Raw genomic sequence first — 461,373 nt, forward strand, 5'->3', positions numbered from 1 at the left:
GTGCGACGATAGCTGGTATTGATCTGTTCGGTATAGCGGACCGGATTGATCAAATGCCAGACGGCAGTCTTGGTATTGTTGACTATAAAACAGGTGGCCCACCCTCTAATAAATCGGTCAAGGAAGGCTTTTCATTGCAGCTAGGTTTGCTGGGTGCGATCGCCGAAAAGGGCGATTTTGGCGGATTATCCGGCAAGGCGACTGGCTTTGAATATTGGTCTTTGGCCAAACAGGGAGGCAAGGACAGTTTTGGTTATATCGCAAGCCCAACCAACTCCCGCAGCCGAGACAAAATTGAGACAGACCAGATGGTTGATCATGCCGTGGTAGAATATACAAAGGCGGTAACGAACTATATTCTTGGTACTGAACCGATGACGGCGAAGCTCCATCCCGAATATGCGCCTTATGCTGACTATGATCAACTGATGCGGCTTGAGGAATGGTATGGCCGCTCGCCTGAACCTAAAGGGGACGGTGACCATGAGTAAGACACCCACTCTTCATCCGCTAGCAGGCAAACAGAGCGATGCAGTTCAGCCGGATGACAATATCTGGCTGAGTGCTTCTGCCGGAACGGGGAAAACGCAGGTTCTTACTGCACGCGTTTTTCGGTTGTTATTGCGGGAACATGTACGTCCAGAACATATTTTGTGTTTGACCTTCACAAAGGCTGGCGCTGCGGAAATGGCCGACCGTATCCATCGGCAATTGGCAAGCTGGGTTCGATTAGATGACGGGAAGTTGGCAGCCGACCTGTCAGCTATCGGGGCTCCTGTAGGGCCAGAAACAAGAGAATATGCGCGGACTTTGTTCGCCCGTGTACTGGATGCACGTGGCGGCGGTTTGCGGATCATGACTATCCATAGTTTTTGTCAGGCATTGTTAGCCAGTTTCCCCGAAGAAGCGAATATTCCGGCGCTATTTACGCCGATTGAAGAACGCGACCAAAAACTATTGGCTCGTCAGGCCTTAGGCGACTTGTTGTTGGATGAGGAAGCGGCGGGAAATACAGAGATCATTCGAGCTATTCAGGCGCTCAGCGTGCGAATGGGTGAGGAAGATACCGAAAAATATCTGATGAAATGTGCGTCCAAAGCGGATGCTATGGAAAGCCTACCAAGTAGTGCTTTGCCGTTTGTAAGAGGCCTGCTGGAACTTCCAATAGATGGCGATGCGAAAAGTTGGTTGGAGCAACGCTGTAGCGATGATGCATTTGATATCGCATCGCTAAAAAATATGGTCGACGCGCTAGCCAGTTGGGGCACAAAGACCGCGACCGGATATATTGAACAGATTCAATCATGGATAGCGGCAAATCCCGTCCAGCGTGCGGCAACATTGTCGGACCTGTACAAGGTTTGGGCAAAAGCAGATGGTGAGTGGCGTGCGGTACCCAAGGGACTGGAAAAGGCAGCGCCGGATTATACCGAACTGAGCCTCGACATGTACGATCATTGCCGGCAATTGATCGAAACCAAGACGCTATTTGACTATGCTGATATGTTCGGCGGCGCGTTAAATGCCGGACGGGCATTTTATTATCGATATAGAGATGCCAAAAAACTCAATGGTGTAGTCGATTTTGATGACATGATCCGTATGACCGCAAAATTGCTCAATCAGGGAAATATGGCCGAATGGATCCGGTACAAACTTGATCAGCGGACGGATCATATATTGGTGGATGAGGCACAGGATACGAATTTGGCACAATGGGATATTGTCCGCGCATTGGCCGGTGAATTTTTTGCCGGGACAGGGGCTAATGCGGATAAAATCCGGACTTTGTTTACCGTTGGCGACTTCAAACAAGCCATTTTCGGTTTTCAGGGAACCAGCCCGCATAATTATGTGAGAGCGCGGAATGACTTTTTTGAGAAGGCAGAAGCCTCGGAGCGTGAATTTGGAGACCTGTCACTGGATCGAAGTTTTCGCACCACACCCCCAGTGCTGGAAGTTGTCGATAAGCTATTGGGCCAGATCGGTGAAAAAGGCCTCGGGCTCGATAAGGCAATCCCGCCTCATCAAAGTCACTATGCCGGTGAGGCAGGTAGTGTCACGTTATGGCAGCCGGTGGCCCATGGTGCAGTCGGAAATGTGGATGATGAAGAAGACTGGCTAAGCGACGAAAAACGCGTTTTTGCGCAAAGGCTTGCCGTTCAAATTAAAGAATGGCTCGCGCCTGAAAACCCATTGTGGCTAAGCCATGAAAACCGTCCGTTACAAGCAAAGGACGTCATGATTCTTGTGAGTAAGCGAGATGATCTCAGTGCTCTGATAGTGGCGCGCTTATTTGCGGAGAATGTGCCCGTCGCCGGTATTGACCGAATCCGCCTGAACCAGCCTCTAGTAGTGCAAGATCTTCTCGCAACTATCCGTTTTGTATTGCAGCCTAATGATGATCTTAATCTGGCATCACTTTTGGTATCTCCCCTGTTGGGTTGGTCACAGGATGATTTGCTTGCTCACGGTTACCGGGGTGAGACGCACAAGGATAAGAGCCTTTGGGAATATTTGCGAACGCAGGATATGTTGGCGTCAAAGATTGAATCGTTGCGGACACTGCTGAAAATGGCAGATTTTAATACGCCTTATCAGTTTTTGGAAACAGTCGTCTCCGGTCCGATGCAGGGCCGCAAGCAATTGACGGCTCGCCTTGGACACGCAGCCCTCGACCCGTTGGAAGAACTGCTCAACACTGCTCTTGCTTTTGAACAGGACCATATCCTGACTTTGCAGGGCTTTCTGGACTGGTTTGATCGCGGCGATGTTGAGATTAAACGGGACCAGCTAGAGGGTGGCAATGAAGTCCGCCTGATGACTGTTCATGGTGCGAAGGGCCTACAGGCTCCGTTGGTGATTCTCGCCAATGCGACTTTTGATCCGGCAAACAAGAAAACTGGCGGGTTTGATATTAGAGATCCGAGACGACCGGAAGATGAACTGGAATATCCGGTCGTACCAACTCGAAAGGCCGAGCGAGTCGGATTGCTGGATGCCTATGCAACAGTGGCTGATGCACGTGAACGGGAAGAGCATTGGCGATTGCTATACGTCGCTATGACCCGTGCTGAAGAACATCTTGTAGTGGCGGGAACATTGGGACCGAAGGCTGATGGCGTTGTTCCCGAAGGCAGCTGGTACCACGCCGTCGAACAATCCTTGATTGCGTTGGGTGCGGAGCCAGTCGATTCCACGCGCTGGGTAGCCGAGCGGATTTACGTTGGATCAGGCTCCAAAAAAAAACCGGTGCCTAAGCGAGAAGAAACCTCAAAGGCTTCGAATGAAGATAAGACTACGTTGCCGGAATGGTTATTCGCGCCCGCTCCTGCAGAAGCCCGGCCTCCACGACCTTTGACGCCATCTGATCTTGGTCCCGATGATGCGGGCAATCCGCCGCCGGCGCAGGCTATGCGGGATGCAGCGAACCGCGGGAAACTGCTCCATAGTTTGTTTGAGCGCTTGCCGGATATAGCACCTGAAAACCGGGAAGATGTCGCGGATCGTTGGCTCGAAAAGCAAAAGAAGATAAAAGAACCGGCGGTTCGCAGAGCGCTTATTAATATTGTGCTGTCCGTTTTGAACAACCCGAAATGGTCGGATTTATTCTCTCCGGAAAGTTTCGCGGAAGCCCCTATTGCTGCGGTTGTGGATCAATATGTTGTTTCGGGGACCGTCGACAGACTTTTGATAACCGATGATTTGATTACAGTTGTTGATTTTAAGACTGGTCGGTCAGTTCCTCAAGAGGCAGCTGATGCACCACTGTCCTATCTCCGCCAGATGGCTGCTTATGTCGCCGCGCTTGAGAAAATATTCCCAGGACGCCCGATAAAAGCGGCTTTGCTTTATACCCACGGGCCTAATTTATTAGAGCTCTCTAGTGATCTGGTAGACCGTCACAAACCTAGTCAACAAGCCAAACTATGAGCGCCCATCAAAAACCTTTTGGCTCAAATGCTTGAGCAATGGTGCCCGGGCGCCTAAATAGAGTTTAAACAAGCAAAGGAGACTAGCTATGGCTACTAAAGCAATTACCGATCAGAGTTTCGAACAGGATGTTTTGAAAGCGGATGGCCCTGTGCTTGTCGACTTTTGGGCAGAATGGTGCGGGCCTTGTAAGATGATCGGCCCTGCGCTGGAAGAAATCAGCGACGAATTGGGTGAGAAAGTGACTATTGCCAAACTGAATATTGACGACAGTCCTGACGCACCTGGAAAATATGGTGTTCGCGGAATTCCAACGATGATATTGTTTAACAATGGCGTACCGGTTGAAACAAAAGTCGGTGCAGCTCCTAAGAGCCAACTTAAATCTTGGCTTGAAGCAAGCCTTCCAGCCTAATCGCTAAATATATTGGCTAAAAGCTCTGCGGCCTCATCCCATAAATTCGGTGATGAGGCCCCGAGTAATCCGGTCTTGCGATCCGCAGGCCGATACATATCTCCATTCCATCGCGCTGCTTTTCCACCTGCTTCGTTTAAAAACAAAAGCCCTGCGGCATGATCCCAGGGCAGGCTTCGTTCGAACGTTGAAATATGATTCGTGCCCAGTGCCAGCCGGGGATATTGCTCTGCCGCACAGCGCGGAATATCAACGATATGATAATATCCTTCTGCTGCGCTCAACAGTTTGTCCCGTTGTTCTGACGTCATGAATCCAGTGGCGAGCGCGGCCACCGGCTTGCCTACGGGATCAGCAGAAACCGTTAATTTTTCACCATTTAGAAAAGCTCCCTGTCCTTTGGAAGCATAGCACATGCGATTCGACAGCGGATCATAGAGCCAACCTGCAACAGTTTCATTTTTCTTGGATAATGCCACGATCATTCCGAACGGAGGATTACCGGCGGCAAAATTTCCGGTGCCATCGATGGGATCAATAATCCACGCCAGATTATCGGCCAGATGATCCATGACCGAAGGGTCGAGCGCGCTTGCTTCCTCACCAATAACCGCGGCGTCGGGAAGCAGGGTGGCCAGTTTGTCGCTGAGCATCTCTTCGCTAAGCTTGTCGGCGACGGTCACCAGGTCGCCCGGTGATTTTTCTTGGATATCGGATGTTTGAAGGTTTTGATAATGCGGCAGCACGACTTCTCGCGCGACCTGTCGAATGATTTCCTGCACTGACAAGTTGAAATCGGAATACTTCATGCGGATAACAAAAGCTTGGCCAACTGGTGGCAATGAACACGTATTTCACCGTGTTGCCGAAACCGTTTGCGCAATATGACCTCCGCCATCTTAGCTCCTATAATCGGCATTTATCTCGATATATCCGTGAGTCAGGTCGCAGGTCCAGACCGTAGCTTTCCCGTGTCCAAGGCCCATGTCGACGCTGATATCAATTTCGTCTCCCTTTAGGTGCGTCGTAACCGGTGTTTCATCATAGTCCGGAACAACCAGTCCATCTCGCGCAACCGTCACGCCGCCAAAACCAATAGAAAGCTTGTCTCGATCGGCCGGTTCGCCTGCCTTGCCGACTGCCATGACGATCCGGCCCCAATTGGCATCTTCTCCGGCAATGGCGGTCTTTACGAGTGGAGAATTGGCAATAGACAAGGCAATTCGTTTAGCACTTTTATCCGATTCAGCGGCAGTTACCGCGATTTCGATAAATTTGCTTGCACCTTCGCCATCTCGAATGACCAGATGTGCCATTTGCATGCATAGGTCGCTTAGGGCAGCCTGGAAGGCATCTGCGCCGGGATCTTTAAACGAATTTAGGGCAGGGGTGTCATTCTGACCTGTCGCGAACGCTAAGACGGTATCGCTGGTCGATGTATCGCTATCGACCGTAATGCAATTGAAACTTTTCGATGTCGCTGCGCTCAGCATTTCCTGAAGAAATTCGGCATTTACGCACGCATCCGTGAAAATATAACCCAACATTGTCGCCATATCCGGCGCAATCATACCCGAGCCTTTGACGATACCGTTCAGATACACCGTCTTACCATCAATTAAAGCACTTGTGGTTGCCATTTTCGGGAAGGTATCGGTCGTCATAATTGTCGCTGCTGCTTCTGACCAACTACAGGGTTCTGCTATAAATACCGAGTTTAAACCGGTTTCCACTTTGTCTTTAGGTAGAGGAACGCCAATTACGCCAGTAGATGAAACGAAAATCTCTTCCTCTGCGCAAGCCAAATGATTGCTGACCATGGATAGAATAAGTTGAACTGCTTCTTTCCCCCGGCCGCCGGTAAAGGCATTGGCATTACCGGCATTTACTACCAAACCGCGAGCTAACCCCGTTGATAGAGCTTGTTGGCACCATTCAACTTCCGGTGAGGGACATTTGCTTTTGGTTAGAACGCCGGCAACCGTTGTTCCCTGGGCGAGTTCAATATAAGTGAGATCACAGCGATCCCATTCTTTATACCGCGCGCGAGCGATACGGCAGATCACACCGGAAATTTCGGGGAGCTCAGGAATATGAGCGGGTGCAAGAGGGGATATAGTTTCTGACACTTAACTTGCCTTTATCTATTGGTTTGCTAAAAAGCCTGCATCCTGTCAGGGCCTTATTCATGAACGTCTATATTGCAAGTTTTATGTTGCTGCTTTTTAATGCTGTTGGCGTTAATGCGCCAGCTGCTGCGGTGGCTGCTGAGACGGCAGAAAATGAGATCGTTCCCCAGATTGATGGTACTATATCACAAGATTGGGAAAATGCTGCACACGCATTGATGCAGCGAGAGAATCCTTCTCCGGTTACTTTTGCAGCTAATCGGCAAACAAATCCGATTTGGTCCGTATTGCCAATTGCTTCGACAATTGGTGACAAGCTTGAGCATGAAGAGGGCGCGCCCTAGTCGCCCGTTGGACAGTCACGATGTTGATTTGTCTCTAATCACCCTTAAATGCATACGGAACTGGGCTCTTGATAAGCTCAATATCCACTAAAATATCGGAAATCACCATGATCGGCGGCCTCGCTAAATCCTTATTCGGGTCATCTAATGACCGTTACGTAAAATCCATCATGAAAGTAGTCGATCAGATCAACGCTTTCGAACCGGAAATCGAACCACTTACCGATGAGGAATTGGCAGCCAAAACACCTTTCTTTCGGGAACGGGTAGCAAATGGTGAAACGCTAGATGATATTCTACCCGAGGCATTTGCGGTTGTTCGCGAGGCAGCGAAACGAACCTTGGGCCAACGGCATTATGACGTGCAGATGGTTGGCGGGATTGTATTGCATCGCGGTGAAATTTCGGAAATGCGTACCGGTGAAGGTAAAACACTGGTTGCAACTCTAGCCTGCTATCTCAACGCAATCGAAGGCAAGGGCGTTCATGTTGTAACAGTGAATGATTATCTCGCTCGCCGCGATGGTGAGTGGATGAGCCAAGTATATAGCTTTCTGGGTATGAGCCTTGGAACAATCATCCCGAATATTAGCGAAAATCAACGGCGTGAGGCTTATGCAGCCGATATCACTTACGGTACGAATAACGAGTTCGGTTTCGACTATTTGCGCGACAACATGAAACATGACCGCAGTCAAATGGTTCAAAGGCCCTTTAATTTTGCGGTTGTCGATGAGGTGGACTCCATCTTGATCGATGAGGCACGGACGCCTTTGATCATTTCTGGCCCAACAGATGATAAGTCCGATCTTTACATCTCAGTAAATGCGGTTGTTCAGAATATAACTGAAGAAGATTATGAAAAAGATGAAAAAAGCCGCAATCTTTCCCTGACCGAAGAAGGTACAGAAAAAGCCGAGCGGTTGCTCGAAGAAGCTGGATTGCTCGAAGGTAGCAATCTTTATGATTATGGAAATACGCAGGTCGTCCATCACCTGAATCAGGCGTTGATGGCCAATGTAATGCGTAAGCGCGACACAGACTATATCGTCAAAGACGGCAAGATCATCATCATCGATGAATTTACCGGTCGTATGATGGACGGTCGGCGCTGGTCCAACGGTTTGCATCAAGCCGTTGAAGCCAAAGAAGGCGTCCAGATTGAACCTGAAAACCAGACTATGGCATCCATTACCTTCCAGAACTACTTTCGGATGTATCCTAAATTATCGGGTATGACGGGTACGGCAGCCACAGAAGCGGCGGAATTTTTCGAAATTTACAAAATGAATGTCGTCACGATTCCGACTAACAAGCCGATTCTGCGTATCGACGAAAATGATGAATTCTACAAAAATACAATCGATAAATTTGCCGCTATTGCCAAGAAAATCAAAGAGCATAGTGACAAAGGTCAGCCTGTTCTGGTCGGTACGGTTTCGATCGAGAAATCAGAGCTCTTATCGGATTTCTTGAAAAAGGAAGGTGTGGAGCATAGCGTTCTGAATGCGCGTTTCCATGAACAGGAGGCCCATATCGTCGCACAGGCCGGTAGCCCGGGCGCCGTTACAATTGCGACTAATATGGCAGGTCGCGGTACTGATATTCAGCTTGGCGGCAATATCGATTTTCGTGTTGAGCAAGAGCTGGGTGACATGGAAGAAGGACCCGAGCGCGACAAGGCTATTGCGAAAATCGAGCAAGAAGTCCGCGCTTTGCGCGAAGAAGTCCGCGCCGCTGGCGGGCTGTTCGTTTTGGGTACGGAGCGACATGAAAGCCGCCGTATTGATAATCAGTTGCGCGGCCGTTCAGGTCGTCAGGGCGATCCGGGCCTTAGTCGTTTCTATCTGTGCTTGGAAGATGACCTATTGCGAATATTTGGTACCGAAACAATGTTCGCCAAAATGATGAATAAAAATCTGGAAGATGGCGAAGCAATTGGCGGTAAATGGCTGTCGAAAGCCATTGAAACGGCACAGAAAAAAGTCGAAGCGCGTAATTATGAAGCCCGCAAGCAGGTTGTCGAATATGATGACGTAATGAATGACCAGCGCAAGGTGATTTATGAGCAGCGCTCTGAAATCATGGATGCTGAGACGGTTGGCGATGTAGTTGAAGACATGCGCCTTGAAACGATTAATGCAATCATCGCCGATATTTGCCCCCCAGGAAGCTATCCAGAGCAGTGGGATACGGAACTACTCAAAACCCGTGTTGAAGAAGTTTTGGGGCTGACCCCTGATATTGCATCATGGATGCAAGAGGACGCGGTTGAACCTGAACTTCTCGAATCGCGGATACTTGAGTTGGCTAATGCAGATTTCAACGAAAAGGTTGAACAGATTGATCCTGAAATCTGGGTTCAGATCGAAAAATCTATCTTGCTGGAATCACTCGATCACCATTGGAAAGAGCATCTCGCCACACTGGATGCATTGCGCCAGGTCGTTTTCCTGCGCGCCTATGCGCAGAAAAAGCCTCTCGATGAATATAAAAAAGAAGCGTTTGGCCTGTTTGAACACATGCTGGACGTCATACGAGAAAGTGTGACGAAAACCATAGCGGTAAGCCAGTTCCATAGTCAGGATGAAATTCAGGTGCCGGAATTGCCGGAATTACCAGATTTCCTGACCACGCATATTGATCCGTTTACCGGTGAAGATGACAGCAATGACATTGATGGTGGTACGTTGGGGACGGTCTCCACGACTTTGCCACCACGCCAGTCGGGCCGGTTAGAAAATCCATCAGAACCTTTTGACGGTCAAGACCAAGTGAGTCGAAACGCGCCTTGTCCCTGTGGATCAGGACGGAAATACAAGCATTGCCACGGGAAATACTAACCCTGTGAACTGCGCTTTTGGGGGCGAGTTGAGATGGCTTTTGGTATAATCGGCCTTGCCTTTCTGTTCCTTTTAACTGCCGGTCTATATGCATCGGTCGGTTTCGGAGGTGGGTCGACCTATATCGCTCTGCTTGCGCTTTCCGATATTGATTACCGCGTGCTGCCGATCATTGCTTTGCTCTGTAACATCATTGTGGTGATGGGTGGCACGTGGCGCTTTGTGTTGCGCGGGTTAATCGACTGGAAAAGAATTTGGCCGATTTTGCTGCTTTCTGTTCCCGCAGCTTGGATAGGTGGTCGCATAGCAATTGATCGCGACAATTTCTTGGTTTTACTAGGTTTTTCGTTGGCGATTGCGGGGCTCTTGCTGCTTGCGGAACCTTTTTATCGTCGCAGCAGTTCGACATCGCTAAAATATGCAGCACAACAGCTATGGGTTGCTCCCGCGATAGGTGGTGGGATTGGTTTCCTTTCCGGAATGGTTGGTATTGGAGGCGGAATATTCCTTGCTCCAATTTTATTGCTGATAAACTGGTCTGACAGCCGTCGTATTGCTGCAACAGCCAGTGTCTTCATCCTGGTCAACTCGATCGCTGGTCTGGGTGGGCAGTTGATGAAATCGCCGTGGTCGCAAAACAACGTTATTCTCTCGACCTATTGGCCATATTTTTTAGCTGTGCTTGTCGGTGGCCAAATAGGAAGTTTTCTTGCTGGCAAGGCGTTACCTGAAATTTGGATTCGCCGGCTGACGGCCGTGTTGATCCTATATGTCGCTGGCCGCATTCTGTGGCAGCAAATTGGTTAGATGATCTCAGCACTTATTGATTGATATAGCTGGATGGATGCCGTTGTCGCCCTTAGATAAAGCAATACTCGGTACCTTGCCGTTCGGGGCATGTTAGCAGGCAAGCTAACAAAGCCTCACAGCGCACCAAGCGCTGCAAATTTCAAGCTCACTATCTATGAATAAAAAATGGCTCCCCGAGTAGGATTCGAACCTACGACATTTCGATTAACAGTCGAACGCTCTACCGCTGAGCTATCGGGGAAAACCTGCGATTTGCATCACAACGAGCGGGGCTATAGCAACGTCATTCGCACCCGGCAAGCCATCAAACAACAAATTGTTCCATAGAAATTCGATCATCCAAAGCATGTTCCGGATCAAACAACATGGTCAGTGTTTGGTTGCGGTCTATGGAGATTGTAACCTTGGCGACATCACGGACTTCTTGTTGGTCCCCAACCGCGCTGACTGGCCGTTTTTCAGCATTTAAAACTTTGATGCTGATAGGCATATTGTCGGGTAGTATAGCCCCTTTCCACCGCCGCGGACGGAATGGACTAATGGGGGTCAATGCCAGTAAATTGGAACCAAGCGGCAAAATTGGCCCGTTGGCGGACAGATTGTACGCAGTCGAACCAGCTGGAGTGGCGATTAAAACACCGTCGCATACCAGTTCTTCCAGCATGATTCGTTTGTTGACCTCGATTTCGAGTTTTGCCGTTTGGCGAGTCTCCCGCAGTAAAGAGACTTCATTTATCGCCGGAAGTACAAAACTAGCGCCGGAAATGGTTTCGACTTCCATTTTCAGCGGGCGCACTTTGAATGATCTTGCGCTTTCGATACGGCGGACCAAATCATCTTCATGCCAATTGTTCATCAGGAAACCGACTGTGCCCAAATTCATGCCATAAACGGGCATGATTTTGCGCCGGTTGAGCATTTGGTGCAGTGTCTGCAACATGAAACCATCGCCGCCCATAACAACGGCCTGATCGGCTTCTTCGAGCGGCACCCAGTCGAGTAAGTGCTTAAGTTTCTCGCCAGCTTCCTGCGCCTGGGGAGTGGGGGACACGATCAGTGCCCATTTTATTTCGCTCATCCGCCCGTGACGTTCATGTGACGCTCCAATATGTCTGCGGACCCGTCTAGCTGTGCATTAAAATCATGTCGTAACGGTTTGAGCTTTAAAGCTTTTTGAAGTAACCGATCGACAGCCTCAATGCCCTCATTGCGCACTGCGGCGCGTAAATCAACATGTGCATTGTGACCGAGGCACATAAATATCTTGCCATCGGTTGTCAGTCGCAGCCGATTACAATCATCGCAGAAATTATTGCTTAGCGGCGTGATCAGTCCTAGTCTTAATCCTAGCGGTTCCACCGCCATATAGCGGGCAGGTCCAGCACTCTTATGTGCAATAGGACTAACTGAATAGCGTTCAACCAGTGGTGCGATAAATTCTTCCGCAGGAATATGCTCGAATGTCCTGTCAGCGCCTACGTCGCCGAGCGGCATTGTTTCGATTACGGTCAAATCATGACCATGATCCGCACAAAATTCCGCCATTGGCAGCAGGCAGTCCTGATTAAAGTTTCGTACTGCGACCATATTAATTTTGACTTGGATGCCTACCCGACGGGCTGCTGCTATTCCTGTTAGGACCTGATCAATTTTGGCACCGCGGGTTATCTCTGCAAATTTATATGGATCCAATGTATCCATACTGACATTTATGCGGTGCATATTGTGGGCAGCTAAATGATCCGCATATTCGCTGAGCAGCGAGCCATTGGTTGTTAGTGTCAGCTCTTCCAGTTCGCCAGATTCCACTTTTCGTCCAAGCCGTTGGATAACATCACTCATATCCCGTCTTACAAGTGGTTCTCCGCCGGTGAGACGAATTTTCTTCACGCCATGGCCGATGAAACGTTCAGCAATTAGAGTGATTTCTTCAAGCGTTAGCAGATCACTCTTTGGCATGAACGTCATATTTTCGGACATGCAATATTGGCAACGGAAATTGCATCGATCCGTGACCGAGATACGCAGATAATCTATTTTGCGTCCAAATCCATCGCGCATGATTTTATCCCATTCAGTATTTAGGCTAATGCTAGCGTTTTGTTTAGAGCCAAGCAACGGCCTATAAAGATTTGACTGTTATGAAAATGGATAGGGAATTGGGATAATGTTATTAATGTTCCCTTCAATCAAAATAGGGATTTAGATCATTAAACCAAGTTCATCTTATCTGGATCACGGGGCTACAAAGCATCTCTTTTTACTGTCCTTTCATGATCGAGATCCCTTGGCGGAAAAAATTTCTGCTATAGGATGGCGGGTTAGCTCTGCCCGGCGGCGTGAAGGGGTGCAGGGAAGGTTTCTCTCTTCCCATGCATTGATAGCCCTAATCGATCTGCGCGACGCTGCTGGCGAAGGCTTGGCGGCGATAACGGATATTGCTGCTTTAGTCGACAAAAGTGGGATTGCAATATTGGCTTTGGCAGATCCAGGGGCACAAGAAAATATCGCTACAAAATGTTATTATGCTGGTGCGACACATTTTATGGATATAGCTAACCCGCACTCTGACCTTAATCAGGCGATCAATTTTGCTTATCGATATGTCGAAAATATTCGCGGAGGAGCTGAAGCTACAAAGAATTTTAATAAACTGCTGATGCAAGTTGATGAACAATGGTCTTTTTCCAAAACAGCATTCGGCCAAAATTGGGTGAGCCAAAAGCTTAGAGAAAGTCTCGGCCAAGTCGATTTTGATATCAATCCCATCACAGGAATCTATCGGATTTTATCCAGTGAGGAACGGTCAAGGGTTCGCGGTGCTATGGGGCGCTTAAGTAAGGACTCTGCGCAAGCCGCAGTGGTCCATTTGTTAAACGGTGAGAAAATAATCCATCATCTACATTCCTCGGGTGAATATATTCATGGTCGGATAGAGAGAATTACATCTGGCGAACTGGGCCATGGCTGGACAGAACGAGATCTTTTATCAGGTTTGCGCAATGGATCGGCGGCACGCGCGTGGATGCGCAGCCGCCTAGAACAGGGTATCGGCCTAGGGCTAATCATGCTGGGTCTTAGAAATTTTGGTACGATCAATGCTGCCTATGGGCGGACCGTTGGTGACGAGATCACGCGCCGCATCGGGCAGCGTTTGATAGCAGAAACTGCTGATTATCCTTCGGACAGTTGCATCGTTGCGAGGATGGATGGTCAAAATTTTGTGGTGGCCGTGTCACTGGATGATGTCTCCGATGATGCAGTTGAAAAATTTGGTGGATATGCCGAAGAATTATTGGGCCGAAATTTCAGGCCAATTCCGATTGAGGGCCGCACCATAGGATTGGTAGCGCGTGCGGGCGTCGCTGTTGTAAGGGATTCAAAGGATGAAACCTTGCTAATCCGGCGAGCAACTCTTGCGTTAGCAGAGGTCATGATGTCGGATGCCCAGCCCATCAAGATTAGCGGTACGGCTGAGAAGGACATATTGTTGGAGCAGAGATTGGAAACTGATCTCGCTCACGCACTCGAGCGCAACGAAATCGCCATTGCGCTTCAACCGCAGATCAAAGTGGATACAGGACAATTAATCGGAGCAGAGGCTCTCGCCCGTTGGAATCATCCTAAACTTGGTTTTCTGGGAGCTGCGACATTATTCTCGGTAGCCGAGCGCGCAGGCTTGATGAAACTATTGTCATTACATATCCACAAGCGAGCTTTTGCAATTGCGGCGACATGGCCCGATAGTTTCTCTTTTTTGCGGCTGTCTGTGAATATCACTGCTGGAGATTTGGCCAATGGCGATTTTGTTAAAAATATGATGCAAAACATCGTCCAGTCCGGCTTTTCGGCAGACCGGATTACTCTGGAAATTACAGAATCTGAGCTGATCGGCAATTTCTCAAGCGCTTCGCAACGGCTCTCAGATTTAAAAGACCGAGGGCTGCGGATCGCGATTGATGATTTTGGAACAGGGTATAGCAGCTTAGCGTATCTTAAAAATCTCCCGCTCGACTATCTGAAAATTGATAGTGGTTTGACCGGAGATATTAGTGGCTCTGTGAAGGATCAGGTCGTCGTTAAATCGATTATTGATATGGCGCGCAGCCTTGGTCTTGCGGTTATTGCCGAAGGAGTTGAGACCGAAGCCCAGCTAGAAACGCTGGCCGCGCAAGGTTGTGAATATTTTCAAGGATTCCTGCGGTCTGGCCCCGTGTCTGCAGAGGAATTCGAGATATTTGCCCTGCGAAGCCATTGATCTAAGCCGATCAGTCCGATTTCTGCTGCGCTAATTTTGACAATCCATTGCTCAATTGTGTGAGACCGTGAAGCCGTGACCGCGGATCGCGCCAACGCCGTTCTATGAACAGCTTGTTATCCGGCCTGATTCGTGCGGTGCCTTTAAGCCGTTCGGCATAGACGAGCAGCCCCGGAACATTGGGGAATTTGTCTTTGTGAAAGCTCACCAATGCGCCGCGAGGGCCCATTTCTATTTTTGAAATATGGGCCTTCACACAGTTTAGTTTTATTTCCATCAGCTTGAGCAAATTGTCGGTTTCGACAGGCAATTCTCCGAACCGATCAATCATTTCTGCCGCAAATGCTTGAATATCCTGATGACTATCGAGCCCGTTCATACGGCGGTAAAGGCCCATACGCAGCGAGAGATCGGGCACATATTTTTCCGGAATAAGGATTGGCGCGTCTACGGTGATCTGCGGAGAGAAGCTATCGGTTCGAGAATCCAGTCCAGCACCCTTGGCCTTGGCTTCCAGAATCGCGTCTTCCAGCATTGATTGGTAGAGTTCAAAGCCAACTTCGCGAATATGGCCGGATTGTTCGTCACCCAGCAAATTGCCTGCGCCGCGAATGTCGAGGTCATGGCTAGCTAATTCAAAGCCTGCACCAAGGCTGTCGAGATCTCCGAGAATTTTTAAGCGCTTTTCAGCCTTTTCGGTGATAACCCTATCTTTTGGTGTCACCATATATGCATAAGCTCGTGTTTTTGATCGTCCAACACGACCGCGGAGTTGATAAAGTTGTGCAAGACCGAAACGGTCTGCACGATGTATGATCAATGTATTGGCGCTTGGAATATCAAGGCCGCTTTCGACGATGGTTGTTGCCAGAAGCACATCATATTTTTTATCGTAAAAGGCCGACATGCGCTCTTCGACCTGGGCGGGAGGCATCTGGCCATGGGCAACAACAAAGCTAATCTCTGGCGCATATTCTTTCAGAAATTCCTGAATGTCTGGCAGGTCCGCAATTCGTGGGACGACGATAAAGCTTTGCCCACCCCGATAATGTTCGCGCATCAGCGCTTCCCGTAAGGGAATGGGATCCCATGGCATGACATAGGTACGGACCGCCAAGCGGTCGACAGGTGGTGTTTGAATGACTGATAAATCTCTCAAACCGGTCATCGCCATTTGCAAAGTTCGCGGAATAGGAGTCGCGGTGAGGGTAAGGACATGGACGTCCGACTTCATCGCCTTTAACCGCTCTTTATGGGTTACTCCAAATCTTTGTTCTTCATCTACGATTATCAGGCCAAGTCTTTGAAATTCTATTGATTTAGAGAGTAAAGTATGTGTGCCGATCACAATATCGATACTGCCGTTTGTGAGGCCTTCTCTGGTTTTTTTAGCCTCAGCGGCAGGGACTAGTCTTGATAATCGGCCGATGTTCAATGGGAATGGGCGGAAGCGTTCTTCGAAATTGGTAAAATGTTGCCGTGCTAATAAGGTCGTCGGCGCGATAATTGCCACCTGCATTCCCGCCATGGCTGCAGCAAATGCAGCGCGCATCGCGACTTCGGTTTTGCCGAAGCCAACATCGCCGCAGACAAGTCGGTCCATTGCTCTGCCGGATCCCATATCCTCGAGCACTTCTTCAATGGTTTGCTGTTGATCATCGGTTTCCTGATAGGGGAAACGATCTACAAATCCGGCCATGTCACTGGCTTCGATCCGCGCTGGCGTAGCCGGTTGCAGAGCACGGGCAGCCGCGGTTTTGAGTAATTCATGCGCAATTGCCCGGATGCGTTCTTTGAGTTTGGATTTGCGGCGCTGCCAGCCTTCTCCGCCTAGTCGATCCAGCACAACGGATTCGCCGCCTTCGCCATAGCGACTTAAAACGTCAATATTTTCAACGGGTACAAACAGTTTGTCGCCACCTGCATATTTTAAAGCAACGCAGTCATGAGGGCTTTCGCCGACGGGGATGGAAAGGATCCCTTCATATAAACCGATGCCATGTTCCAGATGGACAACAAGGTCACCTTGACTGAGTGCTGACAATTCCGCGATGAAGGCATCGCCGCTTTTGCGCCGCTTTGACTTTCGAACCAGACGGTCGCCAAAAATATCCTGTTCGGTGAGTAGCGCGATATTATCGGAACGAAAACCGGCAGCCAAAGGCAGGATTGTGAGCGCCACCGAAGCGCCCGCAGAACTGCAGCTTTCCCAGTCATCACAGAGTATTGCCGTCTTGACGTCATGGTCTTTTAATAAGTCATAAAGCCGCGCTCGGGAGCCTTTGCTATAACTTGCGACGATGGCGGTTGTGCCGCTTTTCGAAAGCATATTCAGATGGCTGGCTAACGCTTTGTAAATATTTTCGTTACGGGCACGCTCGGGTGAAAAATCGCGTGGGGAGAATACAGATAGTGATATAACAGTCGAGGATTCGGGTTCATCAAATTCACTGATGATGTGAATGGGGCCGTCAACTTGTTGGGCGCGCCATTCCGAAGGATCGAGATAGAGCATTTCCGGTTTTAGCGGGCGATAACTGGACAAATTGGCTTTATCGGCCTGCTGACGATTTTTATAATAGTCCTGAATAGATGAAAATTGCGCATCTGCCGCGGCCGTAACCGCTGCGTCGCGGAAGATAAGCACATCGTCAGCGAGATAGTCGAAAAAACTCGCCAGTTCTTGTTCGATTAGAGGCAGCCAATGTTCCATGCCGGAAAGCCGACGGCCTTCCGAAAGTGATTGATAAAGCGGGTCACTGGTAGACACTGCACCAAAAAGTTCACGGTACCGTGTCCGAAAACGCGTGATGCTGTCGTCATTCAGCAACACCTCGGACACAGGTAATAGATCAAAACCATCAATATTACCGACAGTGCGCTGATCCGCCGGATCAAATTGCCGTAACGTCTCGATTTCATCGCCAAAAAGGTCAATGCGCAGCGGCATTTTTGCACCAGGGGGGAACAGGTCAATCAAACCGCCACGTGCGGCAAATTCGCCGCTGTCTGCAACCGTATCAACCCGTACAAAGCCATTGGCGTAAAGGAACGACACCAGCTTTTCTTGTTCTATCACCGTTCCAGGCGCCAGTCGTTTGACCAACTCTTTGACTCGGGTGGGCGTCAACACCCGCTGTGTCACTGCATTTGCCGTGGTAACTACTAGCTGTCCACTGGAAGCTGGCGCCGCTAGGCGGGAAAGAGCAGATAAGCGTTCAGAGGTTGTATGGAGCGCAGGCGATGCACGATCATAGGGCAGGCAATCCCATGCAGGAAATTCGATGATTTCCAAATCTGGTTGAAAATACCGGGCAGCCTCGGCGACTGCGCTTAAGGCTGCATCGTCAGTGGCTATAAAGACCGTACGTTTTCCGGATTGGGCCGCAATATCCGCCAAATAATATGAACGATATCCTGCCGTCACACCAGCAATGGTTAAACCATCATTTGAGGATAATAATCTATCTAAATTAGACACTTAATGGCTCTATATGTGTTTCAAGATGATATTTGTCATTTCGTAAAATCAAAATAGTCGAGTTTTTGCATCGCAGTCATCTGTTCAGTTTGGAATTGTGCTGGCGGGGAGGTCTTTCCGATCGCCCAAGCCATGATATCAACATCTTCTTCTTCCAGCAGCATTTCAAACCACTCGATCTCACTGTCCGACCAAGACTGACCGCATTTATCAAAAAATCCTCCGATCATATTATCGGCTTCGCGGGTTCCGCGGTGCCAGCTACGAAAATGGAGCCGTTTCAGCCTGACGTCGCGTTCCATATCTACTCCTGAATCTTTGTTCGAATTTAATATTCATGCGCATGCGCAGTCTCTGGTATATTGTCTCTGCTTGCGTATAAGGCGGATAGACATGCGGCCCGAGATACTCAATCCATTATTTGGCGAAACACAGTCGCTTAAAGGTGTCGGCAAGGTTCTTGCCAAGCCGCTAGAAAAGTTGCGCCTGACGCGGGTCAAAGATTTGCTCTATCATTCACCCAGCTATTGGATGCAGCGCAAGCGTGTACAGACACTGGACGAAGCGGATGTCGGGCTGATTATTATTGCCGAGGTGACACCGACTGATTATCGGTCCGGCGGTCCACGCAGCCCGTTTCGGGTGCAGGCCACCGATGTGCAGGGCAATCTTATTAGCCTGACATTTTTTGGCCGAAACTCCGGTTGGCCTAAAAAATTGCTGCCCTTGGGCGAAAGCAAGATCATATCCGGTAAGCTAGAACGTTATGGCGACGAGTTGCAGATGTTACATCCCGATGTGCTGGAACTGGCCGAAGAGAAAGATATCGCACTGATAGAGCCTATTTACCCATTGTCGGACGGCTTGGGTAATAAGCGGATGGGGCAGTTGGTTAGACAAGCAGTGGAGATGGCGCCTGAGCTACCAGAATGGATAGAGCCGAGCTTATTCGAATCCAAAAAATGGGATGGTTGGAGGCAAAGTGTCGTTGCACTTCATAGTCAGGAGGCTGCGGGAACTTCCGACCGGCTCGCTTATGACGAGATTTTTGCTAATCAATTGGCATTCATGCTGGTTCGAGCGAGCAATCGCCGGAAAAAAGGTGTGTCGATCCAGGGTGACGGGCATTTGCGAGATAGGATCAAGCTGCCGTTCGAACTAACCGGAGCACAAAAGCGCTGCATATCGGAGATTGAAGGCGATCTTGCGCAATCGTCGCCAATGTTACGGTTACTACAGGGCGATGTTGGGTCGGGAAAAACGCTGGTCGCGCTAATGGCACTGCTCAGTGCTGTTGAGGCGGGCTATCAAGGGGCGTTTCTAGCTCCGACAGAAATATTGGCTCGGCAGCATTTTGAAGGATTGCAAAAGCTACTCACTGGCTTGCCGGTCAACCTAGGGATATTGACAGGTCGAGACAAAGGTAAGGTTCGGGAGTCCACTTTGATGGGGCTGGCGGATGGATCCATCGACATATTGGTTGGTACACACGCGATTTTTCAAGAAAAGGTACAATATAGAAAGCTGGCCGTCGCGATAATCGATGAGCAGCATAAATTCGGAGTATCGCAGCGTCTGATGCTAACTCAGAAAGCCCAAAATACGCCGCATCTGCTGGCAATGACTGCAACTCCAATTCCGCGTACTTTAACCCTGAGCCAATATGGTGAGATGGATGTGTCTCGAATTGATGAGCTGCCGCCCGGACGGCAGCCAATAGAAACACGTGTAATTTCGGACGGACGCCTTCCGGAAATTGTCGACGGGCTTGGTCGACATATGGCAGGTGGTGGTCAGGCTTATTGGGTCTGTCCTTTGGTTGAAGAAAGCGAAAAGAGCGATCTTGCTGCGGCGGAGGAACGGGCTGCTATCCTGAAACTGCGGTTTGGAGACCAAGTTGGGCTGGTACATGGACGAATGAAAGGGCCAGAGAAAGATGCGGTGATGGAAAAGTTCCAAAGCGGCGAAATCCGGTTGCTGGTAGCGACCACCGTTATTGAGGTCGGCGTTGATGTTCCGAACGCGAGCCTGATGATTATTGAAGCGGCGGATCGTTTCGGATTGGCACAACTTCATCAGTTACGAGGCCGAGTGGGCAGGGGAGATATTAAATCCAACTGCCTGCTGCTGCGTGGAGATACGCTCAGCGAGACTGCACGAGCCCGACTTTCCTTGTTGCGCGAAACCAGTGACGGTTTCAAAATTGCGGAAGAGGATTTGAGGCTTCGCGGTGCGGGTGAATTGCTCGGTACGCGGCAATCCGGTGACGCAGGTTTTCGAATCGCGACGCCGGATCAAATTTCTCGCCTGATTTCTGCGGCAACAGATGATGCCCGCTTGCTGTTGGACCGTGACGGGGGATTGAACAGTCTGCGAGGGCAGGCCGCCCGAATTGCATTATATCTGTTCGAAAAGGATTGGGGCGTGAGCCTTATCCGCAGTGGTTAGGATTTCGCTTTGCGGGACTGTTCGATAGCGTCGAGCATTGCGACAAAGTCGGGCTCACGAATAACCCGTTCAAATTCAAACCCGGAACGGCCGCTATGTGACCATACCAGAAAGGCTTCAATCCTGCCCGCAACTGGCAAGCGGACGATGACGCGGTCGCCTTTGTTCAATTCTACATCGTGTATAAACTGGCAACCATGCGCAGAAATATTACTGAGCTTCACCAAAAACTCACCATGTTTGCGCGTTTCGCAAATTGTTTCGAAATCGACAGGAAACCGCGTAGCCCGGCGCAATTCTGGCATTTGATTGTTCGATACGCTAGACATTAAGGACGCTCCGTTGATTGATGAAACCCTTAATTAACGCAGTTTTCCGAATAAAAGGTAAACTGTAGTAACAGTTCTTAAAAATTGATGATCTTAGTCTAGTTTAAAACGCCCGCCGCAAGAGGCCATGTTTTTTCTTTCCGGCGGATATTTTGATATTTGCTTCTGACATAGCGATCGTCGCGTTGGCATCTTTTACGGGTTCGTCGTTTATCCGAGCACCACCACCAGCGACCATGCGCTTGGCTTCTCCTTTGGAGGAACAAAAACCGATATTTACCAACGCATCTAGGATAGAAATATCATCGCTGGAAACTTCGAACACCGGTAAATCTCCGCCAGCTTGTCCTTGTTCAAAAGTTTTTTGAGCGGTGTCGGCGGCATCTTCCGCGGCACCTTCCCCATGGGCCAAGCTTGTCGCTGCATCGGCTAGCATTTTTTTAGCTTCGTTTATATCGGCCCCTTGCAGATTTTCGAGCCGTAAGATTTCATCGGAATCGATATCAGTAAATAGTCGTAAAAACCGACCGACATCAGCGTCCTGCGTATTGCGCCAAAATTGCCAATAATCATATGGAGCAAGCTGGTCTGCGTTAAGCCATACGGCTCCATTGGCAGTTTTTCCCATTTTTCCGCCATCAGCGGTAGTAATCAACGGGGTGGTGAGGCCAAATAGTTGTTTACCATCAATACGGCGCGTCAATTCTATGCCGTTAATAATATTGCCCCACTGATCGGACCCGCCAAGCTGCAATTGACAGCTATTGCGGCGGGATAATTCCAGAAAATCATACGCCTGAAGGATCATATAATTAAATTCTAGGAAGGTGAGCGGTTGTTCCCGGTCGAGACGAAGTTTCACCGAATCGAACGTCATCATCCGGTTGATCGTGAAATGTGGACCAATATCGCGCAGAAAATCTACATATCCGAGGGCATCAAGCCAATCGGCATTATTGACTATAATAGCATCTGTCGGACCATCGCCAAAAGTCAGGAATTTTTCAAATATGCGCTTGATGCTAGTGATATTCCGATTGATATCTTCCGTACTGAGCATTTTTCTGCTCTCGTCTTTGCCAGAGGGGTCACCGACTTTGGTCGTGCCACCGCCCATGACAACAATAGGCTTATGGCCTGTTTGTTGCAGTCTGCGTAGCATCATGATCTGGACTAGACTACCAATATGGAGCGAGGGAGCGGTCGCGTCAAAACCAATATAGCCGGGCACAATCGCCTCATTGGCGAGCTTGTCGAGCCCTTCCGCATCAGTTAATTGGTGGATATAGCCGCGATCATTCAGTAAGCGCAGGAGATCAGATTGATAATTGGTCATGGGGGTGTTCGTTACATGCAGCAGAGGAAACTCGCAATATGCGTTTAAGCCTAGAATGCCATCCGTTGACTCCCATGCCCGAAGTTGACACAATTTCTTTGAACTATGAATGGCGGGATCGTGGCATTTTATTGCTGAGATATCATGTCAGAGGTACGATATTAAGCCTTGATTTACCTGATAAAACTGATCCAAGTCGTGTCGATGAATTATGGAAGACTACCTGTTTTGAGCTATTTCTTCAGGAAACAAAGTCCAACGGATATTGTGAGTTCAACTTCTCACCATCAGCTTCTTGGGCTGCTTATCAATTTTCCGGTTATCGGGATGGTATGACAAATCTCATATTGCCAACGTCCCCGGTTATTATTTTTGAATCGAGCAGTTCCCATGTCGCGCTCGAAATAGTACTCGATTTATCCAAATTATCTAAGAAAACACCCCATAATGCTGCTTTTTCAGCTGTTATAGCTGATAATAATGGCTCCAAATCCTATTGGGCTCTGTCGCATCCATCAGAAAAGCCTGATTTCCATCACAAAGATAGTTTCTCGCATAAACTAAAGGCAGCACATAGCTTATGAAATTTGGAATTGATCGATTACTCGCAGAACCGGAATTGCGTGCACCACTTGCTGGCAAACGGATAGCATTATTGGCGCATCCGGCTTCCGTCACAGAAAATCTCACCCATTCGCTGGATGCGTTAGCGCAATGTAAAGACATAGAATTAAGCGCCGCTTTTGGCCCTCAACATGGCTTGCGCGGTGACAAGCAAGATAACATGGTCGAATCGTCTGATTATGACGATCCCGTTTTGGGCATTCCTGTCTTCAGCCTCTATGGTGAAGTGCGGCGGCCAACCAAGGCGATGATGGACAGTTTTGATGTCATCCTTATCGACCTCCAGGATCTAGGTTGCCGAATATACACGTTCATCACTACCCTGCGTTATATTTTGGAAGCCGCCGCCGAACATGACAAGATAGTTTGGGTACTTGATCGCCCGAATCCTGCTGGTCGTCCAATTGAAGGGATGATGCTGGAAGAAGGTTGGGAGAGTTTTGTCGGTGCGGCACCAATGCCGATGCGCCATGGTCTGACTTTGGGGGAATTAGGGGCTTGGTTTGTCAGCTATTTGAACCTTGATGTCGAATATCGAGTGATTCCTATGCAAGGGTGGCAACCAGAAGGGACGGGCTTTGGTTGGCCAACCGATCGCGTCTGGATTAATCCGAGTCCCAATGCTCCCAATCTTTCCATGGCCCGCGCCTATGCCGGAACGGTGATGCTGGAAGGTACAACATTGTCCGAGGGACGCGGTACGACGCGCCCGCTTGAGCTATTTGGTGCACCCGACATAGATGCCAAAGCAGTGATAGCCGAAATGCAGCGCAAAGGCCCACAATGGTTAAAAGGTTGCACATTGCGTGAATGCTGGTTCGAGCCAACATTTCATAAACATGTCGGAATGCTGTGCAATGGTATTCAGATTCATGCAGAAGGCCCCTCTTATGATCATACCGCATTCCGCCCGTGGCGGCTTCAGGCATTAGCTCTAAAGTCGATTCGGAAACTCTATTTCGGATATGAATTGTGGCGGGATTTTCCTTATGAATATGAAGAAGGAAAGCTCGCTTTTGACGTGATTAATGGCGGACCCGGGCTCCGGGAGTGGATCGATAATCCCTCAACAATAGCGAATGATCTTGAAGCGATATCAGCGCCGGATGAAAGAATATGGGGCCAGATGCTGCAAGAATATCTGATCTATTGATCCGATTGCCAGCGGCCCCAACTAGGTTTGCCGCCGGAATGACTCTAACGCAGCCAGAACAATGCAAACCTCCAATGGCCGCAAAAAAATGGTGCAATGCAACATAATAGTTGCTTCATTGTGTAATTTTGATATCTAAACCGAATGCTACCAAATAAAGAGTTTTTCGAAGGCGTCGCGCTGAAGAAATGTGTGACCGCGACCTATAACAAGATGCAGGTCGTCCTTGCGCCGCATATTCTCTACACGCGACATGATGAAATGCATGTAGATGCTGTAACCGTTGAGCGAGAAGGGGAGCCGCCCCGTGAATTAAAACTGGGAACTTTCAAACTAGCTGGCTTGAAAGATGTCGTGGTGGTCGACCGTCAATTTGAACCCTATGATATGTTTGATGCTGCTGCCGAGAAATATCAGGGCACAACTTTGATGATGGTTGAGGCTTAGATCTGATCACCCGTGTTTGCGGGTCAATTCCTTCATCGCATCGCTCAAGCCTGTCAGGGTAAGCGGATACATCCGGTCATTCATCAATTCTTTGACGATTTTCACGCTTTGGGAATATCCCCATTGCTTTTCCGGTACAGGATTTAGCCAAGCCGTTGCGGGGTAGGTATTGGTCATTCGGTGGAGCCACGTTACGCCGGCTTCCTCATTAAAATGCTCAACAGATCCACCAGGATGTGTGATTTCATAGGGACTCATTGATGCATCACCAACAAAAATGAGCTTATAGTCGTGCCCATATTTGTGAAGAATATCCCATGTATTAGTCCGCTCGGAAAAACGGCGCCGGTTATCCTTCCATACGCCTTCATAAATGCAGTTATGGAAATAGAAAAATTCGAGATTTTTAAATTCGCTATTCGCGGCACTGAATAATTCTTCGCATATTTTGACAAATGGATCCATCGATCCGCCAACATCAAGAAACAGCAGTAATTTTACTGCATTATGCCGTTCTGGACGCATATGAATATCGAGCCAGCCTTGTTTAGCGGTGCCATTGATCGTGCTGTTGATGTCCAGTTCATCTGCAGACCCTTCGCGGGCAAAGCGGCGCAAGCGACGCAAGGCTACTTTAATGTTGCGGGTTCCCAGTTGCTTCGTGTGGTCAAGATTCTGGAATTCACGCTTGTCCCAGACTTTGATTGCTTTTTTCTGTCCGCCTTCACCACCAATTCGAACGCCTTCGGGGTTGAAGCCGCTATTCCCATAAGGGGACGTACCACCGGTGCCGATCCACTTGCTGCCACCTTGGTGGCGCTTTTCCTGTTCGGCGAGTCGCTCTTTAAGCGTCTCCATAATTTCGTCCCAGCTTCCGAGCGCTTTGACTTTTTCCATTTCTTCTTCGGAAAGATATTTTTCAGCAACGGCTTTCAACCACTCGAGCGGAATATCCTCTTCCTCCATCCCGTAACTGGTCTCGATACCTTTGAAGACTTTTGAGAAGACTTGATCAAAACGATCCAGAAGGCCTTCATCTTTCACGAAAGTTGCACGGGACAGATAGTAAAAATCTTCAGGGGTCCGCTGGATAACGTCTTTGTCGAGCGCTTCCAATAGTACCAGATGTTCCTTGAGCGATGCAGTAATTCCCGCCGCGCGCAATTCGTCCATGAAGTTGAAGAACATTGGTGTTGCTCCGTTTAACGCGCTTCACGTTTCGCCATGAATGCCAGACGCTCGAACAGCATGACGTCTTGCTCATTTTTCAGCAATGCGCCGTGCAGCGGCGGGATAGCTTTGCTTGGATCTTTTGACTGGAGCACATCAAGCGGCATGTCTTCGGCGAGCAATAATTTCAGCCAGTCGAGTAATTCGGATGTACTGGGTTTCTTTTTTAGACCGGGAACATCGCGGATATCATAGAAAATATCCATCGCTTTCTTGACCAATATTTTCTGGATATCCGGAAAATGGACGTTGATAATTTCTTGCATCGTTTCGCGATCCGGGAATTTAATGTAATGGAAAAAACAGCGGCGTAGGAACGCGTCAGGCAGTTCTTTCTCATTATTAGATGTAATTACAACAATCGGACGTTCTGCAGCTTTGATAGTTTCTTTAGTTTCGTAAACGTGGAATTCCATGCGGTCGAGTTCTTGCAACAGATCGTTCGGAAATTCGATATCTGCCTTATCGATTTCATCAATCAGCAATACTGGTAGTTCGGGAGATGTAAAAGCCTCCCATAGTTTACCTTTGCGGATGTAGTTGGAAATATCATGAACCCGCTCATCGCCAAGTTGGCCATCACGAAGACGCGCAACTGCATCATATTCATAAAGACCCTGATGTGCTTTGGTTGTTGATTTTATGTTCCATTCAATCAACGGAGCGCCTGTTGCTTTCGCAATTTCATACGCCAAAACAGTTTTACCGGTGCCCGGTTCGCCCTTTATCAAAAGAGGCCGACGAAGTGTTACAGCAGCGTTTACAGCGACCTTCAAATCATTGGTTGCGATATAATCTTCTGTGCCTTCAAAACGCATATTCCATATTCCCTTACCGTAAACGTCAATGATGGTTTGATAGGGAAAAGGCGAGTTTGAGGCAAGTTAATCATTTAGTTAATAGGGCAGATATGTGATTTTGACAATCAAGCTGCAAAACGTGTCTTTTTGCGGGATTCCAGAAGCTGCCATAGACCACGATGTTGGCTCAATACCTGATCAATGCCAAAGTTGATCGCGCGCTCTACGGCATTGGATCGTGATAATTCAGCCTTCAGGGATGCGGTTGTTTCTGTCGATGGCAATATCGGATCGCGTGGTTCAACATCGAGTTTTATTGCAATTTTTTCAAGCAATGGACGAATCGCTTGCCAATCAACGATCAATGCAAAAGAAGCACCTAGAGCACAGCCATTGCGATCCGATTTTGATAACATTTCCATTGCTTTACGCTGCGCTAAAACCGCTACATTGCTCTGATCTTCTGTGCGAATTCCGGATATCGGGCCGGCCGCAACAGTTAATTTGGTCAAAAAAGCGCGTTCGGCAGTGAACCCGTCAATGGCTTCTACAAGCCATTCGCGAGCTATGACGGCTGCGGTTTTAGTAGCGGCATGATCTATGACACCGGGATGTCGGCCGTGTAGCATGCACAAAAAATGCGCGATGTCAGCAATATCGGTTCCACTTAATATTGAAAAATCCTCAACAATTGCACGCACATAGCTAGCTGAATAGGAGCCATGTTCGGTCACATGATCCATCAAGGACGGTCGCGCTGGAGGTATTAAACTGGTTTCTGGCATAGCGCTCACATCACATTAGAATTCCGGGTGATCTATCTGACTAGTAAAAGCCTGACAGATCTTAGCGAAATTTGTGTTTAGAGCATAAACCTAAAGACCCCGTTTACACCGCGTTAGTTAAGTGCAAACCATAGTATCATAACGCTTTGAAAACCGGTCTTTATTGATCCAGAAAACTGCGCATTTTGCGGCTGCGGCTAGGATGTTTTAATTTCCTTAGCGCTTTGGCTTCAATCTGCCTGATCCGTTCGCGAGTCACGCTGAACTGCTGCCCGACTTCTTCCAAAGTGTGGTCGGTATTCATGCCGATACCAAAACGCATACGCAGAACACGTTCTTCACGCGGCGTCAGGCTCGCCAATACACGGGTCACTGTTTCTTTCAGATTGGCTTGAATCGCTGCATCAACAGGAATGATCGCATTTTTATCTTCGATGAAATCACCAAGGTGCGAATCTTCTTCGTCACCAATGGGTGTTTCCAGACTGATTGGCTCTTTGGCGATTTTCATCACCTTACGAACTTTTTCAAGCGGCATGGAAAGCCGTTCAGCCATTTCTTCCGGTGTCGGTTCGCGGCCTTGCTCGTGCAGGAATTGCCGTGAAGTGCGGACCAGTTTGTTGATCGTTTCGATCATATGGACCGGAATACGAATCGTGCGTGCCTGATCCGCGATTGAGCGTGTGATCGCCTGACGAATCCACCAGGTTGCGTAGGTTGAGAACTTATACCCACGCCGATATTCAAACTTATCGACCGCTTTCATTAAACCGATGTTTCCTTCCTGGATCAAATCCAAGAATTGGAGGCCGCGATTGGTGTATTTTTTTGCGATAGAAATAACGAGCCGCAAATTGGCTTCAACCATTTCTTTCTTGGCAATACGCGCTTCGCGTTCACCTTTTTGCACCATGTTGACGATGCGGCGAAACTCATCAAGCGACGTTCCGGTTGCAGTCGAAATATCAGAAATTTCTGCGCGGATACGTTCAACCGGGTCCGATTCCTTCTCTGCAAAAGCAGCCCATTTCTTGTCCGTCTTCGCCATGCCGGTTAGCCAGCCATCGTCTAGTTCGTTACCGACATAGCTTTCCAGAAATGCGCGGCGCGGCACTTTGTGACGCTCTGCCAAGCGGAGCATTTGACCGCCCAGCGCTGTCAGCCGGCGGTTAAACGAATAGAGCTGATCAACCAAAAATTCGATCTTATTGGCATGAAATTGCACACTTTCGACCAAGGCGGTTAGTTCTTCGCGCAGGTTGTGATATTTTTTCTCGGACGCTGCTGGAAAATCATCTCCAATCGAAAAAGCTTCCATCCGGGTGTTCTGTAATTTTGAGAATTTTTTGAAAACCGACGTAATGGTTGCGAATTTTTCCAAAGCTTCCGGCTTCAGGGCTTCTTCCATCTGAGCCAAAGAGAGGGTATTGTCTTCCTCATCTTCTTCAACCACCCGCTTGGTCCGGCGTTCGGTCAGATCGTCTTCATCGTCGCCTTCGCCTTCAGCAGATTCGGGTTCATCTTCTACTTCATCATCGTCTTTGAATGATGGCCCGGCAGTTTTCTCGCTAATTTCGCCGTCATCATCATCATCGTCCTCGAGATTTTCGGGAACAGGATCTTTGGACAGCATTGCATCAAGATCAAGAATCTCCCGCAGTTGCATCTCGCCATCATTAAGCGCGGTAGACCATTCGATAATCGCGTTGAACGTCGTAGGGCTTTCGCATAGGCCCCAAATCATTGTATCGCGGCCAGCTTCGATCCGCTTGGCAATCGCTATTTCGCCTTCGCGGCTAAGCAATTCCACGGCACCCATCTCACGCAGGTACATCCGCACGGGATCATCGGTGCGATCTCCAGTGGCTTTTTTCGGAGCCACGGCTGTTGCCGCTTTTTTGTCTTTTTCGGTGCCATCAATGGACTCGACTTCATCGCCGCCCAATTCTTCGGCCGCTTCATCATCATTTTCGACAATTTTCACACCCATATCAGAGATGGATGACATCACATCTTCGATTTGTTCGCTGGACATCTGGTCCGGTGGAAGGGCTTCATTCAATTCATCGTAGGTCACATAGCCGCGCTTTTTAGCCTTCGTGAGAAGCTTTTTAACGGCTGAGTCATTCATATCAATAAGCGGCGCATCTTCGGTTACCGTTGATTTTTTTGCTTTACTTGCCAATGCCTAAGGCCCCTACTTTAAAAACTAAACCCAATGATCAATTCGAATGGCTACGCAACGTCGTCAATTTGAGTGAGTTCAACCAATCTTTCGTGAAAATCTTGCTTTACCTGCCGCAATCTTTGCTGCTCCGCATAGCTTTCTTCATCAAGATTATCTTGTACCCGCCGTGTTGCTTCCGCCAAAGCTGCTTCCAATCCCGGTCGCGCCGTTATCACCTTAATCGCTTCTTCCAAATCATTTTGTGCCCGTTCGATTAAGTCCGACGGGGCAGGATCTGGCAACTTGCGGTTGAAAGTGAAATTCAGCGCGTCGGCCCGTAACAGCCCTTTTGCGACATTATAACAATCTGTCTTTTCCAATATGGTAAGAAGGCACTGCATATCAAGCATTTCTTTACGCATAGCCGTACGGATCAGTTCGGAAAGCAAAGCCTGCATCTGCGAATCGGCAAGACGAAGGACGGTTAGTTCCTCAAAATGCTTGGAAATCTGCGACGGGTGGCGAATCAATCCGCCCAAAACGGCTTTGGCAATACGCAGGTCATATCCGTCGATAAGAACAGATTTTGTGTCATCCATTGGTTTGAATGAAATATATTGCGATTTGAATCCGCCTTTTGAACGGGTGAACTGTCTCGGTCTCGATTGGTTATCGCGTTTAGCGAAAAACTCATTTTCATATCGCTCTTGAAAATCTTGCCGATAATGTTGGGCGATATCCTGATCCGCAATGTCGCGTACATGATCAGATAGCCGTTTTTTCAAGCCAGCCTTGGTCTCTGGTGTGTTGAGCGGTTCGGCGTCAAATTCCACTTGCCAAATTTTGTCACCGAGCATTTGTGGTTTGTCAATCAACGCGGCGAATGCCTGCGGCCCGTCGGAGCGAATCAGATCATCAGGATCTTGTCCCGTCGGCAGTGAGATAAAATTCAGGCTGTGGGATGGGCGCAATATCGGTAAAGCCCTTAGTGCAGCACGCATCGCAGCTTTCTGTCCGGCATTATCCCCATCAAAGCAAAGAATCGGCGCTTCAACCATTTTCCAGATGCGCTCGATCTGATGTTCCGTCAGCGCAGTCCCCAACGGTGCCACGACATCTTCAAAACCCGCCTGGGCCAGTGCAATGGCATCCATATAGCCTTCTACAACCAATATGCGTCCGGTTTGCCGCGAAGCGGGGGACGCTTTGTCTAAATTGTAAAGTGTTCGGCCTTTATCAAATAAAGGTGTATCGGGAGAATTGAGATATTTGGGTTCACCGTCACCCAAGATACGACCGCCAAAGGCGATGACCCGTCCGCGTGGGTCACGAATGGGGATCATCAATCGCCCACGAAACCGGTCATAGGGATCACGGTCATCAACTTTGATTAGCAGCCCAGCCTCAACCAATTGATCTAGCCCATGAATAGAAAGGGCGTCTTTCAGGCGTCCGCGCGAGTCAGGTGCAAAGCCAAAGCCAAATTCACGGATAGTGGCATCCGATACGCCTCGGTTTTTCAGGTAATCGCGGGCAGCAGTTCCTTCAACCCCGTTAAACTGCTCGACAAACCAATCCTGTGCTGCTGCCATGACGTCATGCAAGGTCGCTCGGGTTTCCTGACGCTGCGCTGCGCGGGGATCGGGGGCAGTGACTTCCATTTGAGCTTCGGCAGCGAGATCCTTCACGGCATCCATGAAGCCTAGTCCGCGCTGGTCGGTCATCCAACGGATAGCATCACCATGCGCACCGCAACCGAAGCAATGGTAGAAACCTTTTTCGTCGTTAATCGTGAAGCTCGGCGACTTTTCGTTATGGAACGGGCAGCAGGCCTTGAATTCGCGCCCGGCTTTTTGAACCTTCACCGTCCGGCCGATCAGCGTGGATAATGTGATCCGGCTGCGCAGTTCATCAAGCCATTGCGGAGAAAGGGTCATAGGGTTTGGTTCAGCTAAGCGCTGCCTTTACCAGACCGCTGGCCTTGCTCATGTCAATTTCTGACCCGTGGCGGGATTTTAATTCTGCCATTACGCGGCCCATATCTTTCATCGAATCCGCGCCAAGTTCTGTCTTGATCCCATCAATTAGCGCTGCAGTATCTGCTTCGCTTAATTGGGCTGGCAGAAACTCCTCGATTACGGAAATCTCCATTTTCTCGCCTGCCGCCAGTTCCGCGCGGCCGCCAGCTTCGAACATTTCCATTGATTCGCGGCGTTGTTTTGCCATTTTCTGCAATACATCCGTGACCATTATATCATCATCAAGCTTGCTGTCTTTGGTGCGAAGCTCAATATCCTTATCTTTGATCTTTGCCAAAATCGCGCGCGTGGCGGCCGTGCGATCCTTGTCGCCAGCCTTCATTGCCGCAATTTGTGCAGCCTTCACGTCATCGCGAATCATAGCGTTCTCCATATTTTTGGAATAAGCTATCAACATAGCCGCAACTAAATGTTTTTCATAGATTGCGAGCGATTTTTTCGTCCCCTAGTGACGGCGAAATTTGCTTGAAGCGCAGGAGCACAAGGTTTCTGCCATTACATAAAGGACAATGCCATGACTGACACCAGCATCCCCGCCGCTCCCAAGGGCGCCACCGGGATATTGGTTCTGGCCGATGGCACGATAGTGTGGGGCAGGGGTTTTGGCGCAACGGGCGCTGCCGTGGGTGAAGTTTGCTTCAATACCGCGATGACCGGCTATCAAGAGGTGATGACTGATCCCAGTTACGCCGGGCAGATAGTCACCTTTACCTTTCCCCATATCGGCAATGTCGGAACCAATGACGATGACGTAGAGGCAGATGCGCCGCATGCTTTGGGCTGTATTGTCCGCGAAGATGTGACCGTGCCGAGCAGTTTCCGTAACACCAAGCCTTTCGATCAATGGATGGCGGAACAGGGCCGGATCGGCATATCGGGTGTTGATACACGCGCATTGACGCGGCGGATCAGGGAAGCCGGCGCGCCGAATGCCGTGATCGCGCATCATCCCGATGGCCAGTTCGATATCGACGACCTGCTTGCGAAAGCGCGCGACTGGGCCGGTCTTGAAGGCATGGATCTGGCCATCGAAGTGACCGGACATCAGACGAAGCTATGGGATAGCGGTATCTGGCGTTTGGGGCATGGATATGCACCGGAAGTTGGCGTAAGTGCCGCGGAAGGAGAAAGACCGCATGTGGTCGCCATTGACTATGGTGCCAAGCGCAATATCTTCAGAAATCTTGTTAAGGCTGGCGCGAAAGTTACTGTTGTTCCTGCGCAAACTTCTCTTGATGAGATTATGGCGTTGGAACCTGCGGGCGTATTTCTGTCCAATGGTCCCGGCGATCCGGCGGCAACCGGTGTTTATGCGGTTCCGGTGATCAAGGCGCTACTCGACAAGGACGTTCCGATTTTCGGCATATGTCTGGGTCATCAGATGTTGGCACTAGCGGCGGGCGCGAAGACTACCAAGATGTTTCAGGGCCATCGCGGCGCCAATCATCCGGTGCAGCGCCATGAAGACGGCACGGTAGAAATTACCAGCATGAACCACGGCTTTGCAGTGGACAGCGCCACGCTGCCCGACACGATAGTCGAGACCCATAAAAGCCTGTTCGACGGCAGCAATTGCGGCATAGAAATTACCGGTAAACGCGCCTTCGGTGTGCAATATCACCCCGAAGCCAGCCCCGGTCCACAGGATAGTTTCTACCTGTTCGAGAAATTTGTCGGAGGGTTGGTCAAATGAGCGGCGCGATTGATCCGGCCCATCTCGCCGAGGAATGGGCGATAGATGATGAAATCCTTGAGAATATGGCAGCAGGTGGCGATCTCTCGCATGTTGTGCGCGAGATTAACGTGCAATTTGTCGGCGCCGTTGCCAATCTAAACCAGTTCAAAAATGACGCAAAAAAATGGGGCTTCCGTTCCGCGCTTGTATCCCAAGAGGAAGAAGGTTGGGTCATCGAACTGCAGATCGATCTCGACACACGGAAAGAAACTATTCGCGAATTGACGCGCAAATGCCTTGAGATTGAAACCGAATATGACATTGACCATGATGGTTGGGGCTGCTTTGCCTGCAACGAAAATGGCGAGATTTCGGATGAGAATCCGGCGTGATCGAGGAGTTGGTAAAAATCGGTTGGCAAAACGGAAAGCGATATCTCTCTGAAGCGAGTTTCAGTTTGCGAGAAAGTTCATCTCCGTTTGGGAACTTTGTAAGAAAGGTAGAATAATGCCTCGATTGCAGCCAGAAGAACTAGAAGATGCTTTATTCCTTTCAATGCTTAACAAGACTCGTTCTAAAATGGGACCAGAATTCGATCTTATTGCACTTTGTGAGGAACTGAAGATTGAAGCGACTAAATCGGATTTGATCGCTTTTACTTCGGATAATGAAGGGTTTCGCGGCACTAAAAATAATACCCTGCAAAGCATTGGGTTTACAATGAATGCGGAAGGCCGCCGTCACGCTCTAGCCCTTGAAAAGAAAACCCGTCCGAAAAACCTATCTGAGAGATTGTCTGAGATCCCATTTGGAAAAGGTTTTTGGGAAATTTTTAAATTAGCACTAGCTGCCTTCTTAGGAGGTTTAGCGGTGTCTTATTTCGGAAAAAATTAAATGCCAAAAAGAACTGACATAAAATCCATCCTTATCATTGGCGCTGGCCCGATTGTTATCGGACAGGCCTGCGAATTTGATTATTCGGGAACACAGGCTTGTAAGGCGCTGAAAGAAGAGGGCTATCGGATCATTCTGGTAAACTCTAATCCGGCGACGATCATGACCGACCCGGACATGGCGGACGCGACATATATTGAGCCGATTACGCCCGAAATTGTCGAGAAGATCATCGAGAAGGAGCGTCCCGATGCGATCCTGCCGACCATGGGTGGGCAGACGGCGCTGAATACCGCGCTATCGCTCAATAAAATGGGCGTGCTTGCAAAATATGGCGTGCAGATGATCGGCGCGGATGCAGAAGCCATCGACAAGGCGGAAGATCGCGAGAAATTCAAAGCCGCGATGGATAAAATCGGTCTGGAAAGCCCTCGCTCTGCGGTTGCGCATAGCGAAGAAGAGGCGATGGAGATTTTGAAGGATATCGGCCTGCCAGCGATCATGCGGCCCAGCTTTACCATGGGCGGTACAGGCGGCGGCGTGGCGTATAACCGCGAAGAATTTATTCATTATATCAGGACATCTTTAGAAGCCTCTCCGACCAATGAAGTGCTGATCGACGAATCGCTGATTGGCTGGAAAGAATATGAGATGGAAGTTGTTCGCGACAAGGCGGATAACTGCATCATCATCTGTTCGATTGAAAATGTCGATCCAATGGGCGTCCATACGGGGGACTCGATCACGGTCGCTCCGGCGCTGACGCTGACCGACAAAGAATATCAGATCATGCGGAATGCCTCTTTGGCGGTGCTGAGAGAAATTGGAGTCGAAACAGGCGGTTCTAACGTACAGTTCGCAGTCAATCCGAAGGATGGCCGGCTTGTCGTTATCGAAATGAACCCGCGTGTGTCGCGCTCTTCGGCGCTGGCATCGAAAGCTACCGGTTTCCCGATTGCAAAGGTCGCGGCGAAATTGGCGGTTGGCTATACGCTGGATGAAATCGACAATGATATTACCGGCGCAACTCCGGCTTCGTTTGAACCGACGATTGATTATGTCGTCACCAAAATCCCGCGTTTTGCATTCGAAAAGTTCAAAGGCGCGGAGCCATTGCTTTCCACTGCGATGAAATCTGTTGGTGAAGTCATGGCGATTGGTCGTAATATTCACGAGTCGCTTCAAAAAGCGCTGCGTGGTCTGGAAACGGGGCTGGACGGCTTTAACCGCGTGCAGGAATTAATCGGCGCGCCACGGGACGAGATTGCCGCAGAATTGGCTAGAGCGACACCTGACCGGTTGTTGGTCGCTGCCCAAGCGATGCGCGAAGGCTTTAGCGATGATGAAATCAATGAAATCGCTCATTATGACCATTGGTTTTTGGCGCGTATTCGCGAAATTATCGATGCCGAACAGGACATTTTGGACAATGGCTTGCCGAATGGCGCAGAAGCGTTGCGCAAGCTGAAATCCATGGGCTTTTCTGATGTCCGGCTTGCCAAGCTGGCCATTGATGCGGTGCATGTAGCTGGCGGGGCAGGACGCGCTATCGCTGGCGGTCATGGTCTGGTTCATGACGCCATTGCCGCCATGGCAGGTGCTACGACCGAAGAAGAAGTCCGCGCGCTGCGCCACAAGCTGGGTGTGCGGCCCGTGTTCAAGCGGATTGATACTTGCGCGGCGGAATTTGAAGCCAAGACGCCCTATATGTATTCGACCTATGAATCCCCGATTTTCGGTGAGCCGGAAAATGAGGCCATGCCTTCCGATCGCCGGAAAGTTGTGATTTTAGGCGGCGGACCGAACCGCATCGGGCAGGGTATCGAATTTGACTATTGCTGTTGCCATGCCTGTTTCGCGCTGGCGGATGCCGGTTATGAGACCATCATGATCAATTGCAATCCGGAAACCGTGTCGACCGATTATGACACGTCTGACCGGTTGTATTTTGAGCCGTTGACGGCGGAAGATGTGCTGGAAATATTGCATGTTGAGCAAAGCAAAGGCGAACTGGTCGGGGTTATCGTGCAATTTGGCGGGCAAACGCCGCTGAAATTGGCCGCTGCCCTGGAAAAAGCCGGGATTCCAATCCTTGGTACTACGCCGGATGCGATTGATCTGGCCGAGGATCGGGAGCGTTTTGCGAAACTGGTCAATGATCTGGGGCTGAAACAGCCCGAAAATGGCATGGCGCGGACCGAAGAAGAAGCGGTTAAAATCGCGGAACGCATTGGCTATCCGGTGTTGATCCGGCCAAGCTTCGTGCTCGGCGGACGGGCGATGGAAATTGTGGATGGTCCGGCTCAACTGGAGAATTATATCAACACGGCGGTTCAGGTATCAGGCGACAGTCCGGTGCTGGTCGACCAATATCTGCGCGATGCAGTGGAAGTCGATGTTGATGCAATTTGTGATGGCGACGAAGTGGTCGTCTGCGGCGTGCTGCAACATATCGAGGAAGCGGGCGTTCATAGCGGGGACAGTGCGTGTACGATACCGCCCTATAATCTGAGCGATGAAATTATCGCGGAGATGGAGCGGCAGACAGAGGCTTTGGCTTTTGGTCTGAAAGTGCGCGGCCTGATGAATATTCAATTCGCGGTCAAAGACGGTGAAGTCTATCTTATCGAAGTGAACCCACGAGCCAGCCGGACTGTGCCGTTTGTTGCGAAAGCCATTGGTGTGCCTATTGCCAAAATTGCGGCACGGGTGATGGCTGGAGAGAAGCTCAAAGACTTGCCAGAAATTAACAGGCATATTGATTATATTGCTGTGAAAGAAGCAGTTTTCCCGTTTAACCGCTTCCCCGGCATTGATCCTGTGTTGTCACCGGAAATGAAGTCTACTGGCGAAGTTATGGGTATTGATAACAGCTTTGCGATCGCCTTTGCAAAGGCACAACTCGGCGCAGGTAATATTTTACCAAAAGGTGGAACCTTGTTTGTTTCGGTAAAAGAAACGGACAAGAAGGTCATAGAGCCAGCAGTGCGATTGGCCGAGAAATTGGGCTTCAAGATTATCGCCACGAGCGGCACGGCCGATTATCTGACCGAAAAAGGCATAAAGGTCGAAAAAGTGAACAAAGTGGCCGAAGGGCGTCCGCATATTGTTGACCGGATTATCGACCGTGATGTTGATCTAATCTTTAACACAACCGAAGGTTGGCAGTCGCTAAAAGACTCAAAGTCGATCCGGGCAGGGGCGCTTGTTGGCAAGATTCCCTCTTTCACAACTGCCACGGCCAGTGTGGCGGCGATGGAGGCAATTGGGGCCTTACGTGATGAGACGCTTGAAGTTCGCTCGCTTCAGTCTTATTATAAGGCTTCGCAGACTTAATTTCCGACAATCTGTCAAACTGCGGGCGAGCCTTCTCAGGGAGGGGCGCCGGGAAACTATTATTGACGCAGCGTTCTAAAGACCGCTGCGATTTGGAATGAGAAAGGCCAATTATGGCTGTTGAGAAAGTACCGATGCTGGCCGAAGGCCATGCCATGTTGGAAGCTGAACTGAAGGCGCTGAAAGAAGAGCGGCCGCGCATTGTTGATGCGATTGAAGAAGCACGTGCCCATGGTGATTTATCGGAAAATGCCGAATATCACGCCGCGAAAGAACGTCAGGGTCAGGTTGAAGCGACTCTTGCTGATATCGAGGATAAGCTGAGCCGCGCGCAGGTTATTGATCCCACGACCCTGTCGGGTGACAAAGCTGTATTCGGTGCGACGCTGACCTTGCTTGACGAAAATGACAAGCAAGTAAGATATCAGCTGGTAGGGCAGGCGGAAGCAAACGCCAAGATGGGCAAGATTAGCTATAACAGCCCCATCGGGCGGGCCATCATCGGCCGTGTTGTTGGTGACGAGATTGAAGTCACGGTGCCGTCGGGTGAAAAATATTATCTTCTTGAGAAAATCGAGTTTATTTAGGCCAATATGAACCTGCCGAACGGAAAGCTGACAAACGGGCTGATCATTGCCAATGTCGTGATCTTCCTGTTGCTATGGCTTTCCGGATTTCAGGATGAATCAGTCCTGCGCGGCGGGTTTTTTCCTATACGTTTGGGAGAAGGCTATCCTGCGCTGGAAGCGGTAGGGCAGTTGGTTCCGGCTTGGCTAACCCCATTGACCTCTGCCTTTCTGCACGGCGGGTTCATGCATATTACGTTTAATATGATGATGTTGCTGTTTTGCGGCCGCTTTGTTGAGCAAGCGCTGGGGCCACAACTTATGGCAGTTCTCTATATCGTTGGCGCTTATGCAGCGGCGCTGGCGGAATTTGCGTTTAACGGTCAGTCCGTCATTCCCGTGGTAGGTGCCAGCGGAGCGATATCCGCTATACTGGGCGCTTATGCGCTACTATTCGCGCGCAACGACGTGAAGCCGGTCGGGCCGTTTCCGGGCTATGTTGTCCGGATCGCGTGGCTGACGCTGGCATGGATCGGGATACAATTATTGATCGGAGTCGCGACCCGTGGCAGCCTGAACGGCATCGCTATTTTTGCACATATCGGTGGCTTTGTGGCCGGATTAATTCTAACCCGGCCTTTGTTGCAATGGCGATTTAAAAACGCCTGACTGCCTAGATATCGGCAGGCAGCTCTGGTTCCAGCAATTTGTGAAGATGCACGATGACATATTTCATCTCGGCATCATCAACCGTCCGCTGGGCATTTGAACGCCAAGCATCTTCTGCTTCTTCATAATTGGGAAATACGCCAACCAGATCAACCTGATCCAGATTTTCAAAATCCAGCCCGCGGGGGTCCGTAACACGTCCACCCATTACCAGATGCATTCTGCTGCGCTCGCTCATATATGTCCCATTCTTTGAATTATTTTCCGGATTTATCCGATTTTACCGCAATGCTGGCGGCTTCGGCGGCGCTCTTAGCAGCCTGTGCGGCTTTGCCAAGCAGATCTTTAATTTGGTCCTGAACACTGCCTTTGTTTAGCCCTAGGGTTTCGATCTGTGCCTGTCCGGCTTCCTTAGCCGCATCATAGGCCTTTTTTGCCGTTTCGTTCACCTTTTTGCCCGCTCCGCCAACAAATTTTGTTTCCGTTTGGCTCTTGGGAAGTAATGCGCCGACAAGTGCGCCAAGGGCTAGTCCGCCCAAAAGGACGGCCAGCGGATTCTGGGTAATGACTTCCTCTGATCGGTTCGCAGCAGTTTTAGCCATCTGCTTTGTCGCTTCAACACTTTCAGCGGCTTTTATCTTACTATCGCCGAGCAATTCTGCGGCCCGTCGTTTGCTATCCGACATTTTTTCAAGCGCTATTCCTGTGCCTTCTCCTACCAGTTCTTTGGCATTTCCAATACGTTCGCGGGAAATGGTACGGGCTTTTTCGATACTGTCAGATAATTTGTTCATGGCTCAATCCTCCGAATCATTGATATGGTAGTTGTCATCAGCGGCTTTACGACCGATGAAAAAATTCGTGAGCGGTTTGCGCAGTGCAAGTAAAGTCGCCGCTGCGGTAACCGAAGCGACTTTACCAGGATTATCTTTAACTCCTTGCAACGCAATTTTACCGGTTTTCTGGACGCGGTCTAATGCTTTGTCCTTAGCATTCTGGATAAGATTTGTCGGTCGCAGGCGTTCTTTCGTCTGCGAAAAATCTTCTTTCAGATGATCCCGTGCTTGCTGTCTTTCAATTGCGAGATCGCGAAGGTTGAAAATATCATCATTATTCTGGGTCATTGGTCATTCTCATCCAAAGGTAATTTGCGCGCCCTTTTTATTGCCATGCTCATTAATGCCGTAGTCAGCAGTAAACCGCCCCCGGTCAACAGTGCTGTAGCAGCGATTGGCCCCCAATAATGGGTCAATATCAATAAGGTTCCCAATATCAGAGAAACAATCGTCGTCATCCCCAATATGACGGCGATGCTGAACAGAATCAATATTGTCTTTGTGGCCGCCATGTTGACCGACAATTTTATCCGGTAATATGCAATTTCGGCTTCCGCCAGTTTGCGGACGTCATCTACCAGGTCGTTAAGCTGCGACCTAAGCGGTTTATCGCCGACGCCAGGAGCGGGCGCATCAGATTGCGCCGTTTCCCTTTCATCCAGAGATGGTTGCTGCTTTATCGTTGTGGCTTTATTTTCCAAGCTCATTACCCATCGCGATCGAATAGAGTTTGAAAAGATATATTCTAGCTGCGATCATCTGTCCCCGACTTGATTAGGCGCGACACCAATAGGCCGATAACAGCCGCAGCACCTATGGCAACAGCAGGCCGTTTACGAACAAAGTTACGCGCATCGTCGACCATTTCGTCAACATCTTTTGCGTTTACCTTTTCGGCGAATGAGGACATCGCATCTGCTGCAGATCGCGCATAATCGCCATATTTCTCTCCAACATTCTCGTCGATAGATTTTGCGCTATTCTCGATCATCTCGCTCAAACTACCTATTGCTTCTCCGGCCTTCGCTTTTCCATCATTAGCGGTGGAGCGGACCTTATCGAAAGCACGATCTTTCAGATCAGCTTTGCCAGTTGGTTTAGCGGATGCTGCGCGCGTTGCACCGGCTTTTAGCGGGGCAGACGGCTTAGCGGCTGTTGTTCTTTTGACATTCACCCCTTTAGCGGGGGATGATTTTTTGGCCGCAGCTTGCTTTGCAGCCGGCTTCTTCGCAGATGCCTTACGTGTGGTTGGTTTCTTTTCCTGATCGGTGGCCATAATAAAATTCCTTCCTCAAAAACCCTTAGCATTACAAAGTGATCGATGGCGTTGTCGATCAGTTTTTCCCTAAAAATTAAATGGTGTCTAATCCTTATGATTCAAGGGGAAACCAGAGGATGGCCAACACCATTACCGATGCGGACGATTGCCACAAGCCTATCATGGCGATAAGGGCTTTTCGATACACCAATTTCTGCAGGAGGCTTTTCGAAAATGACCGCTATATTAGATCTTCACGCTCGCCAAATATTGGATAGCCGAGGCAATCCTACTGTAGAGGTCGATATCCTGTTGGAAGATGGGAGTTTCGGGCGTGCGGCTGTTCCATCGGGCGCTTCAACCGGCGCTTATGAAGCGGTTGAATTGCGCGACGGTGACAAGAGCAAGTATCTCGGCAAAGGTGTCCTGAATGCCATTAAGGCAGTGAATGGCGAGATTAGCGATGCTTTATTGGGACTTGATGCTGAAGATCAGGAAGAAATTGATGCGACGATGATCGCGCTTGACGGAACAGAAAATAAAAGCCGCCTTGGTGCCAATGCAATATTGGGTGTCAGTCTTGCCGCGGCTAAGGCTGCAGCCGATGCGCGCGGACTGCCTCTTTATCGCTATGTTGGCGGTGTCTCAGCACGGGTATTGCCGGTTCCGATGATGAATATCATCAACGGCGGTGAACATGCGGACAACCCCATCGACTTTCAAGAATTTATGATCATGCCAGTTGGCGCAGGCAGTATTGCCGAAGCGGTTCGCTGGGGATCGGAAATATTTCATACGCTGAAGGCCGGTCTGTCGGAAAAAGGTCTGGCGACCGCTGTTGGTGATGAAGGCGGCTTCGCGCCCAATCTGGGATCGACTCGCGATGCGCTTGATTTTGTTATGGCATCTATCGAGAAAGCCGGTTTCAAGGCTGGCGACGAAGTCGTACTGGCGCTTGATTGTGCCGCGACCGAGTTTTTCAAAGATGGCAAATATCATATTTCGGGAGAAAATAAGATTTTGTCTCCGGGCGAAATGTCAGATTATCTGGCCGAGCTTTGCAAAGATTATCCGATCAAATCCGTTGAAGATGGAATGGCCGAAGATGATTTTGAGGGCTGGAAATTGTTGACGGATGCCGTCGGCGATACGGTCCAATTGGTCGGAGATGATTTATTTGTCACAAATCCAGTGCGTTTGTCGCAAGGCATTAAAGACGGTCTCGCCAACAGCTTGCTGGTGAAAGTCAATCAGATCGGTACATTGTCTGAAACCCTCGAAGCTGTACGCATGGCCCATAACGCTTCTTATACAGCGGTCATGTCGCATCGTTCCGGTGAAACCGAAGATGCCACCATCGCCGACCTGGCGGTCGCCACCAATTGCGGGCAAATAAAAACCGGCAGTCTGGCACGGTCTGATCGGCTTGCAAAATATAACCAACTGATCCGGATTGAAGAGGAGTTGGACAGCGTGGCGCATTATGCCGGGCGGTCCATTTTCTCGTAAAAAATTCGGCTTATTTAACGGGTTGTTCGGCGTTACTCCGGCGGCCCAATTGAAATAAAAGTATTAACGCTATTGCCAGTGAATCAATAATCTGATTCAAGAGAATTATGGCGCATAAAGAAAAAATTGGTGATTTGATAAAGGCAGCACTCGGCCCCGGCTTTGCTCTTCTGACTCTGCTTGCCATCGCCGGATATGCAGTGCTTGGTCCAACCGGAATTTTAGCTTGGGGTGAATATCGCACTGCGCTTGATAATCGGGGGACACAATTAGCGGAACTCAAAGTGGAGCGCGATGCATTGAAGAATCGTGTGAAGCTGCTCGACCCTAAAGGTGCTGATCCTGATTTGGTTGGTGAATTGCTTCGTAAAGAAGGCAATTTTGTACACCCCGATGAGATTATTGTTCCGCTAAAATAGCCCCAGTTTCCCAAATCCCGCTTTTGTAAGGATTTCCAGCCTATTAGGCTTGGGAATTTCCCGTTACCTGTTTATGGTGCTGTAACAGCAAAAAAATAGGATAGTGCAAGCGTGGCAAAACCTCCCCAGAAAGCTCCGTCGAAAGCCAAGACTCCGGTTAAGCGTGTGTCGAAATCTGCCCCGGCGATGACTCCAGCCAGAACGGCGCGCAGCAAGACAGTGTTCAAAACACCAATTTATAAAGCCAGTAAGGCAGAGTTGATGGAATTTTATGAGCAGATGCTGCTCATTCGTCGCTTTGAAGAAAAGGCAGGGCAGCTATATGGTCTTGGGCTGATCGGAGGCTTCTGCCATTTATATATCGGTCAGGAAGCTGTGGTGACGGGGCTGCAGTCTGCGATTGAACCGGGTAAAGATAGTGTCATTACCGGTTACCGTGATCATGGTCATATGCTGGCATGTGGCATTGACCCCAATATCGTTATGGCGGAATTGACCGGCCGCGCCTCCGGTATCTCCAAGGGCAAGGGCGGTTCCATGCACATGTTCTCGGTCGACCATGGTTTTTACGGCGGCCACGGAATTGTCGGCGCGCAAGTATCTCTCGGCACCGGCCTCGCTTTCGGACATAAATATAAGGAAGATGGCGGCATATGCCTAGCTTATTTTGGTGATGGCGCATCAAATCAAGGCCAAGTTTACGAAAGTTTCAACATGGCCGAACTGTGGAAATTGCCAATCATTTATGTGATCGAGAATAACCAATATGCGATGGGGACGAGCGTTAATCGTTCTTCTGCGGAAGACCAGCTATACCGTCGGGGCGAAAGTTTCCGTATACCGGGGATGCAGGTCGATGGCATGGATGTTCTAGCGGTGCGCGGTGCGGTTGAAGAAGCGCTGCAATTTGTGCGGAGCGGCAAGGGGCCGGTATTAATGGAACTTAAAACCTATCGCTATCGCGGCCATTCTATGTCCGACCCAGCGAAATATAGGAGCCGGGATGAAGTGCAAGATGTGCGCGAAAAATCGGATCCAATTGAACGATTGAAAACCATGTTGATTAAACAGGGTGTCAAAGAAGAGGATTTGAAAGCCTTGGACAAAAATGTGCGCAAGACCGTTATGGAGGCAGCTGATTTCGCCGAGGAATCGCCCGAACCAGAGGCTGCTGAACTTTATACGAACGTGTTGGTGGAGCAATATTAATGGCAATCGAACTAAAAATGCCCGCATTGTCGCCAACAATGGAAGAAGGCACGCTTGCCAAATGGCTAGTGAAAGAGGGTGATGCAGTCAGTTCTGGCGATATTCTTGCTGAGATCGAAACCGATAAAGCCACCATGGAATTCGAAGCGATAGATGAGGGGGTAGTCTCCAAAATTCTGATCGCCGAAGGAACTGAAGGTGTTCCGGTTGGTACCGTCATAGCGGAAATGACGGGGGAAGATGAAGAGGAAAGCACGGAATCTACACCTGCTCCGGCTCCTATTTCTAAAACGGAAGCCAAGCCAAGTCCGGCACCGGCTCTCGAAGCGGCTCCGGTTGCAGCCGTATCGCGCGCAGAAGATCCTGCCATTCCTGCTGGTACCGCGATGACCAGCATCACCGTTCGCGAAGCGTTGCGCGATGCGATGGCAGAAGAAATGCGGGCCGATGATAGAGTCTTTGTAATGGGCGAAGAAGTCGCTGAATATCAAGGCGCGTATAAAGTTACCCAAGGCTTGTTGGATGAATTTGGCGGTAAGCGGGTGATTGATACGCCGATAACGGAACACGGCTTTGCCGGAATTGGTGCAGGCGCCGCCATGGGCGGGTTAAAGCCGGTCGTCGAGTTTATGACGTTTAATTTCGCGATGCAGGCTATTGATCACATCATCAACTCTGCGGCCAAGACAAATTATATGTCCGGTGGCCAAATGCGCTGTCCGATTGTTTTCCGTGGCCCCAATGGGGCGGCTTCCCGCGTAGGTGCACAGCATAGCCAGAATTATGGACCATGGTATGCAAGCGTTCCGGGCTTGATCGTAATCGCCCCTTATGATGCAGCTGATGCTAAAGGTTTGCTGAAAGCTGCCATCCGCAGTCCTGATCCCGTGGTATTTCTTGAAAACGAGCTTCTTTATGGACGTTCTTTTGATATCCCGGATATGGACGATTATGTCCTGCCCATCGGCAAAGCCCGCATTATGCGGGAAGGCACAGATGTTACGATCGTGAGCTATTCGATTGGTGTCGGTCTTGCACTCGAAGCCGCTGATACGCTGGCCGGTGAAGGGATTGAAGCAGAGGTTATCGACCTGCGCACCTTGCGTCCTTTGGATACGGAAACTGTGCTGAAAAGCCTCGCAAAAACCAATCGGTTGGTTGTTGCGGAAGAAGGATGGCCAACTTGCTCAATTTCCAGCGAAATTGTGGCAGTCTGTATGGAAAAAGGCTTCGACGACCTCGACGCACCGGTTATCCGCGTGACCAACGAAGATGTCCCGCTACCCTATGCCGCGAATTTGGAAAAGGCGGCGCTAATCGATGTGCCGCGGATTATCGAGGCAGTGAAGAAAGTTTGTTATCGCTGAGTAGCGGATAAATAGTCGTTCAATCTAGCCGCCGGGTGGGTTATCGATTGTCCCGTAGACATTGCACTTCCACAATTGTGATGAAGGAATAGCACTTGCGTTGCGCAGTGCATGATCGTCGCGTTCACGGGCGACGAAAGCACTTTGGTAACGAATTACAACATCCCCGAAAAATCTGTCCGATACGAGCGGCTTGTAATCATAAACTACTTCCACAAAATTTACTGCATTCAAGCCTGACGTTGTGATTTTTTTACCAACCGGTCCCATTCCGTCTTTGAGGTTGGCGTTGTAATTTAGCGGCGCGCTCGCCCCGTTTTCCGAAGTGTCATTTTCTGCTCCAAAGCTGGATACATATTTGGTATTTCCACCATAACATCTTTGCCACCGAATCCAGTAGCCTGCGCCAGAACCGGTCTTCCCATTGTGTTCAAAGTTAGACAGGATTACGCGCGCATTTTCGGAGAAAATGATACTGTCGCCGGTCAAGTCAAGACCTGTGAAAATTTCCCGAATATCCGCTTCATCAATGGACTCGCGCGCGCGAGAGGCATTGTCGGCTGCGAGCATTGCAATCTGGCTAACCTGCATATGGGAGGTTGCTAGGTGGGCGGTTTCCAATCCGGTCAAACCAACCGTAAGAAGGATCGGTGCCGAAAAGGCAAATTCCAGTAAGGCAAGCCCGCTCGTATCTTTAACGAGGCTCAGGTTTTGGAATCTGCCTGAAATAGCCGTCAAGTGTGATTTTGTTTTTTCAATGATCATAACGTTGACTCACATGTTTCAACCAAATCCACCTGTGCACCATAGGGCTGATTACGCACCGCAGTGCTGTTGGAACTTTTCATCGTCTCGCTCCATCCGAACATTTTTGCCAGCGGGAATAGACGCTTCGTTTCTATTTCGATCTGATAGCTGACGATGTCATCGGGGCCACCAGTGCCAGGAATCCCGTAATCGATATCAAACACACCATTTTTATTATTATCGATAAAACAATCACCAGGGTCGACTTCGCCATTATGATTCACATCTGTGGTAAGCTTTTCCGGTTTTCCAATATTAGTAAAATCGAAATAGCTTTTGACCGTGACATCGACTTTTGCATCTTTCAGTGTCAACGCAGCCAGGCCTTCATCAACAGCGGTCTCAATCTGCTCAACGGTCATTTCACCAGTTGAAGCATCACGGGCAACTTCATGCAATTTTGATTTGGCGAGGGTATCAAGATAGCCCTGATAGCCGACATCCATAATACCGAGCAGAATCAACATCAAAGGGCCGATGACAAGACCGAATTCTACCAATGTGGCACCATCTTCGTTACGAATCAATGCGCCTTTAAAGTTGGAAAAATTTATCATTTTGACAACCTCAATCCGCCAATGGTTTTCGCAATATTGCCAAAAGCGTCTTTCAGCGCATCATTACTTGTCGCCGCCGCCGCATGTTGCGGACTGGTTGCACAATCGCGCAAGTTTGTTCCAACGGTATTGGCGTCCGTGAACTGAATCGTCCAAATGGTTATCCCTTTGGATTTTGCAGCTTTACACATTAATTGAAAGCGGTTGGCTTGACGGGCATTATAATCGTTATAATTTAGCGTTTTTGGCCCTAAACGCGCATCGAGTTCATTATAGCCATAGACGTTATACCGGTTTGGATAAACGTTTAAATCCCCATCAGTCATAAAGATTATGTGACGCGAAATGTTAAAACCATTTTTCGTCTTAGAATTTTCCGCTGCGAACAGACCCGTTGGCGATAAAAAGCGAGCGCCCCAGATCATTCCTATTGTATGATTCGTATTTCCGTTAGGTGTCAAACCGTTAATGTAGGATTTTAAGTTTCCGGCAATCACATTTCCGGCGGAATCGGTGCCGCTGGAATTATATGTTGGATATTCAGCCAACCTCCGACCCGCGACAGGACAGCTGGAATCGTTGGCTTGAGAACCGTTTCGGAGATATTCTACTCCGCCCCAATAAGGACGCCAGCGGGTCGCCTTGCTTGACGGAATAAGGTCGATATCCAAATCATAGGCATTGGCCGGAATGGCATTGGTTGTTGCATCGATATTGGAAAACGTGTCGCGTTCCTCAATACAGCCATCCCATCTTTCAGTGGGGCCGTGTGTTGCATTATTTGGATTATCAAAGAGCGTCGGACGCAGTGCAGCGGGCTTCAGTGGGTCTATCGACTTCACATAAGCCGAAACATCATGGGCAAATTCGTTGTATTCCCAAAAATCAAAAACTGCCCCAGACTGCCATTGCGTAGATTTGATCGGCGGTGCATCATATCTGTCAACCTTACGGGTACATTTCTGATTGCTGCTGCTAATCCGATCGTAATTATAGTAACTGAACTCATAATATTTACCATTATGCGTAATATTATTGCCTGAAGGATAGCCGCTGTTACTAGGACTCCAAATTGGTGAAACCGACAAATTTTGACCAAACTTATTTTCGCACGCACTTCTAGTATTGCCATAGGCATTTTCAACTCTCAAATATTCATAAGTAACTACAGGAGCAGTCGAATAAATTTTCCAGTGCGCACGGCGTGTTTGATAGTTCCATTCGTCTTCTACAGCAGTGTTGGTTCCCCCGACAATCCAGGATGGTTGTTCGGCTAGTAATGTTCCGCCGACATTGATCATTGCATTATACGGCATGAAACCATAGCGAACCTGGCTACCAGATGTTCCGCCACCGGGCCCCAATATATTGTAAAATTCCTCTACCGCATTTTTCAAACCGGTGATCCGCTTTTGCGATTCATCGTTCGTGGAATAGCCATTGGGTTTCCAGGCCATCGAACCGGTGACATCCATTACCATCATGACATCGACATTGCCGATATCGAGGCGACTGGTGCAATTGACCTTGATATCCATATCCTTAAAACCGAAGATTTTCATAATTGATGTGTCAAGTGAGGTCTCGGCGAAGCCCCTTACTGTGCGATCACCCGGACCATCTACGAACCGTGGATTCGCTACTCCGTCAACGGGCTTGAAGGGGTTTGACCCGAAGACACCTTCCTGAAAGTTGAAGTTGAAATATTTCAACGCTTCGGCTTTGTCGGCGCTTGACATGCTGGCACCAGACATCGACCGGCGCCCTGCCAGAGCGCCGGCATCACAGGCCTGCTGTAGGCGTGCTTGCGCCATATAAGCACGGCCGATATCGACCCCGCCGCCAATCATGCCAGCGATCGGGAACAGAGCAGCAGCAGCCATAGCCATTGTATTACCGGCCGTATCCGACCGCAATTTCTGCAATATGGACTTCCGTGATTTCATCTCGTTCCTGTCAAACATGCCATGGTCCTTGATCTGTGCGCAATTAGCCGCGCCGTTCAATTTCATTTCAGCGTGTTTGATAGAGAGAAAAGGGTTAGCGGCTCACCAACGGCTTTGGTTAAAGCGATGTTTACCTTGATTTCGCATAGAAAACTGGCAACGGCGTGAGCATGAAAGACACGCTTTTACAACTTGATCCGTTTCACAGGTTGGTTTTAGCATATGCAAAAGGGCCTGATCGTCCTCGCTATGCACTTTTATTCGCCCTTGATTCGAGATTTGCTGATATTATCCGCTCAACTTCGGAAATATTGATCGGACAAATGCGGTTAACCTGGTGGCGGGATATTTTAACCAAGCCTGCCAAAGAGCGCCCTAGCGGTGAACCATTGGTCGCGCTTATCAGTGCGGCGGAACAGCAAGGCGTTGACGCAGCACCCTTGCTCAGCCTTTTGGACGGGTGGGAATATCTCTTGGATCCTTTTCCTTGGGATGATCTACAGTTTGATCAATATGCAACGAAGCGTGGTGAAGGGATATTTGCTTTTGCCCTTGGGGGGCAAGGCGCGTTGTCCGACAATCAGTATCAGTGGTCCCGTGCATGGGCGTTGTGGGATTTTGCCCGGCACTGCTCAGATGCGAAAACGCGTGCCCGTGCTTTTGAAAAATGCCAGATAATAGGCAGTTCCGCCTCGCCCCCGCATTTTGACAGAAACGGCCGACCACTCTCGATTTTTTGTAAATTATTAAAGCGTGATATATCAAACGGGTCGTTAACAGCCGATCTTTATCGGCCTAGGGTTGCAGGCAAGATTATCTGGCACGGCTTGACCGGCTGTTAACATCAGTCAAGCCGGTTGAGGGACAAGTGGCGCATGAAAAAATATGCAGCCGGTGCTGCCAGTATGATGTTGTTAATGACCGCAGCTTTATTTTTTTGGATTGGCGCAAATGGCCAAGAAAGCCTTATACCTGATGCGCCGCCACCGCCTGAACCGAACAATCAAGAGAGCCTGCCCCAAGCGGATAAAAATGCTCCGGTTTTTGGACTACCACCACCGACACCGCCGGAAGCGCATAAATCATCTCGCGAAGAACGGCGCTTCAATCGCTATGATCGCAACCGGGATGAGATTATCACCCGGCTCGAAATGATGAGCAGCCGCACCAAAACATTTAAGGCACTCGACAAGGACGGGAATAATTTGCTGACTTTTGAAGAATGGGCCGCCGCGACCGGTGAAAAGTTTGCGAGCGCAGACAAAAATGGCGATGCAGAACTGACACGGGCAGAGTTCCGCACCACACGGCCGAAGCGGGCTGCGCCGCGATGTAAATGTTAAGCGGGCTGCTTTTCTTCGGTATAGGATTGCAGCCAATCTGCAAAGTCCGACCGAGCACGAACCGTATAGGCCAATTTGCGTTCTTTCTTCTTCACGCGGTCTTCGAACGGTGGGAAAAGTCCAAAGTTCACGTTCATAGGTTGATAGTCCTTCGCATCTGCTCCGCCCGTGATGTGAGAGAGCAAAGCGCCAAAAGCTGTTGTTTGCGGCGGGTAGGGGAAAGCCTGACCCTTAATCTCGGCAGCAACCATACGCCCGACCATTAATCCGACTGCTGCGCTTTCAACATAGCCTTCACAACCGGTGATCTGTCCGGCAAAGCGGATATGCGGTGCTTTTTTCAGGCGCATTTCCTTATCCAGCAGCTTCGGTGCGTTGATGAATGTGTTGCGGTGTAAGCCGCCCATGCGTGCGAACTCAGCATTTTCCAGGCCGGGTATGGAACGCAGCAGATCAGCCTGCGCACCATATTTTAGCTTTGTCTGAAATCCGACCATGTTCCACAATGTGCCCAGCGCATTATCCTGACGCAGTTGCACGACGGCATATTCGCTTCCGCCTGTGTGCGCATTGGTTAAGCCAACAGGCTTCATCGGCCCAAAACGAAGGGTTTCAGGACCACGTGACGCCATGACTTCAATCGGCATACAGCCTTCGAAATAGGGCGTGTCTTTTTCCCAGTCCTTAAAGTCGGTCTTTTCGCCTTCAAGAAGCCCATTGATAAATGCTCCATATTGATCACGGGTCATCGGACAATTAATATAATCTTTGCCATCGCCTTCAGGACCGACTTTGTCCCAACGCGACTGCATCCATGCGATATCCATATTGATGCTGTCTTTGTGGACAATTGGCGCAATGGCGTCAAAAAAAGCGAGGGAGTCTTCACCGGTCGCAGCACCGATGCTTTCCGCCAACGTCATGGCGGTGAGGGGGCCGGTTGAGACAATGGTCAGGCCGCTTTCGGGCAACTGGTCAATCCGTTCGCGGATTACCTCTATATTGGGATGTTCGCTCAATGCCTTTGTGACGGCTGCTGAGAAATGGTCCCGGTCCACGGCAAGCGCAGAGCCAGCAGGAAGGCGGTTCTTATCCCCCTCACCGATAATGAGCGACCCCAGATCGCGCATTTCTGCGTGCAGCAAGCCAACCGCATTTTTCTCCGCGTCATCAGACCGGAAACTATTGGAACAGACGAGTTCCGCTAGTCCGTCTGTCTGATGCGCCGGCGTCATGTCGCCGCTACCGCGCATTTCGGAAAGGCGCACTTTTACGCCTGCTTCGGCCAATTGCCATGCTGCTTCTGATCCAGCGAGTCCGCCGCCGATAATATGTACCTGTGTCATGGCGTCTCTGTGTTGCCGGATTGGTCAAAAGTCAATCTGGCAGAGAGAGCCAGACCGTGATAGGCGATGAAAGATGAAACGCGCTATTATTGAGTCCCGACCCTATTTATTGCTCAGCTTGCTGTTCGGCATCAGCTATTTCTTTGTGAATGACAGCAATATACCCGGTGTATTTCTCATGCTCTGGAAAAGTTCTGCAGTCGGCTTTCTGGCGGTCTATGCTTTACGCCGGGCCCATAATCTTGATGGCATGTTGATTGCTGCCGTGATGGCCTTTGGCGCTTTGGGCGATATGCTGATCGAATTTGACCTCATGGCGGGAGCGGGGGCCTTTATTGTGGGGCATTGCATCGCGATTGGGCTCTATTGGCGCCATCGCAGGGCCAAGACGTCCTTTAGTCAGAAAACATTGGCTATATTGCTGGTCCCAGTAACTATCTTTATCGGGTGGTCACTGCCGTTCTCTCGAGAAGAAGCGCCGGGCATAGCCATCTATAGTCTGTTTCTGGCTGTCATGGCGGCTATGGCTTGGACCAGTAGTTTTCCGCGGTACCGGGTTGGTGTGGGCGCGTTGTTATTCGTTATATCTGATCTATTTATTTTCTCGCGCATGGGCTTTTTGGCGCATTCCGCAATACCGGACTGGACCATTTGGCCGCTATATTATGTTGGGCAGTTTCTCATTGTGATCGGCGTTGTGCGGACCTTGCGTAAAGAAATGGCAGTCCCGAATCCCTGATCCTAAATGCCGTCAAGAGCATAAGGCGAGTTTTGCGCTATGAATGGCAATCTTACCTTCCCGTTTCAACCCTAGCTGCGGCGGCATGACGTCAAGTGCGGCATGCTGGTAGGCGAAGAGCGAATTACCATCTACTGGCGGAATGGTGATTGATAAAATACCGCCATCCGCCATCCGCCATCCGCGCTATTTTAGGTCAACTCAGCGCGCCGTCTTTCATCAAAAAGGCCGGCGCGCCAGAGGTCATGTTGCGGGATCATCCCCGCTTTCAGGATCGGTGGCAACTGCGGTAGAGTCTTCGGCTGCCAATTCTCCAGCAACCAATTCTTCTGCTACATTTTCTGGCTCTTCTTCTTCATCAATCTTGGCAGCGCCAACAACGGTTTCGCCGGGTGATACATCAAATAATTTGACACCGGAACTATTGCGCCCAATCACCCGCATATCTGCGACTTTCATGCGGATCAGCTTGGCTTGATCCGTCACCAGCATGATCTGCTCCTCATTTGTCGCTTCAAAGCTGGCGACAACGGTGCCGTTCCGCTTGATATTATCGATATTCAATATGCCCTGACCACCACGGCCTGATTGGCGGTATTCATAGGCGCTAGAGCGTTTGCCATAGCCGTTGGCACAAACCGTAAGGATGAAATCCTCAGTCTCAGCAAATTCGGCCACCCGCTCCGGCGACAATTCGGAGGTATTTTCGTTATCTTTCCATGGCGCGGCTTTGAGATAGGCATCCCGTTCTTCGGTTGAAGCTTCAAATCCGCGCAATACGGAAAGCGAGATGACCTCATCATCGCCTTTCAGTGCAATGCCCCGCACACCGGTCGATGTACGGCTCTGGAAAGAACGTACAGCATCACCGGCAAAGCGGATCGCTTTACCATTTTTGGTAGCCAACAGAACGTCTTCATTTTCTGAGAGTAGCTCCACACCGATCAGGCGGTCGTCGCTATCCTCATCGAATTTCATCGCAAATTTGCCGTTGGACGGCACATTGGTGAAGCTATCCATGCTGTTCCGCCGGACACCGCCTTTGGCCGTAGCGAACATGACATGGAGTTTCGCCCATTCCGCTTCATCCTCTGGCAACGGCAAGACGGTGGAAATAGCTTCTCCGTCCGCGAGAGGCAACAGGTTGACCATTGGCCGCCCCTTGGTCTGCGGCCCACCTTCCGGCAGTTTCCAGACTTTTAGACGGTATACTTTGCCGTGGGTGGAGAAGAATAATACCGGCGTGTGCGTCGAAGTGACGAACAACTCGGTAATCGCATCCTCATCCTTGGTTGCCATGCCGGCTCGGCCTTTGCCGCCGCGGCGCTGCGAACGGAATGTATCGAGCGGTGTCCGTTTGATGTAGCCGCCATGGGTGACGGTTACGACCATTTCGGAACGCTCCATCAGGTCTTCGTCTTCCAGACCATCCCATGCTGCCGTAATTTCACTCACGCGTGGCGTTGCAAATTCATCGCGAACCGTTTCCAGTTCTTCACGCATCACCGCATAAAGTTTTTCTCGATTGGCAAGAATTGAGAGATATTCTTCAATAGCGACCGCAAGTTCTTTTAACTCATCGCCAATTTCTTCACGGCCAAGAGCAGTCAGTTTCTGTAAACGCAGATCCAATATCGCCTTAACCTGAATGGCAGAAAGCTTATAAACATCGCCTTCAATCTCGGTTTCAATTGCTTCGACCAGTTTGATATATCCGGCAATCTCAGCAATCGGCCATTCGCGAGCGATCAACGCTTCACGCGCTTCTGCAGGTGTCGATGACCCGCGGATTATCCGGACGACTTCGTCCATATTGGTCACTGCGACCACAAGGCCCAGCAAAATATGTGCGCGCTCACGGGCTTTGTTCAATTCAAATTTGGTGCGGCGCGTAATGACTTCTTCGCGGAACTTTACAAATGCTTGTATGATATCCCGTAAATTGAGGACTTCGGGCCGTCCGCCCATGATCGCCAGCATATTGGCTGGAAAACTCGATTGGGCAGGGGTGAAACGCCATAGCTGGTTCAGCACCACATCTGTTGTGGCATCGCGTTTCAGATCGATAACGACGCGAACACCAGCACGACTGGATTCGTCGCGAATGTCGGAAACGCCATCAATCCGCTTGTCTTTCGCGGCTTCCGCGATTTTTTCGACAAGACCGGATTTGCCAACTTGAAAGGGAATGGACGTCAGAACGATCGAACGTTTATCGCCGCGGCCTTCCTCAATTATATGACGCGCACGCATCATGATCGAACCACGACCCTCTTTATAGGCTAATTTTGCACCCGATTGCCCGAGAATAAGCGGTGCCGTCGGAAAATCTGGCCCTGGAATAATCTCGATGAGTTCATCAATAGTAATCCCCGGATTTTCGATATAGGCGAGGCAGGCATTAATGACTTCGCCCAAATTATGGGGCGGAATATTGGTCGCCATGCCCACTGCAATACCGCCAGCGCCATTGACCAAAAGATTCGGGAAGCGTGCCGGTAAAACGGACGGCTCTCTACGACTGCCGTCATAATTGTCAGTAAAATCGACTGTATCTTTGTCGAGATCATTGAGCAGACTGTTCGCAACCTTGTTTAGCCGCGCCTCTGTATACCGCATGGAAGCGGGCATATCAGGATCCATTGAACCAAAATTACCCTGACCGTCGATCAAAGGCACTCGCATGGACCAATCTTGCGTCATCCGGGCCAGCGCCATGTAAATCGCACTATCGCCATGAGGGTGATAATTGCCCATCACATCGCCGACGATTTTGGCGCATTTACGATAAGGACGTCCAGCGACAAAGCCGCCTTCTTGTGAAGCGAATAAAATACGCCGATGGACAGGTTTCAATCCGTCGCGAACATCAGGAAGCGCGCGACTGACAATAACTGACATCGCGTAATCCATGTAGCTGGATTTCATTTCATCGACGATATCAATCGGTTCAATATCAGATCGTTTTGGTGCAGTGGTTTGTTCGTTCACAAACAGGCCTTTTTTCTTGGTGTTTTGCTAGGGTTTTTAGCTGAGATTCTTCTAAGGCAAGCGGCTTCTAAAAGCCAGCTTTTCAGGCCAAATTTACATTAAATACCGTGACCGGAATTCAAGGGCTTATTTCGTCGCCATCCCAGGCAAAAATCTTGCCGCTATCCACCGGCTTTAGGGCGTCCAGTAGATCGAGCAATTGCATGGCTGCGCGCTCTGGATCAAATAGTTTTCCGGGCGGAACATTGCTTTGAAACGGCTTGCTCAGGCCAGTATCGACCGTGCCAGGGTGCAAAGCGACAATGATACTACGCTTATTCTTGCGTGCCCATTCAATTGAAAGATTGCGGATCGTCATATTCAGCGCTGCCTTGGCGGCACGATAGCCATACCATCCGCCCAGTCGGTTGTCCGAAATACTGCCAACACGCGCCGATATCGCGGCAAAAGTGATAATCTCGGTTTTGTGCATGAGCGGAAGGAAATGCTTGGCAACCAAAGCTGGACCAATGGCATTAATTTGATAATTTTCGAGCATCCATTCCGCGTCCAGTTCTTGGAGGCTCTTTTCAGGTCCTTGTTGATCGCGGTGGAGTAATCCCGTGGCGACAAATACCATGTGCGGCTTGATAGCTTGTTCCTGAAGCCAAATAGCGGCTGAAGCGATTGAATCCTCGGACGTCAGGTCTAGTGCAACGGGGCTATCGGCATTGCGTGAGAAGCGGATGATCTGATCATATTCGGTTTCCTCTTCCAGCAAATCCGCCATTGCGCTACCGATCCCGCCGGTCGCACCGATAATAACCGCGGTCTTTTTGGTCATGAACGTAGAAAATGCAGGCTGTTATCAGTGCTGTTTTCTGCGTCAAATTTATAGCCATCACTGTCAAAACCCTTGAGTGCTTCAGCATCTTGCAGATGATTTTCACATATATAGCGCGCCATCATTCCGCGGGCTCGTTTGGCTTCAAAGCTGATGAATTTTGAGCCTTCGGGACCATCTTTGCGGAAATCGACCTCGATAACACGGGCATTTAATTTTGCGACATGCGGCTTTACTGCTGCCCAATATTCGTTGCTGGCCAGATTTACCACGACCCGTTCTTTTGTTTCATCAAGATCCTTCGCAAGCTCTGTCGCGATTTTATCTTTCCAGAAATCCGTCAGTTTCTTGTATCGCGGTGCCCATTTCGTGCCCATTTCAAGCCGGTGGGGCCTTATGGGGTCAAAGGGACGTAAAAGGCCGTAAAGTCCTGACAAAATGCGCAAATGGCCCTGCGCAAAGTCCAATCCTTCCGTGCTGAGACTCTGGGCTTCAAAGCCGGTATAAACATCGCCGTTATATGCAAAAATGGCAGAACGCTCGGCTTGACTGAAAAATTCATTGTACCGGCCGTGGTTTAGATCAATCAGATTATCGGATACCGGCATGATCGATTTTAATTTCGTCTTCGACAGATTGGAAATAGCTCCTGCCAGTCGCGCAGTTTCTTCGGGGAACCGGTTTTCTGTCGATTGATGCGTAGGAATTTCGCTGTCAAAATCGAGAGACTTGGCAGGGGAGATAATAGCAATCACGGTAAATAAACCTCATAATTCCGGGTTTTTACACCCATATACAAATTTTAATCGGATGACTGTGGCAACGAACACCGTTGTTCAACAACTATTCAGCGGATTCACCCTATAAATGTGTGTGAACCTTGGTAATAAAGCCAAGACAGATTATGGTGCAACCATATTCGGGGGACCGATATTCGGTTCTCTAACATTAAAGTTTTTATTCGGAGGAATTTTATGCGTTTTCTATCTCATCTTTCTTTGGCTGTCGTGCTTGCCGCTGCCGGAACATTAGCGGTTTCCGCTATGCCGCAGGAGGCGCAAGCGGCCAAGAAGAAGGACAAGGGCCCCAAAATTGAAATCAGCAAAGAAATCAGACCACAAGTAGCCGAAATTCAAAAAGCAATGGGCAGTGATACGCCCGCATCGGCAAAGCCGCTTGTGGAAGCGCTTTTGGCACAGCCTCTGACTGGTGGTGACCAATATGTTGCCGGACAATTGGCTATCCAACTGGGTTCTAGTTTAAAAGACACTGACCTTCAGGAAAAAGGGATCAATGCCTCCCTTGCAAGTGGCCAGACATCTGCTGAGCAAATGCCAGCCTTCTTATTTTATTCCGGTAATTTTGCTTATGCTGCGGGACGTTATCCAGAGGCTGTGCAAAAGCTACAGCAGGCCTCCGCCGCCGGTTATGCCGAGAATGATATTGGCGCATTAATCGCCGAAGCCTATTTCAAGCAAAATAAATTCCAAGAAGGCTTGGCTGCGCTGAACAGCGCGATCGAAATTCAAAAAGCCAAAGGCGTCAAGCCATCAGAAAACTGGTATCGCCGAGGTGCGGGCATCGCGATGCAAAATAACGTAAACGGAGCATCCGGAACCTGGACCTATAAATTGGTTGAAGCCTATCCAACCGGTGAGAACTGGAGGGCTGCTTTGTCGGTTTATCGCGATTCAGCTATCCCGAAGTTGTCAAATCAGGAAAATCTTGAACTGATGCGTTTGATGCGGAAAGCGAAAGCGATGGAAGGCGAACGCGACTATTTTGAATATGCCGATGCCGCCGATCCGCGCAGATTGCCGGGCGAAGTGGTTTCATTGTTGGAAGAAGCGCTAGCAACCGGCAAAGTTCCTTCATCCAGCAGCTATGTGAAAGAAACATTGGCTGCCGCCCGCAGCTCGGTTGCGGCCGATAAAGCGAGTTTAGCTGCTTCTGAACGGGATGCTAATAAGTCTGCTAATGGTAAGATCGCACTGGCAACAGCGGACGCAATCTTGGGATATTCCGATTTTGCAAAAGCGGCTGCTTTATATCAGGCGGCTATTTCCAAAGGTGGCATTGACGTGGCGCGGGCACAAATGGGTCTGGGCATTGCTAAGGCCGGAGAGAGTAACTGGAGCGAAGCGAAGCAGGCTTTTTCTAGCGTGACTGGCACTCGCAAGCCTATCGCGAATTTCTGGACTTTGTGGATTGATCAGCAAACTACTCCAGTAGCCGCCCCGACACCGGCGCCAACCGCGAACTAAAAGGGCTTCTTAAAGGCTTCTTATATGTGAAAAAGGGTGCTGCTGGCGCCCTTTTTTTTGTCCTATTTCAACAGCTATTTTCTGATCGGTACGCCCGGCAGATTTTTGGCCGATCTTATCGTCAATGAAGTTTTGACACTGGCGACATTAGGGGCTGCTGTTAATTTGCTTGTCAAAAAGCTTTGGAATTCCTGTAAATCTCTTGCTACGACCTTTAGCATGAAATCAATCTCACCATTGAGCATATAACATTCGCGCACTTCCGGAAGCTGATCGACATGCTCTTCAAAGGCTTGCAAGTCTGATTCTGCCTGGCTTTTCAGACTCACCATTGCAAAAACGGTAATGGTAAATCCCATTTTTGCCGGATCGATCGCTGCATGATAGGCAGTGATGATTCCGCTATCTTCCAACGCTCGCATCCGCCGAAGGCAGGGCGGAGCCGTTAGCCCTACACTATTGGCTAGTTCCACGTTCGTGATCCGCCCCTGATTCTGCAACCGTTCCAGAATCTGTAAGTCAATTTCATCCAAATTATTGTCAGCCATATGTTTGCAATTTCCGTTCGCGAATCGATATCTTCTTATAATAATATTAGTGCACCAAGCAATGGTTGCTCACTTGTCCCACATTGTGACGTAGCATAATCTGGACTTACGATAATTGAAAATTGCCGTTATCACCTCGTTAACACTTTTATTAAACCTTGCTATACCGGAACAATATTTGCGCTACGATGATCGCCTGAAAACAGTGCTAAAAGGACCTTTCCCAGACGGAAAAGCCGCGGCTGTACAATGGCGCCAAGTCGCTGACCTTATGGCACAAAAGCCGGACCTTCTGGTTAATGCAGTTGTCCAGTCAGGTCTTACCCGGCTGCGCGATTTACATGACCGCGTGAATGAAGCGGATCGGACCGCAGCGGTAAAGGCGCTGAATGGGCGTTTAAGGTCATCTCCATTGCTTGTTTACCTTTGTGCGGATGACGATTCCGTTTGTGATGCCGCTATTGCAGCGGCTGATCTTTCGGACGAGCACTGGGCAGACGTCATTCCGCAATTATCTACGCAAGGGCGGAGTATCTTAAAGACAAGGGCCGATCTGGGGCCAATGGCACGCGATTTGTTAAATCTGGCGCCGTCGGCGGGATCGGGATCGCCTGAAAAGCTGACAATAGTCCAAGATGTACCCACTGAACACCTTGGTAATGCATTAAATATTCTTCCTGAAGAAGAGACGGTTGAGGAATCCCAGATCAGCAATTTGGTCGCCAAAATAGCTGATTATCAACGTATCCGCGCGACGGAAACGCCGTTGCCACCAGCCAATGATCTGGAGCATCGCAGCTATTTCGTCGAAGCGATTGATGCGATCAACTTTGAGACAGATGATAGTGGCACCATCATCTGGGCAGAAGGTCCGCCCAAAGGGGCGATTGTGGGTGTCACCATAGCGGAACCCACATTTGATGACGGACCCGGTCCGGATGCTTATGGAGCTGCTGCGTTTCGACAGAGAATGCCGTTAGAAAATGCCCGTATGCGCTTATGTGGTGCGCCGATAGTGGCAGGTGACTGGCGGATGTCGGCCATTCCTTATTTTGGCGAGGAGACGGGTCGGTTCAAAGGTTATCGCGGCGTCGTGCGGCGACCCAATGCCGCTGAAGATGCTGGACATAATAGCCGGGATGTCGAGCGGCGAGAGCAATTGCAGCAACTTATTCATGAACTGCGTACGCCGCTGAATGCCATTATTGGTTTTAGCGAGATTATCGAACAACAGCTTTTTGGTCCGGCATCCTATGAATATCGCACCTTATCGCGAAGTATAATGGACGAAGCACAGCGTTTGCTGGCCGGTTTCGAAGATCTAGATATTGCGTCGAAAATCGATGCGGGTCAGATGGAATGCGTGTCGGGGCTGACCGAGCCCGAATGGTTGTTAGAACGCCTGTCTCAGCGGCTCCAAAGCCTGACGGAAAGCAAGTTAGTAGATTTGCACATCACCAAGGCAGAGCCCGTGCGGCCTTTTGCTCTGGATAGCGAATCCGTTGAGCGTATTTTTGCCCGATTATTGTCTGCGGCGATTATCGCTTGCGATAATGGAGAAGAATTGCGGGCTGATTTACGGACCCGTATCGGGTCACAGCCGGTCAACCATTTCAGCCTGTCACGCCCGTCACGAATCAAAGGTATTTCGGAAGAACAGTTGCTTGATCCGTCGCAGGGCATTGACGGTGATGTGAGCGATGCACCGCTTCTTGGTCTTGGTTTCTCACTTCGGTTGGTGCGCAATTTAGCAAAATCGGCCAATGGAGCCCTGACAATTTCAGAAGAGAGGATAGGGTTGACCCTACCAGCAGCGGCGACTAGCGAAATAAGTATAAGGGAAACCGAGATCGAGTAATTGAACCGGATAGGTTTGATTGAACAAGTGGGGCCGCAATGTTTTTAAAGGCAGGACAAGCCGCTGGCAGTTTTAACAAAAACAGCCGAGCGAAACTGCCGGATGATTTTGGTTGCCGCTTTTTAATTAGTATTGATACCGAAGAGGAATTTGACTGGGACGGCCCTTTCAAGCGGAGCGGGCATACAAATGTTTCTGTAGGTAAGCTGGAGCGTTTTCAGGAATTTGTTGAAAAATACGCGATTAAGCCGGTATATTTTATCGATTATTCCATCATTGAAAGCGACGAAGCAACCGCATTTTTGAAAAATGTCGGTCGTGCGGGTAGCGCTACGATCGGAGTTCACCTGCATCCTTGGATCAACCCGCCATTTGACGAAAAAACAAGTAATTTTAATAGCTATGCCGGGAATCTTCCAAAAGAACTCGAAGAAGCAAAAATTGTCGCGTTGCGGACTGCGATTGCGGAAAAGACCGGAACCTTGCCGATTATATATCGCGCGGGCCGCTATGGTGTCGGAGCTCATAGTATCGAGGTTTTGGAGAATCAGGGTTTCCTGATCGATAGTAGCGTGCGATCCCGCTTTGACTATTCGAATCAAGAGGGGCCCAATTTCTCTCATATAGGTCCGGAACCATTTTGGCTTAACCGGGAAAAGAACCTGCTTGAGTTACCGTTGACTAGTGTTTTTTCGGGATTGTTGCGAAAGCAAGGTGATATTTTATCATCGCTGTTCAACCGTTCATCAACCGCTGAGGCCATTCTATCAAAAACCAAAATGCTGCAACGTATTCCTTTGACGCCAGAGGGCGTATCAGCGCGGGAAGCTAAAGAAGCGATAGATATAGCCTTGGACGACAAGCTCCAGCTGCTGATATTCTCGTTTCACTCCCCATCTCTATCCGCAGGGCACACGCCTTATGTTCAGACCGATGAGGATCTAGACCTGTTTTACGATTGGTGGCGCGAAGTGATCGAGCATTTGCTGGAGCGCGGAGTATCGCCCGTTAGCGTTGAAGAACTGATCGTCGCCGCGGGGTTGGGTAACAAATAATTGCCCCGTGTTTTACAGGTCGTTCCATTTTAACAATTTATTTCGTTTCACCGCTTGCCAAATCAACTGCCTATCCGCTATCGGAGCGGACCTTGAGGATCGGTATTTCATCGAAATGCGGGTATTCGGGGGCCTGTAGCTCAGTTGGTTAGAGCTGGCCGCTCATAACGGCTAGGTCGGGGGTTCGAATCCCTCCGGGCCCACCAACCTCTTCTGAATCAGGGCGATAAGTCGTCCTTTTTCAATTAGGTTGAAAAAGAAGTAAAAACCCTTTGCTTTTCCCTAACTCACAGCTTAGGGGAAGCGCGCGTCGGGGAGTGGCGCAGGCTGGTAGCGCACCTGGTTTGGGACCAGGGGGTCGCAGGTTCGAATCCTGTCTCCCCGACCATTTTTCGGATTGAAATAAATTCGAGAAGATGGCGACCGAAAAATCCTAGATGGCGGTGGCCAAGTGGTAATGAAGGCTTATCTTCTGCTGTGGCAACGAAGCCGGTAACGACATTCTGGAAAACCAGCGAAATCGATCCGCCATAAAGCGAATATCAGCATTTCTGTTCGTAAAATAAAGGCGGCTAGTTGCTGGTCACTTATAAACTTATGCCATGACTACGGTGCGTTTGCGGTCCAGACGTTCCATCATGCTTCTGATAACGGCGGGATGGAACGTGTAATCGATCTGACAACCATATTCGTCATTTTTTTTCCATAGCAGATTGGCGGTCAGGATGTTCATACTGGGTATTTTGAGCGTTAAGCCAATGTCGGGATTGAGCCGTGCAGCGCACTCAATCTTGATGATTGTATCAGAAATGGTTGTCACCACACATGGAACATTTTCTGAATTGCTCTGTTTTACCTGTGCATCAATATGTAATGAATCGCCGTAAATCATATCTCGTTCTCCAATCACTGCAGGCCGTGAAAAGCCCGCAACGGTTATCGGTGTCTGGACCGATTATGCCAAGATAGTAGAATGCCGCCTAAAGTGAGATATCGGAAAACAGTTAATCAAGTCCATTGAATATTAACTATGAAAAAACGAAAAATAGGGTTTTTTGAAAGAGAGTTTCTATTCCGGAGTTCCTGCAACGGCAGGATTCGATTGTGTGGGCGCAATAAATCAATCGGATTCCAAGTTATCTTTCATTTCAGATTTTAGGACTTTAACCGCTTCATCGGCGGCTGCCTCCAATGATTTCGCATCGCCTTCAATCTGTTGCTCGACCGCGATTGTTGCGCCCTCGTTCTGTTCCTCCATAGGAACGTCGGAACAAGCCGCAAGCATCGCGAGACATGCAAAGGGCGTGAATTTGCGCACGGGCTATTTCCTGCTCGGCATGGTGAAATCGATATCGCTATTGGCAATGACGGAGAGCACCGTGGTCCAAGCCGCAACATTTTGGCGCATTTGTTTGGGATCAATTTTGTCCAAAGTATCGTCCGGAGTGTGGTGCAGATCAAAATAGCGCGTGCCATCCTGCTGAAGGTCAATCACTGCCAGATTATTGCTAGCGATAATATTGCTCACATCGGCCCCGCCAGTCGCTGGAGGACCGGACGAACCAATGCCCAAGGGCAAAAGGGCCTGAGCGATTTGTTTTTGCACAGTTTCGGCTCCATCTGGCAAATTAAACTCGACACGCCAGATATTGTCGGCGCCAAAATCAGACTCCATCGCGATGACGTGCTTGCTGCCTGTATGAGCCTTTGCATAGGCCTTGCCGCCCCAAAGGCCGACTTCTTCGGCACCGGCCCATAATATACGGATTGTGCGCAGCGGTTTGCCATGATCCATGATTTGTTTGGCCGCAGCGGTAACAATGCCGCACCCAGCTGCATCATCGAACGCACCCGTCGCCAGATCCCAGCTATCAAGGTGACAAGCGATGAGGATCATTCCCTTGGACGGATCGCGGCCAGTGACTTCCGCAATGATATTGCCTGACTCCTGCTCTCCAATATTTTGAGGGGTCAGCACCAGCTTCATCGCTACTGGCATTTTGGATTTTTCAGCGAGTTTCATTATCCGCTCAAGATTATCCGCATCGGGAAGCGAGAGCGCGCCCGCCGGTATCGGCTTTACACCTTCAGGGAAATTCATATTTCCGGTATGCGGATTGCGATGACTATCGGTACCGATGGACTTTATTACATAGGCCGCAGCGCCTTTTTCCGAAGCGATACCAGGGCCATTCCAGCGCACGGGGCCAAAGGCTCCATAGCCAGAGCCATCCTGCGCGCGATGCATATTATGCGTAACAAAAGCTATCTTGCCCTTCAGGCTACCATCTGGTGCTGCCTGCATGGCGGCCAGAGAATCAAAATAAACCACCTCCGCTTCTATCCCGGCGTCGCCGGTGCTGGCGCTATTGCCCAGCGCGGTCACATGAAATTTCTGAGGGTAAGGGACTGTTACTTCCGCTGTTTCCGCGCCGCGGACCCATGTCGGCATCATGAAAGGCTCGTTACGGACATTCTGAAAACCAAGCGCTTTCAGTTTCTTTACCGACCAGTCACGGGCGCGGGCCTCTGCCTCGGTTCCTGCCTGCCGCTGCCCGACTTCTGTGGTCAGGCCTTCGGTAATCTCAAAGGCCACTACGTCCTTCAAAGCCTTGTTTTGAATGGATTCCGGGTCATGCGAAACTGCAAAAGCTGCTTTGGAAAAAAGCATTGCCGCTGCTGCAATTGCGACGGGGGTGAGCAGGATGGAAGGTTTTAACATGGTAACTGCCTAACTCGCCTTTTGTCATTTGCCAATGCTCTCTTGCGAGTTGCCGTTGATTTCGCTAGGCGGTGCGAAAATCTAACCACATTGAAGTCAAAGGATACCGCCAGATGGCCGTCCAATATAGCTATGTCATGAAGGGTCTGACAAAGACCTTCCCCGGTGCTGCAAAGCCAGTACTTGATAATATTCACCTGCAATTTCTGCCCGGCACAAAAATCGCCATCATTGGTAAAAATGGTGCGGGTAAATCGACTCTGATGAAAATCATGGCCGGTCAGGATGACGAGTTTCAGGGCGAGGCATGGGCAGGCGAGAATATTCGCGTTGGCTATCTGGCTCAGGAACCGCAGCTTGACGAAAGCAAGACGGTCAAAGAAAACGTTATGGACGGCGTTCGCGAAGTCGCGGATCTTGTCGGACGCTTTAATGAAATTTCCAACATCATGGGCGACCCGCCGGAAGATGCGGATTTTGACGCGCTGATGGAAGAAATGGGCGAACTGCAGGAGAAAATCGACGCAGTCGACGGCTGGACCCTCGACAATCAGCTCGAAATCGCAATGGAAGCGCTACGTTGCCCTCCGGGTGACAGTGCGGTGACTGACCTATCCGGTGGTGAGAAACGCCGTGTGGCGCTCTGCCGCCTGCTTCTCGACAAGCCGGAAATCCTGATGCTTGATGAGCCTACCAACCACCTCGATGCCGAAAGCGTCGCGTGGCTGGAGAAACATCTCATCGACTATGCTGGCAACGTTATTCTCGTAACCCATGACCGCTATTTCCTCGACAATGTCGTCAACTGGGTGCTCGAAATCGACCGTGGTAAAGGCTTGCCGTTTGAAGGCAATTATTCCAGCTGGCTGGAGAACAAATCTAAACGGATGGCGCAAGAAGAGCGTGAAGATAAAAGCCGTCAGAAAGCGATTGATAACGAGCTGCAATGGATGCGGCAAAGCCCCAAGGCGCGACAAACCAAGTCCAAGGCGCGTATCAAATCCTTTGACGATCTGGTTGCTTCGCAGGAAAACCGCGTGATCGGCAAGGCGCAGATTTTGATCCAGACACCGGAACGCCTTGGCTCCAAGGTGATCGAGGCCAAGGGGCTGACCAAGGCTTATGGTGACAAATTGCTGTTTGAAAATCTCGAATTTTCGCTGCCACCGGGTGGTATAGTTGGCATTATCGGCCCCAACGGTGCCGGTAAAACCACTTTGTTCCGGATCATCACGGGACAGGATACACCGGATAGCGGCACGCTCGAACTCGGCGAAACGGTGAAGCTTGGCTATGTCGATCAAAGCCGCGATACGCTGGATGCGTCAAAAAACATCTGGGAAGAAATTTCCGGCGGCCATGATTTTTTTACCTTCGGTAAGAATGAAGTCCAGACCCGTGCTTATGTCGGCGCGTTTAACTTCAAGGGCACTGACCAGCAGAAGAAAGTGGGCCAGCTATCCGGCGGTGAACGCAATCGCGTCCATCTTGCCAAAATGCTGAAAGAAGGCGGCAACGTGTTGCTGCTCGATGAGCCCACCAACGATCTCGACGTCGAAACCCTGCGCGCACTCGAAGACGCGCTGGAAAGCTTCGCCGGCTGCGCCGTGGTCATCTCGCATGACCGTTTTTTCCTTGATCGGCTTGCGACCCATATTCTGGCGTTTGAAGGCGATAGCCATGTAGAATGGTTTGAAGGAAACTTCGAGAGCTATGAAGAAGACAAGCGTCGGAGACTGGGCGATGCGGCTGATCGGCCTACACGGGTGGCTTATAAGAAATTGACTAGGTGATTTTCAAAATCTGAAGCTATTGAGGTATATAGATAGACCGTTATTAATATCGTCATGCTGAACTTGGTTCAGCATCCATGTCGGCGCTGGCTGTGCTTGGGTGACACTGGATACCGGATCAAGTCCGGTATGACGAAAATATTAGAAGCAGCGATTATTCATTAGCGCTTAGATAGTGCTTGTCACCTAATAGGCTAACCGCAATAATTGCTAACAACGCAGCAACAAAACCCGGAATAATCTCGTAAACTCCCGGTCCGTCCATAAATTCCTTATTCCAGCCTATCGCGATCCACACAATCACCACCAGCGCGCCGGTGACAAGTCCGGACACCGCGCCAGCGCCAGTCATCCGCTTCCATGTCAGTGACAGCAAAATCAGCGGTCCGAACGCTGCGCCAAATCCGGCCCATGCGTTGGAAACGAGGCCCAGAACCTTGCTATCCGGATCGCGCGCGATGAAAATCGCGACCAGCGCCACCAAGGCGACAGCAAGCCGCCCGACATTGACAGTTTCCCGTTCGCTGGCATTTTTGCGCAGGAACAGGCGGTAGAAATCCTCGGTCAATGAGCTGGAAGAGACGAGCAATTGCGAGCTGATCGTGCTCATGATCGCCGCGAGCAACGCGGCTAAAAGGAAGCCGGTAATCAGTGGATGAAACAATGTGTTAGCGAGCAGAATGAAGATGGTTTCGGGATCCTCGAGCACCAGCCCGTTCATCTCGACATAGGCGCGCCCCGTGACGCCGACGCCGATCGCGCCGAGCAATGCCACGCCCATCCAGCTCATGCCGATGGTCCGCGCTTTTGCGACGTCGGGGATCGAGCGGATCGCCATAAACCGCACGATGATATGTGGCTGACCAAAATAGCCCAGGCCCCAAGTTATCGCCGAGAGAAAGCCGATTAAGGATAGTCCAGCGGTTAGGCTGAGGAAATTTGGGTCGATGGTGTTAAGTTGGCTGGTGACAGCGCTAATTCCGCCATTGTCGGTCGATACGACGATTGGCATCAGCACCAAAGCGACCACCATGATGCAGCCCTGAACAAAATCGGTCAGGCTAACCGCGAGAAAGCCCCCAACCATCGTATAAGCAAGCACGACGCCCGCAGTCATCCATATGCCGAGCATATAGTCGCTCATGCCGGTCTGGCCGAACATGCCGGCGAAGCTGGTCTCAAACAATTTGCCGCCTCCGACAAGGCCGGCTGCGGTATAGACGGCGAAGAACAGGACGATGATGACCGCCGAGGTCACCCGCAGGGCTAGTGCCTTGTCGGGAAAGCGATTGGCCAAAAATTCAGGGATGGTGAGGGCGTTGCCCATTTTTTCCGTCTGTTCGCGCAGGCGCGGCGCTACGACGATCCAGTTGACCAAAGCACCAACGAATAGCCCGATACCGATCCACACTTCGACCAGACCAGCTGCATAAAGCGCACCAGGAAGGCCGAGCAATAGCCAGCCCGACATATCGGAAGCACCCGCGGAGAGTGCCGCCACCGCAGGATGAAGATTGCGGCCTCCCAGTAAATAGCCTTCGCTACTATCAGTGGATTTACTCCAAGCGTAAAAGCCAATGGCCAACATTAGAATGAAATATAGGGCGAGTGAAATTAAGGCTCCGGTTTGCATAACAGACTCTATCGCAACCTTTTCACCCAAACACCACCACCTTCGCGGCGCTGGACGTCGAAAATGGAAACGGTGTCAAACATATCAACCAATTTGGTAAAACCATAGTTGCGGACATCGAAGCTGGAACGGTTGCCCGCAATTTTCCCGACTTCACTAAGGCTTGCGAAGCCTTTTTCATCTCGGTTGCTGGCCATATAGGCATCGATCAGAAGCTTCAGAAGCTCGTCATCAACCTTGCCGCCAACGTCGGTCACTTCCGTTTTAATCAGCACATCAACATCAATAAACCGGCTACATGCTTGCCGGAATCCTTCGGGTGTCTTGGTGCTGCCGAATCCGTAAACCGGAATGCCATCTTGGCGAATACGCATGGCCAGCGGCATGAAATCGCTGTCGCTGCTCATGATCCCGAATCCGGTGACATTGCCGCGAAACAATAGGTCCATCGCATCGATGGTCATCTTCATATCAGTGGCATTTTTGCCTTTGGTAATGTCAAATTGCTGTTGGGGTTCGATGCCATATTTATGCAAAATGTTCGCCCAACCTTTCAACGAAGGCTTGTTCCAATTACCATAGGCACGACGGATATTCACGGTGCCTAGTTCTGCAAGGGCAGTTAAAACCGGATCTATTCCGGCATGGCTGGCATTATCTGCATCAATTAACAGGGCAATATTGTCATTGTGTGATTTTGTCATGGTCCCCTTGATGAACTTGGCATAGCGTGGCTTCAAGGAGAAAAACGGATTTTCCTTCTGACGAGCCCTATTCTACGACCGAGAACGTATCATTCTGTTCATCCAGAACATGCAGCTTGCCGCCGGAAATTGCGAACCATGCGCCGATGAGCTTTATCGATCCGTCGGCTTCTTTTTCCTGTATGCACGGGAAAGTACGTAAATTGGCAAGACTGGTCTTAATGCCTTCATGTTCCATAGCTAGTTGCGCGGCATCACTACTCAAATCTCCATGATCATGGACAACTTTTTCTCGCGCATCATCTAGTAAGGTGATCCAGTCGGCGATGAATCCGCCTTTACCGGGAGGCATGTCCTTCATCTGTTCGGAAAGGGCGGCAGCACAACCGCCACAGCTGCCATGCCCCATGACAACCACTTCCTCCACTTTCAGAAACTGGACAGCAAATTCCAAGGCTGCAGAAACACCATGCTGACCGGGAGTTGTTTCAAAGGGTGGCACCAAGGCCGCCACGTTCCGAACGACGAATGTTTCACCCGGATTAGTGTCAAAAATCTGGGTGGGATCAACGCGGCTATCGCTACACGCGATAATCATCACCTTGGGGCTTTGGCCTTCTTTTAATTGATCCCAGCGTTCCCGCTGCATTTTCCAATGTTTGGAACGAAAGCGGCGATAGCCGTCGAGCAAGTCAGTAAAATTTGTCATATTTGCTCCATAACACCGACTAAAGGGGTGGCAAGACAGGTTTTCTTGTCCTATTCGATAGAAATGAATGAAATCACAAAAATACCACCGCTTTCAGGGCAACCTGTTCGTCAACGCAAGCCAGACTGGATTCGCGTAAAAGCGCCGATGGGCAAAGCTTTTGAAGAGACCCGCAAGTTGATGCGGGAACATAAACTCAACACGGTTTGTGAAGAGGCAGCATGCCCGAATATCGGTGAATGCTGGACCAAGAAACATGCGACGGTTATGATCTTGGGTGATGTCTGCACGCGGGCGTGTGCTTTTTGCAATGTAAAGACAGGCATGCCCATGCCGGTGGATGTGTTGGAACCCCAGCATACCGCGGACGCGGCCGCTAAATTGGGGCTGGAGCATATTGTTATCACGTCCGTGGATCGTGACGATTTACCTGATGGCGGCGCAAGCCAATTTGTAAAAGTTATTGAGGCGCTGCGCCGGACAACTCCCAAAACAACTATAGAAATTTTGACGCCGGATTTCCGGAACAAATCGGAAGCAGCAGTAGAGGCCATCGTTGCGGCACGACCCGATGTGTATAACCACAATCTGGAGACTGTTCCGCGGCTTTATCCTAATATCCGCCCCGGTGCGCGCTATTATGCTTCGTTGCGTCTTTTGGAACAGGTTAAACGGCTCGATCCGTCGATCTTCACCAAATCCGGCATCATGCTCGGCTTGAGCGAGCAGCGGTTGGAAGTGCATCAGGTGATGGATGACATGCGATCAGCCGACATCGATTTTTTGACCATGGGTCAATATCTGCAACCCACGCCCAAGCATGTGAAGGTTGATGAATTTATCAAGCCGCAGGCTTTTGATGCTTATGCATCCATCGCACGGGCCAAAGGGTTCTTGTTGGTCGCTTCAAGCCCGCTGACACGGTCGAGTTATCATGCCGGCGATGATTTTGCGAAAATGCGTCAGGCGCGTGAGGAAAAACTGGCCCGTGCCGGCGCATAGGGAAACGCGTGAGCTTCCTTACAGCGCAACGCAGATGTTTGAGCTGGTTGCAGATGTCGGGCGTTACGAAGAATTTCTGCCTTGGGTTGTGGGCACGCGTATTCGCTCCGACAGTGAAACCGAAATGATTGCCGATGTAATCGTCGGCTTTAAAGGCTTGCGTGAACAATTTGCGTCGCGCGTTCTGAAAGATGTCGACGGCCGATCAATCGAGGTGGATTATCTCGACGGACCGTTGAAGCTATTGCATAATGAATGGATGTTTCGCGAACGGGGTGGGGGCGGAAGCTATGTCGATTTCTATGTGGAATTTGCCTTCAAGAACCGCGTCTTCGAAAAACTGGCCGGGCAGGTATTTGCCAAAGCCTTACATAAAATGACCAGCGCTTTTGTTGAGCGTGCCGGGGAAATTTATGGCAATAATTATTCGGAATTATCGGGTAGTAATAGTTCCAGCGCAACCAACGCCGCCTGAAGCCGGATATCGGCCCGGCTTTTGTCGGTACCGAAATCATGACGATCGGCCACGACATCATCGATGTCCTTGTTTTTTTCTGCTTTGGCGAAAACCACTGTTCCTATAGGCTTCTTCTCGGTTCCACCATCGGGGCCAGCCACTCCGGTAATCGCCACAGCCACATCACAACCTGATCTTTCCAATGCACCTTGCGCCATGCCCCAGGCCACCGCAATAGATACGGCTCCAAAAGTGTCGAGCATATCATGGCTGACACCGAGCAGTTGATGCTTGGATTCGTTCGAATAGGTGTTGAACCCGCAATCGAAAACATCGCTGCTGCCAGCAATTTCGGTTAGAGCTGCGGCAACGAGTCCGCCTGTGCAGCTTTCTGCCACAGCGATGCGGCGTCCTGCTTTGCGATTGGCATCGATAACTTTCTCAGCCAAATTGACGAGCTTTTTGGGCAATAGATTTTGCATGGGGCCCCGCTAGCCTATCCGATAGGTGCTTTGCAAATGTTGAAAGGGTCTTTCTTGCCTTCGCTATCTTTATTACTGCCCAATTGCGCTAACATAACGGTGAGGCCAGCAAGATTTGCTGTCGGCAAAGGTGCCAGTAATCCGTAAACTTTATCAATTGTCGGGCAATCCTTTGACTTTATTTCTTGTGCAAGCATCGTAGGAATCATGGCATCAACAAAAGGACGCAAAGCATTTATATCCATATTTTCCGGCAAATCCTGTCCAACTAATAGGCGGATTGCCGTGCTTGCTTTTGGCCATGCTTGTTGGGAATCCGCTTTATATCGTTCCATCTGAACCGAGTCACTTTTCAGTAAAAGCGAGCCAGAGGGCAGGCTGGCAGAACATTTATTTCTCACCGCACCTAAAGCAGCGGGCAAAATATAGGTTATCAGCGATTCTGCTGTTTCAGACGAAATACATTGTTTGGCTTCGGCAGCCTGTAGTGACGTGGCGCTAACTAGGGCCATCAAGGCCGTGGCGGCTGATATTTTTCTCAACATTATTCTTGCTCCATCGTAATTGTTGCGATTGCCTGCGCTGCGATACCTTCTCCGCGTCCGGTAAAGCCCAGGCTTTCAGTGGTTGTCGCTTTGACGCTGACCTGACTGACCGAAATATCAAGAATATCAGCTATATTTTGTCGCATCGCTTCCCGATGCGGTTTGATTCTCGGAGCCTCGCAGATCACTGTCATATCGACATTGTTAATGCGGCCACCTTTCTCTTTGATGACCGATGCAGCAAATGCGACAAATTTATCCGACGATGCGCCGCGCCATTTGGGATCAGAGGGTGGGAAATGGTCGCCAATGTCCCCCGCTCCAGCCGCGCCTAATAGCGCATCGGTCAAGGCATGGAGCAGCACATCAGCATCGCTGTGTCCGGCAAGTCCCTTGTCATGCTCTATTTTCAACCCGCCCAGCCAAAGTTCCTCGCCAACGGCCAGTTGATGGACATCAAAGCCCATTCCAGTGCGTATCTGCATAATTTTCTGTTCCGATAACTCGGCAAAGTCATCTGCTGTAGTATACTTTTTTAAGGCTTCATCGCCTTCGACAATCGCAATCTCATACCCGGCCGCTTTGAATATTTGTGCGTCGTCGGTAGCATCTTTGTCAGCAGGCCAACGCTCATGGGCTTCAATCAGTTTTTCGAAATCAAAGGCTTGAGGTGTTTGTACGCGCCAAATTTTACTCCGGTCCAGCGTTTCCCGTGCATATCCTTCCGCAATTTTTATCGCCGTATCGATAGTGGGCAGTACGGGAATTGCTGCTGATTCGCGGGCAATCGATGCGACAAGCCTGTCGATCACTACATGCGATAAATATGGCCGCGCAGCATCATGGATCAGGACATTCTTTCCGCCCCCAGCGGCAGCAATGGCCATCAACCCATTACGGACACTATCTTGCCTTGTCGCTCCACCGATGACTATTTCATAGTTGGACAAGCCATCCAGAGCCTTAATTAATTCCGCTTCCTGACCGGAACCGATAACGATCCAGAGCCTGTCAATATCCTTATGGTCCAAAAAGCATGTGGCGCATCGCCGGACCATTGGTTGGCCGTCCACCGGTGCAAATTGCTTTGGCCGCCCCAATCCGGACCGTTCACCTTGGCCAGCGGCGACAATCAGGGCATGATTTTGTTGGGCAGGGGCGGTAGAATCACTCATCGGAACTGATCTAGCCCAGTCCCTTCTTGCCTGCCAGCCGCTTTGACGATAAAGGCTGCTTAAATTTTAGGCATATGACATGATATTGAAACCCATCTCGATTGATAAAATCACGATAAACAGCCCGGTATTGCTGGCGCCGATGACCGGCGTTACTGATTTGCCGTTCCGCAAATTGGTGCGGCGCTTCGGTTCAGGTTTGAACGTGACCGAAATGATCGCGAGTCAGGCGATGATTCGTGAGACGCGCCAATCTTTGCAGAAATGCGCGTGGGACCCAACGGAAGAACCGGTCTCTATGCAGTTAGCCGGTTGTTCGCCAGAAGCGATGGCTGAAGCAGCCAAGCTTAACGAAGACCGCGGTGCCCAGATTATCGATATAAATATGGGCTGTCCGGTAAAAAAGGTCGTCAATGGTGATGCAGGTTCCGCTTTGATGCGGGATTTGCCGCTTGCAGCCGCACTTATCAAGGCGACAGTCGCTGCTGTTAACGTGCCAGTGACCGTAAAAATGCGTATGGGCTGGGACCATAGCAGCCTAAACGCACCGGAATTGGCTCATATCGCGGAAGACTTGGGTGCCAAGATGATCACGGTTCATGGAAGAACGCGTTGCCAGATGTACAAGGGCAGCGCCGACTGGACCTTTGTGAAACAAGTGAAAGATGCGGTTTCCGTCCCCGTCATCGTCAATGGCGATATCTGTACCCTTGATGATTGCGAACGGGCTTTGACAGAAAGCGGCGCTGATGGCCTGATGATCGGGCGCGGCGCTTATGGAAAGCCTTGGCTACTAGGGCAGGTCATGCACTGGTTTGAACACGGCACCACATTGGCTGACCCGGATATCCAGACTCAATTTGCGGTTCTGGAAGAACATTATCGTGCCATGCTCGATCTTTACGGAGAAGATATTGGCGTAAAGGTCGCCCGCAAACATATTGGCTGGTATACCAAGGGATTGCCGGGATCAGCGGATTTTCGTAATCAAGCCAATAAAGAGATGGATGCATCAAAAGTTCTCAGCATGTTGCAGGATTTTTACGCGCCTTGGCTCGATAAAGCGGCCGCCTGATGGCTGATTTACCGTCGGCGGAACAGATATTTGCCGGCTTGCCTGATGCATTGTTGATCATCGACGATAATCATAAAATCGTGAAAGTGAATCCCGTCGCCGAAAGTTTTCTGGGGCAAAGCGCAAAACATTTGATCGGCGAACATATCTCCAGTCAGATTCATTTTCATGATGAGCGGTTGGTGAGCGCTTTGACAGACATCGCAGCAAATGTCGCCGCTCGGTGGGTCTTAATTTCCCTAAAGGGAAGGGAGGCAGGTTTAGTGAATTTCGATATTCATAGCTTGCCGGCAGACCAGCGATGGAGAATCGTTTCTATTGCGCCGTTGCCTGCAAACGGGCCTGCCCTTGATCAAGTGCAAGGGGAGCAGGACCAATTTTCCATCCGTGCACCGGATATATTGGGGCATGAAATTAAAAATCCGTTGGCTGCAATAAAAGGTGCGGCGCAATTGCTGGATCGATCTTTAAACGACGAACAAAAATCTTTGACACATATGATTAAAGGGGAGGTGGAGCGGATCGCAAATCTGCTTGACCGGATGCAAAGCCTTTCAACAAAACAGCCAGCAAAGGTGGAAGCGGTTAATGTTCATTCACTGATTGACCGTGCCAGAAGATCGATTGAAACAGCTTGCAATGGCGATCTAAAAATCCGGGATCAATTCGACCCGTCATTGCCGGACGTCCTGGTAGATCCGGATGCGATGATGCAAATTTTGACTAATTTGTTATCCAATGCCGTTGATGCGACCAAAAATGTCGAAAAGCCGGATATTCAGGTGATAACGCGTTATAGTTTCGGTGCGGCTCTTTCCATCCATGGGCCTAAACACATGCTACGCCTTCCGGTCGAAATCATTGTCAGGGATAACGGGGCAGGCGTACCGACGGAGTTGGAACATGACATATTCTCACCATTTGTTTCGACTAAACGAGAAGGTCAAGGGTTGGGTCTGGCATTGGTCCGAAAGCTGATCAACGATATGAACGGGCGCGTAAAATATGTCCGGCCCAGCGATGCATTATTTACTCAATTCATTCTGTTTTTGCCGATAGCGGCACAAGGATAGGTTATGGCGAAGCAAACCATATTACTCGTAGAAGACGATCCATCTGTCAGCCATATTATTTCGACCGCTCTGAAGGCCGAAGGCATGGCGGTGGACAGCTGTAAAACCGTGCCCGATCGAGACGCTTTTTTGGCCAGCGGCAAATATGATTTGTTGATCACAGATGTTGGCTTGGGTGAAGAAGATGGCATTGCCACTTTGGACGCGGTCAAGGCCCGTGATCCCGACTTACCAATCATAGTCATCTCGGCACAAAATACTTTGAATACAGCAGTGCGTGCATCAGAAACCGGAGCATTTGAATATTTCCCGAAGCCCTTTGATCTCGACGAACTTGTCGAGGTTGTGCAACAAGCTATGAAACCACGGAGCGAGGGGCTCTCTACGGAAGATATGGAGGAAGATAATCTTCCATTGGTCGGCAGAAGCCCGGCGATGCAAGAAGTCTATCGCATGATCGCCCGGCTATTACGGAACGATCTTTCGGTTTTGATATTGGGAGAATCCGGAACGGGTAAAGAACTGGTTGCCGAAGCAATCCATAATTTAGGCCATCGTAAAGCAGGGCCGTTTATAGCTGTTAATATGGCTGCTATCCCCACGGACCTGATCGAGGCCGAACTATTTGGCCATGAAAAAGGCGCCTTTACCGGTGCGGTGAGCAGCGCAACTGGTAAGTTTGAGCAGGCCCAAGGGGGAACGCTCTTCCTCGACGAAATTGGTGACATGCCGATGCACGCCCAAACGAGGCTACTACGTGCGCTGCAATCAGGTGAAATTAACCGGGTCGGCGGCAAGGGGCTGATTAAATTGGATGTTCGCATTGTCGCTGCGACCAATCAGGATTTCGTTCGTCTGATCGAAGAGGGTAAGTTCCGGGAAGATCTCTATTATCGCATCAATGTTGTACCGATCGAACTTCCTCCCCTACGGGACCGTGCGAGTGATGTTGCGGCATTAGCGAACCATTTCCTAAATTTGGCGGCGTTAGAAGGATTACCCAAAAAGCTATTGACGAACGAGGGGGTGGAACTGCTGTCCCGCCACGGTTGGCGCGGAAATGTGCGGGAGCTCAAGAATGTCATCTATCGCCTCGTTGTTACCGCGCGCGAGGAAGAATTATCGGAAACAGCGATAAGGCAAATTTTGCATTCGCAGCAGGGGGATGATCAAGATCAAGCAGCAGGGACAGGTTTTTCCGATCGCGTAAAATCGATTGTCGGTGACTTGATGCAGGATAACGGGAATGGAAGTTCTCTTTACATCCGGGCATTGGAAAAATTTGAAAAACCAATGCTGGAAGAAATATTGCGCAAAGCCAATGGGAACCAGATAAAGGCTGCCCAAATCCTCGGAATCAACCGGAACACCCTTCGTAAAAAGCTGACCGAATATGAGATTGATCCAATCCGGTCACGTTAAACTGATTATTTCATACGCCAAAGCGTGATATATTTGAGACATTAGTGCTTTTTTTACAACGAAACTGTTGTATCAATAGCACAATGAATGCACCGCAGCCTTCTTTGGAAAAACGGTCACCGGCATGGCTCCGCCGCCTTTCGCTGCTTGCCGAGAATGACAGGGCGATGAAACGGGTCGAATGGGCCGTTATAGTCCTTTTTCTGGCGATGGGCATAGGCACCTATATTTTATTAAACTCTCAATCCGGAAAAACCGATTTTATATCACCGCCCTTAACTGCCGTATTGCTGGTCGCTAATCTTATCCCGGCCATCATATTATTGGTGTTACTGGGGCGCCGTATGGCCAAAGGACGGGCGGCCAAATCGGCAGTCGGCAGCAGCGGCCGTTTGCATGTCCGGCTTGTGGCACTATTCTCCCTGGTTGCCAGCATCCCGATGTTGTTGGTTGTAATTTTTGCGTCGCTTCTTTTCCAATATGGTGTCGAATTCTGGTTTTCCGACCGGGCTCGCGGGATGCTAGAAAATGCGAACAGCTTGGCACGCGGATATTATGATCAAAATCGGAGAGACGTTGGCGAAGAAACAATCACTATGGCCAGTGATTTACGGAGTTTCTTGACAGAGAAGGGGATTGATCACCCGGAATTTGCAGAAAATTATTCCTTTCAGGTACTGACGCGCAAATTAAATGAATCAGCGATCATCCAATACGGCGAAGATGGCGTCGCGCGTACCGCTGCGGCTGTTAATCCGGACAATAGCGATCCAGCTCCCAAAATTACCGAAGATATAATCAAGCAACTTATGGCTGGCCAAAATTACGTTGTGACTGCCAAAGCGAACAAGATTGAAGCGGTAACTGCGCTCGACTTGGACTCGCAGGTCTTTCTCTATGCGGGCCGTGATTCCGACATGTTGGCGCTTAGCCAATGGGAGCGTGCGCAATCTGTTCTTCAGGATTATGATAATCTCTTCACCCGGTCACGTAGCTTGCAGTTGCAATTTAATATTGCCTTGTTCGTGGTGTCGCTGTTCATTGTTGGCCTAGCTCTATGGATTGCGCTAGCAGTCGCCGACCGGATGGTGCGCCCTGTGGGAGAACTCGTTCAGGCGGCCAAACGTATCACGGAGGGAGATCTCGCAACCCGTGTACCGTCGCCTATTGAAAAAGACGAGATAGGCACGTTGGGGCGGGCATTTAACCGCATGACGGAACGGTTGGAGACCCAGACAATGGCTCTGATAACCGCAAACGAACAATTGGGCAGCCGCCGGGCCTTTATAGAAACGGTTCTCGAATCGGTAACTGCAGGGATTATCAGCCTCGACCAAGACGGGTTGGTACGCCTGATTAATTCCCGGGCACAGGCGCTGCTTGCTAAACAAAGCGATAATCTGCTCGGGAATCAGATTTCGGATATTGCTCCTGAATTTGCCGAGTTGCTTAACGAAGGTGTTGAAAACACGATCATCCAATTTTCTTCGGGTAACGAACTTCGAACGTTGGAAGTGAAAATCGTCAGAGAGTCTTCCGGCTATGTCATAACCTTCGAAGATATAACCCAGCGCCTATTGGATCAGCGCCGCGCGGCCTGGTCCGACGTCGCACGCCGGATCGCACATGAGATCAAGAACCCGTTGACCCCCATTCAGTTAGCGGCAGAGCGGTTACAGCGGCGTTTTGGTAAAAATATAGGCGAAGGTGCCGCGATCTTCTCTCAACTCACCGAAACTATTGTCCGGCAAGTGGGTGATTTGCGCAATATTGTCGATGAATTTTCTTCCTTTGCCCGCATGCCAAAACCAGTTTTTCGGAACGAGAACCTAATTGATATCGTCAAGCAGGCAGTTTTCCTTCAGGAGGTGGCGCAGCCAAAAATAAAATTCCGGTTTGAATCAGAAGGTCCAGAACTTTCGTTGGTTTGTGATCGTCGGCAGTTGGGGCAGGCCCTCACCAATATTGTAAAAAATGCTGTTGAAGCTATTGAACAAAAGGCAGCAACCGGTGATGATTTCTCTTTAGAAGATGGGCAAATATGCATGCGTGTCCATCGCAGTGCCGATAACGTCGAAATTCAATTGGATGATAACGGTATTGGTCTACCCGCAGAGCGGGAAAGAATTGTCGAACCCTATATGACCACCCGGGAAAAGGGGACAGGTCTAGGGCTGGCCATCGTGAAGAAAATTATCGAGGAACATTTCGGTAATATTGATTTCACCGATTCTTGCCTAGCGGAACAGGGCGGCGGGACGAGAGTGACGATAAGCCTAAATCCGGTAAAACTTGCGCGTTTGGATGAGGGCTACCTGTTGCAAGGCGCGGATGCGGACAAGCCGCAAAATAGTGGCAATGACATTGTCATTGCCCAATGGTGATCGTTTCACTCAAACAGAAAAATTACCCCCAAATTAGAGGTCGAAAAATGGCGTTAGATATTCTCATTGTTGATGACGAACCGGATATTCGGGAGCTAATATCCGGCGTGCTTGAAGATGATGGCTATGAAACCAGAGTGGCCGGAGACAGCGATTCAGCATTGGCTGCGGTAAAAGAACGAAAGCCGTCTTTGGTTCTTCTAGACGTATGGTTGAGAGGATCTCGTCTGGACGGTTTGGAATTGCTGACAGAGATCAAGAAAATAGACCCTCGACTGCCCGTCATCGTCATTTCCGGTCACGGCAATATTGATACGGCGGTCGCGGCTATCGGTCAGGGTGCGGTAGACTTTATCGAAAAGCCGTTTGAAGCCGAACATTTAATGCATCTCGTTGCGCGGGCCACAGAGACGGAAAGTTTACGCCGAGAAAATGAAATATTAAAGGCGCGGGTCGGATTCGCGGACGAGCTTACCGGCAACAGCGCATCTTTAAACGCGGTCCGCGCTACACTGAAACGCGTTGCTGGTACGGGCAGCCGTTTACTTATTTCTGGTCCTGCTGGCGTCGGTAAAGAGGTCGCTGCCCGCCTCATGCATAATTGGAGCAAGCGAGCCAATGCGCCATTTGTGACGATTAGCGCCGCGCGCCTGTCGCCGGAAAGCGTCGAAGAAGAGCTTTTCGGAACGGAAAAAAGCGGCGTTGTTGAAAAAATCGGCCTTATGGAAGAGGCTCATGGCGGAACGTTGTTTATCGATGAAGTGGCAGATATGCCGCTAGATACGCAGGGTAAAATTTTACGTGTTTTAACTGAGCAGAGTTTCGTACGTTTGGGTGGCAGCCAGCGTGTCAAAGTCGATGTGCGGGTGGTATCCGCAACGTCGCGCAATCTCGAAGAAGAAATTCAGGAAAAGCGTTTTCGGGAGGATTTATTCTACCGTTTAAATGTTGTGCCGGTGGAAATTCCCCCGCTGAACCAGCGACGCGAAGACATTCCTACATTGGTGGAACATTATTCTGCCCGATTTTCTGCCGATCAGCGTCTAAACCCACCGGAAATTTCAGTCGAGGCTATGGCGGCGCTTCAGGCTTGCGATTGGCCAGGCAATGTTCGGCAACTGCGGAATGTTATCGAACGAACAATCATATTGGCACCAAAGGATAAATTTGACAGAATAGAGATAGAGATGTTGCCACCTGAAATATTGGGCAATGATGATGATCTTGATCAGGGCGTTGCCTCACTTATGGGATCTCCCTTGCGCGAAGCACGAGAAAGCTTTGAGCGGGAATATCTCAAGGTCCAGATTCGGAGGTTTTCCGGTAACATATCAAAAACAGCTAATTTTATTGGAATGGAACGGTCGGCATTGCACAGAAAGCTCAAAATTCTGGGACTTGCGGCGAAGAAGAAGCAGGGCGTAGAATAAGTGCTGAAGGATTGCTGTTGTAGCTTGGCGTTCAAGCTCATATATATCGACGTGTCGGTCTCCCCTAAATTATAGTACCGATAGTAAAAACCCCTGTCTGTGGCCGTTGTGCCGCCAAGAACCGGAAGTCAAATATGACCGATAAATCAAATAACTTGCAAGATCTCTTCTTAAACTCTCTTCGTAAATCTAAAATTCCTGTCACAATGTTTCTGGTCAAAGGTGTCAAATTACAAGGTATCGTGACTTGGTTCGATAATTTCTCGGTGCTGTTGCGCCGCGATGGCCAGTCTCAATTGGTCTATAAGCATGCTATTTCTACAGTCATGCCGTCGCAAAACCTTGATATGGCACCTTTTAATGAATTAATGGATCGTGCCAAAAACAAAAATGGTGTGTTGCAGGAAGTGTTTTTGACCGCTGTGCGGGATAGCAGCGATCCGGTGACAATGTTCCTGGTAAACGGCGTGATGCTTCAGGGGGATATCGTAGCTTATGACCTTTTCTGCATATTGCTGGAACGCGAAGGCCAGACGCAGTTAGTTTACAAACACGCGACGTCAACGATCCAGCCAAGTGGAAACATAAATCTGGCCGATTATAATAATGCGGATGATGCCGAGCATTGATCCCATTTGAGAAAAAAGAACTGGACGGGACCGAAGACAAAGCCGTCATTGTTCATCCCGACATGGGTTTGCTGGGCCAAAATGCCTTGGAATATCGGTTGGAGGAAGCGATCGGGCTTGCTCTGGCAATCGGTCTCGAAACGACATCGGCTCGATATTTCAAGGTTCGCGCTCCTAAGGCAGGGACGCTATTTGGTTCAGGCCAAGTTGATCAGATCAAAACAATATTAGCGCAAGAAGACGCAAATATTTTGATTGTTGATGGCACATTAACCGCGATTCAGCAGCGTAATCTCGAGGAATATATTAAGGTTAAGGTCATTGATCGGACCGGTTTGATTCTGGAGATTTTTGGTGCCCGAGCGGCGACCGCCGAAGGCCGGTTGCAGGTGGAACTGGCCCATCTTGATTATCAAGCGGGCCGTCTGGTACGTAGTTGGACCCACTTGGAACGGCAACGTGGCGGTTTTGGTTTCCTCGGCGGACCGGGTGAGACCCAGATCGAATCTGATCGCCGGATGATCCGCGACCGTATGGCAAAATTGCGCAAGGAATTATCCCACCTTCGCAAAACTCGTACACTTCATCGGTCACGCCGTCAAAAAGCCCCTTGGCCGGTGATTGCTCTGGTCGGCTATACCAATGCCGGAAAATCCACCCTCTTCAATCGCTTAACCGGCGCAGATGTGTTTGCAGAAGATCTGCTATTTGCGACGTTGGACCCCACGATGCGGCAGTTCTCATTACCGGGTTACGATAAGGCCATTATTTCTGACACAGTTGGCTTTGTGTCCGATCTCCCTACCCAGTTGGTTGCCGCGTTCCGTGCGACACTCGAAGAAGTCACGGCGGCCGATGTGATTATCCACGTTAGAGACGTTTCTCATGCATCCAGTGACGCGCAGGCTCATGATGTAGAGCAAATCCTGTTGGAATTAGGCGTTGAGATGGCAGAGGGGGAGGGTACCCCGATCATTGAAGCTTGGAACAAGATTGACTTGATCGATCTGGATGATCCAGACGGAATTAGATTGCCGCAACATCTTCCTGATAATGTTTGCCTTATATCAGCCGCGACAGGACAGGGCATTGATGAGTTGGTGGAGATGGTCAGCGTAAATCTGTCGCATAACCATGATACTGAAACGATCAAATTACCATTGTCAGATGGAAAACGTCTCGCATGGTTGCATGAAAATGGTCGTGTTATGGAATCGGAACAGGAAGATAGTGACGTGAAGCTCACTGTACAAATGTCGCACCGCAATTGGGGACGGTATCACGCGCTTTAAATTATGGCTTTACGTTGTGGACTTCGCCTTTTGCCATTCTATTTCCAGTTCGTCGATCGACATTTCTTTCATGTGGCGTGGAGAAGTTTCTTCTACTTTATTGAATCGTATGGAAAATTTACGCGTTGCGTCCATTAGCGCCTGTTCGGCATCAACTCCATAATGACGCGAAAGATTAACTGCTGAAAAAAGAAGATCACCAATTTCTTCATGGATGTCCGCCTGATTTATCGCCTCTTCCACTTCCTGTAGCTCTTCTAAAAGCTTTGCCTTTACGGGAGCCTTGTCAGGCCAGTCAAATCCGACCCGTGAAGCGCGTTTCTGGATTTTTTGGGCCCGAAGGAGCGCGGGTAGGGCCAAAGCGACTCCATCCAAGGCACTGGATTTTCCAGTTTCTGCGCGCTCTGCTGCCTTTAGCTGTTCCCATCCGGGGCTTTCCTTGGTTTCGCTAAAAATATGCGGATGCCGACGGGTCATTTTCTCACAAATTGCAGAGACAACATCTGTAAAAGAAAAATGGCCGTCATCAGAGGCAATCTGGCTGTGAAAAACGACTTGCAACAATAGATCACCAAGTTCGTCTTTTAGACCGACTAAGTCCTGACGCTGAATTGCATCTGCCACTTCATAGGCTTCTTCGATCGTATATGGCGCCACTGACTCAAAAGTTTGCACCTTATCCCACTCACAGCCTGTTTCAGGATCTCGCAGCTGGCGCATAATATTGAGAAGGGGCTCGATCACTGTCCATCTTTCCTTTTGTCCATTAGGTTGATAATATATATTATGTTAAATTAATATCATTAATTTGGTGAAGGTGGTGTTAAAATCATTTCCTGCCCTTCAACCCGCCAACTAGCCAGCTCGGACAGAAAATTCATTCCCAGCACATTGGAATTCCCAAACGCTTCGGCCACCACGATGGGTAATCCAGATGCTGTCATGGAGCCAACTTTCAATGTCTGGATGCTCCCGCGCTGCGCTTTTACGGTGCCGTTGGCGGTATCAAGATAAGTTGGGAATCCACCGTCATTAATCTGAACATTTGCGGCTTCGGCGGTTTTCAAATTCATCGCCGTCGTCGTCGCTCCGCTGTCAATTAAGAAGCGGACGGACATGCCGTTTACCTCTGCGTCAGCCCAATAATGTCCGTCGGGAGATAAACGAATTATAAGAGTATCACCCACAACTTGCTGCTCGCTGGCTCCAGTCAGCTCGCCGGTGACCTTGTTCCACACGCCAACCAGTTCATGCTGATAAGAAAAAGCCAGAATAAAAAGCGCAAATATTACGACCCAGCTTAATGCCGTCCGGACAATTTCTTCCAAACCAATGCGGCGGGAAAATAAAACACTGCCGATCAACACTAACGCGCCGACCGCAAAAACTAGGTTTAGATTCTGATCTTCGGTCACGTTCAAATCTCTACCACAAGTCCATCATAAGCTGGCCTGATCATTTCTGGCAAAATAGAGCATAGATGGCGGTAATCCATTGATTTATCCATATGGGTCAACAGGCTCAATTCCGGTTTTGTAGATTCTATCAGATCTAGGGTCATGCCGAGATGGGCGTGAGTAGGATGAGGTTCCTGACGCAAAGCATCGACGACAAATATATCGCAATGGTTGAATAGTTTGCACATTCCATCAGTGACTTCGCCAAAGTCGGTTGCATAGCAAATCGACGCGCCGGCATGTTCGAACCGTAATCCTGCGGATGTTATGCTACCATGTGGCTGATCGACAATTTTAACGATGATGTCGCCTATTTGCATTTCGTTTTCGAGCGAACGACCATCGCAAATGGAAGGATAATATTGGTGTCCGTCAAAAGCATAGGCAAAGCGTTGCTTCAAACTGTCTAACGCAAATGGCCGCGCATAGGCGGGAATGGGCTCACGTTTTCTATTAAAAACCTGCCGCAAATCATCAATACCATGGCAATGATCGGCATGATCATGAGTCCAGATCACATTATCGATATAACCAATATTACATGCAAGAAATTGTGCCCGCAAATCGGGAGATGTATCGACCAAAATACGGGTGGTCGGGCTTTCAACTATGATAGACACCCTGCTCCGCCGGTTTTTCGGTTCATTGGGATCGCAATCACCCCAGTCATTTCCAATTCGCGGAACCCCGGATGAGGTACCGCAGCCGAGGATGGTGAGCTTTAGCGCCAAGGTTAGGGGTGCGCTTTGTTAAATAAGCTATAAAAATTCCGTGCTGTTGCCTCGCAAAGCTCAGAATAATCCTCACCACGAAGCTCAGCGAGAAATCTGGCTGTATCCGCGACAAATGCAGGCTCCCCTGTCTTACCGCGATGGGGGACGGGTGCCAAAAAAGGTGCGTCCGTTTCTACCAACAGGCGATCCAACGGGAATTTGGCGGCTGTAGCTTGCAGATCTTTGGCATTTTTAAAGGTTACAATGCCGGAAATGGAAATATATAGTCCCAAATCCAGCGCTTTATAAGCAAAGTCTTCGCTCGCTGTGAAACAATGGATCACACCAGTAAAAGCGCCCTGCTCCATTTCCTCTGCCATGATCGCTGCGGTATCTTCCTCCGCATCACGGGTATGTACAATAATCGGTAGTCCGGTTTCTCGCGCTGCCTGAATATGTGTGCGGAAGCTCTGCCTTTGACGATCACGGTCGCTATGATCATAATAATAATCGAGGCCGGTTTCTCCGATCGCGATAACGCGTTCATGCGCCGCTTCCTCGATCAGCTTCGTGAGATCAATATAGGGATGCGCGTCGGCTTCATGGGGATGGATTCCGATGCTCGCCCAGACATCGTTTTCGCGTTCTGCCGTCGCGACAATATCGCGCCATTCACTTTCCCGTGTGGATATGTTGAGCATGGCAGTCACGCCGCTTTGCCGCGCACGATCCAGAACGGCGCCCTGCTCTTCCACCAAACCCTTATAATTGAGATGACAATGGCTATCGACGAGCATCGCTTATCCCTGCCCTTCGGCCTCGGGCATTTCCAGACGCGGGAAAATGCCGCTTGGCGCCGGAAGCGTTAGGCCAGACATTATAGCATTGGTCATATGGGCAAAATCACGCTTATCCATATCTTGTCCTAACAGATCGAGCATTTTGTCACAGCTTTCCGGAATGACCCAGCGTAGCATGATCGCCAGCTGGCGAATGGATTCAGCGGTATAATAAAGCACTGTGTCTGCACGCCCTGGGTCGGTTTTGCGCAGCGCCCAAGGGGCCTGATCTGCGAAATATTGATTAGTGGCGCTTAACCGTTCACGCAGCAGATCAATGGCGGCATGAATAGGAAATTCGCCATTGTTCATCAATACCTCGATATTGGAGAAGCAGGCCGTCAAATCGCTGACAAGCTGTTCTTCTGCATCGGTTTTTGGTCCGGCTTCGGGTACTTTACCATCACAATTTTTGGCAATCATCGACAGGCTACGCTGTGCGAGATTGCCGAAATTATTGGCTAGATCGGCATTTGTTTTGGTGACGATCATTTCTGCTGAATAGGTACCATCTTTACCGAAAACCACTTCGGATAATAGAAAATAGCGCAATTGATCTACACCGAAGGCATCAGCCAAGGCAATTGGATCTACTACATTGCCGACAGACTTCGACATTTTCTCTCCCCGGTTGAGGAGAAAGCCATGGCCGAATACCTGCTTGGGAAGCGGCAAATTTGCGCTCATCAGGAAGGCAGGCCAATAAATGGTATGGAAGCGGACAATATCCTTGCCGATAATATGGGCCATATCACCGCCTTCGCTCCAAAATTTTGGATAAAGGTCGGTTTCCTCAGGATAGCCAAGACCCGTCAGATAGTTAGTTAGCGCATCGACCCAGACATACATCACATGGTTTTCGCTGCCTGGAACCTTTACGCCCCAATCAAAGCTGGTGCGCGAAACGGACAGATCGTTCAGTCCGCCTTCGATAAATTTGACCATTTCATTCCGGCGGCTATCCGGCATCAAAAATTCAGGCCTATCCTTAAAGAGTTTGAGCAACGGTTCTTGATATTTGGACAATCGGAAAAACCAGCTTTCCTCAACTGTCCATTCCACCGGGGTGCCTTGCGGAGAAAGTTTCTCTTTATTGCCACCCGCGCCTTCCGCATCGATCAGTTCGCTTTCGTCATAATAGGCCTCGTCCCGGACAGAGTACCAGCCCTCATATTTGTCTAGATACAGGTCGCCCTTAGCTTCCATCGCCTGCCAAATCGTTTGGCTGGCGTTATGATGCTCCGCTTCGGTCGTGCGCATGAAGCGATCATAGGAAACATTGAGTTTGTCGCACATCACGATGAATTGATTGGCCATTTCGTCGGCCAGGTCTTGGGGAGCAATACCTTTGGCGGCGGCGGCTTGGGCCATTTTTAGACCATGTTCGTCAGTCCCTGTCTGAAAACGGACTTCACGGCCCGATAGGCGCTGGAACCGTGCAATGGCATCTGTCGCAATGGCTTCGTAGGCATGGCCAATATGCGGCGGTCCATTAGGATAGCTGATCGCCGTAGTGATATAAAAAGGTTTAGACATGAATTGCTTTCCCGAATCCCGGCAAAAACCTGCCGTTTATCGCTTCTCTTTATGCGCGCTCATCAAGATGGGCAAGCGATCCCATCAGACTGCCGAGGCGAAATATTACAGCTTGATTGTCGAGCGCCTTGGGTGAAGCCATAGCGGCAAGATCACTAGCCTCACGCCAAAGCTCAATAGCATTGCCACTCCGCTTATTGCCTGCAGACTTTATATGCTGCGCCATAAGACTGGGTGCGCGGGATAGGAACGCCTGATAACGGACAGTGGCGGCCTTTAGCGACAATTTGCGTGCTAGATCGCTCTTGATCTGATTATTTTTATCGCCGGTTCGCATGATATCGCGGGCGAGGGTTTCGAGTTCCGCCAAACCGGCATCAATATATTGTAATGACCGCCCGGGAGATCCCTCCCCCGCTGCGATCAGCGCGTCGCGCTCCTTGTCATCCAGTTTGGGCGCAATATTGGTGAGGACATGTCGCATCTGGTCGTCATCCAGCGGATCAAAGCGCAATATCTGACAGCGCGACCGGATCGTCGGCAATAGGCGTTCCGGTGCGTGGCTAACCAGCAAGAAAATCGTATCCTTCGGCGGTTCCTCAAGGTTTTTAAGTAACGCATTGGCACCACCGCGCTCCAGATCGTCAATCGCATCAATTACGACGACGCGATAGGTTGAAATGGATGACTGGGTCGCAAAGAGAGACTGTAGGTTCCGGATCTGCGCGATAGAAATATTACGCTTTAATTCATGCTCTTCCAGTGCATCGACGCCGTCTTCTCGCGCCTTTTTATCTTCCTTGTCCGTTTTTCCTCCACGCTGAATCAGCCTGAAGTCCGGATGGCTGCCGGCAGCGAGAAGTTTCGCGCCCTGACTTTGTTTATCAAGATGGAAGCCATTTTCTTGCGGCATGATTCCTTCAACGGAATCGAGCAAAAACTGTGCTGCTTGTTTTGCAAACCCAGCTTTACCTAGCCCTTTCGGACCGGCTAATATCCAGGCATGATGCAGCTTTCCCTTATCAAAGGACTGCCGAAAAATGCGCTCTGCTTTATCCTGGCCAACAAATGACGTCATGCCGTCAATCCATCAGGTCGGATAGGTTGCGCAATAAATTCTGAGTGACATCTTCGGGTGATTGCGCTGCATCGATAAGCTTCACCCGATCAGGTTCTTCATCGGCATAGTGACGGAATTTGGTCATAACGGCGTGATGATAATCTCTACCACGGCCGCCAATACGATCACTGTCGCCGCGATCTCTGGCCTCGGCGCGGCGGGCCGCGATATTTTCCGGTAGATCAAGTATGAAGGTTCTATCCGGCATCAGGTTTTGACTACCAACATGGTGCAACGCCATAATATCTTCATCGCTCAACTGCCCGCCAACGCTTTGATACGCCCGGCTACTGTCAATATAACGGTCGCTAATAATCCATTCACCGCGCTCTAGCGCCGGCTTGATGAGGGCTGCGCAATGTTCAGAACGGGCAGCGGCAAATAATAACGCTTCGGTTCGCATATTCCATTTTTCATCATGGCCGCTTAACAGCAGGTCACGAATGATTTCCGCACCCGGAGTACCTCCCGGTTCGCGGGTGAGATGAACTTTAAGACCCTTAGCTTCTAAGGCTGCAGACAAAGCTTTTGCCTGCGTGGACTTTCCAGTCCCCTCTCCGCCTTCCAGACTGATGAAACGTCCCGTCACGCCATACCAAGTAAAGATTTAAGCCCCGCCCATATCCGGTCAAAAAAACCAGCTTCTTCAACTGCTTCACCGGCAACAAGAGGCATTCTCTGTGTGCCAGCATCACCGGTGGAGACTAACAACGTCGCGATCCGTTGACCTTTGGCGATGGGAGCTTTGATAGGTCCGTTATAAACAACCTTCATTGTAAGCTTTCCGTCAGAACCCTTTGGCAAAGTAGCGGATAGATCTTTTGGTGCAACCAGCTCTACGGTTGAGGAATCACCCATTTGGACTTCAGCAGTTTGAACCTGTGCTCCTTTTTTGAACAAGGATTTTGCTTCCCAAGCGTTGAAACCCCAGTTCATAAACTTCACGGATTCGCTACTGCGTCCGCCATAGCTGTCCAGCCCCGCGAGCACGGATACGATCCGGCGACCTTTTTGTTCCGCTGATCCAGTAAAGCCGTAGCCCGCTTCTTCTGTATGTCCGGTTTTCAGGCCATCCGCGCCATCGATTTTACCCAACAGGGGGTTGCGATTGGGCTGCGTGATGGGTTCTCCGCTATTGGTTTTTCCCCATGTAAATTCGGTCAATCCGAAGAAGTCTTTGTAGAGCTTTGGAAAATCGTCAGCCAGCCGTGCACCCAAAATACCCAAATCGCGAGCCGTCACCATAGTCTTGCCCTCATCCGGCCAGCCTGTGCTGTTACCGAAACGGCTGTTTTTCATGCCGATTCGTTTAGCGGTTTTGGTCATCAAGACAGCAAAATTATCTTCGGTTCCGCCAATCGCTTCAGCAAGAACTACACTGGCATCATTGCCCGACAATGTGATGATTCCGTGAAGAAGGTCGGTCACAGTTGGTTGATCATTAACGCCCAGAAACATGGTCGACCCCTGCCCCGTCCATTTTTGCCATGTTGCCGTCTGGATTTTTACTTTTTGATCAAGCTTCAGCTTGCCCTTTTGAATTTGGTCAAACGCAACATAGACGGTCATCATCTTTGCCATCGATGCCGGCGGGATTTGTTTATCGGCATTCCGTTCAAACAATATCGCGCCAGATGACACGTCGGTCATATAAGCTATCGGGGCGTCGGTTTCATAAGTAGGGGCCGCTATGACAGCAGAAGAAAGTACAATAAGCGGCAATGAAGCCCAAAAGATCTTGTTCATTAAATTCCCGGTTCCCAATCAGATGTGTGCATGCAGTCCTTATCGTCGGATTCTAATTTCCGGCGCGCAGGAGTCTTGCACCGCTATAGCCATGCTTTTGCGCCTGTGCCAGTCCGGCTTTAGCTTCATCTTCGCTGGCATAAGGGCCATAGCGTACCCGCCAGATTTTTCCGCTACCATCAGACTCCACCTTTGCACCGATTTGGCGTGCCATTTTATCGGCTCTGCGCTTCTCGGAAAAGGCGGCGACCTGAACAACATAGTCACCGGATGAAGTGGCTGAACTCTGCTTTTCAAGCGGTTTTGTAAAGGCGACAGATGTTTTTGGACCTTCGACGATAAACTTACCGTCGCGCGATCCCGACTTAGAAGGTGCCGTACCCGATGGCGCAACATAGGATGCTCCGATACCGCTATTATTAGCTTTTGTTTCGGTTGAAACATTGGCTTGCTGAACTTGCGCCTTTGGCATCGGCAGCTTTGCTAAATTTTTTCGCAGGATCGCTAGCAAGGAATCCGGTGTGCCGATCCGTTCGGTTGCAACACCACCTTTGCGCAACACTTCGCGTTCCTGCTCGTTAGGATTAACTTTACGTACGCGCACACCAGCCACGCCATGCTGGTCTATGCCAAGCTGCTTGGCGGCGCCATGAGACAGGTCAATCAACCGGTCATTGGAAAAAGGGCCGCGATCATTCACTCTGACCAATATGGTCCGGCCAGTATCCAGCGCAGTTACTTCAACATAGCTGGGTAGGGGCAGTGTTTTATGAGCGGCAGTAATCCCGTTTGGATTAAATGGTTCGCCATTGGCCGTCTGGATTCCAACAAGCTCTTGCCCATACCAGCTTGCATATCCAACATCATCATAGCTGGAAACATCTTCGGGCGTGTAGGTCTTACCCGCTATTTTATAGGGCTCTCCTATTTTAACCGGATAATCTGATACCGCTACATAGCCAGAGCCCGGTTTTGCAGGGCGAACTGGCATATTTGCATTGTCATTAACCCCGTCTATCGTGCCGCAACTGCTTAGCAATGCTGCTAATGTGCCGACACTTAATAATTTAACTGCGAATTTCATCTGCTAACAGCCCCACTGATAATCCGTAAAAATTTGAACAATTATAATCCAGAATGACGCGGTAATTACCGGTAAGAAGATAAGCGGTCTGATTGGGGCCATCAGGCTCCAGCAACGTCGCCAACACGTCATCCCTTAATTGATGCCCAGCACTTGGAGTAACACCCAGCGCGCGCCATTCCGCCATGGTTTTCCACTGACTGTGCCGTTCATGCACCCGCGGGCACCGTACAGCCTGCGTCCGGTTTTTGACTGCTTCACGGTTGAGAGACGATGGAACCCGTACTGCGATCCCCCATGGTTCACCGCGCCGCCAGCCGGCGTGGACAAAATAATTGGCGATAGAGGCCACTGCATCCGCTTCGCTGTTCCAGATGTCGGCATAGCCGTCTCCGCTGCCATCTTTCGCCAGCCTGAGATATACCGAAGGAAGAAATTGCGGCTTGCCCATGGCCCCTGCCCAACTGCCCTTCATGGCCGATTGGGGAACGCCCCGATCGATCATTTTAAGGACCGCCATAAATTCCGCTTCGAACAACGCCCGCCGTCGACCTTCATAGGCTAGTGTTGCCAATGATCTTGGAATATCAAAATCACCGGTATAGCCGCCATAATTGGTTTCATGCCCATAGATGGCCATGATAATCGGACCAGGGACGCCGGTTTCGCGCTCAACCTCTGTTAATGTGGCATTGAGCTGACGATATTTGGACTTTCCACCGTTAATCCGCGCCGCGTCAACGTGCCGGCTCTTATAGGGTGCAAATGGAGGGATGGCGCTATTAGGTTCACCACCCGGCTGTGATTGATCCAGTTGGATGACTCGGGGATTATGGGTCAAGCTTGGCAAAACTGTGTTTAAAGTCCGCTGACTAACGCCCTCTTGCAAAGCCTTGCGCCCTACTTCTTGCATATAGTTATCAAAGCCAGAATTTTCCTGTGCCATGGCGCTATTGTCGCCTGATGACGATGGCAGGTTAAAAAATGCAAGAGCGCTACAAGCTATCGCAATGGTAAAACGCATGAAAAACTTCCCTTCTTCAACATGTTGTCGCACATATTGACCCTAAAGGGAATCCCCATATATCGCAGGAGAGCACCAACTTACCTGATGGACAAAAATATCACCATTTTTCAACTGGGTGAATGCAATAAGCATAAAATCTTTGCGCTTTCAAAAAGAGGACGTTAGGAGGCGGTCGGCTAGAGCGGACAGGTGTCAGAGTGGTCGAATGAACCGGTCTTGAAAACCGGCGAGGGTGCAAGCTCTCCGTGGGTTCGAATCCCACCCTGTCCGCCAGCCCACTACTCAGTCGAGCTTGAGCTCCCTATAGTCGTTTGTTAGATAAATGCGGCACCAACGGCTATGGTCGAGAGTTTGCCGAAATCCGGTCTTTTTAAATCCGAACTCAACGACCGATAGGATATTTTAAACGTTGGGCAATTACGGTTAATCTATTTGCCGGTATTCACAATCCCGAAATGTCTGATGCTGTCATAGTCCTACAGTTCATCCCAACTGATTGGCCCTGCAACCGCAGTTCCCGTGCATGCACGGGCGAAATAAGGGGTCATGGATTTTTGAGATGTGTTGATGCACGTAGCGGACAAAACGCTGGAACCGGCTTAGTGTATCATATTACTTGGACGAACTGGTCTACGGGACTATGAATCCACTAGTTGGCTATTAGATTTGGCCATATGGTTCAAATCCTCTGACCCGGGAATCTACTTAGGGAAGTCGACCATGGTTGCGGCTAATAACGATATCAAGATTATAGAATATTGATCCTCATCGATAAAATAAACGATATAATTGAGGCCTGCAGAATTTCGAAACGGTTGGATCGTTTAGGATTTGATATTATGGATCATGCATCGACCGGCGCCAGTAAAAAATCACAAAATCGAAACGTCCCAAGGAAATGAAGAAATGATGTTTAATGTGGTCAAAATGGATCGAGAAAGTCGATATATGAGGCTTCGCATAACGAAATGATGTCTCAAATTTCTCGTTCGATAATTATCGCTGCCCTGTTTCTGGCAGGGTGCACACGAGGTCCAGATTATCACCCGCATTCGACAACCGATCTCGCGGTGCCCGATGAGTATGTGGGCGGGAATGACGGGATTTCAACTGCCGATATATCTGAATGGTGGTCCCGGTTTAATGACCCGGTGCTTGAGGAATTAATCGACACGGCACTATCAGAAAATCTCGATCTCGCACAATCGGTGGCGCGGGTCACCCAGGCTAGGGAATCGCTGGTTCAATCCGGCGCTGATCAACTGCCGGCCATTAATTTCTTCAGCAGTAGTGGTAGGAACTTCAATTCCGATGCGCCTGATAGCTGGTCCTTCTCGCGCTCAATCGATGCCAGCTGGAGCGCAGATATCTTTGGCGGTCTGAAACGATCAAAACAGGCGACCTTTGCCTCTTACCAATCAGCGGGATACAGTCTTGCTAACGTCCGGACATTGATTGCTGCGGAATTGGCGCGCAACTATGTTTCAGCTCGGTCTTTGCAGGACCGCCTCCGCATTGCCGAGGAGAGCCTTCGAAATCAGGAAAGCAATTTGCAGATCGCAAAATGGCGCGCTCAGGCTGGACTGGTTTCATCGGTCGATGTCGAGCAAGCCAAGGCGCAAAGAGCGCAAACCGCTGCTATAATCCCACTTTTGGAACAGTCAAAGGCGGCGGCGCGTTACCGCTTGGCTGTACTCACCGGACAGGCTCCCGGTGCCGTTGACGGCTTGCTGGACACTGATGCCCGCCTGCCTGCTGTCCCGGAATTTATCGCGAAAGGCGCTCCGGCAGACATATTGCGCCAACGCCCGGATATCCTCTCTTCCGAGCGCGATCTTGCTGCAGCCACTGCACGGATCGGCGTCGCTCAGGCCCAATTATTTCCATCATTGACGCTCACGGGAAATATCGGGTCCATATCAAGTGATTTTGGTAATCTCACTGATATACTGACCGGCGGACTTTTCGCATCAATCGCGCACAGCATTTTTGATGCAGGAAGCCGAAGGTCAGCGGTGCGGTCACAGGTCGCGGCTGCAGACGGCGCATTTGCGGCCTATCGTTCGGCGATATTGAATGCTCTGGAAGAAGTGGAAAATGCCGCCAAATACCGGCGCACAGCGGAGGCGCGCATTTCAGCATTTTCGGATCAGAGTACAGCATCCAACAATGCCGCGATTTTGACACGCGCCAATTATCGCGCCGGATTGATCGACTTTCAACGGTTATTGGAATCCGAACGCAGCTTGCTGTCGGCAAATGACAGCCTTGCCATTGCACAGGCCGATCGACTGACTTCGGCGATTCAGCTATATCTTGCATTGGGCGGCGGATGGCAGTCAGTGCCTCAAAATGCCAATAATGAAGAGGCCTCGAAATGAACGCATCTGGCGAAACTGCAAATCTGGATGAATTTCTCGAAACCCCGGAACCCTCGCCAATATGGCGTTATGGAAAATGGGCACTGCTGGCGGTGGCAATCTTCCTGTTCGTCCTTTTCGTCAGCCGGCTGTTCTTTGGCGAGAATGGCGTTGAATATGTAACGGATACTGTCAAGCGCGGTGACATCACGGTGAATGTAACCGCCACCGGAAATCTTGCTCCAACAGAGCAGGTAGAAGTCGGTTCAGAGATTTCGGGCATTGTCAGAAAAGTTCTGGTTGATGTCAATGACCGGGTGTCGAAGGGACAGGTCATCGCCATGATCGATACGGATCGTCTCAACGATATCGTCAAGCAATCGCAAGCATCGCTGGCCGCCAGCCAGGCATCGGCTGTCAGCGCCCACGCTACGCTGGACGAGGCGCAGGCACAATTACGGCGGCTGCAGGAAGTCAATCGCTTGTCAAATGGCCAGGTGCCTTCAGAAACGGAAATGGCTGCTCAGCAAGCCGTAGTGGCTAGGGCCATAGGCTCGTTAAATTCTGCCCGGGCCAATGTTATTGCCGCGCAAGCCGAATTATCTTCCAACAGGACACAGCTATCACGCGCGACCATTCGAGCGCCCGTCTCCGGCGTGGTGCTGAAACGCTTGGTTGATCCGGGGCAGACTGTGCAGGCGTCTTTCAACACTCCATCACTTTTCATTATCGCCGAAGACCTGTCCCGTATGCAGCTTGAAGTCGCCGTTGATGAGGCCGATGTCGGGCAAGTGCAAACAGGACAGAGCGGTAGCTTTACAGTCGATGCCTATCCGGGCGAGAAATTTCCCGCGACAATTTTAAGGGTGAATCTTGGTTCAACCAATCTTTCGGGCAGTTCAAGCACGAGCACCGCATCTACGTCGGATGTCGTTTCCTATACGGCCCTTCTCAATTTCAACAATGACGATCTGAAATTGAGGCCGGGGATGACCGCGACCGCAACAATCCGGACAAGTGGGGAAAAAGACGTGCTGATGATACCCAATGCAGCGCTACGCTATATTCCTCCGAAGGATCAGGAGCCTGAAGAAAGCAGCGGCTTTGGATTTTCCCCGCCACGCTCGGATGGAACCCATGTCACGCAGGAAACCGAAATTGGAGTGGGAAGCCGACAGACAATTTATGTGCTGGGCGACGATGACAAATTGCAAAAGGTCACGGTAGTGACAGGGCAAAGCAATGGTCGTCAAACTGCTATAACGGGGAAAGGTCTTAAGATTGGACAGCGTGTAGTGACTGGCCAAAAGGCAAAAGCAGCAGAATGAGCGAGCCGATAATCAAGCTGATCGATATCACAAAGACATTTGGTGAAGGAGAAGCTGCTTTCCAGGCGCTTAAGGGCGTCAATATGGCCATAAATGAAGGTGATTTTGTCGCCATCATGGGGGCCAGCGGATCAGGCAAATCGACAATGATGAATATTGTGGGGTGCCTGGATGTGCAAACCACCGGTTCCTATTTTTTCAAGGGTGTGCCGATCGAATCGCTCAATGTTGATCAACGTGCCTTGCTGCGCAGACGCTATCTTGGCTTTGTTTTTCAGGGGTTTAATCTTTTGCCCCGGACGTCGGCACTCGAAAATGTTGAACTGCCATTGCTTTACAGAGGTGAAAGTCCGGCTCAGAGGCGAAAATTGGCGTTGGCGGCCCTTGATAGCGTCGGCCTTGTTCCGTGGGCGGATCATACGCCGAACGAACTGTCCGGTGGCCAGCAACAACGTGTTGCCATCGCCCGCGCCATCGTCACGGAGCCGACTGTGCTGCTAGCGGACGAACCGACCGGCAACCTGGATAGCGAACGATCAGTGGAAATCATGGAGCTACTGACACAGTTCAACAAAGAACGCGGCATTACCATCATTATGGTCACCCACGAATCTGAACTCGCTGCATTTGCCCATAAAATTGTTGTCTTTAAGGATGGCCTAGTCGAACGCGTGGAACAACACTGATGCTGTCGACCACTTTTCTATTGGCATTCCGCGCAATCCGGCGACACCTCTTACGCTCTTTTCTGACCCTGTTGGGTATTATGATCGGCGTATTATCTGTGATAACCATGGTCACGTTGGGCAATGGAGCTACAGAGGCAATCAAGACATCCATAAGCGCCCTGGGTTCTGACCTGCTGCAGGTATCTCCCGGACAGCGATCCAGTCCTGGTGGGGGAAGCGGCGCTGGCGAAGCGCCTCCGTTATTCAAACAAGCCGACGTCAACGCCATTGCTGAACAGATTGGCGGTGTCACTGCGGTAACCGGTCAGGTCCGGACCAGCGGAGCAGCCATCCGAAACGCGCAAAACTGGACAACCACGATCAACGGCACGACCAATAATTTCTTCATCGCTCGGAAATGGGAGTTGGCCGAGGGACGCAATTTTTCCGCAGAAGAGGAGCAGGCTGGCAAAAGCGTCTGCGTGATTGGTTCCACCATCGTTGAAAATCTGTTTCAGGATGCCGATCCTGTTGGCCAGGACTTTCGCATTAAGGGAGTGAGCTGCCAGGTTATCGGCGTGCTGGAAAAACGTGGCCAAAGTGGTTTTGGCGGGGACCAGGATGACACGGTTATCATGCCGCTAAAGGCTGTCCAGAGACAGATGATCGGCAATCAGGATATCAACTCGATCATGATTGGCCTTGATCCTGCCTATGAGACAAGCGCGGTGAAAGAATCAATGGTTTCCCTTCTGCGGGAACGTCGCAATCTGGGGCCAGACGAAGAAGATGATTTCAACGTCCTGGATGCCAAGCAGATTTCCGACACGGTGTCCGGCACAGTTGGCATATTGACCACCTTATTGGGAGCGGTCGCGGCTGTCAGCCTGTTGGTTGGCGGCATCGGCATTATGAATATCATGCTCGTAAGCGTAACCGAAAGAACGCGGGAAATCGGAATCAGGCTAGCGATTGGCGCGCTCGGCCGAGAAGTGATGATGCAGTTTTTGGTTGAATCGATTGTTTTGTCCAGCCTCGGCGGACTGATTGGAATATTTCTCGCGTTAATCGTAGGTATTGTTGCAGCTCCACTGATGGGACTGGATTTTCAATTTGATATCCAGATCAATGTGATCAGCTTTCTGTTCTCTGCGATAATCGGGGTCGTTTTCGGATATTTTCCCGCACGGCGAGCGGCAAAGCTGAATCCGATCGATGCCTTGCGATCTGAATGATGCTAGGACAACAAGTTCCATGGAAAAGCGAATGAGCCCTTTTTTTGTGGATAACTATTCGCGCTGAGCAATTGCTATTCATGCCGACTGCTGTTCGCGCGTTTACACAAATCTGTTCTTACCATGGTTCGTTAAAAAGGCCTGGGCGCTATGGCTTTGCTCCTTGATTGATTTGGAAAGTTCGTCTAGCGTTATACCTTCGCCTCGCTTCTGTAGCGCAATTACTGTGGCAGACGTGGCCTGCATTTTGGTTTTGATGTTGCCTATTTTGTCTTGCCGGTTTGAGGATCGGGCGATCCAACTCTTGCACCGACCCTAGCTACAGATGGTTTTAAAGAATCTGCGGCACGCCATGGCTGCTGCTTACAACGTCAACGGGAATGCTCGAACAAATACCGAAGCTCGTGCTTTTTCTTGAAAAAGCATAAGCTCCTGAGTTCTTAAGGGGAATTCCCTATATGTATTGCAAGCTTTCGAGCGCAATGCTCCATTGAGATTGGAACAATGTTGAAGGGAAATAGGATGATTGTGTTCTTTGAAATACAGTTTCAGCTGGCTGATCGTATTTATCCTCGATACATATTATAAAAAGAATGGCGAAATAGCTGACTAGCTTAAATGAACCATGTGTACGGTGCGCCCTTCCATCTGCAAACACAGCACAAGATCGAACGCAGGGACCAGAACTTGAAGAACGGTATTCTACTAGAAAAGTGGATCGAAGCATTCGTCGAGAACGACAGAAAAGCACGCGAACAATTTGTGGGAGGCTGTATGTTGCGCAACGGCGATGCCTGCCACGGCTTGGCGTCGTTGGCGCTTGGACATTTATAAATTACTCTGCGCAGCCTATGCTGCCGATCGCTGTGCGAGGCCCTCCATTTTAATCGTCATCCAGATAGGTGCTATGGAGAACGATAATTCGAAGAAACGAGCTATACCGTTTGGCCCGCAGCAGTTTTTTAAAGCCTGCGAACTGGGCAATGCCGATGCATTTGTGAATGCCGGTGCCTACACTTGAATCCCTGGCATATGACAGTTCATACTGCGCGAATGAATTTGTAAAAGCTCACCAATATGTAAGTATAAACGCCAAAACCACGGCTAAATAGCGGTTGAATTGCGAGCGTTGCCCGCAATTGATTGATTATCAAGCAGGTTGCGCATTTGAAGCATGGCTTGGCTTGCGTTGATTCCGACCAGAAAACGGATTTCTTGCAATCCGTCCCGCAGCGCCAACGATGTGTCTTTATCCTCACAAAGACAAGCCATGTCCCAATCCTCAAATAATCGTTCGGAAACATTGATGAAGTCAATCAACCGCACATCGACGTGCCTAAAATCACAGCAAATACGTTCGAAGGTTTTTTCCACTTCGTCAGGCGGGCCTTCTAGGATTTGGATGAACGCACCATCGACGAAGACTAAGCTACCGGTCAGGTCGGACAATCGGTTATGTGCTGCAGAGCCTTCCGCTATTTTGCGAGCAGTTTGCTCCGGTCGTTCACCTGTGTGACCGATGTCGAGTGCGCTGGTATAGAGAAGCCGCGAGAATTGCTTGTGGGAGGTGAATGCGTTCATGCTGCAGCCTTGCCTTTTTCGCTGCGGAACAGGTTCTCAACGGCGGATGCGTTTATCGGTCGGCTGATCAAAAAACCTTGCACATCATTACATCCGTGCTCGGTGATAAACGCCATTTGTTCATCGGTTTCGATGCCTTCTGCCGTTATTTTCATCTGGAGACTTTCGCCAAGTTGGGCGATCGCCCGAACAATTGACGCGCTGCCAGCGTCTGTAGGCAAACGCTGCACAAAAGATTTATCGATTTTAATCCGGGTAATAGGAAAGCGGTGCAGATAACTTAGCGACGAATATCCTGTTCCGAAATCATCCAGCGAAATACGAATGCCGAATTCGCGCAGCTTGGTGAGCGTGCGCATAACAATTTCGTCATTTCCGAGCAGCGCGGTTTCGGTAATTTCAAGTTCCAGACGCGTAGCTGGCAAACCAGAATCCTCTAATGCTTGCATAACTGTCTGGGGCAAGCGCGGATCGAGCAATTGAACGGGCGAAATATTGACTGCTAGATCAAGATGCTTAGGCCACGAAGCCGCATCAAAGCAGGCTTGTTTAAGAACCCCTGCACCAATTCGCGAAATCAGTCCCAACTCTTCTGCAATCGGAATAAATTCAGATGGCTCAACTTCACCCCGTTTCGGGCAAGTCCAACGTAATAATGCTTCGGCCCCGGTAAAGGCGCCAGTGGCAGAGTCTATAATGGGTTGATAGGCGATCTTGAAGTCTTCGCGCATGCAAGCCCGGCGGAGATCAGCCTCGAGGAAACGGCGGCGTTGTATGATTTCCTGCATGGATGGTTCGAATAAGCGGTATCCGCGCTCATCCGCCCGTTTTGCAGTATATAATGCAACGTCCGTGTTCTGCACGAGCGTTTCGTGGTCATTCCCATGAGCCGGAGCGAGACTGACCCCAACGCTTGCCCCTAATTCGGCGACTTGTCCTTGTATAATAAAAGGTCGCCTCAGAATTTCGACAATCCGTCCTGCCAAAGCATGTGATTCATCTTCCGAGGTGAGCCCATAAGCAATGACTGCAAACTCGTCCCCGCCAATCCTTGCGACCATGTCCCCGTTGCGGACCGCGCGGCGCAGGCGCAAAGCAACTTTTTGAAGAACAACATCTCCAACCGGGTGGCCGAGTGTATCATTAATAGGCTTAAATCTGTCCAGATCTATCATTAGCAATGCGAACGGACGTCCATATTTATTAAGCCTGTCGCATTCGACCTCCAGGGCTTCTGCGAAGGCCCGGCGATTGGCCACTTCGGTTAATGCATCATGTAGCGCTATATATTGAAGCTGGTCCTGAGATTCCGACCTTGTCCGTCCTTCTACCAAATGGGTCGAAACTCCGGCGCCGATAATGATCAACGCGACCATCGCGATTGCCCCCGCCAATGCCGTAAAGACTTCGCTGTCAGCGCCTGCTTGCACGCCTGGAAGTGGGGCAACGGTAAAGGCTGCCATACCGGTAAAATGCAGGCTGACAATGGCCGCAACGAGCAATCCGGAAGGCAAACCGATTTTCTTCGACATACCAATTTTTCTCACTTGGTCGATGACGAGTGAGGAAAGGATAACAGCCATAAAAAGCGAAGCGATCACATATTCCGGCAACCATTTAACAATCCCGTCGGCGCGATATGCGAACATTCCAACATAATGCATCGCAGCTATCGACAATCCGATAATCCCGCCGCCCGTAAGAACAGCTATTACCCGGTTACGTGCAGAGGCGACTGACAGGCCTACTGCAGTTCCTCCAACGGCGATCAGCGCTGACAATAATGTCAGAGGTCCGTCCAGTGTTACCGGAACTTCGGGGCGGTAGCCGAGCATCGCGATAAAGTGCGTCGCCCAAATTGCTGAACCTGCGGTGACAGCGGATAGAAAGCACCACTGGTACCGTGCCGCACCTGTTTCAGTTAAGGTGCGCTGGAATAGTTTTATTGATGTTAGAGAACCGACGAAGCACATCACAGCAGCCAAAGCTACAATCCAGAGATTATGTTCGTGATATAGGCAAGTCAGTACGCGCATTAAATTTCCTAGGGTCGCCACCAAAACTAAGAGGCGAATTGCGCTTTTAGACAGCCAAAGAATAAAATTTCGTAAATGGTTAACGGCCTAATATTCCGGAAAGGCGTGCTTTTGACAAAAAGGATCCATTATTAACAACATTATGGGCAAATTTCCCTCCCCTTCCCCCTATTCGGCCGTAATAGCTCGCTCCCCCATCGTGCATGTTGCAACTGCGAACAAAAAGGCGTTACACTACTGATAGTTTCTCCCTTTTTCGGAGTCGCAATTGCATATTGCTGTTATCGATGAAAACCCTGTTCGCGCGGTTGTAATAGAATGCGGGCTTGCTCAAGCGGGTGAGAGCGATATTATTGCGTATCGTTTTACGCTTCGCCGTTCATTTTGCGCCCGAATATTATGTTTGTTGAACAGCTTTATGATGGTCCAATTAGTTTGGCGGGGAGCGTTCTGAAAGATGATTGATGAATTCGATAAGCTAGCCGCCACAATAAGAGAGAAAGCCAATGGGCGGCAAATAATCTATGTCCCAAATCCTGGAAACTTTGGTGATGGCCTTATTCGGCATGCCACCAAAGCTTTCTTTCATGACTATGATATCCCACACCTCGAAATTAATGTTGGTTTTCGTGGTGGGAAACTTGTCCTGACGCCAGCACTTATTGATAATATTCTACCCGCTAGCAATGTAGATTTGAGTTTGGGCGGCAATCACATGAGCCCGGCTGATATTTTTGTACATCGGGTTGCCCAATATGAGTGCATCAACACAGACCGTTTGCATGTTTCAATAGCGGGATGTCTTTGCAACAGGCAGGTAAATGTCGTGACAGGAAGCTATTTTAAAATTGAAGCGATCTACAATAGCAGCATGTTAGACCAATTTGAAAATGTCAGACTGTTTAAAGATGCGGAAAACCTGCTTTGTAAAACTGATGACTGATACAAAATCTTCCTGATGCTGTGCACTGAGCCGCTAGTCGCCAATAATCAAAACCAAAGGTCAACCCGCATTGTCCCGCAATAACGGCCAAGTTTCAAAAGACACCGCTTCGGCAAGCGGTATTGTTGTGCTCGCAAATCTGTTTGCGAAGCTTATAGATCTTGTAGCACTAATCGTGCTGGCACGTTTACTGACTCCAGCAGATTTTGGTCTTGTCGCAATGGCGATGACTTTAGTGCTGATTGTTGAGAAAATTTTCGATGTGCCCATTGGAACAGGTATAATCCGCGCCAAACGGGCGTCTAAAATAATCTGTGATACAGCATTCACTTTGTCGTTTCTGCGTGGAGCTTTGGTTGCTTTACTAATCATTATCCTCGGATACCCGGTTTCGGCATTTTATGGTGACCCCCGACTAATAAACTTATTCTGGGTGCTTGCATTTGCACCCGCAATTCGCGGCCTGGTCAGTCCAAGATCCTTTCTATTTCAACGGCGATTAGACTACCGACTTAGTTCGACCGGGGATTTAATTGGCAAACTTGTTGCTTTTATTGTCGGCATAAGTGTTGCGTTTACTACCAAAAGCTACTGGGCCATTGCAATAATGACGCTGTTTGCGCCGATAATCTTGACCAGTTTCTCCTATTTTTACGCACCTTATAAGCCGCGATTATCGCTGAAAAGATTCGATCAATTTTCAGATATTTTGGGATGGAGTACATTAAACCAGACTTTATCGGCGGTGAACTGGCAAGTCGATCGGCTGATTTTAGGTGGATATATTCCCGTTGGAACATTCGGTAAATATACAATGGCGGCAAATTTAGCGAGTTTACCACAACAGATTTTGATTGCTCCGATATTGCGTCCAATCAATGCATCTTTTGCCAAATTGAAAGATAAAAAACGGTTGGCGGAGGCCTATTTGAAATCCTCTCAGGCGCTAATGCTCATTGCAATGCCCGTTCTGATCGTCACCAGCATATATGCGGAAAGCATCATCAATCTGTTGTTTGACAAGAATTGGTCGGAAGCGATTTACATTCTAAGATATTTTTCCATCATCGCGTTGATAGGACTGCCAACCCACGCATATGCTCCGATTGCTATCGTTATGAGGCAGCTCAAAACGGTCTCAATCGCTAGCTCTGTGGAGCTGGTTATCAGGGTGACAATTCTCATATTGGCGATAAAAGAATATGGTATATATGGGGCTTTGACAGCAAGTGCCCTCGCAGCAGCTTGTCGTCTGATCATAATCGCCATTCTTACCAAAAAAATGCTGGCTGCGTCTATTCTAACTCAGATTTCTATCCACAAACGCAATTTCATAAATGGAAGTTTGATTGCGTGCGTCGCTACGACGATGCAATATTTCGTCATCAATGATAGCTGGCTTGCACTACTCCTATCCACCGCCGCGGGAGTATCGGTATCCTTCATTGTTTACATTTTGACGGGCTATTTACTTTGGTGCTGGGATAAGAAACCTGCTGGTCCTGAAGAAGTGATATATGGTTTAGGACGCTTCATCATGCTCAAACTATTTTGGCAAAAAAACCCTGAATTATAATCATCTAGATAGCAGCGGCCTAAGTTTTCTACGGGAATCTATTGATAATTGATCTACTCGATCAAATTACTAATTGGGTTAAAAAAGGCCAAAAAACAGGAAAATTGCTATCCAAGCGACCACGCCGACGGACAATGCGCCTAACCACCAAATCCAATTTACGCCCTTACCACTCGAACTCGTGGTCATTGTTTCCGTAATCGAAGCCTGCATGTTCTGCCCCTGTTGCGATTCAGGGCTATTTAGATCCGTACTTCTTAAATTGTCGTGAAGACCATCATGATCATGCGCATTATTTTTGGGTGCCGCTCCGCCCGACTTTGCTATAGAATTTTCCAATGAGTCATTCATGACTCAAGTTCCTCTCTAAATTGTCATGCCGTCATCGCTACCCAGTTGGCGCTTGATCTCGTAGAAACGCAAACTAACGCTAAAGTCGGTCCGCGTCTATCATTTCCCGAAGATAGCTGGAATCCTCTGTAACGGATTGAGACGCATCTCTTCCTTTTGACAGCGGTTCATCACCGAGAGAGATTACATGGTCCGCGAATCTTATCATGGTACTTCGATGGGCTATAATGACGATAGCCATCTCATGTTTTAGAGATTTAATCGCTTTGATAATTCTGTCCTCGCTTTGCCAGTCAAGCCCGCTCGTAGCTTCGTCGAGAATTAGCAATTTTGGTTGGCGTAGCAATGCACGGGCCAGAGCAATGCGCTGCCTTTCGCCTCCAGAAAGGTTAAGACCGCGATCGCCCACGGTGAACTGAAGGCCGCCGGGTTTTCTTCTAACCATGTCGTCTGCATCAGCCTGCTTCAGCACGGACCATAATTCCGTATCGGATGCTTCCGGGCTGGCGATCCTAAGGTTTTCAGCGACGGTTTCATTGAAAAGAAACGTGTCCTGAGGGACAAATGCGATATTCTCTTGCCAAGCATGTCGCTGCGACACGTCCAGTTTTTCGCCATCAACAAATATAGAACCATGGGAAGGAGAAAGCAGAGCCATGATAATATCTACCAACGTAGATTTACCGCTACCGCTCGGACCCACAATTGCGGTGATCTGCTTTGCCCTGATGCAAGCAGATATTCCTTCAAGCGCTGGTTCCGAACTACCGGGATAGGAAAAACCGAGATTGTCCAACTGGATTTCATTTTCAAAAACGATTGGACGGATATTGTCTGAAGTTGACAAAATTTCGGTATTTTCTTCGCATCTCTGTAGGAGGGCCAACATGGAGCCAATGGCACCGACGTTAGATAAAAAATCTTGTGTTAGCGTATGCAAAGCCATGATCCTTGGAGCAAGGCGCATGAAAAGAAATAGCAATGTTATTATTATCGCTAGACTTGCTGATTGTACCACCAAAGCGAAATAAATAAAGGCTGCAAGCGCTATCGACATTGATATTTGATACACGGTCGCGGTCCGTGCTCGCAGGGACATAAACGTTACGTTCTGGTTATAAATTCGATCCAAAACCTCAGACATTGACAGGAGGAGTCTCTTTTCGAGACCGAAGGTTTTTGCAGTGCGGAGCCCCTGTAGGAATGATTCAACGACCTTATACTCGCTTCGTCGATGGTTTGCGATATGCTGTCCATGTTCAAAAGATTTACGGCGCATCGGATAAGCCAACAATACTAACAATGCTCCAATTATTAGGGCCGCACTTGTCATCTGCCAGGAAATGAAAAAGGATAAGGTCGCAAAGATCATTATCATAATCAATGATTGGAAAAACTGCAGCAGCAAGTTGAGTGAAATCATCAATCGATCAACATTGGAGGTTAGGGCTTGGGACATATCGGATGTTCTATATTGGCTTATCACATCCCATCGCGTCATTGTGACCGCGCCGAACAAGCGATGTTGGAACGCCCAGACAAAACCAAATGTAACTTTGGAATTATAACGCTCCCTAAACTCTAACAAGAATGTTCGGATCACTACCAATGCTACAAATACCAAAAGTATCACCGGAAGACTCAGAGTAAGCTGGTTACCAAAAATCTCTTGAAACGGCGTGTTTGCGAGCGATAGATTAATGACCTTTTGACTAGGATCCATCAGTTTAAGTAACGGAATCAGCAAGATTATCGAAAATGCTTCACTCAAACTTCCAAGAGTCTGAAGAATTACAGCTCGAGAAAGGCTCCCTCTCTCACTGCGCCAAATTAGTGAGAGAAAGCCCCTTAAACCGGGGTCATTTCGCGCCTTGGGTCGCATCGGATGTCTCCTTAATCAAGAAGTCGGACAGCCGGTGCAGTACATCAAGGTCATCTGCAACGGTGAGGCGGCCCGCATCAATCCGGTCGGCGAGTTCGGCAGCTTTCGTAAAAAGACGCGCTGTTTCGTTGGCACGATGTGTTGCGGGGCCAAGTCTTGGAAAATAAGAAAAGCGGATCAATATATTTAAGGTTTGAACGGCAGTGTAATCCTTGATTGCATTCTCTGCCCCTCTCGACAAAGCATGCACCCGGCCCAAAATAAAAGGTCGAAATCCATGCGCCTGATTCAAACGAAAACGGGCTTTTCCGCCGGTAAACTCGCCATTATCCGGCTCCAAAACTCTACCAGAGTTTTTAGGAAAATGTCCCAAAACTGTCTGACTTAATTTCATAGTCGGAGGTCCGGGAAAAACCTTTAAGGGTTGATCTGGCTCGTTGATGATCGCTACGACATCGTCGGCTATCATGGAATATCCCGCAGCCACCAAAGCAGCAGCGGTGGTAGACTTTCCTGCCCCTTTATCCCCCAAAAAAACTTGAGCAGTGCCGTTAATAATCACGGAGCTGCCGTGAAGTATAAAATGACCCCGCCTATGCAACAGAACAGCAATAACGGGGCCGAGCAGCGGTAAGCCAATAAGGCATTCATCAAAGCCCGGTTCGAGATCGACAATTATTTCAGAATCGTTTCTTACTAAGAACCGGCCTACGCCGGTAAATTGAAACAGATCACCCTCAGAGGTAATACGAAAATCTCGAAAGCCACCGTCCGTATGTCTAATTTCCTTCAAAGGCGACCTTATTATTCGTACATCAACGTCTGAATCTTCATGATGTATTTCCTCGGCTTCGGCTAAAAGGAAATCTGATTGAATGATTAAGCCGTAAAGTTGATATATCATCTTAACATCGTTCATTCTGCCGCAGCTAGAAGAACGTCCGGTGCCGGATGACGTTCGGTTGGCACATTAACGCCAGACAGCCAGCGTGATAATATCACCGCGCGCCAAAGGCGCATCAGTCGCCAACCATCTAGTTCACCAGTGATTTTTAGATCATCCCAATCCTCTTTCAGACTGACCAGATCGGTATAGGGTGAAATGAGACTGCTTCGCCGCAAAATTGCATCGTCTACAATCTCCCTATCATCCCGCAACATTGTCATTTTCAGATGATCTGCAAAATCATGTTTATCGGTGCGTAACCGAATTTTCTCGGGAAGGATGTCCTTCATCGCCCCCCGTACGACTGATCTGGGCAAGCCATCCTTCCATTTTTCGTCCGCTTTAACTCTGACACAAAACTCGGCCAATTCCACGTCCAGAAAAGGCATGCGGATTTCGATGCCGGCGTGCGCTGCATCATGATCTGTTATTTCCAAGGCTTGCCCAAACATTGGTGACGTGAGCTTTTTCAAATGTGCGATTTGCTCCGCCGGACGAAGTTGTCCGCCGGGTTCAAATTTTATTGGATCGCGAGGTACTGGATCAGCTTTTTTGCCAAAGGCATGCTTGGGCCAACGCATTAATTTTACAAGCGCTTTTCGAGTTCCTTTACGCCAAATAAGCCTTCTGAAATGGGGGCCGGGCTTTCCGGTTATTTGCTTAATTGCGCCTAATTCTCGCCATAGACGAAGCCAGCGACCGGAGCCGGCCAGCTCTTCGAAAAGGCCTGCTCCCTCTGAGACTATTTCATCTCCGCCATGGCCATGTAATAAAATTTTTGCTTCGGTTTGATCTGCGACCGTTTGAAGCAAGTGCCGAAACACAGCGCCATTTGGACCAATGGGAGGTTGGTCCTGTTCCGTAATCATAACGTCAGCAGTTCCAAGTCCCGATACATGGCTACCGTCAACGGTCCGATGGCTAAAACTATAGCTGTCCTTTACTGCCGCGATGTATTCGGTTTCATCGGGCGTGTCGTCGTCCTTAAACGTCAATGAGAAAACGTCGATATCGGTTGGAGAAATAGCGATTTCGCCGGCCCCGATGCTTGAAACAATTGACGAAGAGTCAAGACCGCCGCTGAGCAGCGCAGCAATCGGCGGCGTTCCCCGTGTTCGCCGGTTAATCGCCTGGATGAACAGCTCACGAAACTGCTGGTGGACGTCTTTGATAGGCTTCGGCAAGTTTGGATCAAGACGCCAGTAGCGCTGAGTTTTGATCTTGCCCTCTTCTATGATAGCCGAATGCCCCGGAAGCAGCCGATACACGTCAGCGATAAAACTGCGTTCGGGTTCATCCTCATCGCAATTTCCAGCAACAAAAGCATTTATTCCCGTTAAATGGGGAATATAGGGAAGCTCCGGACGCATGGCGCGCAAGGCTTTTATTTCTGAAGCAAAAAGGAAATCATCACCCTCGATGCGATAAAATAACGGGCGTACGCCGAAATGATCACGGCACAGAAACAAATGCTGCTTGTTCACATCCCAAATTGCGATTGCGAAGTCTCCTAGAAGATATTTCGGTAAATCTGTTCCGAAATGGAGATAGGCAAGCAACAATAACCTCGTGTCACTGACACTGTCTGTCATAGGCGAAGTCATGGCTCCGCCAGCGCGAAGTTTTGCGCATAGTTGGTTGCGATTGTCGAGACGTCCATCGAAGGAAATTGCATAGCCGTCTTCATCGATCGCAAATCCGTTGCATCCGGTGTCAAAAAGGCAATGCCCGATGAAAATATGTTCATCATTATAGCACGACACCCCATCTCTTCCGCGGTGGGATATGGCATCAAGCCCTCTTTGAAGTGCTTGCGAATTGCCGCAATGCTCAGCTTTTTTTGTAAGGATGCCACATATACCGCTCATCGTTGTGGCAACTTCAAAAAAGGAGAGTAATCAGCAAGGCTTTCGCGATTGCCGCCAATTATCACCCTATTGCCGCATAACAACCACGCGTGAGCTTCGAGCTTCAGACGTTCGTTCTCTTTTACACCAACTTGAATATGGGAGGAATATCCCCGCAAGTTAAAAATCCATTGTGCTGATATTGCCTGGACCAGGCACGTAGCTTTGGGCACCATCCGGCTTGAGAAAAACACACTGAAGGCAACTCGTTGCGCCATTGCATCCGACGGCAATCTCATCGTCTGTTTTGTAGCAACTAGAGAATGCAACCTTCGATAGCCAATGGTCCATAGGCCAACACGAATGACCCAGAGCAGAGTAAACGCCAGTACTATAAGCCATTTGTCCCGCCAGATTACTTTCATACTGTGTTTTCCACTCTATGGTCTAGTTGTCACTTGACCTTATCAGGTCGGCCTCAGCGAGTTTTTTGATCAAAGCGGATATGTCATTTTTGGCAGTCAAATCATCGACCTCGAAATTGGATGTAACTTCCTGACACAAAGTTTTGATGTCGATCCCTTCGCAGAGATAGTTCCAAAGAAAGGGCCCTATGCCATCAAGAGAAAAGTAGACGTTCCTGTTTGTATCTAACAGCGCGACGCTTCCTTTAAGTTCACAATAGACAACGCTTTTATTCGCCACCCATTTGGATTTATCTGACATTATTTATACGCTAACTATTTAAAAGTGTGCGACACCTTAAAAAGCAAAAAATGGGGGGCGAGCGTGCCCCGCCCTCCAAACATTGATGATAACTCCTTAAGCAAGGTCATACATTTCCTGAATCTCAGGAGAAGGTAAGGTCTGTTATAAGAGTACCAACCGGGAAAGACGCGTCAAGCGCCGAGCCCGTTGAGCTTCCGAGCGTTACTTCTTCGAAAGAACCAACTTCGGTCAAATCTGGCTTGATATAAGCCATCTTCTCGGACGTATTCATAAAATAACCTCCGTTCGTTGTGGTAAAAGTGATTTTTTACCACTGCTGAGTGTTTCATGATTCATTAGCGGTGTCAATATGCTGCAGCGCACCATTTGTTGCATATGCGAGAACGGGACCCGCGCACCTTAAGCGCGGAATAACTATATGATATATATATAATATAGTTATTCCGTTCGACAATTATCCGTGAAAAAAGCTATGGAGAGCTACTGTGCTTTTGCAATATATGCCAATGATTATCCGTAAAATTTTGCAAATTTTCGAATCAAAAGTGCCTTCCAATCCATTCAGACGGACGGCTCAGCCAAACCGGCATTTTGTTGCTTGTCGGTTGCCCTTCTCTGGACATATCGGTGAGGTCGTATTTCATCTCAGATAGAAGATATGCAGGATTTGCCCAAAGCAAATAATGACTAAGGTTTTTCAACGTCGTCCCAAAACGCGTATCCTCTAATTCTGTAGTGCCCTCTCCACAGATACTGTTAATCGCAATTCGCGCTAGGAAGGAAGACCGTTTTCTAGCCTTTTGTATCGTGGCGGGATGTTCCGGAAAGGCCTCTCCGAGAAAATGCTCGCACAATTGGTTTGCCGTGCCTACCGCACGGTCGAAAGGCCTGTTTAGTTCGATTTGACTTACAGTTTGATCGGTAGTGGAAATTTCAAATTGGCTATTTAATATCGCGAAATCGATCAGCCACTTCAATCGTGACCACCCATGAAGTATCCCATGCATGGCAAGATAAGTGATTAAATGATCTGATCGCAATGACCGCACCTTCAGTTGCGAAAAAAGGTTCACATCTTCCGGCTCAGAAAGCAGGATTGGATGACACAGATGGTGATTATCAAAAAGACGATAGTGCATTTCAAGGACTATCCGATTTTTTGGATGAAAATACACACAGTCTTTGTGGTTTTTTTTCCATACAGAAAAGTCTGAAATGCTTGTACCGGCTTCGGGTTCAACGCGAACATAGCCTAATGAACAGAGTACAGCGTCGCTAGGATCCAATTCCGCCTCGTTAATAAGCAAATCGATATCCCGGTTTGTTCGTTTCCCCATAGCATTGAAACATATTTGCGAAAGTGCGAGCCCTTTTAATAGAGTAGGCGCAACTCCAATATCAGCTAAGGCACAATATAGTCTCTTGAGTTCTGCTAGTGCGGCCAGTTCGGAAAATGCGGCTCTATCAATTTCGCCTTGCAAACTATCTATCGCATCCGCTTCGATTTCCAGTGATGATCCTCTAAACCAATTAAATTCTCTAGCCCGATTTGCCAAAAGCGGCATCACCCGATGGCGTTCAGCAAAACGCGTTACCAAAGGCCAGTTCGGTTTTCCATTTTGTAACAATCGCGCGGTTAAAACATCACCAAACTTAAAAAGCCTTGGGTTTATCATCAAGACAAGCGTCACAAAAGCCGGATCGAAACGCTGTGGGTTGGTGTCAATCATCGCAAGTGCCAATCCAGAATTCTGTGATGACTGGTAAATGATCTGATCCAAGTGGTGGTCCGACGCTGGTTGATATTATGTTTACGCAATCCCCTGCATATACCTGATCTAATGCCAATAGCGGCCGCATAGCGTCTATTGCCGACCATGTCGGTGCGGCACCTGAGGCCAGTCTTAGGCGCATATTTGCGGCGAGATTCTGCATCGAAAAACTCCACGGTACATTGTTAAAATCCCCAACCAAAAGCCTTCTACCATCAAAGATATCAGTATTTGAAACCAGTTCATTAATATATTTGCGTGGCTCGCCGAGCGGCCAAGGGTGTGGCAGGTGGACTGCGGTTAGTGACAAGGGTGAATCGCCTACCCATATTTTTGCAGTCACCGCTGAGAGCGCCTTTCGATTTTCAGTATCCCCCACCCCATGATATTTAACTTCGATGGCTGGACTTTTAAGTAAAATGACCGTGGAGCACGCACCATCTCCTCGACAATCATATTGGACGGGAAATTGGCGGGCTAGTAATTTTGCAACCTTCGCTCCTTCGCGATCTGATTCCAAAAGCACGATAGCATCAGGCGCTTGTTTGATTATCCACTGAGCAGCTTTAGCTGGGCTGCTATTATTCTTGTTCAAGTTAAAGCTAATAATTTTTAATATGGTGTTTTCATGGGTATTATTTTCCAGCTCGGTTTTTACCAAAAAAGGCTGGATTAGTAATATTAAAAACGCAAAGTAGCCGCAAAATAACCCCGCCTCAAATATCATTTTTGCTGAGAAACCTCGAGCACGATAGCCTTTAAACGCGATCAACAGGGAAGCAATTAACCCAACAGGAATCCAGAGCGGTGCAGCGATGTTGAGCGAGTCAGCTAAGGAGATATCGACACCAAAAATACCAATTAATGGCAGTGCGGCCAAAATTGATAGCATCGCAAAATGTGAAGCAACACGAAGCTTTTTTTGGGCCAATACAGACTATATCCTTTTCCAACCTAAGCAACTTTTGCATGATGGCGGAAAATATTGTGCGTTGCAACAATCAAAAAATTGTGCAAGATTTCATCTGTAGTTAACCAAAAGCAGAGGAAACTCAGTGAGCTTTGGTCGTAATATAGTATTGAAAAGACAAGAGATTAAATGGAAGTCGAGGGCCTCTCTCAATAGGTTCTGGCAACTACCAGCAATGGTATTCGTCTCAATGCTCGTCGAGTCTCATGTTGCATTTGCTCAACAATCTATTCTCACCGAACCTGAAGATGTAGCGGGCAATCGGTCCCAGCCTGACTATGATCCTATGGGGATCAAGCTTGGGAGCTTTGTACTTCGCCCCACTTTAAGCATCTCTCCAGATTTTAATTCAAATATCTTTACGCAAAAAGACGATGCCAAATCTGACGCGAGCGTTACGATTACACCTACCATTACCGCCGCGCTTAAGAGGCCCGGCCAGTCTTTTGCTGTTACCGGACGGATGAAAGCCCGCCGCTATGCCAACTTCAATGGCCAGAATTATGAAGAATATCGGTTGGACACGTCTGGCTTTGCTGAGTTACCCGAGGCCATAACATTAGCTGCCAATGTCGGATGGTCAGAATCGACAACCTCGCGCGGCAGCTTCGAAAATGATCTCCAGATCGGGTCCCCCTTAAAGAAGCGCGATTTTAGTTCATCCCTGTTCTTAAAAAAACGGTTTAACCGCTTATCGATCGATGGGGCATTTACGGCATCGAAATTCACCTATGGCGATGTCCGCCTCGATTCCGGCGTAGTGATTGATCAGGGTTTTCGCGATGGCCATAGAATTGGCGGAAGAGTGGGTGCCGCTTTTGGCATCAGCCCATTGCTATCGTTTCAGGTCAAGGGAAGTTACGATAGTTTTGACTATAATGAACCGCGAGCCTTGTTTGATCGTGATGCCCATAGTTATTCCCTGACTGCAGGGTTACGCTACGAACTCACGCGGTTATTAGTCGCCGAAATTAATGCCGGGCTTAGACGGCACAAATTCAAGAATTCGACCTTTCCAGATATTGAAGGACTGGCATTATCGGCACAACTTCGCTGGTATCCAACGCCTCTGGTGAGCGTGCGCATGGACCTTGATCAGTCCACCACGACTAGTAGCTTTGACTCTGTCAGCGCCGTTACTGTAACTAATTTTAAACTGGGCGCCGACTATGAATATCGACGCAATGTTGTTCTCAGCGCAGAGATTCAAGGCTCCCTGGAAGAATATCAGGGTATAGAAGCCGCCGCAAAACGGGTTTCGATTACAGGGCGTGCCGAATGGAAATTAAATCGGCGTTTCTCGCTTAGAGGTTACAGCAGCTTCGATATCCGAACCGGATCGGGGTCACCGTTAGTCCCTTCATACAACGCCTTCAAAGCTGGCGGTAGCGTGGTTCTAGCAATATGACCACTTCACTCCCGCAACAAGTCGGCATGGCTCTAACAAGGCTTGAAATATGACACCCCCCAATGTCTTCTCCGATCATAATCCTAATGTGGCCTTAGTCGGGCACGGCTCCGATATCGTCGAACCTATTCCGCAAAATAACGATGATCGCCTGAATTTAGGAATAATTCGAAACATTTTACGCCGCCGTTTATGGTTGCTCTTGTCAATCACCGCTTTCATTATCGGTTTTGGCATCATCGTCACTTTACTGCAGCCAAAGATTTATACAGCAAACGCTGTGGTGCAGTTGACGGGTTCCAATCGAGAGCTTGCCGCCAAAGTCGGCAATGAAACGGAACCAGTGATGGCCGGCGATGCGGATGTCAGTACGCAAATCCAAGTGGTGGGGTCTCTCAAAATGGCCCGTCAAATCGTCGAAAAATACAAACTTGCCGAGAATTTTATTTTCAACCCATACACAAATCCACCTAAATCAGCTCTGATGAAGCTAATTGGCGGGAGGCCGGAAGCAATTGATATCCGGAAACTATCAGTGGATGAGAGAAGCGATATGGACGACAAGCTTGTCCAATATCTTCGCAGCGGACTTGGCGCGGCCCGAATTGGAACATCTTATTCAATTGGCATTTCCTATCGTCATCACAACCCTGAAATTGCGGCGATGTTGGCCAATGCCTATGTGACGGAATATGCAGAATCCCAGGTCACTGAGAAAAAGTCGGCAACTTCCGAAGCGACTGGTTTCCTGAGAACCAAGGTCGAAGAATTGCGCGCCGCCGCAACGGCTGATTTTGCTGCTGTTCAAAATTACCGGGTAGGTCATGGACTGTTAAGCACATCGGGCGCGTCGCTCACCGAACAAGATATATCAGTATATAACCAGCAAACGGCAACCGCAAAAGCAGAGGCCGCAGCCGATCGCGCTCGGCTAAACACGGCACGGCGACAATTGACCAGCGGGTCCAAGGGAGATGATGTTGGAGAAGCTCTGGAATCTTCAGTTGTCTCGTCGCTCAGAAGTCAAAGAGGACAATTGATTGTCAAAGTGGCTGATTTGCGAACAAGATATGGCACCAGACATCCCGAGCTACAACGCGCCCAGCAGGAATTGGGAGACCTTGACCAGCAGATTCAAGAAGAAATAGACCGTGTTATTTCGAATCTTGAGGCACGCGCGAATGTTTCGGAACAGCGACTTGCATCACTGACCGGAACTTTGGGTTCGGCAAAAGGCACTTTGGTCCACAACAACAAGGCCATGGTTGCATTGGATGACCTTGAGCGCCGGGCAGAAGCATCTCAGGGCTTGTATGAATCCTATCTGGCCCGCTATCGGGAAACGCTTGCCAGCAGCGGAACAGAGCGCTCTGACGCCCGCATACTTACTTTGGCAGAAGCCCCAAATTTTCCGAGTAGCCCCAATATATTCCTCAATATATTATTTGCTTGTCTCGTCGGCCTAGGATTAGGTCTGCTCGCGGCATTTATAACCGAAATGCAATTTCGCGGACTTACTACCGGAAGCGATGTTGAGCGAAGAACCGGACTTCCGTTTTTAGGCATATCACCCGAAAATAGTTCGCTAAAACACCGCGCGGAAACAGCCCTCGAAACCGTTTCACAATATCCCAATTCGGTTTTGGCTGAGTCAATGCGCAGTATCTATTCTTCGGTTCATATGTCTATGAATGACCGAGGCCAGGTTTTGGCCATTTCATCTGCCGTTCCTGATGAGGGAAAAAGTATCCTCTCCTCTCTATTGGGCCTGACCGCTGCGGCAATTGGCACAAGAACAATAATCGTGGATTGCGATATTTTTCGTCATGGGCTGTCACGCAATTTTAGCTTGGAAGGAGGTTCTGGAATATTGGAGGTTGCTTCCGGTAAAAGCAGCTTAGATGAGGCGCTTAGAACCGTTCCTGACAGCACGCTTTCGATTTTACCTATTATATCGCGTGGCGGAGAGGGTGATCGACTGACCAATAACGGAGCAATACAGGCAATAGTTGCCCAGCTAAAAGAGCGCTTCGATCTCGTTATTCTGGATTGTCCACCGCTGCTTGCTATTGCGGAGGCACGGGAAATTGCTGCGCTTGCTGATGGGGTCATATTAGCGGCGCGTTGGCGAAGCACATCTGACGACGCAATCCGCTCGGCAGCACGTCTTCTTCCTCCCAAACTCAACAACTATATCGGCGTTGTTTTGACCCGCGTTAATCTGAAAAAGCAAAGTCGGTATGCACCAGACGATGCGACGAGCTATTATTCTCATTATCAAAAATATGCGGCCGTCGCATGACATCACCGCGAACCGCGATCGTTCATTATTGGCTCGTCTCTATGCGCGGCGGAGAACGGGTTTTGGAGCGGCTTTTAAAGCTGTATCCCGGTGCCGATATAATCACTCATGTTTACAATCCAGAGGCGGTGTCAGGGTTCATACGGTCCCATAGAGTCCGAACAACATTTATCAACAAACTACCGGGTGCCCAGCGCCATTATCAAAAATATCTTCCTCTAATGCCATTGGCGCTCGAGGAGATAGATATGCGAGGCTATGATCTCGTAATCAGCAGCGAATCTGGTCCAGCCAAGGGGATAATCGTTCCGCCAGATGCATTTCATATGTGCTATTGTCACTCACCCATGCGGTATCTGTGGGATCATTATCATCAATATAAATTGACCGGCGGTCGATTTACAAAACTGGCCATGCCCCTGCTAATGCATCGTCTGCGCCAATGGGATATCAGCTCTGCGCAACGCGTGGATAGTATTGTGGCGAACAGTAATTTTATTGCTCGCCGGGTAAAAAAAAGCTGGGGCCGACAAGCGGATGTTGTGCATCCCCCCATTGAGGTCTCGCTTTTTCGCAAGAGTGATGACGTGCAAAATCAATATCTCTGGGTGGGACAAATGACACCGTATAAACGAGCGGATATTGTCGTAGATGCTTTCACCAAGCTGGGCCTGCCGCTTTTGATGGTTGGTACAGGGGAATTGGCAGGCGATATTGCGAAACGCGCCGGCCCTAACATCAAGATATTAGAACGACTAGACTTTGCTGATCTTCGGAAAGCATATGCGGAATGCCGGGCGCTGATATTCCCGCCGGAAGAAGATTTTGGGATCGTGCCAGTCGAGGCCAATGCTGCCGGTCGACCGGTTATTGCTTATGGCCGCGGCGGAATTCGTGATTCCATCATTCCGGATCATACCGGACTTTTTTTTGAAGAGCAGCACCCGGATGCGTTGATCGACGCTGTCGAGAGATTTGAACAATGGTTGCCGCAATTTAATCCAGATGTTGCCGTCCAAAATGCAGAACGCTTCGCGCCTGAAATATTTGATGCAAAGGTCAAAAAGATTATTTCTGCGGGTATCGGTTTAAGCAATAGTCAAAGCGGCGGAGAAACCGATGGGATTGTTGAACGAGCCTCCGTGTTATGACACCTACTGTTATCGGTTTGGGGGTGTTCATTTTAGGCATATGGTTATTGTACAAGGGCGACATTCTGGTGTTGCTTTGTGCGATGTTATTGCTGGGTCTTTTGGAAGGTTCGGCTGCGGTCGTTTTACCTGCCATCGGCGGATCATCGATACCGCCCGACCGCATAATGTTAGGATTTCTGGCCGTTGCAAGCCTGAATCTAATTAAAGATCGCTCGGAGCTTGGCAAAGACGCGATCGTCGAAAACTGTTGGCTGGTGCTCTTTTGTGCTTATGGTTTCATCAGCGCATTTTTTTTACCCCGCATCTTTCAAGGACAGATTGATGTAGTCCCACTGCGTCCAGCCGGTTTGCGCAGTTTATTTGATGTATTTCCGCTTGCATTTTCATCTCAAAATATCACAACAGCAGTTTATCTGATTGGGACTGGTCTAGCAGCAATTTTTAGTTATGTCGCCGTACGACGGGCTAGTGATGTTACGCCGTTAGTGACTATTGCCATTGTGACCACACTTAGTCACGCGGCTTTAGGGGTATTAGAGGCTGTTCTGCGCGGAACACCTTGGGATATGGTGGTCGATTTTTTTCGCAACGGCTCGTATGCGCAGCTAAGTCAACAAACGAGTTCATTCATCCGAATTTCAGGGTTTATGGCTGAGCCATCTAATTTTGCCGACTTTGGCATCGTCTGGATGATCTTTGTGTTTGAATTATGGCTGAGAAATATCAAGCCGTTTTGGACCGGTATTGCCGCCAGTGTCATGGCGCTTACCTTGATATTATCGACTTCATCTACCGCATATCTTGGCATAGCCGGTTATGCAGCTGTGCTGTTAGCTCGATTTGCTACCTTTCCTAAATATTTGCGAACGGACAAGATGCTATTGTTGGTCGGGGCGGCACTGGCAGTGGTGGTTTTACTAATGTCGGCGATAATATTCTCAAGTGAATTTGCAAAAGAATTTCAATCGATGATCCTCGAGATGACGTTGGAGAAAACCGATTCAGATTCTGGGCAACAGCGCTCGTTTTGGGCGCTTCAGGGCCTCGAAGCATTTAAGATTTCCTATGGACTGGGCATAGGCGCTGGCAGTTTTCGTTCCTCCAGTATTGCAACTGCGATATTAGGCGGCATGGGTGTAATCGGGATAATTTGTTTCGGCGGCTATTTACTGAAGCTTTTTCAAACGGCCCATGTTTCTGGTGATATAGAAGGATCGGGTTCGGTTCAATCCGCGCTTACGAGTGCAGCTTGCTGGAGCGCGATCGCCGGACTAATTCCTGCATTATTTACTCAAGCTTCCCCCGACCCTGGGATGCAATTTTCCATATTGGCTGGCATAGCTATTGCCCTTAAACACCAGCTGATTGCAAACCGGGGTCAATCTCAACCCGTCATCATCGCAAATCGACCCGTAACGGTGGATCAAGCTAAAGCGCCAACAAATACTCCACCATCTGGCTGGCGGCACGTTTCCAAGTAAACGCAGCCGACTGCGATAGTCCGGCAGCCCGTATTTTCGCCAAATAGCTACCATCCGAACTCATCAATGATATTGCATTTACCCAGGCATCCAGATCGTCCGCGCCCGCATAGATGGCTCCATCACCACAAACTTGCGGCAATGCGCCTTCGGGCGCTACGATTGCTGGACAGCCGGTAGTCATGGCTTCCAGAGGTGGCAATCCGAAACCTTCCGTTCGTGAAGGAAACGCGAGGCATAAAGCATTCGCATATAAAGACCTCAATTCCCCGTCACTCACCCTGCCCGCGAAAATGACATTAGACGGCACTAAATGACCTGCAGATTGAAACATATCCCTCGTCGCTGACCCAAAAAGAACAAGCTTCAAATTTTGTAATTCAGGCCGGGAAAAGACTTTCAGCAGTAAGCCAATATTCTTGTGCGGTTGGATATTGGCCAAGGCAACGGCAAAACCATTTCGTTCAAGTTCCAACTCCGACAGTATTTCGTCATCAGCTGCAGTCTCAAGCACATGATCGACACCGTTTAAAATCACCTTCGTTTTATCGCGATTGGCCACTTTATATTGGTCGAGCTGCTCACGCGAATAATCGGAAACCGTCAAAATGCGGCGGTGTCTCTTACCGCATATCGGTTGATGAAAATGATACCAGAGCCGGAACATCGGGCTGTAACTGTCCGGAGCAATATGGACTTGAGCGTCATGAAACATTGTAACGGCGTTCCGGGATAAAACCGGACCAACATTACAAAGACTTAATAGCGTCCGGCCTCCCGCATGAAGCGGCAGAGTAAGCTGCTCCCATGCAATGCCCGTAAACGGACCGACTATTCTATATGGCAAGCCTAAACGCTCAGCATTTTCCATACCGTCCGAGGGCACCAATAATTCAAGTTGCAGTTGCTCACTCATATGGTGGTCTGCATCGATAATAGCATAGGCATTGCGAATTAACTCTTCGGCAACCCGGTGGACTCCCGTTGGTTCAGCAGACAGGAATTTACCATTTATAGCTATTTTCTTGGGATGAAGCATAGGGCTAGTCTCCGCTAGGTAGAATCACATTGTCCAAAGCCAGGCTACATTATTTTATTGCTGCAACTGCGAAATAATGCAACAATTGAGATCTATTTTATGATGGTTTCTGGTTGAGCTATTGCCAATGCTAAAAGGCTTCGGGTTAACTCTACTCCCTAAAAGTAACAAATATTTCTGTTGCCATTTTCAATGAATAGACAACATTGTATCAACCGGTAATCTTGGTGACTGGGCCACCCGCAATTGAGACGGAAAGTGACCGACTGCAATCATCACAATTATATTTTCTGTATCAGATAGATTTAACAGTTTACGTGCGGCTATGTCCCTGCTCGGATCTACACTCCAATTCAACATGCATGTCGCCAACCCTTTTGCGTGCAAACCATAGATTAAAGACATCGCAAATAACCCGCCATCAACCCAACATTGGTACCGTTCCGCAGCGGTGACAAAATTCCGCAATTCAGATGTCACTACGATCAGACTAGGTATCTGGTGTCCAAATCCCCGGTTACCCCCCTGAACGGCCAAAAGCTCAGTTTTAAGAGGTTCGCTCAAAACTATGTGAGCGTGGGCCGATTGTCGATTGCATACCGATGGCGTTCGGGACGCAGCTAATATAGCATCCTTAATATCCTCAAACTCAACTGGATTCTCAGAAAAGTGTCTTACGGAATGTCGTGAATGAGCAAATGCGTGAAAATCAATTTTGGATCGACAACGTAGTTCTTCGGGATCAATAATCTGCGTTCCGCCATCGTTTTTTTCAAATTTAGAATTGCTTAGAAACTCATCAAGCGAATCCAGTGAGATGCCATGTCCTCTATTGAATGCTCGGTATTCTCCCAAAGCTTGCTTTACCCATTTGGTAATCTCCGACGGACCATAAAACTCTTCATATCGTCGCGTGTTGGCCATAAGTCTTTCGACTACATCTAAGCCGAAACCAGGGCGACAATCCTTAAGCGCCAGCCCTTTCTCAATTCTATGAAAATCCATTTTCAGATGTGCGGATAAGCGGCGCTTATCGTTTTCATGGATTAGTGAACCTGAATGCTTCGTATAACGGACGGCATCGTAAAGAAAATTGCGCAGGATCTTAAGGAAAACCTTTATTTTCATGACGCAGCTTCTGCCTCTAATGAGAAATTATTTTGTGCCCTTTTTATGATTGTTTCGTGATTAGCATCGAGCTGCCGTTTTAGAGACGGGAGATCGTGAATAAAATCTCGTATTCTTGCCAATTCCTTCTCAAGATTATGCACTATATTACTACTGTTAGTAAGGTAATTGACTGGGAGGTTATTGAGCCGCAATAATCCCTCCATTTTATCTTTGTAATCAATACCGAAAACTGGAGTTCCAACCCCCATTGCAGCGATCATTAGGTGCATTCGGCCAGAGATAATACCGTCGAGTTCCTTAACAAAAGCCTTGATTTCCGGTGCTTTCATTCTTTCGGTGGGATAAAGAATATCGTCTCCCAATTGAGCTTGCAGGTTTTGATAGATAGGTTTCAAACACAAATGATCAGATGAATCTCCCCGCTGATCATGATCAATCATGATAAATGAAACGGCTTCATCTCTATGCAATTTGACCAGCAATTGCGTAAACGCGTCAATGAATATTTGAACGCGTGAACGATCGGTTAGTTCGAGCAAAAGTGGATGGCAGTTTACACCAATAACGGCCCTGCCTTTTTGTCGGCATATGTCGAGCCAGGGACTGATTTTTTTGAGGATAGAACCGGGCATCGGCTCCATCAAAAAAGCAATATCTGCTGTCAGTTTGGCTGGTCTCGACACATTTGAGGTAAAGCGCTCAAATGATAAAGGATCGCGTAAATTAACAACGATGTCCTTGTTAATCCGTCCAAATATGACCTGTATCGTTGGATGAAATTTTTTACTGACGCTAAAACCTGATATGAAGCAGTTAGCCCCCTGCCGTGATAGAAGGTCAGCAAGCATGATAAGGTGCCCTGAAAAATTCGGATTATAACTGCCGTCAAGAACATCGGCGCCCATGAGAACAATTGTGTTCAGGTCAAGATTTAGTGTCTCTTCTATAGAGTCTTTGAGAGACTTTCCTTTTGAAAGAAGCTGCAGTGGAATTAAATCGGCTGCCTTCGCTGCGGCATCCGCTTCTTCTCCAGCGGTTGCGATATAAAACTGGGCTTCTGGCAACCTTTCTTTCCAATAGGATCGGATGGCTGATATCATGGCCTGATCGCCGGTTGAAGCAGTTAATAAATAGGGATCAGAAGGAATTATCAGTAGATTTTTTCGCTCTCCTTTAACTTTGCCTGACACCAGTGAACCGGAATTTTCTTCGACTTCGTGTTCCCATTCACAAATCATCTGCTGGAGCTGGCGTTCCAGAATAAACTGTCTCACCCCCATATTACGCCAGATAAATTTCAGTGGATTGAAAATTTGAATTTCCCCTTCAATAGCTAACTTACTCGTGAATCTTTTCAAATAAAAATTCGAACGAGGATATTATTTCACAGTTCGAAAGAAAGTGACTTTGGGATTTTTTTTGCAATGTTAAGCAATTTAGTCCCTTTCAAAATCAAGATGCCTGTCAGCTACTGCCAACATTGGGTTCTCCCGTGATTGCAGATTTTAGTCCTTTTTCTGATCTATAACTCTTGAGAAAATCCATCACGGGCCTCTCAAGGAACAAGTAAGAAATTTGTGCGATGATTAGGGTCATTCCCAAACCACCCGCGAAAACCAAAAGTTTATCAACTATGGTTGCTTGTTCCGTTACGCCCCAATGATCGATAACGATCCACCACATAATTTGCAGGCAGATGGCATGGACGATATAAGCTCCATAAGAAATCGAACCTATCCATTGTAGCAGACGCAGTCTTACCAACCAGAATATGACTTTGTGACGCGCAACGGTCAGTACCAGAATGGCAAGCGAAAATGCGCCCAGCGCAGAATAAAGGAATATCTCGCGTCCCTCTCCGTATAAAATTCCCGAAATAATATCGCGAAAAATCTCTATGCCGCCTCGGTCCCTGATGAGGATGCTGACACCAATATAAATCACCAGATAACAGGCCATTGCTCCAAAGCCGATCTTTACCAAAGGCCCAACAAGCTCGTTTATTGGTGTTTTCATTCGTGCCAATGCGAGCAATCCGCCCATGGCGAAGCTGTCAAAGTGAAGGCCAGCGCCCGAATATATAAAATATGCAGAGTGTAGCGGGTCCCAATTTGCCGTAGCCGCACTGGCGATTAACCTCAGGAGAGGAGCCACAAAAACAAAAGACCACAATAGCCTGGTTGTCGCATGCAGTGACAAAAAATAGGCAGCGATACCGTAAATCAGGTAAAACTGCATTTCGACTGAAATCGACCAGAGGTGACCGGTCGACCAGAATTCCATTTCTCCAAAGCCATATGCGATTGCCGTGTTCTGATAGAATCCAAAGATCGAGAAAAGTGCTTCAACTTGGAGAGGGACACCGATCGCAACGCAAATGAAAATTCCCAAAATCACGTAAATATAATAAACTGGGACAATCCGCGCGATCCGGCGCAGGTAAAAAGCTTTGATTAACGGTCGGGCCAACTTTGGGTCATGCTGCTTAATTATCGATAGCGTAACCACATAGCCTGAAATAACGAAAAACAGCCAGACACCCGCCCAGCCAAATGGTAATAAGTTGCTGTGCATCGCAACTACGGCGATCATCGCTATGGCTCTTAAACTGTCGATTTCCGGACAATGCCTAAACACATCTGCCGCCTGCGTGCTTTTGTCCCGCGGCATCACAGTTGCTCAATTCTTTCGGGCGTAAACCGTCCCCGCAACGCATCTACAATACCAAGCCAGTTGCCTTTGACCCGACCGATCCGATCAACCCAAGGTTCGGGGCGCATTGATTTTGCGTGGTTGGCCAAAATATTCCGGGTTATAATCTTAAATGCATAGGACCATTGCATTGTTCCCTTGCGTGCAAGATATATTGGATTGATAACTTGAGAATAACCAAGCCGGATCCCTGAAGTTCTGGCTCCTTTTACACCCTGATGGACTCCGGCAAATGCATGGGTTTTTACTATCCGCCCACGCTCGAGTAATTGAGCGGCAAAATCAATATCTTCCTGCCAGCCGTATAATTTAAGCCGTTCGTCAAACCGAGCATCTTCTATAGCCGAGGTCCGATAAGCCATGTTGCAACCATACAGCCCAGTTAAATCTTTCACGATCGCCTCGTCATATACTGAGGAAGCATCATAAGCTGAGATCATTTGCTCAGCAGCATCAGTGGAAATGCCTGAACTATTAATGCCGTCGGCAATCAGGAAGCCATTTGCACCAATGACATCGGGCGCCGATTTAAAGAAGCGCCCAATATTTTCTATACAGTAATGGGAGGGGATGTAATCATCATCGAAAAATGCGACTACGTCATGTTCATTCGGTAATTCCCGCAGTCCTGTATTCCGTTGAGCGGAACTCCCCTTCGGACCCTTTACACACTGAACGCCGTTCAGAATTTCTGGGCAGTTGGGAAAATCCTTGTCTGACACGACTGATAGCACAATTGCTGATGGAGGTTTGCTTTGGCTTTTAAGATGCTTGATGCATGTGGCAAGGTTTCCGGGTCGCCCGGTGCTAGCCAAAATAACGGCCACTCGCAAACTATGGCCGTTATTCGTCATGAAAGCCGCTGCCTCACGCAAAAGAGATTGATAGGAAAACCGAAAAAACGCCGCGCGACAGTTCCGCCCGCAGCATATGGCGGCCCAAAAGGCCTTGCTGATATATTCGCCAATATATGGTTCAAGGACACATACTCCCTAACCGTGATGCCTGATCGATTCGTTGAACCTAGTCCCTAAGGTTGCTGCATTGCAACAATATTGTTTGCGATGCAGCATATTGATGCTGTGAGTTGGAAGATTTTTGACCAGCAGATTGTTTGGTGGAATATAAACTGAATAAAAACGCCAGTTTTGCAAGGAAAATGATCTGCTTTCGTTATGCTAACGTCGTTCAATCTAGTGAAAGCAATCGACAGATAAATTGCTGCATTGCAATATCAATTGCAATGCAGCATAATTTGCAAAGTAAGAAATATCCTGATTCTCGAATTTTGGGGATCAATATTATGAGCGAGGTCGAAAGTGCAATATGTGTTGCAGAGTCGGATTGCGAGACTGGGCGGTGTCCTTATGCTCTTCCTTGCATTTAGCAGCTTTGCCAAAATATTACCTCCGGCCGCTAACCATAACTATTACCAATCGCCATCAAGCAATCCCGATCATGCCAAGGACATTGCAATAGCAAATGATGTGCCTTTCCCAGAGCCGCTGATTTTTCAAGATATGGACAAACAATCCGCGCTGGAGATTAATTCTTCTATTCCGTTCACCACCAAGTTAGTTTTTCCAGCCGCCCCATTTAATTTGTCGGGATCAATGGAAAGCAAAAATCGCGCTATCGATTGTCTGGCAAGTGCGATGTGGTACGAAGCGGGCGATGATGAAATTGGTCAGCGCTCGGTGGGCCAAGTGGTACTCAATCGGGTCCGGCATCCCGCATTCCCGAACAATATTTGTGGCGTCATATTTCAAGGCACCGAACGCAGCACGGGCTGTCAGTTCAGCTATACTTGTGATGGCGCGCTGCTCCGGACACCATCCAAATCGGCTTGGGATCGCGCCCGTGTGCGGGCAACCTCGGCGCTCACCGGCTCGGTATATGAAAAAGTTGGTTTATCCACACATTATCATACAAATTGGGTCCACCCGGTCTGGAGCGCGAAGCTAGAGAAAATATCTGAGGTTCACACACATCTCTTCTTTAGATGGGCGGGCAAGTGGGGGAGATTAAGTGCCTATTTTCAGGTATATTCAGGTGAAGAACCAGGCATTCCAAAGATGGCCCGTCTCTCATTAGCACATCGTTCGATTATTCCCGATGAACAGATCGAATTGGCTGATACAGACACCGCGCTGCCTGTCGACCAAGCGATCCTGTTTGCAAATCGGCTAAAGATTCCACAGAGTTATCTATCCCCTGCTCCGGTTCCTCCAACGCCAGACAATATTTTCTATATCCCTTTGGCTGATGGTGGGAATGGTTCCGTACATGCGATGAAGGCGTTAGATATTTGCGGCGGCAATAGCTTTTGCAAGGTGGTCGGGCGAATGGAGACCAATGTCGCAACTTTAACCAAAAGCTCACCATCCAAAGCTTCAAATGATAGCGTTGCGTTTCTTTATGTCCGCGACCGCCGTACCGGAGTGGATCGCGCCTATTGGGATTGCGGTCATTTTTCTCGCCCCAACATTAGCCAGTGTTTGAGCGCCAAGAATCGACACTGGATTGATTTTAACGGAAATCTACAATCTGCCGGTTTTTTCAAAAACGGAGTAAAAATCTAACCGCAAGCAGCCGCCATTTCTTTGCACCTTTCACAAGGGAAATTCAGTTATGAAATTATCGTCTGTAGAAGTCGAAAAGCCATGGGGCCGAAACTGGCTTCCTGCTCCGTTTCACAATCTTACGGAGTGTGGATCAAAGGCTATTGGCGAAATCTGGTTTGAAGCGCCGGGTAAGCCGCTTGATCTCATGATTAAATATATTTTTACGTCACAAAAGCTTTCTATCCAGGTACATCCTTCGGATGAACAGGCTCGGGTCTTAGGGCTTCCCAGTGGCAAAGAGGAATGCTGGTACATATTAGACGCCGATCCTGCTGCTACGTTGGGTATAGGGACTAAAAGCCCGCTTTCCAGCGATGAGCTTTGCGCGGCTTCTCTATCAGGCGAAATCGAGCAATTAATGGACTGGAAGTCCGTTTCAGCAGGGGATTTTTTTTATATTCCAGCGGGCACAGTTCACGCAATCGGAGCGGGCGTGTCATTAATCGAAATTCAGCAGAATGCAGATATTACATATCGACTTTATGATTATGGAAGGCCACGCGAATTGCACCTTGATGCCGGCGTTGCCGTCTCTCAAGCGCGGCCATATCAAGATAGTTTGCATCGCAACTTCGGCACCGAAGAGTTGGGAAAGATTGTTTCCGGCCCAAAATTTAATCTGCATCTTTGTGGCTCTGATATTTTTACTATTGGGGGTGCCGGTCCCCACTATATCATCCCTCTTCAAGGCGCAGTCACATTCGATAATGAAACGATCGGACCAGGCGAATGCCTAATTTTAGAAGATCCGCTAGAATTAATTACAGAACCCAATTCGAAAATGTTCGTAGCCCGCGCTTGCTAAGGGAATCAGAATGACCAGCATTGAAATCGCGACATCCAAAATTACACCCATGATACTTTCGGGCGGTGCCGGCACGCGCCTCTGGCCGATGTCTACAAATGAATGCCCCAAGCAATTTTTGCCATTATTGGGGGATAAAACTATGTTTCAAATGACATTGGAACGCGTAACTGATCCCGAGATGTTTATGCCACCGATAATAGTGGGCAGCAGCAATCATGCTGAGTTGATGGAACAGCAATTAGCCGAGATTGACTCCGATCCCGCTGCGATCATTCTAGAACCAGTTGCTCGCAATACGGCCCCTGCCGTCGCGCTAGCGGCATTGGCCGCGGGTGCGGGGGATATGCCAATTCTCGTGATGCCCAGCGATCATGTAATTACCGATCTGTCAGCTTTCCTGAATGCAGTGGAATTGGCTCTTCCTGCAGCAACAGAAGGCTGGTTGGTGACGTTCGGTATCCAACCAACCCGTCCGGAGACGGGATATGGCTATATCGCGATGTCCGATGAAACAGTCGCAGGAACATCTGTATACAAGACTGAGGCCTTTATCGAAAAGCCGGATCGCACCCGAGCGTTGCAGATGCTTAAAACAGGGCAGCATGTCTGGAATGCAGGAATATTCCTTTTCCGTGCTGATGCTTATCTGTCGGCCATGCAGGCCTTCGCTCCCGAAATGTTGGCGCACGTCAAAGCAAGCTTCGACGGTGCGTCCAAACAGAATGCGTTTGTGATTCCGGATGTCGAGCATTTTGCGAAAGCGGAGTCTAACTCTATCGACTATGCCATAATGGAAAAGGCAGAAAATGTCGCGACTATAGCAATTGGATGCGGTTGGTCGGACGTGGGAAGCTGGGATGCTCTTGGTGATATCGCAGGTTACGATAAAAGCGGAAATAATTTCTCGGGAGAGGTCATCGCGATCGATTCAAAAAACTGCCTAATACGAGCGAATGGCGCACGAATTTCCTTGTGCGGCGTTCAAGATTTAGTTGTCGTTAGCAAAGGCACCGAAGTGATGATTGTGCCCCGTGGGGAAACGCAATTCGTCAAAAAAATTGCCGAAGCCATCGCTTTGAGCGGGAAAGAATCAGCGAATATTTGACAAAGCCGATGCTGCACTGCAGCATAGCGGCTACTTCGCTGGATATTATGATCGGTTCGATAAAAGGAAATAGTGGATGCGTAATTTAATTCTAATTCTGTCGCTAACACTCGCAGGATGTGCGTCCACTTCTAACTTACCAGTACTTGAGCTTTCGGTGGACCAAGCGGTCTACAAACTGGGAAGCGGCGATCAGGTGAAGATTACCGTTTACGGTGAAGAAAAATTGACGGGCACGTATCCTATCAACGGGCAAGGACGGATTTCCTTTCCGCTTATCGGCGAGCTTCAGGCAAGCGAGAAAACCGTAAGCGAATTTGAAACCATGCTGCGTACAGCGCTTGCTGAAGGGTTCTTAAATGAACCGAATGTCGTCGTGGAAGTATTAAATTATCGCCCATATTATATTCTTGGTGAAGTGGGTAAGCCCGGCGAATATCCATTTGTAAATGGGCTGACGATATTCAGTGCGGTGGCCCGCGCTGGTGGGTTCGGCTATCGGGCGGACAAAAAGAGAATATATATTCGGCATACCGCCAACAAGGATGAATTGCTTTACAAGTTGGAAGGCGGAACACCCGTCCAGCCCGGAGATACCATCCGGGTGGCCGAGCGCTCATTCTAAAAATGGGACAGTTTTATTGATGAAGCGCTATAAATTGTGCGCTGCAATGTAATAAAAATGCCAGAAAAGCGTCATTTTCTTACATTTAACTCAAAAATGCTGCACTGCATCAGAAAATGGTTGACGAAAACTTAACTTTCCATAAGCTGTGAACCATCGGCAGATAGCAAGCCGAATCAAAAAAAATGAATATTTTAGGATAGGGTCGCATAAACAGCTAACCTGATGGAGGACGCTTATGTCGCTCGACAGCTCTGTATGCCTAGTTAATCATAACCATTATCATGTTCCTGATTTTGGGGCAGAGACACTTGATGTTCTATATAATCCTCGTTTTTCCTTCAAAAATACCGAATGGAATCGTACTTCGCATCCATCAGACTTTTACATTAGAGCCTTTGATTTTTTAGTCAGTTTGGCTGCCCTTATGGTCATGTTGCCGGTCCTCTTGCTTATTTGCCTGTTAATTCAAGCGTCCAGTCCTGGACCTGTTATTTTCGTACAGCAACGCGTCGGAAAATATGGCGCATTATTTCCATGTTTAAAGTTCCGTACGATGGTCCCGGACGCGGAAGAGCGATTACAGCAGTTGTTAGCGAATTCACCATCTGCGCGTCAGGAATGGGCGAATGACCAAAAGCTGAAAAACGATCCGCGAATAACCGCAATTGGTCAGTTTCTGAGAAAAACGAGCCTCGATGAGTTACCGCAAATACTCAACATAATTTTAGGCCACATGAGTATCGTTGGACCTCGGCCAATTATATCGCCGGAGATTGTTCGCTATGGACGTAAGTTTGACGATTATTGCAAAGTGCGTCCAGGACTGACTGGTCTTTGGCAGATCAGTGGCCGTAACGATATCGGCTATTCCGAGCGTGTAGCGCTTGATGTAAAATATGTTCAAACTCGCAACCTGAAACTCAATGTTGCTATTTGTTTCAAGACACTGCCGGCCTTGCTATTCGCCCGCGGCTGTTATTAATTTTTCGGTGATGGGTTCGTTCGAACCCATCACCCAATGCATTCCGATTAAAAGCTATCTCTGATCGGAGGATTGGACCATGAAACCCGTAGCGGTACTGGTTCGTTCCAATCCAAAATTACTGTTTTCCCGTAAGCAAAGACTAGTGTGCGGGGGCTAGGTTACTCGCGGCCCAGTCAATCTAATCACAACTTGTTTCTGTCAGTTTCGGTGATATTGCCGCGTATGAAAGCAAACTAGATCTCCCCGCATAGCGCTAGTTTGCTTTGACAAGGGCAGGCTTGGCGTGACTTTCGGCAGCACGCAAAACCCGCAATATATTCCCGGACCATATTTTTTCGAGATCCTGTTTGCCAAAGCCTGCCTTTAGTAGAGCAGCGGTAATTTTGGGGAGTGCTGCGACATCCTCCATACCAACAACGCCTCCACCGCCATCCCAGTCCAGACCGATACCCACATGGTCTGGCCCTACAATTTTTAGCGCATGAAGCAAATGGGCCATGAAATCGTCAAAATCCGGCATATCCTCAGCGGGATACAGGCGATCAATCTCGTTCCATTTATCGAGAAATATTTTGTAGCTTTCGCGTGTCATTTTTCCTTCGCCGCGGCCGGCAAATAATGCGCCCAGCGCCTTCATCCTTTCGGGACTTGTCTTGGTTTCCCGCAAATAGGTGCTGAAAGAATTAATCTGGATAACTCCGCCCTTGGCAGCGAGCGCTCGCAAATGATCGTCATCAATATTGCGTGGATGATCGTAAATCGCCTTGCAGCCCGAATGCGACAGTATGATAGGACTGGTCGAGAGTTCGAGCATATCATCGAGCGCAGCATCGGAACTGTGCGAAGCGTCAGCAACAATTCCCAGTCGGTTCATTTTGGCAAGCAGCTCTTTGCCTAGTGGGCTTAGGCCTCCCCATTGTTGTCCTTTCGGATCGGTGGAGCTGTCGGCAAATTGGTTATTGGCAAAATGGGCGAACCCTACCAGCCTGACCCCCATATCATGGAACAGGGTAATTAGGCTGATATCCTCGCCCAGCGGATAGGCATTTTCGATACTCATATAAACGATCCGCTTGCCATTGGCGGCAATGGCGGCGGCATCCTCTGTTTGTGTCGCAAGAGTGAAATGGGCCGGATCTGCGGCAACCATCTCGCGAATACTTAGGCCGCGCATAATTGCGAAATCGCGTGCTTTTTGGTAATGTTCGTTATCCAATGGGCCCTGCGGTGTATAAATCGCCCAAAAACCGCCATCCAGACCGCCTTTTTCCATGCGTGGAAGATCAACCTGTGTGTAATCCCGATGCACATCATGATTGTCCCCAATTTCCCAGTCCGGTCGGTCAAGCGAGGCAGGCGTATCAAGATGCGTATCAAGCGTAATCAGGTTTTGGTGTATGGCTATAGCATCCGGGGGAACTTCTTCCCCCGGAGCGGCAAGGGCCGCCGACCCCGCTGCCAAAACAAGACTTGCGATGCAGACTGGAATATAGCGACCCATAAGATTAATACTCCGCAGAGATGGTGAATTGGAAGGTACGCGGTGACAGTGGCCTGAAGAAACCGTCCCCTGATATTTGCGGGAACATAAAGGATAATACATCCTTGTCGAAAACATTGTCCACATTAACCCGTGCCTTGATACCCTTTAGCGGTCCCAGGCTATATCCGTCACCGATGTCCACATAGCTGCTAAATACAGTATATGCGGGCACGGTTGACCCCGGCGTATTAGCAAATGTTGACCAACGCTTGCTGGTATATTTACCGGAGAAATTGGCAACCAGCCAGCTCGCAGGCTCTATGGTTATGCCGCCATTGACGATCCACTTTGCGCTATCAGGTAAAAATTTTCCGCCGATTTGCGCGCCGCCGGGAATATCATCCTCAAATTTCGCGTGATTATAGGTAATATTCGTGTTGAAATAGGCTAAGCCATTCAAAAATTCTGGGCGATATGACCCGGTGAATTCTGCGCCATAAGCCTCCACGCCGCCGACATTCACGAAAAATGTTTCCAGCACATTTGTGGTGCCGGGAAGGATGGAGGAAGTGGATTGGATCCTGTTATCAAATTTAGTGTAATATAAGGCGAGCGCTGCATAAAATTCCGGTTGACTAGTTCTGACACCCAGTTCAAAATTCTGGGACTTTTCTGGCTCCGGCTGCGGCACGACCCCTGCCGACGATGCAAGGGTAACAGAATAAATGTCATCCATACCCTTGGGCAGCGCGTAATTTTCGGCATAAGAAGCAAATACCTGCGTCCGGCCATCAGACAGCTTGTAAAGCAGGCCCGCCATTGGCAGAAAATGGTCCTTATAACTCGCCGAATTATTCTGTGGCCCATAGCCTGGAACGCCTACCCCACCGACGGTAAGGTAATAATCACGATAGTCGCGGTATCCATTCAACTGATAATCAACCGACAGCGATTTTACTCCCAGCTCCAGCTCGACCGCATCATCAAACAAAGATATTCTGTCTTTCACAAATAATTGTGTACTATCGCGTTTCGACCGGTAATCACGCCGGAAATACACCACTTCATCGGGGATGACCGCGCCATCGGGGGCACCATTTACGTTATTGAGACGCTTCTGGGTACGGTGATATTTGTCCTGCTCAGCCCATATCCCGGCCTCCAACATATGCATACCGATCTCGGCCTGTAGCTTGAAAGTGATACCTATGCGGTCGCCTCCGACACCCGATAGCCCGTATTGCAGACCACGCGGAGCAACCACCGGTAAACCGGCCTGAGCCTGCGGCGTATAGATACCAAGGCTGTTTGAATAGGTATCGGGTGATACGCCGTAACCATCTTTATTTTCCCAATAGAGTGTTGTTTCAGCGGATACATCAGGCGCTATGTCGGCATGGAATGTTGCGCCAAAAAGCTTGTCCTTCCTGACATTTATCGCATTTCCAAAATAATAGGAATAGCGGGAATCAGAATATTGGATACCCGCCGCCGTTGGCGGATAATCTGGCAAAAAGCCTATATACCCACGATTGCGCCCTGTCTTTCCTCCCGCGTCGGGTACATCGGAAAGATAGGTTGCCCTACCAAATGACGGAGAATCATAATCGAAGAAATTATTGGAGACGAATTTGAACCGAGCCCAGCTATCGCCGCCCAGATCGACGTGGGCTTGTGCCTCCCAATGTTCCCGGTCCACCGATCCGGCTCCCCGCCACAAATCGCTGTCCAGCTTTGTCCGGCTGATATAGGCTCTTACCGGCCCGATTTGCCCTGTGCTGAAACGAATGAAGGTACGTTTGAGATCGTCCTCCCCAAAAGTTTGCGATACAAAAAGACCAAGATCATCCTGTGGTTCAATCGAGATATATTGCACGACAGGCCCAAGAGACGCGTAGCTGGGCAGACTGACATCGCCGGCGCCTACCGACGCTTTAACTACCGCCAGATTTTCATTGTCAACATAACGAAATACCGGACTGCCGCCAAAGGCATCACTGCGTCCTAATGGTATGCCATCGAGAATGAATCCGATTTGGTCGAGATTAAAAGCACGAGTCTGAACGCTATTGCCAAATTCATAAAGCCCCAATGCACCGTCTGTCTGAACATTAAAACCTGGCAGGGTTTCAAGCATTTTTAAGCCAGAAACTCCCGATGGCGCGGACAAAAGCGCTTCGCGCGTCACCGCCACGGTATTGGAAACTTCGTCGGTTCCGATCGACTGGTCTGCCTTTGAAACGCGGCGTCCCGTAACGACTATCCCGCCGCTATCCTCGGCCTCGGTTTCGGCTTTCGCTTCGGTTTCTCCTGCGTGAAGTGGCGCAACGCCAAGAGCGAGAAACATCGCCAGAGTTGCCCCGCTTGCTGTCAAGGCTGTGGTTGAACGAAAAGATGCAATCATAGAATATGTCATGACAAAGACCCCTGTTTTGACGACCGTATTCGGCCTGGAAGTGCTTTTCAGACTTGGCGCGGAGTTTACCCGTGCCCCCCTCTCCTAATTGCGTAACTTCTTTTTTTATGCACCAAATAGTTGAGTCAAGGCGGTGTTATAGCGCTTTACATCCTCGATTTTTCCGGTGCTGACGCGTGACCAATTCGTCCATTGTTCACCGTAAGAACCGCGGATCATGATGTCTCGCTGCGCCATTTGCTTTTGCACAGTGTCTGCATCGGGAACCTTGACGTAAAGGAAGTTGGTCTGGGATGGTAAAACCTCCATTCCTAGCCCGCCGAGCGTGTCGATTATGCTGCTGCGCGCTTCTACAACCCGATCCTTCGAATAGCGGGTAAAACCTGTATCATTAAAAGAAGCGATGGCGGCGGCTAGCCCAGATGAATTGCCGCCAAAGCTCATCAGATAGCCGCGAATTTTCTCGGCATTCTCCGGCGAGGTAATCGCATAGCCGACGCGCATCCCAGCCATGCCGTAGATTTTCGAAAAGGTACGACAGACGATGATGTCATGCCCTTCCTTTACCAAATCTACGACCGAACTATATTCGGGCTTGTCGGTCAGCTCATTATAGGCCTCATCGACTAAAATGGTCGCATTGCCAGATGCTTTTCTTACAAATCCGCGTAAATCATCACCGTCCAGTACCATACCGGTTGGATTATTGGGATTGCAGATGTGTACCAATCCGATTTCCGGACTAATAGCCGCTGTCATGGCATCCAGATCGATTCCCATATCAGCGGCGAGCGGCACACGGACAATTTTGGCACCCTTTTGCTCACCATATTTAACCGTCATATCCCAGAACAGCTCGGGACATAATATGGCGCCCTTATCGGCCCAGGCCAGTGCGACAGCGCACAGCACTTCGGTGGAACCGGAGCTTACAACAACGTTTTCAACGCCCACGCCATAACGCTCGGCAATCATTTCGGTTAATGTTTTCAGACCGATGTCGGCATAATAGCATCCCTTGGATGCAGTATCATAAATCGCCTTGATTGCGCTGGGCGCAGGGCCATAGGGATTTTCGTTCCTTGAGAGTAACGCAATCCCCGGCGCGGGGCCAAATAGCGGCTTTTTAGCTTCGGCTACTTTCGCAATAGCGGCAGTGTCTCTCATCATAAGTGCGGTGCCAACGGTGGCTGCGCCCAATAGTGATCTTCTGTTTAATTGCAGGGTCATTATGTGCATTCTCCATTCAAATAAGCGGCTGCAGGGATAAGGCATTGCGAATCATCAAAATGCCTACGAATATCAGATAGATGCCAAAAACACGCTTCAACATGGCTTGATCCAATCGGTGCGCCACTGCCGCGCCCAGCGGTGCGGTTAAGATCGAGGTCGAAGTTATCGCGACTGCCGCCGGAATATTGACATATCCCAACGACCCAAATGGCAGCCCGGACTGACCCCAGCCGATGATGATGAAACCGATCATACCCGGTATGGCGATAACGCAGCCAAAGCCCGCCGCTGTAGCGATGGCGTTGTGGATAGTGCGTCCGCACAAGGTCATGACGATGGTGACAATCGTCCCGCCACCTATCCCTAACATTGCGGAAAATGCGCCGACGGACCCTGCAATCGCAACCCGTAATCCGCCTCTCGGCATTTGGTTATCAATCGTCTTTCCGGACAAAAAAGGAAACAGGAAGTGCATCGCCATGATGATGACCCCAACCCCAAAAATAAAAGCCAGAACTGTGCCAGGAATACGGGCGGCAATCATGATACCGATGCCAACGCCCATCACGATCCACGGGCTCCAGGCTTTGATTGTTTGAAAGTCCACCGCCCCCCGGCGGGCATGGGCGAAGACAGAGCGTAAGGAAGTTATGATGATTGTAGCAAGTGATGTGCCGATCGCGACATGTGCCAGTTCAGAAGCATCTCCACCCAGTAAAGGCAGGGTGGCGATGAGCGCCGGGACGACGACGAAGCCGCCGCCAATTCCAAATAACCCTGCGGCAAAGCCAGCGAACAAACCAGCGGTCAATAAAGCGATGATTGGCCAAATATAGCCGATACTGTCGCCCACCCTATAAAGCCCGTAATTTTAACGGCTGAAGGGTATTCCTAGGGCGCTCAATGGCGGAGTCTTTTCTGTGCATACAGGATCCTCTTAATAGAGTGGATCCTCTCCAAGGCGTGAAAGTCTTGTTTGTTAACTTACCGCGACATTACATTATTGCAACGGTAAATTTACAAAATTATTACGCCTCCTCAACGACATGCGATAAAAAGATTGTGACTGTCAAAAAGTGGGGCGTGATAACAGCGTTCCATCTTTGGGTGTGTTGTTGGTCAAATCACAACTTGTCACTGGCAGACATAGTTATCGCCGGAGCAAAGGAAAACTATGCCATCCTGTCGGTGCGGTAGAGCAGCGTTCGTTATAGATTTATCGGCGGTATGTGTGGACAAAATGGCGATTCATATTGAACGGATTACTAGGAAGGTTACCCAATTTTAGAAGGTAACCAACACCCCATTTGTAGTTGTTCTCAATCAATTTGGCGCTTCGCAAAACCGGACTTCATTATACCGTCGCGCTTAGGTTCAAGTTAAACGATTATCTAGCGATCGGTTCCGGAATGCTTCGGTGTCATAACGGCAAAAAACACCACATATTATATCCCCGCCTCCTCAATCTTATACTCAAAATGGGAACATAACGGCTATTTCCTAAAATTCTGATCGACGACGTTTGACACTCTCTTTAATTTATATAATGACTGTCATTATATAAAGCTTGTGGGAATGATTCGTTTGTCTAAAGTCACAAAACCATTGCGCGGAAGGCCGCCAGGAGACGCCCGAGAGCGAATATTACAAGCTGCTCGGCAATTGATTGGGCATGCGGGCTATGATGCAACCTCGGTTCCGCAAATTGTGGAGGAAGCCGGGGTAGCTCAAGGTACTTTTTATCGCTATTTTAAATCCAAGGCAGACCTGTCAAAGGCGCTTGCGGATATTTTCAACAAACAGTTGATGGGCAAATTCGATGAGGTTTTCGAGTCTCAGTTACCGATTTTCGAAATGATGCCAGCCATTATCGGGAAACTGCTAAAACTATTTCAGGAATATCGTGACATCATGTCGTTTCTGGAAGAGCATACGATGTCCTTCGGCACGTCTGCGCATGCAGTGGATCTCCGGGAACACCATTATGCCCGTATGGCGGTCGTAATCGCGCGGGATCAGAAAATTGGGCTCATCAGAAATGATATTAAACCGGAGCTACTCGCGCGCATCGGCGGGGATGTCTTTATGAATCTCGCGCGCATGGTCGCGCTTGAAGAGAGCGAACTGGAACCCACCGAAATTTTCATGAGCGGCAAAGCATTTGTAATGGCCGCGCTCGCGCCGCAGGAGAAATAGACATGCCGAAACGGGCAATCATCATTGCTGTGATCGCAATTGGAATCGCAGTGGCTGCGATTTTTACTTCGGGTTTCGGACTTTGGTCCGGGGAAGATGCACCGCCGGAATTTTATGGCAATGTCGATATCAGGGAAGTTGATCTCGCCTTTGAACAATCAGGCCGAATTACCCACATGAATTTCGACGAAGGTCAGCGCGTTGAGAAAGGTGCGGTCTTGGCGGTCATTGACCAACAATCACTCAGCGATGATCTGAGGGCTGCACAGGCGCGTTTGGCTAGTGCAAAGGCGCAGTTGGTAAAAAGCCGGAATGGCAACCGTCCGCAGGAAATTGGTGCAGCCTCTGCCCAGCTTGAGCAAGCGCGCGCGCAGCTTAGGCAGGCACGGTCGGAATATGAACGGCGGCGCGGACTGGTTGCCAGCGGCGCCGTCTCCCGCGCGCAGTTCGAACAATCGCGCGAATCCTTTGACGTTGCGCAAGCTGCCGTGGACAGCGCGTCACAGCAGCTTTCTCTCCTGCGTGCAGGAAGCCGCCGAGAAGATATCGCGGCCAATGTGGCTGCCGTTGAACAGGCGGAGGCCGATGTTGCGCAAGCAAAAACGCAGCTTGGCGAAGGACAGCTCATCGCCCCATCAGGCGGTATCATTCTTTCGCGTGTTCAGGAACCGGGAGCAATCACAAGTCCGGGTGCGACCATTTACACACTGACGATCGACAAGCCCGTCTATATCCGCGCTTACGCCCCGGAGCCGCAGCTTGGCTTGCTTGCTCCTGGAACGAAGGTGGATGTGACGACCGATAGCAGCGACAAAATCTATCGAGGCACAATTGGCTATGTCTCGCCAAGCGCCGAATTCACGCCGAAAACCGTGCAGACCGAAGATTTGCGCAGTGATCTCGTTTATCGCTTCCGGGTCGTGGTGCAAAATCCAGACAGCGGGCTTCGCCAGGGACAACCGGTAACGATTACACTAGTTCGCACCAAAGGCCGAAAACAGGCATCATATAAATGACCGGCATCGTCGCCACCGCCACTAATATCATCAAAAGATTTGATGCTGAATCAGGCAAAAAAGAGGAAATGATAACCGCTTTGGACGGCGTTGATTTTGATGTCCGTGCCGGAGAGATAACCGGCCTCGTTGGCCCCGATGGTGCAGGGAAAACCACGCTGATCAGACTGCTAGCAGGATTGATGAAGCCGAATGACGGCAAAATCCTCGTTGACGGGATAGACGTCACCGCAGACCCTGAATCTGTTTATCAGCGTATTGGCTATATGCCGCAACGGTTTGGACTTTATGAAGATCTGTCCGTTCAGGAAAACCTTAATCTCTATGCAGATCTGCGCGATCTGGACAAAAATGAACGGCAGGATACATTCGGGCGGCTGCTAGATTTTACCGATCTTGCCCGTTTTACAGGCCGCCTGGCGGGCAATCTTTCGGGCGGCATGAAACAGAAGCTTGGTCTTGCCTGCGCGCTCATAAATACGCCGAAGCTGCTGTTGCTCGACGAGCCCGGCGTCGGTGTCGATCCAGTGTCCCGGCGTGAGCTTTGGAAGATGGTGAAAGACCTGACAAGTGAGGGTATCGGCATCGTCTGGTCCACTGCCTATCTTGACGAGGCGGAAGCTTGTGATCGTGTGCATCTGCTTAATCACGGAAAGAAATTATTCGGCGGAAGACCAAAAGACCTGACCGGCTCGGTTAAAAACCGTGTCTTCAGGCTAGACAATTTTGCGGGTAATAAACGAAAGGTACTGGCTAGCGCGCTTAACCGCGAAGGCGTGCGGGACGGTACAATTCAGGGGAGCGCTATCCGCCTGTTATTCGCCGAAAATACAGAACCAAATATCGAGGGGCTCAGCGGCGCGGAAAATGCTACGCTCACCCCGGTCGAGCCCCGTTTCGAAGATGCATTCATCGACATACTGGGCGGCGGGCCCGATGGCTGCAGCGCCTTGGCGAGCGACTATCGCGCCATTGAGGAGACCGACAATCCGCAGATTGTTGCGGACAGGATGACCAAAATATTTGGCGATTTTACGGCCGCGCATGAAATTAATTTCTCCGTCACCCGCGGCGAAATTTTTGGACTGCTTGGTCCAAATGGTGCGGGGAAATCGACGACCTTTAAAATGCTATGCGGATTGCTTAGCCCAACCGAGGGTAACGGCAGCGTCGCAGGGTATGACCTGAGGCATTCGCGCGCCGATGCGCGCGGTGCGCTCGGCTACATGGCACAGAAATTTTCACTCTACGGTGAATTGAGCGTGCAGCAAAATCTCGAATTTTTTGCCGGAATATATGGCTTGTCCGGAAAAACAGCGAAACATCGTATCGATGCCATGATTGATACGTTCGAGCTGGGGCCCTTTCTGAACAGCGATGCAGGCGCCATTCCTCTCGGATTCAAGCAGCGCTTGGCGCTGTCTTGTGCGGTGATGCACCAACCGCCCGTGCTGTTTCTGGATGAGCCAACCTCAGGCGTGGACCCGACCACAAGGCGAGAATTTTGGCAGCATATCAACGGACTTGTTGAGAAAGGCGTCACGGTTCTGGTCACCACCCATTTTATGGAGGAAGCGGAATATTGTGACCGGATCGCGCTTATCTATCGCGCGGAGACCATTGCTTTTGGTACGCCGGATGACCTCAAAAAAGAAGCCGCGCAAATGGCAGGTGCGGAGGCATCGGCCAATTTCACCATGGAAGATGCCTTCATCGCGATGATCGAGAATGCCGATATTATCCGCGAAGGTTCAGACCACGCGAAGGAAGCCGCCTGATATGGCGGGCAGTTTCTCTTCCCGGCGGCTTCGCGCCCTATTTACCAAGGAAATGCTGCAAGTACTGCGTGATCCTTCCACCATCCTCATCGCCGTATTTTTCCCGATCATGCTCGTTTTCCTGTTTGGTTACGGTGTCTCGCTAGATACCTCGGTGGTCAAACTTGGACTGTTGCAGCAAAGTGGTGGTTCCGCGAGCCTCAGTCTCGCATCGGCGTATGTGAACTCACCCTATTTTGACGTAAAGCAATCAAATGATAAGGAGGCGCTGTTCGATGACCTGACCGCGGGCCGGATCAGAGGCATCGTGACAATACCCGCCGATTTTGATCGCCGCTACGCTGCAACCAGAAAGACCGCAAAGGTCCAGATCATAACCGATGGCAGCAATCCCAGCACAGCCAATTTTGTCAGCGCCTATGCGCAAGGTGTTCATGCGCAATGGTTGGCCTCTGAAAGCGTCCAAGACGATAAAAAGCGAAGCGGCGGAATCCAGGTGCTGCCGCAATTCTGGTATAATACGGCACTGACCAGCCGAAATTTTTTGGTTCCGGGTTCATTTTCCGTGATATTGACTATGATTGGAAGCTTACTGACGGCCTTGGTTGTTGCCCGAGAATGGGAGCGGGGAACGATGGAAGCGCTGATCGCAACGCCGGTTACCATTCCGGAGTTTATTATCACAAAGATGGTGCCCTATTTTATTCTTGGACTGATTACAGCAACGATCTGCACATTAATGGCTGTCTTTATATTCGACGTGCCTTTCAGAGGGTCGATACTCGCGCTATACGCGCTATATGCAGCATTTCTAATGCCCGCACTTGGCCAAGGACTGCTGATATCGGCTGCACTCAAAAACCAGTTTGTCGCATCGCAGGTAGCGTTGCTTACGGGGTTCCTGCCGGCCTTTCTGCTCTCCGGGTTTATCTTTGAGATCAGTTCGATGCCCAAGTGGATTCAGGTGATAACCTACGCCGTGCCCGCTCGTTATTTGATTCCGCCTCTGCAAAGCCTTTTTCTGACCGGAAATGTCTGGGCGCTGTTGCTTCCCAATATCGCGATCCTGCTTGGATTCGGCGCGCTGTTCTTCATCCTGATATTCCGCGTCACTAAAAAGACCCTCGACTAATGGCTGAATCCGCATTTGCAAAATGGCCGGCCTGGGCACGGATGCGGGCACTGGTGATCAAGGAATTTCTCGCAATGTTGCGCGACAAAAAGGGCCGGGTTACCCTGATTGCGCCGCCGGTATTGCAACTCGTTCTGTTCAGTTTTGCATCGACGCTTGCCGTCGAAAATGCTGATATCGTGTATCTCGATCGTGATGGAGGTGCAGCCACTGCCGAAATTATTCAGCGTATCCAGGGGAGCCCAAATTTCAGATCAGTGACGCGCGTGAATTCGGAAAAAGCGGTAGAACATGCTATTGATGAGCAGGATGCGATTGCCGGAATTCACTTTCCGCAAGGATTTAGTTCTGATCTGAAGGCTGGCAAACCTGCCCCGCTCCAAATCGTTTACGACGGCCGCCGGTCCAACGCTTCGCAGATCGTGAACGTTTATCTTGGCCAAATCGCGGCCAGCGCTAACACGGCTTTAGCTGCTACCAAGCAGGATAATCACAGGACGACGCCTAGTGAAATCGTGACAAGCAATGCTTTTAACCCGAATCTGGAATATATGTGGTTCGTTCTTCCCAGTTTACTCGCGATGATCAGCGCTCTTTCGACCCTGTCCGTAACGGCTCAGTCCATTGCTCGCGAGCGGGAACTGGGAACATTTGATCAACTGATGGTAACGCCGCTGAGGGTTCATGAAATCCTTGTCGGCAAATCGATCCCTCCTTTTCTGGTCGGCCTATTTAACTCGACAATATTCGTTATCGCAGCGGTGTTCTTTTTTGACGTCCCATTCCGGGGATCTCTTGTTCTTCTTTACGGTGCCGTTGTTTTTTTTCTGCTGTCGATCATAGGTGTAGGGCTATTTATCTCCTCGCTTTCTAAAACGCAGCAACAAGCCTTTCTCGGTATGTTCATCTTTATGACCCCTGCCGTACTATTGTCAGGCTATGCTTCGCCGATCGACAATATCCCGTTCTGGCTGGAACAGATTTCTCTCGCTAACCCGATACGGCATTTTATTGTGATCGTTCAGGGCGTGTTTCTGAAAGCCATGCCGCTCATGCAAGTGCTGGCTAACACCGTTCCACTCATCATCATATCCGCCTTTACACTGTCCGCAGCAGCCTGGCTGTTCCGGCACAGAATGGAGTAACCGCAATATGCCCTCTTCCCCCAGAATGCTCGTTATAAACGCCGCGATATTTCTATCGTCTTGTACCGCCGTTGGCCCTGAATATGTTCGCCCGAATATTGCGCCCCCCGCACAATTTGTTTCGACAAGCGATAGCTCCGCGATTGAAGAAAACTGGTGGCAGCAATTTGATGACCCACTCTTGACTGCGCTGGTTCAGGAAACGGCCACCCGCAATTTTGACGTTGCGGAAGCCGCTGCCCGTGTTCGCGAGGCGCGTGCCCTACTAGAAGCAGCCAAAGGTGGTCGTCTCCCGGAAAGCGCATTGACTGGGTCGGCTACTCGCAACCGGCTTAGCGAGGGCGGGCAGATACCCGTCGGCGATATTCCGGGATTTGAACGCGACTTTGCATTATTTGATGCCGGTTTTGATGCGTCGTGGGAAATTGATCTGTGGGGCCGTGAAAGCAATAATATCAAGGCACACGCCAATGATCTTGCGGAAAAACAAGAGCTGCAACGCTCCGTCCTGCTCAGTGCAATAGCAGAAACGGCCGCTGCCTATATCGATTTGCGCAGCGCTGAGGCATCGGCAAGTGCAATAGCTGCACAGAGCGAAGCTTTGCAGGAAAAACTGCGGCTATCCCTGCTTCGCAGCAAGAGCGGGGAAGCTCCAAAATCCGAAACCGTGCAAATAGCGGTTCAGGCAGAGGACGCCGCCGCGCAGTTACCATCAGTACAGGCCAACGCACGTGTCGCGGCCTATCGTCTGGCACTTTTGACCGGACGCAATCCGGCTGATCTATTAGATCGCGTCAAAAATACGGGTGCTTTACCAGACTTGCCCGCTACCGTATCTGCAGGAACACCTTCAGACGTCCTTCGTCGCCGTCCGGATATTCGTGCGGCGGAATATCGCCTAGCCGGCGCAACGGCGCGTGTTGGCGGCGCAACCGCCGATCTCTATCCCCGATTTGCTTTGCTCGGCAGTATTGGTCAGCAATCACGTGATGCGGAGGGACTGGTTTCGGCGGGTTCAACACGTTTTTCTTTTGGGCCTTCCTTATCATGGCCGGTTTTCCAGATGGGGACGATCAGGGCTCAGATCCGAGCCGCAGATGCCCGCAGCGAGGCAGCCGCAATTAATTACGAGCGAACGATCCTGACCGCCCTAAACGAAAGCGAAACGGCGTTTGCTCGGTATGCGCGTGCGGTCGACAGGGTCTCCAGAACCGCCGATGCCATGGCAAATGCGGCGGAAAATGAAGCCTTAGCGGAAAAACGCTACACGGCAGGTGAAGATAACAAGCTTGCGCTGATGGATGCTATTGCGGCGACAGCCCGTTCGCATTTTTCGCTCGTTAGTGCAAAAGCCGATGCGCTCCGGCAGGCGATTGCCGCCTACAAATCACTTGGCGGTGGGTGGCAACGTTTTGAGCAAAACGAGACTAATTCACATTAGTTTCCTCTCACAGATGATGCTTAGGTAGCTCCGTCTCGCGACAAAATATCCGCAATTTCATTCGCAGTTTTGTACATCGATGCGATCAGCACGGCATCATTTGACTGATCAACTTCCCCGCCGAGTCGCGAAACGGAAATGCCCAGCGATATAGCGGATTCATTAGAAGGAACGGGCACGGCAAGGCAATATAAGTCCGGAGAAATCTCTCGATTATCAACGGCGAACCTTTGGTCTTTGACTTTCTCTAATTCAGCGCGGAGCGTGTTTACATCAACCGTGGTATTAGGTGTCAGGGCAACAAATGGACCATTCGCTAGATATTGCGACTGTTGATCGGGCGGCAGGCCAGCCAGCAAAACCTTTCCTATACCTGTGCAATATGCCTCAAGCTGCATTCCTTCGCGGGTAAAGAGCTGGTCATTGCCGCGACCTTCCTTGACCAAATAGGTAACCATATCATCCTCCAGCATACCCATATGAACGATTGCCCCGCTGGAAGCGGCGAGCGAGCTCAGGCTTTTGCGCGCAAGTTCAGCAGCGATGTGGGAAGGTTGAAGATATGGGGTCAGAGACAGCAACCCCGGTCCTGCGATATAATGACCCCGGCGAGCAGGCTGCAAGAGCCCCTGCTCTGTCAATGTTGCCAACAGCCGATATACAGTCGCATTCGGTATATCGAGGTTTTTTACCAAATGCGTTATCGAGTGCCTCCCGCCATCGCGGATAACCAGCTGCAACAAATTAATGGCGCGCCCGAACGAGCTTAAGATTGGCGTTCCTTTTCTCATAATGTGAGATATAATCAACATCGCACCATAGGCACAAGCGAAACTTTTGAATATAGAAGATAGTTAGAAGGCAATTTAGCGGGCAATCCGATTTTGAAATATTGCCGCATTGAGGGGATATATAATATGGCGAACACCCATGAAATCGCCGCCGAGCATTTGAGGTCGGCCTATAATAGTCAAGCTATCGGGCCAATGCGCGAATTTCTCGACCCTACCGACGTTGACGGGGCTTATGCGGTACAGGCGATCAATACCCGCCATTGGGAAAAGCAAGGCCGCCGCATCGTTGGCCGCAAAGTTGGATTGACTGCAAAGGCAGTGCAGCAGCAGCTTGGCGTAGGACAACCCGATTTCGGTGTACTATTTGATGATATGCACATCCCCGATGGAGGCACATTAAAGGCATCTCAGGTTTTACAACCCAAAGCCGAGGCCGAAGTGGCCATTATATTGGGCGCCGACATTGATGGCGCGGACATCACCCGCGACCAGGTCGCCGCAGCCGTCTCAGAAGTGACCGCGGCGATAGAGATTGTCGACAGCCGCATTGCCGACTGGAAAATTACCTTCGCCGACACCGTTGCCGACAATGGCTCATCTGCCATGTTCGTGCTGGGCGACACAAAAAAGCCGCTGGACGGTCTCGATCTGTGGACATGCGGCATGGCGATGGAAGTCAATGATGAGGTCGTATCACTCGGCGCGGGGGTTGCCTGTCTTGGCCACCCACTAAACGCGGCAACGTGGCTTGCGCGCATCTTGTCAGAACGAGGAGAGCCGCTGCGCAAGGGCGATATTGTTCTGACCGGTGCACTGGGTCCCATGTTCGCCATCAGTCCCGGCGACCATGTGCGCGCCAGCATTGGCGGGCTTGGGTCTGTTTCTTTCACATATGAGGATGACCGCAAATGACCGGTAAAACAAAAGTCGCTATCATTGGTTCCGGCAACATCGGGACCGATTTGATGATAAAAGTCCTGCGCCTCTCAGAAACTCTGGAAATGGGCGCGATGGTCGGTATCGACCCCGCGTCCGACGGCCTTGCCCGTGCGAGCCGGATGAACGTGGCGACCACAGCAGAGGGCATAGACGGGCTAGTCAAAATGCCTGAATTTGCGGACATTGAAATTGTGTTCGATGCAACATCTGCCGGTGCGCACGCGCATCATAATGAGATATTGCAGGCCCATGGCAAGATCGTGATCGACCTGACCCCCGCCGCGATTGGCCCCTATACTATTCCGGCAGTAAACGGCGACGCGAATTTGGATGCCCCCAATGTCAACATGGTGACGTGCGGTGGGCAAGCGACCATCCCGATTGTTGCTGCCATCAACCGTGTTGCAAAAGTGCACTATGGCGAAATCGTCGCATCCATCGCGTCGAAATCCGCAGGCCCCGGCACCCGCGCCAATATTGACGAATTTACCGAAACCACAAGTCAGGCGATTGTTGACGTGGGCGGCGCAGAGCGCGGCAAGGCGATTATCGTTCTCAATCCTGCCGAGCCGCCGCTGATTATGCGCGACACGGTCTATTGCCTGACCGAAGAAGGCGACCAGAAAGCAATCGCCGATTCTGTCGCGCAAATGGTCGCAGAGGTGCAGCAATATGTACCGGGATACCGGATGAAACAGGCGGTGCAATTTGAACATATCGGTTCCAACCGTCCGCTCCGCATCCCCGAGATGAACGACGGAAAGGGCGGCGAATATACCGGCCTGAAAGTATCGGTATTTCTCGAAGTAGAAGGCGCGGCGCATTACCTGCCCGCATATGCAGGCAACCTCGATATCATGACTTCCGCAGCCATGAAAACCGCAGAAAAAATCGCCATCCGTAAACAGGAAAGGGCCGCAGCATGACACTCGATCCGACAACGCAAAAGCTTTACATTCAGGACGTAACGTTGCGCGATGGCATGCATGCCATTCGCCACCAATATGGTCTGGACCATGTTCGCAATATTGCCAAAGCGCTGGACCGTGCCAAGGTGGATGCCATTGAAGTGGCCCACGGCGATGGTTTGCAAGGCTCCAGCTTTAACTATGGCTTTGGCGCGCATACCGATTGGGACTGGATCGGCGCGGTCGCCGAAGTATTGGAACACAGCGTTCTTACGACTTTGCTGTTGCCTGGTATTGGCACCATTCATGACTTGAAACACGCCTATGAAATGGGTGTACGATCAGTGCGCGTGGCGACCCATTGCACGGAAGCCGATGTCGCGAAACAGCATATCGAATATGCGCGCAGCCTTGGTATGGATGTATCAGGCTTTTTGATGATGAGCCACATGACCGCCCCTGACAAACTGGCGCAGCAAGCGCTCTTGATGGAAAGCTATGGCGCACATTGTGTCTATGTGACCGATAGCGGCGGCGCGATGAATATGGATGATTATGCGGCGCGTTTAAAGGCTTATGACGCGGTATTAAAGCCCGAAACACAGCGCGGCGTGCATGCCCATCACAACCTGTCTCTGGGCGTTGCCAATAGCATCATCGCGGTGCAAAATGGCGCGGTGCGCGTTGATGCATCCTTGGCTGGCATGGGCGCAGGCGCAGGTAATGCCCCGCTTGAAGTGTTTATTGCCGCTGCCGACCGTTATGGCTGGAACCACGGCTGTGATCTTTATGCTTTAATGGACGCCGCCGAAGAGCTGGTGCGTCCGTTGCAAGATCGCCCTGTCCGTGTGGACCGTGAAACTCTTACCTTGGGCTATGCCGGCGTTTATTCGTCATTCTTGCGCCATGCCGAAAAGGCCGCTGCGGATCACGGCCTCGATACACGCACAATATTGGTCGAGCTTGGCAAGCGCAAAATGGTGGGCGGTCAAGAAGACATGATCACCGATGTTGCGCTTGATCTGGTACAGCAAACGCCTACCTGATAGCTGTCACCAGAGGGGAAAATCACTCTAGACGTCCCGCACAGGAGAGGAGCATGCGCGCGTTATTGCGAAGGCATTGTGCCGGGACGTAAATAGGCAAACATATGGGCGACATAATCAGCCTTGCCGAGATCGACTCCCCCGCTACGCAATATGGCGTAAGCGGTCATCACATGAAAATAGAATTGGGGTAGCGTCCAGTCCCGGGCATATTGTTCTGCCGTAAAATCGAAAATCATCCCTGTGGGAAGACTATGCGCAATCTGTCTTTCCTGATCACCATCGAGCGCGTCCGAATCAGCCGATTCTACGAGCGCAACAGTTTCATCAATTCTTGCCTGAGCATCGGCGATTGATCCGGGGTGATCATCTGCATTCCGCCCCTCATTAAGCAGAACATCTATCGATGCAGGAAGAACCTCTCCCTTCAACCGAAACAAGCCTTCCTGCGCCTGTAAGCACGCAAACCGGATCTGAGTAGATAGCGGAAACATGTCTGGAGCAAGACGCCCAGAAAGAAGTGCTTCCGCCTCGCCGTCCGGAAACTGTGTTTGAGCCTTATCAAGCCAAGCTGACAGCGCTTTCAGCATCTGCACATAGGTCGGGATAAGAACGTTCGTTAGAGTCATCACGGTCCTCTTTCTAACGGAAATACCCGAAATCATATAGAAATATATTTTCGGGCAATTATCCGGGGCGGCCAGCGGTCGGAGTGAACGGCCTATTCTTCCTTGACTGGCCTTGTGTTGGAACTCAGATAGCCGGCATAGCCATCTGTAAAGGAGAGCAAGACACTATCTGCTTCTTCGGTGGCGAAACCAGTGGCTTCTTTTTCCGAACTGCCAAATTCCATTTCGTCTTTCTTCATCGCTGCAATCATCGCGTTGCGTTCATCCGTGCAACCTTCTGTAGCGGCTTTTTTGAAAGCACCCCGTGCCGTTTTTTGGTCCAGATGAGTGATCGATAATTCGGTCAGGCAATTGGAATAGCTAACTCTGCTGGTTTCCGCGTCAGCGGCAATAGCCGTAGCGGAACTCAAGAGGGCAATAGAGAGTAATGCAAACATAAAAACCTCCTAAAAAACTAGGTGTAATATATCATGTTCTTTACGTTTGACGCTATGAAAATTGCATGGATAATGGTGCAAAAACAAGCAGCCAAAATTGACGTAAATAGGCCAGATTTATTCAAATATATGAGAATCTTAAGCCGGCAATCTAATATTTAATTGTAAAATTTTCTACAAAAAATGCCGTAAGTTGCGGCGACTCTAGCGGCCGCGCATAGCTGTCAGAGTCGCCACGGAAAAGCTGATCGATAACCTCTCGCTAAAGCTCTTAGACATAATGGCTAAAGATCAGCCTCGGCCACAAACTTACATATGCAAGACACGGCCATAGGCATCGAGAACGCTCTCATGCATCATCTCGCTCAGCGTCGGATGTGGGAAGACCGTATTGATCAATTCCGCTTCCGTAGTTTCCAGCGTTTTGCCCACCGTATAGCCCTGAATCAGTTCGGTCACTTCGGCGCCAATCATATGGGCACCCAGCAATTCGCCGGTTTTTGCATCAAATACGGTTTTGACAAAACCTTCGGTTTCGCCCAGCGCGATCGCCTTGCCGTTACCGATGAACGGGAAGTTTCCGACTTTGACATCGTAACCCGCTTCCTTGGCTTTAGCTTCGGTCAGGCCAACACTGGCAATTTGTGGGTGGCAATAGGTGCAACCAGGGATATTATTCACATCCATCGCATGCGGATGGGCGTCTTTTCCAAGGCTTGCGGCGATGGCTTCAGCCGCTATCACACCCTCATGACTGGCTTTATGCGCCAACCAAGGTCCGCCGGTGCAATCGCCAATGGCATAGATGCCTTCGACATTGGTCCGGCACATTGCATCGGCTTTAATATGGAAGCGTTCATCCGGTTCGATGCCGAGTTCATCCAGACCGATGGTTTCAATATTGGGCTGTATGCCCACGGCGACAATCACATGGCTGAACTCTAATTTTTCAACTTTGCCTTTGCTATCTTCAATCTCGGCGGTCACGCCTTTGGCGCCCGCATCAATACTTTTGACTCCAGCCCCAGTCATGATTGTCATTCCCTGTTTTTTCAGGGACTTTTCAAGGAATTTTGAGATGGCTTCATCTTCGACCGGAACAATCCGGTCCATCATTTCAACGACCGTAACATCGGCGCCTATATCATTATAAAAGCTCGCGAATTCGATCCCGATCGCACCAGAACCGATGACCAGTAATTTGGTCGGCATCTCCGGCGGCGTCATGGCATGACGATAGGTCCAGATGCGCTTGCCATCGGCCTTCGCAAAGGGAAGATCACGGGCACGCGCACCGGTTGCGATGATGATATTCTTCGCCTCAAGCGTTTCTTCGCCCTTCTCGATTTTAACCGAAACCTTGCCTTTTGCGACAATTTTGCCGTCGCCCATGATGACGTCGATCTTGTTTTTTTTCATCAGACCGGTGACGCCCTGATTGAGCTGTTTCGCCACCCCGCGTGAGCGTTTAACAATCGCGTCAAGGTCGGCGCTGATCTTCTCCGCAACCAGACCATAGTCGGCGGCATGCTTCATATTATGAAACACTTCTGCCGAGCGCAGCAATGCCTTGGTCGGTATGCAACCCCAGTTCAGGCAGATACCGCCCAGATTTTCCCGTTCAATAATCGCGGTTTTCAAACCCAGTTGGGAGGCGCGGATTGCCGCGACGTAGCCACCGGGGCCGGAACCAAGAACGATGAGGTCGTATGATTTTTCAGTCATTTTTTTCCTTCTAGAAAATCCGCTGTGAGCAACATTTCATCTTTTAACATTTTACCCGAAGGTCCGACAGTTTCTGTCTGTCTACACATTCTAATTATTACATCTTTATATTGCGGGTATTTTCTCAATTCATAAGCAGCAGCCATTTTTGATGCAATGCTTCCGCCCGAACGCCCTAGATGATCCATGATCTCGAACAATCTTTGAAACTCTTGAAAATGAACTTCACGCCGTTTTGTCAAAGTATAAAAAATAGCGGCCCAAGCCATCCCAATCAATGGGATGACAAGACCTGCCCAAGCGATCCACTCCTGCCAGTTTGTCGGCTGCATTACCCTACCATCCCTAGTTGTTGTTCCAGAACTGGGTTTTGAATCTGACAGAGGATAAAGGTATAGATGCAGAGATACTAGTCAAAACAATACTTTCTGACGAACTTCAGCTGGCTGATTATTCTCATCCAACGCCACGAACGTATATTCACCCGAAGCCGCTTTCATCATTTCGTCGCTGTGTCGTTCGCGGGAATAGGCCTCTGCCCGCACGATCATCGAACTGCGTCCGATCTTCGCAAATTCGACAAAAACCGACAGCTCGTCACCGACATTGACAGGCCGTTCAAAACGCAGCTCATTTGCGCCGACAACGACACATTTGCGTTTGCTATGCTGCGCCGCCAAAGCGGCACAGCCTTGCGCCATTTGCCCCATCAACCAACCGCCAAAGACACTGCCATAAGGATTAGTGTCCGTCGGCATTGTGATGGTGCGTATCGCGGGGATTTTATCTTTCATATTGTTCAAGCCAGCATGCCCAGAGGGTTCTCCACTAGCTCTTTGAATATCTTCATCAGCTGCGCGCCATCTGCGCCATCAATGGCGCGATGATCAAAGCTGCCGGTGGCGCTCATGATGGTTGCGATTTGCAGGCTGTCGTCGATCACATGCGGGCGCTTCTGCCCTGCCCCGATCGCCATGATCATCGCCTGTGGCGGGTTGATCACCGCGTCGAAATTCTTGATACCGAACATCCCCATATTGGAAATGCTGGCAGTGCCGCCCTGATATTCATGCATCTTGAGCTTGCCTGCCTTTGCTCGCTCAGCAAGGTCTTTCATCTCGGTAGAAATGGTGCTGAGCGATTTGGTGTCAGCGCCGGTGATGATAGGCGTGATCAGGCCGCCGGGGATGCTGACCGCAACCGAAATATCTGCGCGGGAAAAACTTTTGAGCTCGTCACCCTCGATCGACACATTGCATTTGGGCGCCTGCATTAGTGAAACGGCCAGCGCCTTGATCAGCAAATCATTGACCGACAACTTAATACCGCGCGGTTCGAGCGACTTGTTAAGCTCTCCACGTAAGTTAAGTAGCTTATCGAGCTGGATATCCACGGTGAGATAAATATGCGGGATGGTTTGCTTTGCTTCGGTCAGACGACGGGCGATTGTCTTACGCATGCCGGACAGCTTTTCGGTTGTATACGGAGTCTCGAAATCATTGTCCGCTTGCGGCGCAACGGTAGTTGTTGGCACAGAAGATGTTGGCGCAGGCGCGGCTTTGGCCGTTCCGCCTTCTGCGGCATCGATATCGGCTTTAACAATCCGTCCACCGGGCCCCGAACCGCTCATGCCGGCCAGATCAACGCCTTTCCCCTCGGCAAGACGCCGGGCAAGAGGGCTGACCTTGATACGGTCCCCATCAGCGGCGGGTGAGGCCGCAGCCGGTGTGGCAGCCTGTGGTGCCTTGTCCGCAACCTTTGGAGCATCATCTTGTGCTGGTTCTGCAACCTTTGGGGCAGCGGCGACCGGTTTTTCGGGAGATTTCTTGGCAACTGGTTCGGGTTTTACCTTCTTCGCGACACTTTCGCCACCTTTCGAAACCGCGGAAACATCTTCACCCTCTTCTGCCAAAATCGCAATCACCGCACCGACTTTTACATTTTCGGTACCTTCGGCAATCGTGATTTTCGCAATAGTGCCCTCATCCACTGCTTCAAATTCCATCGTCGCCTTGTCCGTCTCAATCTCCGCCAGCAAATCGCCTGAAGCGACCACATCCCCTTCTTTAACCAGCCATTTGGCAAGCGTCCCTTCCTCCATTGTGGGAGATAAAGCAGGCATTTGAAGGTTGATTGACATGGAAAGAAGACCCTTATTCTATATCGGCGTTGGAGCGTTTATGCGCAAATGGCATAAAAGTGCAAGTGGGGTAAACCTTGCATATAGCAGGCTTTTATCGCAAGCACGGTTTTAATAGCAAGAATACGCAGTTGGTTGGGGATTTTTCATGCGTACTTACCTAGTGGTAATAGACGAAACCGAAGAGGCGAGCATTGCGCTGCGCTTTGCGTCCCGCCGCGCCATGAAGACTAACGGCGCTTTACATATTTTGGCGTTGGTAGAGAGTGAAGGCTTTGTCGCTTGGGGCGGAGTGCAGGCGACTCTTGAAGAAGAAGCGAAAAACCGCGCTGAAGCTTTGGTATCCAGCGCTGCGGGAACTTTGTTCGAAGAAACCGGTATCAGGCCCTCGATTACTGTGAAGGAAGGCAAAGGCCCCAAGCAAGTTCGTAAGTTGATGGATGAAGTTGAAGGCTTGGCTGCTTTGGTTCTCGGCGCGGCAGCCCATGGTGCCCCAGGCCCGCTAGTAACCCATTTTGCCGCCACAGAGGCAGGCAGCCTTCCCTGCCCAGTGATGGTCGTTCCTGGATCTCTAAGTAAGGAAGAGATTGATCGGTTAAGCTAAATGCTAACCCAATTCGTAGCGCGCTGAATAGGCGCTATTTCATTCACCTTCCTCGATGGCGAATATTTGCCGGACGCCCCCGTGTTCCTTTACGATGGGGCTTTCCTTTTCCGCCGGTGCTGCCGCGACGCGGTTCATAGCGCCCGGACATATGATTAGCGCCCTCTGCCAATTCAAACAGTAGACTTCCGGTCGCGGCATTCGCTTCGACTAAGCGTAACTCAAGCTTTTGACCGATATTATAGGTTACACCGCTGTCGACACCTTCAAGCTGTTGCTTTTGTTCATCATAATCGAACCGTTCCACCCCTAATGTGCGGACCGGCACTAGCCCGTCACCGCCCAATTCCTCTACTGTAGCGAAAAAGCCAAAATTCTGAACACCAGTAATCCGGCATTTGAGAACTTCACCGACATGATCGGACAAATGGGCAGAAATATAGCGATCAACTGTTTCCCGTTCAGCCATCATCGCGCGCCGTTCAAGTTGGCTGATTTTTTCGGAAATCATATCCAATCGTTCAGCCATATCCGCACTCAATCCACTTTGCGGAGGGATTTGGATATTATCTGGTTTGGGCTGTTCTAATTTACAGGCGCTCACTAGGGCACGATGGACAATGAGATCGGCATAGCGACGGATAGGGCTGGTGAAATGGGCATAGCTTCCCAATGAAAGGCCAAAATGCCCCATATTGGTAGCTCCATAATAAGCCTGAGTCTGGCTCCGTAAAATTTGCTCCATGACCAAGGGTAATATCTCCGCTTCACCAACTTGTTTTATCAAGCTGTTAAAAACAGAAGGTTTTATGACTTGTCCCATTGCAAAACTAACATCGAAGCTTTTCAGATAGTCTTTGAGCGCTATCAGTTTCTCTCGGGACGGGACTTCATGGACACGGTAAATTAAGGGGGATTTCTTCGATTCTAGCATTTTGGCCGCTGCAACATTGGCCGCGATCATAAAATCTTCAACCAGACGATGCGCATCCAGACGTTCGCGCACGGCTATTTCGGCGATCCGTCCTTGATCATCCAGAACAACGCGTTTTTCCGGTAGGTCCAGGTTAAGGGGTTCCCGCCCGTCACGTGCATGGGCCAATAACTTCCAACATGCCCAAAGCGGCTCAAGGGCCCGTGCCTTCATGGGATGCTCAAGTTTACCGTTCATCGCCGCCTGCGCATCTTCATAAGCGATATTACCCGTTAACCTGACGATGGCACGACTGAAACGGGATGAGATTATTTTTCCTTTGGAATCAATTTTAAGATGGCAGGCCAAAGCTGCCCGATCAACATTCTGCTTGAGAGAGCAGACATCGGTAGAGAGCGCCTCTGGCAACATAGGTACAACCCGATCAGGGAAATAAACACTATTACCGCGTTTATATGCTTCTTTATCGAGTTTGGTTCCGCTGCGCACATAGAAGGACACGTCCGCAATCGCGACTATGGCTTTATATCCATCGACATTATTTGCATCGTCATCCGACGCGGCCCATATCGCATCATCATGATCACGCGCATCAGCAGGGTCGATCGCGACGATAGGGAGATGGGTTAAATCCTCCCGGTCTTCGTGGCTCAATTTTAATTTGGTTGCCGCTTCAGCTTCCTCAACGACTTCGGACGGAAACTTATTCGGAATTTCAAATTTATGGATGGCAATCAGGCTGAATGACTTGGGTGCAAAAGGATCTCCCAAGACCTCTTTCACCTGCGCCTTGATCTGCGTGCCGCGACCTACTGGTTCGGCAAGGACCAGATTGCCCACTTCCGCTTCACCCAGATCTGAAATAGCAGTACTACGACGGATTTTACGATCAACAGGCTTTAGCCAGAACCGGTTTCTTTCGTCCTTCTCGACAATGCCCATTAACATATCGCTGCTTTGGGCAATTTTCTTCATCATGAAGGCAATATGCCCCTGCCCACGCTCCTCTGTACGGGCTAGAATTCGGTCCCCAACCGCCAATGCAGCGCGGCGCCCGCGCTCTTTAATTCGAAGGTGCGGAGCTGGAGCACTATCAGATTCCCACCGTTCAGGCATCCCGATCGCTTCATTGCCGTCAATCTCGACGATTTTAAGCACTGTTACCTTTGGGACACCTCCCATTTTATGGAAGGCACGTCCGGGCGTGCTATTGATCAAGCCTTCATCAGCCATATCTTTGAGCAAAGACTTAAGCGCAATTTTGTCCGACCCGCGCAATTGAAATGCTTTTGCAATTTCGCGCTTACCAGCAGGTTGGTCGGATTTCTCGATGAACTCCAATATCTGTTTGCGCGACGGAAGTTGCCGTGGTTTATGGGCTTTGGGCGGTTTGGCCATCAATAGGCTTTACCAACAAGAATTCGTTCGACCGCGGGCTTTCCAGTAAAGATACAATTGCCATCAACCGGATCAGACTTTTGAGGAACATTGCGGAAGGTTAATTTCAATTTCTTCAAACGCTCTTCAATCTGGTCAAGCTCATCACCACTCGCGCGGCACCATTGGACTTCGAGCCATCCGGGGTATTTTTTATTCTCTTTGTAGAATTTTTCGACTGCGGCAAAGTCGGTCAGTCCGCGTGTGATATTGCTATCCAAATGTTGCTTGGCTTCATTGTGCAACTTCGACTGAATTTCTTCCAGCAAAACGGGAACAAGATCAACAAAAGCATCCTTCTCCAAGATTTGGGAATCCAATTTGCCATTGTCTTTATACAAAGCATCACGGCGCAGGACCGAAATATTGCCTTCCGTAACATCCCGAGGACCAATTTCTAATATTAGCGGTGCGCCTTTTTTTACCCACGCCCACCGCTTGTTAGACGCCTTCACTCCGCTTTTGTCGAATTTAACCCTTACATTTTCATCAAACGCCCGCAGACCTGCGATTTGCTTTGTAAGACTAGTGCAGAAGTCTACGACTGCCTCGTCTTCTGGTTTATCGCGCAACATCGGTATGATTACAACTTGGTAAGGCGCGATAAGCGGCGGCACGCGCAACCCATCATCATCGCCGTGGGTCATAATAACCCCGCCAATTAAGCGCGTCGAAACACCCCAACTAGTAGTATAAGCGAATTGGAACTGTCCCTCTTTATCTTGGAACCTTATGTTTTGCGCCTTGGAAAAAGTCTGCCCGAGGAAATGCGATGTGCCAGCTTGCAAAGCCTTGCCATCCTGCATCATTGCTTCAATGGAGTAAGTTGCATCTGCCCCTGGGAAGCGCTCATTTTCAGGTTTCTCGCCGGCCACGACAGGCATAGCCAAAACATCTTCTGAAAAGCTGCGGTACATCTCCAGAATATCGAGTGTTTCTTCCATCGCTTCTTCACGAGTGGCATGAGCTGTATGCCCTTCTTGCCAAAGAAACTCGCTAGTGCGTAAAAACATACGCGTTCGCATTTCCCAACGAACGACATTCGCCCATTGGTTGATCATCACCGGTAAATCGCGCCAACTCTGCACCCATTTCGCAAAGGATGTGCCGATCACAGTTTCCGATGTTGGCCGAACAACCAACGGCTCTTCAAGCTTTGCATCAGGATCGACGACCAAACCGTTGTCGCCGTCTTTCATCAACCGGTGATGGGTAACGACCGCCATTTCTTTTGCAAAACCCTCAACATGCTCGGCTTCTTTGGCGAAGTAACTGAGGGGAATGAATAATGGGAAATAGCAATTTTCATGTCCGCTGGCTTTAATCCGCTGGTCCATCAAAAATTGTATGCGTTCCCAGATACCATAGCCCCATGGCCGCATAACCATGCAACCACGAACACCGGATTCTTCAGCCAAATCGGCTTCGGCGATAAGTTGTTGATACCAGGCTGAAAAGTCAGCCTCTCTCGTAACTGATAGAGCGTTTTTCTTCACGTATGCGGTTCCTGTCGGAAAAGTTTTTAAAATTCAGGGCCTGCGGTTCGAACCCTTTAAGATATAATCAATTGTCGAGTTTATCGATTTTGGATTGAATGTCGGCAAGCTGTTGCTTCAGTTCCATGATCTCAACATCTTTTGGAGACATTTTATCGCTATCCGGCTCAGCATTTGATCCAGTCCTATCTCCCAGACCAAGGGGATTTAGAGCTTTCTCGACAACACCCGCTAACGGGCTGGACTTCAAGGCATTCTCAATAGCTTCCTGAAACTGCTTCTGGTTTTTAACGGCCATCTGCCCCAAAGGGTTTTTATTTAACGCGCCTTCGACAGCTTCTTGAAACTGCTTTTGATTTTTACGAAAATTTTCCATGGAGGCTTCAAGATAGGATGGCATCAGCGATTGCATACTATTCCCATACATGGAAATAAGCTGGCGAAGAAAATTGACGGGCAACATATTCTGGCCGCTGCTTTCTTCATCAACAATAATCTGTGTCAAAACATTATGCGTGATATCATCACCGGATTTGGCATCAATTACAACGAAATCAATATCCTCACGAGTCATATCAGCCAGAAAATCTAGTGTAATATAATTAGACGTCTGGGTATTATAGAGCCGCCGATTGGCATATTTTTTAATTATGATCGGGCCGTCCGGATCACCCTTTTTTATCTTCGCCATATTATCTCCTGTGAACCATATTGTTTTTTTATTTTATGAAGATATGCCTTCAAAATTATTATTGTTAAATAGACACTAGCCACAATTGTGCATCGCCGCAAGAAAAGCCGTGTTCATGGCGCCAGTGCATATAAATCGCTTAAAGTTTTGCCGCATAAATCATGTGCATCTGCGATATGGCAGGTGCACAAATTAGACCCAATAGCGAGAAAAGCGATTGCCGAGACCCGTGATCAATTCATATTGCGATAACCCAGACTGACAAGATGCCACTGGCAAATCATATTCGGCCGTCAACCAATCAGATTCCTTTAGGCTAGGAGCATCAGAAATATCTATAGCTATCAAATCCATAGAAACCCGTCCAAGAACTGGGAGTCTTGTTTGGCCGGATAGAAACATGCCTTGGCTGGAGAAACCGCGCAAATATCCATCAGCATAGCCCATTGCCAAAATTGCAATCGAATGCTCCCGTTCAGCCTTATATTTTGCATTATAGCCGACGCGGTCGCCGCATTTAATTATTCTAGTCTGCAATATTTGCGTTTCAGGAAAAACCACTTGCTGGATCGTGGAAAGAAATTCCGGGCGTGGTTTTCCTCCGTAGAGTGAAAGGCCTGGTCTCGTGCAGTCGAAATGATAGTCTTTCCCCAAGGCGATTCCTGCGCTGTTGCTCAGACTTGACCGTTTGCCAGAAACATATTTTAGGGCGCCTCTAAATTCACTTAATTGATCTGCATTTTGGCGTGTATCGTCATCCGCTGACGCCAAGTGGCTCATCACCATATCAATATCGAGCGTGGTCCAATCAAACATTCTGATATCCGTTGGATCTAGGCCAAGTCGGTTCATACCGCTGTTAACCATTATATTACAGGGGCGTCCGGTTTCTTGCCATCGACGGACTTGTTCCATGCTGTTCAATACTGGCTTGGCCGAAGATATCATGGCGAAGGGCATGTCTTCGGAACGAGCGCCATTTAAAACAAAAATATTAGTATCATTTTGCCCGAAAGATTCTACCTCTTTTGCTTCCTGCCAATTGGCTACGAAGAAATCGCGGCAACCTACGGATTGCAGCCGCTGGAATACTTCGACTGCGCCCAGACCATAAGCATTCGCTTTGATAGCAGCTCCTGTGCTGGCACCGACGCTCATATCGCCTAGGGCTCGCCAATTGGCCACCAACGCACCGTGTTCAATACGAAGCCGTGATGTTGGCGGTATATCTATCGCATTGTCACTCATAAGCCGCCGATAGTCCGTTTATTATGTTGCGTCTAGAGCCCCTTCTGGGTCGCGGGGGATGCCCCACCAACCGACGACCAGAGAAATCAACACGAATACCCAAGTGTACCACAAGCCAGCATATACGTCTCCCGAGCGCGCAATAATATACCCGGCTATAAGGGGGAGAAATCCTCCAAAATATCCGGCACCTATGTGATAAGGAATCGACATCGAACTATAGCGGATTCTTGCAGGAAACATCTCGGCCAACAGCGCTGCCGCCGATCCAAAGGTCAGCGCGCTGAGCATGCCGAGGACGAGTAAGATCGCAATTATACCCACCAAATTTATCAATGGTGGCTCCTGCTCTGAAAAATCATAACCATGTTTTGCCAGCGCCGATTCAATCGCGAGTTTCCTTTCGTGCGATGTCACAGTTAGTTTGTCTGTAATGGGAATATTATTGCCACCAACTGTTAGACGCAGGACATTACCACTGACAACATCATAGGGAACGCCGCTGGCGGCTAAAGATTCCAGTATTTTACCGCAATCGCTTTGCTCTCTGTCAAATATATCTGCGAAAGGGTCTGTGGTGCATTCCTCTCCGGAAACGGAAACCGGTGCCGCCTTGGCGGATTCCCAAAGACCAGGATTGGCTAAATTACCAAAAGCCCAAAAGCACGGAAACAATAAGAATAAAGTCAAAAAATTGCCGAGGATCATCGGCCTTTTTCGACCGATATGATCAGACCATTTGCCGACTATCAGGTAAAAAAACATGGCAATTATGCCAGCGATGAAAACGATAATTTCGACTGTCTGATCATTCATTCGCATCGGGCCGCGCAAGAAAGACATGCCCGAGAAAAATGCTGTGTACCAGATGGTAGTAAGTCCAGCTGTGATGCCGAATAACGCTACGAAAATGCGCTTTTTATTGCCTGGATAGGAAAAACTCTCGGTAAAAGGATTACCAGCTGTTTCGCCCGCGTCTTTCATTGCCTGGAACACCGGGCTTTCGGATAGTTTAAGCCGCATCCAAAGCGAAATTCCTAGTAGAACTATCGACAATAGAAACGGCACACGCCAGCCCCATGCGGCGAAATCTTCCGCGGGGATAAGGAAGCGGCAGGTCAACACGACAGCGATACTTAGAATAAACCCGCCCACCACGCTGGCTTGGATGAAGCTGGTGTAAAATCCTCGCTTTTCCTTGGGGGCATGCTCAGCGACATAAATTGCTGCTCCGCCATATTCGCCGCCGAGCGCTAATCCCTGTAGGATGCGAAGGAAAATCACCAATATCGGAGCGGCAATACCGATATTATCGGCATTTGGTATGAGCCCAACGCCAGCGGTAGCAATTCCCATCAAGGTCACAGTCACTAAAAAAGTGTATTTTCGTCCCAGCCTATCGCCTAGAAATCCGAACATTATCGCGCCCAGTGGGCGAAACCCGAAGCCGATGGCAAAACCAGCCCAAACAAGCAGCAACTGCAAGGTTTCATTGCCGGATGGAAAAAAAGCGGCACCAATTAAGCCAGCCAATGTTCCGTAAATGAAAAAATCATACCACTCAAAAATCGTGCCAGCAGATGATGCTGCGATTACCAGGCGGATTTCCTTTTGCGAGGGCTCCCTCACCCGGACACACTTATATTGATGGCTGCAAATCCACTCGACATTGCCTTCTCCCCTTCAGCAAATCACGACTATAGTGGCTATTCCAGCTCTAATATAATCGCGTCAACGGCAAGACTGTCACCTTGCTCTGCAGAAACGGATTTCACAACCGCATTTTTCTCCGCCCTCAAGATATTTTCCATCTTCATGGCCTCCACAACCGCCAGGGGTTGCCCTTCTTCGACTGCATCACCTTCTTTAACATGCAGCGCGACAAGAAGCCCAGGCATCGGACAGAGTAAAAATCTAGACAGGTCTGGCGGAATTTTTTCGATCATATGCACGGAATGCTTAGCAATATGGTTCGGAAGAACCTGTATTTTATGCGTCGCGCCGTAAGTATTAAGAGCAAAACCATTCGCCGTTTTTACAATTTTTACCGACAAGGGAATGTCGTCAACAGTTGCAAGAATGAGGCTGTTACCTGGTGCATATTCTGCAGCCAAATCGACTTCTATACCATCAACGACAATGCCTTCTTCGGAAACCGTAACTTTCTGGATCAGGTCCCCAATTTTCACTTCCCAATCACCGGGTGGTTGCAGGCGTTTGCCTAATTGATTGTCAATCCTGCGTGCACGGTCTGCGTGGGCAGCAGCGGCAAACGCACCAACGGCCGCAAGATTACGATTCAATTCTTCAGTGGCCGGTGCGCCTTGGAAGCCGTCAGGATATTCCTCAGCAATAAAATTGGTTGTGATATTGCCTCCGCGAAAACGTTCATGCTGCATCAAAGCCGAAAGAAAATCGATATTATGGCCAGGGCCAATTATTTCGAACCTGTTTAACGCATCAATCTGGCGATCAATCGCTTCTAGACGGGTCTCACCATAAGTAATCAATTTGGCAATCATGGGATCATAAAAGATTGAAACTTCGCCGCCCTCTATCACGCCGTCATCAACGCGAATTCCGTCTTCCGCTTCAGGTGGGCGATATTTGACTAGACGTCCAGTGGAAGGGAGGAAGTTGCGATAGGGATCTTCTGCATAAACCCGGTTTTCAACCGCCCAACCCGTCAACTTCACTTCATCCTGTGTCAAAGGCAGCTTTTCGCCATAGGCCACGCGGATCATCTGTTCCACCAGATCAAGCCCCGTGATATATTCGGTCACAGGATGTTCTACCTGCAGCCGGGTGTTCATCTCAAGGAAGTAGAAGCTTTTGTCGGCGCCGACGATCAACTCGACCGTGCCCGCGCTGTAATAGCCAACAGCTTGTGACAGCGCTACTGCCTGCTCTCCCATTTTCTTCCGCATTTCTGGATCAACAAAGGGAGAGGGAGCTTCTTCCACCACCTTTTGATGACGGCGTTGAATGGAACATTCGCGTTCGCCCAGATATAACACGTTTCCATGCTTATCGCCGAGTATTTGAATTTCAATATGGCGCGGTTGTTCAATGAATTTTTCGATAAACACACGGTCATCACCAAAGCTAGCGAGACCTTCCCGTTTGGTCGCATCGAACCCTTCTCGAACGTCTTTTTCGTTCCAGGCGAGCCGCATCCCCTTGCCGCCGCCGCCCGCACTAGCTTTCATCATTACCGGATAGCCAATTTCCGATGAGATCCGCACTGCATGTTCGGTATCGTCGATTTCTCCAATATGTCCGGGCACAACACTCACGCCTGCCTTCTCAGCAAGTTTCTTGGACTCAATCTTGTCACCCATCGCCGCGATGGCATTAATTGGCGGCCCGATAAAGGCAATGTCATTGTCTGCGAGTTCTTGCGCAAAGCTTGTCCGTTCAGACAGGAAACCATAGCCAGGGTGCACAGCTTCTGCGCCGGTATCCTTGCAGGCCTGTATAATCTTTTCAGCAATCAAATAAGATTCACCTGCGGGAGACGGCCCAATATGAACGGCTTCATCTGCCATCTGTACATGAGGCGCCCGCGCATCCGCATCCGAATAAACAGCAACGGTTTTAATACCCATTTTTTGTGCTGTACGAATAACCCGGCATGCAATTTCGCCACGGTTTGCGATTAGAATTTTTTTAAACATATTATTCAGCAGCCTCTAAATTTACGTGCCTTGGCGGTTCGGCCGCCATCGGAATTAGTCCTAATTTTTCAAACATTGCTTCATCGGCATCATCACCAGCATTTCCGGTGGTGAGCAATTTGTCACCCGTGAAAATACTGTTTGCGCCGGCCAAGAAACAGAGCGCTTGTGTTGATTCTGACAAGGACTCACGTCCCGCAGATAAACGAACCATCGATGCCGGCATGGTGATCCGTGCTACAGCGATCGTACGGACAAATTCAATATCATCGATCTTTGCCAGAGGCGTGTCAGCCAACATATCACCCAACACCGTGCCCTTGACGGGAACCAGCGCGTTTACCGGAACACTTTCAGGATGCTTGGGTAATGTCGCTAACGCATGCACGAAACCGACGCGATCTTCACGAGTTTCCCCCATGCCAACAATCCCGCCAGAACAGACGTTGATCCCGCTCTCCCGAACATTTTCCAGTGTTTCCAACCTATCACCAAAGGTCCGCGTGGTGATGACCTTTTCATAATGTTCCGGTGACGTGTCGATATTATGATTATAGTAATCGAGGCCCGCATCTGCCAACATCTTGGACTGTTCTTTTGTTAGCATGCCTAGTGTCATACAGGTTTCCATTCCCATCTGACGCACGCCTTTTACCATCTCGATAATCGCAGGCATATCGCGGTTTTTGGGATTGCGCCAAGCTGCGCCCATGCAAAAACGGGATGAGCCCCGGTCTTTTGCCTGCGCTGCAGTTTGGAGTACGGAGCGGACGTCCAACAGCTTTTCAGCTTTCAAACCGCTTTCGGCACTAGCAGATTGATTACAATAGCCGCAATCTTCGGGACAACCACCTGTTTTAATCGACAGCAAGGTAGAGAGTTGAACAGCTCCCGGCGTATGATGCTGCCGGTGCACGGTTGCGGCCTGAAAAACCAACTCGTCAAATGACAGGTTAAACAGATCCGCAATTTCCTCACGCGACCAGTCCTGCCTAACAACAGTTTCAATGGGTGCGCTTATGTTGGTTTCAGTCATTCGGCGGATTCCTCGGTTTCTGGCGGCATGTTGTGGCCCAACAAACGCAAAATATCCGCAGCGCATTCCACAATATTGCTTCCCGGTCCATAGATTCCGACCACTCCGCTTTTGCGCAGGAATTCATAATCTTTCGATGGAATGACACCGCCAGCAAATATCTTAATATCGCTGCGTCCAGTTTCCTTCAGTAAGTTGATCAATTCAGGGATCAGCGTCTTGTGCCCCGCTGCCAAGCTAGATGCACCCACTGCATCAACATTTTCTGCCAATGCAAGGTCGCGCGTTTCGCTAGGTGTTTGGAACAGCGGCCCTGAGATCACATCAAAACCCATATCTGTAAAAGCACTCGAAACCACATTCGCTCCGCGATCATGGCCATCTTGCCCCATTTTTGCGACAAGAATCTTAGGTTTGCGTCCCAATCGCTGCGAAACAGCGTCGACACCCTCAATTACCATTGCATAGCGACCATCGCCTTCATAGGCTTTGCCATAGATGCCTTTAACTGGCGTGGGGCGCGTCTCATAACGCCCGAATATTTTTTCCATAGCATCGGAAATTTCGCCTAGTGATGCACGCTGACGCGCTGCGTCTACAGCGAGAGCCAGTACATTCCCATCCGTTTTTGCGCCTTCGGTCAAAGCCTTCAGCGCCGCCTGACAAGCCGCTTCATCACGATCCGCTCGCATTTTTTCGAGCCGCGCGATTTGCCCTGTGCGAACTTTGCCGTTGTCAATGTCCAGAGTTTCCATCGCGTCTTCTTCAGCGAGGCGATATTTATTAACACCGACGATAACGGCTTCACCCTTATCCACGGCAGCTTGCCGACCGGCAGCTGCTTCCTCGATCATCGCTTTAGGCCAACCATCAGCGACCGCTTTGGCCATACCGCCTTCGCCATCGACCCGTTCGATGATCTCCCAAGCTTTCTCGACTAGCTCGTCGGTCAAGGCTTCAACATAATAGCTACCACCCAAGGGATCTACTACCTTGGTAATGCCCGCTTCTTCCTGCAGCACAATTTGCGTATTTCGCGCAATTCGAGCGGAAAAATCTGTGGGGAGCGCTATCGCTTCATCTAAAGCATTAGTATGAAGCGATTGGGTTCCACCCAACGTCGCGGCCATGGCTTCAATGGTTGTCCGGATAACATTATTATAAGGATCCTGTTCGGTCAGCGAAACTCCAGATGTTTGGCAATGGGTTCTGAGCATCTTGGATCGTTCAGACTGGGCACCAAGGCCGTCCATGACCCGATACCATAGCGTCCGCGCCGCACGAAGTTTTGCTATTTCCATGAAGAAATTCATGCCGATACCGAAAAAGAAGCTTAAACGACCTGCAAATGCATCGATATCCAAGCCAGTCGCCATGGCCTGTTTGGCATATTCACGGCCATCGGCAATCGTAAAAGCGAGTTCCTGCACTGCGGTAGCACCCGCTTCATGCATATGATAGCCGCTAATCGAAATGCTGTTGAATTGCGGCATATTGGCAGATGTATATGCAATAATATCTGAGATAATCCGCATGGATGGCGCAGGCGGATAAATATAGGTGTTACGCACCATGAACTCTTTAAGAATATCATTCTGGATCGTGCCAGCGAGTTTATCTTGCGATACCCCCTGCTCTTCTGCTGCGATGATATAAAATGCCAGGCAAGGTATAACCGCGCCGTTCATTGTCATCGATACGGACATTTCATCCAGTGGGATCTGATCGAAGAGAATTTTCATATCCTCGACGCTGTCAATCGCCACGCCCGCCTTGCCTACATCACCGACAACACGAGGATGATCACTGTCATAACCACGATGTGTGGCAAGATCAAAAGCAACGGACAGACCTTTTTGCCCAGCAGCGAGATTACGACGGTAAAAAGCGTTGGATTCCTCAGCCGTAGAGAAACCCGCATATTGACGTATCGTCCAAGGCCGCCCAGCATACATGCTGGCCTTTACCCCGCGGGTAAAGGGGGCGAAACCAGGCAATCCCGGATCGCCAGCATCTTCTGCCGTATAAAGTGGCTTAACCACAATCCCCTCAGGGGTGTTCCATTCTAGATCACGGCCCTTCACTTCTTTATCAGCGAGGGACTTCCAATCTTCAATCGTCGGCTTATCAGTCATTATTGTCCTTTAAACTCCGTTTTGCGCTTCTGAAGGAAAGCGATCGCTCCTTCACGGGCATCATTGCTGTCACCGGCAAGACGTTGTCCTTCGGCTTCCGAATACATGGCCGAGGCATAATCGCTTTCCATCGCTTTTGCGAGGTTTTGTCGCATAACACCCAGGGCAACTGTCGGCCCATCAGCCAAGCGTTTGGCTAGCGTCCCTGCTTCGGTCATCAGCGCATCATCTTCGACGCACTTGTAAATCAATCCCCAGTCAGCCGCTTTCTCGCCCGAGATTTTCTCGCCGAGCATCATCATTTCGGTGGCCCGGGCTTTGCCGACAAGGCGCGTCAGCATCCAGCTTGCTCCGCCATCAGGCACTAGGCCGATATTGACGAAGGCCTGAAGAAAATAGGCGGATTTCCCGGCAATGGCAAAATCACTCGCCAATCCGATTGAACAGCCGATCCCAGCTGCTGGACCATTCACAGCGGTGATGGTTGGAATATTCAGCTTTGCGAGCTTCAACATCAACGGGTTATAATGCTGGTTCAGTGCCGCAAAAGATGCTTTGCCGCCGGTAATTGCGCTGTCACTTGTTGCCTGCAAATCTGCGCCGGCACAAAATGCCCGCCCTTCACCAGTGATGATAAGCGCACGCGCATCTTCCAGAACATCCAATGCGGTAAAAATATCATCCGCCATATTGAGCGAGCAAGCGTTTAAACGTGTTGGCTGATTCAAAGTGATAGTCGCGACCTGATCGGTGATATCCAGTTTGATATTCTTGAATTCCATTGATTTTGATCCTTTGTCCAAATTTGTTACGCTGGATGCATTTCAGCGTCCATATAGTTTTCCCCGAGATTTCAAATTAGACGTCGTCGCACGATAGCCTCGCTCCTGTTGAGAAGGAATTAGTGATCTGCGGGTGTTTCCATAATCTCTGTAAGCATCCCCCCCATATCTTTGGGGTGCACGAAAAAGATAAGGGTGCCATGCGCCCCAATTCGTGGTTCGCCTAGCACTCGCTTGCCCATAGCTTCAAACTCAGACTTTGCTGCGTGAATATCCGGAACTTCAAAACAAATATGATGTTGCCCGCCGAGCGGGTTTTTAGCAAGAAACCCGTGGATTGGGCTGTCTTCTCCAAGCGGTTCGATCAGTTCAATCTGTGAACCGTTAGTATTTTCACTTCCCGGCGTATCGACAAAACAAACTTTTACGCCTTGCGCTGGCAAGTCAAACGGATCGTGGATTTTTGTTGCTCCCATAACATCGCGCCAATGTGCGATGCTATCCGTTATGGAAGGTGTTACAACACCGATATGATTTAATTTTCCAAGTTTCATTATATTTTCCGATAGTTATATCTAGGTCGCAGCACCGTCTTGCTGCTTTCCATGTGGCATAAATTTATGGATGAGCGGTGCGATTATCGTACCGACAACTATAGCAAATAAACCAGATAAAAGCGCCAAGACGAACCAATCCAGAATGCCAGCAATAGAGGAAGGCGCAAGGCCCATAATGGGATGCGCGACCATCTCGATCAGATGTTCCGGACCATGCCAGCCCATTTCAGCAAGATTGTGCACGAGTAGTCCACCACCGACCCAAGCCATCGCTAGTGTTCCGATTATCGCTATCGCCGACAGAAGTTTTGGCATGAACGATACTAGCCCGCGTCCAAAGGAAGCAACAAACCCTTCATATTCAATCGCTAGATGTAAACCTACATCATCCATTTTAACGATTATGGCTACTGCGCCATAGACCGCTATGGTGATACCTATGCCGATCAACGCCAGAACGATGGTCTGTTGCCACCAAATTTCTCCTGAAACTTCCGACAAAGCAATAGCCATAATCTCAGCTGATAATATCAAGTCCGTTCGAATGGCCCCCGAAACCATTTGATCTTCGCGCGCTCCCCCTTGAACAATCGCCGGACCTTCGTGTTTGGTAGTCTCATCAATTTTACAGAGCTCAAGTATCTTCTCCGCAGCCTCATAGCTTAGAAAAAGGCCACCGATAATCAATATCGCCGGGATTAGAAAAGACGCAAATTGCCCCAATAATACAGCAGCCGGAAGCAGGAATAATAGCTTATTTCTAAGAGACCCTTTTGCGATTTTCGCGATCATCGGCAATTCACGCGCTGGGCTGAACCCATCAACATAACGCGGGGTCACAGCGGCATCATCGATCACAACGCCGGCTGTTTTTGTGCCGGCCCGCGAAGCCGCAACGCCGATATCATCAACTGACGCAGCGGCAAGCTTTGCTATTGCCGCTACATCATCCAATAATGCTACTAATCCCGATGGCATTTTCTATCTACTACAATGGGATATTGTCATGCTTCTTCCAAGGATTTTCCAGCTGCTTATTTCTCAACTTTCGCAATCCTAATGCCACCCTGCGCCGGGTTGAATGCGGCATAATCACTTCGTCCACAAACCCCTTTTGCGCTGCAACAAAAGGATTGGCGAAACGGTCCTCATATTCCTTTGTCTTCTCGGCAATTTCTTCTGATGTCTTGCCACGGAATATAATCTCGACTGCGCCTTTAGCACCCATCACCGCGATTTCGGCGGTCGGCCAAGCATAGTTGAGATCACCACGCAAATGCTTTGATGCCATCACATCATAAGCTCCACCATAAGCTTTTCTAGTTATGATCGTGATTTTGGGTACGGTTGCTTCAGCATAAGCAAAAAGTAATTTTGCGCCATGTTTGATAATACCATTATGCTCTTGTGCGGTGCCCGGGAGGAATCCTGGAACATCGACTAGAGTTACGATCGGAATGTTAAACGCATCGCAGTAACGGACAAAACGCGCCGCTTTTTTGGACGCGTTTATGTCCAGGCAACCCGCGAGCACCATTGGTTGATTAGCCACGATACCGACCGATTTTCCTTCCACACGGCCAAATCCGCAAAGGATATTCCCGGCATGTGCAGGTTGAATTTCGAAAAACTCACCTTCATCGACCATCTTGCGAATAACCTCATGCATATCATAAGGTTGATTAGCATTGGCGGGTATCAGGGTATCAAGGCTGTCTTCCAATCGATCCCAAGCATCAGCTGTTGGCCGTTCAGGCACTTCTTCACGATTGTTTAGCGGCATATAATCAATGAAATCGCGCGCTGCGAGCAGAGCTTCAATGTCATTTTCATAAGCTACGTCTGCGACGCTAGTCTTCGTCGTATGGGTAACGGCGCCACCCAATTCTTCCTGCGTCACAATCTCGTTGGTCACTGTTTTTACCACATCGGGACCAGTGACGAACATGTAACTGCTATCTTTTACCATGAAGATAAAGTCGGTCATGGCCGGCGAATAGACCGCACCGCCAGCGCACGGACCCATAATGAGGGAAAGTTGAGGAACAACGCCGCTGGCCAGTACATTGCGCTGAAAAACCTCTGCATAGCCGCCAAGAGACGCCACGCCTTCCTGAATTCGAGCCCCGCCGCTATCATTGATACCAATGACAGGCGCACCAACCTTCATGGCATTGTCCATCACCTTGCATATTTTTTCCGCATGACGCTCAGATAAGGAACCGCCGAATACCGTAAAATCCTGAGAGAACACAAACACCAGACGACCGTTGATGGTGCCGGATCCCGTAACGACCCCGTCGCCGGGAACTTTTTGGTCCTGCATGCCGAAATCAACGCAATTATGCTCAACATAAGTGTCTATTTCTTCAAATGAGCCTTCATCGAGTAATATTTCAATCCGTTCCCGAGCGGTCAATTTGCCTTTGGCATGCTGGGCATCAATACGTTTTTGACCACCGCCCATATGCGCTTCTGCGCGTTTGGCTTCGAGTTGATCGATAATCGTCTGCATGAATCCCCCAAGGTGAATAGTGATAAAATATGGCTATGATAATGTCCCTAGACAATGAACCAAGGAAAACGCAATCGTCAATAAATTTAATTGATCGATTAAGTTACTTTTGAAACTGCCTTACCGCAGCCTCGGGCTATTTTAAGAGCACCAATTCCTCAGCCATGCTGGGATGCAAGGCAACGGTATCGTCGAAGGCCTGCTTCGTTAGGCCCGCTTTGACTGCGACCGCTGCGGCCTGAAGAATTTCAGGAGCATCCGGTCCGATCATATGCAAACCAATGATTTTCTCGGTCGTAGCTTCCACGATCATTTTATAAAGGCTGCGTTCTGCCCGATCAGCAAATGCATTTCGCATTGCCCGAAAATCCGACGAATAGATTTTGATATTGCCATATTGCATCCGTGCTTCGCTTTCGGTCAGACCGACTGACGCTATAGGTGGCTGCGAAAAAACAGCGGAAGGAATACAGCTATAATCAACCGTTTTAGGGGTATCGTTAAATACCGTTTCGGCAAAAGCCTGCCCCTCGCGAATGGCAACAGGAGTTAGTTGTACGCGGTCGGTCACATCGCCGACAGCATAAATGCCATCGACATTAGTACGGCTATATTCGTCGACTCTAATTGCGCCGCTATCATTGGTTTCGACGCCGACATTTTTCAAACCAAGTCCATCAATTTTCGGACGTCGGCCGGTCGCCGCGAGTACTACATCTGCGCGTATAGGCGCTTTACCATCCATGTAGACATCCAAGGCCCCATCCTCGCGCTTTTCAATCTTGTCGAATGTACAGTTAAATTTGTAATTCATGCCTTTAGTCAACGCGATTTGCAGCAATCTATCCCGCACGCTTTCGTCATAACCGCGCAAAATTACACTGGAGCGATTGACAACATAAACTTCGCTGCCCAATCCGTTGAATATTCCAGCAAACTCGTTGGCAATATAGCCGCCACCAGAGATGATTATTGTTTCCGGCAATTTATCCAAATGGAACATTTCATTGGAAGTCAGCATATGTTCGCTGCCTGGGAATTCCGGCACGTTAGGCCAAGCACCGACCGCAATCAGAATATATTGGGCGGTGACGGTTTTACCGCTGGCGAGCTTTACTTCATGTGGGCCAACAATCTCCGCATGTTCCAAAATAATCTCGACATCATGGTTTTTCAATGTTTCAGTATAGGCGTTGTTCAGCCGGTCAACGTCGGACAAAATATGATCTCGCAGCTTTGTCCAATCAAACTTAGCATTTTCCCATGTCCACCCAAAATTTTTACCATCTTCCAGGTCTTCAGAAAAATGTGAGCCGTAAACCAGCATTTTTTTCGGAACGCAGCCGCGAATGACACAGGTGCCTCCCACCCGATATTCCTCGGCGACAGCTACTTTGGCACCATAAGATGCCGATACGCGCGCAGCTCTCGTTCCACCTGACCCTGCACCGATGACGAACAGGTCATAATCATATTCCGACATAATATTATCCTTGATCACTCAGGCAGGGAACGCCCGGTTTTTTAGTATTTCAGTCGACGGATCCATTTTGTTGCCCTCACCGGCCAAAAGCGCATTGGCCATTTCCTTGCCTAATTCTACGCCGAACTGGTCAAATGGATTGATGCCCAAAAGCACCGCATTCGTAAAAGTGCGATGCTCATAAAAAGCGATAAGCGCTCCCAATGTGCGTCCGTCAAGATTTTCCAATAGAATCGTTATGGATGGTCTGTCGCCTTGATAATTTCGATTAGTGTCATCGGATTTCTTGCCCGCCATCAGGGCAGCGCCTTGAGCAAAGCAGTTTAGGAGCAATCCCTCATGATGCTCTTTGGCAAGCGAGTGCCCTGGTTCGACCACGGCAAGAAATTCAACAGGGACCAAATGTGTCCCCTGATGCAGCAATTGAAATACGGCATGCTGTGCATCGGTGCCAACTCCGCCCCAAACAATCGGGCTGCTATGGCGTTTTAGGGGCGTTCCATCTGCCGTTACCGACTTTCCATTACTCTCCATTTCAAGCTGTTGCAGATAGTCCGGTAATAGCCGTAGACGTTCGTCATAGGCAAATACCGCGCGGGTCTCACAGCCCCGGACTTGATTATAATATTGATCGCAAAAGGCAGCTATTACCGGGATGTTTTGATCAAACGGCATATCTATAAAATGTCGGTCCATGTCAGCTGCTCCGGCAAGCAGGTCATCAAAGACTTCTATGCCTAAAGTTAGCGCGACGCTGAAGCCGATGGATGACCACAATGAATAACGGCCGCCAACTGTTTCGGAAAAGGGCAAAACACGGCTTTCGTCTATGCCCCACTCCACAGCCTTCTCCGGCATTGCTGTCAGTGCTATAATTTTTCCAAAGGGATCGGACACGCCCTGTTCTGCCATCCAGTCGGTGACAGAACGTGCATTAAGGAAGGTTTCGGCTGTGGTAAAACTTTTGGATGCGATGACCAGCAATGTTTTATGAGCGTCAAAGCGCTCAAGCACCGGCTCCAACGCACAGCCATCTATATTTGATATAACAGCCGTTTCATATTTTTCATCGCCTATTTTTAAGGCGGCCAATAGCAATTCGGGGCCTAGTGCGGATCCACCAATTCCAAGATGTATGACATATTCTATGTCACCCAAGGCTCCGGCATCAACCGCCTGAACCAAAGCTTGCATCCGCATTTTTAACAAACGGGCATTTTCAACGCTCGTCTCACTACCAAAACCGCGCTCCGCCGTATGCTCTGCTGCGCGACCTTCACTCAAGTTAATCGGAGCGCCATTGGTCAGCGCCATTATCTGATCGACCATTCCTTTGTCGTCGGCCAGTTTTGAAAAATTTTCCAGCAACATCTTACTCATGTGAGTCTTCGAAAAATCAAAATAAACACCAGATTGTTCGAAGCTGAGACGTTCCACTCGCCCCGTTTCGCCATCAAATAGGCTTTTTAAAGTCGATGCAGGCTGGCTTTCTATTGCTGTCCAATAATCCATAGCACAATCTTCCTTGTTGTTTACAATTGCCTGACACCCTCTATTTTGGCCTCGACCCTATCTTGCGGCCCCCTTATGAACAAGGTCAAATCACTGGAAATTGCCGATAAATACTGTCTCTTGACCGCGCGCATCATTATAAGCAAAGGGACGCGATGAAAGATAAAAACGCACCGCCGTCCGAAACACGGGAATTCATGGTATTTTTGGTAAAATTGGCGTTTTTTGTCGTCATTTTACGGAGCTTCATCGTGTCTCCATTTAACATCCCGTCGGAATCCATGCAGCCACGTTTGATGGTTGGTGATTATCTGTTGGTTGCGAAATGGCCATATGGCTACTCCAAATATAGCATGCCATTCAGTATTCCGGTAATTCCCAAGCGGATATTCGCCAACACACCGGAACCTGGTGACGTCGCTGTTTTTAAAGCGCCACCAGGCGCTCGGGACGACTATATAAAGCGGGTAATTGGCCTGCCTGGTGATATTATTCAGGTCACAAACGGCATCCTGTCAATTAACGGAGTCGTTGTTAAGCACGAGAAGATCGGTGACTATATTCATGCCGTCTCTCCAAATAGCCCCTGCTATGCAGATTATTTCGAGACAACAAATGAAAATGGGGATCGGATTTGCCGCTACCCTCAATATAGAGAAACCCTGCCAAATGGCAGAACTTACAAGATTTTAGACATTAACGAGGCCTCGGAAGGCGATAATACCCAAAGTTTCGTCGTGCCCGACGGACATATGTTCCTGATGGGTGACAATCGCGATCGCAGCGCTGACAGTCGTTTTCCCGCCAAAGAAGGTGAAGCAATTGGTATGGTTCCGCAGGAAAATCTGGTAGGCCGTGCACTAGTCTCCGTTTTCTCAACCGATGGTTCGGCGGAGTGGATAAAACCATGGACGTGGTTTACCGCTGCACGATGGGACCGAATTGGAGAGGATTTTGAATAATCCCGAATTTCTAGACTGGGTTACGAAGCTAATCGGGAAAAAGCCGATAAACGAGACGTTGTATATCCGGGCCGTAACTCATGGCAGCTTTGGTGACGATGATTATCAGCGCCTTGAATTTTTGGGCGATCGCGTTCTGGGTCTAACTATCGCAACACAACTTTATGAGCAATTCCCTAATGAACCGGAGGGTAAATTGTCTCAGCGGCTCAATGGCCTGGTTTCAGGTAAGGTTTGCGGAGAGATTGGGCGAACCATCGGTGTATCCGATCATCTGCTACTCGGTAAACAGGCGCGGGATGATGGTGCCCGCCAAAGCCCCAAGGTTCTTGGTGACGTGATGGAATCCCTCATCGGTGCGGTCTATCTGGATCATGATCTGGATGCGGCCAAACAGTTTATCCTCAAATATTGGGGCGACCGCATTTCCGGAATGGCCAAAGATATTCGGCATCCTAAATCAGCGTTGCAAGAATGGGCTGCGGCCCAGAACCGCAAAATGCCGGTTTATGAACTGGTTGAAAAAGCCGGACCTCATCATGATCTCCGATTCACTGTTAAAGTGAGCATCAATAAGGTTGGAGAAGTTCAGGCAACAGCCTCATCTATTCAAACAGCCGAAACCACCGCTGCAAAACTCTTTCTGGAAAAATTTATATGACCAAAAAATGCGGCGTAGTAGCCCTTATCGGCGCCCCCAATGCCGGAAAATCAACTTTGATAAATGCCCTTGTGGGGCAGAAGGTTGCTATCACCAGCTCCAAACCGCAAACCACGCGGACCCGTTTGCTCGGCATAGCAATCGAGGACGAGACACAGTTGCTACTGGTTGATACGCCGGGTATTTTTGAACCGCGCCGCCGGTTGGACAGAGCCATGGTATCTGCAGCGTGGGATGGTGCTGAAGACGCTGACATCATTGTTTTTCTCGTGGACGCACGCGCTGGCCTTGGTCCCAAAGTCACATCAATCGTAGAACGGGTAAAGCACCGGCAAGAAAAAATAATTCTGGTACTCAACAAAGTAGATATCGCCGCCAAAGACAAATTGCTTAATCATGCGGTAAAGCTAAATGACCTAACCGTTTTTGATCAAACATTTTTTGTCAGCGCCAAAACGGGTGACGGGCTAGAAGAACTCAGAGCCTATTTGGTTGCGGCGATGCCAGAGGGACCATGGCATTTTCCGGAAGACCAAGTCTCCGACGCCAGTGAACGGATTTTGGCAGCAGAAATCACACGCGAACAAGTTTTCCGGCAACTTCGTGCGGAACTGCCATACGCCACCGCCATTGCGATGGAGCAATATAAGGAACGCCCTGACGGATCGCTAGAGATCCACCAGCAAATATTGGTCGAAAAGGCGACGCAGCGCGCCATTATTCTCGGAAAAGGTGGTCATCAAATCAAGGAAATTGGTGCCAAAGCGAGAGCGGAACTATCCGAGATCTTGGGCAAAACCGTTCATCTTTATCTTCACGTCAAAGTCAGCGCGAATTGGGATGAAGATAAAAGCCTGTATCAGGACATGGGGTTGGATTGGGTCAATTAGCAGCGCTAGCTTCATTTTGCCGTCCTTCACCGAACTTTGCGGGACTGATCTTCAGGACTAGCTAGAAATACAGAGTTTTCTTGCTGTTACTTCAGGTATATAACTTCAAAATGATCGCATCTGCCCTTCCCGCCTTCCTGTTAACTGCTTTTCTCATCGAGCTTACGCCTGGTCCTAACATGGCATTTTTAATAATGGTAAGCGCCATTGAAGGACGAAAATCTGGAATTGCGATGACAGCGGGCATCGCTCTTGGATTGACCATCATCGGTTTTGGCGCGGTGCTAGGCCTAGCCGCGCTAATTTCAGCATCACCATTCTTGTTTCAATTTTTACGATGGGCGGGCGCGCTTTATCTTGTGTGGCTCGCAGCCGAGGCGTGGATTAGCGCCAATGAGGTATCCCCCAGCAAGGTCACAACCAATCATTCCAATGGGCAATTATTCCGCCGGGGTTTGATAACAAATTTACTTAACCCAAAAGCAGGCCTGTTCTTTGTCGCCGTCTTACCCGGATTTACTACTCCCGATTTACCAGTCTTGCCACAAGCGATGACCCTAACGATATTATATGTGGCCGTGGCAACATTGATCCATCTTATCATTGTCATGCTTGCTGGCCAGGCAAACAGCCTAGTTTCCAGTGAACCCCGAAAGCGTTTCGTGCGAAGATTCTTCGCGATAATGTTGCTTGGTATCGCGATTTGGTTTCTCGCAATGTCGCGGTGACCAAACTAGCACTAGCATCGACAGAAACCTATTAAATGAGGAAAGCTCTCGTCAGAAGTTGACGAGAGTATATTCATTCCGCTTCGGGTTCAGCCGGTACTTTCTTTGCCGCTGGCTTCTTTTTCGCTGCCGGTTTTTTCTTAGCTGCCGGCTTCTTTTTTGGAGCAGCCTTCTTTGGAGCCACCTTTTTCTTGCGCTTCTTCGCTGGACCCTTGGCTGCCCGGTCATCAATCAACTGCGCAGCTTCTTCCAATGTCAGCTGATCTTTATCAACCGTCTTTGGTAGTGATGCGTTGGTAGTACCGTCGGTCACATAAGGACCATAGCGACCATCCATGAGCTTGATCTCGACTTCGGTACGCGGATGCATGCCCATGATCTTCAAAGGCTCCATCTTCGCGCCGCGCCCACCTTTGGGATTTTTTGCGGCGTCGGCCAGCTTAGCCACGGCCGCGTTCATCCCAATTTCAAACACTTCCATTGTGTTCTCGAGGCTGGTCGATTTTCCGTCGTGGCTCAAATATGGGCCATAGCGGCCAATTAGCGCATTTACTTCCTTACCCGATTCCGGATGTATGCCGACTTCGCGTGGCAGGGAGAGTAGTTTTAATGCCCATTCCAAGCCAAATTCTTCCTGTGGAACATCTTTGGGGATGGATGAACGTTTGGCTTCTTTCCCTTCGCCGCGTTGGACATAAGGACCGAAACGTCCAACCATTTTAGTAATTTTTTCTTCGGTATCTGGATCGATACCCAAGTCCTCCGGACCTTCATCCGCATCGGCATTGGCTCCGCCACCTTGCGCAAAACGCCGCGTGAACTTGCATTCTGGATAGTTAGAACAAGCAACAAAGGCTCCAAAACGGCCGCCGCGCAGGGCAAGCTTGCCTTCACTACATCGCGGACACAGCCGAGGATCAGTTCCATCTTCTTTTTCAGGGAAAAGATATGGCTCAAGAAACTTGTCCAGCTCTGCCGTTACTTCGGACGGCAGCTTTTCCATAACTTCAGCCGTTTTCGGTTTGAAGTCATGCCAAAAGGCTTCGAGCACCTTCTGCCATTCCGCACGGCCACCGCTTACTTCATCCAGCTCATCCTCAAGACCCGCTGTATAGTCATAGGCGACGTAGCGTTCAAAAAATCTTTCCAGAAAACCGGTTAACAATCGCCCACTTTCTTCAGCAAAGAACCGATTGCTTTCCGTGCGGACATAGGCCCGATCTTTCAATGTCTTGATAATAGAAGCATAAGTCGAAGGGCGGCCAATGCCGAGCTCTTCCATTTTCTTGACCAGACTTGCTTCGCTGTAACGCGGCGGCGGCTGTGTAAAATGCTGGTTGGCTTCGACCGATTTTTTCGCAGGACTATCGCCTTTCGACATGGCTGGCAGCAGGCCGCCATCTTCATCGCTGCTATCGTCACGACCTTCTTCATATAGCGCTAGAAAGCCTGGGAACTTCACCACTTGACCAGTAGCGCGAAGGCCAGTCTGGCCCGTCCCATCACGCATTTCAATCGTGGTACGCTCCAAACGGGCGGATGCCATTTGACTAGCCATGGCGCGTTTCAGGATCAGGCTGTATAATTTGGAATGATCGCCGCTGCCGACTTTATCCTTAGTAAAGCTGGTCGGTCGGATTGCTTCATGCGCTTCTTGGGCATTCTTGGCTTTGGTTTTATATATCCGCGGACTATCAGGAACATAGCTCGCATCATAACGGTCAGCGATCGCCTTACGCGCTGCAGAAATAGCGCTTCCATCCATTTGTACGCCATCGGTACGCATATAAGTAATCGCGCCATCTTCATAAAGTTGCTGGGCGATTCGCATCGTATGACTGGCGGAATAGCCTAGTTTTCGGGCTGCTTCCTGTTGCAAGGTTGATGTTGTGAATGGCGGTGGTGGATTCCGGGTTAGCGGTTTGGTCTCGACAGCCTCAATTGTGAAAAGGCCATTTTCAACCGCGGTTTTAGCAACTGTGGCTTCAGCCTCATTGGTTAGATCCATTTTTCCGAGCTTTTTGCCCTGATGAATGGTCAAACGCGCCTCAAACCCCTGTCCGTCCTGCTCCATCTGAACTGAGACTGACCAATATTCCTGTGGCTTAAACGCTTCAATTTCGCGCTCGCGTTCGACAATCAGCCGCAAGGAAACAGACTGAACACGGCCCGCTGATTTCGCGCCCGGTAATTTGCGCCACAATACCGGTGAAAGCGTAAAGCCAACCAAATAATCCAAGGCGCGGCGCGCGCGATAGGCATCGATCAAATCGTCGTCCAAGGCGCGTGGACGTCCCATAGCCTCTGTAACCGCTGCCTTGGTAATCGCATTAAAGGTTACCCGGTCGACCTTTTCAGGCAGCGCTTTCTTCAACCGCAATACTTCCTGCACGTGCCAACTAATCGCTTCGCCTTCCCGGTCAGGGTCGGTCGCGAGGATGAGACGCGTGGCTTTTTTGGACAGGTCTGTAATAGCCTTTAGTTGTTTGGTTTTGTCCGCATAAGGCTGCCATAGCATGGCGAAACCATCGTCGGGATCAACCGATCCATCTTTCGGCGGCAAATCTCGGATATGGCCATAAGAAGCCAATACCTTGAAATCCGATCCCAGATATTTTTCGATTGTTTTCGCTTTAGCGGGTGACTCAACGATTACTAATTGCATATTTTCCGATTTTCATTTGTCTCACGTATACGCGCGAGGCTGTGACAAAGGGTGGTCGTTCGTCAAGCGCTTGATCGACGAAACTGCCGTTTAGCTTAATTTTAAAGGATTTCAACCGATCAAACTTACCCTTGCTCCGGCATGGCGGGATAAACGACCGGCAAGTTCCAGTTCTAACAGGATCATTTGCACCGAAGCAGCGCACAGGCCCGATTGCCGCAAAAGCTCATCAACCGATACAGGTGTCATACTCAGCAAACCGGTAAGTGCCTTCCTAGCGGCCTCATCAACATCCTCTGAGGATGTTTCCCGAAGCTTCGATTGGTGATGCTCCCTTTCGAACAAATCTTTGGGAATATCTGCCCCTGCAGCATGATCGTCGAAATGGCGGATAAGTTCGAGAACGTCTTCTGCAGACTGAATCAATATGGCGCCTTCGCGGATCAGTCCATTGCATCCCTTTGAGCGCGGATCAAGCGGAGACCCCGGTACAGCCATGACATGTCGTCCGGCCTCATTTGCCAATCGAGCAGTGATCAATGATCCAGATTTTGGCGCGGCTTCTACTACTACAGTACCTTGGGTCAGACCCGCTATAATCCGATTCCGATAGGGGAAATGGCGCGCCTTCGGCTCTGTCCCGGGCGGCTGTTCGGCCAAAAGCAATCCGTCGCGAGCGATTTGCTCCTGCAGACTGGCATTTTCGGGTGGGTAGCTAATATCGATCCCCCCGGCGATAACAGCAATGGCAGATCTATTGATCGAGCCTTGATGAGCGGCAGTATCTATTCCCCTCGCCAAACCCGAAACAACCGATATACCCGCATCCATAAGGGAATGCGCTAAATCCCTGGCAAACCGGCAAGCCGCTGCAGAGGCGTTTCGTGCGCCAACAAGAGCAATTGCTGGATGGCTGAGCAAAGAGATATTCCCGCGGTAGATTAATGCCGGCGGTGGATTACTCAGTTCGGTTAGCAGGTGCGGATAGTAGGTATCTTCGAGAAAAAGATAATGCGCGCCAAGCTTTTGCACATCGTGCATCTCCCGCTCAATCGCGCCTTGATCTGATATGCGCGGCGCTTTACCACCGCCTCTTGCGGCCAGTTCGGGGAGTATTTCCAAAGCTTTGGAGGCAGAACCGTAGCGCCGAATGAGCTGAACATAGCTCACGGGGCCTATATTCGCGGATCGAATTAACCTCAGCCGGTCAAAATCTTCATTCATACTGCCGTACCGTCGATAGGATCAGGGGATTTAGGAAGCGCCTACTTTCGGTTCTTCACCAGCCATTAGTCGTTCGATATTAGCGCGATGCTTCCATATTACAAGTAACGCAAACCCTATAAACATCGGGGTCCATGAATATTGGCCAATAATTACTGCCGTTATTGGAACGGAGATAGCGGCCAACATTCCGCTAACCGATGAATATCGTAAGATTGCAAGTGCGGCCAGCCATGTGACCGCGAAAACCATTCCCAAAACGGGGTCCAAGGCGGTCACTATGCCCAACAGAGTTGCAACCCCTTTTCCACCGGCGAATTTCAGCCAAATTGGATAAAGATGCCCCAGAAATGCGCCCAATCCCGCCAATACGCCCAATCCATCAGAAAAAGTCGAGGCGAGAAAGATGGCTAAAGCTCCCTTGCCGACATCCAACAGCAGTGTCAGTGCAGCTATCGCTTTATTTCCAGTGCGAAGCACGTTGGTTGCGCCAATATTTCCGGAACCGATTTTACGGAGATCACCGCCGCCTGATAACCGGGTTAATAACAGGCCAAAAGGTATCGATCCCAGCAAATAGCCAGAGAGTACAGCCAAAATAGGTTCAACCCACATGGATTGCATATTACCAAATCCCCTTTGATTTCCGGGAGCTATCTGTAAGAAAGCGTTTGAGCAAGGCTTTTGCGTTGTAAAAACTAGTCAGAGCGGACGGACGGAAACATCGTCCAAAGTGGTCAATGATCGCTGTTTACAGTGTATAAGAGGAGATGTGATGACAGCCAACCACGAAGAAAATACTGGCCCACTCTTATTCTTTGATACAGGTGTTGGCGGCCTATCTATATTACGCGAGGCTCAGAAATTGGTTCCCAATGCCCCGATTGTTTATGCTGCTGATTATTCAGGAATGCCTTATGGTATGAAATCCGATGCAGAGCTTTCTACCCGTATTCCCTTGCTTTTGGGTCGCCTTGTCGAACGCTATAAGCCGCAATTGGTGACGATCGCTTGCAATACTGCATCCACTATCGCGCTTGATGTCGTGCGATCCGTATTGGACATACCCGTCGTCGGAACGGTGCCCGCCGTTAAACCGGCGAGCCTGTTAACCGAAACAGGTGTCATTGGTTTACTAGGCACGCGCGCGACAATCCGACAGCCTTATGTTGACCGTTTGGCGGCTGAATTTGCGGCCGACAAAACGCTTATCCGCTTTGGTGCGCCGGATTTGGTTCATGCCGCAGAAGCCAAATTGCGGGGTGAAATCGTCGATCAGCACATCATCGATAACGCCGTGGCCGGGTTAACCAGCCAAGAAAACGGGCAAGATATCGATACCGTCATTCTGGCATGTACCCATTTTCCATTGCTGCAAGATGAGTTGCAGAAATCCTTTACCAGAGACATAAAATTTATTGATGGATCACAAGGTATTGCAAGACGAATTGCATATCTCACCAGCGGAACTATCTGGCCAGAAATGCCTGAAAACGGAATATTTGTGACAAGTGGTCCACTCGCTCAACTCACGCCTTATCGGCAGGCTTTAGCGGAATTCGGGCTAACAAAATTGGAAAAGCTTTAACCCGAAGGCTTATTGCGAATGGTTCTCGCTGGAAATATTGGATAAATGGCGCTAATGGGCGTGCCAGAGGGCAAAACTGGGTAAGAAATTGACACAGGGAATGGTGTAAAGTGGACTACGATAAAATTTTTTCGCAAGCGATTGACCGCCTACATAGCGAAGGCCGCTATAGGGTCTTTATAGACATATTGCGGAATAAGGGTTCATTTCCCAATGCCCGCTGCTTCGCGCACCATAATGGGCCAAAGCCGGTAACTGTCTGGTGCTCTAATGACTATCTCGCAATGGGACAGCATCCTGATGTGATCGCAGCGATGGAAGAGGCATTGCATGATGTAGGTGCTGGCTCCGGCGGCACCCGCAATATTGGCGGCAATACGCATTATCATATTGAACTTGAAAACGAATTGGCGGATTTGCACGGTAAATCTGGAGCATTGCTGTTCACATCGGGCTATGTTTCGAATGAAGCGACGCTATCCACGCTGACAAAAATCCTGCCGGGTTGTGTCATATTTTCGGACGAATTAAACCACGCATCGATGATCGCCGGAATTAAAAATAGCGGCTGCGAAAAACGAGTGTTTCGTCACAATGATCTGGAACATCTAGAAGAACTTCTGGCTGCCGAAGATAGCGAAGTTCCCAAATTAATCGCGTTTGAAAGCATATATTCTATGGACGGCGATGTGGCGCCGCTACATGCAATCTGTGACCTTGCGGACAAATATAATGCGCTGACCTATTGCGACGAAGTGCATGCGGTTGGCATGTATGGCGAACGCGGCGGCGGAATATCCGAACGCGATGGGGCTGCAAACCGGATTACGATTATTGAAGGCACATTGGCTAAAGCCGTCGGCGTTATGGGCGGTTATATTACTGCTGAACAGAAAATCGTCGATGTGATCCGCTCCTATGCTCCGGGATTTATCTTCACCACTAGCCTGTCGCCGGTTCTCGTAGCCGGTGCGTTGGCCAGTGTCCGCCATTTAAAGAAATCGCGCAAAGAGCGTGAAGGTCAACAGGCAGCAGCGCAAACATTGAAAGACATGTTTGCCGAAGCCGGCCTTCCTGTCATGGGTTCTACAACCCATATCGTACCACTGCTTGTCGGTGACCCGATTAAAGCCAAGAAAATTAGCGATGTTCTACTGGCGGAATATGGCGTCTATGTTCAGCCCATTAATTATCCCACGGTTCCGCGCGGTTTGGAGCGGTTGCGCTTTACTCCTGGGCCGGTCCATACAGAGGAAATGATGGCAGAACTCACCAAAGCTTTGGTAGAAATCTGGAGCCGGATGGAATTGCAGCTAGCAGCCTGAAAAGGCTCAGCTTAGCAGGATTTTAAGCACCAATGATTTTGGCAAAACGTTTAGGATCAACGTTTCCGCCTGAAATTGTTATAACCGTTTTTTCCGTAATATCTGCTTTTCCAGCCAATATCGCCGCGAGCGCCACTGCGCCGCCCGGTTCCACAACAAGACGCAATTGTTCAAAGGCAACACGCATCGCAAGATGGACCTCGCCTTGAGTAACAGCGACACCCCGCGCCTTTCGCGCCTTTAATATATCGAAGGTCAGCGGGGAAACGATCAGCGTCTGCAATGCATCACATTCCGTTGCCGGCGGGTTGTCCTGAACAGGAACGATAGAGCCTCCTTTCAGCGATCGCGTCATATCATCCCATCCTTCCGGCTCCGCAATGGTAATATTCGCCTCTGGGTTAGCCAAGGAGATGCCGGCAGATAATCCGCCTCCGCCGCAACAAATAACCAGATGATCGGGTTGTGAGCCGGTTTGCGCAATCATTTGCTCGCGGATTTCAATGCCAGCGCTACCCTGGCCCTCAACGATCCACGGGTCATCAAAACTGGGGACCACGACCGCACCGTTTTTTGCAGCTATTTCTGCCGCAATATTCTCCCGCGAATCCGCCATTCGATCATAAGTGATAATTTCTGCGCCTAGTTTTGCAGTATTTTCAAGCTTTGCGGCCGGCGCATCCTCTGGCATGACTATTATGGCCTTGATGCCCAACCGCTTTGCGGCCCAAGCCACGCCCTGCGCATGATTACCGCTGGAAAAGGCCACCACGCCGCGCGTGCGTTGATCATCGTTAAGATCAGTGAGCCGGTGCCATCCGCCACGTATTTTAAAGGCTCCGATGGGTTGAAGGCATTCCGCTTTACACCAGATTGTTTGCCCATCGACCGTTAATGGCAATAAAGGAGTGGGTGGAAGGATGTTGGCTATTTTTTCAGCCGCCCGTATAACGCCCTCTAAAGTGGGTTTTCGTGCAGGGTTCAAAAGTAATTGCTCTGTCATACGGTCCTTCTATATGCGGTAAAAATATCAATCTAGTGAAATGAGTGAGCATTATGAGTAAAGTTTTGGTAATCGGCGCAGGCGGCGTCAGTTCTGTGGCAGTCCACAAAATGGCACAGATGATAGCTGCCAAAACTGGACCATTTTCCGAAATCATATTAGCCAGTCGGACCATTTCAAAATGCGCAGCCATTGCCGAATCTGTTAAACAGCGTACCGGTATATTAATTGCGACAGATGAAATTGATGCGGATAACGTGCCAGCAATGACAGCACTGATTGAAAAGGTTCGGCCAAAGCTCGTCGTAAATCTGGCCCTGCCCTACCAAGATTTGCCCATTATGGATGCCTGTCTGGCGACCCAGACCGACTATCTAGACACCGCCAATTATGAACCGCGCGACGAAGCAAAATTCGAATATAAATGGCAATGGGATTATCAGGATCGCTTTAAAACAGCCGGAATAATGGCACTGCTCGGATCCGGTTTTGATCCCGGCGTTACCAGTGTCTTCACTTGTTGGCTCAAGAAACATCATTTCGACCGGATCGACACGCTCGATATATTGGATTGCAACGGCGGCGATCATGGGCAGCATTTTGCGACCAATTTCAATCCCGAGATTAATATCCGCGAAGTTACAGCCAATTCGCGTCACTGGGAAAATGGTGACTGGGTGGAGGGACCGCCACTCACTCAAAAACAGGAATTTGATTTTGAGGCTGTCGGGCCAAAAAATATGTATCTGATGTATCATGAGGAAATTGAATCGCTCAGAACCCATATTCCAGAAATCCAGCGCATCCGTTTCTGGATGACCTTTGGCGATGCCTATCTTACCCATCTCGAAGTGCTGCAAAATGTCGGCATGACCCGTATTGATCCGGTAATGTATGAAGGCCGCGAAATCATTCCGCTCCAATTCCTGAAATCCGTATTGCCCGAACCTTCCAGCCTCGGCGAAACGACAAAAGGCAACACCAATATTGGTGTCATTGCGACCGGAGAAAAAGACGGCGTTCAAAAAACACTCTATGTCAAAAATATCTGCAGCCACGAAGCCGCGTTTGAAGAAACCGGTAATCAGGGTGTGAGCTATACAACTGGTGTGCCCGCAATGATCGGCGCAGCATTGATGCTGTCGGGCCAATGGGCGGGCAAAGGCGTGTTCAACATCGAGGAGTTCGACCCGGACCCCTTCATGGATATGCTCAACCAACACGGCCTTCCTTGGACATTAGAAGAATTGGAAGCCCCGCTGGCATTTTAGGATGGAAACCAAAGCAGGCGATCCCGGCGCGTTTGCGCATTTTGATTTAACACGTGTGCCCTCGCCCGCTTTCGTAGTGGATGAGTTAGCAATTCGCCGGAACCTTGAAATTCTGGCGGACGTTAAAGCGCGATCAGGCGCAAAGATCTTGCTAGCGCTCAAAGCATTCTCAATGTGGTCGCTGGCCCCGCTTATCAATCAATATCTGGATGGATGTTGTGCATCGGGTCTTTGGGAAGCGAGACTCGCACATGAATATTTTGACGGTTCCATCAGCACTTATTCACCGGCCTATAAAGTCGACGATCTGAAGGAAATTACGGCTCTATCGGATCATGTCACGTTCAATAATCCGGACCAAATCGAGAGATGGAAGAGCCATACCGATGGAATGGTCGACTTGAGCACGTGTGATATCGGCTTGCGGTTAAACCCAGAAATTGCATTGGGTGAAACGCCGAAATATGACCCTAGTCAGCCACATAGCCGGTTAGGCTTTCCGATTTCGCAATTAAAGCCTGAGCATTTTAGTGATATTTCAGGAATCCATTTTCACAATCTATGCGAACAAGGTTTTGACGCGCTTGAACAGACATGGGGCAAGGTCGAGCCACTGATCGCACCATATTATAACCAACTGAAATGGATCAATCTGGGCGGTGGCCATCATATTACACGCGATGATTATGATCGCGAGGCACTGGTCGGATTCCTGCGCGAACTCAAAGCTAAATCGGGATGCGATATCTATCTGGAACCGGGCGAAGCGGTTGCGCTCGACGCGGGCATATTGGTTGGCGAAATATTGGATATATTTGAGAATGGCATGGCGATCGGTATCACCGATATATCAGCTACCTGCCATATGCCTGACGTCATTGAAGCACCCTACCGACCCGCCATGCTGGGTGAACGAAGCAGCGGTGATCCCGTCCGTCTTGGCGGACCAAGCTGTCTCGCAGGCGATATTATCGGCGACTATCGCTTGCCGGAACCGGCCCATATCGGGCAGCGCATCGCATTTCTCGATCAAGCCCATTATTCTATGGTAAAAACTAATAGTTTTAACGGTGTGCCGCTACCCTCTATTTGGCGTTGGAATAGCGAAACGGATGATTTGCATTGCATCAAATCTTTCGATTGGACTGATTTTAGAAATCGCCTCAGCTAAAACCGATCAAAACCTCCGTTTTTTTCTAAACTTTCCCATATCAATTCGTATTTTGTCGGATATGGTCTTTACACGATAGCAAGTCGGCAATATAGCCGCGCCTTGCTGCCCCATGGCCGGCCCCGATTCATTTCGGCGAAACCGCAAGGCAGCTCAATCGATCTTAATATTTAGGGGGTCCCTTGAGTTGCACAATTTCCATGATGCGCAGGAGCTGACGAAGGCTCTTAGCCCAGATATTCCAGTTTTACTGAACCGCCCGCACGCTGCACGGCGCGCTGCGCGTTATTTTGTTGAACAGTTTCCCGGTAAATCGCTCTATGCAGTGAAGGCCAATCCTTCACCTGCACTTTTGCAATTGCTGTATAGCGAGGGTGTGACCCATTTTGACGTCGCGTCAATTGATGAAGTCCGTCTTGTGCGCAGCAACCTGCCAGAAGCAGTGATTTGTTTCATGCATCCGATCAAATCGGAAACTGTCATTCGGGAAGCCTATCATCAACACGGCGTTCGCGTATTCTCGCTCGATAGCATCGAAGAGCTTGAGAAGATTGAGCGCGCAACCAATAATGCCGAAGACCTGACGCTGTGCGTCCGGATCAAGGTTGCATCTGAATTTGCGCAGATTAGCCTAGCATCTAAATTCGGCATTTGCGTCGACGACTCCGCGCAGCTTTTGCAGCGTGCACGTCAGGCAGCCGACGAATTGGGCATTTGTTTCCATGTCGGCAGTCAGGCGATGACGCCGCTTGCCTATGTTCATGCTCTCGAACGGGTCCGAACGGCGATTGTCGAGGCATCGGTAACGGTCGATATTATCAATGTAGGGGGCGGTTTTCCGTCCATCTATCCGGACATGGCACCGCCGTCGCTCAATCATTATTTCAGCGCGATTGACCGGACCTTTGAAGATTTGCCGATCAGCTATTCCGCAGAACTATGGTGCGAGCCAGGCCGGGCGTTGTCAGCTGAATATAACTCGCTGATTGTGAAAGTTGAACAGCGCCGTGGCAACGAACTTTATATTAACGACGGTGCCTATGGCACTTTGTTCGATGCTGCGCATATTGGCTGGCGTTTTCCGGTGAAGCTACTTGGCTCCGGAACCGCTGAGCCAGCCACAACCGAATATAGCTTCTATGGCCCAACCTGTGACGATATGGACCATATGGCTGGGCCATTTGTGCTGCCGGACAGTATCAAAGTGGGCGACTATATCGAGATAGGTATGCTCGGTGCTTATGGTTCGGCGATGCGGACAAAGTTTAACGGCTACGGATCGCTTGACGATCATGATGTTGCCGATGAACCCATGGCCAGCATTTATGTCGGTGAAAATCTCGACCGTAATGATCGGGAAAATGTGGTATCTTTCCCAACCGCATAACGGTGCCATTAAGTTGCAATTGACAATTTACAATATGTGACGCAGTTTCCTCAAAATCTTGGGGAGGATATAATGGATAATGCAATTTTGGCACCAGCGGCTCTGCTGGTGATCTGGTCCCTCATCATGCTGTTCTGGATGGCGGGAACACGGCTTCCCGCTGCCAAGAAATTGGGAATAGACATTACGGCAAAACCCGGAGGGCGCGGTCCGGATATTGATCCGAACTTGCCTGACAAGGTCGCATGGAAGTCCCATAATTATACCCATTTGATGGAACAGCCCACGTTATTCTACGCAACCGTCATCATTTTAGCTCTGGCGGGAAGCGGAACGGGCCTCAATCTTTGGCTGGCATGGGCTTATGTGCTGCTGAGAATCGCGCACAGCATCTGGCAATCGACCATCAATCTGGTGAACGTCCGTTTCATGCTGTTTTTGGCATCTACATTATGTTTGCTAGTTATGGCGATCAACGCGTTTTTTAGCACCTTTATTTGATCATTTTGGGGAAATAACAATGGAAAATAGTCCTATATTGCAGCCTGTCGTGGCGCTTATCATGTGGACCATGCTGATGTGGCTATGGATGTATGTCACACGCATTCCCGCCATGAACAAAGCCAAGATTGACACTGACGCACTTAGTAGAACGTCGACGGCCAGTGGATTGGATGGGTTATTGCCACCGGAAGTGCAATGGAAAGCGCATAATTACAACCACCTGCTCACCGAACCGACATTATTTTACGCGATATGTTTCGTGCTCGCTCTCGTCGGACAAGGCGAAGGCTTAAACCTTACCATTGCGTGGATATATGTTGGCTTGCGTGTGTTGCACAGCTTGATCCAAGCGACCGTTAACAAGGTCATGGCTCGTTTCATGGTATTCGCACTGTCCAGCCTGTGTATCATCGCTTTGACCATTCATGCAGCAATTGCGGTTTTCCACTAAACCACACTGTCCGCTAGGTTTTTGAAAAGCTAGAGACCAATTCTACGTGGGTGGACCAAAGAAACTGCCCGACGGGCCAAAGTGCATCGAGTTTATACCCGGCATCGCATAGCTGCTTTGCATCACGGGCAAAGCTTGCCGGATTACAGCTGATATAGCAGACTTTAGGCACATTGGACTGAGCGATTTGAGCGACCTGATCGCGCGCACCGGCTCGAGGTGGGTCCAGTATGACCGCGTGGAATCGGTTGAGCTCCTCGGGACTTAACGGCCGCCGAAACAGGTCCCGATGTTCGGTAAAAATCTGACGGCCAGATTGGTTGGCCGTCATTTTCAATACGCCAATTGCATCACGAGAGCCTTCTGCAGCATAGACCTTACGACCTTCTCCAAGAGCAAAAGTGAAGGTGCCAAGCCCGGCAAATAAGTCCGCCACCAATTTAGCGTCACCAACAGCCTCTAGCATCGCCGCGACCAATGCAGCTTGACCGTCTCGCGTCGGCTGCAAGAAACTATTATGCGGCAGCGCTACTGCTAAACCGTCAAATGTCACCGTAACCGGCTCTGGCTCCCATTGGGTTTCGGGGCCATACCCGTTATCGACCGACAGCCGAGCCAGACCATTAGCCTTAGCAAAGCTGGTAAGTCCCTCGCGCTGTTCAAGATTTTCGGGCTCATAATTTTTTATACAAAGATCAACGCCCTGATCCGTCAGGCTCATCTCGACATTCATGTCATGCTTGCGGCGTGCAACAGATTTCAAGAATACCCGCAATGGCGCGATGACGGCAAAAAGTTCAGGCCGCATAATCTCGCATTGCTTTAGATCGATAATCCGGTGGCTGCCTGCACCGCTAAAACCAAGCTTAAACGAACTACCAACCATTGCCGCACGAAGGCTCGCGCGAATCCGGCTTTTAGGTGTCGATATTTGCGGCGGATGCAATATTCCGGCCTTTAGACCCTGCCCTTCCAAAGCATAGGCCACACGATCGATAACAAACTGGCGATAGCTCACCTCATCCAACTGCTGGAGGCTACAGCCGCCACATTCCTTGAAATGCTGGCAGGGGGGCTCGACATGATGCGGCCCCTTGATCAGGCCTCCATCGTCGTTCAGCCGGTCCAGCGGGGCAGAAAATGCCACATGGCGGCCATCGCTGGTGACGCCATCGCCCTTCGCAGCCACTCTCAAGATAATATTTGGATCAATGTCAGTGCTCATAGGCGCTCTTGTAATGCTTTGGGGATATGATCAATCAGTATCTCTGGCGAAAAAGCTGGCCCGGCCAATTTGGCCGCACGACCGTGAAGCCATTGCCCTTGTTTAGCTGCTAAAAAGGCATTTTTTTCAACGGCAAAACGCGCCGCGATAATTCCTGCCAGAACGTCGCCCGTTCCAGCAGTGGACAACCAACTCGGCGCAGAGGCGGCCAGAATCACATTTCCGTCGGGGCCTGCAATTACATTATCACACCCCTTATGGAGTATGACCGCGCCACTTTCCGCGGCCAATTTTACCGTGTGATGAGCTTTTGACCCTCCGGTTCTATCCGATATCGCTGCGAATTCCCCTGCATGGGGAGTTAAGATCACCGGCGATACGCGGCCCTTTAGGCGGCTGACCAATTCTTTACCCATTAAAATGAGAGCATCCGCATCGAGTAACACCGGCTTTTCAATAGCCAGCACCACATCCAGTATCTTTGCAGCATCGGCATCACGCCCAAAACCGGGGCCGACAACAATTACGCCTATTCTATCATCCGATAATTGAGTTCGCAGCTGATCCAGATTATCATGGGTCTCTGTCACGATACTGCAATTTGGCGAAGCAAACCCCGGTTTGGCAAATATCTTCACATATCCCGCACCCGAATTCTGCGCTGCCAAGGCAGTCAATTTTGCAGCACCGGGCATTTTACCGGCAATGACAGCGACTAACCCGCGACTATATTTATGATCGATGCTCGCCGGCACCGCTATGATCGGGGGTTCCATCAGACGCATATCGGACGCGGCACTAATCCCAATATCAACACCCACCAATTCCCCCATGATAGCGCAGGCGGGAGCAAGATAATGAGCGGGTTTATAAGCACCCAAAGCTATAGTCAGATCATATAGCGATACAGCGTTCAGCATCGCGCCGGTATCGGTTTGAATCCCGCTCGGTAGATCAACTGCGACCCGTCTTTTTGCGCCATTCGCCAACCGTTGAAATTGGACGAGTAAATTGCCGGAAACCGCTCTGGTCAGTCCTGTTCCGAACAGGCAATCAACAAATTGATTTGCCGGTTTCGCATCAACCAAATCCAGGGTCTCGCCCTGCCATAAGGATTTTGCATTTTTTGCGGCTTCGGTTTCCGGTTCCGCGCTGGCCGCTACTTTGACATTTGCGCCCCTCGCCAAAAGCGCCTGAGCGATCACATATCCGTCGCCGCCATTATTACCCGGACCACAGAATATCAGTGTCGGCATATGGGGCGCAGATCGCCAAATATAATTGGCCGCACCGGTTCCGGCTCGGTGCATCAATTCGATTACGGAAATTCCGCTGTCTATAAGCTTTTGTTCGGCGGCCTGCATCTCCGCAACGGTAAGAATATGCCCGTCATTGAGCATGGCCGCCCCTAATTCCCGGCTTGCGGTGCGGGTTCATCGGCTGGAATGGCTGTTTCGACCATATCGGGCGTCTTCATCCGCGCTGGCATACGATATTTATCGGAACCGACACTTACCAAAATTTTACCGTCATCAACAATTTCAATTTTGGCAGTTTCCGATCCATCAGCAGCTTCCAAACCACGGCCATCGGTCAGTATGTTGAATCTGCGAAAGCCACCATCGGAATGCCTTATAATCAAAGTCACGCCATTTTCGCCCGACAATCTCTCGGTCCGACAACCCATAGAAAATTTACTCTCTCCATTGGTCGCACATTCTATTCTGCCGTCCTCAGCTGCCTGAGCAGAGGCGGCATCCTCCGCTTCGGCCAAGACGTCGTTATCCGGCTTTCCGCAAGCCGTAACCAGCAGCAAAGCCGCACAGATGCTAAATATCCGCATAGACATGCTTTTCTGCTTTCGCCCCGGGATGCGTAACGGCTCCCTGATAGGCAGGGCCAACATTTTGCGCATAGCGCCATAATGCACCTGAACCATAGTCATTCACATGCGGTTTGAAACGTGAACGCCGCTCTTCCAGAATTTTATCATCAACTTCAAGATCGATCACGCCGGCCTCTGCGTCGATATTGATGATATCACCTTCTTCAACCAAACCAATCGGGCCACCATCAACAGCTTCCGGCCCGACATGGCCAATGCAAAATCCGCGCGTCGCCCCTGAAAAACGGCCATCGGTGATAAGCGCCACTTTCTCGCCCATTCCCTGACCATAGAGCGCCGCTGTGGTTGCCAGCATTTCTCGCATTCCGGGGCCGCCTTTCGGGCCTTCGTTCCGAATGACAACCACGGAACCTTCTTTAATCCCGCGCTGTTCAACGGCAGAAAAAGCATCTTCTTCGCATTCAAATATCTGTGCTGGCCCACGGAATTGCAGTCGGGCCATACCTGCAACTTTGACAATGGCGCCTTCGGGAGCAAGCGAGCCTCTGAGGCCTACTACGCCGCCGGTGGCTGTGATCGCGTGCTGCACATCATAAATAACCTTTTGATCGCTATTCCAGGTAATTTCGTCGATATTTTCACCCAATGTTTTACCGGTAACCGTGATACAATCTCCGTGCAGCAGGCCATTGTCCATCATGGTTTTCATGAGCATATAAACGCCGCCTGCATCATGCATGTCTCTAGCGACATATTTCCCGCCCGGCTTTAAATCCGCGAGATAGGGCGTCGATTTGAAAATTTCAGCAACATCAAACAAATCAAAATCAATGCCTGCTTCGTTAGCCATAGCAGGTAGGTGAAGCGCCGCATTTGTGGATCCGCCCGTTGCCGCCACAACACGCGCTGCGTTTTCAAATGCATCTCTGGTGCAAATATCGCGCGGACGAAGGTTGAGCCCAATAAGCTCCATGATCTGACGCCCCGCCGCCAAAGCCATATCATCACGACTTTCATAAGGCGCTGGAGCCATATTGCTGTTTGGAAGTGATAATCCAATCGCCTCGGCCACACAGGCCATCGTGTTTGCCGTAAATTGTCCGCCACACGCACCATGTCCCGGACACGCGACTTTTTCGAGTTCAATCAACTCCTGCAGCGGGCAGTTGCCCGCGCTATGTTGGCCAACAGCTTCAAAAACATCAACAACCGTTACATCTTGATCGTGAAAGCGACCGGGCAATATGGAGCCGCCATAGACAAAAATGGAGGGAACGTTGAGCCGCAGCATCGCCATCATCATGCCGGGCAAACTTTTGTCACAGCCCGCATATCCAATGACGGCATCATAGCAATGGCCGCGCACACTCAATTCCACCGAATCCGCTATAACTTCACGCGACACCAAAGAGGATTTCATGCCTTGATGGCCCATGGCAATACCATCTGTCACCGTTATGGTGTTGAACCGGCGCGGGGTTCCGCCTGCATCAATCACGCCTTGGCGGGCAATATTTGCCTGTGCATCGAGCAGCGTGTTGCACGGTGCACTGTCATTGCCGGCAGATGCGATACCGACAAACGGCTTTGCAATATCTTCTTCAGTCATGCCCATCGCATAATAATAGCTACGCTGAGGCGCGCGTTCCGGGCCGACGCTTACGTGACGGCTCGGCAAGGTGGTTTTATCGAACGTCCGGGTCATTTGCGTATCCTGAAACAGAGGTAATCATTATGTTGAAACCTCCTCCCAAAGCTGAGCGCTTCACGCAAGCCCTGTTCGCAATTTATCGCAGATTCGTAGTAATATTTCGGCAAAACGGCGTTGCCCCGCTTCGTGCGCAATTAAATCCTGCCGGATTTCAATCTCGGTATAGGCTTTTCCGATATCTTCGGCCTGTCGCTTCATCGTCGCATGAAGGTCTTTTCCAGAATAAGGAAGCTGATCGCCGACGACTAATTCCTCTTCTTCCAGAAACTGGAGAGCCATACGCGAAGCTGCTTCATATTCATTATAAAGCACGCCAATCTCCCATGGCCTGTTTTCCAAATCGTCGGACCGCAGCTTGGGTGTAAAGCTGTGCAAAAATAAAACCAAGACGGGGTCCAGATCACGGATCAGCGCTTTGACCCGATCATGATAAGGGTGGAAAAACCGGTCAAGACGGGCAGTTCTCTCGCTTTCACCAAAAATATTACCGGCGATTTCGATGCCATCGCTGCGACGCGGGATAGCGGCAGGTTCATCAGGATAACGATTAAGATCGACTACCAAGCGCGAAACCGTTCCCAAAATAGACAGATAGCCGGGCTTTTCGCTCATATAACGGGCGATATTGGCGACACCGATATCATAGGCGATATGATCTTCAAGAAGTTCGGGATCAATGCGAAGGTCAATGTCCGCCGGCACGATATTAGCTGCATGATCTACTACGATCAGGACACCGCGCTCTTGCGGGACCCCTGCAATTTCAAATGGCTCGTTCATCTTACTCCTCCGATCAATGTCCATGCCTCTGGAAATATTTCACTGATTGCCTTTCGGGCAGTTTCTGCCTTTGCCTCTGTTTCATAAAGGGCGAAACAAGTGGCACCAGATCCGGACATTCTTGCGATACGCATATCAGTTTGGTTCAGTTTTGTTAAAATATCAGCTATTTTGGGAACGATCCGCTCTGCCGATTGCTGCAAATCATTGCCTCCCGATATGGCAATATCCATAGGGTTTTCGCCTTGTAGCGGGCCGTGGTCGACTTGATCCCATAGTTGAAAAATGGAGTTGGTAGAAATCGGAACCAGCGGGTTTACCAAAAGCACGGTATAGCCACGCAACTTGCCGTTTTCCATTGGCTCAAGATTTTGGCCTATCCCCTGTCCACGGCAAGTTTGACTGAGCACGCAGGCCGGAACATCTGCACCAAGCGGCTCAGAAAGCTCTGCCAGCTCTGTTCGGGAAAGACCTGTATTCCAAAACCGGTTAAGCAAGCGCAGCGTCGCTGCCGCATCTGCCGATCCTCCACCAATGCCAGAGGCTATGGGAAGCCGCTTGTCCAATATAATATGAGCGCTCATCCCCGCACTGGCATAAGGTACGAGAAGATGCGCTGCATCCAGTACAAGATTTTCGGTGGTGCTCAAATCGTCGGCAAAGGGCCCCGTGATTGAAAGCCTGATGCCCTCACCGCTTTTAACGGTCAAGATATCGCCCCGGTCGAGAAATGCGAATATAGTCTCTATATCATGATAGCCGTTGGGCAATCGCCGCCGCACATGCAACGCTAAGTTTATCTTCGCATAGGCGAATTCGCTGTCATCGGTATCGCAGTCTTCAGCCGTCATTAGGGAGAAACGAGATCGCTGCTGAGGCCTATATCGATTTTATCAGCCAAGCGCTGTGCATCTTCTGCATCAGCAAATAGCTGCGCTGATCTCCACGCATAACGCGCTTCATATTTACGCCCGACCGCCCAGTAAGCATCACCGAGATGTTCATTGATGGTGGGATCTTTTGGCTCTCCGTTCAGTGCCAGTTCCAAATAGCTTACCGCTTTATCATGATCACCGGTGACATAATAAGCCCAGCCCAAAGAGTCTGTAATGGCCGGCGAGGACGAGCGCAATTCATAGGCTTTGCGAATGGCTTCGACAGCGGCAACAGTATTTTCCCGCCTTTCCAGTTGCGCATATCCGAGATAGTTTAATATGCTCGCCGAATTGGGCAGTAACTTATTGGCTTTTTCGAGCGATTGCAGGCCTTGGGGCCAAAGACCTGCCTGTTCCTGAGCGCCGCCTAATGAAAGCCAATAGCTCGCCAATAAAGCGTCTGGAGAATCACGCTTCTCCGCCAAAGCTATGGCTCGTTCAAAGGCGTCAGCCGCACCTTTAGGATCACCGCTTAGCTGCAATATTTGCCCGGATAATATCTGTAATTCCGGTTCATAGGGGTTTTTTGCGATCACTTGGCCTAGCCGCTGCTGAGCGCCCGAAAAATCTTTATCGGCAACATATACGGCAGCTTCCATACCAATCGCTTGCACCGCAAATGCGCTGTCATTGGAGATTTTCAGGAATTGAGCACGGGCCGCATTGGTATTGTCGGTATTATCAAAGGCTTCACCCAAAACCAGAGTGCCATAATCACTGTCAGGGAAGATCCTTGCAGCCGCCTGTGCGCAGACCAGTCCCAGAAAATACGCCCGCTGTGTACCCAATTCCAATGCTAACCTTTGCATGAGAAAAGCAGTCCCAACTTTTGGGGTGATTTTCTGTGCCAGATTTTTGAAATTTCCTGCCCGAATATCCCCTGCCATTTTCGCTTCAGGCCCTGAGCGTTCCCGCGCCAAAATGCGTAAAGCTTGCTCCTCATCGTTCTTCGCCAGAAAATGGCGTGCGGCTATGATACGCACTGGCGCCATTCCGGCCTCATTCTGATCGACAAGCGCATCTATCAAACGGAGGACATTCTTCTCATGGCCCAATGCCAGGCTATGCAATATAAATTGCTCGCGATGATAATAAGACGCTGTTTTATCGTCTTTGGCCAACGCCAGATGCGTCAGCGGACTTTCACTACTCGATGTAGCAAGCCAAGCGTTGAGCAACGGTGCCAAAAAACCCAAATTCGGTTGTGCCTCAAGCAATAGCGCTGCTGTTTCTGCAGCCCTATAATCTTTGCGGGCGAATGCATCTGCGAATAGTAGAAGCGGCATTTCCTGTTCAATATCGCCGTCCAGTTCGCGTGCTCGGATCACCTGTATTGCAAGTTCAAAATTCCCAGCCTCAACTGCTTTCAGATATGCCTTACTCGATAGCGATTGATTATGCGGTTGCTCCTTAAGAGCCTCCGCATAAATCGCAGCAGCAATTGCCGGTTGATCAGATGATTCCGCCAACCTCGCTTCAACATATTTGTTCAGCCTATCAACGTCGCTGCCGAGTTTGGCAGACGCTGGACTCGCTAAAAATGCAACGGCGAGAATACCGACAAAACTTGTCTTACATATTGGGGTAATTGGGACCTCCACCACCTTCAGGTACGACCCAATTAATATTTTGGGTCGGGTCTTTAATATCACAAGTTTTGCAGTGAACACAATTTTGCGCGTTAATCTGGAATTTTGGATTACCCTCTGCATCTTCGATAAATTCATAAACACCTGCAGGGCAATAACGCTGCGAAGGTCCGGCATATACAGGAAGGTTTAAATCCACTGGTATAGATGGGTCTTTCAGTTGCAAGTGAACCGGCTGATCTTCTTCATGGTTGGTATTAGACAAAAATACCGACGAAAGACGGTCGAAACTAATAACACCATCCGGTTTTGGATATTCAATCGGGATGCAATGTTCTGCCCGTTTCAAACGGGTGTGATCAGGGTGATGCTTCATTGTGAAAGGCATTTTTATTTTGAAATTCTCTGCCCACATGTTGATGCCGGCAATGATAGAACCCAGAAAATCGCCATATTTTTCGGCAGCAGGCAATACATTACGAACCACACGCAACTCTTCGCGAACCCAGCTATTTTCATAAGCGGTGCCATAGGCGGTTAGCTCGTCACTTTGGCGATCTGCGACAATCGCTTCGAAAGCAGCTTCTGCAGCCATCATCCCGGTCTTCATCGCGGTATGAGTACCCTTGATGCGCGGAACATTCACAAAACCGGCAGAACAGCCGATTAGAGCACCGCCCGGAAAGAATAGTTTCGGAACCGATTGGAAACCACCGTCATTAATCGCCCGTGCGCCATAGGAAACGCGCTTGCCGCCTTCCAAAATCATACGGATTTCAGGATGTTGCTTCCAGCGCTGCATTTCCTCGAATGGAGACAGATAAGGATTCTCATAATTCAACCAGGTAACAAAACCCAGAGCGACCTGATTATCCGCCTGATGATAAAGAAAACCACCGCCGTTAGCGCCAGCGCTCAGCGGCCAGCCTTGGCTATGGATGACCCGGCCGGGGACATGTTTATCGGGATTAATATCCCAAAGCTCTTTGATTCCGAGACCATAAATTTGGGGTTCGCTATCTGCATCCAGCGCGAATTGATTCTTCAGAATTTTTGTAAGATGTCCGCGCACACCCTCTGCAAAGAAGGTATATTTTGCGTGTAGTTCCAGACCGGGCTGATAGTCAGCTTTGTGCGTACCATCACGCGCAACCCCCATATCGCCAGTGGCCACGCCTTTAACCGAACCGTCCTCATTATAAAGGATTTCAGCTGCAGCAAAACCGGGGAAGATTTCGACACCCATATTTTCCGCGCGCTCACCTAGCCAGCGGCACAAATTGCCAAGCGAACCCGTATAGGTTCCCTTATTCTGCATGAATCCTGGAAACATGATATGCGGCAAAGAATATTTCTTATTCTTGGTCAGCACCCAATGCTGATTATCCGTCACAGGGACAGCGGCCAATGGGCAATCTTCATCACGCCAATTCGGAATTAGCTCGTCTAAAGCCTTAGGATCGACGACCGCGCCGGACAAAATATGCGCGCCGATTTCGGATCCTTTTTCCAATATGCAAACCGAGAGTTCTTTTCCGGATTCATCCGCAAGTTGCTTAAACCGGATTGCTGCCGATAGTCCTGCTGGGCCACCGCCAACAATGACCACGTCATAAGGCATAGATTCTCGTTCACTCATTGTATAATTCCCGTAATCGTATCAATAATATCTTCTTAAATTCGCCCTGCCGCAAACGGCAAACCTTTGGACAGAAACATGCTTGGCCACCAATTGACCAATTCGTCAACTCATGACTCTATGATTAGATGAATTTTTCCACTTCTGCACATTTTAATAGCCCGTCTGTCGAGCAAATAGAAAGCCTTCGCGACTGGTGGGCGCTCGCGGGCGTTGATCTGCACTATAAAAGCGACATCGCATCACTGCTATCTGAAGCCGCGCCAGTCATAAGGACGACAGAGCCAAAACCTGCGGAAGTCACCACCGCTTCTGTATCTCAAGCCAAATCTGCGCCAGTAAGCGCGCCGCTACAAACGTTTAACGAAAATTATCCGGCGAACCATGACGACTATCGTGGTTGGCTATCAAAGCCAGAAAATTTGATCGAAGCACAATGGTCCAAAAACCATGTTCTTCCGACCGGAATGATCGAGCCTCAAACTATGATCATTGTTGGAATGCCCGAACAAAGCGGTTTTGTTCGAAATTCCCTCTTCGCAGAACAAACGTCCGCTTTGTTGGCGAATATGCTCAAAGCTATCGGGTATGATTCGGAAAAAACCTATTTTGCAGCCATATCTTTAGGGCGCACCGTTGATGGCCGGATTGATCAGCAATATCACGAAACCTTGAAAAACCGCATGCTACATCACATTGGATTGGTGCAGCCAAAGAAAATTTTAATCTTTGGCGACACGCCATCCCGCTTGCTTCTTGGCCAGAACTTGCTCACAGCGCGCAAAAATAAACAGTTTATTAACCATCTTTCATCCAAAATAGATGCAGTCGTTACTTTCCATCCGCGAATTTTGATCGAAAGACCGGAATTCAAGGCAGAAGCCTGGAAAGACCTGCAATTATTTACAAGGACCTCAAAAATATGAGTAATCAATTTTCTTTAAAATTGAAGCTTGCTGTGACCGTATCGATGGTGTCCTTGCCTTTGACCCCTGTATTGGCGGACGATGGTGGAGCCGTTTTGTTCAACACCTCATCAGTCGCAAAAGATATTCCCTCGCAATTGAAACGCAGCCAATCAGATTATTATCGTGCAATTTTTGCAGCAATGGGTGGCAATCAATGGGATACTGCCAAGAACCTTCTTGCGGATGCGCCAAATGGTCCTTTAAAGTCTATCGCGCAGGCAGAATATTTTCTTGCTGCCAATTCGCCCCGTGCAGAATTGGGCCCGCTTTTGGTTTTAGTCAATGAAGCGCCAAATATTCCGCAGGCCGCGCAACTAGGCCGCTTGGCACAAAAGCGCGGCGCGCAGTTGCTTCCCAATTTGCCGCAACGCCAGAACCTCTCCTATGTCCCGGGCTTGTCGAACCGGTCAAAGCCCGATTCGATACAATCAGACTCCAACGCCAATGCTATTCGTGGGCGAATTCTCGACTTCATCAAAAATGATAGCCCGCAATCTGCGGAGGGACTATTGTCCGAAGCGGAAAATAGCCTTTCATCGGACGCCCGCACGGAACTCGAACAGCGGATCGCTTGGTCCTATTATATCGAAAATGATGATAGGTCCGCGCAGCGTCTCGCACAAAAGGCCCAAAAAGGTAGCGGCCAATGGGTCACTCATGCCGATTGGGTCGTCGGACTTTCATCATGGCGTTTAAACGATTGCCAAACAGCTGCTACAGCATTTGATAATGTCGGTAGGCGCGCAGCTGAGCCTGACTTGCAGGCAGCCGGACTTTATTGGGGGGCACGTTCCGATATTGTTTGCGGTCGGCCGCAGCTTGCACAAGGCAAGCTTCAAACAGCCGCTAAACGAACAGATAGCTTCTATGGTTTGCTCTCTGCACAGACATTAGGAATGGATGTATTGGCTTCGAAAGCCCCGGCAGGGTTTGAAAAGGGCGATTGGAAATCGCTGGAAAAGCATGACAATGTCAAATCCGCTATTGCACTGGTTGAAATTGGCGAAGACGATCTTGCTGATGAAGTGTTGCGCTATCAGGCAACAATCGGCGATTCCAAGGATCACGCTGCCCTGCTGAAATTGGCGAGGGAACTAGATTTACCGCGCACACAATTATGGCTCGCCCATCACGCACCGCGCGGTTTTGAGCCTGACGCACAAGCCCGTTTCCCTGCGCCAAAGTGGCAGCCTGAAGGCGGATGGCGGGTTGATCCAGCATTGGTCTATGCTCACACTCTTCAGGAATCAGCGTTTCGTGTTAAAGCCGTTAGCCCGGCCAACGCCATGGGCCTGATGCAGGTTCTCCCCGGAACAGCTGGCGATCTTGCGCGGGCGCGGGGTAAGAATTTTGAACAATCGGATTTGTTCAAACCATCGGTCAATCTCGAATATGGCCAATCCTATCTTGAATATCTCAGCGGTTCTTCGATTACCGGCGGCAAGCTGCCCAAAGTCGCGGCCGCTTATAATGCTGGTCCGGGTTCTGTTCAGCGCTGGAATGATGAAATCAAGGATAACAACGATCCGCTACTCTATATGGAGAGCATCCCCTACGTCGAAACTCGCGGATATGTGTCGATCATCCTGCGCAATTACTGGATGTATGAGAAGCAGGCCGGGATTAAATCCGCCAGCCTAGATACATTAGCGCAAAATAAATGGCCGAGTTTTCCAAAAAAGCCGGATAAAGATAGAATACGCTTTACAGCGCGCTAGATTTGAGAAGTTCCGGATGAGCCGATTATGGCCCATCCGGTAATGTTCTTATTGGCGTTTAACAGCTCCTAGTAACGATAGTGGTCAGGCTTGAACGGACCTTCTGTCGTCACGCCGATATAATCAGCTTGCTCTGTCGTCAATTTGGTCAGCTTCACGCCCAGTTTAGCAAGATGCAGCTCGGCCACTTTTTCGTCGAGATGCTTTGGCAGCACATATACGTCATTCTTATATTGCTCAGGCCGCAACCAAAGTTCGATCTGCGCCATTACCTGATTGGTGAAGCTTGCAGACATCACAAAGCTTGGATGCCCTGTCGCGCAGCCAAGATTGACCAAACGACCTTGCGCCAGAACTATCAATTTCTTGCCATCGGGAAATTTAACTTCATCAACCTGTGGCTTGATTTCGGTCCATTCCATATTCTGCAAACCGGCAATCTGAATTTCGCTATCGAAATGGCCAATGTTGCAGACGATCGCGCGATCTTTCATTGCACGCATATGATCAACGGTGATGACGTCTTTGTTCCCGGTTGTGGTCACAAATATGTCAGCGCGCTGCGTTGCTTCTTCCATTGTGACAACTTCGAAACCTTCCATCGCAGCCTGCAAAGCGCAAATAGGGTCGATTTCCGTCACTAATACCCGGGCACCACCATTACGTAGCGATTGCGCGGAACCTTTGCCAACATCGCCAAATCCAGCGACACAAGCAACCTTACCGGCCAGCATAACATCGGTCGCACGGCGAATGGCATCAACCAATGATTCCTTGCAGCCATAGAGATTGTCAAACTTCGACTTGGTAACGCTATCATTCACATTGATCGCGGGAAAAGGAAGTTTCCCTTTTTTTGCAAGCTCATACAAACGGTGAACACCAGTCGTCGTTTCTTCAGACACACCCTTAATATTTTCAACGGTCTTCGTTAGATAACCAGGACGTTCAGCCAAGAAACGTTTCAACGTTGCGGAGAAGACTTCTTCTTCTTCGTTACCAGGAGTGAACAATGTTTCACCGGCCTCTACGCGTGCCCCCCAAAGCGCAAACATGGTGGCATCGCCGCCATCGTCGAGAATAAGATTACAGGTTTCATCCTGTCCCCAGTCAAAAATGCGCTCTACATAAGACCAATATTCTTCCAGTGTTTCGCCCTTGATAGCAAAAACCGGAGTTCCACCAGCGGCGATAGCCGCTGCAGCATGATCTTGGGTTGAGAAAATATTACAAGAAGCCCAACGAACATCCGCTCCCAAAGCCAATAATGTTTCGATTAGCACAGCAGTTTGAATCGTCATATGAAGCGAACCGGTAATCCGAGCACCCTTCAACGGTTGCTCAGCACCGAATTCTTCGCGCAATGCCATCAAGCCGGGCATTTCCGTTTCGGCAATTTCTATTTCCTTGCGACCGAAATCGGCAAGAGAAATATCCTTGATCACATAATCGGGGGTTAGATTATCCGCTGCTGTAGCCACATTCATTCTCCTTGAAAGACAGTTTGCCGCAACGGATATCCCGCGCGGCAGTTCCATTATTCTTTAGCTTCATGCGGGCTTGGAAGCAAATATAAAGATGTCTTTATATTTATATTATAGTTACAGATTTAGACCGAATCTTGTTGCAATATCACAGCTAAAAAAACGTAGTCAGGCGCTACCAAATTGTCCCGACAACATATTCGGGTCTATGCCCTGCGAATGCCAGGCCATCTCCCATTTGTCTTTCGCACTGGTTTCAAAAAGCCATTCGGGTTCACCCGGCGAAATAAACCATCCGTTCTGGGTCAGCTCAAATTCCAGTTGTCCTTCCCCCCAACCCGAATAACCTAGCGCAGCAATCCATTTTTTAGGCCCGCGATCCTTGGCTATTGCTCTCAAAATATCGAGCGAACTGCTTAACCCCCAACGATCCCCCACTTGCAACGTATCCGACAAATTGAAATCGAGACTATGCAGGATAAAGCCCCGTTGCATTTCCACCGGTCCGCCAGCAAATACTGCACGGTCCTCAATAGCTTCAGGTTCAATATCAAACTGATCCAAAATACCATGCAGTCTGATATCAGGCGAAGTCGCCCCGATATTAATACCTAAGGCGCCGTGCTCGTCATGGGAACAGATTGCGATGATCGAGCGACTAAAACGGGGGTCGGCCATGCCCGGTGTTGCGAGCAAAAATTGGCCGGAGAAATAATTTGGTTGGTCCATATTTCCTACCTAAGCGAGTATTGGGCCGCTGCCCATGGCAAATTCGACAAATTGATTCCAGCAATAGAAATCCAGCATATTCATTACACAGCTTGCAATATCACGATAGCGTCACCACAAATGCATAAGTATCAAAAATTCGCGGGATGGCCGGATAATTCGGCTAACCGCATAAGAAGGAGCAATAATATGATCAACAAAGGCGATAAATTACCCGAAGTGAACCTTGTAAAAGCCACGGAAAATGGCCCAGAACAAGTAAGCTCCTCTGAATATTTTGCTGGCAAGAAAGTCGCATTATTCTCCGTTCCCGGTGCTTATACACCGACTTGTTCCGCTAAACATCTTCCCGGCTTTGTTGAGAAGGCCGCTGAGCTAAAAGCCAAAGGCGTCGATGAAATTGCTTGCACTGCAGTGAATGATGCATTTGTGCTTGGCGCCTGGAACAAAGACGCAGGCTCCGAAAATATCACTATGCTGGCCGACGGCAATGGCGATTTTGCGAAAGCATGTGGCCTTGAAATGGATGGCTCCGGCTTTGGTCTTGGTACACGCGGACAGCGCTTCTCGATGATCGTCAATGACGGCGTTGTCGAAGAACTGAATGTCGAAGCTCCCGGTGATTTCAAAGTCAGCACCGCCGATTATATGCTCGACCAACTTTAAGTCTTAGCTAACAGTTTCAAAAAACCGGCGGAGGATCAATCTTCCGCCGGTTTTTTAGTGCCTACCAACCGCAGGATTTACCTTTATTCTCTTCTTTCAGCCAGTCCATTAGCGGCGCGAAATAGCTGATCATTGCGGACCCGTCCATTTCGCGGGTACCGGTAAAGGCTTCCAAAGCGTCCGGCCAAGGCTTTGATGCGCCGAGTTCCAGCATCGCGTTCAGCTTCGCGCCTACTTGCTTGTTGCCATAGAAAGAACAGCGGTGAAGCGGCCCTTTCCATCCGGCGGCATCGCAAGCAGCTTTATAAAATTGGAACTGCAAAATACGCGCAAGGAAATAGCGGGAATACGGTGTGTTCCCCGGAATATGATATTTCGCACCGGGATCGAAAGCATCTGCAGGACGTTCCACCGGCGGTGCAATGCCCTGATATTGCAGCTTCAGATCATGCCAAGCTTTCGTATAATTTTCCGGTTGAATTTCGCCGGAGAAAACCTGCCAACGCCATTTATCGACGAGCAATCCAAAGGGCAGGAACGCGACTTTGTCCATCGCTTGCCGCAACAGAAGACCGACGTCTTTATCTGCGCTCGGCACCTTACTCTTGTCCAGCAATCCGACCTGCACCAGATATTCCGGTGTGATCGACAAGGCTATGGCATCGCCGATCGCTTCGTGGAAACCGTCATTGGCTCCGTCGAGATGCAAATAACTATTTTTATTATAGGCGCGCTGATAATAATTATGGCCGAGCTCATGATGGATGGTGACAAAATCATCCCCATTCACCTTGATGCACATTTTGATGCGAATATCGTCGATATTGTCGATATCCCATGCACTGGCATGGCACACTACTTCGCGGTCCGCAGGCTTGGTAAATTGTGACCTTGTCCAGAATGTTTCGGGAAGCGGATCAAAACCTAGAGACGAGAAGAATCCTTCCCCTGCCTTGACCATTTTCTTCGCATCATAGCCTTTGGAAGTCAGTAACTCGGTCGTATCAAAACCAATGTCGCCGGCACCTTTGGGAGCGACCACATCATAGATATTACCCCACTCCTGCGCCCACATATTACCCAGCAGGTCTGCGCGGATCGGGCCAGTGGTGGCCTGAACATCATCACCATATTTTTCGTTCAACTTGCCCCGCGTATAGCAATGCAGTTCGTCATAAAGCGGCTTTACCTGACTCCATAGCTTATCAGTCAGCTTGGCAAAATCATCGGCAGGCATGTCATAGCCGGACCGCCACATGGCGCCGACATCGGCAAAGCCCAATTCCTTGGCCCCTTCGTTGGCAATCTCGACCATGCGGGCATAATCATCCTTCATCGGCGCGCCGACATTATTGTGCCAGCTTTCCCACATTTCAGACAGTTCTTCCGGATTGCGGTTGGTACCCATGGCCGCTTCGATATCGGAACCGTTAATTTCCTTGCCGTTCAAAGTCCCCTTGCCCTTGCCATAGGCGGAGTTGAGCTTGGTTGCGATGGTGTTTAATTCCGTCGCAGCGCCTTCTGTTGTTGGCGCAGGAAGAACTATTCCGCCGCGCAGCTTATTGAGCTTACGCGTAGTAACGGCATCTAGTCCCTTCACATCCTTATATTTCGCGGCATCAATAGCGGCATTGACTGATTTGGTTGTACCCTCGGCTCCGATCTGGGCCGCCAGAGCGTCGGTGTCGTCTGTAATATAGGTCGAATTAATCCAGTAAGTCCGCGAAGCATCAACCGAAAAATCGAACATTTCTTTTTCAGTCTCATCAACAAATGTCTTTGCATCCGCCACCGTCGGACTTCCCTTTTGCTTCATCTCGCCTTCTTCGTGATGTTTGGCATAGACGGGAACACTAAATGCTATGGCAGCAAGGGCGATGATCGAAGCGGCAGTTTTCATGGTTTATCCTCTGTAATTCCAATTTGGTATAGATTGAAACTTTATGGCTTTATCGTCAAGCTCGTCTTTCGCGCTGTCGCCAAACCAGCGCCGTTATCATTCCCACCGTCCCGATAACCCAGACTACGGTTTTCGGGGGCTTTACAAATGCAGCAATGCCGGAAAGCAAGTCACTACCCTGCTGATCTAATAATTGCGTAATTTGGCTCAATGTTTCGACATAATCGAACAGACCAAATAGAAAATAGATCAGGACCATGAAAAGCCCCAGTTTTTTGAGCGATGGTGAGAGCGCCTCTTGCCATATCAGTCTCCCGCCCAATATCCCGCCGCTCATATAGAGACCGATAAAGACCAGATCTGCGATCATCGACCATTTGGCATATCCCATCAGTCCCGCGGTCGCCCAGCTCTGTTGAATGGCATTTACGCGCTCTGCAGTTCCTGCGCTTTGGTGATCCAAAATACCCGCGGGCGCGACGTCAGTGATCAGCGGACCGCTAGTTAGGACCATGCCGATAAATACCGCCAAGCCGCCAAGCCAGAATATCCAGAAATTGCGCCAGCTATAAAATCGCGACATAGGCTGTTCCTTATTCCGTCAGAAATCTGACCATTTCCTGTCCCATTTCCGGCTTGGTAACGCTGCTCATATGCGTGCCCGGGATCGTGACATGATGTCCGTTTGGCAGCAATTGCGCAAGCTTATCCGGATCGCCGTTGTCGCGGTCATCCGCTCCGCACAATATCAGCGTGGGCGTATCTATCGTTGCGATCATATCGGGCTGCATATCCGAAAATGTCTTGAGCAAATGGGCAGCAGCCACCGGATCAATTTTTTGGCTTTTCATAAACTGGATCGCCATCCAGTGCGGATCGCCTCGTTTGGCGGTCTCACGCGACGCTATGGCTTTCAGGAAGAAATCCTGTCGCTGAGCCCATCCGGCCAAGCCTTCGAGCCCCATGCCCGCCAAGATTGCTTTGCCCGGAGCGATGTCGCAAGTCAGTAATTTTGCTGTCGTCCGCGCTCCCAATGAAAAACCACCCAGATCATATTCCGGCAATGCCAGATGATCGATCAAAGTCAGCACGTCCTTTATCAGCACGTCATGCGGATAGGCAGAAGGATCATGCGGGGCTTCGCTTTGCCCATGGGCGCGCAGGTCCGGCATGATGACCCGATAACCGACATCCGCCAACTTCTCGGCATGGCCGAATTTAATCCAGTTTGTATCTGCGTTAGAAAAAAGCCCGTGGAGCAGGATTAAGCCTCTGCCTTCACCCATTTCATGAATTTTCAAATTTACGCCATCGAAAGAAGGGAAATCCCAGCTGGAAATATCCATTATATTTGTCCCAAATACATATGGCGATTATCTGCAAGGACAGACCCAAAGGCCACACATTTCACACCCTCTAAGCTTGTTTTTCTGCCATTCTCTGAAAAGCATGTTGGAAAATGAAAAAGTGGGTTCAGTGAGAAACTTGAGATTTTGAACATCGCCAAAGTCTAACGCCTAAGCACCGTGTAGGAAAGCCCATATTCTAACGCTTCTGAAGACCCTTTTGCTCCATGCACCAGACAGCCAGATCAATCCGATCCTGTCCGAAAAATGGTTCGCCATCAAATACCAATGTCGGAACGCCCCAATGGCCTGATGCTTCCAGTGCCTTCTGGTTATCGGCAATTTCTTGGTCTAATTTCCCGGCATCACTTTCGGTCTCGGCTTTCAGTTCCGCCAGATCAAGGCCTGCCCGCGCGGCAGCCTGCTGCATGTGATCGCCTACATTCCAGTCAGCGGTTCCGCCCCAGATCATCCGGGACACTTCATCGGCAAATTCCAGACCTTTGCCCCGCCGTGAGGCCGCCTGTCCCATTCGGGTCAGCAAAAATATATGCGGCTGGTCATCGGCAATTTTGCGGGTGGCGATATCCTGCACAATCGGGTCAGGATTGGGCGGTGCCATCGGGATGTCCATATATTGCGCGACGCGGAATATATCCTTGAAAACATAGCCGAGCCAATTGGGATGGTTCTTCTCAAAGAAATCGGGCTCTCTAATCGCGAGCGGATAGACAAAGCGCTGGTTGATCTGAAGATCATATGTCTGTGTGAGTGCGACATATCGCCGCGTTGCCAAATAGCTATAGGGAGAGCGGAAGGACCAATAAACATCTGCTTGAAGTGTCATTGGTCCTTCCTGCGGGGAATTTATCCCTTTTGCAAATATTTGCGTCCCAATAGTTCCGCGATCTGCACAGCATTTAATGCTGCGCCTTTGCGCAGGTTATCGGACACGCACCAGAGGATGAGACCGTTTTCTACGGTCGGGTCTTCGCGCACGCGGCTGATATAAGTCGCGCTATCGCCAACACATTCTACCGGCGTGATATAGCCTTCGTCCTCACGCTTATCGACCAGCATGATGCCGGGCGCTTCGCGGAGAATATCCTGTGCCTGTTTCGCGGTGATTTCATTTTCGAATTCGATATGGATCGCTTCGCTATGGCCGACAAAAACAGGAACCCGCACACAGGTTGCCGTGACTTTAATTTTCGGATCAAGAATTTTCTTGGTCTCGACGACCATTTTCCATTCTTCTTTGGTCGAGCCATCGTCGAGGAATACGTCGATATGCGGGATGACGTTAAACGCTATCTGCTTGGTGAAGACGTGGTTTTCCTTGGGATCACCAACAAAAATCGCGCGGGATTGCTCGAACAGTTCGTCCATGCCGCTTTTGCCCGCACCCGACACGGATTGGTAGGTGGAGACCACCACGCGCTTGATTATCGCCGCATCATGCAGCGGCTTCAACGCCACAACCATCTGTGCGGTCGAGCAATTAGGGTTCGCGATGATATTGCGCTTCGTATAACCTGCAATTGCCTCAGGATTAACCTCGGGCACGATCAGCGGCACATCCGGGTCCATCCGGTAGAGCGAGCTATTGTCGATCACGACACAGCCCGCAGCCGCAGCCTTTGGCGCATATTCCTTGGTTGGACCTGAGCCAGCGGCGAACAAAGCCATGTCCCATCCAGCAAAATCAAAATGCTCGATATTCTGAACTTTGAGCATCTTGCCGGTATCACCCAATTCGACTTCGGTTCCGTGAGAACGTGACGAAGCGACTGCGGCAATCTCGTCAATCGGAAATTCGCGCTCTGCAAGGATGGTCAGCATTTCGCGCCCGACATTTCCGGTCGCGCCAACAACTGCTACTTTGTAACCCATGAAACTTTTCCTGTGCTTTATATGAAAACAGCCGGTTTTCCTTTGTGGAGAACCGGCTGTCTGAATTTGGTTATGAAGCTTTAAATTATTTCGCTTCAGTTTCCTTTGCAGCTGGTTTTGCGGCCGTCTTCGCTGCTGTATCCTTAATAGGGTTCAAGCGACGTTCCTTAATACGGGCACGTTTACCTGTGAGACCGCGCAAATAGTACAATTTCGCACGACGCACGATACCGCGGCGAACCACGGTGATGCTGTCAATATTAGGAGAGTAAAGTGGGAACACACGCTCAACGCCTTCGCCGAAGGAGATTTTCCGTACGGTGAAGTTGGAGCCCATGCCGCGATTGGTACGTGCGATGCACACACCTTCATAATTCTGGGTACGAACGCGTTCGCCTTCAACAACGCGAACACCTACGCGCAGCGTGTCGCCAGCGCGAAATTCCGGTATTTCTTTTGAAGCGATAAATGCGTCTACTGCTTCTTTTTCAAGTGTCTGGATCAGGTTCATGACCGATCTTCCTTTTTCTGTCCTCGCGCACCAGAGGGCGACTGATCCGGAGCATCCCTATGACGCTCCCATAAATCCGGCCGCCTTAGCCGTGTATCTTCCTCTGCCCTTTGTTTCCGCCAAGCAGCTATTTTCGCATGATCCCCCGATCGCAAGACTTCAGGGATAATACGCCCTTCCCATTTCTGAGGTCGGGTAAATTGCGGATATTCCAAAAGTCCGGTTTCGAAACTCTCGTCATCTCCGCTAGAAGACGCGCCCATTACCCCGGGAAGCAGGCGAATGCAAGCGTCTAAAAGCACCAAAGCACCCATTTCTCCGCCGGAAAGGATATAATCGCCGATCGAGACTTCTTCAATCGGACGCGCATCGAAAATCCGTTCGTCAAATCCTTCGAAACGGCCGCAAAGGATGGTGACCCCAGGACCAGCAGAAATTTCTCGTATACGCGCCTGTGTCAGCGGTTTTCCGCGCGGTGTCATTGCTAGGATTGGCGCGTCCGGTTGCTGTTCCAGCGCATAGTCGACCGCTGACGCCATGACGTCAGCCCGCAACACCATTCCGGCACCACCACCTGCCGGAGTGTCGTCCACGGACTTATGTTTGTCCGTTGCAAAGTCGCGCATCTGGATGGGGTTACAAGACCACTTGCCGTCCTCCAATGCCCTGCCCGCCAGCGATGCGCCAAGCGGTCCGGGGAACATTTCGGGGTAAAGGGTCAGGATTTGGGCATTGAAGGTCATGTGCCCCGATGCGTCTTTTTAATTTCGAGAATTGCAAATGTCATGATCGATATAACCAGCGCCATAGAGGCATATATTATAACGGATTTGAAAGGGCTTTCATCATGTGCCCGTTCGGCAGAAAAAGCTATGAATCCCATCACGGGTGTCGCAATCGCCTGTCCGCCTAATATTGTTGCGCCCATTCGGACGAACTGCTCTTTCTTCTGGCTCCATTTCCATCCGGTAAAAGCCGGTAGAACCACCATTACCCCCAATAGCACCATGAAGATTATCGGACCGATCAAGGTTCTACAAAATCCGCCAGCACAACGGCTGGGTCGCTGCGCATATCAATGGCCTTAACGGGCACCATGAATTTCTTGCCGTTAGCACGCTCAATTTCGATTACGTCACCGGCACCAAATTCATAAATCGCGAAAATCTTGCCCAATTCTTCGCCATTGTCAGAGACACAGCGCAGACCAACGATATCAATGTGGTAAAATTCATCATCGTCCAGCGCAGGCAAATCAGCGCGCGGGACGGTTAATTCTGTTCCGCGAGCAGCTTCAGCGCCATTGCGGTCGGTGATTTCTGCAATCCGTGCAATTGCTCCCATTTTATGGGGTTTCACGGATTTCAGGGTCATCGCCCCTTCATTAAACGTCTTATGCTGCTTCAGACTATCGAGACTGTCACAGAATAGTTTGATCCGGACTTCCCCCGTTATCCCGTGCGCGCCAATAATGACGGCAAGGGCAACGGGTTTGTCCGGATCAACCTTGGCCAAGGATTAACCTTCAGCCTTATCTTCGGTTTTAGCTTCTTCAGCTGGAGCAGCTTCGGCTGCGGCTTCTGGCGCGGCCTCTGCAACAACTTCAGGTGCAGCTTCTTCAGCAGGTGCTTCTTCTGCAGGTGCTTCTTCTGCAGGAGCAGCGGCTGCTTCTTTAGCGGCTTCTTCGGCTGCAGCAGCTTTTTCAGCTTTTTCTTCCAAACGCTCGGTGGCTTTTTCGCCTGGTTTGGCTTTGTTAGGGTTGTTACGCGCTTCGCGTTTCAACAAGCCGGCTACGTCCAGAAAACGAGCAACACGGTCAGAAGGCTTCGCGCCCATTTCCAACCAATGCTTCGCTCGTTCGGTATCCAGAACAACACGCTTTTCGTCATCTTTGGCAAGAAGCGGATTATAGCTACCGATACGCTCGATAAACTTACCATCGCGGGGCGCACGAACGTCGGCGATTACGATTTTATAATAAGGACGCTTCTTGGAACCGCCGCGGGACATTCTCATTGCTACTGACATAAATAAACCTTTCTAAAACAATCTAATAATCTAAATTCTACAATTACTTCTTCTTATTCAATAAATTTGCGAGATCCGGTGGCAATCCGCCGGGTGACATATCGCCCAGTCCGGGCATTCCCGACATGCCGCCGTTTTGACCGCCCATGCCCGCGCCAGCAGCACCGCCGCCGCCTGCAAACATGGAAGCAAGCCCTTTCAGACCGCCCATTTTCCTGATCTTCTTCATCGCCTTGGACATTTCCTGATGCATTTTCAGGAGCTTGTTGACGTCCTGCACCGTGGTGCCAGAGCCTTTGGCCACGCGCACCTTCCGCTTGGCATTGAGCAATCCGGGGCGCACGCGCTCTTGCTTGGTCATCGATCCGATAATCGCGTCCATCCGCACCAGCACTTTATCGTCCATTGCGCCGCCAGCCATGGCCGCCTTGGCTTTCTTCATGCCGGGCATCATAGAGGCAAGCGCACCCAGGCCGCCCATTTTGGTCATTTGGCGCAGTTGTGAACGCAAATCGTTGAGATCAAACTCGCCTTTAGCCATTTTCGCGGCCAAGGCTTCGGATTCTTCCTTATCAACAGTCGCTGCGGCTTTCTCAACCAAGCTGACCACATCGCCCATGCCAAGAATACGGCCAGCCACACGTTCGGGATGGAATTCTTCCAGCGCATCAATTTTTTCACCGACACCCACAAATTTAATTGGCTTGCCGGTAACGGCCCGCATCGAAAGGGCAGCGCCGCCGCGCGCATCGCCATCCATACGGGTAAGAACGACGCCGCTGAGATCTACCTGATCCGAGAAATTCTGCGCGACATTGACAGCATCCTGACCAGTCAAGGCATCGACAACGAGCAAGATTTCCTGCGGCTGCGATATATTCGCGACCGCTTTCATCTCATCCATCAACTGCTGGTCAACGTGCAAGCGACCCGCCGTATCAAGCAACAGGACATCAAAACCCTGTAATTTTGCGGCCTGCATTGCCCGTTTGGCAATTTCGACAGGCTGCTGGCCTTCCACGATCGGTAACGTCGCTGCGTTAATCTGTTCGCCCAATACAGCGAGTTGTTCCTGCGCCGCCGGACGATTGACATCAAGCGAGGCCATCATGACCTTCTTATTGTCTCTATCTTTTAGCCGTTTGGCGATTTTGGCGGTCGTTGTTGTTTTACCGGAACCTTGCAAACCAACCATCATGATAATGGCAGGCGGTGTTACGGCCAGATTTAGACCGCTGACTTCCGCACCCAGCATATCCGCCAGACCGTCATTGACGATCTTTACGACCTGCTGGCCCGGCGTGATGGATTTGAGAACCGACTGACCAACGGCCTGTTCGGTAACTTTTTCGACAAAATCACGAACCACCGGAAGCGCGACATCAGCTTCCAGAAGGGCGATTCGAACTTCCCGCATAGCAGCGCGAACATCTTCTTCTCTCAGCGCGCCCCGACCACGTAATTTGTCAAAGACGCCACCAAGCCGGTCGCTTAACTTGTCAAACATGATGCCATCCTTTCCTTCAAATCGGCCAAAAACCGCCTAAAAACCTAAAACGCAAAAAACGCCGGTGGGCGAAACCTCGCTAACCGGCGTGTGAGTCTTTTAAACTCGAAACTGAAAATGCGGCACAAAGCATGCTGCTATTTGAAATTCTCCTAACCGATATGAAGCGCGGCTGCAAGCCTAGAAATCCTCCAGTTTAGACAATCTTAACCAGAAATTGACGTTTATTCGGGCAATAAGCACATTGTAATTATGTGGGAAATTATGATGCGGCAAAATATAGGCGATGAAAAAAGCTTAAAGACCAACAATAAACATGCCGTATCGGCTCGCCGAGATGTTTTTACGGGCCTGATTGTTATCTTTGCGATCTTGATGTTCGTCGGTACCGGCGGAACAGTTATAAGCGAAGCCATCGCCTCTTTATCCGGATATGGCGGTGGTAGCGACAAGATTCTTGTCTCGGCATTCTTGCTCAACATCGCTTTGATATTATTTGGTTGGCGGCGCTACAGCGACCTGTCGACGGAAGTAATCGAACGTGCTGCTGCAGAAGAACTTGCCCATTCACTTGCAGCGACGGACCCTTTAACCGGATTCTTGAATCGCAGAACATTAGCCGAAAAAACATCGGAGATGATCGCGACTGCCCAACGGAAGAGTAAGAGCACTGCATTTTTGATGCTGGACCTCGACAATTTTAAAACTGTCAACGATGTACACGGGCATAGTGCTGGCGACATCGTGCTGAAAGAAGTTGCTGCGCGCATTGCGAAGGTTATTCCGCCGAACAACCTTCTCGCCCGTCTTGGCGGTGATGAATTTGCCTGCTCCTTTATTTTTGATCCCGATCAGCCAGAAATGGTGGATAGGATTGCCGATGAGCTGATTGATGCAATCGCGGCACCCATTGTCGAAAATGGCAATCATCTTGTTGTGACAACATCTATCGGGATGTCGCGGTTCGATTTTGAATCAGAAGATGTAGATATCCTCATGCGCCGCGCCGACATTGCCATGTATAGCGCAAAAAAACAGGGCCGGAACCGCTTTTGCTGGTTCGATGTTTCGATGGAACAGGAACTGCAGACCCGCAACACCATTGAATCGGGTATTCGCAATGGCATTCCGACGGGCGAATTTGTCCCTTATTACGAACAACAAATTGACCTAGCGACCGGCAAGCTAACGGGATTTGAAATGCTGGCGCGATGGGAATCTCCCACACAGGGTCTCGTTTCTCCTGATGTGTTCATTCCGATCGCCGAAGAAACCGGTATGATTGGCGAATTATCGCTCAGCATCATGCGCCAAACTTTTGAAGAAGCGAAATTTTGGGATCCTAGCCTAACCGTTTCGATTAATATTTCGCCGGTGCAGCTTCTCGATCCTTGGCTTGCGCAAAAAATTGTTAAACTATTGGTTGAAACAGGGTTTCCGCCAAGCCGGCTAGAAATTGAAATTACCGAAAGTTCATTGTTCGAAAATCTGAGCCTCGCCCAATCTATTGTCGGTAGTCTGAAAAATCAGGGAATCAGCATCGCACTGGATGATTTTGGCACTGGCTATAGTTCTTTAGCCCATTTGCGCGCCCTGCCATTTGACCGGATCAAGATTGATCGCAGCTTTGTATCCTCCATTTTGGAAAACCCCGAAAGCGCGGCAATCGTGAGAGCCATTACCGGTCTTGGAGATAGTCTGGGCATGCCCATCACGGCGGAAGGCATAGAAGACAAGGCCATTGAGGATGAGCTTCGCAACATTGGCTGTGCCAAAGGCCAGGGCTGGCATTATGGTCGCCCCCTATCGAAAGAACAGACCCGCAAAATATTGGCCGAACGCAATCTACTGCCCGTTGTTGAAGAGGTTTCTCCAGATGAAGCCGTGGCGGAAACAATAGAAACTCTGTCCGAAACAACACGAAAAGTCGGCTGAGCGCATCAAATTACCAAATGTAAAGAACATCATCCGGCGGTCTGCGCTTGAAATACTGGACTTGCCTCGCTTGCATCCCTAAATCGCCAACATGACACACGGGCAATTTCACAAAATGCATGGCTTGGGCAATGACTTTGTCATTATTGATGCGCGTGCGCCTAATCTATCCGACAATTTAACGATGACTGCCGGTAAGGCCGCAGCCATTGCCAATCGGCAAAACGGCATTGGTTGTGATCAGCTCATCATATTACGTCCGTCTGACAAAGCCGATGTCCGCATGCAGATATTTAATGCCGATGGCAGTGAAGTTGAAGCCTGCGGCAACGCAACCCGCTGTGTGGTTAAATTGCTGGGAGACGGGACTTCAATCGAAACGGACGGCGGAATGCTGTCGGGCCATGTTACGGACGATGGTGCGATCGTAGACATGGGTAACCCTAGCTTTGACTGGAATAGCATTCCCCTCGCCTATGCGATGGATACGTTGCAAATGCCCGTGGGCTGGGAAGATTTACAAGACCCAGCGGCTGTTAACGTTGGCAATCCCCATGTTATTTTCTTTGTCGACAACAGTGATGCCGTCGAACTTGAGCGGTTGGGGCCGATGATCGAGGTCGATCCGCTATTTCCCGAACGGGTTAATGTGAATGTCGCGCACCTAAAAAACGGCGATCTCCACTTGCGCGTATGGGAGCGCGGCGTTGGCCTGACGCGCGCTTGCGGTACTGGCGCTTGTGCAACCGCCGTTGCCGCGATGAAGCGCGGATTGGCACAAAGTCCTGTTACCGTTCATTTGCCCGGAGGTAGTCTGATCGTTTCGTGGCAAGAAGGCGGTACGATCCTGATGCAGGGGCCGACCACCTATGTCTTTTCGGGTGAGACGGACTGGAGCAATTTTGAATGAGTGCACCTGACATCATCAGCATGGGGTGCCGTCTGAATATTGCCGAAAGCGAAGTGATCCGACAATCTATCAAAGCCTCTCAAATTAACGCCGATAATCTGGTTATCGTCAACAGCTGTGCCGTCACCAATGAAGCGGTACGCCAAACCCGTCAGGCCATCAGGCGGGCAAAGAAAGATAATCCCGACAAAAATGTGATTGTCACCGGCTGTGCTGCACAAATCGACCCCGCCATGTTCGCCAATATGCCGGAAATATCCGGTGTGGTTGGCAATTTTGACAAATATGAAGCCGATAATTTCAAATTCGGACTGGACACCAACAAGCCGGACATCCGGGTCTCTGACATCATGCAAGTGCGGGAAACTGCGCCGCATATGGTCAGCGCCTTTGCCGAACGCTCCCGCGCCTTTGTTGAGGTCCAAAATGGTTGTGATCACCGCTGCACCTTTTGCATCATCCCTTATGGCCGCGGTAACAGCCGGTCGGTGCCAGCGGGCCAAGTCGTTGATCAGGTCAAAGCGCTTGTCGACCAAGGCTTTAACGAGATTGTTCTGACTGGGGTTGATGTGACCAGCTATGGTCCTGATTTACCCGGTAATCCCAGCTTGGGAATGCTGGTCGAACGGGTATTAACCCATGTTCCCGAATTGAAACGGCTGCGGCTATCCTCTGTCGATGGTGTCGAGATTGACGAGCGCCTGTTTGATATATTGACTGGTGAAAGCCGGATGATGCCGCATGTTCATCTGTCGCTGCAATCCGGCGATAATATGATCCTGAAACGCATGAAGCGCCGCCATAGCCGCGAACAAGCGATAGAATTGGTCGCGCGGCTAAAGGAAAAACGGCCGGACATAGCGATTGGTGCAGATATTATCGCCGGATTTCCAACAGAAACGGATGCGATGTTTGCCAATAGCCGGGATATTATTGATCAATGTGAGATTATTCACGGCCACATATTTCCCTATTCACCGCGTAAGGGCACACCCGCCGCAAACATGCCGCAGGTTAATGGTGCCGTGATCAAACAGCGTGCGAAGCTATTGCGGGAGAAAATTTCGCAAAAAGCCCAAGCCTGGCGTGACGGTCTTGTCGGAACGCAGCAAAACGTCCTTTGCGAATTGAGCGGTAAAGCCGGATATGCAGAAAATTTTGCCCATATAAAATTTGAGGAAACCATGGCAGAAGGCCAGATCATCCCTGTTGAAGTCATCTCATCCGATGGCCCTACCCTGATCGGAAGAAAAATATAATGAGTGAAAAACCGGGTTGGAAGGATCGGCTATTTGGCGGGTTCAGCAAGACATCTGGTCGGCTGACGGAGAACCTGACCGGCCTTGTCACCAAAGCAAAGCTGGACGACGCCACGCTTGACGATATCGAAGATGCCTTGATCATGTCAGACCTCGGTCCGGCAACCGCGGCATCCATTCGCGAGAAGCTCTCCAAAGAACGGTTTGAAAAAGGCCTTACCGAACATGCTGTCCGCGAGATTATCAAATCCGAGATTGCGGAGATATTGGAACCGGTAGCCATACCGCTCGAAATCGATGCCTTCCCGCGCCCGCAGGTCATATTGGTGATCGGCGTGAACGGCTCTGGTAAAACAACCACTATTGCCAAATTAGCCCATCTGTTTCTGGAACAAGATTATGGTGTGATGCTGGCCGCCGGCGATACATTTAGGGCCGCGGCGATCGGACAGCTTAAAATCTGGGCCGAACGGCTTGGCGTTCCTATCATCAGCGGCAAAGAAGGCGGCGATAGCGCCAGCATCGTCTATGAAGGCGTCAAACAAGCTACAGCGACCGGCATCGACGTGTTAATTGTTGATACAGCCGGACGATTGCAAAACCGCACGGAGTTGATGGACGAGCTCGACAAAATCCGCCGCGTATTGGGACGCCTTAATCCGGCAGCGCCGCATAATGTGGTTCTGGTGCTCGATGCGACCACAGGACAAAATGCATTGTCGCAGATCGAAGTATTTAAGGAAGTGGCAAAAGTTACCGGCCTGATCATGACCAAATTGGATGGCACGGCACGCGGGGGCGTCCTTGTCGCTGCCGCCAAACAATTTAAAATGCCTATCCATGCCATTGGCGTGGGGGAAACACTGGAAGATTTACGGCCCTTTGATGCCAATGATCTCGCCGCAGCAATAGCAGGAATTGAAGAATGAGCGACGACGTCATCAATGTAGAACCAGCCAAGGAAAATAAGGGCTTGGGCTTTGCGCTCGATTTTGGCCCGCTTCTGGTATTTTTTCTGGCCTATAAATTCCTCGGCATCATCGCTGGTACCGCGACATTCATGGCTGCGATTTTAATTGCCGTCGTCATTTCAAAATGGAAAGTCGGAAAAATTTCTCCGATGCTCTGGCTATCGGCTATATTGGTCATCGGCTTTGGTACGCTGACCATATATTTCAACGATCCGCGCTTCATACAGATTAAGCCGACAATCATATATGTCAGCTTTGCGGTCATATTGGGCGTCGGATTGCTTCGCGGTAAAGCGATGCTCAAATATCTTCTGCAGGCGGCCTATGAAGGCTTGTCTGACGAAGGCTGGATGAAATTGTCCCGCAATTGGGCGATCTTCTTTGTCTTCATGGCCGTGATTAACGAAGTGATGCGTTGGTCATTGAGCTTTGATCTCTGGTTGACACTCAAAGTGTGGGGCGTGACGATATTGTCCTTCGTCTTTGCAATGGCCAATGTGCCAATGTTGATGCGTCACGGTCTTGCTCTTGGCCAAGACGAAGAAGAGGAAGCCGCAGAAAAAACCGCGCCCAAATAAAAACCGCGCCCTATATTCCAAAGGCGCGGTTTCAATTTTATTCAGTTAGGTTAGCGAATTAACCCTGGTCAGCGCGGCTCACACCTTCGCCGTCGAGATTTTGTGCAACAAAGTCCCAATCAATCGCATTGTCGAGCAAAGCCGATACATAATCAGGACGCGCATTCTGATAATCCAGATAATAAGCATGTTCCCAAACGTCGATGGTCAAAAGCGGCTTCATGCCATGAGCGACAGGACTATCAGCATCATGCAAGGACGTGATTTCCAGCTTGTCACCATTCAACACCAACCAAGCCCAACCACTAGCAAAATGGCCAACGGCTTCGGCTTTGAATTTTTCTTTAAAATCTTCGACCGAACCAAAATCAGCTTCGATGCGGCTTTTAAGATCAGCCGGCATTTCCTTTTTTTCCGGGCTCAGGCACAGCCAGTAAAAGCTGTGGTTCCACACTTGGGCCGCGTTGTTAAAAAGTCCACCTTTGGCGCCTTTGATAACTTCAGACAATTTCTTGTCCGCATCAGCAGTGCCTTCAATCGCGTCATTTGTTTTTGTTACATAGGCATTATGATGTTTGCCGTGGTGAAAGTTGAATGTGGCTTCTGAGATCAGCTCTCCGAAAGCAGTTTTCGCATAAGGGAGCGAGGGGAGTTCGAATGACATTGAGAATTTCTCCATAGTTTAGAATTATGTTCAATCAGCGCATATGGTCATAAAAGGTTCCGTCAGCAACCTCTGCTTTAGCGGATATGAATGATATTTGCTCTATTTTTCTGGCTCTCAGCAAAACATCCGCTGAGCATGGGGCGTTGCCGCCTAGAGTTCACCCCAGAAGATCATGGCGTTTCAGGGCATGGCGCAATTGGTCATAACTTAAATTTAGCGCTTTTGCGGTTTGCCGCTGATTATAGCGTGATCTGGCCAACGCAGATTGCAATATCCGTTTCTCGAACGCCTCGACGGCCTCTTTCATATCATCGACCGCATCACAGGTCGGGTCCATCGCTATGGGCGCAGAAACAGGATTTGCACCATTGCTTTGGGTGTCTTGGGACGCAAGTCCAGATTCCGCTGGTTGCACTTGCCGCGTTGATGCTTCTTTCGGCTTCCAAGGTGATTCAAACGGATCAAACACGATATGGTCAACTGGCCGTGAAGCGTCACTCCATTGATAGACAGCGCGTTCGATAACATTGCGAAGCTCGCGCACATTGCCGGGCCATGCGTGACGTGAAAGTGCTTCCGAAGCCAGCTGACCAAAACCGGGCCATTGCTCCCATTCAAGCTCTGCCGCCATGCGCCGTCCAAAATGTTCCGCCAGTACCGGTATATCACCGTCACGATAACGTAGCGGCGGCAAAGTGACGACTTCAAAAGACAGCCGATCCAGTAAATCTGCGCGGAAAGTGCCTTCCTCGGCCATTTTTGGAAGATCAGCGTTGGTTGCAGCCACAATACGGACATCGACCCGCTGTGGTCGCGAAGAACCTATACGGGTGATCTCGCCATATTCCACAGCCCGCAGCAAGCGTTCCTGCGCCGCAGATGATAATGTCCCGAGTTCGTCAAGGAACAGCGTCCCCCCATCGGCTTCTTCAAACCGCCCTATCCGGTTCTTTGTGGCCCCAGTAAAAGCGCCAGCCTCGTGGCCAAATAATTCCGCTTCAATCAATGTTTCGGGCATAGCAGCGCAGTTTAAGGTAATCAACGGACCATCCCATCGCATGCTGAGACGATGGAGCCGCTCTGCGATCAACTCTTTACCTGTACCGCGTTCGCCAATAACAAGCACAGGACGGTTCAAACCGGCTGCACGGCTCGCTTTTTCCACGGCATCGAGAAAAGCCCCTGACTCTCCGATAAACTGATTTTCGCGTTCCATGACCAAGATATAGTGCAAATTCCCATTAAATAGCAATTCATACCATGTTCATCATAGCAAAAACTTTTATTATTGCTTTAAATCAATGAGTTATAAAACTGGCACACCTCCTGCAATGTTAGTTTCGAACCCGCAAGGGGCTTAGAAAATCGAATAACCGGAGGTTAAAATGTCAGCAGTTTTAAAAGCAGAAAAGCAGGCCAAATTGAGTAGAACCGATGTTTCTGCTATTATTTCGGTCTTGTTGTTCAGCCTGACGATTCTGATCAGCGCCGTTGGTCCTGCCGAAGCGCAAGGCCCGGTCGTCTCCGAAGATGGTATAATTTCCCCAACTGTCAGCTATAAAGCATGACAGCCGAAATGGCCGGGACCGCTTCATTCCCCCTTGCCGAAGTCAAGTCCCGGCCACCTTTCCAAATTGAAGATATAGAGTTTATTGAAGACCAGCCTGAACGTTCGAACCATTCCAGGCAACACGCTAGCAAAGACCGGAGTATTTACATGGGTATTTTTTCAAGAACACGCGATATCATCGCCGCCAATGTCACAGACATGCTGGATAAGGCCGAAGATCCTTCCAAGCTGATCCGTATGATCATTCTGGAGATGGAAGAAACCCTGGTGGAAGTCCGGGCTTCTGCAGCCCGCACGATTGCCGATCAAAAGGAAATGCGCCGGCATATTGATAAGCTGAACCATTTGACCGATGACTGGAATGAAAAGGCGCAACTGGCACTGTCCAAGGACCGCGAAGATCTCGCCAAGGCAGCGCTCGTCGAAAAACGCAAAGCATCCGATATGGCCGAGCAGTTGACCGTTGAAATTCAGGTACTGGATGACACCCTGCGCGCCTCGGAAGGTGACATCGCCAAGCTGCAAAAGAAATTGCAGGAAGCGCGGTCCCGCCAGAGTAGTCTGGTCAATCGACTGGAAAGCGCCGAAAATCGCTATAAAATCCGCGAAATGTATAATGGTAACAAGGTTCAGGATGCATTTTCAAAATTTGAATATCTGGAACGTCAGGTCGATTATGCAGAAGGCCGCGCCGACTCCTTGAGCATGGGCGGTGATCCCGATACACTTGAAAACCAGATCGCCGCGCTGGAAAGCAATGACCGGGTGGATGATGAACTGGAAGCCATGAAAGCTGCCCTGAAAAAATCAAACGAGAAAGGTAACGGCTAATGGAAGATATACTCGTACCGATATTTGTCGTCGGCATGCTATTTATCGGCCTGCCGTGGATCATCTTTCATTATGTCACCAAATGGAAAACCGCCGCGACAATTACCAATGAAGACGAGCAATTGCTTGATGAATTGCACACTATGGCGCGCCGCCTTGATGAACGGATGGAAACCATCGAACGGATCATGGCCGCCGACAACCCCAATTGGCGCCAGTCAACTTTAACCGACACGAGCGGTGACCCAAAACCGACTCTCGAAAATTTCGATAAACTGCTCAAAGAAAGGCGCTAATCATGACTTCTATTCGTACCAAATTTTATCTTGATAAACAGCGCGCCAAATGGAGCGGAGTATGTGCAGGGATCGCTGACTATACTGGGATAAATGTCATCTGGGTTCGTATTGCGGCCGTCATTGCAACCGTCACATTCGCTTTCCCATGGACTTTTATCGCTTATTGGATTGCCGCAAAATCAGCCGATCCAAAGCCATTAGAGCTTTACGGCAGTGATGAAGAACGGCAATTTTGGCAAGGCGTACGGCAGTCGCCCCGCAGGACAGCGCGTGACGTCAAATCCCGCTTCCGCGAGATTGACCGCCGGCTGGCGGACATGGAATTATATTACACCAGCAAGAATACCGCTCTCTCAAACGAGATTGAGAGCCTGCGTTAATCGATTTTCGAACTGAAGGGAGGATGATATGGGATGGGGTGGACCGGGATTTGTAATCGCCATCATTGCACTGAGCATGGGCGGATGGATTATTTCAACATGGATAAGAGCAAAACATGGCTATCCAATAGAAAATGAATGGGGCGGCACCGTTGAGCGAAAAGATCCGGCTGCTGATCGAAAAATTGAACTGCTGTCGAATGAAAATGCTGAACTGGTCGGGAAAATCGATCGGTTGCAGGAACGCCTCGCGGTGCTGGAGCGGATCGCGACTGATCCCGCCAAACGGACAGCGGACGAAATAGAAGCATTGAGAGATTAAGGGAACTCAATATGGAACCGGAAAAAGCAGCATTTATTATAGAAATCATGCCCTATGCGGCAATGATCGCGACGATCGCCGTGGGCGGATGGGTTATTACGACCTGGATGCGGATTAAAAATGGCTACCCGCTTGAAGGGAGTTGGGGCAATGCGCTCCACCCTAAAACAGACCGGGAAGCAGTCGAGCGGGTCAAACTGCTGACTAACGAAAATGCGGAATTGCGCGCGGAAGTTGGATCGATGAAAGACCGGCTAGCCAATGTCGAACGCATCGTTACCGATGATAGCCACCGGCTGACCAACGAGATTGAAGCACTGCGCGACAAGCGCGCTAACTGATCGGAAAAGCAGATATGGAAGTCAGCCCGATTTTGATACCGATCCTGGGCATATCCTGTGGGATATTAGCAGTTATTGGCGGCGTTTTTGTCAAACCCTAGATTAAATATAAGCAAGAACAACTGAAAGTGCAGACACAGATGACGGCCGAAAAGGCTGCCCAATATGCGGCGCATACCGAACGATTGGAGAAGCGGGTGCGGGTATTGGAGCGTATCGTGACTGATAAGGGTGTAGACCTTGCCGGACAGATAGAAGATTTGCGAGATGCGCCCTTAAACTGAGAGGAAAACAAATAGCATGAACCCGTTTGAAATGGTCGTCGCCATCATCATCGTCATCACAATTGGCAAAGTTTTGAGCACGCGGCTTCAGGCCAGGCACGGACTGTCATCGGATAAGGATGGTAATGTCATTGCAACCCAAGACCCGGATGCAGGACGGCTTCGAGAGGAAGTTAAATATCTAAAAGAGCGTGTCGCCGTTCTGGAAAAAATTGCCACAGACGATCGCGGCGCACGCGAACTCGAAAAAGAAATTGAAAAATTGAGGGACCGCTAAACCGGTCTCCCAAACAAGAAGAGAAGAAGGATAGCATTATGCCAGAACCCAGTTTTTACCTGATGACTTCTGCATTTGCCTTGATTGGATTGACGGTCGTATCCCTCATTGTGCTGCGCGGTTGGCGCGATTGGATTGCGCTGAAGACCAAGGAATTGGAACAGCATCGTGAAGAATATCCGCCGAGCGCGACGTCGCGGATCGAAGTGGCGGACCTCAAAGAACGTATTCGTAAATTGGAGGCCATTGCCGCCGGAGTGGAGCTTTAAATTCTCCACCTGAAAAAGGATGACGCGAATCCTCTGTCCTGCTAGCGGGCAAGGATGAGCAAAATAGACGATCTTGTAGAAGAATATGAATTTCTCGAAGCTGATGACAGGTACCGGCTTTTGATAGATTTGGGCAAAGAGCTAGACCCGATGCCAGACGCTCTTAAAACAGATGCAACTTTGGTACGCGGTTGTTCGGCCTCTGTCTGGGTCTACCCCACACAATTGGACGATGGGCGCCTACATTTTCTGGCAGACAGCAATGCAGCCATTACCAAAGGGATCATCGCGTTGGTGTTGGAGACGGTTCAGGATCAAACCACTGAAGCGGTTTTAAAAACTAATATCACGGAACGGCTTGCGCCCTTCGACCTCAAGAACCAGCTCAGTTCCAATCGGACCCAAGGCATTCCGAACATGATTTCGCTTATCGAGCAAACGGCTGCACGGTACCAAAAAACCTAAATCGGCTTCCAGCTCCGCCGTTCTTCAGCCACTTTCAGTACATCGAAAGCTGCCTGCGCTGCCTGAAATTTCTTCGCGGCATCGGCGTTGCCGGGATTAACATCGGGGTGGTATTCTTTGGCCATGGACCGCCATGCCTTTTTAACTGCTTCAAACTCCACGTCGGGTGTCAGGTCAAAAATTTCCAGCGCCGTCATTTCATCGCGCGAACGGCTGCCGTCACCGGAACCCATCCAGCTATAATGTGCTGATTCCTGATAGGCATTGGCATCACGCTGCTCGTCGGCTTCCCGCTTTTTGCGCTCTTCCTTGTCGAGACCTTCGAAATAGTCCCAACCCCGATTATATTCCCCCGCATGGACTTGGCAAAAATACCAACGTTCCGGGCTGTTAGGCGATTTTGGCGCGGGACAAATACCCGCATCGCTACACCCATGCCGGTCGCACAGTTTTAGCTGCTGCGTCTCGCGAGAGCTTTCATAGCTGCCCCAGCGGGGAAAGCCCCAATTATCGGATCGTTTTGCTTTTGGCATATTACTCTCTAACAAAGGCGCTGCGGCAGTTCCAGCCATATTTAATACCAGAGGATCTATAAGCCGGGTTCTGTCCATTCTCTTGCGAGAAATAGCCAGTCATTCATCTGCGCGATACATTACTGCACCGCTCTAGCAACCAACCCGGGCAGCAAGCCGAAATAGCCATATGCCGCCCCTATTTGGTTTTGCTCCAGGTGGGGTTTGCCGTGCCAGATCTGTTGCCAGACCCGCGGTGCGCTCTTACCGCACCCTTTCATTATCACGGGTCCGAAGACGTCGCGACCTACTTTCTGTTGCACTGTCCCTGAACAGGCGATCACTCCCCTGCCCGCCGGACGTTATCCGGCACCTTTAAATCGTGGAGCCCGGACTTTCCTCGAGAATATTTGCATATCCCCGCGACTGGCCGACCCTCTGGTGCGCTCTATTTAGTGATTCCACGCTCTCTGTCCAACATTAAAGACAATAATATCGCGCGGCACTCTCCATCAATGGTGCCATCGATATTTTCGGGCCGGAATCGCCGTTGAAAAGCGCGCACCGCATCTTCCTCATCGGTAATATCATAGCCAAATCTTTCGAGAGCGAGCATGAAACCGCCGTCTGTCCATGGCGGATCACCAAGATTAAGCGGCGGTTTTTTGAGCGCAATGCCTAATTTCGCAAGCCGGTCCCAATCAAATAATTCGCCGGGGTCCTGTTTTCGCGATGGTGCCAGATCGCTATGTCCGATGACGTTGGAGGGAGCGATAGTATGTCGTTTCACAATTTCATGGGCAAGGCGCGTTACCGCGTCCATCTGTTCTTCCGGGAACGGGACATAGCCCCATTCATGGCCCGGATTGACAATCTCTATACCAATGCTGGCGCTGTTCACATCGGTGATCCCGCGCCAATAACCGCGCCCCGCATGCCAGGCACGGTCTTCTTCCTTCACCATGTTCACAACCTGACCATCTTCGGTCACGACATAATGGGCAGACACGTTCGCATCCGGATTGGCGAGCCAGTTAATCGCCGAGGCCGCATCTTTCATGCCGGTATAATGCATGACCAATATGCTGACCGGCAGCTTGCGCTCATCAAAATTGGGCGAAGGCGTCCAGATCATGTCCATGGTAAATGCCCTCTGTTATCCAATTTCAGGTTACGATAGCGCCTAGCAAAAGCTCCGTACCGGATGGCGGCGATACGCGCAAATCCCCGCCGTTTTCGCAAGATAATTCCCGTGACATCCATGCCGCCGCAGTACGGGCGGTGAGTTCGGACTGCGGCAATGTCCCTTCTAGTGCCGCGCGAATACCCTCGTCCAATGCGATTTTTGGACCTTCGGCCCGTATAACGACTTCAATGCCATTATCCCCTTGCTCCGCGCCAACATCCAATTGACCACCGCGAACAAGCGCCTCTCTGGCAATGAGAGCAAGGTTCAGCAAAATTTTGATTGCCTTTTTGGGAAGATGGCCCGACTGGACTGCCCAACCCAAAGTTATTTTACCCTGATCACCAACCAAAGATTCAACCAATTGCTTGGCTTCGGCAGGGTCCACTTCATCGCCAAATCCGCCAGCGGCACCAAAAGCGAGACGAAAATATTTGAGCTTATCCGCCGATGCCCGTGCGCTGTCAGCCAGCAAATCCATGCAGCGCTCCCGCATTTCAGGATCGGTTTCATCCTCAAGCAATTCCAGACCATTGTTGATCGCGCCCACCGGGCTGAGCAAGTCGTGGCATAATTTTGAACAAAGCAACGCGGCTAGATCGACACCAGATTGGGACATGGGAATGGGCCTTTAACTTGTGAAAACTCAATTGTCCGCTGTTTGACCGTTTGTGCTTTGGCAATCAAGGGTGATTGGGTCAAACCGGCCATATATTTTGCCATTCGCTACTGACCGCCAAGCGGCCACGTCCTGCCCGTTAATAATAAGCCATATCCGTCCATCAGGCGCTGCCATTGCCGCATCTGTCTTTGATGGAGATACGCTTCCCGATGGATGGGAATGATAATAGCCCACAATAGGCGCGCCGCCGCCACGCATCGCCCGTTCGGCCGCTATAAGTGCCATCGGGTCGATTTCGAAATGCCGGGCCGGATTTTTCGCAACATTTTTAGCCGCAGCATAGGATAAAACTGTCCCATTATTGCCAAAGAGCAAGCCGCAGACCTCCTCAGGAGCTGTTTCTTTGGCATGACGCTGCAAATCGTCCAATATGGTGCTTGATATGACCAGTTTCATGGCCCACATCTAAGCGATGATAACAGGGCAATCCACAAAATCCGGCATTGTGCCCGAAACCGAAAAAAAACAGCGGCTTGATGCCGCGCTAGCCGGCTTTCTTGAAGACCTTTCTCGTGAACGGATAAAGAATCTGATCGCAGGCGGTAACTTGTTGATCGACGGGGCGATTTGCACCGATCCCGGATCAAAAAAATGCGCAGGCAGGAACTTTGCATTATCGGTGCCCGCGCCCGTCGAAGGGCCAGCACAAGCACAGGACATCGCATTGGACGTCGTGTTTGAAGACGATCATCTGATCGTCGTCAACAAACCTGCCGGACTGGTCGTCCACCCGGCGGCCGGGCATCCTGACGGGACATTGGTCAACGCTTTGCTCCACCACTGCAAAGGGCAATTGTCTGGAATAGGCGGGGTAACGCGCCCGGGCATTGTTCACCGGATAGATAAGGATACTTCCGGATTGATGGTGGCCGCCAAAACCGACAAAGCCCATCAAGGGCTCAGCGCATTATTTGCGGCCCATGATATTGATCGCCGCTATCTCGCGATATGCAATGGCCGCCCGAATCCCTCGTCCGCTACGATTGAGGGAAATATCGGCCGCAGCAATACGAATCGCAAGAAAATGGCCGTAGTAGGAGATGACAAAGGCAAAACCGCGATCACCCATTACACCACTAAAGTGCCGCTAAAAGGCGCTACTTTGGTGGAATGTGTGCTGGAAACAGGCCGCACTCATCAGGTACGGGTCCATATGGCCCATATCGGATATAGTCTTATCGGTGACCCGCTATATGGCACTCGTCGAAAATCATTGCTTTCCAGCAGAATAGATTTTCAATTTTGCCGCCAAGCCTTGCATGCTGCTACTCTTGGATTTGTTCACCCCATAACCGGCGAAAAATTATTATTTAACTGTAACTTTCCACCGGATATGCAGGAACTATTCAGTAAGTTGCTTGTATAGAATATAGATAGTATATGGAACACGACCAATGGGTGCTTGATGAGGCCCGGCGGCAAACCAGAGAAGGAACAAAAATGGCTAACAATAGCAATGTTCCGGCAAAAATCCCTGCCTTAGGGGGGGACGCGAGCCTGAACCGTTATCTTTCGGAAGTCCGCAAATTTCCGTTATTGAAACCCGAACAAGAATATATGCTGGCAAAGCGCTATTCTGAACATAAAGATCAGGAAGCCGCGGCACAGTTAGTAACGTCCCACCTGCGACTCGTGGCCAAGATTGCCATGGGCTTCCGCGGCTATGGCCTGCCGGTCTCGGATCTCATTTCCGAAGGGAATGTCGGCTTGATGCAGGGCGTGAAGAAATTTGAACCAGATAGAGGTTTCCGTCTGGCGACTTACGCCATGTGGTGGATCCGCGCGTCGATACAGGAATATGTATTGCGCAGCTGGAGCCTCGTAAAAATGGGCACGACCGCCGCGCAGAAAAAGCTGTTTTTCAACCTGCGCCGGATGAAAAATAATCTGGAAGCATTTGAAGACGGCGATTTGTCACCCGAAGACGTGAACAAGATTTCGACCGATCTCGGCGTCGCCGAGCATGAAGTGGTTAATATGAACCGCCGCATGTCAATGGGCGGCGATGCTTCCCTGAACGTGCCACTTTCGGAAGATGGTGACGGCGGCCAATGGCAAGATACACTGGAAGACAACGGTCCATTGCATGACCAGCAAATTGCTGACGCGCAAGAAGCCGATTTCAGGCACGAAATGCTCACAGAAGCGATGGAATCGCTCAACGAACGCGAACAGCATATTCTTGCTGAGCGGCGTTTGTCCGAAGATCCTAAAACCTTGGAAGACCTCAGCAAAGTCTATGATGTTAGCCGGGAACGGATTCGCCAGATTGAAGTGCGCGCATTTGAGAAGCTGCAAAAAGCAATGCTGCGTATTGCTGGAGAAAAACATCTGCTTACAACGAATTAATTCTCTCGATTGTCAAAATTTCTTATGATTAAAGCGCCCCGAAACAGCATTTGTTTTCGGGGCGTTTTTTGTATAATCATCTGACATGACCACAAAAAAACGCAGCTTCCCTGTTCGTCTCATCAAGCTGCTTATCCGGCTCATCATCTATTTTTTACTGATCACATTGCTGTGGGTCGGGCTCTATGCGTTTGTTCCGCCCCCGGTAACAATTACGATGCTTATGGATGAAAACGGCATTACCAAGGATTGGACACCGATCAGCGACATTTCTCCTAATCTGACCGATGCGGTCATTGCAGCGGAAGACGGAAAATTTTGTAGCCATGACGGCTTCGACCGGGATGCGATCATAAACGCTATCGAGCGCAATCGTCAGGGTGGACGAATTCGCGGCGGCTCGACTATTTCCCAGCAGACCGCCAAAAATGTCTTCTTGTGGCAAGACGGCGGATATTTCCGCAAAGGATTAGAAGCCTATTTCACATTCCTGATCGAGAAAATATGGGGTAAAAGGCGGATTATGGAGGTTTACCTCAATGTCGCGGAAACCGGAATCGGGACCTACGGCGTCCAGGCAGGATCACAGCGCTATTTTAAGAAAGATGCTGCGGATTTAACCAAGATAGAGGCCGCACGGATCGCTGCGGCCCTTCCCTTGCCCAAACAACGGGCCGTGAACGGCGCAACCGGCTTCACGCGACGTTATGGCAACACGATTGCGGCCCGGATAAATGTTGTGAAGAACGAAGGTTTGGACAGCTGCGTTTATAAATAAACAACCTTCCTTACGCCCCCTTGATCATCAAAGGGACCGTAAGAACAGAAGCTACGCAGATATACGGCTTAGGCCGCGTCTTCTTTCTTCGCTTTGCTAGCTTTTGCAAAGACCTTTACCGGTTCTTTGGTTCCAGCGACCACATCTTTGTCGATAACAATCTCTGTCACATCTTCCAGATCAGGCAGATCGAACATGGTATCAAGCAAGATATTTTCCACAATTGAACGCAGGCCACGTGCACCAGTTTTCCGCTCAATCGCTTTCTTGCCGATGGCGACCAGAGCATCATCGGTAAATGTCAGGCCGACATTCTCCAGCTCGAATAATTTGGCATATTGTTTGACCAACGCGTTTTTGGGTTCCTGCAGAATCTGAACCAAAGCATCAATATCCAGATCTTCAAGCGTAGCGATAACTGGCAAACGGCCTACAAATTCAGGAATAAGACCGAATTTCAATAAATCTTCCGGCTCGCTCTGCTGCAGAGTTTTGCCAATTCTGCGTTCTTCCGGTGCAGAAACATTCGCGCCAAAGCCTATCGATTTTGCTTCCAGTCGATCACCAATGATTTTCTCCAAGCCAGCGAATGCACCGCCACAAATGAATAAAATATTGGTTGTATCGACCTGCAGAAATTCCTGCTGTGGATGTTTACGGCCGCCTTGTGGCGGAACACTGGCGGTAGTGCCTTCCATAAGTTTCAGCAGGGCCTGCTGAACGCCTTCGCCCGAGACATCCCGGGTAATGGATGGATTTTCCGCCTTACGGCTAATTTTATCGATCTCGTCGATATATACAATGCCGCGTTGAGCCTTCTCGACATTATAATCGGAAGATTGCAACAGCTTGAGAATGATATTCTCGACATCTTCGCCAACATAGCCCGCTTCGGTCAATGTCGTGGCGTCAGCCATCGTAAACGGCACATCAAATGTTTTCGCCAAAGTCTGGGCCAATAATGTCTTACCGCAACCAGTTGGCCCGACAAGCAAGATATTCGACTTAGCGAGCTCAATATCACCGGACTTCGCGGCGTGGTTCAGGCGCTTATAATGATTGTGGACGGCAACTGATAAAACGCGTTTCGCCCGATCCTGTCCAATTACATAATCGTTCAGAACGTCACAAATTTCCTTAGGCGTCGGCACTTCGCCGTCTTTTTTGCCTGTAATGGCACCTTTGGTTTCTTCACGGATTATATCATTGCAGAGCTCAACACATTCATCACAAATAAATACGGTTGGTCCAGCAATCAGCTTGCGGACTTCATGCTGGGATTTTCCGCAGAACGAGCAGTAGAGCGTGCTCTTCGAATCAGATCCCGTCAATTTCGTCATAAAAAGTCCTTAAAACTAGGCTAGAAAATCTAATCTAACCCTCAAAATACAAAATGCTACAGCTTTTTTCTAACCATGATTTCCGGCGCAATTCTCTGCAATGGCCAAGTCTATCAAAAGCAGCTTAATTTTCATTTAGGGTCGCGATAACGCCTTATTTATCATCGCCTTCCGCAGGCTTTGGACGTTTGTCATAAACTTCATCGACAATCCCGAAGGCTTTGGCTTCATCCGCTTCCAAAAATGTGTCGCGGTCCATCGCCTTTTCAATTTCCTTGATCGGCTTGCCCGTATATTTCGCATAAAGCTCGTTCATCCGGCTACGGATGCGAAGGATTTCCTTCGCTTGAATCTCAATATCAGAGGCCATGCCCTGTGCGCCGCCGGATGGTTGGTGTACCATGATTCGGGCGTTGGTGGTGGCCATCCGCATGCCGGGTTCACCAGCAGCGAGCAGGAAGCTACCCATGGAAGCCGCTTGACCAACACAAACCGTCCCAACGCGCGGACGAATGTATTGCATCGTGTCATGGATCGCCATGCCAGCGGTTACGACTCCGCCGGGGGAGTTGATGTAGAGGTAGATATCCTTCTTCGGATTTTCCGACTCGAGAAACAACAGCTGGGCGGTGATGATCGAGGCCATATTATCTTCGACCTGTCCGGTTACAAAGACGATGCGCTCCCGCAACAGCCGTGAGAAAATATCAAAACTGCGCTCTCCGCGGTTGGATTGCTCAATAACGACAGGAACAAGGGCATCGACGATCGGATCATGCATGGTAATATAACGCCTTCTGTGAAAAATCTGGATATGAAAATGGGGATACCGCGAAACGGAGTCCCCATCCGTTAAATCCTACATCGGTGTATCTTCGACAATGTTCAAGTCGGTTAAGGAATTTTTCCCAACCATTTCGCCAGTCAATGACGATTAAGCGGCCCATTTAACACAAATCTGCGCGGTATATCTGTGATCCGGCACGGTGATGGATAACCGCGCCGGATTAATTAGATTATTTCTTTGCGGCAGTTTTCTTTGCTGCTGGCTTTTTAGCCGCAGGCTTTTTGGCAGCCGGTTTATCAGCTGCTTCAGCCTTAGCAGGTGCCTTTTTTACCGCAGCCTTTTTCGCTGGCGCTTTTTCGGCATCAGCAGTCTTTTCAGCGGCAGGTTTCTTTGCGGCAGCTTTTTTGGCCGGTGCCTTTTTCTTGGCTGGCTTGGTTTCTGATTCGTCTTCCGCTTCGATAGCCGCTTCGAGCTCTTCGCGCGTTACATTCTTGTCGGTAACTGCCGCTTTATCAAACAGGAAATCGACGACCTTATCTTCATACATTGGCGCACGAAGCTGTGCCGCAGCCATCGCATCTTGCTGGATATATTCAACAAAACGTTGACGGTCTTCGGGACGATACTGCTGGGCCGCCTGCTGGATCAGCATGGACATTTCCTGCTGACTAACTTCCACCCCATTGCTCTGGCCAATTTCGGAAAGGAGCAAACCAAGACGAACACGGCGAACGGCTATCTCACGATATTCGTCCTTCTCGTCTTCCATTTCCTTTTTGGCTTTGGCTGGATCTTCTTCTTGAGCCGCTTCCTGCTCAAGCTGTTGCCATATCTGATTAAATTCAGCTTCAACCATTGTTGGCGGCACTTCGAAATCATGTGAGGCAGCCAATTGGTCGAGCAGTTTGCGCTTCATATGGGTTCGGGTAAGGCCGTTTAATTCTTGCTCAATCTGACCTTTCAAAAGCCCGCGAAGCTGATCAATACCTTCGAGGCCCATGGCTTTCGCCATCTCATCGTCGGCTTTAGCAACTTTAGCAGTTTGCACTTCACCGATGACAACATCAAATGTCGCATCTTTGCCTTTAAGGTCGTCAACATTATAATCTTCTGGGAAGGTTACTTTGACGAGGACTTCGTCATTGGCTTTCTTGCCAACCAATTGATCTTCGAAACCCGGGATCAAGCGGCCAGAGCCAAGCTCAATCGCCATGCCTTCGCCTTTGCCGCCATCAAACGGCACGCCGTCCACTTTGCCTTCAAAGTCAATCAGGCATTGGTCACCAATTTTTGCTTTGTGGCTTTTGGCTGCGGTTTCAAACTGCTTCTGGCTCTCTGCAAACTTCTGCAGTGATTCTTCGACTGTTTTCTCGTCGGCTTCGACTTGCAGCCGTTCCAATTTAATATCGTCTACGGATGGTGTCGGAATTTCAGGAAGAATTTCAAGCTCAACCTTAACTTCGGCATCTTTACCAGCTTCATAGCCGTCAGCGAGCGTTACGCTTGGCTGCATGGCTGGACGCAGTTTGTTGTCAGCAATGGTTTTCTCGACACCTTCCTGAACGGAGCTGCTCAGAGCATCTTGCATCAAGGCATCATTATGCATCTTGCGAACGAGATTTGCTGGAACCTTGCCTTTCCGGAAACCGGGCATATTAACCTGCGGTGCCAGTTTCTTGACCTCTTTATCGACGCGGGATTCAATGTCCTTCGCGGTGATTTTGATGTCATAGGCCCGTTTCAGACCCTCGTTCAGCGTTTCAACAATCTGCATGATTACCCTTCAGTGTCTTCATAATTTTTTATTTCGACCTATTTTTCGGTGTTGTGGTGCGGGCGAAGGGACTCGAACCCCCACACCCTAAGATACCAGAACCTAAATCTGGCGCGTCTACCAATTCCGCCACGCCCGCACAGTTACACCGTCAAATCAATATCGAATTTTGATTGACGCGTGCGCCTAGCGGATCATTGCCTAAAGGGCAAGCCCGCTTTGCGCGCACACGCCGCTATTTTATCCCGCGTCGCCGAGAGCCTTTTTCAAAAGCTCATTAACAACTTGCGGATTTGCTTTACCCTGCATCGCTTTCATTGTCTGACCGACAAAGAAACCGAATAATTTATCCTTACCACCGCGATATTGGGCGACCTTGTCTTCGTTTGACGCCATGACGTCAGCGATAACTTTCTCGATCGCGCCAGTATCAGATTCCTGCTTCAAGCCCTGCTCTTCAACGATTTTAGCAGCACCCTCGCCGGTTTCCAGCATGATTTCAAAAACCTGCTTAGCGATTTTGCCAGATATTGTGTCATCTGCGACTAGACCCAACAGCTCGGCTGCCTGCTGCGGCGATACGGGGCTTTGCTCAATCGATAGCCCCATTTTATTGAGCGCACCAAATAGCTCGGATGTCAGCCAATTGGCCGCAGAACTTGCAATTTTTTCCGGCTCATTAGTTGTTTCGAGCAATTGCTCAAACCAGATCGCCGTTTCATGCTCTGCCGTCAAAACAGCCGCATTATAGGCGCTGAGGCCCAGAACATTTTTATAACGCGCCCGTTTTTCATCCGGCAGTTCTGGCAAACTCGCTTTGCAATCAAAGATAAAATCATCTTCAAGTTCTAGCGGCAACAGGTCCGGATCCGGGAAATAACGGTAATCATGCGCGTCTTCTTTGGACCGCATCGACCGTGTTTCATTCTTGTCCGGATCGAACAGGCGTGTTTCCTGAACAATAGCACCCCCGCTTTCGATCACATCGACCTGACGCTGGGCTTCATATTCAATCACCTGCTGAATGAAGCGCATCGAATTAACATTTTTGGTTTCGGTACGCGTGCCCAGCTTTCCGCCCGGTTTACGCACGGAAACATTAACATCGGCCCGCATCGAACCCTGTTCCATATTGCCGTCACAGCTACCGACATAGCGCAGGATTGATCTGAGCTTCCGCACATAAGCGGCTGCTTCTTTGGGTGAAGTCATATCCGGCATGGATACGATTTCCATCAAAGCGACACCGCAGCGGTTAAGGTCAACATAGCTCATCGTCGGATGCTGGTCATGCATCAACTTGCCCGCATCCTGTTCGATATGGATTCGCTCCACACCAATGGTCTTGCCATGGGCATCAGGATCTTTTTCATCGAGAGAAATCTCGATTTTCCCTTCACCCACAATCGGATGATAAAGCTGCGAAATCTGGTAACCTTGCGGCAGATCGGCATAGAAATAGTTTTTGCGGTCGAAGCGCGAATATTTATTGATCTGCGCATTGATCGCGAGACCAGTCCGCACAGCTTGGCGGACACATTCCTTGTTCAGCACCGGCAACATGCCGGGCATCGCCGCATCGACCAAACTAACCTGTGTATTCGGCTCTGCGCCAAATTCCGTCGAAGCGCCCGAAAAAAGCTTTGCGTGGGACGTGATCTGCGCGTGCACCTCAAGGCCGATAACGACCTCCCAGTCACCAGTTGCGCCCTGAATACGATATGTTGATTCGGTCATGTTCACCACCACTGCTCCGGCTTCGCGACAAAGCCGGCCCGTTCTTCTATAGCGAGCCCTGCGTTAAACACGCTCTGCTCATCCAGCGCCTTGCCGATAATCTGCAATCCTAAAGGCAGGCCTTGCTTGTCCAATCCTGCCGGTACCGACATCGCAGGCAATCCGGCCAAACTGCTAGGCACAGTGAACACATCGTTCAAGTACATGGCCAGCGGATCATCGCTTTTTTCGCCCAATCCGAAAGCAGCACTTGGCGCGGTTGGCGCGAGAAGCAGATCACAGCTTTCCCAAGCTTTGTCAAAGTCCCGTGAAATCAGCGTCCGGACCTTCTGTGCCTGCGTATAATAGGCGTCATAATAACCTGCAGATAAGACATAGGTGCCAATCATTATCCGGCGTTTCACTTCGTCACCGAAGCCTGCTTCGCGGGTGGCGGCATACATGTCTTGCAGCCCTGCCCCGTCCGGCAATTGGCGCATCCCGTAACGCACACCGTCATAGCGGGCGAGATTGGACGATGCCTCTGCTGGCGCAATGATATAATAAGCGGGCAGCGCATATTTTGTGTGCGGCAGAGAAACGTCGACGATTTTTGCGCCTGCGTCTTTCAGCCATTCAATACCCTGCTGCCACAATGCATCAATTTCCGGCGGCATATTATCCACCCGATATTCTTTGGGAATACCGATGCGTTTTCCGGTTAGATCGCTTTTCAGTCCAGCTTCCCATTCAGGAACCGGCAAATCGAGCGATGTCGAATCTTTTGGATCAAAACCGGCCATAGCTTCAAGCATGATTGCGCAATCGCGAACATCATGGGCCATTGAGCCCGCCTGATCGAGCGAACTGGCAAAAGCGATTGTACCCCAGCGAGAACAGCGGCCATAGGTTGGCTTAAATCCGGTAATACCCGTGAATGCAGCCGGTTGACGGATGGAACCGCCAGTGTCGGTGCCGGTTGCCGCAGGGCAAATGCGTCCGGCCACAACCGCCGCGCTACCGCCCGAAGACCCACCAGGAGCCAGATCGGCATTACCGCCATCATTACGGCGCCACGGTGAAATCACATTGCCAAAAGCGCTGGTTTCATTGGAAGAGCCCATAGCGAACTGATCCATGTTCAGTTTGCCGAGCATACCCGCACCAGCCTTGAACAGGTTGGATGAGACCGTGGATTCATATTGCGGTACAAAACCGTCCAAGATCAGACTGGCAGCCGTTGTCGCCACGCCTTCGGTACAGAACAGGTCTTTCATGCCGATGGGCACACCAGCCATTTTACCAAGAGTTTCGCCCGCCGCTTTCGCTTTATCCGTCGCTTCTGCCGCCGCCAGAGCGTGTTCCGGCGTTTCTACCAATACCGCGTTCAGGGCTTTGGCCGCGCTAACCCGCGTGATAAACACTTCTGCTACTTCCTTGGCTGTAAAATCACCCGATGCAACACCGCTACGGATATCCGCGATACCCAGTTCAAAAATCTCAGCCATTATTCAATCACCTTCGGCACGCCAAAGAACCCATGTTCAGCCGCTGGCGCATTGGCCAGTATCTTTTCGCGAACATCGCCGTCTGTTACCACATCATCGCGCAAGCGCAGTTTATTGGGGATCACCGCCGTCATCGGCTCAACCTTGGAACAATCCACTTCGCTCAATTGTTCTACCCATCCAAGGATATTATTGAGCTCTGGAACCAGTGCATCAGCCTCTGCATCGGATATGGCGATCCGGGACAGGTTTGCGATCTTTTTGACGGTTTCTTTATCGACGGACATATTTCATTCTTTATCGGTTCATCTTTTTTAGGGTAATAGCACAAAATATTGTGTACCCCGCGCCGCTAGCATTAGCGCGAGGCCGCTTCAAGTTGAATGAGCGGCCATGACCCAAATTGGAGTAAAATAATTGGCGCGTAAATTTCTCTATTTCGTGGCAGCCATGGTCGTACTGGTCTTGGCCGGAGCCTTTGTTCTGCGCATCTATGGAGAAGACTTAGCCGAAGTGGTGTTCGTACCTGATACGGAATTTCAGGCTCAAGAAGTGCTGGAAGACAGCATTTATGCCGATATTTCGATGTGGTATGCACGTCCCGAGATTAAAAAGGGCAATCCTGCGCTCTGGTTGCCGCAAGGTTTTGAACCCAATGGTGAGGAACTGCAGGGAAAAAAGCGCGCAGCGATATTCTTTATTCACCCGACATCTTTTATAAATAAAGAAAAATGGAACGCCCCGCTCGGCGATAAAGAATCAGAAGCACGCGCCAGAATCTTCCTGCGCGGGCAAGCCAGTGCCTTTAATCAAGTCGGGGACGTTTGGGCACCACGCTATCGTCAGGCCACATTAGGGGCTTTCTTGACAGAGAAAAAAGAAGGCCAGCAAGCCTTGGATGCAGCCTATCAGGATGTTCTGAACGCCTTTGACTATTTCATCCGGGAAGTGCCCGATGATATTCCCATCATATTGGCGGGCCATAGCCAAGGCAGCCTACATCTGACCAATTTGTTGAAAGACCGGGTAGCAGGAACGCCTCTCGCCAACCGAATTGTGGCAGCTTATGTGGTTGGCTGGCCCGTATCGGTAGAAGCGGACGTTCCCGCCATGGGGCTGAATATTTGCGAAGCGGCAGAGCAAACCAATTGTCTGCTGAGTTGGGAAAGTTTTGCGGAACCCGCCGATTATGGCCGCATAATGAAAGTTTATGATACAACTATCGGCTTTACCGGTGAACCACGTAAAGACACCAATTTGCTATGTTCCAACCCGGTAAACGGGAACATCAATTCCGAATCGGCTGCGGACAAAAATCTCGGCACGTTGGTTCCCAATGACAAGCTTAGTGATGCTGCGTTGGTCACTGGTGCGGTTCCGGCCCGTTGTGATGATCGCGGCTTCCTGCTTATCGGCGATCCGCCGGAAATGGGGCCATATACACTGCCGGGCAATAATTATCACGTCTATGACTACAGCCTGTTCTGGAGCAATATTCGTGCAGATGTCATGAAAAGGATGACGACATTTCTCTCTCGTTAATGACCGAAGACCGCGCGGTGTTTCGCGACGTGCTGCCAGATGGCGGCCGCTTGCTGGGGCTCGATGTCGGGACAAAGACCGTAGGCTTGGCGCTGTGTGACGCCCAGTGGATGTTCGCAACCGCCGCTGAAACTATCGAGCGCCGCAAATTTTCGAAAGATCTGGAACGGATCAATGCGGTTATCGCTGCCCAATATGTCACCGGTCTGGTCGTTGGCCTGCCGCTCAATCTCGACGGAAGCCAAAGCAAACAGACGCAGGCAGCGAAATCCTTTGCCCAGAATTTGCGTCCCATAGGGCTGCCGATATTGCTGTGGGACGAACGCTGGAGTACGCAGGCCGTGACCCGCGACCTGATCGCCGCCGATGTCAGCCGCAAACGCCGCAGCGAGGTAGTCGACAAAATGGCCGCTGCCTATATTTTGCAGGGAGCGATAGACGGGCTTGCCGCGATAGAATGATACCACTATAGAGCTGACTTTAATGACATCAGATCAAACAGGTTCACCATCCGCCGCCGGACATCAGTTTCCCGCTGGGTCGGATGCTTTCCCACATCGCCATCTATTGGGCATCGCCGGGATGCAACCTTGGGAGATATTATTTCTTTTGAAAGAGGCCGAGCAATGGGTCGATCTTAACCGAAAATCGATCAAACATTCCGAGCGGCTTGATGGGCTGACTGTGATCAACGCTTTTTTCGAGAATAGCACACGCACGCTGCTCTCCTTTGAAATCGCAGGCAAACGGATGGGCGCAGATGTTGTCAATATGCATGCCGCCCAATCCAGCATTAAAAAGGGTGAAACACTGATCGATACGGCGGTAACGCTCAACGCCATGCGCGCGGATGCGATTGTGATCCGTCATGGCAGCTCCGGCGCGGTCCAGCTAATCGCGGACAAAGTGGACTGCCCTGTTCTTAACGCCGGTGACGGTAGCCATGAACACCCCACGCAAGCCTTGCTCGATGCATTGACGATTCAACGGCGCAAAGGCGATATTAGCGGCCTTACCGTTACAATATGCGGCGATGTCATGCACAGCCGGGTTGCACGCTCTAATATCTATTGCCTGACCACATTGGGCGCAAAAGTCCGCGTTTGTGCACCAACTTCTCTATTACCGGCAGCGCTTGACAGAATGAATGTGGAAGCTTTCTCTAATTTTGAGCAGGCACTCGACGGCGCAGATGTCGTCATGATGCTCCGGCTTCAAAATGAACGCATGAACGGTGATTTCATTCCAAGTCCGAGAGAATTTCATGCGTTTTATGGGCTGACCAGAGAGCGGCTTGCATTAGCAAAGCCTGATGCACTGGTTATGCATCCCGGCCCCATGAATCGCGGTATTGAGATTAGCAGCGATATTGCCGATGATCTCGACCGATCGGCAATTACCGAACAAGTGGAAATGGGTGTAGCCGTCCGAATGGCATGTCTCGACGTACTGACCCGCCGGTCGCGCAGCGTGGAGGGCTGGTCATGAAGAAGTTTTTCACCAATGCGCAGCTTATCCTTGGTCCAGATATGCCGCCACAATCCGGCACTGTGCACGTTGATGGCGACCGCATCGTCAGCGTGAACGATGATTCGCGTTCCCAAGATTATGAGATTATTGATTGTCAGGGCCTTATAATTGCGCCCGGCATTATTGATCTGGGCGTTTTTGCAATCGACAAACCTGCTTTTCATTTCGGCGGAATCACGCGCGCCGCATTAATGCCCGATCAATCACCGGCGCTCGATTTGCCAGCCATGATCAAACATAATGCAGCCGAAGGGAAACCGGATTTATGGTCCCACCCTCTCGCCGCGGCCACGAAGGGCTTACTTGGCAAAGAATTGGCGGAGATTGGTTTGATGAAACAAGCCGGCGCCCGCGCGGTCGCGACCGGCAGAAGCTGGATCGCGGATAGCGGCATCATGCTCAAACTGCTTCAATATTGCCGATCACTGGATATGCCGGTAATCGTCCATAGCGAAGATAGTGGTTTAACCGCAGGCGCAGTCGCAACCGCTGGTGAAACCGCGACCCGTCTGGGATTGTCGAGCGCACCTGCTGCGGCTGAAGCGCTCTCCATCGCCCGTGATATCGCATTGGTGCGGGAAAGCGGCGCGCATGTCCATTTTCGGCAGGTAACCACTGCACAAGGACTGGCCCTAATTCGTTCGGCGAAAGCAGAGGGATTGCCCCTCACATGTGGCATAACCCCTGCCCATCTCTTTTTATCCGACATTGCCACCAGTAATTTCAGAACCTTCGCCAAATTATCACCGCCGCTGCGCAGCGAAGAGGACAGACAGGCTTGTCTCGACGCCATCAAAGACAGCACGATAGATATTATATCATCAGGTCATGATCCACGTGGGCCTGAAGATAAACGCTTGCCCTTTGCGGAAGCAGAATCGGGAATGGCGGGTGCGGAAACGCTGCTTGCGCTATCATTGAACCTAGTCCGCGATGAACTTATCAGCATTAGTCGTTTGTTTGAAATGCTGTCAGCCACGCCAGCCAAAATATTGGGCGTAGAAGCGGGGCAAATTACTACAGGTTTTGAAGCAGATCTGATCCTCATCGATCCGGACGCGCCTTGGCAGGTTGATACCCGTAAAATGGCCGCTTCTGCTGGCAATACGCCGTTTGATAAATTACCGGTTCAAGGCCGGGTACGCGCCATATATAAGGGCGGAAAAGCCCTTTAGCTTTCCCGCCCCGATAGTAAAATTGTTAAATGGTCTTAGCGTGCGGCGATTTGGCGCGGCGCTTTGCTAGCCATTTGTGTCGGACGAACCGTATCCACATTGCGGACGATGCAGTTGCCACCCTTTGCCTTTATGCCTGCGCACATGGCGTTAGCGGACTGCTCATTACCAAAACCCATTGCGGCTAAGCGGTAAAGGGTTTTGCCCTTCACCTTAACGGCGGAACTTGCATATTGGAATGATTTCAGATCGCTATTGCGCTCAGACAAAATGCCCCAAGCGCGCTTCGCGCTTTCGGCTGAAGAGAATGCACCCAGTTGCACCAAATGATTACCATTGGAAACTGCACGAGATCGCGGTGTAAAAGCAATTTTTTGCATGACCGGCTTTACAGCGGAAATGGCTTGAATTGCAGCGGTCGTGACAGGCGCGGCGGTTGTTTCTACCACAGCATTTTCATCAGGTGCCGTTGGGCCTTCAGCAATGAAGGCTTTCTCTGGACTGATTGATGCCGTTTTCGCTGATAAAGTTTTTGCAGCTGGTTTGCTGGCAGGAACATCAACATGGGACACTTCGACATTATTCGCCTTTGCCATAAAATCCACATTGGAACCCGAAACTGGCGCAGGGCCAACAGCAGGCAGCGGCGCATTACGATCAAAGCTTGCCACTTCAACGCTATAATCCTCATCGGGATTTGCATTCGCAACGGCTGGCATCGCCGGTGTCACATTCAGTGCCAGACCAACGGGTTGACCCGGATCGTTAGCGGCAGGTGTCACGTTCAACAACGATGCAACCCGTACTTCATAGGCATCTGGACGAGCCATTTGCGCCCATTGCATGACCCGTTTATCGACGGAAGCTGGTGTTATATCCTGCATCGCCATTAGTTTGGCTTCTTGCCAGCGGCCATCCAAAGCATATGCAAGGCCTAGGTTCTGGCGCGTGCGACCGGAGACATCCGAATTGCGGATAGCCTGTTCCAAAGTGGCAATTGCGGTTTTCGTGTCCCCTGCCATTGCAAGTGCAAGACCGTAATCGGCAGTTGGAATATACTGACGGTTGTTCTCGATCAGTTGCAACGCTTTATTCGCTTTTCCCTGCGCCAATTGCGCCATGCTCAGGCTTAACAGCGTACGGGCATCATTTTTACCAAGTTCCATGGCGTCCAGAAAACTGCGTTCGGCGGATTGGAAACGTCCGGCAGCCATATAGGAATGCCCAAGAAGCGCGCGTGTTTCCGGATCATTACCGACACCAGCGACAGAGCGTTCTGCGTAAATAATCGCATCTTCGGTTTTGCCATCGCGGAGCGCTTTTTCAGCCTTTTTGGCGTATTTCGCACCATCTTTAACTGTAGCAGGTTTCGCCGATGAAGATGCTACCGAGCCGCCTCCAAAAGGTCCGCAACCGGTAAGAGTGGTAGAAATGACCATCGCCGAAGCGGCCAGTTTCAAAATTGTATCGCGTTTCATATCAATGCCCTCGCAATTAAATTCAATATCATCAGTTTAAGCAGCGCCGCGTGACGGAATACGCCCCGCTAGGTCTTCAAGTTCGGGGATAGACTTCAAATATTCGTCGACAGCTTTGGTTACCAACTGTTGCGCCGAAATATTCTTCATAGCCGTCGCCAAGCGCAGTTTTAGGTGCCTATCGGGGTCTAAACGTAAGGTAAACGCGGCCCTGGCATTGCGTGTTCGTGATTTTTTTGCCGGAGCCCGGACTTTCACTGATTGCGGCGTCTCAACTGGTGTTTTACGCGGCGTAGGCGTTTTACCAATTTTGGAATGTTCAGCAACAGGCGCGACTTCACGCGAAATCGAAAGCGGCACGGGAACAGCCTGCTCTACATTCTCGGACGAAGCCTTAGGGACAACTGGCGCAATGACCTCAGGTTCCGGTGCCGCCGGAACTTCTTCCTGATACATGGGCTGCTGGCTCAACTTGGCCGCAATTTCTTCCTGCTGCTTACGAACCGCAGGCACGACATCGGGAATAGCACCCGCAAGCGGATTATAATGATATTGATCAGACTCTGTTCCATTATATCCGTCTGTCTGAACGGCTTCATGGTCAGGGTTCACGTCATATCCCATGTCGTTCCAGCCCAGATCTTCATTTTCATGATGGGACTCGGATGGAAAGGCCATACCTTGACGCCGCATGGCTGGCTTTGCTCCGCCTTTTCTTGCGAGAAGGGACGATGACAGGGATGCTAATGGTTTAGGTTCGGTCATATTCTCTGCTCCTCCCACTAGGATCCAACAACCCGGCGACCAAAATTGCCTCCGGGGCGTATGGCGCCAACATTGCTGGCCGGGGCCATGGCAGGGGATGAGAATACTGTCCGGCGGAAATTTTTCTCTAACCGATCGGAAATATAACTCCACAAATGTTGGATTTCTAAAGAAGAGCGGCCTTTAGGATCGACTTCCATAACGGTCCGTCCGTCAATCATTGATCCGGCAAAATCTGTACGATGATGAACCGTAATCGGCGCGACAGTGCCATGCTGTGACAGCGCGACGGCCGCTTCAGAGGTAATTTTTGCTTTCGGCGTGGCGCCATTAACAACAAATAAAAGCGGCTTTCCTGCACGCTCACATAAATCAACCGTCGCACCCACTGCCCGAAGATCGTGCGGGCTGGGGCGGGTTGGGATGACAATAAGCTCAGCAACCGAGATGACCGATTGAATCGCCATGGTAATGGCCGGAGGCGTATCGATGACAGCAAGTTTAAAACCCTGTTGGCGCAAGATTGCCAAATCAGCAGCCAGTCGTGATACTGTGGTTTGCGCAAAGGCTGGCAATTCCGCCTCGCGTTCATTCCACCAATCAGCCAATGAACCTTGCGGATCGATATCGATCAGAACCACTGGACCTGCTCCGGCCAATTGGGCTTGTACGGCCAAATGACCCGACAAAGTTGTTTTGCCGGAGCCACCTTTTTGGGATGCCATTGCTAGAACTCGCACTCTATTCCCCTTAGTCTCATTGCGGTTTGATCAGGACGTCTGAATTACATTCGTCGCCCTCTCTGACAGAACAGGGCTAAAATAGGGTTAACAAACCCGTGTTGTTTTTTTCCGCACCGAAAAAAATTTACATGGCATTAGATTTCAGCTGCCGGGCGGTTTTACCACGCCAATTTTCTTCCGATGAGGTTACCAAAAATTTGCAAATTGGCGTTAAGAACAAATTACGGATAAGGTGATCTCATAAATTTGCAGACTAAGGGCCGATCAGATGACAATTTCAAAAATAGCACGCCGCTTTTTAATGGCTTCTGCCATATTCGGATTGGCATCCCCCGCACTCGCGGATGTGAAGGACGGGGTTGATGCCTGGGGCCGTGGTGATTACCGGGCCGCTATTGCAGAATGGCGCGGACCTGCGGATGCTGGCGATGCCGATGCGCAGTTCAACATGGGTCAGGCCTATAAACTGGGCCGCGGTGTTGAAATGGATTTGACCAAAGCTGAGCAATATTACAAAACAGCCGCGAATCAGGGCCATTTGCAAGCCAGCGATAATTACGGGCTGATCCTGTTCCAGAATAAGCGTCAAAGCGAAGCCCTGCCCTATTTACAGGCCTCTGCCAACCGCGGCGAATCGCGCGCGCAATATGTTCTGGGCACAGGTCATTTCAACGGCGATTTTGTAGAGAAAGACTGGATCAAGGCTTACGCCCTGATGACAAGGGCTGCTGCGGCAGGACTATCGCAGGCAACTTCAAATATGGCGCAGATGGACAAGTATATTCCGCTGGATGAACGCCGCAAGGCCATTGAACTAGCGGGGCAGATGGAAGAAAATGAAAAACGTGTTCGTACTGCTCAAGTCGGCGGTTTGCGATCGCCCCCGTCGAGCGGCGAAATTGAAACAGCGCGATTACCAGCATCGGCGGCCGTGGTCCCGCCTAGTGTTCCAACGCCAACGCCCGTGGCACCACCTATAGTCAAAACTGCACCGGTGGTCACAGCGGCGCCTGCCAAAAAGCCAGTTTCTGCACCTCCACCCGCTACCGCAACTGCAACCGGGAATTGGCGTGTTCAACTCGGTGCTTTTAGCGATCAAAGCAAAGCAAAGGCCCTTTGGAATCGTCTTGAAAAGCAGATTTCCGACTTGAACGGGTTGCAACCTTATCTTGTGGCAGCGGGTTCCATCACTCGCCTGCAAGCAGGCCCTCTTGCATCAAAGGCAGAGGCTAACAAGATATGTAGTGCGGTCAAAGCCGCTAACAATGACTGTATCGTGAAATCCCAATAGTGGGAGACGTTACAGGAACTTAGCTGACGACCCAATCACGCGATCCGATACCTTGTATATATAGCAAGGCGCTCAGGTCATTGTGATGGATAGCGACATCGGCTGCCGCTGCGGCTTTAGGTTTTGCATGATAAGCAACGCCCATTCCCGCTAAGGCAATCATCGGAATATCATTGGCACCATCGCCGACCGCCATGCATTGATCCAGAGAGAGCCCGGCAGATTGCGCGCTATGTTGCAGCAATTTTGCTTTTCGCTGTGCATCGACGACAGAACCGGTGAGTTTCCCGGTCAAGGAGCCAGCGGCCTCTTCCAATATATTTGCTTCAACACTGGCAAACCCGATGTCTCGCGCCACCGGATCAGCAAATCGCGTAAACCCGCCGGATACCAATATGGTTTTCGCGCCGCGTGCAGCCATGGTCTGAACCAATATTTTGGCTCCCGGCATAACTCTCACCTTTTCATCAAGGCATTTATCAATGGCTGATAAATCCAGTCCAGCAAGCAAGGCCACCCTGCCCCGTAACGCCTCTTCAAAATCCAGCTCCCCGAGCATGGCGCGTTCCGTAATCTCAGCGATCTGATCCTTGATGCCCGCATAGCCCGCCAGTTCGTCGATACATTCAACAGTGATCATCGTGCTATCCATGTCGGAAATTAGCAGCTTTTTTTCCCGATTTTGCTGCGGTTGAACCACAAAATCAATTGCAGCCCCCTCTATAAAAAGAGCGCCCCGTGCTGCCATCAAATTTCCATCAAAATAGATATCAACGGCTTTGCCATCAGTTATCTCGCCCACACGGTCAATTTGTGCGCCTGCTGCAGCCAATCGGTCGGTCGCTGAACTTAGCTCTCCCTTTTTCAGCTGATCTGCTGCTATTAGCGTCGCAATGAGCATAAATTCTCCGAAAGATAATAGGCCTCAAGACGAAAAGCCTAACAAAAATAAAGATGTGGCGTTGATCGTTGGCCCGACGGCCAGCGGAAAATCCGCATTGGCATTGAAGCTGGCCAAAAAGCAACCCTCTGTGATCATCAATGCGGACAGCGCACAGGTATATTCCGATCTTCAAATTCTAAGCGCACGGCCAAATGCGCAGGAGATGGAGGGAGTAGACCATCGACTTTATGGCTATATTGATGGAGCGGACACCTGTTCTGCAGCCCGCTGGGCCAGCGATGCAAAGGACGAAATCTCCGCCGCACATGATAAGGGTTTATTACCGATTCTCGTTGGGGGAACCGGACTCTATATCCGCACCTTGCTCGATGGGATTGCCCCCATACCCGAAATATCCTCTGCTGTTCGGGCTCAGGTTCGGGAGATGGATGTGGCCGATGCCTATGCCGCCCTTCTTTCCGAAGACCCGGATTCTGCTGCGCGCTTAAATGCACGGGATTCGAGCCGAATCATGCGGGCGCTTGAAGTTGTCCGATCCTCTGGCAAACCAATGGGCCATTGGCATGCCCACATGGCGGGCGGCATTTCCGATAATATTGCTCTGCGCCCGTTAGTCCTGCTTCCACCACGTGACTGGCTATATGAACGATGTGATCGCCGTTTCCAGATCATGCTTGATCAGGGCGCCCAAGAGGAGGTTCAAAAACTGCTCGCAAGAGATTTACCCACAGATTGTCCGGTAATGCGGGCCATCGGTGTGCCGGAAATCATTGCGATGATAAAAGGTGATAGCAGCCTTGAAGACGCCCGGACCCGCGCAATGGCCGCCACACGGCAATATGCGAAACGGCAATATACCTGGTTCCGGAATCAGTGTCCCAAGCATTGGCCGCGCCTCGACTGGATAATAAATAACGAAAATATGGATAATATTGTTATTTAATTACAATTATTGACCTTGACACAATATATAAAAATAGGTAGCGCGCCCATTCCAGCGAATGTTGAGCATTGCCTTGCAGTGCAGCATCGCCTATCAAACGCCCGCCCATCGCGGGCTAAACTATAGTAACGGAGCGTCAAGTGGTCGAAAAAAGCGGTGCAGATATATTGGTCGAAACTCTATTGAGTTTGGGCGTCGATACCGTCTTCGGCTATCCGGGCGGCGCAGTGCTGCCGATTTATGACGCGCTCTATAAGCATCCTAAGCTGAAACATATTCTGGTACGGCACGAACAAGCGGCCACCCATGCGGCCGAAGGCTATGCGCGTTCGACCGGAAAGCCTGGCGTGGTTTTGGTGACCTCTGGTCCCGGCGCGACCAATGCGATTACCGGCATTACCGATGCGCTGATGGATTCCATCCCGATGGTTGTTATCACCGGACAGGTCGCGACCAATTTAATTGGGTCAGATGCTTTTCAGGAAGCGGATACAGTTGGCATAACGCGCCACTGTACGAAACATAATTATCTGGTCAAAAAACCGTCTGATCTCGCGGGCATTCTGACCGAGGCTTTCCATATCGCGACCCAAGGCCGGCCCGGCCCCGTCGTTGTCGATATTCCTAAAAATGTGCAGGTCGCCGAAGCGGAATATAGCGCGCATGCAGGTCTTAAAAACTCCCGCTATCAGCCACAGGTTGATGGTGATTTCAAGGCGATTAACGAAGCCGCTGAAATGATCATGCAGGCCAAGGCTCCTGTCCTTTATACCGGCGGCGGGATCATTAACAGTGGACCGAAAGCCAGTGAAACGTTGCGCGAGTTGGCCGAGCTATTGAAAGCACCGGTAACGTCGACACTGATGGGGCTTGGTGCTTTTCCGGCATCGTCCGATCAATGGCTAGGTATGCTCGGTATGCATGGTACATATGAAGCGAATATGGTGATGAACCGCGCAGACTTGGTTGTTTGCCTTGGCGCGCGATTTGATGACCGGATCACGGGCCGGATCGATGCCTTCTCGCCAAATAGCAAGAAAATCCACGTCGATATTGACCGGTCCTCAGTCAACAAAACCATTCGCGTCGATCTGCCGGTTATCGGCGATGTTGGCCGCGTCATGGAACAGCTATTGGCGGTTCTGAAAGGTCGCAAATTCAAATCCCCCGGATATGAAGAATGGTGGGCGCGGATCAAAGGCTGGCGGGCAACCAACTGCCTTTCCTATCCGGAGAGCGAGACCGAAATCATGCCGCAACTGGCAATACGGAAGCTTTGGGAAGCGACCCATGAACGCCATCCAATCATCACGACCGAAGTTGGCCAGCATCAAATGTGGGCGGCACAACATTTTGATTTTGAAAAACCCAATAAATGGCTCACTAGCGGCGGCCTTGGTACCATGGGCTATGGCTTACCTGCAGCCATTGGCGCGCAATTGGGCCATCCTGATGCGTTGGTTATTGATATTGCCGGTGAAGCATCGATCCAGATGAATATTCAGGAGCTAGCCACGGCTACCCAATATCGTCTGCCGGTCAAGATTTTCATACTGAATAACGAATATATGGGTATGGTCCGGCAATGGCAGGAATTGACCTATGAAAGTCGCTATTCCAACAGTTATTCTGACAGCTTGCCCGATTTCATCAAACTGGCCGAAAGCTATGGCTGGACCGGTATATTAATTGAGGATCCTGCCGATCTTGATGCGGGAATTGCAAAAATGCTGGAAACAGACGGCCCCGTATTGGTCGATTGCCGCGTGGCCAAACTGGCCAATTGCTTCCCGATGATCCCATCCGGTGCGGCGCATACCGAAATGCTGCTAACCGCAGAGGATGTTAAAGGTACAATGGACGATAACGCAAAGGCGCTTGTTTAATGCATATCAATGAAGAACAAGTCGAGCGCCACGTTCTTGCCGTTCTGGTCGATAATGAAGCGGGCATATTAGCGCGGATCGCCGGTATGTTTACCGCGCGCGGCTATAATATCGAAAGCCTGACCGTCGCTGATATCAGCGCTGATCATGCGATCAGTCGGATAACCATAGCGACCAATGGGCCGATGTCTGTGATCGAACAAATCATTGCGCAGCTCGACCGGCTAGTGCCCGTACATAGCGTACGTGATCTCACCGCGGCAGGCCCGCATGTGCAGCGCGAACTCGCTCTGGTAAAAGTTGCTGGCAAAGGCGAAAGCCGGATCGAAGCGATGCGGCTTGCCGATATTTATCGCGCCCGGGTTGTGGATGCGACTACCGAAAGTTTTGTTTTCGAAATTACCGGTACGCCGGATAAAATTGAAACATTTGTCAGCCTGATGCGCGAAGTTGGTTTGGTCGAAGTTGGCCGCACCGGCGTCGTCGCTATCGGTAGGGGGCCAGACGCAGCTTAAGAATATGTAATTTACCGTTTAACCATTCGTCATGCCGAACTTTTTTCAGCATCTCAGGCTCTCATCAACGGCCGCGGATATTGAAACAAGTTCAGCGTGACGGAAATATTTAAGGAGTATCAGGAACATGAAAGTTTATTATGACGCAGATGCCGATCTTGGCCTCATCAAAGACAAGAAGATCGCCATTATTGGCTATGGCAGTCAGGGCCATGCCCATGCTCAAAACCTTCGCGACAGCGGCGTAAAAGACGTAGCCATCGCGCTACGTGCTGGTTCGGCAACGGCCAAAAAAGCAGAAACCGCTGGCTTTCAGGTTATGACCAATCCCGATGCTGCCGCATGGGCCGATATTGTGATGATCCTCGCACCGGATGAGCATCAAGCCGCGATTTATGCTGATGACTTGCATGACAATATGAAACAGGGCGCTGCCCTCGCCTTTGCCCATGGCCTCAACATTCACTTCGGTTTGATCGAAGCGCGTTCCGACCTTGATGTCATCATGATCGCTCCCAAAGGCCCCGGCCACACGGTGCGTAGTGAATATCAGCGCGGCGGCGGTGTTCCCTGCCTGATCGCGATTGACCGTGATGTATCGGGTAATGCCCATGACGTAGCCCTAGCCTATGCTTCCGGCGTTGGCGGCGGTCGTTCCGGTATTATCGAAACCAATTTCCGCGAAGAGTGCGAAACCGATCTATTCGGCGAACAAGCCGTACTTTGCGGCGGGATCACCCATTTGATCCAGGCAGGCTTCGAAACATTGACCGAAGCTGGTTATGCACCGGAAATGGCCTATTTCGAATGTCTGCACGAAACCAAGTTGATCGTTGACCTCCTCTATGAAGGCGGCATTGCCAACATGCGTTATTCCATCTCCAACACGGCAGAATATGGCGACATCACAACCGGCCCACGGATCATCACTGCGGAAACAAAAGCGGAAATGAAACGAGTATTAGCCGACATCCAGTCTGGTCGTTTCGTCAAAGACTTCGTACTCGATAACCGCGCTGGTCAGCCGGAATTAAAAGCAGCCCGGAAACAAGCCGAAGCGCATCCCATCGAGAAAACGGGCGCAGAGCTTCGCGCTATGATGCCATGGATCGGTGCTAACCAACTGGTCGACAAAGCAAAGAACTAAGCCCAGGCCTATTCACGCCGCGCCGGTTCCAGCTACAAAATAGCTGATTGGCGCGGTGATACCTGACTTTGTAATTTTAATTATCGTAAAAGAAACGGCGGCAGGACATGGTTCCGCCGCCGTTTCTTTTTGCGTGATTGGCCAACCGTCTCCGTTCTCGCGATCCCACGTTTCGGTGGTTCCGGCCTCAGGTTTTATATCGCATAAAATAAATTCGTCGGCATGGTTGATTTCTACGCTGCAGGAGATATGTATAGCGCTATGCAAACGGTTTCCATCCTAAAGCTACGTCGACTTATGCGCCCTTAGGCGTAGCTGCACGGCTGCAACAGGCCGCGGCACCCGCCTAAGGGATGATTTTTCCAGAAAATTATATTTAATAAGCAATTTCGGCTTTGCGCGAAACGGCTTGCAGCATAAGAGTATCAACCATGCATCCTATACCATCTCAAAAATATCGTCCCTTTGGCCAGATTGATTTGCCAGACCGTCAATGGCCTTCCCGCATTATCGACAAAGCCCCGCGCTGGCTTTCCACTGATCTGCGTGACGGGAACCAAGCTCTGATCGATCCGATGGACGCGCAAAAGAAACAGCGCTTTTTTGATCTGCTGGTTAAAATCGGAATCAAGGAAATTGAAGTGGGCTTTCCGTCTGCCGGCGCCACTGATTTTGATTTTATCTCGGGACTGGTTAAATCCGGCAGCATTCCTGATGATGTGATGGTCCAGGTTCTCACCCAATCACGCCGTGATCTGATCGAAACCAGCTTCGCAAGTCTTGAAGGCGCCAAGCAGGCCATTGTTCATCTTTATAATGCCGTATCTCCGGCATGGCGTGATGTCGTCTTCAAACTTGGGAAAGAAGGCGTCAAGGATATCGCCAAGGAAGGCGCAACCATTTTGCGCGAACAGGCCGAGAAATATCCTGATACCGACTGGCATTTTGAATATTCGCCGGAAACATTCTCTACTGCCGAAATTGATTTCAGCTTGGAAGTCACCGAGGCCGTGATGGATATATTGGAACCAACGGCCGCAAAGCCGCTAATCCTGAATCTGCCCGCAACGGTCGAAGCATCGACCCCCAATATCTATGCTGACCAGATCGAATGGATGTGCAAACATATCAGTAAAAGAGAGCATGTTGTAATCAGCTTGCACCCGCATAATGATCGCGGCTCGGGTATTGCGGCGGCAGAACTGGGTCTGATGGCCGGTGCAGACCGGGTTGAAGGTTGCCTTTTCGGCAACGGAGAGCGCACCGGTAATGTTGATTTGGTAACATTGGGCCTGAATATGTACACACAGGGTCTTGATCCAAAAATTGACTTTTCCAATATGGACGAAATCGTAAAAACGGTTGAATATTGCAACCAACTGCCAGTACCAGCACGCCACCCTTATGCAGGTGAATTAGTATTCACCGCATTCTCCGGATCCCATCAGGATGCGATTAAAAAGGGCTTTGCGGCGCAGGAACAGCGCAATGACGAGTTTTGGAATGTCCCTTATTTGCCAATCGATCCGCGCGATATCGGCCGCGACTATGAAGCCGTCATCCGGGTTAATAGCCAGTCAGGTAAAGGCGGGATCGCGTGGATATTGGAACAGGATCAGGGGTTGAAGCTCCCCAAACGCCTACAAGCCAATTTCAGCCGTACCGTGCAAGAATTGGCCGATGAAACAAGTCGAGAATTGTCATCCGCAGATATTTGGGGTGCTTTCCAGAAACGTTATCATTTGGACGGCAGTGGTCAATATAGCCTGATTGACTATAACGAACGGCAAACCGGCGGTGAACGGATTTTTGTAGGCAAGGTGAAAGGGCCGGACGGAGAAATTTCTGTCAGCGGTCGCGGCAATGGGCTGATTTCCAGCGTTGTTGACGCGGTATCATCGGCTTTGGGCGTCAATCTGGAAATTATGGACTATTCCGAACACGCTCTTGGTTCTGGTAAAGATGCGCAGGCCGCTGCTTATATTGAATGTAAATCTGATGATGGCCGGGAATTTTTTGGTGTTGGCATCAATAGTGATGTGGCGACAGCTTCCGTAGAAGCATTGTTGAGTGCCGTAAATCGTATCTAGGACCGCCGTTAATCGCGCGATTAAAATAACAGTGGAATCTGCATGGTTATGCGGTATGGCACCGCATAACCATTTTTCTTAAACGGGGGAATTTATGACTTTACCGGCACTGTTTAACAATCTTCGCCTTCCGCTTATCGGCTCCCCCCTGTTCATCGTATCAGGACCAGAACTCGTGATTGCGCAATGCAAAGCAGGTATTGTCGGTTCTTTCCCGGCGCTAAACGCCCGACCACAAAGCTTGCTGGACGAGTGGATCCATCAGATCACCGAAGAGCTTTCCGCATGGAATCGGGATAATCCTGACAATCCTGCTGCCCCCTTTGCCGTAAACCAGATCGTTCACAAATCTAATGATCGCCTCGATCAAGACATGGCAACCTGTGCGAAATGGAAAGTACCACTGGTTATCACATCACTTGGTGCGATGGAGGACCTTAATACCGCAGTCCATGGTTGGGGCGGCATCACGATGCATGATGTTATCAATGATCGTTTTGCGCATAAAGCCATTGAAAAGGGTGCAGATGGCCTAATCCCAGTAGCCGCCGGCGCTGGCGGCCATGCTGGAACTACTTCCCCTTTCGCTTTGATGCAAGAAATCCGCCAATGGTTTGATGGTCCGGTCGCTTTATCGGGTTCCATCGGCTGCGGCGCTTCGATTCTCGCGGCGCAAGCTATGGGCGCCGATTTTGGCTATATGGGTTCTGCTTTTATCGCGACCAAGGAAGCGAATGCGGATCAAGCTTATAAAGACGGCATCGTAGAGGGCCGCGCAGGTGATATTGTTTATTCCGACCTCTTTACCGGCGTGAGTGGTAATTATCTCCGCCAATCTATTGTGAGTGCTGGCCTTGACCCAGATAATCTTCCCGACGGAGACTATAAAACAATGGATTTCGGTTCCGGCGGTAATACGGATAAAAAAGCCTGGAAAGATATTTGGGGTTGTGGTCAGGGCGTCGGTGCAATCGACGATGTGCGTTCTGTTCAGAACATGGTCGACCGTCTCATCACCGAATATCGGGCCGCACGAGATGGCTTGGCAACGCGTTCAAATTATTAAACTAAATTGAGAAATGTGCATAATGGACCTGTTAGAGCATGGTGAAACACCTGCTTTAGCGGGTATAATTGTCGAACCGCTTTAATAGAAGCAGCAGCCTACATCTCGCCGCGTTGACGGCGGAGGGCGAACCATTTTGCGACATTGGCATTATGTTCGGCCAGCGTGTTGGCAAATACATGACCACCCTTGCCGTCAGCTACAAAATATAGATATTCGCTTTTCGCCGGATTAAGCACTGCTTCAATGGATGCACGGCCGGGATTGGCAATTGGCCCTTTTGGCAAGCCGACCATGGAATAGGTATTATAATTATTCACGGCGGCAATTTCGGATTGCCGGATGCGGCGGCCCAGCGGTTTTCCCTTTGTGATTGGATAGATAATGGTCGGGTCAGCCTGCAACATCATATTCCGATTGACGCGATTGCTGTAAACGGCAGCAACTGTCCTGCGTTCCCTAGCCAAGGCCGTTTCTTTTTCGACAATCGCGGCCAATATAATGGCTTCTTCCGGTGTTTTAACCACGCTTAGCGCCGTTTTTTTCGGCCAGAGTTCAGCGATCGTATCTTTCATCGCTTTTTGCATGCGTGCAACAACATCCGCCCGCTTTTCACCGCGCTCAAAACTGTAGCTATCAGGTAATATCGAGCCTTCCGCCGGCACATCAATCTCGCCGGTCAGAAGCTTTTCCGCCATCAGCTTCTCATATACAATGATCGACGGCGTACCTTCTGGTATGGTGACGAGCCGTTGAACGGTCTTCCCCCCCTGTAATATATTCAGGATCGTCGCATTGCTGGCACCGGCAGGTATAATAAATTCACCTGCCTTGATCGGCTGAGACCCACCTAAAATCTTTGCGCGGTTCAGGAAAGCATCCGCAGATTTAATCACGCCTTCTTCCTCAAGCGTTTGGGCTGCCATCCCAAGGCTTGATCCAGATTTTATAACGATCTGACGTTCATCTTGTAGAGGTCCACTGGCATTCCATCCGTAAATGAAATTCCCTGTCACAAGAGCAATGATCACCGCTGCGATAATGAGAATTAGGCAACCGAAGCGCCGCATGATGGGGTTAAACAGCCTTCATAATGATGCTGGCATTGGTCCCGCCAAAGCCGAAGCTATTGCTCAATACCGCGTTGACTTTGCGCTTTTTCGCGACGTGCGGTACCAGATCAACACCTTCACAAATATCTTCCGGATCATCGAGGTTCAAAGTTGGCGGAACGATCTGATCACGCATTGCAAGAATACAGAAAATCGCTTCCACAGCACCTGCACCGCCCAATAAATGGCCGATAGCTGATTTAGTGGAACTCATCGACATCGTCTTGATATCATCGCCAAACAAACGGCGGACTGCACCCAGTTCCAAAACGTCTGCCATAGTTGAAGTGCCGTGCGCATTGACATAATCAATGTCGGCAGTTGTCAGCCCGGAACGTTTCAATGCCATTTCCATTGAGCGATAAGCACCGACACCATCGGGATGCGGGGCCGTTACGTGATACGCATCGCCGGACATGCCATAGCCGATAACTTCGGCATAGATATGCGCGCCGCGTGCTTTCGCGCGCTCATATTCTTCCAGACAAACGACGCCAGCGCCCTCGCCCATAACAAAACCGTCGCGGTTTTTATCATAAGGCCGTGATGCGGCTTCCGGATTATCATTATTCGTGGACAGGGCCTTTGCTTGTGCAAAACCGGCGATTCCTATCGGACAGATTGTGGCTTCCGCACCGCCGGCCAACATAACGTCGGCATCATCCAAAGCGATCATCCGCGCAGCATCGCCGATACTATGCGCACCCGTTGAGCAAGCCGTAACCACCGCGTGATTAGGGCCCATCAAGCCATATTTAATCGAAACCTGTCCAGAGATCAGGTTGATCAGGCGTCCGTGCACAAAATGGGGGCTGACCCGGCCCGGGCCGCGCTCATGCAGAACCAGAGATTCTTTTTCAATGCCGGGCAATCCGCCAATGCCCGAACCAATCGAACAACCGACACGCAGTTTTTCTTCGTAGCTCATTTCCGTCAGCCCGGCATCTTCCAATGCCTGTCCAGCGGCATCAATGCCGTAAATGATGAACGGATCTACTTGCCGTTGAACCTTATGATCCACGCGTTTGTCAGGATCAAAACCATATTCATGATCTGCCGGTTTAACTTCACAAGCGATCTGACATTTTTGATCAGACGCATCAAAGCGCGTTATTTTTCCAGCACCGGATTTTGAAGCAAGAATATTGCTCCAAGTTGTTTCCACATCTCCGCCAAGGGGCGTTACCAAACCCAGTCCGGTCACTACGACACGACGCATATCCTGCTCCAATTCATAATGGGCTATGAAGCCCCAATTCAAAAAGCGGCCACCGGTTTAGGAAATATTTCCCAGGCCGGTGAGCCGCTTTGTAATAATTTAGCGATCATTGGCCCTGGAATGCCAGCCATGAATATCCGCCGCACTCCAAAATCAATTAGGCTTTGCTTTTGTTGATAAAATCAATGGCATCTTTAACAGTTGCGATTTTTTCAGCGGCATCATCAGGAATTTCAACACTGAACTCTTCCTCAAAAGCCATCACAAGCTCAACAATGTCGAGGCTGTCAGCGCCCAAATCATCGATGAATGCCGCCTCTTCAGTCACTTTGTCGGCTTCAACGCCAAGATGTTCAACAACGATCTTTTTTACGCGGTCTGCAGTCTCACTCATAAGAGTTCCTTCTTCATAGTAATTAATTTCCATTTTGTCCTAGTGCCATGCCGCGCAGCTTGCAAGAGGGCACGCGCAGCTTTGTGCATTGATCGAGATTATTGACGAAATTTACCGTCGGCATGAAAAACAAAAAAATGCATATACAGATAAAAGTTACGTTCTTAGCTGATCATCGCCATACCGCCATTTACATGCAGCGTCTGACCAGTGACATAGGATGCCTCGTTACTGGCAAGATAGGCAACAGCAGCGCCAATATCTTCGCCCGTCCCCATTTTTCCCGCCGGAATTTTACGATTTATCTCGTCTTTCTGGGCATCAGTCAGCGCCTCCGTCATCGGCGTAGCGATGAAACCGGGGGCCACGCAATTCACGGTAATATTGCGCGATGCCAGTTCCTGTGCCAGCGCCTTGGACATGCCGACTAAACCAGCTTTGGACGCCACATAATTGACCTGCCCCGGATTTCCGGTCGCACCTACCACGGATGTGATCGAGATTATCCGGCCATGCCGCGCTTTCATCATCGGACGGGCCGCAGCGCGCATCAGACGGAAAGCGGATTCCAGATTGACCGTCATCACATCGGACCAGTCTTTATCAGACATCCGCATCGCCAATCCATCCCGTGTAATCCCGGCATTATTTACCAAGATGTCAATCTTGCCGAGCTTCTCGACGACTCTTGGAACAAGCGCATCCACTTCTTCAGCATCGGACAGATTGCAGGGCACAATCACATGTCCATCACCGTTCAAATCCGCAATCATCTCGGTCAAAGTCAGTTTGCGCGTGCCGGATAAGGCTATTTTAGCCCCGCGCTCTGCCAATGCTTTGGCAATGGCGGAACCAATTCCGCCGGATGCACCGGTTACCAGTGCAGTCATTCCTGTGAGATCAAACATTTTCGTTCCTATCCTAAATATCGGAATATAATTTAAAGCGAACCCAGAAAGGCCTCAATATCATTCATGGAAATCAGGCTCGTCGCTTCAACATCCTTATTGATCCGCTTGACCATCCCGCCCAGAACTTTGCCGCCAAATTCAACAAATTGTTCCACGCCCGCTTCAGAGAGATTTTCGACCGTTTCGCGCCACCGCACGGTCCCTGTTACCTGTTCCACCAATAGCTGGCGGATTTCATCTGCCTCTGAGACCGTATCGGCGGTGACATTCGCGAAAATTGGAACAGCGGGTGGAAGAATACTCGCCTCCGCAAGTGCCTCTTCCATGGCCTCCGCTGCCGGTTTCATCAGCGAGCAATGGAATGGCGCCGATACCGGCAGCAATATACCGCGTTTAATCTCATGTTCTTTTACCAGAGCAATGGCGCGTTCAATCGCCCCCATATGCCCCGAAATAACAACCTGTGTCGGGTCATTGTCATTAGCGACGGTACAAATTTCACCTTGCGCCGCAGCCTTCGCCAAATGGGCCGCCTTTTTCACATCCGCGCCTAGCAAAGCGGCCATACCGCCCTCGCCTACTGGCACAGCCTTTTGCATCGACTGCCCGCGCAGTTTCAGCAATTCAGCGGTCGTCGTCAGGTTCAAGGCGCCCGCGGCACATAGCGCAGTATATTCACCCAGACTATGACCCGCGACATAGACGCATAGATCAGGGAGCGAAACGCCGCCTTCTTTTTCCATCACGCGCAATGTCGCAATCGCATTAGCCATAATCGCCGGTTGCGCGTTTTCAGTCAGTGTGAGTTCATCCTCTGGACCTTCGCACATCAGCTTGAACAGATTTTGTTCCAGCGCGTGATCGACTTCCTGAAATACTTCGCGGGCCGTACTGCTGGCCTCGGCCAAGGCTTTGCCCATGCCAACAGCCTGACTGCCTTGTCCCGGAAAAATAAACGCCCTCATGATCGCCCCTTATATTTTGTTAATCTGCTTTCTCCGCAGGTAAGAGGGAATGGCGCAGCATGCAAGTATCGCGACATAAATCGCTTTAGCCTGTCAGACGGTTATCCGACTGAAGTCGGCTCTCCAGCGGCGCTCACATGGAAACTTAGGCCTTATTCCTATGGTAACGAAAAACCTGTCCTGCGCCGGTTACCACTTAGAATATCACGGGATGATGGAGAGCTACGCGATGCAGGTTCATGGTGGCTATGGGCTATTCGCACCACTAGCCGTTCGAACATATCTACCGCCACCACCGCCGCTACCGGATTACCGAAGGATCGGAAGAAATCCAGATACGCAAAATTGGCGGGCACATGTTCGAATTTATCAAGTGAGATGGGGTGTCTGCTATGGGCGCAAAAGGGAATGTTATAGATATAGTTGCTGTCGGTCAGCTTGCGCCCCAGTTCCCGCCATTCCGGCAGATCATTTGGGTTCCCAATACCGGTCATCGACTTCTAAACAGAGCTCGCTTAGCGCCAAGTCTGTCATTAAACATGGTATTCTGCTGCGATTTTATTATTCACATGCCTATGCTCGCAGGCGCTAACGCTCAATCGCAATCAAGTTTGCTCTTCACCAGATCGTGCATCAACCGGTAAAGTTTCGATTACTGCTGTCTCCGCTTGAGTTTCATCCTCCGTCAAGCCTTCGCGAAAGCTTCGGAGTCCCTTACCTAAATCAGCCATTGTCTCCGAAAGACGGTTTTTTCCAAAAAGAACGAAAATCACTACTAATACGACCAACCAATGTGCGGCAGAAAGCGAACCCATAATTTAATTCCTTTTATGGAAAGTAATGATGAAGTAGCAGAATGACAACGTAGATTTAACTATCCGATCTGGCTTATGGCCAATCCAGCCAACGCCAGTACACCGAGCGTTTTTAGCACGTTCCAACGTAACGCAAAAATAAATAATAATGCGATGAGCGCAAGCAATGCCGCGCGCCAGTCAAGGCTGGTCCAATCGGGCATATCGAAATGCAACGGGCCAGCGGACACGCGCTCGACTCTCTCGAACAGCACATGTAATGCAAACCACAAAGTGAGATTTGCAATAACGCCAACAACGGCAGCGGTGATGGCTGCAAGCCCGCCTTTTAGCCGCTTGGCATGTTGTAATCTCTCGATCCACGGGGCGAGTGCAAATATCCACAAGAAACAGGGCGCGAACGTGACCCATGTTGTCACGACGGCACCGATGATGCCAGCCATAACCGGTGTAAATGGTTCAGGCACTCGGAACGCCGCTAGAAAACCCACAAACTGCGTTACCATTATAAGCGGCCCGGGGGTTGTTTCAGCTAGCCCCAACCCGTCCGCCATTTCACCCGGTTGCAACCAACCATAACCGTTTACGGCCTCTTGAGCCATATAGGCGAGTACTGCATAGGCACCGCCAAAGGTAACGACAGCAAGCTGGGAAAAAAACAGTCCGATTTTCCAAAGGACATGGTCTGGTCCCACAGTTGCAAATATGAGCGCTAGCGGAATGGCCCAAATGATACCCCAGACAATGATCGCTCGGATCGTCTCCCTCCATGGGCGAGGAGAATCTTCAAAATTGTCGCCATTCCCCATCTTGATGGCAAGCCAATCCGGGCGCGCAGTCGCCACAAATATCCCGAGCCCACCGGCACCCAAGACAACTAGCGGGAATGGGAGGTTAAATAGGAACAAGGCGCTGAATGCAGCAACCGCCAAAGCTCGTTTGAAATTTGTGTTAAGCGCTCGGCCCGCAATGCGCAGCAACGCCTGAACCACAATGGCGAATACCGCCGCTTTGATCCCCAAAAACAATGCTTCAAACCAATCGAGATTGGCGGCAAATGCGTAAAGCAGCGAAAGTGCGAGTATGACCAGCGCGCCGGGCAGAACGAACAATGTTCCAGCAGCAATCCCACCTCTCGTACCGTGCAGCCTCCATCCTATCCAGGTTGCAAGTTGCTGCGCTTCAGGTCCGGGAAGCAGGTGGCAGAAATTGAGAGCGTGGAGATATTGCTCCTCGTCAATCCAGTGACGTTCCTCCACCAGTTCGCGGTGCATCAATGAAATTTGCCCTGCAGGGCCCCCAAAACTGAGCATCCCGATACGTGCATAGACCCGCACGGCATCTGAAAAACTTGGGATTGTCGTTTTAACTGCCACCCAAAACCTCCATGCCTTTTAATCCGGAAAACCTAATTGAACAAATGCAACGCTTGGGCGTATCGCCTGACCGGGAGGTTGCTCATTCCCGATGTGCCTCGATTATAGGAGACCCTTCGGGCAGATCAAAGTAATCTTTGCGGCTGCTTTAACCCGCTTGCGTCAGAAATGCCGACCGACCGCTTCCACTCAGTTTCGGTCATTCGAACTGATCAGATGGAAAACAAAGGCGGCTGGGCGGGAAACGCCCCATTTTCGGTTATCTAGCTTCGAAGTTCGTGTAATTAATAGCAGCCATTCACGCCAGCGCATTGTAGGCGACGGCAGCCAGCCCTGCGATCGCGCTAATGAGCCAAAGACGTCTATAAGAAATCGGCTTCGCCAATAACAGCGTGGAAGCCACCACTCGGTGGGAATCAACGCCAGTCTCGCGAGAAATAGCTTCGGCAAAACGACGCCACACCTCCTCATCATTGCGTGATCCGCTCGGGATTTCCTGTCGTAGTGCCGAGAACACATCTCCTGCCGTTCGCCAATTGCCTGCGCTTGTGTAGTCAAGACGAACAGCAAATTGCTTTTCGACATCGGCGATCGCAGCGATCTCATCCCCGTCCCCACCGAGGCCCAATGTATAAAGGGGTGATGAGGCAGCGTTTCCCATCGGCACATGTTACCTGTAGCTCAATATTTTGCAATGTCCGTTATAATGGCATCCTAATCCGAAGCCGAATGGCAGCTCCCCACCCACCTGTTGCCGTTCGAAGTGATTGCATGGAAAATAAAAGCGGCTGGTCGGCAAGCGCCCCAATTACTGACGATATGTGCATTTCATTACATACCCAAAAACCGCCGCTTAATGATCGACAGTAAGTCGTTTGGTTCCGCTATTTCTTAGCGGCGACAGTTAACCATCGCGACGGGGCGCTGAAGTGACCAACTCCGTCATATTCATCATATTCTACGGAAGTCCAATTTCCTGCTTTACGGTAAATCCGTTCAGCAACATCACGAGATAAATGATTGTAGTATCGCCGGTGCGCATCCCAACCTTCTGACCCTGCAGTTTTGTAACTCGCGAAGTGCCAGCCACCTGGCTTTAGCGAATCCCAAATGCGTGTGAGGATAGCTGGCAACCCCTCGTGGGGAACGTGCAGCAACGAGGCACATGCAACAACTGCATCGTAACTCTCGCGCTCATCAAGGTTGTCGAAGCGCAACACACGTACAGGCCGCCCGAGTCTTTCGCTAGCGAGAGATACCATGGCTTGTGTTCCATCGGTCGCATCCACGTCAAAACCTAATCGCAGCATTTCAGCGGCGTCGCAACCGCTACCACAGCCAAGTTCCAGAATACGGCTACCTGCCTTAAGCTTGGGCAGAAAAGCTAACAGATCGGACGACACCTCATCTGGGCGTGCATTTGAATAAGGGCGAGCATTGCCCTCGTAAAAATCTAGCGTGGCGGCATCATAAAGATGAGGCATGTGCGATGTTGCTACTTCGGCACTATGGCGTGACAATTATTATTTCCTTTTATCCTGCTAGCCTAGATGCATACTACAAATCGATTGTTTCCGAACGACAAAATTTTGTTTTACTCCCCGAAACCAGCCCTTCCGTTTCCCACCCAATTGTCGTCCTCCAAAATGGTCCAAGGTAGCGTCCACTTTCGGGAAGTTGCGGACATTACTGATCCGGCGGCGAACTAGAGGCGAAACGCCGTAACCCTATCCCATCTTTCCTACAGATAACCAAATAGGTCATATAAGTATTTTCTCCCTCAATAAGGAAAATGCATATGACCTACCAATCCCCCCAATCCACCTTCACCGACATCCCGCCCGCTGCTGATCTCCCGCAGCCCAAGGAGCGCCATGATGGCTAGTCGCCCGATAAGCAGGTGCTGTTTCTCGAAGCCTTGGCGCGGACCGGTAATGTCAGGGCGGCTGCGACTTATGCCGGACTGTCTCGGGAAAGCGCTTATAAGTTGCGACGCAGACCAGATGCCCTCGCCTTTGCCCGCGCGTGGGATGCCGCGATCATCCATGCGCGGGATGTGTTTCAGGATGAGCTGCTTGATCGCGGGCTCAATGGCTGGACCGAGCCTGTTTGGTATCAGGGGGAGGAAGTGGGAACGCGGGAACGATGGAGCGCACCGTTATTTCTGGCGGCGCTGGCGCGGCTCGATAAAATGGCTGATGGCGTTACTCTGTCGAACAAGACCGCGCGGGCTGCGGCGGATCATTTTGATGCGCTGGTCGAGGCTATTGGGCAGGGCAGCGATTGCGCGGAGCTGCTGGAAGCGATTGACGCAGAGGCTGCGCCGTCCGTACAACGCAATAAGCGCCGTGCGGATGGACCATCTGGGGCGGACGTGATGGCCCAATTTTCCAAGAGCACCGAGATGATCCGGATCAATAGCATGGCGCCGGAGGATATTAATGTCTCTGACCTCGACATTGCCGAGCGCGAGGATTGGGATGATCTCCAATGGGAACGCGCGCATCGCAGCGGCTTGTTGGAGCGCAGCGGGGTGTTTGATGATCTTCCCGACCCTGTGTGATTTGTGTGAACTTTGAAAGGTAGAGGAGGTTTTATTCGCCGGGCGCGGGCTTCTGCCCGCTTGGCTTTCCTCGCATAAGCTCGGGCGCGCAGTCGCGCTTGCCTCGCTGCGCTCGGTCGATGCTCTCAAGCTTAGCACCAAACCGACGCACCGCGGAGGCAAGGCCGACCGGCAGCCGCGCCCTATGGCGCGTAGCCAAGCGGGCAGAAGCCCGCGCCCGGTGCCTGAGGCCTAATAAACATTGCATTCATCCCGCAAATCCGCCATGAGCGCCGCTTCCGCGTCATTCGACTGTTCGAATCACCGGAAAAACAAAGAAGGCCGGAGGGGCGTGTCTGCATGGTGCGGCGTCAGCGATCGGTAATATGAAGGAAATACTGCATGCCAATGTACGAGCATGTCTTCCTCGCGCGTCAGGATTTGAGCCAGTCTCAAGTCGATGCACTCGCTCAGGAAGCTACAAAAATTGTTGAAGCTAATGAAGGCAAAGTCGTTTTGACCGAAACTTGGGGCCTGCGTACGCTCGCTTACAAGGTTCAGAAGAACCGCAAAGCCCATTACGTGATGCTGCGTCTTGACGCACCAACCACTGTCATTGCCGAGCTTGAGCGCCAGACCCGTATCAATGAAGACGTTATCCGTTTTCTGACCATCCGCGTGGACGAACATGAAGAAGGCCCATCAGTGATGATGCGCAAGCCTGATCGTGACACCCGCAGCCGTGGCGGACCCGGCGGTGATCGCCCCCCTCGCCGCGACCGCGACGATAGTTAAGCTAGAAAAGGAGTTATAAATATGGGACGTCCATTTTTCCGTCGCCGCAAAAGCTGCCCCTTTTCCGGCAAAAACGCACTACCAATCGACTATAAAGATGTGAAGATGCTGCAAGGATATATTTCCGAACGCGGCAAAATCGTACCTAGTCGTATCACCGCAGTTTCCGCGAAGAAACAGCGCGAATTGTCCAAAGCCATTAAACGCGCTCGCCATCTTGGCCTGTTGCCGTATCTCGTGAAATAGGAGCAAGAGACATGGATATTATTTTGCTCGAACGCGTAGAAAAACTGGGCAGCATCGGTGATGTTGTTACAGTGAAGAACGGCTATGCCCGTAACTTCCTGCTGCCAAACAAAAAAGCGCTGCGCGCTAACGCCGCTAACAAGAAGGTTTTCGAATCTAACCGTGCGCAAATCGAAGCCGACAATGAAGTGAAACGCAAAGATGCTGAACAAGCATCTGGCAATGTTGACGGCAAACAGATCGTTTTGATCCGCGCGTCTTCAGCCAGCGGCCAACTTTATGGTTCAGTTTCGGTTCGCGATATTGTTGAAGCCCTAAATGCTGACAATGCCAATATTGAAAAAAGCATGGTCATCCTTGAAAAACCAATCAAAACAATTGGTGTTTTTGAAGTTCGCGTCCGTCTTCACCCTGAAGTTTCTGTCAACGTACAGGTCAATGTGGCCCGTTCCGACGACGAAGCCGAATTGCAGAAAGACGGTATCGACGTAATCGCCCAGATGTTTGAAGATGACCAGGCCGAATTGGCTGCTGCAGCTTTATCACCTGAAAACGAAGACGACGGTGAAGCCGAAGCGGCTGACACAGAAGAAGCTTCCGATGAAGCGGCTACTGAAGAAACCGAAGAAAGCACCGAAGACAAAGAATAATTGTCATCCACTGATTTAAGGGCCCGGAGCCGGAGCGTTACATTGTAACAATCCGCCTTCGGGCTTTTTTTATATCTAGAACGATGGGAATTGCGCCCACTATGTGAGCGCCGCCCGAAAACCGCGCACCATTTTAACTCAGATCAATTTGGATGGATGGACTGGCTTAATAGCCCATCAAGCCGAGCACTTCTTTCCGGCTGCGGGAATCGTCTAGGAAACATCCTAAAAGCCGACTGGTCGTCATGCCAACACCCGGTGTCCGTACGCCGCGCGCCGTCATGCAACTATGGCTCGCCTCGATGACAACGGCCACACCTTGCGGCTTCAGATTATCCCAAATACATTCCGCGACTTCGGCCGTCAGGCGCTCCTGCACCTGTAAACGCCGCGCAAAGCCGTGAAGCACACGCGCCAGTTTGGAAATCCCGACGACGCAGTCGGTGGGCATATAGGCAATACTCGCTTTGCCGATGATCGGCGCCATATGATGTTCGCAATGGGAATGAAAAGGTATATCCCTCAGCAGGACGAGCTCGTCATATCCGCCGACTTCTTCAAACGTCCGGGCAAGATGAATTGCGGGATTCTCTGTATAGCCTTCGCAATATTCTTTCCATGCCCGGGCGACGCGTTTTGGAGTATCAAGCAGGCCTTCCCGCTCCGGATCTTCGCCAGACCAGCGAAGCAATGTTTTCACCGCCTCCTGAACGTCATCGGGGACCGGAAGTTTAGCGGCTTCACGAGCGGCAAGGGCATCTTCAAAACTGTCAGAATAGTCGGCCAAAAGGCAATCCTTTACGGGTGCAAAATTACATGATGCCAACAAGATACGCGCCGCCGTGCCCCAGTGCAAGTGCACCGAAGCCGGTATTGTCATAAAATTCAAAAAAATGGTGCGCCCGGAGAGATTCGAACTCCCGACACCCTGATTCGTAGTCAGGTACTCTATCCAGCTGAGCTACGGGCGCACATTGAAGGTCGTCAGATAGGGGCAGTTTCCCTTGCTGGCAACCCATTTTATCTGTTTTTTATTGATCTTTCGTAAGTGCTGCCTGAGCCGCGGCAAGACGAGCAATCGGAACCCGATATGGCGACGCGCTGACATAGTCGAGACCGGTTTTCTCACAGAAAGCGATGGAGGCGGGATCGCCGCCATGTTCGCCGCAAATACCCAGTTTAATGCCAGGCCGCGTGGCCCTGCCCCGTTCTGCGGCCAATTCGATCAACTGACCAACGCCTTCAATGTCGAGACTGACAAACGGATCGCGCGGAAATATTCCCTTATCGACATATTGTGTCAGGAAACGGCCCGCATCATCGCGGGACACACCCAATGTAGTCTGGGTAAGGTCATTGGTACCAAAGCTGAAAAATTCGCCATGTTCAGCAATTTGTCCGGCCATCAAGGCGGCGCGGGGAAGTTCGATCATCGTACCGACAAGATATTCGATACGGCGGCCTTTTTCAGTAAATACTTCTTCGGCCATGCGGTTGACAACATCTTTCATCAATTCCAGTTCGCGCGCGGTAGCGACCAACGGGATCATGACTTCGGGAATCGGCGCTTCACCGCTTTTTTGTGCAACTTCACAGGCGGCTTCGAAAATAGCACGCGCCTGCATTTCGTAGATTTCGGGGTACGTGACACCAAGGCGGCACCCCCTATGTCCTAGCATCGGGTTAAATTCATGCAGCTCGTTCGCCCGCTGTTTCAAGGTTTCGACCCCGACATTCGCAGCGGCAGCAACTTCTTCAAATTCCGACTGTTGATGCGGCAAAAATTCATGCAACGGCGGATCGAGCAAACGGATCGTCACCGGCAATCCCACCATCACTTCGAAAATCTGGCGAAAATCATCGCGCTGTTCGGGCAGCAATTTAGCCAGCGCTTCACGGCGGCCCGCTTCATTGGCAGCCAAAATCATCTGGCGCACAGCCGTGATCCGTGAACTGTCAAAGAACATATGTTCCGTCCGGCAAAGCCCGATGCCTTCTGCGCCAAAATCGCGCGCAACCTGGCAATCCTGCGGTGTCTCGGCATTGGTGCGAACACGCAGACGCCGGACTTTATCAGCCCAGACCATCAGCACACCAAAGTCACCGACCAGTTCCGGCTGAATCGTTTCAACACGGCCCGCCATGACTTGGCCATTGCTTCCGTCAATCGTCAATATGTCGCCTTCTTTCAGCTCTCTATCACCGATTTTCAGGACTTTTGTTTCCATATTGATACTGAGACTACCCGCACCGGATACGCAAGGACGGCCCATTCCGCGGGCGACGACAGCAGCATGTGACGTCATACCACCACGTGCCGTTAATATGCCTTTGGCGGCATGCATGCCGTGAATATCTTCAGGAGATGTTTCCACCCGCACCAATATGACGTCATCGCCCATTTCCGTGCGCCGTTCAGCGGTATCGGAATCGAATACGATAATGCCGCAAGCCGCACCCGGAGAGGCGGGCAAACCGGTTGTCAGGACATCGCGCTTCGCTTCGGGATCGAGCGTCGGATGCAGCAATTGGTCCAAAGCCATCGGGTCCACCCGCAATACGGCTTCTTCTTCGGTGATAAGGCCGTCATTCGCCATATCAACAGCGATTTTCAACGCCGCCTTGGCGGTGCGCTTGCCCGAGCGTGTTTGCAGCATCCATAATTTTCCGCGTTCTACGGTAAATTCAATATCCTGCATGTCGCGATAATGGCGTTCGAGCAAATCAAACACTGTGGTTAGCTCGCCATATGTGTCCGGCATTGCTTCTTCCATCGACAATGGTTTGGCATTGGCCTGTTCCCGCGCAGCTTTGCTCAGATATTGCGGTGTACGAATACCGGCGACGACATCTTCCCCCTGTGCGTTGATCAGCCACTCGCCATAATAGGCGCTGTCACCGGTCGATGGGTTGCGGGTAAAAGCCACACCTGTCGCAGAGGTTTCCCCCATATTGCCAAAGACCATCGCCTGTACGTTGACGGCAGTGCCCCATTCGGACGGAATGTCGTTGAGCCGCCGGTAAACTTTGGCGCGTTCGGCCTGCCAGCTACCGAATACAGCGCTGATCGCGCCCCATAGCTGGTCATTCACGTCCTGCGGGAATGGCTTGCCCCATTGCTCTTGGACCAATGTTTTATATTCGCTGACCAGCACTTTCCAATGTTTAGACTCCATCTCTGTATCGGTAAAGAAGCCATTGTCTTCCTTGATAATTTCCAATGCTTCCTCAAACGCATCATGGTCGAGTTCCAGCACAACATCCGAATACATCTGGATGAATCGGCGATAGCTGTCCCATGCGAAGCGTTCGTCGCCAGAGGTTTTGGCAAGCCCTTCGACCGTGTCATCGTTCAAGCCAAGATTGAGGACAGTGTCCATCATACCCGGCATGGATGCGCGCGCGCCGGAACGGACCGAAACCAACAGCGGATCGGCCGCATCACCGAATTTCTTGCCGGTAACAGATTCAATATGAGCCACGCCCTGTACGACTTCGCCGGTCAGGCTGTCGGGATAAACCCCATTGTCCTGCATAAAGCGGGTGCACATTTCGGTGGAGATTGTGAATCCCGGAGGAACCGGCAGACCGATATTCGCCATTTCTGCGAGATTGGCACCCTTGCCGCCCAGCAAGTTGCGCGCTTCTGTTTTATCTGATGGCGCGCCATCCGCATCCATGCCACCACCAAAACGATATACATATTGGGTCATTCTTATATCCAATCTCGCAATTTTACGGCTTTAAAGTTCACACAATTCACAGCATCTATAGAAGCGATCACGTCATCTCTCTGGTTCTATTTGCGGTTCCAAAGTTCACACGGTTCACAGCATATAGATCCAAAATTATATCATCCCTCGATTTTAGAGAAATCAGCCACTTGGTGGACAGCGCGGCGAAAGCGGTCGAGCAGCGCAAGCCGCGCAGTCCGTTTATCTTGGTCGCTGTCGTTCACGGTCACATCCTCGAAAAACTGGTCAATCGGCACGCGCAGGTCAGCGAGCGCAATCATGGCTTTCTCAAACTCTTCCGCCACAATGGCAGCGGTCACATTCGGCTGCGCCGCATCCAGCGCATCGATGAGCGCCTTTTCGGCTTTTTCGGGCGTGTAGGAAAGAGATTTCCCTCCCCCTTCGTCATACTGACCAGCGACATCATCACCCTGAACTTGTTTCAGGGTCTCGGGAGATCCTGAAACAAGTTCAGGATGACGAGAGGCGGAGGTGGAAGCGTCCGGCGCTTCTTTCTTCAATATGTTGGATGCGCGTTTGTAACCGGCGAGCAAATTGGTGCCGTCTTCGGTTTCTACGAATGCCTGCAAAGCCTTTACGCGGGCAAGTAAGCGCACGAGATCATCTTCTCCGCCCAGCGCGAAGACTGCGTCGATCAGGTCGTGACGGACACCCGCTTCGCGTTGTTGGACCTTTAGGCGGTCGGCGAAAAAGTCCAAAAGCTTCTCAGTGTCTGGCTCGAACCGCCCCTCAAAAAAATGTCTATACTTTCCTGCAACATCCATCGATATTTCGGCAACTTCCTTACTATCAACCCAAACCGTTGCCTTATCGGCACCAAAGACAATACCAGTCCCGCCTTCTTGTTTTACTATTAACTGCGGTAAATTTGGTATGTTCAAATGGCTATGAATAGTGGTTCGATAGTTACCAAAAGCTTCATCAAACGCCAATCCAAGCGGAATTCTAAGCTTGTTAGTTTCGACTAGCGAAAGAATTCCTAAAGTTGCTCGCCTCAGAGCAAAAGGATCTTTAGAACCAGTTGGAGCTTCGTCTATTGCATAAAAACAGACCAAAGTATCCAGCTTATCCGCCAAACTCACGCACACCGTCACCGGATCAGTCGGCACATCATCGCCCTGCCCGACCGGCTTGTAATGATCTCTGATTGCGTGTGAGACTTCTACCGGAAGTCCTTCTTTCTCTGCATAATAGCCGCCCATCAAGCCTTGCAGCTCGGGGAACTCGCCGACCATTTCGGTGACGAGATCAGCTTTGCAGAGACGTGCGGCCTGCTTGGTCTGTTCTGGGTCGGCACGGAGTAACCCAGTCCCTTCTAAAGACGCCAACCACTCAGCCAGCTTGGCCACACGCTCTACCTTGTCGGCAACAGTTCCCAGTTTTTCATGGAACACAATGTTGCTCAATTTCTTTCGATGATCGTCCAAAGCCGTCTTCTGGTCAAGTTCCCAGAAGAATTTGGCGTCGGACAGTCTTGCCGCCAGCACTTTTTCATTGCCTGCTGTAATCGCCTTGCCACCGTCACTGGCGTCAATATTGGCGGTGCAGACAAAATTCGGTGCCAGCTTGCCGAATTTATCGCGGCAGATAAAATATTTCTGGTTCACGCGGGCGGTCAATTGAATGACTTCCTCTGGCACATCCAGAAAGGCCGGGTCAAAGCTGCCGAGCAGCGGAACCGGCCATTCGGTCAGGCCGGCATTTTCAATCACCAGGCCTTCGTCTGCGACCAGTTCCAGACCCGCATCCGATGCCGCCTTAGCAGCACCATCACGGATAATCGCTTCCCGCTCCGCCTGATCGACAAGCACATGGCAAGCGCGCAGTTTTTCGGCATAGTCACCGGCATTGCCGATGGTGATCATGCCCGCATGATGGAACCGATGGCCCACGGTATCATAAGATGACGTCAAGCCGTCAACCTCGCAGGGTACCAGATCATCACCCAATATCGCAACTATCCCCGATAAAGGCCTGACCCAGCGCAGACTTTCCGTCGAAGCACTAGCATCGCCCCAGCGCATGGATTTGGGCCATGGGAAGGCTTTGATGATTGCCGGTATGGCGTCGGACAGCACTTCGCTCGTCGCGCGGCCCGGCTTGTTGATCACCGCGAACAGGGTTGGACGCCCCTTGACGTCACGTACTTCCAGTTGATCACGGTTCACACCATTTTTGCGGCAGAACCCTTCGATAGCCTGATCCGGTGCGCCTTCTGGCGGCCCTTTCGCTTCTTCGCTGACAGCTTCGGTCTGCGCTGGCAGATCTTTTGCAATCAGCGCAAGCCGCCTTGGCGTCGAATAGACGGTGATTTCGCCGGTTTTCAGTCCAGCTTCGCTGAGTTGCGCGACAAAAAGCCGCTCCAAATCAGCCCGCGCCTTAGCCTGCATACGGGCCGGAATTTCTTCGGAGAGTATCTCGAGGAGGAAATCGGTCATTATGCCACTCTCCACACTACAACTTCGTCATCCTGAACTCGTTTCAGGATCTCACGAAGCAAGCACTGGGACTGAAGAGATCCTGAAACGAGTTCAGGATGACGGGAATGGCTTGTACGAATTGGATGAATCATCATGCTGCCCACCCGTTCTTGACCATATGCGCTTCACAGCTACCCTTGGCTAAATCCCGCACACGGCCCATATAGCTCGCCCGTTCCTGCACAGATATCACGCCGCGCGCTTGCAAAAGGTTGAACACATGGCTCGCCTTGATCGCTTGCTCATAGGCCGGGATGGGCAATTTCGCTTCCAGACAATTTTCGCATTCACCAACAGCCTTGTTGAACAAGTCAAACAGGGTTTCGGTATTGGCAATTTCAAAATTCCACGCCGACATCTGCTTCTCATTATCCAAGAAGATATCGCCGTAACTCACGCCATTACCGTTATAATCCAGATCATAGATACTATCGACGCCCTGAATATACATCGCGAGCCGTTCCAGCCCGTAAGTCAATTCTCCGGACACCGGCTTGCAATCAAATCCGCCCATTTGCTGGAAATAGGTGAATTGTGTCACCTCCATGCCGTCACACCAGACTTCCCAGCCCAGACCCCACGCGCCCAAAGTGGGACTTTCCCAGTCATCCTCAACAAAGCGGATGTCATGGAGCATCGGATCAATGCCGATTGCAGTCAGGCTGTCGAGATAAAGCTGTTGTATGTTCGGCGGCGATGGTTTGAGAATCACCTGATATTGATAATAATGCTGGAGCCTGTTGGGGTTCTCGCCATAGCGACCATCGGTAGGCCGACGACACGGCTGCACAAAAGCTGCATTCCACGGATCAGGGCCAAGCGCGCGCAACGTGGTTGCGGTGTGAAACGTCCCTGCGCCCATTTCCATATCATATGGCTGCAAGACGGCGCACCCCTGATTGCTCCAATAATCATGGAGCTTCAGAATGATCTGCTGGAAGCTGAGAGGCTTCTGATCGGTCAATTTTATAGCTTTCTTCGCAAGTGCAACAGGTTTGGCGCATGCTTTGGCGAAACCGACCCGAAGAATCAAGGCGTGATTGGCTTTTCTGGTTACTCAGCCGCTCCCAATTCTTCCAATCGTGCTAGAGATACCGCCCCCGTTTCGGCTATTTATGCCAACTGGGAATATCGTTATGATCATTGCAGTAATCTTCCGATTAAGGCACCTAGTCTTGCAGTCTGCCGAATTTCCCAACAAAAATGGATCACATACCAATGATGCGCCACTGGTTTTCAACGTTACTTATGTTGCCACTCACACTCGGATTGGCTGCTTGCCAGCCTGAATCGCTCCAATCAGCGGGCAGTGCCGCTCCAAAGGCGACCGAAATTGTTACGATCCCCGACGATCCGGATCCTGCAATCTGGGTGATTAAGGATGAAGACACCACCATCTATCTATTCGGCACGGTACACATATTGAAACCGGGCCTAAGCTGGTTTGACGAGGCCGTGAAAGAGGCTTTTGATGCATCCGACGAACTGGTTATCGAAATGATCAGACCGGACCCTGCCGCCATGGTGAAAATCGTCAATGATCTGGCGATAGACACAACGGGCGTTTCGCTGCGCGACAAGTTGGATCCTGAAGACCGGACAAAATATGAAGCAGTCATGGCGTCCCTAACTTTACCGGTAAATGCTTTTGATCCGCTGGAGCCATGGTTCGCAAGCGTCAGCATGTCGCTGATCCCGCTGAAACAAAGCGGATTTGAAACAGATAGCGGCGTTGAAGATATTCTCACCTCCCACGCGACAGCACGCGGTATGACGATAACGGGACTTGAAACGGCGGAACAACAACTGGGCTTTTTTGATAATTTGCCGGAAGATGTCCAAATTCGGTTTCTAAATTTCAACGTCGATTCCATCGGCGAGATGGCGGACGGCATGGAAAATATGGTCGCCCACTGGGCTAATGCTAATATCAGTGCCTTAGCGGAACTGATGAATGCGGGACTGGAGGAGAAAATTCTCTACGAGACTTTATTATCAAACCGGAATGCCAATTGGGCACAATGGGTGGATGAGCGCATGAAACAACCCGGTACCGTCTTTGTCGCAGTAGGCGCTGGTCATTTGGCTGGAAAGGATAGCCTGCAAGAACAGCTTAAAAAACGAGCATTGGTTGCGAAGCGTATCAAATATTAGCTTTTCTGCACGCCGCTCTTCCCATTCCCTTCTTTCATAACCAGATAAGTGTCATGAACTATCTTCGAATATTGCTGAGCATGATCGCCGTTATCGGGTTAAGCGCATGTTCCAACGCGCCGGAACCCGCCCCGTTGGACCTAATCACCGAAGGCAAACCAGCGCTTTGGAAAATCACCGGTTCCAAGCCAGAACAAGTCGGCGTAGCTTATATGTTAGGCACCATCCATATATTGCCCAAAGGCGTGAATTGGCGAACGCCGTTGCTGGAAAGCGCGCTAGGCAAGTCCGACCGGCTGGTCATTGAGGTGCTTGGTTTAGAAGACACTCAAAATGCAGCCAAAATATTCTCAAAACTCGCCCTGTCACCAGGTCAGGTCGAGATCGACAAGCGGGTAAAGCCATCGCTGCGCGCTGATCTGGATGCTATAATCGACAAGAGCAAAATTCCCGAATTTGCTTTGAATCGCATGGAAAGCTGGGCAGCAGCATTATCTTTGGCCTCTGCGCAAACCAATAATCTGGGTTTGGATGCCGACGAAGGCGTAGAAAAAAATCTTGTTGCCCAATTTGGCAAACTTAAGAAACCGGTGGAAGGCCTTGAAACTATCGAACAACAGCTCGGCTATTTTGATAGTTTGCCGGAAGCGCTGCAGCGCGAAATGCTAACTAGCGTTGTCGAGGAAGCTGCCGACACAAAGGATTCTTTCGAGAAGCTGTTCAATGCCTGGCTTACCGGAGATGTTGATACGATCGTTGCCCTATCAAACGGGGGTATATTAGAAGACCCCATCAGCCGCGAAAAACTATTGGTTGCCCGCAATCAGGACTGGGCTGATCAGCTCGATAAAAAACTGCAAAGTTCCGGCACATCGTTTGTCGCCGTCGGGGCCGCACATCTAGTCGGGCCGGATGCTGTCCAGAACATGCTAAAAAAACGCGGATATAAAATTCAGAAAATCCAATAAATCTAATAGATAGATATCCGGGGCAAATGCATGACATTTATATTTGATCAGGAAACCGCGCTTATATCGCGCAGTGATGGATCTTTCACCATTAACGCCAGCAATGTGTATAAAAATCCAAGCGGCGCGGCATTTGGCGGCTGGGTAGCGGTCATCATGACCAAAGCGGTGCAAGGTCATGAACAATGCCGAAGCCCCATTGTCTCGCAGCAAACCACATTTATCGCTGGTGTCGAACCGGGAGAAGTAGAAGTAACCGCCCGCTTGTTGAAGTCCGGCGCCTTCACACAATTTTGGCGAACCGAAGTTTCGCAAGCCGATAATATTATTGCCGTATCCGATATTGTATCGAGCCAGCGGCGGCCAACTGACCTTAATTATCAGATCGCTATGCCGGAAATAAAGCCTCCATCGGAATCGGCCATCTTGCGCCCAATGAAAGAAATAGCGCCTTTCTGGATCAAAACCTACGATCAAAGAATTGCCAAAGGCCCGCCATTTCTTGTTAACACACCACCGGAAACTTTAGTTTGGATAAAAGAAGTCGATGATCGCCCACTTGATCGGTCCAGCATTATCGCGATTTGCGATACCCCCATGCCTCGCGCATTTTTCCTTTCCGAAGATATTCGGGTAGGATCGACCGTATCCATGGCAACCTATATATTCGCCAGTGAGGAAGACATTGCTGAAGCAGGATCAGACTATGTCTTGCTGCGAACAAACGGCGCCACATCCCGAAACAGCGCCACTGACCAACGAGTTGAGCTTTGGTCAAAGTCAGGAAATTTGCTCGCGACCAGCAACCAGATTGGTTTTTTCCGCTAACGGTAAGCCATAGGTTTTTGGACCGCAATTTGCCTTGCTTTTTCCCCGTCTGCTGCCTATAGCGCCCACTTTCCGGCCATGAGCACCCTGGAGGCGTGGCGGAAATATCGTAAAAACTTAATTTTGGAGCAATATTATGAGTGATCTGCTGAAACTATCAGCCGAGCCTCGCGAACGGGCTGGCAAGGGAGCCTCCCGTGCACTACGTCGCGAAGGCCGCATCCCCGCCGTTATTTACGGTGATAAAAAAGAACCTATTACGATTCATGTTGAAGAAAAAGCGCTGAATAAGCTGCTCGGCACCGGCCACTTCATGAACTCGCTGATCATGATTGATTTAGACGGCAAATCAACTCGTACCCTTCCAAAGGACGTTGCTTTGGACCCGGTTTCTGACCGTCCTTTGCACGTTGATTTTTTCCGTCTCGCCAAGGGCGCAAAGGTACAGGTCAATATTCCTGTAGTCTTCGTCAACGAAGAAGATTCACCTGGTCTGAAACGTGGCGGCGTATTGAACGTTGTTCGCTATGAGCTTGATCTTATGTGTGATGCAGACCTGATTCCTGATCAGATCGAAATCGACGTTACCGGTCTCGAAATTGGTGATTCCATCCATATTTCGGCGGTTACTCTTCCTAAGGGCAGCGAATCAGCCATTACCGATCGTGACTTCACGATTGCTGGTATCGTCGCTCCTTCCGCGCTCAAATCTTCTGACGACGAAGCAGAAAGCGCAGCCGAAGAAGCTGAAGCAGCTGAAGACGGCGAAGCAGAAGGCGGTTCGGACGAGTAATTTCCGTCCGTTAAAACCTTCTCTTTTGGGCGGAGAAAAACATGCAACTTTGGGTCGGCCTCGGCAATCCGGGCGCACAATATGCGCTCCACCGCCACAATGTCGGCTTCATGGCGCTGGACGCCTTGGAAGAAGTGCATGGGTTTCCCGCGCCTAAACAGAAATTTCAGGGCTGGGCCGTCGAAGGACGGCTCGGCTCCGAAAAATTGCTACTTTTAAAGCCGGCAACCTTCATGAACGAAAGCGGACGCAGCGTCGGCGAAGCCATGCGCTTTTACAAGCTGGAGCCAGAGGACGTGACGGTTTTCCATGACGAGCTTGATCTTGATCCGTTTAAGGTGAAGGTAAAAGTCGGTGGCGGCCACGCCGGGCATAATGGATTGCGGTCTGTTGATGCCCATATCGGCCCGGACTTTCGCCGCGTTCGTATTGGGATAGGCCATCCCGGACATAAAAGCCGCGTCCATGGCCACGTACTGGGCAATTATACAAAGGCCGAGATTGATCCTTTGGCCCATATGCTCGGCGCGATTGCAGCGGAAGCGGATTGGTTAGCCAAGGGTAATAATCCGCGCTTTATGAGTGAATTGGCGCTCAGAATGCAGGATGATTAAATCGCTCTACTGGTGAGTGTGTCATATCGCACCCACTATTATATTTCGACAAATGCCCTTCGACATGCTCAGGGCCAACGGTTTTGGAGTTATAAAAATGGGTTTTAAATGCGGTATAGTTGGCCTTCCCAACGTCGGAAAATCAACATTATTCAATGCGCTCACACAAACGCAGGCGGCGCAGGCAGCCAATTATCCGTTTTGCACGATTGAACCGAACGTCGGCCAAGTTGCTGTTCCTGATAAGCGGCTCGACCAGATAGCCGCCATTGCAGGCAGCAAGAAGATTATCGAAACCCAACTCGCTTTTGTGGACATTGCCGGCCTCGTCAAAGGCGCTTCAAAGGGTGAAGGCTTGGGCAACCAGTTCCTTGGCAATATCCGCGAAGTCGATGCGATTGTCCATGTTCTGCGCTGCTTTGAAGATGACGATATTCAGCATGTCGCAAATAAAATCGATCCGATTTCCGATGCAGAAATTGTGGAAACAGAATTGCTGCTTTCCGATCTCGAAAGTCTTGAAAAGCGCGTTCCTGCTTTTGAGAAGAAAGCCAAAACCGGCGACAAAGAAGCAAAAATCGCCGCCAGCGTTTTGGGCCAAGCGCTTGAATTGCTCCGCGAAGGCAAGCCTGCACGGCTCACGCAGCCCGGTGATGAAGAAGAGCAGAAGATATTCGATCAGTCACAATTAATCACTGCCAAACCGGTGCTTTATGTCTGCAATGTCGATGAAGGCGATGCAGCTAAAGGCAATGCGATGAGCGCGGCGGTGTTCGAAAAAGCCAAGGCCGATGGCGCAGAAGCAGTCATCGTATCGGCAGCCATCGAATCCGAACTGGTCGGCATGGAAGCCGAAGAGCGGGTCGAATATCTGTCAGAACTGGGCCTGGAAGAATCCGGCCTCGCCCGTGTTATCCGCGCCGGTTATCAATTGCTTGACCTGCAAACCTTCTTCACCTGCGGCCCCAAGGAAGCCCGCGCGTGGACAGTGCATAAAGGGTCAAAAGCTCCGCAGGCTGCTGGTGAAATCCATACGGATTTCGAACGCGGCTTCATTCGTGCAGAGACCATTGCCTTTGATGACTATGTATCTCTGGGCGGCGAAAGCGCTGCACGGGACGCCGGTAAGCTCCGCCAAGAGGGCAAGGAATATGTCACGCAGGACGGCGACATTATGAATTTCAAGTTCAATGTCTAACTTGTCATAATCGCTCGCTAGACTGAAAACAGTCTAGGGAGCCATTTATGATTCGTTATATTTTGCAGCTGTTTATAGCTTGCACTTTATTAGTCGGTTGCGCCGCGTCACAGGCGGCTGCACCTTCCGCTGCTAGCAGCAATGCCCTGCACGCGGAGCAAAACCGCGAGCCGGTTACGATATTAATTTCAATTGATGGCTTCCGGCCCGATTATCTTGATCGCGGGATAACACCCAATTTGAACGCGTTAACGGCTGCGGGCATTCACGCAGCAATGCGGCCTAGTTTTCCGACAAAAACATTCCCCAATCACTGGACCCTTGTGACGGGCAAACGCCCCGATCATCATGGCATCGTCGGAAACACCATGGAAGATGCAGCGCGGCCGGGTGAAACATTCACGATGGCCAGCAAAGACCCTTTCTGGTGGAATGAAGCGGAACCGATCTGGATTACGGCTGAGAAACAAGGCGTCCAGACAGCGACCATGTTCTGGCCCGGATCAGAAGTCGAACTGGATGGCATTCGCCCCACCAACTGGTGGCCCTTTTCTCAGGAGCTTTCCAATGACCGCCGCGTCGCGGCCATCATGGATTGGATGCGCCGCCCCGCGGCAACCCGTCCGCAACTGGTCACTTTATATTTCGACACGGTCGATACCGCTGGCCACTATTTCGGCCCTGCACCAAGTCCAAAATTAAACGCCGCGATCAGCGCCGTTGATGAGAATATCGGTAGCCTGAAGGCTCAGCTTGCCGCCATGGGTCAACCTGCTAATTTTGTCATTACATCCGATCACGGCATGGCAGAGACTTCGCCGGACCGTATCATCTATCTTGACCAAATTTTGCCGCGCGATCAATATCGTTTGGTAATCGACGGGAACTATGCCGGAATAGAACCGCTGACAGACGATATGAGTGTAATCAAAACGGCCTTTCTGAAACCCCATGAGAATATGATATGCTGGGACAAAGCGAATATTCCTGCTCAATTCAAATATGGCAAAAATCCGCGCGTGCCATCCATCATCTGCCTGCCCACAACCGGCTGGGTCATATATCAAGACAAGCCGGAATATATGACCGGCATTGGCGGCGGTCATGGCTATGATAATTTCCATCCCGACATGTTGGCATTTTTTGTGGCCAGCGGGCCTGATATTATCGGCAATGGCAAGATTGCGATATTCGACAATGTCGATATCTATTCGCTGGTCGCGCATTTGATCAACGTCAAACCCAATGAAAGTGACGGTAATCTTTTGCCATTTAAACAGGCGCTGAAACGTTAAAATTCTGCCATAGGAACATGGGTCCCTTAGGAAAGAACATCCATGCTCTACTATAAAGATATCGAAACTAATATTGTCCAGAAATTCGGATCTTATGAAGTCACACACGAAGAAGTGATTGAGTTTGCATCAAAATATGACCCACAGCCTTTTCATTTGAACGACGAAGCCGCCGCAAAAACCCATTTTGGCCGCGTATCGGCCAGCGGCTGGCACACCGCAGCCATGACGATGCGCATGCTGGTGGATCATATGAATGCCCATAAGCAGGCGGGATTAGGCTCCCCCGGTGTCGAGAATCTCCGCTGGATAAAACCCGTGCACCCGGGTGATACTCTGCGGTGTGAGCTTGTTACGCTGCAAAAGCGTCAATCGGAAAGCCGTCCGGAGATGGGCATATTGAAAAGCATGATGACGGTGTTTAACCAACATGACGAAAAAGTCATGACGATGGAAAGCACCAGCTTGATTGAGGTGCGGGGGAATTAGATTGTTTCCCTTCAATCTCACTGCGAGAGATATGTTCCTCACTTTCTCCCGAATAGCTTTTCAATATCCCCATGCGCTAATTTGACCCAAGTCGGCCGCCCATGATTGCACTGGCCGGAATGCGGCGTGACTTCCATTTCACGGAGCAGAGCGTTCATTTCGGCAACGTTCAAAACACGCCCTGCCCGCACCGATCCATGACAAGCCATGGTTGAGGCGACATGGTCAATCCGCTCTTTAAGGGACAAAGCCTCGTCATAGGCACCCAGCTCATCGGCCAAATCGGTAATCAGGCCTTTCACATCGCCAGAACCGAGCATCGCGGGTGTTGCCCGAACCAGCATGGCCGATGGACCAAAACGCTCCAGTTCCAATCCAAATTCCGACAGTTCGGCCACCCGCGCTTCCAAGCGGTCACAGGCATTTTCATCCAGTTCGACCACTTCGGCCATTAACAAAGCTTGTGAAGCGACCGTGCCGCCCTCTACAGCTTTACGCATCCGTTCAAGCACTAACCGCTCGTGCGCGGCATGTTGATCGACAATCACCAATCCGTCTTCCGCTTCTGCCACAATATAGGTTTTTGCCACTTGCCCGCGAGCGATACCAAGCGGGTGGCGGGACGCTTCTGGAACAGGTTGTGCTGCTTCCTCGGCCCGGCCCATAAGCGGCGCTAGTTCACTCTGGTCCATTGCACCAAATGCGTTTGTATTTTCATGCATGGCGGATGGATAGGGCTGTGACGCGATAGTCGTCCTTCCTCCCATATACCCTTGCGCGGTAAAGATATTCGTCTGAGGGTCGGGTGCGGATGGTTCTGTTTGCCAGTTAGCCAAAGCGGAAGCCGCTGGCCGCTGAACCGCACGAAAGCCACCTTCGTCCAGCGCGCGCCGCAACCCGCTGACGATCATACCGCGCACCATTGCCGGTTCGCGAAAGCGCACTTCGGTTTTAGCAGGATGGACATTTACGTCCACAAGCTCCGGAGGCATATCGATGAACAAGGCGACGATAGGATGACGATCGCGCGCAAGCATTTCTGCATAGGCCCCGCGCACCGCACCGACCAGCAACCGGTCCTTCACGGGCCGTCCATTTACAAAGAGAAACTGATGATCCGCAACGCCGCGATTATAGGTTGGCAGGCCCGCTACGCCGGAAAGCCGGACGTCTTCGCGTACAAGGTCCACTGCTACGCTGTTAGCGCGCAGCTCTTTATTGGTGAGCGCCGCGACTCGATCCGGCCCCGTTTCCCCGCGCTGCACAGCAATAGCCTTGCGCCCTTCATGGGTCAGTGTGAAACCGATATCGGGCCGCGCCATGGCAAGGCGGCGGACAATATCGACACAAGCGGCATATTCACTCCGCGGGGTGCGCAGGAATTTTCGTCTCGCGGGTACTTTGGCGAAAAGCTGTTCCACACGAACTTTAGTCCCCGGCGGAATGGCGGCTGGCCCGTCATTTTCGACCTCTCCATGATCGACAATCCGCGCCCAGCCATCTGCGCCTGACACCCGGCTTTCGATGGTTAGCCGCGCCACGCTGGCAATGGAAGGGAGCGCTTCACCGCGAAAGCCCAAGGTCGAAACCATTTCAATCGCGTCATCCGGCAATTTGGAAGTCGCATGCCGTTCCAGCGCCAATGCAATATCGTCGCGAGACATGCCGCAGCCATTATCGCTGACTTCGATCAGATCAAGGCCGCCTTGTTCCAGACGGACATTAATCTGGTTCGAACCAGCATCTATGGCATTTTCAACCAGCTCTTTTAGCGCGCTGGCGGGGCGCTCGACCACTTCACCGGCAGCTATCCGATTGATCAGGCTATTTGGGAGTCTTCTTATTGACATGACGGCATTCCTAGCCCAAGCGATCATGCCAAGCGACCATTGATTATCATATAGTTAATTGAGGTGTTTTGCTGGACGATTCAATTTGTTGACTTCACCCCCCGTTCAGTCGAAATGTCGTGATGAGTTTACTTAGCGGCTTCAGCTGCAAATATTGAAAAACACAGGTAAAAGCATGATATTTGGAAATCTGTTCAAGTTCAGGTCTCAGGACATGGCAATCGATCTCGGCACAGCCAACACGGTTGTATATGTTCGCGGTCAGGGAATTGTTCTCAATGAGCCATCGGTTGTCGCGATTGAAACCATCAACGGCGTCAAGAGAGTGAAGGCCGTTGGCAATGATGCCAAGATGATGATGGGTAAAACACCCGACAGTATCGAAGCGATTCGTCCTCTGCGTGATGGTGTGATTGCCGACATTGATGTAGCCGAGCAGATGATCAAACATTTCATTCAGAAAGTGAATGGAAAGAACAAATGGTTTAGCTATCCTGAAATTGTGATCTGTGTGCCCAGTGGATCAACCTCTGTGGAGCGCCGCGCCATTCGCGATGCCGCTTCCAATGCCGGGGCTAGTCAGGTTTTCCTTATCGAAGAGCCTATGGCTGCGGCCATTGGTGCCGATATGCCGGTGACTGAACCAATCGGTTCGATGGTTGTCGATGTTGGCGGCGGAACGACCGAAGTTGCTGTCTTGTCTCTTCGTGGTTTGGCTTACACCACGTCGGTTCGCACCGGCGGTGATAAAATGGATGAAGCCATTGTTTCCTATGTGCGCCGCCATCACAATCTGCTGATCGGTGAAACCACAGCGGAACGGATCAAGAAAGATTTCGGCGTCGCGCAAGCTCCTGCTGATGGCGTGGGCCACACTATTCATATTAAAGGCCGTGACCTTGTAAATGGCGTGCCCAAAGAAATTTCGATCAATCAGGGACAAATCGCTGAAGCATTAAGCGAACCGATTGGCACGATTATCGAGGGCGTGAGAATTGCGTTGGAAAATACAGCACCAGAACTGGCGGCTGATATTGTGGACCAAGGCATTGTTCTTACCGGCGGCGGCGCGTTGATAGCTGGTCTGGATGCCGCCCTGAGCGACGAAACCGGTTTGCCGGTTACCGTGGCCGAAGATCCTCTTGCCTGTGTGGCAATTGGTACGGGCCGTGCGATGGAAGATCCCATGTTCCGCGGCGTGCTGACCACAGCTTGATGAACTACGGGAACAGATGATTAAAGCGGAAGGATAAGCAGGGATGGCGCCGCCAAAGAACCGGCGCCCAGGATTTTCCAAGCGGGCGCAATATAGCATATTCGCAAGCTACTTGCTGGGCATATTGGGAGCAATCGTGGGATTCCTCTTGCTGCTTATTTCTATTTTTGATCCTCAGGGCTTTTCCGTGCTCCGCACTATTGGAGCAGAGGCCACTGCACCCGTGAGTAAAACATTATCGGACGCCGGTAGCGCAACCGGCAATGTTGGAGAGAATATAGCTGCCTATTTTAACGCGGCATCCAAAAATACCGCAATGAAACGCGAATTGAAAAAAAACCGCATCGAAATTTTGGAAGCACGCTCCCTGAAGCAGGAAAATGAGCGATTGAAGCGGTTGCTAAAACTGGAAAAAGAAGTTCCCGATGCCATTGGCATGGCCCGTTTGATCAGTTCGACCGCCTCCAGTTCTCGCCGCATGGCAACCCTAGGTCTCGGAATCACCGACGGCATATTAATCGGTCAACCAGTGCGTGCTCCCGAAGGTTTGGTCGGACGGGTTGTCGAAGCCGGTCCAACAACCGCCCGGATTTTATTAGTCTCTGATAGTCAAAACGTAACCCCGGTTAAACGGGCGAGCGACGAACTACCTGCCTTTGCGACCGGTCGCGGCGATGGCACGGTGGACATCCGTCCCATAAACCTTGGCACGAACCCTTTTAAGGGCGGGGATCTGCTGATCACATCGGGCAGTGGCGGGCTTTATGCGCCCGGCATTCCCGTAGCCGTTGTCATTCGCAAAACCGATACCGGCGCCATTGCCCGGATATTGGCCAATTCGGCAAAAGTGAGCCATGTGATCGTACAGCCCATGTTTCAAGCCGAGACCGTGGCAGCGATAAAACAGGAAAAAATTGACGAGGCCGAGGCGGAAATTGAAGGCGGCGAGTAATGGCAAAACCCTATCGTTCGCGAATCAACCGGCAACCGTCCCAGTTACGTATTAAGTTTATACCGTCGATCACCGTCATCCTTGCCTCGATGGTCACTGCGCTGCCTATAATAACAGATTATCCCATCCTCCCGCCCCTCGGGCTGTTGGTGCTCTTGTCATGGCGGATGATCCGTCCCGGCTATTGGCCGATATGGGTGGGGTTTCCCCTGGGCATAGTCGATGATATTTTCAGTGGGCAACCATTCGGCAGTGCTGCCTTTTTATGGTCGGTGGTTTTTATTGCACTAGATGCGCTTGATAGGCGCGGCGTTGGCCGTGATTATTGGCAAGACTGGCTCATAGCCTCGCTTTCCATTATTTTTGTGCTAATATGCGGGATGCTCATCATCGACTTCCAAAGCAACTTGCTCCGGCTGGAAATATTGGTGCCGCAAATCCTGCTGTCGGTCTTGCTATATCCTTTCGTCACACGCTTGATTGGTACGATTGATAATTGGCGGGTTGCGATATGAGCATAAAGAGCGGAAAAACCATCAGCGGCGCGGTTCAGGAACTCACCTTTTCTCGGCGCGCGACCGTCGTTGGCGGGTTACAAGTTGGCATTGGTGTTTTGCTTGCCGGACGCATGGCTTATATTTCGGTGGCTGAGAATGAACGCTATCAGCTTCTATCGGAAAGCAACCGCGTCAATTTGACACTGGTACCGCCACGGCGCGGATGGTTGATTGACCGTCACGGCAAACCGATTGCGAATAATAAAACAGATTTCCGGGTCGACCTGATCCCCGACCGGATGAAGGACAAGAAAAAGACCGTCGCAACGCTCGCGGAGCTTTTATCGCTGGATCAGGAAGCGATTGACCGGATCAATAAGGAGCTGAAACAAGCGAGCAGCTTTCAGCCGGTTCAGGTTGCAACCGGACTGGACTGGGAAAGTTTTGCAGCGGTCAGCGTGCGCCTTCCCGATTTGCCCGGCGTATCTCCGCGCCAAGGTTTTTCAAGATATTATCCTACTGGCCCTGCGATCGGCCATTTGGTCGGCTATGTCGGGATAGCCTCTGCCGAAGACTATAAAGCAAATCCTGATCCCATATTAGTCACACCAGGCTATAAAATCGGCAAGGACGGCCTCGAAAAGATATTTGAAGACCGTTTGCAGGGAAAACCCGGCGCGAAGCGGGTTGAAGTCACCGCGCGCGGAAAAATCGTGCGAGAGCTCGACTCAAGGCCGGACACGCCCGGCAAAGCCTTACAGCTTACACTCGACATTGATTTGCAAGATTATGCCGCGCGCCGCTTGGGGCCTGAATCCGGCTCTGTGGTTGTGATCGATTGCAAGACCGGTGATATTTTGACGATGACCTCCATGCCGTCGTTCGATCCCAATAGCTTTTCAGACGGCATCGGGCAGACTGAATATGGCATGTTACGGGATGACGACCATGTGCCCCTTCGGGACAAATCTTTAAAGGGCTTATTTCCACCCGGTTCAACAATTAAACCAATGGTGGGATTGGCGTTTCTGGAGGCAGGCCTGAGCCCGGACGAGACGGTGAACTGCAACGGCGGCCTTCGGGTCGGCAACCGCGTTTTTCGGTGCTGGAACAGGCGCGGGCACGGCCGGGTTAATATGGCCAAGGGCATTTATCAAAGCTGTGACGTCTATTTCTATCATTTCGCTCAGAAAATCGGGATGAATCCTATTGCCCTGATGGCCAATCGCCTCGGTCTGGGTCAGGAATTTCCGCTGCCAGTGGCTAGCCAATTTTACGGCACAGTGCCCGATCCGCAGTGGAAGATGAAAAAATATAACAAACCGTGGCAAGCCTATGACACTGTCAATGCGACCATTGGACAAGGCTATATGCTGGCCAGCCCGCTTCAACTGGCGGTGATGGCCGCGCGTATCGCCACTGGCAAGTCGTTGATGCCCAATCTTTTGGCCAACACAAAAAGACCGCCCGCAAAAACGCTGAATATTGACCCTAAGCATATTGCCTATATCCATGACGCCATGAGCGAGGTTGTTAACGGAGCCGGAACCGCAGGACGCGCTCGGCTACCGCTGGAGAATGTCAAACTCGCGGGCAAAACGGGGACGGCGCAAGTGGTCAATCTTGACCATGGTCGCGGCGGCAAAGATGTGGCGTGGAAATATCGCGATCATGGCCTGTTCGTCAGCTTCGCACCCGCAGATAATCCCCGCTATGCCGCCGCGGTGGTCATTGAACATGGCGGCGGGTCTGGTGCGGCCTATCCGGTCGCCCGTGACGTCATGACATTTTTGTTCGACAAAGAGAAAGCAATGAATGTTCTGACCGATCTTGAGAAAGGTTGGGGCGGTACAATTGCAGAGCGTATGGATCAGAAAATGACCGCCTATCGCAGGAAAATTGGCGCGGAACCGGTGCCTACCAAGGCTCCCAAGACTCCAGAGGGCGCGTCGCCGACCACAGAGGCACCAACCACCGGAGCACAAGCCACTGAGACACCAACCACTGAATTGAGCGATTAAGGCGATGAACCAATTTGGTAAACGGGACCACAGCCGTTGAACGATTTTATTCCCGCACCGATTGCGCAGCTCCCTTGGAGAACGATTTTACTGCTTTTGGCGCTGGCGAGCTTTGGTTTCGTTGTTCTCTATTCTGCCGCAGGCGGCAGTCTGACCCCTTGGGCCGGCCTCCACATGATCCGGTTTCTTGTCTTCCTCAGCATGGCTATTGTATTTTCACGGCTGAAGGAGAATTTCTGGAAAGCCATTGCATTTCCGGTTTACATCGGTGTTGTTATCATGCTGCTGGGTGTAGAACTAATCGGAGCGGTCGGCGGCGGTAGCCAAAGATGGCTCAATCTCGGTTTCATTCGGATACAGCCGTCAGAGTTGATGAAGCCCGCCATCATCTTAGCGGTCGCGCGTTTCTATGATCTTTTACCTGCGGGCCAGATAAGAACATGGGGGGCGATATGGCCGCTATTGGCTCTGCTCGGCGTCCCCTGCGTGTTGATCCTGATACAACCCGATCTTGGTACAACCATCACAGTCGTTGCAGGCGCTATAACCGTGGCTTTTCTCGCTGGCTTACCATTGCGGTTATTTGTCGGCGGGGCAGCAACCATTGCAATCATCGCCCCGATCGCCTTTTTCTTTGGACTGGAAGAATATCAACAGCGCCGTGTGACGACCTTCATGAACCCGGAAAACGATCCTCTTGGCGCGGGCTATCATATCAGCCAGTCGAAAATCGCCATTGGTTCGGGTGGTATATTTGGCAAAGGCTTTATGAACGGTACGCAAAGTCATCTCGATTATCTTCCCGAAGGCCATACGGACTTTGTCTTTGCCACCATGGCGGAGGAATGGGGGCTTGTGGGCGGCATCGCCGTGCTATTTGCGTTCTTCCTGCTATTCCGCTGGGGCCTTCTTGTTGCCTTGAAAGCAAAGACGCGGTTCTTCCAGCTTTTAGCCGCAGGCCTTACGACGACCATATTTTTCTACGTCGCGATTAACCTGATGATGGTCATGGGCCTTGCGCCCGTGGTTGGCATTCCCCTGCCCTTTCTCAGCCACGGAGGTTCATCGATGATGACCGTCATGATTTGCATCGGAATGTTGATGTCGATTGACCGGCATCCGGGCCGCCGCAGCGGTACTTTTGGATAAAATGATATTCGGCAAGAAGATGGTTGTTCATTCGGCGCTCGGCCCTATATAGACCCTATTGAAAATGCGGACGCTTAGCTCAGTTGGTAGAGCAGCTGACTCTTAATCAGCGGGTCGTTGGTTCGAAACCAACAGCGTCCACCATTTTTTCAATGACTTACGGATGTTTTGGCGTTGAGCTTGTCCATTGGGGACCCACATTCTGCTCTGTGTCTGATGTATGCCGGTTCCTTGCCTACCGAGGTTTGGTAAATCCGTGCAAGCCCATCCACCACTGAACGGCGATAACAGCTCCTTTGGCGGGCTGGAGTAAAACGCCAATCAGAAACATTGCCATCGAAAGGATGATGACCATATTTCCCCAAAGCGGAAGATTTGTATTGCTGATGATAGCAATCATGATCGGCGCCATGATATGACCGGTCAAAATTATGGCAAGATAAGCCGGAAAATCATCTGCTTGCTGCAGCGTCCAATCCTGATGGCAGTGCTGGCAACGCTCTATCGGTTTGAGTAATTTGGGAAAGAATTTGGTCTCTCCGCAGCTTGGACAGCGATTACACATGCCGCGCCATACCGCCTGCCACGCAGTTTGCGGAAGATGCCAGTCGTGGCTGGGCATTGGAGCTACTAAATTGGCTTTGTCTTCATCCGCTTTGGCGTTTCTGTCCTGATAGAAACGATCAACCATAGTGTCATATTCCGCCATTATCGTGATCCTCTTCGCTGCTTTTTCGATCGTCCTGCTCTCGTGCGCGCCGTTTAGCGGTTTCATTCGCACGGTCATGCGATTGGCCGCCCAATATGGTCACGCCGATAAAGAGCGCCATGAGTATGATCGAAATTACAATGATCGTGACGATCACCATATTGGCCTCCGGTTTGGTTATCGATTGCTGTTGATGAGATGTGCCTATACAGTTTAAAGCTGATGCTATAAAGCTAATATTTGATGTTTAATATATCAGGAGCTATCAATGATTACCTCACAGCAAATGCGTGCAGCCCGGGCTCTACTCGGCATTGATCAGCGAAAACTGGCTGAGTTGGCCGGGCTTTCCTTGCCCACAATACAGCGGATGGAAGCATCGGACGGACAAGTGCGCGGTGTCATCGAAACCTTGGTGAAAGTCATTCGCGCGCTTGAAAAGCAGGGCATTGAACTTATCGGCGACAATGCACAAAGTCTGGGCAGTGGTCGCGGGGTACGTTTACGCGAGAACGTGGAAGGCAAGTCTGCCAGTACCGTCGTTTCGGCTCTTTTCGATCAGGCAGAGCTTAATAGCAAAAGATAATGGCTAAAAAAAATCACTTCCCCCTCGCCACGGAGATTTTGTCGCTCGTTAAAGACGGCGAGCTTACAATAAAGGTCGTACCAAATGCGGGTAAAAATAGCATTGCCATGCCGAAAGAAGCGGGGCCTGCCGGTGCATTACTTATCCGCGTTACGGCGACCCCTGAGGACGGAAAAGCCAATATAGCCGTTTTAAAACTGCTCTCCAAAGCGCTTCGGCTGCCGAAATCATCGCTCGCAATTGTTCGTGGGAATAATGCAAGAAACAAGGTCATTACTATTCCACATTAATTGTGGAGCCCTTAACTCTTTCCACCAAAATCATTGCTTGCCAAAGAGCGGATGTGCGCCCTCGAAACAGTCATGCACAGAATGCTGAGCTTTCTTGCTTAAACCAACGAAAAAGGCGGGCCCCATAGGAACCCGCCTGAATTTTTTTCAAACAAAGTGCGAAAAAAAAGGGGAGTGCCTAAACACTCCCCGATTTATTTACTTGTTAACGGCGTCTTTCAAGCCTTTACCGGCTTTGAATTTCGCTTGTGTAGATGCTGGAATCTGCATTGGCTCACCCGTGCGTGGGTTGCGGCCTGTAGAAGCTTTACGCTTTGAAGTAGAGAATGTTCCGAAACCGACGAGACGGACTTCATTGCCGCTCTTCAACGAACCGGTGATAGAATCAAAAACTGCGTCAACGGCTTTGCCGGCATCGCTTTTGCTAAGTCCACTGTGGTCTGCAACGCTACTGATAAGATCCTGTTTATTCATAATGGGTATCCCCCCTTCTCTAAAAGTAATTCTTGATTGAATCGCTACCTTGTCGGGCGTCAGTAACTACAAGAGTGCCCCTTGAGTCAAAGGAAAACCGCCAATTCTTAGGTCAAAGATGCAATATTTATGTCAAATGGTTATATTTTCTCATCTTTTGGACATTTTCGGCCCATTCTAGTTTCCAACTATCAACAATCCTAGAGGCAGGGAATCGTTACGAATCGCGCTGATCTGCGGTTAATGCCGAGCTGCAGACCCGGTATCATCAACAACCGGAGCAGTCGCGTGACTTGCCAATTCATCTGCATCACTCCACTCAATCGGCTCCAGTTTTTCCGTCAACGCCAGCGCGAGGACTTCGTCCACGTGCTTGACAGGAATGATCTTGAGCAAGGAAGTAATAGCATCCGGTATCTCCACCAGATCCTTTTCATTCTCCGCCGGAATTAACACAGTGGTAATTCCTCCGCGCAAAGCGGCCAGCAATTTCTCTTTGAGACCGCCGATCGGCAATACGCGGCCGCGCAAAGTAACTTCGCCGGTCATTGCCACATCGCGGCGCACCGCAATGCCTGTCAGCGTGGAAACAATCGCCGTAACGATGCCAACGCCAGCAGATGGACCGTCTTTTGGCACTGCGCCTTCCGGTAAATGGATATGAATGTCTTTCCGTGCAAAGAAGCTCGGCTTAATCCCGTAAGTTGGCGCGCGCGCCTTTACGAACGACAAAGCGGTCTGAATAGACTCGTTCATCACGTCGCCTAATGTACCGGTTGTCTTGATGTGACCTTTGCCCGAGACAGTCACGGATTCGATGGTCAGCAATTCGCCGCCCACTTCCGTCCATGCCAAGCCGGTTACAGCGCCAACCTGATTTTCTTCTTCACCCTCACCGTGGCGGAATTTACGGACACCGGCATATTCAGAAAGATTATCGGGCGTAATTTCTACGCTCTTATATTCGCCTTCTAATATACGGCGCAACGCTTTCCGGGCGAGCTTGGCGATTTCACGCTCCAGGGTCCGCACACCAGCTTCACGGGTATAATAGCGGATCAGATCACGCAGGGCGTCGTCATGCAACGAAAATTCGCCCTTTTTCAAGCCGTGCGCGTCGATCTGCTTTTCAACCAGATGGCGTTTTGCAATTTCGACCTTCTCGTCTTCCGTATAGCCTTCAAGCCGGATGATCTCCATCCGGTCCAGCAACGGCTGCGGCAGATTAAGCGTGTTTGCTGTCGTGACAAACATGACATCCGAAAGGTCGATATCAATTTCCAGATAATGGTCCTGGAATTTGTCATTCTGTTCAGGGTCAAGCACTTCGAGCAGGGCCGAAGCCGGATCGCCGCGGAAATCCTGACCCAGCTTATCGATCTCGTCGAGCAAGAATAGCGGGTTGGAGGTACCAGCCTTTTTCAGGTTGGAAACAATCTTACCGGGTAGTGAACCAATATAGGTCCGGCGATGTCCACGAATTTCAGCCTCGTCACGAACGCCGCCCAATGATTGACGTACAAATTCACGGCCTGTTGCACGGGCAATGGACCGGCCCAACGAAGTCTTACCGACACCTGGAGGTCCAACAAGGCAAAGGATCGGGCCTTTCAATTTATTCGTTCGCGTCTGCACAGCAAGATATTCAATGATCCGCTCTTTCACTTTTTCCAAAGCGAAATGGTCGTCATCGAGAACTTTTTCAGCCTGCTTAATATCTTTCTTCAAGCGGGATTTCTTGCCCCAAGGCAGTCCCAAAAGAACGTCGAGATAATTACGCACAACCGTGGCTTCCGCTGACATCGGCTGCATGCCTTTCAGCTTTTTATATTCCGCTGTCGCTTTAGCTTTGGCTTCCTTGGAGAGTTTCATCTCCTCGATTTTCTTGCCTAGCTCTGACATCTCGTCAACATCGCCGTCTTCGCCGTCGCCCAATTCGCGCTGGATCGCTTTCATCTGCTCGTTGAGATAATATTCGCGCTGGGTTTTCTCCATCTGACGCTTCACGCGGCCACGAATTTTCTTCTCAACCTGAAGCACACCAAGCTCGCCCTCCATGAAGGCAAATGCCATTTCAAGGCGCTTCATGGGATCGCTTTCGATCAGCAGGCTCTGTTTATCAGCCACTTTGACATTGATATTGGCCGCGACAGCATCCGCCAAACGGGACGCTTCTTCGATCTCGCCCAATTGCACCACGGTTTCCGCAGGCATTTTCTTGTTGAGCTTGGAATAATTTTCAAACTGCTCAACGACCGAACGCATCAAGGCGGTGGCTTCTTTACCTTCCACCGATTCTTCGTCGATCAATTCCACATTTGCGAGCACAAAGCCGTCGCTTTGCTCTTCGAGCGAAACATGTTTAGCGCGCTGCTTTCCTTCGACCAACACGCGGACCGTGCCATCGGGCAATTTAAGTAGTTGTAAAACCGTCGCAACGACGCCCAGATCATAAAGGTCATCATGCCCCGGATCATCTTCGGCCGGGTCCAACTGTGCGACCAGAAAAATCTCCTTATCGCCGTCCATAGCTTTTTCCAAAGCCACAACGGATTTGTCGCGGCCCACAAAAAGTGGCACGATCATATTCGGAAACACCACAATATCGCGTAACGGCAATAGGGGCAGCGCCTTGGATTCAGGCTTGGCAGCGGGTGTGAACTCGGACTGGGACATTAAAACTCCAAATTATAGCGCGAAATTCAGCGCCTCTCAGACTTAATATGGGTCATCCTCAGATGAGTTCAAGCTCCTTAAAATCATCAAAGCGACCGAAACCGGCATATAAATTAAAAGGGTAGTTTGAAACCGGCTGGCAAAGCCATGCCGCTGGTCATTTTTCCCATTTCTTCGTTGCTGACGGCATCTGCTCTATCACGCGCATCATTAAAGGCAGCGGCAACCAAATCTTCCAATATGCCTTTTTCCTCTAACTTCATCAGGCTGTCATCAATAGTTACGCCCAAAATACGGCCCTTTGCAGTGGCTTTTACCGACACAAGCCCGCCACCGGATTTGCCTTCCACCTCGATGCTATCGAGTTTTGTTTGTGCTTCTTCCATCTGGGCCTGCACGGTTTGCGCTGCTTCCTGAGCGGCCTTGATCATTTCTTCCATCGATTTCATGCTTGTGAGCTCCTTGCTTCAGGCGGGGATTCAACGTGGGCCTGATCGTTATCATTTTCCAGTAATTCCGCATCAGGAAAAGCCTCAAACGCGGCCTTTACCAGCGGGGTGTCTAATATAGCCTGTGTGGCTGCGTCGCGGTCAAGCTCAGCCTGTTCGGATATGCTTGGTTTTGCTTGCCCCTGCCCCTCTTGGATCGTCCAGTTTGTACCGGTTGATTCATTCAAAGCATCGGTAATTTTCTTGAGATCGGACGCCGCAATTGCGCGCGCGGACTGATATGTAATAACCGGTGCGGAAAAACTGACGATACGCATATCGGCAATTAATATGCTTTCCAATATAGGTGAAACACCGCCGATAATATTAATGACCCCCTCGAAATCCTTAGGAAGGCCGTTGGATGGCGCAGGCTGTTCTGCCGCAACAGGGTCCGCTTCAACGGCCGCAGCAGGAATATCGGCCTTTTGCATAGCCGAGGCGTCACGCGGCGCTTCATTCATCGGTGGCACAATTGGGCTCAGAGCCGCATCGACCGGAGCCGGAGGCACGGCGGATGTTCCTTGTTGCAGGCCTTGTTGCAGTATTTTTGCCAATTCACCGGGGTCAGGCATATCGGCAGCACAAAGCACCCGCAAAAGGGCCATGTCACAGGCTTCTCGCGGCATATGAGCTTGCTGCACTTCTTCATAGCCTTTGAGAAGAAGCTGCCATAAACGATGGAGAACAGGGTAAGATAATTTTTCGGCCCATGCACCCAATTGCGCCTTGGCTTCGTCGGACAGGGTCGGGTCATTGGCGCGCCCGACCTTATATAAAGTCACCTGATGGCTCAGCGATAACAGCCCGTTCATCAATGACAACGGCTCAACGCCGATGCTATATTGCTCGTCAATCGCATCGAGCAACGCCTGAGAATCCGCTTCTAACAATTTTCCGAATAGCCGCCGCACCGCGCTGCGATCCGACAGCCCCAGCATTTCGCGGATTTGCGACGCCTTGACGTCACTATTCCCGTCTTCACTGCCTTCCATATCCGCATGGGCAATGGCCTGATCGAGAATGGACAAACCGTCACGGACAGAACCCTCGGCAGCTTGGGCGATCAGGTCGAGTGCTTCCTGTTCCGCCTGAACGCCTTCTTGCTCCACAATATGGGCAAAATGGGCAGATAATTGATCGGCCTTTATCCGCTTGAGATCAAAACGCTGGCAACGGGACAGTACCGTTATCGGCACTTTGTTCACTTCGGTTGTTGCGAAGATGAATTTCACATGCGCTGGCGGTTCTTCCAGCGTTTTCAAAAGCGCATTAAACGCATTTTTTGAAAGCATGTGGACTTCATCGATAATATATATTTTATAGCGCGCCGAAACCGACGAATAGCGCACAGCCTCAATAATTTCACGGACATCGTCCACGCCGGTATGGCTGGCCGCATCCATCTCGATGACGTCAATGAAGCTGCCTACTGCAATAGAGCGGCACGGTTCGCATTTTCCGCAAGGATCTATGGTCGGTCCGCCCTGCCCGTCTTCACCGATGCAGTTGAGCGCCTTGGCTATCAAACGCGCGGTCGATGTTTTGCCTACCCCGCGCACGCCGGTCATCAGGAAAGCATGGGCCAGACGGTCGCGCTTTATCGCGTTACCCAGCGTCTGCACCATTGCATCCTGCCCGATCAGTTCCGCAAAGCTGGACGGCCGGTATTTCCGCGCAAGCACGCGATATGGCTGTGTTGCGGTCGGCAACGGATCAATCGGCGCTTCCACGCCGCCAGCAGCAAATATATCGTGTGAATCGGACATCAGGTCAGTTTAGGCGCTCACCGCCAGCTTGTCGAAGCCTAAACCTCGATCCAAGTGAAAACTCTACGTATAATTTTGTAAGTAGGAGCCGGGCGACCCGCAGAAAAATCGTTGCGGCTGCTTCCTTCCGGATCTGACCGGGTTGGCGAACACTACGTCCACCCGACTCCCGCTGCGCATATGGCGAGGAGTCGCGCATAATTCAAGTGGGCTTTTACGATCCGTATCTATTCCGGGAGTGCGATCAGCCCGGCAGCGATCCGGGCGACATCTGCAATAGCCGCTTCCACTTCGCTGGTGACTGCGGTCGGGCGATCAGTATAGACAGTCAAAATGGCCGGTTTCATGGCATATTTTGCATTACTAGGCCAGAATATGGCGATATCATTGACGGCAATGCCGCCTGGTGCTGTGCCGGTCTTATCGCCCACCTGCCAAGATTTTGGGAGACCGGCTCTAATTCGCTTTGCACCGGTTTTGCAGTCTTTCATCCATTTTTGCAAAGTCAGCTTGTCAATATCCAGCGCAGCATCTGCAATGGCCAGCTTTTGCATCAGCTTCCCCATAGCTTCCGGACTGGTGCTATCACGTGGATCACCGGGGATGTTTTCATTTAATTCCGGTTCCATGCGATCTAACCGAGTAATGCCATCTCCTTGTGTGCGAACGAAATTAGTAAATTGTTCGGGGCCACCGATTGCTTTTAAGACAAGGTTGGCCGCTGCATTATCGCTGGTTATGATCGCGGCACCCGCAAGCTCATGTAACGACACGGGCTCTTTGGCTGCCAATTTTTTTTCCACAAAAGGCATATATGGCACGCCATCGGACGGCTTTAGCGGAAATTTCACGAACATATCGACCGCCCCTGCTTCATGCGCCGCGAATAGCGCTGACGCCAAGGCGGCCTTGAAGGTTGAGCACATAGCAAAACGCTCACTGCCACGGTGCGACATAATCAGCGCGCCCTCCCCATCGACCAGCGCGACGCCCAATCTTCCGCCGATATGTGCTTCTATTTTTCGTATTTCGGGCATATCCAAAATCGGTGTTTGGGGCGTTTCTTCGCCATTCCAACGGGACGGTGCCATACAACCAGTGACGAGCAGCAAACCAGACGACAAAAGCAATGCACGGCGATCGATCATCTGCACCGACATGCTTATAATCCCTGCATATTGCGGCTTTCAGAAGGAATATGCACGGTCAGCCCGTCCAGTTCAGGTGTCAATGTGATTTGGCAAGCCAGACGGCTGGTCCGCCGTGCACCGGCAGCAAGATCGAGCATATCCTCTTCCATCTCGGTCGCTTCAGGCAGTCGGTCAAAATCTTCGGCAGCCACGATAACATGGCAGGTCGAGCATGCCATTTGCCCTTCACATGTTCCCTCAAGCGGCTGGTCATTTATTTGTGCGATGGTCAATAAATCGTCGCCGTCTGAAGCTATGGCGGTGACGGTCTGCTCACCATCCGCGCTGACAAAATTTACCCTAATCCCACTCATGTTCACTGCGCCCCGACTGCTTCATTAATAAGTTTAGATGCGTTTTCAATGTCTTCCAAGCTATTATAGCGACCAAATCCTAAGCGTATAGATGATTTAATCTGCGCCGCTTCCAATCCCAACGCGGCCAACACATGGCTTGGACGACCCGAACCACTGGCGCAGGCAGATCCTGCTGAAAACGCTACTTCACGAACATCGGACATTAAACGCGCAACATCAACAGCTTCCCGGCGGATATTGAGATTCCCGCCATAACGCTGGTCCAATGAACCATTAATTGTCCAGTCTTTAAAGCAGCGCTGCGCCATGTCTGCCAGTCGCTGGATATGCGCCGCATCGCTCTCGCGGTGTTCGATACAAAGCGCCGCCGCCATGCCGAAACCGGCGCATAAAGCAGGCGACAATGTGCCTGACCGGATACCGCGTTCCTGTCCACCACCGTGAATGAACGGCGGTAAGTCAATCCCGCTGCGTACCCATAAAGCGCCGATTCCCTTGGGGCCGTAAATTTTATGTGCCGATATTGCCGCCATATCAATATTGCCAGGTATATCGACCCGACCATAGCCTTGAACCACATCACATAACATCAGCGTGCCGTGTTCATGGGCCAATTCGGCAATCTCTTCCACTGGCTGAATGACGCCAATTTCATTATTGACCAGCATCGCCGCGACAAGTGCTGTGCGATCGTCAATCGACGCCCTTAGCCGATCTAGTGACACTATGCCGTCAGAACCGACAGGATGCCGTTCGACCAAGAAGCCCTGCTTTTCATAAAATAGCGCCGTATCGCGGACAGCGGCATGTTCGCTATCCAGAATGATAATCTTGTTTCGGCCAACCGCTTGCAAGGCACGGACCGCTCCAAATGCCAGATTTATGGCTTCGCTCGCACTGCCGGTAAACACTATATTGCCCGATTCCGGCAGCAGCTCGGCAATTTGATCTCTTGAGACCTCAACAGCGGCCGCTGCCCGCCGGCCCAATATATGGGTGCTGTGCGGATTACCGAAATTATCACGCAGCCATGGCACCATGACGTCAAATACTTCGGGAGCGAGCGGTGTCGTCGCCTGATTATCAAGATAGATTGGAGCTTTGGACATCAGACTAAGGCTTACGCGCCGCGTTGAAAATTAATTTCCATTGCTCGATAAATTCATAAATTTGCACGCGCGTGGTGTCACGGCCAATGCTAACGCGGATAACTTCTCGCGCCGTCACCGGATCAATCCCCATAGCCTCCAGCACATGGCTGGGTTTCAAGGTGCCGGACGAACAGGCACTGCCCGCAGATACGGAAAAACCGGCCATATCAAATTTAATGAGCTGTGTATTCGCCGCCACGCCGGGCATGTGATAGCTACCAATCGTCGCGATGCGCGGTGCATTTTCGGCGATAACTACACCGCCTTCCGCCTTGATCGCATTGTCGAGTTGGGTACGCAGTTCCGATGCCCGCTCTGCCCAATTCGTTGGCGCTTCCAACGCAGCCACCATTGCCAAAATATAAGGCAGATTTTGCGTACCGGACCGATAGCCCTGTTCTTGGCCGCCATAAGCTTTCAGCAATTGCAAATCTTTAACCAACAACGCGCCTATACCCGGGGGTCCGCCGAATTTATGGCCCGCAACAATGATCATATCCGCATCGGGAAGCGGCATTTTTCCTGATGATTGCGCGCAATCCGCCAATAGGACCGCTCCGCGATCCCGCGTCACTTTTGCCAGTGCCTCCATATCCTGCATCACGCCGGTTTCGTTATTAACCGATTGGATGACAACCAAGGCTGCTTCTTTTTCGGCTTCGAGCATTTTGTCTAACTGCATCGGCACGACCATACCGTTTTGGTCAACTGAGAGCGGCGTGGCACCTTCCGAGAAGCGCAGGACAACATCATGTTCGGTAGGAGAAACTAGCTGCCGCATCGGCTTGCTCTGTTTCAACCCCATGGCAACGGCTTCGCTAGCCCCGCTGGTAAAAATAACCTCACCATCCCAGCCAAGGGCGTCTTTGAAACGTTTTCGCGCATTTTCAAGCATTGATCCAGCGGCGCGCCCATCTGCATGGGGGGACGAGGGATTGGCCCAATGCGTAAAGCCCTCCAGACAGGCTTCACGCGCGACATCGAGCATCGGCGTGGTCGCGGCGTAATCCAGATAGATGCGTTTCTGTTCAGACATTATCGTTAGCGAAACCCTTTACTGGTTGCGGGATAGAGTTGCGGAATATTTGACACTCCCTATATAGACGCTTCAATCAGCGCAAAAGCTATTCCACCTTTTGACGCCATTCAAATCGCAATCTTTATCATAGAATAGAAAAAGCCATGCCTGACGTAATATTTACCGGACCCGAAGGACGCCTCGAAGGACGCTTTAGCCCCGGACCGCGCGACCGTGCGCCGGTTGCGATGATCCTTCATCCCCACCCACAAGCGGGCGGCACGATGAATGATCGCATCACACAGGCCATGTATAAAACTTTCGTGCGGCGCGGCTTTGCAACTTTGCGGTTTAATTTCCGCGGAGTTGGGCGTTCACAAGGCGTGTTCGACAATGGCATTGGCGAACTTTCCGATGCGGCATCGGCACTCGATTGGGTACAAAGCATCCATCCCGAAGCACAAACAACCTGGATTGCGGGCTATAGCTTTGGTGCCTGGATCGGCATGCAGCTTTTGATGCGCCGGCCCGAAGTGCGCGGTTTTATCTCCGTATCGCCGCCTGCCAATATGTATGATTTCAACTTTCTCGCCCCGTGCCCGTCATCCGGGATAATCATTCAGGGCGTGAATGATGAAGTAGTCACACCAAGCGCCGTTCAAAAGCTCGTTGATAAACTACGTACCCAGAAACATATCACCATCCATCATGATGAAATCCCTCGCGCAAACCATTTTTATGAACATGAAATGGAATTACTGATGGGATCAGTGGACAATTATCTGGACATGCGCCTCGCGCCTGATTCGCCGATCAAATAAGCGCCTAATTGGGTTTATGGGGTAACTCCCGACTATCCTTTGTTTCAGATCCTGCTGTGGGCACTGTCCAAATTGCAACATTTGCAAACATGACGACTGACGCCACCAGCATTAGTGCGCCTTGTTTCTTATTCTTGCCGGTGCGTATTAAATAAACGCCGCCCGCCAGCAATCCCGCACCGGCAAGCATTAAAACAGATAATATCCAATCAGCCAATAATCGGCTCCTTCTCAGAAATATTGCCGATATAACGCGACTATATCAAGCGATGATCACTATTTATCCATTTTGGATGAATAGTGACAAGCCGAACAATTCTGTTCTGGACAAAAATCTATCAGAACATAAAAAGAACATGTTGACTGGAATCGAAAACAGGTAAGGATAAAAGGTGCATAGCGACACACCATTATTGATCATGGCTGACATTCCGGAGACATATTGTCTGCACGACCTCATATTAACTGGTCAGGCATCAAAAATCATCAAGCTGATCCAACCTGTGCATCAGGATCACGATAGATTGCATGCCGTCATTGGCGGCATGGAGTTCATCCTGACCCAACATAGCGCAGAGGTAATGCATCGCGATTTTCTGACCGAGGATATGCAATCAATATTCTACGATCGGTCCGAAACCGCACTATCCAGCATCGGCATATCCCTTAGCGACCACATAAAGCCAGCACAACAAAATGCGACCATTAACCGGGCCATGTTACAGCTGGCCAAATATGTTGGGCAATCCGTGGAGGCGGCCAGCGTTATCTGGCGGCCGGCTGCGCTTCAAATCGGATTTAATTATTTTGTCGGAGCCACTGATCACTATGTCGTTGGCGGCCCCTTTCCAGTGCTGGCCCAAATAGCGATATCCGAAACATCCGAAGGAAACTTTCAGACATCCGGCCTATCCTATTTCGCTGATCAAGAAATAAAAATCGGCGCTCCTTCAGGCTATGCGCCGAATGAGGTCGTCAAACGGCTGGTGCGGGTTGCGCATGAAATCGCGACAAACGGAAAAATCAACGAAATTATGGTGATAGAAGGCTTTGTCGAAGGCGAAAAGCTCTCGATAATGCCCGATACAAACTGCAAAATTGTCGACGTTGCAATCATCCCGTATGAACCGAGACAATTGCAATAGTCGAAATTTACAACTTAGACAGCAATCGGCGCTGCTTCCCGAACATTTTGATCAACATGCTCGGCAAATTGCTCAAAATTATCGATGAACAATTTCACAAGCTTTTGAGCTGTCGCATCATAAGCCGCCCCATCTGACCAGGTTGAACGCGGATCAAGGATCGCGCTGTCAACACCAGGTACAGAAACCGGCACTTCAAAGCCAAAATTATCATCCATCCGGAATTCACCGTCATTCAAACTGCCGTCCAGCGCCGCATTGAGCAAAGCGCGCGTTGCTTTAATCGGCATCCGGCTACCTTCGCCATATTTTCCGCCGGTCCAACCGGTATTCACCAACCAGCAACGAACACCGCCTTTGGCGATTCGCTCTTTCAGCAGATTGCCATAAACCGAAGGATGGCGCGGCATAAACGGCGCGCCAAAGCATGTGGAGAATGTCGCTTCTGGTTCGGTGACACCGATTTCCGTGCCAGCAACTTTCGCGGTATAACCAGACAAGAAGTGATACATAGCCTGTTCCGCCGTCAACCGTGAGATCGGAGGCAACACACCAAAGGCGTCTGCCGTCAGCATGATCACATTTTTGGGAACTGGCCCCATATTTTTTTCAGAACAATTGGGAATGAAATCGATGGGATAGGCGGCGCGTGTATTTTCCGCTTTGCTGCTATCATCCAGATCCAGTTCGCGTGTATCCATGTCCATGACAACATTTTCCAGCACCGTACCAAAACGGCGGGTTGTCGCATAAATTTCCGGTTCTGCTTCTTCCGACAAGCGGATCATCTTAGCGTAACAACCACCTTCAAAGTTGAACACGGCCGTATCGGACCAACCATGCTCATCATCACCGATCAGGGTACGGCTGGCATCTGCCGACAAGGTCGTCTTGCCTGTTCCCGACAAGCCAAAGAAAATCGCTGTATCGCCTTCTGGCCCCATATTGGCAGAACAATGCATCGGCATGACCGAATCGAGCGGCAACAGATAGTTGAGCAAACCGAATACCGATTTTTTCATCTCGCCGGCATAAGCAGTCCCGCCAATCAGGATGAGCTTCTCGGTCAGATTCACAGCGATAACGGTCTCGCTGCGCGTACCGTGACGTTCCGGATCGGCCTTGAAGCTTGGCAAATCTATAATTGTATATTCGGGGTTGAATCCAGCCAGTTCATCATCAGTTGGCCGGACCAGCATCGTGCGGATGAAAAGATTATGCCACGCCAGCTCGTTAATAATCCTGACGTTCACGCGGTGTTCCGGTTGCGAACCACCGAATAGATCCTGCACAAACAGAGTGTCTTTATCAGAAATGGCTTTCAGGAAATCTTCCTTCAGCGCGGCAAAATGCTCTGGTGTCATTCCCACATTGGTTTTGCCCCACCAGACGCTATTTTCCGTCTCGCCGTCGCGCACAATGAATTTATCATTTGCAGAGCGGCCGGTATGTCTTCCTGTTTCAACGACCAATGGACCGTCTTTAGCAAGATGTCCCTCACCACGTGACACAGCGGCTTCCACCAATGCGGGGGCACCGAGGTTCCAATGCTGCTGTGCTGTTGAGGCAAAGCCTTGATCTTTTAACGTTACAGACGACAGTTTTGGCACAATTAATCCCCTAAGGCTTGTAAACAGGTATGACGGATTGCCGGATTCGGCATAATTTCAGTGGCGCTTATCGCACCCAAACGAGTCGGTCAAATCACCAGAGTGCAGATATATGCCTCTTACCTGAATCCGTCCATAATGACAACGATGGCCATTCCTCACAGGGTGCCCGATAGAAACATGCGTCCTTGTATAGGCGCTGCGCTTCAATTAGGTCACGACATTGTTGAATTTTACAAATCATAACGGGATAGCTTCGTTCAATGGCCGCAAATATTGCTCTTGTTGATGATGATCGGAATATTTTAACCTCCGTATCGATTGCGATGCAGGCGGAAGGATTCATCACGCGCGTCTATTCTGACAGTGAAGCCGCCCTGCAAGCGATACTCGACAATCCGCCTGATCTCGGCATTTTTGATATTAAAATGCCGAAAATGGACGGTCTTGAGCTACTCCGGCGGGTGCGCGAGAAAAGCAATTTACCGGTTATATTCCTGACCTCGAAAGACGAAGAGCTGGATGAAGCCCTTGGACTTGCCATGGGCGCTGATGATTATATCAAGAAGCCTTTTTCCCAAAGACTTCTGATTGCGCGGGTCAAATCGATTTTGCGCCGGTCCGAACTGGCAAAGCTATCCGATGAAGATGCTGAAACCGAAGGGTTGGAGCCGCTTGTCCGCGGCAATCTAGAAATGGATCCGGCGCGACATCTGGTCAAATGGAATGGTGGAAATGTTACACTGACTGTCACAGAATTTATGATATTGGAAACCTTGGCTAATCGACCGGGTGTGGTCAAAAGCCGGAACCAGTTGATGGATGCGGCCTATCAGGACGATGTTTACGTCGATGACCGCACCATCGACAGCCATATCAAACGCCTGCGCCGCAAATTTCGTGAAGTCGATCCGGAATTCGACGCCATTGATACACTTTATGGGGCTGGTTATCGCTACAACGAATAAGCCTGACGCCAGTATCGACGATCCTGAGCTGTCACTGCGTTGGTCCGCAAGGCTTTCGCTTACCACCCGTATATTGGCCGTCAATTTTCTCGCAATTGCACTTTTGGCGGGCAGCTTATTCTATCTTAATAACTACCGGAATGACCTCACTGAGGAACGGCTCGATCAGGCGCGCTTGCAAACCCAGATTATCAGCGATGCGTTAAACCTCCAGACACCCGATAATCGCAAAAACCTGATCATAGGTTTTGCGGAACATTTAAATGCCCGTTTACGGCTTTATGACAAAAGCGGCGTGAAAATAATCGATAGTTTTGAATTGGCTCCGCCCACTTATAAACTGATCGACCCCAAAACCCAGCCATGGCAGAAACATGTTGCTCGGACACTCGATCAATCGATTGAATTTATAGTCCTTAGCAAATCCATGACCAAATTTGCGGAGCCCGAGGTTGATATCGCGTCTTCTTGGCCCGAACTGCAATTGCTTTCAACAAATCTGACCCCCAATAGCGCTGTTCGTTATGCCCCGGACAGGACTCCAGTCATCCTCGCGGCGGCGCATTTGCCGAGCAGCGACCATCGCTTACTCCTGACCAGCAATGCGCGCGACATCACGCGGACCGTGCGCGCAGAGCGCTCGAATGTCGGGCTGGTCATATTCCTGACCGTTATTGTATCGGTTTTATTATCATTATTTCTGGCCCGAACAATTGTTCAGCCCATCAGAAAGCTGGCGCGGGCGGCAATTCGCGTCCGATTGGGCCGCGCGCCTGAAATCACCGTCCCCCGGATGCCCGGCAGACGCGACGAAATCGGACAACTCGCCCGCGCCCTTGCGGACATGAGCGGTGCGCTGCGCTATCGTATTGACGCCACCGAGGCCTTTGCCGCCGATGTCAGCCATGAAATCAAAAATCCGCTCGCATCGCTTCGGTCTGCACTGGAAGGCTTGGATAGGGTTGATGATCCCGACCTACGAAGACAGCTTCTAGACGTTGCCAATGATGATGTACGGCGGATTGACCGGCTGATAAACGATATTTCCGAGGCATCACGCGTCGATGCTGAGTTAGCGCGGACGAGATTTGAACGGGTCGATATCGGCAAGATGCTGGACCAGTTACTCGCCGCCAGAGAACAGCGCGATACAAATGAAAGCGTAAAAGTGGCCTTTGCGCGCCCGGGGCGCGGCGTTGCGACAGTCATGGGGGACGATGACCGACTGGAGCGCGTCTTCAGCAATATTCTCGACAATGCGGTATCTTTTTCCCCGCCGGACGGATTGATCGAAATTTTCGCGACTCCCGATGCCGATGAAGTGGTCATTCAGGTTGCAGATCATGGACGGGGCGTGGCCAAGGAACAGCGGCAAAATATTTTCAACCGCTTCCATTCTGATCGGCCCGCAGGGGAAGTATTTGGAAAGCATAGCGGACTTGGTCTCGCCATCGCCAAAACCATAATCGAAGGGCATGAGGGCACTATAGAGGCCATTGATAGGCCCGATGGACTGCAAGGCGCGTGTTTTGAAATACGCTTGCCCAAGGCACCGACATGACCGCTTCGATGCTTCACGCCAGCTGTGTCTCCATTGAGGGCGCAGGAATCATGATCTCTGGGCCTTCCGGTTCCGGAAAGTCGGACCTTGCGCTGCGCCTCATAGACCGCGGGGCCACCTTGATCAGTGATGATTATGTCGAGTTGCGCCTTGATCAAGGCCGGATATTGTTGAACGCACCGGCCAATATCGAAGGAAAAATAGAGCTTCGGTCCCTCGGCATTTTTGACTGCCCCCATGTTTCCGATATTCCTTTAATGATGCAGGTGCTTTTAAAACCGACGACCGCGCGCTTTCCCATGGACAGCCAAACTGAAACAATCATGACCATGGCCGTTCCGACAATCACTTTAAACGCAGCGGAGGCGAGCGCACCCATCAAGGTTGAAATGGCGTTGCGTCAACTTTTAAAAGGATCGGAGAGCGCATGACCAAGACCAAAACCAAACATGTTTTGTTGATCACCGGACTTGCTGGCGCAGGAAAAACAACCGCCCTCAAGACACTCGAAGATATTGGATGGGAAACCATTGATAATTTTCCGATCCGGCTCGTCGAAGGCTTGCTAAAAACGCCACCATCCAGGTCTCGCGGTGATGCCGATCCGCCGCTGGCACTCGGCTTTGATAGCCGGACGCGGGGTTTCAATCCTGATGACCTGATCAAGCGTGTAAAAGCACTGCAACAAAATGAAAACTATCACATTTCCACCCTCTATCTGGATTGCGCCGGTGGCGAGCTAGAGCGCCGCTATAGCGAGACCCGGCGGCGCCATCCTTTGGCGCTGGATCGCCCGGCGAAGGAAGGAATAGCGCTGGAACGCAGCCAGTTTGAACCGTTTCGCCGCTGGGCAGATCATGTCATCGATACCAGCGACCTATCCACCAATGACCTGCAGCGCCAGATTCGCGAAGAATTTAGCGTGCAAGATACCGATATAACAACCGTAACCATCACCAGCTTTGGCTTTTCGCGCGGGCTGCCCAATAATATTGACCTGCTATTCGACGTCCGTTTTCTATCCAATCCGTTTTGGGAAGCAGATTTAAAATTGATGACCGGACTGGATGCGCCGGTGGCAGAATTTATTTCCAAGGACCCAGCCTATACGGAAGCCTTGGAAAAATTTGAAGAAATGCTGAAATTCCTGCTCCCCAAATATGTCAAAGCAGGCAAAGCTTATGTCAATATCGGAATTGGATGCACCGGCGGGCGTCACAGATCGGTACATATTGCCGAAGTGCTGAGCAAAAACTTGCATGCTGCTGGCTTTTCGCCCAATGTTATTCATCGTAATCTGGCATCGCGCCCAATGGACGCGCTAGAAGCCATGCAAGATCTGAACGGAAGTAAGGGTATTTAATCGTAATGATCGGGTTGGTTCTTGTTACCCACGGACGTTTGGCTGTGGAATTTATCACTGCAATGGAACATGTTGTTGGTCCGCAAAAGGCAATCTTGCCTATTTGCATCGGTCCCCATGATGACATGGAGGTGCGGCGTCAGGAAATTTCCGACTCCATCGATAAAGTCCAGACCGGAAACGGCGTTATCGTACTTACCGATCTATTTGGTGGAACGCCGTCCAATCTCGCCATTTCGTTAATGGACAAGGGCCGGATTGAAGTGATTGCCGGTGTAAACCTGCCGATGCTGATCCGTCTGGACGGCGCCCGCAAATGCATGAATGTGACAGATGCGGTGGCGGCTGCAAAAGAGGCTGGGCAAAAATATATCAGCGTTGCTTCTGAAATTCTAGGAAGCGATGCATGAGCGAAGTACGCAAAACCGTCGCTATCACCAATAATCGCGGCCTGCACGCCCGTGCCAGCGCGAAATTTGTCACCTATGTCAGCAAACTGCCAGAGGGCATATTAGTCAAGGTCGGCAAAGACGGAAACGAAGTAACCGGTACGTCGATCATGGGCCTAATGATGCTGGGCGCGGCCAAGGGCGACCATATCGAAATTATCGTCGAGGGCGATCAAGCCGAAACGGCGCTGGACAAACTCGCCGGACTGGTTGTCGACGGCTTTGGCGAGGATTAGTCCGTGCACGCCTCTGAACGACGCCAAATTACGGGATTTTCCAACCCAACGATCAAACGGCTCAAAAGCTTACGCGAAAAAAAATATCGCAAGCGCGAAGGCCATTTCCTTGCCGAAGGCTTGCGCATTTTAACCGAAGCCTTGGACGCCGGAAAAACACCAAAATTGCTCGTCGTGGTAGAGGATACCGAACTTCATCCGCTCGCGCAGAAAATCGAACAGGCCACTTTTGAAGCTGGTGGTGATGTGATTGAAACGAGCGAGGCCATTATTGCCAAGCTGTCCGGCAAATCCAATCCGCAATCCATTATCGGCATATATGAAGACCATCCCACTTCGCTGGACGATCTCGACCGCAACACGTCGGGTATATGGCTTGTCGCACAGGCCCTGCGCGATCCAGGGAATTTGGGGACGATATTGCGGACCGGTGATGCCGTAGGTGCCGGAGGGCTTATCCTGATCGATGATTGTGTCGATCCATTCTCGGTCGAAGCCGTGCGGGCCAGCATGGGAGCGATATTTACCCAAAAAATCGCGCAAGCACCTTGGGATGATTTTATCAGTTGGTTACGCGCTGGCGAAGGCCAATTGGTCGGAACCAGCCTGGATACCGACAAAGACTATCAGTCCGTCAAATATGAAGCTCCGACATTTCTATTGATCGGTAACGAAGCACAGGGCCTTCCGGAAGATTATGAAGCGGCCTGCGATATGTTGGTCAAAATGCCGATGATGGGCAAGGCCGATAGCCTGAACGCAGCCATTGCTAGCGCCGTCATCGCCTATGAAGTGCTAAACCAGCGGCGCTAAACACTGCTATTTTGAAATATTGATTCATATGCTACTCTGTTCTTCGGGAGAGAAAAATATGAAAAGAACAATGTTGGCATTACCAATTCTATCACTATTATTGGTATCCTGTGGTGAAGAGCCTAAAGAAACGCCCACAGTAGAAGAAAGACTGACAGAATATAAAGCCGTTGGCACAGAACCGGGTTGGTCGGTCGAAATCAAAGATGATGTGATCGCCTATAGCTCCATAGAAGCCACGAATGATTTTAGTCTACCAGTGGCACGCATGAAAAAAACCGAGGCCGGCTGGGAAATTAAGGGGTTTACGGATCATGACAATATCACCGTCACCATCGCATTAGGTAAAGAATGCAATGACGGTATGAGTGATCTCAAATATGCCGACACAGTCAATATCGCGGTTAGCGGCAGCGGTCATCATGACGGCTGTGGCGGCGACATATTATCCGACCCTGAAGCAACCTAGATAGAGGCGGTTATTCGGCCGCCTCATCTTTTAAATTACGATCATCTTCAATCAGCGCTGCTTCAACCTCGCCCGAATAGCGTGGCAGTGCTTCAATCTCGGCGACGGGCTCCAGCTCTTTTTTGCCCGTTTCGATATTGAGCGCAGCAAATTTACGGCCGGTCGCCATGATGTTGCGTTCAAAACTGCCGACAAATTTATTATAATTGCCGACAGCGCTACCAAGCCCTGACCCCACACGTTTCAAATGCTCTCCGGCGACGGCAAGCCGATCATACATTTCTTTGCCCAATTGCCCGATCTGCTTGGCCTCTGCTGCCATTTTTTCCTGCCGCCACACACCGGCCACTGTCCGCGCAATGGCGACCAGATTGGTTGGCGTGGCCAGCAACACTTTTTTCTCAAAAGCATGATCCCACAGCGTTGGCTCATGTTCCAATGCCGCTGACAGGAAATGCTCACCTGGCACGAACATGATCACATAATCGGGCGCATCTTCAAACTGATCCCAATAGGCCTTTTTCGAAAGACCATCGATATGTGCTTTCATGCTATTGCAGTGACGAGCCATCGCAAAATTACGGGCATCCTCGTCTTCAGCTTCAAAAGCATCCTGATAGTCGTTGAGCGAGACTTTCGCATCAATAACCAGCTTGCGGCCGCCGGGTACGCTGATCACCGCATCGGGTCGCAAACGCCCCTCGTCGGTATCAATGCTTTGCTCTGTAACAAAATCCGTATGTTCGGAAAGACCGCAGGTCTCGAGAACATTTTTAAGTTGCTGCTCACCCCAGCGGCCCCGCGATTTTGGCGCATTACGCAGACTATTGACGAGCCGCGCCGCTTCCTGCTGCACCCTGTCCTGCCCTTGGCGCACCTGTTCGATCGTGGCAGTTATTCCGGCATAGGATTCAGTGCGTTCCTTCTCGATTTTCTTGATCGATTCTTCGTACGTTGCGAGCCGCTCATGCACGGGCTGGAGCAATTTCGCGATTTTCTCGCCGCCTTTTTCGTTGGCCTGATCAAAGCGCTGGTCAGCGCGTTCCAGAAATTGCCGCTGCGCCGTTTCTAGCATTTTTGCGCCGACTTCAGAAAATTGTGCGGACAACGATTCCTTGGCTTCAACGAGCTGCTTTAATTGCTTCTCATGATTGCGGGCATCGGCTTCCAAAGAGGCCAAAGATTGTCTGGCTTGATCCCGGTCATCGCGGATCACATCACGTTCTGATCGCGCCGTATCACGCTCAACCTGCACGCCGTCGAGCATAGACCGCAGCGAAGCCGCAGTTTGCTCTGCCGACTTGGCCGATGCAGCCGAAGCGCGTCCACCAACGAACCAGCCTGCGCCGAGACCCATAATAAGAGTTACAATAGCGATTAGGAGAGCGACAATAGCGTCCAAGACAGGCCCTTTCAGATAGAACGAAACAAGAACCTAAACCTTCGCGGCTTCACATGCAATTGCTTTAGGCAATAATCATCATATTGAGAACATCGTCATGCGGAACTCGAAATCGTCATGCTGAACTTGTTTCAGTATCTCGAAGGGGCCATTTGGGAATTAAGCAGATCCTGAAATAAATTCAGGATGACGTAACGATTACAAAGGTGGCAGGATCAGGCCGCTTCTTTGCGATATTTGTTCAACTTCTTCAGCACCATTTGCCGTTTCAGACGGGAAAGATGGTCGATGAACAATATGCCTTCGAGATGGTCCATCTCATGCTGCAAACAGGTGGCCATAAGGCCTTCCATCTCTTCCTCATGCTGCTTGCCGGTTTCATCCTGCCAACGCGCGCGGATGGCTGCGGGGCGTTCGACATCGGCATACTGCTCCGGCACTGATAAACAGCCTTCACTATAAATGTTCAGGTCTTTGGAAGGGTCGAGAATTTCGGGATTGATGAACACACGAGGATCGCGAATCACTTCATGATCGTGGTTGCAATGTTCGCCATGGTCATGATTATGTTCAACCGGTTCCTGAAGATCGATCACCAATATCCGTTTGGGCACGCCCACCTGAATCGCGGCAAGGCCAATGCCCGGCGCTTCGTACATGGTTTCGAACATGTCCGCGATCAGCGTTTGAAGCGCTTCGTCAAATATTGTGACCGGCTCTGAAACAGTTTTCAGACGCGGATCGGGAACTTCAAGGATTGGTAAAATGGCCATGTCCTAAATTTAGGGATTATGCCCGGATTCGTCAAGCAGTCGCGGCACTTGTTTTACGTTTAGTATTCCTGACATTACGACTTAGGGCCTATTTTAACATCACGGCGTAAAACACGTCTCAAGATATTCCCGAGGCTCACTCAATCGCTATTGATCGGCCTTCTTGAGCGCAGCGCCTGTGCCAATGTGCCTTCATCGAGATAATCCAGCTCACCGCCAACGGGGATACCGTGGGATAGCTGGCTGAGCCGCAGCGGATAATTTTCGAGCCGTTCTGCTATATAATGAGCTGTCGTCTGCCCTTCCAATGTCGCATTCATCGCCAGCACGACTTCATCTATGCCGCCCCGCTCCACCCGTTTGATTAACTTATCGATCCCGATATCTTCCGGCCGCACACCGTCAAGGGCCGATAAGCGTCCGCCCAGCACGTGGAACTTCCCCGGAAACAACCGTGATTTATCAAGCGCCCACAAGTCGGACACTTCCTCGACCACGCAGAGTGCTTTTTCGTCGCGGCGCGGATCAACGCAAATCTGGCAAGGGTCCTGCGTGTCGACATTGCCGCAAATATCGCAGGTAACAAGATTGGCCTGCACCCGTTCCATAGCCGCCAATATTGGTTTCATCGTCGTTTCGGGGCGCTTGATGAGATGAAGCACAGCCCGCCTTGCCGAGCGCGGCCCCAAGCCCGGAAGTTTGGACAGAGCCTGAACCAGATTTTCGATCTCTTGTGATGCCATGACTTGACCTTTAAGACGATGTTCCGCCCCCTGCCAACACAAAATCATGCTGTCCTACTCGCGCTTGTTTGGTTAGGGAGGCAGGATGATTCATCCATCCTGCACAATCTCATCATCTATGGCTTCGCAAAAGATTTCCTGCCCGCCAGCCACGTTGGTTACAGGGGGTGAGAATTGTGTGAACTTTGGCTCGGTCGCTCGCGTGATGAAGGGTGTAATTTGTGTCAACTTTGGGATGGATAAAGTGATAATGCGGACTGCCTCATGACTGCGATAAAACCAAACGCACTGCGTCTCGCCTTTATGGGTACACCAGATTTTGCAGTCCCAGCCCTGCGCGCTCTGCACGCGGCGGGTCATGATATTGTCGCCGTCTATTCACAACCTCCTCGCCGTGCCGGACGCGGAAAAAAATTGACGCCCTCACCTGTTCAGCAGGTTGCTGAGGAATTGGGAATAGAGGTCCGTGTGCCGGTGTCTTTGAAGACCGATGACGCACAGGCTGAATTTGCATCGCTTGATCTGGATGCCGCCATTGTCGCGGCCTATGGTCTGATTTTACCGCAAGCCATATTGGATTCGCCCCAAATGGGCTGCCTAAACATTCACGGGTCATTGCTCCCCCGCTGGCGCGGTGCGGCGCCGGTGCAGCGCGCTATATTGGCGGGTGACGAACAAACCGGCATTACCATCATGCAAATGGAGGCCGGGCTTGATACCGGACCAATGTTGCTCAAATCCAGCACACCGGTTGACGCAAAGACCGCCGGAGAGCTGACCGATGAATTGGCCCAGACCGGTGCCGCATTAATGGTAGAATATCTCAACAATTCTACAGACTATACGCCCGAAATTCAGGATGATAGTCTGGCCACCTATGCCAAGAAGATTGAGAAGCAGGAATCGCGACTGGATTTCAACCAATCCGCACCAGCCGTTATCGCTCAAATCCGGGCCTTTAATCCCGCGCCGGGAGCATTTTTCGAATATGATGGCGACCGCTATCGCATTCATTCTGCGGAAGTCGTCGATGGGACGGGAGCTGCTGGAACAATATTGGACGACCAATTGGCAATTGCCTGCACCGAAGACGCGATCCGGCCCAGCCTCATTCAAAAGGCGGGGCGCCCCAAATTAACCCTTGCAGAGTTTCTCAATGGCACCGCAATTCCCGTCGGAACAATATTGCAATGACCCGCTTCGCGCTCACCATAGAATATGATGGCCGCCCCTTCATGGGCTGGCAGCGGCAGGATCACGGGCCAAGCGTCCAGCAGGCCGTAGAAGAGGCAATAACGAAGATAACCAAACAGGATATACGGGTGCATGCGGCCGGCAGAACCGACGCCGGTGTTCATGCCTTGGGTATGCGGGCGCATTTTGATCTAGACACTAAATTGACGCCTTTCCGCTTAATGGAAGGCCTTAACGCCGGACTGAGGCCCCATCCGGTGGCGATATTGGCCTGTGAGCCGGTGGATGATGAATGGCATGCTCGTTTTGCCTGTCTGGGTCGGCGCTATGTCTATAAAATCACCAACCGACGCGCGCCGCTGACGCTCGATAAGGGACAAAGCTGGCAGGTCGTTAGGCCTCTTGATGCAGGAGCCATGCATGATGCGGCGCAAGAACTGGTAGGACAGCATGATTTCACGACTTTCCGGTCCGCCCATTGTCAGGCGCAAAGCCCGGTCAAGACGTTAGACAGCATCTCCGTCACCCGCTTTGGCGAAGAGATTGAAGTTGAGGTCGCTGCACGTTCATTTCTGCATCATCAGGTGCGTTCAATAGTCGGTTGTCTGAAACTGGTGGGCGAAGGCAAATGGACGCGGCAAGATTTGCTCAACGCTCTAAAGGCAAAAGACCGCGACGCGCTAGGCTTCAATGCCCCGCCGGACGGCCTCTATTTTGTCGATGCGACCTATCCGAAGCCGGAAACGGGATCACAGCCCGAATAGACGTTGCATCGACTTATCGAGCATCATTAATTGCCAGAGCAAGCGGCTATTATCGGCTTTCCCGCCAATATGGTCATCGGCCACTTTGCCCAAGGCCTGCGGATCGAACCAACCCGTTCGGGCGAGCGCACCAGAACCGGCAATATTGCGCGCTTCATCGGCAAGCGGCCCGCGGAACCACTGCGCAATCGGTGTTACAAAACCCATTTTTGGACGATAGAGTATATCCTGCGGCAAATAGCGTTCCATCGACTTTTTCAGCAGATATTTACCGGTCCCGCCCCGCACCCGCAAATTGGTCGGCAGCTTGGCCGCAAATTCCATCAGCTTATAGTCGAGCAACGGCTCCCGCGCTTCAAGGCTGACAGCCATGCTGGTCCGGTCTACTTTGGTCAAGATATCCCCCGGCAGCCACATTTTCATATCGGCATATTGCGCCTGATCCAGACCGTTGCGTGCCGGAGCATTCTCCATCAGGTCGATCATCCAGGATTCCCCCGCATAGCCGCCGAGTTGCGCCACCATCGCATTCGAGTAGATCGCGTACCGTCCAGCAGGTGTTGTCACACCAACGGCTTCCGCATAGCCCTCTGGCCCGGTGCGAGCGAGCGATAGCAAAGTCGATTTGGCGCGCAACGGACGGGGAGCCCAATCCGCTTTCGGATAAACCTTGCCGAGCCAGCCCAAAGCTGGACCGCGCAGAGATTGCGGCAACAAGCCCCTCACCCGTTCTTCAGCATGGTGAAAAACATGACGGCGATAGCCAGCCATCGCTTCATCGGCCCCGTCGCCGGACAATGCCACCGTCACATTTTCGCGGGCCAATTCAGCCACGCGATACGTCGGCAAGGCCGATGCATCAGCAAATGGCTCATCAAAATGATCTGCCAGCGTATCGATCAGACTATAATCATCAGCTGCCACCGTGCGCGAGCGATGGTCGGTCTGAAACCGGTCCGCGACCCGCTGAGCATAGCCCGTCTCGTCAAGCGATGCCTGATCGAAACCGATAGAACAGGTTTTGACGGGTTGCCGGCTCTTTTCCGACATCAACGCAACCACAGCGCTGCTATCGACTCCACCGGAAAGAAACGCCCCCAAGGGCACATCGGCAATCATGCGAGATGCCACAGCATCTTTCATCAGGGCCACAAGCTCTTCTTCTAATTCTGTCGCCGACGCTTTGCTACGCTGGCTAAAATCCATATCCCAATATTGGAGAGGCTGCGGTTCCGGCTTGCCTTGTTGTAACAACAGATAATGCCCGGCCGGCAGCTTTTTGACGCCCTTCAACAGCGATATATGATCCGGCACATATCCAAAGGCCAAATAGTCATCCACCGCCCTGATCTCCGGCTCCCGCCGCAGCAAAGGATTGGCCAGCAGCGCTTTCAGTTCCGACCCGAACAATATGCTGCCATCCGACACCGGCGCATAGAAAAGCGGTTTCACGCCCAGCCGGTCACGCGCCATGAATAACTGTTTGGTGCGCTGATCAAATATCGCAAAGGCGAACATCCCGTTCAGGCGCTTCAGGCAATCTACGCCCCATTGACGCCATGCATAAAGTATAACTTCGGTATCGCCGCTGGTCGCAAATATATGACCAAGCGATTCCAGCTCCGCGCGGACTTCCTGAAAATTGTAGATCTCACCATTATAGCTGATGACCTGCGCCTCATCGGCGGTCAGCATGGGCTGCGCCCCGCCTTCCAGATCAATGATCGACAGGCGGCGGTGGCCCAGCCCGACACCCGGAGCGGTCCATATACCAGAGCCATCCGGTCCGCGATGGGTGAGACTGTCGGTCATCTTGCGCAGACGCGCCGGATCAACCGGCTTCGCCGTCTCCAAATGAAATATACCTGCAATGCCGCACATGATTTGCGCTCTAGCGCAGACCCGCCATTTCGTCAGCCAGTTTATCTATCGGGCCAACGGCTTTTCGAAATGCTTCCATCGCCTTTTGTGGCCCCGCCTCATCGACCTTCTCGGCTGATATCAGGATGGCCACCGCTTGCTGATTGCCGCTAAGCAGCTTGGTTTTTAGCGTTTCGAGTTTCACAGCCGATCCGCTACCGGTCAAGATATTGCCGACCCGATAGAAGGATTGCACATTTCGTACCACGGGCCCGGGCGCCATTATCTGTATCGCCCTTCCGGAAGCAGGCGCAGGCAAATTTCGGCTCCACGACCATTTGGTTCCGGGATCAAAAGCGCCCTGCCCATATCCTACAATTTCGCGATCATCTTCCTGACGGTCAAAAACCGCAATGGCCAAGTCCACTTCCGCGCCGGTGTCTTCGTTGTGATAACGGCCCAATAGCTGATGGTTCGCACCGTCAAAACGCGGATGCCAATCATATAGCGGCCGATATTCGACCTGCTGCCAGCCTTCAACGATCGGCAATACAATCTTATCAGGAACTGGAGTGCTTTGCGCTGCGAGAACTGATGTCCACAAAAGCGGTGTAACAATAATGGCTGCAATCGCAATCATCACCGTTTTGGCATTCAATTTCGACGAAACCGGTCCGGCCTTTCTCTCGATCAACTCACCGTCGATCATCGGGTCTTCAATCTTACGGTCAAAAAACGGCCAGCCGATAGCCATTACCAGCGCCAGTACAAAGGCAAAGAAAAACCAGCCATAGAAGATATGATCAAAGCCTGTAGCAAAATCGATCGTGGTGTGATGTGCAATATAGATTGTACCAAAGGCGCGGATACCATTTGCGAGGACAGGCACCAAAACTGCCGCGATCATGAATAAAATACGCCGCCGCCAACTGCGAAAGCAAATGTTACTCACCAGTGCGCCATAAGCGACCATCGCAATCAAAAATTTCACACCGGAACAAGCCTCTGCCACTTCAAAATAGCCGGTCGGGGTCGAAATAAAGACGCCATCGATAAAGGCAGGAATATCAGCCCAGCTTAGGAACACCATCGACATTTTTGCGGTAATTGTTTGCAGCATCGGCACAATTTCTTCGCCAAAGGGCACCAGGAAGAAGCTGTAGAATAGCGGAAAAATCAGCCCGCGAAGTACCGCTGGGCCAAACAATGTCATCACCGTACCTTGCAACATCATCACTAGGCCAAGCTGACGAGCAAAGGATACACCTGCCGCCTCACCCAGCAACCAGCCCCCCGAAGCGGCCCCAATCCATAGCAATCCCGGAGCCCAAATAGTCGGCGTAATTTTCACCAGTTGCTCACGCCGTTGCTGTACCAACCAGATAAGAATCGGGACAATCAACAGGCAGTGATTATAGGTTGAAACATTCCACCAAGCGTCGAGCATCGCCATAGCATCGCGCCAGAACAGGGCCACTATTACAAAGCTAACCAAACACAAAAGTCGCAAATGCGTTGTCCATGCCGTTGCTACAGGTGCGTCCGCCGAAACCTCCGGCAATTGATCCACGGCTGCGCCACTCATTCTGCGGCCTCCGCCAAGGCGGGTTCATCAATACCGCACAGACCCGGTATTTCGGCCAACCGCATTTGCCAACTATAGGATGATCTGATTAGCGCAGCTGCGTTGTCACCTAGTCTTCTGGCCCTCTCAGAGTCTGATAGTAGGTCACATACCAGCCTTGCTTCCTGCTGAGGATTCTCAGCGATATGAAAATGCTCTCCATCAATCGCTTCAATACCTTGTGCAGCCGCAGACGAAACCACGACAGGCTTCCCCATAGCCATGGCTTCCAAAACCTTATTCTGAATACCACGCGCAATACGTAATGGGGCTACCACAATATCGGCCGCCTTCAACCAACTGCGAATATCATCAACGCTGCCTGTAACAATCACGCCATTATTGCTATTTAACCGAAGGACATCGGCTGTGGGCATCCGCCCGACGATTGCGAACTGTGCTTCGGGATGCTGCTTCATAATTGCCGGCATTACTGCCGTTGCAAAACTCACGACGGCTTCCACATTAGGGCGATAATCCATCTGTCCGGTGAAGATGATCAATGGCCCTGAATGCGGACCTTCAACCGGCTGCACTTTGGCCGGATCATAAAATTCCAGGTCAATCCCGTTACCCACGGCTTTCACTTTTTCATCGCTCAATCCCGAGCGTTGACGAAATAATTCTGCTTCCTCTTCACTGACAAACAGCGAATGGTCGGCAAGCGCGCCAACTTTCTGCTCAAACGCCCGAAGCAATTTTCCTTCACGCCTATTGATCCAAGCCATTGGCCCCGAACCTTCATCGGCATAGCTTTCAAATTTCGCACTATCTACATCCGCAAAATCCATGATCAGGCGGCCAGCGAAATCTACAGGAACAAATTGTGCCATCTGTCCGGAAAAAACAAAAATGCAATCTATCGGTCGTGTTTTAAGAATATTACTAACGTAACTGCGAATTTTGGAGCTCTCGAAAGAAGTCAAAGATACCGGTTTCCCTGAAGCCAATGCTTCGATCCCTGCCCGCCAATTAGACTTATTCCGCACAGTTATCTGCATCGACGCCAGAGAGGCTTTAATATCGCTATCTTCCGCCGCCTCCGTTTCAACATCAGCAAAGCAAGCCAAATGCACGGGCCGATATTGCATAAGCTTACGCAACATATGATGCGAGCGGATTTTATCCCCCCGGTTTGGGGGCCAAGGAACGCGGTGGGTCAGAAATAATATCTCGCCCATCAGCCCAGACCTTTAGCAATTATCGGTCCTAGACGGTTTGCGAGTGAAAGTGGTAATTTCTGCCAAAGCGCTACCTGCATCCGATATTTTGGGCTCATCGGATTCACATCGCGCGCTTCTTTTCCATCTGCTGTGCGAATAGCATAAGATAACGGGTTCGGTTCGAAACCCCAGTTTTTCTTGAAGGAATAGGCGCCTGTCCCAACCTTGGAACGACCAAAGTCAAATCGCGAACAACCCCTTTCACGCGCATGATTCATCAGCGCATAATACATTACATCATTGGCACGAAGCCGGCGCGCTTCAAAACTTCCGCCGCCCCAATAGGGCAATACCGCTCCGTCGTGGTACAAGCTCAGCACGCTGGCGACAGGCTTACCATCGCTCAACACTGTCAGAATATCTGCATCCGCGCCAAAGCCATCTAGGAATTCATCAAATAAAGCCTTCGGGAATACCGGCGTCCCCAAATTACGGACGCTTTCGGCATAGACTCGGTAGTGATCTGCCCGATCTTCCGCATCCCCGCCTATTCGAACGACTAGCTCGTTTTTCAGACCCTTGCGAACCTCGGCACGTTGCTTGCGCGGAATGGCCAGCAGTTGATTTTCGTCATTGTCGGCCAAGTCCGTCACAAAACCGGCATAGACACCCTCTTTATTCTGCCAATCATCACATGGCGTCGGCCCACCGCGTAGCTCAACCGTTGGAAAACTATGCGTCTCAGCGAAACTCCACACCGCATCGGCCAAGATTTGTGTCGCATGATCGCTTAAACTTAATATTCCGCCGCCGACTGCGAAACCGGATGAAACCAATGCCCGCCCAAACAACGCCGAATGGATGAGATTAAGGGGCAATATCGCCTGCAACTCTCCATCTGCATCTTCCGCCAGCATATAGCGCCATTCATGCCCGCAAGCCTTTGAAACGCTCAATATCCAAGCTGGTCGATGGAATGCTGTACCCTCGGCATGGCCAGTCACAAATTTTTCAATCCGTGCCAGTTCATTCTGGTCTTCGTGATCCAATATGCGTACGGCAACCGCCTGTGGAGAGAATGGCATGTTCACGACGCAAGCTCTCCGTTCAGCGCAGCCAGTTCATCCATCCGGCCCCAAGCATAGTCATTGCCTACCCGCACCAGCTTGGCACGCATCACATTCAGCTTGGTGTAATGGCGCAGTTTTGATTTCAGCGGTGCATTGCCAACGCGGGGTTGTTCAGGATCGATCTCCCAAGGATGGAAATAGAATATCGCGCCCTGTCCATCATCCTTGTGCATTTTACGGATGGCAAGATTATAGAGAGCATAAGGCAGCAGACGGAAAAAGCCGCCGCCACCAGCCGCCAGCACACGGTTCCCGACTTTCACAGTCGTTACTGGCAACTCTACCAAATCAGACCCTTTAACTGGTTTCCAAGCAAAGCGTGGAGATCCAGCCCATCCATAATGATCATGCTTAATGGGTGCGACGCTGGACGAATAACGATAGCCTTGTTCTGCCAATATTTCGTGGGCCCATGGTGTGCGTTGATCAATAGAGAAACTGGGTGCGCGATATCCGGTTATTGCCTGTCCGGAGCTATCCTCCAAAATCTTGCGACTGCGTTCGAGATCGTCACGGAACTCTTGCAGCGTCATCGTGAATACACGCGCGTGATCATAGCCGTGACTGGCCAACTCGTGACCGGCCCCCACAATACGCTGCATCAATTTGGGATAGCGTTCTGCTACCCAGCCAAGCGTAAAAAATGTGGCCTTGATCCCGGCAGCGTCGAAAAGATCCAGAACGTTATCGGTATTGCGTTCAACGCGATGCTCCAAGCCATCCCAATCGGCACGATCAATTACCGTTTCAAAAGCACCCACCTGAAACCAGTCCTCGATATCCACAGACATAGCGTTAAGCAAAGCACTGGCTTTTCTCGTCCCGTCTATTGGCTCAGGCCGCGCGTCCAGTTTTGACATAGCTTTCCTTGCTCCGGATATCGCCCTCGACCCATTCCACAAGCATCGTCAAGACACGGTGTAGATTTTCTTCCTGACTACCCATGCGAGATTCCATCTGGGAAAGCTGTCCGGATATTTTATCCAGGCGATCTGTCACCTTGTTATCTAAGGCCGGCTGAGAAATGTTCTCTTCCATGGCACAAGGCTCGACGGGTTGAACATCGGGCCGGATATCCGCGCTTCTAAAAGGTAAAACCTCATGCTCTTCTGCGCTTGGTTCTGCAGAAATCCGAGCCGGAATATCCTCATCAGGTTCCGCAACTCCTGTGACCGAATCAGTGGACACAGAATCGAATTCGGATTGAACTGCTCGCGCAGGCTTTTCCCACAAGGGGCTTTTCACCGTCTCCGGATCAATATTTGCATCCGGCTCCGCGATATCAATTTGGTCGCCATTTAGATCCGCAAGCACTCGTCCAACCAAAGACTGATCGATCAACTCAGCATGCTCAACAGCACCCATCAGCAATACGCGGCTCATCAATGTGTTTATTTTTCGGGGTACACCGCCCGTCTCGCTATATAATAGAGAGAATACGTCGCGAGTGATTTTCGGACGCCCAGACCATCCGCTCTTGGACAAGCGGTGGGTAATATAGGGCTCTATTTCTTGTGATTCCATCGGCTCCAAATGGTGATTGGCTATCACTCGCTGACGCAATTGTTCTAACCGATTAGAATTTTGCAGCATATCGCGAAATTCTGGCTGACCGAGCAGGAATATCTGAAGCAGCGCCTGTCCACCCAACTGAAAATTGGAAAGCATCCGCAATTCTTCCAAAGCACCGGTCGGCAGGTTTTGAGATTCATCAACAATAAGCAAACACCGTCGTCCGGCGCGTGCTTCACTGTGCAAAAATTCCTCAAAGGCGCCCAGTAGCTGGGCCTTGTCCATGCCTTCGGTATCGATATCGAAATTATTCGCTGCGACCCGCACAATATCTTTGCTGTCGAGTGCGGTCGTGACGATATTGGCCGCCGTCAGACGCGCCCGATCGATCGTCGCCATCAAGTGGCTGACCAAGGTCGTTTTGCCAGCACCAATGTCGCCGGTAATCACAATGAAACCTTCGCCTTGGGCCAAGCCATAGCCTAGATAGGACAATGCCTTTCTATGAGTCAGACTCTCAAAATAATAATGTGGGTCCGGGGTCAGCTGGAATGGCCGACTTTTCAGTCCATAAAATGTTTCATACATATTGGTATCTCCCACCAATTTTTCCGGTGATAGTGTTAAAAATCATATTTCAAACCGAGCAATGCAGATGCTGTAAGTTGCGAATTAAATCCATTCTGATCATAGCTATCGAGGCCGACTGCCGCTGTCCCGGTAAGGCGGGGAATGATCTGGCGATAATAAGCCGCATTGGCCCCCAGCGCGAGCACGTTAGGTGCACCGGCAAAGCCGCTATCCAGCAAATTGGCGTAAACATTAGTGTCAAAGCTTGACCTTGCATCAATCTGACGACCGATGGACAGGTTGGCATAATAATTCTCGTCAACCAGCCCATCCACATTCGCCAAAGCCCCCAATTGTGAGGCAAAGAAACGGTGCCTTGAATAGCCCGCGGCGACCGAAGCATTCCAACCGTTATAGCCATAAGCAAGCTGCGCATTGATACCGCGTGCGCGAAATGATGACGATGCCGCAGACTGCAGCGCATCGTTGAAGCAAAGGCTAGTCGTTTGACCAAAGGCACAACCGTTTAGTTCACCGCTCAACGGATTGCGATTGCTAGAGAAACTGGTTCCCAAAGAGGATAGATTGTCATTCAACAAGTTACCGAAACCAGATACCGTGTCATAGACCGATACATTGAGCGAGGTGTTCTCGTTGGGCTGGTATCCAAGGCTACCCGCATAGGTCGTGCTGCCATAGCGGCGACCGACGCGTGCTTCCAATGACGTCCGGCGACTGGGACGCCACAATACACCAGCATCCCAAATCAAGCCATCATTATCATAAGACAAGAGCCGCGGAGATGCCTTGTCAGTGACCAAACGGCCATCACTATCGATAACGGGATCGCCGTTTATATCGCGCAAGGCATCCCGTTCGGAAATTTCGGTATCTTCATAGCCAACACCGCCGACAAGCGCGACCGTGGGCGTGACCGGAACAGTGACATCAGCGCGAACATATTTACCCTCGAACCGCTGATCCAATTGCCCTGCATCTTCACGCTCATAACCGCCGCCAACCGACCAGCCAAAAGGTAGATCGCCCGGTGCCATACCGACACTGGCACTGGCCGAGTGACTGATACTGTCATCGAAAATATCAATCGGCAGCTGGCCAGTAGGCAAAGTCCCGATGTCATCGCTTTCCACTTTGGTATAGCCCACCCGGTAGTTAGCATTGACATCAAGGTCGCCGATGTGGGTGGACAAAGAAGGTCCGCCATAAACCGAGTAAACCTGTGTGACGTTATCGATATTGCCAACCGTATTGGACGGTGCCGCGCCGCGAATATCAACCCGGCTGCGGGTTGCAATTCCGCCAGCCTCTAACGCCAATAAATTGGGTACAATCTGTACACTACCGCGCGCCAAACCGCTGATAATGTCATCGTCGCCGATATTATCCTCATAGAAAAAGCGGCGTTCGTAACGAAGATTCACTTCCGCTTCTGCCTGACGGGTTTGGATGGATGTCTCAAGCCCGGCCACAACGGTCGTATAGGTTAGTACATCCGAACCGTCTTTTAGGTCGGCGACCAGAACCTGCTGCACTTCCAGATAAGGCGTGATTTCTACATTACGATCTTTAGCTTGCGCCGGGTGCATGGCGATTATGAATAAAGGTGTCACAATGGACCCTGCCTTCAGTATCTTCATGATCTTACTCTTAGCCACGCTACTCTCCATATCCGTAATAAGATCCAAAGGTCCGTCCCGTTGGCGAGAATTTGGTGCCATTGAGGAGCAACTGGATATTGTCACAACCAGCCATCAGGCTGAGTGCGTCCTTTAATGCTGTTTCTGTGGTCTCATCCGCTTTGACGACCATCACGACTTGTCCAACATGTGTTGCGAGCACAGATGCAGGCGAAGCGGACAAAGCAGGAGGCGAGTCAAAAATGACAATCCGGTTGGGATTATGCTGGGTTAACCGGTTCAACACCTGTTCCGTCCGGGAAGATGCCAGATATTCCGTATCAGCATTGGTCTGATCGCCTGCGGGCAATATCGCTAACCCGCCAATATCGGTATGAATAATACAATCTTCCACGGGCAATTCCGGATCGGCCAAAGCATCCATCAACCCTTTGCTGCCCTCAAGCCCCAAACTGGACAATATGCTCGGCTTCGCAAAATCGGCATCTACCAACAAAACTTCATTATCCTTCTCCGCTGCGATGGAGAGGGCGAGGTTCAAGGCGCAAAATGTTTTGCCCTCATTGGGATGTGCCGAGCAAATCAATATCCGCTCGCCATGCGGCAAGGGTGCTTGCTTGGCACTGCCTTTTGCGGCCAGCAATAATTGCCGTTTGATAATACGGAATTCTTCCGAAATGCCGGTAACAGGGCCATCGGGAACGACGAAACCGGCTTCTCTTAACTTGTCGCGATCTACGAGCACACGCGGGCCATCATAATCCGGCGTACGACGCGGGGCGGTAGATACCAGTTGCTGTGTTTTGACTTCAGGCGGCAGAATCTCCGGCCCATAATTTTGCGCCGGTCCGCCCGTTCTTGACGGAACATAGTCATATACTTGCGCTGCCCGTTCAAGCAGCGAACTGGATTTATTGAGAGGATTATATTTATTCATCTTCGTTCCTCAAGCCACCATGCCGCGCTGGATAAATTCAACGACCATCAAGAGCGCAAACACTCCAAATAAAGCACCACCAGCACTGTAAAATAGACGCATTTTTTTTTGGCGAATGACGCGTTGGCTGTTGGTTAGTATCTGCGATACCGAACCGATAACTGGCAGTCCGCTAGCTTTTTCAAGCCTAGCTGCTGTCGGGTAGCTGGTTTGCAACTGGCCCATTGCGAATGCAGTGCCGATCCCGCCGCCAAGACCGACAAATAATACCATCGCCAATAATAGCGGCCGATTTGGCGCAGCCGGAGAACGTGGGCTGGAAGGCGGGTCGATGACTTTGAACTTCACCGAGTCCGTTTCGGACTCCACTTGACCGCGCAGCTTAATCTGCTCGCGATCCTGCAGCATTTTGTCGTACTGTTCTTTCAGCACGTCATAATCCCGGTTAATCCGCGACATCTCAGCAGCAACGCCGGGTTCCAATGTTTGTTTGGAAACCAATTGCGCCATATCCGATTGAAGCGCGTTTTTACGCGCCTGCAGTGCCGCTACCGAAGCCTGACGCTCGGCCCGCATGCTCTGGAGAGAACTATAGGCGGGATTAAGCGTGCTATAAGCAGATGATCCTGACCCTTTCGGTTCTTTGGAAACTTGACCGCGCAACGCAGAAATTTCGCTTTTCATGGCGACCACATCCGGATGGCTGTCAGTCCATCCCCGTGCCCGCGCTGATGCTAACCGACCTTGGGCATCAGCAAGCTGTCCCCGCGCACCGCCAACATTACCGCCCCCTCCGGGAGTAGCGATTGTGGATGGCGTTCCCGAAAGCTGGCCGTTCAAAGCCGCTAAAGAACTGGAAGCAGAACCCAGCTGCGATTCGATTTGGCTAAGCTCTGCCCGCGACGCTTCGATGCGCTGGCTGATGGACCCAATGCCGGGCAATAAGCCGAGATTTTCAGTTTCAAACTGTACCCGCTTTTGTTCTGCCTCCTGTAGATCCTTTTCCCGCGATGCGAGTTGGGTATCCAGAAACTTGAGTGTCTGGGTTGTCTCGTCCCGATCACCAGAGAGATTTTCTTCGACAAATATATCGATCATCTTCTGGACGATTTCGCGCGACAATACCGCGTTTTCTGCGTCGGATAAATTGCTTCCCGATGACTTAGCCGTAATCTCGAACAGATTGTCTTTTTCCGACTTTATTTCGATATTCTTACGCAGCATCTCGACCTTGCCGGCTAATTCACGGTCACTTGCAACCGACAGATTCAGGTCTGTACCGCGAACAACTTTCTCCAAGTTTATCGTTGAAGCCAAGGTTTCCTGAACCCGGTCCATATTCTTCTTGCGGTCACGCGATTCAATCCCGACCTTGTCTGACAAGATGGATTGCATTTCGACGAATACCCGCGCTTTCGACTCATAGCTATTCGGGATGAGCGCAATGACCAACCAGCCCACGAGGCAAAGCCCCCAAGCAACGGCCAATGCCAACCAGCGCCTGTTCCAGACGCTGTGCAATGCTATTCGAATTTCATCATAAAGGCCGTTCATGGGTCTTTTCGATTCCTATGATTTCGCTCTAGGCGGATTAAAACATGCTCTTTGGAATGATGATCACATCACCGGGTTGCAGCATTACATTGGCTTTGGTTTGGCCGCGCTCCAGCAGATCGCCGATGCGCAGGGCATATTCCTGTTGCTTGCCGGTGCCGCGATTGTAACGAATCAGGCGCGCCTTATTGCCCGATGCAAATTCAGACAGACCTCCGACGGCGATCATCGCGTCGAGCAATGTCATATTGGCACGGTAAGGTATCGAAGCGGGTTTCTCGGTCGCGCCGACAACGCGGATTTGCTGCGAAAATGTACCGGAGAAATTATTGACGATGACCGACACCAAAGGCTCGTTAATATATTCCGACAATTGGAGCTTGAGGTCTTCGGCCAGCATCGCAGGGGTTTTTCCTACGGCAGGCATGTCAGTGATCAGCGGCGTTGTAATCCGGCCATCGGGGCGAACCTGAACTTTTGCGCCCAGTTCCGGGTTGCGCCATACAAAAATGGTCAGCTCATCAAGCGGTCCGATGACATATTCTTCCCCGGGGCCTTCTTGCATGGAAACAAAGGATGCGGGCGGCAATTGCGGACCCGACGAGACGCTCGAACAGCCCGCGACTGCCAAGGATACCAAACCGGCACCCATCATATATTTCGGCAGGCTTTTATTCTTGAACGCAGCACTCATAGTTTATACCTCGCAAACAATCACTGGCGACCCACCGATTCCGCGAGGAAATGGCAAATCACGCATAGTCAGGAGATAGCTATGGATAAAAATAGTGAAGATAGCGTTAGTATTGACTGAATTTTGGATTAACGCCCAGCTGCTTTCAAAGCGACAAAAGACCTTCTTGGCTTAGCCCACCAACAGCTCTTTGGCTGGTCCCTGTCCCAAGAAGTTCGCTGGACTGGCGGAGGCTCCATAAGCACCGGCACAAAATATCGCCACTATATCGCCAACCTGCGCTTTTGGCATTTCCGCGCGATCACTTAGCAAATCCAGCGGTGTGCAGAGGCATCCGACAATCGAAATGATTTCTTCGGATGGTTTGTCATATTGGGTAGCAATTGCTGCTGGATAATTTCGCCGGATAACCGTCCCGAAATTGCCGCTGGCCGCCAGTTGGTGATGGAGACCGCCATCGACAACCAGAAAGCTTTCGCCCCTGCTCTCTTTGCGGTCAACGATCTGTGTCAAATAGACTCCGGCTTCACCGACAAGATAACGCCCTAATTCAACCGCAAATTGGGTCTCTCTCAATATAGCGGGTAGCTTGGCAAACTGCTGATCCAATGCATGTCCGATTTGCGCTATATCCAAGGCTTCATCGCCGGGGAAATAGGCTATGCCAAAACCGCCACCCAGATTGACATGCTCCGGACTTTGCCCGATTTCTTCTGCCAGTCTTGCTGCCAATGCGATGGTCTGGGCCTGTGTTTCGATGATAGCATCGGCTTTCAAAGCCTGTGAACCAGCAAAAATATGAAAACCCCGCCAATGTGCTCCTGCTTCCAATATTGTCTGTACGGTCGGAGCAACCAGTTCGACATCCATACCAAATTGCTTGGCACCGCCGCCCATTTTCATGCCGGAGCCCTTAAGATCGAAATCCGGATTGACCCGTATCGCAAGCCGGGGCTGCAAACCCTCATTCGCGCCTATCGCCAAAGCACGATCACATTCGGTGGGCGATTCGATATTTATCGTAACACCTGCCTGTATCGCCCGAAGCAATTCATCGTCCCGTTTACCGGGGCCGGCGAAGCTAATATGGTTGGCAGAGGCCCCTGCCCCCAAAGCCATCGCCAGTTCGCCGCCCGAGGCGATGTCGATACCATCAACAAGACCGACCATATGCGAAAGCAAGGGTGCGTAGGGGTTGGCTTTCATGGCGTAATGGATATGCAATTGGTCCGGCATCGCTGCGCGCAAAGCCTCGATCCGCGAATCCAAATGCCTTGCAGAATATATAAATAGCGGCGAGCCATGTTCAGCAACCAGTGCACTAGCCGTTTCCCCGCCAATAGACAGCTCGCCATCAATGGTTTCATAGCCAGCGGGAATGGGCCCAATGGGTTTGACCTTACTCATATATTCTGGGCCTTTGCCAATGCGTTACGATCCAATTTCCCGTTCGGGTTTTTCGGAAATTCTGTCATCAAGACTATATCGCGCGGGTGCATAAAATTGGGTAAATTACGCTTTAAATATTTGCTCAAAAGTTTTTCAATATCTTGACCATCACTTATTTCCAACGGTCTTACATAAAGGCAAATCGCATGACCCAAACGCTCATCCGGCACGCCAATGGCTACCGCTTCCGCAACCAACCCTGATTCTATAACCACTTCTTCAATCTCTGTCGGGCTAATCCGATTACCAGAGCTTTTGATCATATTATCGGTCCGTCCGACAAAATAGAGCAGACCATCTGCTTCCCGCCGGACAGTATCACCCGACCAAACCGCTATCCCGCCAAATTCTGATGCCGATGGCGCTGGCTTAAAACGCTCGGCTGTGCGTTCGGGATCCTGCCAATATCCTTGGGCGACCAACGGGCCAGCATGAACCAGCTCACCCTCTTCGCCGACAGCAGCGACTTCGCCATCATCGCGCACCACCATGATTTCAGCAAATGGAATAGCGGTCCCCATGCTGGTCGGATTATCATCGATCAACGCCGGATCAAGATAGGTGGAGCGGAAGGCTTCGGTGAGCCCGTACATGGCATATATATCTGTCTTTCCACCGAATATAGTTCGCAACTGTTTAACCAGCGAAGGCGTCAATGCGCCGCCACTGTTGGTCAATCGCCGCATCGAACCTGTCGCTTCATCAGGCCAATCCTGATCAACCAACTGCACCCAAAGCGGGGGGACAGAGGCCAATGTTGTGATCTGGTCACGCGCGCACGCTTTGATCACATCGCGAGGTGCCAGATAGTCGAGCGGATACGCGCAGCCACCGGCATGCCAAGTCGAAAGCAGCTGATTCTGACCATAATCGAAACTCAACGGAAGCACGCATAAAGTGCGGTCCCCCGCTTCCAGCTTCAAATATTGTGCGACACTGATGGCACCAAGGCTCAAATTAGCGTTGCTGAGCATGACCCCTTTGGGCAGTCCTGTTGACCCGCTTGTATATAAGATTGCAGCCAAAGGGTCATCATCCTGAGAAATCACGCTCAGGGGCAATGGGCTTTTGGTCTCCTCAATCTCAGTTGATACCGCTGCATCATTCCAGATCACGCAGTCCTCACCAAAAGGCATATCTTCGACGGATTTTATCCGGCCAGCATTGGTTATCAGCAGCTTTGCGCCGCTATCGCCGATAATATGACGAACCTGTGCTGGCTTTAAAACCGGATTAATCGGTACATAGACTAGACCGGCCCTGACCGCGGCCAACGGCATGATGCAGGCCAATTCGGTCTTCGGCAGCCAGCTCGCCACCCGATCACCTTTATCAACGCCCTGATCAATAAGCCACCGCGCCAGGGTGCCCACACGATGATTTAACATTTCATAGGTAAGAGATCCGGAACGCGTAACCAATGCTATCGCATCCGCTTCTTTGGCAACCGCAAGATGGTCCAAAGGAAACGCGCTATTTGTGAATTGGTTTGTGAATTGAGTGTTCAAATGCTTGAGCCTATGGGAAAAAGAAGAAAATTGGGACGGACATAACTTTAACTATGAACAGTGAATATCACGATAATTTTCAATCAGCGCAAGCAGTGGCTGGCGAAAAACTTGGACGGATAGGTCAAAAGTCCCTTTTTGATCGGCTCGAGTGGCTGAGCCAGTTGCACGCACTGTGCTTGCCAGAGAATAAGCCCCTGATCGTTCAAAGCGCTGAAAATGATGCTGAGGCATGGTTATTCCTGATGAAAAAAGGGTTCGGCAACTATACTGCCCTCGCTAACTGGTATAATTTTACATATCGCCCGATTTTCGCCGACGATTATGACGAAGTCACCAAATTGGCTTTGCTCGCCAGTATTGCCAAGAAACTCACCTCCTCGTGCCATCGTATTGAGATTTCTCCGGTTCCAGAAGAGGATCATGCAGCCAGTCTTACCGAACGCGCTTTTAAACAAGCCGGTTGGATCGTGTTCAAAACAAAGGCCGATGATAATCATATTTTATCCGTCAATGGCCGCACATTCGATCAATATTGGGCCGAACGTCCCGGTCGGTTGCGCAATACTGTCCGCCGCAAGGCAAAGAAAAACATCGTGTCCCTGCGCATTGAGACAGAATTTTCCGAGGAACATTGGAACGACTATCTCGATGTGTATTCCAAAAGCTGGAAGCCGGAAGAAGGTAATCCCGATTTCCTGAAAAATCTGGCGAAGCAAGAAGCAAGCGCGGGATGTCTGCGGCTCGGCTTGGCCTATATTGACGGCGTGCCGGTGGCGGCGCAGTTCTGGACGGTCGAAAATGGCGAAGCGCTGATTCACAAGCTCGCCCATGTAGAAGATGCAACAAAATCGTCGCCGGGCACTTTGCTATCCGTGGCGATGTTCCAGCATGTGATGGATATAGACCGCGTCAATCTCGTTGATTTCGGCACTGGCAATGATCCTTATAAACGCGAATGGATGGAAGACGTCCGCACCCGCTATCGTTTGGAGATGTTTTGGCCCAATACCCCCCTTTCTTGGCTTCCGATCCTGCGTTACACTATCTCCGCTCTTGTAGGAAAGCGCGGATCGCTTTAGGGAAGCGCCGTTGTCCGGATTCGGGGGAAATTCATGTCGGAAAATCTTGATTTGACACCAGAGGCCGCCGTGCGCGCGGTTATGCAGGACATATTGGGCCTAGACGCTGATCAAGTCAGCGCGTTCACTGCTGAAACAGAGCTATTTGGTGCCTTGCCAGAACTCGATAGCATGGCTGTTGCTGGCTTATTGACCGAACTTGAAGATCGCCTCGACATCATGATCGAGGATGATGAGGTTGACGGAGAGCTGTTTGAGACATTCGGCAATCTCGTCGCCTTCGCCGAGATGAAAGTCGCTGGGTGAGCCAACCACTCGAATATTCGAGTTACCCATTTAACGGACATGATGAATTTTGCCTGAGGGCCGGATCACATCATCAAAAGACAATCCTGTTCATCCCGCCTCTATTCGATGAAATGAACCGCGTGCGGCGGATGATAGTCGGCACCATGCGGCTATTGAATGAGCACGCTATTGGTAGCATCCTGCCCGACCTTCCCGGCACGAATGAGAGCCTGTTTCCTCTGGAACAAGCAAGCCTGACGATCTGGCGGAATGCCCTTGCCCATTGCGCGGAGCCTCTTGCCAAGCAGCTATATGTCGCATCGTTTCGCGGCGGGTGTCTGATCGATGATTTCGCGGTTGAATCCCGAAAGTGGCGGCTCGCTCCGGCCAAAGGCCCCGGCCTGCTCCGCACGATGATGCGCACCCGCATGGCCTCGGATAAGGAAGCAGGGCTGGCGACCGATATGACGCAATTGGCCGAAGAGGCGCAGAGAGGGCATGTCAATCTGGCTGGCAATCACATTGGGCCGAAGATGTTTGCCGAGCTTCAGGACACCGTGCCGATGTCTTCCGGCAGTATCCGGACCGCGCAATTGACCAATAGCAACCAGGCCGCTGATGTGAAGCTATCTGGATCAGCCCTATGGCTCCGCGCCGAGCCGGATGATGATCCGCAATTGGCCAAGGCGATAGCGGATGACCTGCTGTCATGGGTGGCGCAATGATGCGCAGCTTCCATCAATTCGCTTGCTCCGAAGAGACGCTTTCCGGCACGCTCGACCAAGGCGACAAATCCACCGGACTGCTCATCGTCAGCGGCGGTAACGAGATTAAAGCCGGTGCCCATGCGGGAATGGCGAAATTGGCGCAGACTATCGCGGCACAGGGCTTTCCCGTGTTCCGCTATGATCGCAGAGGCATTGGCGAGAGCAGCGGCACGAACCACGAATTTCTGGGATCAGAGGCGGACATATTCACGGCGGCTCAATATTTCCGCCAAGCCACTCCGCATGTGGATAAGGTCATCGCATTCGGCAATTGTGATGCCGCCACCGCCTTGGCGCTATTCGGCAAAGAAGCACCGATTAATGGCTTCCTGCTCGCCAACCCATGGGCGATTGAAACGGCAGATAACAGCGCCAGCGACGCGCCAACGGTCCCGCCGCCTTCCGCGATCCGGTCGCGCTATTGGGAGCGGCTTAAAAATCCGCAGTCGCTTATCGATCTTTTTACCGGCAAAATCGACTTAAGAAAACTTGCGAGCGGCCTGAAACAAGCGACTCAGAAACAAGAAAATACCGGCCTGTCGATGCGCCTGAAAGACGGCTTGGAAAGCATCAACAAACCTTGCCGGATATTACTCGCGAACAAAGACACCACGGCCCGCGCTTTTCTCGCCGCTTGGAACAGCAAGGATTTTGCTGCAACCCGCGCCCTTCCCAACATCACCAGCGAATCCATCGACAGCGCATCGCATAGCTTTGCCGATGACCGCTCCAAAAAATGGCTCGAAAGCCAGATATTGGAAACGCTCAACCGCACCTTATTATTCAGCCGCTAACAGCTCGAATTCTTCTTCAGCCAGAAAGCGTTCTGCATCCAAAGCGGCCATACAGCCGGTTCCCGCCGCCGTCACAGCTTGCCGATAGACATGGTCCATCACATCACCGCAAGCGAACAGGCCCGGAATTTTGGTCTTTGGCGTACCCGGAATGACTTCGATATAACCGCCGTCGATCAGGTCCAGATGGCCCTTGAAAATCTCTGTCGCGGGCGCATGGCCGATGGCGACAAAAGCGCCGTCTGTTGCCAGATGGCTTTTCTCACCCGACTGTGTATCGACCAGATCGACCCCAACCAGACCATGAGGATCACCGCCGCCGACAAATTTCTCGACCGATTTATTCCACAGGACCGAGATTTTCGGATTGGCAAAAAGCCGGTCCTGCAAGATTTTTTCCGAACGCAGGCTATCGCGCCGATGGATCAAGGTCACATCATCGCTGTGGTTGGTCATATAGAGCGCTTCTTCCACCGCTGTATTGCCGCCGCCGATCACGACGACTTTTTTGCCGCGATAGAAAAACCCGTCACAGGTCGCACAGGCGGAAACGCCCTTGCCGCTTAGTTCCTGTTCGCCCTCGACGCCCAGCCATTTGGCCTGCGCACCAGTCGCAATGACCAAAGTATCGCCTTCATAAATCGTGCCGCCATCGCCAGTCATGCGGAAAGGACGCTGCGTCAGGTCGACATCAACAATCGTATCAAATATCGTGCGCGTACCGACTTTATCCGCCTGCGCCTGCATTTCTTCCATCAACCACGGGCCTTGCACCACATCGCGAAAGCCGGGATAATTTTCAACATCGGTGGTAATGGTAAGCTGACCACCCGGTTGCAGCCCCTGTATCACAATCGGTTCCAGTCCAGCACGCGCGCCATATATGGCGGCGCTCAGCCCGGCGGGGCCGGAACCCAATATCAACATTTTCGTACGATGTGTTTCGGTCATAATTTTACCCCAGATTCGTTTCTTCCCACATAAGGACGCAAGGCATCACTCGGCAAGTGGTGAAGCGAGAAGAATCGCTGTTGGGGCAGATAATCCAGCTATCGCGGGCGGATTGGCATTTCAAAGTTCACACAAATCACAGCCCCTGCCCCTTCTGCCACGCCTGAAAATCCGCTTCCATTTCTGCATCCGCAGCGTCCAGCATCCCGCTTCGGCGCAGCAAGCCGCTGCGCGATGCCCGCTCCCAGTCCATGTCGCCCCAGCTGTCGCTCTCGGCTGGATCGAGGTCGGACACATCAATATCCTCCGGCGCCATTGCGCTGATCCGCATATATTCGTTCCTATTGGCCCAAGCCTCCAGCAATTCCGCATCTGATCGGCGCGGGGGATTGCCATGGGATTTAGCATTGGAAACACCGCCGCCAGAGCGGCGATCCTCATAATAGGGCTCCGCCGTAGCCTCTATTTCTTCGAGCAAATCCGTACAATCCCGCCCCTCCCCGATATTCTCAATGAGCTCGTCAAAATGCTTTGCCGCCGCCCGCGCCGGATTTCCGGCCAGACCGCCGCCCTCCGCCATCCGGTCCAGCCGCGCCAGCGCCGCCAGAAACAATGGCGCGCTCCAGCGTTCGCGCGTGCCAACCTCCTCGCCCTGATGCCAGACAGGCTCGGTCCAACCGCTGAGGCCCCGATCGAACAATTCATCCTGAAACCGCTCGCGCGCATGGATAATCGCGGCATCCCACGCCCGCGCAAAGGCCCGCGCATCCGCCCGCCGCCGTAATTTATAAGCGCTCTCCCGCGACAATCCGGCATAAAGCGCCGCCGCCCTGACATTGCCCGTCCGCGCCAAGGCTTCGAGAAACAGCACCTGTTTCGCCGGAGACCAGCCGTCATGGCGCTCCTTTGGCTGCGCGAGATCAACCGCGGAGGGAATGTCGGTGAAAGTGGATTAGGGAGATTGCTGGTTCATATGCGCTTTCCTTTTTTGAAACGAAAAGGCGTATATAACCTATTTGGTTATGTGTAGGAAAGCGGGTTATGTTTGTGATTATGCCTGTTATAAATGGCAACAGGTGGGTGGCGAGCGGCCATTAAGATACGCATCCTAGAATGACTGCTTCTGCGTCGAAAGCAGACATTAGCGCTCAAACAAAAGCCCCGCCAGATTGTTCCAGCAGGGCTTTGGGATAAACTTGTTTTTGGCGCTTAAGCGTAGCTGACTTTCACATTCACATTACGCCGACGACGCATGGCACCGCCGATTGCTCCGAAGCCAAAGATCATGAACGCCCAAGTGGAGGGTTCAGGTACAGCGCCCAAAGAATCTGAAGAGAAAGTCCGGAAAGTATAGTCAAAAGTCGGGAACGATCCATATCCTGGATTCGCGTAGGTCTGCCCATTTGCATAAGGGTTGCTAGTATCTCCCGAAATCCCGAGCGAAGTGTTACCACCAAAGGCCAGAAAATAGGTTTGCCCGGCTACAATAGCGACAGGAGTCCAAAAAACGTCCGCCCACGAACCTTGTGTGCCTAGGACGGATCCGGTTGCCAACTGAGACGCCCCAAATGCATTTGGCAGGAGGTCCCAAAGCGATATTGTAACATCATCAATAGAACCTATTCCCGATTGCAAGAATATCCCTGCACCGGATATATTGGAGGATGATTGCTGGAAGGACTGCGCTAAATCTGTTTGGCTAAATCCTGCCATGTAATCGGGGTTGTTCGGTTGGTTTTGGTCAACAAACTCAGCAGCATGCGCTTGGCTTGTAATTAACAAAGCTGCTCCAGCGGTCACAAATTTTTTAAACTTCAACATGGACTAACCCCTTTTATTCAGTCGTCTGAGTACGAATCGGCATGCGATGGGAAAAGAATAACATGTTTAATTTCTTATTAATAGTGTCGGAAAGATATCCGCGGCGCTTTTCGCCCACGTGTCAAATGGGATCTTTAGTTATGTCCCGGAATGAGACGTTTTCCGACCAGCCGCTTTTACTTTCCACATGATCAGTTGGGATGACCGCAACTGGGTTGGATGCGGTCATACAAGATGAGCGATTTGCATGACTGCTACTGGGGCGATAGCTGACGCACCATTTTTATGTACAAAGTCGGCATCTCTGTTCGAAGCAATTCCGACCACTCCTATGCCCTATGCGAGAAAACTTAGCCATCTGACTAAGTTTTTTCTTGCGCACTCCCACGTTTCGCATAATAGTTAGCAATATGGCTAAGCATGATCCCAATCTCTCCCTGCTCTTCCACGCATTGGCGGACCCGACCCGTCGGTCGATCCTGACTCGGCTCGCCGAGACGCCTGCGCCGGTAACGGAGCTGGCGGGTCCTACGGGATTGCGGCTGCCTACGGTGATGCGGCATCTTTCGGTGCTGGAGGAGGCGGGGTTGATCACCACGTCCAAGGACGGACGGATACGCACCTGCGCCCTCGCGCCAAAGGCTCTGGAACCGATGCGGACATGGATCGATGAACAGCGGGCGATTTGGGAAAACAGGCTCGACCGGCTGGATGCTTTTGTGATGGATAGAATGAAGGAAGGTGAACAATGACACGATATCTGGTTGATGATGCAAGTAACCGTTTTGCGACGCTCACCTTTGAACGGGACGTCGCCGCGCCATTGGCGGCGTTGTGGGAGGCATGGACGGCCCCCGCCGCGCGGGCGATCTGGGCCGCGCCATCACCCTTGGTCACGGTGGAATTTCTGGAAAGCGACACCAAGGTGGATGGGCGCGAGGTCTCGCTCTGCAAGGTGGCGGGACAGCCGGATATCCGCTGCGAATGCGGTTGGCTGGAGCTGCAAGCAGAGCGGCGCAGCGTGAATTACGAGTTGATCTCATCCGAAGGCGTGACGCAATCGGCCGCGCTGGTAACGGCGGAATTCTCTGGAACAGGAGAGCGCAGCCGGTTGGTCGTAACGGTGCAGCTGTCCTCGCTGGCCGAGGATATGGAGGCGGGCTACCGCGACGGCTTTGGCGCGGGGCTGGATAATCTGACGGGCGTGGCGGAACGGACCATGGTGCTGCAGCGGGTGATACAGGCGCCGCGCTCCATCGTCTGGGGCGCGTGGATGAACGCTGAAACCCTGCCGCAATGGTGGGGGCCGAATGGATTTTCCTGTCGCACAACGCGGATCGACTTGCGCACCGGCGGCGAATGGGTATTCGACATGATCGGGCCAGACGGCACCGTCTTTCCCAACCACCATCTCTATAACGAAGTCCGGCCTGAAGACAGGATCGGCTACACGCTGATGGCGGGCGAGAACGGTCCGAAACATGCCGACGCCTGGGCCTCGTTAGAGGAACAGGACGGGGCGACAAAGGTTACGCTGGGCATGACATTTAACACGGGTGCCGAGTTTCAGGAAGCCAAGGGCTTTGGCGCCGAGGAACTGGGACAGCAAACGCTGGGTAAACTGGACCGCTTTGTCACATCTGGCTGACAGGCCGTGCAAACCCGTGAATTGACAAAAGGGCCATTTCCATGATTATTACGGGGAGCGCCATCCCCCGGCGCTTTTCATCATTTTCAGGAGACTTATCATGCGCCTCCCCCTTGCTCTCATCGCCTTGGCCGCCACGGCCCCGCTGCTTGCGCAGTCCGCCCCGCAACTGCCCGGCCAGATGGATAGCGCCCGCGTTGTTGCCGGAAGCTATAGTACCGATCCTGCCCATTCGCTGATCTCGTGGGAAGTTAATCATTTCGGCTTTAGCGATTATATCGGCCTGTTCGGTGATGTGACGGGCACGCTGACGATTGATCCGGCCAATATTTCTGCCGCCAGCGTCGATGTGACCATTCCGGTTGCCAAGGTCACCACGGCGAGCGCCGGATTGACCGAGCATCTGCTGCGCGCGGGCAAAGATGGCGCGAAGGCCGATTTCTTTGGCCCTGAACCTAGCGATGCCCATTTCGTATCGACCAAAGTGAACGCCACCGGCACTGCGGCAACAATCGACGGCAACCTTACGCTGAACGGGATTACGAAACCTGTGACGCTCAACGCCGAATTTGTCGGCGCAGGGAACAACCCGTTTAACAAAAAACTGACCGTGGGCTTTTCCGCAACCACGATGATCAAGCGCAGCGATTTTGGTATAGATACGGCCATTCCATTCGTGTCGGACGAAGTCGCGCTCAAAATTAACGTCGCGTTTGAAAAAAACTGAACCGGGAGGGGTTTTGGCGAGCCTTGCCAAAACCCCAATAAAAAAGGCGACCCTCGGGCCGCCTTTTTCGTAAATTCGATAGGTGGTAGGTTTAGCGTTTGGAGAACTGGAAGCTCTTACGCGCTTTCGCCTTACCATATTTCTTACGTTCAACCTTACGGCTATCGCGGGTCAGGAATCCTGCCGCTTTTACCGTGGCGCGAAGCGCAGGTTCAAATTTGGTCAGAGCCTGTGAAATACCATGTTTCACGGCGCCAGCTTGGCCAGAAAGTCCGCCGCCTTTAACCGTAACGTCAACATCATATTGACCTTCACGATCGGTGATCGCGAAAACCTGGTTGAGGACGAGACGCAGCGTTGGACGCGCGAAATATGTTTCCTGATCGCGGCCATTGACCGTGATTTTGCCTTTGCCGGGTTTTACCCAAACGCGGGCAACAGCGTCTTTACGACGACCGGTTGCATAGGCACGGCCCTGTTTGTCCAGAATCTGCTCACGCAGCGGCATGGTTGAAACAACCAGCTCTACTTTTTCTGGTGCGCCTTCTTCGGCAGCAGCAGCAGGCGCGTCAACAACAACGTCGCCAGCAAGTTCTTTAAGATCAGCGAGATCGGTTTTTACATCAGACATTATGCACGCGCCTTATTTTTGCTGTTCATGGAAGCCACATCAAGCGGCTGCGGGTCTTGGCCATTATAAGGATGCTCGGTGCCGTTGAAGAGATGCAGGTTGCGCATCTGGGCAAAGCCGAGAGGACCCTTTGGAACCATGCGTTCAACCGCTTTTTCCAAAACGCGCTCAGGAAATTGGCCGCCGAGTACTTTTTCAGCCGTGCGCTCTTTCAAGCCGCCGGGATAGCCGGTGTGCTTGTAATAGACTTTTTGCTTCAGCTTGTTGCCGGTGAACTTCACCTTGCCAGCATTGATAACGATGACATGATCGCCGCAATCAACATGGGGGGTGTAGCTTGGCTTATGCTTGCCGCGCAGGATACTAGCGATGATTGAGGCGAGACGGCCAACAATCAGATCTTCGGCATCAACAATATGCCATTTCTTTACAACGTCTGCGGGTTTAACCGACTGCGTTTGTTTCGTAAGAGCCTTCATGGGCCTAACTCCTCTGGGAGCTCTCTTTTGTAAGAGAGAGTTCGAATCAAAATAATAAAGCCGAGCACAAAGCCCGGCCGAGTGCAGCGCTATTGATCCCGTTTTCGCTTCAAGTCAAGCAAAAGTGCGCCTTTGATGACGGGTATAATAATACCCTGCCGATATTGTACTTATCTTGCGATTTGCTGAGAAAGCCATTTTGCGTAGTCCGGGTCGCTCAATTCGGCGGTCCAACATAATATCGCCGGCTGGTCATAGCTGTGAAGTGTCTTTAGCCGCTCCATCGCCGCCTGCCGGGCCATTTTGGTGGTTTTCAACAGGACCGGATATTCCCGTTCTTCGCAAAATTCCCCTTTCCACATATATTGAGAGGAACTCGCGGCGAATTGATTGGCGCAAGCGATCAACTTTTCTTCGATCAGAGTCTTCACAACTTGCCGTGCTTCCTCGCCAGATCCAAATAACGTGTAGATCAGCACGGGACAGTCCGTCATGATTTTATAGCAACAGGATTATCACGGCCTAATATGTGAATGCCCCAAGCCGTGGCTGCAACAACCAGCGCGCCCACCGCCTGATGCAAGACCGCCAGAATGATATTCATTCCCGTCATGACCGTCGCGATCCCCAGCAATATCTGGATTCCGAAGGCGCAATGAATACAGATCGACGCCATGCGGGATTCGCCGCGTACTTTACGGGCCAGCACAACCAGAAAAGCCACGGTTACCCACGCCCACCAGCGATGGATGAAATGGGTGAGAAACGGGTCATTATTAATCGCCCTCCAAGCCCCAAAGGTGAAGTCAACACCTGCAGGGAAAAAGCTGTCATTCATCAACGGCCATGTGTTCGCGACATATCCGGCATTAAGTCCCGCGACATAAGCACCGAATAATAGTTGCAGAAAAAGCACCAGAGTCACAGCCATGCCAAAGCCCGTCATGCGCGCAGGCTTTCTGAGCCTGTCTGCATAGCATTGCAGATCGAGCGCCGTCCAAACCAGACACGCCATTATGAATAAAGCGAGAATTAAGTGCGTCGCCAACCGAAAATGGCTAACATCCGTCCGCTGGGACAGACCGGAACTCACCATCCACCAGCCGATGACGCCCTGTAATCCGCCCAATATCAGTAACAGCGTCAAGCGCCAGCCATAGCCTTTTGGAATGGCGCGTTTCGCCGCAAAATAAAAGAACGGCAAAGCAAAAGCGAGCCCAATGAGACGGCCCAAAAGCCGGTGGCTCCATTCCCAGAAATAGATGAATTTAAAATCCGCCAGCGTCATGCCTGCGGGGCCGTTAATCTCTATATATTCCGGGATTTGCTTATATTTTTCAAACTCGGACAACCAAGCCACTTCGCTAAGCGGAGGGATCGCCCCCATGAGCGGTTTCCATTCGGTGATCGACAGGCCGGATTCGGTGAGACGGGTTATACCGCCCACGATGACCATCAGAAAAACCAGGAAAGCCACAATAAGTAACCAATTGGCAATCGCAACGGGGCGGTTGCTGGCTGATCCATTATACCAGGTAAAGGACGGAGCGGAGCTGTTCATCATTAGCTATTTGAAATTAAAAACCCGACGTGACAAGCTTTAAGGTGAAGAAAATATTCGCAAATCTAAAAATGATATGTTGTATCTTAACACGGCTCGACCTATATCTGCCTCAGCAATCACTATGATGGAATTTAGAGTCGTGTTTACGACATCAAAACTTTGGACCAAAGACGGCCTGTTGGGCAAGGATGGATTATGGGACCGTATTGCGGTGCTTGTCTCCGGCCTGTGCCTTGTCCATTGCGTGTCCACCGTCGTGCTGGTTGCTCTATTATCCTCGGCTGCGGGTATTTTACTCGACCCCGTTATTCATGAAGTCGGCATTGCTGTGGCCATCATATTGGGCATATATGCACTGGGGCGCGGTTTCCTTAATCATGGTTATATCCTGCCAGCAGTGATAGGCGCACTAGGTCTGGCTATCATGGGCGGCGCGATTACCATCGGCCATCGGGGCGATCATGGCAGCACGGAAATTCTGTTCACAATGATCGGCGTCGGCATAGTCGCGCTAGGGCACGTTCTGAACCACCGCGCAGGGCGGTAATTTTAGCCTCAAGCGCCGGGCGCGGGCATCCGCCCGCTTGGCTACGCGCCATAAGGCGCGGCGGCCGGTCGGCCTAGCCTCGCTACGCTCGGGTGTTTAATCACAATCTTGGCACCAATCCGACGCGAAGCGGAGGCAAGCGCGACCGCGCGCCCGAGCTTATGCGAGGAACGCCAAGCGGGCGGATGCCCGCGCCCGGCGCTTGAGGTAAAATAAAAACAACACCCGGCGCTTGAGGTTCAATAAAAACACCACACTTGCCCTGCCCACCGAACATCCCTAAATTACATATATGGGAAAACATAATCATCACGAGCATCACGGTGAGTCACTTGCCGATGCTGCACGCCAAAATCTCGAAGCATCCGGCGAGAAATGGACCGACACGCGCGCGGCTATTTTTGAAGCACTATCCGGTTTTTCCCGTCCTGCTTCGGCCTATGATATCGCCGAACTGGTATCTACCGCCCGCGGCAAGCGCGTGGCACCCAATAGCGTTTATCGGATATTGGACCTATTCGTTGCCAAAAACCTCGCCATGCGGGTCGAAAGCGCCAATGCCTATCTCGCGAACAGCCACCCCGGCTGCGAGCATGATTGCATTTTCCTCGTCTGTGACACGTGCGGAGAAGCAACCCATATTGATGATGACAGCTTGTCAACAAAAGTGCGCGACGTGGCCAAAGAACAAGGGTTTAGCTCGATACGCCCCGTCATTGAAGTACGCGGCGTCTGTCAGAAATGCAGCTGACATAGTTTTTGATCATAAAGCATCAGGCTATCAGTCCATAAGCCGTCAGCAAATATTCAGGGGCTTTCTGCTGAAGGTTCGACATTAGTGGCCGATATTGCTAAAGCTGGCTCGAAACAGGGAGTAACTATGCCAGGTCCACAAACACCGCTTTTGGATAGAGTATCGCTTCCAGCGGATTTGCGAAAACTCAAACCCGAGCAATTGCGCCAATTTGCTGACGAGTTGCGCGCGGAAGTTATCGACACTGTTTCCGTCACGGGCGGCCATCTGGGCGCCGGACTGGGCGTAGTCGAACTGACCACTGCCATTCATTATGTCTTTAACACTCCCGAAGATCGCCTGATCTGGGATGTCGGGCATCAATGCTATCCGCACAAGATTATCACTGGCCGCCGCGACCGTATTCGCACCCTGCGTCAAGGGGGCGGGCTATCCGGCTTCACCAAACGCAGCGAAAGCGAATATGATCCGTTCGGTGCCGCCCATAGCTCGACATCAATCAGCGCCGCTCTGGGTTTTGCTGTCGCCAACAAGATGAAGGGCGAACCGGGACGCGGAATTGCCGTCATCGGTGACGGCGCGATGAGCGCGGGCATGGCTTATGAAGCGATGAACAATGCCGCTGCCGCGGGCAACCGGCTGGTCGTCATTCTCAACGATAATGATATGTCGATCGCCCCCCCCGTGGGCGGCCTGTCCGCCTATCTGGCGCGCATCGTTTCCAGCCGCGAATTTCTCGGCATCCGCGAACTGGCCCGGCGCATTGCCCGCAAATTGCCCAAGGCGCTCCATGATGCAGCGCGCAAAACCGATGAATATGCGCGCGGCATGACCATGGGCGGTACGCTGTTTGAAGAACTGGGTTTCTATTATGTGGGGCCGATTGATGGCCATAATCTGGAACATCTGATTCCGGTGCTGGAAAATGTTCGCGATGCCGCCGAAGGGCCTTGCCTGATCCATGTCGTCACCGAAAAAGGCAAAGGCTATAAATTTGCCGAAGAAGCCGCAGACAAATATCACGGCGTCGCCAAATTTGACGTAATTTCCGGCAAACAGGATAAAGGCCCCGGTGGCGGACCGCCTGCCTATCAAAATGTTTTTGGCGAAACACTCGCCAAGCTGGCCGACACAGACCCCCGTATCTGCGCAATTACCGCCGCCATGCCATCGGGCACAGGTGTCGATAAATTCGCAAAAGCCCATCCTGACAAAGCTTTTGATGTCGGAATTGCAGAGCAACATGGCGTGACCTTTGCCGCCGGTTTGGCCGCGCAAGGCATGCGCCCGTTCTGCGCGATCTACTCCACCTTTTTGCAGCGCGCCTATGACCAGGTCGTGCATGATGTCGCGATCCAGAATCTTCCCGTACGCTTTGCGATTGATCGCGCCGGCCTTGTCGGCGCGGATGGCAGCACCCATGCGGGCAGCTTTGACATTACCTATCTGGCGACCCTGCCCAATATGGTCGTCATGGCCGCCGCCGATGAAGCAGAGCTGGCCCATATGACCTATACGGCCTCGCTATATGATGATGGTCCGATTGCGTTCCGCTATCCTCGCGGAAACGGCACGGGCGTTACCATACCCGAAAAACTCGAACAGCTTGAAATTGGCAAGGGCCGCATCGTCCGGCAAGGCACCAAGGTCGCGATCCTCTCGCTCGGCACCCGTTTGACCGAAGCGTTAAAAGCAGCAGAGCGTCTCGACGCCAAAGGCCTGAGCACCACTGTTGCCGATATGCGCTTTGCCAAACCGCTCGACGAGAAATTAATCCGGAAATTGCTCGCCACGCATGAAGTTGCCGTGACCGTTGAAGAAGCCTCTATCGGCGGACTCGGCGCCCATGTGCTCACGCTGGCATCGGATGCGGGCCTCACCGACGGGGGCCTCAAAATCCGGACGATGCGCTTGCCCGATATATTTCAGGATCAGGATAAGCCGGACGTGCAATATGCTAAGGCCGGTCTGGATGCCGACGGCATTGTCGACACGGTATTAAAAGCGCTGCGTCACAACAGCACCAGCGTAGAAGAAGGCGCGCGGGCCTAGTTCAGAACTTCAACTGAAACCGCACCGCGCCGCCAAAATCGTCATTAAGCGCTTCAAAATGCCCCGGCTCCTGCCGCCAGAACAGGTTGGTGTTTAAATATCCACCCCATAAAGGCGTCGCATAGGCCATCTCGCCCACCAGCTCCCGCCCTTTGGGGGCGAGGTTCAATGTTCGCTGGCCAAATTCGGTTTGCAGGCTGTCATAACTATAGCCAACCGGCAGATTCAGATGCAGCCCGCCCGTTGACACGCGCAGCGGCTGGGCAAAGCGGAACGCGATTTGATCGGACTGGCTGAATAATCCGGCCTTGCTGATATCGGCCGCAAAGCTCGACATTTGCAATGCCCCGCCGGTTACAAGGTTGGCCCTGTCTATGTGAGTCCAGCCTTGACGCCAACTGCCGCCGATCCGCCAACCTGATCCCATGACGTCGCCCAGATCATATTCTGCGCGGCCATCAACAAACCAGCTTTGCGCCCCGCGCGCGCCGATCACATTGATGAAGCGCGATCCCAATATAGAGTCATCTTCATTCAGCCAATTTGCCGCAAGGCTTAGCGACGCTGCGCCGATCCGGCGGTCCACTGCAAAGCCCAGACCAGCGAAGCGATAGCGTGTGCGGTCCGATCCTGTCAGAGCATCCAATCTATCGTCATCCGACCCCAGCCGCGCCGAGCCGCTTTCCGCGCTCGCCGTCAGTCCAAATCCTGCGATTTCATGGCGGACAGCCAGCGCACTTTTTACCTGTCCGGTGAATCCCCGTTCGCTCGCCGGTGATGGCGCGACCAGAAAGGCCGGGGCGCTGGCCCCCTGCATTTGCGCGACCAGCCCGCTAGCGCTTTTGCGGAATCCAAAGGCTATTTTCATGTCCGGCGACACTTGCGTCATGACGGAAGCAGCCAGCATCCGGGCCTTACGGGCGTTACTGTCCGACAAAGCCAAATTATCATTTTCCCACAAGCCGCCAGATGTACGGCCGATATGGACAGCAATCTGCATTGCCCCGCTCGACGCGGTCATATTGCGCTGATCCCCCCGCAGTGCATTGGTAAGCTTATATTCCGGCACGGCGACTTTCAGATCATGCGCGAGGTTCAGCGCAAAGGCGCGGTCAAAGCCGTCCAATATAATTGCCCCGACATCCTGCCCATGCAAGGCGGCGTCACCCATGGCAGCCGACGTCTGCCCGCCAGAGGCCGACAGATCGACCGCTTGCCGACTTCCCGCTAGCGCGGTTTGCCCTTGCGGCTGAAAAGAGGCTGCGATGTCGAGAACGCCGCGGCCATAGATCGCATCGGTCCCTGCATCACCGGCATCGCGCGCACTGGTGAACAACAGATCAACAATTTGTGCGCCACTTAAATTGGGAAAAGCCTGCGCAAGCAAGGCTACTGCGCCCGATATTTGCGGCGCGGAAAAAGATGTGCCGCTCCACAGAAACTCGGTGCCCTGATTGTCACCCGCACGCACCCGTTCGCCAAGTGCGGCGAGAAAATTGGCGGATTGGGTTCCAGCACGATTGCTGAAGGACGAGATATTTTCGCTCGCCCCGACAGAGCCCGCAATAATGACATGGCCATTGCCACTCGCCGCAATACCCGCCGCAAAGCCATCGGGGGAAGCAGCGCCGTCATTGCCTGCTGATACGACTACCACCACGCCAGCGGCCGCTGCGTTGGCCACGGCATTGCGCACCGCGTTGGATATATCCGGCCCACCGAGCGAGATATTGACCACCCGTGCCCCGCTCACGCGCGCCTGATTAATCGCCGCTGCAATCGCCCCGCTATTGTGGGTACAGCCATCATCATCCGGATCATTGGGATCATCCATCGCGCAGCTTCCGGGGCTGTCGGTGCGCAATACCAATATGTCGGTGGCAAAGGCCATGCCGTGGGTTGCGCTGTCATTTTTGCTGCCCGCCGCGACAGATGTCACGGCAGAGCCATGCCCGCCCTCGTCGCCTATACCGCGATTACCGGCAAAATCGCCGCTGTCTACATGGATGCGTCCGGCAAATTCAGCGCTGCTCGCGTTTAACCCGCTATCGACGACGCCTAGTATCACGCCAGCACCCGTCGCTCCGGCATTATAAGCGGAAAGCGCGCCATGTTGAAACGGCCCATCGGACCGGCGAAACTCGGCCGTATCATAATTAATCGGCGTGGGAGTCGGCGTCGGTGTGGGGGTAGGCGTTGGCGCAGGGGTCGGAGCCGGCGTGGGAGCTGGAACAGGCGTCGGTGTCGGTGACGGACCGGAACCGCCGCCGCCTCCACATGCCGAAAGCAGCGCCAGCGGCATGATCGCTGCCCCATAAAATAAACTGCGCGCCAATTGCTTCATGTTACTGCATTCCCCCGAATGAACGATAATCTATAGGCACGTAGCCGTTACCTACAGCTTAACAGCGATCAACGCTTGCCGGAACGCGGCGGAGTGATTAGGCGTCTCGGTCATGCCACCGGAATTTTCCCATATCGATCATTGGATATTTGATCTGGATAACGTGCTTTATCCGGCGGAATGTGATCTTTTTTCGCTCATCGACATTAAAATGGGCGAATATATTGCGCGGGCGCTAAACTGCGACGCGGTGGAAGCGCGCCGGATTCAGAAAGATTATTTCCACGATCACGGGACCACTTTGGCGGGATTAATCCATCATCACGGCACCGATCCGCAGGATTTCCTCGACTATGTCCATGATATAGACATGAGCCGCCTGTCCCATGCCCCCGCCTTATACAGCGCGATTGCCGCCTTGCCCGGTGAAAAAATGGTCTTCACCAATGGCGACCGCCCCTATGCCGAGCGGGTATTGGAAAATCGCGGGCTTGGCGGGCTATTTGATACCATTCACGATGTGCTCGCCACCGACCTGATCCCGAAACCCGAAAAAGCGGCCTATCACAGCCTGATCAGCGCAACCGGCATTAATCCCGAACGCTCTTTATTTGTCGAAGACATGGCGCGCAATTTGCGTCCGGCGAAAGATTTGGGCATGACGACTATCTGGGTCAACACAGGTTCGGAATGGGGCGCACGCGATCATGCTCCGGACTTTATCGACCATGAAATTACCGATTTGGAAAGCTGGATCACCAGCCTGCATTAGAATAAGGAAAACGCACTGCTATGACGACCCAATTGATGAAAGCCATTGAAAGCGCCTGGGACAAACGCGAATCATTGAACATTAATAGCCAAGGCGCGGAACGCGATGCGGTAAACGCTGCGCTTGCCAGCCTTGACGACGGCACTGCCCGTGTCGCCGAAAAGCAAGACGGCAAATGGGTCGTCAATCAATGGCTCAAAAAAGCTGTGCTCTTGTCTTTCCGGCTCAATGACAATCAGCTGATCGAAGGCCCCGGCGGCGCAAACCATTGGGATAAAGTGCCCAGCAAATTTGCCAACTGGGACGAAACCCGTTTCCGCGAAGCAGGCTTCCGTGCCGTTCCCGGTGCAGTTGTCCGCCATGGTTCGCATATCGGCCGCAACGCCGTGTTGATGCCCAGCTTTGTCAATATCGGAGCCTTTGTCGACGAAGGCACGATGATTGATACGTGGGCAACGGTTGGTAGCTGCGCGCAAATTGGCAAAAACGTCCATATTTCCGGCGGCGTTGGTATTGGCGGCGTGCTGGAACCCCTGCAGGCCGGACCCGTCATTATCGAAGACGGCGCCTTCATCGGCGCGCGTAGCGAAGTGGCTGAAGGCGTGCGCGTCGGCGAAGGCGCGGTTCTGTCCATGGGTGTTTATCTGGGTGCCTCGACCAAGATTATCGACCGTGTCACCGGTAAAATCTATATCGGTGAAGTTCCGCCTTATGCCGTGGTTGTTCCCGGCTCGACCCCGCCAAAACCCAATATTGACGGCGTGCCCGGACCATCGCTTTATTGCGCTGTTATCGTGAAAACCGTGGATGCCCAAACGCGCTCCAAAACCGGCATTAACGAGCTGCTACGCGACTGATTATTCGGGAGGGAGGGGGCAAAGGCTCTCTCCCATCCTCAGATTTACTTGGGCCGCTTGAAGCCTAGTCGAACAACTGGCCGTCAACTTCCTTACCAGCGGGCGGCTTCATTCCGAGATGCTGCCATCCGCGATCATTCAGCGCGCGGCCTCTCGCGGTTCGTGCAATCAGCCCGAGCTGGATGAGATAGGGTTCAATAACCTCCTCGACCGTATCACGCGGTTCGGACAGACCGGCAGCAAGCGTTTCCACGCCCACCGGACCGCCTTTATAAATATCCGCAATCATATGGAGATAACGCCGGTCCATGGCATCAAGACCGATGCTGTCCACCTCCAGACGGGTGAGCGATTCATCAGCGGTTTTCTTATCAACAATGGTCGTTCCGGCAACATTGGCGAAATCACGAACCCGGCGAAGCAGACGCCCCGCGATCCGCGGCGTCCCGCGCGCACGACGAGCGACTTCGGTCGCGCCATCGGGGGCGATGTCGAGACCCAGCAAGCGGGCGGCGCGGTGGACGACTTTTTCCAGTTCCTCGGTCGAATAGAAATTGAGCCGCACCGGTATGCCGAAACGGTCGCGCAGCGGCGTGGTGAGCAGGCCCTGCCGCGTGGTCGCGCCGATGAGGGTAAAGGCAGGCAGATCAATCCGCACACTACGCGCCGAAGGGCCTTCGCCGATAATCAGGTCGAGCGCGCGGTCTTCCATCGCGGGATATAATATTTCCTCGACCACCGGATTGAGCCGGTGAATCTCGTCGATGAAGAGCACATCGCCCTCTTCAAGATTGGTCAGCAGCGCCGCCAGATCACCGGACTTGGCAATGACTGGGCCGGATGTCGCACGAAAACCAACGCCCAGTTCCCGTGCGATGATTTGCGCCAATGTGGTCTTGCCCAGTCCCGGCGGACCAAAGAACAACACATGATCAAGCGCCTCGCTACGGCCCTTCGCCGCCTCGATAAACACCCGCAAGTTCCCGCGCGCCGCTTCCTGCCCGATAAATTCATCGAGCGATTTGGGACGCAGCGCCGCATCGATGTCTTCGACTTTGCGTTCCGCCGATATCATCCGGTCGCCATCTGTTCCATCACTCGTCATGCTGAACCCGTTTCAGCATCTCGCGGGGAATGGCAAGGGTTGATGGCCGGAGGAGACCCTGAAACAAGTTCAGGGTGACGAGTGAATTTCACACCCGTCATCACCGTGCCGCCTTCTTCAACGCCAGCCGGACCAGCGCATCCAATGTCACGCCGTCACCAGCCTCGGCATCTGCCGCCGCAACTGCTGCGCTGGCTTCCGCCGGTTTAAAACCTAAATTCTGGAGCGCGCTTACCGCATCCGCGCTGTTGTTGGACGGTGCGTGGACAACCCCGCTAGCGCCGACAACCGGATCGGTCGCGATGCCGCCGACCTTGTCTTTCAGTTCGTTGACGATCCGCAGTGCCAGTTTCGGCCCAACGCCATTGGCGCGCGCGACCATGGCTTTGTCGCCCGTCGCAATCGCGCGCGAAATTTCGCCCGGTTCCAGTGCGGAGAGGATCGCCAAAGCCACTTTGCCGCCCACGCCCTGCACCGAAATCAATAGCCGGAACCAATCGCGTTCCGACCCGCTGGCAAAGCCCATCAGCCGCATGTCGGTCTCGCTGACCTGCATTTGCGTATAGATAGTCGCGCCGTCGCCCACGCCGCCAATGGCGTTGATGGTGCGGGTGGAGGCGAACACCAGATAGCCGACGCCCTGCACGTCCAGCACGATATTATCCGTGCCGATTTCGTCGATTATGCCGGTGAGTTTTGCAATCATGGGGTTAATTATGCCTTTTCGTCATGCTGAACTTGATTCAGCATCCGGGGCGTAAATATGCAAGCGTTTCGTGGTGTCGCTGTGGATCCTGAACCGAGTTCAGTATGACGAAGATTGAGAAATCACCGCCCGCGATGTGCCCCGCGCAGATGCGCATGGGTAATCGCCACGGCCAAAGCATCGGCGGCATCAGCGCCCGCCAGCTTCACGCCCGGCAGCAAAATCTTGATCATCGCCTGCACCTGATCCTTGTCCGCCTTGCCCACGCCGACAACCGATTTTTTGACCGCCCGCGCCGCATATTCACCCACTTCAAGACCAGATCGGGACGCCCCCAGCAGCACGACCCCGCGCGCCTGCCCGAGCTTTAATGTGCTTTGCGGATTGGAATTGACGAACACTTCCTCGACCGCCGCAGCATCGGGCCGATATTCCAGCATGATGTCGGTCAGCTCAAGGTCGAGCTTCAGCAAGCGGCTCGCCAGCTGCATTTTCGGATCGGTCTTTATCTGGCCATTGGCGATGTGCGACAGCCGGTTACCTTCGGAGCTTATTACGCCCCAGCCGGTCGTGCCCAAACCGGGGTCGAGACCCAAAATTATCATGACCAGCCCCTAGTACCAGCCATCAAATCTACTGCCTTCTTCTTCCATCAGCGATTGCAGATCGACAGGCGCGCGTTTGGCAATCAGGTCGAACCAGTCAGGCGTCAAAACGGCACCGGCTTTACATAGCCAGCCTTTCTCTTCACCGTCCGGGGCAACGACTGTAACGCCATTCCAAGGACCGCTGGGTCCGTCATGATATTGCCCCGGCGCGCCTTCCAGAATCAGGAAATTTTTTCCGTCAGGTGCGGTGAACCGGACATGTTTCTGGTGTCCGCCCCCGCCGCCGGTGACATGGCCCAAATGGATATTGGACCAATTGGCATCAGAGCTGATAATCATATCGTGCGCGTCGGGGTCGTCCGTATCCGGTAATCCTGTCCGATGGCTGATATTTTTATCGCCCAGACACATGCTCACCGTTTCGAACGGAAGATGGGGGCAGTAATAAAGCGTCTCTTCATCCGGCGCACAAAGAGATGCCGCCGCCATTTCGCGCGGCGGTTCAGCTTCCCTCTCAGCGACAGGTGCGTTTAGAGAGCAAGCAGACAGCATGACAAATGAACCGACTGCAATTGCTGCTTCAGCCCATCGCACGTGGTTTATGCCCCGCTCAATTTTTCCATAATCTCGTCGGATACGCTGTAATTGCCGTGGACGGTCTGGACGTCATCATCATCCTCCAGCGCGTCGATCAGGTTCAGCAAGACTTCTGCCTGCGCTTCATCGACTTCCACTTCAACCGACGGCTTCCATGCCAGCTTTACACTTGATGCTTCACCGAGCGATTTTTCGAGAGCACCAGCCACTTCGTGCAAATCTTCCATGGCGGTCCAGATTTCATGGCCGTCCTCATCGGAAGAAATATCCTCTGCCCCAGCGTCCATCGCCGCTTCGAGAACTTTTTCCTCGTCACCGGCACTGGCGGGATAGGTGATATAGCCGACCCGTGCAAAGCCATGGGATACCGAACCGGTCTCCCCCATATTGCCGCCATTGCGCGAGAATATCGTGCGGACATTGGTCACGGTACGATTGGTATTGTCGGTCAGCGTCTCAACGATCAAGGAGACACCGCCGGGGCCAAAGCCTTCGTAGCGCACTTCGTTATAATCATCGCCTTCATTGGCCGACGCCTTGTCGATCGCGCGTTGAATGCCGTCTTTCGGCATGGAAACCGCTTTGGCGTTGTTCACCGCCAGCCGCAAACGCGGGTTCATGTCGGGATCAGGCATGCCTGATTTCGCCGCCACGGTGATTTCGCGGCTGAGTTTCGAAAATTGCGCCGAACGCTTTTTATCCTGCGCGCCCTTACGGTGCTTGATATTATTAAATTTACTATGGCCTGCCATATTCCCTCAAACTTCCAATCTAATCATTCTACGATGACTGCGGTTCCGGATGCGGATACCATCAACATGGATCCTTTGTCTCCGACAACTTCATAGTCAAGATCAACCCCAACCACGGCATTGGCCCCGACCTTCGCGGCCTCGGCTTCCATTTCCTGCAAAGCCTCGTCCCGCGCGCGTTTCAAGACATTCTCATATTTGCCGGAGCGTCCACCCACAATATCCGTAATGCTGGCAAACAGGTCACGGAAAAGATTGGCACCGACAATCACCTCGCCAATAACGATGCCGCGATAATCGCGTATCGCGCGTCCTTCGATACTGGGGGTTGTGGTAACAATCATTTTCTCAGCTCCCGCCGCTAGTCGGCTATTATTAGCCTATTGATCAAGCCAAACCAAGCGCCGACTTATAGGTGTCGAGTATCGCTTCCATTTCCTGACGGTCATGGGCTTCCATTTTGCGAAGACGGACAATCTGGCGCATGATTTTGGCGTCATAGCCTTGTGATTTCGCTTCGGAATAAACATCGCGAATATCGTCCGCCATGCCTTTTTTCTCTTCTTCCAGCCGCTCGATACGCTCAATAAAAAGACGCAGCTGGTCTGCGGCGACATTGCCTTCGCTCATATTCAAATTCCCCAGAAATGGTGTGTTTAAAATATCGTGTATAGATTCGTGTTGTGGCTTTAATCGGCCCCGGCATTAATTGCTAGGCGCGTTTTTGGCTACGCTTTCCTTCATCCGCTTCAGCCGTTCCGGAGTGGCTTCGGTCTGGTATTTTTTCTTCCATTCCCCAGGTGCCATGCCATGTATCGCCTGCCGTGCTTCCTCTTTGGTCATGTCATCGCCTGTTTTGTTGGCCGCTTCATTGGTCGCCTCCATCACCCAATCGGCCAAACAATTGCGGCAAAAACCGGCTAGCCCCATCAGATCGATATTTTCCGCGTCATGACGGTGCTGCAAATGCTTGACCAGCCGCCGGAAAGCGGCCGCCGCAGCGGCGTCGGTAATTTCTTCACTCATAAAAATGCTTCCGTTGCTTTTTGTTTTTATCCTGTCATGATTTGGCGCTATCAGCGCCGATAATTTTAGCACCAATACAGGAATTTTCGATGGCATCGCATATGTTCTCCCGCGACCGCAAAGTAAAGGTTCTCGCGACGCTCGGCCCTGCTAGCGGCAGCCCCGAGATGATCGAAAAAATGTATAAAGCAGGCGTCGATGCGTTTCGCATGAATATGAGCCACGGCGAGCATAAGGCCCATGCCGCGAATGTGACCTCCATCCGCTCGCTGGAAAGAAAAGTCGGCCGCCCGATAACCATCCTTGCCGATTTGCAGGGGCCGAAATTGCGCATCGGTGTTTTTGCAAATCCGCCGGTCATGTTGAAAACCGGTGCTAAATTTACGCTTGATCTGGAAAAGGCCAAAGGCGATGCCCAGCGCGTCAATCTTCCCCACCGTGAAATTATCGAAACGCTGCAACCCGGCCACACATTATTGCTCGATGACGGTAAAATCCGGCTGGAAGTAACCAAGTCCGATGGAAAAAGCGTCGAGACCAAGGTGATTGTCGGCGGGCCGATATCGGACCGCAAAGGCGTGAATGTACCCGAAGTCGTGCTGCCCGTCAGTTCCCTTACCGACAAAGACCGTAAGGACTTAACCTTCGCACTCGAACAGGACGTCGACTGGATCGCACTGAGCTTCGTCCAGCGCCCCGAAGATGTCGCGGAGGCAAGGCGACTGATTGGCGGCAAGGCAGCCTTGCTGGCAAAGATTGAAAAACCGGCCGCGATCGACCGGCTAGAGGAAATATTGGAATTGTCCGACGCGGTCATGGTCGCGCGCGGCGATCTGGGCGTCGAATTGCTGCCCGAACAAGTGCCGCCCTTGCAGAAACGCATTGTAGCAGCGGCCCGTAAACTCGGCCGACCGGTTGTCGTGGCAACCCAGATGCTGGAATCTATGATTACATCGCCCACTCCCACCCGCGCCGAAGTATCGGACGTGGCGACTGCTATTTATGACGGTGCTGACGCCATCATGCTATCGGCAGAATCCGCCGTGGGCGACTGGCCGATTGAAGCCGCGACCATGATGGACCGCATTGCCAAGCAGGTCGAAAGCGACCCGTCCTATGCAGAGCGTGTGCATTTCACCGAAACTGTGCCGGATGAAACAACCGCCGATGCTCTGGCCGCAGCCAGCTATAATATTGCCCGGACAGTCAAGACGTCAGCCATTGTCTGTTTCACCAAATCCGGCTCAACAGCGCGCCGCATGGCCCGCGAACGTCCGTCGGTGCCCTTGCTGGTACTGACTCCGGACCGCCACACTGCGCGGCGCGTCGGGCTGTTATGGGGTGCCCATGCCGTCGTCACCCGTGATGTCAGCAACTTTGAAGAGATGATCGCCAAAGCCAAACGCATGGCGCTGCGCCACAAATTGGGCGAAGCAGGATCGCGATTGATCATCTGTGCGGGCGTGCCTTTTGGGACGCCGGGATCAACCAACCTGCTGCATGTCGTGCGGCTTGCCGGGGATGAATTGAAACGCAGCTGAACGGCCAGTTTGTCATAGATTTGGCGTCCGTTTTAGCCGTTGCAATATCTCATGATTATTTGAAAGCCGCGCCTTATGGAAAATCTTGTTGTCATCTTATTGCTAGCAATCGGGCTGGCGATGGACGCGTTTGCTGTCGCAGTCGCGCAAGGTGCTGCGGGACATAAATCGACGTTCAATGCGTTCCGGACGGGTGCAGCGTTCGGCGGGGCCCAGCTACTAATGCCTTTTTTCGGTTGGGTGCTGGGAAACTCATTCGCTACCCAAATCGCTTCGTTTGGTCATTGGATCGCGCTCATCCTGCTCTGCGGGCTTGGGCTTAAAATGTTTTGGGAAGCACGCGGAGGGGCCGAGGATGGCCCCGCCATAAATCTTTCGGGATGGGCGCTGACAACGGCTGCAGTGGCGACGAGCATTGATGCTTTGGCGGCCGGTATCACTTTCCCTACGCTCAACCTGCCGGTTTTATGGACCTGCATCATCATCGGGGCGGTAACGGCAATATTGTCCGTCGCAGGCGTGTTCATCGGCGGCATCGCAAGTTCCCGCGTCGGGAAATTTGCCGAAATTGCTGGCGGTTTCATTCTTATCGCGTTGGGGATAAAAATTTTCGTCGAACATCAGTTTTTCGGCATGTGATCCAACATAACCTGCCCGCCCGCAAAGCGCATGGCATCCGGCCGGTCCTTGGCCAACAAAAGCGGTCCATCGAGATCAACCCATGTCGCACGCTGGGCCAGCGCGAAGGCGGGGCGGATCGCGAGCGAGGTCGAGAGCATACAGCCAACCATTAATTTCAGGCCCGCCTTGTCAGCGGCATCGGCAATCAGAATCGCCTCGGTCAAGCCGCCGGCCTTGTCGAGTTTGATATTCACAGCCTGATAATAAGGCGCGAGGCGCGGAACATCGGCAGCGGTGTGGCAGCTTTCGTCGGCGCAAAATGGAATCGGCGAGCGGACATGGGCAAGCAGATCATCCCGACCGGCGCTCACCGGCTGTTCGATCAGCTCGACACCCCACTGTGCCAACAGGGTCGCTTCTTCGGCGATATCAAGGTCATTCCAACTCTCGTTCGCATCGACGATCAGCCGCGCATCGGGCGCGCCGCGATGGACAGCGGCGACCCGCTCATGATCATTGCTGCCGGATAATTTCAATTTCAGCATGCTATGGATGCCCGAAGCGGCGCGGGCATCAGCCTCCATCTTCGCCGGATCACCGAGGGAAATCGTAAAAGCGGAGGTCAGCGGGCGCGGCTCCGGCAAGGCGGCTTGCCGCCATAGCGGCTGGCCCTGTTGTTGACATTCGAGGTCCCAAAGGGCGCAGTCCAATGCGTTGCGGGCTGCCCCTCTCTGCATCTCGTCGAGCAATATTTGCCGGTCGAAATGATCATGGGTGCGGGCGAATGTCTCTATGTCCGCAATGCAGCTTTCCGCCGTTTCGCCTTCATAATAAATAGGCGTCGCTTCTCCGGTTCCGCTGTGCGTGCCATCGCCCACATGGCATATGATAACATCTACGTGCATCTTCGCACCGCGGCTGATGATAAAAGCCCCTTTGACGGGCCATCGCTCCATAGAAGCGGATACAGATAATGTCATGGCGCGATGGTAGCGGAAGAAAATCCACTGTCATCTGCTTTATGAGCGAACCGGAATCAGGATGCAGCCTGTGACCATTTGGCTGTGGGCAGCGCCTTGGCAATCGGGCTCCATTTTGCTTCCTGCGCACGGCGGCTCATATAGGTATCAAGGCCAATCTGCAGCGCCACGAGCATATAGACAAAAGGCTGGAACGCGATGCCGACGAACAACGACCCGACCATATAAATGATATGCGCATTTTCCAGCGCAATGGCGAGCGGGGCGACCCATGCCTCGCTCTGTTTCTTGCTGTGTTGATAGCGCCGCCGCAACACTTCCATCCGCCAAATACCGCCCAGATGAATGAACAACCACATAGCCAGACCGGGGTAGCCCTGTTCGCCCAGCATCTCGAAATAGCTGCTATGATAAGCGCGGCCTTCGTCGACTACTTCGATCGGGCCGTCATCTTCCAGCTCATATTCAAATTCTTGATCAGGCGCCTGCTTGTCCGGCGCCAGTTCATAGGTCAGCTTATTGAGCATATAGGCATTAAACCCGCCTCCCATGGGATTGGCTTTGACATATTCGATGGTCCATTCCCAGACCGCGATACGGGTAGAGGCGGATTCATCGGCTTCATAATTTTGGATTGTCCCCATCCGTTCGGAAAAGCTTTGCGGCAAGAACGGGATCGCCGCCAATCCAACGGCGACCGCCACGCCGGCATAGAGAAAACGATATTTGACAAAACGCAGCTGCAACACGGCCAATACGCCAATACATACTAATCCAGTACGAGCCTGTGTCCCGACGGGAATCAGCAGAGAGGCAAATACCAAGGCCATCGTGAAATATTTAACCCGCCAGTCAGGCGGAAATATCGTACCGAATTTCGAAAGCCACAGCATTAAAGGAATGATCGCAATTGCCACCATCGAGATAATCGAACCTTCATATAGACCGGCATTGTCATCGATAAGCAGGACCAGCACACCGTAACCGCCGCCGGAACCCAGCGTCTTTATCCCGCCGGTAATAATCAATGTGCCGGCGCAGAGCACCATGAACAGCGTCAACGCCTCGATCCGCAATTTGGTCCGTAAAGTGAGGGGAAGGAAAATGGCAAAGACGATCGCCTTCCAGACCCAGTCCCATTTTTCCATCGCAGCTTCGGGCAAAGCCCCCTGAAACGTCGTATAGCCACAATAGAGCAGCAGCAGCACCATCACGCCCTGCCGCACCGAAAAGCGGCTGTCTTTCTTGTCATCCGAGATCAGATAACCGAGAAACGCCATGCCGAATACAATCAGCGACAAGGGAACCGAGTTGAGCAGAAAATAGCTCAGCCGCTGGGGAGCGACGATGTCAATATAGGCATAGACCAACGTAAAGATAAACGGCCGCTTGAAGGCCAGCAACAACAGCGCCAGCAGATAGGCGACAAAAACCAGATCACGCATCGGGCTTGCCCTGCCCTGATTGGATTCGTCTGGCGTGGAAGCCCTCTGGCTCTGCATCCGGTTCCGGCGGGTCTTCATGATCCAGATCGGGACGATGAATCAACCTCCATACCGCGATCAGCAGCAGACCATGTGTCAGAGCGATGGAAAAATTATCGATCATAAAGGGTTAGGCGGCCTCAACTCGTGCATTAGATTCATAACACTATAGGCGTGCGATACAGGCTTATGGTTGACGGACCGTTAATCTTTTTCGGGCAACTACTTACGCCATGACACGGATTCTACATATATTGGATCACAGCCTGCCCCTGCACAGCGGATATTGTTTCCGCACGCGGGCTATTATGAAAGCGCAGATCGCCAGCGGCCTGCAAGTTGCGGGCGTAACCGGTGTCCGGCAGGACCAGCATGGTTATGAAGCACAAGCACTGTTGGAACAGGCAGACGGCCTCGACTTTTTTCGAACATTGACCAATGTGCAAGGCCCGTCACCGGTTCGGGAATGGCGTGAAATATCGGTATTTGCGGACAGAATCGCAGAGGTTGTCCGCGAATGGCGACCCGATGTGCTGCACGCCCACTCCCCCGTATTAAACGGATTGGCCGCATTGCGAGTCGCGCAAAAAGCCGGCCTGCCGTTGCTTTATGAAATTCGGGCCTTCTGGGAAGATGCCGCCGTCGGTAATGGCACCGGCCGCGAAGGCAGTCCACGATACTGGCTCACCCGCCAGTTGGAAAACCATGTCGTAAACGCCGCCGATGCGGTGGCCGTCATCTGCGAGGGGCTAAAAACCGATCTCGTTGCACGCGGCGTCGCCAAAGAGAAGATCACGGTTTCGCCCAATGGTGTCGACATGAGCCTGTTCGGCAAGCCGTCCGTGCCGGATGAAGCGCTGCGCCGGGAACTGGGGATCGCGGGTAAGTCTGTGCTCGGCTTCATCGGAAGTTTTTATGATTATGAAGGGCTGGATGATCTCATCTCTGCCATGCCGATGCTGCAAAGCCACTGTTCCGAATCACATCTTTTGCTCGTCGGCGGCGGCCCGATGGAGGAAAAGCTCAAGGCACAGGTAGAGGCTTCTCCTGCGGCATCAGCCATTACATTTACCGGCCGCGTTCCCCATGAAGAAGTCGAACGCTATTACAGCCTGATGGACATCATGGTTTATCCGCGCAAATCGATGCGGCTGACCGAATTAGTGACGCCGCTCAAGCCGCTTGAAGCCATGGCACAGGGCCGAATCGTCGCGGCATCGGATATTGGCGGACACCGCGAACTGATCGAAGACGGGGTTACAGGCACGTTATTTCCGGCAGGATCGCCCAAAAAAATAGCCGAAAAATTGGCCGAATTGCTGAAAAATCCGGCCATCTGGAACCAAACTGTTGAAAATGCACGGGAATTTGTTTCGAAAAATCGTAACTGGTCGTCAAACATTTTACGTTACGATCCTGTTTACCAAAGGTTGATCGCGCATAAATCCTATGAGCGGGCAGCCTGAAATGGCGGAGATTGGTGTGGAACAGACGCAGCAAAATATGAATGGATTTAAAACGCCCGCAATCGCGGTTGCGGCAGGCATTGGCGGTGCGCTTATCATCGCCACATTGCCGCATGTCTTTCTGGAAAATATCATCGGCACCGCCGGGATTTCTGAAATTATACCCGCTGCTGCACCGCCGCTGGGCAATACGGCGCGCGGATTAGTCGCTATCATGGCCGGACTAGTGTCCGCGTCCGCCATTTACTTATTTCTTAATTACAAAAGGGGCTCGGATATGGGCGTTGCACTTAGAGAAAAAATTAATGCCGCTCATCCGGTTGAGATGGGCCTGAACGAACAGGCGGTTGCAAAGAAAAGCCGGTTCGCCCTGCCAAAGCTTAGCGCTAAATCACTGACCAAATTTCTGAAGAAGCCGAAGACGGACAAGGCCAGAGTGATGGACCTTGCGGATTTGCCGCAACTACGCAAATTGGACAGCGAAAGTGATATCGCGGAGCGGCCGTCTATTTTTTCAGCACCAAAAAAATCGCCCGAAAATCAGCCCCCCCTTTCAGAGGCTATTCAGCCCTCTGAAAATGCTGCACCGGTTGAACCGTTGCAAACCGACATACCGGTCACTTCGGAAGCCATTGCGGAACAATCTCATCCTGCTCCGGCTGCTGAACTACCAACCGAAAATCTATCGGACCTTAACATTGCGCAGCTTACTGATCGCCTTGAATCCAGCCTGCGCCGCTTGAAACAGCTCGAAGCAGCAAGCTTTGCTGTTGCTGATCTGTCTTCAGAATTGCCCGTAGATGCAATGCCGACCCAGCCTGCCGAAGTCGCCGCAGCCGTCGCGGCCCCGATCAACGAAGCTTTTGTAACCGCGCCGCCACCGCTCAAAGAAGTCGAAAAATCTCCAGAAGATATAGCCGTCGCCCATCAGGCCGATATGGATGCGGCGTTAAAGGCCGCTTTGGGAACATTGGAAAAAATGACCGCCCAGCGCTAAATTCTGGCGCGGGCCGGTGCGACTGGATCAATGATCGTCAGTATTTCGAGCGTGAAGCTATTGCATTGACGGGTTTCGTCAACGACCAGTAGGTCAGCGACAAAATGTCCCGGCAGCGTGAATTCATGGTCTGCAATTTTTCTGCTCCATGACGTCATGGCTGGACTGCGAGTCTGTGCCAAGCGCTTGATCTGAACTTTATGCCGCGTGCCGGAAAATGTGACGCTGGCCCAAGGGCGCTCGCGTACCATCGACACCGTAAAGTCCAATCCTACGATCCGCTGGATTTGTTCGAGCAGTAATACTCCGGTGTCTCTGCGGCGCCTTTTTGGTGTGGCAACACTGGCCTGCCCTTCATCCTGCATGGTCAGCCCTCCATTTGTTCATGAAATGTTCCGCCCGTTGTGAAATTTTTTTACCCGGTTGGCGTCCATTACGCAGATCTTCGACAAAGCGCGGGTCGCGTACAGAAAGCCGCCCGAATTTGGTCCATGCCATATCCATTTCACGTAAAAATTTTTCTATTTCCCTCAATAAATACATGGGCTCATCTCCATTTCCCTGTGATGCTTTGATTATCGGCAGACCAAGATCGACTCGATTGCGATAGGGCAAATCCTATTTGAAATGCAATTTCCTACATGTCTAGGATATTTCCTATTGTTATTTTCGGCCATCGGGGGTAAACTCGGCTCATGGCCCAAACAAAACCACAGTTCGGCAATGATCCGCGCGCTAATCTGGCGCAGTTGATTCAGGAGAATCGCGATGATTTTTCGGCGCTATCGCGGATGTTGGGCAAGAACCCCGCCTATATTCAGCAATATATAAAACGCGGGACACCGAAAAAACTGGATGAAGAAGATCGGCGGAAGCTCGCAGAATTTTACGCCGTAGATGAGCAGATATTGGGCGCAGCCGTTCCGGCCAAGACGCCGCGCGCGCGCATGGACGCCCCTTTCGACATGGTGCGGATAAAGCAGCTCGATCTGGGTGCATCCGCGGGCCCGGGATCACTGGCGGATAATGAAACGCCGGAAAACAGCATGGCCTTTGGAGCCAAATGGCTGAAACAACTCGGTACAGACCCCGCCAAATTATCGCTCATCTCGGTTGATGGCGATTCCATGGACCCGACCTTATGCGATGGTGATGACATCATGGTCGATCATAGCGCCGCCGAGCGTCCGTTAAGGGACGGAATCCATGTATTGCGGATGGATGACGTCCTGCTGGTGAAGCGGCTTGCCTTGCTGCCCACTGGAAAATTATCGATCCGCAGCGATAATAGCCGCTACCCCAATTGGGATGATGTTGCGCCGCAGGATGTGAATATCATCGGCCGTGTCGTGTGGACAGGCCGGAGACTTTAAGCGCTTTCAAGCCTCCTCCCGAATTTCTCATATCATTATCCGGCCTTGCAACTTTGCAGTCGCACCGCCAAATAGCATGTATGACAGAAGCTCCCTTAAAAGCCGTGATTATTCCGGTTACGCCGCTCCAGCAAAATTGCACGCTCCTTTGGTGCACCAAAACCAACAAAGCAGCGCTAAGTGATCCGGGCGGCGATTTATCGCGGCTCAAGGCTGCGGTGGCCGAACATGGCGTTGATCTGGAAAAGATCATCATCACCCATGGCCATCTTGACCATTGCGGACAAGCGGGGATGCTGGCGGAAGAATTAGGGATACCGATTGAAGGCCCCCACAAAGATGATTTATTCTGGATCGAGCAACTCGACGGCGACGGCGCGCGCTATGGCATGGAAGCGAAAAGCTTTATTCCCGATCGCTGGTTGAATGATGGCGATCAAGTGACCGTTGGCGATTTGGTACTCGATGTCATCCATTGCCCCGGTCACACGCCGGGCCATGTGATTTTCTATCACCAGCCGTCTAAACTTGCTGTTGTCGGAGATGTTATTTTTCAGGGTTCGATTGGCCGTACAGATTTTCCGCGCGGTAATCATCAGGATCTGATTGATGCGATTACGCAAAAGCTTTGGCCGCTGGGCGACGATGTCACCTTCATCCCGGGACACGGGCCAACCAGCCAATTTGGCTATGAGCGCAAAACCAACGCTTTCGTCGCGGACGATGTTCTCGCCGCGCGATAGCAAATGCCTAAATAATACAAAACTAATCCTGACAGGATTAGCGACTATTCGGGAAAGGTTTTTCTTTCATCACCGTTTCGGCGCTCGCCTTTGCGGCGGTCCGGTCCGGTATAGTTCGGATCGTCCTTCAAACGCCGGTCCGATTTCCGTTTCTCGGATTCTTGGTCGCTTGTTTCATGGTCATTCGACATGACTTCACCCCACTGCTATTTCTGGTCCAATGCAGTAAATATATAGCAAAGATTAAAATAATGCTAGTCAGCCAAGATTAGATGTCCAATTCCAGACAATTAATAGTCAATCCCGCCTTCTATTCACGAACACGGCCGAAGTCAGGGCCATCATCATCTTGCCCCTCTTCGATAATCTGTCTCCGAATAGCGCGGGTTTTAGTGAACAGATCAAAAAGCTCATCGCCTTTATCCCAGCGGATGGCCCGTTGCAGTGCGGTCAGGTCTTCTGAAAAACGCTGGAGCATTTCCAGCACGGCATCTTTATTGGACATAAACACATCCCGCCACATCGTCGGGTCCGATGCGGCAATACGCGTGAAATCGCGAAATCCGCCCGCAGAATATTTAATCACTTCGCTGCTGGTAACATCCTCTAGGTCCGATGCTGTGCCCACAATTGTATAAGCTATGAGATGCGGCAAGTGACTGGTCACAGCGAGGACCAGATCATGATGTTTTGCATCCATGATCTCGATATTCGCGCCCAACTTCTCCCAGAACGCCCGTACCCGTTCGATATCTGCTTCTCGCGCATCATCCGGCGGCGTCAATATGCACCAGCGATCATGGAATAAAGTCGCAAAACCGGCATCTGGGCCGCTATGTTCGGTACCCGCCACAGGATGGGCTGGAATGATACTTGCACCTGGCAATGCCGCCGATAGCGACGCTAATACACTGCCCTTGGACGATCCGACATCGCTGACAACCGCGTCTTCGGGCAGGTCATTCGCGATTTCCTCAGCAATTGCCGCCATCATGCCAACAGGAACACACAGCATGACGAGATCGGCATCGATGACGGCTGCACCGGCGCTATCGGCAATATCATCACAGAAACCAAGTTCCAGCACACGGGCCCGCACAGATGGATCAGCATCATAGCCGGTGATGCGCACCGATGGCATGCTGGCTTTCACAGCATGCGCAATGGAGGAACCGATCAGCCCGAGGCCGATAATTGTAATATTCGAAAAAGGCAGCATCAGTCAGCACTATCCAAAATCTCGCGCAGGGCATCCATGCATCCCAGATTTTCCGCTTCGGTCCCGATGGTGATACGCAGGCCATTGCCCAGACCTTGTCCGGGAAGCCAGCGCACAACATAGCCATGTTCCATCAGCGCATTGTTGACAGTTTCGGCCGACAGCTTCCCTTCAAATAAAACGAGCAGGAAATTAGTGTGGGATGGTATCACCCGCAGACCATGATTGCCGAGCGATTCAATCTCGCCCGTCATCCAGCTGCGCCATTTGCTGTTATGGGTCCGGCTGTTTTCGACAAAATCTTCATCAGCCAGCGCCGCCAGCGCGGCGGCTTGTCCGGCGGTTGTGACGTTAAACGGCTGCCGGATGCGGTTCAATGCATCAATAATCGCGGAAGAGGCATAGCCCCAGCCGATACGTTCTGCGGCTAGGCCGTATATTTTGGAGAAGGTCCGCGTAACGAGAACATTGGACGCCGTCTGGGCGAGTTCCATCGCGCCGTCGTCCTCGTCTGCATCCAAATATTCGGCATAGGCACCGTCCAAAACAAGCAACACATTGCCGGGCAGCGCTTCGTGCAACCGCTTGATTTCGGAAGCATCGGAGAATGTGCCGGTCGGATTGTTTGGATTGGCGAGATATACCAGCTTGGTCTTGTCAGTGACCTTGGCAAGTATTGCGTCAATATCAGTGCCATAATCCCGGTCATCCGCGACGACCGGCGTTCCGCCATAGCGCTTCGCAGCAATCTCATAGACAGAAAAACCATAGCGCACATAGATGACTTCATCGCCCGGCCCCGAAAAGGCATTGGCCGCCAGTTGCAATATATCGTCAGATCCCGAACCACAGATAATCCGACTGTGGTCCAGCCCATATTTGGCGCCGATAGCCGCGCGCAGATCATTGGAACCGCCATCGGGATAGCGGTCTACACTGACTGCAGCCGCCTGTATCGCGGCTCTCGCATCCGGGCTGCAACCCAGGGGATTTTCGTTGGCCGACATTTTAATCAGCTTCTTGCCATCCTTGCTGCCCGCTTTACCGGGAATATAGGCGGCAATATCCATGATCCAGTCTTTTGCCTGCGGAGTAAGATTTCCCATAATAGTCTCTTTATACAAATATCTTGATATAGAGCCGAACTAGTCGCCACAGCTTACCAGTCAACTGCAATATCGTTTGACCGGCGGTGAATCCGCCCTTAGCCACTGAATTTATGAGCGAAGATGCACGTTTTGGTCTGGATAAGTCCGTACGCCTGATGGGCCCGTTACCGCTGGACAGCGGTGCTGCGCTGACGCCTGTCGAAATTGCCTATGAAACTTATGGCACGCTGAATGCGGATGGCAGCAACGCGGTGCTGATCTGTCATGCGCTAACCGGCGATCAATATGTTGCCTCGGTCCATCCCAGTACGGGAAAAGATGGCTGGTGGACGCGCATGGTCGGACCCGGCAAACCGATTGATACGGATCGCCACTGCATCATCTGCGCCAACGTCATCGGCAGCTGCATGGGCTCCTCTGGCCCCGCGACGATCAACCCTGCAACCGACCTGCCATGGGGCATGGAGTTTCCGGTGCTTACCATTGCCGATATGGTGCGGGCGCAGGCATTATTGATTGATTACCTTGGCATAGAGCGACTTCATGCCGTCGTCGGTGGGTCGATGGGCGGGATGCAGGCGATCAGTTGGACGGCGCTTTATCCCGATCGCGTGAAATCCGCCGTCATCATCGCATCGGCCGCCCGTCATTCAGCGCAGAATATCGCCTTTCACGAAGTCGGGCGTCAGGCGATCATGGCCGACCCGCGCTGGCGTGGCGGAGCTTATTATGCCGATGACGATCCGCCGAGCAGCGGCCTCGCCGTGGCGCGCATGGCAGCGCATATCACTTATTTGTCCGAAGCCGGCCTGACCGAAAAATTCGGGCGGCGGCTTCAGGACCGCGATACCAAGACATTCGGTTTTGATGCCGATTTTCAGGTGGAAAGCTATTTGCGGCATCAGGGGATCAGCTTTGTCGACCGGTTCGATGCCAACAGCTATCTCTATATCACCCGCGCAATGGACTATTTTGACTTGGCGGAAGCGCACGGCGGCATATTGGCCAATGCGTTCAAAGGATCAAAAACGCGCTTTTGTTTGATCAGTTTCGATACTGACTGGCTTTACCCGACAAGCGAATCCCGCGCGATCGTCCATGCGCTCAACGCTGCCGGAGCCGAAGTCAGCTTCATGGAATTATCCAGCCCCTTCGGCCACGACAGCTTCCTGCTCGAAAATCCGGAGATGAACCGGATTGTCGACGGGTTTTTGAAAGCGGGAGAAGGGAAATGAACCGACTCCCCTCTATCGTCACCCTGAACTTGTTTCAGGGTCCATCGTGCCCAATCGCGCAGGCCGCGAGTGACCAGACATGGATGCTGAAACAAGTTCGGCATGACGAATGGGGACAAGAACAATGACCAAACTCCGCCCCGACTTGCAAATCATTGCCGACAATATCGTACCCAACAGCCGCGTGCTCGACATCGGCTGCGGAGACGGCGCGTTGATGGCGGCCTTGCGGGACCAGAAACAGGTCGATGCGCGTGGGCTAGAGATTAATCCGACCAATGTCGCCACCGCCGTCAGCAAAGGCTTGTCCGTGGTACAGGGCGACGCTGCTACCGATCTTGCCGCCTATCCGGACGGCAGTTTCGACTATGCAATCCTTAGCCAGACACTGCAAACAACGCACCGGCCCGACATCATGCTGGAGCAATTGCTGCGTATCGGGAAACAGGCCTTTGTCAGCTTCCCCAATTTCGCCCATTGGCGGGTGCGTACCTCCCTATTCTTTGGCGGCCACATGCCAGTGACCCGCCTGTTGCCGCAAACATGGTATGACACGCCCAACATCCACCATGTGACCGTCGACGATTTCCGCGCGCTGGTGCGTGCCGGTAAATTTACGCAAGAAGGCGAATGGTTTTTGAGCGGCGACAAGCAGATGAACCGCGGCATGGCCAATTTACTGGCGGAACATGCGGTGTTTTTGTTGCGGGGGTGATAATTATTACTGCCAAAGGCACCAAAAAATTGATCCCTGTATATTCTAGGATTTAAAGTGCCCTAGTGGTATTACATCGGTAATATGGAATCCAATTTGACATCTCGAAAATACTTTAGCGCTCGATCTAGCAATAGTGCTCATGCGCCTTTGATCGACTTGCCAGTGCTAAAAGCTCTTGTTCTTAGTATTTATGAATATTTGCAAAGTAATGGATATTTTGACGAAGCATTTGGGTTCACGTGCGTTGATGAAGGGGAGGTTGAGGGCACCGTAGGTAATAGCGTAAATTCATATGTTTTAATTACCATAATGAAAAAAGATATGTGGCCCATTAGTGAAAAAATTGATGGTTATAGCGAACCTGATTTATTCGATATGATTGAGTTTCTGTTCGACCACGTAAGCGAACCCAAGGTAAAAAATTATCACGGCTGGAATGACTGCGGTTATCATTATAGCGAGTTCAATAAGGTGGATGGCCAAGGAGAATATCGACAGAGGATAAATAAATTGCTGGAGCGCTATGACAAGCGCTTCACGCTTAATGAGCGTGGCGAGATAATGGCTCTAGGCTCTATCGGCTTAAACAAATTATTCACTGCAAAATTGCCTACCGACGAGATTACCGTCACAGATAAAGTCGAAAATGCGGTTGAACGCTTTCAACGATATAGTAGCAGTGTGGATGACCGACAAAAAGCGGTCCGTGACCTAGCTGATGTCCTTGAGTGGTTGCGCCCCCAAATTAAAATAACTTTGCTCAAACAAGACGAAAAAGACTTATTTCAGTTGGCAAATAACTTTGGCATCCGACATCTAAATCAGAAACAAAAATTAGATTACGATAAAGCTATTTGGTTAAGTTGGATATTTTACCACTATTTGGCTACAATCAACGCATGTTTACATTTAATTAAACGCCAAAAAGTGAAGTAACTGAATCCTTTACCGCTCCCGAGTAGCGCTAAACTTAATCTCCGGATTGCGCTCTTCCTGATAGCCGACATCCCAGGCCGATTTCGCCAGAAATACCAGATTATCATCGCGGTCTTTGGCCAGCGAGCTTTGGTTGATATTCGCAAAAGCATAGAGCACGCTTTCATCGCCGCTGATCCAGCGGGCGGTTTCGAACGGTGCCTGTTCGAGATAGGCATCGACCTTATATTCCGCCTCCAGCCGCGAAACGAGCACTTCGAGCTGCAATTGCCCGACCACGCCGATAATCCAGTTGGCGCCGAGTTCGGGATAGAAAACCTGCACCACGCCTTCTTCGGATAGGTCATCCAGCGCCTTGCGCAGCTGCTTGGTCTTGGTCGGATCGCGCAGGATCACGCGGCGGAGGATTTCCGGTGCGAAATTCGGTAGGCCCGTAATCCGCACCTGATTTTTCTCGGACAGAGTATCACCGACCCGCAAGGTTCCGTGATTGGGAATGCCGATAATATCGCCGGGCAGCGCGGTATCCGCAATCTCGCGGTCTTGCGCGAAAAACAAGATGGGGGAATGGATCGCAATCGGCTTGCCAAGGCCCGAAGGGGTCAGCTTCATGCCGCGTTTAAACTCGCCCGAACAAAGCCGCATGAACGCAACGCGGTCGCGGTGCTGCGGGTCCATATTGGCCTGAATCTTGAAAATAAAGCCGGTGACATCTTTATCGGCTGGATCAACCGGCGCGGGTTCGGCTGGTTGGGGCCGCGGGCTGGGAGCATAATCGGCAATCGCCTCGATCAACTCCTCGACACCAAATTGTTTGAGCGCAGAGCCAAAGAATACCGGTGTCAGGTCGCCGTTTTGATAAGCCTCCAGATCAAAGCTGCTATAGCCGCCCTGTGCCAGCTCGCCTTCGCTGGTGAGCCGCGCCAAAGCCTCTTCGCTCAGCACCTCGGCAAGTTTCGGATCATCCAGACCGGTAAATTGCTGTGACCGGCCATCATAGGCCTTGCTGTCGCCTTCGGGCTGATGCAGTTGATTGCGCATCAAGTCATAGACGCCTTCAAACTGCCCGCCCATGCCAGTGGGCCAGCTCATCGGGCACACATCCAGCGCCAATTTATCCGCCACTTCGTCGAGCAGATCAAATGGATCGCGACCTTCGCGGTCGACCTTGTTGACGAAGGTGATGATCGGCACAGAACGCATCCGGCAGACTTCAAAAAGTTTCAGCGTCTGCGCCTCGATACCGCTGGCCGCATCAATTACCATGATCGCGCTATCGACGGCGGTCAGTGTGCGGTAAGTATCTTCGGAGAAATCTTCATGGCCCGGTGTGTCGAGCAGGTTAAACGTGATGCCATTGCGTTCGAATGTCATCACCGAGCTGGTCACGGAAATCCCGCGTTGTTGCTCGATCTTCATCCAGTCCGACCGCGCCCGCCGGTTATCACCGCGCGCCTTCACCTCGCCCGCCAAATGGATAGCGCCGCCTTTCAGCAAAAGCTTTTCAGTCAGCGTCGTCTTACCCGCATCGGGGTGAGAGATAATCGCGAATGTACGGCGTGGATTGGTCATAAATTGGTTTTTCTCATCCGTCGTCACCCTGAACTTGTTTCAGGGTCCATTGTTCGTCTTTAATCAGCATCTATGAGGAGGAATGGGTCCTGAAACAAGTTCAGCATGACGAAACTGCTTCTATCCCCTCAGTTCCGCTCCCAGTTTAGCCGCCGAAGCGACAACCGCATCCGAAAGCGCCTTCAAATCCTCTTCGGTCAGCGTCGCGTCCGTCGGTTGCAGCGTTACTTCCACCGCCAGCGATTTCTTGCCTTCGCCAACGCTCGCCCCTTCGAACAGATCGAAAATCCGTACGTCGGTAATCAGTTTCTTGTCTGCGCCTTTGACCGCGCGTGCCAGGTCACCGGCGGCAACATCTGCGTCTACGATGAACGCGAAGTCACGTTTCACCGCTTGCAAGACCGGCGGAGCAAAAGCCTCACGCATATGGGTTTTCGCCTTTTTCAGCGGAATGGCATCGAGGAAAATCTCGGCGCCCACAGCCGCACCTTTAAGGCCCAGCTTTTTGGTGACAGAAGGATGCAACGCGCCATAAGCGGCGAGAACTTTCTTCGGGCCGAGCCGCAATGTACCGGATTGACCGGGATGATAATGATCACCGGCTTCCGCAAAATCCATCAATTTATCAACCGGAGCGCCAGCGGCTTCCAATATCGCCAGCACTTCGGCCTTGGCATCATAAGCGTCAAACTTGGTGGCGGGTCCGCCCTGCCAACTGCGCGCGCGATTTTCGCCCGTCAATATCAGGCTGATGGTCGGATGTTCGCTGGTTTCGAGATAACGCCGTCCGACTTCAAACAAGCGGATGCTAGCCGCACCGCGATCGACATTACGCTGCGCCGCGGCGATCAGGCCGGGGAGCAGTGACGGGCGCATAACTTTCAAATCTTCGCTGATCGGATTGGCAAGCGACCAGGTGCCGCCGCCAAAGGGCGCCGCCTCTTTGTCAGAGATAAAGCTCCAGTTGACGACTTCGTTCAACCCGCGTGCGGCGGCTGCGCGCCGTGCCTTGCGTTCGGCCAATTGTTCGGGAGACGCCGTGGGCTTCGCCACCCCTGCCTTACGCGGCAGCGGCGTGGACGGAATAGCATCCAGACCTTCGATGCGGATAATTTCCTCCACAATATCCTGCCAACCCGTGACGTCACGCCGCCATGTCGGCACGGTAACTTGCCAGTCAGGCTCAATAATAAAGCCAAGGGCTTCCAATATAGCCTTTTGCCTATCGGCAGCCACGTCCAGACCGCCCAGAGTCATGCATTGCGCGGGATCATAGCTGAACGTGCGTTGATCGGTTGGCGCTGTGCCAGCACGCGTAATTTCGCTCGCCGTTCCGCCGCAAATTTGCAGCACCAGCGCCGTGGCGATATTGATACCGTCATCCAGAAATGCCGGATCAACGCCGCGCTCAAACCGCTGCCGTGCATCGCTGGTCAGCATCAGCTTTTGTCCGGTTTTGGCAATCGAGGCAGGATCAAAATAAGCACATTCGATCAGCACTTCCGTCGTGCTTTCTTCCGACCCCGTTTCCGCGCCGCCCATGATACCGCCAATATCATGCGCGCCATTATCATCAGAAATGACGGTCATGCTCTCGTCGAGTATATATTCCTTGTCATTCAGCGCTGTCAGCTTTTCGCCAGCCGAAGCCTTGCGCGCGACAAGGCCTCCGCTCAGCTTAGTTGCATCATAGACATGCAAGGGCCGTCCGTGATCGAGCATGACATAATTGGTAATATCCACCAGCGCGTTAATCGGTTTCTGGCCAGCAGATTTGAGCCGCGCCTGCATCCAGTCAGGCGCTTTGCCATTGGTAAGGCCGCTAACGGTGCAGCCGTAAAAGGCAGGGCAACCCTCTGCGTCATCGGTGCGGACATTTGGGCCAGCGCCGTTGCGTGCAATCTCATCGATCACCAACGGTTTAAGCGTGCCCATGCCGGCCGCCGCGAGATCGCGGGCGATGCCGCGCACGCCCATGCAATCCTGACGATTGGGCGTAATCGCAACATCAATGATCGGATCATCGAGCTGGGCGTAATCGGCATAGCTTGTGCCCACCGGCGCGTCAGCCGGCAGCTCTATGATACCGTCATGATCTTCGCCCAATTCCAGCTCGCGCGCGCTGCACATCATGCCGAAGCTTTCGACGTCACGGATTTTGGCTGGCTTCAGGGTAAAATCACTGCCCGGAATATAGGTTCCAGGAGGGCCGAAGACACCAATCATATCCTTGCGCGCATTGGGCGCGCCGCACACGACTTGCCATGGCTCGCTGGACCCGTCGTCGACTTTTAGCAATTGCAGCTTGTCGGCATTGGGATGCGGACCAGCGGCGATGACCTTTGCCACGCGAAATGGTTTGAGCGCATCAGCGGGATTTTCCAATCCCTCTAGCTCCAGCCCGATAGCGGTCAGCTTATCGGTAATCTCGGTGAGGCTTGCATCGGTGTCGAGATGGGCTTTGAGCCAGCTTAGCGAAAATTTCATGCGCCGACTCCTCCGCTTAACGTGGGAACGTCGAGCGCGTTAAATCCATAATGTTCCGTCCAGCGCAAATCGCCGTCAAAAAAGGCGCGCAGATCATCCATGCCATATTTCAGCATCGCAAGCCGGTCGATGCCGCAGCCAAAGGCAAAGCCCTGCCACACATCGGGATCAAGGCCGCAATTGCGGATCACATTGGGGTGGACCATGCCGGAGCCGAGGACTTCCATCCAGCCGCCCCCAATACCATCAACGCCGCCTTGCGCGTCGCCGCCGATGATCCGGCGGCCTTTTTCCACGGAAAACCCGACGTCCACTTCGGCAGAAGGTTCGGTGAACGGGAAATAGCTGGGGCGCAGGCGCAGTTCGATATCTTCGCGCTCGAAAAAGGCGCGGATAAAGGTTTCCAAGGTCCATTTAAGGTGGCCCATGTGAATACCCTTGTCGATCACCAGTCCTTCGATCTGATGGAACATCGGGGTATGGGTGGCATCGCTATCGCTGCGATAGGTGCGGCCCGGTGCAATGATATGAATTGGCTCACCCGCTCCGCCGGTTTGCTTGGCGACATTCATCATCGTGCGAATCTGTACCGGTGACGTATGCGTGCGGAGCAATTTGGGCATGTCATTCTCATCCGTTTGCGGGAAATAGAACGTGTCATGCATCGCCCGTGCCGGATGGGTGTCGGGAATATTGAGTGCGGTAAAATTATGCCAGTCGTCTTCAATTTCAGGGCCGGTCGCGACAGAGAAACCTAGATCGGCAAAAATCTCTGCGAGTTCGTCCATGACTTGCGACACCGGATGGATGCTGCCCTTGGGCGCACTCGGCGGCGGCAAGGTCATGTCGAGTTTTTCAGTGGCGAGGCGAGCGTTCAGGGCTTCGCTTTCCATTGCGTCTTTTTTCGCGGCAAGAGCGTCGGCCACGGCTTGGCGCGCGCCATTGATTTTCGGGCCTTCGGTTTGCCGTTCTTCGGGCGTCATTTTACCGAGCGTTTTGAGCAGCAGCGAAATTTCACCCTTTTTGCCCAGCGCCGCGACGCGAATAGCTTCCAAAGCATCGCCATCACCAGCGGTACTTATCTCATCGAGATATTTATCTTTGATTGCTTCGATGTCGCTCATCTTGTCATCCCTACCCAACAGTCTTCATGCTGAACTTATTTACCTTCGGTGGCCGTCGGCTCAGCATCCATCTAACCGCTTGAACCAGCCTATCAAGGAGAAATGGACCCTGAAACACGTTCAGGGTTACGAACGGGGGTGGTTCGCCTGATTCTCCCAATAAAAAAGCGCCGCGAGATTGCTCTCCGGCGCTTTTTTTAAATTATGAAAAGCTTCAAGCTTTCGCCAGAGCATCCTGCGCCTGTTTGATGATGCCGCTAAACATAGCAGGTTCATTCATCGCCAAATCGGCCATTACTTTACGATCCAGTTCAATACCGGCAAGCTTGGTGCCGTGCATGAATGTGCCGTATGTCATGCCTTCTGCGCGAACCGCAGCGTTAATACGCTGGATCCAGATTGCGCGAAACGCACGTTTCTTAACTTTACGATCGCGATAAGCATATTGACCGGCTTTTTCGACAGCCTGTCTTGCTACACGGATGGTGTTCTTGCGACGGCCATAATAGCCCTTCGCCTGAACCAATAATCTTTTATGTTTTGCACGGGTGGTTACACCCCGTTTTACGCGTGCCATATCTTATATCCTTGAAATTTTTGTGAAGCGATGGAAGCCAAAGAGCTATTAAAGCCCGTAAGGTGCCCATTTCTTTACTGTTTTCGCATCTGCGTCAGCACAGTTTTTTGTGCCGCGGTTTTGCCGGATATATTTGCTGTTATGGCTCATCAAACGGTGGCGTTTGCCAGCTACACCGTGCGTAACTTTGCCGGTGGCGGTGATTTTGAAGCGTTTCTTCACACCACTTTTGGTCTTCAACTTGGGCATTTTGGTCTCCTTCAGAAAAGTACCGTTACGGACGCATGTGGCAGCCCAACACTGGCCAGTGCATCACATAGGAAGGGCGGCAATAGCGAGATTCGCCTGAAATGCAAGATATAATGCAAAACCGGCGCTGGTTTTCGATGGCTTTGATTAGGCCGCGTTGCAATTATCGTCGGAATCGGGATCATCTGGCCTATCCATGGCCTGCAATGGCCGACCCAATGCTTTAGTCCGTTCTGTCGCACCAATTCCGAAAATCGGGTGCGGCTGGGCCATATATTGCCTCGGCGTTAGTCCCATAAACCGTTTAAAGTCGCGATTGAAATGCGCTTGATCATAGTAATTAAGGTCGACACATTCACTCCAGCTTTGGTTCGGGTTCATCATAGCCTGCCCCAACGTCCGAACAAATCGCTGCCGTCGCAAAAGTAGTTTCGGAAGAAAGCCGAAAACCCGATTCGAAAAGCGGCTCAGCTGCTTCGTATCCATTCCTAGTCGTTCACTCAAAGCCCCGACGCTGTCAATATTTGGATCGGTCAGCGCCAAATGTGCCGCCTCGATCAATTCCTCATCCGCATCAGGCGGTCCCAAGGATTCCAGAAGAATGTGGTTGAACATATCAACCATCTCGGCCTCGGTTTTCAAATCCCCGACGCTGCGCCAGATATCGGCAAAAAGATCGAATTTATGAGCAGCTTCGACATCCACTACACTATTGGCCCAACGCGATGCCGGCTGACGGACAAATTTATACCAACCGAGGGGCAAAAATCCAATCGCTGCGATTCGGGCAAATTTGCTTGAAATAGGCGTCGCTAGACTTGTCGGCCCCGCCATAACGGCCCGCGGAGATTGATGGGGCTTGGCTGACGGAACCGTCATATTGACGCTGCCGCGATAGATGAAACGCACGCTAGCCCATTGGGGCAACATTAAATCCGATATTTCAGAGTTATCCGGACTATCAATATTCGTAAAATAATAGGTCGTGAGATAGCGCTGCAGAGGCGGTGGCGGACGAACGAAACGTGTTGTGCTGACCGGCTCTAGTGATGGCATGCAATTGCTTCCAGCACATCGTCAATGCGCGCCTGATCTCCAATGGCGAGCACATGCCCGTCGGATTCGGCGTGGAGCGGCTCGCCGTTCCAATCGCACATCATCCCGCCTGCGCCCTCAATAATCGGAGCAAGCGCAGCGTAATCATGCAGCTTTAGCCCTGCTTCACATACGACATCGACATGGCCGCTGGCCACCAGTCCATAATTATAGCAATCGCCACCATAGATGATTTTGCGCGGCGCAACTTTTGCGGCCAGCCCCATAAAATGCTCGGCATCATGTTCGTCAAATTGATGCGGGGTCGTGGTGGCCAGAACGGCATCTTTTAATTCACGGCAACGACTGGATTTTGCAGGTGCCCCGTTAAAAGTCGTCGGTCTTCCCACGACGCCGATCCACCGTTCACGGGCGATGGGCTGGTCAATAATACCGATAACCGGCCAGCCGTCCTGCATCAGCGCGATCAGCGTTCCGAAAATCGGCCGACCGGCAATGAAACTGGTTGTGCCATCAATGGGATCAAGCACCCATTGACGGGCAGCGCCTTCATTGATCGTGCCATATTCTTCGCCGATGATACCGTCGTCGGGAAATTGGGTTTCGATAATCTTGCGCATCGCTGCTTCTGCGGCGCGGTCCGCTTCAGTTACTGGGGACGCATCGCTTTTCGATTCCTGATCAAATTTCGCACGATAAAACGGCCGGATCGCTTCGCCTGCCGCATCGGCAAGAGTTTGAGCAAGTGCGATATCCTTGGGTGTCATTTACGCTCCGGTTCATGCCCTGCACTTTGTGCAAAGCCTAGCTTCATTACAGGGATAGCTTAACACGTAGCTCCTTATCAAGGGTGGAACGCGCGACCACTAATCAAACAGGCTGGATACGGAGCTTTCATCGCCGATCCGTTTAATCGCTTCGCCCAATAATGGCGCGATGGTCAAATGGCGAATGCGATCGGAATCTTTAACCGCTTCGGTTGCGCCGATAGAATCGGTAATGACCAATTCCTTAAGTGCGCTAGCATTGACGCGCGCAACCGCACCGCCAGAAAGTACGCCGTGCGTACAATAAGCCACGACTTCGGTTGCGCCTTTATCTTTCAAGGCTTGCGCCGCATTACATAAGGTTCCGCCAGAATCGACAATATCATCAATCAAGATGCAGAAGCGGCCGGAAACATCACCGATGATATTCATGACTTCTGATTCACCTGCCCGCTCGCGGCGTTTATCAACAATAGCCAAAGGTGCGTTATCAAGACGCTTTGCCAATGCGCGGGCACGGACCACGCCGCCGACATCGGGCGATACAATCATCAATTCATGCGCCCCAAAACGCGCTTGAATATCGGCAGACATGACCGGCGCACCATAGAGGTTGTCGGTAGGTATATCGAAAAAGCCCTGAATCTGGCCGGCATGCAAATCTACCGACAGCACACGGTCAGCACCGGCTTCGGTAATCAGATTAGCGACAAGCTTAGCGGATATGGGTGTTCTTGGTCCCGGCTTCCGGTCTTGCCGCGCGTAACCGAAATAGGGGATGACGGCAGTAATGCGTTTGGCGGAAGCGCGGCGCAACGCATCGATACCGATGAGCAATTCCATCAGATTGTCATTGGCCGGAAAGCTGGTCGATTGCATGATGAAGACATCTTCACCGCGCACATTTTCATGAATTTCAACAAAAATCTCATCATCTGCAAAGCGTTTGACGCTAGCGTCGGTCAGCTTCGTATCCAAATAGTCGGCGACCGACTGGGCGAGCGACAAATTGCTGTTACCGGACATGAGTTTCATAGAGTGGCTTCCCCAAGAGCAGGCCAGCCATTGCATCAGAATCGCGGACCCTATGTGAATATTTCGTGCCCCTGTTAGACAGATGCATCGCAAATCAAAAGTGCCTTTTGTCCAAAACCAGCCAGATTATTTCAACTTTATTACACAAACGGTTAAAACGCCTAACCTCTGCGGCCTTGCATGAGCAGCTGGAACGATTTTTTTCTGCCGAAAAACTCTCTGGCCATTATTAAGGCCGCATAAAATTGACATTTTATAGCAGCACAATTCATTTGCCCAGCGCAGCGCGGGTTTCTATCAGGGCGCAATGACAGAAAAGCTTATCATTACCCTTGCCCAAATGACCCAGGCGGTTGGCGATTTGCGCGGCAATGCCGACGCAATGATTGCCGCCTATCGGTCAAAGCCCGATAGCGACCTGATCGTATTTCCCGAGCTTCAGCTTATCGGCTATCCTCCGGAAGACTTAGTCCTAAAGCCCGCAGTGGTTCAGCGTGCCGAAACCGAATTGCAGCGATTGGCTGAGGCGACAAAGAATAGTAGCGCCGCCATGCTGGTTGGTTCGATTTTTCGGGAAGATGATAAACTCTATAACGGTATAGCTTTGCTGGAAGACGGGCAGATTAAAGAGATCCGCTATAAAGTAGAACTTCCCAATTATGGAACGTTTGACGAGAAGCGCTTGTTCGCATCCGGCCCACTTCCCGATCCCGTCACCTTTCGGGGTTGTCAAATCGGGTTGCCTATTTGCGAGGATGTCTGGTTCCCAACGGTTTGCCAGCATCTCAAACAACAGGGCGCAGAAATGCTGATCGCGGTCAATGGCAGCCCCTATGAAATTGAAAAGGACGATCGCCGGTTGGGACAGGTCGCCACACAGCGGGTACGCGAAACTGGCCTGCCCCTTCTTTTCCTCAACCGTATTGGCGGTCAGGACGAAGTGGTATTTGACGGTTGCAGCTTTGTCCTCAACGGCGATGCAAAGCTAATGCATCAACTGCCGGACTGGGATGAAGCCATTATCGATACCCATTGGACAAGCGACGGCACAGGTTGGCATTGTGCCCCCGGCGAAATCCATAAACTCGATGATCATCCAGCCGATATTTACAACGCGATGATAGTTGGCTTACGCGACTATGTGAATGCCAACCATTTTCCCGGCGTCATCTTGGGCCTGTCTGGTGGCATCGATAGCGCCCTGTCTGCGGCGGTGGCAGTCGATGCGCTCGGCGCGGACCGTGTGTGGTGCGTGATGATGCCTTCCCGCTTCACCAGTCAGGAAAGTCTCGACGATGCAGCGGGTTGCGCGGAAATGCTCGGCACGAGATTGGACACTATATCTATAGTGCCCGCGGTCGAAGGCTTCGACGCCATGCTCTCGGGCAGTTTCGCTGACAAAGAAGTCGATAGTACCGAAGAAAATATCCAGTCCCGCATTCGCGGTGTGACATTAATGGCGATGAGCAACAAATTTGGCCACATGCTGCTCACCACCGGCAACAAGAGCGAAATGAGCGTGGGCTATGCCACGATTTATGGCGATATGGCGGGCGGCTATTCGGTTTTGAAAGATGCCTATAAACTGACTGTTTTTAAGCTTTCGGAATGGCGCAATCGCAATAAACCATCGCTGGGCATGGGCCCCGATGGTCCCGTCATGCCGGATACGGTTATCACCAAGCCGCCAAGCGCGGAATTACGCGACGATCAGAAAGACAGCGACAGCCTGCCCGACTATGAAATTCTCGATCCATTGCTTCACGGCTTGGTCGAGGAGGAATTATCGGTTGCAGATATGGTGGAACGCGGCTTTGATCGCGAAACAGTGATACGGATCGAGAAATTGCTCTATATAGCTGAATATAAACGGCGTCAGGCCCCTCCCGGTGTGAAGCTGGGTACCAGAAACTTCGGGCGTGATCGTCGCTATCCCATTACCAACGCTTTTAGGACAATATGACCATAAAAACCCGCTTTGCACCCTCACCTACCGGCCATCTGCATGTCGGTAATATCCGCACGGCCCTCCATAACTGGATGTTTGCCCAGAAAAATGGCGGCGAATTTTTGCTGCGGCTGGATGATACCGATAAAGAACGCTCGAAAGAGGAATATGTCACAGCCATTCGCGCTGATCTAGCGTGGCTGGGCATTAACCCCGATAGTGAGGAACGCCAATCGGCACGATTTGATCGCTATGAAGAGCGGTTCGAGGAACTCAAGGCGGCGGGCAGAGTTTATCCTGCTTTTGAAACCGCGCAGGAACTGGACCTGAAGCGCAAGATTCAACTCGGTCGCGGCAAGCCTCCGACCTATGATCGCGGCGCGCTGAATTTATCCGAAGCGGAATTGGCAGCATTTGAGGCCGAGGGACGTAAAGCCCATTGGCGTTTCAAGCTGGATCATAACACACCGATTGAGTGGACCGACCTGATCCGCGGTGACCAACATTTCGACCCCGCTTTATTGTCCGATCCGGTCATCCGGCGCGAAGATGGCAGCTGGCTCTATATGTTACCCTCGACCATCGATGATATTGATATGGGCATTACCCATGTCGTGCGCGGTGAAGATCATGTGGCCAACACCGCTGTCCAGATTCAGATGTTTCAAGCCTTTGGCGAAAAGATGCCGGAATTTGCCCATGAAGCGCTGCTGGTCGGTACGGAGGGCAAGCTTTCGAAACGTCTGGGTTCATTAGGCGTTAGCAGTTTTCGGGAACGTAATATTGAACCCCAATCCTTGGTCGCGCTATTGGCGCGGATCGGGACGAGCGATCCGGTTGAACCAATTGCTGACGTTTCGACCTTGATAGAGACATTTGATTTCTCCCGCTTTGGCCGTGCACCTGCCCGGTTTGATGAAGAAGAACTGACGCAGCTTAATCAAAAAATCGTCCATCTTTTGGACTTTGCAGATGTGCAGGGCCGCATTCCCGATCAAATGACCGCCGAAGCATGGAGCGTCATTCGCCCCAATTTGCATAATATGGGCGAAGTGGAATATTGGTGGCAAGTCGTGACAGGCCCTGTGACCGCCGCTGGTCTTGCTGATGAAGATCGTGATTTTCTGGAACAAGCACGAGCGTCGCTAGAGGGTCTGACTTGGTCGGACACAATCTGGAAGGACTGGACCGGAGCGCTCAAGGAAAATAGCGGCCGCAAGGGTAAGACCCTGTTCATGCCCTTACGCCAAGCTTTGACCGGACTGGACCATGGTCCGGACATGGGCGCGCTGCTTCCGCTCATCGGCAGGGATGCAGCGCTGGACCGTCTCAAGGCCACCTCTTCTTAAGCCAAGAATTTGGGTAGCTTATAAGTCGTAATGTCATGCCCCCGCGTTGGGACTAGTCATAAGGACTTTTGCTCCCTATTTAATGGTCATGAAAATGTTAAAAGATGTATCCGTTGGCGGAGGCCTTCGGGACTTATTCACAATGTTGAAACGCAATCCAAGAGAACAGGCACTCCCTGCTTTTCTGGCGTTTCTGTGTTCCGGATTTATCTTTTTCCTGTTCATCATCGACTCGAAGGTCAATACGGACACACCGAAAAAACAAGAAATTACCTACGTCGAAAACTGGTCGTTAGATCGCACTGATGAAGATATATTGGCCGACCGGTGGGCCGTGCAATGCTTGAAAGACAAGCATGAGACCAAGCGGCGAGAATCAATGAAAACATTAGGCCGGATGTCGGGCATGGACGTCGACGCGATTGAGCGCGAAGCCAAAGCCGAGCGGCTAGCGCGCGGCGAAGTAGAGGTCGCACGGCCAGCTGGCGTTCGATGCTAGCCCGCAATAACGATACCCGCTTTATGGCGGCCGCCATCGCGCTGTCCCAACGCGGGCGCGGCAGGACAGGCGAGAATCCCAATGTCGGCTGTATCATCGTCAAAGATGGATTGATTATCGGCCGTGGGTGGACACAACCCGGCGGTCGCCCCCATGCCGAGGCCATGGCCCTTGCCCAAGCCGGAACGGCAGCCAAAGGGGCTGATATCTATGTGACAATGGAACCTTGTGCACATGAAAGCACACGGGGGCCGACTTGCGCCGATCTTGTGATAGAGGCCGCGCCCGCTCGAGTGGTCCTTGCCACCTTGGACATTGATGAAAGAACAAGGCGCCATGGCATTGATCGGTTAGGTGATGCTGGAATTTCTGTGTCCGTGGGTGTCCTCGAACAACAAGCCTATCGCGCAATGGCTGGTTTTTTCACACGCATGGAAAAAGGCCGGCCGCACGTCACCTTGAAACTCGCAATGTCACTGGATGGATGTATTGCGATGGCTGACGGGTCGAGCAAATGGATCACCGGAGACCGTGCTCGCGCGCATGCGCATCTTGAACGGGCGCGCTGTGATGCAATTTTGGTAGGCGCTGGTACGGTAGCCGCCGACAATCCGGGACTGGATGTCCGCTCACCCGGTCTGGAAAATCGCTCTCCGACACCTATCGTGCTAGGCAAAGCAGAAGTTGCCGATCATTGGCTCAAAATCGACGAGCCCGAAGCCATATCAGGATTAGAGCGGATAAACTGGCTCTTGGTCGAAGGCGGCGCTGCAACGGCGACGTCTTTCCTCAAAGCCGATCTGGTCGACCGACTGCTATTATATCGCGCCCCTATTATCATTGGCGGCGGCTTGCCGAGCATAGCGGATATTGGCCTGAACAGTCTTGACGTCACACATGGCCAATGGATTCGGCAAGATCGCCGCGATTTGGGTCAGGATATGCTTGAGATATACGAGCGCGCCGCCTAAGTTCGTCGCTTAATCTATTAAAGGCGCTTTATGTTCACAGGCATAGTTTCTGATATCGGCACCATCACCAAAGTAGAAGAGCGCGGCGATTTGCGGCTGGTCATAGCTTGCCATTATGACATGAACGGCGTGGATATCGGCGCATCTATTGCTTGTTCTGGTGCCTGCTTGACGGTTGTTGACAAAGGATCAGACTGGTTTGCCATTGATATCTCGGCAGAGAGTATTTCCAAAACTGCACAATCCATGTGGACACAAGGGCGAAAGCTGAATCTTGAACGAGCATTGAAAGTGGGCGATGAACTGGGCGGCCATATTGTTACCGGCCATGTGGATGCCGTCGGGGAAGTCATATCCATTGAAACAAAAGGCGATTCGCATCCCATCCGCATCCACGCGCCAAAGGATATCGCGCCCTATCTGGCTCCAAAAGGCTCGATCACAGTGGATGGGATTTCGCTAACCGTGAACACCGTGGACGACCAATCGGATGGCAGCACCATCTTTGGCCTGAACATCATCCCGCATACGTCGAGCGTCACAACCTTTGCCGACTTGAAAGCCGGCGATCAGGTGAATTTAGAAATTGATATATTGGCGCGCTATCTGTCCCGGATGGAAAAATTGCGCGCCATTACAGGCTAGATCTGCTTCAGAATGGAAGCCAGTTCTGTTTCTTGCTGAACTTCATGTAGCCAACATTTGCACCTAGCCGCAGGCCCGCACCCAGACGGACCGGGATCAGCACTTTGTCGCCGCTCCGCAAATAGCTCACATGGAAGCCGCCTATGAAATAGGCCGCGCCCTCCCCCGCAGGAAAGCGCTGGTAAAGGTCTTCTGTATCATACAGATTGTAAACTAGTACGAACGTGTTCGCCGCATTGCCACCGATATCAAAACCGACAGAAGGTCCGGTCCAATAGACTGGTCTTTCCCCCTCGATTTTGTGGTGCAGCATGCCAGAGCCATAACGCAGACCAACGACAAATGCACCGGACGCTTCACGCCCGGTTATATAGGCATTAGGGCGCCCTTGCTTCTTCAAAATATCTTCGATCACTCCAGCAAGGCCTTTAGCGCCTTTACCGAACACGCCTTCTGCCGCGCCGATCAGGTCATCGTCCTGATAGGTGGTCGCATCATCGACATTGGCAACCGCGCCACCATTTTGGTTATAGCCGTTTTCGTTCACGGCATCATTGTAGGTCGTGCCATCATATGTCTGGCCCGGCTGAACAAGATCGCTGTTAATATCGCTATCCATTTGCGTGCCCTGCGCGGCGACGGTTCCAGAATTCTGGGGTTCAAAATTTCCGTCATAATCCGGGGTATTGAGATCTGCATCAATCGCATTATTCGGATCGATCGTCTGGACCTGCGCGAAAGCAGGGGACAAGGTCGGCACAGAGGCAAGCGTAACAACCGCGAGCAACCCCAATAATTTTTTGCCGATAGACTCACGCGGATATTTTTTCACAAACATTTCCTTTGGGCATGACTTAGTCATGGGTAAACTCCTTCCCATACCAGCCAAGCCTGACCTTGGCGTTTCGCGATGACTACGCAATGAACGGACGACGACCCGAGTCGATTTTGCGGCCTGCTGAGCATTCTCACGGGATTTTTGTGCATTATCTGAACTATTTCGCCCCAACAGTCCCGCTGCACGGCGCTTTTCAGGCAAGCCGGTATAATCCACGCTATAACAGGCACTTTACCCATTGCAGGTGCTGCAATGCCCCGTTATAGCGCATGACCTTGGCCAAGCCAGTCATGCGGACACGTGGGTGAGCGGCTGAAACCACCTCCCTGCTAAGGAGGCAAGGGCCTCACGGTCCTTCGAGGGTTCGAATCCCTCCGTGTCCGCCATTTGCTTTTCCAAACAAATCCTCTACTGTCCAGATACGCTTGAAAAACTAAGCTTTTTCAGCGATTTCTTATAGATTCCGTCCAGCCCCGTCCGAGCTTATCCAGAGCAAGATAGGGGTGTATTGGGGGTAAGGGTCTATCAAAAAGGGGGTATAGAATGCTGACGGACAAAGCGGTAAGAGCTGCGGCTCCCAAGGAAAAACCATATAAAATAAGCGACGGAAACAGCCTGTTCCTTCATGTTTCTAAAAAAGGTCGCAAAACGTGGCGGTTCAAGTTCCGATTCGAAAAGAAGGAGCAATTGCTTATATTAGGAACTTACCCCGATACATCCTTGGCTGAGGCCCGGGAGAAGCGCAACGAAGCTCGTAAATTACTGCGCGCAGGCCGTGATCCGCGACATTCGTTTATTCGCTTGCAACTGGTCGGCGATACGACCGGCTCCAAAAGTTTTGAGGTGCTAGCTCGTGAATGGTACGATCTCAGGCAACCGCGTTGGAAGCCTATCCACGCCAAAGACGTCATTAGAAGTCTTGAACGAGATATATTTCCTATACTGGGTCCGATGCCGCTCACTGAAATTGATGAGCAACTATTGCTGGTCGTATTGCGAATGGTTGAAAACCGCGGAGCGATCGAGACAGCCCACCGGCTTAGGCAAAGGATAAACGCAGTGTTTGTCTATGCCCGGTCGATAGGCATCAAGGTAGATAACCCTGCAACCCATATTGGTCAGGCGCTGCAACCGGTGCCCCCATCACGCAAATTCCCGGCAATTCTTTCGGTGGATGGTATACGCAAGTTGATGTCTGACACAGATCAGGCTGGCGCCTCGCCCATCACAAGATTGGGCGCGCGGTTTCTGGCACTCACCTGTCAGCGGCCGGGTATGGTGAGGCAGATGGAGTGGCGCGACGTCAGTGGAATTGATTGGGGCAATGCTGATGCGGACATCTCGGAAGCTTTGTGGACCGTTCCAGCATCGAAGCTAAAAATGGAACTGAAGCTGCGAGTAAATGCCGAATATGATCACAGCGTTCCGCTTGCACCGCAGGCTGTTGAAACGTTGCGGGCTGTAAGATGGCTCACCGGACGCGATCAATATGTGTTTCCGAATTCACTATCCGGTTTAAAGCCAATGAGCGAAAATGCGATTGGCTTTCTTTATAACCGGGAGGGGTATCAAGGAAAGCATGTGCCTCATGGCTGGCGCAGCAGCTTCTCTACCATCATGAACGAAATGGCTGAACGGGAACTGGGTCAGGACGCGCGGTTGCTGGCTGACCGGTTCATCATCGATTTGATGCTTGCCCACACGCCATCAGGAATGTCAGCGACCGAGCTTGTCTATAATAGAGCTCGATACATGGCACGAAGAAGAGAAATAGCTGGAATATGGGCTGATATGATTATGGAAGGTGCCGTTCCTTCAAGTGAGATTATCAACAGTCCCCGGCGCTAACAGTGAGATTAGGCTTGCCGCTTATTGGCATTTTCCTCGATCCATTGCACAATTTCGGATTCCAGCCAGAAGGATCCGCCGCCGATTTTTGTTTGCTCGGGAAATGTTTTCTGGTCAATTTTGCTATATATCGATGACCTGCTGAGGCTGACCATATTCTTAACGGCAGGCAGCTTGAGCAATTTCGGCCCAACGCCTGGCGGATCGCTTGATATGATCTGGTTCGAATTTGGGTTGCTGGCACCATGTCGGTACATCGTGGCATTTTCTGCAGATAGCTTTCGATCATGACCCAACGGATCAAAAATCTGATCGACATCCTCCACACCAAAGGCTTCAGGACGCATCAAATCGCCAGCCCATTTTTTGAACTGCTCTTCACCAACAAATATGCGGTGGGTCGGCTCTGCCTGCGCGTCCATCCAATGTTCAATATTGAGCGCCGCAACTGCGAAACGGTCAAGCGGTTCGTCAATCTCCCAAACACCCGGTTTAAGAGTGACGATGTCTCCACCGCCAATGGGACGGGCATAAGTCGATAAGTTGCCGTTCAATATCTCGTCGGACATTAGTTCAGCCTCCAAGCGAACCAATTCGCGCATGATGTCGTTATCGCCGTCATCGGAAGGAGCGCTAAATATGTCGAGCAGTTCATATGCTTCAACACCAACGCGGTCGGACACCAGCATGGCAAAAGCCATTTCCAGCGGAATACGTCCAGCAGAGCCCGCACTCAGGCGGCCTTCATAAATAGACCAAGGTCGAATCGTTTCTATCATGACTGTGTCTATAAGGCCCGAACGATTACGAATTGCTAAATCTGCCGGTCACGCATCTTTAACGTATTTGGCGCCCAGAATCCGGTTGGGCTGGCGAATGTGGATCCAAAAAAAGAGCAGCTGATGCAACGGAGCAAACGCGCAAGTTGCACGTACGCCACGCAGCCCCTTGCTTCACCCGCGCATGTGCGCAACAACAATGCTAAGACTCTAATCGCAAATGGATGAACGTTGGGGGTCACGTCACAGGCGGCGCATGATGCCGTGCATCATGTCAAAGCCAAGGCACCCCCAGCCAATGATCTTGAAATAGGTGAAGTCGGTCTGCCACATCTCGTTGATCCGGGTGGTCTGGCTATGGAAGCGGTCCGCCGCTTTTATCACCAGTTAAGCCGGGCTGATAATCGGGTCATGAGCCTTCAGCAGGCGGTAAACCGTGGCTTCCGACACGAAGTAGCGCTTCTCATCGGCAAACCGCATAGCCAGTTCGCGCGGGCTGATGCTTTTGAATGGTTGGCTTTAGAACAGGGATAATATCAATTTCGTTGAGCCAAAAGGAAGATCGACAATTAATGTTCTGGTGCAACGTACATTTGAGATAAAAAGCCATCAGATCGTTCGATCTGATCATTCATCTTATTCCGTTGCCCAGAAACGACCTGTGCCGCGACAATAGTAGAATTTGGGTTGCTCGACAAAAATCTCTATATATTGACGACCATATTCAGTTACGGATGTCATAGTCTTTATAATAACTTCTGATGTTAAAAAGCGGTGTGTTATATAATCAGTGATTGGTTTCCCAGATGCGTTACTACAGACAATGCTCGGAAATGATTGATCAGATATTCTTATATAATTGTAATTAAAAAATATGTGCACCGAATCATGGAAGGATCTTACTAGGTATAGGTGACCACGATGTGATTCCAGATTAGTATTACGCGACGGATCTTTAATAGAATTTAAATACCCTTCAACAGGCATAGGCGAGCCATCACTGTTTAGTAATGATCTAAGGGTTATTAGGTCAATTGTACCGTCCGCTCCCTCTAATCCGAATTTAACCTTTAATTTCGTACGCGTTTTTATTTCTTTGTGTAATGCCATTACCTCTTTTAGCGCATCTTCGGGATTGTCAGCTTCAATAACGCGTTTTGAAGGTATAAGGGCTTCATCTAAACAGTTCACAATCATTTCTACCGCTGGCGTGAAATGTTCTTGCCATTCAGAGGTCAATTTCATTTTAAAATCTATAAGATCCACGTGAGCATCATTATCTAGCGACCATTTTGCAAATTCCTTATTAATTTGCAGCCGCATTGCGCTAAATTGGTTGGCAATTTGATTAATGTCTCTGTATTCACATTCTTCGAGAAGAAAATCGATATCAGATCCGACTTCAAAAATATCATTTGTGGGTATACCGTCCTTTTCTAATAAAATAAGTCCACAGTCTACTTCCATGACCAATCCATTAGGGAATTGTAGCTCTAATTCGATGTTGCTGCCGCTTTGATAACAGAAACCTGAGCTAATGATAGAAATTAGCGAAATACGGCTATCACTGTATTTGGATAATTTGGTCAAAACCTTTTCATAAACTGCGGCTACAACGTGCGTATGCTCGTCAATTTCGGTAAAGCCATCCCAGGTATATCCACTGACGGTTTTGGTACAGGCACCGTAATCGATACGGTGGACTTTACTAATATAATTATTCATAATTGGTTTATAGGATGAAGTATTCTCTGAGCCAAACGAAGGGCCGTAAAATTATACAATAACTTTACGATCTGAACTTAAGTTATTGATAATAGGTCTTTATAATTTTGATAATCTATTAGGTTTTTATATAAATTGATCAACCATTAGCACAATGTTGACCTTCATAATTTCATATTATGTTGTTATACTTTCATGCTCGTCGTCAGATGATTTGCGACTGTATATACGTAGGGCCTTCTGTGGATGCGGCTCATGATGCACGAAAGGGTAAGCGACGAGTTGCTCCGCATGAACCAAAGGCAAATGACTCTTTGGCAATTTTGCCCCCTGATAAATGACAACGGGCGGCCTTCGAAAAGACCGCCCGTTGTTCTTGGCATTATGCTGCTTGGTCGGTCTGGCGTCACGGCCCGTTCGTCCGCGAATTTCAGCTGCAGTAAATATTCGCTGAGCGCTCGGGGCCCATTCTGCCAAGCGCGCGTCCCCCAATCGCTCCACCGATCGATGTGGTGGCAAAGCCAGCAGTAGAACCGGTCCCGGGCATATTGATCGGGGAAGGTGAGCGACCATAATGTGCGGCGGAGCGGAATGTTTGACCCCATCCCATCGCCGACAAGGCGAATCGCATTGAGCTTGCCGATCATTACCCGCTCAAACCGGTATGGTAGCCGGTCGGTATAGCGCTCTAGTTTCTGTAGCGCTGCTTCCCATTCGGGCGTCATGGCTTGGGGGTCTAGGCCCAGGCGACCGACGGCATATAGGTGTCCTCGTCCGCGCGCAGCTGATCCTCGGCATAAAAATCGAGTAACGCCTCAATGACTGCTGCCAGTTGCAATCGCTGTCTGACTATATCGACGAAGAACGCAGCGGCGATCTGCTCCTCGTCCACGCCTTCCTCGCGCATCGCTTGGAAGCATGGTCGTATGAAGTCTCGAAGATAGTTGCTACCACGCCCTTTTCCCGCTAACAGTCATATTTGACGGCTAATAAAGAAAAGAGCGTCAGATATGGCAGTTAGGGTAAGTTCACTGAACGCACGCCGGGCGCTTGAAGCTCTGGGCGCAAACATAAAGACAGCGCGCTTGAAGCGGCGCATCTCCGTTAAGGGATTCGCCGAGCGGGTCGGCGTGTCCGAAAGCACTGTTACGCGCCTGGAGAAAGGCGACGACGGTGTCAGCATCGGCACGCTGGCGATGGCCTGCCTCGTCCTCGGCGAGATCGAGCGCATTTCCGATTTCCTCGATGTCGGGTCCGATGATACCGGGCTGCTTCTTGATCGGGAGACACTTCCCAAACGGATCGATCGCAAGCGAAAGCCCGGATCGCCGTCATCCGGCAAAGGCCAATCAGCCCCCTTGTCCGATGCGGATGATGAAGAAGGGGTCGGCTTCTGATGCCGGAAGCGATCGTCGCCCTTGGGGAAGGCAAGCGTGTCGTCGGCCGTCTGCGCTTCGAGAGTGACGGTCGGCGTCAGCATTCGCAGTTTGAGTACGCCGACGAGTGGCTGGCAGCATCCGACCGTTTCGCACTGTCGCCGGGATTGCCCCTGCGCGAAGGGAGCCACTTCAGCACCGGCAAGGAGGACAAGCGTTCGGCTCTGTCCGGATGCTTTGCCGACGCCGCGCCGGATGCCTGGGGGCGGGCTTTGATGACCAAGGCGCTTGGCGGCGGCCTCAGCGAGTTCGACTATCTGGTGCTGTCCGATGACCGCACGCGTCAGGGGGCCTTGCGGTTTCTCGGCGACGACATGGAGCCGCTGTCCGATTTGACGCCGCCGATCCCGCGTCTGGTCGAACTTGAACGTTTGCGAGGGCTTGCCCAGCGGTTCGAGCGCGATCCAGGCGGCGCAGAGGAAGAGGCGCGCGATCTCGCCGGTATTGCCGGCTCGCTCGGCGGTGCACGCCCGAAGGCCAATGTGGAAGGTGACGGGCAACTCTGGATTGCCAAGTTCACGTCGGCGCAAGACACCAAGCCTGTTGAACGCGCCGAGGTCGCCACGTTGAAACTCGCGGCCATGTGCGGACTGCGGGTCGCCGACGCGAAGCTGGAATTGCGTGACAGCGACAGTCCGATTGCGCTCATCCGGCGGTTCGACCGCCGCGGTGACATTCGTATCCCCTATATTTCAGCCAGAACAGCGCTGGACTGGCAGGGTGACGAAGGTGGCTTCTACACCGATATCGCCGATGTCATTCGGCAGATTTCCAGCAAGCCCGTCGATGATCTGCATGAACTCTGGCGGCGGATCGTTTTCACGATCCTCGTGTCGAACAAGGACGATCATCTGAAGAACCATGGCTTTATCTATGCGGGTGGGGATCGATGGCGGCTCTCTCCGGCCTTCGATATCAATCCCTCGCCATCACGCCATAGGGTCTTGGAGACCGGTATCGTCCAGGGCGGTTCGTTCGACGCCTCACTCGATATCGCTCTGGAGGCCTGTGAGTTTTTCGATTTGACGTCAGCCGATGCCGAGCAACATGCACTACATATGGCCAATAAAATCGCGAATAACTGGAAACCGGCCTTGCGCGACGCCGGTGCGTCATCTGATGAGATACGGAGCTATGCTACCGCGTTCGAGCACGCAGAAGCTGAGGCGGCTCAAAAGCTAGGCGTCTAGAATGCTGCAGACTGCGCATACTATTACAGAGTTGAAGGGCAGAATGAAATTAGCTTATGTCGGCTTCACTAAGGTGTTTCCTTCCTTCAAGCTTCCAATGCACTTATCAATTCTTGGGTATCAAAACTGAGCAGGAATTGAGCGTAGGCATTCGTGAAAAGGTCGGAAATGTATTCGGTAAGTTCGGCAGATTCCTCTACGGCGTCATTTGCCTCCCGATGAGCCGAATATTTGCGATTCTTAGTTATGGCAAACAGAAACAGGGTGTGAAAATAGACGGCGGAGAAGTAGCGCTTTTCCGCGACCGAAATCGCCTCTGCGGTCTTTAGGCTACTGCGGCAGTTCAGCAACGCCGTACAGTCCATGTTGATATAGACGGCGTTCAATCCGTCCTCACGCGGCTCCTTATAGACCATTACCGGCTCTGGCGAACTCAGGCGGTCATCGGGGGCTTCACCAGGTTTGTTTGATGGCTTTTTGTTTTCGGGATCAGTGACTTTCACCATGAATATCTGTTCCAAAGTGCCGCCCGCCCAAGTCAACTCTGCGCGTATCCGCCTTGTCCCTGCTGCGACGGACCTATGATCATCATCGATACGTTCGAGCGCTGGATGCAATCCCGAGGACCGCCAAAACAGACCCTCCCAGCCCGGATTGTCGCGTCATGACCCGGCATGACCAGTATCTGCATAACGCCGCTGCACAACCGCTTCTGGCGATCATCCCGTTTGCGCGTGCAACAAATGCCGGAGCGGGAAAGCTCACATTTACCTCAACAATAGCGCGCAAACCAACCAAAACCGCATATCATGTTACCGGCCATGACGTGCAAAACCGCCGAACCTCTCATCGGCAAAACCAACCCAAATCTGAAATCCTCATAGCGTAGCGCATGACTAACGCGGGTTCCTGCATTAGAGGATTTAGTACGCCTAGCGGCGCCCGAAATCCTTCCCAATTCCGGTCATTCCAGTAGCCAACGGCTGGTCCTAAAAGTAGACCGGCAGGAGGCGAGCTGGTAGGCGGATGAAGCACGAGAGAGTAGGCGACGAGGTGCTCCGGATGAACCAGAGGCAAGTGGGTTTTTGGCAATTTTGCCTCCTGACAAATGACAACGGGCGGCCTCCGAAGAGACCGCCCGTTGTTTTGGCATCATGCTGCTTGGTCAGTCTGGCATCACGGCCCGTTCGTCCGCAAATTTCAGCTGCAGCAAATATTCGCTGAGCGCTCGGGGCCCATTCTGCCAGGCGCGAGCTCCCCAGTCGCTCCATCGATCAACGCGGTGGCAAAGCCAGAAGTAGAACCGGTCCCGCGCATATTGATCCGGGAAGGTGAGCGACCACAATGTTCGGCGCAGCGGGATGTTCGGACCAAGCCCGTCGCCGACAAGGCGAATGGCATTGAGTTTCCCGATCATCACCCGCTCAAACCGATATGGCAGCTGACCTGCATAACGCTCGAGTTTCTGCAGCGCTGCTTCCCATTCGGGCGTCATGGCCTCCGGATCGAGCCCATGCCATCGCTCCAGCGTCGGCAGGCCGACCGGCAGCGGCTGGTTCCTCAGGCTGCGTGTGTTGGCGAGCATCAGCAAGATAGCAAAAGCTTCCGGCGTGAGTTCCGTAGATTGGGAACCGCCCCGGACATAAGTCATGAGCTTCTTGTCGATCAGCCAGCTTTGGTAGAACCGGGACCTGTCGTAGTCGCCGAAAAGGTCGATGGCCTTCTCCTCGACCCGAATGATCCGGCGTTCCGTGATCACCAGAAAGGTGAGCAGGAACTCCAGTTCGAGGTCAATATACTGAAGCAGCTCGGGCATCGCCATGTTAAAGCGCTTGACCCATAGACATTCACGAACAGACGCCCACCGGCTGCCATCTTCATCGATCAGAACCTGATCGCCTGTGGTTTCACCTGGAGCTGCCATCCAGTATCCCCAAGGCAGATTGGGATTGCGGCGTTTTTCGTATGGAATGTTCTCGTCCATTTCACTTCTCCCCTGCATCGAGGCCGACCGGCGGCACGGTAAAGCTGCTTGTATCGATGGGAACGCCCGAAACCGTTTCGCCACCAGCCGCAGCCAACTGATGCGCGAGATTTGTGCACTGGGTGAACACGTAATCCTCGCCGCGATAAGTCTGTCCGTTTTCCGCCGACATATGGTCTTGGTAGCAGCCAGGACGCAAATCATAGGATTTGTCGCAGGCGAACCCGAACCACCATTGTTCTTCATTGAATGTAGGCCGTTCCTGCTCGCCGCGCGGCTGGCGGCCCCGTTCCCGGGGCTGCTCTGAAATATGGCAGACAGAAACGCGTTCGTCCGCTTCTTCATCGCAGGCCGCGCTGTAGTTCAGGCCGCCGTGAGGCTGAATGCCAAGGTCTGCTGGAACAGCGCGGTAGTCGAAGCCGAACAGAGGATGCTTGGCGCTCACCGCGACGTAGCCTGACAAGGTGCCATTTCGGGCGCGCAGCATTAAGCAAGGCATACCGGTGGCTTTATCGACCCATGCCAGCTTGTCCGGTTCATCGCGCCATGGCCCTTCCTGCCTTGGTTGAAGCGAGGGAACATGGAACAGCTGGGTCGGCACGATGGAAGTGCCTGCGATTGGATATGGTTTCTTGGGCTCGGCCTTTGCCGGGACGCGATTATTGGTTGGCTTCTTCGCCATGATGTATTTCCTTCAGATATAAAAAAAGCCGCAACGACGGAATGTCGAGCGGCTTGGGGATGCTGATGATGTGTGCAGCGTTTTGCTGCAGAGCGTTGACGTGTTTGCTACATAATATCGCCTCCTTTAGTTATTGATTGATTGGTGATGCCTCGCGCTAGACGATTTCGCGAAGGCCAACGACCGTTACCCACGCAAACCTGATCTCCAGATTTTGCGCAAGCCGACGATAAGCCGTTGGTCAAATCTCGATCCATTCGATCTCTCCAGGGCCCCAATCATTGGCTCCGTTGAACTCCCCGACAAATTCGAATTCATGGCTCTCCTCATAGGCCGAGCCATCGAAAACAAGAGAAGGGAAATCAGCCGCAATCGCCTTAAACGCATCCTCGGGAAAGCTCCAGGCACTTGTGAACTGGAACCATAAACCTCCATCCTCAGTCATTCGGTGCTCAACGTCAAAACCACACCACTTTGTTCCCCATGCCTTGACACCCCACGCTTCGATGCCATCCTCCCATTCCGGGGGCATCGGCAGAACTTCAGCATAATCCAAAATGATTTTGGGACCACCAAGAGCATCGTGGCAGTCGACCCCATTCTCCGAGATGGTTTTGAACATCTTACAACAGAAGTGTTCGATATCCGGGCTCGGACCGGTAACATTAAAAGCAGCATATACAAAATTTGGCATGTCTAATCTCCTTTTCTAAATTATAGGATAGAAATTTATAGAACCCAAACGCCACTCCGGTTTTTTTGATGATGCCACTTCGCAATCCATTGCTTTCTCATTCCGCCGTCTGATCTTGAGAGAGGTTATTGTTGCGGAAGGTATGATAGACGACCGAGAACAGGATAACCCACTCCGGATGGATTGCGATTGTCATAATACTATTCCTGACAAGTAATACGGGCGGTCATCCAAAGATGCCGCCCGCTTGGGGGTTGAAGATATTGGTAGAGCTGGTCGTCAGGACTGCGTTATGACGCCGGCTCGACTTTGTTACGCTGCCCGGTAGATCGGACAGGTATAATTGGCTGTGCTATCTTTGAGCTGAGCCCAGGGCTTGAAGGTTCGGCGCAAAAACTCGCTGTCCGGGTTCGCGCCCGTTGCTGCGTTTGCCAGCGCCAAGCTGCAAGCTGGAATGGCGCAGCGGATCAGCCCGTGGGATTTGAGATGGCGCAGCATGATGATCGCTGTCGCCATGACATCAGCCAGCACCTGCTCCTCGACGTCCCCCCACATCCCCTTCTCGACCAGTTCGCCAATGGTTTTGGATGGCGACGGCTTTGCGGGAATCGAGCAAGCTGCTGCATATTCCGGAAGATGGACGGATTCCGCGCGGATCGAGACAGCGTCACATAAATCAATTCTGCGCTCAGAGACCGGCGAAAGTTCGCGCAGCTGCCCGGGCATGATCAGATCGAACTCACCAGCGGTTCGGCGCAGAACGGCCAGATCTTTATGCTCCCCGCCCCATGTTACCAACACAGCGCCTGGTTCCTGGTCCACGGCGTCAAAAAACGCAGAGACCATTTCCTTTTCGCTGTGGTCATTGGAAGAGAGAACAACCGGACCTTGAATCTCCGGAGTGTCCGAACCCCGCTTGAAGCGCATTACGCACCAGGATGCTGCCGCCACGCGGTGAAACGGCCAACGTATTTTTTCCTCGGCGTCTTTGCCTTCAGCTACGCCATATCCGTTATGGCGGTCCCGGTCATAGCCATATTCAAAATCAGCAACGATATAGGTGCGGGTTCTGCCTTGATTGCCTGCACTGCCGCGCGCAGCAAACAGATTGGCTTCGCGTGCCAGCTGCTGCTGGAGATAATCTTGGTTAGACATTTTAGATTTCCTTAAATGAAAAAGGCCCGCCGAAATGGCGAGCCTTGCAGGTTGATAGGTTGGATTGATTTTCATCGGTGACGTTCGGTTGCGGTCATCGTTTTGGCGCCGAACAGCGGAAGCCCCTCGGTCCGGAACCACCTGCGTTCAGCAGTCAGCTTTTCCTCTGCCATCTCTTTGCACCAGATGCGGCGCCCAGCATCCCACCGATAACCTCGAGCCTTGAGCTTGTCCTTTGCCGAAAAGGGCGCGCGTACCGCTTCCACGAGCACGGTGGGCGTCTCGGCGGCTTCCAGCAGCCGCTGCAGATGGCTCTGGACCGGACTGTCGCCTGGTCCGCGCTGGCGCTGCTGGAGCAACCAGAACAGCGACCAGACGTCTGCCTCAGCCCTATGGGCATTGGTGAACCAGCCATGTTGAGCCAGCAGATGTTGTTGCGAGCGTCCTTCGTAGCCAAGCTTCAACCAGTCGATCTCGCTACAGCTACAAGCCCAGGCCTTTCCTTTCAGCTTTGGGTAGCGCTGCTCGATCCAGGCGAGATCGAATTTTGCGTTCTGGGCGACCAGCAGATCTGCTCGATCGAGAAAACCGAATGCTGCTGCATCATCAATCTGCTTGTGGGCCAAATGGTGATTGGCGAGGCCGGTGATCAACGTGATCTCCGGTTCCAGTTCTACGCCAGGATCTTGCAGCCAACTAACCGGTCCCATATGTCCGGTGACCTCTCCGTCATCATCCACCCACACCAGCATTATCGCGAGTTCGATCAGCTTGTCTTCGTGAACGTTCAACCCCGATGTTTCTGTATCGAGAATTGCAATGCATCTGCCATCGGGCGGCACGCCATCTTCCGGCATATGGGAAAAGCGTTTCGGGACGGCGCGCAGTACGCGGTAGCCTTCTTCACCGTCAAGCCGCTTGGCGATATCTTCCAGCTCTGATTGATTTTGTAACATGTTCATTATGGTTTCTCCTGTTGGGAAACCGGCGAGGCTTTGCCGAGCGCTACTGCTCTTTTTTCCTCTCACCTGCCGGCTTCACCGGCAAGGCACTTCAATGTATTTTTTTCTGAAGGAGCATCTGTCTAGAAACCCCGGTCAGTCAGACCATCAATCAGGTTGCCTGCGGGCCGCCTGTTCATCTTTTTGCCAGATTTTTTAGCCGGCCAATCGAGGTGGACACCCGTGAATAATGCACGGGTCTTGCGCAAATTATCTGCATCCGCCTCGCTAAGCTGGGCGAGAAGCGCCGCTCTATCTTCCGCAGGCGTGATACGGTGCATTTCACGCGCTGCAAATTGCAACCGGAGATCTCGCATTGGACTGTCTTCCTCTTGGCACAAGTCCTGCCAAACTCTGATTTCGGCTTGTTGATACGCTTGGCCTGCAAAACGTTCCGGCCTTGCCTGGGCAATAACCAACATCCGCCGAAATGTAGGGTCGGGGTATTGGGCCTTGTAAAAATCGGCAGCCCGCTGGTCAGCCGTGTTGGAAGACGTGAGCGTGTCGCCGTTCACGATTACCCGGCCTGAGATTATCGCAGCACATATCCAGCGCCGCTTTTGCAGTTCAATCCGTTCGAGCACCTCAAGCGCGATTTGAGTTTTTTGGCGCACCAAAAGATAGGGGGATCTTGCGAAGGCTTTTTGAAGCACAGGATCGTCAGCGTAAGGGAGATCGGCGTCGCGATATCTTGAGGAGCTCAAGGTCAGTTCGTTTCGAGAGATTCGATCGATAATCCGCATCGCCTCTTTATCCGGATCGCCCTTGGGATTTACGCCTTTATTTCTTTCATCTGCTATGCTGCTGCTTGTCTGCAGCAAATCTTGCCGTAAGTCATCCATATCGGACAGGTCCCAATCACGATTGGCTTTGTCCTTTTTCTTTGCGGAGCTAAGGCTCAAAAGGTCGCGAAGGGCGTTTTTGTTGCGGATACAGCGCTCCGCAACCGAACTGCGCGGGTCAGATTTAATTTTAGCCATGTGCTGCTCGGCAAGCTCGCGATGTGATGCGTCGAGCGGGATTCCATGTTCCGCGGCAAGTGCAATCAATTTGGCCGTCTCTCGTTTGCTTGCCATGATTTTGACAGAGCCAAATTTTCGCTGGGCCAGTTTAAGCGCATCAATTCTTGCTTGAGTCGACCTTGAACGCATAGTGACCAGATTTTCGGTTTCGACGAACGCTATTCGCCCACGGCGCAAATATTCCGTCCCAGTCGCGGTTCTGCGTTTATTGTATACACGTTCCCATTCGTCTTGTTCGTCCAGTTTCTTCCTGCGAAGGCGGGTCCACGATGAATCGTCCGGTGACAGCGTCGCATAGACGTCATCTTCCTCAGGAATTGTGAAGCGGTCTGACGATTTCGATTTCTTCTTGATCGATATGCTCTCGGCAACTGCTTTGGCAGTTTCCCGTTCATATTTGGCCCGCGCTGCCTGAAGCTTGATCGCTTCATTAGTTTTCTCTCCGAGATCAGCATTGTAAATCTCGGTCTGCGCGGTCGTGTTGGCAATTTTAAGGTCATCCGTGAGCTGTGCAAACTGCTCGCGGGCAAGCTTGCGATATTGTCCGTCAACTTTCTCACCCCTTGGCGTATTGTAACGCGGCATGACAAATGGCCGGACGACCATTCCATCTGCAGCAGGCTCGAAAGGGCCAAGTCGTTTCGAAAGTTTACCAAATGCAGCGTTGGGATATGCAGCACTTGCTGCAAGGGTTCTGTCGGCCCAATCGTCACCAAACTGGACTGCTTCCAAATTGGCGCCGCCAGGTGCCTCGACATAGCGAAGGCCCACACGGGCCAAGTTTCGATGGACCTCGTCCCAAGACTGGGCTTTTAAGATCCTTGGCTTGGCTAAAATTTCAACCGCTCGCGTCAGGTCCCACAGATTCTGTGGATCGACTCTTTCAGTCGGTTCATTGGTAATTTCAAATTTACGCTGCTCTTTTTGTATATCGAGAACAATATTGCGATCCGCAGCGCCATTGCTGTCGCGAATTATCTGACCATCCGCATCGGCTACCTTGATGTCGGAAAATGTATGATAGACTCCGGTCTCATCGGCAACATAACGACGGTTCGGTTCAGAGGTCAGGTCAGAGCGAAACTCACAAATGGCAATTGCAATTTGCGATGCCTCCTTCCACCAGCCCTGACCAAATTCAACGAGATTGCCAGTTTCTGCGTCAACCGTAATTACCGCCTCGTGGTGGTGATCATAATCAGTGTCGCCGTGATCGGAACCGATCGCGGGACATGGTTCGACCTGTAATACCTTTGCGATAATTTGACGATGCTCTGCCATCATTGACGGATCGACACGCTCTTCGATACTGTGGCTCCAAACAATATGCCGGAGACGGGCAATGCCGGCACTAGCCGCATGAACAGCAAACATTGCTGCTTGATCCTCTGGGTTCGATCTCGGTAGATGCGACATGTAAAGCGCCTGAATGCGTTCGGATTCCAATTGCTCTGAAGTCATATATTGAGCAACGATGCCTGCCAATTTCGCGGCTTCCAGTTCGGGCGCCGCAAGTTGAAGGCCCATGATATAACGCGCGCACGCATTCGCGGTAGCAAATGCTTTGATTTGAAGGGCCTGACCTCCAATCAGGCCGTCAGCGGATTTGGTATAATCCCAGATGCGAATGATCATTTGCGCGGCCGATGCCAATTGGCCTGTTCTGTGTGTCCAGGTGTTTCGTTGGTGAGCAATTGGTAGGGTATGAATTTCTCAGCCGTTTCTAGCAGCGCTTCCATCGCCAGCCTCTGCTTATTAGCTTCTACAAAAATCCCGGAAAGTGCGTCACGGATTTCATTCAACGTTCCCTCCAAGAGCTTTCTGTCTTGCTCGCTTCGATCAATATTTTGGGACGTCACATGCGCTAATGTCATAAGATCTCCAACCTTCAGCAGATTATCCCATCGATCTTTGGAAATCACCGCCAATGTCCCAAATATTCGTGCGCTCCAGTCAAAGGATGGGTCGGCAAATCCCTGGGATAGGATAATCCGTTCCCGACAGAATTCGGCACGACTTCGTGCTCCTCGGGCGCTGTCAATATTGCGCATCTCTTGCTCGGTGACGTCGAGTGAAATACGATGGCGTTCACCTCGCTTCTTCTTCACGAATTTTCTCCGTTCAAAAACAACAGACCTTCTGTTGGAAGACCGGCGTCACGGAGCGATAGCGACACGATGCCGTTACAGGTGGGGAACCCACCTCCATCCTGCTTACGATTAGTCCCCCTTTTGCCATGGTTTCTCATGGTAAAGGGACCTGTAGATCGCGCATCGCTGTGATTAGATATTCCCGCTCTTTCGGGCCTCGGGTTAAAACTTCGTCAACGGCCGCTTTGTCGGATGCCAGGGCGAGAGCGTTCTCAAGGACTTTTTCAAGACTGTCGTTGAAGAGGATGCTTCCAAAGAATCTGTTTGCTTTGACAGCATCTTGCTTCTTGAAATAAAAGTCGAATTTGTCCGGTATTTTAGCGACTGATCCGTCGACAGCAGCTTCCACTTTTTTGATATGCGGTTGGTCGGCAAGATCACCAGACGCATGACGAGCAACTTGGTTTGGTATATCGCCGGGCGCTTCGCAAAAAGTTTCCAACCCATGATCCTGAACTACGGTTGGCATTGGATCGCCTTCAGAAGGCTTGACCTCTTCCACCTCGGTCAGATTTTTTTTCATTTGGTCATGGTCCTGACCAGGCGAGCCATTTGCACCTATTGGGGTTGGGGCGTCATCGGTTAATGTCAAATTCTTTGTGGCGTTGCCTAGGTCGGGAAGTGGATCGTACATATCCGACAATGCCGACGGCAGCGAGTTTCCATCATCCGGTCCCGCGCTACTCCCTTCATTCCCTTGAGCTGCACCATTTAACTTACCGGGCGAATATTTGCCGCTGATCAATTCTTCGCGGTTCCGGCAAAGCCAATTGATCCAGTTTTCAAGTTCAGCAGGTTCATTGTTGGGCAAGCGACCAAAGATTGCCATGACGTCCTTCGTCATGTTTTTCCCGTAAGCCGTCTTTCCGGACCGCAGTGTTCGGCGAAGTTCGTTGAGAATGTAGGCATTGGCTTCCGGTGCTAAATCTGGAAAACTTGGCTCAGGGTCAGAACCAATTTGAGAGAATTTACCCGTCGGATATTGGCGCTGCAGCTTTTTAATACGGCGACGTTCTTTTGCAGCTTTTGATAGGGGTTTTCTCTTAGTAGCAGGCGGTGAGACTTGGCTTTTGGCGTTCTCATTCAGATAGTTTTTGTCCATAATATACCTCGATTACATAGTTATCTAAAGGTTATAGGACGTGGTAAAAAAACACCCAAAGGTTATGGTGAATAATTTTTTTGGAAATTATCACTCGGCTTCGCCTGGCGACGTGCGCTTAGGCTCCAGCGTGTGGAGTTGGACCATAGGTCAACCGGGGCTCGCCCTAGGGTCGCCAAGCAATTGTAAGTTCAGAGGAGAGGCCGTTGCGCCGCACCCATTGCTTGCAACTTCCCGTATAGCTCAAAAGCCTCATCATTCAATTTCGGAGCGAGCGTTTTTTTGTACGGGCAGCGTAATTATCGAAGCCAGCGCAGGTGGTTTTTCCAACTGAGGCCAGTCAATTGCAACTAGCGTATGTTAGAATTGCTGTGTGCGCGTTTGAATTGGCGCTATTTGTGTAGTCGATAAACTGGGTCCCAAGTATAAATTATAGACACGTAGGAGTGCATGCGACACCTGAGATCTAGCAACCAGACCTGTGAGGAAATCATTATACTGATGTCACGTCAGCCATGGAGAGCTTGTCGTGACCAGTCATAGTTTTCTTGTCTGCACTTGCATTTTTATTGTTGCCTGGGATCGCTTATCTAATTCTCGCGGCTATGACGTCTGAGAGGTATCGCGCGCAAAAGGGGAACAAGATTGATTAAGTTATGGGTGTCGCATCCACTTGCTGACCTTCTCGATCGAGTCGGTTTGCTGCCTGACTATGTCGATGCACAACTGGAGGAGCGAATTGAAAAACGCGCGGCTGCCATTCTTGGATATGGCGATGAAGTACCGAAAAAAATCCGAACTGAGACCGGTTTTGAAGTCGTTGCTATCAGTCGCGCGCACGGCCGGCTTCTTGTGCACATCGAACAAAGAAAAAGCGAAGTGCTTCGGTGGACCTATCGCGAGCATAGCCGCAACCACTGTATCTTCGAATGCCCGGGAATTATGCCCAATACCTATCAAGCATCCTTACTCGGGAAGCCATTGGCTGAGCTAGCCAAACCCGGTTTTGCCGCTTCTGAGGCTATCATCGAGTCCATCGTCCCATTCGCCGATGGATGGATCAAAGCACATGTAGCGCCAATATGGCGACAATTTGAAAGGAACAGGCGATCATGAACAAAACCGTCCGGCTCGCATCCGCTTATCTTGAGGACCTTGCGACTATAGCGATCACGACGCCACCGGAAGCTGAGACGCTTTCGCTTTATCCTGATCTTGATGTAGCCATACGCACCAAACTCCGTGCGCGCTTGAAGCAGCTCGGGAGACATGACTGGCCAACCAGCATGAAGGAGGATCCTGAACTGCGCCAAGGTTATACCCTACGCCAGTGCTTCCGGCTGATTTCCGCACTCGCGCTTGTCAATGCGCAGCTTCGACCCGGAATCGCGGTAGCAATTGCTGCCAGCAACGAACTTGAGATAATGCGGGTGATCCTAGACGCTATTGAGACTGGAAAGGTCCCCGCTAAAAACGATCGTATAGCGGTCTGCGCGACAGGAGACCTGTGCGAACTGATTGACGAACACGGTTTTATGCGCACCGAACCTAATCGTTTGCGCTGGCTCCAACGCCATACTCTCGCGGAATTATGGTCAGCACAAGATGATCTTGCTCACCCGGGACCACGCGTTGTGATCGACATCGGCCAGATGGGTCGTGCCGCATGGCGTTGGATCAGCGAGCGACGCCTCATTCCGGGCGACGAGCTCCAGGCACTGGCCCGCGAAATCGAAGTGCAACAGGCCGAACCGGGTTACCGACCTGGCATAAACCGAACGAACCGCCGATAAGCCGATATAATATTTCGGAGACACGTGTCCCTAAAGACTTGCAATCTGCTTTCAGTTTGCTATGGAAAGGGTCTTAAGGAGACGAAATATGTGGATCTGGGATGGAACTGACCGCCAGGAAGATGATTTTGAAGCAGCCTTCGCAGAAGTTATACGTCGTTCGATGATTAGCTCTAACCCACAGATAACTGCGGACATGAGGTCATTCGTTGCTGGTTTCTCCGTGGCGCTCACGGGTCGCCCAAGCGACGAACTCAACGCACCCGAGCCGCTTATTCAGGGCGGTTTTACGCCTTCTGACGGTGAGCGGGATCTAATGTGCGAGAGCGTGCAGCGTAGTGGTCGAGACCTTATTCACATTTGCTTTCGCAGCCATGGTCCGTACACGCCCACCGGCTTGATTGTCGTTGTGTTTAACGATGGCAACCGGATCCGGCTTCACTCCCGCTGTGGGATTGTCTTTGAGAATGAGGATAGCTTACTGGGACTGTGGGGGGTAGAAGACGAACCTGATCAAAACTGCCATTTCATCTTTCGGCGCGGAAAAAAACTGCTGCGGAAAAATGGACATAGAACCGAGATCGGTTCCTCAAAAATGCTGCAAGCTGCTTCCCGCGTAGAGGATTTAATCCAATCGGGTGCGATCGGAGACGTCGAGAGCGAACCGCTCAAATTCTTTCATCAAGGTCTGAAAATTCGAGTTCACACTTCGCCTTGACCAGATCGGCGGCATGGGTCGCTAACGGCAAAAACTAACTGACCACGTTTCTCACGATCCCTATATTTGGAGAGTAATAGTGGTCAACAAGCTAATCAGTAAACGTGCGCGCGACAATCATGAGATAATGGAAACTCCTCAGGTTTTAGATCGTTTCCTGAACACCGACGCTTTGATTGTACCGTTACAGCTATTTAATAATGACAATCGGCATCCGAGAGGCCCAGGGCCTTAGGAAGGTGAGCCAGATAAGCTATCATGAAATGAAGACAAGATTGGGCTTTATTGCACCATATTGCGGCAATCATGCAGCAGAGCACGTTGATAATCGGTGGCTTGGCTTTAGTTGCAATCGCGAAAACGGATTTATCCCGGGCGTTCACAATAAACACCGGCCGAAGCTTGGCCAATATTATCATAACACCGCATATGTTTATTTTGAAAATATCAAACTCGCTGCGCAACTCGCGACACTGAGGGAGACCGAAACAAACCTTCGTCCCTTGCTGCATTTATTGTCGCCGACCGTAGACGGTGGTAACGGAGGGAGGGTTCAATAATCCCCGATCAATATTTTTATCAGAAAGGAAGAAATGAATCTATCGAGACCGCTGCGCAAGGCATATTGTCCAACTGTGTTAACAGCCATGAAGCCATGAACCTCTCCGACATGAGAATTAAGTTTTTCGGGCTGCTAGCATTAATGGAATCTGCTAGGTTCAGTACCATTTACGCTGAGTGACACACAATAAATTGGGTAGGCTTTTTGCCGCAAGCGCGCAGAGTTTGAATGAGGGCGCATTTCTGCCCACATCTCCAATTTTTATGGTCTCAGCCCACCCGAATGGGCGGATGAAACAGTCTGCGGTAGGAGCCAACTCAGTTTCTTGGAGTGATGCCCGGAATCATATAACAGGCGACCGTAGAGGCGAATGCAGGGATTGCGTTCCAATCGTCCTCAATCGGCTATCATTCGGACGCGCGAACAAAAAATTGTCATATCCGATTTTTGATCCTTCGGGGACTGGTACTATATGGTCTTTGATAATCCTATGTGCGGCGTAGCCATGGTTCTTGAGAATCGCGAAAATCTTTGCTGTATGCTCGGTTTCTGCTGGGCTGGCATCGCTGACTTCCAAAGAAATCAGCGGGTGGTATGATGAGAGCGTATGAGACAATCCTTCAAGCACCAGATGTTCGCTGGATTCCGTATCGATTTTCATAAAGTCAACGCGATGTAGTTTCATTTCCTGAATTAATTTGTCAAGCGGCCTCATCCGAACTTTTATGACGGTCTTGCCTTGCTCCGCTGCATTTTTGTTTGGGCCGCGCGCTGCGAACGCTGAATTAAGACTGGAAAAAAGCAGACCATAATCGTTAAATGTTAACTCTCCCTCTGTATTCCCAGCTGCCATAGCAAGGCATTGCACATTGGTATACTCGGCGTTCGCGTCAATGTTAGATTTCAATTGCCGATAGGTGCTATCCATAGCCTCGATAGCGATAACACATCCGTCGGGACCGGTGAGGTGTGAGCCAAGTAGGGAAAAAAAACCAAAATGAGCGCCGATATCGAGCACAACATCGCCGGGTCGCACAGTAAGCAACATCGCTCGACAGACGGGCTCATCAAAATATCCACAGCGAGCGATAACGCTTGATACCGCTTCAGGAAGAACCGCTGAAAACTTACCGCCCCAGAAGGTGCCAACGGGTAAAGTCACAAACTTGTGAAATTTGATTAAAAATCGATGCATCACAATATCGGTGAAATACATAAAAAATCGGTTAATACGAGGTTTCTGCATTTTACTTACTGCGATGTCAAGTAGCTGTATTTCGTCTTTGTGAATGTTCATTGTAGAGCCCAATATGCTTTCAATTACAAACGAATTTTTTGCCGAATAAGGCCGAAGGACGTCAATGCAAGGGCCATTATTAAGATTAAAAATTGTAGTCCTAGGCTATTTAAAATCACATAATCGCAAAAATAGCAAACTAAGATACAAAGCATAGAGATAATAATGGCCCAACAATACCAGGCAATGCTTTTTTCGTACAACAAGTAAACTAATGTGATTGATGAGAAAAGTCTGAGGGGGAGAGAACTAATTTCTGCAAAGATTATAATGTGTTTGTCATTATTAGTCCCATCTTGCAGTCCGTCGAGATAGTAAAAAACCAAGAAGCTAATTACGGCAATGATAGTCAGCAAAAATATAGACCGAGAAGTTGCGCAAAAATCTCTAAACCTTTTAACTGCATTAGGCGTTGATGCTACTAACGTATAAATTAATTGCAGAGACATATCTGAAATTCTAATTATAAAAAATACAAATGAGGCAGTAGCTATTGGAACTTCTGTTTTCCAGTACTCCCGAAATGCAAACATCCCTAAGATAGAAGCTGTATTTACAAGGCCACTAAAAAGCGCAAGTTCGCCCGTCTTCGTGGATTTACGGGACAAAGCGGCTTTGGTGACCACCCTGGCCTCTGGTACCATCGACAATATTATGATTGCGCCAAGAGTTTGGCTGAGAGCCCACACAGTGGCAACCATAAGTACCCCTGGGGCGACCCAAGCGAGTCCGACTGCGACGAGTGACAACAGGTTAGCAATTGTTATCTTATTGAAGGTACGCTGCTTTCCCACACTCAGGATTACCGATCCCTGCAAAACACCATTCAGGGCAGTAGCGCCACCACCTATGATTAGTAATATGCTGATTATGAACTGCTCGCTGTTGCTACTGCTAATATAACCATCTGGTAATAAAATAATTAGTAACGAAAGCGCAGCAACACTAGAGCCGAAGATAAATAATATATAATAGCGCAGGTTGTTTTCCAAATCACCGCGTTCGCTGGAAATTCTTACTGTACGAACGTACCCTGATGCTGAAACAAATGCGATAAATGCGGACTGTAGGAATAATAGCTGGAAAAATGCAGCCGCGCTCTCATCATCCAATTTCGAAAAAATCAGTATGTTGACGGTAAGTGCGACGAGGGCGCGCGTCGCCGAAGCTAAGACCAGCGAGCTCGCTCCAAGGCCATGTCGTCCGATAAAAGCTTTCAATGGCTTATCCTCGTTCGCCGGAATAAACCGAAATACAGAAATATTATCGTAGCGAAGGACCAATCTAAGTTGATGCCTACCTGCATATTGGCAGACGAGAATAACATGAATTGCGAAATTAGTAGTAAGGCTGCAAGAGAGGCAATGTCGCGTTCATTTTTCCAGAATAACGTAGCCTTGCGATATATTACGCCGAGAGCAAACAGATAAAGTGGAGTGAACCAGAAGCTTAAATCGTTTGCAATAAAAGTATAGGCGGACGGCCATTTTGTTGTGGTATCCCATCCTATAGCCGTTAGCTTATCTTGATATTCTGGTGCGTCGCAAATAATATTAGAAATAAGGCAGAGACTTCGCTTTACAGGTGGTAAATGTCCTACAAAAAAGTTGAAATCGAATGGTAGCGTTAAAGCATATGTTAAACCTTGATATCCTTGGCTAACGTAATTAGTCAAAAACACATAAAGCACTTCCATATCGGGCCCAAAAATTTTGGCGACCGGACTAGAATAGTTGAAACAAACTTCGGATTGAGGAAGGCAGTTTGGAACGCTACCGGCGAATCGGCCGATCCGGCGCAATAGAAACAGCATGAGAAGGGCCGGTACGACAGAGCCGTAAAGGATCACGCGCCAGTTTATCATTCCATAGTAAAATGCGGCGACGGCGACTAGAATTAACAAGTCCACTAGTTCTTTGTCGGTACCTCTAAGCAAGCTGGAAATCACAAGCGGTAGCAAAATGAAGAAAATGGCGAGTCGGTCCGTTTTGAATCGGCTAAAGAATATCATGATGACGAAAGGAAACATCACCGCCTTTATAAGCGTAATCAGGACCTCCAACGGTCCAGTTGTTCGGAGCTTAAGATTTTCGCCAAAATCTGCATATACCTCGCCAAAATCCAAGCTGTAAGAGGGGATAGAAAATGGATTTTTTCCAGTTATGGTAAAAATCTGAAGCATTGATACTACAAAAAAAGCGGCAATGAATATGTATGCTAGCCTTGAGGATCTAGGAAAAGGCAGTGCTGCACGGGGAACGGCGTCTTTCCGCACTGCTGGGATCGCTGCGGCGATGTTGAAAGCTGCCATGCAGACAATCGTGTAAAGCGCGGCGTCTGGACTACTAGAGCCAGGCCAGTCAATCGGTCCATAGTAAAAGGCTAACAACGTAAGCCCGACCCAAAGGTTATAGAAAATTATCAAATTCTGACCATGACATCTGAATGGAAGCGAAATAGCGATCACGCGCCTGAGGAAATTCAGTTAGGAAGCATTCAATTTGTAATTGCGACAATTTTGTAAGCTGCTCTGCGGTTAGGCCAATGTTGTTTTGAGAGAGCACTCGTTCCAATCCAGGCATTTTGGGCCCATCGTAAAGTACTGCAATACCTGCAGACAAATACGCCATGATCTTCGATGGAAAGGATGGCATGCGAAAATTTGGATCAAGCGACACTAGCCCAAAATTCATTTGAGATAGCTTTTGTTGCAATATTTCAGGTTTAACGAAACCATGATGGATAATGTCCAACCGTTGATGCGACTTGGAAAAGTTAGCGAGATCATCAGCAATCGGATCTGCGGAAAATATATGAAGAACGATACGTTTTGTTGTGGAATTTAGCAAAAATTGGACGGTAGGAGTCAATCCTCTGATCGCATTAATTTGTCCAGCGAATGCTATCGATAATTCAGTCGTGGAAAGTTCTTTGTTCGGGATAGGTATGGTTGGGTCACAAGGCCAAAGCGGGAACAGTCTCACATTATTTCTATGAAATATATCTGGATACCGTTCATAGTCCTGTGTCGGAACAAGCAAAATATGAACGCAAGAGTAGGCAAACTTTTCAGTGAGGCCGTAAAGAAACAATAGCGCTGGGTTACGGATGTTCCCCATCAATCGAGAAGAGGCCGGATAAAAATCCCATATAAACGCAATGACTTTTCGACCGGTCAACCGAGCAAAAATAATAGTAAAGAGAGAAAGACTCAGAGCACTATGAAGAATAAGCACATCGCTTTTCAAAACGCGAATGCAGTTCACGAACTCCGTTCGAATCAGGATTGGGATTTTCCTTAATATGCCTGAAGGAAAATCACGCAGATGAATTTCTACGCTATATTTTTTGGACAGCTTACCAGATAATGCAGTAAAAAGTCGCCCAGTTGTTTTTTGCTTTGAACCATTACATAAAAGCAGAAGGCGCTTCTCTTGTCTTATCATTTCAAAACACCGTACTTTATCGCGAACTTGCACGACTGATATTCATTGAATACTCTCGCTCGAACTAAGTTACCGCTTCAACTAAATAAAATCAGGCGAGCAAGTCATTTAAGTTTGCCGAACAATCCACTAGCCGATGCGGCTTAATGCTACAAGTCGGGAATAAGCGATCAATGCCGTTGGCTTGGATAAGCGGGCACCTAAATTTCAAGTTCAGCTACGACTTCAATATACTTCGCTGGAATCACTGGCAACGTGGGAGGGATGTATATCTTCACTCAAAATAAAGTGCAGTTATGACTGAAGTGCGGCGCGATTTTAAAGAGCATGAATAGCGCGCCGGTAAGCTGTTGCTTTCTATTGTAAGAAGCCGCGCCAGACCCAAGCTTCTCGGGACACCACTCCAATTTCTGCCACCCCAGTATTTTAACTGGCATTCGCATATCGATGATCTGACGAAAAACTATGGAACAAAGGCGCTTGTATCACCGCAAGATAGCCGCATAATATCAACCAACTGATGGAACCAAATATTCGCCTGTTTTAAAATGCAGTATGTCTCAAATGATCTGACGACGGACAATCTCAGGCATCCATTCAGATATTTTGCACCTAAGAGTTTTCGTTTCTACAATTTCTAGGAAGCTGCGACATTTCCCAGTCGCTTAATCGATGAGTTGCTGTCCTAACGATATATTGGCCCCAGTGAATACAGTCTTGCGAACCGACGCATTCGGAGGCCAGAGGGAATCACCTTCATCGTTTAACAATTAGCGTAGTTCGACCAGAATCCGCTCGATGACCTCATCCTGCTCGTCCTCGGTCATGTCACTTCCCGACGGCAAGCACAATCCGGTGTCGAACAATCCGGTGTCAAATCCTTCACCGATATAGCGGGTACCGGTAAACAGCGGTTGCAGATGCATGGGTTTCCATAGCGGCCGACTCTCGATCTCTTTTTCCAGCAATACCAATCGAACGTCCTCTCGCGTTATCCCACATATACGCGGGTCGATAGTGATAACACTAAGCCAGTGTGAGCTGTGCCAGCCATCAGGCTCCGGCATAAAGCCAACGCCGGGAACGTTAAGGCGTTGCTGATAGTTTTGAAAGATCTCGCGTCGCCTTGCAACCCTTTGGTCAAGCACTTCCATCTGGCCTAGCCCAATCGCAGCAGAGATATTACTCATCCTGTAATTATATCCATAAGTGCTGTGTTGATAATGCGGAGCCGAATCCCGCGCTTGAGTAGCAAAAAATATAGCTTGCTCAGCTAGCTTTTTATCCTTGGTGCAGAGCATTCCACCACCAGATGTGGTAATAATCTTATTGCCATTGAAGGACAGGATGGATGCGTCTCCACCCGTACCGCACTTGCGCCCGTCAGCATAGGCTGCGCCCAGCGACTCTGCGCTGTCAACTATGAGCTTCACTCCATACTTTTCCGCTAGTGGTTCAAGCCGTGCGAGATCACAACTTTGACCATATAGATCTGTCGGAATTATGGCTTTGGGTAGCCGATTATTCCGGTTTGCTTCGGCCAAGGCCTCTGCCAGTAAATCTGGATCAATGGTCCAATGGTCCGGGCTAAGATCGACAAAGACCGGAGTAGCATTTTCATAGAGGATCGGAAACACCCCTCCAGCAAAGGTCATAGAAGAGACCCAAACCTCATCACCCGCTCCCGCACCGCAAATGCGAAGCGCCAAATGCAACGCGGCCGAACCAGATGAGAGGGCTACACAATGGGTGTTATCGCCCAGATACTCTGCCACTACGGCCTGAAATTGATCAAGCTGTGGGCCCATCGGCGCGATAAAGTTACTATCGAAGGCCTGATGAACATAATCCAGCTCTCTTCCGGACATATGTGGTCGTGACAGCCAGATACGCATAAATCAGTCTTTCGTTGATGTTAGGAAGTACGCGCTTTCTACCAAATCTACTTTCCCGTGTTTTGCAGAGGCGAGTAACCGTGCCGGAGTAAGGCCGAGTTTATATGTGGTCCGATCACTTCGTCTGCCCCTTGCAAGACCCTATGTCCCTTGCCAATGGAAAAAACTCGCACATCACTTATGATATGCTCCATCATGGTATCGGTAACGGGAGTATTTAAAAAGGTGAATATCTTGCGAAATACCGCAGCGGGTGAAGTGGCTAACTGTTCATAATGAATACGCAAATATCGGCTCTCATCCATAGCCGTAAAAGCCGTATCGCTGCGATCAACACAGGCTGCCCATTGCTTAGCGCAAATTTCAATGAGAGGTAGGTTCCCGTCTTGCTGCATATCTCGGTAACGCGGACCCCAGACTTCGAAACGATCTTGCTGGCCGGAAAGTATCATCCAGCGATTCTTTAGGAATCGTGCTGCATAATGAGGAATATCCTGCCAAGGAGTATAACGCAATTTAGCCAAATAATATGGGAGTGCTTCGACTTCGAGCTCTCCCTTCCAACGCTTGCTGGCCGATGCAATAACATCTACACCATCACGGACAATCTGAATATACCGCGCTTCAGGCAGGATCTCATGAACGTAATCAACCCGCAAGCTGTTGGCGCAGGTTTTCTCCACGACAAAACGCGTATCCGGCTTATTGGCAGCAATTTTCTGAAAACCGGAGCGAATTTTCTCCTTGATCCCTGCATTGGCGCGTTCTGGAGGAATTTCGTCATTTGGCCAGTTAATGTTGCCGTGGCGCCACAGTGGATTGATTTCGTCACAATCCCAGGTCACCAACCCATCTACCTTGCAAAGGGAATCGCGCAGAATATTAGTGCCGGAACGGCCCGCACCAATGATAATTAGCGGGACGAAATCAAACGTTCCGGTCATTTTCCAAATTCCTGATTATCTGTGCCCATAATGACAATTGATGCGAAGCTGAGAGGTTGCTGTGGTAATAGCCATTGGCCCGTTTTCGCATGGCCAGTAGCTGACTCTTTTCTTTACTAATCGTGAGCATGGCATCAGCAATGCTATTTACGCTGTGATCGGCGATAAATCCAACCCGACTGTTCACGATTGACTGTGCTAACTGACTGTCTGGTTCAACAATAGCCAGAATCGGTAGACTAAGACCCATATAGGTCAGGGTCTTGGACGGATAGGCCAGTTGATATATTCGGGGTTTAAGAGATACAATACCAATATCTGCGCGCGCAATTTCATATTGTGCCTCGGCAAAGGGACGATATGGACGGAAATGTACGCGTTGTAAGTCTGCTGACATAGATTGTAGATGTTGCTTGGCCTGCCCATCCCCCATAAATGTGAGATGAATATTATCGGCGTTGTCTTGGATCAAGCGCATCGCTTCAACCAGTTTGTCGAGGCCCTGAAAAATACCAAGATTCCCAGCGAATATAATGTCTATACGTCGGTGGTCTAGTATATGTGACGTTGTGGTGACAGAAGAAGCGATTATTGGATCAACATCCCTTCGTTGCGTCGCGAAATCGTCGAGCAGAAAGTTATTAATAATGGCAACCCGACCCCGCAGTCCAGAGGAAGGTAACCTCAGGATCGTCTCCAGCATGTCTTCGGAGAGCGTCACTATCTGGTCAGCCATTTGTCTGTTGTCAATTTCAATACGCATTAAAATCCTATCGATTAAACCGTCCTTCGACCATAGCCCCATGACCTGACCTAACTCGGGGTAAACATCCTGAAAGTGATAGAGAAATCTGGCATGAAACAGGCGAGCAATCAGGCGTCCAACCAAGCCCTGAAACACTGGCGGAATGGTTGCCGTCCAAACCAGCTCATAATTTCCGCCCGATATTTTTCGGCGCAATGCCTTTCCAAGCAGGCGCGGTAAAAACATCAGCTTGTCCAGTGTTGCCATCACAGACACCCGTCCGGAGAATGGCAAGCGAGCAAAACGTTCTACCATTATGCCATCCAGTATTTCTGCCTTTTGCACGGTCTGACGGCGATCAGCAACCTTGTAGCAGGGCTGCTCGCACCAGATTGTCACTTCATGGCCGCGCTCAACCAAATGCTTGCCAATTGATCGTAACAGGGAAGCATAAGGCGGACTATCCGGCCAGAAATGCCGATAAACAATAAGAATTTTCATTAAAAATCTATTTCCAGAGCCCCCGCACGATTGTAAATGGTTCAGCGGCATCATGGCCGGAAATAGAACCAAAATACCGTGCGGTAATTTCGAGGCTTTCCAGACTGCGGGGATGAGGAGCATCGCGTAACTCGTCTTTATAAGCCGAGAAAGCTTGAAGCTTGGTCTTTAATGTTGTGCTGATGTTAACAAATACCTGCGGCCGGAAACTCTCATTGGGGTGCAAGATCCCCCATTCGGTTGATGAGTTGACATAATAACATAGCACGATGCGTATGGACTGGCCGGGTGTCGGGCGTGATGCGACCATCGCGGATTGAAACAAGCATTTATGGTCAAAATTAACATCGGCTGGGTGATGCACCATTAGTAGGTCGGGAGCCTGATCTGAGATGACGGATTCCATCCATTTGTTGATTTCAATGTGTGGTATTCCATCCAAACGCATATCCGGAAATGGACCATAGATGATCTCATCCACACCCAATATAGACATGGCCTGCTCCGCCTGCATCTGGCGGCGGCGAAAGGCCTCCTGATTCCCATGATATTGTGAGGATGTTCCATCGGTGGCTATAGCGACCGCTACCCGGCACCCCTGATTTTTCAGTTTAGCGATGGTGCCGCCAACGCCAATTGTTTCATCGTCAGCATGGGCCGCAAGCACTAGACATCTTTTGGCATTGCTTAGCATTTAATTCGCTCCAGAGCCTTGAGCTGCTCTTCAAGTTGGGTAATGCGGCTTTCGAGAATCTGCAGCTTGTCCTCCGCACGGTAACCAAACACGTCCCCCAGTTTGCAAATAGGACGAGAATCACCCCGGTCAGTATTTGGGTTGTTGCCCCCCAACCATATCGGACTATCTGCGCATTGTATCAGAAGCATGGTCTGTCTTTTACGCAAAATCTGTCCGGTTACTCCATGATATTGCAGATCTGTTTCGTTGGCAGGCTCTGCCCGCAGAAACCGAATTTTGGTACCATCCAGATAACTATATGCGCCAGGATAGGGTGGCGAGACCGCTCGCACCAATCTATCAATATATTCGGCATCATGGTCGAAGTTAATCCAGCCATCCTCCGGGCGGCGCCTCGCGTAAATTGAAGCTTCTAGATCGGCTGGTTTAACTGTTGGCTCAATTCCATTGTCCAAGTCACAGGCCAAATCACAAAATGCACGTTTCAAATTGGCCGTTACCAGATCATAGACATCCATGGCATAGGGGCGCTCACCAATATCGAACCAACGCCTGATCAACAGTGCACCCTCGTCAATTCTTTCTGTCATCCTGAACAGTGAAATTGCGCTGCGACGATCTCCGCGCAATATCGTCCATGGAACCGGTGCCCGACCTTTTCCGAACGGCAAAGGCGCAGGATGGGAACCGATAACACCTTTTGGGAACTGGGCCAGCATTCTGCTCTCAATGATTTGGCTCCATCCCAGAACAAAGAGATAGTCAGCATTTTGTTGAGCTGCAAAATCGATTGCTTCACTACTATTGATATCGGAGATCGGCAAGCAGGGTAACCCGCGTGAACGGGCAATGCTCGCGATGTCAGCATAATCAGAGATTTCCGTCTTCAGCGCATCATCGGCGCAAAACACGCCTACGATTTGCGCCTGTTGCCCGATTAGGCCCTGCAGGACAATTTCAGTCTCAATATTCCCTCCGAGGCACATTATTCTAGTCATCAAAAGTTTCTCCCCATTCATCATGGGATGGAGGATGCGTTGCAATTTTCCTTAATACGACCATGATGGCTGTTAGGGTTAAAATTTTGATATCAAAAATCAAAGAGGCCTTGTCCAAATATTGCAAGTCATAAACAATCCGTTGATGCCAGTTTAGTGATGTATTGCCTGATATCTGTGCTAGGCCAGTTAGGCCCGGCTTGGTCAAAGATCGCTGGCACTGCCGAGGAGTCATTTTCCGGTAGTCATCTTCTGTCGTTGGCCGCGGCCCGACGAGTGACATATCCCCTTTCAAGATATTAAAAACCTGTGGCAGTTCATCGATTTTAAGAGCTCTTAAAAAATTTGCGCCGCGAAAAAAACGCGGGTCATGGGCAATGGTGACGTTACCGAGATCACTCTCGACCCCCAAATGCATTGTACGCATTTTCAGTATTGAAAAGGGCTTTTGCAAATATCCTACCCTTTGCTGACGAAACAACACTGGTCCAGGGCTTACCATTTTGATCCATAGCCCGGAAATCATTAATACCGGCAGAGCCATCAATAATGTTATCAGGGAGATACTGATATCGAGGCTCCGTTTGAGCGAACTGGCTGCATAGGGGGTCACGGTGCCTGATATTTTTACTGGTTCCTGGTCGCACTTGGTCATCATCTTACCCACTACACGTAATCATGCTTTCTTATGCCATCCCAATCGTTGGACAGCCGGGCCGTTCCCATGATCAGCTTGATCACCCGTTCAGAAGTATTGGAGATTTGATAGTCATCAGGAATTGGGCAACGCTCGCCGCTTGTTTTGCGGTCCGCATCGACGGCAACAACCATCTTGATCGCTTCCAACATCGTATTCCGATTAAGTCCAGTATTGACGATATTGCCAGTATCTAGCGCTTCCGGTCGTTCAATAGCATCACGTGGTGAAATTGCCGGGAAATCGAGAATGCTGCTTTCCTCAGCGATAGTGCCGCTGTCTGATATCGCGCACAAACTGTGCATTTGCAGATGATTATAATCATGAAAACCAAAAGGTTTAAGGTCGCGCACCCTATCATCAAAGACAAGTCCTTCTATAGCCTCCAACCGATTGCGGGTGCGAGGGTGGGTCGAGATAATTACTGGAACATTATAATCTTCTGCCAACTGGTTAAGGGTTTCAACTAAGGAAATAAGGCGCTGTTTGCTATCGACATTTTCTTCTCGATGCATTGAAACGATAAAGTATTTCCCACGCTCAAGGTTTAGGCGCTCAAGGACATCAGAGGAATTTATCTGCGTGCGATAGTGTTCCAGCACCTCGCGCATTGGTGATCCAGTCAGATAGATCCGCCGATGCTGTATGCCTTCACTCAATAGATGGCGACGGGCATGCTCGGTATAGACCAGATTGAAATCGCTGATGTGATCAACCAGACGCCGGTTTGTTTCCTCCGGCACATTTCGGTCAAAACTGCGATTGCCAGCTTCCATATGATAGATCGGGATTTTCATCCGCCGCGCCATGATTGCTGATATGGCACTGTTTGTATCGCCTAGAACCAGTAAGGCATCCGGCCGCTCGGCCTTAAGCACTTTTTCGGTCTCAACCAATATCCCGCCCAGCACAGCGCCGAGGCTGGAAGTATCCACACCCAGAAAATAATCCGGCTTGCGCACTCCCAGATCGCTAAAAAAAACCTCGTTGAGTTCATAATCCCAATTCTGGCCGGTATGAACAATTTTATGATCAACATGTTTGTCGAGCCGAGCCATCACTCTTGAGAGCCGGATAATTTCTGGGCGTGTCCCTAATACGGTCATCACTTTTAATTTAGGCATGCAACTTCCTCGAGAAATGGGGTACTTGAAGTGATTAGATCAAACACAAATCTATCGTTACACTGGATCAGCATATGTGTCAGGATTGGATGGATCAAACAGATGGTGTGACCAAAAAAAGGTGATTACATCCTCATTTCCTGCATTCTCGATATGGTGGGTGTGCAATGGCGGCATATCTATTGCCACAGGGGAATCTCCATCGACCTGAAAGCTGTGCACTTCATCGTCCAGCACCCGCCGTATGCGGATAACAGCCTTGCCGCTCACCACTAAAAATCTCTCGATTAGATCGAGGTGAAAATGATCGCCACGCATTTTCCCCGGGAATGTGGTCGAGAGAAAACTCTGTGATTGATTTCCACCCTTTGCGGTTTCGAACAAGACACCGCGCTGATCCCTATTGACCTTCAACGGCATTGGGCAATGTTCGGGGAAACCGGCTGTGCGATAGCTGTTAAACAAGGCCAGGTCGAACGCGTCGTCCACATTAGGAAAGATATTGTTCGTATAAAGCGCATGAAAGCTACTCAGTTTCTTAAAAAGATCGACGACCGATATATCTCGCCCTTGGGGGATCAGGTCGCCAATAGTGCCTTTAAGCGCAGCATCGATAGCAATTTGCGCTGCCTCGCCGGCGTGCAACAGTTGCACGCGACCCTCCGGATTAAGGTCCGGCTGCTCATCTTTCCAGATTTTGTCGATCAATGTTGCCGTGACATTATTATAATAGGGGCGTGCACATTCGCCAAAAACATGCGGTAAAACCAGATTGGTATAACGTAGCGTATGCTGAGCCAAGATTTCCCCCGCAATCCGCTTGGAGCGTCCGTAAAATGTATCTTGGGTAGCATGAGTGGAGTTCGCATAGACAATATGGGGAGAAACTATAGCGGCTTCGCAGCCTGCAACTAGCTGCCGCGCTATGTGTGGATTGGCCTGTTCGACTTCAGTTTCCTCACCGCGATTGGCGCCGGCAAAATGCAGCACCACATCGACCCCGTTCAAAGCTTCCGCCAGCCTAGAAGTGTCGGCGAAATCTTGGCGATTTATCTGCACCAGTTCGTAGGGCTCGGGATTGCCCTGATAGCGAGCAGCACAATTTTGCGCATGTAGTCGTGCGCTGCTGTGCCAGCCTAGAAGCCCTCTGGCACCTGTGATTGCTACCTTCATTACTGTTCTGCTTTCCAGCTGTTCATCTCGGCTTGGACTTCTGGCAAGGATAGCAACAATTGTTTGACTCCTTCCACATTCAGACGCTCGGTATTGTGCGAATGGTAATCTTCCAGTTCCAGGGAGGTGTCTGCGCCCTCGACAAAATAGGGTTTGTAATTGAGATCACGCGTGTCCAGTTGAAGCCGGAAATAATCACCCATATCCTCTGCGGTGGACAGTTCTTGAGTACTAGCGAGTGTCTCATAAAGTTTTTCTGCATGGCGCCAACCAATTATCTGGACTTCATGATCGGGGACCTCAAACAACTCAAGTAAGGCAGTAACTAAATCAATAATGGTTGATGCAGCCGCCTTTTTTATGAACAAATCCCCTTGTCGGGCGTGATCGAAAGCAAATTTCACTAACTCGACACTGTCGCGTAAGGGCATTAAAAATCGCGTCATTTGAGGATCGGTAACGGTAATCTGCTTTCCAGCTTTTATTTGTTGGATAAACAACGGGATCACTGATCCTCGTGAACACATCACATTGCCATAGCGCACGCAACTGATCATAGTATCCGCGTGGCTACCAATCTCGCGTGCTGCGGATTGAGCAATTTTCTCCATCATGGCTTTGGAAATCCCCATCGCATTGATGGGGTGGACAGCCTTGTCGGTGGACAGGCAGACTAAGCTTTTCACCTTATTATCGATCGCCGAGCGGACTACATTTTCGGAACCTAGTATATTGGTTTTTACAGCTTCCAGCGGGAAGAACTCACAAGATGGCACCTGTTTCAAAGCGGCCGCGTGGAAGACTGCATCAACTCCATGCATGGCGCGATCAACGCTTAAACGGTCCCGGATGTCCCCAATATAATAGCTGATCCGAGCATCATTGAGCAAATTCCGTAATGCATCCTGCTTTTCTTCATCTCGGCTTAGAATGCGGATATTCTCGTAGCCTTCTTCTAAAAGCCCACGTAGCATAGTTTTGCCAAACGAGCCGGTACCACCTGTAATTAGTACACTAGTCATGCAATTTTCCAATTCATATAATTCAGTCATCAGCATTTTTGGGATTTTATGTGAGAGAAAGTGAACCTATAGCAGCGCCGTGCCTCAAACCACCTTATTTATCAAAAAATCAAATACTCAATAATTTGTCTAGGACGAAGATTGACGCTCGGCTTGCAGATACCGCCAAACTCAAGGTCACTTCGACCTAAACCGATTTCGGGCTGATATCGTGATTTCATATCCTTATTGAGCCAGAAGTCGGATCATTTTGGGTTTCTTCCAGTCCGATTTGGGTTGATGTAGCCTGTCTTTCTAGCCTTCGGCGTCAGGTGGCGACGATTGCCGCCCTTTCGAGCACAACCAGATGGCGCATGTTCTAAGCCAGTTTTGCATCCCTATCTTCGCGGTCGCCCGCAAAATGCCGATGGTATGCACAAATTTGTCGCCCATGCTGTGCTGGCATCCAAACACATGTTCACTCGTACTCGCACTTTTGAGCGGGTCTTATTGGCGGCTTCTTCACTCGGCGTGAGTGGTTCACCCGCTGCGTCCAGACCTTCATAACGGCGGCTCAAATCAAAAAATCCTGGCTGACCCACATTGTGAAATCTTTCCTCAGTTCAAATCTACTGAATCAGAAATCCGGCGCGGACGAAAGCGAGTCTTTCGAGGTGGCCCAAATACGTATGACTCCATTGAATTAAATAATCATTGGAAAACGGCGAAAGCTTTTCGGTGGGAGGCAACGTTTTTCAAGAAGTAAATATATTTACCTCATTTAGTTTAACGTCAAAGCCATCCCCAGTTTCCGAAGCGCGGCCATTGATATCAAGCCAATAATAGCTGCATCCAGACTTCGAGTTGTCTATTTGGAGATTAGTTCTTTCTCTTTGGAGCGGAATTCTAATGGTTTGCGGTACACCTTGCGTCGCCTCGGCGCAGTTCAAGCTAACGTTTATCCGCGTATTGTCAGAGATATGGTCACTGGGCTTTATGTCCAAAGTCACTGCCGCTGGGGGTAATTTGATGAGTTGGCGAGCAAGTAGCCCGCCGGAGTTTCGGATAGCGCTTAAAGCTAGATTTCCATTGGTGACGACTGCGCCGTATTCTCCGGTAGAGAATAACTGCCAATCAATTGGAGGATATTTGGGCGTCGTCGCGAAAGAGCTGTTTCTTAGCAAAGAGCCAGCTTCTCTATCACCCACTAAAAGTTGGTATAAGGAGTCCGCTTTCTCAAACTGTTGATTACTGGCCAGGGCACCAATTAGACTGGCATCGCGATAGATATCTTCATCTTCATTTGGATTATATAACATCTCCCGTAAGCGTGCGGCGTTCCCAATTACTTTTGTGTTTCGAACCACTGCGTCCCAAAATCGGTATGCCCACGGCGGGCCTTTTGCGAGTAGGCTTGCATATGGCGCTATGAAATTATCATCAGCTAGAGAGTCTGCCATCACCGGAATGATAACTGACGCCGCAGATGTGCTTGTGCGCAGCATTGTGTCATAATGGTGCAAAAGTGCGGGCAGGTCTTCTCGTGCTCCGCTATCGGCAATCATCCATGCGGTGATCAGGGGTTGCCGCCGCGAGAGCAATAATGACTTATTCATTAATTGACGTCTGTCCTGATCTGCTTCGCCAATGCCAAGAATTGCGATCGCTTCAGGCACCACGGGTTCGGCGATAAAGGCCGACCGCGCAAACTCGGTAGTCTTAGGATTAACATCATCAGGAAAATGCCCTGCATTTCCTGCAATGGCAGTTTTTATAGAATTTGCTGCTATTTTTTCAGCAGCAAATCCGTTCGTTGGGGAAAGAATGATGGCAAGCTCTGGTGCTTTACTTTTCGCTATCGCACCCATAGCCGTTAGGCCGGACGTTATGGCAATCACCAAGCCAATAATCCAGATAATGCTATTCTTCATCATCGTATGACACCTAATTATCGCCAGACTAAGCTATTTCAGATCCCTTACTGCCATAGCTATATTCATACGCATAGCCGTAACCATAACCACTATTTTGGGCTTGAACCTTCGTGACTATGCCTCCAAAAATATGCGCATGCGAACTACGGACACGCTGAATGGCCGCTTGAACACCCCGAAGCTTAACGCCGCCCGCCTCAATAGTATAAATTACGCCTTCCACAGAATCTGCAAGTAGGGGAATATCTGCTAATCCCAGCACAGGTGGTGCGTCGATAATCACAGTATCATAGGTTTCGGACAGCTTAGTGACCAGTTCACACATCCGTGTGCTGCTGAGTAATTCTGCGGCGTTAGGCGGTATAGGGCCTGCGGTCATCGCATCAAAACCATATTGGCTATCACGGTTAATCAAATTCTCTAAATCATCATCTCCCGCCAGATAATTGCTGAGACCATTTGCATTCTTGCCATTCAGCATTTTATGCAACGAAGGATTGCGCATATCGCCATCAATCAGCAATATCCGTTTCTTGGTACTGGCAAGGACCGCTGCCAAGGCCAACGCAGATGTACTCTTGCCTTCATTCGGCCGCGTGCTGGTCAGGAGGAATGATCGCGGAACGCCGTGATCTGTGAGGAACGCCAAACTTGTGCGGATCGATAGATATGCTTCCCAAGCGACAGATTTTTTGTCGTCAAGAGAGCGGAGAATATCTTCTTTGCCCAAGTCCGGGATTGAACCAAGCGGTGCGATCCCGAGTTTGAACTTGAGATCCGAGGGATCCTTCACTGTTTGATCAATCTGCTCCATTATGAAGACGTAGGCAGCAGCTAGACCGAGGCCCGCCAGTATCGCCAGAGCAATGTTGAGCAATAGCTTTGGGCTTGATGGCCGCTCTGGTGGCTGGGCGCGGTCGACGACAGAAATATTATTCGTTCCGACCCCGGCCACGCCGATTTCTTTGTAGCGCTGGAGCAACCCGTCATAAAGCTGCCTGTTAGTGTCCACTTCACGCTGGAAAATATTATACTGGATTGAATCGCGGCGTTCACCGCTAAATTGACTTTTTAGGCCATTAACCTGTGCGCGCAGTTGTTGTTCGCGATCCAGTGCCTCCTGATAGCGTGCGGACGTGCCTGTGCGGGAACGCGCTTCTTCGGCCGCAATGCTCTTGTCGAGCGCATTGATCTGTGTAGCAATCGCCATTGCGGCAGGATATTCGGGTTCAAACTGAACCATCAGTTTGGCATATTCGGACTGAATTTTTGCGCGTTCTTCACGAAGATTATTAAGCGCAATATTGGTAAGGGCGTTTTTGTTGCCAGCCCTCCCGCTCGCCTCGCTTTCAGCGGCGATACGATCGGCAATAGCAATGGCTAGAGCGGAATTCAGCGCTTCCAGATTTGCGGACGCAAGCGTTTTTTGGGACACAGTTTTCCCGTCTGCCGTCTGTTCTGATGATAATGTGATAATCTGCTTGTTATCGGCATAAGCAGATAGATTGCGCTCCGAATCTTCGAGTTTTTGTTTGAGATCCGCTAACTGCCCCTCGAGAAACTTTCGTGCATCGGCGGTAGAGCTGAAGCGCCTGTCAAGGTTTGAGGCAATAAATTGCTCTACCCATGTGTTGGCGATCTGCGCCGAAAGAGCTGCACGCGGGCTTTGAAAATCAATCGCGACCAAGCTAGAGCCACGGATCGGCGATATACTGATATGTGCTTGCAGAATATCTGCGGCTAGTTTGAACCGCAAGTTACGTTGTGTGGCAGATTGGGTCTTGGAATCATCTGTCAAAAGGCCACTATTGTCCGGATCGACATTGAAGGTTTCGAAAAAATTATCATTTGCAGTAAGATTTTGGGCTCGAACTACACGCTCCGCAAGGGAGCGCGATTCCAGTAGCGAATATTGTGTCTGATAAAATTCAAGATTCTGCCCGGCGCTATCGGATGACGTCACGCCTTCGACATTTGTCACCTTGTCTTGTTCGCGATTAATTTCAACCGTCGCCGTTGACGTATAATATGGCGTCATTAGCAATGTTGCAATAATGCCGAGTGCGATACAGGCAGCAAGGATGATCGCGCTAGCGACCCTATGACGCAGCGCCGCTTGCCAATATTGAACCAATATTGGTGTCTCATGATCCATATCGGAATAGGGATCGGTATCAGTAAAAATGCCCTGACCATCGCTAGAAGAAGTGTTGTTCATACGCAGACTATGTGTACCATCTATTAGTTTCTAAACAATATGATCAGCGGAGTGGTGATCAGTGGAGACGCTTGAATCAGGTCGCGGAACAACCGACGCGCCTGAGAATCGCCCACGACAATGACGTCATTAGCGAAAACTTCCGGATCGGAATAGGCGCCCCGCCGAATAGCTTTCAGATTATAAAGACCGGCCATCTGCTCGCCGTTGACGCTTCGGAAAATCACGACGTCGTCTAGCTTTGCGAATTCGGACGTGCCGCCGGAGGTCGCGACTGCCCTCATCAGCGTCATACGGCCAATAACAGGATAAAGCCCGGGTTTTTCTACTTGGCCGTCAACAGTGATAACCTGACTGACGGTTTCCTCTAGATTTACCGTGATCTGAGGGTCGCGAACATAGCGGCCCTGCAAACGCCTTTCCAGCTCATTTGCCAGTTCGCCAGGCGTAAGGCCAGAGGCCTCCACCACTCCAATTAACGGGAACGACAGGCGCCCACTGGCGTCAATCTGCACTTCCTTGCTCAAATCTTCAATACCAAACACATCGATTTTGAGTTTATCAAACGGTCCGATGAGATAGGGGCGATTGGAGCTTAGCAAGTCTACGCGTGTTGGCTCAGGAAGCCCCTCACTGGACACGACTGTTACGTTGGGGCTGCCTCCAAGTATGGTAGACCCGCCGCACGCAGATAACAGGAGAGCCAAAAATAGGATCGAAAGGCGCTGCATCATATTCGATAATTTCCGTAAGTTCTGAAGTCCGTTAGACGAAACTATTTATTGCGTAAACCGCTCATAGACGAGCCGTGCTTGATGATGATATGTAGTGCTTATGTTCTGGCTTTAAGCGCATTGCGCTGAACTGCGTTCATATTGTCTGTGAATATACACGCTATGACCGCAAATAAGGCGATTACGGATGGTACGCGTAATGGATAATCGCCGATGCTGCCCGCCAAAAATAATAGCATGACCATAGCAGCCATTATAACCGTGTATTTTGTAAAACGGGAGTAACGCCAGTCTTTGGTCAATCTTAAAAACTGTATAGCGGCCCATACAGTTGCTGCCGCACCGATCAATATTGCTGGGAGACCGCCTTCTATGGGAAATTGCAGCCAATCATTATGCGCCTGATTGAGATAAGAAGGTTTCAATAGTTCCTGCGGTTCGTATATCCGATATACATGCTCGAAAGTACCAAAGCCACTTCCCCACGGGAAATAGTCTCCCATCATTTTTGAAAGTGTTGGTACAAGCTGGCTGCGCAATTCTTCAACATTATCGTCACCGAAAAGCCGGTCAAACGCCAAAGAACGGGCAAAGTATACGGAGAGCCCCGCCAGTGTCACGATTAGGAAGATGCTAGAAAATAGCGTGAGCCGCCGCGACGCAAGCAATTTTTTTCTGGTATGATCGCTTCTGGCGGAAGGCTGACTTTCGATTGTATGCCGTCCAAAATAAACCAATATCATTGCGGTAACCAGTGCGGGGGCCATAAGAATCAAGCCCGCTCGCGATCCTGTTATAAAAATCAGTGGTACAATGATGAAAATAATAGCGATGCTGCTATAAAGCTTCAATGCAGCCTGCTTCGCAGTCATAGAACGGGACGCTGCGTTCCAGCCAAGCATGACAATTGTTGCTGTCAGTATAACCGCCTGGTGATTGCGATTAGCAAATAAGCCGACGGCAAGGCCATGACTGGTAATATTGTAAAGGTAGAGAGGGCTACGCGCAGGTCCGGTAAGCTGAAATATGGCCCACAATGCGCTTATCGCGGCCAAAGTTATAATAACAGCAATGGCTTGTGTCCGGCGCTTCTCATCAAGATTGAGATAAAGCATCATCGCAGAAATTGGAATGGCAAGCGAAAAAAGACTGTTCAATGTGCGAGAAGGCGAGAGCGTTAGCGGCCGCCATGGCTGCTCAATGCCAGCCAAGTCAGCAATATCTGCGAAAATCTGCCGCCCGGGTAACGCCGTCCAGACATGCGGCGGAAGAGGGATCAATTGCAATAGCATTAACCCGGCAAGTGCCAACGCAATAAAGAGGGGGAACGTCCTGCCTTTCCATGCATCCCAGTCCATGCAGGTTAAAGCATAGGCACCGAACAGCACGGCCAATGGACGAAGCAACACCAGCGACTGCACATCATCACGTGAACTACCGCCCATGAAAAACACGAGCGTCAGAAACGCCGCAAAAGCATAAAAGCGGGCATTGCCTCCGCTAAACCGCTCTCTAAGCCTATCGATTTTTCTTGTTATATTTCTGGCCATCCAAAATTCTTCTATAGCAAAAGACAATGCCGATCGGCCCATTTTGAAGCATATATTCCTTGTGTCGTTAGACATCATATGAAAGATTGGCAATGATGTTTGTTTGATAACACATGTTTACAAAACGCCTACGGAATGCTCAAAACGTATTTATAAAGTGTTCCAACGAACCAGCATCCAATACCGCTAAGTGGTTCCGTGCTATGAGTGCAAAGCGGGCGAACGCGCAGCCAATTGGAAGTCGGGGTATGTAGCGGGGTGGATTTTGGATTTGTCGAATATATTATACCATGATTTCAATGCCTAGAGATTTTAATTCGAATTCCTCCGTGTCGGCCAATGCAAATTTTTCACGTCTGCTGAATTTATAACGCCACGCTTCTGATGGCTTATTCCATTCATACTCTAATTGCCGTCCAGCGCAGACATCCTCAAACTGTCGTTAGTCAAATTGCTCAGTTCTTTAATTAGCAAAATATTAGCCTAATCCTGCTATTTAGTGGGCCATGCAAAGCAGTCCAACATCAAAGCCGAAGGTCGTCACAATCTTCGGCACAAGGCCAGAGGCCATCAAACTATTCCCCGTGATTCGCGCGCTGTCAAAACGCGGCAACCTGAAATGCATCAGCTGTGTGACTGCACAGCACCGCGAAATGCTGGATCAGGTATTGGAAATAGCCGATATTCAACCCGACTATGATCTCGATCTGATGCGCGCCAACCAAAGTCTGGATGAACTTACCGGCCGCCTTCTTACTGGTATTGGCGATACTCTCGACGAAATAAAACCGCAGCGGGTGGTTGTACAAGGTGACACGGCCACCGCGATGTGCGGAGCGCTCGCCGCCTATTATCGCAAGATTCCGGTTAGCCACGTCGAGGCAGGCCTCCGCAGTTACAATATATATCATCCATGGCCAGAAGAGGTGAACCGTAAAATTATCGGGACCATCGCCGATCAGCATTTTGCACCGACCGAGACATCTGCAGCGGCGCTGCGTAAAGAAAATATCCCCGACGAACAAATAAGCGTAACGGGCAACACAGTTATTGATGCATTGCTGGTGACAACAGAAAAGAACCGGACCGATCAATTCATAAATGAAGACCTGCAGAATCTGTTCAACAAATTCGCCGGCAAAAAAATCATCGGGGTTACCAGCCACAGACGCGAGAATTTTGGCGATGGATTGACCAATATTGCGTCAGCCCTTCGTGAAATCGCTCGCCGCGATGACGTCGCGTTGATCTTCCCGGTTCACCTTAATCCTAATGTGCGCGCGATTATGAACGATGCTCTTGGAGAGCTGAGCAATGTTGCGATGATTGAACCGCTGGATTATCCAAATTTCGTGGCTTTGCTAAATAAATCTACACTGATGCTCACCGATAGCGGCGGCGTTCAGGAGGAAGCCCCTGCTCTTGGGAAACCCGTATTAGTAATGCGCGACACCACGGAACGGCCTGAAGGGATAGAGGCAGGTACAGCAAAATTGGTGGGGACCGACAGAGGTGTGATCGTCAAAGAAACCAACAAGCTGCTAGATGACAAAAAATATTATGATGCAATGGCAAAGGCCCATAATCCTTTTGGCGATGGGCATTCCAGTGAGCGAATTGCAGATATTATCGAGCAAAGCCTGATATCCTAAAAGCACGCTGTAAAAACTCGCCCTCCACATCTTCCATTACCGAAATCTTTACGATGTTCACCTATCGTGAGTCCTGAAATTTTACGCCCCTTATGGCGCGTTCAGGAGAAATGATTACCATGCTTTCCGACGAGAAACCTTCCGTTTGCGTTTTAGGCCTTGGATATATTGGCTTGCCAACGGCGGCGGTCATCGCGCGTTCGGGATGTGCGGTGCTCGGCGTTGATGTAACGGCCCATGTCGTAGACACCGTTAATAGCGGCAAGATTCATATTGAAGAGGTTGATCTGGAAGGCCTCGTACAAGGCGTCGTCGCACGAGGCACCTTACGGGCGTCTCTGCAGATTGAACCTGCCGATGTATTCGTTATTGCGGTACCGACCCCCTTTGGCGCAAATCATGTTCCCGACACCAGCTATGTAATGGAAGCCGCGACCAATGTTGCTGCTGCCTTGAAAGCCGGGGATACCATCATATTGGAGTCCACATCCCCTGTCGGGACAACGGAGAAAATGCGCGACTTGATTTCAAGATTGCGCCCTGACCTCAAGATACCCGGACTTACCAATGATGTTCCCGACGTCGCCATTGCCTATTGCCCAGAGCGCGTCTTACCGGGACGCATTCTTGAAGAACTCACGAATAACGACCGGTGCATAGGCGGTATAACGCCGCGCTGTGCCCGCAAAGCATTGGGGTTTTATCGTCGCTTTGTCCGGGGCGAATGCGTAACGACAACCGCACGCGCGGCGGAAATGACCAAGCTGGTCGAGAATAGCTATCGCGACGTCAATATTGCCTTTGCAAATGAGCTTTCGATTGTAGCGGACGAGATGGATCTTGATGTGTGGGAGGTTATCCGCCTCGCCAACCGTCATCCCCGGGTCAACATATTACAACCTGGTCCCGGTGTCGGCGGACATTGTATCGCGGTTGACCCGTGGTTCATTATTCATGGCGCGCCCAATCATACACCGCTAATTCGTATTGCCCGCGAAGTAAATGATGCCAAAATCGATCATGTGCTGGAACAAGCAGCACAGTTGATCGACGAATTGCCCGGCATATCTGTCGCCTGTTTCGGTCTGGCATTTAAAGCCAATATTGATGATTTTCGCGAAAGCCCCGCGCTTAAAATCGCCGCCAAACTAGCGCAGAAATATGGTGGACGTATAAAGATTGTGGAGCCTTACGCGAGCGAATTGCCGACCGCCTTTAACGGAACCGGCGCTGCGTTAATCGATATAGATGAAGCGTTGGAAAACTGTCCTGTCATGATCACGCTGACAGATCATGATATTTTCAAATCCATCCCGTTGGATGAACGAGCCGGGAAGGTCGTGTATGACACCCGCGGTATCTGGCCGGATCAGCCGGATAATGTTCAGGCGGTCACTGGTCTTCGCCTTGCGAGCTAATAATTCCTGGACTCCCAAAAACTCTTAAATCTCGTCGGCCAACTCCGCCAATGTTGCCAGACATTCTCGTGCCAACAGTTTGCAGCGTTCCGGTGACCAGCCTTGTTCACTATCTGGTAGATCGCGATTGTCCTTAAACGGCATTTCCAGCGTCATTGCCACGGCGCCGAAGCGTTCGGCAATCTGATTTGTGGACATGGAGAGATTCGACTTGCCCTTAGCCGCCGTGGGATAGCCCAGTTTTGTTTGAAAATCTGGCGTGCGCGCCGCCAGCCGGTCGCGATAGCTGTTATATTTTCTGCCTTGGTCTTCGGTCCAGCTCGGGATGCCCTCAAAACCGGCAATAAACACGGCCGGGATGGCCTCATCGCCATGGACGTCCATCGCAAAATCAACCCCGCTTATATCCATCGCGTTACGGACGCACAGGACTTCGGGGCTTTTTTCTGCGCTAGGCTCATGCCATTCGCGGTTGAGGTTGGTTCCAGCGAAGTTGGTCCGCAAATGCCCTCGGCCTGAGCCATCCGGATTCATATTCGGAACGATATGAAATTGGCATTTTTGCAACAAAGCCCGGGCGTGGGGATCAGCGGGGTCGGCAAGCATTTCCAAAGCGCCCTCCATCCACCATTCTGCCATGCTCTCACCGGGATGCTGGCGCGCGTAAAGCCAGACTTGTTTATGGCCCTCACCCATCTCGAGGCAGTCGATTGGTTGTCCTTCGAGCGAGTGGCCCAAAGTCCGGCAGGTGACGCCTTCAACCGAAGCCAGTTCAGCGATCAGATCATGATGTCTGTCAATGCTATAGGGTGCAAAATAGGCAAACCAGACAATATTGCTGGCGGCCGTGTAGCTTATCGAAAGCGTGCCCTTATTTTCATCATAACGACTTTCGGCGCGCCCCCAATATTCCCGGTCTTCGCTGACACAGGCATTATATCCGGGCCACCCTTGCGGATAAGCGGAGTCTTTCAGGCCGTTTATATTGAGTTCGAGCGTCTCTCCGATCTCGCAAGTAACGCGAAAATGGAACCATTGGAAAAACTCGCTGTCCTTATCTTTTCGGATCGACAGTTCGGCCTTCGCGCCGGTCACTTCATGGACGTTGATATTTCCGCTATCAAAAGCGGCGGTGATCTGGATATTTTGGGTGCTCATGGCACTATGATACTAGTTCCTGACTCTCCGGGGAAGTCCTTGAATAACGCTTCAGCTAATTTAGAGGCTGCGAGGCCCGGCTGCGAGGCCGGCGAACCATCTTTGGCTTCAAGGGAAGAGCGCCCTTCCCAGATCGTCTGACTATCTGCGCGGCGGCTGATGCGGACGGATAATTCGATCGCGATTTTGTCTTTCGGCTTGCCGCTCAGATCAATGCCAATGCCTACACCTAGGCCAGAGCCATAGCTGCCGGTGCTTCCACCAACTCCAACCGATACCGGTGACCGTCCTTCACCAGCGGAAAGACGGCTTTGCTCAACAGTAACCCGCGCGACATATTCGCTTTGCCTTGCATCCGTCCCTAGGCTGGAAAAGCCCACGCGCTGTAATTCACGCCGGACAGCGGCCTCATAGGTGCCTTGCTCTAATATCCTGCCCTGCGTTTCATCCGATGCCGACTCGATAGCCACCGTCCCGGTAGGTATCTGTGTGTCCTGCGCGATGTGAAAGCGGGTGACATTCACTGGCGGCATCGCGGCCACACAAGCGTTCAAAGCCAGCGATAAAAGGGCTAACCCAAAAAATTTTTGCATAGACATGTCTTTCCAACTTCTGACCAATGGCCCTCTATCGTAGCCCAAATTCAATTATTTAGGCGTAAATAATTGCATCCGCATGGCTCCATGGTTAACCAAATGAGGAGTTTTCTCCGATATGCCCCCTGACACATCAATTTTATGAGGAAATAATATGCCAGATCGCTTCACAATATTGGTTACTGGCGGCGCAGGCTATATTGGTAGCCATGCTATATTAGCTTTGAAAGATGCTGGGTGGCCGGTTGCAGTCATCGATAACCTTACCACCGGATTTCGCTGGGCAGTCCCAGACGATGTGGCATTTTATGAGGGCGATATTGAAGATACGGCGCTGGTTCAAAAAATCATTAAAGAACAGAATATCGGCGCCATCATGCATTTTGCAGGATCGATCATCGTTCCGGAATCTGTCGAAAACCCCCTCAAATATTATCATAATAACAGCGCCAAAAGTCGCAGCCTGATTGATTCAACCGTGACGGGCGGCGTGAAGCATTTTATCTTTTCGTCCACCGCCGCAACCTATGGCGTTCCCGAAGAAAGCCCTGTGAGCGAAGAAACCCCGCAATTGCCGATCAACCCCTATGGCATGTCCAAATTGATGACCGAGCATATGCTGCGCGATGTTTCCGCCGCCCATGACTTTAATTTCTGCGCCTTACGCTATTTTAACGTAGCTGGCGCTGATCCAGCAGCACGAACGGGGCAATCGACGGCAGGGGCCACGCATCTCATCAAAGTTGCCGTGGAGGCAGCCTTGGGCAAGCGGGACAGCGTTGCCGTATTCGGCACGGACTATGAAACGCCCGACGGCACCGGCGTCCGCGACTATATTCATGTTTCCGATCTCGCCGCAGCCCATGTGCTAGCCCTAGAGGCACTAATTTCCGATCCGGATCAGAATCACTTGCTTAACTGCGGCTATGGTAAGGGGTTTTCGGTGCTCGAAGTGCTGGACGCTGTAGACCGGGTCACGAATCTTAGGGTCACACGCAATTTGGAAGGCCGCCGCGCCGGTGATCCCGATTCGCTGATTTCAGACAATCGCGCGATCATGAAACGCTTCCCATGGCAGCCCCAATATGCGGATTTAGACAAAATTGTTGCCCATGCACTGGCTTGGGAGCGTAAATTGGGCGAAATTCGCGGAGAATGACCGACCTCAATGCTTGACTTTGGCGGACCACAACCCTAACTGCACCGTCTGCATACGGCTTAGGCTGTTTTCAAGAAATTCAAATTATTAAGGCGTGGTACCAAAATGAAAGTCCGCAACTCTTTGAAGTCGCTCAAAAACCGTCATCGGGACTGCCGCGTGATCCGTCGTCGTGGCCGCACCTATGTGATCAATAAAACGAATCGCCGGTTTAAAGCGCGCCAAGGCTAATCTCGTTTCATGGCAGGAACGACTGCCATTTCTAAAATTGATACGGTAATTTTTGACATTGGGAACGTGATTTCTCGTTGGGATATCCGTTTTCTTTATGAAAAGCTAATCGATGACCCGCAGGAGCTGGAATGGTTTCTGAAGAATGTCGTCACGCCTGAATGGCATTTCCAACATGATGCGGGCCGTAATTTTGCTGACACCAGCAAAGAATTAATCGCACGGTTTCCAAATCACGCTGCATTGATCGAGCTTTTTTATCCGCGATTTAATGAAACCAGCCCCGGCGAGGTCGAGGGAGTTGCGGAACTTATCGCGCGCCTGAGCTGCGCTGATGTCCCCCTATTTGCCATATCCAATTTCTCTGCGGAATTCTGGCCAGACTTTCGCTCCGACAGGCCCGTTTTTGATAATTTTGCGGATATTATCATCTCGGGAGAGGAAAAACTTATAAAGCCGGATGCTGCCCTATATCGGCGCGCGCTAGACCGGTTTGATATCGCGGCTAGCCAATGCCTGTTCATTGACGACCGGCTGGATAATATCGAAGCTGGCGAAGCCCTAGGTATCAAAGGACATCATTTTCATGACGCCCTGATATTAGAGCGCGAGCTGAAATCACTCTCATTATTATAGCTGGTAATAGGACACGACAGCGAGCCGATATCAACCCTGGCTGAGAAATTTCTTCATATTCCGCGCCGCTTGGCGGATACGCTGCTCATTCTCAACCAATGCGAGCCTCACATAGCCCTCACCTTCATCGCCAAAGCCGGGGCCGGGAGCGACCGCCACACCTGCTTCTGCAATCAACCGTTTAGAAAACTCCATGGCGCCCAAATGTTTGAACTGCTCAGGGATAGGGGCCCATGCGAACATGCTGGCCTCTGGTGACGGGATGTCCCATCCGGCACGGCCAAAGCTTTCGACCATGACGTCGCGGCGCCGTTTATAGAGCGCGCGATTTTCCGCGATAATATCCTGCGGTCCGTTTAAAGCGGCTGTTGCTGCCACCTGTATCGGTGTGAATGCACCATAGTCGAGATAGCTTTTAACCCGTGTCAGCGCCCCAATTAATTTCTGGTTGCCGACCGCAAATCCCATGCGCCAGCCAGGCATAGAATAGGTTTTCGACATGCTGGTAAATTCAACCACACATTCTTTTGCGCCGTCAATTTGCAGCATTGAAGGCGTTGGCGTGTCGCCAAAGTAAATTTCAGCATAAGCAAGATCACTAATCACCCACAGCTTATTCTCGCGGGCGAAATCGACAACCTTCTGGTAGAAGTCGAGGTCCGCGACATAAGCGGTCGGGTTGGATGGATAGCCCATGACCAATACAGATGGCTTGGGAACCGAATTGCTCATCGCATATTCGAGCCGGGTAAAGAAATCCGGGCCCGGTGCAGCGGGAATCGTCCGGATAACCGCACCGGCTATGATGAACCCGAAGGTATGAATGGGATAGGATGGATCAGGAGCCAGAACGACATCGCCCGGCGCCGTTATGGCTTGCGCAAGATTAGCCAGACCTTCCTTGGAACCCAGCGTAACAATGACTTCACTTTCCGGGTCGAGGTCAACATCAAAACGACGCTTATAATAAGCTGCCTGAGCCTTGCGCAGGCCCTTGATACCTTTGGAAGCGCTATAGCGATGAGCTGTCGGGCTATACGCTGTTTCTGCCAGCTTATCGATCACATGCTTTGCCGGCATGCCGTCCGGATTGCCCATGCCAAGGTCAATAATATCTTCCCCGCGGGCTCGCGCCTCTGCCTTCATCGCATTGACTTCAGCGAAGACATATGGCGGCAGGCGTTTGATGCGGTAAAATTCTTCTGACATGATACAGTGATTCCGGCGTTTCGTTTTACAGAGCGGATGCTTTGCGCAACTTTGCTAGTAATGTCGAGAGATTCAAGACAAATTATGAGTTGCGCTACGTTCGCGCGCGGGCTTGAACACGGAGCCTAGACCGTCAAAGTTCGCGCTCCCCGCATCACACTGTGACTGGTACTACTCTTCATTACCGTCGATTTGGTCCGAATTGTATCGAGGAAATGCCAAGTCGAAGTGGCTTTTTCCGGAGTCAGGGAAACCGTCATATAACCGCGACTGCCAGTTTCGGCCCACTGCAATTTGTCATTGGTCTTGGTCACGGCTTGGGCCACCACTGCTGGATCGATTCCCAGTGTATAGGCTTCGAAACCCGGAGAGGTCACACTATGGCCGCCAAATTCAACCCCGGCGGGTCCATGCTCAGTATCCAGATTAAATGCCCATGCATTATGGCTATCGCCTGATAGCACGATCAGATCAGCATCCGCTTCCTGTGCTGCCTCAAGCAGCCGTTTGCGCGCTTGCGGATAACCGTCCCAGCTATCAAAATTCAGTGGTAGGCCAATTTCCGCCGCCAGCGCGCCTACAGCAATACGGGCCTTAGCATATGCCGGCGCATTATCGGATACCCAGTTTTGCGCTTCTTGCGGCTGACGCAGTTCGCCCATCAAGCATTGCTGCGACAGGACCTGCCATTTTGTTCCAGCCGTACGGGATTTCGTCATCGCCTCCGCAAGCCATGCTTCCTGCACTTCTCCCAACATTGTTCGCATGGGGTCTTGCCACTCACCATCGCGAAAAGTGGTCAGCGCAGTTTTCATATCGCTTTGCCCTTTCAGGGCCGTGTCGAGTTCGGGTTGTTTACTGCGAGCACCGATCCGGCTCTCGGTCACGAATAAGGTGGCGAGATCACCAATTTCATATTGGCTCCAAAGCGGGTCCGTGGCGTCATGATCGGATACAGGCATCCATTCGCGGTAAACCTGTTCGGCAATGCGTTTGCGAACCTGCCAATCGCCTTCGGTATCAGGCTGATGATTTTGAGCGCCATCCTTATACGCATCATTAGCAAATTCATGATCGTCCCACATGGCGATCATAGGATAGAGCTGATGGATACGCTGCAAATCGGGGTCGCTGCGATAGGCCGCATAGCGCAGCCGATAGTCGGCCAACTGGACCATTTCATGCGCAGGATGAATAATCCGGCCTGCAACCGCTCCATCTTTGGACGGATAGGTTCCAATCGGATATTCATAGAGATAATCACCGGTATGAATGATTAGGTCGAGATCATCACGTTGCGCCGCATGGGCATAAGCATTAAAATAACCAAATGGCAGATTGGAACAGCCAAAAACGCCAAGGTTGAATTTTTCGGTCTCGCCATGCGGAAGCGTACGAGTACGACCAGTTGTAGATTTTAATCCATCGGGCGCGATAAAACGAAAATAATACCATGTGTTGGGCGTCAGTTCTTTTACCGTGATTTTTGCAATATGATCGCGGCTTGCCGAAGCGATCACTTCACCAACTGTTTTCGCGCTGGAAAAATCCGCGTTTTGAGACATTTCCGCTACCAGCTTTGTATCACCATTGCCCACATGGCGCGTCCACAGCAGCACAGAATCTTGCCGTGGCTCTCCACTTGCAACCCCATGCGTAAAGCCGCCGGTCCGGGCTATGGCAGTGGATGCAGAGGCGGACATTGCGCCCAAGCCAAAGGTTCCTAACTGGATCAGCTGACGGCGGTTCAACGATGACGTCATAATTTATCCTAACAGACCAAGAAGGAGTAATATGAACAAAAATAATGACAAGCTAATGACCGGGCCAATCAACTAATCAGTAATCAAGCCGATACGCAGTCTATACCGCTCCCCACAACATATTGCTGCCGTGATCGTTAGCGTGCCAAAATCCCGGCCATTATTAAATCAACTGTCTGCTCGCGATAAGCATCCCGCATTTTTTCGTCGAAATCATCGCGACCATAGCAATATTTCCAAACCAGTTTGCCCGTGAAGAAACGATCGGCAGCGCCGGAGACAGCGTAATAGAATAGATCCGGGTCGATATCCCGGAAAACGCCAGTTCGAATGCCATCGCCAACAAATATATTATAGGCTTCTGACAGCGGTTTGAGATATTTTGTCGCAATATCGCGCGCACCTTCGGGTGGCAGTTCGCGGATCAGCCGCATCGTTAGCCTATGGAGATAGGGATATTTATAATAGGTATCGATGGCAGCACCAAGATGATGGCGTAGCTTGTCTTCAGGGGGCATATCCTTAGCGATGAGTAGACCCACATCCTCGATAATTTTGGTCATGTCGCGTTCGAGAATTGCTTCGAGCAAACCGTCTTTATTGCCGAAATAATATTTGACGAGCGCACTGTTGAGGCCCGACCGGACCGACAGCTCGCTAAAGGAGATATCAATTGTATCGCCTTCGCGCATGATCAAACTGGCAGTCTCAATCAGTTTTTCGCGTGCGCTCGCTCCGTCGATATCCCCTTTTTTATCGGACACATTATCTGCGCTCATATAACTTCCCCTAACTCGGCAGGCCCTTAATACCCGGACCTAACCCAAAGTGGTTACTTATAAGCAGGTTCCTCCCACCAAGGAAAGGTGTCTGGCATATCTGTTGATACTTTATCCGGATAGACGGGATCGCGCTTTTCTAGAAAACTGGATATACCCTCCGCCGCATCGCCAGATTTCGCGCGGTTGTAAATGATCCGGCTGTCAATTTTATGCGCTTCCATCGGATGATCAGCACATGGTATTTGCCACAACATTTGGCGGGTCAGCGCAATAGAAACGGGCGCGGTATTATCAATAATTTCCCGTGCCAGAGCATAAGCTGCGGGAAGCAAGTCTTCCGGTTTGTGGATAGAACGGATCAATCCACCGTCAAGGGCTTCCTGGGCATCAAACACCCGGCCTGTCATACACCATTCCAGCGCCTGCGGCCGGCCCACGATATGCGGCAGAAACCAGCTAGCAGCTCCATCGGGCGCAATGCCGCGACGAGTAAAGACAAATCCAAAACGGGCTTTCTCACTCGCAAGGCGAATATCCATGGGCAATTGCATGGTTGAACCGACACCAACCGCAGCGCCGTTCACTGCCGCAATAACCGGCTTCAGGCATTGGTAGATACGCAGGGTCAACTTACCACCGCCGTCACGAACGCGCGGATCAGAATAATCATCTATGGGATCGCTACTCGCAAACGGCCCGCCGCCGCCCTCTGGCGTCAAATCGGCACCGGCGCAAAACGCCCGATCACCCGCGCCTGTTACAATGACTGCGCGGACATCATCGTCGGCGTCAATCTGATCGAAAGCATCACACATTTCCTCCAACATGGTGCCCGTAAAGGCGTTCATTTTTTCAGGGCGATTGAGTGTTATCGTCGCGATAGAATCGGTAACATCATAGCGGATTTGCGTGTAATTCATGGGGAGGTTCCTGTTTAGTAAGCCCCTCCCGCACCGGGGAGGGGCTCATATATAACTCGCTATATTAGCGAGGTGCCATACGGATGGCGCCATCAAGACGCACATCTTCGCCGTTGAAATAGCCTGTTTCGATCATGCACAAAGCGAGTTTGGCATATTCATCGGGCTGCCCCAGACGTTTCGGAAAGGGCACAGAAGCTGACAATGCATCACGCACGTTTTCGGGTGCTCCTGCGAGCAGTGGCGTATCGAAAATACCCGGTAGAATCGTATTTACGCGAATCCCTTCAGCCATCAGATCGCGCGCAATCGGAAGCGTCATACCCACTACGCCGCCTTTTGACGCGGAATAGGCAGCCTGCCCCATTTGGCCATCTTCGGCAGCAACTGAGGCTGTGTTTACCATCGCACCGCGCTCACCATTTTCATCAAGCGGATCCAATGTCAGCATACCGGCTGCTGATTTCGCGATGCAGCGAAAGGTGCCGACCAGATTGACCTGGATGACAAAATTGAAAGCGTCGATTGGGAAATGGCTGATAGAGCCATCTTCACGGTTGCGCTTTGCAGTTTTGATCGCGTTACCGATACCGGCACAATTTACCAGAATACGCTCTTGGCCATTGGCTGCACGTGCTTTTGCAAAACCGGCATCGACGCTATCGTCCTCGGTTACATTCACCTTGCAGAAAACGCCGCCAAGTTCAGCTGCCAGAGCCTCCCCTTTTTCTTCATTAAGGTCAAACAAAGCGACTTTGACGCCTTTTTCCGCCAAGCGGCGCGCCGTAGCCGCGCCTAGTCCAGATGCACCGCCAGTGATAACCGCTGACATTGTGTTGTTGAGTTCCATAAATTTACTTTCTTTTTCAGTCTTAGTTCAAACGCTCGATAATCGTCACATTGGCTTGACCACCGCCCTCACACATGGTTTGCAGACCATATTTAGAGCCGCGCTGTTCCATAGCGTTGAGCAAGGTTGCCATCAACTTTGTACCCGAAGCGCCCAGTGGATGACCCAGTGCAATGGCACCCCCATTAACGTTGAGCTTGTTTCGATCAGCGCCAACATGTTGCAACCACGCAAGCGGTACCGGGGCAAAGGCTTCATTCACCTCGTAAAGGTCGATGTCACCAATGTTCAAACCGGCGCGCTTCAAAGCCCGTTCAGTCGCAAATAAGGGTTCTTCGAGCATGATTACAGGATCACCGCCCGTCACGGTCAGATTAACAATCCGTGCGCGCGGCGTCAGGCCGTGATCTTTCAGAGCTTGTTCTGAACAAACCAGAACAGCACTGGAGCCATCACAAATCTGGCTGGCGTTAGCAGCCGTAATCGAGCCGCCTTCCTGTAGTAATTTGACGCTACCGATGCTTTCCATGGTGGCGTCAAAACGAACGCCTTCGTCCACCTTATGCATTTCTTCGCCTTCAGGCGTTTCGATTTTCACACCAATAATTTCATTATCAAAAGCACCGGCTGCGATTGCAGCGATTGCCCTCTTATGGCTTTCCAGCGCAAATTGGTCGAGGTCTTCGCGGGTGAAGCCATATTTTTGCACTATCATTTCCGCGCCCATAAATTGGCTGAATTGAACGCCGGGAAAGGCTTCTTCCATACGAGGGCTTTTATTATTGCCCAGATCGGCTTTGTGAAACAGCACCGATGTCGAACCCATAGGTACGCGGGTCATGCTTTCGACGCCATGCGCCAATACCATATCCTGTGTACCGGACATCACGCCCTGCGCGGCAAACTGAACGGCTTGCTGCGAAGATCCGCACTGGCGGTCGATCGACACGGACGGGATGCTGTTGGGAAGTTTTGATGCCAGAACGCAGTTGCGCCCGACATCGCCAGATTGCTCACCGCCCTGTGACACACAGCCGGTAATGACATCTTCAATTGCGCTAGGATCAAAATCATTGCGATCCGCAATCGCATCAAGCGTCGCTGCGCCCAAATCCACGGCATGCGTTCCTGCAAGTCGGCCACCACGACGACCGCCTGCGGTGCGTACTGCGTCAACGATATAAGCGTCTGACATTTTTACTCCTTGATAGATGAGAATCCAATATTTAATTGGACAGTTAAACTTGTGCTGGCCGAGCGTCAAATAAAAAAGCCGGTCATCATCCTTGTGATAACCGGCTTTTTTATAATCTAAACCTGTATTTTAAGCGGGCACATTGTCTTTCTTGACCGTAATAACCTGCGGATAGGTGAATTCGAGCAGGCCTTCCTTGCCATATTCCGCACCAAAGCCAGATTGTTTATGCCCACCAAAAGGAGCGAATGGCGAGAGATGAAGAAATTCATTCACCCAAACTGTACCGGTTTCTAGCTGTTCGGCAATTCTGACGCCTTCGTCCGGATTGGCGGTCCACACCGCACCGGCGAGACCATATTCACTGGCATTGGCGCGGCTGATCGCTTCTTCTGTGGTGCTGAATTTCATCAGCGGCATGATCGGGCCAAATTGCTCTTCGGCCACAATCCGGGCATCTTCCGGTGGATTATCAAGAATTGTAATCGGCACATAATATCCAGGAACATCGGGATCATGATCACCACCGACCAGGAATTTATAGCCATTATCCTTGGCATCCTGAACCAGTTCCAACACGCGCTCATATTGCTTCTTGTTCTGTACCGGTCCGACTGCGGTCCCTTGCTGTGCGCCATCGCCAACTTTTACGTTTTTGGCATAAGCGGCAATTGCGGTGCTGAGTTCATCATAAATATCTTCGTGGATATAAATACGCTTTGCCGCGACACAGATTTGACCGGCATTGGTGAAGCTTGACCAAAAAAGTTGCTCGGCCACTTTTTCGACATTGGCATCAGGCAGAACGATAGACGCGTCATTACCGCCCAATTCCAAAGTAATCCGTTTCAGGTCTTTGGAAGCCCCTTCCATGATCTTCTTGCCGGTCGCGGTTGAACCGGTGAACGTGATCTTGTCGACATCGGGGTGCGAAGTCATCAACGGACCCAGGCTGTCTTCGCCGGTAATGATGTTCACAACGCCGGGAGGCGCAACATCCTTGATCAGTTCCGCCAAACGCAATGTTGCGAGCGGTGTAAAGGGTGAAGGCTTCAGCACGATGGTGCAGCCGGACAACAGGGCCGGAGCAATTTTCTGGACAGCCATCATGACCGGGAAATTCCACGGCACGATACCGGCGACAACGCCAACGGGTACCCGGCGGGTGCGGCTGTAACGCTCATCTGTATCTTCGTTAGTTTCGTCATCGAGATCCAATGTGGATTGCGCACCGGCCATCATCGATGCGCCCATAATTTCGCCCTGCGCCTGCGCATGTGGCTTGCCCTGTTCGGCAGTCAACAAACGAAACAACTCGTCGAGATTTTCTTTAATGGTTGCCGAAATTGCCTGAACCACTGCACGACGTTCTTCTATGGGTTTTTTGCTCCATGCCGGGAAAGCGGCACGGGCTGCTGCAACTGCTTGATCCAATTCAGCTGCACCGCAGGATGGCACCTGACCGATAACTTCTTCATTGGCGGGGTTTACCACATCCAGCACCTTGGCTGTGCTAACCATCTGGCCATTGATAAGATTCTTATATTGCGTGATCATTGCGGTCTCCTCTGGGATTTCTGCTGAGTCTTTTCTACTTCGTATCTATATAGCTAATTACAAGGCTAAGCATGCCTCTCATTTTGATAGAGTATATCTGAGCGGCAGGGTTTTGAGCCCACCGACAAAACTGGATTTGGCTCGTTTAGGCTCTCCGGCCAGTTCTACCGTTTCGATCCGGTCAAGCAGTTCATTGAACAATATTTTCATCTCCATCCGCGCCATGTGCAAGCCCAAACATTGATGCGCACCGGCACCGAATGCCAGATGGCGATTGGGCGACCGGGCCGCATTGAACTTACGAGGATTTTCAAAAATCCGAGCATCATGATTGGCCGCGACATAATTAATCATCAACCAATCCCCTTCCTTTACGATCACACCGCCAACCTCAACATCTTTTGCGGCTGTGCGCATGAAATGCTGCACCGGTGACGTCCAGCGGATCGCTTCTTCAACAATGCCCGGTAATAGGTCACGGTTGGCTTTTAGCCGCTGAAACTGTTCGGGATCCTGAGCCAGCGCCATCATCGCGCCCGCCGTCGATGCCGATGTCGTATCATGTCCCGCGGACGCGACGATGATATAATAGCCTGCCATATCACGGTCACTAAGATACTCGTCATCCACCTTCGCATTAGCTATCACACTCGCGACATCATCAGTCGGATTAGCGCGCTTTTCTTGAGTTAATCTGGCAAAATAGGCCTCGAAATCTGCAACCGCGCCGACGACCAGTTGGGTAGTCTGCTCAACAGTCATATTCGGCACGCCGGTTTTGCTGAGATCTTCATCCTGACCACCGAACATTTGCTGGGTAAGGAACAGCATGCGCTGCTCATCTTCTTCCGGCACGCCTAATATCTGCATCACCACATGCAGGGGGTAAGGCGCGGAAACCAGCGGGACGAAATCAGCCTCCGTTCCAGATTCAACCAAGCGATCGACGGTCGCCTTGGCCAAAAGGCCAATCTCGGCTTCCAGTTGCTTCAAATTTTGCGGCATGAACCATTCTTGCGTCAAACGGCGATATTTAGGATGTTTCGGCGCATCCAGCGCGACCAGAGAGTTTACCAGATGCGGACTGCCGCCAGTAATAGTCTTGATCATCTCTTCGCCTTCGCGAAACCCGAACAGTACACCGCGCGGATTATTCAGGAACGTTGCATTGTCCTTGCTGATCCGCATCACATCATCATAGCCGGTTACGAGCCAAAAAGGATCGTGCAGATCGCCATTCTCGATTAACGCAACTGGCATGTCCCGGCGCAGCACATCAAATTTGTCAAGCAAGCTGTCCCATTCGGCATAGGCAGACGGATCAATAACTGCGGCCGCGATGTCCGCAGGTGCTTTTGCTACTGCGCTCATTTCATATTCCTCTCAAACAATTCGGCTGCCGGTCTTGCCCCAATACTCATCGCGGAGCAGGCGCTTATAAAGTTTTCCCGTAGCCTCGCGGGGCAGTTCGGCACGGAAATCAATCTGACGCGGGACTTTCACGCCCGACAAAGTTTCCCGCAAATATGCCTCTAGTTCCTGGGCAAATTCAGGCGTTGCGTCAGCCATGTCGGATGGCTGTACGACCGCGACGACTTTCTCACCCATATCCTCGTCAGGCGCTCCGATAACGGCGGCATCCGTAATTTTCGGATGGGTGACAAGCAAATTCTCAATTTCCTGCGGATAGATATTCACACCGCCAGAGATGATCATGAAGCTCTTACGATCGGTGAGATGAAGAAACCCATCCTCGTCAACTTTTCCAACATCGCCCAGCGACGTCCAGCCATGTTTGTTAGATGCAGCTTTGGTTTTCTCGGGATCATTGTGATAGGAGAACGGATTGCCTCCCTCAAAATAGATTTGCCCCTCTTCCCCGGCGGCAACTTCATTGTCATCCTCGTCACAGATTCGCACAGTGCCAATCAAAGCCTTGCCTACCGAGCCCTTATGCTCCAGCCAGTCGGCGGAATTTATGAAGGTAAAGCCATTGCCTTCGGAGCCGGCATAATATTCCATCAGCACCGGACCCCACCAGTCGATCATCTTTTCCTTCACTGGCACTGGACAAGGTGCCGCGGCATGGACGGCACTTTTCAAGGTCCACACGTCATATTTTGCGCGCACCTCCTCCGGAAGTTTGAGCATACGGTTAAAATGTGTGGGCACCCACTGGCTGACATCCACTTTATATTTTTCGATCAGGGCCAGCGCCTGTTCGGGATCAAATCTTTCCATGATGATTGTGGTGCCGCCCATTTTGTGGACGGTCATGCACCAGCGCAGCGGCGCAGCGTGATAAAGCGGAGCAGGCGATAAATATATGCAGCCGGGTTGAAATCCAAAGGCCGCTTGCGCCATTGTGACCATAGCATTGGGTGCGGCAATATTCTCGTCCTCTGGAAAAGCTATGCGAACACCTTTGGGCCGGCCGGTTGTGCCAGAGCTATAAAGCATATCCGTGCCATGGCGTTCATCATCAATCGGCGTGTCGGGCATAGCTGCCAATGCCGGTTCCATGGCACGACCATCTTCTATGCCATAAATATATTGCGTCACATCGGGATTCAGTTTGCGCAGTTCATTGACCACGCTCCGTTTGGATTCAGCGCTCACCAAGAGAGAAGCACCACTATCGCTCAAAATATAAGATACTTCGGCTGCCGTGAGGCGGCTGGGAATAGCGACATAGTAAAGGCCCGCGCGCTGCGCGCCCCAAGCGAAGTCGAAAAAATTCGGATGATTGTCCAGCAGCACGGCCACCGTATCACCAATTTGCAAACCCTCACTACGGAACAGATGCGCCATGCGGTTGGACGCTTTGTCCAGCTCGCCATAAGTTTCAACGGCGCCACTGCTGGCCATGATGACCGCAGGCTTGTCGGGATTTTCCTGCGCGTACAGATAGGGATGCATCGGCTGCTTATCTCCAATTGGGGGCGATCACCTTACTCGGCGATTCGCATTTCCCCCATCATGGTTTAAGCGCATAGTTAAATCAATGAATTGTCATATCCCTTAGGAATAGACAAAAAAATTATCCCTTAATTCTCCACATATATATCCACAGGCACGCTGAGGTCCGCAAATACGCGGCCAATCGGCGACATGCTGCTGGCGCCTTCTTCAATCGCCTGTTCCAGTTGCATCTGTGCGGCGGCGCTATTGAGCAGCACCAAAACAGTTCTGGCTTCGCAAATAGCGGCCTTGGTAATCGTCACCAGCGGCGCATCGCCATCATCGGGCATGATACCGACAGCGCGTTTCTCTTTCGGTCCATCAAGCGCTTCTTCCATATCGGCGCTTTCCATGATCCCTGCGGTACTGCCATCAGCGCCCATGCCCAGCCAGACAAGGTCCGGTGGCCATTTCGTGTCCTGCAGCCGTGCATCGGCGGCACCGCCAGCCAAATGATAGTCGTCATTTTCTGTCGCAATCGGCAGCACCCGAGCACCGCGCGTTAGAAATAATTGTGCCAGTGTTTTCACATGGCTGCGCGGATCATCGACCGGCACCAGATAATCATGCGTCGGAATGATTGTGACATATTTCCACTTGATCTGCTTTTCAGCCAAGGCCTCTAGCACAGGCATGACTTCCGCGCTTACCGGCAAAGCCAACAGCGCTTCGCCCCGCGCATCGAGCGCGCTTTCGATAATGAAGGCAATATCGCCCGCAACGGCGCCAACCATTTCTTCATGGTCGTCAAAGTCCCACCATTCGAGTTGTGAATCTTCACCTTCCGGCAAATCATCCAAATCCCATGATTCGTCTTCACTCATATCGCGTCCTGTTCTGCCCGTATCTGATTCGGGCCCTATCTATTCGGATCATGTCTATTCGGGCCGGAGTCTTGTTCCCGCCAATCTCTTATTCGGGCTTCTAATCGCTGGAGAAATCAGCACAAGAGGAAATCCCGCTTTTCAAATTCTCAACTTTAGGCCAATTGGGGCCCGAAAAGGCGATTGTTCTATGACAGAAAACTATATTCTCACCCTGACAGCCAAAGACCGGGTTGGTCTGGTGGCGGCTGTAACTGGCTTTCTGGCAGAGCATGACGGCTTTATTCTTGATAGTCAGCAATATGCCGATCTGGAGCAAGAGCGCTTTTTCATGCGCGTCCAATTTCAGGGTGCAGGCGAGAAGTTTCCTTCAGGCGTGCGGGAGTTGAACCAAAAATTTGGACCAATCGGCACGCAATATGCGCTCAACTGGACATTGGTTAGCGATGCCGTCAAACCCAATATTGTCATAGCAGTCTCAAAGGGCAGCCATTGCCTTAATGACTTACTTCACCGCTGGAAAACCGGCGGACTGCCCGTGAATATTGCCGGTGTTGTCAGCAATCATGAAAGCCTGCGCGATCTCACCGAATGGCACGATGTGCCGTTTCACTATCTTCCCGTGATGGCCGATAATCGCGCAGAACAGGAACAGGCCATTCTGGACGTGATGGATCAGGAACAGGCGGATTATCTGGTACTCGCCCGTTATATGCAGATATTATCCGATGATCTGAGCACGAAATTGGCTGGTCGCTGCATCAATATCCATCACAGCTTCCTACCCGGTTTCAAGGGCGCGAAGCCTTATCATCGTGCGCATGAGCGCGGCGTGAAGCTTATCGGTGCCACCGCCCATTTTGTTAGCGCCGATCTCGACGAAGGGCCGATTATCGAGCAAGCAGTGGAACGTGTCGATCACCGGGCAAGCGTTGAGGATATGATCCGTATCGGCCGCGATATCGAGGCACAGGTGCTGGCCAAAGCCGTCAAATGGGCCGGCGAGCACCGGATATTGCTCAACGGTACCCGAACGGTAGTCTTTCGCTAACCCTAATTCTGTTGCGGCTAACCGGCTTCTGCCGCGTCCAGCAACACGCCCGCAGGTCGTAATATCGTCAGCGAGGCCGGTGCGCCGCTCTGCTTTTCCTGCGCTGTGATATCAACCTGCACAAACCGGCCTTCTTCTGTCAGCTTGGCGTTTTGGGTCCATGTCCATTTAAGCCCGCCATTTTCTTCCTGCCCGCTGCTTTGGCCGAGGCTCGGCGGGCGCGGGTCCGTGAGTAATTCCACCGCCCGGTTACGAACCACAGATTGCGCAACCACCCGCAATTCAAGCTCGGCCGCATTATGCGTCGTATAGCCTTGTAGCCGGATCAGCGAGAGAGCGGCCAGACTGAACACCGATAAGGCGACCATCATTTCTATCAGCGTGAAACCGCCTTCGCTGGAATCTTTGCCTAAATAGGTCATGGCGTTTCTCCGCTGCCCGCCAATTGAACATCACCCATCGGGGCAATCACAATATTCCGGGCAAATTCCTTATAGCTTAGCTGCACCTCTGCGCGATCGCTGGGTAATCCGGTGCTTTCAAAACTGATGAGCATCGGTCCAGTATCTCCAACTGCTGCGGTTACCCCGTCAGACCAGTCGGTGGAACGAAACGGCTTATCCTCGATAACCGACCAAGTCCCTTTGCGCCGCTCCAGAAAGCTATAGCCGGACGGTGTGACCTGCACCGCCATCGGGCGGGACTGCAATATCGCATTGTCTCGTAGAGCAGCCGTGCGAGCCGCAAATTTTTGCGCGTCCTGTTCCAGATCATTGCTGCCGTCCGGAAAGGACAATACGACAATGGACGCCATCAAGCCCATTATCACTAATACAATCATCAGTTCCACCAGAGTGAAACCGGTCTCACGATGATTTTGATTCAGGCTCAGGCGGAGTCGCATAATATAGGGTCACCGGTTCAATCCGATCCCTCTCTTGCAGAAGCGGCGCGACCCTGCAATGTATGATCAATCAATCTGTACCATTCAGACAAATAAGCAGGTGAGGAATTATATGAGCGACGTCGTTCTTTATAACAAACAAGACCGTGTAGTCACCATTACATTGAACAAGCCGGAGACGCGCAACGCGCTGTCGACTGATCTGTGCACCGCCCTTGTGGCGGCGATTAAAAAAGCTGACTCCGACCAAGACGTGAGCTGCGTCATCCTTGCCGCCAATGGTAAAAGCTTTTCCTCTGGCGGAAATCTCCACGAGATAAAGGCCATGACGGCCGAACAAAAAATGACGCCGCTGCAAATTGAACAATGGTATAAAACGGGCATTCAGCAAATTCCGCTGACCATGGCAGAAATTTCGGTTCCGGTTATCGCAGCGGTCAACGGCCATGCTATTGGCGCGGGCAATGACCTGACTACCATGTGTGATATCCGCATCGCCGGTGAAGACGCGATTTTTGCCGAAAGCTTTTTGCGTGTCGGCATCATCCCCGGCGACGGCGGCGCATGGCTGTTGCCGCGTCTGATCGGTCAGGCGCGGGCCAACCAGATGCTGTTTACCGGTGAATTTATTGATGCCCAAAAGGCGCTGGATTACGGCTTGGTATCAGAAGTGGTGGCCAATGATGAATTGCTCAAACGCGCCTATGAACTGGCCGAACAAGTGGTTGCGCTGCCGCCATTGGCTATTCGAAAAACCAAAGAACTGGTGCGCACCGCGCAAAGCGTAACGCTAAAAGAAAATCTCGATCAGGCGGCTTTGTTTCAGGGCGTATTGCAACAGCTCGACGACCATCAAGAAGCCATTGATGCTATTTTGGAGAAGCGTAAGCCTATATTCAAAGGGAAGTGATCATGCTGAAAACCGGATATCTAGCCGCCGCTTTATTGGCCGTGGTACCCCTGCTCATCGCTGCTGGCGAACCACCCGAAGGCGTGGCCACTGCGGCGACCAAGGCGGCCAATGCAAAGGTGGCGAAAAGGCTGCCCATTGCGGATCAAACAGATTTTGAAAATGCCAATCGCGGTTTTCTAGCCAAAATAGAGGACAAACAAATCCTCAACGAAGACGGCTCCGTCGCTTGGGAAACCGGTCAGTTCGATTTTATCAAAGATACCGCGCCCGATACTGTCAATCCGTCGCTCTGGCGGCAAGGAAAGCTCAACAGCATCCATGGACTCTTCAAGGTAACCGAAGGCGTTTACCAACTGCGTGGCTATGATCTGGCGGTTATGACCTTAATCGCGGGCAAATCCGGCTGGATCGTCGTCGATCCGCTCACCACGGCTGCACCAGCCAAGGCCGGATTGGCGCTGGCAAATGCGACATTGGGACAGCGCCCGGTTCAAGCGGTTATCTTTACCCATAGCCATGGCGATCATTTTGGCGGAGTTAACGGTGTCGTCTCAGCTAAAGACGTGCAGGACGGCAAAGTGCAAATCATCGCGCCGCACGGTTTCCTGCGCGAATCTATTGGCGAAAATGTCCTCGCCGGAACGACGATGAACCGGCGCGTCCAATTTCAATTCGGTACCAATTTGCCGGTCGGAAAAGCTGGACAAGTCGGCACCGGCCTTGGGCAATCCTTGTCAAAAGGCGATTTATCCCTTTTGCCGCCGACCAAAAGCATCAGCAAAGATGGTGAGACACTCATCATTGACGGCATCACTTTCGAATTCATGGACGCCAGCGAAACGGAAGCGCCGGCGGAACTGATATTTTACCTACCGGAATTTAAGGCATTGCACAGCGCCGAAGTCATCACTCGCAATTTCCACAATGTACTCACGCCGCGCGGCGCACTGGTGCGGGACACTTTGAAATGGAGCAAGGTGATCGACGCAATGCTCGCCAAATATGGGCCAAAGTCGGATGTCTTGCTGGCCAGCCATCATTGGCCAACCTGGGGCAGCGACAATGTCCAGACGACGCTTAAAAACCAGCGTGGTCTGTACCGCTATGTCCATGACCAAACACTGCGTCAGGCCAATCAAGGCGCGACGATGCATGAAATTGCCGAGAATATAGGCGAGCCCGATTTCGCAGCGACAGATTTTGGCGTCCGCGATTATTACGGCACGCTCAACCATAATTCAAAGGCGGTCTATCAACGCTATTTTGGTTGGTGGGACGGCGTACCGGCCCATTATAACGAACTGCCACCCACGCAAGAATCACAGAAATATGTCGCGGCCATGGGCGGCGCAGCCAAAGCACTCTCGGTTGGAGAAAAAGCCTTTGCTTCCGGCGATTATCGCTGGGCTGCGACTGTGTTCAATCATATCGTTTTCGCTGATCCGGCGAATGAAGCCGCCAAAAAATGGCTCGCCTCCACCTATGAACAGCTTGGTTTTCAGGCCGAGGCCGGGACATGGCGCAATATCTATCTGGCTGGAGCGATGGAATTGCGGAAGGGCAATGATAAAAGCGCAACCATCGCCACCACCAATGCGCGTGTATTAAACAGCATTCCTGCCATTGACCTGTTCGATGCCATGGCCGCGCGTTTTAATCCGGAAAAAATGGGCCAGACAGTTGGTATTGTCCAATTTACTTTCCCTGACCGCAAGGAAGCGGTCAGCGTTGATCTGGGTAAGAGCGTAATGTTCCCGCGCAATGGCACAAATAATCAATCCACCGCACAGATTACCATCAGTCGCAACGATTTTACGCGGTTGTTGATGCAGGAGGCAACGGCACAGCAGTTAATGGCATCGGGCAACATGCAGGTCGAGGGCAATGCGCTCTTGATGGTGGCCATGTTCGGCGCGCTTGATCCGGTTGATCCGCAGTTTAATATCGTAACACCCTGAATTTTCATTCCAGAGGCTTTTCCATGCAGCGTTTTAATTTCCCTGTCGTTCAGCCTGATCCCGCACTCGAAGAGCTTCGCGCCGAATTGCAGGTGTTTCTGAAAGAAGAACGGGATGCGGGTAATTTTCGTCCGGAACCGGAATGCTGGATGGCGTCTGCGGATATAGAATTTTCGAAGAAAATGGGGAAACGCGGCTGGATCGGCCTGACATGGTCCAGCCAATATGGCGGGCATGACAAAACCGCCCTGGAACGCTATATTGTGACCGAGGAAACGCTCCGCGCTGGTGCTCCGGTCGCCGCTCATTGGATCGCGGATCGCCAGCACGCCCCGATGTTGCTGGAACATGGCACAAAGCAACAGAAACTGGATATCTTGCCGCGCATCGCCGCAGGAGAATGTTATTTCGCCATTGGCCTGAGCGAGCCGGGTGCCGGTTCGGACCTCGCCAATGTCAAAACCAAGGCAGAAAAAGTTGATGGCGGCTGGAAAATAAATGGGCAGAAAATCTGGTCGTCCGGCGCGCATATTTGTCATTATATGGTCGCCTTGCTGCGGACATCACCAGCCGATGGCCGCAACCGCCATGTCGGCCTATCTCAAATCATGATCGATCTCAGCCTGCCCGGTGTGACGATCAAACCAATCGTTGATCTGTCCGGCGATGCGCATTTTAACGAAGTCTATTTTGAAGATGTTCTTGTACCTGAGGATGCGCTGCTCGGCGAAGAAGGCGGCGGCTGGAAGCAAGTAACGGGCGAATTAGCAATGGAACGTTCGGGGCCGGAACGATTTCTGTCGAGCTATATCACATTAGAGACCGCTCTATATCAATTGCACGGGAAAATGGGGTCCGATTCCCATGCCCGCCTCGGCAAACTCATTGCAAATCTGCGGACCTTGCGCGGCATGTCGTGGGGCATTGCTAATCTGCTCCATCAAGGCGTCTCTCCGGAAACCGAAGCTGCCTTGGTCAAGGATCTCGGCAATCGTTTGGAAAATGACCTGACACAGCAAGTCCGGGCATTGCTCAATGATCTGCCGGAAGATGAGTGGAGCGATGACATGCGCCACATTTTGAATATGGGAATATTACGGTCACCGCCCAATACCCTGCGCGGCGGGACAACAGAAGTTATGCGCGGAATTACCGCGCGCCAATTAGGGCTACGCTGATGATCAATACAGAAGCCATGGTCGCTCAAACCACCGCAAAAATTTACGCCGATCTATGTGGGCGCGAAATACCGCATGAGGCAGAATCGGGGAAATATCCCCAAAGTCTGTGGGATGCGCTTGTTGGAAACGGTCTACCACTGGCTTGGGTCAGCGAAGAAAACGGGGGCTTTAGTGCAGATTATGATGAAGTCTTCGGCGCGATCTGGGTATCCGCACAGGCCGCGTCACCGGTTCCCTTTGCAGAAACATTAATCGCGAACTGGCTGCTCGACCGGGCAGGAATCGCCATTCCCGATGGGGCATCCAGCTTCGCAATTTTAGATGCTCATTCAACCGACATTCCTTTTGCAAGTGTCGTGGATAATGTGGTTATATTTGACACTATCAAAAGCGAAATTGCCCTTTTCAAAACCGCCGATGCAGTGGCAGGAGAAGCCCATTCGCTATCACCAGATGGAGAGAACCGCTTGGATTTTTCCGGCGCCAAACCCGTCGCGAGTTCATCGACGGAGCTGTCCCGACGCGCAGTCGAGGCGCTCATCCTGACAGTCCGGGCGGTGCAAATGGCCGCTGCCATAGAGGCCGCACTAAATCTTTCTATCACCTATGTGTCCGACCGCGAGCAATTCGGACGCCCGTTATCCAAGTTTCAGGCCATCCAACATCAGTTGGCGGTTGCTGGATCTGAAAGCGCAGCGGCAACCATGGCGGCAACCCAGGCAGCCAGTGTTCTGGCACGAAATATTGGTGATCCCGAAAAAGCCTGGCATGAAGCGGTGGTTGCGAAAGTCCAGATCGGCCACAACGTCGAAGCTGTAACGGTTCCTTTCCATCAGGTACATGGCGCGATGGGCTATACGCAGGAATATGATCTCCATCATTACACCCGCCGCTTATGGGCATGGCGGGACACGCTAGGCAATGAACATCATTGGTCGAGATTGCTCGGCGCGGAGCTTGCCGTAACGTCGCCGGACCAGCTTTGGAAAGGCGTGACAACCGGCGAATGGGTTGCTAATTAACTAACCGGTTAAACTGATTCTCAAAATATCCGATATCGCCTCCAATCATTCCAAAGCACAGGACCCAATTCTATGAAAACACGTATTACAGAGCTTTTCGGCATCAAACATCCGATCATCCAGGGCGGGATGCATTATGTAGGCTTTGCTGAATTGGCAGCCGCCGTTTCGGAAGCAGGCGGTCTTGGCATCATCACCGGTCTGACCCAGAAAACACCAGAAGATCTCGACAAAGAGATTAAGAAAGCCAAAGCGCTGACCGACAAGCCTATTGGTGTGAACCTCACCTTCCTGCCAATCGTCAACGCGCCCGATTACCCAGGCTATATCAAAGCGATCATCGATAATGATATCAAGGCTGTCGAAACAGCGGGCAACAACCCTGCCGAATATCTCCCCGCGCTAAAAGAAGCTGGTGTAAAGGTCATTCACAAATGCACCGCCGTGCGCCATGCGTTAAAAGCCCAGAGCATTGGCTGTGATGCAGTATCGGTTGATGGCTTTGAATGTGGTGGCCATCCCGGTGAAGATGATATCCCCAACATGATCCTTTTACCAAGGGCAGCTGACGAACTGGACATTCCGTTTGTCAGTTCCGGCGGACAAGCTGATGCACGCAGCCTGGTTGCCTCCCTCGCCATGGGCGCGGAAGGCATGAATATGGGCACGCGCTTCATCGCGACTAAAGAAGCGCCCGTACACCAGAATGTCAAAGATGCGATTGTCGCGGCTAGTGAGCTCGACACCCGTTTGGTAATGCGCCCGTTGCGCAATACCGAGCGTGTATTGACCAATCCCGCGGTTGAACGTTTGCTGGAAATAGAAAAGGAAAAAGGTGCGGATCTGCAATTCTCCGATATTATCGAGCAGGTTGCGGGCGTTTATCCGAAAATTATGATGGAAGGCGACATGGACATCGGCGCGTGGAGCTGCGGCATGGTTGCTGGTCTGATCAACGATATCCCGACCTGCAAAGAACTGATCGACCGGATCATGGCCGAAGCGGAAGACATTATTAACGGTAGACTCAAAGACTTTCTGGCTAACTGAATATGAGGTTCGATCGAACGCTTTAGCGCTTCGTTGACGGCGACATCGCGATCATAATGGAAGGTGCTGCAGAAGTTCTGTGGCGCCTTTTCCTGTTGCAAAAGCCCCGGACTTTCATCCGAAGGCCTTCGCTCTTATCCTATCGGATAGATTTAACGAGATATCGCGTTGCCAATTACGGCGCCGATAATGCCACTGGTGACGCCAATTAAAATGGCATCGTTACCCGACTGAACCCAGCGATAACCTCGCGGCGCGTTTGAAAGGCGATAGGCACGAGGGTTGCTAATAACCCGATAGTTTATCGCGTGACGGCGGTCAAAGTGCTGCCCTTTAGACCAGCGCTTCTGGTCGACAGTGTAACGGGTATTCGAATAGTGGTTGTTAGCGCTTTTTCCACGAACGTTTCTATCGACCGTCGTGGTCTTGGTAACAACACGTTTGCCATGCTTGTTCGTCACAGTTTTACTGACCGTCTTATGCGTTGCAGCCTGAGCCTGTGCAGTAATCATAGGCGATGCAACCATTGTAGACGCAGCCAATATCATCAGAAACTTTTTCATAATAAACTCCTCTTGTACGCGGCGCCTTCTGCGGCGTCAGAAACAGTTATGACGCAGCGCGGTCGCAAAGATTTGTCAGATTCCGGGTTTTTTGTATCAAATTGTCACGAAGACGGCGGTTCGTTAATCTACCAATCAGGTTTGGGAACAATCCCACAGAGCTAAAACAGAGCGCAGGGCAGTGACAAAGGCAAGCGGCTGATCGAGCATCAAATGATGTTCCGCCTTGGGCACAGCAATCATCGGAATATGCGTTCCGCCCAGTTCGCGCAAATGGGCCACGCTATCGGCATCAAACAAGGTGCTGTTCTCGCCATAAACCATCGCCAACCGGTGCGGCAGGTCGGCGATCCTTTGCGGGGCCGCCATCCACTTAACTTGGTCATTTTCACTACGATGGAACACTTTCGGATCAAATTTCCAAGTCCAGCCACCGTCTACACGGCGCATGCTATGATATGCCATATAGTCCAATAGGAAAGGAGACTGTGCATCCTGTGGAGGGGATAGAATAAAGCGTCCGCGCGCAGTCTCATAATCCGGATAGATATTGCTTGGGCGATCCGACCTGCCAGAACCCGGCGAACCGCTACCCTTTTCAAAATGGGCCATAAGCTTCTCTGGCCGCATGATCATCAGATCGCAGATAATTAGACCGCCAAACCGCGAACCCGCCAATTCCATTGCTGTGAGGGCAACTCCGGCGCCAAAGCTATGCGCGATAATTTTCGGTTTTACCGGCCCTGAAAAAAGATCCAGCGCATCGGCAAGCGCAACCATATCTTCCCCGCGCTGTTCGCTTTTAAATTCTGCCCCAATTTCACTTTCACCCATGCCAGCCAGATCATAGGCGACAATATCATATTCCTCGGCAAGAAATGGCGCAATAAAAGCAAAACAACGCGCATGGGCAAGAAAGCCATGCGTCAGCAGCAACGCAGGATTACCGCGTTTCCCCCAACGGAAATAATGGACTTTTTGTCCTCCAACGACAATAAATTCTTCCTCACGCGGAACATCTAGAGCTTCAGTAAACCATGATGGCAGGTCATATTGACCAGCCCAAATATCGACGATGTCTGTGCTGGTCATGAATGGCCTATTTGCCTTTCCAATTGGGTTTACGTTTCTCAGCAAATGCGAGAGAACCTTCCTTGGCATCTTCGGACGCAAATACCGGCCCTATAATTTCAGCCTGTTTTATCCATGCCTCCTTACTAGTCCAGTCATAGCTTTCGTTGATGATGCGCTTCGTTGCCTTCAATGCCAAAGGTCCATTGGCGGCTATAGTGGCAGCCAGCTCAATTGCCGCATCCAGCGCGGGACCATCGGTCAGGCGATTGACGAACCCGACTTCGTAAGCACGTTGGGCGGAGAAGAAATCGCCGACCAACGCCATTTCCATCGCCACGCGTTTGCCCACCAATTGCTGAAGCTTGATTACACCCCCCGCCGCGGCCACGAGCGAGCGTTTTACTTCGGGAATACCAAATTTTGCTTTGCTATTGGCAACACAAAGATCACAAGCCAAAGCCAGTTCCAGACCACCCGCAAGGGCATAGCCTTCCACAGCTGCGATCAGTGGCTTTTCTGGCCCTTTTTCAGTAATACCACCAAAACCATAACCTGCAACAGAAGGTGTTTCACCGCGCAAAAATCCTTTCAGATCCATACCGGAACAAAATGTTCCGCCAGCACCGGTAATAATTCCGGCGTTGAGGCTGTTGTCATTATCGAGCTGCTCCATTGCCGTGCGAATGCCTTCAGCCGCAGCTTTGGTCATCGCGTTTTTGGCCTCGGGCCGGTTAATAGTGACGATGATGAAACCATCTTGAATATCTGTGAGTACTTCTGACATTTTTGTTTCTCCTTTAAATTTTAATCGAATAATAAGCTGGCTAGTTTCGACCGTTGATAAGCCGCGTCACCCATAAGGGCACCGTCAAATATGGCTTTGCGCCGGTGTAATTGGGCATCGCAGTCGTGCGTGAAACCAAATCCGCCATGAAACTGGATCGAACGATCAGCCGCGCGGCTATAGCTACTATGCGCCTGCGCTGCGGCCATGCGGACGGCTACTTCGCCTCGGCCCTGCTCGCCCCAACTATGCGCTGCGCTGTAAAGATGGGTGCGCGCTTTTTCATATTCCACATAAATGTCGACCGTCGGATGCTTTAAAGCCTGAAAGCTTCCGATAATCTTGTCGAACTGTTTGCGGGTCTTGAGATATTCGAGTGTATAATCGATCACAGCTTGGGCTCCGCCGGTCATTTCAGCGGCGTGAATTAAACCGGCTGCAAGTTCGATTTTCTCAATAGTTTCGCGAGACCGGCTAACATCAAATAGCGCGTCTGCGCTTATTATTACTCCATTGAGATCAACTTCATAGCTGCGCGCTGTTTCGTCGATGATCACTTCCCGCCGCAATGCACTGTCATTTAATGTGGATCGTTCGATCAATGCAAAACAGACATCAGCATCCACCTTTATCGAAGCAATAATCAGTTCCGCGCTGTCTGCCCAACGGACCAGTTGTTTCTTGCCGGAGAGGGTGACTTTATCGGCTTCCCATTTGCCGGAGCATTGGATATTGCTCAGATCCCAGTCGCCATTATCTTCGGAAAGTGCCAAAGTTGCCGCGCAACCGGCTGCTATTTTGGGGAGCCACGCGGCTTGCTGGGCCTCGGTGGCGCCCGCGAGCAGCGCCTGTGCGGTCACTGTTGAAGAGCCGAAGGGTGTATTCATAAGGTTGCGGCCCATCTGCTCGGCGATAGGGACGACTTCAGCCATAGTCAGCCCGACACCGCCATGGGTTTCGGGAATCGCAATGGCCAGCCAGCCGAGTTCGCCAATCTCTTTCCAGACTTGCGGATCATATCCCAGTTCATCGTCAATAAGAGTCCGGACCTTGTCCATGGGTGACTTATCGCGGCAGAAATTGGTCGCGACTTCCATTAATTCTATTTGCTCTTCGGTTGTACCGATGCTGCCTAAATTATCCATGTTCTGATTCCGGTCTATCGTGTCTTTGGCAGACCAAGCGCATGCTCGGCGACGATGTTGCGCTGAATCTCGGACGTGCCGCCGCCGATGGTGGCGGAAAAGCTGTTGAGATAGCTGCGATGCCAATAGCCATTATCGACCGCATTTTCATCACCGACATAATAGCCGGCCTTGGTCCCCTGAAAACCCAGCGAGAATTCGGTTAATTCTCGGATCAATTCGGTCCGCGCCAGTTTGTTCATCAGCGGCAATCCCATCGGCTTGTCCTGCATTAACTGGGGCATCCGGCGGCGGGTGTTATTGAGGTTCAGCGCCTGTATATCGATCATAAATTGCGTCATCTTGTCGCGCATGACCGGATCGTCGAGCAACGGCTTGCCATTGCGCATCGAATTTTTCGCCAACTGGACGATCTCCATAGCGTCCAGTTCTTTGACAAAATAACCGCCCACCGGTTTGACCTTGGCCCCGCGTTCATATTCCAGCGTTTTCATCGCCATGGACCAGCCATTGCCCTCGCCGCCAAACAGACAGTCGGCGGAAATGCGCGCATCGGTGAAGAAGGTTTGGACAAAGCCATATTCACCCGTCAGCTTCTTGATCCGGCTGGTGCTGATCCCGTCAATTTTCATCGGGTTGAGAAAAAAGCTAAGCCCCGCATATTTATTCGGTGCATCGAAATCAGTCCGCGCGAGCAGGATCATATATTTTGCCCGGTCGCCAAGAGATGTCCATATCTTGGATCCGTTGAGCACATATTCCTTGCCATTTTTCACGGCTTTAAGCTGCGCATTGCCCAGATCACTGCCATGTTCCGGTTCGGAAAATCCCTGACACCAGATATCTTCGGCATTCAGCATGCCTTTTATATATTTATGCTTCTGTTCTTCCGACCCTAGATCAAGGATCAGCGGCCCTGCCCAGCCATTGCCAATCGCATTGAGCATGATCGGCGCATCATATTTTTTCATCGCGCGGGTCGCGACCCGTTGAAACTCGCTATGCAAACCGCCGCCGCCATATTCCTTTGGCCAACTGGCGCCCAAATAGCCCGCTTCATGGACTTTGCGCTGCCAATCGCGAAGGAAATCAAATTGTTGGTCGGTGCTCACTTCCATGAAGGTCAGGGGCAACATGAAGCCGGGATCACGGACGGTATTTTCCTTGAACCACGCATCGGCCGCCTCGGAATATTCCTTTAGCGCGACTTTATCCGGTTTCTCGGCCATCGGCTTGCTCCTCTATATCCCTTATCAATATGGTCGGTGGAAGAATCCCCGACCGACCGATACTCGCAAAATCGTTAGAAATTTAATTGAACGACTAAATTACAAAAAGCAATGGTTCGATAGCGATGAGAGAGAGAAAGGACGAGCGAACAGAAGCCACTGATGTGCCGGACCTGTCATGCCCATCGCGGATTAATCCTCGATTTTAAAGACGGCGTGCCGACTAACAACCTTGGGAAATCCAGGGAGAGCGATGCGATCGGCAGTCTTTTTTCCCCATTATTCGACTATCGTGTGACACAGGTCATTGCCTGCTGATTTCAACGCGTTAGAATTACGAGCATAGGAAATGGGAATGGTTGTAACTCGAACTGCGGGCCGACCATCAATGACTGGACGCACCATATCGCAATTTCAGGCCATAAATTATCTAGGAAACACCCATGTCAAATTCAATAATTTCTATGTGTAAGGCCCTTCAGATCGGGCTTACGATATTCGCCTTGGGCATAACTGCGTCAGCGTCAGCAAAAGAGCTGAAGCTTCCCAATGGCGGCAGAAATGGCGTGGGCATGGGTTGTCCTGCCAGTTCGGTCGCTAGAAAACTAAAAGCTGGAAACAAAGAGTGGACGATGGGAATTAGTGATCGTCTTGGTTTTCCGACAAAAAAGGGTGCCGAATGGAAAATGATATGCGTCCATACTAACGGTACTAGCGGTACATCAACCACCTGTTCCGACGACGGCTACATCATTGCAGGGACAGAAAGCGAAGATATGTACGTTTCCTGCTACCGAGGAAAACTACCTGAACGGTTCAAATAGTTTCTAAAACTTCTGTAATAATCCTAAAAAAAGGGCTCCGAAAACGATCCAGAGCCCTTAATTTACAATCTTATTTGTCAGCTTAGCCCACCACGATCATCACCAATGATGTCGCAATCAGCGCCGGTGTTTCGGTGCCGTCAATTTCGACGACGACATTATAGGTCAACAACCAGCGGCCCGGCTGTTTTTCGACCGCGTCGACCAGCGTATGGCGTCCACGAACCTTTGACCCTGCACGCACAGGGTTGAGGAAGCGGACTTTATCAAAGCCGTAGTTAATGCCCATCAAGGTGCCTTCGAGACCCAGCGTCGTGCCTTCGGATAGTCTTGGCAAAAGCGAGAGCGTCAACAGACCATGGGCGATAGTACCGCCAAATGGTGTGGCTTTGGCTTTTTCTTCGTCAATATGGATGAACTGGTGGTCTTCGGTGCAATCGGCAAATGTGTTGATCCGGTCTTGGCCCACTTCGACCCAATCGGACACGCCGACTTCCTTGCCTTTCCAGCTTTCGAGTTCGCTTGGTTTGATCATTGGCATATTATTTCTCCTAAAATGCTTCCCACATTCCGTTAGTGGTGAGCTTATCAAGCCGCGCCTCTCGTCGAGAAGCGCCGTTCACCTGCGGTAGCCTGCGGCCCGACAGGCTCAGGGCTAATGGGAATTCCAAAGTTTGGCTTTGAACTAGCCCTTCATCACTTCCTGCATCCGGCGGAAAAATTTACCGCCCTGTCCGCTGCCATTGGCATATTCCTGCATACCGGTTTCGTCGAGAATCTGATCGATATTCTCAGCAATAGCTTCGGCGCTGCGCTTTTCAACCGGCAACCAGATGCCTTCGGTTTCGAGAATTTTCGCTGCCGCATAACCACCAGCACCGGCCGTCAAGATAGTCTTCGATGGCGCGCCATCGCTGCACAGATAGACCACGGCGGGGGTTACGGCTTCGGGAACCAGCATTTCCAACGCTTCTTCCGGCATGACGTCTTCGGTCATGCGCGTCGCTGCAACGGGGGCAATACAATTGGTATGAATGCCTTTGCCCGCGCCTTCCTGATGCAGGCTGTTCATCATGCCGACCAAGGCCATTTTGGCAGCGCCATAATTCACCTGTCCGAAATTGCCATATAGGCCTGTGGATGACGTCGTCATCACAATCCGGCCATATTGGCGCTCGCGCATATGATCCCAAACGGCCTTGGTGCAATTGACACTACCGGTCACATGGACATCCATGACAAACTGGAAATCTTCCAAGGTCATTTTGTGGAAGCTCTTATCGCGCAAGACCCCCGCATTATTGACAAGGATATCGACATGGCCCCATTTTGCGATCGCATCGGCAACCATTTTCTCAACTGCGGGCATATCGGTAACGCTGCAACCTGCCGCCATAGCTACGCCGCCTTCGGCTTCGATCTCTGCGACCACTTGCTCTGCCACTGTGGCGGAACCACCCGTGCCATCGCGGGCGCCACCGAAATCATTGACGACAACCTTCACACCGCGCCGTGCCAATTCCATGGCATGCTGTTTACCAAGCCCCGCACCGGCACCGGTGACAATGGCTACGCGGTCATTAAATTCTACTTTGCTCATGGGAGCTTCTCCTCTTGGCTGATCAATAAGGGTGAAATGGTTGCGCGGGTGGATGCGCAATCATTTTCAGCGAGTCAAGACAAGCCTATAAGATGTTACAGCTCGAACGGCTGTCTATTTCTTTCGGCCCTTACCTGCCGTAGCGGAAGATGTGGTTAGGCGCTTATTCGGTTTTATTTCTGCGGGCTTATCGACCTTGGCATTTTTGGCTGCAGCAGCACTCGCCTTCTTCGCCGCTGCCATAAGAGCACCAAAGCTCTTTTCTGCCATAGCAATGTATACGGCGGGGTCAGGTAGCATATCCCGATCAGCCGTAATCGTCAGCATGACATCACGATTATAGCTGGTCACAGTGTGGAAAACACCCAAACCATCAACAGGCAATCCCATACCAAAGCTGCGTTTCAGTTCGGAACCGGCAAAATACATCGCGGATGGCGGCCCCGGCACATTTGTCACAACCGTGTTGATCTGAGGCAGCGTCGTCTGGCCCAGCCCCATGCGGGAGGCCAGCTTTGTCGCCGCTGCAGTCAAACCGGCAGGCATCGCGCCGCTGAGTTCCATGAGGGCTTTCGCGCCGACCGCTTCATTCATTCCTTTTGACCGGCTGGTTTCTCTAGCCACAAATGCGAGCCGTTCGGCCGGATCGGTAAGATGGGTTCCCAGCCCGACCTGCATCATCGCAACCTGATTCCCCCCTGCGGCGTCCCCATTGCTATCGCGCAAGGATACGGGCGCACCGGCTTTCAGCGTCACTTCGGGCAATTCGCCCTTGCTATCAAGATAAGCACGCAGCGTCCCGCCAACGACCGTCAACATGACATCATTCACGGTTGCTCCGGGAAAAGCGGCGCGGATTGTCTTTATATCGTCCAGCGTAAAGGCGGTCGCATCAAAAACCCGGTGCGGGGACATTTTCCTGTTCAGCCGGGTTTTCGGCACTGCCGCCCCGGCGCCCTTTTGCTGTTTATTGTCTCGCGTAAAATTGAATATCTGCTTGGGTATAGGCAGAAGTTTGCTCAAGGTCTTCAATCCCCGGACCGGGTTAGCGATATTATTAACCTGCGCCCGAGCAAGCAAGGTCAAGTCACTGGGCTTTGCTTCGGGCTGCCATTTGCGGGTCCATTTGCGGGGCGTCATTTTAGCATCAAGATCATGCAGCGCCACGGTCATTTGCAAACCCGATTGCCCGTCCATGGCGGCATGATGTAATTTATGCATTACCGCGAAGCTGCCCTTTGGCACGCCTTCGACATTGTCGAGGCCTTCTATCACGGTGAATTCCCATAACGGGCGGTCCATATCCAAGGGCCGCGCATATATCCGCGCCGCTTGTATACATAGCTGCCGCCAGTCACCGGGCTGCGGCAAAGCAATATGGCGAACATGGTATTCGAGATCGAAATTCTCGTCTTCAATCCAGTATGGATGGTCAAGATCAAACGGCACACGGACCAATTTCCGCCGGAATATCCCTGCGCCATCCAACCGGCCTTCGATATAACTCAGTATATCCTTGAAACCGACCTTTCCCCCAGGGGCCGTCGCTGGATCATAGATAAGAAGCTGGCCGATATGCATCGGCGTATTGCGTGTCTCGGTATAGGCAAACATTGCATCCAGTGCACCCAATTGTTCCATCATCACCCCCTCTTATGATTCTTACGGTGTTGATCCTAAATCAGATTGATAAAAGAAGCGAATCAGATGTCGGCTATTTGTGGCCGATAATGTGAACTGCACTCCGTCAAATAACGGGTGACATATTTTCCATCTATAGTTACTAGCTGCGCCGTGAACGATATTCGCGCCTTTTTCAAACGGCGGCTGCATCTTGCCGCATTAGTGCTATTGCTTGCGCTAGGTATGAAAGCGCTGGTTCCGGCAGGCTATATGATTGGCCCTGCAGACGGACTGTCGATCACGGTTAGCATCTGTAACGGTTCGGGCGCGGAACAAACCATCACCATTCCGATGGAAGATGATGGTAAGGATAGCGGCCAACATGAAAGCAGCAATGGGGGCGATGGTATTTGTTCCTTCACCGCGCTGTCACATGCCACGTCAGATAATCCGGTTCCGCTTGCCATATTGCTCATCGGCTTTGCTTTCATCATGGCGCTTGGATTGGCCCGATTGGCCTTTTCGACGCGGCCGCAATTCAAATATACACGGCCGCCGTCACAGGCTCCTCCGTTTTTCGCATAATATCCTTCGCTTGATTTAGCTGTCTGCACGCTGTGCGCAGCTGAACCGGAAATATTATGGCGGCTTGCACAATAGCGGCAAGTCTGCATCTGAATACGGAATATTATTCATGAAATTATCGCATCTCGCGCTGTCTACAGCGCTCTCATTCTATGCCCTTCCTGCCCTTGCCGAAGAAGCGGATGACGAGAACCAGACCATCATCGTCACCGCCAGCACCCAATCGGATGAAGCCGAAGTCAGGGCCAATCAAACGCCTGGCGGCACCGATATTATTCGCCACGAAGATTATGCCGATAAATCATTAATGTCCCTTCGCGACACGCTCGCCTTTTCTCCCGGTGTGTATCTCCAGCCGCGCTATGGTCAGGAAGTGCGCATTTCCATTCGCGGCTCTGGCCTGTCGCGCGGTTATCACATGCGCGGCCTCACGCTGTTGCAGGACGGTATCCCGATCAACCTTGCCGATGACAATGGCGATTTTCAGGAGCTGGAGCCGATATTTTTCGACCATCTTGAAGTCTATCGCGGGTCCAACGCGCTGCGCTTCGGTTCCGGCACATTGGGTGGTGCTATTAACGGCGTAACACCAACCGGCCGCACTTCAGAAGGCATATATGTGCGCGGAGATGTCGGCAGTTTCGATACCTATCGCGGCCTTGTCTCCGCAGGCATAGCATCGGACCGGGTTGATGCTTGGGCCGCGATCAGCACCGATACATCGGAAGGAGACCGGGAACATTCCGACCGCAGCTCGCTGCGCTTTCATGGCAATGTCGGCCTGATCCTGACCGACACTATCAGCACACGCTTTTACGGCAGCTATAATAATATCGACCAAGAGATTCCCGGCGCGCTTACGCAGGAACAGGCACTTACGGACCCTAACGAAGCCAGTCCCAGCACAATCGCTGGCGACAATGCCCGTGACATTGATTCCATACGTCTGCAAAATCGAACCAGCTTTGATTTTGGCGGCGCCAAACTGGATGTCGGGGCATTTTTGAACGTCAAATCCCTCTACCACCCCATTTTTCAGGTGATTGATCAGAAATCCAATGATCGCGGCGTTTTTGCGCGGCTCGATTATGAAGCGGGGCCATTTTCATTCACTTTGGGCGGCGAAAACCGCTTTGGCGATGTAAAATCCAAACGCTTCGTCAATCTGGCCGGTGACCGCGGCGCCCTGACATTTGAAGCGGATATGGATGCACGCACGACCAGCCTCTATGGTGAGGTGCGTTATCATCCTGTTGATAAGCTTTCTCTGATCGTGGGCGGCATTTATACTGATGGTTATCGCAAGCAACGCGCCTTGTTTAACCGCTTTGCCGGAGGCGCGCAGGAAGTCACGGGACGGGCGAGTTTTGATGAATTCTCTCCCAAATTCGGTATCCTCTATGAGGCGACCCCTGACATAGAATTTTACGCCAACTATAGCCGTTCTGCTGAATTTCCCGGATTTATCGAGCTATCACAAATTGCGAGTTTTGTGCCGGTTGAGGCTCAAACTGCGTGGACCGGCGAAATTGGTACGCGCGGCACAGTCGGGATCGCCAGTTGGGATGTCTCGCTATACCGGTCGGAAATTAAGGGGGAGTTGTTGCAATTTAAAGTGGCACAGGATGTTCCCGCGTCCACATTTAATGCAGAGGATACCTTGCATCAGGGCATAGAGGCAGCACTAACATTGGAACCGCTTCCATGGCTGCGTATCCGGCAGGTCTATCAATATTCTGATTTCCGGTTTCAGGATGACGCGCAATATGGCGACAACCGGCTGCCCGTCGTGCCGCGCCACGTCTATCGCGGCGAGATTCGCCTCGGTACCGACGCCATGCATATTGCCCCCCATATTGAATGGATGCCGCAAGGCGCGTTTGCCGACTATCAAAATTCGGTCCGGACCAAAGGCTATGCTTTGTTGGGCGTAACGGCTGGTGCGAAACTGACCGATAGCATCGACCTGTTTCTTGATGCACGAAACTTGACCGGCAAAAAAGCCATTGGTGACATCAGCGCCGTCATTGATGCGACGGCAGTTGATGCAATAACGGGGCAATTACCTTCCATTTATAATCCGGTGGAGCGCCGAGCTATATTTGGCGGCATCAGGGCACGCTTTTAATGAATGCCATCACGAGTGAGGGGGCGCCGCAATATGGCGCCCTCTATCGCACAATCTGGCGTTGGCATTTTTATGCCGGACTATTTGTCATCCCGTTCATTCTGATATTGTCGGTGACCGGCGGCATTTATCTGTTCAAGCCGCAATTGGATCGCTGGCAGGAAAGTGAATGGACGGAGCTGGCCGCCAATAATGCGGTATCCCCCGATGCCCAAGTCAACGCCGCACTCGCCGCTTCCCCCGGCGCAAGCTTTCACAATTACCGCCTGCCCCAAGATTCCGGTGATGCCGCGCTTATACATGTCGGGCTCGCCAATGACGCGGGCATGCGGGACATTTATGTCTCTCCGCAAGGGGACGTGTTAGCGATCATCAATCCGGATGACCGGATCAGTGCCTTTATCGCAAATATCCACGGCTCTCTTTTGCTTGGAAAAGCGGGCAGCCTTTTAGTTGAACTGGCGGCCAGTTGGACCATTGTGATGATATTGACCGGCCTTTATCTTTGGTGGCCGCGCGGGACCGGGCTTGCGGGTGTCATATGGCCGAGGTGGAGCCTACGGGGGCGCGGTTTCTTACGCGACCTACACGCGGTCACCGGATTTTGGGTTGCCGGACTGGCACTGGTCACACTCGCCAGCGGCCTGCCCTGGACTGAGGCTTGGGGTGCAGCCTTTCGCACGGTTCGCGCGGAAATGGGTTGGAATGACGGCCCGCAAAACTGGAAAGGCGGCGGCGATCTGCATGCTGCCCATGACCATGATAAGATGATGGCCGCAAAGCCGTATAGCGCTCTAACGGCCGCTCCTTCGAGCGCCATTACGCTCAGCGATATTGTCAAAAAGGCACAAGCGGAAAATATGCCGCATCCTGCGATCATCATGCCGCCCGGTGCCCCTGCTCGGTTCGGCCCGCCCAATGGCAATGCATGGAAACTAACCAGCGAAGCACAGAACCGGCCGCTTATCCGCGCGGTCAGCTATGACCCCGCAAGCGGCGCGATAGTGAGCCGTGAGGAATTTGCCGACAAACATATTATCGATAAGGTGATTAATTACGGCATAGCTTGGCACGAAGGGCAATTATTCGGCTGGATCAACCAGTTCGTCGGGGTGCTCATAGCGCTGATGTTAATAGCGCTATGCGCGACGTCCATCACCATCTGGTGGAAACGCAAACCGGCAAAGGGGCTCGGCGCACCTTCTGTACCGAAACCGCCTGCCAAGCAACGCACAGCAGTGTTTTTACTCGGCGCTCTGGCACTATTTCTCCCTATGCTTCTGGCATCGATCATCCTCATTCTGGTGGTCGAAACAATCGGTAAATTTATTGGGAAGAAAATAGCGGTCAGCTGAAACCTGAAGGGAATGACAACGCACAAATTGAAAGAATATATCCGTGACAAGTTTCACCTAAAGTCGATTCAGATATTGCGCCTCGTGGATGGGTCGGGCAAAAGCGCGCTAAGCATATTATTTACTGCGTATAAGAAATGGACATAGAAACATGGCGCTCGACGGACAATTGGTTTGCATTTTTGGCGGCGGCGGTTTTCTCGGTCGATATATATCGCAGCAGCTTCTAGCGCGCGGTGCACGAGTTCGTATCGCCGAACGAGACCCCAAAAACGCGATGCACATCAAACCGCTTGGCAATTTAGGGCAAACCCAATTTGCCAGCGCCGATGTGACAAAAAAGGACAGCGTCGTGCGCGCCTTGCATGATTGTGACGCTGTGATCAATCTGGTCGGCATATTGGATGGTGATTTTGATAATGTGCATGTGACAGGCGCGCGTAATATTGCCGAAGCGGCCGCAGAGGCCGGGTGCAAAGCGCTTATCCAAATATCTGCGATTGGCGCTGATACCGCATCTCCATCGCGCTATGGCCGGAGCAAAGGGGAAGCAGAAGCGGCGGTATTAGAGGCTTTTTCTAGTGCAATCATCATGCGCCCCTCGATTGTGTTCGGACGCGAAGACCAGTTTATCAACCGCTTTGCCGGGTTGATCCGGATGCTGCCCATCGTACCGATTATTGGCAGCGACACAAAATTTCAGCCCGTCTTTGTCGGCGATGTGGCGAAGGCTGTGGCCGCAGCGCTTGAAACTCCATCGCAATATGCCGGTCAGATATTTGAGCTTGGCGGACCAGAAGTTATCACCATGGGTAATCTCAACCGCCGGATAGCAGCAATGATCCAGCGTGATCGTAGCTTCATTGAAGTTCCTGATTTTGTCGCAAGACTCATGGCAACCTTCACCGGATTTCTACCCGGAGCGCCGATAACATCCGATCAATATAAGATGCTGCAAAAAGATAATATCGTTTCGGAAAACAGACGGGGGCTAAAAGCTTTTGGCGTTGCGGCGACACCGCTAGCCAGTGTCGCGCGCGGATGGATGGAAAAATATATCGCCCATGGCCGCTTTGGAACACGGGCCAAAGCTGGCTGATATTATACGCTTTTAAAAGAAGAGCAGCAGCGCCGCGCCCATAGCTACACGGTAAACAACAAATACCATCATCGA

Annotated in this window: 440 protein-coding genes, 8 tRNA genes, 2 other RNA genes and 4 pseudogenes (2 of these 454 running past the window's edge); 192 read left to right on the plus strand and 262 right to left on the minus strand. The window is 50.9% G+C overall.

The window, feature by feature from the left end; all coding sequences use genetic code 11:
- The 3 genes from addB to trxA form a co-directional block, all read left to right on the plus strand.
- Positions 1–491 carry the final stretch of a double-strand break repair protein AddB gene (gene addB, locus V7676_RS03540; RefSeq protein WP_335658269.1) on the plus strand. It extends 2,509 nt beyond the left edge of the window, so only the last 491 of its 3,000 coding nucleotides appear in the window; the start codon falls outside the window, past its left edge; it ends in the stop codon at positions 489–491.
- On the plus strand, positions 484–3,933 hold the full coding sequence (gene addA / locus V7676_RS03545) for a double-strand break repair helicase AddA (RefSeq protein ID WP_335658270.1): 3,450 nt from the start codon (positions 484–486) through the stop codon (positions 3,931–3,933). Before addB ends, addA begins: the two co-directional genes overlap by 8 nt.
- 88 nt (positions 3,934–4,021) lie before the next feature.
- Positions 4,022–4,348: a thioredoxin TrxA gene (trxA, locus tag V7676_RS03550; protein ID WP_335658271.1), complete on the plus strand. Its 327-nt coding sequence runs from the start codon at positions 4,022–4,024 to the stop codon at positions 4,346–4,348.
- Here trxA and V7676_RS03555 read toward each other — a convergent pair.
- Positions 4,345–5,157 carry an inositol monophosphatase family protein gene (locus V7676_RS03555; protein ID WP_335658272.1) on the minus strand — a complete coding sequence of 271 codons (813 nt, stop codon included), beginning with the start codon at positions 5,155–5,157 and terminating at the stop codon, positions 4,345–4,347. The genes trxA and V7676_RS03555 overlap by 4 nt on opposite strands.
- Positions 5,158–5,247: 90 nt before the next feature.
- Positions 5,248–6,477: a bifunctional glutamate N-acetyltransferase/amino-acid acetyltransferase ArgJ gene (gene argJ / locus V7676_RS03560; RefSeq protein ID WP_335658273.1), complete on the minus strand. Its 1,230-nt coding sequence runs from the start codon at positions 6,475–6,477 to the stop codon at positions 5,248–5,250.
- A 59-nt stretch (positions 6,478–6,536) separates the two neighbouring features.
- Here argJ and V7676_RS03565 point away from each other — a divergent pair, with 59 nt between their 5' ends.
- The 3 genes from V7676_RS03565 (at position 6,537) to V7676_RS03575 (ending at position 10,471) form a co-directional block, all read left to right on the plus strand.
- Positions 6,537–6,821 carry a hypothetical protein gene (locus V7676_RS03565; RefSeq protein WP_335658274.1) on the plus strand — a complete coding sequence of 95 codons (285 nt, stop codon included), beginning with the start codon at positions 6,537–6,539 and terminating at the stop codon, positions 6,819–6,821.
- Positions 6,822–6,928: 107 nt separating this feature from the next.
- The gene (secA, locus tag V7676_RS03570; protein ID WP_335658275.1) at positions 6,929–9,664 is read left to right on the plus strand and encodes a preprotein translocase subunit SecA; all 2,736 of its coding nucleotides are present in this window, start codon (positions 6,929–6,931) and stop codon (positions 9,662–9,664) included.
- Between the two features lie 33 nt (positions 9,665–9,697).
- Complete coding sequence (locus tag V7676_RS03575) at positions 9,698–10,471, plus strand: sulfite exporter TauE/SafE family protein (RefSeq protein WP_335658276.1); 774 nt, start codon at positions 9,698–9,700, stop codon at positions 10,469–10,471.
- Between the two features lie 169 nt (positions 10,472–10,640).
- Here V7676_RS03575 and V7676_RS03580 read toward each other — a convergent pair.
- The 3 genes from V7676_RS03580 to moaA form a co-directional block, all read right to left on the minus strand.
- A tRNA-Asn gene (locus tag V7676_RS03580) sits at positions 10,641–10,715 on the minus strand.
- Positions 10,716–10,778: 63 nt separating this feature from the next.
- Entirely contained in the window at positions 10,779–11,552 is a 774-nt protein-coding gene (locus V7676_RS03585) for an NAD kinase (protein ID WP_335658277.1), read from the minus strand.
- Entirely contained in the window at positions 11,549–12,535 is a 987-nt protein-coding gene (moaA, locus tag V7676_RS03590) for a GTP 3',8-cyclase MoaA (RefSeq protein ID WP_335658278.1), read from the minus strand. Before moaA ends, V7676_RS03585 begins: the two co-directional genes overlap by 4 nt.
- A 226-nt stretch (positions 12,536–12,761) precedes the next feature.
- On the opposite strand from moaA, the gene V7676_RS03595 reads away from it, so the two are divergent.
- Positions 12,762–14,732, plus strand: a complete 1,971-nt coding sequence (locus V7676_RS03595) for a putative bifunctional diguanylate cyclase/phosphodiesterase (protein ID WP_335658279.1) — start codon at positions 12,762–12,764, stop codon at positions 14,730–14,732.
- A 10-nt stretch (positions 14,733–14,742) separates the two neighbouring features.
- Here the strand turns inward: V7676_RS03595 and mfd are convergent, their stop codons facing one another.
- Both mfd and V7676_RS03605 read right to left on the minus strand, forming a co-directional pair.
- Complete coding sequence (gene mfd, locus V7676_RS03600; protein WP_335658280.1) at positions 14,743–18,213, minus strand: transcription-repair coupling factor; 3,471 nt, start codon at positions 18,211–18,213, stop codon at positions 14,743–14,745.
- A gap of 35 nt (positions 18,214–18,248) precedes the next feature.
- Positions 18,249–18,515, minus strand: a complete 267-nt coding sequence (locus tag V7676_RS03605; RefSeq protein WP_335658281.1) for an FAD assembly factor SdhE — start codon at positions 18,513–18,515, stop codon at positions 18,249–18,251.
- Positions 18,516–18,606: 91 nt separating this feature from the next.
- Between V7676_RS03605 and recG the strand changes: the two genes are divergently transcribed.
- On the plus strand, positions 18,607–20,661 hold the full coding sequence (gene recG, locus V7676_RS03610) for an ATP-dependent DNA helicase RecG (RefSeq protein WP_335658282.1): 2,055 nt from the start codon (positions 18,607–18,609) through the stop codon (positions 20,659–20,661).
- Here recG and V7676_RS03615 read toward each other — a convergent pair.
- Both V7676_RS03615 and tyrS read right to left on the minus strand, forming a co-directional pair.
- Complete coding sequence (locus V7676_RS03615; protein ID WP_335658283.1) at positions 20,658–20,990, minus strand: PilZ domain-containing protein; 333 nt, start codon at positions 20,988–20,990, stop codon at positions 20,658–20,660. The genes recG and V7676_RS03615 overlap by 4 nt on opposite strands.
- Positions 20,991–21,093: 103 nt before the next feature.
- Complete coding sequence (tyrS, locus tag V7676_RS03620) at positions 21,094–22,326, minus strand: tyrosine--tRNA ligase (protein WP_335658284.1); 1,233 nt, start codon at positions 22,324–22,326, stop codon at positions 21,094–21,096.
- Between the two features lie 38 nt (positions 22,327–22,364).
- On the opposite strand from tyrS, the gene V7676_RS03625 reads away from it, so the two are divergent.
- From V7676_RS03625 to V7676_RS03635, 3 genes are all read left to right on the plus strand, one after another.
- Positions 22,365–22,910 carry a DOMON-like domain-containing protein gene (locus V7676_RS03625; RefSeq protein WP_335658285.1) on the plus strand — a complete coding sequence of 182 codons (546 nt, stop codon included), beginning with the start codon at positions 22,365–22,367 and terminating at the stop codon, positions 22,908–22,910.
- Positions 22,907–24,103 (plus strand): exo-beta-N-acetylmuramidase NamZ family protein, encoded by a 1,197-nt coding sequence (locus tag V7676_RS03630; protein ID WP_335658286.1) that lies wholly within the window; start codon positions 22,907–22,909, stop codon positions 24,101–24,103. Before V7676_RS03625 ends, V7676_RS03630 begins: the two co-directional genes overlap by 4 nt.
- A gap of 144 nt (positions 24,104–24,247) precedes the next feature.
- The gene (locus V7676_RS03635) at positions 24,248–24,550 is read left to right on the plus strand and encodes a hypothetical protein (protein ID WP_335658287.1); all 303 of its coding nucleotides are present in this window, start codon (positions 24,248–24,250) and stop codon (positions 24,548–24,550) included.
- A gap of 6 nt (positions 24,551–24,556) precedes the next feature.
- On the opposite strand, the gene V7676_RS03640 is transcribed toward V7676_RS03635, so the two are convergent.
- The 6 genes from V7676_RS03640 to V7676_RS03665 form a co-directional block, all read right to left on the minus strand.
- A complete protein-coding gene (locus V7676_RS03640; RefSeq protein WP_335658288.1) occupies positions 24,557–25,738 on the minus strand; it encodes a vWA domain-containing protein in 1,182 nt (393 codons plus the stop codon).
- Between the two features lie 14 nt (positions 25,739–25,752).
- On the minus strand, positions 25,753–26,598 hold the full coding sequence (locus tag V7676_RS03645; RefSeq protein ID WP_335658289.1) for an AAA family ATPase: 846 nt from the start codon (positions 26,596–26,598) through the stop codon (positions 25,753–25,755).
- A gap of 107 nt (positions 26,599–26,705) precedes the next feature.
- On the minus strand, positions 26,706–27,365 hold the full coding sequence (locus V7676_RS03650; RefSeq protein ID WP_442955405.1) for a DUF6975 family protein: 660 nt from the start codon (positions 27,363–27,365) through the stop codon (positions 26,706–26,708).
- Positions 27,366–27,525: 160 nt separating this feature from the next.
- Complete coding sequence (gene rpoD / locus V7676_RS03655) at positions 27,526–29,496, minus strand: RNA polymerase sigma factor RpoD (RefSeq protein WP_442955406.1); 1,971 nt, start codon at positions 29,494–29,496, stop codon at positions 27,526–27,528.
- 104 nt (positions 29,497–29,600) lie between these two features.
- Positions 29,601–31,469 (minus strand): DNA primase, encoded by a 1,869-nt coding sequence (dnaG, locus tag V7676_RS03660; RefSeq protein ID WP_335658292.1) that lies wholly within the window; start codon positions 31,467–31,469, stop codon positions 29,601–29,603.
- 10 nt (positions 31,470–31,479) lie between these two features.
- The gene (locus tag V7676_RS03665) at positions 31,480–31,932 is read right to left on the minus strand and encodes a GatB/YqeY domain-containing protein (RefSeq protein WP_335658293.1); all 453 of its coding nucleotides are present in this window, start codon (positions 31,930–31,932) and stop codon (positions 31,480–31,482) included.
- A 153-nt stretch (positions 31,933–32,085) separates the two neighbouring features.
- Between V7676_RS03665 and carA the strand changes: the two genes are divergently transcribed.
- The 6 genes from carA (at position 32,086) to V7676_RS03695 (ending at position 38,711) form a co-directional block, all read left to right on the plus strand.
- Positions 32,086–33,264 (plus strand): glutamine-hydrolyzing carbamoyl-phosphate synthase small subunit, encoded by a 1,179-nt coding sequence (carA, locus tag V7676_RS03670; RefSeq protein ID WP_335658294.1) that lies wholly within the window; start codon positions 32,086–32,088, stop codon positions 33,262–33,264.
- Entirely contained in the window at positions 33,261–33,638 is a 378-nt protein-coding gene (locus V7676_RS03675; protein WP_335658295.1) for a ribonuclease E inhibitor RraB, read from the plus strand. Before carA ends, V7676_RS03675 begins: the two co-directional genes overlap by 4 nt.
- Before the next feature lie 115 nt (positions 33,639–33,753).
- Positions 33,754–34,140: a hypothetical protein gene (locus V7676_RS03680; protein ID WP_335658296.1), complete on the plus strand. Its 387-nt coding sequence runs from the start codon at positions 33,754–33,756 to the stop codon at positions 34,138–34,140.
- Positions 34,141–37,476 (plus strand): carbamoyl-phosphate synthase large subunit, encoded by a 3,336-nt coding sequence (carB, locus tag V7676_RS03685; protein WP_335658297.1) that lies wholly within the window; start codon positions 34,141–34,143, stop codon positions 37,474–37,476.
- A 110-nt stretch (positions 37,477–37,586) separates the two neighbouring features.
- Complete coding sequence (greA, locus tag V7676_RS03690; protein WP_335658900.1) at positions 37,587–38,063, plus strand: transcription elongation factor GreA; 477 nt, start codon at positions 37,587–37,589, stop codon at positions 38,061–38,063.
- Between the two features lie 6 nt (positions 38,064–38,069).
- Positions 38,070–38,711, plus strand: a complete 642-nt coding sequence (locus V7676_RS03695; protein ID WP_335658298.1) for a rhomboid family intramembrane serine protease — start codon at positions 38,070–38,072, stop codon at positions 38,709–38,711.
- 4 nt (positions 38,712–38,715) lie between these two features.
- Here V7676_RS03695 and V7676_RS03700 read toward each other — a convergent pair whose 3' ends face one another.
- Genes V7676_RS03700 through V7676_RS03720 form a run of 5 tightly spaced genes read right to left on the minus strand, consistent with a single transcriptional unit; the run spans position 38,716 to position 40,823 of the window.
- Positions 38,716–38,949, minus strand: coding sequence for a DUF4170 domain-containing protein (locus V7676_RS03700; RefSeq protein WP_335658299.1), 234 nt, complete (start codon positions 38,947–38,949; stop codon positions 38,716–38,718).
- A 19-nt stretch (positions 38,950–38,968) separates the two neighbouring features.
- Positions 38,969–39,505 carry a hypothetical protein gene (locus tag V7676_RS03705; RefSeq protein WP_335658300.1) on the minus strand — a complete coding sequence of 179 codons (537 nt, stop codon included), beginning with the start codon at positions 39,503–39,505 and terminating at the stop codon, positions 38,969–38,971.
- Positions 39,506–39,508: 3 nt separating this feature from the next.
- On the minus strand, positions 39,509–39,835 hold the full coding sequence (locus tag V7676_RS03710) for a hypothetical protein (RefSeq protein WP_335658301.1): 327 nt from the start codon (positions 39,833–39,835) through the stop codon (positions 39,509–39,511).
- Positions 39,832–40,254 carry a phage holin family protein gene (locus V7676_RS03715; protein WP_335658302.1) on the minus strand — a complete coding sequence of 141 codons (423 nt, stop codon included), beginning with the start codon at positions 40,252–40,254 and terminating at the stop codon, positions 39,832–39,834. Before V7676_RS03715 ends, V7676_RS03710 begins: the two co-directional genes overlap by 4 nt.
- A gap of 38 nt (positions 40,255–40,292) precedes the next feature.
- A complete protein-coding gene (locus tag V7676_RS03720; protein WP_335658303.1) occupies positions 40,293–40,823 on the minus strand; it encodes a hypothetical protein in 531 nt (176 codons plus the stop codon).
- A 216-nt stretch (positions 40,824–41,039) separates the two neighbouring features.
- On the opposite strand from V7676_RS03720, the gene eno reads away from it, so the two are divergent.
- The 4 genes from eno to V7676_RS03740 all read left to right on the plus strand — a co-directional run bounded on the left by eno (position 41,040) and on the right by V7676_RS03740 (position 45,309).
- On the plus strand, positions 41,040–42,314 hold the full coding sequence (gene eno, locus V7676_RS03725) for a phosphopyruvate hydratase (protein ID WP_335658304.1): 1,275 nt from the start codon (positions 41,040–41,042) through the stop codon (positions 42,312–42,314).
- A 107-nt stretch (positions 42,315–42,421) separates the two neighbouring features.
- Positions 42,422–42,733 carry an FtsB family cell division protein gene (locus tag V7676_RS03730; RefSeq protein ID WP_335658305.1) on the plus strand — a complete coding sequence of 104 codons (312 nt, stop codon included), beginning with the start codon at positions 42,422–42,424 and terminating at the stop codon, positions 42,731–42,733.
- Positions 42,734–42,919: 186 nt separating this feature from the next.
- On the plus strand, positions 42,920–43,942 hold the full coding sequence (gene pdhA, locus V7676_RS03735; protein ID WP_335658901.1) for a pyruvate dehydrogenase (acetyl-transferring) E1 component subunit alpha: 1,023 nt from the start codon (positions 42,920–42,922) through the stop codon (positions 43,940–43,942).
- On the plus strand, positions 43,942–45,309 hold the full coding sequence (locus V7676_RS03740; protein WP_335658306.1) for a pyruvate dehydrogenase complex E1 component subunit beta: 1,368 nt from the start codon (positions 43,942–43,944) through the stop codon (positions 45,307–45,309). The genes pdhA and V7676_RS03740 overlap by 1 nt, the downstream gene beginning before the upstream one ends.
- 24 nt (positions 45,310–45,333) lie before the next feature.
- On the opposite strand, the gene V7676_RS03745 is transcribed toward V7676_RS03740, so the two are convergent.
- The 4 genes and pseudogenes from V7676_RS03745 to V7676_RS18830 all read right to left on the minus strand — a co-directional run.
- Positions 45,334–46,074 carry a TadE/TadG family type IV pilus assembly protein gene (locus V7676_RS03745; RefSeq protein ID WP_335658307.1) on the minus strand — a complete coding sequence of 247 codons (741 nt, stop codon included), beginning with the start codon at positions 46,072–46,074 and terminating at the stop codon, positions 45,334–45,336.
- A complete protein-coding gene (locus V7676_RS03750; protein WP_335658308.1) occupies positions 46,071–46,673 on the minus strand; it encodes a TadE/TadG family type IV pilus assembly protein in 603 nt (200 codons plus the stop codon). The genes V7676_RS03745 and V7676_RS03750 overlap by 4 nt, the downstream gene beginning before the upstream one ends.
- Positions 46,670–48,211 carry a hypothetical protein gene (locus tag V7676_RS03755; RefSeq protein ID WP_335658309.1) on the minus strand — a complete coding sequence of 514 codons (1,542 nt, stop codon included), beginning with the start codon at positions 48,209–48,211 and terminating at the stop codon, positions 46,670–46,672. The genes V7676_RS03750 and V7676_RS03755 overlap by 4 nt, the downstream gene beginning before the upstream one ends.
- A 237-nt stretch (positions 48,212–48,448) precedes the next feature.
- Positions 48,449–48,685, minus strand: a pseudogene (locus tag V7676_RS18830) (TadE/TadG family type IV pilus assembly protein); the annotation flags it as partial.
- Between the two features lie 104 nt (positions 48,686–48,789).
- On the opposite strand from V7676_RS18830, the gene V7676_RS03760 reads away from it, so the two are divergent.
- Together V7676_RS03760 and V7676_RS03765 are read left to right on the plus strand one after the other, a co-directional pair.
- Positions 48,790–49,461, plus strand: a complete 672-nt coding sequence (locus V7676_RS03760) for a squalene/phytoene synthase family protein (protein ID WP_335658310.1) — start codon at positions 48,790–48,792, stop codon at positions 49,459–49,461.
- A 33-nt stretch (positions 49,462–49,494) separates the two neighbouring features.
- Positions 49,495–49,962, plus strand: a complete 468-nt coding sequence (locus V7676_RS03765) for an EF-hand domain-containing protein (RefSeq protein ID WP_335658311.1) — start codon at positions 49,495–49,497, stop codon at positions 49,960–49,962.
- Here V7676_RS03765 and trmFO read toward each other — a convergent pair.
- The gene (gene trmFO / locus V7676_RS03770) at positions 49,959–51,308 is read right to left on the minus strand and encodes a methylenetetrahydrofolate--tRNA-(uracil(54)-C(5))-methyltransferase (FADH(2)-oxidizing) TrmFO (RefSeq protein ID WP_335658312.1); all 1,350 of its coding nucleotides are present in this window, start codon (positions 51,306–51,308) and stop codon (positions 49,959–49,961) included. The two genes, V7676_RS03765 and trmFO, sit on opposite strands and share 4 nt — an antisense overlap.
- A gap of 73 nt (positions 51,309–51,381) precedes the next feature.
- Here trmFO and V7676_RS03775 point away from each other — a divergent pair, with 73 nt between their 5' ends.
- A complete protein-coding gene (locus V7676_RS03775; RefSeq protein ID WP_335658313.1) occupies positions 51,382–52,047 on the plus strand; it encodes a lysoplasmalogenase in 666 nt (221 codons plus the stop codon).
- Between the two features lie 12 nt (positions 52,048–52,059).
- Here the strand turns inward: V7676_RS03775 and V7676_RS03780 are convergent, their stop codons facing one another.
- The 4 genes from V7676_RS03780 to yaaA all read right to left on the minus strand — a co-directional run bounded on the left by V7676_RS03780 (position 52,060) and on the right by yaaA (position 56,616).
- Entirely contained in the window at positions 52,060–52,221 is a 162-nt protein-coding gene (locus V7676_RS03780) for a hypothetical protein (protein ID WP_335658314.1), read from the minus strand.
- A 69-nt stretch (positions 52,222–52,290) separates the two neighbouring features.
- Positions 52,291–55,038, minus strand: coding sequence for a DNA gyrase subunit A (gyrA, locus tag V7676_RS03785; RefSeq protein WP_335658315.1), 2,748 nt, complete (start codon positions 55,036–55,038; stop codon positions 52,291–52,293).
- A gap of 118 nt (positions 55,039–55,156) precedes the next feature.
- Positions 55,157–55,861: an SDR family oxidoreductase gene (locus tag V7676_RS03790; RefSeq protein ID WP_335658316.1), complete on the minus strand. Its 705-nt coding sequence runs from the start codon at positions 55,859–55,861 to the stop codon at positions 55,157–55,159.
- A complete protein-coding gene (gene yaaA / locus V7676_RS03795; protein WP_335658317.1) occupies positions 55,858–56,616 on the minus strand; it encodes a peroxide stress protein YaaA in 759 nt (252 codons plus the stop codon). The genes V7676_RS03790 and yaaA overlap by 4 nt, the downstream gene beginning before the upstream one ends.
- Before the next feature lie 219 nt (positions 56,617–56,835).
- On the opposite strand from yaaA, the gene V7676_RS03800 reads away from it, so the two are divergent.
- A complete protein-coding gene (locus V7676_RS03800) occupies positions 56,836–58,125 on the plus strand; it encodes a hypothetical protein (protein ID WP_335658318.1) in 1,290 nt (429 codons plus the stop codon).
- Between the two features lie 74 nt (positions 58,126–58,199).
- On the opposite strand, the gene V7676_RS03805 is transcribed toward V7676_RS03800, so the two are convergent.
- Positions 58,200–58,673: an Lrp/AsnC family transcriptional regulator gene (locus V7676_RS03805; RefSeq protein WP_335658319.1), complete on the minus strand. Its 474-nt coding sequence runs from the start codon at positions 58,671–58,673 to the stop codon at positions 58,200–58,202.
- Positions 58,674–58,851: 178 nt separating this feature from the next.
- On the opposite strand from V7676_RS03805, the gene V7676_RS03810 reads away from it, so the two are divergent.
- The 4 genes from V7676_RS03810 (at position 58,852) to V7676_RS03825 (ending at position 61,974) form a co-directional block, all read left to right on the plus strand.
- Positions 58,852–60,531, plus strand: a complete 1,680-nt coding sequence (locus V7676_RS03810; protein WP_335658320.1) for a sensor histidine kinase — start codon at positions 58,852–58,854, stop codon at positions 60,529–60,531.
- Between the two features lie 38 nt (positions 60,532–60,569).
- Positions 60,570–61,586, plus strand: coding sequence for a polysaccharide deacetylase family protein (locus V7676_RS03815; protein WP_335658321.1), 1,017 nt, complete (start codon positions 60,570–60,572; stop codon positions 61,584–61,586).
- Positions 61,587–61,715: 129 nt separating this feature from the next.
- Positions 61,716–61,792, plus strand: a tRNA-Ile gene (locus tag V7676_RS03820).
- A gap of 105 nt (positions 61,793–61,897) precedes the next feature.
- Positions 61,898–61,974: transfer RNA gene (locus V7676_RS03825), tRNA-Pro, on the plus strand.
- A gap of 207 nt (positions 61,975–62,181) precedes the next feature.
- Here the strand turns inward: V7676_RS03825 and V7676_RS03830 are convergent.
- From V7676_RS03830 to V7676_RS03840, 3 genes are all read right to left on the minus strand, one after another.
- Positions 62,182–62,478, minus strand: coding sequence for a hypothetical protein (locus V7676_RS03830; protein ID WP_335658322.1), 297 nt, complete (start codon positions 62,476–62,478; stop codon positions 62,182–62,184).
- A 228-nt stretch (positions 62,479–62,706) separates the two neighbouring features.
- Positions 62,707–62,904 carry a hypothetical protein gene (locus V7676_RS03835; RefSeq protein WP_335658323.1) on the minus strand — a complete coding sequence of 66 codons (198 nt, stop codon included), beginning with the start codon at positions 62,902–62,904 and terminating at the stop codon, positions 62,707–62,709.
- A 3-nt stretch (positions 62,905–62,907) separates the two neighbouring features.
- Complete coding sequence (locus V7676_RS03840; protein WP_335658324.1) at positions 62,908–64,308, minus strand: M28 family peptidase; 1,401 nt, start codon at positions 64,306–64,308, stop codon at positions 62,908–62,910.
- A 113-nt stretch (positions 64,309–64,421) separates the two neighbouring features.
- Here V7676_RS03840 and ettA point away from each other — a divergent pair, with 113 nt between their 5' ends.
- Complete coding sequence (gene ettA / locus V7676_RS03845) at positions 64,422–66,101, plus strand: energy-dependent translational throttle protein EttA (protein ID WP_335658325.1); 1,680 nt, start codon at positions 64,422–64,424, stop codon at positions 66,099–66,101.
- Positions 66,102–66,255: 154 nt separating this feature from the next.
- Here the strand turns inward: ettA and putP are convergent, their stop codons facing one another.
- From putP to V7676_RS03860, 3 genes are all read right to left on the minus strand, one after another.
- The gene (gene putP, locus V7676_RS03850) at positions 66,256–67,734 is read right to left on the minus strand and encodes a sodium/proline symporter PutP (RefSeq protein ID WP_335658902.1); all 1,479 of its coding nucleotides are present in this window, start codon (positions 67,732–67,734) and stop codon (positions 66,256–66,258) included.
- A gap of 8 nt (positions 67,735–67,742) precedes the next feature.
- Positions 67,743–68,438 (minus strand): NYN domain-containing protein, encoded by a 696-nt coding sequence (locus V7676_RS03855; protein WP_335658326.1) that lies wholly within the window; start codon positions 68,436–68,438, stop codon positions 67,743–67,745.
- 67 nt (positions 68,439–68,505) lie between these two features.
- A complete protein-coding gene (locus V7676_RS03860) occupies positions 68,506–69,147 on the minus strand; it encodes a carbonic anhydrase (RefSeq protein WP_335658327.1) in 642 nt (213 codons plus the stop codon).
- A gap of 63 nt (positions 69,148–69,210) precedes the next feature.
- On the opposite strand from V7676_RS03860, the gene lipA reads away from it, so the two are divergent.
- Both lipA and V7676_RS03870 read left to right on the plus strand, forming a co-directional pair.
- Entirely contained in the window at positions 69,211–70,149 is a 939-nt protein-coding gene (gene lipA / locus V7676_RS03865; RefSeq protein ID WP_335658328.1) for a lipoyl synthase, read from the plus strand.
- Positions 70,136–70,624, plus strand: coding sequence for a type II toxin-antitoxin system RatA family toxin (locus tag V7676_RS03870; RefSeq protein ID WP_335658329.1), 489 nt, complete (start codon positions 70,136–70,138; stop codon positions 70,622–70,624). The genes lipA and V7676_RS03870 overlap by 14 nt, the downstream gene beginning before the upstream one ends.
- Here V7676_RS03870 and V7676_RS03875 read toward each other — a convergent pair.
- Genes V7676_RS03875 through V7676_RS03885 form a run of 3 tightly spaced genes read right to left on the minus strand, consistent with a single transcriptional unit; the run spans position 70,573 to position 72,808 of the window.
- Positions 70,573–71,088 carry a CinA family protein gene (locus V7676_RS03875; RefSeq protein ID WP_335658330.1) on the minus strand — a complete coding sequence of 172 codons (516 nt, stop codon included), beginning with the start codon at positions 71,086–71,088 and terminating at the stop codon, positions 70,573–70,575. The two genes, V7676_RS03870 and V7676_RS03875, sit on opposite strands and share 52 nt — an antisense overlap.
- Before the next feature lie 14 nt (positions 71,089–71,102).
- The gene (locus V7676_RS03880; protein ID WP_335658331.1) at positions 71,103–71,633 is read right to left on the minus strand and encodes a hypothetical protein; all 531 of its coding nucleotides are present in this window, start codon (positions 71,631–71,633) and stop codon (positions 71,103–71,105) included.
- Positions 71,633–72,808, minus strand: coding sequence for a bifunctional 2-C-methyl-D-erythritol 4-phosphate cytidylyltransferase/2-C-methyl-D-erythritol 2,4-cyclodiphosphate synthase (locus V7676_RS03885; RefSeq protein WP_335658333.1), 1,176 nt, complete (start codon positions 72,806–72,808; stop codon positions 71,633–71,635). The genes V7676_RS03880 and V7676_RS03885 overlap by 1 nt, the downstream gene beginning before the upstream one ends.
- Before the next feature lie 79 nt (positions 72,809–72,887).
- On the opposite strand from V7676_RS03885, the gene dusB reads away from it, so the two are divergent.
- The 7 genes from dusB to hflX all read left to right on the plus strand — a co-directional run bounded on the left by dusB (position 72,888) and on the right by hflX (position 82,113).
- Positions 72,888–73,883 carry a tRNA dihydrouridine synthase DusB gene (gene dusB, locus V7676_RS03890; protein ID WP_335658334.1) on the plus strand — a complete coding sequence of 332 codons (996 nt, stop codon included), beginning with the start codon at positions 72,888–72,890 and terminating at the stop codon, positions 73,881–73,883.
- Entirely contained in the window at positions 73,883–74,956 is a 1,074-nt protein-coding gene (locus V7676_RS03895; protein WP_335658335.1) for a two-component system sensor histidine kinase NtrB, read from the plus strand. Before dusB ends, V7676_RS03895 begins: the two co-directional genes overlap by 1 nt.
- Before the next feature lie 3 nt (positions 74,957–74,959).
- Positions 74,960–76,378: a nitrogen regulation protein NR(I) gene (ntrC, locus tag V7676_RS03900; RefSeq protein ID WP_335658336.1), complete on the plus strand. Its 1,419-nt coding sequence runs from the start codon at positions 74,960–74,962 to the stop codon at positions 76,376–76,378.
- 83 nt (positions 76,379–76,461) lie between these two features.
- Positions 76,462–78,762 carry a sensor histidine kinase gene (locus tag V7676_RS03905; protein ID WP_335658337.1) on the plus strand — a complete coding sequence of 767 codons (2,301 nt, stop codon included), beginning with the start codon at positions 76,462–76,464 and terminating at the stop codon, positions 78,760–78,762.
- Between the two features lie 47 nt (positions 78,763–78,809).
- The gene (gene ntrX / locus V7676_RS03910; RefSeq protein ID WP_335658338.1) at positions 78,810–80,192 is read left to right on the plus strand and encodes a nitrogen assimilation response regulator NtrX; all 1,383 of its coding nucleotides are present in this window, start codon (positions 78,810–78,812) and stop codon (positions 80,190–80,192) included.
- 80 nt (positions 80,193–80,272) lie between these two features.
- On the plus strand, positions 80,273–80,821 hold the full coding sequence (gene hfq / locus V7676_RS03915; protein WP_335658903.1) for an RNA chaperone Hfq: 549 nt from the start codon (positions 80,273–80,275) through the stop codon (positions 80,819–80,821).
- Entirely contained in the window at positions 80,818–82,113 is a 1,296-nt protein-coding gene (gene hflX / locus V7676_RS03920; protein WP_335658339.1) for a GTPase HflX, read from the plus strand. The genes hfq and hflX overlap by 4 nt, the downstream gene beginning before the upstream one ends.
- 9 nt (positions 82,114–82,122) lie before the next feature.
- Here the strand turns inward: hflX and mazG are convergent, their stop codons facing one another.
- Genes mazG through V7676_RS03970 form a run of 10 tightly spaced genes read right to left on the minus strand, consistent with a single transcriptional unit; the run spans position 82,123 to position 91,554 of the window.
- Complete coding sequence (mazG, locus tag V7676_RS03925) at positions 82,123–82,857, minus strand: nucleoside triphosphate pyrophosphohydrolase (protein WP_335658340.1); 735 nt, start codon at positions 82,855–82,857, stop codon at positions 82,123–82,125.
- Between the two features lie 59 nt (positions 82,858–82,916).
- Positions 82,917–83,528 carry a retropepsin-like aspartic protease family protein gene (locus V7676_RS03930; protein ID WP_335658341.1) on the minus strand — a complete coding sequence of 204 codons (612 nt, stop codon included), beginning with the start codon at positions 83,526–83,528 and terminating at the stop codon, positions 82,917–82,919.
- A 2-nt stretch (positions 83,529–83,530) separates the two neighbouring features.
- Complete coding sequence (locus V7676_RS03935) at positions 83,531–84,301, minus strand: MBL fold metallo-hydrolase (protein WP_335658342.1); 771 nt, start codon at positions 84,299–84,301, stop codon at positions 83,531–83,533.
- Between the two features lie 2 nt (positions 84,302–84,303).
- On the minus strand, positions 84,304–85,080 hold the full coding sequence (locus tag V7676_RS03940; RefSeq protein WP_335658343.1) for a TatD family hydrolase: 777 nt from the start codon (positions 85,078–85,080) through the stop codon (positions 84,304–84,306).
- 3 nt (positions 85,081–85,083) lie between these two features.
- Positions 85,084–86,658: a methionine--tRNA ligase gene (gene metG / locus V7676_RS03945; protein WP_335658344.1), complete on the minus strand. Its 1,575-nt coding sequence runs from the start codon at positions 86,656–86,658 to the stop codon at positions 85,084–85,086.
- A gap of 49 nt (positions 86,659–86,707) precedes the next feature.
- Complete coding sequence (locus tag V7676_RS03950; RefSeq protein ID WP_335658345.1) at positions 86,708–87,736, minus strand: AAA family ATPase; 1,029 nt, start codon at positions 87,734–87,736, stop codon at positions 86,708–86,710.
- Between the two features lie 4 nt (positions 87,737–87,740).
- Positions 87,741–88,367: a dTMP kinase gene (tmk, locus tag V7676_RS03955; protein ID WP_335658346.1), complete on the minus strand. Its 627-nt coding sequence runs from the start codon at positions 88,365–88,367 to the stop codon at positions 87,741–87,743.
- A complete protein-coding gene (locus tag V7676_RS03960; RefSeq protein ID WP_335658347.1) occupies positions 88,364–89,524 on the minus strand; it encodes a D-alanyl-D-alanine carboxypeptidase family protein in 1,161 nt (386 codons plus the stop codon). Before V7676_RS03960 ends, tmk begins: the two co-directional genes overlap by 4 nt.
- Positions 89,525–89,576: 52 nt before the next feature.
- Positions 89,577–90,608, minus strand: coding sequence for a septal ring lytic transglycosylase RlpA family protein (locus V7676_RS03965; protein ID WP_335658348.1), 1,032 nt, complete (start codon positions 90,606–90,608; stop codon positions 89,577–89,579).
- On the minus strand, positions 90,592–91,554 hold the full coding sequence (locus tag V7676_RS03970) for a lytic murein transglycosylase (protein ID WP_335658904.1): 963 nt from the start codon (positions 91,552–91,554) through the stop codon (positions 90,592–90,594). The genes V7676_RS03965 and V7676_RS03970 overlap by 17 nt, the downstream gene beginning before the upstream one ends.
- Positions 91,555–91,818: 264 nt before the next feature.
- On the opposite strand from V7676_RS03970, the gene V7676_RS03975 reads away from it, so the two are divergent.
- The 5 genes from V7676_RS03975 (at position 91,819) to V7676_RS03995 (ending at position 97,226) form a co-directional block, all read left to right on the plus strand.
- Positions 91,819–91,908, plus strand: a tRNA-Ser gene (locus tag V7676_RS03975).
- Between the two features lie 695 nt (positions 91,909–92,603).
- On the plus strand, positions 92,604–94,016 hold the full coding sequence (locus tag V7676_RS03980; protein WP_335658349.1) for an efflux transporter outer membrane subunit: 1,413 nt from the start codon (positions 92,604–92,606) through the stop codon (positions 94,014–94,016).
- Positions 94,013–95,323 carry an efflux RND transporter periplasmic adaptor subunit gene (locus V7676_RS03985; protein WP_335658350.1) on the plus strand — a complete coding sequence of 437 codons (1,311 nt, stop codon included), beginning with the start codon at positions 94,013–94,015 and terminating at the stop codon, positions 95,321–95,323. The genes V7676_RS03980 and V7676_RS03985 overlap by 4 nt, the downstream gene beginning before the upstream one ends.
- On the plus strand, positions 95,320–96,009 hold the full coding sequence (locus V7676_RS03990; protein WP_335658351.1) for an ABC transporter ATP-binding protein: 690 nt from the start codon (positions 95,320–95,322) through the stop codon (positions 96,007–96,009). Before V7676_RS03985 ends, V7676_RS03990 begins: the two co-directional genes overlap by 4 nt.
- Complete coding sequence (locus V7676_RS03995) at positions 96,009–97,226, plus strand: ABC transporter permease (protein ID WP_335658352.1); 1,218 nt, start codon at positions 96,009–96,011, stop codon at positions 97,224–97,226. Before V7676_RS03990 ends, V7676_RS03995 begins: the two co-directional genes overlap by 1 nt.
- A 1,104-nt stretch (positions 97,227–98,330) precedes the next feature.
- Here the strand turns inward: V7676_RS03995 and V7676_RS04000 are convergent.
- Positions 98,331–98,807, minus strand: a complete 477-nt coding sequence (locus V7676_RS04000) for a BLUF domain-containing protein (RefSeq protein WP_335658353.1) — start codon at positions 98,805–98,807, stop codon at positions 98,331–98,333.
- A complete protein-coding gene (locus tag V7676_RS04005; protein ID WP_335658354.1) occupies positions 98,804–100,843 on the minus strand; it encodes a putative bifunctional diguanylate cyclase/phosphodiesterase in 2,040 nt (679 codons plus the stop codon). The genes V7676_RS04000 and V7676_RS04005 overlap by 4 nt, the downstream gene beginning before the upstream one ends.
- Before the next feature lie 457 nt (positions 100,844–101,300).
- Here V7676_RS04005 and V7676_RS04010 point away from each other — a divergent pair, with 457 nt between their 5' ends.
- Entirely contained in the window at positions 101,301–101,786 is a 486-nt protein-coding gene (locus tag V7676_RS04010; RefSeq protein ID WP_335658355.1) for a hypothetical protein, read from the plus strand.
- A 70-nt stretch (positions 101,787–101,856) separates the two neighbouring features.
- Entirely contained in the window at positions 101,857–103,362 is a 1,506-nt protein-coding gene (locus V7676_RS04015) for an oligosaccharide flippase family protein (protein ID WP_335658356.1), read from the plus strand.
- Between the two features lie 78 nt (positions 103,363–103,440).
- Here the strand turns inward: V7676_RS04015 and V7676_RS04020 are convergent, their stop codons facing one another.
- The 9 genes from V7676_RS04020 to V7676_RS04055 form a co-directional block, all read right to left on the minus strand.
- Entirely contained in the window at positions 103,441–103,713 is a 273-nt protein-coding gene (locus V7676_RS04020; protein ID WP_335658357.1) for a hypothetical protein, read from the minus strand.
- A 79-nt stretch (positions 103,714–103,792) separates the two neighbouring features.
- The gene (locus V7676_RS04025; RefSeq protein WP_335658358.1) at positions 103,793–105,484 is read right to left on the minus strand and encodes an ABC transporter ATP-binding protein; all 1,692 of its coding nucleotides are present in this window, start codon (positions 105,482–105,484) and stop codon (positions 103,793–103,795) included.
- Positions 105,485–105,572: 88 nt separating this feature from the next.
- A complete protein-coding gene (locus tag V7676_RS04030) occupies positions 105,573–106,514 on the minus strand; it encodes a hypothetical protein (RefSeq protein ID WP_335658359.1) in 942 nt (313 codons plus the stop codon).
- Positions 106,511–108,304, minus strand: coding sequence for an asparagine synthase-related protein (locus tag V7676_RS04035; protein WP_335658360.1), 1,794 nt, complete (start codon positions 108,302–108,304; stop codon positions 106,511–106,513). The genes V7676_RS04030 and V7676_RS04035 overlap by 4 nt, the downstream gene beginning before the upstream one ends.
- A 101-nt stretch (positions 108,305–108,405) precedes the next feature.
- Positions 108,406–108,813, minus strand: a complete 408-nt coding sequence (locus V7676_RS04040) for a lasso peptide biosynthesis B2 protein (protein WP_335658361.1) — start codon at positions 108,811–108,813, stop codon at positions 108,406–108,408.
- A gap of 22 nt (positions 108,814–108,835) precedes the next feature.
- Positions 108,836–109,114 carry a PqqD family protein gene (locus tag V7676_RS18835; protein WP_442955392.1) on the minus strand — a complete coding sequence of 93 codons (279 nt, stop codon included), beginning with the start codon at positions 109,112–109,114 and terminating at the stop codon, positions 108,836–108,838.
- A gap of 124 nt (positions 109,115–109,238) precedes the next feature.
- Positions 109,239–109,388: a lasso RiPP family leader peptide-containing protein gene (locus V7676_RS04045; protein ID WP_335658362.1), complete on the minus strand. Its 150-nt coding sequence runs from the start codon at positions 109,386–109,388 to the stop codon at positions 109,239–109,241.
- A gap of 268 nt (positions 109,389–109,656) precedes the next feature.
- Positions 109,657–110,847, minus strand: coding sequence for a nucleotidyltransferase family protein (locus V7676_RS04050; protein WP_335658363.1), 1,191 nt, complete (start codon positions 110,845–110,847; stop codon positions 109,657–109,659).
- Entirely contained in the window at positions 110,840–111,820 is a 981-nt protein-coding gene (locus V7676_RS04055; protein ID WP_335658364.1) for an endonuclease/exonuclease/phosphatase family protein, read from the minus strand. The genes V7676_RS04050 and V7676_RS04055 overlap by 8 nt, the downstream gene beginning before the upstream one ends.
- 229 nt (positions 111,821–112,049) lie before the next feature.
- On the opposite strand from V7676_RS04055, the gene V7676_RS04060 reads away from it, so the two are divergent.
- Genes V7676_RS04060 through V7676_RS04075 form a run of 4 tightly spaced genes read left to right on the plus strand, consistent with a single transcriptional unit; the run spans position 112,050 to position 118,204 of the window.
- On the plus strand, positions 112,050–113,267 hold the full coding sequence (locus V7676_RS04060; protein ID WP_335658365.1) for an outer membrane beta-barrel protein: 1,218 nt from the start codon (positions 112,050–112,052) through the stop codon (positions 113,265–113,267).
- 49 nt (positions 113,268–113,316) lie between these two features.
- The gene (locus tag V7676_RS04065) at positions 113,317–115,569 is read left to right on the plus strand and encodes a GumC family protein (protein WP_335658366.1); all 2,253 of its coding nucleotides are present in this window, start codon (positions 113,317–113,319) and stop codon (positions 115,567–115,569) included.
- Positions 115,566–116,720 carry a glycosyltransferase gene (locus V7676_RS04070; RefSeq protein WP_335658367.1) on the plus strand — a complete coding sequence of 385 codons (1,155 nt, stop codon included), beginning with the start codon at positions 115,566–115,568 and terminating at the stop codon, positions 116,718–116,720. Before V7676_RS04065 ends, V7676_RS04070 begins: the two co-directional genes overlap by 4 nt.
- Positions 116,717–118,204 (plus strand): glycoside hydrolase, encoded by a 1,488-nt coding sequence (locus V7676_RS04075; protein WP_335658368.1) that lies wholly within the window; start codon positions 116,717–116,719, stop codon positions 118,202–118,204. The genes V7676_RS04070 and V7676_RS04075 overlap by 4 nt, the downstream gene beginning before the upstream one ends.
- Here the strand turns inward: V7676_RS04075 and V7676_RS04080 are convergent.
- From V7676_RS04080 to V7676_RS04100, 5 genes are all read right to left on the minus strand, one after another.
- The gene (locus tag V7676_RS04080; RefSeq protein WP_335658369.1) at positions 118,152–119,243 is read right to left on the minus strand and encodes a glycosyltransferase family 4 protein; all 1,092 of its coding nucleotides are present in this window, start codon (positions 119,241–119,243) and stop codon (positions 118,152–118,154) included. The two genes, V7676_RS04075 and V7676_RS04080, sit on opposite strands and share 53 nt — an antisense overlap.
- Before the next feature lie 189 nt (positions 119,244–119,432).
- Positions 119,433–120,371 carry a nitroreductase family protein gene (locus V7676_RS04085; RefSeq protein WP_335658370.1) on the minus strand — a complete coding sequence of 313 codons (939 nt, stop codon included), beginning with the start codon at positions 120,369–120,371 and terminating at the stop codon, positions 119,433–119,435.
- Entirely contained in the window at positions 120,368–121,732 is a 1,365-nt protein-coding gene (locus tag V7676_RS04090) for a polysaccharide pyruvyl transferase family protein (RefSeq protein WP_335658371.1), read from the minus strand. The genes V7676_RS04085 and V7676_RS04090 overlap by 4 nt, the downstream gene beginning before the upstream one ends.
- 106 nt (positions 121,733–121,838) lie before the next feature.
- Positions 121,839–123,044, minus strand: a complete 1,206-nt coding sequence (locus tag V7676_RS04095; protein ID WP_335658372.1) for an acyltransferase family protein — start codon at positions 123,042–123,044, stop codon at positions 121,839–121,841.
- Entirely contained in the window at positions 123,044–123,940 is an 897-nt protein-coding gene (locus tag V7676_RS04100; protein ID WP_335658373.1) for a glycosyltransferase family 2 protein, read from the minus strand. Before V7676_RS04100 ends, V7676_RS04095 begins: the two co-directional genes overlap by 1 nt.
- A gap of 513 nt (positions 123,941–124,453) precedes the next feature.
- On the opposite strand from V7676_RS04100, the gene V7676_RS04105 reads away from it, so the two are divergent.
- The 5 genes from V7676_RS04105 (at position 124,454) to V7676_RS04125 (ending at position 129,233) form a co-directional block, all read left to right on the plus strand.
- Positions 124,454–125,668 carry a cell wall hydrolase gene (locus tag V7676_RS04105; RefSeq protein ID WP_335658374.1) on the plus strand — a complete coding sequence of 405 codons (1,215 nt, stop codon included), beginning with the start codon at positions 124,454–124,456 and terminating at the stop codon, positions 125,666–125,668.
- 187 nt (positions 125,669–125,855) lie between these two features.
- The gene (locus tag V7676_RS04110) at positions 125,856–126,515 is read left to right on the plus strand and encodes a class I mannose-6-phosphate isomerase (protein ID WP_335658375.1); all 660 of its coding nucleotides are present in this window, start codon (positions 125,856–125,858) and stop codon (positions 126,513–126,515) included.
- Positions 126,516–126,525: 10 nt separating this feature from the next.
- Positions 126,526–127,623 carry a mannose-1-phosphate guanylyltransferase/mannose-6-phosphate isomerase gene (locus V7676_RS04115; RefSeq protein ID WP_335658376.1) on the plus strand — a complete coding sequence of 366 codons (1,098 nt, stop codon included), beginning with the start codon at positions 126,526–126,528 and terminating at the stop codon, positions 127,621–127,623.
- 76 nt (positions 127,624–127,699) lie between these two features.
- Positions 127,700–128,248 (plus strand): polysaccharide biosynthesis/export family protein, encoded by a 549-nt coding sequence (locus V7676_RS04120; RefSeq protein WP_335658377.1) that lies wholly within the window; start codon positions 127,700–127,702, stop codon positions 128,246–128,248.
- A 238-nt stretch (positions 128,249–128,486) separates the two neighbouring features.
- Positions 128,487–129,233, plus strand: coding sequence for a sugar transferase (locus V7676_RS04125; protein ID WP_335658378.1), 747 nt, complete (start codon positions 128,487–128,489; stop codon positions 129,231–129,233).
- Between the two features lie 256 nt (positions 129,234–129,489).
- Here V7676_RS04125 and V7676_RS04130 read toward each other — a convergent pair whose 3' ends face one another.
- From V7676_RS04130 to V7676_RS04145, 4 genes are all read right to left on the minus strand, one after another.
- Positions 129,490–130,737, minus strand: a complete 1,248-nt coding sequence (locus V7676_RS04130) for a dipeptidase (protein ID WP_335658379.1) — start codon at positions 130,735–130,737, stop codon at positions 129,490–129,492.
- A 4-nt stretch (positions 130,738–130,741) separates the two neighbouring features.
- Complete coding sequence (locus tag V7676_RS04135) at positions 130,742–133,066, minus strand: TonB-dependent receptor domain-containing protein (RefSeq protein ID WP_442955407.1); 2,325 nt, start codon at positions 133,064–133,066, stop codon at positions 130,742–130,744.
- A gap of 174 nt (positions 133,067–133,240) precedes the next feature.
- Positions 133,241–134,365 carry a pyridoxal phosphate-dependent aminotransferase gene (locus V7676_RS04140; RefSeq protein WP_335658381.1) on the minus strand — a complete coding sequence of 375 codons (1,125 nt, stop codon included), beginning with the start codon at positions 134,363–134,365 and terminating at the stop codon, positions 133,241–133,243.
- A gap of 16 nt (positions 134,366–134,381) precedes the next feature.
- A complete protein-coding gene (locus V7676_RS04145) occupies positions 134,382–135,221 on the minus strand; it encodes a sulfite exporter TauE/SafE family protein (RefSeq protein ID WP_335658382.1) in 840 nt (279 codons plus the stop codon).
- 722 nt (positions 135,222–135,943) lie between these two features.
- On the opposite strand from V7676_RS04145, the gene V7676_RS04150 reads away from it, so the two are divergent.
- From V7676_RS04150 to V7676_RS04175, 6 genes are read left to right on the plus strand one after another with little or no spacing between them, the layout of a single operon-like run.
- Entirely contained in the window at positions 135,944–136,564 is a 621-nt protein-coding gene (locus tag V7676_RS04150) for a TetR/AcrR family transcriptional regulator (RefSeq protein ID WP_335658383.1), read from the plus strand.
- A 2-nt stretch (positions 136,565–136,566) separates the two neighbouring features.
- Positions 136,567–137,580 carry an HlyD family efflux transporter periplasmic adaptor subunit gene (locus V7676_RS04155; protein WP_335658384.1) on the plus strand — a complete coding sequence of 338 codons (1,014 nt, stop codon included), beginning with the start codon at positions 136,567–136,569 and terminating at the stop codon, positions 137,578–137,580.
- Positions 137,577–139,358, plus strand: coding sequence for an ATP-binding cassette domain-containing protein (locus tag V7676_RS04160; protein WP_335658385.1), 1,782 nt, complete (start codon positions 137,577–137,579; stop codon positions 139,356–139,358). Before V7676_RS04155 ends, V7676_RS04160 begins: the two co-directional genes overlap by 4 nt.
- A gap of 1 nt (position 139,359) precedes the next feature.
- Entirely contained in the window at positions 139,360–140,490 is a 1,131-nt protein-coding gene (locus V7676_RS04165) for an ABC transporter permease (protein ID WP_335658386.1), read from the plus strand.
- Positions 140,490–141,635 carry an ABC transporter permease gene (locus V7676_RS04170; protein WP_335658387.1) on the plus strand — a complete coding sequence of 382 codons (1,146 nt, stop codon included), beginning with the start codon at positions 140,490–140,492 and terminating at the stop codon, positions 141,633–141,635. The genes V7676_RS04165 and V7676_RS04170 overlap by 1 nt, the downstream gene beginning before the upstream one ends.
- A 7-nt stretch (positions 141,636–141,642) precedes the next feature.
- A complete protein-coding gene (locus V7676_RS04175; protein WP_335658388.1) occupies positions 141,643–143,076 on the plus strand; it encodes a TolC family protein in 1,434 nt (477 codons plus the stop codon).
- Between the two features lie 20 nt (positions 143,077–143,096).
- On the opposite strand, the gene V7676_RS04180 is transcribed toward V7676_RS04175, so the two are convergent.
- On the minus strand, positions 143,097–143,819 hold the full coding sequence (locus V7676_RS04180) for an IclR family transcriptional regulator (RefSeq protein WP_335658389.1): 723 nt from the start codon (positions 143,817–143,819) through the stop codon (positions 143,097–143,099).
- Positions 143,820–143,993: 174 nt separating this feature from the next.
- Here V7676_RS04180 and V7676_RS04185 point away from each other — a divergent pair, with 174 nt between their 5' ends.
- The 3 genes from V7676_RS04185 to dmpG are packed head-to-tail and all read left to right on the plus strand — an operon-like array spanning position 143,994 to position 146,763.
- On the plus strand, positions 143,994–144,782 hold the full coding sequence (locus tag V7676_RS04185; protein WP_335658390.1) for a 2-keto-4-pentenoate hydratase: 789 nt from the start codon (positions 143,994–143,996) through the stop codon (positions 144,780–144,782).
- On the plus strand, positions 144,779–145,735 hold the full coding sequence (locus tag V7676_RS04190; RefSeq protein WP_335658391.1) for an acetaldehyde dehydrogenase (acetylating): 957 nt from the start codon (positions 144,779–144,781) through the stop codon (positions 145,733–145,735). Before V7676_RS04185 ends, V7676_RS04190 begins: the two co-directional genes overlap by 4 nt.
- Positions 145,732–146,763, plus strand: a complete 1,032-nt coding sequence (gene dmpG / locus V7676_RS04195) for a 4-hydroxy-2-oxovalerate aldolase (RefSeq protein ID WP_335658392.1) — start codon at positions 145,732–145,734, stop codon at positions 146,761–146,763. Before V7676_RS04190 ends, dmpG begins: the two co-directional genes overlap by 4 nt.
- Before the next feature lie 62 nt (positions 146,764–146,825).
- Here the strand turns inward: dmpG and V7676_RS04200 are convergent, their stop codons facing one another.
- The 6 genes from V7676_RS04200 to V7676_RS04225 form a co-directional block, all read right to left on the minus strand.
- Positions 146,826–147,392 carry a DUF1993 domain-containing protein gene (locus V7676_RS04200; RefSeq protein WP_335658393.1) on the minus strand — a complete coding sequence of 189 codons (567 nt, stop codon included), beginning with the start codon at positions 147,390–147,392 and terminating at the stop codon, positions 146,826–146,828.
- A 92-nt stretch (positions 147,393–147,484) separates the two neighbouring features.
- On the minus strand, positions 147,485–147,829 hold the full coding sequence (locus tag V7676_RS04205; protein WP_335658394.1) for a hypothetical protein: 345 nt from the start codon (positions 147,827–147,829) through the stop codon (positions 147,485–147,487).
- Positions 147,830–148,138: 309 nt separating this feature from the next.
- Positions 148,139–149,554 carry a dihydrolipoyl dehydrogenase gene (lpdA, locus tag V7676_RS04210; protein WP_335658395.1) on the minus strand — a complete coding sequence of 472 codons (1,416 nt, stop codon included), beginning with the start codon at positions 149,552–149,554 and terminating at the stop codon, positions 148,139–148,141.
- On the minus strand, positions 149,551–149,886 hold the full coding sequence (locus tag V7676_RS04215) for a hypothetical protein (RefSeq protein WP_335658396.1): 336 nt from the start codon (positions 149,884–149,886) through the stop codon (positions 149,551–149,553). The genes lpdA and V7676_RS04215 overlap by 4 nt, the downstream gene beginning before the upstream one ends.
- A gap of 81 nt (positions 149,887–149,967) precedes the next feature.
- Positions 149,968–150,348, minus strand: a complete 381-nt coding sequence (locus V7676_RS04220) for an acyl-CoA thioesterase (RefSeq protein WP_335658397.1) — start codon at positions 150,346–150,348, stop codon at positions 149,968–149,970.
- Between the two features lie 5 nt (positions 150,349–150,353).
- Positions 150,354–151,694 (minus strand): pyruvate dehydrogenase complex dihydrolipoamide acetyltransferase, encoded by a 1,341-nt coding sequence (locus V7676_RS04225; protein ID WP_335658398.1) that lies wholly within the window; start codon positions 151,692–151,694, stop codon positions 150,354–150,356.
- Between the two features lie 148 nt (positions 151,695–151,842).
- Here V7676_RS04225 and V7676_RS04230 point away from each other — a divergent pair, with 148 nt between their 5' ends.
- Positions 151,843–152,298, plus strand: a complete 456-nt coding sequence (locus tag V7676_RS04230; RefSeq protein WP_335658399.1) for a universal stress protein — start codon at positions 151,843–151,845, stop codon at positions 152,296–152,298.
- Between the two features lie 43 nt (positions 152,299–152,341).
- Here V7676_RS04230 and rnr read toward each other — a convergent pair whose 3' ends face one another.
- From rnr to pgi, 14 genes are all read right to left on the minus strand, one after another.
- Positions 152,342–154,630: a ribonuclease R gene (rnr, locus tag V7676_RS04235; protein ID WP_335658400.1), complete on the minus strand. Its 2,289-nt coding sequence runs from the start codon at positions 154,628–154,630 to the stop codon at positions 152,342–152,344.
- Positions 154,630–156,165, minus strand: a complete 1,536-nt coding sequence (gene proS, locus V7676_RS04240) for a proline--tRNA ligase (RefSeq protein WP_335658401.1) — start codon at positions 156,163–156,165, stop codon at positions 154,630–154,632. The genes rnr and proS overlap by 1 nt, the downstream gene beginning before the upstream one ends.
- A 67-nt stretch (positions 156,166–156,232) precedes the next feature.
- Positions 156,233–156,856 carry a polyhydroxyalkanoate synthesis repressor PhaR gene (phaR, locus tag V7676_RS04245; protein WP_335658402.1) on the minus strand — a complete coding sequence of 208 codons (624 nt, stop codon included), beginning with the start codon at positions 156,854–156,856 and terminating at the stop codon, positions 156,233–156,235.
- 192 nt (positions 156,857–157,048) lie between these two features.
- Positions 157,049–158,104, minus strand: a complete 1,056-nt coding sequence (alr, locus tag V7676_RS04250; RefSeq protein WP_335658403.1) for an alanine racemase — start codon at positions 158,102–158,104, stop codon at positions 157,049–157,051.
- Positions 158,105–158,125: 21 nt separating this feature from the next.
- Entirely contained in the window at positions 158,126–159,733 is a 1,608-nt protein-coding gene (locus V7676_RS04255) for an MFS transporter (protein WP_335658404.1), read from the minus strand.
- A 77-nt stretch (positions 159,734–159,810) separates the two neighbouring features.
- Positions 159,811–161,781: an acetyl/propionyl/methylcrotonyl-CoA carboxylase subunit alpha gene (locus V7676_RS04260; protein WP_335658405.1), complete on the minus strand. Its 1,971-nt coding sequence runs from the start codon at positions 161,779–161,781 to the stop codon at positions 159,811–159,813.
- Between the two features lies 1 nt (position 161,782).
- Positions 161,783–162,817: a biotin synthase BioB gene (gene bioB, locus V7676_RS04265; RefSeq protein ID WP_335658406.1), complete on the minus strand. Its 1,035-nt coding sequence runs from the start codon at positions 162,815–162,817 to the stop codon at positions 161,783–161,785.
- Positions 162,814–164,952, minus strand: coding sequence for a methylmalonyl-CoA mutase (gene scpA, locus V7676_RS04270; protein ID WP_335658407.1), 2,139 nt, complete (start codon positions 164,950–164,952; stop codon positions 162,814–162,816). Before scpA ends, bioB begins: the two co-directional genes overlap by 4 nt.
- Positions 164,952–165,734, minus strand: a complete 783-nt coding sequence (locus V7676_RS04275) for an enoyl-CoA hydratase-related protein (RefSeq protein ID WP_335658408.1) — start codon at positions 165,732–165,734, stop codon at positions 164,952–164,954. Before V7676_RS04275 ends, scpA begins: the two co-directional genes overlap by 1 nt.
- 119 nt (positions 165,735–165,853) lie before the next feature.
- Entirely contained in the window at positions 165,854–166,288 is a 435-nt protein-coding gene (gene mce, locus V7676_RS04280; protein ID WP_335658409.1) for a methylmalonyl-CoA epimerase, read from the minus strand.
- 21 nt (positions 166,289–166,309) lie between these two features.
- Positions 166,310–167,269, minus strand: coding sequence for a DUF808 domain-containing protein (locus V7676_RS04285; protein ID WP_335658410.1), 960 nt, complete (start codon positions 167,267–167,269; stop codon positions 166,310–166,312).
- 10 nt (positions 167,270–167,279) lie between these two features.
- Positions 167,280–168,806: an acyl-CoA carboxylase subunit beta gene (locus V7676_RS04290; RefSeq protein WP_335658411.1), complete on the minus strand. Its 1,527-nt coding sequence runs from the start codon at positions 168,804–168,806 to the stop codon at positions 167,280–167,282.
- A 136-nt stretch (positions 168,807–168,942) separates the two neighbouring features.
- Positions 168,943–170,289, minus strand: coding sequence for a glutathione-disulfide reductase (gorA, locus tag V7676_RS04295; RefSeq protein WP_335658412.1), 1,347 nt, complete (start codon positions 170,287–170,289; stop codon positions 168,943–168,945).
- Between the two features lie 18 nt (positions 170,290–170,307).
- Positions 170,308–171,801, minus strand: a complete 1,494-nt coding sequence (gene pgi, locus V7676_RS04300) for a glucose-6-phosphate isomerase (RefSeq protein WP_335658413.1) — start codon at positions 171,799–171,801, stop codon at positions 170,308–170,310.
- 155 nt (positions 171,802–171,956) lie between these two features.
- Between pgi and lepB the strand changes: the two genes are divergently transcribed.
- The 4 genes from lepB to V7676_RS04320 all read left to right on the plus strand — a co-directional run bounded on the left by lepB (position 171,957) and on the right by V7676_RS04320 (position 175,042).
- The gene (lepB, locus tag V7676_RS04305; RefSeq protein ID WP_335658414.1) at positions 171,957–172,763 is read left to right on the plus strand and encodes a signal peptidase I; all 807 of its coding nucleotides are present in this window, start codon (positions 171,957–171,959) and stop codon (positions 172,761–172,763) included.
- The gene (gene rnc, locus V7676_RS04310; protein WP_335658415.1) at positions 172,756–173,424 is read left to right on the plus strand and encodes a ribonuclease III; all 669 of its coding nucleotides are present in this window, start codon (positions 172,756–172,758) and stop codon (positions 173,422–173,424) included. Before lepB ends, rnc begins: the two co-directional genes overlap by 8 nt.
- The gene (gene era, locus V7676_RS04315) at positions 173,421–174,314 is read left to right on the plus strand and encodes a GTPase Era (protein ID WP_335658416.1); all 894 of its coding nucleotides are present in this window, start codon (positions 173,421–173,423) and stop codon (positions 174,312–174,314) included. Before rnc ends, era begins: the two co-directional genes overlap by 4 nt.
- A 110-nt stretch (positions 174,315–174,424) precedes the next feature.
- Positions 174,425–175,042 carry a LysE family translocator gene (locus V7676_RS04320; protein ID WP_335658417.1) on the plus strand — a complete coding sequence of 206 codons (618 nt, stop codon included), beginning with the start codon at positions 174,425–174,427 and terminating at the stop codon, positions 175,040–175,042.
- Positions 175,043–175,115: 73 nt separating this feature from the next.
- Here V7676_RS04320 and topA read toward each other — a convergent pair whose 3' ends face one another.
- The 3 genes from topA to plsY all read right to left on the minus strand — a co-directional run bounded on the left by topA (position 175,116) and on the right by plsY (position 179,555).
- Entirely contained in the window at positions 175,116–177,707 is a 2,592-nt protein-coding gene (gene topA, locus V7676_RS04325; RefSeq protein ID WP_335658418.1) for a type I DNA topoisomerase, read from the minus strand.
- Positions 177,708–177,818: 111 nt separating this feature from the next.
- The gene (dprA, locus tag V7676_RS04330; protein WP_335658419.1) at positions 177,819–178,931 is read right to left on the minus strand and encodes a DNA-processing protein DprA; all 1,113 of its coding nucleotides are present in this window, start codon (positions 178,929–178,931) and stop codon (positions 177,819–177,821) included.
- 30 nt (positions 178,932–178,961) lie between these two features.
- Complete coding sequence (plsY, locus tag V7676_RS04335; RefSeq protein ID WP_335658420.1) at positions 178,962–179,555, minus strand: glycerol-3-phosphate 1-O-acyltransferase PlsY; 594 nt, start codon at positions 179,553–179,555, stop codon at positions 178,962–178,964.
- Between the two features lie 151 nt (positions 179,556–179,706).
- Between plsY and murI the strand changes: the two genes are divergently transcribed.
- Both murI and hemA read left to right on the plus strand, forming a co-directional pair.
- Positions 179,707–180,519: a glutamate racemase gene (gene murI / locus V7676_RS04340; protein WP_335658421.1), complete on the plus strand. Its 813-nt coding sequence runs from the start codon at positions 179,707–179,709 to the stop codon at positions 180,517–180,519.
- 110 nt (positions 180,520–180,629) lie between these two features.
- Entirely contained in the window at positions 180,630–181,844 is a 1,215-nt protein-coding gene (hemA, locus tag V7676_RS04345) for a 5-aminolevulinate synthase (RefSeq protein WP_335658422.1), read from the plus strand.
- A gap of 22 nt (positions 181,845–181,866) precedes the next feature.
- Here the strand turns inward: hemA and V7676_RS04350 are convergent, their stop codons facing one another.
- Positions 181,867–182,847, minus strand: a complete 981-nt coding sequence (locus tag V7676_RS04350; protein WP_335658423.1) for a threonine ammonia-lyase — start codon at positions 182,845–182,847, stop codon at positions 181,867–181,869.
- 53 nt (positions 182,848–182,900) lie between these two features.
- Here V7676_RS04350 and V7676_RS04355 point away from each other — a divergent pair, with 53 nt between their 5' ends.
- The 5 genes from V7676_RS04355 to V7676_RS04375 all read left to right on the plus strand — a co-directional run bounded on the left by V7676_RS04355 (position 182,901) and on the right by V7676_RS04375 (position 187,631).
- Positions 182,901–184,118, plus strand: a complete 1,218-nt coding sequence (locus V7676_RS04355; protein ID WP_335658424.1) for a saccharopine dehydrogenase family protein — start codon at positions 182,901–182,903, stop codon at positions 184,116–184,118.
- Position 184,119: 1 nt separating this feature from the next.
- A complete protein-coding gene (locus tag V7676_RS04360) occupies positions 184,120–185,289 on the plus strand; it encodes a carboxynorspermidine decarboxylase (RefSeq protein WP_335658425.1) in 1,170 nt (389 codons plus the stop codon).
- A 187-nt stretch (positions 185,290–185,476) separates the two neighbouring features.
- Positions 185,477–186,676: a type III PLP-dependent enzyme gene (locus tag V7676_RS04365; RefSeq protein WP_335658426.1), complete on the plus strand. Its 1,200-nt coding sequence runs from the start codon at positions 185,477–185,479 to the stop codon at positions 186,674–186,676.
- Positions 186,677–186,748: 72 nt separating this feature from the next.
- Complete coding sequence (locus V7676_RS04370) at positions 186,749–187,177, plus strand: MAPEG family protein (protein ID WP_335658427.1); 429 nt, start codon at positions 186,749–186,751, stop codon at positions 187,175–187,177.
- Between the two features lie 19 nt (positions 187,178–187,196).
- Positions 187,197–187,631 (plus strand): MAPEG family protein, encoded by a 435-nt coding sequence (locus V7676_RS04375; RefSeq protein WP_335658428.1) that lies wholly within the window; start codon positions 187,197–187,199, stop codon positions 187,629–187,631.
- A 13-nt stretch (positions 187,632–187,644) separates the two neighbouring features.
- On the opposite strand, the gene V7676_RS04380 is transcribed toward V7676_RS04375, so the two are convergent.
- The 8 genes from V7676_RS04380 to V7676_RS04415 form a co-directional block, all read right to left on the minus strand.
- The gene (locus tag V7676_RS04380; protein ID WP_335658429.1) at positions 187,645–188,856 is read right to left on the minus strand and encodes a class I SAM-dependent RNA methyltransferase; all 1,212 of its coding nucleotides are present in this window, start codon (positions 188,854–188,856) and stop codon (positions 187,645–187,647) included.
- A complete protein-coding gene (locus tag V7676_RS04385; RefSeq protein WP_335658430.1) occupies positions 188,853–190,256 on the minus strand; it encodes an NAD(P)H-hydrate dehydratase in 1,404 nt (467 codons plus the stop codon). The genes V7676_RS04380 and V7676_RS04385 overlap by 4 nt, the downstream gene beginning before the upstream one ends.
- An 8-nt stretch (positions 190,257–190,264) precedes the next feature.
- On the minus strand, positions 190,265–190,705 hold the full coding sequence (locus V7676_RS04390; protein WP_335658431.1) for a hypothetical protein: 441 nt from the start codon (positions 190,703–190,705) through the stop codon (positions 190,265–190,267).
- The gene (gene ilvD / locus V7676_RS04395) at positions 190,686–192,407 is read right to left on the minus strand and encodes a dihydroxy-acid dehydratase (RefSeq protein ID WP_335658432.1); all 1,722 of its coding nucleotides are present in this window, start codon (positions 192,405–192,407) and stop codon (positions 190,686–190,688) included. Before ilvD ends, V7676_RS04390 begins: the two co-directional genes overlap by 20 nt.
- Positions 192,408–192,467: 60 nt before the next feature.
- On the minus strand, positions 192,468–193,193 hold the full coding sequence (locus tag V7676_RS04400) for an N-formylglutamate amidohydrolase (protein WP_335658433.1): 726 nt from the start codon (positions 193,191–193,193) through the stop codon (positions 192,468–192,470).
- Positions 193,190–194,044 (minus strand): 4-(cytidine 5'-diphospho)-2-C-methyl-D-erythritol kinase, encoded by an 855-nt coding sequence (locus tag V7676_RS04405; protein ID WP_335658434.1) that lies wholly within the window; start codon positions 194,042–194,044, stop codon positions 193,190–193,192. The genes V7676_RS04400 and V7676_RS04405 overlap by 4 nt, the downstream gene beginning before the upstream one ends.
- Positions 194,044–195,597 (minus strand): tetratricopeptide repeat protein, encoded by a 1,554-nt coding sequence (locus tag V7676_RS04410; protein WP_335658435.1) that lies wholly within the window; start codon positions 195,595–195,597, stop codon positions 194,044–194,046. The genes V7676_RS04405 and V7676_RS04410 overlap by 1 nt, the downstream gene beginning before the upstream one ends.
- 103 nt (positions 195,598–195,700) lie before the next feature.
- The gene (locus V7676_RS04415) at positions 195,701–197,356 is read right to left on the minus strand and encodes an electron transfer flavoprotein-ubiquinone oxidoreductase (RefSeq protein ID WP_335658436.1); all 1,656 of its coding nucleotides are present in this window, start codon (positions 197,354–197,356) and stop codon (positions 195,701–195,703) included.
- Between the two features lie 128 nt (positions 197,357–197,484).
- Here V7676_RS04415 and V7676_RS04420 point away from each other — a divergent pair, with 128 nt between their 5' ends.
- The gene (locus tag V7676_RS04420; protein ID WP_335658437.1) at positions 197,485–198,282 is read left to right on the plus strand and encodes a uracil-DNA glycosylase family protein; all 798 of its coding nucleotides are present in this window, start codon (positions 197,485–197,487) and stop codon (positions 198,280–198,282) included.
- Positions 198,279–200,042, plus strand: coding sequence for a lytic transglycosylase domain-containing protein (locus V7676_RS04425; protein WP_335658438.1), 1,764 nt, complete (start codon positions 198,279–198,281; stop codon positions 200,040–200,042). Before V7676_RS04420 ends, V7676_RS04425 begins: the two co-directional genes overlap by 4 nt.
- Before the next feature lie 68 nt (positions 200,043–200,110).
- On the opposite strand, the gene ahcY is transcribed toward V7676_RS04425, so the two are convergent.
- A complete protein-coding gene (gene ahcY / locus V7676_RS04430; protein WP_442955393.1) occupies positions 200,111–201,529 on the minus strand; it encodes an adenosylhomocysteinase in 1,419 nt (472 codons plus the stop codon).
- 165 nt (positions 201,530–201,694) lie between these two features.
- Complete coding sequence (locus tag V7676_RS04435; protein WP_335658440.1) at positions 201,695–202,255, minus strand: YqgE/AlgH family protein; 561 nt, start codon at positions 202,253–202,255, stop codon at positions 201,695–201,697.
- 189 nt (positions 202,256–202,444) lie between these two features.
- Here V7676_RS04435 and V7676_RS04440 point away from each other — a divergent pair, with 189 nt between their 5' ends.
- Positions 202,445–202,921, plus strand: a complete 477-nt coding sequence (locus V7676_RS04440) for a peroxiredoxin (RefSeq protein WP_335658441.1) — start codon at positions 202,445–202,447, stop codon at positions 202,919–202,921.
- 61 nt (positions 202,922–202,982) lie between these two features.
- On the opposite strand, the gene V7676_RS04445 is transcribed toward V7676_RS04440, so the two are convergent.
- The 11 genes from V7676_RS04445 to ffh form a co-directional block, all read right to left on the minus strand.
- On the minus strand, positions 202,983–204,821 hold the full coding sequence (locus V7676_RS04445; RefSeq protein WP_335658442.1) for a M2 family metallopeptidase: 1,839 nt from the start codon (positions 204,819–204,821) through the stop codon (positions 202,983–202,985).
- Positions 204,822–204,876: 55 nt separating this feature from the next.
- Positions 204,877–205,404 carry a hypothetical protein gene (locus tag V7676_RS04450; protein WP_335658443.1) on the minus strand — a complete coding sequence of 176 codons (528 nt, stop codon included), beginning with the start codon at positions 205,402–205,404 and terminating at the stop codon, positions 204,877–204,879.
- A gap of 10 nt (positions 205,405–205,414) precedes the next feature.
- On the minus strand, positions 205,415–206,167 hold the full coding sequence (locus V7676_RS04455; RefSeq protein WP_335658444.1) for an alpha/beta fold hydrolase: 753 nt from the start codon (positions 206,165–206,167) through the stop codon (positions 205,415–205,417).
- Between the two features lie 199 nt (positions 206,168–206,366).
- Positions 206,367–207,014, minus strand: coding sequence for a 2-hydroxychromene-2-carboxylate isomerase (locus tag V7676_RS04460; RefSeq protein ID WP_335658445.1), 648 nt, complete (start codon positions 207,012–207,014; stop codon positions 206,367–206,369).
- A 20-nt stretch (positions 207,015–207,034) separates the two neighbouring features.
- Positions 207,035–208,060, minus strand: coding sequence for an aspartate-semialdehyde dehydrogenase (locus V7676_RS04465; RefSeq protein WP_335658446.1), 1,026 nt, complete (start codon positions 208,058–208,060; stop codon positions 207,035–207,037).
- An 85-nt stretch (positions 208,061–208,145) separates the two neighbouring features.
- A complete protein-coding gene (gene rplS, locus V7676_RS04470) occupies positions 208,146–208,571 on the minus strand; it encodes a 50S ribosomal protein L19 (protein ID WP_335658447.1) in 426 nt (141 codons plus the stop codon).
- The gene (trmD, locus tag V7676_RS04475) at positions 208,568–209,314 is read right to left on the minus strand and encodes a tRNA (guanosine(37)-N1)-methyltransferase TrmD (protein ID WP_335658448.1); all 747 of its coding nucleotides are present in this window, start codon (positions 209,312–209,314) and stop codon (positions 208,568–208,570) included. Before trmD ends, rplS begins: the two co-directional genes overlap by 4 nt.
- Positions 209,311–209,601 (minus strand): hypothetical protein, encoded by a 291-nt coding sequence (locus V7676_RS04480; RefSeq protein WP_335658449.1) that lies wholly within the window; start codon positions 209,599–209,601, stop codon positions 209,311–209,313. Before V7676_RS04480 ends, trmD begins: the two co-directional genes overlap by 4 nt.
- Positions 209,598–210,086, minus strand: coding sequence for a ribosome maturation factor RimM (gene rimM, locus V7676_RS04485; protein WP_335658450.1), 489 nt, complete (start codon positions 210,084–210,086; stop codon positions 209,598–209,600). Before rimM ends, V7676_RS04480 begins: the two co-directional genes overlap by 4 nt.
- A 3-nt stretch (positions 210,087–210,089) precedes the next feature.
- A complete protein-coding gene (rpsP, locus tag V7676_RS04490; protein ID WP_335658451.1) occupies positions 210,090–210,599 on the minus strand; it encodes a 30S ribosomal protein S16 in 510 nt (169 codons plus the stop codon).
- A 43-nt stretch (positions 210,600–210,642) separates the two neighbouring features.
- Positions 210,643–212,106, minus strand: coding sequence for a signal recognition particle protein (gene ffh / locus V7676_RS04495; protein ID WP_335658452.1), 1,464 nt, complete (start codon positions 212,104–212,106; stop codon positions 210,643–210,645).
- A 264-nt stretch (positions 212,107–212,370) separates the two neighbouring features.
- Here ffh and V7676_RS04500 point away from each other — a divergent pair, with 264 nt between their 5' ends.
- The 5 genes from V7676_RS04500 to ispZ all read left to right on the plus strand — a co-directional run bounded on the left by V7676_RS04500 (position 212,371) and on the right by ispZ (position 217,759).
- Complete coding sequence (locus tag V7676_RS04500) at positions 212,371–214,041, plus strand: putative bifunctional diguanylate cyclase/phosphodiesterase (protein ID WP_335658453.1); 1,671 nt, start codon at positions 212,371–212,373, stop codon at positions 214,039–214,041.
- Positions 214,042–214,132: 91 nt separating this feature from the next.
- A complete protein-coding gene (gene dapF, locus V7676_RS04505) occupies positions 214,133–214,951 on the plus strand; it encodes a diaminopimelate epimerase (protein ID WP_335658454.1) in 819 nt (272 codons plus the stop codon).
- Positions 214,948–216,210, plus strand: a complete 1,263-nt coding sequence (gene mtaB / locus V7676_RS04510; RefSeq protein ID WP_335658455.1) for a tRNA (N(6)-L-threonylcarbamoyladenosine(37)-C(2))-methylthiotransferase MtaB — start codon at positions 214,948–214,950, stop codon at positions 216,208–216,210. The genes dapF and mtaB overlap by 4 nt, the downstream gene beginning before the upstream one ends.
- Entirely contained in the window at positions 216,210–217,139 is a 930-nt protein-coding gene (gene ftsY, locus V7676_RS04515; protein ID WP_335658456.1) for a signal recognition particle-docking protein FtsY, read from the plus strand. The genes mtaB and ftsY overlap by 1 nt, the downstream gene beginning before the upstream one ends.
- Positions 217,136–217,759: a septation protein IspZ gene (gene ispZ, locus V7676_RS04520; protein WP_335658457.1), complete on the plus strand. Its 624-nt coding sequence runs from the start codon at positions 217,136–217,138 to the stop codon at positions 217,757–217,759. Before ftsY ends, ispZ begins: the two co-directional genes overlap by 4 nt.
- A gap of 58 nt (positions 217,760–217,817) precedes the next feature.
- On the opposite strand, the gene V7676_RS04525 is transcribed toward ispZ, so the two are convergent.
- Both V7676_RS04525 and pspF read right to left on the minus strand, forming a co-directional pair.
- On the minus strand, positions 217,818–218,423 hold the full coding sequence (locus tag V7676_RS04525) for a superoxide dismutase (RefSeq protein WP_335658458.1): 606 nt from the start codon (positions 218,421–218,423) through the stop codon (positions 217,818–217,820).
- Positions 218,424–218,583: 160 nt separating this feature from the next.
- Positions 218,584–219,642, minus strand: a complete 1,059-nt coding sequence (gene pspF, locus V7676_RS04530; protein ID WP_335658459.1) for a phage shock protein operon transcriptional activator — start codon at positions 219,640–219,642, stop codon at positions 218,584–218,586.
- A 169-nt stretch (positions 219,643–219,811) separates the two neighbouring features.
- On the opposite strand from pspF, the gene V7676_RS04535 reads away from it, so the two are divergent.
- The 10 genes and pseudogenes from V7676_RS04535 (at position 219,812) to V7676_RS04580 (ending at position 223,464) form a co-directional block, all read left to right on the plus strand.
- On the plus strand, positions 219,812–219,994 hold the full coding sequence (locus tag V7676_RS04535) for a hypothetical protein (protein ID WP_335658460.1): 183 nt from the start codon (positions 219,812–219,814) through the stop codon (positions 219,992–219,994).
- A gap of 149 nt (positions 219,995–220,143) precedes the next feature.
- Positions 220,144–220,827: a phage shock protein PspA gene (pspA, locus tag V7676_RS04540; RefSeq protein WP_335658461.1), complete on the plus strand. Its 684-nt coding sequence runs from the start codon at positions 220,144–220,146 to the stop codon at positions 220,825–220,827.
- A complete protein-coding gene (gene pspB, locus V7676_RS04545) occupies positions 220,827–221,123 on the plus strand; it encodes an envelope stress response membrane protein PspB (protein ID WP_335658462.1) in 297 nt (98 codons plus the stop codon). Before pspA ends, pspB begins: the two co-directional genes overlap by 1 nt.
- 2 nt (positions 221,124–221,125) lie before the next feature.
- A complete protein-coding gene (pspC, locus tag V7676_RS04550; protein ID WP_335658463.1) occupies positions 221,126–221,506 on the plus strand; it encodes an envelope stress response membrane protein PspC in 381 nt (126 codons plus the stop codon).
- Positions 221,507–221,534: 28 nt separating this feature from the next.
- Positions 221,535–221,828: a hypothetical protein gene (locus V7676_RS04555; protein WP_335658464.1), complete on the plus strand. Its 294-nt coding sequence runs from the start codon at positions 221,535–221,537 to the stop codon at positions 221,826–221,828.
- 47 nt (positions 221,829–221,875) lie between these two features.
- Positions 221,876–222,169: a hypothetical protein gene (locus V7676_RS04560; RefSeq protein ID WP_442955408.1), complete on the plus strand. Its 294-nt coding sequence runs from the start codon at positions 221,876–221,878 to the stop codon at positions 222,167–222,169.
- A gap of 14 nt (positions 222,170–222,183) precedes the next feature.
- Positions 222,184–222,453, plus strand: a pseudogene (locus V7676_RS04565) (hypothetical protein).
- A gap of 16 nt (positions 222,454–222,469) precedes the next feature.
- Positions 222,470–222,730 (plus strand): hypothetical protein, encoded by a 261-nt coding sequence (locus V7676_RS04570; protein WP_335658466.1) that lies wholly within the window; start codon positions 222,470–222,472, stop codon positions 222,728–222,730.
- Between the two features lie 38 nt (positions 222,731–222,768).
- Positions 222,769–222,999: a hypothetical protein gene (locus tag V7676_RS04575; RefSeq protein ID WP_335658467.1), complete on the plus strand. Its 231-nt coding sequence runs from the start codon at positions 222,769–222,771 to the stop codon at positions 222,997–222,999.
- Between the two features lie 54 nt (positions 223,000–223,053).
- Positions 223,054–223,464, plus strand: a complete 411-nt coding sequence (locus V7676_RS04580) for a SufE family protein (protein WP_335658468.1) — start codon at positions 223,054–223,056, stop codon at positions 223,462–223,464.
- On the opposite strand, the gene V7676_RS04585 is transcribed toward V7676_RS04580, so the two are convergent.
- The 5 genes from V7676_RS04585 to V7676_RS04605 all read right to left on the minus strand — a co-directional run bounded on the left by V7676_RS04585 (position 223,461) and on the right by V7676_RS04605 (position 226,240).
- The gene (locus V7676_RS04585) at positions 223,461–223,997 is read right to left on the minus strand and encodes a J domain-containing protein (protein ID WP_335658905.1); all 537 of its coding nucleotides are present in this window, start codon (positions 223,995–223,997) and stop codon (positions 223,461–223,463) included. The genes V7676_RS04580 and V7676_RS04585 overlap by 4 nt on opposite strands.
- A gap of 43 nt (positions 223,998–224,040) precedes the next feature.
- An RNA gene (gene rnpB, locus V7676_RS04590) (RNase P RNA component class A) lies at positions 224,041–224,418 on the minus strand.
- A 6-nt stretch (positions 224,419–224,424) separates the two neighbouring features.
- Positions 224,425–225,111 (minus strand): N-acetylmuramoyl-L-alanine amidase, encoded by a 687-nt coding sequence (locus V7676_RS04595; protein ID WP_335658906.1) that lies wholly within the window; start codon positions 225,109–225,111, stop codon positions 224,425–224,427.
- Positions 225,112–225,142: 31 nt separating this feature from the next.
- A complete protein-coding gene (locus V7676_RS04600) occupies positions 225,143–225,781 on the minus strand; it encodes a histidine phosphotransferase family protein (RefSeq protein WP_335658469.1) in 639 nt (212 codons plus the stop codon).
- A gap of 27 nt (positions 225,782–225,808) precedes the next feature.
- Positions 225,809–226,240, minus strand: a complete 432-nt coding sequence (locus V7676_RS04605) for a M67 family metallopeptidase (protein WP_335658470.1) — start codon at positions 226,238–226,240, stop codon at positions 225,809–225,811.
- A gap of 16 nt (positions 226,241–226,256) precedes the next feature.
- On the opposite strand from V7676_RS04605, the gene V7676_RS04610 reads away from it, so the two are divergent.
- The 3 genes from V7676_RS04610 (at position 226,257) to mtgA (ending at position 228,971) form a co-directional block, all read left to right on the plus strand.
- Positions 226,257–227,210 (plus strand): RluA family pseudouridine synthase, encoded by a 954-nt coding sequence (locus tag V7676_RS04610; protein WP_335658471.1) that lies wholly within the window; start codon positions 226,257–226,259, stop codon positions 227,208–227,210.
- 74 nt (positions 227,211–227,284) lie between these two features.
- Positions 227,285–228,193 (plus strand): RNA polymerase sigma factor RpoH, encoded by a 909-nt coding sequence (rpoH, locus tag V7676_RS04615; protein WP_335658472.1) that lies wholly within the window; start codon positions 227,285–227,287, stop codon positions 228,191–228,193.
- An 85-nt stretch (positions 228,194–228,278) separates the two neighbouring features.
- Entirely contained in the window at positions 228,279–228,971 is a 693-nt protein-coding gene (gene mtgA, locus V7676_RS04620; protein WP_335658473.1) for a monofunctional biosynthetic peptidoglycan transglycosylase, read from the plus strand.
- 68 nt (positions 228,972–229,039) lie between these two features.
- Here mtgA and clpX read toward each other — a convergent pair whose 3' ends face one another.
- From clpX to gatC, 7 genes are all read right to left on the minus strand, one after another.
- Positions 229,040–230,311, minus strand: a complete 1,272-nt coding sequence (gene clpX, locus V7676_RS04625) for an ATP-dependent Clp protease ATP-binding subunit ClpX (RefSeq protein WP_335658474.1) — start codon at positions 230,309–230,311, stop codon at positions 229,040–229,042.
- 154 nt (positions 230,312–230,465) lie between these two features.
- The gene (locus V7676_RS04630; protein ID WP_335658475.1) at positions 230,466–231,092 is read right to left on the minus strand and encodes an ATP-dependent Clp protease proteolytic subunit; all 627 of its coding nucleotides are present in this window, start codon (positions 231,090–231,092) and stop codon (positions 230,466–230,468) included.
- 235 nt (positions 231,093–231,327) lie between these two features.
- Positions 231,328–232,872, minus strand: coding sequence for a trigger factor (gene tig, locus V7676_RS04635; RefSeq protein WP_335658476.1), 1,545 nt, complete (start codon positions 232,870–232,872; stop codon positions 231,328–231,330).
- Between the two features lie 54 nt (positions 232,873–232,926).
- A tRNA-Leu gene (locus tag V7676_RS04640) sits at positions 232,927–233,011 on the minus strand.
- 101 nt (positions 233,012–233,112) lie between these two features.
- The gene (gene gatB, locus V7676_RS04645; RefSeq protein ID WP_335658477.1) at positions 233,113–234,609 is read right to left on the minus strand and encodes an Asp-tRNA(Asn)/Glu-tRNA(Gln) amidotransferase subunit GatB; all 1,497 of its coding nucleotides are present in this window, start codon (positions 234,607–234,609) and stop codon (positions 233,113–233,115) included.
- 2 nt (positions 234,610–234,611) lie between these two features.
- Positions 234,612–236,096 (minus strand): Asp-tRNA(Asn)/Glu-tRNA(Gln) amidotransferase subunit GatA, encoded by a 1,485-nt coding sequence (gene gatA / locus V7676_RS04650; RefSeq protein ID WP_335658478.1) that lies wholly within the window; start codon positions 236,094–236,096, stop codon positions 234,612–234,614.
- A complete protein-coding gene (gene gatC, locus V7676_RS04655; protein WP_335658479.1) occupies positions 236,096–236,383 on the minus strand; it encodes an Asp-tRNA(Asn)/Glu-tRNA(Gln) amidotransferase subunit GatC in 288 nt (95 codons plus the stop codon). The genes gatA and gatC overlap by 1 nt, the downstream gene beginning before the upstream one ends.
- Positions 236,384–236,513: 130 nt before the next feature.
- Between gatC and V7676_RS04660 the strand changes: the two genes are divergently transcribed.
- The 4 genes from V7676_RS04660 to V7676_RS04675 are packed head-to-tail and all read left to right on the plus strand — an operon-like array spanning position 236,514 to position 240,343.
- Complete coding sequence (locus V7676_RS04660) at positions 236,514–237,638, plus strand: DUF3089 domain-containing protein (RefSeq protein ID WP_335658480.1); 1,125 nt, start codon at positions 236,514–236,516, stop codon at positions 237,636–237,638.
- A complete protein-coding gene (gene ruvX, locus V7676_RS04665) occupies positions 237,638–238,099 on the plus strand; it encodes a Holliday junction resolvase RuvX (protein ID WP_335658481.1) in 462 nt (153 codons plus the stop codon). The genes V7676_RS04660 and ruvX overlap by 1 nt, the downstream gene beginning before the upstream one ends.
- A gap of 22 nt (positions 238,100–238,121) precedes the next feature.
- Positions 238,122–239,126, plus strand: a complete 1,005-nt coding sequence (locus V7676_RS04670; protein WP_335658482.1) for an aspartate carbamoyltransferase catalytic subunit — start codon at positions 238,122–238,124, stop codon at positions 239,124–239,126.
- A complete protein-coding gene (locus tag V7676_RS04675) occupies positions 239,123–240,343 on the plus strand; it encodes a dihydroorotase (protein WP_335658483.1) in 1,221 nt (406 codons plus the stop codon). The genes V7676_RS04670 and V7676_RS04675 overlap by 4 nt, the downstream gene beginning before the upstream one ends.
- 35 nt (positions 240,344–240,378) lie before the next feature.
- Here the strand turns inward: V7676_RS04675 and V7676_RS04680 are convergent, their stop codons facing one another.
- The 3 genes from V7676_RS04680 to V7676_RS04690 are packed head-to-tail and all read right to left on the minus strand — an operon-like array spanning position 240,379 to position 243,326.
- Positions 240,379–241,821: an SPOR domain-containing protein gene (locus tag V7676_RS04680; RefSeq protein WP_335658484.1), complete on the minus strand. Its 1,443-nt coding sequence runs from the start codon at positions 241,819–241,821 to the stop codon at positions 240,379–240,381.
- A 36-nt stretch (positions 241,822–241,857) separates the two neighbouring features.
- Positions 241,858–242,586: a hypothetical protein gene (locus V7676_RS04685; protein ID WP_335658485.1), complete on the minus strand. Its 729-nt coding sequence runs from the start codon at positions 242,584–242,586 to the stop codon at positions 241,858–241,860.
- A gap of 17 nt (positions 242,587–242,603) precedes the next feature.
- Positions 242,604–243,326: a ParA family protein gene (locus tag V7676_RS04690; RefSeq protein WP_335658486.1), complete on the minus strand. Its 723-nt coding sequence runs from the start codon at positions 243,324–243,326 to the stop codon at positions 242,604–242,606.
- Positions 243,327–243,597: 271 nt separating this feature from the next.
- Here V7676_RS04690 and V7676_RS04695 point away from each other — a divergent pair, with 271 nt between their 5' ends.
- Entirely contained in the window at positions 243,598–244,620 is a 1,023-nt protein-coding gene (locus tag V7676_RS04695; RefSeq protein ID WP_335658487.1) for an SPOR domain-containing protein, read from the plus strand.
- 19 nt (positions 244,621–244,639) lie between these two features.
- On the opposite strand, the gene serB is transcribed toward V7676_RS04695, so the two are convergent.
- Positions 244,640–245,521 carry a phosphoserine phosphatase SerB gene (gene serB, locus V7676_RS04700; protein ID WP_335658488.1) on the minus strand — a complete coding sequence of 294 codons (882 nt, stop codon included), beginning with the start codon at positions 245,519–245,521 and terminating at the stop codon, positions 244,640–244,642.
- Between serB and miaA the strand changes: the two genes are divergently transcribed.
- From miaA to V7676_RS04730, 6 genes are all read left to right on the plus strand, one after another.
- Complete coding sequence (gene miaA / locus V7676_RS04705) at positions 245,514–246,467, plus strand: tRNA (adenosine(37)-N6)-dimethylallyltransferase MiaA (protein ID WP_442955395.1); 954 nt, start codon at positions 245,514–245,516, stop codon at positions 246,465–246,467. The two genes, serB and miaA, sit on opposite strands and share 8 nt — an antisense overlap.
- 140 nt (positions 246,468–246,607) lie before the next feature.
- Positions 246,608–248,353, plus strand: coding sequence for an acetolactate synthase 3 large subunit (locus tag V7676_RS04710; protein ID WP_335658489.1), 1,746 nt, complete (start codon positions 246,608–246,610; stop codon positions 248,351–248,353).
- Entirely contained in the window at positions 248,353–248,868 is a 516-nt protein-coding gene (gene ilvN / locus V7676_RS04715) for an acetolactate synthase small subunit (RefSeq protein WP_335658490.1), read from the plus strand. Before V7676_RS04710 ends, ilvN begins: the two co-directional genes overlap by 1 nt.
- A 127-nt stretch (positions 248,869–248,995) precedes the next feature.
- Complete coding sequence (gene ilvC, locus V7676_RS04720; RefSeq protein ID WP_335658491.1) at positions 248,996–250,015, plus strand: ketol-acid reductoisomerase; 1,020 nt, start codon at positions 248,996–248,998, stop codon at positions 250,013–250,015.
- Between the two features lie 431 nt (positions 250,016–250,446).
- A complete protein-coding gene (gene leuA, locus V7676_RS04725) occupies positions 250,447–252,105 on the plus strand; it encodes a 2-isopropylmalate synthase (RefSeq protein ID WP_335658492.1) in 1,659 nt (552 codons plus the stop codon).
- Between the two features lie 94 nt (positions 252,106–252,199).
- Entirely contained in the window at positions 252,200–253,171 is a 972-nt protein-coding gene (locus V7676_RS04730) for an NAD(P)H-dependent flavin oxidoreductase (protein WP_335658493.1), read from the plus strand.
- 98 nt (positions 253,172–253,269) lie between these two features.
- On the opposite strand, the gene mltG is transcribed toward V7676_RS04730, so the two are convergent.
- The 5 genes from mltG to fabD form a co-directional block, all read right to left on the minus strand.
- The gene (gene mltG, locus V7676_RS04735; RefSeq protein WP_335658494.1) at positions 253,270–254,241 is read right to left on the minus strand and encodes an endolytic transglycosylase MltG; all 972 of its coding nucleotides are present in this window, start codon (positions 254,239–254,241) and stop codon (positions 253,270–253,272) included.
- A gap of 7 nt (positions 254,242–254,248) precedes the next feature.
- Positions 254,249–255,502, minus strand: a complete 1,254-nt coding sequence (gene fabF, locus V7676_RS04740; RefSeq protein ID WP_335658495.1) for a beta-ketoacyl-ACP synthase II — start codon at positions 255,500–255,502, stop codon at positions 254,249–254,251.
- Positions 255,503–255,659: 157 nt separating this feature from the next.
- Positions 255,660–255,896 (minus strand): acyl carrier protein, encoded by a 237-nt coding sequence (locus V7676_RS04745; protein ID WP_335658496.1) that lies wholly within the window; start codon positions 255,894–255,896, stop codon positions 255,660–255,662.
- Positions 255,897–256,060: 164 nt separating this feature from the next.
- The gene (fabG, locus tag V7676_RS04750) at positions 256,061–256,804 is read right to left on the minus strand and encodes a 3-oxoacyl-[acyl-carrier-protein] reductase (RefSeq protein WP_335658497.1); all 744 of its coding nucleotides are present in this window, start codon (positions 256,802–256,804) and stop codon (positions 256,061–256,063) included.
- Positions 256,805–256,836: 32 nt separating this feature from the next.
- Positions 256,837–257,772, minus strand: a complete 936-nt coding sequence (gene fabD / locus V7676_RS04755) for an ACP S-malonyltransferase (RefSeq protein WP_335658498.1) — start codon at positions 257,770–257,772, stop codon at positions 256,837–256,839.
- A gap of 226 nt (positions 257,773–257,998) precedes the next feature.
- On the opposite strand from fabD, the pseudogene V7676_RS04760 reads away from it, so the two are divergent.
- Positions 257,999–258,149, plus strand: a pseudogene (locus V7676_RS04760) (acyl-CoA dehydrogenase family protein); the annotation flags it as partial.
- 228 nt (positions 258,150–258,377) lie between these two features.
- Here V7676_RS04760 and tatA read toward each other — a convergent pair.
- The 4 genes from tatA to V7676_RS04780 form a co-directional block, all read right to left on the minus strand.
- Complete coding sequence (gene tatA / locus V7676_RS04765) at positions 258,378–258,587, minus strand: twin-arginine translocase TatA/TatE family subunit (protein WP_335658499.1); 210 nt, start codon at positions 258,585–258,587, stop codon at positions 258,378–258,380.
- A gap of 59 nt (positions 258,588–258,646) precedes the next feature.
- Positions 258,647–259,963 carry a chromate efflux transporter gene (gene chrA, locus V7676_RS04770; protein ID WP_335658500.1) on the minus strand — a complete coding sequence of 439 codons (1,317 nt, stop codon included), beginning with the start codon at positions 259,961–259,963 and terminating at the stop codon, positions 258,647–258,649.
- A 298-nt stretch (positions 259,964–260,261) separates the two neighbouring features.
- On the minus strand, positions 260,262–260,624 hold the full coding sequence (locus tag V7676_RS04775; protein ID WP_335658501.1) for a hypothetical protein: 363 nt from the start codon (positions 260,622–260,624) through the stop codon (positions 260,262–260,264).
- A 223-nt stretch (positions 260,625–260,847) separates the two neighbouring features.
- Positions 260,848–261,483 carry a class I SAM-dependent methyltransferase gene (locus V7676_RS04780; RefSeq protein ID WP_335658502.1) on the minus strand — a complete coding sequence of 212 codons (636 nt, stop codon included), beginning with the start codon at positions 261,481–261,483 and terminating at the stop codon, positions 260,848–260,850.
- Between the two features lie 380 nt (positions 261,484–261,863).
- Between V7676_RS04780 and V7676_RS04785 the strand changes: the two genes are divergently transcribed.
- From V7676_RS04785 to rplI, 4 genes are all read left to right on the plus strand, one after another.
- Positions 261,864–262,526, plus strand: a complete 663-nt coding sequence (locus V7676_RS04785) for a hypothetical protein (RefSeq protein WP_335658503.1) — start codon at positions 261,864–261,866, stop codon at positions 262,524–262,526.
- Positions 262,527–262,907: 381 nt separating this feature from the next.
- Entirely contained in the window at positions 262,908–263,300 is a 393-nt protein-coding gene (gene rpsF, locus V7676_RS04790; protein WP_335658504.1) for a 30S ribosomal protein S6, read from the plus strand.
- Between the two features lie 21 nt (positions 263,301–263,321).
- Positions 263,322–263,546: a 30S ribosomal protein S18 gene (rpsR, locus tag V7676_RS04795; RefSeq protein WP_335658505.1), complete on the plus strand. Its 225-nt coding sequence runs from the start codon at positions 263,322–263,324 to the stop codon at positions 263,544–263,546.
- A gap of 11 nt (positions 263,547–263,557) precedes the next feature.
- Positions 263,558–264,196, plus strand: a complete 639-nt coding sequence (gene rplI, locus V7676_RS04800; protein WP_335658506.1) for a 50S ribosomal protein L9 — start codon at positions 263,558–263,560, stop codon at positions 264,194–264,196.
- 166 nt (positions 264,197–264,362) lie between these two features.
- On the opposite strand, the gene folE is transcribed toward rplI, so the two are convergent.
- From folE to V7676_RS04825, 5 genes are all read right to left on the minus strand, one after another.
- Complete coding sequence (folE, locus tag V7676_RS04805; protein WP_335658507.1) at positions 264,363–264,983, minus strand: GTP cyclohydrolase I FolE; 621 nt, start codon at positions 264,981–264,983, stop codon at positions 264,363–264,365.
- 107 nt (positions 264,984–265,090) lie between these two features.
- A tRNA-Arg gene (locus V7676_RS04810) sits at positions 265,091–265,167 on the minus strand.
- A 60-nt stretch (positions 265,168–265,227) separates the two neighbouring features.
- A complete protein-coding gene (ppdK, locus tag V7676_RS04815; protein ID WP_335658508.1) occupies positions 265,228–267,909 on the minus strand; it encodes a pyruvate, phosphate dikinase in 2,682 nt (893 codons plus the stop codon).
- A gap of 140 nt (positions 267,910–268,049) precedes the next feature.
- Positions 268,050–270,389, minus strand: a complete 2,340-nt coding sequence (gene glyS / locus V7676_RS04820; protein ID WP_335658509.1) for a glycine--tRNA ligase subunit beta — start codon at positions 270,387–270,389, stop codon at positions 268,050–268,052.
- A 133-nt stretch (positions 270,390–270,522) separates the two neighbouring features.
- Positions 270,523–271,401 carry a glycine--tRNA ligase subunit alpha gene (locus tag V7676_RS04825; protein ID WP_335658908.1) on the minus strand — a complete coding sequence of 293 codons (879 nt, stop codon included), beginning with the start codon at positions 271,399–271,401 and terminating at the stop codon, positions 270,523–270,525.
- Positions 271,402–271,649: 248 nt separating this feature from the next.
- Here V7676_RS04825 and V7676_RS04830 point away from each other — a divergent pair, with 248 nt between their 5' ends.
- From V7676_RS04830 to V7676_RS04865, 8 genes are all read left to right on the plus strand, one after another.
- Positions 271,650–272,585: a TraB/GumN family protein gene (locus tag V7676_RS04830; protein WP_335658510.1), complete on the plus strand. Its 936-nt coding sequence runs from the start codon at positions 271,650–271,652 to the stop codon at positions 272,583–272,585.
- Positions 272,586–272,638: 53 nt separating this feature from the next.
- A complete protein-coding gene (locus V7676_RS04835) occupies positions 272,639–273,553 on the plus strand; it encodes a TraB/GumN family protein (protein WP_335658511.1) in 915 nt (304 codons plus the stop codon).
- A gap of 30 nt (positions 273,554–273,583) precedes the next feature.
- Positions 273,584–274,381, plus strand: a complete 798-nt coding sequence (locus tag V7676_RS04840) for a thioesterase family protein (protein ID WP_335658512.1) — start codon at positions 273,584–273,586, stop codon at positions 274,379–274,381.
- A 136-nt stretch (positions 274,382–274,517) separates the two neighbouring features.
- Complete coding sequence (locus tag V7676_RS04845) at positions 274,518–275,174, plus strand: 50S ribosomal protein L25/general stress protein Ctc (protein ID WP_335658513.1); 657 nt, start codon at positions 274,518–274,520, stop codon at positions 275,172–275,174.
- 41 nt (positions 275,175–275,215) lie between these two features.
- On the plus strand, positions 275,216–275,788 hold the full coding sequence (gene pth / locus V7676_RS04850) for an aminoacyl-tRNA hydrolase (protein ID WP_335658514.1): 573 nt from the start codon (positions 275,216–275,218) through the stop codon (positions 275,786–275,788).
- A gap of 97 nt (positions 275,789–275,885) precedes the next feature.
- Positions 275,886–276,986 carry a redox-regulated ATPase YchF gene (ychF, locus tag V7676_RS04855; protein ID WP_335658515.1) on the plus strand — a complete coding sequence of 367 codons (1,101 nt, stop codon included), beginning with the start codon at positions 275,886–275,888 and terminating at the stop codon, positions 276,984–276,986.
- A gap of 47 nt (positions 276,987–277,033) precedes the next feature.
- Complete coding sequence (locus V7676_RS04860; protein ID WP_335658516.1) at positions 277,034–278,281, plus strand: alkaline phosphatase family protein; 1,248 nt, start codon at positions 277,034–277,036, stop codon at positions 278,279–278,281.
- A 42-nt stretch (positions 278,282–278,323) separates the two neighbouring features.
- Complete coding sequence (locus V7676_RS04865; RefSeq protein WP_335658517.1) at positions 278,324–278,770, plus strand: MaoC family dehydratase; 447 nt, start codon at positions 278,324–278,326, stop codon at positions 278,768–278,770.
- A 38-nt stretch (positions 278,771–278,808) separates the two neighbouring features.
- On the opposite strand, the gene mutL is transcribed toward V7676_RS04865, so the two are convergent.
- Complete coding sequence (gene mutL / locus V7676_RS04870) at positions 278,809–280,620, minus strand: DNA mismatch repair endonuclease MutL (RefSeq protein WP_335658518.1); 1,812 nt, start codon at positions 280,618–280,620, stop codon at positions 278,809–278,811.
- Positions 280,621–280,795: 175 nt separating this feature from the next.
- Here mutL and V7676_RS04875 point away from each other — a divergent pair, with 175 nt between their 5' ends.
- The 6 genes from V7676_RS04875 to V7676_RS04900 all read left to right on the plus strand — a co-directional run bounded on the left by V7676_RS04875 (position 280,796) and on the right by V7676_RS04900 (position 286,599).
- Complete coding sequence (locus V7676_RS04875; protein WP_335658519.1) at positions 280,796–281,836, plus strand: rod shape-determining protein; 1,041 nt, start codon at positions 280,796–280,798, stop codon at positions 281,834–281,836.
- A 43-nt stretch (positions 281,837–281,879) separates the two neighbouring features.
- A complete protein-coding gene (gene mreC, locus V7676_RS04880) occupies positions 281,880–282,788 on the plus strand; it encodes a rod shape-determining protein MreC (protein ID WP_335658520.1) in 909 nt (302 codons plus the stop codon).
- Positions 282,788–283,303 carry a rod shape-determining protein MreD gene (mreD, locus tag V7676_RS04885; RefSeq protein ID WP_335658521.1) on the plus strand — a complete coding sequence of 172 codons (516 nt, stop codon included), beginning with the start codon at positions 282,788–282,790 and terminating at the stop codon, positions 283,301–283,303. The genes mreC and mreD overlap by 1 nt, the downstream gene beginning before the upstream one ends.
- Positions 283,300–285,306 (plus strand): penicillin-binding protein 2, encoded by a 2,007-nt coding sequence (gene mrdA, locus V7676_RS04890; protein WP_335658522.1) that lies wholly within the window; start codon positions 283,300–283,302, stop codon positions 285,304–285,306. The genes mreD and mrdA overlap by 4 nt, the downstream gene beginning before the upstream one ends.
- 36 nt (positions 285,307–285,342) lie before the next feature.
- Entirely contained in the window at positions 285,343–286,455 is a 1,113-nt protein-coding gene (gene rodA / locus V7676_RS04895) for a rod shape-determining protein RodA (protein ID WP_335658523.1), read from the plus strand.
- A 68-nt stretch (positions 286,456–286,523) separates the two neighbouring features.
- A tRNA-Lys gene (locus tag V7676_RS04900) sits at positions 286,524–286,599 on the plus strand.
- A 91-nt stretch (positions 286,600–286,690) separates the two neighbouring features.
- On the opposite strand, the gene V7676_RS04905 is transcribed toward V7676_RS04900, so the two are convergent.
- Together V7676_RS04905 and V7676_RS04910 are read right to left on the minus strand one after the other, a co-directional pair.
- Positions 286,691–287,164 carry a DUF983 domain-containing protein gene (locus V7676_RS04905; protein WP_335658524.1) on the minus strand — a complete coding sequence of 158 codons (474 nt, stop codon included), beginning with the start codon at positions 287,162–287,164 and terminating at the stop codon, positions 286,691–286,693.
- Positions 287,151–287,324: a hypothetical protein gene (locus V7676_RS04910; RefSeq protein WP_335658525.1), complete on the minus strand. Its 174-nt coding sequence runs from the start codon at positions 287,322–287,324 to the stop codon at positions 287,151–287,153. The genes V7676_RS04905 and V7676_RS04910 overlap by 14 nt, the downstream gene beginning before the upstream one ends.
- Positions 287,325–287,432: 108 nt before the next feature.
- Here V7676_RS04910 and V7676_RS04915 point away from each other — a divergent pair, with 108 nt between their 5' ends.
- Together V7676_RS04915 and V7676_RS04920 are read left to right on the plus strand one after the other, a co-directional pair.
- A complete protein-coding gene (locus tag V7676_RS04915) occupies positions 287,433–287,750 on the plus strand; it encodes a helix-turn-helix domain-containing protein (RefSeq protein WP_335658526.1) in 318 nt (105 codons plus the stop codon).
- On the plus strand, positions 287,750–288,040 hold the full coding sequence (locus V7676_RS04920; RefSeq protein ID WP_335658527.1) for a DUF167 domain-containing protein: 291 nt from the start codon (positions 287,750–287,752) through the stop codon (positions 288,038–288,040). Before V7676_RS04915 ends, V7676_RS04920 begins: the two co-directional genes overlap by 1 nt.
- A 198-nt stretch (positions 288,041–288,238) precedes the next feature.
- Here the strand turns inward: V7676_RS04920 and V7676_RS04925 are convergent, their stop codons facing one another.
- From V7676_RS04925 to V7676_RS04965, 9 genes are all read right to left on the minus strand, one after another.
- Positions 288,239–288,514 (minus strand): HU family DNA-binding protein, encoded by a 276-nt coding sequence (locus V7676_RS04925; protein WP_074205352.1) that lies wholly within the window; start codon positions 288,512–288,514, stop codon positions 288,239–288,241.
- Between the two features lie 240 nt (positions 288,515–288,754).
- A complete protein-coding gene (gene lon / locus V7676_RS04930) occupies positions 288,755–291,190 on the minus strand; it encodes an endopeptidase La (RefSeq protein ID WP_335658528.1) in 2,436 nt (811 codons plus the stop codon).
- Between the two features lie 113 nt (positions 291,191–291,303).
- Positions 291,304–291,639 carry a YbaB/EbfC family nucleoid-associated protein gene (locus tag V7676_RS04935; protein ID WP_335658529.1) on the minus strand — a complete coding sequence of 112 codons (336 nt, stop codon included), beginning with the start codon at positions 291,637–291,639 and terminating at the stop codon, positions 291,304–291,306.
- Positions 291,636–293,447, minus strand: coding sequence for a DNA polymerase III subunit gamma/tau (locus tag V7676_RS04940; protein WP_335658530.1), 1,812 nt, complete (start codon positions 293,445–293,447; stop codon positions 291,636–291,638). The genes V7676_RS04935 and V7676_RS04940 overlap by 4 nt, the downstream gene beginning before the upstream one ends.
- 78 nt (positions 293,448–293,525) lie before the next feature.
- An RNA gene (gene ffs, locus V7676_RS04945) (signal recognition particle sRNA small type) lies at positions 293,526–293,620 on the minus strand.
- A gap of 54 nt (positions 293,621–293,674) precedes the next feature.
- Positions 293,675–294,595, minus strand: a complete 921-nt coding sequence (gene bla / locus V7676_RS04950) for a class A beta-lactamase (RefSeq protein WP_335658531.1) — start codon at positions 294,593–294,595, stop codon at positions 293,675–293,677.
- Between the two features lie 14 nt (positions 294,596–294,609).
- On the minus strand, positions 294,610–294,951 hold the full coding sequence (locus tag V7676_RS04955) for a 2Fe-2S iron-sulfur cluster-binding protein (protein ID WP_335658532.1): 342 nt from the start codon (positions 294,949–294,951) through the stop codon (positions 294,610–294,612).
- Between the two features lie 2 nt (positions 294,952–294,953).
- A complete protein-coding gene (locus tag V7676_RS04960) occupies positions 294,954–296,063 on the minus strand; it encodes a cysteine desulfurase family protein (RefSeq protein WP_335658533.1) in 1,110 nt (369 codons plus the stop codon).
- A 4-nt stretch (positions 296,064–296,067) separates the two neighbouring features.
- A complete protein-coding gene (locus tag V7676_RS04965; protein WP_335658534.1) occupies positions 296,068–297,141 on the minus strand; it encodes a cysteine desulfurase family protein in 1,074 nt (357 codons plus the stop codon).
- Positions 297,142–297,287: 146 nt separating this feature from the next.
- On the opposite strand from V7676_RS04965, the gene V7676_RS04970 reads away from it, so the two are divergent.
- Positions 297,288–297,944 carry an alpha/beta hydrolase gene (locus tag V7676_RS04970; RefSeq protein WP_335658535.1) on the plus strand — a complete coding sequence of 219 codons (657 nt, stop codon included), beginning with the start codon at positions 297,288–297,290 and terminating at the stop codon, positions 297,942–297,944.
- Between the two features lie 4 nt (positions 297,945–297,948).
- Here the strand turns inward: V7676_RS04970 and V7676_RS04975 are convergent, their stop codons facing one another.
- On the minus strand, positions 297,949–298,161 hold the full coding sequence (locus V7676_RS04975; protein WP_335658536.1) for a hypothetical protein: 213 nt from the start codon (positions 298,159–298,161) through the stop codon (positions 297,949–297,951).
- 175 nt (positions 298,162–298,336) lie between these two features.
- On the opposite strand from V7676_RS04975, the gene V7676_RS04980 reads away from it, so the two are divergent.
- Entirely contained in the window at positions 298,337–299,089 is a 753-nt protein-coding gene (locus V7676_RS04980; protein WP_335658537.1) for a hypothetical protein, read from the plus strand.
- Between the two features lie 14 nt (positions 299,090–299,103).
- On the opposite strand, the gene V7676_RS04985 is transcribed toward V7676_RS04980, so the two are convergent.
- Positions 299,104–300,699, minus strand: coding sequence for a phosphoenolpyruvate carboxykinase (locus V7676_RS04985; RefSeq protein ID WP_335658538.1), 1,596 nt, complete (start codon positions 300,697–300,699; stop codon positions 299,104–299,106).
- Positions 300,700–300,962: 263 nt separating this feature from the next.
- Here V7676_RS04985 and V7676_RS04990 point away from each other — a divergent pair, with 263 nt between their 5' ends.
- Genes V7676_RS04990 through V7676_RS05025 form a run of 8 tightly spaced genes read left to right on the plus strand, consistent with a single transcriptional unit; the run spans position 300,963 to position 306,558 of the window.
- Positions 300,963–301,667, plus strand: a complete 705-nt coding sequence (locus V7676_RS04990) for a response regulator transcription factor (RefSeq protein WP_335658539.1) — start codon at positions 300,963–300,965, stop codon at positions 301,665–301,667.
- Positions 301,639–303,228 (plus strand): ATP-binding protein, encoded by a 1,590-nt coding sequence (locus tag V7676_RS04995; protein WP_335658540.1) that lies wholly within the window; start codon positions 301,639–301,641, stop codon positions 303,226–303,228. The genes V7676_RS04990 and V7676_RS04995 overlap by 29 nt, the downstream gene beginning before the upstream one ends.
- Complete coding sequence (locus tag V7676_RS05000; protein ID WP_335658541.1) at positions 303,225–303,659, plus strand: HPr kinase/phosphorylase; 435 nt, start codon at positions 303,225–303,227, stop codon at positions 303,657–303,659. Before V7676_RS04995 ends, V7676_RS05000 begins: the two co-directional genes overlap by 4 nt.
- Complete coding sequence (gene rapZ / locus V7676_RS05005; protein ID WP_335658542.1) at positions 303,656–304,591, plus strand: RNase adapter RapZ; 936 nt, start codon at positions 303,656–303,658, stop codon at positions 304,589–304,591. The genes V7676_RS05000 and rapZ overlap by 4 nt, the downstream gene beginning before the upstream one ends.
- Positions 304,592–304,596: 5 nt before the next feature.
- Positions 304,597–305,001, plus strand: a complete 405-nt coding sequence (locus V7676_RS05010) for a PTS sugar transporter subunit IIA (RefSeq protein ID WP_335658543.1) — start codon at positions 304,597–304,599, stop codon at positions 304,999–305,001.
- A complete protein-coding gene (locus V7676_RS05015) occupies positions 304,998–305,276 on the plus strand; it encodes an HPr family phosphocarrier protein (protein WP_335658544.1) in 279 nt (92 codons plus the stop codon). The genes V7676_RS05010 and V7676_RS05015 overlap by 4 nt, the downstream gene beginning before the upstream one ends.
- A gap of 3 nt (positions 305,277–305,279) precedes the next feature.
- The gene (locus V7676_RS05020; protein ID WP_335658545.1) at positions 305,280–306,089 is read left to right on the plus strand and encodes a TrmH family RNA methyltransferase; all 810 of its coding nucleotides are present in this window, start codon (positions 305,280–305,282) and stop codon (positions 306,087–306,089) included.
- Between the two features lie 58 nt (positions 306,090–306,147).
- Positions 306,148–306,558 (plus strand): hypothetical protein, encoded by a 411-nt coding sequence (locus tag V7676_RS05025; protein ID WP_335658546.1) that lies wholly within the window; start codon positions 306,148–306,150, stop codon positions 306,556–306,558.
- A gap of 10 nt (positions 306,559–306,568) precedes the next feature.
- Here V7676_RS05025 and V7676_RS05030 read toward each other — a convergent pair whose 3' ends face one another.
- From V7676_RS05030 to recR, 3 genes are all read right to left on the minus strand, one after another.
- Complete coding sequence (locus V7676_RS05030) at positions 306,569–307,960, minus strand: DNA recombination protein RmuC (RefSeq protein ID WP_442955397.1); 1,392 nt, start codon at positions 307,958–307,960, stop codon at positions 306,569–306,571.
- A 215-nt stretch (positions 307,961–308,175) separates the two neighbouring features.
- Positions 308,176–308,733 (minus strand): peptide deformylase, encoded by a 558-nt coding sequence (gene def, locus V7676_RS05035; protein ID WP_335658547.1) that lies wholly within the window; start codon positions 308,731–308,733, stop codon positions 308,176–308,178.
- A gap of 140 nt (positions 308,734–308,873) precedes the next feature.
- Positions 308,874–309,476: a recombination mediator RecR gene (recR, locus tag V7676_RS05040; RefSeq protein WP_335658548.1), complete on the minus strand. Its 603-nt coding sequence runs from the start codon at positions 309,474–309,476 to the stop codon at positions 308,874–308,876.
- A gap of 288 nt (positions 309,477–309,764) precedes the next feature.
- On the opposite strand from recR, the gene fmt reads away from it, so the two are divergent.
- Both fmt and truA read left to right on the plus strand, forming a co-directional pair.
- On the plus strand, positions 309,765–310,670 hold the full coding sequence (gene fmt / locus V7676_RS05045; protein ID WP_335658910.1) for a methionyl-tRNA formyltransferase: 906 nt from the start codon (positions 309,765–309,767) through the stop codon (positions 310,668–310,670).
- Complete coding sequence (gene truA, locus V7676_RS05050; protein ID WP_335658549.1) at positions 310,667–311,434, plus strand: tRNA pseudouridine(38-40) synthase TruA; 768 nt, start codon at positions 310,667–310,669, stop codon at positions 311,432–311,434. The genes fmt and truA overlap by 4 nt, the downstream gene beginning before the upstream one ends.
- On the opposite strand, the gene V7676_RS05055 is transcribed toward truA, so the two are convergent.
- The 12 genes from V7676_RS05055 to V7676_RS05110 form a co-directional block, all read right to left on the minus strand.
- A complete protein-coding gene (locus V7676_RS05055) occupies positions 311,420–313,315 on the minus strand; it encodes an XrtA/PEP-CTERM system amidotransferase (protein ID WP_335658550.1) in 1,896 nt (631 codons plus the stop codon). The two genes, truA and V7676_RS05055, sit on opposite strands and share 15 nt — an antisense overlap.
- A gap of 10 nt (positions 313,316–313,325) precedes the next feature.
- A complete protein-coding gene (xrtA, locus tag V7676_RS05060) occupies positions 313,326–314,879 on the minus strand; it encodes an exosortase A (protein ID WP_335658551.1) in 1,554 nt (517 codons plus the stop codon).
- Positions 314,876–316,102, minus strand: coding sequence for a TIGR03087 family PEP-CTERM/XrtA system glycosyltransferase (locus V7676_RS05065; protein ID WP_442955409.1), 1,227 nt, complete (start codon positions 316,100–316,102; stop codon positions 314,876–314,878). Before V7676_RS05065 ends, xrtA begins: the two co-directional genes overlap by 4 nt.
- Positions 316,099–317,166 carry a FemAB family XrtA/PEP-CTERM system-associated protein gene (locus tag V7676_RS05070; RefSeq protein WP_335658911.1) on the minus strand — a complete coding sequence of 356 codons (1,068 nt, stop codon included), beginning with the start codon at positions 317,164–317,166 and terminating at the stop codon, positions 316,099–316,101. Before V7676_RS05070 ends, V7676_RS05065 begins: the two co-directional genes overlap by 4 nt.
- Positions 317,167–317,168: 2 nt before the next feature.
- Positions 317,169–318,002, minus strand: a complete 834-nt coding sequence (locus V7676_RS05075) for an XrtA system polysaccharide deacetylase (RefSeq protein WP_442955410.1) — start codon at positions 318,000–318,002, stop codon at positions 317,169–317,171.
- Positions 318,003–318,045: 43 nt separating this feature from the next.
- Positions 318,046–319,311: an XrtA/PEP-CTERM system-associated ATPase gene (locus V7676_RS05080; RefSeq protein WP_335658554.1), complete on the minus strand. Its 1,266-nt coding sequence runs from the start codon at positions 319,309–319,311 to the stop codon at positions 318,046–318,048.
- A gap of 35 nt (positions 319,312–319,346) precedes the next feature.
- On the minus strand, positions 319,347–320,969 hold the full coding sequence (locus V7676_RS05085; protein WP_335658555.1) for a hypothetical protein: 1,623 nt from the start codon (positions 320,967–320,969) through the stop codon (positions 319,347–319,349).
- A 1-nt stretch (position 320,970) separates the two neighbouring features.
- A complete protein-coding gene (locus tag V7676_RS05090) occupies positions 320,971–321,888 on the minus strand; it encodes an AAA family ATPase (protein ID WP_335658556.1) in 918 nt (305 codons plus the stop codon).
- A 9-nt stretch (positions 321,889–321,897) separates the two neighbouring features.
- Positions 321,898–323,442, minus strand: coding sequence for an XrtA system polysaccharide chain length determinant (locus V7676_RS05095; RefSeq protein WP_335658557.1), 1,545 nt, complete (start codon positions 323,440–323,442; stop codon positions 321,898–321,900).
- A gap of 37 nt (positions 323,443–323,479) precedes the next feature.
- Positions 323,480–324,136 (minus strand): XrtA/PEP-CTERM system exopolysaccharide export protein, encoded by a 657-nt coding sequence (locus tag V7676_RS05100; RefSeq protein ID WP_335658558.1) that lies wholly within the window; start codon positions 324,134–324,136, stop codon positions 323,480–323,482.
- A 171-nt stretch (positions 324,137–324,307) separates the two neighbouring features.
- Entirely contained in the window at positions 324,308–325,543 is a 1,236-nt protein-coding gene (locus V7676_RS05105) for a pyridoxal-dependent decarboxylase, exosortase A system-associated (protein WP_335658559.1), read from the minus strand.
- Complete coding sequence (locus tag V7676_RS05110) at positions 325,540–327,093, minus strand: acyl-CoA ligase (AMP-forming), exosortase A system-associated (protein ID WP_335658560.1); 1,554 nt, start codon at positions 327,091–327,093, stop codon at positions 325,540–325,542. The genes V7676_RS05105 and V7676_RS05110 overlap by 4 nt, the downstream gene beginning before the upstream one ends.
- A 53-nt stretch (positions 327,094–327,146) precedes the next feature.
- On the opposite strand from V7676_RS05110, the gene V7676_RS05115 reads away from it, so the two are divergent.
- The 4 genes from V7676_RS05115 to V7676_RS05130 are packed head-to-tail and all read left to right on the plus strand — an operon-like array spanning position 327,147 to position 330,024.
- Positions 327,147–328,175: a GNAT family N-acetyltransferase gene (locus V7676_RS05115; protein ID WP_335658561.1), complete on the plus strand. Its 1,029-nt coding sequence runs from the start codon at positions 327,147–327,149 to the stop codon at positions 328,173–328,175.
- A 33-nt stretch (positions 328,176–328,208) separates the two neighbouring features.
- Positions 328,209–328,481 carry an acyl carrier protein gene (locus V7676_RS05120; RefSeq protein ID WP_335658562.1) on the plus strand — a complete coding sequence of 91 codons (273 nt, stop codon included), beginning with the start codon at positions 328,209–328,211 and terminating at the stop codon, positions 328,479–328,481.
- A complete protein-coding gene (locus V7676_RS05125) occupies positions 328,478–329,188 on the plus strand; it encodes a hypothetical protein (RefSeq protein WP_335658563.1) in 711 nt (236 codons plus the stop codon). The genes V7676_RS05120 and V7676_RS05125 overlap by 4 nt, the downstream gene beginning before the upstream one ends.
- Positions 329,185–330,024, plus strand: coding sequence for a hydrolase 1, exosortase A system-associated (locus V7676_RS05130; RefSeq protein WP_335658564.1), 840 nt, complete (start codon positions 329,185–329,187; stop codon positions 330,022–330,024). The genes V7676_RS05125 and V7676_RS05130 overlap by 4 nt, the downstream gene beginning before the upstream one ends.
- On the opposite strand, the gene trxB is transcribed toward V7676_RS05130, so the two are convergent.
- The 3 genes from trxB to V7676_RS05145 form a co-directional block, all read right to left on the minus strand.
- The gene (gene trxB / locus V7676_RS05135) at positions 330,010–330,975 is read right to left on the minus strand and encodes a thioredoxin-disulfide reductase (RefSeq protein WP_335658565.1); all 966 of its coding nucleotides are present in this window, start codon (positions 330,973–330,975) and stop codon (positions 330,010–330,012) included. The genes V7676_RS05130 and trxB overlap by 15 nt on opposite strands.
- A 136-nt stretch (positions 330,976–331,111) precedes the next feature.
- Positions 331,112–331,846: a hypothetical protein gene (locus V7676_RS05140; RefSeq protein ID WP_335658566.1), complete on the minus strand. Its 735-nt coding sequence runs from the start codon at positions 331,844–331,846 to the stop codon at positions 331,112–331,114.
- Positions 331,847–332,184: 338 nt separating this feature from the next.
- Positions 332,185–332,796 (minus strand): PEPxxWA-CTERM sorting domain-containing protein, encoded by a 612-nt coding sequence (locus V7676_RS05145; RefSeq protein WP_335658567.1) that lies wholly within the window; start codon positions 332,794–332,796, stop codon positions 332,185–332,187.
- Positions 332,797–333,206: 410 nt separating this feature from the next.
- Here V7676_RS05145 and V7676_RS05150 point away from each other — a divergent pair, with 410 nt between their 5' ends.
- The 3 genes from V7676_RS05150 to V7676_RS05160 all read left to right on the plus strand — a co-directional run bounded on the left by V7676_RS05150 (position 333,207) and on the right by V7676_RS05160 (position 335,171).
- Positions 333,207–333,548: an ArsR/SmtB family transcription factor gene (locus tag V7676_RS05150; protein WP_335658568.1), complete on the plus strand. Its 342-nt coding sequence runs from the start codon at positions 333,207–333,209 to the stop codon at positions 333,546–333,548.
- Positions 333,545–334,444 (plus strand): SRPBCC family protein, encoded by a 900-nt coding sequence (locus V7676_RS05155; protein WP_335658569.1) that lies wholly within the window; start codon positions 333,545–333,547, stop codon positions 334,442–334,444. The genes V7676_RS05150 and V7676_RS05155 overlap by 4 nt, the downstream gene beginning before the upstream one ends.
- 100 nt (positions 334,445–334,544) lie before the next feature.
- Entirely contained in the window at positions 334,545–335,171 is a 627-nt protein-coding gene (locus tag V7676_RS05160) for a YceI family protein (protein WP_335658570.1), read from the plus strand.
- Positions 335,172–335,262: 91 nt separating this feature from the next.
- On the opposite strand, the gene rpsI is transcribed toward V7676_RS05160, so the two are convergent.
- The 4 genes from rpsI to V7676_RS05180 all read right to left on the minus strand — a co-directional run bounded on the left by rpsI (position 335,263) and on the right by V7676_RS05180 (position 337,845).
- On the minus strand, positions 335,263–335,802 hold the full coding sequence (gene rpsI, locus V7676_RS05165) for a 30S ribosomal protein S9 (protein ID WP_335658571.1): 540 nt from the start codon (positions 335,800–335,802) through the stop codon (positions 335,263–335,265).
- Positions 335,802–336,281, minus strand: a complete 480-nt coding sequence (rplM, locus tag V7676_RS05170; RefSeq protein WP_335658572.1) for a 50S ribosomal protein L13 — start codon at positions 336,279–336,281, stop codon at positions 335,802–335,804. Before rplM ends, rpsI begins: the two co-directional genes overlap by 1 nt.
- A gap of 170 nt (positions 336,282–336,451) precedes the next feature.
- Positions 336,452–336,775, minus strand: coding sequence for a divalent-cation tolerance protein CutA (gene cutA, locus V7676_RS05175; RefSeq protein WP_335658573.1), 324 nt, complete (start codon positions 336,773–336,775; stop codon positions 336,452–336,454).
- Positions 336,772–337,845 (minus strand): COX15/CtaA family protein, encoded by a 1,074-nt coding sequence (locus V7676_RS05180; protein WP_335658574.1) that lies wholly within the window; start codon positions 337,843–337,845, stop codon positions 336,772–336,774. The genes cutA and V7676_RS05180 overlap by 4 nt, the downstream gene beginning before the upstream one ends.
- Before the next feature lie 121 nt (positions 337,846–337,966).
- Here V7676_RS05180 and V7676_RS05185 point away from each other — a divergent pair, with 121 nt between their 5' ends.
- The 3 genes from V7676_RS05185 to dxs all read left to right on the plus strand — a co-directional run bounded on the left by V7676_RS05185 (position 337,967) and on the right by dxs (position 341,198).
- Positions 337,967–338,392: a MerC domain-containing protein gene (locus V7676_RS05185; protein ID WP_335658575.1), complete on the plus strand. Its 426-nt coding sequence runs from the start codon at positions 337,967–337,969 to the stop codon at positions 338,390–338,392.
- 292 nt (positions 338,393–338,684) lie between these two features.
- A complete protein-coding gene (locus V7676_RS05190) occupies positions 338,685–339,143 on the plus strand; it encodes a Fur family transcriptional regulator (protein WP_335658576.1) in 459 nt (152 codons plus the stop codon).
- Between the two features lie 129 nt (positions 339,144–339,272).
- Positions 339,273–341,198 carry a 1-deoxy-D-xylulose-5-phosphate synthase gene (dxs, locus tag V7676_RS05195; protein ID WP_335658577.1) on the plus strand — a complete coding sequence of 642 codons (1,926 nt, stop codon included), beginning with the start codon at positions 339,273–339,275 and terminating at the stop codon, positions 341,196–341,198.
- Between the two features lies 1 nt (position 341,199).
- Here the strand turns inward: dxs and V7676_RS05200 are convergent, their stop codons facing one another.
- Entirely contained in the window at positions 341,200–343,542 is a 2,343-nt protein-coding gene (locus V7676_RS05200) for a S8 family peptidase (protein ID WP_335658578.1), read from the minus strand.
- 112 nt (positions 343,543–343,654) lie between these two features.
- On the opposite strand from V7676_RS05200, the gene V7676_RS05205 reads away from it, so the two are divergent.
- Positions 343,655–344,314 (plus strand): pyrimidine 5'-nucleotidase, encoded by a 660-nt coding sequence (locus V7676_RS05205; protein WP_335658579.1) that lies wholly within the window; start codon positions 343,655–343,657, stop codon positions 344,312–344,314.
- Between the two features lie 20 nt (positions 344,315–344,334).
- Positions 344,335–345,171 (plus strand): 2,3,4,5-tetrahydropyridine-2,6-dicarboxylate N-succinyltransferase, encoded by an 837-nt coding sequence (gene dapD / locus V7676_RS05210; protein WP_335658580.1) that lies wholly within the window; start codon positions 344,335–344,337, stop codon positions 345,169–345,171.
- Between the two features lie 64 nt (positions 345,172–345,235).
- Here dapD and ruvB read toward each other — a convergent pair whose 3' ends face one another.
- From ruvB to V7676_RS05250, 8 genes are all read right to left on the minus strand, one after another.
- Entirely contained in the window at positions 345,236–346,276 is a 1,041-nt protein-coding gene (ruvB, locus tag V7676_RS05215) for a Holliday junction branch migration DNA helicase RuvB (RefSeq protein WP_335658581.1), read from the minus strand.
- A 100-nt stretch (positions 346,277–346,376) separates the two neighbouring features.
- Positions 346,377–346,982: a Holliday junction branch migration protein RuvA gene (gene ruvA, locus V7676_RS05220; protein ID WP_335658582.1), complete on the minus strand. Its 606-nt coding sequence runs from the start codon at positions 346,980–346,982 to the stop codon at positions 346,377–346,379.
- Positions 346,983–347,104: 122 nt separating this feature from the next.
- Entirely contained in the window at positions 347,105–347,587 is a 483-nt protein-coding gene (gene ruvC / locus V7676_RS05225) for a crossover junction endodeoxyribonuclease RuvC (protein WP_335658583.1), read from the minus strand.
- A 9-nt stretch (positions 347,588–347,596) separates the two neighbouring features.
- Positions 347,597–348,184, minus strand: coding sequence for a hypothetical protein (locus V7676_RS05230; protein ID WP_335658584.1), 588 nt, complete (start codon positions 348,182–348,184; stop codon positions 347,597–347,599).
- Positions 348,185–348,189: 5 nt separating this feature from the next.
- The gene (locus V7676_RS05235) at positions 348,190–348,939 is read right to left on the minus strand and encodes a YebC/PmpR family DNA-binding transcriptional regulator (protein WP_335658585.1); all 750 of its coding nucleotides are present in this window, start codon (positions 348,937–348,939) and stop codon (positions 348,190–348,192) included.
- 23 nt (positions 348,940–348,962) lie between these two features.
- On the minus strand, positions 348,963–349,283 hold the full coding sequence (locus V7676_RS05240; protein ID WP_335658586.1) for a heavy metal-binding domain-containing protein: 321 nt from the start codon (positions 349,281–349,283) through the stop codon (positions 348,963–348,965).
- A 43-nt stretch (positions 349,284–349,326) separates the two neighbouring features.
- Positions 349,327–349,569 carry a DUF2312 domain-containing protein gene (locus V7676_RS05245; RefSeq protein WP_335658587.1) on the minus strand — a complete coding sequence of 81 codons (243 nt, stop codon included), beginning with the start codon at positions 349,567–349,569 and terminating at the stop codon, positions 349,327–349,329.
- A gap of 75 nt (positions 349,570–349,644) precedes the next feature.
- Entirely contained in the window at positions 349,645–349,965 is a 321-nt protein-coding gene (locus V7676_RS05250; protein WP_335658588.1) for a DUF1244 domain-containing protein, read from the minus strand.
- 89 nt (positions 349,966–350,054) lie between these two features.
- Between V7676_RS05250 and pyk the strand changes: the two genes are divergently transcribed.
- Both pyk and V7676_RS05260 read left to right on the plus strand, forming a co-directional pair.
- Positions 350,055–351,506 carry a pyruvate kinase gene (gene pyk / locus V7676_RS05255; protein WP_335658589.1) on the plus strand — a complete coding sequence of 484 codons (1,452 nt, stop codon included), beginning with the start codon at positions 350,055–350,057 and terminating at the stop codon, positions 351,504–351,506.
- Positions 351,507–351,581: 75 nt separating this feature from the next.
- Entirely contained in the window at positions 351,582–352,145 is a 564-nt protein-coding gene (locus V7676_RS05260; protein WP_335658590.1) for a manganese efflux pump MntP, read from the plus strand.
- On the opposite strand, the gene dgcA is transcribed toward V7676_RS05260, so the two are convergent.
- Genes dgcA through V7676_RS05275 form a run of 3 tightly spaced genes read right to left on the minus strand, consistent with a single transcriptional unit; the run spans position 352,127 to position 354,715 of the window.
- On the minus strand, positions 352,127–353,107 hold the full coding sequence (gene dgcA / locus V7676_RS05265) for an N-acetyl-D-Glu racemase DgcA (protein ID WP_335658591.1): 981 nt from the start codon (positions 353,105–353,107) through the stop codon (positions 352,127–352,129). The two genes, V7676_RS05260 and dgcA, sit on opposite strands and share 19 nt — an antisense overlap.
- Before the next feature lie 56 nt (positions 353,108–353,163).
- Positions 353,164–354,552, minus strand: coding sequence for a putative O-glycosylation ligase, exosortase A system-associated (locus V7676_RS05270; RefSeq protein ID WP_335658592.1), 1,389 nt, complete (start codon positions 354,550–354,552; stop codon positions 353,164–353,166).
- Entirely contained in the window at positions 354,545–354,715 is a 171-nt protein-coding gene (locus tag V7676_RS05275) for a hypothetical protein (RefSeq protein WP_335658593.1), read from the minus strand. The genes V7676_RS05270 and V7676_RS05275 overlap by 8 nt, the downstream gene beginning before the upstream one ends.
- A 109-nt stretch (positions 354,716–354,824) precedes the next feature.
- On the opposite strand from V7676_RS05275, the gene V7676_RS05280 reads away from it, so the two are divergent.
- The gene (locus V7676_RS05280) at positions 354,825–356,057 is read left to right on the plus strand and encodes a TIGR04063 family PEP-CTERM/XrtA system glycosyltransferase (RefSeq protein WP_335658594.1); all 1,233 of its coding nucleotides are present in this window, start codon (positions 354,825–354,827) and stop codon (positions 356,055–356,057) included.
- Complete coding sequence (locus tag V7676_RS05285) at positions 356,041–357,054, plus strand: hypothetical protein (protein WP_335658595.1); 1,014 nt, start codon at positions 356,041–356,043, stop codon at positions 357,052–357,054. The genes V7676_RS05280 and V7676_RS05285 overlap by 17 nt, the downstream gene beginning before the upstream one ends.
- On the opposite strand, the gene V7676_RS05290 is transcribed toward V7676_RS05285, so the two are convergent.
- Together V7676_RS05290 and V7676_RS05295 are read right to left on the minus strand one after the other, a co-directional pair.
- A complete protein-coding gene (locus tag V7676_RS05290; RefSeq protein WP_335658596.1) occupies positions 357,051–357,419 on the minus strand; it encodes a hypothetical protein in 369 nt (122 codons plus the stop codon). The genes V7676_RS05285 and V7676_RS05290 overlap by 4 nt on opposite strands.
- On the minus strand, positions 357,409–357,597 hold the full coding sequence (locus V7676_RS05295) for a hypothetical protein (RefSeq protein ID WP_335658597.1): 189 nt from the start codon (positions 357,595–357,597) through the stop codon (positions 357,409–357,411). The genes V7676_RS05290 and V7676_RS05295 overlap by 11 nt, the downstream gene beginning before the upstream one ends.
- A 152-nt stretch (positions 357,598–357,749) precedes the next feature.
- Here V7676_RS05295 and V7676_RS05300 point away from each other — a divergent pair, with 152 nt between their 5' ends.
- Positions 357,750–358,427, plus strand: coding sequence for a S24 family peptidase (locus V7676_RS05300; RefSeq protein ID WP_335658598.1), 678 nt, complete (start codon positions 357,750–357,752; stop codon positions 358,425–358,427).
- An 80-nt stretch (positions 358,428–358,507) separates the two neighbouring features.
- Positions 358,508–359,170 carry an MBL fold metallo-hydrolase gene (locus V7676_RS05305; protein ID WP_335658599.1) on the plus strand — a complete coding sequence of 221 codons (663 nt, stop codon included), beginning with the start codon at positions 358,508–358,510 and terminating at the stop codon, positions 359,168–359,170.
- Positions 359,171–359,214: 44 nt separating this feature from the next.
- On the opposite strand, the gene V7676_RS05310 is transcribed toward V7676_RS05305, so the two are convergent.
- The 3 genes from V7676_RS05310 to hisC all read right to left on the minus strand — a co-directional run bounded on the left by V7676_RS05310 (position 359,215) and on the right by hisC (position 361,495).
- Positions 359,215–359,361, minus strand: a complete 147-nt coding sequence (locus V7676_RS05310) for a hypothetical protein (RefSeq protein ID WP_335658600.1) — start codon at positions 359,359–359,361, stop codon at positions 359,215–359,217.
- 119 nt (positions 359,362–359,480) lie between these two features.
- Entirely contained in the window at positions 359,481–360,389 is a 909-nt protein-coding gene (locus V7676_RS05315) for a prephenate/arogenate dehydrogenase family protein (protein ID WP_335658601.1), read from the minus strand.
- Positions 360,389–361,495: a histidinol-phosphate transaminase gene (gene hisC / locus V7676_RS05320; RefSeq protein ID WP_335658602.1), complete on the minus strand. Its 1,107-nt coding sequence runs from the start codon at positions 361,493–361,495 to the stop codon at positions 360,389–360,391. Before hisC ends, V7676_RS05315 begins: the two co-directional genes overlap by 1 nt.
- 113 nt (positions 361,496–361,608) lie before the next feature.
- Here hisC and metX point away from each other — a divergent pair, with 113 nt between their 5' ends.
- The 4 genes from metX (at position 361,609) to V7676_RS05340 (ending at position 364,387) form a co-directional block, all read left to right on the plus strand.
- Positions 361,609–362,733 (plus strand): homoserine O-acetyltransferase MetX, encoded by a 1,125-nt coding sequence (metX, locus tag V7676_RS05325; protein WP_335658603.1) that lies wholly within the window; start codon positions 361,609–361,611, stop codon positions 362,731–362,733.
- On the plus strand, positions 362,730–362,861 hold the full coding sequence (locus V7676_RS05330) for a hypothetical protein (RefSeq protein ID WP_335658604.1): 132 nt from the start codon (positions 362,730–362,732) through the stop codon (positions 362,859–362,861). Before metX ends, V7676_RS05330 begins: the two co-directional genes overlap by 4 nt.
- On the plus strand, positions 362,858–363,448 hold the full coding sequence (gene metW / locus V7676_RS05335; protein ID WP_335658605.1) for a methionine biosynthesis protein MetW: 591 nt from the start codon (positions 362,858–362,860) through the stop codon (positions 363,446–363,448). Before V7676_RS05330 ends, metW begins: the two co-directional genes overlap by 4 nt.
- Positions 363,449–363,544: 96 nt before the next feature.
- Positions 363,545–364,387: a hypothetical protein gene (locus V7676_RS05340; RefSeq protein WP_335658606.1), complete on the plus strand. Its 843-nt coding sequence runs from the start codon at positions 363,545–363,547 to the stop codon at positions 364,385–364,387.
- A 9-nt stretch (positions 364,388–364,396) separates the two neighbouring features.
- Here the strand turns inward: V7676_RS05340 and V7676_RS05345 are convergent, their stop codons facing one another.
- The 8 genes from V7676_RS05345 to V7676_RS05380 form a co-directional block, all read right to left on the minus strand.
- Positions 364,397–365,959, minus strand: coding sequence for a peptide chain release factor 3 (locus V7676_RS05345; RefSeq protein WP_335658607.1), 1,563 nt, complete (start codon positions 365,957–365,959; stop codon positions 364,397–364,399).
- Between the two features lie 120 nt (positions 365,960–366,079).
- Positions 366,080–368,446, minus strand: a complete 2,367-nt coding sequence (pheT, locus tag V7676_RS05350) for a phenylalanine--tRNA ligase subunit beta (protein ID WP_335658608.1) — start codon at positions 368,444–368,446, stop codon at positions 366,080–366,082.
- A complete protein-coding gene (gene pheS / locus V7676_RS05355) occupies positions 368,443–369,570 on the minus strand; it encodes a phenylalanine--tRNA ligase subunit alpha (RefSeq protein WP_335658609.1) in 1,128 nt (375 codons plus the stop codon). The genes pheT and pheS overlap by 4 nt, the downstream gene beginning before the upstream one ends.
- Before the next feature lie 214 nt (positions 369,571–369,784).
- Positions 369,785–370,147: a 50S ribosomal protein L20 gene (gene rplT / locus V7676_RS05360; RefSeq protein WP_335658610.1), complete on the minus strand. Its 363-nt coding sequence runs from the start codon at positions 370,145–370,147 to the stop codon at positions 369,785–369,787.
- 48 nt (positions 370,148–370,195) lie between these two features.
- Positions 370,196–370,396 carry a 50S ribosomal protein L35 gene (gene rpmI, locus V7676_RS05365; RefSeq protein ID WP_335658611.1) on the minus strand — a complete coding sequence of 67 codons (201 nt, stop codon included), beginning with the start codon at positions 370,394–370,396 and terminating at the stop codon, positions 370,196–370,198.
- A gap of 147 nt (positions 370,397–370,543) precedes the next feature.
- Positions 370,544–371,452 carry a helix-turn-helix domain-containing protein gene (locus tag V7676_RS05370; protein ID WP_335658612.1) on the minus strand — a complete coding sequence of 303 codons (909 nt, stop codon included), beginning with the start codon at positions 371,450–371,452 and terminating at the stop codon, positions 370,544–370,546.
- On the minus strand, positions 371,440–372,219 hold the full coding sequence (gene hisN / locus V7676_RS05375; RefSeq protein ID WP_335658613.1) for a histidinol-phosphatase: 780 nt from the start codon (positions 372,217–372,219) through the stop codon (positions 371,440–371,442). Before hisN ends, V7676_RS05370 begins: the two co-directional genes overlap by 13 nt.
- Positions 372,220–372,318: 99 nt before the next feature.
- Positions 372,319–373,254, minus strand: coding sequence for a ribose-phosphate pyrophosphokinase (locus tag V7676_RS05380; RefSeq protein ID WP_335658614.1), 936 nt, complete (start codon positions 373,252–373,254; stop codon positions 372,319–372,321).
- A gap of 307 nt (positions 373,255–373,561) precedes the next feature.
- On the opposite strand from V7676_RS05380, the gene V7676_RS05385 reads away from it, so the two are divergent.
- From V7676_RS05385 to V7676_RS05405, 5 genes are all read left to right on the plus strand, one after another.
- The gene (locus V7676_RS05385) at positions 373,562–375,217 is read left to right on the plus strand and encodes an NAD+ synthase (protein WP_335658615.1); all 1,656 of its coding nucleotides are present in this window, start codon (positions 373,562–373,564) and stop codon (positions 375,215–375,217) included.
- Positions 375,214–376,551: a glutamate--tRNA ligase gene (gene gltX, locus V7676_RS05390; RefSeq protein WP_335658616.1), complete on the plus strand. Its 1,338-nt coding sequence runs from the start codon at positions 375,214–375,216 to the stop codon at positions 376,549–376,551. The genes V7676_RS05385 and gltX overlap by 4 nt, the downstream gene beginning before the upstream one ends.
- A gap of 88 nt (positions 376,552–376,639) precedes the next feature.
- Positions 376,640–377,050, plus strand: coding sequence for a hypothetical protein (locus V7676_RS05395; RefSeq protein ID WP_335658617.1), 411 nt, complete (start codon positions 376,640–376,642; stop codon positions 377,048–377,050).
- On the plus strand, positions 377,044–378,021 hold the full coding sequence (gene ribD / locus V7676_RS05400) for a bifunctional diaminohydroxyphosphoribosylaminopyrimidine deaminase/5-amino-6-(5-phosphoribosylamino)uracil reductase RibD (protein ID WP_335658618.1): 978 nt from the start codon (positions 377,044–377,046) through the stop codon (positions 378,019–378,021). The genes V7676_RS05395 and ribD overlap by 7 nt, the downstream gene beginning before the upstream one ends.
- A 30-nt stretch (positions 378,022–378,051) precedes the next feature.
- On the plus strand, positions 378,052–378,666 hold the full coding sequence (locus tag V7676_RS05405) for a riboflavin synthase (protein ID WP_335658619.1): 615 nt from the start codon (positions 378,052–378,054) through the stop codon (positions 378,664–378,666).
- A 7-nt stretch (positions 378,667–378,673) separates the two neighbouring features.
- On the opposite strand, the gene V7676_RS05410 is transcribed toward V7676_RS05405, so the two are convergent.
- Positions 378,674–379,504, minus strand: a complete 831-nt coding sequence (locus V7676_RS05410) for a DUF1134 domain-containing protein (protein WP_442955411.1) — start codon at positions 379,502–379,504, stop codon at positions 378,674–378,676.
- 294 nt (positions 379,505–379,798) lie between these two features.
- Between V7676_RS05410 and V7676_RS05415 the strand changes: the two genes are divergently transcribed.
- Together V7676_RS05415 and V7676_RS05420 are read left to right on the plus strand one after the other, a co-directional pair.
- Positions 379,799–379,890: transfer RNA gene (locus V7676_RS05415), tRNA-Ser, on the plus strand.
- 157 nt (positions 379,891–380,047) lie between these two features.
- Positions 380,048–381,352, plus strand: a complete 1,305-nt coding sequence (locus tag V7676_RS05420; RefSeq protein WP_335658621.1) for a tyrosine-type recombinase/integrase — start codon at positions 380,048–380,050, stop codon at positions 381,350–381,352.
- 8 nt (positions 381,353–381,360) lie between these two features.
- Here the strand turns inward: V7676_RS05420 and V7676_RS05425 are convergent, their stop codons facing one another.
- The 4 genes and pseudogenes from V7676_RS05425 to V7676_RS05440 form a co-directional block, all read right to left on the minus strand.
- Positions 381,361–382,131, minus strand: coding sequence for a helix-turn-helix transcriptional regulator (locus V7676_RS05425; protein WP_335658622.1), 771 nt, complete (start codon positions 382,129–382,131; stop codon positions 381,361–381,363).
- Positions 382,132–382,419: 288 nt separating this feature from the next.
- Positions 382,420–382,632 (minus strand): annotated as a pseudogene (locus V7676_RS05430) (IS3 family transposase); the annotation flags it as partial.
- 135 nt (positions 382,633–382,767) lie between these two features.
- On the minus strand, positions 382,768–383,856 hold the full coding sequence (locus tag V7676_RS05435; RefSeq protein ID WP_335658623.1) for a hypothetical protein: 1,089 nt from the start codon (positions 383,854–383,856) through the stop codon (positions 382,768–382,770).
- Positions 383,857–384,592: 736 nt separating this feature from the next.
- Positions 384,593–384,763, minus strand: coding sequence for a hypothetical protein (locus V7676_RS05440; RefSeq protein ID WP_335658624.1), 171 nt, complete (start codon positions 384,761–384,763; stop codon positions 384,593–384,595).
- Positions 384,764–384,866: 103 nt separating this feature from the next.
- Here V7676_RS05440 and V7676_RS05445 point away from each other — a divergent pair, with 103 nt between their 5' ends.
- Together V7676_RS05445 and V7676_RS05450 are read left to right on the plus strand one after the other, a co-directional pair.
- Complete coding sequence (locus tag V7676_RS05445; protein WP_335658625.1) at positions 384,867–385,253, plus strand: helix-turn-helix domain-containing protein; 387 nt, start codon at positions 384,867–384,869, stop codon at positions 385,251–385,253.
- Entirely contained in the window at positions 385,253–386,482 is a 1,230-nt protein-coding gene (locus tag V7676_RS05450) for a type II toxin-antitoxin system HipA family toxin (RefSeq protein ID WP_335658626.1), read from the plus strand. Before V7676_RS05445 ends, V7676_RS05450 begins: the two co-directional genes overlap by 1 nt.
- Positions 386,483–386,568: 86 nt before the next feature.
- Here the strand turns inward: V7676_RS05450 and V7676_RS05455 are convergent, their stop codons facing one another.
- On the minus strand, positions 386,569–386,988 hold the full coding sequence (locus V7676_RS05455; protein ID WP_335658627.1) for a hypothetical protein: 420 nt from the start codon (positions 386,986–386,988) through the stop codon (positions 386,569–386,571).
- 158 nt (positions 386,989–387,146) lie between these two features.
- Here V7676_RS05455 and V7676_RS05460 point away from each other — a divergent pair, with 158 nt between their 5' ends.
- A complete protein-coding gene (locus tag V7676_RS05460) occupies positions 387,147–387,371 on the plus strand; it encodes a hypothetical protein (RefSeq protein WP_335658628.1) in 225 nt (74 codons plus the stop codon).
- Positions 387,372–387,647: 276 nt separating this feature from the next.
- Here the strand turns inward: V7676_RS05460 and V7676_RS05465 are convergent, their stop codons facing one another.
- From V7676_RS05465 to V7676_RS05500, 8 genes are all read right to left on the minus strand, one after another.
- Complete coding sequence (locus tag V7676_RS05465) at positions 387,648–388,466, minus strand: hypothetical protein (RefSeq protein ID WP_335658629.1); 819 nt, start codon at positions 388,464–388,466, stop codon at positions 387,648–387,650.
- Position 388,467: 1 nt separating this feature from the next.
- Positions 388,468–389,148, minus strand: coding sequence for a hypothetical protein (locus V7676_RS05470; RefSeq protein ID WP_335658630.1), 681 nt, complete (start codon positions 389,146–389,148; stop codon positions 388,468–388,470).
- Between the two features lie 241 nt (positions 389,149–389,389).
- Positions 389,390–389,842, minus strand: coding sequence for a hypothetical protein (locus V7676_RS05475; RefSeq protein ID WP_335658631.1), 453 nt, complete (start codon positions 389,840–389,842; stop codon positions 389,390–389,392).
- A gap of 312 nt (positions 389,843–390,154) precedes the next feature.
- Positions 390,155–390,997: a hypothetical protein gene (locus tag V7676_RS05480; protein WP_335658632.1), complete on the minus strand. Its 843-nt coding sequence runs from the start codon at positions 390,995–390,997 to the stop codon at positions 390,155–390,157.
- A 71-nt stretch (positions 390,998–391,068) separates the two neighbouring features.
- Positions 391,069–391,959: a 3'-5' exonuclease gene (locus V7676_RS05485; protein WP_335658633.1), complete on the minus strand. Its 891-nt coding sequence runs from the start codon at positions 391,957–391,959 to the stop codon at positions 391,069–391,071.
- Between the two features lie 122 nt (positions 391,960–392,081).
- Positions 392,082–394,655, minus strand: coding sequence for an LPD7 domain-containing protein (locus V7676_RS05490; RefSeq protein ID WP_335658634.1), 2,574 nt, complete (start codon positions 394,653–394,655; stop codon positions 392,082–392,084).
- Positions 394,652–395,128 (minus strand): hypothetical protein, encoded by a 477-nt coding sequence (locus V7676_RS05495; RefSeq protein WP_335658635.1) that lies wholly within the window; start codon positions 395,126–395,128, stop codon positions 394,652–394,654. The genes V7676_RS05490 and V7676_RS05495 overlap by 4 nt, the downstream gene beginning before the upstream one ends.
- A gap of 136 nt (positions 395,129–395,264) precedes the next feature.
- Positions 395,265–396,272 (minus strand): hypothetical protein, encoded by a 1,008-nt coding sequence (locus tag V7676_RS05500; protein WP_335658636.1) that lies wholly within the window; start codon positions 396,270–396,272, stop codon positions 395,265–395,267.
- 645 nt (positions 396,273–396,917) lie between these two features.
- Between V7676_RS05500 and V7676_RS05505 the strand changes: the two genes are divergently transcribed.
- From V7676_RS05505 to V7676_RS05515, 3 genes are all read left to right on the plus strand, one after another.
- A complete protein-coding gene (locus V7676_RS05505; protein WP_335658637.1) occupies positions 396,918–397,388 on the plus strand; it encodes a hypothetical protein in 471 nt (156 codons plus the stop codon).
- Positions 397,385–398,065, plus strand: a complete 681-nt coding sequence (locus V7676_RS05510) for a hypothetical protein (protein WP_335658638.1) — start codon at positions 397,385–397,387, stop codon at positions 398,063–398,065. The genes V7676_RS05505 and V7676_RS05510 overlap by 4 nt, the downstream gene beginning before the upstream one ends.
- A gap of 88 nt (positions 398,066–398,153) precedes the next feature.
- Complete coding sequence (locus V7676_RS05515) at positions 398,154–398,783, plus strand: hypothetical protein (RefSeq protein ID WP_335658639.1); 630 nt, start codon at positions 398,154–398,156, stop codon at positions 398,781–398,783.
- A 905-nt stretch (positions 398,784–399,688) separates the two neighbouring features.
- On the opposite strand, the gene V7676_RS05520 is transcribed toward V7676_RS05515, so the two are convergent.
- From V7676_RS05520 to V7676_RS05600, 17 genes are all read right to left on the minus strand, one after another.
- Positions 399,689–400,642: an FkbM family methyltransferase gene (locus V7676_RS05520; RefSeq protein WP_335658640.1), complete on the minus strand. Its 954-nt coding sequence runs from the start codon at positions 400,640–400,642 to the stop codon at positions 399,689–399,691.
- Positions 400,643–400,665: 23 nt separating this feature from the next.
- On the minus strand, positions 400,666–401,862 hold the full coding sequence (locus V7676_RS05525) for a hypothetical protein (protein WP_335658641.1): 1,197 nt from the start codon (positions 401,860–401,862) through the stop codon (positions 400,666–400,668).
- Positions 401,859–402,953, minus strand: a complete 1,095-nt coding sequence (locus tag V7676_RS05530; protein WP_335658642.1) for a hypothetical protein — start codon at positions 402,951–402,953, stop codon at positions 401,859–401,861. Before V7676_RS05530 ends, V7676_RS05525 begins: the two co-directional genes overlap by 4 nt.
- 97 nt (positions 402,954–403,050) lie before the next feature.
- Positions 403,051–404,088: a hypothetical protein gene (locus V7676_RS05535; protein ID WP_335658643.1), complete on the minus strand. Its 1,038-nt coding sequence runs from the start codon at positions 404,086–404,088 to the stop codon at positions 403,051–403,053.
- 770 nt (positions 404,089–404,858) lie between these two features.
- Positions 404,859–405,983, minus strand: a complete 1,125-nt coding sequence (locus tag V7676_RS05540; RefSeq protein ID WP_335658644.1) for a DegT/DnrJ/EryC1/StrS family aminotransferase — start codon at positions 405,981–405,983, stop codon at positions 404,859–404,861.
- Between the two features lie 47 nt (positions 405,984–406,030).
- The gene (locus V7676_RS05545) at positions 406,031–406,927 is read right to left on the minus strand and encodes a sulfotransferase family protein (RefSeq protein WP_335658645.1); all 897 of its coding nucleotides are present in this window, start codon (positions 406,925–406,927) and stop codon (positions 406,031–406,033) included.
- On the minus strand, positions 406,911–408,173 hold the full coding sequence (locus tag V7676_RS05550) for a glycosyltransferase family 4 protein (RefSeq protein WP_335658646.1): 1,263 nt from the start codon (positions 408,171–408,173) through the stop codon (positions 406,911–406,913). The genes V7676_RS05545 and V7676_RS05550 overlap by 17 nt, the downstream gene beginning before the upstream one ends.
- Before the next feature lie 7 nt (positions 408,174–408,180).
- A complete protein-coding gene (locus V7676_RS05555; RefSeq protein ID WP_335658647.1) occupies positions 408,181–408,867 on the minus strand; it encodes a PIG-L deacetylase family protein in 687 nt (228 codons plus the stop codon).
- Complete coding sequence (locus V7676_RS05560; RefSeq protein WP_335658648.1) at positions 408,861–409,868, minus strand: methionyl-tRNA formyltransferase; 1,008 nt, start codon at positions 409,866–409,868, stop codon at positions 408,861–408,863. The genes V7676_RS05555 and V7676_RS05560 overlap by 7 nt, the downstream gene beginning before the upstream one ends.
- Positions 409,861–410,526, minus strand: coding sequence for a sugar transferase (locus V7676_RS05565; protein ID WP_335658912.1), 666 nt, complete (start codon positions 410,524–410,526; stop codon positions 409,861–409,863). Before V7676_RS05565 ends, V7676_RS05560 begins: the two co-directional genes overlap by 8 nt.
- 8 nt (positions 410,527–410,534) lie before the next feature.
- Positions 410,535–411,689, minus strand: a complete 1,155-nt coding sequence (gene wecB / locus V7676_RS05570; RefSeq protein ID WP_335658649.1) for a non-hydrolyzing UDP-N-acetylglucosamine 2-epimerase — start codon at positions 411,687–411,689, stop codon at positions 410,535–410,537.
- 57 nt (positions 411,690–411,746) lie between these two features.
- The gene (locus V7676_RS05575) at positions 411,747–412,862 is read right to left on the minus strand and encodes a polysaccharide biosynthesis C-terminal domain-containing protein (RefSeq protein ID WP_335658650.1); all 1,116 of its coding nucleotides are present in this window, start codon (positions 412,860–412,862) and stop codon (positions 411,747–411,749) included.
- Positions 412,862–413,914 (minus strand): SDR family NAD(P)-dependent oxidoreductase, encoded by a 1,053-nt coding sequence (locus V7676_RS05580; RefSeq protein ID WP_335658651.1) that lies wholly within the window; start codon positions 413,912–413,914, stop codon positions 412,862–412,864. The genes V7676_RS05575 and V7676_RS05580 overlap by 1 nt, the downstream gene beginning before the upstream one ends.
- A gap of 704 nt (positions 413,915–414,618) precedes the next feature.
- On the minus strand, positions 414,619–415,797 hold the full coding sequence (locus V7676_RS05585; RefSeq protein ID WP_335658652.1) for a hypothetical protein: 1,179 nt from the start codon (positions 415,795–415,797) through the stop codon (positions 414,619–414,621).
- 25 nt (positions 415,798–415,822) lie between these two features.
- Positions 415,823–418,015 carry a GumC family protein gene (locus V7676_RS05590; protein WP_335658653.1) on the minus strand — a complete coding sequence of 731 codons (2,193 nt, stop codon included), beginning with the start codon at positions 418,013–418,015 and terminating at the stop codon, positions 415,823–415,825.
- Positions 418,016–418,038: 23 nt separating this feature from the next.
- Positions 418,039–418,749 (minus strand): polysaccharide biosynthesis/export family protein, encoded by a 711-nt coding sequence (locus V7676_RS05595; RefSeq protein WP_335658654.1) that lies wholly within the window; start codon positions 418,747–418,749, stop codon positions 418,039–418,041.
- Positions 418,750–418,847: 98 nt separating this feature from the next.
- Positions 418,848–420,299: an O-antigen ligase family protein gene (locus tag V7676_RS05600; RefSeq protein WP_335658655.1), complete on the minus strand. Its 1,452-nt coding sequence runs from the start codon at positions 420,297–420,299 to the stop codon at positions 418,848–418,850.
- 506 nt (positions 420,300–420,805) lie between these two features.
- Here V7676_RS05600 and wecB (V7676_RS05605) point away from each other — a divergent pair.
- Positions 420,806–421,951, plus strand: coding sequence for a non-hydrolyzing UDP-N-acetylglucosamine 2-epimerase (gene wecB / locus V7676_RS05605; RefSeq protein ID WP_335658656.1), 1,146 nt, complete (start codon positions 420,806–420,808; stop codon positions 421,949–421,951).
- Positions 421,952–422,070: 119 nt separating this feature from the next.
- On the plus strand, positions 422,071–423,369 hold the full coding sequence (wecC, locus tag V7676_RS05610; RefSeq protein WP_335658913.1) for a UDP-N-acetyl-D-mannosamine dehydrogenase: 1,299 nt from the start codon (positions 422,071–422,073) through the stop codon (positions 423,367–423,369).
- Between the two features lie 24 nt (positions 423,370–423,393).
- Here the strand turns inward: wecC and V7676_RS05615 are convergent, their stop codons facing one another.
- Both V7676_RS05615 and V7676_RS05620 read right to left on the minus strand, forming a co-directional pair.
- The gene (locus tag V7676_RS05615) at positions 423,394–424,527 is read right to left on the minus strand and encodes a M14 family metallopeptidase (RefSeq protein ID WP_335658657.1); all 1,134 of its coding nucleotides are present in this window, start codon (positions 424,525–424,527) and stop codon (positions 423,394–423,396) included.
- Positions 424,524–425,120, minus strand: a complete 597-nt coding sequence (locus V7676_RS05620) for a DUF4136 domain-containing protein (protein ID WP_335658658.1) — start codon at positions 425,118–425,120, stop codon at positions 424,524–424,526. Before V7676_RS05620 ends, V7676_RS05615 begins: the two co-directional genes overlap by 4 nt.
- 157 nt (positions 425,121–425,277) lie before the next feature.
- On the opposite strand from V7676_RS05620, the gene galE reads away from it, so the two are divergent.
- The 3 genes from galE to V7676_RS05635 all read left to right on the plus strand — a co-directional run bounded on the left by galE (position 425,278) and on the right by V7676_RS05635 (position 427,149).
- Positions 425,278–426,282: a UDP-glucose 4-epimerase GalE gene (galE, locus tag V7676_RS05625; protein WP_335658659.1), complete on the plus strand. Its 1,005-nt coding sequence runs from the start codon at positions 425,278–425,280 to the stop codon at positions 426,280–426,282.
- Positions 426,283–426,387: 105 nt separating this feature from the next.
- The gene (ykgO, locus tag V7676_RS05630) at positions 426,388–426,513 is read left to right on the plus strand and encodes a type B 50S ribosomal protein L36 (protein ID WP_011415100.1); all 126 of its coding nucleotides are present in this window, start codon (positions 426,388–426,390) and stop codon (positions 426,511–426,513) included.
- 9 nt (positions 426,514–426,522) lie between these two features.
- Entirely contained in the window at positions 426,523–427,149 is a 627-nt protein-coding gene (locus V7676_RS05635) for an HAD family hydrolase (RefSeq protein WP_335658660.1), read from the plus strand.
- A 30-nt stretch (positions 427,150–427,179) separates the two neighbouring features.
- On the opposite strand, the gene V7676_RS05640 is transcribed toward V7676_RS05635, so the two are convergent.
- The 10 genes from V7676_RS05640 to V7676_RS05685 all read right to left on the minus strand — a co-directional run bounded on the left by V7676_RS05640 (position 427,180) and on the right by V7676_RS05685 (position 439,210).
- On the minus strand, positions 427,180–428,358 hold the full coding sequence (locus V7676_RS05640) for an LL-diaminopimelate aminotransferase (RefSeq protein WP_335658661.1): 1,179 nt from the start codon (positions 428,356–428,358) through the stop codon (positions 427,180–427,182).
- 125 nt (positions 428,359–428,483) lie between these two features.
- Positions 428,484–430,121, minus strand: a complete 1,638-nt coding sequence (locus V7676_RS05645; RefSeq protein WP_335658662.1) for an alkaline phosphatase D family protein — start codon at positions 430,119–430,121, stop codon at positions 428,484–428,486.
- 137 nt (positions 430,122–430,258) lie between these two features.
- Positions 430,259–430,900 (minus strand): TetR family transcriptional regulator, encoded by a 642-nt coding sequence (locus tag V7676_RS05650; RefSeq protein WP_335658663.1) that lies wholly within the window; start codon positions 430,898–430,900, stop codon positions 430,259–430,261.
- A 53-nt stretch (positions 430,901–430,953) separates the two neighbouring features.
- Entirely contained in the window at positions 430,954–431,823 is an 870-nt protein-coding gene (locus V7676_RS05655) for a crotonase/enoyl-CoA hydratase family protein (protein WP_335658664.1), read from the minus strand.
- Between the two features lie 64 nt (positions 431,824–431,887).
- Positions 431,888–432,673 (minus strand): SDR family NAD(P)-dependent oxidoreductase, encoded by a 786-nt coding sequence (locus V7676_RS05660; protein ID WP_335658665.1) that lies wholly within the window; start codon positions 432,671–432,673, stop codon positions 431,888–431,890.
- A 22-nt stretch (positions 432,674–432,695) separates the two neighbouring features.
- Entirely contained in the window at positions 432,696–433,868 is a 1,173-nt protein-coding gene (locus V7676_RS05665) for an acetyl-CoA C-acetyltransferase (protein ID WP_335658666.1), read from the minus strand.
- A gap of 129 nt (positions 433,869–433,997) precedes the next feature.
- A complete protein-coding gene (locus V7676_RS05670) occupies positions 433,998–435,425 on the minus strand; it encodes an aldehyde dehydrogenase family protein (RefSeq protein WP_335658667.1) in 1,428 nt (475 codons plus the stop codon).
- 78 nt (positions 435,426–435,503) lie between these two features.
- Complete coding sequence (locus V7676_RS05675; RefSeq protein WP_335658668.1) at positions 435,504–436,796, minus strand: cytochrome P450; 1,293 nt, start codon at positions 436,794–436,796, stop codon at positions 435,504–435,506.
- A gap of 12 nt (positions 436,797–436,808) precedes the next feature.
- Complete coding sequence (locus V7676_RS05680; RefSeq protein WP_335658669.1) at positions 436,809–438,344, minus strand: acyl-CoA synthetase; 1,536 nt, start codon at positions 438,342–438,344, stop codon at positions 436,809–436,811.
- Positions 438,345–438,472: 128 nt separating this feature from the next.
- A complete protein-coding gene (locus V7676_RS05685; protein WP_335658670.1) occupies positions 438,473–439,210 on the minus strand; it encodes a 6-phosphogluconolactonase in 738 nt (245 codons plus the stop codon).
- Positions 439,211–439,400: 190 nt separating this feature from the next.
- Here V7676_RS05685 and purU point away from each other — a divergent pair, with 190 nt between their 5' ends.
- Complete coding sequence (gene purU, locus V7676_RS05690; protein WP_335658671.1) at positions 439,401–440,261, plus strand: formyltetrahydrofolate deformylase; 861 nt, start codon at positions 439,401–439,403, stop codon at positions 440,259–440,261.
- 17 nt (positions 440,262–440,278) lie between these two features.
- On the opposite strand, the gene gspI is transcribed toward purU, so the two are convergent.
- Positions 440,279–440,683, minus strand: a complete 405-nt coding sequence (gspI, locus tag V7676_RS05695; RefSeq protein WP_335658672.1) for a type II secretion system minor pseudopilin GspI — start codon at positions 440,681–440,683, stop codon at positions 440,279–440,281.
- A complete protein-coding gene (gene gspH / locus V7676_RS05700; protein WP_335658673.1) occupies positions 440,680–441,165 on the minus strand; it encodes a type II secretion system minor pseudopilin GspH in 486 nt (161 codons plus the stop codon). The genes gspI and gspH overlap by 4 nt, the downstream gene beginning before the upstream one ends.
- A gap of 112 nt (positions 441,166–441,277) precedes the next feature.
- Between gspH and V7676_RS05705 the strand changes: the two genes are divergently transcribed.
- The 5 genes from V7676_RS05705 (at position 441,278) to V7676_RS05725 (ending at position 447,289) form a co-directional block, all read left to right on the plus strand.
- On the plus strand, positions 441,278–442,075 hold the full coding sequence (locus V7676_RS05705; RefSeq protein ID WP_335658674.1) for an enoyl-CoA hydratase-related protein: 798 nt from the start codon (positions 441,278–441,280) through the stop codon (positions 442,073–442,075).
- Positions 442,076–442,077: 2 nt separating this feature from the next.
- On the plus strand, positions 442,078–444,036 hold the full coding sequence (locus tag V7676_RS05710) for an alkyl/aryl-sulfatase (RefSeq protein ID WP_335658675.1): 1,959 nt from the start codon (positions 442,078–442,080) through the stop codon (positions 444,034–444,036).
- 23 nt (positions 444,037–444,059) lie between these two features.
- Entirely contained in the window at positions 444,060–445,214 is a 1,155-nt protein-coding gene (locus V7676_RS05715; protein WP_335658676.1) for an acyl-CoA dehydrogenase family protein, read from the plus strand.
- Positions 445,214–446,239, plus strand: a complete 1,026-nt coding sequence (locus V7676_RS05720) for an acyl-CoA dehydrogenase family protein (RefSeq protein WP_335658677.1) — start codon at positions 445,214–445,216, stop codon at positions 446,237–446,239. Before V7676_RS05715 ends, V7676_RS05720 begins: the two co-directional genes overlap by 1 nt.
- 72 nt (positions 446,240–446,311) lie before the next feature.
- On the plus strand, positions 446,312–447,289 hold the full coding sequence (locus V7676_RS05725) for an NAD(P)H-dependent flavin oxidoreductase (protein WP_335658678.1): 978 nt from the start codon (positions 446,312–446,314) through the stop codon (positions 447,287–447,289).
- Positions 447,290–447,441: 152 nt separating this feature from the next.
- Here V7676_RS05725 and V7676_RS05730 read toward each other — a convergent pair whose 3' ends face one another.
- The 5 genes from V7676_RS05730 to V7676_RS05750 all read right to left on the minus strand — a co-directional run bounded on the left by V7676_RS05730 (position 447,442) and on the right by V7676_RS05750 (position 452,084).
- Positions 447,442–447,855: an RcnB family protein gene (locus V7676_RS05730; protein ID WP_335658914.1), complete on the minus strand. Its 414-nt coding sequence runs from the start codon at positions 447,853–447,855 to the stop codon at positions 447,442–447,444.
- A gap of 132 nt (positions 447,856–447,987) precedes the next feature.
- Positions 447,988–448,944, minus strand: a complete 957-nt coding sequence (locus tag V7676_RS05735; RefSeq protein WP_335658679.1) for an alpha/beta fold hydrolase — start codon at positions 448,942–448,944, stop codon at positions 447,988–447,990.
- A gap of 7 nt (positions 448,945–448,951) precedes the next feature.
- Positions 448,952–449,710 carry a crotonase/enoyl-CoA hydratase family protein gene (locus V7676_RS05740; RefSeq protein WP_335658680.1) on the minus strand — a complete coding sequence of 253 codons (759 nt, stop codon included), beginning with the start codon at positions 449,708–449,710 and terminating at the stop codon, positions 448,952–448,954.
- 20 nt (positions 449,711–449,730) lie between these two features.
- Positions 449,731–450,855: an acyl-CoA dehydrogenase family protein gene (locus V7676_RS05745; protein ID WP_335658681.1), complete on the minus strand. Its 1,125-nt coding sequence runs from the start codon at positions 450,853–450,855 to the stop codon at positions 449,731–449,733.
- 14 nt (positions 450,856–450,869) lie between these two features.
- A complete protein-coding gene (locus V7676_RS05750) occupies positions 450,870–452,084 on the minus strand; it encodes an acyl-CoA dehydrogenase family protein (protein WP_335658682.1) in 1,215 nt (404 codons plus the stop codon).
- 443 nt (positions 452,085–452,527) lie between these two features.
- Between V7676_RS05750 and V7676_RS05755 the strand changes: the two genes are divergently transcribed.
- Positions 452,528–452,908 (plus strand): hypothetical protein, encoded by a 381-nt coding sequence (locus V7676_RS05755; RefSeq protein WP_335658683.1) that lies wholly within the window; start codon positions 452,528–452,530, stop codon positions 452,906–452,908.
- A gap of 82 nt (positions 452,909–452,990) precedes the next feature.
- On the opposite strand, the gene V7676_RS05760 is transcribed toward V7676_RS05755, so the two are convergent.
- The 3 genes from V7676_RS05760 to V7676_RS05770 form a co-directional block, all read right to left on the minus strand.
- Positions 452,991–453,449 (minus strand): MaoC family dehydratase, encoded by a 459-nt coding sequence (locus tag V7676_RS05760; protein WP_335658684.1) that lies wholly within the window; start codon positions 453,447–453,449, stop codon positions 452,991–452,993.
- A gap of 144 nt (positions 453,450–453,593) precedes the next feature.
- Entirely contained in the window at positions 453,594–454,508 is a 915-nt protein-coding gene (locus tag V7676_RS05765) for an SDR family NAD(P)-dependent oxidoreductase (protein WP_335658685.1), read from the minus strand.
- Positions 454,509–454,622: 114 nt separating this feature from the next.
- Positions 454,623–456,152 (minus strand): WS/DGAT/MGAT family O-acyltransferase, encoded by a 1,530-nt coding sequence (locus V7676_RS05770; RefSeq protein ID WP_335658686.1) that lies wholly within the window; start codon positions 456,150–456,152, stop codon positions 454,623–454,625.
- A gap of 150 nt (positions 456,153–456,302) precedes the next feature.
- Between V7676_RS05770 and V7676_RS05775 the strand changes: the two genes are divergently transcribed.
- The 4 genes from V7676_RS05775 (at position 456,303) to V7676_RS05790 (ending at position 461,298) form a co-directional block, all read left to right on the plus strand.
- Positions 456,303–456,716 (plus strand): hypothetical protein, encoded by a 414-nt coding sequence (locus V7676_RS05775; protein ID WP_335658687.1) that lies wholly within the window; start codon positions 456,303–456,305, stop codon positions 456,714–456,716.
- Between the two features lie 109 nt (positions 456,717–456,825).
- The gene (locus V7676_RS05780; RefSeq protein ID WP_335658688.1) at positions 456,826–458,844 is read left to right on the plus strand and encodes a TonB-dependent receptor family protein; all 2,019 of its coding nucleotides are present in this window, start codon (positions 456,826–456,828) and stop codon (positions 458,842–458,844) included.
- On the plus strand, positions 458,844–460,199 hold the full coding sequence (locus V7676_RS05785; protein WP_335658689.1) for a PepSY-associated TM helix domain-containing protein: 1,356 nt from the start codon (positions 458,844–458,846) through the stop codon (positions 460,197–460,199). Before V7676_RS05780 ends, V7676_RS05785 begins: the two co-directional genes overlap by 1 nt.
- Before the next feature lie 151 nt (positions 460,200–460,350).
- On the plus strand, positions 460,351–461,298 hold the full coding sequence (locus V7676_RS05790) for a complex I NDUFA9 subunit family protein (protein WP_335658690.1): 948 nt from the start codon (positions 460,351–460,353) through the stop codon (positions 461,296–461,298).
- A gap of 12 nt (positions 461,299–461,310) precedes the next feature.
- Here V7676_RS05790 and V7676_RS05795 read toward each other — a convergent pair whose 3' ends face one another.
- On the minus strand, positions 461,311–461,373 hold the 3' portion of the coding sequence (locus V7676_RS05795; protein WP_335658691.1) for an undecaprenyl-diphosphate phosphatase. Its footprint extends 732 nt past the window's final position; only the last 63 of its 795 coding nucleotides appear in the window; its start codon lies beyond the right edge, outside the window; the stop codon is at positions 461,311–461,313.

It is taken from the genome of Parasphingorhabdus sp., assembly GCF_036963805.1.
GTDB lineage: Bacteria > Pseudomonadota > Alphaproteobacteria > Sphingomonadales > Sphingomonadaceae > Parasphingorhabdus.

Excerpts from the sequence above, each read along its gene's own strand:
- V7676_RS04415 (WP_335658436.1), bottom strand. The coding sequence starts at position 197,356 with ATGAGTGAACGAGAATCTATGCCTTATGACGTGGTCATTGTTGGCGGT.
- purU (WP_335658671.1), top strand. The coding sequence starts at position 439,401 with ATGACAGAAAACTATATTCTCACCCTGACAGCCAAAGACCGGGTTGGT.
- dusB (WP_335658334.1), top strand. The coding sequence starts at position 72,888 with ATGATATTGAAACCCATCTCGATTGATAAAATCACGATAAACAGCCCG.
- dapF (WP_335658454.1), top strand. The coding sequence starts at position 214,133 with ATGACACACGGGCAATTTCACAAAATGCATGGCTTGGGCAATGACTTT.
- V7676_RS04600 (WP_335658469.1), bottom strand. The coding sequence starts at position 225,781 with ATGTCCCAATCTGGTGTCGATCTAGCCGCGTTGCTTTGTTCAAAATTA.
- V7676_RS05100 (WP_335658558.1), bottom strand. The coding sequence starts at position 324,136 with ATGAGTGCTGCGTTCAAGAATAAAAGCCTGCCGAAATATATGATGGGT.
- V7676_RS03665 (WP_335658293.1), bottom strand. The coding sequence starts at position 31,932 with ATGATTCGCGATGACGTGAAGGCTGCACAAATTGCGGCAATGAAGGCT.
- V7676_RS03765 (WP_335658311.1), top strand. The coding sequence starts at position 49,495 with ATGAAAAAATATGCAGCCGGTGCTGCCAGTATGATGTTGTTAATGACC.
- galE (WP_335658659.1), top strand. The coding sequence starts at position 425,278 with ATGCCAGATCGCTTCACAATATTGGTTACTGGCGGCGCAGGCTATATT.
- rapZ (WP_335658542.1), top strand. The coding sequence starts at position 303,656 with ATGACCAAGACCAAAACCAAACATGTTTTGTTGATCACCGGACTTGCT.
- V7676_RS05715 (WP_335658676.1), top strand. The coding sequence starts at position 444,060 with ATGCAGCGTTTTAATTTCCCTGTCGTTCAGCCTGATCCCGCACTCGAA.
- V7676_RS05765 (WP_335658685.1), bottom strand. The coding sequence starts at position 454,508 with ATGAGCAAAGTAGAATTTAATGACCGCGTAGCCATTGTCACCGGTGCC.
- V7676_RS04605 (WP_335658470.1), bottom strand. The coding sequence starts at position 226,240 with ATGAAACTGGTCATATCAAGCACCATATTGGACGATTTGCAGCGTCAT.
- V7676_RS05590 (WP_335658653.1), bottom strand. The coding sequence starts at position 418,015 with ATGAACAACACTTCTTCTAGCGATGGTCAGGGCATTTTTACTGATACC.
- V7676_RS04075 (WP_335658368.1), top strand. The coding sequence starts at position 116,717 with ATGACACCTACTGTTATCGGTTTGGGGGTGTTCATTTTAGGCATATGG.
- V7676_RS03800 (WP_335658318.1), top strand. The coding sequence starts at position 56,836 with ATGCGTTTTCTATCTCATCTTTCTTTGGCTGTCGTGCTTGCCGCTGCC.
- V7676_RS03860 (WP_335658327.1), bottom strand. The coding sequence starts at position 69,147 with ATGACAAATTTTACTGACTTGCTCGACGGCTATCGCCGCTTTCGTTCC.
- rpsR (WP_335658505.1), top strand. The coding sequence starts at position 263,322 with ATGGGACGTCCATTTTTCCGTCGCCGCAAAAGCTGCCCCTTTTCCGGC.
- V7676_RS03885 (WP_335658333.1), bottom strand. The coding sequence starts at position 72,808 with ATGAGTGATTCTACCGCCCCTGCCCAACAAAATCATGCCCTGATTGTC.
- V7676_RS04225 (WP_335658398.1), bottom strand. The coding sequence starts at position 151,694 with ATGTCAATCAACCTTCAAATGCCTGCTTTATCTCCCACAATGGAGGAA.
- V7676_RS04840 (WP_335658512.1), top strand. The coding sequence starts at position 273,584 with ATGACATTTATATTTGATCAGGAAACCGCGCTTATATCGCGCAGTGAT.
- addA (WP_335658270.1), top strand. The coding sequence starts at position 484 with ATGAGTAAGACACCCACTCTTCATCCGCTAGCAGGCAAACAGAGCGAT.
- V7676_RS05735 (WP_335658679.1), bottom strand. The coding sequence starts at position 448,944 with ATGACCAGCACAGACATCGTCGATATTTGGGCTGGTCAATATGACCTG.
- V7676_RS04940 (WP_335658530.1), bottom strand. The coding sequence starts at position 293,447 with ATGTCCGATTCACACGATATATTTGCTGCTGGCGGCGTGGAAGCGCCG.
- putP (WP_335658902.1), bottom strand. The coding sequence starts at position 67,734 with ATGCAAACCGGAGCCTTAATTTCACTCGCCCTATATTTCATTCTAATG.
- V7676_RS04610 (WP_335658471.1), top strand. The coding sequence starts at position 226,257 with ATGATAACAGGGCAATCCACAAAATCCGGCATTGTGCCCGAAACCGAA.
- V7676_RS04570 (WP_335658466.1), top strand. The coding sequence starts at position 222,470 with ATGAACCCGTTTGAAATGGTCGTCGCCATCATCATCGTCATCACAATT.
- V7676_RS04275 (WP_335658408.1), bottom strand. The coding sequence starts at position 165,734 with ATGGAATTCAAGAATATCAAACTGGATATCACCGATCAGGTCGCGACT.
- V7676_RS03755 (WP_335658309.1), bottom strand. The coding sequence starts at position 48,211 with ATGGATATCAAGGTCAATTGCACCAGTCGCCTCGATATCGGCAATGTC.
- pdhA (WP_335658901.1), top strand. The coding sequence starts at position 42,920 with ATGACTCCAGCCAGAACGGCGCGCAGCAAGACAGTGTTCAAAACACCA.
- V7676_RS04860 (WP_335658516.1), top strand. The coding sequence starts at position 277,034 with ATGATTCGTTATATTTTGCAGCTGTTTATAGCTTGCACTTTATTAGTC.
- pspC (WP_335658463.1), top strand. The coding sequence starts at position 221,126 with ATGACTTCTATTCGTACCAAATTTTATCTTGATAAACAGCGCGCCAAA.
- V7676_RS03780 (WP_335658314.1), bottom strand. The coding sequence starts at position 52,221 with ATGGCGGATGGCGGTATTTTATCAATCACCATTCCGCCAGTAGATGGT.
- V7676_RS05510 (WP_335658638.1), top strand. The coding sequence starts at position 397,385 with ATGAACAAAACCGTCCGGCTCGCATCCGCTTATCTTGAGGACCTTGCG.
- V7676_RS05130 (WP_335658564.1), top strand. The coding sequence starts at position 329,185 with ATGATGCGCAGCTTCCATCAATTCGCTTGCTCCGAAGAGACGCTTTCC.
- V7676_RS05090 (WP_335658556.1), bottom strand. The coding sequence starts at position 321,888 with ATGAATAAATATAATCCTCTCAATAAATCCAGTTCGCTGCTTGAACGG.
- V7676_RS05530 (WP_335658642.1), bottom strand. The coding sequence starts at position 402,953 with ATGGCAGCTTTCAACATCGCCGCAGCGATCCCAGCAGTGCGGAAAGAC.
- V7676_RS04390 (WP_335658431.1), bottom strand. The coding sequence starts at position 190,705 with ATGTCTATGCGGATATTTAGCATCTGTGCGGCTTTGCTGCTGGTTACG.
- V7676_RS05710 (WP_335658675.1), top strand. The coding sequence starts at position 442,078 with ATGCTGAAAACCGGATATCTAGCCGCCGCTTTATTGGCCGTGGTACCC.
- V7676_RS05155 (WP_335658569.1), top strand. The coding sequence starts at position 333,545 with ATGACACGATATCTGGTTGATGATGCAAGTAACCGTTTTGCGACGCTC.
- V7676_RS03645 (WP_335658289.1), bottom strand. The coding sequence starts at position 26,598 with ATGCGTTTTGAAGGCACAGAAGATTATATCGCAACCAATGATTTGAAG.
- dmpG (WP_335658392.1), top strand. The coding sequence starts at position 145,732 with ATGACACTCGATCCGACAACGCAAAAGCTTTACATTCAGGACGTAACG.
- V7676_RS04370 (WP_335658427.1), top strand. The coding sequence starts at position 186,749 with ATGGATAATGCAATTTTGGCACCAGCGGCTCTGCTGGTGATCTGGTCC.
- V7676_RS05670 (WP_335658667.1), bottom strand. The coding sequence starts at position 435,425 with ATGATCACGCAATATAAGAATCTTATCAATGGCCAGATGGTTAGCACA.
- V7676_RS04440 (WP_335658441.1), top strand. The coding sequence starts at position 202,445 with ATGATCAACAAAGGCGATAAATTACCCGAAGTGAACCTTGTAAAAGCC.
- V7676_RS05190 (WP_335658576.1), top strand. The coding sequence starts at position 338,685 with ATGGGAAAACATAATCATCACGAGCATCACGGTGAGTCACTTGCCGAT.
- V7676_RS03650 (WP_442955405.1), bottom strand. The coding sequence starts at position 27,365 with ATGCCAGAAACCAGTTTAATACCTCCAGCGCGACCGTCCTTGATGGAT.
- ntrC (WP_335658336.1), top strand. The coding sequence starts at position 74,960 with ATGGCGAAGCAAACCATATTACTCGTAGAAGACGATCCATCTGTCAGC.
- def (WP_335658547.1), bottom strand. The coding sequence starts at position 308,733 with ATGGCCATTTTACCAATCCTTGAAGTTCCCGATCCGCGTCTGAAAACT.
- V7676_RS04990 (WP_335658539.1), top strand. The coding sequence starts at position 300,963 with ATGGCCGCAAATATTGCTCTTGTTGATGATGATCGGAATATTTTAACC.
- V7676_RS05635 (WP_335658660.1), top strand. The coding sequence starts at position 426,523 with ATGGCAGGAACGACTGCCATTTCTAAAATTGATACGGTAATTTTTGAC.
- V7676_RS04575 (WP_335658467.1), top strand. The coding sequence starts at position 222,769 with ATGCCAGAACCCAGTTTTTACCTGATGACTTCTGCATTTGCCTTGATT.
- miaA (WP_442955395.1), top strand. The coding sequence starts at position 245,514 with ATGAGCATAAATTCTCCGAAAGATAATAGGCCTCAAGACGAAAAGCCT.
- rplS (WP_335658447.1), bottom strand. The coding sequence starts at position 208,571 with ATGAACCTGATCCAGACACTTGAAAAAGAAGCAGTAGACGCATTTATC.
- pheS (WP_335658609.1), bottom strand. The coding sequence starts at position 369,570 with ATGAGCGACATCGAAGCAATCAAAGATAAATATCTCGATGAGATAAGT.
- V7676_RS05480 (WP_335658632.1), bottom strand. The coding sequence starts at position 390,997 with ATGTCTAACCAAGATTATCTCCAGCAGCAGCTGGCACGCGAAGCCAAT.
- V7676_RS05075 (WP_442955410.1), bottom strand. The coding sequence starts at position 318,002 with ATGTCTGTGGATATCGAGGACTGGTTTCAGGTGGGTGCTTTTGAAACG.
- V7676_RS05235 (WP_335658585.1), bottom strand. The coding sequence starts at position 348,939 with ATGGCAGGCCATAGTAAATTTAATAATATCAAGCACCGTAAGGGCGCG.
- V7676_RS03745 (WP_335658307.1), bottom strand. The coding sequence starts at position 46,074 with ATGATCATTGAAAAAACAAAATCACACTTGACGGCTATTTCAGGCAGA.
- V7676_RS04920 (WP_335658527.1), top strand. The coding sequence starts at position 287,750 with ATGGCTAAAAAAAATCACTTCCCCCTCGCCACGGAGATTTTGTCGCTC.
- V7676_RS03740 (WP_335658306.1), top strand. The coding sequence starts at position 43,942 with ATGGCAATCGAACTAAAAATGCCCGCATTGTCGCCAACAATGGAAGAA.
- V7676_RS04135 (WP_442955407.1), bottom strand. The coding sequence starts at position 133,066 with ATGTTTCTCGCTCTTGGCGTTGCGCCACTTCACGCAGGAGAAACCGAA.
- V7676_RS03700 (WP_335658299.1), bottom strand. The coding sequence starts at position 38,949 with ATGAGCGAGCGCAGCAGAATGCATCTGGTAATGGGTGGACGTGTTACG.
- V7676_RS04010 (WP_335658355.1), top strand. The coding sequence starts at position 101,301 with ATGATTGATGAATTCGATAAGCTAGCCGCCACAATAAGAGAGAAAGCC.
- V7676_RS04995 (WP_335658540.1), top strand. The coding sequence starts at position 301,639 with ATGGGGCTGGTTATCGCTACAACGAATAAGCCTGACGCCAGTATCGAC.
- V7676_RS03960 (WP_335658347.1), bottom strand. The coding sequence starts at position 89,524 with ATGAACAAGATCTTTTGGGCTTCATTGCCGCTTATTGTACTTTCTTCT.
- V7676_RS04050 (WP_335658363.1), bottom strand. The coding sequence starts at position 110,847 with ATGATTGACACCAACCCACAGCGTTTCGATCCGGCTTTTGTGACGCTT.
- V7676_RS04425 (WP_335658438.1), top strand. The coding sequence starts at position 198,279 with ATGAGTAATCAATTTTCTTTAAAATTGAAGCTTGCTGTGACCGTATCG.
- V7676_RS04375 (WP_335658428.1), top strand. The coding sequence starts at position 187,197 with ATGGAAAATAGTCCTATATTGCAGCCTGTCGTGGCGCTTATCATGTGG.
- V7676_RS05405 (WP_335658619.1), top strand. The coding sequence starts at position 378,052 with ATGTTCACAGGCATAGTTTCTGATATCGGCACCATCACCAAAGTAGAA.
- V7676_RS04005 (WP_335658354.1), bottom strand. The coding sequence starts at position 100,843 with ATGCGCGTACTGACTTGCCTATATCACGAACATAATCTCTGGATTGTA.
- ilvN (WP_335658490.1), top strand. The coding sequence starts at position 248,353 with ATGCATATCAATGAAGAACAAGTCGAGCGCCACGTTCTTGCCGTTCTG.
- mltG (WP_335658494.1), bottom strand. The coding sequence starts at position 254,241 with ATGCGGCGCTTCGGTTGCCTAATTCTCATTATCGCAGCGGTGATCATT.
- V7676_RS05725 (WP_335658678.1), top strand. The coding sequence starts at position 446,312 with ATGAAAACACGTATTACAGAGCTTTTCGGCATCAAACATCCGATCATC.
- V7676_RS05425 (WP_335658622.1), bottom strand. The coding sequence starts at position 382,131 with ATGATAGAAACGATTCGACCTTGGTCTATTTATGAAGGCCGCCTGAGT.
- V7676_RS04150 (WP_335658383.1), top strand. The coding sequence starts at position 135,944 with ATGATTCGTTTGTCTAAAGTCACAAAACCATTGCGCGGAAGGCCGCCA.
- V7676_RS05250 (WP_335658588.1), bottom strand. The coding sequence starts at position 349,965 with ATGAGTGAAGAAATTACCGACGCCGCTGCGGCGGCCGCTTTCCGGCGG.
- V7676_RS04675 (WP_335658483.1), top strand. The coding sequence starts at position 239,123 with ATGAAGAAGTTTTTCACCAATGCGCAGCTTATCCTTGGTCCAGATATG.
- V7676_RS05055 (WP_335658550.1), bottom strand. The coding sequence starts at position 313,315 with ATGTGCGGCATTGCAGGTATATTTCATTTGGAGACGGCGAAGCCGGTT.
- V7676_RS05145 (WP_335658567.1), bottom strand. The coding sequence starts at position 332,796 with ATGTTGAAGTTTAAAAAATTTGTGACCGCTGGAGCAGCTTTGTTAATT.
- V7676_RS04085 (WP_335658370.1), bottom strand. The coding sequence starts at position 120,371 with ATGAAAATAAAGGTTTTCCTTAAGATCCTGCGCAATTTTCTTTACGAT.
- lpdA (WP_335658395.1), bottom strand. The coding sequence starts at position 149,554 with ATGACTGAAAAATCATACGACCTCATCGTTCTTGGTTCCGGCCCCGGT.
- V7676_RS05105 (WP_335658559.1), bottom strand. The coding sequence starts at position 325,543 with ATGAGTAAGGTCAAACCCATTGGGCCCATTCCCGCTGGCTATGAAACC.
- V7676_RS05000 (WP_335658541.1), top strand. The coding sequence starts at position 303,225 with ATGACCGCTTCGATGCTTCACGCCAGCTGTGTCTCCATTGAGGGCGCA.
- V7676_RS04165 (WP_335658386.1), top strand. The coding sequence starts at position 139,360 with ATGGCGGGCAGTTTCTCTTCCCGGCGGCTTCGCGCCCTATTTACCAAG.
- mutL (WP_335658518.1), bottom strand. The coding sequence starts at position 280,620 with ATGTCAATAAGAAGACTCCCAAATAGCCTGATCAATCGGATAGCTGCC.
- V7676_RS05015 (WP_335658544.1), top strand. The coding sequence starts at position 304,998 with ATGAGCGAAGTACGCAAAACCGTCGCTATCACCAATAATCGCGGCCTG.
- ntrX (WP_335658338.1), top strand. The coding sequence starts at position 78,810 with ATGGCGTTAGATATTCTCATTGTTGATGACGAACCGGATATTCGGGAG.
- V7676_RS03895 (WP_335658335.1), top strand. The coding sequence starts at position 73,883 with ATGGCTGATTTACCGTCGGCGGAACAGATATTTGCCGGCTTGCCTGAT.
- V7676_RS03965 (WP_335658348.1), bottom strand. The coding sequence starts at position 90,608 with ATGAAATTCGCAGTTAAATTATTAAGTGTCGGCACATTAGCAGCATTG.
- V7676_RS03635 (WP_335658287.1), top strand. The coding sequence starts at position 24,248 with ATGCTACCAAATAAAGAGTTTTTCGAAGGCGTCGCGCTGAAGAAATGT.
- V7676_RS03715 (WP_335658302.1), bottom strand. The coding sequence starts at position 40,254 with ATGAGCTTGGAAAATAAAGCCACAACGATAAAGCAGCAACCATCTCTG.
- V7676_RS05200 (WP_335658578.1), bottom strand. The coding sequence starts at position 343,542 with ATGAAGCAATTGGCGCGCAGTTTATTTTATGGGGCAGCGATCATGCCG.
- V7676_RS05280 (WP_335658594.1), top strand. The coding sequence starts at position 354,825 with ATGACACGGATTCTACATATATTGGATCACAGCCTGCCCCTGCACAGC.
- gatA (WP_335658478.1), bottom strand. The coding sequence starts at position 236,096 with ATGGCTGAGATTTTTGAACTGGGTATCGCGGATATCCGTAGCGGTGTT.
- V7676_RS05345 (WP_335658607.1), bottom strand. The coding sequence starts at position 365,959 with ATGACCAATCCACGCCGTACATTCGCGATTATCTCTCACCCCGATGCG.
- V7676_RS04845 (WP_335658513.1), top strand. The coding sequence starts at position 274,518 with ATGAGTGATCTGCTGAAACTATCAGCCGAGCCTCGCGAACGGGCTGGC.
- V7676_RS04580 (WP_335658468.1), top strand. The coding sequence starts at position 223,054 with ATGAGCAAAATAGACGATCTTGTAGAAGAATATGAATTTCTCGAAGCT.
- gatC (WP_335658479.1), bottom strand. The coding sequence starts at position 236,383 with ATGTCCGTCGATAAAGAAACCGTCAAAAAGATCGCAAACCTGTCCCGG.
- ettA (WP_335658325.1), top strand. The coding sequence starts at position 64,422 with ATGGCCGTCCAATATAGCTATGTCATGAAGGGTCTGACAAAGACCTTC.
- ispZ (WP_335658457.1), top strand. The coding sequence starts at position 217,136 with ATGAGCGACGACGTCATCAATGTAGAACCAGCCAAGGAAAATAAGGGC.
- V7676_RS05315 (WP_335658601.1), bottom strand. The coding sequence starts at position 360,389 with ATGCTGCCTTTTTCGAATATTACAATTATCGGCCTCGGGCTGATCGGT.
- ychF (WP_335658515.1), top strand. The coding sequence starts at position 275,886 with ATGGGTTTTAAATGCGGTATAGTTGGCCTTCCCAACGTCGGAAAATCA.
- tig (WP_335658476.1), bottom strand. The coding sequence starts at position 232,872 with ATGCAGATTGTTGAAACGCTGAACGAGGGTCTGAAACGGGCCTATGAC.
- V7676_RS05760 (WP_335658684.1), bottom strand. The coding sequence starts at position 453,449 with ATGCCAATGATCAAACCAAGCGAACTCGAAAGCTGGAAAGGCAAGGAA.
- V7676_RS03695 (WP_335658298.1), top strand. The coding sequence starts at position 38,070 with ATGAACCTGCCGAACGGAAAGCTGACAAACGGGCTGATCATTGCCAAT.
- V7676_RS05450 (WP_335658626.1), top strand. The coding sequence starts at position 385,253 with ATGCCGGAAGCGATCGTCGCCCTTGGGGAAGGCAAGCGTGTCGTCGGC.
- V7676_RS03815 (WP_335658321.1), top strand. The coding sequence starts at position 60,570 with ATGTTTTTAAAGGCAGGACAAGCCGCTGGCAGTTTTAACAAAAACAGC.
- V7676_RS05485 (WP_335658633.1), bottom strand. The coding sequence starts at position 391,959 with ATGAACATGTTACAAAATCAATCAGAGCTGGAAGATATCGCCAAGCGG.
- V7676_RS04170 (WP_335658387.1), top strand. The coding sequence starts at position 140,490 with ATGGCTGAATCCGCATTTGCAAAATGGCCGGCCTGGGCACGGATGCGG.
- V7676_RS04875 (WP_335658519.1), top strand. The coding sequence starts at position 280,796 with ATGATATTTGGAAATCTGTTCAAGTTCAGGTCTCAGGACATGGCAATC.
- V7676_RS05665 (WP_335658666.1), bottom strand. The coding sequence starts at position 433,868 with ATGTCAGACGCTTATATCGTTGACGCAGTACGCACCGCAGGCGGTCGT.
- scpA (WP_335658407.1), bottom strand. The coding sequence starts at position 164,952 with ATGACTGATAAGCCGACGATTGAAGATTGGAAGTCCCTCGCTGATAAA.
- V7676_RS05640 (WP_335658661.1), bottom strand. The coding sequence starts at position 428,358 with ATGTCAGAAGAATTTTACCGCATCAAACGCCTGCCGCCATATGTCTTC.
- V7676_RS03750 (WP_335658308.1), bottom strand. The coding sequence starts at position 46,673 with ATGATAAATTTTTCCAACTTTAAAGGCGCATTGATTCGTAACGAAGAT.
- V7676_RS05580 (WP_335658651.1), bottom strand. The coding sequence starts at position 413,914 with ATGACTGAATTATATGAATTGGAAAATTGCATGACTAGTGTACTAATT.
- V7676_RS05655 (WP_335658664.1), bottom strand. The coding sequence starts at position 431,823 with ATGAATTACACGCAAATCCGCTATGATGTTACCGATTCTATCGCGACG.
- fabF (WP_335658495.1), bottom strand. The coding sequence starts at position 255,502 with ATGCGTCGTGTCGTAGTGACCGGACTGGGTTTGGTAACGCCCCTTGGC.
- V7676_RS04910 (WP_335658525.1), bottom strand. The coding sequence starts at position 287,324 with ATGGTGATCGTCACGATCATTGTAATTTCGATCATACTCATGGCGCTC.
- V7676_RS04080 (WP_335658369.1), bottom strand. The coding sequence starts at position 119,243 with ATGCTTCATCCCAAGAAAATAGCTATAAATGGTAAATTCCTGTCTGCT.
- lepB (WP_335658414.1), top strand. The coding sequence starts at position 171,957 with ATGAAAGATAAAAACGCACCGCCGTCCGAAACACGGGAATTCATGGTA.
- V7676_RS03615 (WP_335658283.1), bottom strand. The coding sequence starts at position 20,990 with ATGTCTAGCGTATCGAACAATCAAATGCCAGAATTGCGCCGGGCTACG.
- dnaG (WP_335658292.1), bottom strand. The coding sequence starts at position 31,469 with ATGACCCTTTCTCCGCAATGGCTTGATGAACTGCGCAGCCGGATCACA.
- V7676_RS04450 (WP_335658443.1), bottom strand. The coding sequence starts at position 205,404 with ATGTCGCGATTTTATAGCTGGCGCAATTTCTGGATATTCTGGCTTGGC.
- V7676_RS05550 (WP_335658646.1), bottom strand. The coding sequence starts at position 408,173 with ATGAAAATTCTTATTGTTTATCGGCATTTCTGGCCGGATAGTCCGCCT.
- V7676_RS04115 (WP_335658376.1), top strand. The coding sequence starts at position 126,526 with ATGACCAGCATTGAAATCGCGACATCCAAAATTACACCCATGATACTT.
- V7676_RS05470 (WP_335658630.1), bottom strand. The coding sequence starts at position 389,148 with ATGGCGAAGAAGCCAACCAATAATCGCGTCCCGGCAAAGGCCGAGCCC.
- pspA (WP_335658461.1), top strand. The coding sequence starts at position 220,144 with ATGGGTATTTTTTCAAGAACACGCGATATCATCGCCGCCAATGTCACA.
- V7676_RS04155 (WP_335658384.1), top strand. The coding sequence starts at position 136,567 with ATGCCGAAACGGGCAATCATCATTGCTGTGATCGCAATTGGAATCGCA.
- V7676_RS04205 (WP_335658394.1), bottom strand. The coding sequence starts at position 147,829 with ATGTTTGCATTACTCTCTATTGCCCTCTTGAGTTCCGCTACGGCTATT.
- ruvA (WP_335658582.1), bottom strand. The coding sequence starts at position 346,982 with ATGATTGCAAAACTCACCGGCATAATCGACGAAATCGGCACGGATAAT.
- V7676_RS04535 (WP_335658460.1), top strand. The coding sequence starts at position 219,812 with ATGTCAGCAGTTTTAAAAGCAGAAAAGCAGGCCAAATTGAGTAGAACC.
- V7676_RS03775 (WP_335658313.1), top strand. The coding sequence starts at position 51,382 with ATGAAACGCGCTATTATTGAGTCCCGACCCTATTTATTGCTCAGCTTG.
- V7676_RS04560 (WP_442955408.1), top strand. The coding sequence starts at position 221,876 with ATGCCCTATGCGGCAATGATCGCGACGATCGCCGTGGGCGGATGGGTT.
- ppdK (WP_335658508.1), bottom strand. The coding sequence starts at position 267,909 with ATGACCCAATATGTATATCGTTTTGGTGGTGGCATGGATGCGGATGGC.
- gspH (WP_335658673.1), bottom strand. The coding sequence starts at position 441,165 with ATGCGACTCCGCCTGAGCCTGAATCAAAATCATCGTGAGACCGGTTTC.
- carB (WP_335658297.1), top strand. The coding sequence starts at position 34,141 with ATGCCAAAAAGAACTGACATAAAATCCATCCTTATCATTGGCGCTGGC.
- trxB (WP_335658565.1), bottom strand. The coding sequence starts at position 330,975 with ATGACCGAAACACATCGTACGAAAATGTTGATATTGGGTTCCGGCCCC.
- recG (WP_335658282.1), top strand. The coding sequence starts at position 18,607 with ATGCGGCCCGAGATACTCAATCCATTATTTGGCGAAACACAGTCGCTT.
- V7676_RS04200 (WP_335658393.1), bottom strand. The coding sequence starts at position 147,392 with ATGACTCTAACGAACGTTCTTATCCCGACCTATGTGCAGATGCTGAAA.
- ruvB (WP_335658581.1), bottom strand. The coding sequence starts at position 346,276 with ATGACGAGTGATGGAACAGATGGCGACCGGATGATATCGGCGGAACGC.
- eno (WP_335658304.1), top strand. The coding sequence starts at position 41,040 with ATGACCGCTATATTAGATCTTCACGCTCGCCAAATATTGGATAGCCGA.
- V7676_RS03555 (WP_335658272.1), bottom strand. The coding sequence starts at position 5,157 with ATGAAGTATTCCGATTTCAACTTGTCAGTGCAGGAAATCATTCGACAG.
- rpsP (WP_335658451.1), bottom strand. The coding sequence starts at position 210,599 with ATGTCAGTAGCAATGAGAATGTCCCGCGGCGGTTCCAAGAAGCGTCCT.
- V7676_RS05535 (WP_335658643.1), bottom strand. The coding sequence starts at position 404,088 with ATGATAAGACAAGAGAAGCGCCTTCTGCTTTTATGTAATGGTTCAAAG.
- V7676_RS03630 (WP_335658286.1), top strand. The coding sequence starts at position 22,907 with ATGAAATTTGGAATTGATCGATTACTCGCAGAACCGGAATTGCGTGCA.
- V7676_RS04935 (WP_335658529.1), bottom strand. The coding sequence starts at position 291,639 with ATGAAATCGATGGAAGAAATGATCAAGGCCGCTCAGGAAGCAGCGCAA.
- V7676_RS05380 (WP_335658614.1), bottom strand. The coding sequence starts at position 373,254 with ATGAAACTCATGTCCGGTAACAGCAATTTGTCGCTCGCCCAGTCGGTC.
- V7676_RS05330 (WP_335658604.1), top strand. The coding sequence starts at position 362,730 with ATGAACCGACTCCCCTCTATCGTCACCCTGAACTTGTTTCAGGGTCCA.
- V7676_RS05780 (WP_335658688.1), top strand. The coding sequence starts at position 456,826 with ATGAAATTATCGCATCTCGCGCTGTCTACAGCGCTCTCATTCTATGCC.
- V7676_RS05385 (WP_335658615.1), top strand. The coding sequence starts at position 373,562 with ATGACAGAAAAGCTTATCATTACCCTTGCCCAAATGACCCAGGCGGTT.
- V7676_RS04020 (WP_335658357.1), bottom strand. The coding sequence starts at position 103,713 with ATGAATGACTCATTGGAAAATTCTATAGCAAAGTCGGGCGGAGCGGCA.
- V7676_RS05790 (WP_335658690.1), top strand. The coding sequence starts at position 460,351 with ATGGCGCTCGACGGACAATTGGTTTGCATTTTTGGCGGCGGCGGTTTT.
- V7676_RS05560 (WP_335658648.1), bottom strand. The coding sequence starts at position 409,868 with ATGACTAGAATAATGTGCCTCGGAGGGAATATTGAGACTGAAATTGTC.
- trmFO (WP_335658312.1), bottom strand. The coding sequence starts at position 51,308 with ATGACACAGGTACATATTATCGGCGGCGGACTCGCTGGATCAGAAGCA.
- ilvD (WP_335658432.1), bottom strand. The coding sequence starts at position 192,407 with ATGACCCGGACGTTCGATAAAACCACCTTGCCGAGCCGTCACGTAAGC.
- V7676_RS05245 (WP_335658587.1), bottom strand. The coding sequence starts at position 349,569 with ATGAGCGAAGGCAATGTCGCCGCAGACCAGCTGCGTCTTTTTATTGAG.
- V7676_RS04030 (WP_335658359.1), bottom strand. The coding sequence starts at position 106,514 with ATGAACGATGTTAAGATGATATATCAACTTTACGGCTTAATCATTCAA.
- V7676_RS05555 (WP_335658647.1), bottom strand. The coding sequence starts at position 408,867 with ATGCTAAGCAATGCCAAAAGATGTCTAGTGCTTGCGGCCCATGCTGAC.
- V7676_RS04955 (WP_335658532.1), bottom strand. The coding sequence starts at position 294,951 with ATGAGTGGGATTAGGGTAAATTTTGTCAGCGCGGATGGTGAGCAGACC.
- serB (WP_335658488.1), bottom strand. The coding sequence starts at position 245,521 with ATGCTCATTGCGACGCTAATAGCAGCAGATCAGCTGAAAAAGGGAGAG.
- V7676_RS04455 (WP_335658444.1), bottom strand. The coding sequence starts at position 206,167 with ATGGATATTTCCAGCTGGGATTTCCCTTCTTTCGATGGCGTAAATTTG.
- V7676_RS03625 (WP_335658285.1), top strand. The coding sequence starts at position 22,365 with ATGCGTTTAAGCCTAGAATGCCATCCGTTGACTCCCATGCCCGAAGTT.
- secA (WP_335658275.1), top strand. The coding sequence starts at position 6,929 with ATGATCGGCGGCCTCGCTAAATCCTTATTCGGGTCATCTAATGACCGT.
- V7676_RS04100 (WP_335658373.1), bottom strand. The coding sequence starts at position 123,940 with ATGACGAATAACGGCCATAGTTTGCGAGTGGCCGTTATTTTGGCTAGC.
- V7676_RS05445 (WP_335658625.1), top strand. The coding sequence starts at position 384,867 with ATGGCAGTTAGGGTAAGTTCACTGAACGCACGCCGGGCGCTTGAAGCT.
- V7676_RS05395 (WP_335658617.1), top strand. The coding sequence starts at position 376,640 with ATGAAAATGTTAAAAGATGTATCCGTTGGCGGAGGCCTTCGGGACTTA.
- V7676_RS04070 (WP_335658367.1), top strand. The coding sequence starts at position 115,566 with ATGACATCACCGCGAACCGCGATCGTTCATTATTGGCTCGTCTCTATG.
- V7676_RS04585 (WP_335658905.1), bottom strand. The coding sequence starts at position 223,997 with ATGCCAAAAGCAAAACGATCCGATAATTGGGGCTTTCCCCGCTGGGGC.
- pspB (WP_335658462.1), top strand. The coding sequence starts at position 220,827 with ATGGAAGATATACTCGTACCGATATTTGTCGTCGGCATGCTATTTATC.
- V7676_RS04685 (WP_335658485.1), bottom strand. The coding sequence starts at position 242,586 with ATGACCGAACCTAAACCATTAGCATCCCTGTCATCGTCCCTTCTCGCA.
- V7676_RS03680 (WP_335658296.1), top strand. The coding sequence starts at position 33,754 with ATGCCTCGATTGCAGCCAGAAGAACTAGAAGATGCTTTATTCCTTTCA.
- recR (WP_335658548.1), bottom strand. The coding sequence starts at position 309,476 with ATGGCATCACAAGAGATCGAAAATCTGGTTCAGGCTCTGTCCAAACTT.
- gltX (WP_335658616.1), top strand. The coding sequence starts at position 375,214 with ATGACCATAAAAACCCGCTTTGCACCCTCACCTACCGGCCATCTGCAT.
- metX (WP_335658603.1), top strand. The coding sequence starts at position 361,609 with ATGAGCGAAGATGCACGTTTTGGTCTGGATAAGTCCGTACGCCTGATG.
- V7676_RS05595 (WP_335658654.1), bottom strand. The coding sequence starts at position 418,749 with ATGATGCAGCGCCTTTCGATCCTATTTTTGGCTCTCCTGTTATCTGCG.
- rplT (WP_335658610.1), bottom strand. The coding sequence starts at position 370,147 with ATGGCACGCGTAAAACGGGGTGTAACCACCCGTGCAAAACATAAAAGA.
- V7676_RS03760 (WP_335658310.1), top strand. The coding sequence starts at position 48,790 with ATGAAAGACACGCTTTTACAACTTGATCCGTTTCACAGGTTGGTTTTA.
- V7676_RS04160 (WP_335658385.1), top strand. The coding sequence starts at position 137,577 with ATGACCGGCATCGTCGCCACCGCCACTAATATCATCAAAAGATTTGAT.
- V7676_RS05750 (WP_335658682.1), bottom strand. The coding sequence starts at position 452,084 with ATGGCCGAGAAACCGGATAAAGTCGCGCTAAAGGAATATTCCGAGGCG.
- V7676_RS05650 (WP_335658663.1), bottom strand. The coding sequence starts at position 430,900 with ATGAGCGCAGATAATGTGTCCGATAAAAAAGGGGATATCGACGGAGCG.
- V7676_RS05160 (WP_335658570.1), top strand. The coding sequence starts at position 334,545 with ATGCGCCTCCCCCTTGCTCTCATCGCCTTGGCCGCCACGGCCCCGCTG.
- rpoH (WP_335658472.1), top strand. The coding sequence starts at position 227,285 with ATGGCTAACAATAGCAATGTTCCGGCAAAAATCCCTGCCTTAGGGGGG.
- V7676_RS04830 (WP_335658510.1), top strand. The coding sequence starts at position 271,650 with ATGATGCGCCACTGGTTTTCAACGTTACTTATGTTGCCACTCACACTC.
- cutA (WP_335658573.1), bottom strand. The coding sequence starts at position 336,775 with ATGACGGACTGTCCCGTGCTGATCTACACGTTATTTGGATCTGGCGAG.
- ykgO (WP_011415100.1), top strand. The coding sequence starts at position 426,388 with ATGAAAGTCCGCAACTCTTTGAAGTCGCTCAAAAACCGTCATCGGGAC.
- V7676_RS03675 (WP_335658295.1), top strand. The coding sequence starts at position 33,261 with ATGAGCGGCGCGATTGATCCGGCCCATCTCGCCGAGGAATGGGCGATA.
- V7676_RS05515 (WP_335658639.1), top strand. The coding sequence starts at position 398,154 with ATGTGGATCTGGGATGGAACTGACCGCCAGGAAGATGATTTTGAAGCA.
- V7676_RS04525 (WP_335658458.1), bottom strand. The coding sequence starts at position 218,423 with ATGTCATTCGAACTCCCCTCGCTCCCTTATGCGAAAACTGCTTTCGGA.
- pgi (WP_335658413.1), bottom strand. The coding sequence starts at position 171,801 with ATGGATTATTGGACAGCAATAGAAAGCCAGCCTGCATCGACTTTAAAA.
- V7676_RS04220 (WP_335658397.1), bottom strand. The coding sequence starts at position 150,348 with ATGAAAGATAAAATCCCCGCGATACGCACCATCACAATGCCGACGGAC.
- V7676_RS04040 (WP_335658361.1), bottom strand. The coding sequence starts at position 108,813 with ATGAAAGTAATCTGGCGGGACAAATGGCTTATAGTACTGGCGTTTACT.
- V7676_RS04965 (WP_335658534.1), bottom strand. The coding sequence starts at position 297,141 with ATGTCTGAACAGAAACGCATCTATCTGGATTACGCCGCGACCACGCCG.
- V7676_RS04595 (WP_335658906.1), bottom strand. The coding sequence starts at position 225,111 with ATGATCTGGACGCCTTCGCCCAATTTTGATGAGCGCAAGCTGCCGGTC.
- V7676_RS05295 (WP_335658597.1), bottom strand. The coding sequence starts at position 357,597 with ATGTATTTATTGAGGGAAATAGAAAAATTTTTACGTGAAATGGATATG.
- V7676_RS05770 (WP_335658686.1), bottom strand. The coding sequence starts at position 456,152 with ATGATGGAACAATTGGGTGCACTGGATGCAATGTTTGCCTATACCGAG.
- V7676_RS05290 (WP_335658596.1), bottom strand. The coding sequence starts at position 357,419 with ATGCAGGATGAAGGGCAGGCCAGTGTTGCCACACCAAAAAGGCGCCGC.
- V7676_RS05460 (WP_335658628.1), top strand. The coding sequence starts at position 387,147 with ATGACCCGGCATGACCAGTATCTGCATAACGCCGCTGCACAACCGCTT.
- V7676_RS05435 (WP_335658623.1), bottom strand. The coding sequence starts at position 383,856 with ATGAATAATTATATTAGTAAAGTCCACCGTATCGATTACGGTGCCTGT.
- V7676_RS04730 (WP_335658493.1), top strand. The coding sequence starts at position 252,200 with ATGACTTTACCGGCACTGTTTAACAATCTTCGCCTTCCGCTTATCGGC.
- mce (WP_335658409.1), bottom strand. The coding sequence starts at position 166,288 with ATGAAACTTGGAAAATTAAATCATATCGGTGTTGTAACACCTTCCATA.
- V7676_RS04095 (WP_335658372.1), bottom strand. The coding sequence starts at position 123,044 with ATGCCGCGGGACAAAAGCACGCAGGCGGCAGATGTGTTTAGGCATTGT.
- V7676_RS05745 (WP_335658681.1), bottom strand. The coding sequence starts at position 450,855 with ATGGATAATTTAGGCAGCATCGGTACAACCGAAGAGCAAATAGAATTA.
- dapD (WP_335658580.1), top strand. The coding sequence starts at position 344,335 with ATGACGACCCAATTGATGAAAGCCATTGAAAGCGCCTGGGACAAACGC.
- V7676_RS05025 (WP_335658546.1), top strand. The coding sequence starts at position 306,148 with ATGAAAAGAACAATGTTGGCATTACCAATTCTATCACTATTATTGGTA.
- V7676_RS04555 (WP_335658464.1), top strand. The coding sequence starts at position 221,535 with ATGGGATGGGGTGGACCGGGATTTGTAATCGCCATCATTGCACTGAGC.
- rpsF (WP_335658504.1), top strand. The coding sequence starts at position 262,908 with ATGCCAATGTACGAGCATGTCTTCCTCGCGCGTCAGGATTTGAGCCAG.
- V7676_RS04285 (WP_335658410.1), bottom strand. The coding sequence starts at position 167,269 with ATGCCATCGGGATTAGTAGCATTATTGGATGATGTAGCGGCAATAGCA.
- rpoD (WP_442955406.1), bottom strand. The coding sequence starts at position 29,496 with ATGAATGACTCAGCCGTTAAAAAGCTTCTCACGAAGGCTAAAAAGCGC.
- mreD (WP_335658521.1), top strand. The coding sequence starts at position 282,788 with ATGGCAAAACCCTATCGTTCGCGAATCAACCGGCAACCGTCCCAGTTA.
- V7676_RS04380 (WP_335658429.1), bottom strand. The coding sequence starts at position 188,856 with ATGAGCACTGACATTGATCCAAATATTATCTTGAGAGTGGCTGCGAAG.
- V7676_RS05545 (WP_335658645.1), bottom strand. The coding sequence starts at position 406,927 with ATGACCGGAACGTTTGATTTCGTCCCGCTAATTATCATTGGTGCGGGC.
- topA (WP_335658418.1), bottom strand. The coding sequence starts at position 177,707 with ATGCAATTAGTAATCGTTGAGTCACCCGCTAAAGCGAAAACAATCGAA.
- V7676_RS05755 (WP_335658683.1), top strand. The coding sequence starts at position 452,528 with ATGTCAAATTCAATAATTTCTATGTGTAAGGCCCTTCAGATCGGGCTT.
- hisC (WP_335658602.1), bottom strand. The coding sequence starts at position 361,495 with ATGGGAAATCTTACTCCGCAGGCAAAAGACTGGATCATGGATATTGCC.
- V7676_RS04060 (WP_335658365.1), top strand. The coding sequence starts at position 112,050 with ATGCTCGTCGAGTCTCATGTTGCATTTGCTCAACAATCTATTCTCACC.
- V7676_RS03705 (WP_335658300.1), bottom strand. The coding sequence starts at position 39,505 with ATGAACAAATTATCTGACAGTATCGAAAAAGCCCGTACCATTTCCCGC.
- V7676_RS03565 (WP_335658274.1), top strand. The coding sequence starts at position 6,537 with ATGAACGTCTATATTGCAAGTTTTATGTTGCTGCTTTTTAATGCTGTT.
- V7676_RS03720 (WP_335658303.1), bottom strand. The coding sequence starts at position 40,823 with ATGGCCACCGATCAGGAAAAGAAACCAACCACACGTAAGGCATCTGCG.
- dxs (WP_335658577.1), top strand. The coding sequence starts at position 339,273 with ATGCCAGGTCCACAAACACCGCTTTTGGATAGAGTATCGCTTCCAGCG.
- V7676_RS04915 (WP_335658526.1), top strand. The coding sequence starts at position 287,433 with ATGATTACCTCACAGCAAATGCGTGCAGCCCGGGCTCTACTCGGCATT.
- V7676_RS05615 (WP_335658657.1), bottom strand. The coding sequence starts at position 424,527 with ATGAGCACCCAAAATATCCAGATCACCGCCGCTTTTGATAGCGGAAAT.
- V7676_RS03840 (WP_335658324.1), bottom strand. The coding sequence starts at position 64,308 with ATGTTAAAACCTTCCATCCTGCTCACCCCCGTCGCAATTGCAGCAGCG.
- V7676_RS04125 (WP_335658378.1), top strand. The coding sequence starts at position 128,487 with ATGTCGCTCGACAGCTCTGTATGCCTAGTTAATCATAACCATTATCAT.
- V7676_RS04130 (WP_335658379.1), bottom strand. The coding sequence starts at position 130,737 with ATGGGTCGCTATATTCCAGTCTGCATCGCAAGTCTTGTTTTGGCAGCG.
- rpsI (WP_335658571.1), bottom strand. The coding sequence starts at position 335,802 with ATGTCTGATGTAAAAACCGATCTCGCTGATCTTAAAGAACTTGCTGGC.
- lon (WP_335658528.1), bottom strand. The coding sequence starts at position 291,190 with ATGTCCCAGTCCGAGTTCACACCCGCTGCCAAGCCTGAATCCAAGGCG.
- mtgA (WP_335658473.1), top strand. The coding sequence starts at position 228,279 with ATGACCACAAAAAAACGCAGCTTCCCTGTTCGTCTCATCAAGCTGCTT.
- V7676_RS03880 (WP_335658331.1), bottom strand. The coding sequence starts at position 71,633 with ATGTTGAGAAAAATATCAGCCGCCACGGCCTTGATGGCCCTAGTTAGC.
- V7676_RS05620 (WP_335658658.1), bottom strand. The coding sequence starts at position 425,120 with ATGCAAAAATTTTTTGGGTTAGCCCTTTTATCGCTGGCTTTGAACGCT.
- rplI (WP_335658506.1), top strand. The coding sequence starts at position 263,558 with ATGGATATTATTTTGCTCGAACGCGTAGAAAAACTGGGCAGCATCGGT.
- V7676_RS05565 (WP_335658912.1), bottom strand. The coding sequence starts at position 410,526 with ATGATGACCAAGTGCGACCAGGAACCAGTAAAAATATCAGGCACCGTG.
- mtaB (WP_335658455.1), top strand. The coding sequence starts at position 214,948 with ATGAGTGCACCTGACATCATCAGCATGGGGTGCCGTCTGAATATTGCC.
- V7676_RS04290 (WP_335658411.1), bottom strand. The coding sequence starts at position 168,806 with ATGCAGACGATTATCGATCAACTCGAAGCCAAACGCGCAGAAGCGCAT.
- V7676_RS04970 (WP_335658535.1), top strand. The coding sequence starts at position 297,288 with ATGCCTGACGTAATATTTACCGGACCCGAAGGACGCCTCGAAGGACGC.
- V7676_RS05310 (WP_335658600.1), bottom strand. The coding sequence starts at position 359,361 with ATGTCGAATGACCATGAAACAAGCGACCAAGAATCCGAGAAACGGAAA.
- gatB (WP_335658477.1), bottom strand. The coding sequence starts at position 234,609 with ATGACCGAATCAACATATCGTATTCAGGGCGCAACTGGTGACTGGGAG.
- V7676_RS04065 (WP_335658366.1), top strand. The coding sequence starts at position 113,317 with ATGACACCCCCCAATGTCTTCTCCGATCATAATCCTAATGTGGCCTTA.
- V7676_RS05500 (WP_335658636.1), bottom strand. The coding sequence starts at position 396,272 with ATGGACAAAAACTATCTGAATGAGAACGCCAAAAGCCAAGTCTCACCG.
- V7676_RS04355 (WP_335658424.1), top strand. The coding sequence starts at position 182,901 with ATGAGTAAAGTTTTGGTAATCGGCGCAGGCGGCGTCAGTTCTGTGGCA.
- era (WP_335658416.1), top strand. The coding sequence starts at position 173,421 with ATGACCAAAAAATGCGGCGTAGTAGCCCTTATCGGCGCCCCCAATGCC.
- V7676_RS05285 (WP_335658595.1), top strand. The coding sequence starts at position 356,041 with ATGAGCGGGCAGCCTGAAATGGCGGAGATTGGTGTGGAACAGACGCAG.
- V7676_RS18835 (WP_442955392.1), bottom strand. The coding sequence starts at position 109,114 with ATGTCAGATAAATCCAAATGGGTGGCGAATAAAAGCGTTGTCTATTGT.
- V7676_RS05785 (WP_335658689.1), top strand. The coding sequence starts at position 458,844 with ATGAATGCCATCACGAGTGAGGGGGCGCCGCAATATGGCGCCCTCTAT.
- V7676_RS05585 (WP_335658652.1), bottom strand. The coding sequence starts at position 415,797 with ATGATGAAGAATAGCATTATCTGGATTATTGGCTTGGTGATTGCCATA.
- V7676_RS04960 (WP_335658533.1), bottom strand. The coding sequence starts at position 296,063 with ATGTCCAAAGCTCCAATCTATCTTGATAATCAGGCGACGACACCGCTC.
- wecB (WP_335658656.1), top strand. The coding sequence starts at position 420,806 with ATGCAAAGCAGTCCAACATCAAAGCCGAAGGTCGTCACAATCTTCGGC.
- plsY (WP_335658420.1), bottom strand. The coding sequence starts at position 179,555 with ATGCAATCCATGTGGGTTGAACCTATTTTGGCTGTACTCTCTGGCTAT.
- V7676_RS04835 (WP_335658511.1), top strand. The coding sequence starts at position 272,639 with ATGAACTATCTTCGAATATTGCTGAGCATGATCGCCGTTATCGGGTTA.
- V7676_RS04215 (WP_335658396.1), bottom strand. The coding sequence starts at position 149,886 with ATGCAGCCGACAAACTGGCAGGAGTGGATCGCTTGGGCAGGTCTTGTC.
- V7676_RS03805 (WP_335658319.1), bottom strand. The coding sequence starts at position 58,673 with ATGGCTGACAATAATTTGGATGAAATTGACTTACAGATTCTGGAACGG.
- metW (WP_335658605.1), top strand. The coding sequence starts at position 362,858 with ATGACCAAACTCCGCCCCGACTTGCAAATCATTGCCGACAATATCGTA.
- lipA (WP_335658328.1), top strand. The coding sequence starts at position 69,211 with ATGAATGAAATCACAAAAATACCACCGCTTTCAGGGCAACCTGTTCGT.
- V7676_RS05540 (WP_335658644.1), bottom strand. The coding sequence starts at position 405,983 with ATGCGTATCTGGCTGTCACGACCACATATGTCCGGAAGAGAGCTGGAT.
- V7676_RS05240 (WP_335658586.1), bottom strand. The coding sequence starts at position 349,283 with ATGATTGTTACCACAACCCCCAGTATCGAAGGACGCGCGATACGCGAT.
- bla (WP_335658531.1), bottom strand. The coding sequence starts at position 294,595 with ATGATCGATCGCCGTGCATTGCTTTTGTCGTCTGGTTTGCTGCTCGTC.
- V7676_RS04385 (WP_335658430.1), bottom strand. The coding sequence starts at position 190,256 with ATGCTCAATGACGGGCATATTCTTACCGTTGCGGAGATGCAGGCCGCC.
- V7676_RS05070 (WP_335658911.1), bottom strand. The coding sequence starts at position 317,166 with ATGCCATTCTCTCCACAGGCGGTTGCCGTACGCATATTGGATCACGAA.
- V7676_RS04680 (WP_335658484.1), bottom strand. The coding sequence starts at position 241,821 with ATGAAACGCGATACAATTTTGAAACTGGCCGCTTCGGCGATGGTCATT.
- V7676_RS03995 (WP_335658352.1), top strand. The coding sequence starts at position 96,009 with ATGCTGTCGACCACTTTTCTATTGGCATTCCGCGCAATCCGGCGACAC.
- V7676_RS05150 (WP_335658568.1), top strand. The coding sequence starts at position 333,207 with ATGGCTAAGCATGATCCCAATCTCTCCCTGCTCTTCCACGCATTGGCG.
- V7676_RS04320 (WP_335658417.1), top strand. The coding sequence starts at position 174,425 with ATGATCGCATCTGCCCTTCCCGCCTTCCTGTTAACTGCTTTTCTCATC.
- ftsY (WP_335658456.1), top strand. The coding sequence starts at position 216,210 with ATGAGTGAAAAACCGGGTTGGAAGGATCGGCTATTTGGCGGGTTCAGC.
- V7676_RS03905 (WP_335658337.1), top strand. The coding sequence starts at position 76,462 with ATGAATGCACCGCAGCCTTCTTTGGAAAAACGGTCACCGGCATGGCTC.
- V7676_RS04445 (WP_335658442.1), bottom strand. The coding sequence starts at position 204,821 with ATGAAAACTGCCGCTTCGATCATCGCCCTTGCTGCCATAGCATTTAGT.
- ribD (WP_335658618.1), top strand. The coding sequence starts at position 377,044 with ATGCTAGCCCGCAATAACGATACCCGCTTTATGGCGGCCGCCATCGCG.
- V7676_RS04465 (WP_335658446.1), bottom strand. The coding sequence starts at position 208,060 with ATGGGTTACAAAGTAGCAGTTGTTGGCGCGACCGGAAATGTCGGGCGC.
- V7676_RS05185 (WP_335658575.1), top strand. The coding sequence starts at position 337,967 with ATGATGGAATTTAGAGTCGTGTTTACGACATCAAAACTTTGGACCAAA.
- V7676_RS03605 (WP_335658281.1), bottom strand. The coding sequence starts at position 18,515 with ATGGAACGCGACGTCAGGCTGAAACGGCTCCATTTTCGTAGCTGGCAC.
- V7676_RS05575 (WP_335658650.1), bottom strand. The coding sequence starts at position 412,862 with ATGAAGGTAGCAATCACAGGTGCCAGAGGGCTTCTAGGCTGGCACAGC.
- V7676_RS04905 (WP_335658524.1), bottom strand. The coding sequence starts at position 287,164 with ATGGCGGAATATGACACTATGGTTGATCGTTTCTATCAGGACAGAAAC.
- V7676_RS05675 (WP_335658668.1), bottom strand. The coding sequence starts at position 436,796 with ATGAGCGCAGTAGCAAAAGCACCTGCGGACATCGCGGCCGCAGTTATT.
- V7676_RS04105 (WP_335658374.1), top strand. The coding sequence starts at position 124,454 with ATGCTCTTCCTTGCATTTAGCAGCTTTGCCAAAATATTACCTCCGGCC.
- ilvC (WP_335658491.1), top strand. The coding sequence starts at position 248,996 with ATGAAAGTTTATTATGACGCAGATGCCGATCTTGGCCTCATCAAAGAC.
- V7676_RS03950 (WP_335658345.1), bottom strand. The coding sequence starts at position 87,736 with ATGACGTCATTTGTTGGCCAGGATAAAGCAGAGCGCATTTTTCGGCAG.
- V7676_RS05660 (WP_335658665.1), bottom strand. The coding sequence starts at position 432,673 with ATGGAACTCAACAACACAATGTCAGCGGTTATCACTGGCGGTGCATCT.
- hisN (WP_335658613.1), bottom strand. The coding sequence starts at position 372,219 with ATGACACCCAAGGATATCGCACTTGCTCAAACTCTTGCCGATGCGGCA.
- V7676_RS04400 (WP_335658433.1), bottom strand. The coding sequence starts at position 193,193 with ATGAACGAGCCATTTGAAATTGCAGGGGTCCCGCAAGAGCGCGGTGTC.
- V7676_RS05680 (WP_335658669.1), bottom strand. The coding sequence starts at position 438,344 with ATGCATCCCTATCTGTACGCGCAGGAAAATCCCGACAAGCCTGCGGTC.
- V7676_RS05270 (WP_335658592.1), bottom strand. The coding sequence starts at position 354,552 with ATGCGTGATCTGGTTTTTGTCGCCTATCTGCTGGCGCTGTTGTTGCTG.
- ahcY (WP_442955393.1), bottom strand. The coding sequence starts at position 201,529 with ATGAATGTGGCTACAGCAGCGGATAATCTAACCCCCGATTATGTGATC.
- V7676_RS04260 (WP_335658405.1), bottom strand. The coding sequence starts at position 161,781 with ATGTTTAAAAAAATTCTAATCGCAAACCGTGGCGAAATTGCATGCCGG.
- gspI (WP_335658672.1), bottom strand. The coding sequence starts at position 440,683 with ATGACCTATTTAGGCAAAGATTCCAGCGAAGGCGGTTTCACGCTGATA.
- V7676_RS03640 (WP_335658288.1), bottom strand. The coding sequence starts at position 25,738 with ATGTTCTTCAACTTCATGGACGAATTGCGCGCGGCGGGAATTACTGCA.
- ruvX (WP_335658481.1), top strand. The coding sequence starts at position 237,638 with ATGACCGAAGACCGCGCGGTGTTTCGCGACGTGCTGCCAGATGGCGGC.
- murI (WP_335658421.1), top strand. The coding sequence starts at position 179,707 with ATGACAGCCAACCACGAAGAAAATACTGGCCCACTCTTATTCTTTGAT.
- trmD (WP_335658448.1), bottom strand. The coding sequence starts at position 209,314 with ATGACCTTCAATGCCCAAATCCTGACCCTTTACCCCGAAATGTTCCCC.
- wecC (WP_335658913.1), top strand. The coding sequence starts at position 422,071 with ATGCTTTCCGACGAGAAACCTTCCGTTTGCGTTTTAGGCCTTGGATAT.
- pyk (WP_335658589.1), top strand. The coding sequence starts at position 350,055 with ATGGCATCGCATATGTTCTCCCGCGACCGCAAAGTAAAGGTTCTCGCG.
- V7676_RS05685 (WP_335658670.1), bottom strand. The coding sequence starts at position 439,210 with ATGAGTGAAGACGAATCATGGGATTTGGATGATTTGCCGGAAGGTGAA.
- metG (WP_335658344.1), bottom strand. The coding sequence starts at position 86,658 with ATGTCTAAACCTTTTTATATCACTACGGCGATCAGCTATCCTAATGGA.
- V7676_RS04670 (WP_335658482.1), top strand. The coding sequence starts at position 238,122 with ATGACATCAGATCAAACAGGTTCACCATCCGCCGCCGGACATCAGTTT.
- V7676_RS05120 (WP_335658562.1), top strand. The coding sequence starts at position 328,209 with ATGTCGGAAAATCTTGATTTGACACCAGAGGCCGCCGTGCGCGCGGTT.
- V7676_RS04045 (WP_335658362.1), bottom strand. The coding sequence starts at position 109,388 with ATGAATACGTCCGAGAAGATGGCTTATATCAAGCCAGATTTGACCGAA.
- wecB (WP_335658649.1), bottom strand. The coding sequence starts at position 411,689 with ATGCCTAAATTAAAAGTGATGACCGTATTAGGGACACGCCCAGAAATT.
- dgcA (WP_335658591.1), bottom strand. The coding sequence starts at position 353,107 with ATGACATTATCTGTATCCGCTTCTATGGAGCGATGGCCCGTCAAAGGG.
- tatA (WP_335658499.1), bottom strand. The coding sequence starts at position 258,587 with ATGGGTTCGCTTTCTGCCGCACATTGGTTGGTCGTATTAGTAGTGATT.
- V7676_RS04460 (WP_335658445.1), bottom strand. The coding sequence starts at position 207,014 with ATGACACTTCAAGCAGATGTTTATTGGTCCTTCCGCTCTCCCTATAGC.
- V7676_RS04230 (WP_335658399.1), top strand. The coding sequence starts at position 151,843 with ATGCGTACTTACCTAGTGGTAATAGACGAAACCGAAGAGGCGAGCATT.
- fabG (WP_335658497.1), bottom strand. The coding sequence starts at position 256,804 with ATGTTTGATCTCACAGGAATGACTGCACTGGTAACCGGTGCATCCGGC.
- V7676_RS04925 (WP_074205352.1), bottom strand. The coding sequence starts at position 288,514 with ATGAATAAACAGGATCTTATCAGTAGCGTTGCAGACCACAGTGGACTT.
- V7676_RS05465 (WP_335658629.1), bottom strand. The coding sequence starts at position 388,466 with ATGGACGAGAACATTCCATACGAAAAACGCCGCAATCCCAATCTGCCT.
- V7676_RS05205 (WP_335658579.1), top strand. The coding sequence starts at position 343,655 with ATGCCACCGGAATTTTCCCATATCGATCATTGGATATTTGATCTGGAT.
- V7676_RS04745 (WP_335658496.1), bottom strand. The coding sequence starts at position 255,896 with ATGAGTGAGACTGCAGACCGCGTAAAAAAGATCGTTGTTGAACATCTT.
- V7676_RS03575 (WP_335658276.1), top strand. The coding sequence starts at position 9,698 with ATGGCTTTTGGTATAATCGGCCTTGCCTTTCTGTTCCTTTTAACTGCC.
- V7676_RS04420 (WP_335658437.1), top strand. The coding sequence starts at position 197,485 with ATGAATTTTTCCACTTCTGCACATTTTAATAGCCCGTCTGTCGAGCAA.
- carA (WP_335658294.1), top strand. The coding sequence starts at position 32,086 with ATGACTGACACCAGCATCCCCGCCGCTCCCAAGGGCGCCACCGGGATA.
- gorA (WP_335658412.1), bottom strand. The coding sequence starts at position 170,289 with ATGTCGGAATATGATTATGACCTGTTCGTCATCGGTGCAGGGTCAGGT.
- V7676_RS04630 (WP_335658475.1), bottom strand. The coding sequence starts at position 231,092 with ATGCATGATCCGATCGTCGATGCCCTTGTTCCTGTCGTTATTGAGCAA.
- ffh (WP_335658452.1), bottom strand. The coding sequence starts at position 212,106 with ATGTTTGACAAGTTAAGCGACCGGCTTGGTGGCGTCTTTGACAAATTA.
- V7676_RS05475 (WP_335658631.1), bottom strand. The coding sequence starts at position 389,842 with ATGCCAAATTTTGTATATGCTGCTTTTAATGTTACCGGTCCGAGCCCG.
- V7676_RS05490 (WP_335658634.1), bottom strand. The coding sequence starts at position 394,655 with ATGATCATTCGCATCTGGGATTATACCAAATCCGCTGACGGCCTGATT.
- rpmI (WP_335658611.1), bottom strand. The coding sequence starts at position 370,396 with ATGCCCAAGTTGAAGACCAAAAGTGGTGTGAAGAAACGCTTCAAAATC.
- V7676_RS04120 (WP_335658377.1), top strand. The coding sequence starts at position 127,700 with ATGCGTAATTTAATTCTAATTCTGTCGCTAACACTCGCAGGATGTGCG.
- V7676_RS04185 (WP_335658390.1), top strand. The coding sequence starts at position 143,994 with ATGGCGAACACCCATGAAATCGCCGCCGAGCATTTGAGGTCGGCCTAT.
- truA (WP_335658549.1), top strand. The coding sequence starts at position 310,667 with ATGACCCGCTTCGCGCTCACCATAGAATATGATGGCCGCCCCTTCATG.
- V7676_RS05600 (WP_335658655.1), bottom strand. The coding sequence starts at position 420,299 with ATGGCCAGAAATATAACAAGAAAAATCGATAGGCTTAGAGAGCGGTTT.
- V7676_RS03730 (WP_335658305.1), top strand. The coding sequence starts at position 42,422 with ATGGCGCATAAAGAAAAAATTGGTGATTTGATAAAGGCAGCACTCGGC.
- moaA (WP_335658278.1), bottom strand. The coding sequence starts at position 12,535 with ATGCGCGATGGATTTGGACGCAAAATAGATTATCTGCGTATCTCGGTC.
- V7676_RS04110 (WP_335658375.1), top strand. The coding sequence starts at position 125,856 with ATGATTAAATATATTTTTACGTCACAAAAGCTTTCTATCCAGGTACAT.
- V7676_RS05115 (WP_335658561.1), top strand. The coding sequence starts at position 327,147 with ATGAACAGTGAATATCACGATAATTTTCAATCAGCGCAAGCAGTGGCT.
- V7676_RS05440 (WP_335658624.1), bottom strand. The coding sequence starts at position 384,763 with ATGCGCGAGGAAGGCGTGGACGAGGAGCAGATCGCCGCTGCGTTCTTC.
- V7676_RS04140 (WP_335658381.1), bottom strand. The coding sequence starts at position 134,365 with ATGACCCTGCAATTAAACAGAAGATCACTATTGGGCGCAGCCACCGTT.
- V7676_RS03980 (WP_335658349.1), top strand. The coding sequence starts at position 92,604 with ATGATGTCTCAAATTTCTCGTTCGATAATTATCGCTGCCCTGTTTCTG.
- glyS (WP_335658509.1), bottom strand. The coding sequence starts at position 270,389 with ATGACCGATTTCCTCCTCGAGATACTCTCCGAAGAAATTCCGGCCCGT.
- bioB (WP_335658406.1), bottom strand. The coding sequence starts at position 162,817 with ATGACTGAAACCAACATAAGCGCACCCATTGAAACTGTTGTTAGGCAG.
- V7676_RS04190 (WP_335658391.1), top strand. The coding sequence starts at position 144,779 with ATGACCGGTAAAACAAAAGTCGCTATCATTGGTTCCGGCAACATCGGG.
- mrdA (WP_335658522.1), top strand. The coding sequence starts at position 283,300 with ATGAGCATAAAGAGCGGAAAAACCATCAGCGGCGCGGTTCAGGAACTC.
- V7676_RS04360 (WP_335658425.1), top strand. The coding sequence starts at position 184,120 with ATGGAAACCAAAGCAGGCGATCCCGGCGCGTTTGCGCATTTTGATTTA.
- V7676_RS05180 (WP_335658574.1), bottom strand. The coding sequence starts at position 337,845 with ATGATGAACAGCTCCGCTCCGTCCTTTACCTGGTATAATGGATCAGCC.
- V7676_RS05260 (WP_335658590.1), top strand. The coding sequence starts at position 351,582 with ATGGAAAATCTTGTTGTCATCTTATTGCTAGCAATCGGGCTGGCGATG.
- V7676_RS05305 (WP_335658599.1), top strand. The coding sequence starts at position 358,508 with ATGACAGAAGCTCCCTTAAAAGCCGTGATTATTCCGGTTACGCCGCTC.
- pth (WP_335658514.1), top strand. The coding sequence starts at position 275,216 with ATGCAACTTTGGGTCGGCCTCGGCAATCCGGGCGCACAATATGCGCTC.
- V7676_RS05095 (WP_335658557.1), bottom strand. The coding sequence starts at position 323,442 with ATGAACGGCCTTTATGATGAAATTCGAATAGCATTGCACAGCGTCTGG.
- V7676_RS05455 (WP_335658627.1), bottom strand. The coding sequence starts at position 386,988 with ATGGTGAAAGTCACTGATCCCGAAAACAAAAAGCCATCAAACAAACCT.
- V7676_RS05645 (WP_335658662.1), bottom strand. The coding sequence starts at position 430,121 with ATGACGTCATCGTTGAACCGCCGTCAGCTGATCCAGTTAGGAACCTTT.
- dprA (WP_335658419.1), bottom strand. The coding sequence starts at position 178,931 with ATGAATGAAGATTTTGACCGGCTGAGGTTAATTCGATCCGCGAATATA.
- V7676_RS05420 (WP_335658621.1), top strand. The coding sequence starts at position 380,048 with ATGCTGACGGACAAAGCGGTAAGAGCTGCGGCTCCCAAGGAAAAACCA.
- V7676_RS05740 (WP_335658680.1), bottom strand. The coding sequence starts at position 449,710 with ATGTCAGAAGTACTCACAGATATTCAAGATGGTTTCATCATCGTCACT.
- V7676_RS04695 (WP_335658487.1), top strand. The coding sequence starts at position 243,598 with ATGACAATTTCAAAAATAGCACGCCGCTTTTTAATGGCTTCTGCCATA.
- rplM (WP_335658572.1), bottom strand. The coding sequence starts at position 336,281 with ATGAAGGCTCTTACGAAACAAACGCAGTCGGTTAAACCCGCAGACGTT.
- V7676_RS03990 (WP_335658351.1), top strand. The coding sequence starts at position 95,320 with ATGAGCGAGCCGATAATCAAGCTGATCGATATCACAAAGACATTTGGT.
- V7676_RS03940 (WP_335658343.1), bottom strand. The coding sequence starts at position 85,080 with ATGCTCGTCGATAGCCATTGTCATCTCAATTATAAGGGTTTGGTGGAA.
- leuA (WP_335658492.1), top strand. The coding sequence starts at position 250,447 with ATGCATCCTATACCATCTCAAAAATATCGTCCCTTTGGCCAGATTGAT.
- V7676_RS05370 (WP_335658612.1), bottom strand. The coding sequence starts at position 371,452 with ATGCCATCACTAGAGCCGGTCAGCACAACACGTTTCGTTCGTCCGCCA.
- pspF (WP_335658459.1), bottom strand. The coding sequence starts at position 219,642 with ATGGAACGCGAAAATCAGTTTATCGGAGAGTCAGGGGCTTTTCTCGAT.
- V7676_RS05520 (WP_335658640.1), bottom strand. The coding sequence starts at position 400,642 with ATGAACATTCACAAAGACGAAATACAGCTACTTGACATCGCAGTAAGT.
- fabD (WP_335658498.1), bottom strand. The coding sequence starts at position 257,772 with ATGAGGGCGTTTATTTTTCCGGGACAAGGCAGTCAGGCTGTTGGCATG.
- ruvC (WP_335658583.1), bottom strand. The coding sequence starts at position 347,587 with ATGATAATTTTGGGTCTCGACCCCGGTTTGGGCACGACCGGCTGGGGC.
- V7676_RS05080 (WP_335658554.1), bottom strand. The coding sequence starts at position 319,311 with ATGTATGAAACATTTTATGGACTGAAAAGTCGGCCATTCCAGCTGACC.
- clpX (WP_335658474.1), bottom strand. The coding sequence starts at position 230,311 with ATGACGAAATTGACGGGATCTGATTCGAAGAGCACGCTCTACTGCTCG.
- V7676_RS05705 (WP_335658674.1), top strand. The coding sequence starts at position 441,278 with ATGAGCGACGTCGTTCTTTATAACAAACAAGACCGTGTAGTCACCATT.
- V7676_RS03710 (WP_335658301.1), bottom strand. The coding sequence starts at position 39,835 with ATGACCCAGAATAATGATGATATTTTCAACCTTCGCGATCTCGCAATT.
- V7676_RS05275 (WP_335658593.1), bottom strand. The coding sequence starts at position 354,715 with ATGATCGATAATTTTTCCATCGCTCTGACACATGGTCTGCTGCTGATC.
- V7676_RS03875 (WP_335658330.1), bottom strand. The coding sequence starts at position 71,088 with ATGCAAAATCTATTGCCCAAAAAGCTCGTCAATTTGGCTGAGAAAGTT.
- V7676_RS03790 (WP_335658316.1), bottom strand. The coding sequence starts at position 55,861 with ATGACCAAAAAGACCGCGGTTATTATCGGTGCGACCGGCGGGATCGGT.
- V7676_RS03830 (WP_335658322.1), bottom strand. The coding sequence starts at position 62,478 with ATGATTTACGGCGATTCATTACATATTGATGCACAGGTAAAACAGAGC.
- mreC (WP_335658520.1), top strand. The coding sequence starts at position 281,880 with ATGGCGCCGCCAAAGAACCGGCGCCCAGGATTTTCCAAGCGGGCGCAA.
- V7676_RS03855 (WP_335658326.1), bottom strand. The coding sequence starts at position 68,438 with ATGACAAAATCACACAATGACAATATTGCCCTGTTAATTGATGCAGAT.
- V7676_RS04000 (WP_335658353.1), bottom strand. The coding sequence starts at position 98,807 with ATGAACGCATTCACCTCCCACAAGCAATTCTCGCGGCTTCTCTATACC.
- V7676_RS04865 (WP_335658517.1), top strand. The coding sequence starts at position 278,324 with ATGCTCTACTATAAAGATATCGAAACTAATATTGTCCAGAAATTCGGA.
- V7676_RS04350 (WP_335658423.1), bottom strand. The coding sequence starts at position 182,847 with ATGACAGAGCAATTACTTTTGAACCCTGCACGAAAACCCACTTTAGAG.
- phaR (WP_335658402.1), bottom strand. The coding sequence starts at position 156,856 with ATGGCGAAGATAAAAAAGGGTGATCCGGACGGCCCGATCATAATTAAA.
- trxA (WP_335658271.1), top strand. The coding sequence starts at position 4,022 with ATGGCTACTAAAGCAATTACCGATCAGAGTTTCGAACAGGATGTTTTG.
- alr (WP_335658403.1), bottom strand. The coding sequence starts at position 158,104 with ATGAGTGACAATGCGATAGATATACCGCCAACATCACGGCTTCGTATT.
- V7676_RS04405 (WP_335658434.1), bottom strand. The coding sequence starts at position 194,044 with ATGACGGCTGAAGACTGCGATACCGATGACAGCGAATTCGCCTATGCG.
- V7676_RS05410 (WP_442955411.1), bottom strand. The coding sequence starts at position 379,504 with ATGTTTGTGAAAAAATATCCGCGTGAGTCTATCGGCAAAAAATTATTG.
- V7676_RS04775 (WP_335658501.1), bottom strand. The coding sequence starts at position 260,624 with ATGGGAAACGCTGCCTCATCACCCCTTTATACATTGGGCCTCGGTGGG.
- V7676_RS05010 (WP_335658543.1), top strand. The coding sequence starts at position 304,597 with ATGATCGGGTTGGTTCTTGTTACCCACGGACGTTTGGCTGTGGAATTT.
- tyrS (WP_335658284.1), bottom strand. The coding sequence starts at position 22,326 with ATGACCAATTATCAATCTGATCTCCTGCGCTTACTGAATGATCGCGGC.
- V7676_RS03985 (WP_335658350.1), top strand. The coding sequence starts at position 94,013 with ATGAACGCATCTGGCGAAACTGCAAATCTGGATGAATTTCTCGAAACC.
- V7676_RS03585 (WP_335658277.1), bottom strand. The coding sequence starts at position 11,552 with ATGAGCGAAATAAAATGGGCACTGATCGTGTCCCCCACTCCCCAGGCG.
- V7676_RS04175 (WP_335658388.1), top strand. The coding sequence starts at position 141,643 with ATGCCCTCTTCCCCCAGAATGCTCGTTATAAACGCCGCGATATTTCTA.
- V7676_RS04435 (WP_335658440.1), bottom strand. The coding sequence starts at position 202,255 with ATGGACCAACCAAATTATTTCTCCGGCCAATTTTTGCTCGCAACACCG.
- xrtA (WP_335658551.1), bottom strand. The coding sequence starts at position 314,879 with ATGAGTGGCGCAGCCGTGGATCAATTGCCGGAGGTTTCGGCGGACGCA.
- V7676_RS04500 (WP_335658453.1), top strand. The coding sequence starts at position 212,371 with ATGATGCGGCAAAATATAGGCGATGAAAAAAGCTTAAAGACCAACAAT.
- V7676_RS05720 (WP_335658677.1), top strand. The coding sequence starts at position 445,214 with ATGATCAATACAGAAGCCATGGTCGCTCAAACCACCGCAAAAATTTAC.
- V7676_RS05300 (WP_335658598.1), top strand. The coding sequence starts at position 357,750 with ATGGCCCAAACAAAACCACAGTTCGGCAATGATCCGCGCGCTAATCTG.
- pheT (WP_335658608.1), bottom strand. The coding sequence starts at position 368,446 with ATGAAATTTTCGCTAAGCTGGCTCAAAGCCCATCTCGACACCGATGCA.
- rnr (WP_335658400.1), bottom strand. The coding sequence starts at position 154,630 with ATGGCCAAACCGCCCAAAGCCCATAAACCACGGCAACTTCCGTCGCGC.
- V7676_RS03970 (WP_335658904.1), bottom strand. The coding sequence starts at position 91,554 with ATGGCACAGGAAAATTCTGGCTTTGATAACTATATGCAAGAAGTAGGG.